Below are 423,284 nucleotides of genomic sequence, written 5' to 3'. Positions count from 1 at the left end.
TGGGCTCGTTGCCGTCGTTCGACGCCAGACCGCCTAAAGGCCGCTTTCAACCACCAAATGTCCGGGTGTTGGCCTAACCATCTGAGACTGAGACATTCTCCCAGACGTACGAACGACCGCTATTAAGGTTTAAACAGACGGCATGCGTACGACATATGACCGGTGTTGGAGGGCGAACGACCATCCCCAGCTGAACTATGTCGGGCTGTTGTCGCATTGCGAATCGTTGATACAGTCGACCAAAGATGACATCGTCTCAACCATTGATTTATTGGGAGGAAGACATGTCATCACCAGCCTATATCATGATTACCGTTGCCGCCGTTGCACCAGATTATCTCAGCGAAGCACTGGGCAAAGTCGGTACACTCTGCGGTCAGCTCAAGGATCAGGCGGGCGCGCAAATGACGCGGTATGGCGTCATGTCCACTGGCGAGCATGCCGGGTCCCTCTTTCTTTCGCAGGGCTACAGCGAATTGAATGGGATTGACGCTGCTTTCAACGTCTACGGCTCTTCTGCGGAGTACCAGGCCCTGATCGGGAGCGGCAAGGTTTCCGTGACCTTGCGCAATATCATGCGGATGGAAGACATCGGTCTCAAATCTCCGTCGACGAATGTGCCTGCCTATCTCGTCCTGACGCGCTGGGGCTCAGCGTCTCCGATGCTGGACCAGATGCGCCCGCTTGTGCACCATTTTGAAGACAACGGTGCTTTGACATTGCGCTACGCAACGATAGCGACTGGCAGCGCTGCTGGGCGGAGACTGTTGGGTGTCGCGTATCCGTCGATGGACGCGATCGAAAAGACTTATGACTCGCTACGCGGAGATCCCGCCTTTGGCGCGTTTCAGTCCGACATTGACCTCAACTTCCGCAATATCGTGCGGATTGTCGGCTAAGCGGGTTCAACTCCTCGGCAGCTGAGGCGGCCCGGCGTTATATCTATTGGCTTGCGGTATTTAATGCCGTGGCGGGCGTTTCTTGTTCCGTCCACAGCATGCACGCCCTTCAGTCCCAAACCCAGTCACTGCCATGATCGATTTCGCCGCGGGCTGCCTGAACGACCGCTTACTTCGCTGCACTGAAGCGCCTTTTTACGCCGCCGCGGGGAATTTCTGCGAGCGCTCGCAGCGAATTTGTTTTGGTTGGTTTGGGCTCCAACCAGCCGTTCGCTGCTGTTGGTGCAAACGACAGCTTTGTTCAGCGGCTCTTCATGGGTGTTAGGCTTTGACGCCTTTTTCGGAAGCGGTTTAAGGAGGGGCTAGGGCATTAAAAGGCGCACAAATCCCTAAAGCGAACATAATAAACCGCCCAAAATTATGGGCAGTTCACGCAACAGCTTTTTATGAAACACTCGCTCGAAATCGTTGAATCCATTGGTGATTTCAAGAAAGGAGTTTGGGCCGCGCACCACATTTCGCAAAAAGAACTGCTCGACATTGCGATCACTTCCCAAAATCGCCAGTCCGTTGACCGTAACGCCGGAGTGTGCAGCGGCATAGGAGGCCGCGCCCGTATCGACGCCAGATTTTTGAGACCCGTCACCAGATAGGTCAATCACCCGTCGCAAACAGTGCCTCGGGTTGGCGTTGTGCAGGTCAATTCCGAATTCCAATGCAGACCCGGGGGCAGTGTCGCCGTTAAACGCCCGCGGCATAGTGGCGATATTGCTTGCGAATCTGTCAATCTCGGCAGGGCCGGAAAACAGGGTCCATGGCAGCGCCAAAAACTGTTCCTCACCGCCCGACCATTGGATTACAGCTATTGCAACGCCACCCGGCGATGCGCCGATCACGAGTTGCACATCCTCTTGGTACAAGGCTCTTGCCATACCGGATGTTTGCAAATCGTATTCAACCGAGTCGATTGACAAAGAAACATCAATCGCGAGCAGTAATGCAAGCCCGCAAGACATCGCCTTGAGCGGTAAAAAAACCAACCCCAGTGTCGAAATGCTAACCGAAGCCAAAAATTTTCCATCAGGAAACGTAATCTCTTTTTCTCCACACGCTTCAGATCGCACCTCGATAGTGTTGCATAATCCAGTAGCGCGGACAAGAAAACGAGGCCGCGGCGACTAAGTTGCAAATAAGACAAAAAGGGTTGCGTGGGTGTACAGAAAGGTGGACTAAAAATTTAATATTTCTATAATATTAAATAAAAACAATATGTTAAGCCGTTTTAGTGGTGCCCGGGGGCGGATTTGAACCACCGACACGAGGATTTTCAGTCCACTGCTCTACCCCTGAGCTACCCGGGCACGGGTGAACGATTTATCGTTCGGATTACGACGTTCTAGTCGTGGCACAGACAGGTGTCCAGAGGGGAAGTTGCAAATATTTAGTGGCGTGGCAAGTCTTTTTCGACCAGCGCCTCAAACGCAGCCTCAATGTCTTCCGGGTCATCGGACGGGATTGCGTATGAGCCATCGAACCAGCGCCCCAGATCTATGTCAGCACAACGCTTTGAGCAAAAAGGGCGATACTTCGCCACAGTATCTTTTGCACATATCGGGCAGCTCACAGCTTCAGGTTTTCCAATTGAGGCTGGCGTTCTCTTTTTCTTTGCAATTCATAATGGCCTAGCGGTGTCCAGCCAACCAGTGAAGTCTCAATCGGATCAGACCGAAATGCGGCACGGAGCGAAGATTCAAGCTGACGTCGATCCTTCTTTGCCATCGGCGCAAAATCAACAACGATCTGCCCTCCCAAACCGCGGATACGCAGATGCTGCGGCAGCGCGCGCGCGGCAGCTATGTTGGCTTTCAGGCCCGCCGCAGGCGAAGTATCACCCCCCGTATTCACATCGACAGCGACCAGCGCGCGCGTCGGTTCGACATAGAGAGATGCGCCACCCGACAATGCACCAAACGCTTGGCAAAACGGCTCGAGCAGTTCCAGAACCCCAAGTTCTTCAAAACCGTTGTCAGACGTAACAACCTGATCAGGCGCTTCCCAGTCTCGCCAAGCCAACAGATGCGGGTCAGGACCTTCAAGCAAAAGCTCTGGCTGGGTTCCTGCTGCTGCATCCATCACGCCAGATGCCTGATCACGCATATCAGCGATATCATTCGCCACTTCTTCTTCGGGCATTCCTGCTGCGGCAGATCTGAGAATCAGACCAAAACCCTCGGTTTCGTCCATTTCGGAATGCGCTATGGCAAGCAGTCGTTCACGCTCGTCTTCATCTTTTATGGAACGAGAAATATTCAAGCCGGGCGCGTCAGGCGTCACAATCGCGTAGCGGCTTTTGAACAAGAGCTTTGGCGATACCGGAACAGCTTTGCCTTCGTCCGCATAGCCCGTCACATGTGCCAGCAAGGCTTGGCCAGGGTATATTCCTTTCCCCTGACGTAAGAACGCCATGCCATGCGGCAGACGCAACATCATCCCACCCTGCCCTTTTAGGGGGCGGTCTGCGACGGCACGATAGATCGCACCGGGCAACGGGGCGGTGGCATCCGCTGGCTCAATCAGGAAATCATAAAGCTCTCCGTCAACAATCAGCGCAGCCGCGCGCCGTCCATTGATCTGCCCCAGAACGACAACGCGCCCCTTCATTTTGAAACACCAGTCACTGCAACGCCCGCAGATTCGAGCAAAGCAGCCGTTTCAGTTAGCGGCAAACCAACAACTGCAGTGTAGGAGCCGTTCAACCACGGTATAAAACGGGCGGCATAGCCTTGGATGCCGTATCCCCCGGCCTTGCCTTGCCACTCGCCCGTAGCGATATAGGCTTCGATATCAGCCTCTGTCAGCTGCTTCATCTTCAGAACCGTCACCGTCTCTTTTTCCACTATTTTTGAACCAATACGCAGCGCAACGGCCGTAATAACCCGATGCCGGCGCCCGGACATCAGACGTAGAAAACAGCGCGCCTCGTCTGCATCTTCGGGTTTACCCAGAATTCGACGGCCCACAGCAACGACAGTATCAGCAGCAAGCACAACTTCGTTATGTGCTGCCTGCACGGCGAGCGCTTTCTCGCGAGCTAGCCGCACACAATAGGGTCGCGGTAATTCACCTTTGGATGGGGTTTCATCGATGTCAGCGGGCCGAATCTCATTCGCCACAACACCGATTTGCGCCAAAAGTTCTCTTCGGCGCGGGCTCGCCGAGCCCAGAATCAGCTTCACGGCTTTACTTGAAGCGGTAATTGATGCGGCCCTTCGTCAGGTCGTACGGCGTCATTGCCACCTGAACTTTGTCGCCAGCCAGAACACGAATGCGGTTTTTCCGCATTTTTCCTGCCATATGAGCGAATATTTCATGGCCGTTTTCCAGCTCGACCCGAAATGTCGCGTTTGGCAGGAGTTCTTTTACGACACCGGGAAATTCGAGCTCTTCTTCCTTGGCCATGGTCACTCCTTCTCTAAAAACCCGTCATATTGCGGGCGAAAAGTAAATGCGCCTTTATTGGCGGTTTTTCAAGAGGTTTTCGGCATAAGAGACGCGATTTTGACATTGCCAAGCCGCGCGGCCTGTTCTTCCCAGTGCTTCACATTCAGAACACGCCCATCCTTTCGAACAACACGCACTGCCTCGAGCGAAACATCAGCATAAACCCAGCCGGGAATATTCAACGCACCTTCGGCAATAACGCCGTTATCGGGAAATCCCATGTCGGGAGGACCGTAAATTGCGGCAGCTCCGGTATTCATTTCAACGACCGGGTTCCAAGTACTTGCTCCGACCAAAGGAGAGTGTACGACAATGCACTGGCTTTCAAGCGCCCGGGCCATCGCCCCAATGCGGACCCGCCAGTACCCCGACAGCGCCTCGGTACATGATGGGGCGAGTAAGATTTCAACGTCGTTTTCGATCAAGACCCGCGCAAGTTCCGGAAACTCGCAATCATAGCAAATCAGCACGCCGATACGACCTATTGCAGTTTCAAACACTGTTAACGGCCCACCGGATGAAACACGCATCGGGTCCCGTTCAAAACGGGTCATGATCTGCTTGTCCTGATAGCTTTTTTGACCGTCCGGTGAATAGAAAGCAGCGCGGTTCACAATACCAGACTCCGTAACAACCGGTCCGCTACCTCCAAGAATATGCGCCCCGTATTTGACAGCTAACAGGCTGTGAAGCGCATGCACCTTAGACATCAAATCACTTACAGCGATCAGGCTTTGCGCGAGATCACCTGCTTGCTCGGCGCCTGCAAGAGATGCGAGTTCCATTGCGCCATATTCAGGGAAGACCAACAGATCAGCACCCGCATCCGCGGCTTTGCCGACCCAGTTAGCTAACTTTTTTTCATAGGACGACCAGTCGTCGTGCCAATCAATCGGGTAAGCTGCAGTCGCGATTTTCATCAGCATTCCTGTCTTTGAAATCATGTGTCAGTTCTTGGCGGCCCAAAATGCGCGATGAGCTGGTCACTAATCTGATCACGCGCCTGTCTGTAGGCTACGAGCTTTGCCTCGCGCGTTTCACCAAGCCCGGTTGGGTCAAGTATAGGCCAATATTCTACATCAAGGTGATAATAACGCGTAAGTTCCAATGCGCGACGTTGACTCGCGGGGGACAAGGCGACGACGAGATCAAACCCCGAAAGGTCATCACCCCATTCTTCCATTTCATCGAAAGATCGTGATCGGTGCCGCGAAAGTTCAACATCCATTTCTTTGCAAACCGCGATTGAAAACCCATCAATATCCAAATCGCTTTTCACACCCGCTGACTGCACATAAGTCGATTGACCATAGTATTTTTTCATCAAACCTTCGGCCATTGGAGAGCGTACAGCGTTATAATCGCAGCAGAAAAGGATAGACTGTGGAAGGTCAACAACCAAACCCCTACCCTCCGAAATGCAATACGCAAATAAGCGTGAACAAACGGCGGGCTGTATCGATATCAACGTCAGCTTTGCCTTCCAGACGCTCCTGCAAAACGCGGCCTCCTTCGTTGTGAATCCCCCTTCGCCCCATATCGATAGCTTCTATCTGGCTAGGAGGTAGTTTTTTCACCGCTTCGAAATAGCTTTCGCAGATTTGAAAATAGTCTTTGACAACCTGGCGGAACGGCCCAAGTGAAAGATGGAATTCTCCGGCTTTCTCACCACTTTCGGTCGTCACATCAAACACAAGCCTTCGGTCTCGGATAGCCAATGATAACCGAAAGGGACCCTCCGGGACCTTCCGGTCAGCCCGTTCAGGTAACACGAAGCTGTTGTCCTCCAGAAGATCAAAGATCGCAACTTTGCGTTCCTGTTCAATCTCAGGGGTTGGGGCGGCAAGCCCACGGTCGTCTATTTCGATATGGCAAATTGAATTGGTCATCACAGTTCTTTGTTTATGCGGTCAAGCCGTGCACGCACAGACAATCCGTGCGCCTCCAGGCCTTCTGATTTCGCCAGCGTTTCGGCGGCTGGCCCAATCGCTGCAAGCGCTTCAGGTGTCATTTTCGACAAGGTGGTCCGTTTCAGAAAATCCATTACCGAAAGACCCGAACTAAATCGGGCGGATCGCGCAGTCGGAAGAACGTGATTTGGACCGCCGACATAGTCGCCAATCGCTTCAGGCGTCCACTGTCCCAGAAAGATCGCACCGGCATGGTTGATCTTTTCACACAAAGCATCCGGGTCATTCACGCAAAGCTCCAGATGCTCGGGCGCTATACGATCTGAAAGCGTGGCGGCCTCATCCAGATTTCTGACCGTGATGACAGCACCAAAGTCGCGCCAGCTTGGTGCGGCGATTGCGCGGCGTTCCAACGTTTGCAAACGTGCTTCGACAGCCTTCGCAACCGCACGGCCAAATTCGGCATCGTCAGTTATCAAGATAGATTGGGCGCTCTCGTCGTGTTCTGCCTGACTCAGCAGATCGACGGCTATCCAGTCCGGATCATTGTCTTTGTCAGCTATAACCAAAATCTCAGACGGTCCCGCAATCATATCGATCCCGACCTTGCCGAACACACGGCGCTTGGCTGCCGCAACAAAGGCATTGCCCGGGCCGGTAATTTTATCGACAGGTTCGATTGACTCCGTCCCATAGGCAAGTGCCGCTATCGCCTGCGCCCCACCTATACGGTAAACCCGATCAACACCTGAAATGCGCGCGGCAAGCAAGACAAGCGGATTTGCAATACCGTCGGGTGTTGGAACACAAATCGCCAAACGTTCGACGCCCGCGACTTTTGCAGGAATTGCATTCATCAGAACCGATGACGGATAAGACGCGAGCCCGCCCGGCACGTATAAACCTGCTGCCGATACCGGGCCCCAACGCCAGCCAAGCATAGCACCTGCTTCATCGACCCAAGACTCATCTTTTGGCATTTGCCGCTTGTGATAGTCACGAATTCTGGCTGCTGCCAGCTCAAGCGCCGCGTGGTCTTCGGCACCCACCTTGCCGCACTCTGCCTCAATTTCTTCTGCCGAGAATGCAAGTGTCTCTGGCGTAAGTTCAAGACGGTCAAATTTCGCGGTCAGCTCTATAACCGCTAAATCACCACGCACACGTACATCAGCGATAATTCCGGCCACGGCCTCATCCACATCCGGCGCATCCTCGCGCTTGGTTGTCAGAAAGGCGGCGAACGCGGCCTCAAACCCCGGCTCTTGGATGTTCAGGAACTGTGGCACAAATTACTCCGGATGATTTGGCGCAGATTTTGACGGGGCGACATAAGGGCGAGTCACGTCTTTCAGCGTAACATTCAGAGTTTCAACGTCGAGCGCAATCGCACCATCACCCGCAAGGATAAGGGTTAAACGGCCTGTTCCGTCTTCACCAGCCTCGAAATCGATTGATAGCAAGGAAAGAATAGTATCCGCATCCCCACGCTCTACGCCTTGCGATAAGACTTTCAAAACATCGTCGACAACAAGAACTGACTGAACGCGTTCGTAGTCCCGCCCGCGCAGTTCGGCAGCCCCTCTATCCTCCCATCGGAATCGATTGAGCAAAATCGCAAAACGACGCTGGCGCGTTTGCCACGACATTTCACTGGCAGGAAAAACGGCGTCCTGCGTCAAAGACGCAATAACAGAAAGATCATCGGCATCTTCTGCAATCAGGCGCAGCGGTTCTTCACCACCTTCTTCAAAGGTTGCGTCTTTGACCATCAGCTTTTCACCCGCTCGATTGTGGCGCCACAGGCCCCAAGCTTATCTTCAACCCGCTCATACCCTCGATCCAGATGGTAAACCCGGCTTACAACTGTCTCGCCTTCTGCCGCCAATGCCGCAAGTATCAGAGATACAGATGCCCGCAAGTCCGTTGCCATAACCGGTGCGCCCTTTAGTTTTTCGACACCTGTGACGGTTGCGGTTCCACCATGCACTTCTATATCGGCCCCCATGCGAACAAGCTCTGGCGCATGCATAAAGCGGTTTTCAAAAATCTTTTCTTCGAGAACACTTACCCCGTCGGCCGTGCACATTAACGCCATCATCTGCGCCTGCAGATCAGTCGGAAAACCCGGGAACGGCTCTGTCACAACGTCAACCGCGCTTACGCGGCCATTCTTACGCGCAACGAGCAGCCCTTTGTCGGTTTCAGACACGGAAACACCGGCGGCTTCCAGCTTTTCAACAAATGCACCAACCAAATCCAGTCGCCCACCTAACAGTTCCACTTCGCCGCCCGTGAAGGCGGGTGCCAGCATGTATGTGCCAAGTTCAATTCGATCCGTGACAACCGGGTGCGTTGCGCCATTCAGCCGGTCGACACCCTGAATTGTTATTGTCTCTGTCCCTTCGCCATCAATCTGTGCACCCATCTTTTGCAGGCAATGCGCCAGATCGACAATCTCTGGTTCGCGCGCCGCATTTTTAATAACAGTCGTACCCTTGGCAAGCGTAGCAGCCATCAACGCGTTTTCCGTTGCACCGACAGAGACAAATGGAAAATCAACGATACCGCCTTTCAGACCGCCAAGGGCTTTCGCATGAACATATCCGTCTTTCAGTTCTAGTTCAGCGCCCAGCGCTTCCAGCGCTTTCAAATGTAAATCCACCGGACGCGCGCCAATCGCACACCCACCAGGCAAGGAAACAATGGCATGTCCATCTCGTGCCAGCATCGGACCAAGAACGAGTATTGAAGCCCGCATCTTTCGTACGATGTCATAGTCGGCAGTGTGATTATTAATATCGTGCGACGACATCGCCAATACCTGCCCACCCTGCATTGAAGTCACTTCAGCACCCAAAGACTGCAGCAATTCAGTCATTGTCTTAATATCTGACAGGCGTGGTGCATTTGTCAGGGTTAACGGTTCGTCTGAAAGTAACGTCGCAGGCATAAGAGTGAGACACGCATTTTTAGCCCCCGCAATTGGGATCTGGCCATGCAGCTCCCCGCCACCTTTTATTACTATTGAATCCATTGCCGCTGCCTCGTCCTATTTTTTAACTACTGCTTTGCGTGCACGTGCTTGTGACTTACGCTTCGCCATATTCGCTTTCAAAGCCAACTTCAGCCGATCCTTTCGGCTATCTACAGAGTTGGTCAGTTTTTCTTTATCGGTATTTTTGTTCATAAAGCACTCTCTAACCCAGAGGGCAATAAGGGTCCAGATTAGGCTTGCGTCATTGCCAGAATAGGTCTAATCACCCGGCCACATGATCAAAGGCGCCGCCCGCGCCATGGCCGCAGTAGCTCAGTGGTAGAGCGCGTCATTGGTAATGACGAGGTCGGGAGTTCAATTCTCCCCTGCGGCACCATTACTTTTTCAGCAATATGAATAGCTTGTTGGTTGATAGTTGGTTTTTCAGGTTAGCATGCAAAGCCCGCACGCACGAATTTTCGCCGCAGTGCACGTTGAACCAGCTCGTCAATAACAATGGCCATTGCTTCGCAGTACCCATCGCGCAAACGCAAAGACAGCATTCTACCACTGAGCTACCGCGGCACGAAACACATTTGTCGAACAAATAATTTTCTCCGAGAAATTTCAAGTGTCGGAATCTCATGACCGAATTGGACTACTTTAAGTTAACGCTGGTGTCGGGACACAGACACCATTCGTTTGGGATGATAAGTTTGAATCTGAAAAGGCTGCACTTATGGCGAAACCCGATTGAAAACACCGGATGCCTTCTTTGAACCCAAACCTACCACGAACAAGATCGCAGTATTTAGCAAACGCAGCCAACGACAGAGGTCAGGGACGGCCCTATTAAAGACATCCGTCAAGATAACGGCGAACGAATGAAACGAACTTTCAGCCCTAGCTTGACGTGCCGCTCCGCTCACTCGATTTCTGTCGGTCCTTTTGCTTTTGCGCATCACACGAACACATCCGCCACTACCTTCAGCAGCCTGATTCTTCCATGTCTTTACTTATATCGGACACATCTAAGCTCCCTTTCCCAATTTCCGGAATCGCTTAAAATGTAACTTCTATTAGTCGTGTTTATCGTTTTTTCAGTCGTATTTTCTTGATTGATCCTATCAAATTGATTGATGCTGACGTTAGGTAAACGGACAAATGTCAATTCAGGTCGGCGAAAAGAACGGCAAAGAGACAAAGCTCCGGCAAGGAGGATGATGAATGAACCTTTATCGAAACAGTTTTTCGGGGGGACGCAAAGCCGTGTTGGCGGCGCTCTTTCTGACAGTGCCATTAAGCAATGCATGGGCGCAGGAAGCGCCAGATTCCGATGCCACAGTCGCTGTCGCAGCACCGGAAATTACATTCACCTCCTGGACGGGCCCGTATATGCGCAGCCAGATGCTGGGTTTTGTTCGCCCCTATGAAGAGGCGAGCGGAAGCCGGGTTAATGTTGAACATTATAATGGTGGCATTGCTGAAATCCGTGATCAGGTCGAAAGTGCCAATGTCATCTGGGATGTCGTCGATTTGACTCAGGCAGATTCCCTACGCGCCTGCAATGAAGGTTTGCTAGAGAACCTTTCAGGTATCGATCTTCCCGCAGGCGCAGACGGCACACCGGCAAGTGATGATTTTCTAGAAGGTGCTTTGAATGATTGCGGAGTAGGCGTCATTGTCTGGGCGACTGCATTTGCGCACAGCAAAACAGCATTCCCTGAAAACCCACCGACAAGTATTGCCGATTTCTTCGACACTGACACCTATCCCGGCGCGCGGGCGATCCGCAACGACCCAACCGTAATCATGGAATGGGCGCTTATGGCAGACGGCGTGGCCCGTGAAGATGTGTATTCAACTTTGGAGACTGAAGACGGGGTTTCACGTGCACTCAAAAAAATGGATGCGATTAAGTCTGGGCTGGAAATCTGGGTAAGCGGTCGTGAACCTGTCCGTCTATTGAATTCTGGCGAAGTGGCGATGTCATCGATCTGGGCCACAACTGGTGCAGTCGCATCTCAGGAGGAAAATGCTGATTTTGCGATCAACTGGGATGGTCGTGTAATCGAGTTGGATCTGTTCGGTATCCCCAAGGGCAGTCGCTACAAAGAAGAGGCCATCGAATTCATTCGCTACGCCAGCAGTTCCGAATCTTTGGCCAATATGGTCTCGCACCTTCCCAACGGTCCAACACGTACATCTTCTCTGGCGCTTTTGTCCGACGAGATTCTGGGCCAAATACCAAACGGCCCCGCCTACGAGGACAATGTACACATAATGTCTGATGCTGAGTGGTGGGCGCGCAACCACGCGCGTCTTGAAGAAGCGTTTCGGGCATGGCTCTCGACGTCTGCACGCCAAGGTGCAGCGGGTTCAACCCGCTAAGCCGGGACAACAGGACAAAGAGGATTTGAAATGAGTATCGAAAAAACAATTCGACCTGACAATCTGGTTGCAAAGTCCGGGCTGTTCAAGGGAATGAACCCAATAATGGGCATCGCCTCGATGGTGATGATCCTTGGCTTTGTGATCTTCACGATCCGCGATGTCGAAGCCTCCAGCGCAATATTCGCCACGGGCAAGGATTTCATTATCAACAGCCTGGACTGGTTCTATGTGGTGGTGGTCAATGTCGCCCTGTTCTTTGTGTTCTGGCTGATGATCAGCCGCTTCGGTGACGTAAAACTGGGCAAAGACGATGACGAGCCAGATTTCTCGACATTCTCCTGGATTTGCATGCTCTTCAGTGCGGGCCTCGGCTCAGGACTGATCTACTGGGGCGTCGCGGAACCGATGTTCCACATCCAGGGCAGCCCCTTTTTGACACGTGCTGGCATTGAACCCGGTACAGTCGATGCAGCCGTTTCTGCGGTGACTATCACCAATTTTCATTGGGGGTTTCATGGCTGGGCGCTTTACGTGCTTGTCGGGCTCAGCTTAGCATATTTCTCGTACCGACACGATCTGCCGCTAACCCTGCGCACGGCGCTCTATCCTGTACTAAAGGAACGGATCTATGGTCCCTGGGGGCATCTTGTAGACCTGATTGGCGTTTTTGGCACGATTTTTGGTTTAGCCACTTCGTTAGGCCTGGGCGTTACGCCGATTGCCGCCGGTCTGGAAAATCTTGGCTGGATGTCTAACACTCAGACGAACCAATTGATCCTGGTAGCCATCATCACCTGTCTTGGAACGGCATCTGCCGCTTCTGGTGTTGGCAAAGGCGTGCGTATCCTCTCTGAGGCTAACGTCATGGCCAGTATCGGCCTGCTGATATTGTTCATAATTCTAGGTCCAACCGCCTTTTTGTTGGGCGTTACTATTACCGGCTTTGGCGAATACCTGTGGAACGTCATTCCGATGGGTTTCTGGATCAATGGCGATCCAGAAAACCTATGGCAAAGCTGGTGGACTATCTTCTATTGGGGCTGGTGGATTGCGTGGTGCCCCTTTGTAGGGCTGTTCATTGCCCGCGTATCCAAAGGCCGGACAATTCGACAGTTTTGCTATTGCGTTTTGCTGATCCCAACCTCAGTCGTAATGCTGTGGATGGGTGTATTCGGAGGCGCCGCAGCGGGTGTTGATCTGTTTTACGATGCTGGCGTCGTGGATGCGGTCAACAATGACTACGCCTCGGGTGTGTTCCAGACCGTAGCCGGTTTTGGATATGCATGGTTGGTCTACCCGATCACTGTTCTGATCACGATCTTGCTGATCTCGTGGTTTGTCACCTCGTCTGACTCGGGCACGCTTGTGATGTGCACGATGCTGTCGATGGGCGATGAGCACCCACCTGTGAAATTCCGGGTTTTCTGGGGCATTACATCAGGTGTCGTTGCCGGGGTTCTGATGCTGGCAGGGGGGCTAAGTGCGCTTCAGACAGCGTCGATCGTTGCTGGATTACCGATTGCTGTGATCTTGTTGTTTATGATCTACGGCATTGTCAAAGCCCTGCACGACGAGCACCCGGTGCCGGATGTTGAGGACAAATACGATCTGGAGTTCCTGAACCGATAAACATTGCAGGTGATCTTTGAAACGATAAGAGGGGCAGGTTAACCTGCCCCTCTCTCTTTTGACCATTCTCGATTTAGTCTGTTTTTTGCTGCGTCCCTAAGTTCTTAAAAACTAACATGACCTCTTTGGAACATCTCAGGGACCACAGCGAAAGTCGTCAGCGTACGATCAGGCAGCTACAGGGCGCAGCGTGATTCACCTTGTAAGACACACTACCTGAGAGAAGGCTTTCAGCCCCACCGAGACCGCGACTGCCCATGGCAATCAAATCCGCCTTCTCGCGCTTGGCAACTTGTACGATCTTGCGGGCCGGATCGCCGTCTATCAACACCACATTCAGAGATTTAACGCCTTTTTCCACGGCAGTTCTTTGTCCGCGCGCGAGAATCTGTTCACCTATTTCATTGAGCACCTCTTTTGAAATAACCGGCGGAATGACGGCGGCGCTCACATGTTCGGCGATCGGATGTTTCGCGGGGTCAAGTTCGTTACGGGCGCTCTCACTGAGCTGTGCCATGTCGATAGAGTCACGAAGATTCTCCAGTGACGGCCCACGGGACATGACATAAACAAGCGATAGCTTTACTCCTAGCTTGGCAGCAATGTCGCTGGCAAGTTCAACCGCCTTATCCGCGTGATCCGAGCCATCTGTCGGCACCAGAATGCTTTTGATTCCATCGTATTCCGACTTCCCATCTGTATGGTGAACCGTAACACAGGAACAGGGAGCGAGATGGAAGACGTTGTGCGAGACGCTCCCCAGAACAAGCCCTTTGAGTCTACCGAAACCACGACTGCCCATGATGATGAGGTCCGCAGACATGTTCTCTGCATGGTGGAGGATCCGCTTGCTTGCTTCGCCTAGGTCGATGACAGTCTCGACGTTTTTGACACCTTTACGCTTGGCGAGATCCTGCGCCTTCCGCAAGAGTGTATTTCCGATGTGTTCCAGAACTTTTGAGCGGCGTACCGGACCCGCGGCGGGCCCAGTTTCTGCCGCCATGAGCTCGCGTGCTGCCGCATCGTAGAGATCTTCCGGAATGTTGTCGTCATGAGTAACGACATGCAGCAAAACTAACCGAGCGTCGTATTTCACCGCGAGTTCTGTACTAAGGTCCAATGCCATCTGCGCATGCACAGAACCATCAATAGGGGTTATAATAGTGCGGATCATAGGGTTCTCCATTCCTAGAGCGTAGCTTCACCAGCATTTGCATCAGCCACCGTACGTTGGCCAAATCGCGAATGGCGCGAGTCCAACATTAACAACTGCGCACCCGCGCACAGCAGTTTCGATGCGCGCTACTCCAATCACATTGTTTATAGATAAAGGTGACTGCCAGGGCATTGATGTGCATCAATCAGGAACCGGATTGGTACTGTCCGAGGTTGCGTTCGAAAAACATTCAGATGCCTGAACCCACAACCGCTCACCACTTGTCAACCACCTAACGCTCTTCTTTGAGTCTTACATCAGTTAACCCACCCATGCCCATATCTCTGCGCTGACCACTAATTGAAACGCGAAGGAACTATTCTGCTCCACCGTCTTCACGTTTATGCAACAAGAGGCCACCACCTTTGGAATTTTTTCCCGAAATGCGTTTTCAATCTTACCAAAGGAAAACTTTTGAAATTCTCGCGTTCGTGCCCACCTGAACATCCACCCATCAGTATAGGATTGTATGAAACAACGTCGAATAGCTTGGAACGCCTAATTTTAGTGAACCTTTTGGATTCACTAAACAATGGGACAGATTGGGACCGTAAGAAACAAGAGATCCCCGACCCCGTGCTGCAGCACCTTTTAGACATGCATTAATTCGCTACCTGATATGGTACACTTAAACGTGCATTAGGCTACAGATAGCGTTGTGTTGCGAGTTATCCACATAAGCACCCACCCCCAAGCGTTTGATTCTTGCAATAAATCCAGCTTTCCTGCATGGTGACTTTCAAACGGGCAATACAGACCTGTGAGCAGTAGTGATCGGAGAGGCTGGATCACAATGATATATAAAACATTTATGAAGGCGGCCCTTTTGGGCCTTGCCGTAAGTACGGCTAACGTAACAAGCACCAGCGCGGAAACGCTTCAGGTGATGCGAGGCGCGCCATCAAGTGCGCTTAACGTTCCCATGAATCGGGCAGTCGTTGTTGAAAGCGACACACCGTTTGCGGAACTATCAATCGCAAATCCGGGGATCGCAGACATCTCTACCCTGTCAGATCGCACTATATATGTGCTGGGCAAACTGCCCGGGCGCACGACTCTGACGCTTCTGGGTGGCGACGGGCGGTTGATCACCAACGTGGAAGTGCATGTCACACCGGATGTTGCAGAGTTCAAGGAACGCCTGCGTCAGATTTTGCCGGGCGAACGTGTCGAAGTTCGCACAGCAAATGATGGCATCGTGTTGTCAGGCACTGTTTCTTCTATTGCACGGCTTGATCGCGCATTGGACCTTGCTGAACGCTACGCACCAGGCCGGGTTTCGAACCTGATGAGCGTTGGCGGCACACAACAAGTGATGTTGTCTGTCCGTTTTGCTGAAATGCAGCGTTCTGTTAGTAAAGAACTCTCGGCTGGGATCAATATCTCAAATGGCGGCGACACCGTGCGCCTTGGCCGAACGACCCCTGGACTCTCAACACCCTCACTTGGTGGATCAGCAAATATCGGCATCGGCATCGGCAGTACGCAACTAACTGTGTTGCTGGAAGCTTTGGAATCGCGCGGCGTCGTAAGAACATTGGCAGAGCCGAACCTGACAGCACTTTCAGGTCAGGAAGCAACCTTCCTTGCCGGTGGTGAAATTCCGATTCCTGTCCCACAGGAAGGTGGCGTAATAACAGTTGAATACAAACCCTTTGGCGTTCAGCTCAATTTCACCCCACGCGTGGTCGATGGCGATGTTATCAATCTGTCGCTCCTTACTGCAGTGAGTAGTATTGATACTGCTGCTGCAACGGGTGGTTTTGATGCATTCAGACGTCGCGAAACCTCGACAACTGTTGAACTGCGCGATGGCGAAAGCTTTGCAATCGCTGGACTTTTGCAAGATGACTTCCGCGATACAAACTCGCAGGTTCCCTGGTTGGGCGATCTTCCGATACTGGGAGCTTTGTTCAGAAGTGCAGACTACGCACGGAACCAGTCTGAGTTGGTCATTATCGTTACGGCGCATCTGGTAACGCCTACACGCGGCGAAGCCTACGCTCTGCCGACTGACCGTGTACATCCCCCAACCGAAGCAGGGCTTTTCCTTTTCGGACAGGTCGCAAGAGAAGCCAACCAATCCGGCGGTGCTGCAGAAGTCGCAAGACAAGACTTTGATGGCTCTTACGGCTACGTGATGGAGTAAGACAATGCGCGGACCTTTGAAGAGCATTCTGATCATCGCAGCGACAGCAAGTGTCGCTGGTTGCGGACAAAACGTGCTAGGCTCGTTCTATTCCGAAGCAGGCAGCGTCATCGATGGCGGCGATTTCGGCAATACAACGATGAACAACACGCAAATCCAATCCGGGCAGCGTTCCTATGCTGTAAGTTTGGCGCATCGCTTTGAGGCGGAAGTCCCGTCAACAATCAATTTTGCCTTTAACAGCTCAACTTTGGACGCAGAAGCGCAACAAGTGTTGAACCGTCAGGCAAATTGGATCCTTCAATTTCCTGAAATTCAGTTCCGCGTCTTTGGTCATACTGATCTGGTTGGCTCCGACGCTTACAATCGCACGCTTGGGTTGCGTCGCGCTCAGGCAGCGGTTCGTTATCTTGTTGGTCGCGGTGTAAACCGCAGCAGGCTTCAGGCAGTGTCATCGCTGGGTGAAACACAGCCCCTGATCGCCACTCCAAACCCGGAACGGCGTAACAGACGCACAGTTACCCAAGTCTCTGGCTTCGTTCAAAATAACCCAATGGTTCTGAACGGAAAATACGCTGAAGTCGTCTATCGTGAATACGTTGATAGCGCGACAGAACGCAGCACCTTGATTACAGTGCCATCTCAAGCCAAGGCTGAAGAGTAAAGCTCTGTAGAAAATAACCGAATAATTACGGTTTTTTAGCCCTATTGTTGCCAATATTGCCCGTCAAATTCACTCCATGGGTGTGATGCACGCGATTGTGAGTCGCGTGCGGACAACGGCGGAGTGATTTGGGTTAGAGCAGTAACAACCTGAAATCACACTCTAAAACCGCTGGCGTCCCCAAGCAAAAGGACGTGAGGCAATGACGAGTAGTGCAATGTTGCAAACTGAACTGGCCCCGATCGTGGCGTGCACGATTTCGCGGGACGTGCAGAATTTTGATCTTCTCATCGAGGATATGGAAGCAGAGCTTGGTGAAAGTTGGGGCGATTTGAGTTTCGAAGACGCCGCTGCCTTCCTGAAACAGCCCGATGCTGAATCGCTGGAATTTGTTGCAGTCGCCATTGATGATCAGGACGAAGAAAACCTGACTGAAATTGGTGAACTGATCAAAACCGCAAAAGCGCGCGACATTAAAGTTATTTTGATTGCCGAAGAAGTCAGCCCGATTGCGCTACACCAATTGTTGCGGATGGGCGCACATGATTTCGTCCCCTACCCTCTGCCAGACGGAGAATTGCACGAAGCGATTGAGCGCATGCGCGCTCTCGGTTCCGAGGTGAACGTCCCAGACGAAATGAAAACCAAGCTGAAAGCGACCGGTGACAAGAACGGGGTCGTCCTTCCTGTTCACGGACTCTCTGGTGGTACAGGCGCAACGACGTTCGCGGTAAACTTGGCCTGGGAACTTGCCAATATTGATAAAGAGAAATCACCACGCGTTTGCCTTATCGACTTCGACCTTCAGTTTGGCACCACGTCGACATATCTCGATCTGCCGCGTCGCGAAGCTGTTTATGAGCTTTTGTCTGATACCAGCGCAATTGACAGCGACAGCTTCATGCAGGCTCTTTTGACTTTCAATGAAAAGCTGCACGTTCTGACAGCTCCCACGGAAATCCTTCCTCTCGACCTGATTGGCCCTCAAGATGTTGATCGCCTCGTCGAAATCGCACGTACCAATTTTGACTATGTCGTAATTGACATGCCTTCAACTTTGGTGAGTTGGACAGAAACGGTTCTGAGTCAGGCGCATGTTTACTTTGCGACGCTCGAGCTTGATATGCGTTCAGCTCAAAATGCGCTGCGTATGGTCCGCGCCCTCAAATCCGAGGAATTGCCTTTCGAGAAACTGCGTTTCATTCTGAATCGCGCGCCAAAGTTCACCGATTTGTCTGGCAAGGCGAGAGTGAAACGCCTTGCAGAAAGTCTGGATATCGATATCGAAATTCAGCTTCCGGACGGCGGAAAACCTGTTGCACAGGCCGGTGATCATGGGCTGCCGTTGGCGGAAACCGTGGCAAAGAACCCATTGCGCAAGGAAATTCAGAAACTGGCGCTTTCAATTCATCAATTAAACGAAGTGGCCGAGACAGGTCAGTAATAGGTAGAAGGAACGCTTATGTTTTCGCGTTACAAAAAACCAGTCAACGGAACGGATGGTGCTAAAGCAGCACCAGCCAGCCCACCAAGCAATGTCACGCCGCTTCCGACATCAAAGCCCGCGCAAACTAAACAATCTATGCGCAAAGTCTCTAAGGATATTGCTCCAAAAGAGTCGAATGACAAGGAAAAGAAACGCAAAGAGCGTTTGGGCGAGATCAAGGTTGAACTGCACAAACGCTTGCTCGACAACCTGAACCTATCAGCGCTGGAACACGCGAGCGATACAGACTTGCGTAATGAAATTATCGCCATCGCAACTGAGGCACTCGACGACATGAGTGTTGTGCTAAACCGGGAAGAACGCTCGCTTCTTAATCAAGAATTGTTTGACGAGGTTACAGGGCTCGGCCCGCTAGAGCCTTTGTTGAAAGACGACAGTGTCAACGATATTCTCGTAAACGGCCCCCGACAGATATTCGTTGAACGTGACGGCAAACTTGAAATGTCGCACATCACATTTAAAGACGAAAAGCACCTGTTGCGTATCATCGACAAGATCGTATCCGCAGTTGGCCGGCGCGTCGATGAATCAAACCCATATGTGGATGCGCGTCTGGCAGATGGCTCTCGCTTTAACGCGATGGTGCCACCGATCGCTGTTGATGGCTCTCTGGTCTCTATCCGTAAGTTTAAAAAGGAAAAACTTGCGATTGATGATTTGGTGACCTTTGGTGCATTCACCGAAGAAATGGCTGCTTACTTGCAAGCCGCCGTTGCCTGCCGGCTCAATATCATCGTCTCTGGTGGTACGGGTTCTGGTAAAACGACAACCTTGAACGCCCTTAGCTCCTTCATCGACAACGCTGAACGCATTCTGACAATCGAGGATACGGCAGAACTTCAGCTGCAACAGACGCATGTTGGCCGGATGGAAAGCCGCCCGCCAAACGTTGAGGGCAAAGGCGCTGTCAGCCAGCGGGATTGTTTGAAAAACGCACTTCGTATGCGCCCCGATCGCATCATCGTGGGTGAGACCCGCGGCGAGGAAGTCATTGATATGCTTCAGGCCATGAACACCGGTCACGACGGTTCAATGACCACGATTCACGCGAACTCGGCGCGCGATGGTGTTTCACGACTGGAAAACATGATCGCCATGGCTGGTATCGAGATGCCGCTTAAGGCAGTTCGCAGTCAGATTTCTTCGGCCGTGAACCTGATTGTGCAGGCAAGTCGGCTCCAGGACGGCTCGCGCCGGATGACCTCGATTACCGAAATCACAGGGATGGAAGGTGACGTCATCTCAATGCAGGAAGTTTTCCGCTTTCAGCGTGTCGGTTTGACACCTGAGAACAAAATTATCGGCCATTTCACAGCGACCGGTGTCCGGTCGCATTATTCAGAACGGTTCAAGATGTGGGGCTACAACTTACCTGCTGAAATCTTTGAACCCACGTTAGAAGGTTAATCGCCATGAGCATCAATCCGGAACTCATTGTCTACGGCCTGATTTTTATTGGCGTGATCCTGTTGGTTGAAGGGATCTATCTAACAGTCTTTGGTAAATCCATCAGCCTTAACAGCCGCGTCAATCGACGGCTTGAAATGCTGGAAAAAGGCGCAGGCCGTGAACAAGTGCTGGAACAACTCCGCAAGGAAATGACCCAGCACATGAAATCAAAGTCAATTCCGCTCTATTCCTTGCTCGCTGAAAAAGCGCAGAAAGCGAATATAGCATTTTCGCCGGCTCAACTTATTCTGATGATGGCTGTGCTGAGTGTCGTTGCCTTCGTGGGACTCACGATGGGGACTGGCGCGTCTGTCGCAATTCGCGCTGGTCTTTCGGTCGTGATGGGTATTGCCGGGATTTACATCTGGGTCAACGGCAAGGCTAAAAAGCGTATGTCGATGCTCGAGGAACAACTTCCGGATGCCGTTGAACTGATGGTACGGAGCCTGCGCGTTGGCCACCCATTTACGTCAGCACTCGGAATCGTTGCACAGGAAGTGCCTGATCCATTGGGTACTGAAATGGGCGCAATTTCGGATGAAAGCGCCTATGGCCGAGATGTCGGTGAAGCGCTGAAAGCCATGGCGGAACGTATGGATATGCAGGACATGCGTTTCCTGGCGGTTGCCGTGACGATCCAGCAAACATCAGGTGGTAACCTTGCAGAAATTCTGGACGGTCTGGCCAAAGTGATCCGGTCACGCTTCAAACTGTTCCGTCGCGTGAAAGCGATCACAGCAGAGGCAAAGTGGTCAGGTATGTTCCTGTCGGTTTTCCCCCTCGCTGCACTCGTTGCTATCAACGTCATTCAGCCAAACTACTATGACGACGTGATGGAAACTTCGGTCTTCATCCCTGCCTGTCTGGTGGTTGCTGGCTTCCTTGTCGCCAACGTGTTTGTCATGCGTTCACTCGTCGACATCAAGGTTTAGGGGGACCACATAATGGAAATTATTTCACAAATCAACGAATTGCTCACAAACCAATTTGGTGAGTTCGGCCCACTTTTAGTTGTCGGAATTCTGGGCTTGTTCCTTGTTCTTCTGACTTTGCCAGTAATGCTTCGTAAAAATGAAGATCCGCTCGACAAACTTCGCAAATCACAAATTGAAGAAAAAAAACCTAAAGGAAATGCACAGAAACTTCGCTACGATACAAAAAAGGACAAGCTCGAGAAATATTCTACGTTTCTGGAACCGCAGAACGAGGAAGAATATTCAGCGGTTCGCCTGAAGCTTCTGCAAGCAGGCTACCGCAGCAAGCAAGCTGTGCGGACATACAACTTTATGCAGCTCGCCCTTGGATTGGGGTTTTTAGTTATCGGTGCGATTTTTGCTATCTTTCAAGCATCAACTGGTGACCCGTCAGCCCAAACCATTGCAATGTCAATTATTTTGCCGGGTGTCGTTGGCTACATGTTGCCAAAGTACTGGGTCAATCGCCGCGTCCAATCACGTCAGGAAGAAATAACCAATGGTTTCCCTGACGCTCTCGATATGATGCTTGTCTGTGTTGAAGCCGGTCAATCGCTTGATCAGTCCATCATACGGGTCAGTAAAGAAATTCGCGCTGGTTTCCCATCTCTTGCGGATGAGTTTGAAATTGTTTCAAACGAAGTCAAAGCAGGTAAAGACAAAGTTAGCGTTCTGAAAGACATGTCTGCGCGTGCGGGTGTAACTGATGTCGCGTCATTCGTGACCGTTTTAGTCCAATCTGCGAGTTTTGGTACCTCTATCGCCGACGCTCTTCGGGTTTATGCCTCGGAAATGCGAGATAAACGCGTCATGCGGGCAGAAGAGAAAGCAAATACCTTGCCCACCAAGATGACACTTGCCACAATGATGTTAACGGTGCCGCCGCTTCTGATCATTCTGATCGGGCCGTCGGTCTACCAAATCTCGGTAACGCTCTCGAACACAAACTTCTGAGGACATGATAAAAAACTGGGTGGCTATGATCGCGGCATTTAGCCTTTTGACCGCTTGTCAGCAGACAGGCGGTCTTGGTACGTCTGAAGACAGCCCCTTTGCCCCGACTGGTGCCTATGATCTGGACTCTTCGGTTGATGGCCTCATTGTTGGACATCGGCTCATGGCGGCCGGTGAGTATCAACTTGCGCTACGCGCCTATAACCGCGCAGCGGGTGTACAGGGCCTTAATGTTGATACGCTTTCAGCGATCGGGTCAGCCAACTTGAAACTTGGTCGTCTGGGTCAGGCAGAAAGATCACTCCGGCTTGCCGTTGAACAGGACGATAGCTTTCCGGCAGCGTGGAATAATCTAGGCGTTATCCTTATGGAAAAAGGCGAAACCGGAGAGGCCGAACAGGTTTTTCATCGCGCCTATGCGCTTGATAGTGGCGAAAGTGACTCCATTCGCGAAAATTTACGCTTAGCTATCGCAAAGAATCAAAACCCTGAATACTATGAAGGGAATAATAATATCAATTTCGAGTTGGTGCGCCGAGGCAGTAGTGAATACCTCCTGCTTTCAACACCTTAGAAGGACCGAGCAGTAAAGGACGCGAAAATGCGCCATTCTATTTTAGCGACTCTGTGCCTAACAGGGATAGTCGGCTTGTCAGCTTGTGAAAATTCTGACGACGCCGAAGTAGATCGGGCATTGGCCGATTTGAACGTTATCGACGAAAGCAACCTCAGCGACATCATGTTGACGGTAGGTGACCCAAACGAAGCGGTCGCATATTTTCAACGATCCTCTCAGCAAAATCCGGATCGGATTGACCTGAAGCGTGGGCTCGCAAAATCACTGGTCCGTGCCGGACAGCCAGATCAGGCCGTTAAGGTCTGGCGTGATGTTGTTCAGCATCCTGACGCAAACAACGATGATCGTATTGACCTGGCTGACGCGCTGATCCGCAATGGCAATTGGGATGGCGCAGAAGCCGAACTCGACAAGGTTCCACCAACTTTTGAGACTTACAAACGCTATCGCCTGGAAGCAATGATCGCTGACGGCAACGAAGAATGGGGAAAAGCTGACAGTTTTTATGAAACGGCTGTTGGGTTGACCACCACACCTTCAGGGGTTCTGAACAACTGGGGGTATTCGATGCTGACACGCGGCAATTACCCCGAAGCTGAACGTCTTTTCATCCGCGCGATCACTTACGACAAGGACCTGTTCACCGCGAAGAACAACCTTATTCTGGCCCGCGGCGCACAAGGCAACTACGATATGCCAGTTATTGAGATGACCCAGGTTGAACGCGCTCAGTTGCTTCACACCCTTGCGCTTTCGGCAATTAAGCAGGGTGACGTCACAATCGGCAAGGGTTTGCTGAAAGAAGCGATCGACACTCATCCGCAGCATTTTGAAGCGGCCGTGCGCGCCTTACGCGCATTGGAAGACAACGTTTCCAACGGCTAATGTATATTTCGGCTTCATCCGCGCTTTGGTTTTTACTATTCGCCGCCCCGATTTGTATTTGGGCGGCGAGCAGCGATATGAAAACCATGAAAATTCCAAACAAAGCAGTCCTTGCATTGATCTTTGTATTTGCAGTTGTGGGTCTCATCGCGTTGCCGCTTTCGGAATATCCGTGGCGTTACGTGCATTTACTCGTCATATTGGCGTTTGGTTTTGTCCTGAATATGGTTGGTGCGATTGGTGCAGGTGATGCAAAATTCGCCGCTGCTATGGCACCATTCGTTGCGCGGGGGGACGCGATGCTAATGATCTATTTTTTTGCCGCAGTCTTGCTTGCAGCTTTCGCAACGCACAGGCTTTTCCGCAGTGTTCCGGCGTTGCGCAACCTGACACCTAACTGGGAATCCTGGGAAAACGAGAAATTCCCTATGGGGCTGGCACTTGGCGGCGCACTCATTTTCTATCTTTCTGCGGGTGTATTCTATGGAGCTTGACGCGTAAAACTCAGCTCTTTTCCAGTAAAATATAAAGTGGCGTGCGCCGAATTTCGTTCAGGGTGGTATCGTTTCTTTCAGCAATAATCTCGAGAATCTGTTTGCGTACTTCTGTCGAAATTGGGCAAAGTGGCACCAAGAGATAATCCGCGCTCTCAAACCCCGGCAGGCCACCGTAGTACCATGGTGCACCACCAATTAACGGTAACAAACTCCCATAAAGCCAATGGCTTGAGATCAGATCTGCAGCGAAAAGACGTTTTCCTTCAGCTAACCCGGAACGCTCCAGATCCTTGACGATTGCATTGATCCACGCGGGAATACCCATTGCCAAAGTACACTCTGGCAGTTGTTCACCCAAAAGTTCCACCAGTTCCTTTCGTCCTGTCAGATCAGCATCAAAATCAAGACCTGTTTCTGGGTCATTCATGGCAACCGTTGCATCCACACGGTAAGCACGAATTTTGGCCGTCAACAGGTCTACATGTTGTGTGCTTCGTGGCAAAAGAGGTGCGTAATCTTTATTCACTGCGGCAAGGTGACGAAAAGGGCTAAACGCAAGATTGAGGAAAGAGGGTGAAGAAAATGCAATTGCTGCGGCTCCGGCCATGTTCAGCATCAGCCGCATATTCCAACCTCTCCCACTCACAACATCTGCGGCAGGGCGCAAAGCAAACAGCAGTACCGCTAACAGCAGCAGCCATTGCGGATCGTTTCCAAAATTTTGGTAGGTGACATATGCAAATCCGGGTGCCAGTAAAAGAAGAAGCAGTCCGCCCACTTGCTCCTTCGCCTGTCGTAGCAATACGACCGAAAAAATCACTAAAATCGAACTGCCCAAATACGCTGGCGCAACGACAATTGCCTGAAAACTCTCTCCGGGCTGTGGGCGCACCTCAGATTGCGCCACCGCAAGCAGATCGCGCAGATATGCGAGCCAGTATCCTGACCCTGCAAACGCGGTAATTACAAGTGCAATCATAAGGCCTGTTACAAGCGCGAAAAAGATGCTGCGGTAACTTCTGTGCAATGCCAATCCCAACAAAACCGGCACCACAAAAGCAACAAAATAGGTTACCTTGATCATCGCAAGCGCAGCCAGTGCCACCCCGATGATGATCCCGTCAATCGTTGCATTTTTATAGTGATGCTGTGGAATAACAGACAAAGAGATCGCTACAAATGCAAAAGCCCAGGCCCAACGATTATAGTGCATCGAAACCGAAAGCGACTGTTGAGCTTCGCCGTGAATCAAGGCCAGCACCAAGACCATCACGAAAAGGCAAAAAAGATATGCTATTCCGATACTTAGACGACTGATACCGATCCACCAAACGAAAGGTATAAGCACCAAAGCCATCACAATTTGCGCATAAATTACAGCGTGCCCGATTCCGAAACCAAGCTTTACAAAGGCGGCAATTGGCGCAAACGCAAGCGCGCCAATCGGCGTCATGAAATCGAGATGTGGCCATTGACCATCAGCCATTCGAAACACGATCTGCATCATGTGCAGTGTGTCACCTTCGTGCTTGGCAATGAACAGCCCGTCCTTTGCAAAGGCCAGGCCGCCCAGCACAAAGACGACTCCCAAAAGGAAGCAAAATAAGAGTACCGGATTAGGCCTTTGCGCCGTTGTGTACATTCCTGTCCCCAATCCTTTTTTAAAAGGATAACGCCGCAGACTCGCCGATGCAAAAGCCATATGCGGTTTTTGTTGTTCTAAAGCTCACAGAAGGGTAGAATCACTCTAAAACAAAGAGCAGTTAGGGTCTTTCGATGAATATGCATGCATCTACGGTTGTCGCGCCTCCCGCACCCCGAAGCCTTGCGGAGATGAACCTTCCTCCGGTTATGATGCGGGACATCCTTTTGAAAACCATGTTTCGCCAGAACGTTGAACAGGTTAGCGAAATTGCCAAAGCTATTTGTTTGCCTATTCCGGTAACTCAGGAACTGGTAGATCATGCGCGAGAACAACGCCTGCTTGAAGCAACTGGCACACTTCACGCTTCCTCGGGAAATGAAATGGGATATCAGCTGACCGATGCAGGCAAGGCCCGTGCTCTGGATGCATTGTCGCAGTCGGAATATTATGGTGCAATGCCCGTGCCGCTCGATGTCTACAAAGATCAGGTCGAGCGCCAGTCGATCAAAAACATCCAGATCACCCGTGATCAGTTGACTGGTGCAATGGGTCATCTCATTTTGCCACCTGAGTTGCTGGACCATCTTGGCCCCGCCGTCAGTTCTGGCCGTTCCATTTTGATGTACGGCCCACCTGGCAATGGTAAATCCTCTATTTCCAATGGTATTCGTGATGCGCTTGGGGACAAAATCTATGTACCCCGTGCGATAGAATATTCCGGTCAGGTCATTACCGTTTATGACCCCATCGTGCACAGCGCAGCGGAAACCCAGGAAGACGATCCAACATCGTTACGCCGGGCAAGCAATCGATATGACACACGATATGTCCGCTGTGAACGCCCAACGGTGATCACCGGTGGTGAGCTTTCGCTTTCCATGCTCGATCTTGTTTACAACCCAACGGCCCGGACCTATCAGGCGCCTTTACAGCTTAAATCCACCGGCGGTGTCTTCATCGTGGATGACCTTGGCCGTCAGGAAGAGCCGCCACAGGCTCTGATCAACCGCTGGATTGTTCCGCTTGAAGAAGGCAAGGATATTCTAGCGCTTCAATCAGGTGAAAAATTTACCGTGCCGTTTGACACGCTGGTGATTTTCTCAACCAACTTCCATCCAAATGAAATCTTCGATAGGGCGGCCCTTCGCCGGATATTCTTCAAAATCAAAATTGATGGACCAAGTCAGGAAGATTTCCTTAAGATTTTCGCAATGGTTGCCCGTAAAAAGAAAATGCAGCTTGATGAGGCAACGCTTGTCCATCTGCTAAAGAAAAAATACCCGACAATCGACAATGTTTACGCGAACTATCAACCGATATTCCTGATTGATCAGATGATGGCAATCTGTGATTTCGAAGGCATTCCCCATCAGATGACTCCTGAACTGGTTGAACGGGCCTGGGCGAACATGTTCGTCAAGGAAGAAAAGATTATTCACTGATGCTGCAAGGCATCGGTGTCGCTGGATGTGGGCGTATGGGATACCCTATGCTTGTTGCGCTTCGCGAAGCGGGGTTTGAAGCACACGGTTTTGATATACGTCCGCCGTCGGATTACAATACGCCTGTGGATGTGATGACTGACAAGCCCAAGGTTTTTGCTGAAGGCCTTCAGATTCTTATCACGGTCGTGCGCGACATTGACCAGACAGAGGACGTGCTGTTCGGCGCTCAGGGTTTCGTGGACCGCGCTGCAGATTTGGAACAGATCATTTTATGCTCGACCCTTTCACCGCGTTACACAAAAGAACTACGAGGCCGCGTTCCAGACCACATCCGTCTGATAGACGCACCTATGTCAGGTGCTCAAATTGCAGCCCAGCACAAAAAACTGTCTTTCATGTTAGGCGGCTCAATCGGTGACCTTGATCACCTTCACCCTCTGTTCACAGCAATGGGGCAGCATTTCCACAGGATGGGCCCATTTGGGGCTGGGATGTCAGCGAAGGTTCTGAACAATCTACTTGCTGCCTCTTCAACCGCAATGACGCGACTTGTGCTTGATTGGGCAGACGATGCCGGTTTGAATGAAGCTCAGTTTCTGGATCTTGTCCGCACGTCTTCGGGCCAGAACTGGTTGGCAAGCGGGTTTGAAGAAATCGAATTTGCGCGGGATGGGTATCGCGAAGACAACACAATTGGAATTCTCGTCAAAGACGTAGAAAGCGCACTTGATGGGGCGCCCGATAAAGCTGACACAACATTGCCGCGTGCTGTTCAAAATTTGATTCAAAACCTTTCTCCACGCGAAAAAAAATCTTGAAAAGATTTTTGTGAAAACTTTTTTAAAAGTTTTCGTCTCCGCTTCACTGTGATTACTCTGTGACAATGAGACGTTTGCCCCCTCTTTTTCAGGATTGGTATTCCAGCAAAGGTTGGTCTGTTCATCCGCATCAAATTGCGTTGTTAGAGCGGGCAGATGAGGCTGCGCTATTGCTCATTGCGCCCACTGGGTGCGGTAAAACTCTTGCAGGATTCCTACCAACATTGGTCGATTTATCGCCAAAATCGCACTCAGGCTTGCACACACTCTACATTTCACCGCTAAAGGCGCTGGCAGCCGACATCAGGCGGAACCTCTCTACTCCGATTTCTGAAATGTTTCTGCCAATCCGCGTTGAGGACCGAACGGGCGACACGCCTCAATCACGCAAGAAACGTCAACGCGCTGATCCGCCCCATATCTTGCTTACGACACCTGAAAGTCTTGCGTTGCTTTTATCGTACGAAGATGCGCCCCGCATTTTTTCGGGTCTCAAGCGTGTCGTGATCGACGAGATTCACGCACTTGCTGAAAGCAAACGCGGTGATCAACTCATGCTCGCGCTCAGCCGTCTGCAAGCTCTCTGTCCGGGCATGACGCGCGTGGGGTTGTCCGCGACCGTTGAGAGCCCGACATCCATTGCGCGTTATCTGGCTTGTGCACCAAAACAATGCAGCATCCTGCAAGCAGACCCCGGCCCGGACCCGGACATCCAGATGCTTGAAACTGAGGAAGAGCCTCCATGGTCAGGCGGAGGAGCGAAATACGCAATTCCTGCAGTTCTTCGCCAAATAAAACAACACAATACGACGCTGGTTTTTCATAACACCCGGGCACAGGCGGAAATCTTCTTTCATAATCTCTGGCTCGCAAATGACGAAGCGCTTCCTATCGGTATCCATCATGGATCCCTCGCCCGCGAGCAACGCGAAAAAGTTGAAGCAGCGATGGTGAGAGGTGACCTGCGTGCAATCGTCTGCACCGGAAGCCTCGATCTGGGAATAGATTGGGGGGATGTCGATCTGGTAGTTCAAATAGGCGCCCCCAAGAATGTGAAGCGTCTTGTTCAGCGTATTGGGCGCGCCAACCACAGGTACAATGCGCCGTCAAAGGCGCTTCTCGTTCCTGCAAACAGGTTTGAAGTTGTCGAATGTATCGCTGCACTTGAAGCGGTGCAGGCGCATGACCTTGATGGCGAGCCGCAAGGCCCCGGCCCGCGCGACGTCTTGTGCCAGCATATTCTAATCCGCGCGGCGGCTGGGCCATTTGAAGCCGAACGCCTTTATGAAGAAATCAAAACGGTTGGTGCCTACAGCTCGCTTAGCCGATCCAGTTTTGAAGATTGCCTGAATTTCTGCGCAACAGGCGGCTACGCGTTACGATCTTACGACCAATGGCAAAGGTTGCAAAAACGTCCAGATGGGTTGTGGCAATTACGCGACCCGCGTGCGACCCAGCGTATCCGTATGAACATAGGAACTATTCAAGACACCGATACACTTAAGGTCAGACTAAAGGGTAGCCGTGGTGGAAAACCTTTAGGCGAAATTGAAGAAAGTTTTGCCGCTGCCCTGACGCCAGGCGACACTTTTTTGATAGGCGGACAGATTGTCCGTTACGATTCACTGCGGGAAATGGTTGTCCAGGTCACACGTGATCGCGGTCGCAAACCCAAGATCGCTACATTTACCGGAACCAAATTTGCGACTTCAACTCAACTATCTGCCCGTATACTTGCGATGTTCCGTCAGGAAGACTGGCCACAACTGCCACAACATACGGCTGAGTGGCTTAAACTACAGCGCAAGGTTTCGAAACTGCCCGAAGCTAATAGGCTGCTTGTTGAAACATTCCCCCATGACAATAGACAACACCTGTGCGTTTACGGTTTTTCCGGGCGAAATGCGCAACAGACCCTGGGCTTGTTGCTTACACAGCGAATGGAAGCAGAGGGATTGAACCCATTAGGGTTTGTGGCAACCGACTACGCGACGCTTATCTGGGGGCTTGATCTGGTTGCAAACCCCACACCACTTTTCACTCTCAAAAACCTTCGTGGCGGTTTGGAAAACTGGCTTGCGGGTAATGCTGTTATGAAACGCACGTTTAAAGGCGTCGCTACGATCGCCGGTCTGATAGATCGCAACATGCCAGGTGCGCGCAAATCTGGCCGGCAAGCAACGTTTTCCTCAGACATTCTTTACGACACGCTGCGCAAATATGATCCTGATCATCTCATGCTCAAAATCACGCGGGAAGAAGCCTTGAGAGGTTTGGTCGATTTTCGTCGCATCGAAGAAATGTTATCTCGAACAGCTGGTCAAATCGATCATGTTGCACTTGACCGAGTAACACCTCTGGCTGCACCCCTTCTGCTGGAAATCGGAAAAGTTCCAATCAAAGGCGCTGCCGAAGACCGCCTGCTTGCAGAAGAGACCAAAGCCCTGATGCGTGAAGCGGGTCTAACCTAAAAGCTTGCAAAGTTTCTGAAAATGCGCATTTTGAACAAATCATGAACACTTATACTTTCACGCTTGCAGGCGCAAAATTGGTGGCACTTCCGTCAGGTGCATTGTGGTGGCCGGACGAAGCATTGCTTTGCGTTTCAGACTTGCATCTGGGAAAGTCAGAAAGGATCGCGCGAAATGGCGGGGCTCTTTTACCGCCCTATGAAACGCGCGATACACTGTTCAGGCTTGATGCGGATATTCGCGAAACTACCCCAAGGACTGTGGTTTGCCTGGGAGATAGCTTTGACGATCTTGATGCAGCAAACGCGCTAACGGAAGAACAAACGCTCTGGATTACGAGGCTGATGGCAGGGCGTCGGTGGATCTGGATCGAAGGAAACCACGATCCGGGCCCGATTGACTTTGGCGGTATGCATCTTGCCGAATTACACACCCCACCCTTGTACTTTCGCCATATTGCGCGTTTTGGAACGAGCGCAGAAGTTTCTGGACATTTTCACCCAAAAGCAAGTGTTTCTCGCCGGGGTCACCGGCTGACGCGCCCATGTTTCTTGCTTGATAGCGACCGGGTTATTTTACCAGCCTACGGAACGTATACTGGGGGGTTGCACAGCGACCATGAAGCATTAAACAAACTTATGCGTGCAGAGGCCCTAGCTATTCTTCTGGCCAAGCCGCCACATCCTATCCCCATGCCACGTTCCTAAAGTAAACCGGCGGCTTCGACGTTGTGCCGGTATTTCCTGCTCACCGGTACCTTTACGCCATCGTTCATAATAACGAATGGGCGACCTTTCTCCATGACGACGTCTGCGATCGCCCTGCGCGCGACCCAATGTGATCTGTGAATGCAAAACCCTTCAACACCTTCAACTTCGTCAGCTGCATCCCGAAACCGCATCAACAATGAATGCATGCCTTTATCGGTGTACACATCGACATAGTGATCCCGCACAGTAATGCGGATCAACGGGCCTTGCATGTCTGTTGGCAGGCGCTGAATCAACCTGGATTCAGTCGAATCGGATGCTGGTTTGGCTGCATTCAAATAATCTAACTTTTGCGTCCCCATACAAAGTGCTGCCGCCGTCAAAACAATTGTTCCAATTGGTAAATCTGTCCCAAATGGCGATGGATTTAACGCGCAAGCGACAATTGTGGTTGGAGTGAACAGAAGAACAAACAAAGTGGTCGCAGCGACAGCTGACATTGTAAACGACAGGTCAGGCCACAAATGTTTGACCCCAATTTTTACTCCCTCGCTAAAAATCAGAGCTGTACCGATCAGGCTCGCCCAATAAAGGCTTCGCGACAACAAGCTGGTTTCCAAGTAGGTTCCAAATGGTCCGGTGACCGCCGCAATCAAAGACAAAAGCATCCAGACCGCTAGGCAATTCCGGGCAAAAACTGCGCTCTTTAATGACCAAAAATATGACTTCATACTCAAACCAAAAAACTAGATATCGCCTAATACGTATATAAATCATATCCTTAGAGCAACCCATTGCAATCTTTGGGTCCGATAACGAAAATCAATCGCCTATTCCGAGCAATTAAGGACCTTCAACCAATGCAGTTCGAACCAAAAGCCAGAGATTTCAAAGCCCGTGTGCGAGCAAGTTTTGCTGCTCAGGGAATGATGAACACGCTTCAGGCAAAGCTCGAAAAGGTAGACGCAGGTCAATGCAAAATTACCGCGCCAATTATACCCAAAACCGGACAACAACACGGATTTGCCCATGCTGGATTAAGTTTTTCAATTGGGGACAGCGCCGCCGGCTATGCAGCGCTATCACTAATGGACAGCCTTAGCGAAGTTGTGACCGCCGAAATCAAAATAAACCTCATCGCACCCGCAAAGGGGGATCATCTGGAAGCTATTGGTAAGGTCATTCGTCCGGGCAATCGCCTGTTCACGGTGCAAAGTGATGTTTATGCGATTGATGGTTCGATCCGCACTCATATTGCGATCTTGCTTGGGACGATGGTCGCTGTAAGAACAGCCTAACCGAAACCGGACTAGCAATTTGCACCAATAAACACTCTGCCAGTGTTCCAAAACAACACGAGCAAAGTAACACTAAAACTTTTTCAGTTTATGCTGTCAGCCCTTCTGGTTCCATCAGACCGTTTGCACGGCAACAAGCCGTTAGAGTATTCGCCAGCAAGCAAGCAATTGTCATCGGCCCGACACCACCCGGAACTGGCGTGATCGCCCCCGCAACCTTGGAGACCGACTCAAAGTCAACATCACCCACCAGTTTGGTTTTGCCATCTTCCTTTTCGATGCGGTTAATACCCACATCAATTACTGTCGCGCCTTCACGAATCCAGTCGCCCGGCACCATTTCTGGCCGGCCAACCGCTGCGACTACTATGTCGGCCCGACGTACAACCTCTGGCAAATCTTTCGTGCGGCTGTGAGCGATCGTAACTGTGCAGCTATCACCCAACAGTAGTTGCGCCATTGGTTTGCCAACAATATTGGACCGCCCGATAACAACCGCGTTCAGACCGGACAAAGAGCCATGATAGTCGCGCAGCATCATCAAACACCCAAGCGGCGTACAGGGCACCATCGATCTTTGACCGGTCCCCAGCAAACCAACATTGGAGATATGAAAACCGTCAACATCTTTCGCGGGATCGATAGAATTGATCACCAGGTCTTCGTTCAAATGTTTTGGCAGCGGAAGCTGAACCAAAATTCCGTGAATTGACGCATCATTATTCAATTGGTCAATCAATGCGAGCAGATCGGCCTCGGAGGTTTCTGCGTCAAGCTTATGCTCAACCGATTTCATACCGACCTCGACGGTTTGTTTACCTTTTGAGCGCACATAAACCTGGCTCGCCGGGTCTTCGCCTACCAGAACAACCGCCAAACCGGGGGTAATCCCGTCTTCTTCTTTTATGCGCGTTACGTGGCTTTTGACCTTTTCGCGCACAGTGGCTGCAAAGGCTTTACCGTCGATGATTTTGGCAGACATTCAGTTCTCCTTAGTCGGCGGGCACGCTTGGGCCCAGTATCTTTTCCTCACGCGAAATCGACCAGTCGATCAACTTACGCCAAAGTTCCTCAGCCAGGTCCGGATCAAGGCCTCTGCCTCCGGCGCACCGCCTGACGTTGGTCACAACTTCTTCTACCCGACTTCCTATTCGCGCAGGCAGCCCATCGCCGGTTTTAAGCACCGCCGCCCGGTCAATATAGGCGGCGCGTTGTGCTAACAAATCAATCAGGTTCTGGTCTAGTGCATCAATGGCCAAACGTAGCTCAGCCATTGTTTTACAGTCTTGTGGGGCACGCATTCGATCTTATCACTTTATTTAGTTTTCCGATCTCTAATAGCGTGCCCTTCCAATTTGTGAAACGCCTTAGAACAGGCCTTCAATCTGATTATCTGCGTTCAGCATGATTGCTTCCGCCGATGGTACACGCGGCAGACCAGGCATCGTCATAATCTCACCACAAATAACCACAACAAAACCAGCACCAGCAGACAGCCTGACTTCGCGAACAGGCACCGAGTGGCCAGTAGGTGCACCGCGCAAGGTTGGATCCGTCGAGAAACTATACTGGGTTTTCGCCATACAGATCGGAAGGTTGCCATAGCCCTGATCTTCCCAATCTTTCAATTGGTTGCGAATTTTCTGGTCCGCAAGAACATCATCCGCACGGTAGATACGTTTTGCGATGGTTTCGATTTTCTCCATCAGCGGCATGTCGTCCGGGTAGATGGGTGCAAAGCTAGCCATATCTGCATCCGCAATTTCGGCAACACGCTTTGCCAAATTCTCTGAACCTTCCGACCCAAGCTCCCAATGCCGTGAAAGAATCGCTTCGGAGCCATGGTTGGTAACATAGGCTTTGATCGCTTCAACCTCAGCATCGGTGTCTGTGACAAAGTGGTTGATCGCAACCACAACTGGCACACCAAAGCTTTTAAGGTTTTCGATGTGACGGCCAAGGTTTGCGCAGCCATCTTTCACTGCATTGACGTTCTCTGCACCGAGGTCAGCTTTCAGAACTCCACCGTTCATCTTCATCGCGCGCACAGTTGCCACAAGAACAACAACTGACGGCGCGATTCCTGCTTTACGGCATTTGATGTTCATAAATTTCTCAGCACCTAAGTCAGCACCAAAGCCTGCTTCGGTCACGACGTAGTCTGCCAATTTCAAAGCTGTTTTAGTTGCGATAACCGAGTTACAGCCATGCGCGATATTAGCGAATGGTCCACCGTGTACAAAGGCAGGGTTGTTTTCAAGAGTCTGCACCAGATTAGGTTGCATCGCATCCTTCAGCAAAACGGTCATTGCGCCGTCTGCCTTAATGTCACGACAGTAGACCGGACTCCTGTCACGACGGTAGGCAACAATGATATCACCAAGTCGTTTTTGCAGGTCTTCCAGATTATTTGAAAGACAAAGTATTGCCATGACTTCAGAAGCCACTGTGATATCGAAACCCGCTTCGCGAGGGAAACCGTTGGAAACACCACCAAGGCTTGCCGTGATCTGGCGAAGTGCGCGATCGTTCATGTCGACAACACGGCGCCACGCGACACGGCGGGTGTCAATCTCAAGGCTGTTACCCCAATAGATGTGGTTGTCAATCATCGCGCTGAGCAAGTTATGTGCGCTGGTGATGGCATGAAAGTCACCTGTGAAATGCAGGTTCATGTCTTCCATCGGAATAACCTGAGCGTATCCACCGCCGGCGGCCCCACCTTTCATACCGAAACATGGGCCAAGCGACGCTTCGCGGATACAAATAGCTGCTTTTTTACCAATCCGGTTCAGACCATCACCCAAACCAACAGTGGTTGTGGTTTTACCCTCGCCAGCTGGGGTTGGGTTAATCGCCGTAACAAGGATCAGTTTGCCCGTTTTGTTATTCTGAACAGAGTCAATAAATTCCTGGCTGAGTTTGGCCTTGTCGTGACCGTAAGGCAGCAGATGATCTGAACCAATTCCAAGCTTCGCGCCGATTTCTTGAATCGGGCGTTTGGATGCCTCGCGTGCAATTTCAATATCCGTCTTATAGCTCATGGGTCCCCCCTAAATTCCAATGAAGCAGCCGCAGGCCACTTGTCTACACCTGCATACCGAGCCTTGACGAAAGGGATAGGCGCATTTCCGACATATCCGACACCGGAATCGTCGGAGCCGCTTTTGCAGTGTCTCTTATTGGAAACAACGCGGGGCGAATTACCTTTTCAGGAAGTGTCACCCTGCCAGGCTGGCTGATCTGGAATGTGCAGCGTGAGCTTGTCTCCGACGCATAGTCTGCCTTCGCGTTCTACCCAGGCTGTTACGCCCCGTCTTGCTTTAGCGGCAGTTCTGAAAAGTCCGCCTGCATCAGGGTGCACGTTCTCAATTACTTTGACAGGCAGGTGGCAAGGGCCATTTTCCAAGTCAATCGTAATTGATGTCCCGTTTTCTGCAATCAATCGTGAAGACGGCGGCACATGTGTAAAATTGGGAACTCCGCTAATTATCATGGAAGCCCCAATCAATGTTGGGTCCAGTTTGCCTATCATCATTTCCGCGGCAACTACATCAAGTTCCTCTGCTGAGAGAATGGATAGCTGTCTCGTATTTTTGATTTCCGTGCCCACTGGATATTGCGCACTCACCCGCGAACACGATGGTCGTGTCAGCCCCGAATGAGATTCGCCGCGAAATCCCGAGAATTGTGCAATCACCTCCTGTTGTGGCTCTGAGACAATGCTTTGTTCGCGGTCAGGCACCAAGCCAAGCCAAGTAATCTCAGCAACAATATCAGTCTTTGAAAGCCCCGCCATTATTTGCGCTCCGTTATCTTCTTCGATGTAATTTTTCACAACGTCGCGCGCTAGGATCAGGGGTTCAACTAAATTTTAATTAAATTTGACCATAAAAAAACACCGCAAACTAAGTTGCGGTGTTTTTATTGGCACTGATTTTAAATCGTTGGCTCTGGCTCCATCCCGCCGCCCGCCTTTGGTTTTGGCTTCGTTTTCGGAATAGCCGTAACGCTCGGGGCACTGCCTTGATCCGGCGTGTCATCGGTGTCACTTTCGTCATGCGGCGTCTCACCACGAATGACCCGCTGAATTTCTTCGCCTGTCAGCGTCTCATACTCGAGCAAACCCTGCCCCAGGCGTTCAAACTCTTCGTTCTTGTCTTTCAGAATTTTAAGCGCCGTTGCATAACCTTCGTCGATCATTCTTTTGACTTCTTCTTCGATCAACTCTTTTGTAGCAGCCGAAATCGAGAAGCCACCGGCGCCATTGCCCATGTAACCTTCATGGGCCATCTGATAATCAATATTGCCGACTTTGTCGGACATGCCCCAACGAAGCACCATGGCCCGTGCCAAAGCGGACGCTTGCTGAATATCGCCAGCAGGACCGTTTGAAACTTCGTCTTCGCCGTATTTAACAATTTCGGCCGCTTTACCAGCCATGGTCATGGCCAGCTTTTGCTCACATTCGCTTCGATGCCAATTCAGACGGTCAATTTCTGGTAGTGATACAACCATACCCAAGGCGCCACCACGCGGAATGATTGTGGCTTTATAAACAGGGTCGCATTTTGGCAGAGAGATACCAACAATGGCGTGTCCGGCCTCGTGATAAGCCGTTTTTTCCTTTTGCTCTGCAGTCAGAACCATAGAGCGGCGCTCCGGTCCCATCATAACCTTATCTTTGGCGTCTTCAAAATCTTCCATGACCACAAATCGACGCCCCTTGCGCGCAGCCATCAGTGCGGCCTCGTTCACAAGGTTGGCAAGATCGGCACCGGAAAAGCCAGGTGTTCCGCGCCCGATAATGCGCAAATCAACGTCCGGCCCCAGAGGGGTTTTTCGCGCATGTACGGCCAGAATTTTTTCGCGGCCTTTGATATCTGGATTAGGCACATCAACCTGACGGTCAAAACGACCTGGTCGCAGCAACGCAGGGTCAAGTACATCTTTACGGTTGGTTGCAGCAACGATGATCACACCTTCGTTCGCTTCGAACCCGTCCATCTCGACCAGCAATTGGTTCAATGTTTGCTCGCGCTCGTCGTTACCACCGCCGTAGCCTGCGCCACGGCTTCGGCCAACGGCGTCAATCTCGTCAATAAAAACGATGCAGGGCGCGTTTTTCTTGGCCTGTTCAAACATGTCCCGAACCCGGCTTGCGCCGACACCGACAAACATTTCGACGAAGTCAGAACCCGAGATAGAGAAGAATGGCACACCAGCTTCGCCAGCAATCGCACGCGCAAGCAGCGTTTTACCAGTTCCTGGAGGCCCAACCAAAAGCGCACCTTTCGGGATTTGCCCACCAAGACGGCTGAATTTCTGCGGGTTGCGCAGGAACTCGACGATCTCTTCCAGCTCTTCTTTGGCTTCATCAATCCCGGCGACGTCATCAAAAGTAACGCGCCCTTGCCGCTCCGTCAGCATTTTTGCCCGCGACTTGCCAAAGCCCATCGCGCCGCCTTTACCACCGCCTTGCATCCGGTTCATGAAGAATATCCAAACACCGATCAGCAAAATAAAGGGCAGGAAGGTAATCAGTAGCGAAGTGAAGCCAGATTGTTCCTGCTGCTCTGCATTTATTGTGATCCCTTTAGAGATCAGCAATTCTGTGATCTCAGCGTCTTCAGGTTTAATTGTGACATAGCTCTCGCCATTATTGCCCCTGAACATCACGCGTTCACCGTCAAGCACGACACTCGAAACATCACCGCCATCAACAGAAGTCACAAAATCAGAGTAGCTCACCGTCTGGTTTTGCAACGCCGATTGACCGCCACTGAACAAATTGAATAAGGCCAGGATCAGTAAAAACAAAACGACCCAGAAAGCGATGTTTCTCGCATTGCCCAAGGGGAATCTCCTCGAATTCTTTCAGCCACTCATATTTTTGGTGGCAACGTAGCTAAAATAGAGGTCAGAGCAACGATCTTCAATGCGATATAATCGACTTAAAGAAATGTTCTTCCCCCAGCACCAGTTCTACCCGCCATTCAGACGACAAATCAGCAAGCGGAGCGGCGACAAGCGCTTGCCCTTCCCAGACAGCAGGTGAGGCCAAAAGCGACGTGCGCGGCATGCTGGTTTCACGCCAGCCCGACACGCTATTCAGGCCATTCTCACCTAGGAGGCGTACCGTCAAGTTTATGTTTTTATTACCTTTAATGCACCAACGACCGTCCCAAACTTCATCAATTTCTGCAACCTCATTCCGCACCGCCTGAGCTTCTCTGTGAATGCGAAGGGCTTGCTTTTCAGGGCGCAAGATACAGCCATGCAACGTTACTTGCTCACCCGCAAAAACTTTTGCTGATAAATCCGTCAAGGCCGGGCCCCGCGGACCATATTCCGCCGATGAAACCCATTTGACCGCATGTGAAAGCAATCTGCGACGGATTTCCGGAGATTGCGCTTGCAGTTTGTCCAAATCATAAATCACATCCCCATGTTCAATCCGTGCTAGATCGCGCGCTGCTCGTAAGGTCTGGGCTTCCAAGGCCTTGCGCGCTTGTGACAGTCGTCCGGTTACCGCGCTCAGCAATTCAACATCGATTCCGAGGGGCTGCAATGCCGCCAGCACTTTGCGTGCCTTTATCCTGTCAAATCGCGTATCTTCGTTGGATGGATCATCAATCCAATCAAGGTCTCTAACTGTAAGATAATTTCGCAGCTGTTGCCGCGTTGCCGCCAGAAAGGGGCGCGACCAGGTAATGCCGTCTGCCTTTCGCTGGGGCACCATGCCTGACAACCCATCCACACCAGCACCACGTGCCAAACGCATCAGAAAGGTTTCCGCCTGATCATCTGCTGTGTGTGCCAAAAGCACCGTCGAGACCCCGACTCTTTGAGCCCAATCTGTTATCAATGAGTATCTTGCACGGCGCGCCTGATCCTGAAGGTTCCCGGTGCCGTCCCAGCAAGCCCAAGTTAAAACATCGTGGTGAACGCCGATTTGGGTACAGACATCTGCGACAAATTGCGCTTCCTTGGCTGACGCGGCTCTTAGCCCGTGGTCAACTGTCACCGCATACAAGGTTATCCCTGCACATTTTGCAAACTGTGCTGCTACGTGAAGCAGGGCAATTGAATCTCCACCACCGGAAACGGCCACTCCCAGAGAGACTCCACCAGTTTCGTTCAATGATGAACTTAGTAGTTCAAAAAGTTGAGCGCTATCGGTCGTCACAAACAGCCCAGGCTAAGCATAGAAGATCTTGCATCCAAAGTTACGTCCGCGTCGGGAAAACGTACCTCGACTTGTTCTAACATTTGGCACGCCTCCGTCATCTGCCCTAAAGCGGCAAGGCTTGTGCCAACTTTGAAAAGAGCATTCGGTGCCTGAGGCCCGGTCGGTGCAGAGCTGAAGCTGTCAAGATATGCGCGTGCAGCCGGTCTTGTGTCACCAAGTTGTTCTAGCGCCTCACCCCGCAAAAAATGCGCTTCCGCGCTTAACGGACCCCCGGGATACGTTTCTGTAAAGGCGGCAAAGGCGTCAGCAGCGGCCTGAAAATCACCGTCAGCCATCGCAGCCTGTGCATTGTCGAAATCAGCCTGTTCACCAACAGCCAACTCGGTGCCACCCGTAGCGGGAAGGGCGACTGCTGGCACAGTTACTGAACCAACGCCGCCGAGGGTTGTGGTTTCGCCCAACTGGCTGATGTCGCAATCTGCTTCCAGTTCACATAGACGGAACTCCAGGTCCCCAATTCTGTTGCTTCCATCGGAAACGACGCTATCGACCCGGAACTGTAACTGTTCTGTTTTTGAAGTGAGTCGCTGCAATTCTTGCTCTATTGCGTCAACGCGTTCTAACGGACTATTGCCGCCCACAGAGGTGGTCGGCGCGCCTGTCGTTGACAGCTCTCGTTTCAAACGCTGAACTTCAACATAAAGCACAGACAATTCCTGACGAATATCGGCCAAAGTCTGATCCTGAGCCGTCACAGTTGTTGCCCAGGGAAGGGCTAGCACCGAAACAGTGATTAACGCAAAGAGTCGGGTCATTTCACGCTCCGTCAGCTGCCAAGGCCGCCTGCTGAGATCACTGTAACAGCACGACGATTGCGCTCGTAACAGGACTCATTCGAACACACTTCAATTGGGCGCTCTTTACCAAAGGAAACAACACTCAGACGGTTCGGGGCGACACCCCGTGATATCAAGTATTCCTGAACCGCATTCGCACGCCGTGCACCCAGCGCAAGGTTATACTCTCGTGTGCCCTGCTCGTCAGCGTGACCTTCGATCAAGGCATCATATTCCGGGTTTTCTGCCAACCAGCCAGCCTGACCCGCCAATGTTGCACGAGCCCCGTCGCTAAGCGTGCTCTGATCGACTGCGAACAGAACTCTGTCTCCAATTGTCTGCTGGAAATATGCTGGAGAAATTGGATTTGATGGGTCGTTCAACCCGCCAGCAGCACCATTTGCGCCCGCACCACCATAACCCCCGCCTAAACGGCTGGGGTCGGTACAAGCGGCAAGCGTCAATGCCGCAACCACGAGAACTGCTTTTGATAAATGTTTCATGAGGATTGCCCCTTGTTATATCTCTGCTCTGTTTTATTCACTATATCACTCTGCGTACCCTTTGGAAACGTATCCTTAGGGCAAGAGCGGCGACCACGAAGGATCAGAAGCCGCAGTGTTTGTGTTTACACGTCTCAGGTTACGGCCGGAAACATCAACGGAGTAAAGCGCAGGTGCACCACCTGCACCCGATGTCTCCCGCATGAACATGATGACACGACCATTTGGTGACCAGCTTGGCCCTTCGTCCAGGAAGGAAGCCGTCAGCAAACGTTCTTCGCTCCCATCGGTACGCATGACTCCAATGTGGAACCGACCCTGATTTTGCTTTGTAAAAGCAATCATATCCCCGCGCGGTGACCAGACAGGTGTTCCATAACGCCCAGTCCCAAAACTGATCCGGCGTGGCTCGCCGCCATTTGCAGGCATCGTATATAATTGTTGAGTTCCGCTGCGGTCGCTCTCAAATACAATTTGTCTGCCATCAGGCGAAAAGCTGGGTGCGGTCTCGATAGATGGGGCAGATGTCAGGCGTGTACGTTCGCCGCTTTGCAGGTTCAGTTTGTAGATATCGGTGTTACCACCCGTCGAAAGTGAATATACGACAGTATTCCCATCCGGCCCAAACCGAGGTGCAAAGCTCATCGCACCTTGCTGATCGTCTAGCGCACGCCGTGAAACATTCCCGACATTCATAACAAAAATACGTGGGAATCCAGATTCGTAAGACGTGTAAAGAATACGATCACCCGTTGGCGAAAATCTGGGAGCCAGAACCAAAGAAGAACTGTCCGTTAAAAACTGAGGATTTGCACCGTCATAGTCCATAATCGCCAACCGTTTGCGACGATCGCTTTTCGGCCCTGTCTCGGATACAAACACCACGCGGCTGTCAAAGTAAGGACCCTCGCCGGTGATACGGGAATAGACCGTATCAGCAACTTTGTGGGCCAACCTACGCCAACTTGTCGTTGTACCGCCAAGCTGCAATCCGCCACCCATTTCGCTGCCCGCGAAAACGTCGAAGAGACGGAATTTAACGGTAACGCGACCACCGGCCGTCACATTGACTGAACCTGTGATCAGAGCTTGCGCATTGATCGCACGCCAGTCTGCATATTGCACAGGGCTGTCAAAGCTCGTGATGTTAGAAATAAATGCGTCGCTTCCGATCCGACGGAACAGCCCGGTTCCGGAAAGATCAGAGGCAACAACCTCGGCAATCTGTCGCGCCATATCATTTGCTGCACGGTTCTCGGCCACAAAATCGGGAACAGCAAAGGGCAAAGGTTCGATAACTCCTTCGGTGATTTCAATCCGAAGCGGACCAGTGCGCTCTTGCGCCTGTAAGGTGAAGGCCACGGCGTTTATTGCCAGCGCCATGACCAAAACGGAGGTCAGTCGTTTTAATAGCGTCATCTGGTCCTCATTCTCTCCGGGTTGAAGGTAATTTCAATATCCCGCCAACTATCATATTTGTCAGTCGGCAAATTATAGCCACGCGTGCCACAGCGTATGATTGCGCGGCGCGCGGCGCTAAAGGCGATCTGTGTGGCAGAGTCATTCGGTCCGTCGGAATCGATCAGCCGGATTGTTGCCGCCTGAGGTTTGCCATCCCGGCTCATCTCTACTCCGACAACAACCGTAGTACGCATTGCTTCTGTCGAGGAAGACCCAAGACTCCAGCAGGACCCAACGGCAAGACGCAGCGCATCCTTCTCACCTCTCGTCAATGGAGGTCCTGAAGGTACTGAAGCAGCTGGCGTGGGTGCGCGCTCAGAGGTATTCGCTTCGTTCAAAGCAGTCTCGATGGAGGTATCAAGCGATGCGGGTTCTTCTGTCGTCTCCGCTACGCGCACAGGGCGTTCAGGGCGCGATGCAGGGCGGGGTGAAGACAGCGGCGCGGAAGACGGAGGTTCCGTTGTTTCCGGCACAATTTCGGTTGTCGCTTTTTCAGGAGCAGTTGCAACTTGCTCTTCCTGCACCTGCTCCGCCGGGACATCAGGCTCGGTTGCGTCCTGAACGGAATCGGCAATCTCAACATCCGGTTCCGGCTGCGCCGCTGGTGTAGGTGCAACACGCTCGGAATCTCTCGGAGTCGGGCGTTGCGATAGATTCGGGAGCAAGGTCGCTACATTCTCTGTTGTGGGAGTTGATGGCGTGATCGGAACATCAGGCTCAACTTCAACCTCTGGCAAAGGTGTAATTTCTGATAGATCTGGCGAAACATCGGCATCGGGTGGTGTTTCAGGTTCTGCAACTTCGGCTGTTTCCTGAGGTGCCTCACTTGCAGGCAAAATCGGGGCATCAGTTTCAGGTTCTTGTTGCGGCGCCTGCGGTGCAGTCACATCCAAAACAGGGCTGGGGACTTCAACAGGCTGGTTCAGCGCGGCAAACTCTTCGGAACTAACAATCGACACTTCAGCGACCTCGAACTCGTTGTCATCAATATCGTCAAACATTCCTCCGAAGAGGGTCAAGACGATTGCAATCAAATGCAATGCACCAGAGATATAAGTGCCCTTGTTCACGGCGCAGCCTTAGCCGCCCTGCCCTGTCAGATCGGGCCCGCCCGTATCTGTTACAAGACCGATACTGTTAAAACCGCCCGCATTCAGCGCGCCCATGACTTGCACAACCTGTTCATAGGGGATTGACCCGTCGGCTCGCAAAAACACCTTATTATCAGTGCGCTCTGATGCAATTGCCCGCAATTTTGGAATCAATTCATCCCGGTTTGTTTCTGTTGTCTGGATTATAGTGCGACCGTCTGCCGTGAGCGTGATCGTCAGTGGCTCTTCCTGCTCGCTAGGTAACGCGCTTGCGGCAGTTTCAGGCAGTTGCACCGGCACACCAACCGTAAGCAAAGGTGCCGCCACCATAAAAATGATGAGCAGAACAAGCATCACGTCGACAAAGGGTGTCACGTTAATCTCTGACATTGCGTGACTCTTGCCACGCCCGCCGCGGCGTCTGCGCCCTTTGTCTTTCTGTATAACACCTGCGACCATATCAGCTATCCAACTGTCGGCTAAGGATGGTTGCAAACTCGTCAGCGAAAGCCTCGTAGCCGCTGATGATACGATCACTGTCTGCGGATAGTTTGTTATAGAAAATCACCGCCGGGATCGCTGCAACAAGCCCTAGGCCAGTTGCCATCAGCGCCTCTGCAATACCCGGCGCAACAACCGCCAGGTTTGTATTTTGCTGCTGCGCGATCTCGATAAAGGCATTCATGATGCCCCAGACGGTACCAAACAATCCGACAAAGGGTGCCGTGGATCCAACAGTCGCCAAAAAGTTTAAACCCTTGTTCAGCTCTTCCGCCTCTTTGGCAATTGCGACGTCCATAGACCGGTCAATCCGTGCTTGCGCGCCTGCAATTAGAACGCCGTCCTGTCGGTGGCTGCGCCGCCATTCCATCATACCTGCCGCAAATATTTTTTCTGACGCGCCAGATGGTTGCGCGCCTATCCGGTCAAACAGCTCATCAAGCGGGTCCCCTGACCAAAAGGCGCGATCAAACACCGACGCTTCAGAACGCGCGTTGCGATAACTGATAAGTTTCTGAAAAATGTTTGCCCAGGCCCAGAATGATGCAGCAATCAACATCAGGACAACAAGCTTCACAATCAGGGTTGCACGTGCAAATAGCGCCCACATGGAGAAATCAATCTCCTGCGCCGCACCAAGGATTTCGGTTTCCATATGCCTGCTCTTTTGTTTTGGCTGCCTTTTGACAGCTCTGATTAAACGCGAATCTAGCCCAGATTCACGGGGAATGCCATCAATTGTGCGTCAGTACTGTTTTTTTCGTCTATTCAGCCATTACTAGGCGAATATATGCCGGAAGGCGCGCGGCCCGACCATCTTCTTTCAGTGCGATAAGTGTAACACTCGCACTGAATAGTAAGGTCTCATCACGTTTAACATCCTGCTTCAGCACCAGCCTCGCACCGGAAACCGACAGAACCGCGGTTTCGACGTCAAGTTGATCATCAAACTTTGCAGGGCTGAGATAGTCTGCTTCAACGCGCCGCACTGCGAAAACCAATCCGTCTTGTTCTTTTAGAACCGTTTGATCAATACCCAGTTCGCGAACAAATTCTGACCGCGCTCGTTCGATAAATTTCAGATAGTTGGCGTAGTAAACGATACCTGCGAGATCCGTATCCTCATAATACACGCGAAGCCTGAATTGATGGATCATCCCGTCCCTCCCAACCTTGCAAATAAACGCAATGCGTGGCTTGGGTCCCGATCTGCCAACGGCATCACCGGGTCAAAAGCCGCACGAATTATACCAGCAATTTCCGGTCGCAGGATCGTTGCGCCCTCACCCGGCAGCACTGCCAAGGGTGACTGCTCTGCAAAGGCAACATCCGACCACAGCAAAATCGCCTGTACCGCCAGGCTAAGCGCAATCGTTTCGGCTGGTAACACTGCCATAGCATTATCCATCCTCACAAAACTGAAACACGCCTGAATAGCGCCAGCTTCGTCAAAGCGAAACGCCCGGTATTGTGTCGCTTTTGCCGCCTGCAACCGCTCTACGACAGCAGCCAGATCCGGAATCAGCTGGTCGATATTCGATGTCTCGACCAGCTCAGCCCAGTCCTGAACAAAAAACACCATCAGATTTGCGCCCAGCTCCGGGTCGGTTTCGGCCATCTTGTGGTTCGCCAGCGTTACAACTGCTTCGATCGCACCCTTCAAAACCGACAACGTCGCATCATCAACACCAAAAACAATTGGGACAATTGGGCGGCCCCAACGGGCGAAAACGTAAGAACCATCAGCCCGTGTAAAGAGCGCCTCAACCTGATCAGGTGTCAAAATGTTCCCTTACCTTTTTCCACAAATATCCCCGCCGGAGGCATAAAATCTCTTTTTATAAAAGACCAGCCTCAACCATCGCCGAAAAGATCGACCTGCCCCGCAGGTTTTGGCGCGGACATTCCCAAATGGCTCCAGGCTTTCTGAGCAAGCATGCGACCGCGCGGAGTGCGCTGGATCAGACCCTGTTGCAGTAAGAACGGCTCAATCACTTCTTCAAGCGCGTCACGGCTTTCCGACAAAGCCGCTGACAGGGTCTCCACGCCCACCGGACCGCCCATGTAGTTCTCAGCGATCAAGCTAAGATATCGCCTATCTGCTCCATCAAGCCCGAGATGATCAACGCCAAGCCGTGAAAGCGCGTTGTCGGCGATTGCCCGGGTCAATTTGCCATTCCCTTCGACAACAGCAAAATCCACCACGCGGCGCAGCAACCTTCCCGCGATCCGCGGTGTTCCGCGCGCACGCCGCGCAATTTCGCGAATACCGTCTGTTTCTGCGGGAATACCCATCAATCTCGCGCCGCGACTAACGATTTCATGCAATTCATCCACCGAATAAAACTGCAGGCGGATCGGGATACCGAAACGGTCCCTTAGCGGTGTTGTTAGCAGACCCAGCCGCGTGGTCGCGCCCACCAGTGTAAAAGGCTGCAATTCAATCCGCACAGTACGTGCTGCCGGGCCTTCACCAATCACCAGATCAAGTTCAAAATCTTCGAGTGCGGGGTAAAGGATTTCCTCAACCACGGGGCTGAGACGATGAATTTCGTCGATGAACAAAACATCACGCGGCTCTAGGTTTGTCAGGATTGCTGCCAGGTCACCTGCTTTGGCTAATACAGGGCCAGAGGTCATGCGAAAATTCACGCCCAATTCGCGCGACATGATCTGCGCAAGCGTGGTTTTACCAAGGCCCGGGGGGCCATGAAACAACGCATGATCCATCGCTTCACCGCGCTGGCGCGCACTTTCGATAAAAATCTTGAGGTTCGCCCGTGCCTCTGCCTGCCCGATAAATTCATCAAGAACCTGAGGGCGCAAAGCGCGGTCAGCATCGCCAGGGCGTTGTTCAGGGCGTAATGTGGGGTCTGGTTCGCTCATGTCTTACCCCTTCGGCGCCAAAAGTTTTAATGCAGAACGGATCAATTCCGCTGTATCGGCATCCGGGTTCGCCCCGGCCGCTTCTGCCACCGCTCCCGCCGCTTCGCCGGGGCCGTACCCCAGGTTTCCAAGCGCCGATAACGCATCGGACTGATGTGCGGCTTTGCTTGGCGTTGAAACAGGTGGTTGCTGCAACACAGCATGTGGAGTGTCGATAACGTCGACTGTTTCTTCACTTACCGCGGCGGCCAATGTTCCGCCCATCGCCATCAGTGATGGGGCTTTCTCTTTCAACTCATTCACGACGCGCTGCGCAATTTTGGGACCAACGCCCTGCGCCGCCTTAACTGCATTCCAGTCACCCAGCGCAATTGCGCGGCTCACACCTTCTGCTCCCAAAGTTCCCAGAATAGCCATCGAGGCTTTGGCTCCAATCCCCTGAACGCTCATTAACAACCGGTGCCACTCTTTCTCCAACAAAGTGGTAAAGCCAAACAATTGCAGCAAATCCTCGCGAACAATCAGATCAGTATAAAGCGCGACCGCTTCGCCAGCTGCAGGCAACCCTGCAAGCGTTCTGTCGGAGACATAGACAATATAACCAACGCCCCGCACATCGATCAGCAGGTGATCACTGCCGCGATAGTCGATGCGTCCTGAAATTTTTCCAATCATGTAACGCACCCCGTCATCGGCTTGCCCGCTTCAAAGCTATATCCAGTTGATTTGCGGACCGGCTGTAATGCGCGTGACACATGGCGATTGCCAAAGCATCGGCAGCATCCGGCCCCGCAATTTCAACACCGGGCAATTGCAACCGTACCATATGATCGATTTGCCGTTTGTCAGCATGACCAACACCGACAATGGTTTTCTTGACCTTGTTTGGCGCGTATTCACCAATGCTCAACCCGGCTCTTGCTGGAACCAACATCGCGATACCGCGCGCCTGCCCCAGCTTAAGTGTTCCGGCACCATCCTTATTCACGAAAGTCTGTTCGACCGCAGCACTGGTTGGCGCATATTTTTTCAAGACGGCCGTAAGCTGGTCAAAGAGACTCAGCAATCGTTGCGCCAGATCCTCGTCAGCAGAAGAATGACAAATTCCGTTTGCAACATGGCTGAGTCGGCTTCCAGACACGTCGATTACACCCCAACCGAGGTTTCTGAGCCCAGGGTCAATCCCTAAAACACGCATCCTGCCACCTCAAACCTGTTTCTTTTTTGACGCAGTAGCACGAAACGCGAACATTTGCCAATCTCAAAGGCAAAAAAGCTCTAGTGCTAAACGATAGTGGAAATCTGCCCTTTGTGGCCCAAATTCGTCATCGTGAATTCTAAAAGCGACGTTTTCGCCAACCATGTTTTTCCTTTATCTAACAGCCTATTACCACTAATTTAAGCTATGCAAGAATTGCAGAGGTGGTATGCAATTTTCCTGCTTGTTCGCATCAAAAACGAGGCTTAGTTGGCGAATTAGAAGAACACACGTTATGCCTATTTTGTTTATAAGGACTCGTACAATGGCAGCTTACGAAAACACCCGCGTACTGGCAGGAAGCCAAGCTTTCGGCAGCCTGTCCAATTTTGCTCATTCAATCACTAGCGCCTTTGCTACGTGGAACGACAAACGTACGACACGTAACTCCCTTAGCAAACTAAGCGATCGCGAACTAGAAGATATCGGCCTGTCACGCAGCGTTATCGAAGATGTAGTTTCGCGCCACACCCTCTAAGCAAAACTAATCCTAGATCATTAAAAGGTCGTGTCTGCAAAGACGCGGCCTTTTTCGTTTCCGTGCGCTAGTTTCTACGTCTTCTCTCGCTCCGGTGCGTGTAGCTCGAGTGCCGAGTTTAGGGCCCCTCCAAGCAAGATCACATAGGCAGATATGTAAAACCAAATCAGAAGCGCAATCGCCGCACCAATGGAACCGTAGACTTGGTTATATGCAGAAAAGTTTTGCAGATAGAGCGAGAATGCAGCAGAGGCAATTGCCCAGACTATAACAGCAACAAGAGCACCGGGTGAAGCGAAGGCAAGTCCTGTTCGCCGACGATTTGGACCAAAACGGTAAACAATCCCTAAACCGAAGACGACAACAAGAAGTGACACAATCCAGCGCGTCCCGTTCAACACTGTTTCGGACCAACCGCCAAGCGGAACAAACGCCAAAACAACAGGCGTTACAACAACACTGACCATCGCTACCATAACCATTCCGACAAGAGCAAATGTAACAAGAACCGCCGCGATCAGGCGACCCAATCCACTTCTTTGGCGTTCACGATATGTAACATTCAAACCCCGAATCAAAGCTGCAACACCAGCACGGGCCGCCCAAAACGCCGCGAGGGTCGAAACGGCGGTTGTCCAACCAAGCGTACTGTCATTCGCGGCAATCAACGCCGTCACCTGACCATCAAGCAGTTCAAACGCCGGGCTTGGAATGATCTCAGCCAAAAGTTCCATCTGCGTGTTTATTATGATCGGGTCAGCGAAAAAGCCCCACAACGCAATTATCGCGGCTACACCGGGAAATATCGCAAGCATCCCATAGAACGCAACACCGGCCGCTGTAAGGCTCAGGTTGGTTTCATCCATTGAACGCCAAACTTCGAACAATGCACGAGAAAGATGATTCCAATCATATCTTGTCTTGGATTTAATATTCACGATACCTAAACCGATTTCTGTCCTTCAATTGGGACTACTCACAACAATCGGTATTATGAAGGGGATATCAAGAAACAATAATTGAGTCAGAAGTTAATACTTCTGACTCAGACGTTAAATCTAAAAATTGAGGCTAGGACTTGGGAACCCTGCCTGGAAAAAGGAGCTGCGCGAAGAAGCACTGTGCGCAATTCTAAAGATCAGTAAACGAGACGCGAAATCTCATTCGCGAACCAAATTGTTACGCTATCTGCCTGCATGAGAAATGCACCGGCCTGTTCAACAATCGTACCTTGGTTCAACTTATCAACCCGTTCGCCATAAGTGATGGGTCCAAGGTTTGCATACAGAAACCCTTTGAACAGAAGAAACAGCACGACAGTTAAGGCAAACCCCTTCCAAGGGAGGTTTGGCGCGCGCCGACGCGGATGGGCAACGATCAGCCCATCTTGATTTATCGACGTCACGTATCCGTTCGCCATCTTCTTATGACGGCGCACGATACGACGATTTCGTTCTTCAAAGCTATTCAGATGTAAATCCGCCATCTTAGCCTCCGAAATTCGGCCCCCACCGAATTGATCCAATTATCAGGCGAAATACGGCGAAAATGTGGCAATAAGGGTTATTTAAAGGCGTTTATTGAAAAATTTAGTGATTTCTTAGCATTGTAAGAGTCGTCCATTCAACAATCTCTTCTTTTGATGCAAGATTGAAACTATTTCGTGTATAAACCTCAACCACTTCATCGGCTTGTTCGTTAAGAATACCAGAAAGAACAGCATACCCGCCGGGTTTTATGTACGCCGCCATATCCGGCGCTAAACCAATCAGCGGCGCTTTCAGAATATTCGCAAAGACAAAATCGAAGGGTGCCGCGCTTGTCAGGCTTGGATGATCAAATCCAGCGGCTTCCAAACAGACGATACGATTTTCCAGCCCATTCGCTTTGACGTTCGCAACGGCGACGTCAACGGCAACCTGATCAATGTCGCTGACCAGTACCAGATTTGGCCAGACAGAGGCTGCTGCCATTCCCAATACTGCTGTTCCGCAGCCTATGTCAGCTACGCTTTTTCCTACGAACCCCTGCTCCACCAACCTGTCGAGCGCCCGAAGGCACCCCAATGTTGTGCCGTGGTGCCCGGTTCCAAACGCCATTGCCGCTTCGATCAACAAAGCAACGGAACCTTCCGGCACGCTGTCCGCGTCATGGCTCCCATAGACAAAAAACCGGCCCGCCTCGACTGGTGCAAGTTCGCGTTTCACATGGGCAACCCAGTCAGTTTCTGGCAATTCAGAAATCGCAAAAGGTTTTGCATCAAATGCAGTCGCCAACAATGCGAGGCCCGCCTGATCCGGTGCTTCGATGAAATATCCGCCAACTTCCCAAAGGCCGGAGCCGTCCTCGACCTCGCTTACGCCGACACCCGTTGGTTCAGGATCAAGCCGTTCCATTGCCTCGCCCAGCGCTTCTGCCGCAGTAAATCCTAGCAATGTTGTCAGGGCGGTATAGGTGGGCATCAAACATCCTTCCGAGTTTTCAGCGCGGATACCTTCGGGATGCCTACGCGTCAACCGAACTCTCTACTCCGCCGGTGCAGGCAAGCCGCGACTAAAGATTGTTTCGTAACCCGGCTCAGGGTGGCGCGGAATCAAAAGCGCCAGTAAGAGCGAACCGCAGGCGATACCAGAAGCCAACAAAAAAACGGCTGTTGGCGAGACAACCCATAGAAGACCCAGAAACACAGGCAGCCCAACGGCAGCTATATGGTTGATCGTAAATGCAACCGCGGCAGTTGGTGCAATATCGGCCGGATCCGCGATTTTCTGAAAATAGGTTTTCAGCGCCAGAGCAAGAGCAAAAAACAAGTGATCGATAATGTATAAAGTAGCCGCGACCAGAACGCCCCAACCAAACATGTAAATTCCGCCGTAGGCCAGAAACACGATTATCAGTCCGGTGTATTCAAAAATCAAAGCACGACGTTCGCCCCAATATGCGACGGCCTTGCCCATCATCGGTGCGAAAATCATGTTGGCGACCAGATTGATCAGGAACAGTGCCGTTACTTCGTGAACAGCAAAGCCAAACCGCTCGACCATCATGAAGCCGGCGAACACGACAAAAATCTGCCGCCGGGCACCGGCAAAGAAATTCAGCGCATAATATAGCCAATAGCGTTTACGCAGAATGATCTTGCGCTGCTGCACAGTTCGCCCTTCAAACTGAGGGTACGCAAAGAAACAGATAACGGCGATCAAAGCCGTGAAGCCACCCGAAACAAGATAGACAAAATTGTAAGATAGATCGAATTGCTTCCAGCTTATGACTATCAAGACATAGGCAACCAACGTAGCCGCCGACCCCGCCGCCGTGATCCAGCCTAATGTCTGGGGCGCACGCGCCTTTTCGATCCACTGCAATTGCAGTGATTGATTTACCGTCTCGTAGTAGTGGAAACCAATCGAACTTAACATTGTTATCGTCAGGATGCCGCCCATCGTGGGAAACCACGCTGTCACAGCTGTTGCGCACCCAAGCATCGCCAGAGCAACAATTCCCAACACCTGTTCCCGCATGAATAAAAGAACAGCAATCACTCCAACCGCCAGGAACCCTGGAATTTCGCGCACCGTGTGCAGCAAGCCAATATCCGCTCCGTCAAACCGCGCCACTTCAATAACAAAGTTATTCAACAGCGCGCTCCAAGTCGAAAACGCAACTGGCATTGCCGCCGACAGAATGAACAACAACGTTACGGGCCTGCGCCAAAGAGGAAGCGTATGCGCATCAGAGACAGAGACATTTTTCATGCCATTGCCCCTACGCCTGTTTTAAGACAAGGAAAAGAGGCATTGAGATTTTGGGCAAGTAACTTCGCCTTTCTTCCACAAGTTTTGTGCCATAGTTTTCAGCCATGACATTCCGAATCCAAAACCGAGATGCAAGAAGACTTTGGCTTAACACTCAAGGGCTTGCGGCGACACCAACAGGCCCACTTGATCTTTTGCAGATCATTAAAAACCTTGGATTCGTTCAGCTAGATACGATCCGCAATGTCACCCGCGCGCATCATCACATTCTCTGGAGCCGCAACCAGAACTATCGAGAGCCTATGTTGAACAAGCTGCTCGCGGAAAAACGCGCATTGTTCGAACATTTTACACATGATGCATCTGTTCTGCCGATGGAGTTCTACCCAATGTGGAAACGGCAGTTTCGTCGGATGGGTGAAAAGGTAAACCGGTCCGCTTACTATAAGACAGGTCTTTGTGAGGCCGATCTTGAAGCTATTGTTGCGCGCATTGAAGCCGAAGGCCCACTTTCCACCCATGCTTTTGATACGAAAATCACAGGTAAGAAAGAAATGTGGGCGCGGCCACCGCACAAGCTGGCACTTGATAACATGTGGTACGCAGGCAAGCTTTCGACGTCGCATCGGGAAAGCTTTAAAAAGTTCTATGATTTGTCAGAGCGTGTCATTCCGCACGACTTGCGCAATCAGGATCACCCGGACGACGCGCAGATTGACTGGCTTTGCCGTGCAGCACTTGATCGTCTGGCTTTTGGATCACCCACTGAGATTCAGAGGTTTTGGGAGGCGACGGAACGACAGGAGGTTGAGAGCTGGATTGAAAAGTCTAAAGAGGGCCTGAAGCAAGTCGAACTACAGGCCGCCGATGGAAACTGGAGCACTGCGCTTGCGCCAATCGATATAGAGCGCCGCGTTGAAGTGGCACTACAACCGACAACACGCTTGCGGATACTCAATCCTTTTGACCCTGCTATTCGTGACCGCACACGCCTTTACCGTCTGTTCGGCTTTGACTACAGGATCGAGATATTCGTCCCCGCCTCAAAACGAATCTGGGGTTACTATGTCTACCCCTTGCTGGAAGGCGACCGTTTTGTTGGGCGGACCGAAATCAAGGCGGATCGCAAAGCTGGAAAACTAAAGGTCGCACGTTTCTGGCCAGAGTCAGGTGTGAAATGGTCAGGCGCGCGTGCAGACAAGCTCGAAGCGGAACTATATCGGTTTGCGCGGCTCGTTGGGGCGGAAACCGTGGACTGGGTTTGCCAACATCCGACAAAAAGCCTTGCTCAGTAAAAGCTTTGTGGATCTATATCGATCGATAAGCGTATCGCGCTTGGCAATTTGAACTGTGCAACCCACGCAGCAAGTGCTTTCTGCAAAGGTGCGCCTTTTTCACATTTGACCAACAAACGCACCCTGTGGCGTCCCCGGATACGGGCAATTGGCGCCGGAGCTGGCCCATAGATCTGCGCATTGATCGCGCGCAGAGGTGCGTCTTGGCGCGCCATCTCTCCCGCCAGATCAAACACCTGCTGTACATCGGGTGACGACAAAACGATCCCCGCCAAGCGTCCATAGGGTGGCACACCTGTCGCTTCGCGTTCGCGCGCCTCTGCCCTCCAAAACCCTTCTTCATCGCCTGACAGAATGGCACAGATAACGGGATGCTCAGGTTGATAGGTTTGAAGCAGGGCAACACCTTGTTTTTCCGTGCGCCCGGCGCGGCCCGAGACTTGACGCATAAGCTGAAACGTTCGTTCTGCTGCCCGCAGGTCCGATCCTTGCAGGCCAAGATCAGCATCAATCACTCCAACCAACGTAAGATGTGGAAAGTTATGGCCTTTGGCCACTAACTGTGTGCCAATGATGATGTCCGCTCCGCCCTCGGCGATCAACTCGATCTTTTCTTTCAAGGCCCTTGCGGACCCAAACAGGTCTGACGACAAAACCGCAATCCGTGCATCTGGAAAGACCTCTGCGGTCTCTTCAGCAAGGCGTTCAACACCCGGGCCGACAGGGGCAAGCCTGCCTTCAGCTTCGCAGTTCGGGCATTTTTCCGGCATTGGTTTTGTTTCACCGCACTGATGGCACACAAGGCGTTTCAAAAACCGATGCTCCACCATTCTGGCATCGCACTGATCACATCCAATCTGATGACCACAGGCCCGACATATCGTTGTTGGTGCGTACCCCCGGCGGTTTATGAACAACAACGCTTGCTCATTGAGTTCCAGCCGTGCTGATACTTCTTTTTTCAGAGTGCCTGATATCCACCTGTTTGACGAGAGGGTCTCAGCCCGCATGTCTATCGCGCGCATGTCAGGCATTTCCGCAACGCCAAATCTAGACGTTAAATCAAGGCGTTGGTATTTTCCGGTCTCAGCATTCGCCCAGCTTTCCAGCGACGGTGTGGCCGAAGCCAGAATGACCTGAGCAGAACAACAGGTCGCCCGCAAGACAGACATATCGCGTGCAGAATAAAGCGCACCATCCTCTTGTTTGTAAGAACTGTCGTGTTCTTCATCGACGACGATCAAACCCAGATCGCGAAAAGGCAGGTAGAGCGAGGACCTTGCACCAACCACAAGCTGTGCTGCCCCCTGCCCGACCATCCGCCAGCAACGCCGCCGTTCGGTCATCGTGACACCCGAGTGCCATTCAGCAGGGCGTGCGCCAAATCGTTCTTCCACGCGTGCCAGAAACTCTGCCGTCAGCGCAATTTCAGGCAGCAGGACCAAAGCCTGCCTTCCCTGCTTCAGGCATTCCGCAACGGCTTCGAGATAGACTTCTGTCTTACCCGAACCGGTCACACCTTTCAAAAGCGTCGTTCCATAATGTCCCGTGGCGACAGCGTTGCGCAGTTGGTTTGCAGCCTCTGCCTGATCGTCATTCAGGTCTTTTCCGTCAAACTCTGGCTGCAAGGACGGGTAGGGCATATCGCGTGGTGTATCTTCTTCGACAACAACACCCTGTTTGATGAGCCCCTTGATCACCGGCGAACTTACCCCGGCCATCTCTGACAGTTCCCGAAGCGTAAATGCCAATCCGCCGTACTCGCGCAGCACCTCCATCACGCGGCGGCGCGCATCCGTCATACGATCCGGCTCTCCCTGGCCCAACCTCAGAATTTTACGCATAGAGGGCGGGTCGCCCAATCCCGGCGCGCGTGTCGCAAGCCGCAGCATGGCAGGCATCGGTGTCAGCGTGTAATCAGCCGCTCGTGCCAGAAAGGCACGCATTTCTTCGCGCATCGGCGCAACATCAAGCACCCGAATAACAGAACGCGCCTTGCTGAGATCGAACCCGCCGGCCCCTTTGCCCCAAACAACGCCCAAAACCTTGCGCGGACCAAGCGGAACCTCGACAAACGCGCCGGTCTGACACCCGCCTTCCGGGGCCTTGTAATCAAGCAAACGATCCAGAGGCTGTGCGGTCAGCACAGCCACCAAATCGCCCTCGTCAAAAAATGACAGCTCTACCACGTCAGCCTCTTTCCCAATGGCCGGGTCCAAAGACCGCAGCAGAATGGATCACAATTCTGGCCATGCCTTTTGCCGGGGTCAACCAGCTATGCCTGATCAGGCGAAATCGACACATCCCCATTTTTTTGCCTAAAGATGTAAAAACGGTGGAGAAATCCGAACATGATGCTGTATAACCATGCAAAAGATAAGAAGAGATAGGCATGACGAGCACCGCTATAGCCGAAATTGATCTGCGCGATAAGATAATTGCAGACCCGGAAGTCGTTCTTGAAGACCCGGATGTTATGCGCGCCCTTATTGCTGCAAACGAAAAGCAGTTGGGAAGCAATATCGTTGATCTGCGAGGTATCGCGATGGAACGGCTGGAATCCCGGCTGGACCGTCTGGAAGATACACATCGTTCCGTTATCGCGGCAGCTTATGAAAACCTCGCAGGCACCAATCAGGTACATCGCGCCATCTTGCGGATGCTTGACCCGAATGAATTCGAAAATTTCCTGCGCGATCTTGGCGGTGACGTCGCCGACATTTTGCGTGTTGATTGCGTGAGGCTGGTTCTTGAAACCGTGCAAAGCGCCGATGACCCTGCCGTCAAACGCCTTGGTGACGTTTTGACAGTGGCGGAACCAGGTTTTATCGACGGCTATCTCGGAACAAGCCGGAGCAAACCTGAGCGACAGGTTACTTTACGCCAGCTAAAACCTAATTCCGACATGATCTATGGTGAAGCAACCGATTACATCAGGTCTGAAGCTGCACTTCGGCTGGATTTTGGTGAAGGACGTTTGCCGGGAATGCTGATTATGGGGTCAGAGGACCCGCATCACTTCAAACCCAATCAGGGAACAGATTTGCTGGCTTTCTTTGCTGGCGTGTTTGAACGTGCGATGCGCCGCTGGTTGTCATGAGTCTGTTGTCACCCGCGATGCAGGACGCGCTCGCAGGGTGGCTTTCTGCTCAAAAGGCACTGAACAATGCAGCTGACAATACGATAACTGCGTACCAGACTGACCTCTTAGGATTCCTGAGTTTCATGACGCGCCATTTTGGCGAAGAGACTGGAATCGCCCCGCTTACACGCGTTGGTTTGTCAGATATGCGCGCGTTCATGGCGCACGAGCGAGAGCGGGGCGTATCCGCCCGCTCTCTTGCCCGCTCGATTTCGGCAATCAAAAGCTTTTATCGCTGGCTTGCCGAGCGTGAGGGTTTTGACGCTACCACTGTTCTTTCAACCAGAGCACCCAAGTTCACCAACAAACTTCCGCGCCCTCTGGCCATTGATGCCGCAAAGGCAATGATAGAAACCGTCGAACTACAGGCACGCGAAGATTGGATTGCTGCACGCGACGCTGCGGTTTTGACCCTGCTTTACGGTTGTGGCTTGCGGATATCCGAGGCACTGGGTCTAACCTTCGCCGACGTACCGCTGCCTGAGGTTTTACGCATTTTCGGCAAGGGCGGCAAAGAACGCCTTGTGCCGGTGATTGCGCCTGCCCGGAACGCGGTAGGCCGTTACTGTAAGCTCATGCCTTTCGCCAATGAACCTGAAACACCGCTCTTCAGGGGTGTTCGCGGAGGCGCACTGTCTGCCCGATCGATACAGAAAGTGATGGAACAGACCAGAATGCAGCTAGGCCTGCCTGCCACTGCCACACCCCACGCCTTACGCCATTCCTTTGCAACACATCTGCTTGGCGCAGGTGGCGATCTGAGAGCGATTCAGGAACTGCTTGGTCACGCCACCCTTTCCACCACCCAAGCCTATACCGCCGTCGACACTGCACGACTGTTGGAAGTTTACGAAAACAGCCACCCAAAAGCCTGATCCACGTTGCTAAGAGAGGCAATTTGTTTCATGAAAGCCAAATGACATTAAAACAAAAAGCCTTATCTGTTCATCTACTGACCGCAACCGGCGCAGTTTTTGCGATGTTGGCAATGCTCGCTGCGGTTGATCAAAAATGGAGCCTCATGTTTCTGTGGTTGGTTGTCGCATTCGCTGTTGACGGAATAGACGGACCACTTGCACGCAAATATCACGTCAAGAAAAATGCGCCCATTTACGATGGTGTTCTTCTGGATCTCATCATCGATTATCTGACATATGTTTTCGTACCGGCTTACGCACTTTTCAAGTCAGGCCTGCTGTCTGGTTGGTCCGGCTGGATTGTTATTATCATAATAACATTTACCAGCGCCCTTTATTTCGCAGATACACGTATGAAAACTAAGGACAACAGTTTTTCCGGCTTTCCGGGGTGCTGGAACATGGTCGTGCTGGTTCTGTTTGCAACGCACCCGAATTTCTGGATCATTCTCGCAATTGTCTGCGCCTTGGCTGTTACGATGTTTCTGCCACTCAAGTTCATTCACCCGGTGCGCACAGAGCGCTGGCGTAATCTGTCTTTGCCTTTGGCACTTGCATGGACATGTTTTGCGGGCTGGGCCGCCTGGGTTGATTTTGACCCGAAAAGCTGGGCGCTTTGGGGGTTGGTTGGAACAAGTGTTTACTTGCTTTGTGCCGGCATCGCGCAACAGATTATTCCCGAACGAAACTCACGTTCCTAAATCAAAAGCCCCGCAGCGTTTTCATGTCGTAGCAGCTTCACTTTGATTTCGACGCCACCCGCACCTGAAAAGCCGCCAAGGTTGGTCGCGCCTAGTACCCTGTGGCATGGAATAATCACAGGAATCGGGTTGGCCCCGCAGGCGTTACCAACTGCCTGCGCAGAAGCACCAACCGTCGCTGCAATTTCTCCATAGGTACGCGTTTCGCCTAACGGAATCGCAAGCATGGCATCGCAAACCGCCCGCTGAAAATCCGATCCAGCGACCTGTAATGGCAAGTCAAACTCACTAAGATCCCCGGCAAAGTAGGCAGATAACTGACGGCACCCTTCCTCAAGAAGCGCGGTGCGTTCGCCACTATCCTGAGCGTCCCACAAAAGCTGCGTAATTGCGCCATCTTCTTCGACAAGGCCCAGACGGCCAACAGGTGTATCAACGGATGCAATATTCATAGGCGCATCATCGCAAAACAAAACGCCCCGGCGCAAGGGCCGGGGCGTTCCAAATCTTGTGCAATCGATTTCTAACCCAGTGCTTCATCGCACCGCGCACAGGTGCCTGGGTGTGAATGGTTGCCAACATCCGTCAAAATTTTCCAGCAACGCTGACATTTTTCACCCTCGGCCATTTCGAAAACGACCCCAATTCCAGCGGCCTCTGGCAAGCGGAATGCTTCGGTCGGGCTTGGATCTTTGGTCAGAACAACATCTGAGGTGATGCAGATATCTTCGAACGCAACCGACTTCAGCGCGCTCAGAACTTCGGCGTCATTCACATGCACAACAGGTGCCGCCTCTAGCGACGCACCAATAACCTTGTCCTGACGCTGCACCTCAAGGGCTGCCGTCACAACACGACGTACTTGCCGGATATTGGCCCATTTTGCAGCCAGAGGCTCATCCAGCCAGTCAGCGGGCGTTTCAGGGAAATCTTCCAGATGTACCGAGCTTTTTTCGCCGGGGAACCGTTCCAGCCAGACCTCTTCCATCGTAAAGGTCAGAATTGGGGCGAGCCAGGTTGTTAGTCGGTGATAGAGGATATCAAGCACCGTGCGTGCCGCGCGACGCCGATCACTATCTCCATCACAGTAAAGCACGTCTTTGCGGATATCGAAATAGAACGATGACAGGTCCACCGTCGCAAAGGTAAAGATCGCCTGGAAAACCCCCTGGAAGTCGTACTTCGCATATCCGGTGCGCACCTGATGATCCAGTTCAGCCAGACGGTGCAGAACCCAACGCTCAAGCTCTGGCATATCGGCGGCTGCAACCCGGTCTGCCTCGGTAAACTCTGAAAGCGAGCCAAGCATGAAACGCATCGTGTTGCGCAGGCGGCGATAGCTGTCGGCGACACCTTTCAGAATTTCATCACCTATCCGCTGATCGCTTGTGTAATCAGACTGCGCAACCCAAAGGCGTAAAATATCGGCGCCATATTGTTTAACCACTTGCTCCGGCACAATCGTATTGCCGATGGATTTAGACATCTTGACACCCTTGGCATCAAGCGTGAACCCATGTGTCAACACACCGCGATAAGGTGCGCGCCCCTGTGTTCCGCAAGATTGCAGCATCGAAGAATGGAACCAGCCGCGGTGTTGGTCGGTGCCTTCAAGGTAAAGATCGGCAATGCCGTCTTCTGAGCCGTCTTCACGATCCCGCAGAACGAAGGCATGCGTTGAGCCGGAGTCAAACCAGACATCCAGAATATCGAAGACCTGAACATATTCGTCGTGGTCGTAGTCGCTTCCGAGGAAGCGTTCTTTGGAACCCTCTGCATACCACGCATCTGCACCCTCTGCTTCAAATGCCGCAACAATGCGTGCATTCACAGCAGCATCGCGCAACAGAAAATCGGGGTCGGTTGGAAGCCCGCCTTTCTTGACAAAACAAGTCAGCGGCACCCCCCATGCGCGTTGGCGCGACAGAACCCAGTCAGGCCGCGCTTCGATCATGGAATACAGCCTGTTGCGTCCAGTCTTTGGTGTCCATGTAACAAGCTGATCAATCGAGGTCAGTGCGCGTTCACGAATGGTTTTACCATAGGTGTCTTGCCCGTCGCCAACCTCGCGGTCGATGGCAGCAAACCACTGCGGTGTATTTCTAAAGATGACAGGTGCTTTAGAGCGCCATGAATGCGGATAGCTGTGCTTGATCCTGCCTCGGGCCAGCAGGCCACCGACCTCGATCAGCTTGTCGATTACGGCCTTGTTGGCATCACCTTCCTTACCCTTACGGCTAAGGATATACTTGCCGCCAAAGAAAGGCAGTTCAGAACGGAAAGAACCATCATCCAGCACATTGTAGGTAATGACCTGTTCCAGCATACCAAGATCACGGTAAAGCTCGTATTCCTCCATCCCGTGCGAGGGGGCGCAGTGCACAAATCCGGTACCTTCTTCGTCAGTCACGAAATCGGCAGCGCGGAAATCACGCAGGTCGTCCCATTCGCCATTGCCACCTTCGGCCCCGGCGAGAGGATGTTGAAGCGAAAGGCCCGAAAGCTCTTCAGCCGTTACGTCACGGACACGGGTATACATATCGTCTTGAAGACGGGCACGGGTCATCACATCGCCGGCCAGCTTGTCGGCCAGGATGAAGCGGTCGCCGACATTAGCCCAACTTTCATCAGGCGTTCCTGTAACCTCATAGAGGCCGTATGCGAAATCTTCGCCAAACACGACAGCCTTATTCGACGGGATTGTCCAGGGTGTGGTCGTCCAGATGACCACATAAGAACCAACCAAATCGCGATTCTTGAGCTTCGCGCCGTCTCCTGCAACCGGATCGACAACTTTGAACTTCACCCAGATGGTGAAGCTTTCCTTGTCGTGATATTCCACCTCAGCTTCCGCCAATGCGGTCTGTTCAATCGGTGACCACATCACAGGTTTTGAACCCTGATAAAGCGTGCCGTTCATCAGGAACTTCTGAAACTCGCCCGCAATGACCGCTTCGGCATGGAAGTCCATTGTCAGATACGGGTCAGCCCAGTTGCCGGTAACGCCAAGGCGTTTGAATTCCTCGCGCTGAATGTCAACCCAGCCTTCAGCAAACCGACGGCATTCCTGACGGAAATCAACGACAGGGACATCATCCTTGTTGCTGCCCTTCTGGCGGTACTGTTCTTCGATCTTCCATTCGATTGGCAGACCATGACAGTCCCAACCGGGGATATAACGCGCATCGCGTCCCATCATCTGCTGGCTGCGCACAACCATATCCTTAAGGATTTTGTTCAGCGCATGACCGATGTGCAGGTGCCCGTTGGCATAGGGGGGGCCGTCATGCAGGGTGAAAGGTTTGCGCGCTTCATCACTGCCCTTTTTTGCGGCAGCTTTGTCGCGCAAACGATCGTAAACACCAATTTCTGCCCAACGCTCCAGCCATTCGGGTTCGCGTTTCGGCAGGCCTGCACGCATCGGAAAATCGGTTTGCGGCAGGTTCAGTGTTTCTTTGTAGTCAGGTGTATCGGCACACATGCGTCGTGGTCCTTAAACGAAATTTCGTAGATGTTGGGTGGGGCGGCGCGACAGGCTTTGGCCAGAAAACGCGCGGAATGTCCCGGCGGCTCGAAGGGTCAGAGCGCCGGGCATATAATTCGAATAATGATCACGCAAAAACGTCTCATGCGGGGGTTATACGCCCGGTATTCGGAATGGTCCATAGGCTAGGTAGAAAGGGATGATCTGAAAATTTGGCGACCAAATATGTATCATTTTTTTCTCTTATCACGGCCAAACACGCCACTCAGCGCGCGTTGCACCAAACTGGTGACCGAAGGTCGTTTTTCGCGTTGAAACGGCAAAGGGCGGCAAACTTCCATCGCCGCGACACCAACCCGAGCAGTCAATGCACCATTAATGATACCCTCACCAAAGCGACGTGAAATCTTTGACAACATTCCGCCCCCTGCGACCGAACTTATTAAGTCGTCCCCAACTGCGACAGCCCCCGTCGCGACAAGATGCGCGAGTACCGTTCGCGTTAGCCGCCAATTGCCAAGCGTTCCGGACCGGCCCCCATAAATTTCGGCAATGCGCCGGATCATGCGCATGTTCGACGCCAATGCGGTGACGAGGTCAGCCAATGCCAGAGGCACGATTGCCGTAACCGTCGCGACCTGTCTGGCGGCGGCTTCAATCTCTTTGCGCGCGGCCTTGTCCAATGGAACCAACAACTCTGTCTCTGCAAGTCCAAGCAAACCGTCCGCGTCCAGAACTTCGCCTTTGCGTTCCCTAAGTCTTTCGCGGGCCCAGGAAAGGTCATGGCGTCCAGAATAAAGCCGCTCCAGACCGGCGATGACCGCTCTGGCAGCGTCTAAATCGCTTTCTGCAAAAGCACGCGTTGCCTCGTTGTGCAGGCGATCCAACCGTTTCAGGCGCCGAAAACCAACCCATTCTCGCACAGCAATTGCCAGCACAACCAATACAAACAGGCTGGTCAGGCCAAGCGCGACATACCCCAGAATTTCGTTTCGCCCCAGCAAGCCCTGCACGAAATCCCAAGCCCAAACGGAAAGCGCAAAGGAAAAAATTGCAGCAACCAGCCACCAGAACAATCTGGCAAGCAAGGATGGGCAACGTGCGCCCAGTGACACAACGGTTTGCATTGCCTGTCCTGATGGCAAAATCTCTGGAACTGGTGGCGCAGATGCAGGTGTAACCTCTGCAACCTGACCTTCCAGATCGATAAGTACCGGGCCGTTTGATTTTGCCATCAAGTCTCTCCGTTCGTGCGCCACTGATAACAGATATCTGGCAGCTTTTCGTCATTGCCGGAGCCATCCGTGCGAGTAACTTCTTGAAATCCCTCGCGTAGATAAAATTGCCGGGCGTCCGTGTTTGCCAAAAATGTCCAGAGCGTCAGCATTTCTTCTTCTGCTTTGGCGCGTGCGATCAAAGCCCGCCCGATGCCTTGCCCGCGCATCTCGTCACTCAGGTAAAGTGCGTGAACGAACCCTGCGTCACGCGCCAGAAATCCTGCAACATTATGCTTGCGTGCAACCGTAACCCAGCCGCGCGCAATCATGGAATCTGCGAATCCGATTGTTTCAACTCGTGTGTACAGCTTTGGAACCCATTGCGTGTTTTGCAGCCAACTATGCAAAATCAGGCCAACCTCCTGCGCATCTTTTGCCTGGGCTGTTTCCAAAACCGGGCTCATAACTTGTCACCGAACAGAAACTGGGCCGCCTTATCCAGCCTGATATGAGGCGGGCCTTCGCCCGGTTTCAGCTTCATCGGTGCAGGTGCAAAGGACATGATCTTGTAGTCGGCATCCAACCACTCTTTTGCACCTTCGCGGGCAGGCGACAGCAAGGTGGCAGTGTCATCTGGCAATTCCCCCGGGTACAAAGCTGCCTGTTTGCCCCCGTCAAGCAACCTGCCGCGTACACAATCAAGCTCTTCCCCGTTATGATCCAGCGTTTCTTCGACTGTCGCGCGCAGCGCGGCGATCGACATAGCCGCCGTTTCAGCCCCTGCAAAATCAGCACGATCATGCGCGTCGCGCACCAAAGCGTCCATGATTGCAGTGAGACGCGGATGCTGCCGGTGGTGCAGATGGTCCGCCTTTGTTGCGGCGAACAAAATCTTTTCAACCCGTTTACCGCGCAATATCTGAGCGAGGAAGCCGTTTTTGCCGGGTCGAAAAGCCATCAGAACTTCGGCCATCGCACGACGCATATCTTCAACGGCTTCAGGGCCTTTATGGATTGCACCAAGCGCGTCAACCAATACAACCTGACGGTCGATCTTTGAAAAGTGATCTCTGAAAAAAGGCTTTATAACGCTTGATTTATACGCTTCAAATCGCCTTTCCATCTCACCCCACAGGCTACGCCGTTGCGGGCGTTCTGGTTTATTCAATGGCGCAAACGTCAAAACCGGAGAGCCCTCCAACTCGCCCGGGAGCAAAAACCGCCCCGGCGTGCAGTCTGAAAACCCTGCTTCCCGGGCTGCTTTCAGATACTCGGTAAAGCCTGCTGCGAGATTCTGAGCAGAAGGCTCATCCAAAGCAACGTTGGGATCAACGGCTTGTGCCTGCTTCAAATAGGCCTGTGCCATATCACGCGATTTAATCTTATCTAGGGTTTCCTTTGACCACACTTCATAGGATTTGCTGAGAAGCACCAAATCCAACAGCCATTCACCGGGATAGTCCACGATATCAAGATGCACAGTTCTGGGGCCTGAGAACACACCCAGAAATCCTGTAGATTGCACGCGGAGTGACAGGCGCAGTTCACTTACTGCGCGGGTGCTTTCGGGCCAGCGCGGAGAGGACGAGGACAACGCACCGAGATGTGTTTCATAGTCAAAGCGCGGGACTGTGTCATCCGGTTGTGGTTGCAGGTACGCAGCCCGGATCGTGCCATTAGCGGCCCCGAGCAACTGGGGCATTCGTCCACGTTCAAGCAAGTTCGCAATAAGGGACGTGATAAAAACAGTTTTCCCTGCTCGCGACAGCCCTGTCACGCCGAGACGCACCACCGGTTCAAACAAAGCTTCAGAGGCGTCGGCGCTCAGATTTTCAATGCTGCGCGTCAAACTTTCTACAATATCACCAATACCCAAACAGCTAACCTCACATTAACATCACGAAAGATAAGCAGAGCCAGAGGTGAAAACCACCCTTTGGTTAAATTTGAGAGTTTGGGAAGAATTTCAAAACAGAGGCGCGTACCGCGCCACATTTTCTGGCACTTCGTGCGGTATTGCGCTCCGCGCGGGGATATTTGAAGGATAAAGAAAATATGCAGACTCTGCTCAATTGCAAAATCTGCGCCTAAAGGTTATCGGGGGGATATGCCCCGATTTGCCTTGAAAATTGAGTATAGTGGTGCCCCGTTTTACGGATGGCAACGTCAGAAAACCCATTCTTCCGTACAACAGACGGTGGAAGACGCGCTGGCGAAGATGGCGGCTGATGATCCATCCCTTGTTGCGGCAGGACGAACGGATCGCGGCGTGCATGCAACCGGACAGGTTGCCCATTGCGATCTGAAACGCAACTGGGATTTGTTTCGGCTTTCAGAAGCGTTAAATTATCACTTGAAACCCTGGCCCGTTGCTGTTGTGGATGTCGCTAAAGTTGAGGACAATTTCAGCGCCAGGTTTTCAGCGGTTGAGCGTCAATATCTGTTTCGGATTGTCAATCGGCGCGCGCCTATGACTTTTGAGGCCGGACAGGTCTGGCAAGTCTCGCAACATCTTGAGCTTGCGCCGATGCGGGAAGCCGCTGGCCACCTGCTGGGGCTTCATGATTTTACCACGTTTCGATCTGTAATGTGTCAGGCGAAATCGCCTGTTAAAACGCTTGACGAGTTACGTATTGAGGAATTCGAGCTGCCGCATGGCCGGGAATTCAGGTTTTACGTGCGTGCCCGAAGCTTTTTGCACAATCAAGTGCGCAGCCTCGTCGGATCACTTGTTCAGGTTGGGCGCGGCAGTTGGAGCCCTGATGATATGCGCCTGGCACTTGAAGCGTGTGACCGTTCGGCCTGCGGACCCGTCTCGCCCCCCCATGGGCTGTATCTTTCTGCTGTGCAATACGAAGAGGACCCCTTTGCAAAGATCTCCGATACGGCTTGAGTGCTAGTTTGATGATCCGAGGTGGCGTGCTTTAAACCGAGCAATTTCACTTTCAGTTGGTGAGTTGCCGGTAAAGGTTTCAATATAGGCAGGCATTCTTTCGATCCGTTTTGATTTTGGTTCCTCAACCATCATCGCGATATACCCGACTTGTGTATAATAGATTGCAGACGCCCGAATATCAGACTGGAAAGGGTTGAAACCATGCCGAACGAACATATCGGTGATCGCCTTGACCCGCGTCTGATCAGCAATTTCTAGTTTTGTCTTCAGGTTGGGCGCACTTTGTGCCCAGTTTCGAATGGCAAAATCGAGCTTAGCGTCAAACAGGTCCTCATCGAGCCAGCAATCGAATAGGTTAAACAATGCTTCGGCTATCGAAACCGCATGTTGCCGCGTCTGAGCGACGAGATTTCCGGTATTCTTTGCATCCCAACGCGCAATTAACGCATCAAGCAATGCTTCACGGTCTTCAAAGTGCCAATAGAAGCTCGGACGGGACATCCTGACTGCTTTTGCGAGCGGTAAAATTTTCACCGCTTCCACACCAGAAGTCACAAGCAATTGATAGGCTGCGTCAAGCCAAAGATCTGCCGACCCGCGCCAGCCTTTTGGATTTTCATTCATGGCGTTTGCTTATCATTACGCAGGATTGAAGCGCAAGCAAACTCGACACTTGTGTTGAAAGCGCTGAAATACGCAACCATACAGAACGACAGCCGCAAACGACTTTCCGTCCTAGATTTTGCCTTTTGCCCCTTAGTGCACACTTCCGCTTGGGGCGGGCAAACCTTCAATGACCACATTTACGCAGGCGATTTTGCCGCTTAGCACGGCTCGGCTCAGAGCCGCATCAAGGTCTGCCAGATCGGTCACATGTTCACCATGAGCACCCAGAGCTGCGGCGGCTTTGTCATAGCGAGCGTCACTTAACTGACAGCCAATCAGGCGATCAGGTCCATAGTCGCGCAGCTGTATCTGATGCTCGGCATTCCAGCGTTGGTCATTGCCGATCACAACGATAAAGGCACTGTTTTCCCGCGCGGCTGTTTCAAATTCAGCAAAGTGAAATCCGACTGTCCCATCCCCCATCAAGGCGAAAACCGTCGCATCGGATTTTGCTTTTTTTGCAGCAACACCGTAGCAAAGTGCGCCGCCAATCGCGCCGGACGGGCCGTTGATAAGTCGATAGGTCGGGCTTGTGCAGGCCTGGCTCCACTGGCCAAATTCACCACCGTCACTGATCACAACTGACTGCGCCGCTTGCGCGATCTGCTTTTGAACCGCGATACAGAGGTCAGAAGAGGTGATTTTACCGCGCTGTTTCGCATCTGCTGCGGAAAAATTTCGCCTTGCGAGGCGTGACGCAACTTTCGCGCGCCAATCCTTGCGGGCATTTAAGCCCGGGCCTTTTTCGATGAGCGTCAACGCCGCATCGCGCGGATCAGCCACAACCGCAAAGGTAAGCTTTTCCCCAAGGTTCAATTTCGCCTGGTCAATTTTTGCGTTCTCCGGATCGATCACGATCCAATTTGAGTCAGTTAACGCCCCAAAACCAAGACTGAAATCTATCGGTTTTCCCAAGCTGACAATCAAATCAGCATGTTCAAAAGCTTTCGCAAAATCGCCCAGCGCCGGATCATTCAGGCCACGTGGGCTTTCCATAGCAACGACTGGCGCATCAATTGCATCCGCCAGTTTCGTCAAAGTGCTGCCCGCGCGCGTATTACTCATCGAGGGGCCGCACAAAATCAAAGGGGCCTTTGCCATAGCCAGCGCCTTCAGTAAGGCCGTTACCTCTGAAGCGTTCATCGGGTTTGGGTGCGAACGTAAATCCTGCGCGTTAGGCAACTCTGCGCCACGCGCGTCCCCCTCCAAAACATCAGACGGAAGCGCGACATGCACCGGACCGGGCCGACCAGACAAAGCCGTCTGTAACGCAACTGCAATTACGGTTCCAAGCTCAATCGCTGAATTCGCCCGAACCGAAAGCTTTGTAAGGGGTGCTGTCATCGGAACCTGATCAAGCTCCTGAAAGGCTCCTTGCCCATCCTGTGAAAGTGGCGAGTCACCAGTAAGTAACAAAACAGGGCTTTCAGACTGGCGCGCAGTGTAGAGCGGGCCCAATGCGTTCGCCGCACCGGGCGCTGCGGTGACAAGACAGACGCCAATCCCGCCTGTTAGCTGCGCGTAGGCATCTGCCATAAACACTGCGGCCGCCTCGTGACGCGTATGGATAATTTCTATGCCTGCATCAATACACGCATCATAAACCGGCATGATCTGATTGCCCGACAGGGAAAATATCCGGTCGACGCCGACGAGCGCCAGTGTCTGCACTAATAGATCAGCGCCTCTCATACCAAATTTCCTTAAAACTTTCTCAGCTCATTATTGACAAACCATATTGTTAAGACTTTCTTAAATAAAGCCTCATCTTTTTACATGCTTTATAATTTACTCTTACATGAAAGTGCTGAAACGCGATGTCCATAAGAATGCTGAAAACGCTGATCGCAGTTGAGGAAAATGGAACGTTCAGTGCTGCCGCAGACACTGTTTTTGTCACACATGCCGCTGTAAGCCAGCAGATGAAAGCACTGGAAGAAACATGGAGTATCGCGATATTTGATCGTTCCAAAAGAACACCAGAACTGACTCCTATTGGTCGTGCCCTGGTCGTGAAGGCACGCGAGGTCGTCGAGGCCTATGAAAACCTCGTTCCTTCTGTTCTGGGGGATAGTGGATTGCATGGTGAATTGCTGCTGGGTGCCGTGCCAACAACGCTGACAGGTCTTGTCCCACTCGCAATTTCGATCCTCAAAGAAAGCTATCCTGACCTTCGTGTTAGGGTGATCCCCGGCCTGACGAACGAATTGTTACGCCAGATTGAACGGGGGAATATGGATGCGGCAATCATCTCTCGTCCAAACTTGATACCTCAGGGCGATGATTGGCACGACATTGCATCAGAGCCGCTCCAACTTATTGCCTCGCATGAAACAGAAAGCGACGATCCTATTTTTCTGTTGAAAAACAATCCTTTCATCAGGTTCTCTCGGGACGCCGTTGTTGGCGGTATGATCGAAAACTGGCTTCAGGATCAAAAACTCAAAGTGTATGACAGCATGGAGTTGGAGAGCCTCGAAGCGATTTCGAGCATGGTCCTGCGTAACCTTGGCGTTTCGATCACACCAAAACGCAGCGTGCAAAACATGAACCCTCTGCCCCTTAAACGGCTGCTATTACCGGGCGCCGCACCGGCCCGGCAACTTGGACTGATAAACCGCTCCAACAGTATAAAAACAAATGTAATAGTGGAAATGCACAAAACACTTTTGAACGCGGTAGGCATTGGACGTTTGATTTCGAACACTTCTATCAAAGCCACGCAGAATGACCACTGAGTTTCTTCTGCTGCTGGCTGCGGGCGCTGTTGCTGGTGGATTTATCAATGGGCTTGCTGGCTTTGGGACAGCACTGTTTGCGCTTGGGTTCTGGCTTCAGATCATGCCGCCGGTACAAGCCGTTTCCATCGTCGTAGTCGTCTCAGCCGTAAGCGGCGTGCAGGGCGTCTGGCTCGTGCGCCATTCGATATTAAGGCAACCCAAGCGGCTTGCCCGATTCCTGGCATCAGGAATAATCGGTATCCCAATTGGCGTTGCAACACTGGCGATGCTTGATCCCACGATCCTGAAACTATTGATCGCTGGTTTTCTGATACTCTATGGTGGTTTCTTTTCGTTTCGAAAGGCGCTCCCTAAATTTGAGCGCCCAACACCGCTGGTCGATAGCGCTATTGGCTTTCTTGGGGGTATTCTTGGCGGGGCAGCATCGCTTTCGGGTGCCCTGCCAACAATGTGGTGTTCGATGCGCCCATGGCCCAAGGCAGAAACACGCGCTGTGCTACAACCCTTTAACGTTGTCATTCTTGGTCTGACATCCGTCATGTTTGCGGTCAAAGGCGTTTACACTTGGGAAAGCTTAACACTTATCGCTACAGCCCTTCCCCTGACGATGGCCAGCGCACAAATTGGCATTGTCGTTTTCAAACGGCTAGCTGATGATCAGTTTCGCAGGCTGATAATTGCGATGATGTTTCTCTCTGGATTAGTGTTATTTTTTCGAGAAATCCTATGATAATCGCCTTGTTTCACTCAACAAAAACATGAACCACCTGCACGGCGTTGTTGGCAAAGCCAGCGACATCCCAGGGTGGTTCAAGCGGTTGCACATTGCCTTCTGCGTCTGTTGCCCGGCATCTGAGAACATGAGCACCGGGCGTTGCATCCCAGTCAAACGTCCACTTTTTCCAAGCATAACGGTCTTCGCTGTTTTCAAGGTTTGCGGGGTGCCAAACACCCGAGACCTCGACTTCCACTTTCTCAATAGGAGTGCCTGCACCCGACCAAGCCCGCCCAACCAGCTCAGTCGGCCCTGTATTCACGTAACGTTTGCGTGACGTCCAGTCGGGCACACCGGGTGGCACCATCAGTGATTTTATCCGCATCGTCGTAATTGGGCGCCCCGGGTCTTCATCGCTTTCGCGGTATTGGTATGTTCGAACCTGTTGAAAACCGTCGTAGGGATTGGTCAGGGCGGTAATCTCGGTAAGCCATTTCACGCTCGCCATGCCGTACCAACCCGGCACTACAATACGTAACGGCGCGCCATGTTGCGGGAGGAGCGGTGCGTCGTTCATTGCGTAAACCAGCAGGACGTCAAGTTCTTTCATCTGTGCAAGGGTCAGGCTGCGACCAAAAAAATGCCCACACCCTTTGTCGAACCCATAATCCGCACCATGAAACGATATCTCAACAACATCCGCGCTTGGCTTCGCTTTTCCGATCAACGGTGCAAGCGGTGTCCCTGTCCATTCAGATGTGCCAACCGCTTCATACATCCAAGGCATGGAATAAGACCGTGGCGACACACCCGCACGCCCATTTCCGGCGCATTCCAGCGTGACCGGCATTGTGATTTTCGGCAATGCCTTAATCTCGGCCATGGTCAGATTGAAAGGCGTATTAAAAGAACCATTGAAGGACAGGGAATGTGCCCCCTCGTCTATCAGCGGAACGTCAAAATGATTCAAAAGGTAGTGTGCCCCGGTCGGCGTTATATCGAGCGCAAGCGTTTCAAGAAGCAGACCAGAATTTCTGTTCGCAAGGCCGACTTCCGCTTCGCTAAACACACCATCCTGAGTGACCACACACCCTGAATAAGGTTCAAATGGATTATGTTCTTTGTTCATCTGACTACCTATCCGATCAGTTCATCATTTTTGTCATCTGTTTCACCAAAGCGTTTCAACGTTGCTGGCTTGGTACCCTCGTAAGCCCTTTCAATGGTTGCAGAAATTTTCGCGTTTTCACGCTCAAAAAGGCAATTCCCATCCAAATCTGACGCCACAATGAACGGGCCCATTTTTTTGCACCTGATCACCCACATGGCTTGGGCAAGACCAAGTTCTTCGTTCCAATGAACGGCCTCAACATTTTCTATGCCACGCCCCAAAAGCGCACCGGTCCCGTAGCCAACGGTGCTGAGATAGATGGCGCCATTTGGTACAAAGTAGTTTTTGTAATCCTTGCTGCTCATACCGCCCTTGCCGATGACCAGTTTTGCGCCGGATTTGGCCAACCATTCGGGCAGCCATTTCGCAAATCGGAAAGAGGCCGTTGCCGTGACCGCCCCCATTTCAAAACTACCATCCGCGTTTATGCGGGCCGCTGGAGAACAGTGAAAATTCGCGGCACTTTCGCCGGGTAACTCCAGCGGTATGTTCGCCTTGTCTTCAAGCGCACGCTTGTAGACGCCTTCACGCGCCGTATACATTAGCCCGTCCAGGTAGACGATGTCACCAAGCTGCAGTTCCGCTAACGCCTCTGGCGTTGGTGTTGTGCTCAGGCGGATTTCTCGTGGCTTTCGGGCATCTCCCATTCCACAGTCTCCCGGCGTTGATAATCAGTAAACCAATTTGGATCCGTACGATGTTCTACACGTCCATCGGCAAAAACACGTGCCACGGCACGGCGCGACGACAGGCAAAACGCATGAACAGACATTTGCATTCCGCCTGTGTGGCAATAGCCCACTTCGATATGCGCATCGATGACCATGGATTTGCCAACAAACCCCATTGCGCCCATGCCGATGGAGTTGCCTAACTCCTTCAGCTCCAGCTCCAACTCAGCAACTTTAGGGTCCGAGTTACGGTCTCCTACAGTGCGCAGACAGGCGGCGCGTTTTCCCAACACCATACAGGTGTCTTTGCACCCGCCGAGCCCAATGCCAATGATCGCTGGCTGGCAAGCCAGTCCGCGTTTACCAAAGGCAACAATACTGTCGAGGTAGAACCGCCTTATCCCCTGTATCCCGTCCGATGGAAAAAGCATCCGGTAGTCTGTGCCAAACAAGCCACCTTTGTGAACGGTGATCAGATCAATCCATTCGCCACCCGGCTCATACCCATATTCGATTTCCGGAGCGCCAATACCAACATTGTTGTCATGGTCCGTACGCCACAGGGGATGCACCCTGTTTGGCCGCAGGGGAACGCCATTTGTGGCGTTTGCGGTCGCCCGGCGCAATGCTGCTTCCAGTGCAATCGGCCCACCCTCGATCTGGGTTTCATTGCCCATCTTAACGTACCAACGCGGCGTTCCTGTATCGCCACACATTGCACGGCGATCTTCCTTAGCGACTTCATAGTTTTCAAGCATCGCCTGAAGCACAAAAGAGGATAGATCACCGTCCTCTACCTTGGCTGCAGCTTTGAGCCCTTCAAGGTAGTCGTCCGGAATCTCGATGGCGGCTTTGTCCATCAGGGTTTCAGCTGTCTTTTGGATCAGATCAATTGAGATCATAGTTTAGCCTCCACCAATGTTTCGGGTTCGCCTTCGGGCAAAATCGATTCCCCCGGCTTGATGATCGAAAACTTCACCTTTTCACGCGAAACTTCGACCGTATCGCGTGTTTTGCGTGCGACTGTGAAAAAAGAACTCTCCATCGTGCCACTTTCAGGAAAATCTTCGCGAAAATGCGCACCGCGAGAGTTCTCACGCACGAGCCCCGCTTTAGCGATCACACTCGATACATCACACAGTGAGCGCATATTCAGCCAATCATGCCAGGTCAGATTGAACGCCAGATTGCTGGGATCGACACCTATGGTCATCAATTCGTCGGAAATTTCAGAAACCCGCGCTATTCCGCGCTCCATTCCGGCGCGTGTACGCATCACACCGACATCTTCCCACATCGCTTCTTGCAGGGTGTGACGCAGCGCCTGAATGATTGCAGGTTTTCTGGAAAACGGGTGCTGCGCGCGCACAACCTCTGCGCTCAGGACTGCTTCATCCGGATCTCGCTGCGCATTCATTTTGCGGAGGTCCAACCCCATGATGTCACCCGCAACACCACCATAAACGGTTGAGTTTGCAACGCCATTTCCGCCAAGCCGGTTTGAGCCATGCGCACCACCTGCGTCTTCACCCGCGACATATAAACCTTCCATTGCGGTGCGTGTATCAGGGTCAACCACAACGCCACCCATAAAATAGTGCGCCGTTGGAACAACCTCAACCTTACCACCTGCCAGATCAAAGCCGCTGTCAGCACAACGCTTGACCATACCGCTGAATTTCTTGCGCACGTTTTCTGGACCTAGATGTGACATAGAGATGTAAACACCACCGTTTTCAGAGGTATTATTTTTACGCATTTCCGTATAGATACCACGGCTGACAACATCACGTGTCGCCCGCTCTCCAAGTTGGTCGTAGTCAAACATGAACCGGTTTTCACTGCTGTTCAGCAAATAGCCCCCTGCGCCACGCAACCCTTCCTCAAGCACTGTGCCGGTCATCTTGGTATGGGCTCCAGCCAACAAACCAGTCGGGTGGAACTGCACCATTTCCATATCTCGCAGCGGAAGACCTGCACGCAGCGCCATTGCAAGACCATCCATCGTCTTGTCACCGGATGGTGTATGATACTTATACATCGTGGGGCCGCCACCTGTGCCCATCATCACGCATTTGGCACGTATAAATCGAAACTTTCCAGTCCGCATATCGATGAACAAGACACCTGCAAGTGCGGATCCGTCTTTCGTCGGGATCAGCCCAATCGCGCGATGTTCCTGAAGCTTTTCGATGGGCCGCGAGAGAACCTGCTCCATCAGGCGGCTGATAATCTCGATCCCAGTCAGGTCACCCTTATGTACCGTGCGATCGGCGGTCTGTCCGGCAAAGGCCTTTTGGTGCAACGATCCGTCAGGATTGCGATCAAAGAAGCATCCAACTTCGTTTTCCAGTTCACGCACACGTACTACTGCTTGTTCGCAAAGTTTCCAGGCCATGTCCTGATTTGGCAGCCATTTGCCGCCGTTAATCGTATCCATAAAGTGGCGTTCAACGGTATCGCCGCCGCCAAGCGCAACATTGTATCCGCCCTGCACCATTCGGGTGCAGCCGCATTTGCCAATCAACCCTTTAACAGCAATCGTAATTCTGGTGCCTTCCGGGGCTGTCTGCTGTGCATGAAGGGCGGCAAACATACCTGCGCCACCCGTACCAAGAATCAAAATATCAGTGTCGTGACGCTCGATATCGCTTGCCATTTGCATTGTTTACACCACCCGCAAGAAAAACAATCCAGAGACCAGAAATGCCCCGGCGACGGCAACCGCTGCAAAGGTTTTTTGCCTGTCTGACCATGGCAACCATTCCATCGCCATCAACCGAAAACCACCAAGAAAATGTACGGCCAAGAGAAAAACCAAACCAAACTCGGCAAGTTTGACCATCGGGCTTTCTGTTAGAGTCAGGAAATTATCCAGGCTTTCAGGCTGGGTAAGTGCCTTTGACAAAATATAAAAATGTGCTGGTAGAAAAAGCGCCAGAGCAAGACCAGAAAGGCGGTGCAGCGCGTAAGCAAACCAAAGGGGATGCGCCCGGTGTTTACGGATCATGTTAGTGTCACGGCCAAAACAGCGCGCGCCCCCATAAAAAGAAGAAGCAGACTGACAACTAAGGTAAGTATGTTGAGAGCTGGACGCTTCAGACCAAGCGTTTCATGAACAATGACCCTTAAGCCAATTGCAGCGTGCAAAGACACCGCGACGACAAAGCTGCCATAGAAAAGAAGCCACCAAATACTGCCTTGCGTACGGCTGAGTATTTCAGCCGTGCTCAACCCACCTTCAACCGCATAGATCATCACAGCGATATGCCCCAACGTCAGCGGTGCCATTATGAGCGCGGTGAGGCGTTGAAGCATGTAAAGACGGACACCCAGCATCAACTACACCCTCTTCTTGAAAAATGATTTGGTAGTCGCTTTCTTAAGCTCGGCGATTGCCTTCATCGGGTTAAGTTCGTTGGGGCAGAATACTGTGCAACTTCCCTGGCTATGACAGTTGTGGCAACCGCCCGCGCCGGAAACAGCCTCAAGAATAGCGTTTTGACCACTGTCTTTGGCGTCGTTGAAAAGCGTCCAAGCCCTTTGAAGTGCCGCAGGCCCAAGGTAGTCAACGTTGCCAGCGACAGTGTCGCATGCGGAATAACAAACAGAACAATTTATACATTCTATTCCAGCATTCGCCTCGGCACGCATGGTGCTATCCGGGTTTATCGTTTCGATCGGTTCGTCGCGCGTTTTGGTCGGGTGGTGCAGCCCTTCCGCCGCGATCCATTTGTCGAAAAACGGGTCCATATCTGTCGCAAGGTCCTTGATCACCGGCAGATTGCGCAACGGGGCCACCTCCAGCTTGTTGCCGTTCATAACTTTTTTCACATGGGTCCGGCACGTCCAGCGCGGCACTCCATTCACCATCATGGCACAGGACCCGCACATCCCGACCCGGCAGGCATAACGATACGATAAGGTTGCATCCAGATTTTGCTGAATCCACGACACCACATCCAGAATTGTCTGGCTATCCTGGGCAGGTACATGAAAGACTTCGAAATGCCCGCTGAGCCGATCTCCGCGCCAGACTGACACTTCCAACTCATCGCAGTTCGCTGACACGCTATGCTCCGTTCATCCGTCTCTAAAAGAGGATCAGTGAAGGAAACATAATAGGAAGAAAAGCTAACAGAAAGGAATAAATACTAATTGTTATTATAAGGAAAAATTACACGCGTGGTCTTCTTTATTTTGTCCGCCACTTTAAGTTTCACCTGTACAAACAAGAAAAACCGGTCGATCACCATAGCGGAAAGATACCTGATGTTAACGCTTTACTATGCCAAAGGGACCGCAGCACTGGCAGCTCATATAGTGTTAGAGGAAGCAAAAGCTGACTACAAAGCCCAGCTTATCGATTTTTCTAAGATGGAACAGCAATCGCCAGAGTATCTGGCGACAAACCCAAAAGGGCGTGTTCCAACACTCAAAACTCCGCAAGGCTTGCTAACAGAAACGCCAGCGATATTGGCGTACATCGCCCAGACCCACCCTAACGTAAATCTCGCGCCTAAGGACCCCTTTGAATTTGCAACGGCTCAGGCGTTTAACATTTATCTGGCAGCAACTGTCCATGTTGCTCACGCGCATAAAATGCGCGGCCACAGATGGTCTGACGATCCGGATGCACACAAAAGCATGACAGCGAAAGTCACGGGAAACATGGCCGAATGCGCAAGAATGATTGAAGTCCACTATTTCAAAGGACCGTGGGTCTTAGGAAATACGTATTCAATCTGTGATCCTTATCTTTTTACGGTCTCGCAATGGATGACCGCAGACGGTGTAAACCTTGATGAATTTCCAATCATCAAAGAACATTCCGAAGCAATGAAAAAACGGGCGGCGGTCCAGAGGGTTATGGAATTGCATGAATAGCTGTAGACCCTAGCAAATTGACCTAAGCTGTATCGGATATCGCGCTCGTATCTCCGCATCTGTTTCGCGTGAGATAGAGGTGCTCACGGTCTTTCTCCAAAAGTGCGATGTAGGTCCGACAAATTCTTGGCGCGGTGCCAGTCCATCAGGTTATCAATCTCAGGTACGTCACTGTATCCGCTGATCGAGTCAAACTTCTGACGAATTTCGCTCAATGACATCGGGTTTTGCGGTGCACCTTTCGGATATGCACGAACAGCAGAAACCTTTTGACCGGACTTCAACTGAACGACCAAGCGGTCTGGTTGGTCCGGGTCATAATTTAAAGCAGAGCGATTTGCCGGTTGTGGCGCAACGGTGATTTTTTCAATCAAGGCTGAAAGCTCTGGGGTTTCGCGGGACACGTCGTCCAAATCGTCTAAAGAGAAACGGCCGCGCAAGAGGGCTGTTGCTACGCTAAACGGTACGCTGAACAAAGATTCAAATCTTGATGCCGGCTTGCCATAAGGCAAGATTGCATGATGAAAATCGGGAAGCTGGGCCTGCACCGACATGATCTGAGAAGGTTCTATCTTGCCTGCAATTTCCAACGCACAGTCAACCAAACGATGCGTGTATCCACAGGCAGGATATGCCTTTAACACGATCCCCCAATGTTCCAGCGCTTTGCCATTGATCTGCGTGATCGCGGCGTCAAGTCGCGACACGTCCCCATGCGCCATGAGATGAACAAACCCCTTTGGCCCATCCAGAACGCCCGGATGCCCTGTCATCCCCTGTTCAGCCAGAAGTGCCGCCATAAGCCCGTCGCTCGCCGCAAACCCGGCCTGCAAAGGTTTGGCAGAACTTCCAAATTGGCAGGTGTAGCCGCAAGACCGCGATATCGCGAGCGACATTGCATTCGCCGTCTGATCTGCATTTAGCCCGATCAAGCGGGAGACCGCGGCCGCAACACCGATCACACCAAGCGTCGCAGTAGAGTGCCAGCCTCGATTGTAGTGTTCAAAATTAAACGCCTCACCAAAACGCGCGATGAGTTCAAAGCCAGTATTGTAAGCAGCTAGAATAACCTCGCCACTTATGTCTCTGTCCATCGCAACGGCCCATAAGGCAGGCAACAGCACGGCACTTGGGTGTGTGTTTCCGGGCTCTTCCCAGTCGTCAAAATCCAATGCATGTGACGCAGTGGCATTGCACAAAGCAGCGTGCGGCGGCGACAAATAAAGGCCAGTTCCGAAAACCACAGCAGGTCCCACACCGAAACCGGTAACCGTTTGACGCGTTCGGACGGAAACTTCCTCGCCCCGCCCTGCCAAAATGCAACCCATCAGATCGATACCTGCACCGCGAATAAGATTCTGCGCTTTTTCAGCCGGTTCGGGAAGTTCGCAAAGAGCTTCCGCGATATGGAACAGGCGGCTCAAACCCCAACTCCCTTTGGTTGACGCAGATGTGCTATCCCCTTTTGTTCGACAAAACCCGTCGTGGCCTCCCACAGGTGGTCGCCATAAAGGACGGGTGCGAAAGGTTCTCCACAGCCTTCAAGGGGTGCGATCACCGTATTGATCGAAGGTTCAAAAAAGAACGGTACAGAGTATCGCCGCTGGCCATTGCCAATAACCCGATGAATGGTCGCTTTGATCGCGCCACCCGTCCAACGCTGCAGAAGCTTGCCAAAATTCACGGTTAGTGTTCCTTCTTTAGGTGGAACCATTATCCATTCACCGTCGCGGGTTTTTGCCTGCAGCCCTTCAACGCCGTCCTGCGCCAGAAGTGTGATGAACCCGCTATCCATATGAGCCGCACCCAGAAGATAGCGTTGTTCGCCTTTATACTCGGCCCAAAAATCTTTGTCCTCGCTGCCAAAGCTTTCGCTGGGGCGCGGCGGATAATGGATCATTCTCAATGTTGAAGTGCCATTCTGAAACGCCGCGTCAAACTGCGTTTCGGGTAACGAAAGCGCCCGTGCGATGGACCGCATCAACGCGCCGCCGGTCTTGGACATCGCTCCATAGTACTGTTCGGCCGCCACCCGCCACGTGGGTAAATCCGGCAGTGGAGTCAATTCTGTCAGCGGGTCCAGCGGGTCAGGAACTCGGGTTTTGTCGATAATATCCGCGCCAATATCAATACCTTCCTTGTAAGTCGGATATCCATTTTGAAGCGGGAACCAGCCACGATAGACGTTCATATTTTCGGGCACAAAATTCTTGCGGGTAAGTGTACGTTTTTCAGAATCCGGCAATTCAAAAATTGAAAGCAAATCCTTGCGCAAATCCCGCGAAAGACAATCATCAGGTAGGCCCGTGATCGTCATGAACCCTATTTCACCGGCAGCACGAAATATTTCCCTGTCAACCAGATCACGAGCGTCACTTGGGCCGTCAAACAATGAGGCAATGTCGATTTCGGGTATCATCATCTTTGCTCCGGATACGCATTCTTTCTTTTGGTCAGGTTAGAACAGTTTTTAAGTTAAAAATACGGTGGAAAATTACATGATGATCATTCCACTAGGGATTTATAGATATATGAAGGCGCATGGGCTGAAATACATGTAAGTTTCGAGGCGTGGCACGTCATCAGAGTTTCACGCGCGCAGCAGAAGAACTGAATGTGCAGCAACCTGCGATCAGCCGTCAGATGAACGCGCTGGAAGAAGAATTAAATGCAGCCTTGTTTGTCCGCCTAAGTGCGACAATTTCATCCGATCACCGATATCTCCTGACTTCCTGCGTGGTTTCTCTTTAGGATAAGCAGATGCGCAAGAAGCACGGCTAAATCGATTTTCGGTGATCTACAAATGGAAAAACAAAACCCAAAAACTGCCATTGTTTTAGGTGCTTATGGTCTGATTGGGTCCGCTTGCCTTAGTGCTTTGAAACAGGAAGGTTACAGGGTCATCGGTGTTGGCAGGTCGCGTTCTGCGGGGCTTCGGTGTGACCCGAAAATCGGATGGCTTGAACGGGATATTTCAAAGGTACCTGTAGATACTTGGAAAGATGACCTGAAGGGCGCGGACATTGTTGTAAATGCCTCTGGCGCGCTACAGAGTGGCGCCAAAGACAGCCTTTCTGGCATTCATGAAACAGCAGTAGCTAGATTGGTTTCCGCACTGGAAGGCACAGCCACGTTGCTTATTCAAATTTCTGCTGCCGGTGTTTCAGACTCCGCAACGACGGAATTCTTCAGATCAAAAATGCGCGGTGATCGGATGATCATGCAGTCAAACCTTGCATGGATTATCTTACGCCCAACCTTAGTGCTCAGCATACAAGCATACGGGGGAACCGCGCTTTTACGGGCAAGTGCCGCTTTTCCAATGATCGGTGTAAGCGTGTTTCCCGATGCTCCTTTTCAAACCGTTTTCGTTGAAGACGTAGCGCAAGCCGTGGTCCAAGCCGCGAAAGGAGAGATTCCGACAGGGACCGTGGCCGATCTTACAGAAGAGGAAACCTGTTCATTTCAAACAGTTAACAAGATGGTCCGCGGATGGCTGGGGTTTAAGCCATGGATGTTTACCCTGTCTGTTCCCGCGCCGCTGCTTCGGCTGACTGGCCTTTGTGCAGATGCGCTCGGATGGCTTGGATGGAGACCCCCGCTGCGTTCAACTGCACTTAAAGTTCTGGCCGATGGTATCAAAGGGGACACTAAGATATGGGCAAACGCGGGCGGGCTAAAATGCCGCTCTCTTGTTGAAACACTGGACGCCATACCAGCAACAACCCAAGAGCGTTGGTTTGCCCGTCTCTATCTGCTTTTGCCAATTGCGATTGCAACATTGTCGGTTTTCTGGATCATCTCAGGATTGGTTGGCCTTGCTGAAAATCAAAAGGCGCAGGTTTTGCTTACAGACCGCGGCCTTTCCCCGGTCTTCGCGACACTCTCTGTGTTTGGTGGATCGATTGTAGATATAATGCTTGGCCTTGCGGTTTTGGTTCGTCCTTGGGCGCGTAAAGCCTGTTACGGGATGGTTGTGGTTTCAATTGCGTACTTTGCCGCGGGAACCTTGTTAACCCCAGACATCTGGGGTGACCCGCTTGGCCCGTTTGTCAAAGTGCTACCGGGAATAATGCTTGCGTCATTCGTTGCCTCGATACTGGAGGATCGGTGATGTACGAACTTCTTCTCTTTCTGCACGTGATAGGAGCCTGTGTTCTTTTGGGAACCGGAGCGGGAATCGCTTTTTTCATGGTCATCTCAAACCGAAGTGGCGATGCCACACTTATCGCGCACACAGCGGGCATAGTTGTCTTAGCGGATATAGTTTTTACGGCGACCGCTGCTATTTTACAGCCGATAACCGGATGGTTTCTTACACGTGAAGCTGGCTGGTCGGTTTTTGAGGAATGGGTACTTCTGTCGCTTACACTCTATGTTTTCGTAGGTGTTTTCTGGCTACCGGTCGTTTGGATACAAATCAGGATGCGAAATTTGGCGATCACTGCTCGGGATCGTCACGAGCCATTACCGCCTTCTTATCATAGATTGTACCGAGTCTGGTTTGTCTGCGGTTTTCCCGCCTTTTTTTCCGTCTTGGCGATTGTCTGGTTGATGCTGACAAAACCAACCTTTTAACCATGCAGACCAGTTAAACGTTGATCATGCGAGCGGTTGATATGCTGAAGCGCTTCGCAAACTCCATGAACGTGACAGACCGATTTGGAATGGCAAATTCGATCAAACTTTGGTCGGGTATTTTTGATTCAAGAGAAATTGACACAAGTGTTTATTTATATGACAGTTGTGTCGAGTTGACGATGCAGCCCCGATTCGTGAAGTTTTGTTGGTTGGGGTAAAACATTCCAGAGGCCCTAAATGACAGTCAAAGAAGCCGAACAAAAACGCGGACGCGGCTCTCGTCGTGCAAATCGCGTCGCCGCGCGATCGGGCGGGGCTGGCCAGAATGAGCACCTACAAGTGCCGTTCATCCGCAGAAAGATAAAGACCTACGACCTTCTGGATGAAGAAAGCCTTCAAAAAATAGAGCAATGCGCTGACCGAATATTGGCGGAAATCGGTATTGAATTTCGCGAAGATCCTGAAACAGTGCGCCTGTTCCGCGAAGCTGGTGGGGTAGTTACGCCTGTTTCAGAAGAAGCCTGGAACATCCGTTTTGAACCGGGAATGCTCCGCGAAATCCTGAAAACCGCCCCGGCCCGTTTTACGCAACACGCACGCAATCCGAAAAACTCGGTTGAAATAGGCGGTGACGCGATGGTTTTTGCACCCGCTTATGGGTCCCCATTCATAATGGATATGGATAAAAACCGGCGTTACGGTACAATTGCAGACTTCGAAAATCTGGTGAAACTCGCGCAATCAAGCCCATGGTTGCATCACTCTGGCGGCACGATCTGCGAGCCTACCGACATACCCGTAAACAAACGCCACCTTGATATGGTCTATGCCCACATCCGCTATTCGGACCGGGCATTTTTGGGGTCTATCACCGCACCCGAACGCGCGGAAGACAGTATAGAAATGACGCGTATTCTTTTTGGGTCTGATTTTGTAGACCAAAACTGCGTGATCATGGGCAATTTCAATTCGACCTCCCCACTGGTTTGGGACGGTGTTTCTACACAGGGTATTCGCGCTTACGCCTCTGCTGGGCAGGGCTCCATCCACCTGCCCTTCTTGCTGGGAGGGGCTGTGTCGCCGGTTACGATGGCCGGCTCGATTGCCCAAAGCCTGGCCGAATCCATGGTTGGCTGTGCGCTCACTCAGCTTGTGCGTCCCGGTGCCCCCGCGATCCTGGCATCTTTTCTTTCATCAATGTCACTGAGGACTGGCTCCCCTACATTTGGCACACCGGAACCCGCCCTAGGCAGCCTTGTCATGGGGCAGCTTGCACGCCGCTTGAACCTACCCCTGCGCTGCGCTGGAAACTTCAGCACGTCAAAGCTGCCAGATGGTCAGGCGATGCAACAAGGCATGATGTCGATGATGTCGGCGGTTCAATGTGGCGCAAACTATATTTTGCATTCCGCCGGTTTTCTTGATGGATTGCTGTCCATGTCCTTCGAAAAATTCGTCATGGATACGGACATGTGTGGCGCTTTGCATACTTACCTGAACGGTATTGACGTTAACGACGAAACACTCGCGTTTGCTGCATTGGCCGAAGGTGGCCCCGGGGAACATTTGTTCGGAACGGCGCACACATTGCGGCACTACGAAACCGCATATTGGGACACGGGTCTAAATGATGACCAACCCTATGAAAGCTGGTCGGAACAAGGCGGCGATGATGCGATGATCAGCGCCAATCGCAAATGGAAGAAAATTCTGAATGAGTATGACGCGCCGGCATTAGACACCGCAGTGGACGAAGAGCTTAAGGAATTTGTTGCACGCAAAAAAACCTCTATGGATGACGCGTGGTACTAAGGAAAATTCGATGTCAAAAGACCCACTACTTCAGCCCTATAAACTAAAGCATCTGACGCTGAAAAACCGGATCATGACAACCAGTCATGAACCAGCGTATCCTGAAAACGGAATGCCGAAGGATCGTTATCGCGCCTATCATGAGGAACGCGCCAAGGCGGGTGTTGCAATGACGATGACCGCGGGTTCGGCAGCGGTCTCGAAAGACAGCCCGCCTGTGTTCAACAATATCCTAGCCTACAAAGATGAGGTTGTTCCATGGATCAGAAACCTGACCGACGCCTGCCATGAACATGGTTGCGCGGTGATGATTCAGCTCACGCATCTGGGGCGCAGAACGGGTTGGAACAAAGGCGACTGGTTGCCCTCCGTCGCGCCCGGCCCACACCGTGAACCCGCCCATCGCGCCTTTCCAAAAAAGATCGAAGACTGGGATATTGAGCGCATCATCAATGATTTTGCCGATGCAGCTGAGCGCATGAAAGCCGGTGGTATGGACGGCATTGAATTGCAGGCTTATGGCCACCTTCTCGAACAATTCTGGTCGCCGCTGACAAATGAACTTGTAGGACCATATGGAGCGGATACGCTCGACAACAGGTTAAGATTTTCACTTGATGTGCTGGATGCAATCCGCAAACGCGTTGGCGATGAATTTATTGTGGGGTTCCGCTACACAGCGGATGAAGCGCAAGCTGGTGGAACCAGAGCAGAAGAAGGCATTGAAATTTCCAAGCGGCTCGCAGCGACGGGTCAGGTCGATTTTCTGAACGTCATCCGTGGGCGCATTCACACAGACCCGGCAATGACCGATGTGATCCCTGTACAGGGTATGAAAAACGCGCCGCATCTCGATTTTGCAGGCCAAGTGCGCAAAATCACCGGGATGCCCACGTTCCACGCGGCAAAAATTCCGGATGTCGCAACAGCACGCCATGCAGTTGCGTCAGGCCTTTTGGATATGGTTGGTATGACCCGCGCCCATATGGCGGACCCCCACATCGTGCGTAAAATCATTGAAGGCCGCGAAGACGACATTCGCCCCTGTGTTGGCGCCACCTATTGTCTGGACAGAATTTATCAGGCGGGCGAAGCGCTTTGTATGCACAACGCAGCAACGGGCCGCGAACTGACGATGCCACATGATATTCCGAAGGCGGACGTCAAAAAGAAAATTGTCATCGTTGGCGCTGGCCCCGGTGGTCTTGAAGCTGCGCGTATCGCGGCAGAACGCGGCCACAATATCGTTGTGTTCGAAGCCGCAGCTGACCCCGGCGGGCAGGTTCGCCTGACGGCGCAAACACCACGCCGCCGCGAGATGATTTCGATCATCGACTGGCGCATGTCACAATGTGCTGCGCGCGATGTTGAATTTAGATTCAGCACATGGGCAGAAGCCGAAGATGTACTTGCTGAAGATCCAGATGTTGTGATTGTTGCGACCGGGGGAATGCCAACCACAGTGCTTTATGAAACCAAGAGAGAACAGGAACTGGTTGTGACCAGTTGGGACATCATCTCTGGCGATGCAAAGCCAGCCCAGAACATCCTTATTTACGACGAATCCGGCGACCACGCAGCACTTCAGGCTGCTGAAATCGCGGCAAAAAGTGGCGCCAAGGTCGAAATCATGACGCCAGACCGTGTTTTTGCACCCGACATTATGGCTATGAACCTCGTGCCCTACATGCGGAGTCTGCAAGACAAAAATGTAACCTTTACCGTTACGCGCCGCCTGCTTGATGTGGAGCAGGAGGGCAACCAACTGAAGGCAACAATTGGGACCGACTACAGCGACCTTAGGCAACCTGCGCATTATGATCAGGTTGTCGTGAACTACGGCACACTGCCGATGGATAATCTATATTTTGATCTGAAACCGCATTCCTCAAATTCAGGTGCTGTGGACTACGATGCGCTGGTCAATGGGGAGCCGCAGGCGATCAGCCGAAACCCAGACGGAAAATTTCAGCTTTTCCGGATCGGAGATGCGGTTGCTGCACGAAACACCCATGCTGCGATTTATGATGCGCTAAGGTTGATGAAAGACATCTGAGACAGGAGGACAGAATGCGCATCGGAGTAGTTGGTACAGGCACAATCGCAAGTGCGATGGTAGATGGAATTGCTGCGGACGGCCACGAGATTACGGTTTCGGAAAGGGGCCGCAAACATGCTGCACGCCTAGCGTCTGCGTATTCCAATGTAACTGTTGCTGACAACCAAACCGTTATCGACAACAGTGATGTCGTCATACTGGGGTTGATGGCGGATGTAGCGCCTGGAATCATGAACTCTCTCAAATTCAGACCGGACCAAATTGTTGTTTCGGCAATGGCTGGGGTAAAGCACGATCAACTGGTCAAAATGGTAAAACCGGCAAAGGAAGCCACGACCGCAATTCCGTTTCCGGCAATTGCCAAAGGTGGATCGCCCTTGTTGGTCTTTCCACGCTTATCCACTGTAGAAACTCTGTTTGGCGAGCGAAACCACATCGTGAATTTATCAGACGAAGCGAAACTGGATGCCTATATGGCAGCACAGGCCGTTTTGTCGCCAATCGTAAAACTACTGGAAGAAACAACAAATTGGCTTGCAGATCGCACTGGAAGTCGCGCAGATGCGGAACAGTTCCTGCGGGCATTGATTGGCGGCAGCCTGATGTCGCAGTCTTCCGAAGACTCAAATGTCTTCACTGCTATGTTGGAAGAACTCAACACACCAGGTGGGTTCAATGCCGAGTTGCGAGAGCTTTTTGTTGAGAAAGGTGTGATGAAAACGCTTCACGCAGGTCTGGCGCAACTGGAAGATCGCCTGAAAGCTCAGGAGGATTGATGTTCAAGCACATCTTTAACCCAATCGACCTAAGGCATAAAAAACTACGCAACCGCGTTGTCTTTGGGGCGCATACAACCAACATGGCCGAACAAGGTATGCCCGGCGATGCACATATCGCCTACTATCGCGAACGGGCTTTGGGCGGTGCGGCGATGATCGTGGTTGAGCCAATGCCGGTTCACCCGGCAACAGTGTTAACGCGCGGAAACTTTCGAAACAGCAGCGACGATGTCATACCTCACTTCCGGAAATTAACCGAGGCCAGCAAAGCCGAAGGTGCTGTTATGATCCAGCAGCTTTACCACGTTGGCGCGCATGGCGATGGTGACAATAGCTGGCATCCCGCGTGGTCACCTTCCGGCGGGCCAAGCTATCACGACAGTGATGGAAGCCACGCGATGAACGAATCCGAGATCGAGGAGACCATAGAAAGTTTCGTGCAAGCTGCGCGGCGGTGTCAGGAAGCAGGGTTCGACGGTGTCGAGGTATGGGCTGCATATCATTGTTTGCTTGATCAGTTCTGGACTCCGTTTTCCAACCAGCGGGACGACAAATGGGGTGGCTGCCTTGAAAACCGAACCCGGTTTTCGCGTGAGATTTTGCACAGGGTGCGAAAACAATGCGGGGAAAATTTCATTGTTGGTTTATCAGTCAGCGATGAGCCGGACATTGAAGCTGCATTGAACCGCGAAAGCATGTCCGAAATCATCGCGCTGCACGACAGTGAGCAGGCGATGGACTATGTAACATGCGGGTCTGGCAGTTATCTTGATTTCACCCGTATCATCCCGACATTTCAATTGGCGGAAAAGCAGGGCACCGACCTCGCCCGTACATTGAAATCAGTTACCAAGCACGCATTGGTCACCGCAGAAAGCCACATTCGCACACCCGAAAACGCAAATACTGTTCTGGGTGCAGGCGAGGCTGACCTAGTGTCCATTGTTCGCGGCCAGATCGCGGACCCGCACCTTGTACACAAGGCGTCAGAGGGGCGAGAAAATGATATCCGCGGCTGTTTGTCATGCAACCAACAATGCTGGGGGCGGCGTGGACGAGATTACTGGATTTCCTGCCTCATCAACCCTTCTGTCGGGCGAGAACACGAATGGGGTGGTGACAGATTCAGCCCCGCAATATCCTCGCGCCGGGTACTTGTCGTTGGCGGCGGACCTGCCGGACTGGAAGCCGCGCGTGCGTCTGCAGAGCGCGGGCATCAGGTCACGCTCGTAGAAGCCGGATCAAAACTTGGCGGTCAGTTTCGTCTCGCAGGTCTCCAGCCGCGGCGCGCCCAAATCACTGACCTTATTGACTGGTTTTCGGATCAATTAGCCAAACTGGATGTCGATGTTCGGTTCAACAGCTATTTCGATGCTGATGATATCGTTGCGCTGAAAGCTGACCAAGTTGTGCTTGCCACTGGATCTTTACCTGCTGAAACCGGTTTCCAGAAAGCGCTTCCACATTTGCCAAAATTGCCCGGTATCGAAACGGGTGATGTCTGGTCAGTTGAAGACGTAATGATGGGGGCTGCTAGGCTTGGAAAAAACGTTATCGTACTGGATGAAGGTGGAAACTGGCGCGGCTGCGGCACAGCATGGAAACTCGCCGAAGATGGACATAAGGTGACAATAGTTACGCCAGACGCATTGGTTGGCAAAGAGCTGCAACGCTCAGCAGCAGACTTTTCCTTGCGTTGTAGGTTAACCCAATTGGACACCACATTTTTGACCGAAAGCGTTATCACCCAATGGCAAAAGGGAAGCGCAGAGGTATTTTCACTTTTATCGGGTGAGACCACAGAAATGAGCGCTGACAGCTTGGTTCTTGCCACCGTAAACAAAGCGGACACCAGCCTTCACCAAGACCTTAGCGTTCGTGGCATCAGAGCCGTTTCGATCGGCGATGCAGCCGCACCAAGAAATGCGGCCTTTGCAATATACGAGGGGCGCAAGCTCGCGCTCTCACTCAGCTAGATTATCTTGGTTCGGTGCATTAGGGGTGTGTTGCCAAACTGCGCCCTGAAAACGCGCGCGAAATGAGCCTGCGTTTTAAAACCACAGGATAGCGAAATCTCTGTCACAGATTGCTCGGTCTGAAGCAAAAGATTTTGCGCCTTGTGAAGGCGCATATCGAGAAAATACTTCGCTGGAGAACAATTAAGATAGCGACCAAACAGCCGTTCAAGTTGCCGGGTTGAAATGCCAACCTCGTCCGCGATGACAGATGGTGAAACCGGATCTTCTATTGAATCAGCGATAATCTGTATGGCGCGGACAAGATTTGGGTTTCGAATACCGTGACGTGATTGAAGCGAAACCCGTTGTTCCGCTGTCGCTTCGCGAACAGCGTTGTAAACCATCTGATCCGCCACCGCGACGGCAAGGTCGGACCCGTGGTTTTTCTCTATCAGATGAAGCATCAGGTCTGCCGTCGCCGTTCCACCAGAGGCCGTGATGTATTTCGCGTCAGAGACAAAAACATTTCTACAAAGGCTTACTTCTGGAAACTCTTCCATAAAACTGTCGTGGTATTCCCAGTGAAGCGCAGTTGGCACACCATCAAGAAGCCCCGCTTTCGCAAGCACAAATGCGCCCGAACACAAAGCGCCGATTTTTATACCATGCGCCCTTTCCCGACGTATGAAGGAAAGCAAACCGGGTGTTATGTGTTCCCAGACATTTAGTCCTGAAAGAACGAACAAAATATCTACTTTGTTCAGCGGCTCCAATCCCCCATGAACAAGCGTAACTGAGTCATTGGACGAGGTGGCCGTATCACCATTTTCGGAAATGTAAGACCAATGATACAGCGGTTTTCCACTTACCAGATTTGCAATCCGCAACGGCTCAACCGCACAGGAAAACGCAAGGTGAGAAAAACCTTCTACCAAAAGAAAGACATAGTGTTCTGTTTCACTCATTCCCTGTTCCCGCGTAAGGTCGTGTTTATTGGCCCTGTGCAAATAGTGTTACACCGGTCTCAACAAACGGTTTGTCGCTTTTCTTTATACAATAACCGGGCCTTTGTTTTTCCCAAAGCTAAGCGACATCTTAGTTACCTTGGGTGGTTATCTCATTTTTTATTGTATTCAAAGTGTATTTTTTATAAATGCAATTTAAATACCAAGTGATCGATTCTTTTTGCATTTCACCAGAACGAGGCATTCGAAATTGAAATGAAAGAAGCCGCCAAGCACCGAAAAGAAAAGCTGTATGAAGATTTGAAGCGCGGAATCCTGACGATGGAACTGCGCCCAGGAAGCGACCTTGATGAAATGCGACTGTCAGAAAGCTATGGTTTGTCACGCACGCCGTTGCGTGAAGTGTTCAGGCAGTTGGCCGGCGAAGGTTACACAACGATCCACCAGAACCGCGGGGCGCGTGTTTCCGAGATGTCCCATACAACCTTGCGCGATTTTTTCCTGACCGCCCCGATGATTTATGGCGCCATTCTCCGCCTCGCGGCGCAAAACGCCACATCCGATCAGATATCAAAACTGAAGAAAGCCCAAGCTGACTTCCGTAAGACGCTGCAAAACGGCTCGGTCAAGGAACGTGCCCTCGCGAACAACCGCTTTCATGAAATCACCGGTGAAATGGCAAATAATGTCTATCTTGAGCCAAGTTTCAGCCGTTTGCTGATCGACCACGTTCGCATAAGCATGACGTTCTACAAACCAGTAGACGCAAAGATGGCCGAAAATCTAGACAGCGCCAGCCAACAACACGAAGCCATCATTGAAAGTATCGAAACAAAAGACGAGGCCGCGGCTGCACAGCTCGCGATCGATCATTGGAACCTTTCACGCGATCAGATTGAAATGTTCGTTATGCCCAATGGGTTGGACGAGCAACTTGGCAATCTCTCTCGCGCCAAACCCGCATGAGGCAGTCTATGACCCCAATAATGAAATTCGACGGCATCTATACGCCGATTGTAACGCCGCATCTTGCCGATCATTCGTTTGATTTTGATGCCTTAAGTGACAACATCGACTACCTTGTCGAATCAGGGGTCCATGGTCTTATCTCTGGCGGCTCAACTGGTGAAAACTACACCCAGACCGTGGAAGAGCGGCTTGAACTTGCGCGTTTCACCAAAGACCGCCTTAAAGGGCGCCTGCCATTGATTGTTGGTACAGGGGCAATGCGCACACCCGATTCAATTGCTCTTGGTACCGGTGCTAAAGAAATTGGAGCCGATGCCATATTGCTTGGCACACCGCCCTACTCTGTCCCGACAGAGCAGGAAAATGCCCTGAATGCATTGGCCATCGACCGTGCCGCCAACCTTCCCATTGTTCTATACAACTATCCGGGACGCATGGGCGTGAGTATGGGTGAAGAATTTCTCGACCGTGTTGGCCGCTCACGCAATGTCTGCGCGATCAAAGAAAGCTCTGGCGATATTAACCGGGTTCATCTTTTGGCACGTGACTATCCGCATATCCAGATGTCCTGCGGCATGGATGATCAAGCGCTGGAGTTTTTCGCTTGGGGCGCCCAAAGCTGGATTTGTGCTGGCTCAAACTTCCTTCCCGAAGAACATGTTGCCCTCTATGAGGCCTGTGTTTTGCAGGGTGATTTCACAAAAGGCCGCCGCATCATGTCGGCTATGATGCCGCTGATGCGCGTGTTGGAACAGGGTGGTAAGTTTATTCAGTGCGTGAAGCACGGCGTAGAAATGGCTGGCCTGAAAGCCGGGCCTCTGCGACCTCCGCTAAAGGGGTTGAACAAAGACGATAAACGCCAACTGGAACAGGTTGTGCGCACTCTCAAAACAACAATCGCAGATATCAAGGCGGGGAACTAAGCTATGTCCGATCTTTTGACACGTGACGAATACCAAGCAATCGCCAGATCACTTACATTCCCGGAAAATGCATTCATAGACGGCGGCTATCGCCCCGTGATTTCTGGTAAGACTTTCACCTCAACAAACCCCGCTACAGGCGTTGCCTTAGCCAAGGTTTCTGCTTGTGGAAGCGATGATGTTGATTTCGCCGTCGCTAAAGCGCGCGAGTCTTTTGATGACGGCCGCTGGGCGAAAATGCATCCCGCAGATCGTAAGGATGTGTTGATCCGATTTGCAAAATCGATCAAACGAAACGCGCGCGAACTGGCAGTGATGGAAAGCCTCGATAGTGGCAAAACGATCTTTGACTGCGAAACCGTGGACATCCCGGAAACCTTCCATTGTATCAAATGGCACGCTGAAACGATCGACAAACTCTATAACCAGGTGTCCCCGGCCTCGGATGATCACATTGCCATGGTGGTGCGTGAACCAATCGGTGTGGTCGGTCTGGTTTTACCGTGGAACTTCCCGCTTTTGATGCTGGCCTGGAAAATTGGCCCTGCACTTGCAGCCGGATGTTCCGTTGTTGTGAAACCCGCGGAAGAAACGTCACTGACGGCGCTGCGTGTTGCAGAGCTAGCCAGCGAAGCTGGCGTTCCAAACGGTGTCTTGAACGTCCTTCCCGGTGGTGGCGCTGACGTTGGTGAGCCGCTTGGTCGCCACCCTGACGTTGATATGGTTTCCTTTACCGGCTCTACCACCACGGGGCGACGGTTCCTAAACTATTCATCTGAGTCCAACCTTAAGGAAATTGTGCTTGAGATGGGGGGCAAGAACCCCTGCATCGTCATGGAAGACGCTGAAAATCTGGATATCGTTGCCTCGCACATCGTCAATGGCGCGTTCTGGAACATGGGCGAAAACTGTTCTGCAACATCGCGTTTGATTGTCCACCGGGATGTCAAAGACGTGCTGTTAGAGAAGGTTGTCGCCCACGCACGCGAATGGCCGATCGGCGATCCGCTTGATCCTGAAACCAGGGTTGGCACGATGGTGTCCAAGGCGCATTTTGACAAGGTTTGCGGGTACCTGAAAAAGCTGAAAGGTGAAAATATCCACCTTGGCGGCAAAAGCGTTGATGGCGTCTTTGTTGAGCTAACCGTTGTGGATGTTGCGAGCAACGATGACACCTTGGCCCGCGAAGAAATTTTCGGCCCAATCCTTTCGGTTATTACCGTATCGGGCTTTGATGAGGCTATACGCATCGCCAACGATACAGAATACGGTCTGGCAGCATCCATTTTTACCGCAAACGCAAAACGGGCAATCCGGGGTGCACGCGCGCTGAAAGCTGGAACTGTAACGGTAAACAGCTACGGCGAAGGGGACATCACAACCCCATTTGGCGGCTACAAGCAATCTGGTTTTGGTGGACGTGACAATTCCGTGCACGCGCATGATCAGTATACTCAGTTGAAAACAATCTGGCTGGACTTGGCGGACGACGCAGACGAGGCGGTGGATTGACACATTTCACTGCCAAGCGCCTTCCAAAGCAGCCGGGACCTGCAGGTTGGAATTGCCTTCTGCCTGCCCCGCCTCCAACGCGCGTTCTGGGAGAAGATATTACTGCCGATATTGCTATTATCGGCGCTGGGTTTGCCGGATTATCAGCGGCGCGGCGACTTGTCCAAATTGACCCCAATTCAAAGGTCGTTGTGCTAGAAGCAGGCCGCGTTGCTGAAGGCCCCGCTGGGCGCAATTCTGGTTTCATGATCGACCTGCCACATGATCTGTCTTCCGACACCTACGCAGGCAACGCAGAAGAAAATGATCGTGTTCAGACAAGTCTTAACCGCGCTGCAATTGCGTTTGGCGCGGACGCCGCGTCTGAATATGAAATACCGAAAGACGCATTTGATCCCTGCGGAAAAATCAACGCCTCCGCCACACCAATGGGAGATCAGCACAATCGTGACTATGGCGCGCATTTGAAAAAGCTGGGTGAATCGTATCGGCTGTTAGATTCGACCGAAATGGCAGAGCTAACCGGAACTGATTACTATACATCCGGGTTGTTCACACCCGGCACCGTCATGCTTCAGCCCGCGGCTTACATTCGTGGTCTTGCAGCCGGATTGAGTGACACAGTTAACCTTTTCGAAAACAGCCCCGTCACAGAAATTTCCTCTGAAGGCCCCGCATGGAAGCTGCAATCACCGAAAGGTAGCGTCTCTGCTGGAAAAGTCATTCTCGCAAACAACGGCCACGCCGAAAGCTTTGGTTTCTTTTCGCGACGGTTGATGCACATTTTTACATATGCGTCGATGACAGAACAATTGCCGGAAGGCGTGTTGGGTGGCGCCCTAAAATGGGGTGTCACACCAGCCGACCCTATGGGTACAACCGTTCGCAGGATCAACGGAATTGGTGGAAACCGGATCGTTGTACGCACACGCTTTACTTACAATCCGTCAATGACGGTCAGCAATTCAGCGGTCGCACGGGCTGGCAGGCTACATGACCAGAAATTTGCAGAGCGTTTCCCGATACTTAAGGACGTACCGATGGCCTATCGCTGGGCTGGCCATCTATGCGTCAGCTGGAATGGTGTTCCGGCCCACGGCGAGTTAGAGAACGGTATCTACGCGGCCGTTTGCCAAAATGGACTGGGCACGGCGAAAGGAACCTTGGCTGGAATGTCGGCCGCGGAAATGGCCTCTGACGTCCAAAGTGAACTCACGCAAGCGATGAGCGCGATGGATGCCCCCAGACGCCTGCCACCAGAGCCCATTGCCTGGATCGGTGCGAACGCAACCTTGAGATGGAAAGAAATTCGTTCAGGTCGCGAGTAAATCATTAAAATACAAGCGATCAAATTTCAAACCCCGCGCTCTGAGAGGGAGGGGCCTTTTTAAAGGTCAGTAGTCCTGATTCAATGCGTCGGCAGCAGGGATCTCACGTTCTCTGCGAGCTATATAATCCAGCAGTGCCTCATTCTTGGCTTCGTCAAGTTTCGGCTCCTGATACTCGGACAACATTTTTTTGGCTTGATTAAGTGCACGCTCTGTAATTTCAACACTGCCCTCTGCCTGCCACTGCTCGATCGAATTGTTATCAAACAACTCCGGCATAAAAAATCCACGCTCAAAGTTGTTCAATGTATGTTCGTGACCCAGGTAATGCCCGCCAGGACCAACATCTCGAACAGCGGCAAGCGCCTCGTCAAAATCATCCCAACGCGGTCCTTCTGCCATGCGATAGGCCATTGCGCATTGCTCTGCGTCGACAACAAACTTCGCGACCGAACAGTGCATTCCGGCCTCGTTCCAACCGGCCGAATGCCAGATGTAATTGGCACCAGCATGGATCACCGAAGAAAGTGTTGTCGCGCTTTCATACCCGGCTTGCGCATCGAAGGTTTTGGCACCGCCCAATGTATTCGAAGTCCGCCACGGCACATCGTAAAACCGCGCCATTTGCCCGATCATGAAATTCATCAGGCTGATTTCTGGCGTCCCCGCCATAGGTGCGCCGGACTTCATGGAAACCGTTGACAGGTAGTGACCGTAAATTGCGGGGCAACCCTTGCGAATAACCTGGGTATAGGCCAGTGCGCTCAGCGCCTCGGCATTCAGTTGTGCAACTGTGGGCGCAACTGACGCCGGGGTATTCGCACCACCCAATACGAAAGGCGAGCAAAGCACAGGCTGGTTCCTGCGGCAAAAGGCGCGCATCGCCCCAAGCATCGTTTCGTCCCACACCAGTGGTGAGTTTCCGTTGCAGTTCCCAGTTGTGACGGGGTGGTTTTCAAGAAAATTCTCGCCGAAAAGAATTGCGCACATTTCCATTACGTCTTCTGCATTCTTGGGGCTTGTCGTCATCCCCATGAAGGTTTTGTCTGAATACTTCATTGAAGAATAAGTGATACGCAGATGCCGCTGACTGATGGCGTGATCATAAGGTTCTACAATGTGGTGCGCGCTTGAGTGCAGTGCTGGCGACATATGTGAAAGTTTGTGGAACATCGCAAGATCATCAAGTGTCGGATTTCGGCGTACGTCATCGAGATCACGCAGAAAAGGTGCGCCCGTCATCGGAACAAAGATTGAGTGTTTGCCGCCAAGCCGCACGTTGTTTCGCGGGTTGCGGGCGTGATAGGTAAAATCTGTTGGGATGGTACTTATCATTTCACGAACCAAATCACGGTCGAGATGCACGCGTTCGCCACGCACGTCTGCGCCAATGCGCTTCCAATCTTCCAACGCGATTTCATCACGAAACACGACCCCGACATCTTCCAGAATATCCATCGAAGCCGTATCAATTCGAAGAATTTGCTCTTCGTCCATTGGCTCACATAACGGTAAACTTCTGGTCAAGCCTGGAAGCATCAGGTGGTTTGGAGCGGATCTGATAGCCTTGCGCGCACTGCGGCCACCGGAGCGGCTTCTTGTGATAACGGAATCAGTAGACATTTGCGTTTCTCCGAAAGCTTTACCCCTTAAACTGATCAGAAATTTCAATTGCCCGCGAGTATGCGAACGAAGTATCTCGACATTTTACGACCGCTCAATTTTTTTTGAGACATCAGATGAACCAATCAACATTTCGCAATAGGTAGACCTTAGTGTGACTATGAAAGCACTCAGGCACGCCAACCACAAAAAATGCCTAATTTCCGGCCACATTGTTGACTTTATCGCAAAGAATAATCTCCCCTAGCGACGCAAAGAGAAGGGTAAATTATGGATTCCTTTGAAACAAGGCTGGCGATGGCAACGCAAAAACACAAAGCTGTTGCTAAGAAATCCTGGGCTGAACCCATTGGGAAACCGATCTTCCGCACGAGCCGAAACAAAGACGCTTTTAAACTTGAAACCGTCAAAAACCACTGCGCAAAATCCGATACAATACCTGGGTCTTCAGCTAGGAACCAAACAAAACAGAAGGCGCAAATCAAGCAATCCAGCCAATCTGGGTTCGCTCTTGAAAGAGTGATGTCAGCAGTTCGTTCGTCCTCTCCGGCGAAAAGCAAGTCCTAGCATCTGGCACAACAGCCAAGCCTTGCTTTTTCCTTCACATCCCAGACCACGCAAACTACGGCACGTGCGTCTCTTTTTGTCCAAACATTGCCTCTAAAATATCATCGGTAAACCTTATCCAAACCGTGTTCCCGCGACAGGATTTCAGAACAAGGCATCTGATGAAAGAGACTGCTATGTCTAAGAAAACGCTTGGCTTTGAAGACAACCCTGCTCTCCCGACCAGCAATGTCTGGACCAATTTGGATCGCGAAGCGACCGAAAGTCAGCTGGACGCAGAAAGTTCTGTTTCTTTAAGGTGCTTCTTAAGTCCGGATTTTGTCGATTCAAAAAACTGGAGCGAACTTATCGACAGGCTCCGGAAAAAGGGGTTTCGCCTGGTCTTTCAGAATGAAAGGCTCACGTTAGTAAATGCCCAAACGGATGTTACGTTGTGCACCTGCCAGTTCCTCGGGCACAGCTTTGGCACTCTTGCAGCGGTTTTTGGAAAACCATGCGTTCTCGCAAACACGGGCGAACTTGTTCATTGCAACACGCAGAATTAAGCGGCAACATTTGATAATACTGCCGCAGGTTTCATGTTCGAAAGTCGCTGCTGGGTAGGCTATGGCGAAGTACTACAGCCCAAACCCTCAATGTTAACAATCGCAGGCTCTCCGCAATGGAACCTGTAGTAGGTGACACCATCCTGCGGATGCGTCGAGATGTTTGGTCGCCCTGTAAGTTCGAGCGCTGATCTCAGCCCACCACTCCCCAAAGTGCCAAGAGCCGCAACTTCTTGCTGCGAGGAAACCAACATGTCTTTTTTCGGTTTCCCTGGGCCTAATGAACCTTTCCGGATCATTATCGGCTGCGCGTCTGGGTGGTAGTCCAAAAAGCTTTCATCAAGATGGATTTTGTCAATCCATTGCACAGCCAAGTAGTTGCCGTTACCTGTGCGGACTTTGTCTCTTTCTCGAAGCGCTTCAATCGGCAGTTCACCAAAAGACGTAAACACTCTGGATTTTGCGCAGATTCCAGGAAGGGTCCATACTAGTTTATCTTGGACCGGCTTTGAGAGCTCTAAAAAAGGTTCATCCTGCTTTACATGGTTCATTACAGACGAAAGAATCTGTTCATCGTTAGAAACAATATCTTGTTTAAATTCCATGGCAGGCAATCCCAACTAAAGTCAAAAGCGCTGATATGGCAAATCTGCCGAGGTGGGACATTACCTCGGCAGTTTCGCACATATATACTCGTTAAATCCCTTAAAAACATGGGTTTACTCGTACGTACCACTTGGCCTGTGGAAACGATATAAGACCAAGAAGTAGTCTTACTTTTCCGAAAATTGTGACGTAAAAAAGGCAGATTATGGCTAAATATTGCCGACAATACGGCGGAAATTAGGCTGAAATATTGGTAGTAAAAATAGGTCGGTCTCGATCAGGAAACAATAGAAGTTTTATTTCCAAGTGGACACCAAAACTAAACAGAAAACCCGTCTATCGTTTTCAAATCAGATACAGCTATTCAGCTTTAAGTAGAATTCAAAAGAGACGCCGCTGCCGTCTTTCCGGTGTTTCCAAATTGGAAAAACAGAATTTTCTTGCAAATTTCTCACGCCCTTCAACCATTTTTTTACTTTTAGCCGCTACCAAATTTAATTTTGCTCTGATTCTTGATTGATAAGAACATCCATTTCTAGAAACCGAATTCAAGAATAAGTTTCTTTTAATGCTCCCGAAGACCAACATCTCTACTCCAAGTACTTCTAAGCAGAATGTATTTGACTCCGCCAAACAAAACTATAAAATTAGTTATGTGGAATATTAGGGAGCCAGGTATGGACTGGGAAATTGCCGCACAAGGATTTGCCGCCATGGGGTCAGAGGCGCGCCTTCAGGTCCTTAAAACGCTGATACGTGCCGGTAACGAGGGTCTTACAGTTGGTGAGATTCAAGAACGCACCGGAATTGCGCCATCTACTTTGGCGCATCACCTTAAGTTTCTCAGTGCTGCGGGGCTTCTCAAGCAAGAAAAGGTTGGTCGCACAATTCTCAATCAGGCCTCTTTCGATCAGGTCGAGCAGCTCGCAAATTTCATACTCAGCGAATGCTGTGCAGACGTAAAACAAAAGGCGGCGAAAGATGGTTAATATTTCTCAAGGCTACAAACCATCTATCGGAGCGGTTTTGACCCGTTTGAAATCTCCGTGGACGATTATTGCGTTCGTTCCGTTTCTGGTTGCCATACTTGACCCTACAAATCTGGGGGCCGTCGTAATTTTCGCAGTTAAAGCCTTTATAGGAACGCTCCCTTTCATCGTTTTCGCAGTATTTCTGATCGCTTATCTCAAGGCTGCTGGGGCTGAAGCCATGATTGCAGAGGCGTTTAAAGGTCGTGAAACACGAATGATCTTTCTTGCAGCTTTGTTCGGTGGCCTGGCTCCTTTTTGTTCATGCGAGGTAATTCCCTTTATCGCTGGCTTACTGGCTTTGGGGGCGCCCTTATCAGCGGTTATGGCGTTTTGGCTTTCGTCACCATTAATAGACCCGCCAACGCTATTGATCACTGCCGGGGCTCTTGGATGGCCATTTGCGATTGGTAAGGCAATGTCTGCAGTCGCGCTCGGATTGTTTGGCGGTTTCGCTATAAAACTAGCAATGAAGCGCGGGTTTTTGACCAACCCTTTGCGCGAAATTTCCGGTGGCGGCGGCTGTGGTTGCGGGCCTTCCCCTTTCAACCAAAAACCTGTTTGGCAGTTCTTGTCTGAAGAACCGCGGCGCAAAGTATTTAGAAAAGAGTTTCTTCAGAACGCTTTTTTCCTGATCAAATGGCTCATGCTTGCTTATACTTTAGAGGCTCTTTTGGTGACCTATGTCCCCGCAGATCTGATCGCGAAGGTGGTCGGCGGAGATGGGGTAGCGCCAATTGTGATTGCCGCATTCGTGGGGATGCCTGCGTATCTAAATGGATATGTCGCGCCTCCTCTTTTAGCGGGCTTGATGGAACAAGGTATGACCGCGGGTGCCGCCATGTCGTTTATGATTGCCGGTTCAGTCAGTTCCATTCCGGCTATGGCGGCTGTTTGGTCGCTTGTTAAGCGCCCTGTTTTCGCCTCTTACCTCATTCTGGGAGTCAGCGGAGCAATACTCTCGGGTATTCTGTTTCAGATCGCGGTTTGACAAATGTGTTGTCCAGTGTAGGGCGCATTCAAATAACCGGGATCTTACAAATAAATCGGCGACCCAAGTCGCATCTGTTTTTCTCTCGATTTCCAAATTTCATCTATTGAGTTTTGAAAAGCGAAATTTTGTAGCGAAATTTTCAACAACGTTTTAGGCTGAAAACGTAATATTGTGTTTCGTCGGTTGAAGGTGACAGATGCCCTATATAGATGTTAACGGTGTACGCATTCATTATTCAGATGAAGGACAAGGCGAGGAAACGATCATATTTTCCCATGGCCTTTTGCTGAGCGACAAGGTTTTCGCAAACCAGATAAGACATCTGAAAAGTAAATACCGATGCATCAGTTATGATCATCGTGGCCAGGGGAAAAGCGAGGTCACGAAAGACGGGTATGACATTGATACGCTCACAACAGATGCGATCCAGCTTATTGAAAGCCTCGAGGCGGTTCCTTGCCATTTTGCCGGCTTGTCCATGGGCGGGTTTATCGGAATGCGCATTGGTTTCCGCCGCCCAAAGCTCTTACGATCTTTGATACTTATCGACACCTCGGCAGATCCGGAAGCGGTCGAAAACCTGCCGAAATACAAACTCCTGAATTTTGTGGCAAAATGGTTTGGCTTAGGCCTGGTTGTCAGGAAGGTCATGCCTATCATGTTTGGCCAAAGTTTCCTGAATGATCCAAACAGAGCTGAAGAGCGAACAGAATGGCAAAATTCCATTGCTGCCAATCACAAAATAGGAATCACAAGGGCCGTTAAAGGCGTCATAAGCCGCTTGGGAATCAGCGAAGAGATCAGCCAGATTGATCTGCCAGTCCTGATTTTAATCGGTGACGAAGATACCGCGACGACGCCCGATAAATCTGAAAAAATGCATAAAATGATCAAAGGCTCGCAGCTTGTCAGAGTTCCAAAAGCGGGACATACTTCGCCGATAGAAGAGCCGAGCGTGGTTAACTCTGCTATGTCAGATTTCTTAACAAAAATTGCAAAAAGAGGCTGAGGTTTTATCGGGTTCATTGCCTGCCGCACAATATGCTCTTAGGGTCCGAACGACGCCGTTTCCAAAGGGACTATTCTGATGGGCTTGCTGGTATTTTATGCCGTTATCACTGCCGCTTTGCTGCATGCTCTTTGGAACGCATTGGTGAAAAGCGGCACTGACAAACACCTTAGTATGTGTGCCGTTGTGCTGGGTCATATGCCTTTGGCGGTTTTGATCCTACCTTTTGTTCCAACCCCCGCAATCGAAAGTTGGCCGTATTTGCTGGCAGGCATCGGATTGCATATCGGCTATCAGGTGTTTCTCCTAAGGTCCTACCACGCAGGGGATTTGACACAGGTCTACCCTATTGCAAGAGGTACGGCACCGCTGCTGGTTGCAGGTGTATCCGTTCTTTTTCTGGGGGTCGTACTGCATCCTCCAGAACTCTTTGCAATCGCTTTGATCGGTGCGGGGATTCTGAGCATAAGCCTTGTGCGACAGAAAGACGGTTTACAAAACCTGCACGCCGCGCGCCTCGCGTTTGTAACCGGCTGCTTCATCGCAAGTTATTCATTGGTCGATGGCTTAGGTGCGCGATTGGCCGGAACAGCCCTTGGCTTTTATGGATGGCTGGCAATTGGAAACGGTATTCTCTTTGCGGCATTTACCGCCTTAACATCACCTCGCGTCCTGCGCGACGTCGTTGTTCACGCAAAGCCCGTTTTCTTCTTTGGTGGCAGCGCTTCGTTCGTTGCATATGGTTTGGTTATCTGGGCCTTCACCCAAGCTCCGATCGCGCTTGTCACGGCACTCCGGGAAACCAGTATCATTTTTGCCTTGCTCATCGGGGTGTTCTTTCTGAAGGAACCTATGAACCTTGTTAAGGTTTTGGCAACCATGGCAACGCTATTAGGTGCGGCCCTTCTTCGTTTTTCCAAACAATGAAAACCGGTATGAAATCGTCAGCCTAGTTTCGCAACAATCACTTCCGCCTCTTTCAAAAACCTGCAATGGGATTTTGGCAAAGGCAAATCCGTTACGATTTTTGGCTTAGAAGCCAGCCCTGAAATTTTCACCATTCCTGCAGCAGTCGCTGGCAAAAATTTTGAGTGATCGATCGCGAAAATCGTTTTATCGGCGATTGCTGACATCGCTTTTGCAATATCGGCTTCACATTGTTCATTAACCAGAAAACCCCGTTCGGGGTGGACCTGCCCCACAGTCAAAATACAAATGTCGACCTGCATACGTTCGATGGTTGCAAAGGCAGTCCGGTCAAATGATGCGCCATCATGATCCCGCAATTGTGTGCCTGCCATGAATACCCGGTTTCCGGGCTTCATGGAAAGCGTACTCGCAACATAGGCCGAGTTGGTTACAATTGTCAGATTCCGCTTGGCCTTCAGTGCCTGCGCAACAAACCCGGCGGTTGAGCCCGTATCTATTGCTAGGCTTTGACCATCTTCTATCAATTCAACCAGCTTAGAGGCCAATTCCGCCTTAGCACGCCGGTTGTGCAACATGCGAATCTGAAAGGGCGCGGTCATCGGGTTTTCAACGCTTTTGATTGCGCCATGCACCTTTTGAACCTTACCACTTTCTTCAAGTGGCTTAACGATACGCCTTATGGTCTGATCTGAAACACCAAGAAGTTCAGAAAGCTCAGCAACTGTCATCGTACCGCGCAGCGCGATCTCATTTTCTATTTGTTGTTGATATTTTGACATCTTGTGTGCGTGCTTCATTTGACAGGGCAAGACAAGCGATGTTGCGCGCTTGCACGTGAAAATCGAACCGTATTTCAAAGCATCCTATCGCCTGAAATCGAAGTCGTTTGGTTATGTTATTAGTCAGCATCGTCCGGGCATCTAGTCGCAGAAAATTAAAATAATCAACATAAAGCAACATTTTTCGTTGTATATTGTTGAAATACTGCAATCCTGTTTCAGAAGATTCTTGTGATTTTAGGAGCTGCAGATGGCAAATCACTCAGCGAAACACCTGATAATTGGTGGTGGCATTATTGGTTGCTCCACAGCTTATCATCTTGCCAAAAACGGCGAAAAAGACGTTGTTCTGCTTGAAAAAGCATCGTTGACTGAAGGGGCCACATGGCACGCCGCAGGGCTGGTCGGACAGTTGCGGTCTTCGCGCAACACAACACGCATGCTGAAACGTTCAGTCGCGATGTACGATCAGCTTGAAGCAGAAACAGGGATGGCTTTTGACTGGAAAAAAGTCGGGAGCCTACGGCTTGCTGCCACCAAGGAACGTCTGCTCGAAGCGAAGCGTCTGACCACCATGGCACGTAGTTTCGATCTAGAGATGGAGATGATCTCTGCCACCGAAGCCAAAAAGCTTTTCCCCTACATTGATGCAACCGGATTGGAAGGTGCGGCATTCATTCCATCAGATGGCCACGTAGACCCCGCAAGCCTGTGCCAGGCCGTCGCCGCTGGTGCACGCAAATATGGCACACAGATCAAACAGGGTGTGAAGGTTCTGGATTTTGAAATCAAAGATGGCCGCATCACAAAAGTGACGACCACTGATGGGGACTACGAAGCAGATACAATCATCATGGCGGCAGGCATGTGGAGCCGCGAGTTGGGCGCAAAACTTGGCATCCACGTTCCCGCCTGCGCAGTCGAACATCAGTACATCGTAACCGAGCCTCTGCCTGACGAAGACCTCGTTAAAACCCTACCCAGCCTGCGTGACCCGGAACGACTGGTTTATTACAAGCCTGACGCGGGTGGGCGGCTGGTCATCGGCGGTTACGAAGAAAACACCTTACCATTTGGTGATAAGGGCATTCCTGGCGATTTCGTACGCCAGCTGCTGCCGGATAATCTTGACCGGTTCGGCCCATTGGCAGAACTGGCTGCCGAAGTGACCCCTGTTCTGAACGAGGTTGGAATCCGCACTGTAATAAACGGTCCTATCCCCTATTCGGCCGACGGTGATTTTGTGATGGGCTGGGCCCCCGGATTTGACAACCTGATGATGGCCACCGGATTCCTTTACGGGATTGCAGCAGGGGGCGGCGCGGGAGAAATGATAGCAGAATGGATCGTTGAAGGGCGGCCAAGCCTTGACCTCTGGCCACTGGATTGCCGACGATTTGGCCCGCACCACGGAACGCGGGCCTTCATGTATCCACGCGCTGTTGAGCATTACGCCCACCACTACAAAATGCGCTATCCGGGGCAGGAGCATGAAACCGTGCGGCAGCTTCGGCTTTCACCACTTTACGAACGGCTAAAAGATCACGGTGCGGTCTACGGCTCCAAAAACGGCTGGGAGCGCCCGTTGTGGTTTGCACCGGAAGGCGTAGAACCGGTCGACCAACTCGATTTCTTGAAACCCGGTTGGCACAGGTTCGCAGCAGAAGAACACAAGGCCGTGCGTGAGGGTGTTGTACTGATCGATCAATCAAGTTTTGCCAAGTTTGAAATGATCGGCGTTGGTTCGCTTGATCTACTGCAGCGGTTGGCTGCTTGCAATATGGACAAACCCGACGGCACCGTCATCTACGCCCAACTCTGCAACGAAACCGGCGGGATAGAGGCTGACCTGACAATAACACGCCTGAGCCGGGATCATTTCTACATTGTGACTGGGTCCGGCTTTGGCACGCATGACGCAGACTGGATCCGCCGTCATATGCCAAAAGATGGTTCTGTGCATTTGATTGAAGTTACGTCAGCGCGCGCTGTGATCAACATTTGCGGTCCATTGTCACGGGATGTTCTGGCGCGCGCCAGCGAAGATGATGTTTCCAACGACGCATTTCCTTTTGGTACGGCCCGGGACATCACCATTGGGGCGGCCCCAGTTCGCGCGGTGCGTATCGGTTTCGTCGGTGAACTTGGGTGGGAGCTTCACATCCCTACAGAATACGCAGCACACGTCTATGACACGCTGTGGGACGCAGGAAAGTCCGACGGTATTCGCGATGTGGGTTACCGCGCTATCGATAGTCTGCGACTTGAGAAAGGCTATCTTTACTGGTCTGGCGATATCAGCCCTGACTACACGCCAATAGAAGCCGGGCTTGGCTTTCGGGTGCACCTGAAATCCGGTGCAGATTTCATTGGTCGTCACGTACTCGAAAAACAAAAAGCCAATGGGACTGACCAAAAACTATGCACATTTGTCACTGAAAATTCCCTGCCACTTTATGGGGGAGAAACGGTTTTGTCAGGCGGCAACACAGTCTCACTCGCAACCAGCGCAGGATTTGGCCACAGTGTCGGGAAAATGATCATTTTCGCTTACCTGAACAAAAATCTTTGGCAGGAGATTGATTTTGAGATCGAAGTGTTTGGCGAACGGCACCCTATCAAACGGGTAGACGGGCCGCCTTATGATCCGCAAAATGAAAAACTTAAGGCATAGAGAGGCACCTCAATGACAGAGCATTTGGAAACCGTCGTCGCCAGCTTGAAAAAAGCACCCGGATTCAAGAATGTCACGGCTGCGGACTGCAAAATTACACGCTTAGGCGGGTTAACAAATCTCGTGCATTTGGTCGAAGCTGCGGGCCGAAAGGTTATCGTACGTATTCCGGGGGAAGGCACCGAGGAATATATTGATCGCGCTGTCGAAACCACAAATGCCAATGCTGCTTATCGGGCAGGTGTTTCAGCCGAAGTTATCTGGGCTGATGCTGGCACGGGTGAGATGGTATCCGAGGCTATTCAGGGCATCGAAACCATGACACCCGCTCTGTTCAAATCCCGTGCAGGATCGCCCGCCAGGGCGGGTGCGGCGTTGGCTAAACTGCACGGTTCTGGCGAAACCTTTGATTTTCGTTTCGAACTATTCGCAATGATCGACGACTATCTGAACATTCTTTCAACAAAGGATGTGGACCTGCCAGACGGGTATCACGATATTGTCGCTGCAGCAGAACCGGTTAAAGAGGCGCTGGCAGCCAACCCTGGCCCCCTCGCCCCCTGCCATTGTGATCCGCTTTGCGAAAACTTTCTGGATAACGGCAAAAAGATGTGGATCGTCGATTGGGAATATTCAGGGATGAATGATCCGCTCTGGGATGTTGGTGATCTTTCTGTCGAGGCGGGAATGGATGCAGAGCAGGACATGGAACTGATGCGCGCTTACTTCGGGGCAGACCCGACACCCGCCCAACGCGGACGGGTGGTCATCTACAAAGCAATGTGTGATCTGCTCTGGACGCTTTGGGGTTTAATTCAGCTAGCAGATGACAACCCGGCCGAAGATTTCTGGGCCTACGCAACTGAACGGTTTGCGCGATGCAAAACACTCATGAACGATCCATCTTTTGAAGATCATGTTGCTGCCGTGCGTGAAGGTTGATCAAGGTCACACAAACGTCCGCTGCGTCTTAATCAGATTTCCCTGCGATCTGAATTTCCGTTCCCCAATCAACCGCTGCCTTTTGGATCGAAGCGGGCGGCGTCTTTTCGCAGACGAGGTAATCAACCAACGAGGGTTTCGCCACAGTCACCGGTGCAACACGATCAAACTTGCTGGAGTCGGCAGCCACGATGCGGGTGCCTGCCTTGGCCATGATCAGTCGGGAAAATTTTGCTTCTTCCAGATCAAAAAGCATGAATCCATTGCTTGCATTGATCCCGGCTGAAGACAGGATCGCGTATTCGGTGTGGAAGTTGTCGGCAAATGCCATCGCGTCGGTGCCAAAGGCGCCCCCATCGTGGTTGCGAAGCTCACCTCCTGCCATAAAAACCCTGTTGTTGTTGCGTGTTGCCAGCTTGTAAGCGACCGAAACAGAATTTGTCACAACAAGCAGTTCGTGGTGATCACGCAACGCATCAGCGATGTAGGCGGTGGTACTTCCAATATCCAGAAACAACGAACTACCATCTTCGATCATTTCGGCGACATGGCGTGCAATCCGTTTCTTTGCCTCGGGATTTTCCCGATATCTCTGGTGGAAATCACCCTCTTGCCCATCACTGAGAAGCCGGACACCGCCATGAACCTTTTCCACAACGCCACTGTCTGCCAAACGCTTGATGTTCCGACGCACGGTTTCTTCCGTCACATCCAACGTCTGGGCCAGAGAATGAATTCGCGAAGATCCGCCCGCCCTGCGCAAGGCTGCCAATATTTCTTGCTGGCGGTGATTGGAGCGAGGGTCCATTCGTTTTTTTGCCTTGGATTGTGAGATTGCAGTAAAACTTCACCCAATTTCGCAGCATTTCCCACAAAAAGCCATATTAAAATTTAAAATACCCACAAAAACTATAAATTTTTGTTGCATTTTGTTGATGCTTGCAACAATTTGTTCGCACAGCGTGTTGAGCCTTGTGAAACGCAGAGCTGCCCAAAGACGCGCATATTTAAAAACGCAGGGAGTCCGACATGAAATCAACCTACACAATATCAGCGGCGATATTGGCTGCTGTCTGTGCCTCAAGCGCCTATGCGGAAGTTGAGTCACTTGACCCGATTAAACTGACAACCCACGACTGGACCGGCCAAATTGTAAACACCTACATTATGGGCGAAGTCCTGAAAAAAGCAGGCTACAACATCGAATATGTTCAGGCCGACTATATTGCTCAATTCGCGGGCCTAAAGACCGGTGACTTGCATGTCGCGATGGAAATTTGGGAAACCACTGGTCGTGAGGCCATGGACGAAGCCACCGCAACCGGCAATGTCGTCAACGTCGGAGAATCCGGCATGATGGCTGTCGAAGAATGGTGGTACCCGTCTTATATGGAAGAGGTCTGCCCAGGCCTGCCAAACTGGGAAGCGCTGAATGATTGCGCACAGGAATTTGCGACGCCTGAAACAGCGCCGCTTGGTCGGTATCTGGGTGGCCCTGTAACCTGGGGTGGCTTTGATGACGAACGCGTCGAAGCCTTGGGTATGGACTTTGAGGTTGTGCACGCGGGTACGGATGCGGCGTTGTTTGCAGAGCTTGAATCCGCCTACCAACGCAAAGCACCAATCGTGCTGTGGCTTTATGATCCTCATTGGGCCCCCACGAAATACGAAGGTAGCTTTGTTGAATTCCCAGCTTATTCAAGCGAGTGCTACAGCGATCCGTCAGTCGGTATAAATCCGTCGGCTGCTTATGATTGCGGTAAACCAACCGGCCCTATCTGGAAAGTTGCCTGGAGCGGCGTTGCAGACAAATGGCCCGGCGCTGCTGCGGCGATTGAAGCGTTTACAATCAGCAACGCTGATGTCGGTTCATTGGTTGCAAAAGTCGATCTTGAAGGTGTTTCAATTGAAGATGTAGTTGCCGAATGGATGGCTGCAAATGAGGCAACCTGGTCCACTTGGATTAACTAAGAAGATTTGAGAGGAGCAATTACAATTTGCTCCTCTCTACCGTCCAACCGATATTAAGCCGTTCTAACGGCACATATGCGAGGTCCCGATGGAGAATTCAGTCAAGCTGGATTGCCGAGGCGTCTGGAAGCTTTACGGCCCAAATCCAACGGCTTTTCTGAACAAACATGGTGGCAATCCTGATCAGGATACTATGAACAAAGCCCAAATAATTGGGGCAGTGCGCGACGCGAATGTTCAAATCCATGAGGGCGAAATCTTTGTTATAATGGGTCTTTCCGGCTCGGGAAAGTCAACGCTTGTACGCTGCTTGTCCCGATTGGTTGAGCCAACAGCGGGACATGTTGAATTCGAAGGGCGTGACCTTCTCTCTATGCCCGAAGCCGAACTCATTGATGTTCGTCGCAAAAAGATGGGCATGGTTTTTCAGCATTTTGCGCTGTTGCCACATCTGACGGTTTTACAGAACGCGGCCTTCCCGCTGGATGTCCAAGGCGTTGACCGCAAAACCCGCGAAGCACGCGCCCACGAGATGGTAGAGCTGGTGGGCCTCAAGGGCCGCGAAAACTATTTTCCAAGGCAGCTTTCTGGCGGACAACAGCAACGCGTTGGCATTGCACGTTCGCTTGTCGCAGAGCCGGACCTTTGGTTTTTGGATGAACCGTTTTCTGCGCTTGATCCGCTAATACGGCGCGAGATGCAGGACGAATTTATGCGTCTGCAATCCATGCTCCGCAAAACCATCATCTTTATCACTCATGATTTTGACGAAGCAATTCGTCTGGCAGACCGGATCGCCGTCATGAAAGACGGGGCGATTGTTCAGACTGCAACACCAGAAGAACTGATCCTCAATCCAGCAACTGATTACGTTGAGGAATTCACACGCCATATTCCGCGCGCCAAGGTTTTACGTCTTGCAACTGTCATGTCGCCGGGTGCGCCGGAGGGCAACTACGCGGGCGACCTGCAAGGTGGACTGAGCGTTGCCGACACCGTCGATCAGATCGAAGCTGAATCTCGACCCTTTCGTGTCATCAACAAAAATGGTGAAGCGATTGGCACGATTGACGCACGCACAGTGATTGATGTTTTGATTGGCCGGTCTGGGAAATGAAGTTTCTAGCGCGCCATATCCTGAAGGGTTCAAGGCCATTCTGGTTATGCCTTTTTGGGGTGACATGGGTGCTGTCGACTTATTCCTTCCCGCTTTACAAAGCGTTAGATGCACGCTGGATCATTAAGTTTCCAAAAGCGTGGGAACTACAGCTTGACGGCTGGATATCCGCAGTTATGAAATGGCTGGTTGAAGATGCGAGCTTTGGCTTGTTTTCCTTCAGAGATCTCACGCGGTTCATTTCTTCACTGATAGAAGCGCCCTATCAGGTCGTACGATCCGGATTGATTGATGGTTTCAGCACTGGGCAGGGCCAACAAGCGGTCGAGATTGCCCCATCGCTAAGCTGGATCGCAATCATCACCATACTTGCAGCACTTGCATTTTACGCAAAAGATTGGGTTCTGGCAGCGCTTGTTGGTGGCTGTTTCGTTTACCTTGCCATCTTCGGACAATGGGAAAGCGCGATGGTCACGCTTGCGTCTGTGATCATTGCGGTGCCGCTTGGGGTTGTTGGCGGGCTACTGCTTGGAATTCTCGCCTATCTTTCACCGCTTGCTGAACGCATGATGCGACCCGTACTGGATTTGATGCAAACAGTGCCTGTTTTTGCCTATCTTGTTCCGATCTTGTTCTTGTTCGGGTTTGGCCCGGTCTCTGCACTTGTCGCCACCGTAATTTACGCGATGCCCCCAATGGTCCGGGTCAGTACGGTTGCGCTGCAGGGTGTACCAACGGAAATAGAAGAAGCTGGCCGTATGATGGGCTGTTCGCGGCGCCAGATGATGTGGAAAGTGCTGGTTCCCTCGGCCATGCCAACGCTTATGGTTGGCGTGAACCAGGTTATCATGCTGTCGCTGAATATGGTGATTATCGCATCCATGATCGGGGCTGGGGGTCTGGGCTATGATGTGCTGACAGCACTGCGCCGCTTGGATATCGGTGGCGGCATCGAAGCTGGCTTAGCCATAGTCGCCCTTGCGATCGCTTTGGACCGCTTAAGCCAGGCTTTTTCAACGCGCACGCAAGATGCCCTTCCAGAACCAGGGCTTTCATATGTAAAGCGTCACCCGTGGTTGGTTTCAGTTGTGCTGATCATGCTTGGGACTGGATTGGCAGGGCTCTATTTGCCCGCAATTCAGAGCTACCCGGAAAGCGCGACACTGACCACAAGCGCGTTCTGGTCAGACGCAATGGAATGGATCAACATCAATTTCTTTGACACCTTCGAAGCGATCAAAACTTTCTTCCTGACCTATCTTCTTTTACCCGTAAAACGCTTTTTCTCGGGCGTGCCCTGGGCATGGGGGATCATCGCAATCGGTCTGGCTGCATGGCGCGTGGGCGGTTGGAAGCTTGGTGCTATGGCGGCGCTTATGGCGCTGGCCATTGCAGCAAGCGGGCTGTGGGCGAAGGCGATGATAACAATCTATCTCTGCGGTGTTTCGGTCTTTCTCGCGAGTGTTATTGGTATTCCGCTCGGGATTTGGGCCGGACAAAACAGCCGCGCTAATTCTGTGATCGGCGCATTCATCGACACGCTGCAAACACTACCAAGCTTTGTCTACCTTATACCGGTCGTGATGTTGTTTCGCGTTGGGGATTTCTCGGCGATGATCGCGGTTGTTCTTTATGCTTTGGCACCAGCGGTTCGCTACGCGGCCCATGGTATCCGCGAGATTGAACCCGAAATGATTGAGGCTGGCAAAGTCTCTGGTTGCACCAAAAACCAGCTTTTGTGGCGCATCAAGCTGCCACTTGCAACGCCATCTCTTTTGTTAGGGTTGAACCAGACCATAATGCTCGCCCTGTCAATGCTGGTGATCACGGCTTTGGTTGGCACCCGCGATCTGGGGCAAGAGGTCTACATCGCCTTGACCAAAGCAAACACCGGACAAGGCATCATTGCCGGGCTGGCTGTCGCCTTCATAGCGATCACCGCCGACAGGATTGTATCGGCCATGGCGCGCGCATCACGTGAAAGATTGGGGCTCAAATGACTACACCCGCAATCCAAGCTGCTATTCAGCAGGCACTTGCCCTTCCATGTTGGAAATCACCTGAAAATCCGCGCCAATTGGGGGGCGGGATCACCAACATCAATTTGTTGATAACGGATCAGGGCAAAGACTACGTCGTGCGGTTGGGGCATGACATCCCCGAGCACGGCGTCATGCGTTTTAATGAACTGGCAATCAGCCGCGCAGCCGAGGCAGCAGGCATTTCACCCGCTGTGCACTATGCCGAACCCGGCGCGATGGTTCTTGATTTTGTCGATGCGGCCCCGCTTAGCGAAGCTGACGTTCGCAACCCTGAAACGTTGATGCAGGCCGTTGAGCTCGTAGGCCGTGTTCACCGTGAAATCGCACCGAAACTGCGAGGGCCTGTTCTTACGTTCTGGGTGTTCCATGTTCTACGCGATTACGCGGCAACGTTGCGCGATCTTGGTTCATCACACCTTAGTGTTTTGCCCGATCTGATGGATCAGGCGCAGATTATGGAGCGCGCGGTTGGCCCGATAGACCTTGTCCTTGGCCATAACGATTTGTTGCCAGCAAACATCCTGCGCAGCAAAGACCGGCTGTGGCTGATTGACTGGGAATATGGTGGCTTTAACTCGCCGCTGTTTGATCTGGGTGGTCTCGCCACGAACAGCGGGCTTGATCCCGAGGCTGAAGTGCAAATGTTGAAAGCTTACTATGGCAGCGCGCCTGATGCCGAGCTTTTGCATCGCTACACCGCGATGAAATGCGCCTCTCTTCTACGCGAAACAATGTGGAGCATGGTTTCGGAACTCACCTCCGAAATCGACTTCGACTATGCCGCCTATACGGCCGAAAACCTGTCCCGTTACCAACGGGCTTACACCGAATTCATATCCCTAAGGATCGAAACATGAGTGATTTTCCGAACACCGCGAAGGCGGTCATCGTTGGCGGCGGTATCGTCGGGTGTTCAACTGCATATCATTTGGCCAAAATGGGCTGGGATGTGGTTTTGCTAGAGCGCAAGAAACTGACATCAGGCACCACATTTCATGCTGCGGGCCTTGTTGGACAATTGCGTTCAAATGCGAACATTACCCAATTGCTGGGCTATTCGGTCGATCTCTACAATACGCTAGAACAGGAAACCGGGCAGGCCACAGGCTGGAAAATGAACGGTGGGCTTAGGCTGGCCTGTACCGAAGAACGCTGGACCGAAGTCAAGCGTCAGGCCACAACGGCACATTCCTTCGGCTTGGAGATGCAGCTTCTCACCCCAAAGGAAGCGTTCGATCTCTGGCCTTTGATGACAATCGACGACGTCATCGGTGGCGCGTTTCTACCCACCGACGGGCAGGCCAACCCTTCCGATATTACGCAATCACTGGCTAAGGGTGCCCGCATGGCCGGCGCACGCATTTTTGAAGATACAAAAGTGTTGTCGGTAGACGTTGATAAAGGTGTCATCAAAGGTGTGGAGACCGAAAAAGGGCGTATTGATTGCGGTGTCGTCATTGCCTGCTGTGGGCAATGGACACGCACATTTGCCAAAACTGTCGGGGTAAACGTGCCGCTCGTGTCAATGGAACACCAGTATATGGTCACCGAACAAATCGAAGGCGTGCCAGCCAACCTCCCAACACTGCGCGACCCGGACCGTTTAACTTACTACAAGGAAGAGGTTGGCGGCCTTGTGATGGGAGGGTATGAACCAAACCCCATTCCCTGGGCGCAAAGCGGTATTCCGCGAGGATTCCACTACACCTTGTTAGACAGCGACTTCGACCATTTTGAGCAATTGATGGAACTGTCTTTGGGTCGCGTTCCCGCGCTGGAGACTGCAGGGGTCAAGGAACTGGTGAATGGGCCCGAAAGTTTCACGCCAGACGGAAATTTCATTCTGGGAGAGGCGCCTGAACTTAAAAACTTCTTCGTGGGTGCAGGTTTTAACGCTTATGGCATCGCGGCAGGTGGTGGCGCAGGTATGGCGCTGGCGGAATGGGTTGCTAAAGGTGAGCCACCGTTTGATCTATGGCCTGTTGATATTCGTCGCTTTGGCCGCCCACATTTCGACGACGATTGGATTCGCACCCGCACGATCGAGGCGTATGGCAAACACTACACCATGGCGTGGCCGTCCGAAGAGCACGACAGTGGGCGTCCCTGTCGAAAATCCCCGCTCTATGACACGCTCAAGTCAGACGGCGCTGTATTCGGAGAAAAGCTTGGATGGGAACGCCCAAATTGGTTTGCGGACACGCAGGCTGGTGAAGAACAGCGTGATATCTACACATTCGAGAGACCCAACTGGCACGTCCCCGTTAGCCGCGAACACAAGGCCGCCCGCGAAGCTGCCGTTCTGTTTGATCAAACCTCTTTTGCAAAATTCACCCTGAAAGGCCTCGATGCTGAGGCAGCCCTTAGCTGGATAGCAGCCAATGATGTTGCGAAACCCGTAGGATCACTTGTCTACACGCAAATGCTGAACGATCATGGTGGTATAGAATGTGATCTGACCTGCGTTCGCATCGCAGAGGACGAATATTACATCATCACCGGAACAGGCTATGCGACCCATGATTTTGACTGGATTTCGCGCAATATCCCTGACGGTATGAACGCACAGCTTGTAGACATTACCTCGTCCAATGCAGTGCTTTCCCTGATGGGTCCTAAATCCCGTGATATTTTGCAGGAAATAACCCGCGTCGATGTGAGCAATGAAGCCTTTCCATTCGGCACTGCTAAAACCATTGGGATCGCTGGATGCCCGGTCAACGCACTGCGCGTCACCTATGTTGGCGAACTCGGCTGGGAGCTTCACTTGCCCGTCGAATACGCCTCTGCGGTTTACGCAGCTTTGCATGATGCCGGGGCGAAACATGGACTATGCAATGCTGGGTACCGCGCAATTGAGACGCTGCGACTTGAAAAAGGCTACCGCGCCTGGGGTTCAGACATTGGGCCGGATCATACACCCGATGAAGCCGGGCTCGGCTGGGCCGTGAAGATGAAAAAGAATATAGACTTCAAGGGCCGCGCCGCTGTCGAAGCTCAACGTGCCAACGGCAAGCCGAAAATACTGGCGTCCTTTGTGGCTGATGGCGATATCATTCTATCAGGTCGCGAAACGATTTATCGCAACGGTGAAAGGGTCGGCTGGCTGAGTTCCGCAGGTTATGGTCACACGATCGGGAAATCGATCGGGATGGGGTATGTCCGAAATAAACCCGGGGTCGACAACGATTTTGTTTTGTCTGGCGAGTACGAACTTGAAGTAGCTACCGTTCGTGTGCCCTGCTCGGTTCATCTGGCGCCGCTGTATGATCCCAAAATGGAAAAGGTTAAGTGTTGAGGGGCGATAAATCGCAAATTTGAAACGACTATTTCAAACACACAAAGATTCTAGCGTGCACGTGCCGTCAGAAGAATACTTGATTTTATCAATTATTACGCGCCGCGGCCCGGGCCGCACGTCTTGCAGCCCTAGCAGCACGGCGCGCCTCTCTTCTAGCGGCGCGCCGTGCTGCTCTGTTTGCTTTGGGCGAAGACGCAGAACTATCACTTGCTGAGCTATCACCACCTGATGACGCACTGGCACTGCTGTCGCTGCCACCACCGGAATTGCTGTTGTCAGCCGCATTGCTTTCGCCCGCGCCGCTATCGTCTGCAGCAGAATCATCGCCCGCGCCGGACTCGCCTGCATCGCTTTCTGAATTGCTATCGCTGTCAGCACCGCCCGCATCATCCGTAGCGGCGCTGGCGACTTCAATAGACTCTAAAGTGCTCGAAACTTCCCCCGACAAACCCAAAAGACCCGACGAGACGTTTGTAACCGTCGAGAGCCCGACTGTTACGATTGTTGCGGTCAGAACAACCCAATCAGTTGTGACACTGCCATCCTCTTTTGAGGAGAACAGTTTTAGCGTCTTTTGTAGATTCAAAAACTTTTTCAAGTGAATCTCTTTTCAGTTATGTCAGCTCATTTTCTGGTTGCTAAGTATACGGGGGAATAGGGCGTTGTTTTGACGCTATTCTGTTCGTCAAACTGGATTTTGAGCTGAAAGAAAAGCAGGGGCCACCATTAAGGTTTTGTTAATAATTTCATTGAAACAAATGGTTAACAATTTATTAACAAATACACGCTGCACTGAATTTGGTTGAATTATGTGCAAATTGGTACAACCTGATCGCGAACGGGAACTGTGCGAGTGTTGCTAAGGAACCTTTTGACAATACGCGACTTGGCCTGAGTATTTCTAAACTAAGCAAAACTAGGGTCTTTTCACCCAGGGCAACTTTGCCCGGTCAATATGGTAGGGAAGCAGGAATTGAGCTGCCTTAACAGCGTCTAAATCAAGATTTGCGAATATGGTTTCACTCGTAGGGCCTGCCCGTGCTAAATCTTTACCATCCGGACCAACGATACAGCTGCCGCCAAAATAGCTCAGACCATTTTCCTGTCCGGCATAGTTTGCGTAACAAACGAAAACACCATTTTCGAACGCGCGTGTCGGAATAAGCTTTTCGGAAACAATTCCCCATTGCTCTCCGAGGGCGGTCGGCACAACGACAAGATCAGCACCTGCCGAAACGACCTGCCTGAAATTTTCAGGAAACTCGGCGTCATAACAGATAAGGGTCGCGATTTTTAAGCCCCCCATCTCGAACAGCGTAAAATCCACACCAGCGTCGAAGTATTCCCCCTCAAAGCCGGGGGGTAAAAGTAACTTGCGATGGTGGCCAACAACTTCACCATTCGCACCATAGCAAATAGCAGAATTGAAAATGGCCCCTTTTCGCTTTTCTGCATACCCAAAATGGATCGCGATTATGTATTTTTGAGCAAGTGCAGCGACGCGTTGTAAAACCGGGCTGTTCTTTTCCTCTGCCCACTCTGAAATTTTTCCACCGACATTGTAACCTGTGAAAAAAAGCTCAGGCAGGATAAGCAGGTCCGCTTTCAAATCACGAATGAGCCAAAGCGTTTCTTTCAACCATTCCAGACGCGCGGTTGGACCTTCGATATCTGCCGGGCATTGCCCAACAACAACCTTCAAGTTGCTCTGCATGACTTAGCCTTTGCTTAGCAATATTTCACGCGGATAGCTTGTGATGTAATCTGAACCTGTTTCGGTAACGACAACAGAATCTCCGATGCGTCCGGCAGTTGCCCCATCGATGGAAATGCCGCCATCAACAGCAAATGTCATACCGGGCTGCAGCACTGTCTTGTCTCCTGCCTTGAGCTCTGGCGCTTCGAGATAGGACACCCCAATTGAGCGGCCCGTGCGATAGCCTGTTTCATAGCCACGTGCGCGATACACTTCGTTTGCAGCCTCGGCAACATCTTCTGCTTTTACACCAGGTTTGATCGCGGCGATTGCCGCCTGCTGCGCGGCGATTGCGGCTTCCTGTACGTCCCTTGCCTGATCGGTGACGTCAACGATATGAAACATGCGGTCAAAGCCCAGCTTGTATTGTTTGAACTGCGCCATGTTGCAGAAACAAAAATAGACCGGGTCAAATTTTTCATATGCCTTCACGCTTGCCCGCCGATGCACCATCGAAGTATCCGCTCCGCTCTGCAAGATTTGCAAGTTATGTATCATCGGCGAAACGAATTTGTCCCAACCCTTGTCAGTAAGAAATGTCGCCGCTTTGCGCGACCCGGCCTCTATCACGGCCAGCGCAGATTCATATTCCTGTGCGCCTTCACGTAAAGAGTCGTGCGCTGCGGTCATCATCGCACCGGCTATCTCACCTGCCTCTTTCATTACACTGATCTCAAGCGGCGCTTTGATCACGCGCAGCGAACCAAGAACAGGTGATATATCAGCCAGCTTTGTACCCGGGTATGTGTCATCCAGGAAATTGCGCACTATGGCCGGGATATGGTTTCGTTCAATCCATATTTCTTTTGGGTTATCGCCCAGAATTTCACCCAGCGCCCTGCCCCAGCTACGTTGACCCATGTCCTCCCAAACCCTGATATCCTCGACCCAGGTCATAGCGCCCACCATCTCGGATTCCATAAGCGGTGTAATCACAACAGGCGCCTCGTCAGCGTCAACAACAAGCATGGTGGGGCGCCCAAATTCGATACCCAAGTATCCCCAAAAACCAGCGAGATAAGCAATCGAGCTTTCGTCGGTGAAAACTGCTTTTCGGATCCCCATATCCTTCATTCGCGCTTGCAGATCACGAGTTCTTACTTTTGCTTCTTCAAGCATGAGATGGTCCTTACTCAAAAAATCAGAGGTTTCAGGTAGGTTTGGCTGCGAATCCTAGAGGATTAGCTTTGCTTCTGCATTGTTGACCTGTATACATCTTTTGTGTCAATAACTAATTTATCAGTCTACAAGTCAAATTTAAACCTATGCTGTATATAGGTATGCAAAGCGAACCCGGTTTTGAACAACTTATCATTCATGAACTTCACTTCGTTAGAAGCGCTGGAACAACTGCATTGAATTCGGAACAAGGAGAGGTTCGTGCCCCTTAGTGATGCGTCAAATACTCTGCCAGAAAGCAACAGCAACAAATCGACTGTTGAAGATATTCAGAGTGGAATTCTGCTTCGCATCTGCTTTTTGGACTATCGTCCGGGCGACCAATTGAAAGAAGCAGATCTGGCAAAGGAATTTGGCGTCAGCCGAACCCCGGTACGGGACGCTATAAGCCGCATCAACCATCTGGGCCTCGTCGAAACGCGCAACGGCGTTGGCACTGTTGTTGTTTCGCTGTCAGATGATGAAGTAATGCAAGTTTATGAAATGCGCCTTCATCTTGCGACCCTAATAGGCAGAACCACACCGACTAAAATCGAGGAGGCTTACAAATCGCAAGCGACAGATTTGCTAAGACAGGCGAACGCATTGGTCGAAGAATTCAATCTACGGTCCTATATCATTCTCAATCACCAGCTGAACATTCTCATCGCAAGCCTGATCGGAAACATCGTATTGCGGTCTTTTTGGCTCCAAACATACTATCAGGCTGCCAGCACGTGGTACCGTGTTGGTGACATCGTTGGACCAGACGTGGCACGGGCGCTGGTTGATGAGCTTACAGAAATCAACGCCGCACTTGCGGCGAACGATTTAGAGGCAGTCGGATATATTCAGAGAATACACATCGGATATGGATTTGAGCGAATAAGAAAGCACCTGTTTTGAGCGCATCAATTGCACGCCGATACCAGATGAAAACTCTGATGCTGCGACTCACTAAATTTTGTGGTATAAATATTACGTCGAAGCTAGTCTAATTCGCTTCAATTCCAAGCATATCTTCTTAACCGAGCGTAAATGAGATGCTTCGAAGGACCGCCGCCAAAGCGCGGCGGTTTTCCTTTAGAGGCCATGATTTTCGACGGTTACACAGATCCACCCGCTGCAACACGTGCCTTATGCGCTGCCAAGCTGCGTTCAAACGTTGTGACATTTTTCAATCTTGCCTCCCAGTCAGCCTTGAACGCCAGCCATTCAGTGCAACGCTGTTGACGCTGGTAACAATCCTTCATGAGCGCCTCACCTTGCTGATACTCAATTGTCTTACGCTCAATTGCGCCAAACGGAGACACCGAAGGACTACAGGCCGTGAGGAAAAGTAAGATTATGAGAGAACCACGCATAACTGGCCCTGAATTATTAACACTTCCAGAGTACATGGCTTTGCAACTTAGACAATGGTAACTAAACGCTGAGATGTGTAGAAGATTAGGAAACAAGGTTACTTTTTATGTCTTCTCGGTTGGCCTGGATCATATCGATCGCAATTTTTGTGTTGATCACCATCGGGACGCTGACCCCTTTGATTGAACCACCCAAGAGACCGGAAATAAGTTCAGACAAACTCCATCATTTGGTGGCGTTTTGGGCGTTGGTCATACCGCTTTGCTACTTTCACTTGCGAAATGCGATCTGGGTACTTCCAGCCGCGATTGTTTACGGGCTTCTAATCGAGATCATCCAGCCGATGGTGGGCCGGCAAGGTGAATACCAGGATTTTCTGGCAGATACGCTAGGAGCCATACTAGGGTATGTCACAGCTTTTCTAGGTGTAACAATCCGCAATTCACGATCTGCGACGAAATCCTAGCATGTTGACTGCTAGACGTTCGCCCGAAGGCGAAACAAAACTAAACTTGATTGTCGGTCATAGCTACGCCTGGTTTTCCCGAATTGCAGCGGACAAAACACACATGAGCTCAAACATGATCGAAACTCCTAGCCAGGCTGTACCGCCTGTGGGATCAAATGGTGGCGATACTTCCACCAAATCTGCCCCAATCAGGTTCACACCTTCAAGCGCACGAACAACCTGCTGCGCCTGAAAACTATTGGGGCCACCAATCTCTGGTGTTCCTGTGCCGGGCGCGAACGTCGGGTCAATGAAATCAATATCGAAGGTGCAATAGGCTGGCTCGGTGCCAACGATACCTCGCACTTCCGCCATGACATCTGCCGCGCCCCTATCAAAAAACTCTTCAATTCGAATAATCCGGATACCTTGATCCAGACCCCATTCAACATCTTCGATATTGTACGCAGTACCGCGAATACCGATTTGAACCATTCGCTTTGGATCAACCAAACCTTCCTCGATCGCGCGGCGAAAAGGTGTTCCGTGGGTATATTTATTGCCACCAAAGTAGCTGTCAAAAAGGTCGGTATGAGAGTCAAACTGGATCAACCCAACAGGCGCATCGCTTGCAAGCCCGCGCAGTATCGGCAGAGCGATCAGATGATCCCCACCCGCCGTCATCGGCGTAATCTTGTTTTGCTTTAAGCCAGCGTAGAAAGTGGAAATGCGTTCCATGCTGTCGTGCAAATCTATTGGGTTTGGTGGCACGTCACCAAGATCTGCACAATTGACCGATGAAAAAGGGTTTATCCCACTCACGGGATTGCCTGCACGGATCATTGTGGAATAGTCACGCAGGCTTCGCGGGCCGTGTCTTGCACCGGGTCGGTTGGTCGTCCCACCATCCCACGGCACACCGACGAGGCCCAATTCGACAGCTGCGTAGTTTGGGTCATCGGAGGTCAGATAAGGCAGACGCATAAAGGTGGGAACACCTGCGTACCGTGGTAAATCCATCGCTGAAACAGGCTGAAAAAACGGATTAATCTTGCGGGTCATGTCTGATCCTCAGGTTCTATCTTGACGCACTGGGTCGTCGCGTGAGCGTCACTTGTTGGTAGCATATGAGCCCCAACGTCTGAAAGGGCGATCAGTTGCTTTTGACCTTTTCGACCCTCAAAACCAGTTAATGCGCCCACTTGCGAGTCTCTTAGATACTTCGCCCTCTAGGTCAGAGAGTACAAAGCGGCCGGTCGATGGCGCCCACCTTGTGTTTTTTCCTCCAGATCCGTAAGCGCCCAATTTGCCATGATCCATTTTCTGAAATTTCGCTTATCCAATGCTTCTCCTTTGATGATTTCAAAAACACTCTGCGCTTGGGCAAGCGTGAATTTTCCCGGCAAAAATTTAAAAACTACCCGTGCAGATTGCGCGATATCGCTTGAAACCATGTTTGCAAGACGCTCCCGGCCCGCGTTCAGAATGTTCTCGTGATCGAAAGCGAGCTTTGGCAGGTCTGACAGATTGTGCCACTGCGCATCGCTTGCATCCGTTGCAGCGCTCAGCACAAGTTTGTCAGACGGAACCAAAGCGAGAAAAGCGATCGTGATCACCCTTTCCCGCGGGTCACGATCAGGTCGGCCAAAGGCACCTAGTTGTTCCAGATGAATACCTGTCAGGCCCGTTTCTTCTGCCAACTCTCGTGCGGCCCCGGTTTCCAGATCTTCATCCATCTGAATAAACCCACCAGGCAACGCCCAGGCCCCCTTAAACGGGTTAAGTTTCCGTTGAATAAGAAGAACATGCAATTCCTCGTCACGGATTGAAAATATCACAATATCTGCCGTGACGGCGGGATGCGGGTAATCATATGTATAACTCATACTGGACCTTTATTTCGAAAACCATGATACGTGTATAATGAACACTAACTGTGAGCAATATCAATTGATCACCTTAGTCGGCATTATGGGTTTCCATCAGAAATTTGGCCGCCCTTATCGAAGGAACGGCCAAATTCAATGAAAAAAGAGGCCTTCAAGGCCTCTTTTTCTTAGTAAGTTTCAAGGTGCAGTTCTGCGTCACACATGCTGTTGTTAAATGTGCCAACCCAGATGTCATACCACCCTTCGGACGGTGAGGTCAGGTAGATGCGGGGGTTGCCGTTTCCGGCAGCGTCGTCATCGAAGAACCAGTTTTCGTTCGCTGTGTTCACCAGAAGTGTTGTGTCACATTCTCCGGTGACCGAAATTTCGAGGGCATAGTCACTGGAGCCATCGTAGTACACTTCGAAATCCGGGCGGTCCGCTACAAAACCGGTTGCTGGTTCTGGGGTCTGATCGCTTACGCGGCAGTAGTCAACCTGGACGTCCCCACCAGCAAGAACTGAATAGCTGTGACGCGTATAAAGTTGCTGGGCATTGCTGTGGATTTCGGTCCGGGCTTCATCACGCCAATCTGGGCAGGCCGCAGAGGCAGAACTTGCTGATCCGATTGTTGAGAGTGCCAGAGGAGTTGCGACTGCGAGTACGAGTGTTTTGAGTTTCATTTTCTATTCCCTTCGTTCTTTGTTTGGTTTGTGTGTTTGTATCTTTTTGATGGTGTTAATTTGACACTAACACTTAGTGTAGTCAACACACTTTCTTTAATTTTTTACTCAGCTCTTGTCAAAAATGAACTAAGCTAATTGATTTTATTGCTTTATTTTTTTTAATTTTTGATCCGGAAACTCAGGTGCAGATCAAATCAACGAATTTTCATTCGTAATTTTGCTAGAATCATTCCTTTGCAGAAGCCGGCATTTCACCTAAGATTCTGGATCAGAAACGGACATCTTCAGGTAAATGAACAACAAAGCCAGAATTTTCATTTCCTATTCGCGTCAGGACGATGCCGTTGCGAACAATATCTACAACGCGCTTAAAGCAGACGGGTTTCAGGTATTCATTGATAGCGAAGATATCCTCTCGCTTGAGGAATGGCGCCCGCGTCTGGCAGAAATGATCCGAAGCGCGGACGTCGTGCTGTGCATTCTTAGTCAGGCATCGCTTTTGTCAGATACCTGCAAGTGGGAACTTGAGTTTGCCAACCAACTCAACAAACGCGTGGTCCCTGTCGCTTTGGAAGATGTCGGCGCAGATTTACCCCCGACAATTGCCCATATTAACTACATTCCCCTCTATGGAAACGTCGTCTTTGAGCCGCAACTGGAAAAAGCAAAGTTCGCCTTTGACGCGGATATCGAATGGATACGCGCCCACACGCGATTTGGTGAACTGGCGAACCGGTGGGTCAACAAGATAGGCACTGAACTGCGCGGCAAAGACCTGCGTAATGCTATCGACTGGTTAAACAGACAGCCCAACAATACACCTGATCCCACACCTGAACTGAAGCGATTTATCGCCGTAAGCAGGCGAAAGGCACGTCGCAACATGGGCCTTAACCTGATCGCAGTAGTCTCAATTGTCATTGCGGCCGGTTTTATAGCAGTCCTTCAAAAACAGCGCGCGAGTTTAGAATTCGCGAAAGAACAGCAACGCATTGCGCGACAAGCCCGTGATCTTGCCACACGCAATCCGGAAGAGGCCATAAGAATGGCGCTAGGCGTTTGGCCACCAGCGGCAAGCACCCAGGAAAGCGGCCCTATGGATGCTTTAAATGCCGTCAGCACAGCGATTGCGAACCAACGCCTTCGTGTCCACATCACTTCGCAAAAAGGCCCGGTTTTACATGCGGCGTTCACGCCCGATCAGCAATACATTGTGACTGCAATGAACCGGCAGACCGTTCAGTTATATGACGCTGTTACCGGGGCCTCCTTTGGTAAATCCCTGAATACACCTGGGCCTGCGACCACATTTAATTTTTCGCCAGACGAGCAACGTATCGCTGTTGCATCTGGAAAAAACGTCATCGTTTGGGATATCAGTTCACGCGTCCGAACCGGCACGAAGATCGAGAACAATGTAGACGTCTCCGCTGTTACCTTTACTCCTGATGGGAAAACAATTGTGACAGCCGCCGTCGACAGGGCGCTTCGCTTCTGGAATCCGGACACGGGCAAGGAAACGCGGCCTGCACTTCAGATGGATGCTGCCATCGTTGATGTTTTCTTTGGGGGCGATAAGGGCTCACTGCTGGTCGTCACGGGTGAAAGAGTGCGCATTTTTGACTTTCCAAGTGGTACCGAAAAACGTGACCCAATCCAACATGTCGGTCAGATTACGCGAGCTGATATTTCGCCAGATGGTCACTCCATCGTAGCCGCCGCCAACAATATGGTCGGGGTATGGAAGTTTGAGACTGGTCTTGCACTGCTAGAGCCACAGCCGATCTATCCGAAAGGTACCGAAATTGGCAGCATCGCGTTTTCGCCTGACAGCACACGCATCGTAACCGTCTCCACCGGCAAAACTGTTCTTATGTCATCGGCGGAAAACGGTAACGAAATGCTTGAGATTCGCAATTCCTCTAGCCGCTTTACGCAGGCAGCGTTTTCACCTGATGGCAACCGGATCGTTACAAGTTCCGAAGCAGCCGCGCATGTATACGAGGTAGCACTTGGACTACATCGGCGTCTTGGCCAAACCTCGGCACATGACAGTTTGATCGAGGCATCCCTGGCATCTGCGGTGCCTTATGAACGATCGCTCATGTCTCACAATCGTGAAATTACGGCAACTGTCCCCGAAGACAACGTTGTCGCGCTTGAAAGCACCAGCTCCGGGCGTCCAATTTCTAATCGGACTCTGTACCACAGTGGAATTGTATCAAGCGTTGCGTTTTCACCTGATGATCGTTTTCTCGTAACGGCTGCAGATGATGGCAGTGTCCGGATATGGGACACGCAGTCCAGTCTTTTGCTGTTTATGCTTCGCCATCCCGGGAAACCAATTGATACGAGCCTTTCGGCGGATTTCACCGACGAGGGCCAACATGTCGTCACGTGGCGAGAAACGGATGACATACGAGTCTGGAACGTAAATCTGCCGGGGGGAAATCTGATGCAAACTGCCTGTTTGGTTTTGCCCTTTAAAGATGGATATCGCACAATCGTGCCCCCGGTACGAAACACGGATGAAGTTACCACGCTGCAGATCGATGATTGTTCAGACTACTCACCCCAGATGCCAGTTTATCACGAATAGATCTTACAAAGGTCAATTGCCTGATTTTCCAGTTCGCAAGTGTAACCACATTCAGCGGCATTTCATATTCCCTTCATATTCATTTCATCAAGCACAAATCCTCGTTAGTTGGTGGTGAAACCTAAAGATGGCAGTATATGTTTATCGCTGCCAGACAGGCCTCTCCAAAGCCTAGTATTTTAAGGAAACGCGATGAGCACTGAACAAAAACGCGCGAATTTTGCCCTTCAGGGCGGCGGTGCCCATGGCGCGTTCACTTGGGGTGTCCTTGACAAAATATTCGAGGATGGGCGGATCGATATTGCCGCAATCTCTGGCACATCAGCCGGAGCTATGAATGCGGTTATCTGCGCTGATGGTATCATGCGTAGTGGTAAAGAAGGCGCACGCGAAGCCATGCACTGCTTTTGGCACAAGATGAGCGAAAACGGACGTGCCAGCCCGGTACAAAGACATCCCATAGACGTTTTCATGGGAAACTGGAGTTTGGAAAGATCGCCCGGATACCATTTTTTCGAGGCTCTTTCCCGGGTTTACTCGCCTTATCAGCTAAATCCAATGAACATCAATCCGCTGAAGCAGGTGCTGGAAGAAACCGTCGATTTTGACCGTGTCCGATCCTGTGACAAAATGAAAATTTTTATCTCCGCAACGAATGTCGAAACAGGCCGTGTTCAGGTTTTCAATCGCAAGGAATTGACCGCTGACATGGTCATGGCGTCTGCTTGTCTTCCACTCATCTATCAAGCCGTCGAAATTGATGGCGTACCCTACTGGGATGGTGGCTATATGGGGAACCCGTCTTTGTTTCCGTTCCACACTGAATCTGATTGCGCAGATATCGTGGTCGTCCAGATCAATCCTATAGAAAGAAAAGGAGCGCCTAAAAGCGCGCAGGACATTTTGAACCGGGTCAATGAAATCAGCTTTAACGGAAGCCTTCTGAAAGAACTGCGTTCGATCGATTTCGTTTCACGTTTGATACGTGAAGGAAGTTTGTCCCCGGATGAATATCGCGACACAAGGGTGCATATCATCGAAAACCAGAAAGAGCTTATGCCGCTTGGCGCATCGTCAAAAATGAATGTTGAGTGGAAATTTTTGACACATCTCAGGGATCTTGGTCGTCAGACCGCCGCCGACTGGCTCAAAGAAAACCACGCCCACATTGGGGAAAAATCAACAGTCGACTTGCGCGCCATGTTTCAGGGTATCGGGGCGCAGCATCAGGGTTAAATATCTACTGTGAAAGACGCAAAATCCTTTGCGACGCAGGCTGCGGCGGTCTTCAGCAAAATCTCTCCTTGCTCTCTAGACGCCAAAGCCGAGTGGGACCCAACTCGGCCATCGGGAAAGGCCACACGGTGTTCTGCGGCAGGGCCATGTTTATCACCGGCATGTGTTTGAATAAATTCAGAAGAGAGTTTCACAGGTGGGTTCTGTGCTTGTCCGGGTAGAACCGCACGATGATTAACCTGTGTGATTGATATTTCTGACGGGGTCGCGTGCATGCCTTCCCAGTCACCATACCACTCACGGCGCAGGTTGTTCACCGGTTCAAAGTCCCACCAACTGCGCGCCCTAACCTTTTTTTCATCCAAACGAGCGGCTTCAATTCGTAGCGGCTCAAGGTTTGCTCCATGACCATTCAGAACGTAGATCCGCTTGAAGCCTTGCGAAATCAAACCTTCGAACAGCTCTCTTACAACGGCCTGATAGGTTGCAAATGAGAGCGACATAGTACCCGGAAAGTCCATGTTGAATGGGGCGGGCCCATAACAAAGTGTTGGTGCAACAATTGTATTTGTCAGTTCCGCTGCGGCCTGCGCAATATCCTCTGCACAAATAGCATCTGTACCGATCAATCCCATTGGTCCGTGCTGTTCAATTGAACCCGTCGGCAGAATAATGGCGGGCGCGCGTGCCAGATGTGCGTCAACCTCTTGCCACGTCATGAGATCAAGTTTCATTCAGTCGCCTTTGCCAAATAGCCCAGCAACCGTGGTAAATACTCCGAAAGCTCGGCATCAACGGCCGCGTGACGCCGAAGGTCTTCACGATAGGTGCGAATTGCATCTGGCCAATTAACAGGCAACCCGATCGCCTGTTCCAATGCGGCAATCCATTCAACCGAAATTGCAAATCCGATATCGCCCAGCCATAGTGCATCACGTGACAGTGGGGCCGTCTCCAACAACCGAGCGAGTGTTTTCAGATGGCGTGATAAAACTTCACCACCGGCACGAAGACGCGCGTCGTCACGTGCCGCTTTGGGGATCAGCGAAAAAAGCTGGCGCAATGCAGGTTCAAGGCGCGTGTCATGAAACCGCGCTCTTTCTCGAATCTTGGCGCGGCCTGTAAGATCATCAGGCAACATCGCTGGCTCAGGGTATTTCTCGTTCAGGTATTCAGCGATCGCCTCTGAATCAGCCAGCAAAAGGTCTTTGTCGATCAATGCAGGTAAATTCCCGGATGGAACGATTTTTTTATATTCGTCCGAACCATAGCCACCCGGCGGTGACAATTCTTCCCATTCAAGGGATTTGTGTCGGAGCAAAATTCGCAGCTTAGCGCAGTAAAGGCTAACCGGGATTGCATAGATTGTTAGCATCGCGAAAAGGGGGCTTTCGCCCCCTGCCCTTTGATCAATTCAGCAACTGCCATTTGCGGCCCAGTTCTTCGAAGAACCCCTGTTCCTGCTTCAGACCAATCCATGTGTTTACATAGTTGATCCAGACCTGATCATCCTGCGGTAAAAGCATGGCGATTGGCGTTGGTGCGCGTGGCGCAGAAACTGGCACGATCATCATCTGTTCGTACTGCGCAACCAGCTTGTTCGCCTCGACGTTAGACGTGATATGCGCATCTGCACGACCGGAAAGCACTTCCTGAAAATCACGCGCGGGGGCTTCGACAATGCGATGTTGCGCATTCGGGAAAAACTCTTTCACCTGGGTTTCCTGTGTTGTGCCAAGCGTTGCTGCGACAGTCACGTCAGGCTGATCAAGATCTCCCCAGTCATTGAAACGCCCCTCGTTCGTGCGAAGCGTAAGTGGCACGGTCGCAAGCGAGAAATAGCTATGGGAGTATCCCGCCGCTTTTGCGCGCGCGGGCGAGACTGAGGCAGAGCCTGTCATGTGGTACTGGCCAGAGGTCACACCGCTGACAAGTGTTTTCCAGTCTGTCGGTACAAATTCAATCTCGACACCTAAATCAGCAGCCAGCTGGGTCATCACATCAATATCGTAACCACGGTAGGAATTGGTTGCCGGGTCACGCATTGTCATCGGATTCCAATCTCCGGTTGTGCCCACCTTAAGCACACCCTCAGACAAAATTTCATTCAATGCAGATTGTGCCTGCGCGCTGGCGGCGCAAACGACGACGATAAAGGCTGTAAAGGCAGCTTTTAGCAATTTCATGGAAATCTCCCTGTTCGCTTTAACTAGTGCAGGTTGGTCCAATTTCTGGCGGCGTACATAAACTAAGTAAATTGCACCACAGTTAACTACCTGCTTTACTCAGTAAACGCCGCAGGGGAAAAATATGCAACCAACCACGCAAAACCCAATAATCAAAATACGGCGGGCCAGCAAATTTTTTGGTCCTTTTCAGGCACTCAAAGACGTTTCACTGGATGTTGATCTTGGAGAACGTGTTGTCGTCTGCGGGCCATCAGGGTCTGGAAAATCCACTTTAATCAGATGTATTAACCGCCTTGAGAAACATGAAGCCGGTCAGATTACGGTTGATGGAACTGAATTGTCTGACAGCCGTGAAAGCCTTACCAAGGTGCGAACGACCGTCGGAATGGTGTTTCAGCAATTCAATCTGTTTCCACATTTGACGGTTCTCGAAAACCTGACTTTGGGGCCCAAAAGGGCCCTCAAGATTTCGGATAAGGAGGCAACTGAAAGGGCGATGGACTATCTGGAACGAGTGCGCATCCCGGACCAGGCAGATAAATATCCACGCCAGCTTTCTGGAGGCCAGCAACAAAGGGTCGCAATCGCACGCAGCCTTTGTATGGAGCCCCGAATTTTGTTGTTTGACGAGCCGACATCAGCGCTTGATCCGGAAATGATAAACGAAGTGCTTGACGTAATGGTCGAACTTGCGGAAAGCGGCATGACAATGATTTGTGTCACACATGAAATGGGGTTTGCCCGCAAGGTTGCTGATAAAATGGTTTTCATGGATCACGGTGAAATTGTCGAAGCGTCAGATACCGAAAGCTTTTTCACCACACCGAAAAGCAAGCGGTGTCAGGACTTCCTCGAAAAAATTCTGAGGCATTAGGGGAAGACTATGAAACGCATATTTCTATTTCCGACCCTGCTTCTTATGCTTTCTGGCTGCTCTGGAAATTGGGGGTGGTATGTCGTCAACCCAACAACCACCGGCGGCTGGAACAACCTGAGCTTCATGATCGGCGGCGCCTACAACACAATCCTGATGTCGATGACGGCGATTTCCATTTCGATCGTGGTCGGCCTGATAATCGCGCTGCCCGGTCTGTCCGAGAAACGCAGTCTGAAATCAATCAACAGGGTCTATGTTGAAGTTGTGCGCGCCGTTCCTATCCTCGTTCTGATCCTATGGGTTTACTATGGCCTGCCCCAGCTAATGGGCATAACGCTTAATGTCTTTTGGGCGGGTGTTCTGGCGCTCGCGCTCTCTGACAGTGCGTTTCAGGCTGAAATCTTTCGCGCAGGCATCCAGTCAATAGACAAGGGACAGTATGAAGCATCGCAATCCGTTTCACTGAATTACACGGATACAATGCGTTTCGTAATCCTGCCGCAAGCGATCCGGCGTATCCTGCCCGCGCTTGGGAACCAATTGGTTTACATGTTGAAAATGTCATCGCTTGTTTCGATCATTGGATTGCAAGAACTGACACGAAAAGCAAACGAGCTTGTCGTGTCTGAGTATCGACCGCTTGAAATCTACACCATCCTTGTCCTTGAATACCTTGTGCTAATTCTGATCGTCTCGGCGGGGGTACGGTGGCTTGAGCGTAGAATGCAAGCAAGTGAAATCTAAGGGGGAGCCGCATGTCAGCATGGATTGAAATGATTTCCGATGAAGAGGCGAACCCAGCCTTGAAGGAAGCGCTTGATTTTGCGCGTACACCACATGGAACGGTAGACAACGTAATGCGTGTCCACTCTTTACGGCCAAGCACCATGACCGGACATGTTAAGCTTTATCGCGCGTGCCTGCATGACGAGAGTAACACAATCCCGATGTGGTTTCAGGAGGTGATAAGCTCTTATGTCTCCAAGCTGAACGAATGTCCCTATTCCTACGCCAATCACTGGTCTAATGCGCAACACCTGATAGGGGACGATGCGCGTTCTGATACAATAGAAACGGCTTTGAAAGCAAATCGGCCGGAAGATGCGTTTGAAGGAGCAGAGCTTGCACTGCTGCACTACGCTGAAAAGCTTACCATCAAACCCGGCAATATTGAAAAGGCGGATGTAGACGCCCTAAAAACAGCCGGCGTTGACGATGGTGAAGTCCTCGAAGCGAACCAGATTATCTGCTATTTCAACTACGTGAACCGACTTTTGAACGGGCTTGGGGTGACTACTGAAGGCGACACCGTTGGCTATTATGTAAAGGACGAAACTTAATCCGAAGAAAACGGATCTCGATAGAGGAGAGTCCAATGAGCTACGCAGACGCAAAGCAGGTCAGCAGCGACGTTATTCCAGTCATCGACATCACGTCACTTCGCGACGGGACCGATGCTGAAACAGTGGCTCGTCAGTTACATGTTGCCAACACCGGACTTGGGTTTATCTATATCAAAGGTCACGGCATCCCCAATGAACTGATCACGAAAACACGTACTGCTGCGTTCGAGTTTTTTCGCGCCTCGCCCAAAAATAAGGAAGCTGTGCGTGTTTCCAAAAGCCACCGCGGCTGGATCGCTGTTGGTGGCGCAAAGATGGAAGATGACGCAAAGCCCGATCTAAAGGAAAGCTTCGTCTGGGGGTATCAGGACAAGACCGGCAATATGCCTGATGACCACGAGCTGCGCGGCGAAAACCAATGGCCTACCTTTTCGCCAAACATGGAAAACATTGCAATGGAGTACTTTGAGGCTGCGCATTTAGTTGCACATTGCCTGATGCAGGGCTTTGCATTGGGCCTTGGTCTGGAGCGCGACTTTTTCCTGCAAACAAATGACGCCCCCTTAAGCCGTGCTTCAATGGTTTATTATCCAGCGCAGCCTGAAGCCGCAGGCAAAGATCAGTTTGGCGTCGGCGCGCATACAGATTTTGGCGTTTTGACTGTCTTGTGTCAGGACGATGTTGGCGGCCTTCAGGTGCAGGATATAAACGGCGAATGGATTGCCGCACCCCCGATTGAAAACACCCTGATTATCAATGTCGCTGACCTGTTAAGTCGCTGGACCAATGGGGCCTATAAATCAACGCCACATCGCGTTGTGAATAGATCAGGAAGGGAACGGCTGTCTCTTGTTCTGGCATATGATCCAAATCCCGAAACCATGATCGACGCGCGCGATGTTTTTGGGCCCGAATGCGCACCTGAAAATCCGCCAATAACCTGTGGCGATTATCTCAACTGGCGCTTTGCCAAGGCTTTCAGTCACAAAAAAGCGTAGCGTGGGCACATCGACGGAGCGCTCAGCCCTTCGAAATCGTGTAAACTAGCTCGGGCTGATTGCATTTTACCCGTGTCAGGTGGTTTCTGTTTCTCCGACGATCTCGGCAAATTTAGCGAAAAACATTGCTGAGAGTTTCTTGGCGGTGCTGGTCATCAACCGACTGCCTAGCTGCGCAATTTTCCCGCCCACTTCTGCCTTGGCAGTATACTTAAGGAGGGTTGAATCTCCCTGATCAACCAACTCCACATCAGCGCCGCCCTTTGCAAACCCGGCGACCCCACCATTGCCTGCCCCGACAAGTGAGAACCGATTGGGCGCACCTTCGGTATCTAGCGTAACATTTCCATTAAACCGCGCTTTTACTGGGCCGACTTTAAGAACGACTTTGGCTTCAAGCTCCGTATCAGAGTGTTTGATAAGCTCTTCACATCCCGGGATGCATTCTTGCAGGATTTCCGGATCATTCAGTGATGCGTATACTTTTTCCATCGGGGCGGGAATTGTGATTTCGTCGTTAAGTTCCATATTCAGTTTTCCTCTTCGAACAGGCGGAATTCAAATTTTTTAGTCGGGAAAGATAACGCATCAACCCTATGATTTGGCGCGTATGCGCTGATGTGATCTTCGGTGCGCGACAACCTCGGAAAGAATAGACAGCGCAATCTCGTCAGGCGTTATTGCCCCGATATCAAGACCGGCAGGCGATTTAACATTATCCAGCAATTCTTGGGAAATGCCAGCATCGATCAACCGCTGACGTATCGTTTCAAATTTTTGGCGGCTCCCGACGAAAGCAATGTAGGATGCTCCGGATGACAGTGCCGCACGCATGGCCGGCTCATCCCCCTGACCCTGCGTTGCAACAACAACAAACTGAGCACCGCCGGAGCTCGCGGTAAATTCATAAGAACCTTGAAGATTTTCAACAACAGGCGCGTCCGCAGCCCGCAATTCAGGTGCGCAAAGCGTTCGAGAAAAATTAAACCCGCCTGCAAGGTCCGCAAGCGACAAGGCGACCGGGCTTCGGCCACAAATTACCAGCTCAGCTTGCGGGATAACCGGTTCAATAAAAATATCCATCGATCCTTTGCTGGGGCATCCATTGCGGGCAAAGCGGATACCATCTCGTTCGTCGCCTGGTGCCACCCCTTCCGCTTTCAGAAGTCCCTCTGGCTTAAGCGAAATAAATTGTGCAGCACCTTCCTTCATCGCGATCAGTGACGCTTTCTTGACTGCGGATCGCACACATCCGCCGCCAATCCAGCCTTCAGTAATTGCGCCGTCCTCCAAAACGATTGCCTTGTCTCCGGGTTTAGCAGAAGTCGCGTTGACGGTGCGCACGACGGTGGCGATAGCGAAAGGGGCACCTGATGCGCGCAATTTCGATATGTGATCTTCAATGAATGTATCGTTCATTCTGCCCACCTCAAATCCCCGCCAGTTCCGGTTCAAGTGCCGCAAGACTTTCCAGCGTATTGGCGGCGGCAAACATATCAAGATATGGCAATGCCGCCGCCATTCCGCGCGCAACAGGTTCATACCCCTTCCAGCCCTTGAGCGGATTGAGCCAGATGATTTTGCATCCCCGTTTCTTAATCACCTTCAATGCCGAACCCAGCAATTCCGGCGCGTCAGTATCATACCCATCTGACAATATCAGAACCACGCTGCGCCCGCTCACAAAACGGCGGGCGTAGGTTTTGCCAAATTGGTCAAACGTGGCCCCAATCTTTGACCCCCCTCCAAACCCATCGGCAAGAAGGGTCAGCCTGTTAAGCGAACGCAGCGGATCATCATCCCTCAGGGCTTGGGTGATGCGCACAAGGCGGGTGTGAAAAAGATAGGCATCAGCCGTTGCATCAGCACGGATCAATCCAGACAGAAATGCCAAAAATAAACGCGCATAAACGGTCATAGAGCCTGAAACATCGCAAAGCGCGACAAGGTGCACCGGCCGTTCCGGGCGGCGACGGCGGGGCAGCCGGATCGGTTCTCCGCCGGTCGACAAGCTTTTTCTTACAACTTTCCGAAAATCAATCTGATCGCCTTTTATTGCCGCGTGTCTGCGGCGCGACCTTCGGTCCCGGATCGCATCTGCCAAGCGGCGGGCAACAACTTCGGCGGCTGCAATATCCTGCGGCGACAGAAGCTCGCGAAGGTCTTTCTTCATGAGGTTTTGGACACCGCTTGCGACAAGGCGGCCTTCGCCCTCGGACGCGACTTCACCTAATCCGCCGCCTGTATCAGGGCTTGAAATATTTCCTGCTGCATTTGTCTGTTGCGTTGAATCTTCCTGCGAAGTTCGTGAATACTTCGGTGCAGCGCTTTTGTTCGTTTTCACAATTTTGTTTCGAACACGCCCCTGATTGCGCCAGTAGCTGTCAAACAAGATATCGAACTTGTCAAAATCTTCGTGATTGCCTGAACATACAGCCTTCAGAGCAAGGCAGACTTCGAAAGGGTCTGCTGCTGCCACATGACCAAGTGACTCCAGTGCCGCTTCTGTTTCACGAACGCCAAGCGGAAAACCGTGGTCTCGAAGATGGCCGACAAAGCCGGAAACACGGGCAGATGCGCCTGGGTCACGGCCTGAAAAGCGCGTAATCTTTGTCATGCGGCTTTTCCTGCAAGGCGCTGCGCAACTTCCAGCGGAACGTTTGCGCGATCAGCCTGTGTTTTCAAAAGTGTTACGAGGCTTGCACGCAGAATTTCAGGATCATCATTCAGATCATTGATGCCGAGCCCGGTCAAAGCTGCGGCAAAATCCAGCATTTCGGCGACGCCCGGTACCTTTTCCAACTCTTCCCGTCGCAAGGATTGAACAAACCCGACAATCTGCGCTGCAAGCCGTTCATCAATATCCGGGCAACGCGCCGCCAGAATAGCAAGTTCAGTCGCGCGGTCCGGATATTCGACATATGAGTATATGCAACGCCTGCGCAACGCATCGGACAGATCGCGTGTGCCGTTCGACGTCAAAACAACATAGGGTCGGCTTGTCGCGGTAAGTGTTCCAAGTTCTGGCACGGTGATTTGAAAATCTGACAGAACCTCCAGCAAATACGCCTCGAATTCCTGATCCGCCCTGTCAATTTCATCAATCAGCAAAACTGGTGACGTGTCCTGACGAATTGCCTGAAGAAGCGGGCGTTCAAGTAGGAACTCCTCGGAAAAAATACGCTTTTCAACATCGGGTCCGGTTTTCCCATCCTCCGCAGAAGCGCGGATTGCAAGAAGTTGACGTTGATAGTTCCATTCATATATCGCGTGTGCCGCATCCAGCCCTTCATAACACTGCAACCTGATAAGTCTTGTATCCAATGCGTTGGCCAGTGTTCGGGCAATTTCGGTTTTTCCAACACCTGCGGCCCCTTCCAAAAGCAAGGGACGCCCGAGCTTTAGCGAAATATGCAAAGCCATCGCCAGATCAGGAGACGCAATGTACCCCTGTTCGGCTAACTGAGATGCGAGTGATTTCCAGTCTGACATGAAAATATGGCAGGGCGGTCAAAGGCCGCCCCGCCTGTCCCTTTCTAACCGTGCATTCCAAGATCATTGGCGATCTTCCAGATACGCCACTGATCATGCGGCATATGTGCATGTCGAAGACCAAATGCCCTGAAGGCATCATGCACCGCATTGGAAAATGCAGGAACGCCACCAACATTCGGACTTTCCCCTACCCCTTTCGCGCCAATCGGGTGATGCGGGCTTGGGGTTTCGGTAAAGTCGGTGGTGTAATGGGGCGTTTCCCATGCGGTTGGAATAAAGAAATCCATCAAGGTTCCGGTTTTGACATTGCCGATCTCATCATAGGCAATTTCTTGTCCCATTGCGATGGCAAGGGCCTCCGTCAGTCCACCGTGAACCTGACCTTCGATGATCATCGGGTTGATCCGTGTTCCACAATCATCCAACGCGTAGAACTGCCGAATTTCGTGAACACCTGTATCTACGTCAATCTCCATGACGCAAACATAAGCCCCGAATGGATAAGTCATGTTTGGCGGGTCATAATAGCTGACCGCCTCTAACCCCGGCTCAACGCCCGGTACTGCCTGATTGTAGGACGCATAGGCAATTTCAGCCATGGTTTTGAATTTCTCAGGCGCACCTTTCACAGCAAATCTATCGATATCCCATTCAACGTCGTTATCGTGCACTTCGAGCAGGTAAGCCGCTATCATCTGTGCCTTCGCGCGTATCTTTCGCCCGGCCATTGCAGCCGCCGCACCAGCAACCGGTGTTGAGCGGGATCCATACGTACCTAACCCGTAAGGCGCGGTATCCGTATCCCCTTCCTCAATCGTGATACTATCGGCGGGAAGGCCAATCTCGCTCGCCAAAATTTGGGCAAAAGTCGTTGCGTGGCCTTGGCCCTGACTGATCGTGCCAAGCCGCGCAATAGCAGAGCCTGTTGGGTGAATTCGTATTTCACAACTGTCAAACATACCCATGCCAAGAATATCGCAATTCTTGACCGGCCCGGCCCCTACAATTTCAGTGAAATGGCAAAGGCCGATCCCGAGCAGGCTACGCGTTTCACCGCGGTTAAAGGCTGCAACCCGTTCTGACTGCTCTTTACGCAAATCTTTGTAACCCACAGCGTTCAGCGCTTTGGTCCAGGCAGTGTGGTAGTCACCTGAATCATATTCCCATCCCAAGGCAGACTGATATGGAAACTGATCCTTGCGGATAAAGTTTTTGGCGCGCAATTCTGCTGCATCCATTCCCAGTTCAATGGCCAGAACCTCGATCATCCTTTCGATGAAATAGGCTGCCTCGGTCACACGGAAAGAGCATCGGTAAGCGACACCGCCGGGCGCTTTGTTGGTGTAGACCCCGTCAACACCAAGATACGCGACCGGAATATCGTAGGAGCCCGTGCAGATATTCATAAAACCTGCTGGGAACTTGGTTGGATCAGCGCAAGCATCAAATGCACCGTGGTCCGCCGTGACATGGCATTGCAGACCGGTGATTTTGCCGTCTTTTGTCGCGCTGATTTTGCCTTTCATCCAATAATCACGGGCAAAAGCCGTGGCCATCAGATTGTCCATCCGATCTTCAACCCATTTTACAGGTTTGCCTGTCACAATGGACGCAACGATTGAGCAAACATATCCAGGATAGACGCCGACCTTGTTCCCAAAACCGCCACCGATATCGGGCGAAACGATACGAATATTATGTTCCTCGATCCCCGACAAAAGGGAGGCGACCGTGCGCACAACATGCGGCGCCTGAAAGGTACCCCAGACCGTAAGTTTACCGTTCACCTTATCCATCGACGCGACCGACCCGCAGGTTTCAAGCGGACAAGGATGCGTGCGGTGGTAATAAACCATCTCTTCAGCGACAACATCGGCGCTGTTGATCACGTCTTCAGTGGCTTCTTTGTCGCCGGATTCCCAAAGGAAAATATGGTTGTGGTGGCGCCGCTCGCCATGTGCGCCTGTCGTCTGACCTGCCAGATCTTCACGCAGGACAACCGCGTCAGGCTCCATCGCCTTGAAGGGGTCCGTGATAACGGGAAGTTCTTCGTACTCAACCTCTACCAAGTCAATGGCATCAGCATTGATATAACGGTCTTCCGCAATCACAAAGGCAACTTCCTGCCCCTGGAACAGTACTTTTCCATCTGCAAGCACCATCTGTTTGTCGCCTGCAAGGGTCGGCATCCAGTGCAGGTTCAGCGGCTCCAGGTCTTTCGCTGTGAGCACGGCAATAACGCCCGGCAACGCAAGCGCCGCCTCAACGTTGATCGACTTGACCCGCGCATGCGCGTAGGGCGAGCGAACAAAGTCACCAAACAACATCCCGGGAAGTTTGATGTCATCGACGTAGTTTCCTTTTCCCTGAGTAAACCGGGCATCTTCCACGCGTTTGCGCGAATGGCCAAGGCCTTTGAGTTTTGCAGAGCGTTCTTCGCTGGTTGGGGTCAGATCATTCATTCTGCGGCCTCCTTCGCGGCGTTCATTTCCGATGCGGCTGCCAGAATTGATTTCACGATATTCTGGTACCCGGTGCACCGGCATAGATTTCCGGCCATGCCATGTCGCACTTCCTCTTCCGTAGGATTTGGAATTTCCTGCAGCAGACGGTGCGCGCGGGTGATCATGCCAGGCGTACAAAAACCGCATTGCAACCCGTGATGTTCACGAAAGGCATTTTGCAAAACGTTCATGGTGCCAGGCTCTGCCAAGCCCTCGATTGTCGTGATTTCTGCACCGTTCGCCTGGGCGGCAAAAACCGTGCAGGACTTTACTGATTTACCATTCATCTCCACAGTGCAGGCCCCGCAATGCGAGGTCTCACATCCAATATGCGGACCCGTTATATCGAGTCTCTCGCGCAGGACATGAATTAACAGTTCACGCGGTTCAGCCAGTAGCTCTTTTTCTTCGCCGTTGACCTTGAGTTTTAAATGCATCTTGCTCATTTCTTTCCTCCTCAGGCGCGTGACAGGGCGCGTTCAATCGCCCGTCTGACAATTACGCCCGCAACGTGACGTTTGAATTCAACCGGGCCGCGGCTATCTTCTGTCGGATCAGTGTCATTGAGGGCTGCAGCCACCGCAGCCGCGATATCTGCATCACCGCAGTTCGTTCCCACAAGAGCAGCGCCAGCTGCTTCGGACCAGACAGGTGTATCTGAAAGGTTGGTCATCGCGATCGATGCAGCGGTGCATGTTTTGCCACCCATTGTGATCAGCACTGCTGCTGCCGCAGTCGCATAGTCGCCTATTTTACGTTTTTGCTTTTCGTAAGCGAACCCTGCAGTGGTAGCCGGAAAAGCAATGGACGTCAGAATTTCATCATCTTCGCACGCCGTCATGAACGCTGATTCATAGAATTCCCTTGCCTTGACGGTACGTTCTCCCGATGGCCCAGAGAGGGCGTATGTTGCATCAAGGCATTGCATCAACCCGGGCATATCATTCGCAGGGTCACCATTAGCAACATTGCCGCCGATCGTTCCAACGTAGCGGACCTGCGGATCAGCAATCTGAAGGGATGCTTCGCGGATTAGGGGCGCGGCTTTTGCAAGTGAGGCATTGTTGATCAATTCATGCTGAGTGACCATCGCACCGATGTGGACGGTATCGCCTGACACTTTGCTCTCTCTCAGCTCTTCTATGTCTTGAATGTCGACGAGGTGCTCTACGGCTGCCATGCGCAGTTTCATCATCGGAATAAGGCTGTGACCGCCAGCCAGAACACGTGCCTCATCACCGTGTTCCTGCAGTAAACTGACCGCAGATTTTACATCTGCCGGTCTGTGATACTCAAACATTGCAGGTATCATTCGTTCCTCCCAAATTGTGGCGACCTTACTTGGGAAAAGAATTAACGAAATGTTTACTTTAGTAGATAATGTCCCGAACGAACCGCGCAATTCGTTTCACGAAATGCGAATTACCAGCACGAACAGCAGGTGGCTCATAACCCCAAGGCACTGCGTACGTTACTTAGGCGCGACCGGCTGACGGGCACTTTACCGAGCGGAGGGTTGTTTTCGAAGAAGCAAACACCGTTATCTTTCTTCCGCTCGAAACCTGTGACATGGCTCGGATTGATAAGGTAACTTCTGTGACATTGAACAAAAGCACTGCCTGCCAGTCGCTTTGCTGCGTCGGAAATTGACCAAGGGCAAAAAAGCTTGTTCAACCCGACATAAACGATCGTGTAGTGACCTTCCGCCCGTATTGCAGCAACCGACGATGTTTCTGCAAATAGGATACGGCTGTCTTTTTCATACGGTATTGCAAACGTCGTTGGCGCTGCGTCTGAGCCGTTTGCTTGAAAGCTGCCATCAGAAGCCAGCATCGGTTCTTTTGGTTCCGGATAGCCACTTTCGGGCAGGAACTTTTCGTTTGGCCAAAAGGTCACTCCAGACAAAAGAAATGCACCACAGATAACGAAAGAAATCAGCGTAACAATCATTGCTAAAATCGAATTATCAATTCCAGCGGCGACATTACTGCTTTGCAGTGTCGGCAGGAAATTCGTCCCCGCCATCGCCAGAAAATGAACCGTGAAGACAGCAACTCCAAACGTAATCGTGCTCAGAATGATATTTCGATGCGTCCGCTCGCCATAAGCGATCGAGAAGGAACCTATTCCCAGAATCACGGAAGCAGCGACCGCAAGAACAACTCCAACTGGTGTATAAACAGCTTTGCACAACTGAATTCCTAACATGCCGATGTAATGCATTGCCGGGATGCCAAGTCCAACAATCGTGCCGGCGATGCACACACTTGCAGAGGTGCGTGGCCAATAATGCATTACCAGCAATGCAACCCCAACCATCAGGATCGCAACAAGTGCGGAAATCAGGGTGAGCAGTGCGTCATAGTAAAATAGTATTGGCATCTGCAGGCCAAGCATCGCTACAAAATGCATCGACCATATCCCACCCCCCAGTGCGACTGAGGCCATTGCAATCCTTTGTTTGCGATGGGTTTCGGAAAGAAGCGATATACCACGGGTCAATGCAAGCCCCGTAAAGCTCGCCATCAGAGACACCGCTAAAGACGCAGCAACAAGTCGGAAATCATGCGAATACTCTAACAAAACAGCCTCCCGTTCTGATTTGTTGTGCATGAATTTTTTAGTTCTCACCCATTACAAAGGTGAACTTCAATTCATCGAAATTCAAGAGCCTGCTGCAACCTGTTCAGACATTTGGCCGTTTTAAACGTCCCAAGAAAGTTTCACGCTTAATTCGGAGAGCCATGAGACGGCTTCTGACACCCGGCGTGCAAATTTCTATTTTTGCTTGTTGACGGATTAGGACGATTGTCCTAATTACAAATTACGATCGACTTAAAGATGCAAATTGATTGATATCGAAAACGAATGTGGGGATCATTCGATGCGCGAAAAAACGACACGCGATCACATTGTCAAAGCTGCTGATCAACTATTCTATCAGCAAGGTTTCGAACATACCTCGTTCGCGGATATCGCTGGTGTCGTCCAGATTTCGCGTGGGAATTTTTACTACCACTTCAAATCCAAGGATGAAATTCTGGACGCCGTGATCAATGTGCGCCTGGCGGACAGACAAGTGATGTTAAAACAGTGGGAGGTTGAGGGTGAAACCCCTCTGGATCGGATTTATAGCTTTATTCATATCCTGATCAAGAATCAGGAGAAAATTATAAAGTTCGGCTGCCCGATAGGTACGCTGAGCACTGAGTTATCAAAGCTAAACCATGCGTCGCAGAATGACGCAAACAAACTTTTCACTCTGTTTAGAACGTGGTTATGCCGACAATTCACGCTACTTGGGCGCGAGACTGACGCTGATGATCTCGCCATGCATCTTCTCGCTCGCAGTCAAGGCGTCGCGACGCTGGCAACAGCATTTCGCGATGGCGAATTCATCAAAATAGAAGCTCAACTGATGTGCGACTGGGTCAAATCTCAGGCCGTAGAAACTACGGCAGCCCGGCGTTCCATCCACTGATTCGAGGAGAAAACTGATGTTTGTCATACTGCTAAAATTTTCGGACTATAAAAGCCGCGCGGGCCAATTCATGCAGGGACACAACGAATGGATCAAGCGCGGGTTTGATGATGGCGTTTTTTCACTGGTCGGCAGTCTTCAACCTAATTTAGGTGGGGGGATTCTAGCGCACAATACCTCGCTTCCCGATCTTGAACGCAGGGTGCAGGAAGATCCGTTTGTCGCAGAAAATATTGTTACCGCCGAAATACTTGAAATCACACCTTCGAGAACGAGCGAGCAACTGGCGTTTCTACGCGGTTAGAACCACGCCTTTTGGCAGAAAGACACGAAACAAATGAGCGACACAATTCTCGGGCCGGACAATCTATCAAGGTGCCGTTGGTGTGGTGCTGCACCAGAGTTTCTTGCATATCACGATAATGAATGGGGCTATCCGGTTAAAGATGACCACCGTCTGTTCGAAAAATTGTGCCTGGAGAGCTTCCAATCTGGACTAAGCTGGCGCACCATCCTGGCGAAACGTGAAAGCTTTCGCGCGGCGTTTCATGATTTTGATTTCGACAAAATAGCGCGTTTCACACAACACGACATCGATCGCCTGCTGGCAGACAAAGGCATTGTTCGCCATCGCGGCAAGATCGAAGCAGTCATTAATAACGCAGCAAAGGCGCAGGAACTTGTTCACCAAGAAGGTTCGCTCGCTGCTTTTTTGTGGCGCTACGAACCTGACGCAACCAAACTTGGAAAACCGCAGACAGCTTCAACCTCTATGGACTCAATTGCCCTGTCAAAAGACCTTAAAAAACTGGGCTGGAAATTTGTCGGCCCAACCACGGTCTATGCTTTTATGCAAGCGATGGGGCTGATCAATGATCATGTTGAAGATTGCATTATCAGAGAAAAAGTTGAAACCGCACGCGAAGCCTTCGAGCGACCGGAAAACTGAAAACAGATACTATCCGACCTGTACTCAGCCGCATTTAGAATGCCCACAGCTTCCGCAAGTCATACAACCTTCGATCATCCGCATGTCATATTGCCCACAGCTCGGACAGGCTTTGCCACGCGGTGCACCGCCGATTTGCACAACTTGTGACTGCGGATCAGATTTCAGCCCCATGCCTTCGCCTTCGATAAAACCTATCGTGATCAAATGATGTTCGATCACACCACCGATTGCGGCAAGAATTGACGGCACGTATTTGCCAGACATCCACGCACCACCACGCGGGTCAAACACCGCTTTCAGCTCTTCCACAACAAAACTGACATCCCCACCACGCCGGAAGACTGCAGATATCATCCGCGTCAGGGCGACAGTCCAGGCGAAATGCTCCATGTTCTTGGAGTTGATGAAAACTTCAAAAGGCCGACGGTGTCCATTGATCATGACGTCGTTTACCGTGATGTATATCGCGTGTTCACTATCGGGCCATTTCAGCTTGTACGTATTGCCTTCCAGTGCTTGCGGGCGGTCAAGCGGCTCGCTGATGTAAACAACTTCTGCGCCAGTCTCGGCCTCGGGAACATTTTCAGAACTTTCGCTGACGCTTAGGACGGAACCAGTCACATCGTTGGGACGATAGGTTGTGCATCCTTTGCAGCCGCTATCCCAGGCCGCCATGTAAACGTCTTTGAAGGCGTCAAAACTGATATCTTCGGGGCAATTGATTGTTTTCGAAATACTTGAATCGATCCATTTTTGTGCTGCGGCCTGCATACGCACATGATCCATCGGGGCAAGCGTTTGCGCATTTACAAAGTAATCCGGCAACTCTTTGTCGCCAAATTTTTCGCGCCAAAGCTGCACGGCATAGTCAACGACTTCTTCCTCTGTCCGGCTTCCGTCTTTCTGCAGCACCTTACGTGTGTAAGCATAAGCGAAGACCGGTTCGATCCCCGAGCTCACATTGCCCGCATAAAGGCTGATCGTGCCTGTCGGCGCAATAGAGGTGAGCAACGCATTTCGAATGCCATGTTCGCGGATCGCGGCGCGCACGTCTTCGTCCATCTCCATCATGTGGCCGGTGGCTAGGAATTTTTCTGCATCAAAAAGCGGGAAAGCCCCTTTCTCCTTCGCTAACTCCACCGAGGCCAGATAAGCGGCACGTGCAATTGCCTTCATCCAGCGCTCGGTCTGCTCCGCTGCCTCTTCCGAGCCATAGCGCAAACCGACCATCAGCAAAGCATCCGCCAGACCAGTTACACCAAGGCCAATACGACGTTTTGTCTGCGCTTCCTGTGCCTGCTGAGGCAAGGGAAAACGACTGGCGTCTACGACATTATCCATCATCCGCACGGCTGTCGCGACGAGTTCACTTAACGCTTCCTGATCCAAAGACGCCTTTTTGGCAAAAGGAGCGTACACAAGACGTGCCAGATTTACAGACCCAAGTAAGCAAGCGCCATATGGCGGCAACGGCTGTTCACCGCAGGGATTGGTCGCAGCAATTGTCTCGCAATAGGAAAGGTTGTTCATCGCATTGATCCGGTCGATGAAAATCACCCCCGGTTCAGCCTGATCATACGTCGACTGCATGATCTTGTTCCAAAGATCGCGCGCCTCGACGGTGTGATAAATCTTTCCGTTAAAGGTAAGGTCCCAGCTTTTGTTAGCCTTCACCGCTTCCATGAAGGAATCGGTAACAAGAACTGATACATTGAACATCCGCAAACGCGCGGGGTCACGCTTTGCCGTGATGAAGTCTTCGATATCAGGGTGGTCACAGCGCATCGTTGCCATCATCGCGCCACGGCGACTGCCAGCGCTCATGATTGTGCGACACATCGCGTCCCACACGTCCATAAACGACAAGGGGCCAGATGCATCAGCCGCAACACCCAGCACATCCGCACCTTTCGGCCTGATCGTGCTGAAATCATACCCGATCCCGCCGCCTTGCTGCATGGTCAGCGCGGCCTCGCGCAACATATCGAAAATACCACCCATGCTGTCCGGGATCGTTCCCATGACAAAGCAGTTGAACAGTGTCACGGACCTATCGGTACCTGCCCCAGCTGTAATTCTTCCGGCTGGCAGATACTTAAAACCTTCAAGCGCAGTGTAAAATTTTTCTTCCCAGACTGCCGGGTCTTTTTCAACCTTGGCCAGGGAACGCGCGATCCGCCTCCAGGTATCCTCGACCGTTGCATCAACCGGGGTACCATCAGAAGATTTCAGACGGTACTTCATATCCCAGATTTGTTCAGCGATCGGGGCGGAAAAACGGCTCATCGGCAGGTCCTTGGTGGCAGAACGAAAGGAGATACACGATAGGCTGCCAGACTATTTCGGTCAATTGCTATCAAACCATAAATCGCGGGTCATAAAAATGACTACACTAGATATAGCTACAATTTTCTGTTCTCCAATGAAACTCACGCATTGTTCAAAAAGAGAAAACGTTGAATTTGATGCGAAGGCGGGACTTGAACCCACATCCTCTCTACCGTACTATTATAGTGCTTGCCGGCACCAGTTATAATACTCGAAAGCAGAGCGCTCTGTCCTTTTGAGCTACTTCGCTACATTTCACCGAGCCAAGATTTAGATTTCGACTCATCAAGGAGTCCTGTTTGCGTCTTGATTCTACGGAAATGGTACGTACAGCAGCCTTTTCGGTCAATTGTAATCCGCTCCGAATTTGCGTTATGATGCAAGAGTCGGCAGGTAATTCTTGCTACATGTTGGGGTTGTTGATGAAAAATACCATAAATCTGGTAAAGCTTTGCGTCGGCATCGACTCTTTTGAACAGCTCGAAGCGTACCGTGCCAGTCGCCGTGTTGAGGGCGAAGATACCCCAAGCCAGCATATTACCCGCATGTGGCCAAGGCGCGAAGCAGAGCTTTTGAATGGCGGGTCCCTTTACTGGGTTATCAAAGGTGTCATTCAGGCGCGCCAACGTGTCTTGCGACTGGACGAAGCCATTGGAAAAGATGGTATAAGACGCTGCGCAATCGTAATGGACCCAAAACTATTCCGGACAGAACCCGCACCACGGCGACCCTTTCAGGGCTGGCGCTATCTTGACCCGAACGACAGCCCCCGGGATCTGAAACTATCCCGCGAGAAAGAAGACAGTCTTCCTCATGCGCTTTCAGCCGCCCTTGCCGATATTGGTGTACGTTAGATCGATAGCCAAGGATCTGTTTAAACACTATCGATAAGGCTTATAAGGCGCATCTTCGCGTCACAATGCCAAGTTTTTCGGCAACCTTACCGATTCTTTCCAAGCACGGTCTAAACACAATTGTTTCTAGCGGCCCGACAATTCGTAAACTTGTGGTCATTTGTTGCAGGTAAATGAGAGTTGTTTGGTTACTGTGCAAACCCAACTGGATAATAGTTTCCGCCGAATTCGCCGGAAATTTAAGTCCAGTTTTGAGGCGGTCCTGAGCGGTACCCCCGGCTTATTCCCCGGTTCATGTGCATTCAATCAACGCATCAAATATCACAATCTGACGAATTGAAATCCAAAACTTTGTGCAATCGTCCGAAGTTTTTATTTGATCGTTTATTAAATTATATTTTACCGTTCGTTCGTTAAATTACTTCCTTTTATTTTCCACCATTATGCTCAGTCGCACGGCCCAGGCACGGTCTACAGCAGAAGGCAAAAGTTAGGTAGCGAACGAATTTGTACACAATAGTGCACAATGGAAGATCGGATCAAATTAACCTTTAAATGCCACTCTTTAGGTCCAGTTAAGATTCCTCACAAGTACGTGAATTTACAGGGTTTCGAGGCGTGAACATACCTTTGGGTGCTCAACAGACCGGCGAAAGAGAAATGTGCCGGGATGTCACCTGTATGTCTTAGAAAGAAAATGCCATGTCTGAACATTTACTTACTGTTTTCCAGTTTAACGGCCCTCTCGGGACGCCACCCTCTGTTACTTCGGGAAAGGTAGAGTCGGATATTGGAGGCGCACAAAACGGAATTCTAGAAGACAACGACGGAATACTCGGCAACGACGATGACGGAGTTTCCACCTTCAGAGGTGCCCCAATCGACTTTCTTGGTCACGGTACGTTCAAGTTTGACGGCCCGACGGGGACAGAGAGCATACCTGTTATCATGTTCGAGGCCGGTGGTTTAACCTTCATGTTCTTCCCTGACGGCCCACCCGTTATTACTGATGGGACGCAATATACACTGAACTTATCGAGTACTGACCCGGTACCCATCTGCTTCGCCGAGGGCACTAAAATTCGCACACCCTTTGCTGATGTTCCGATTGAGTCTCTTTCAGCGGGCGACTGGGTCATCACACCTCAGCGGAAAATTCACCAAATCAAGTGGATCGGATCGTTTGAAGTGACAATTCCTATGGGTCTGTCCGACGTGTTCGAGAAACGGCTGCCAGTTCGGATTGAGGCTGATGCACTGGGCAAAGGTAAACCTTACGACACATTATACCTGTCGCAGCAGCACCGGGTTATGCTTGATGGGTTGGACGTATCCATGATGACAGGACACGATGCTGCCCTCGCCCCAGCGGTATTGCTGACCGAAGCAAATAATGGCGTCAACATTGATCGCAGCGTTCGCCGCATCCGGTACTATCACATCCTCTGCTCAGAGCACGTGGTTCTGGTGGCAAACGGGCTGCCCTGTGAAAGCCTGTTGCCTGGTGAAGTCGCGCTGAATGGGTTCGACGAAAAGACCTGGGAAGAAATTCTAGAAGCCTGCCCTGAATTGGGTGATCCGGAAAATCGCAAGGCCTACTTGCCCGTAAAGCCGGTACTTAAAGGCTTTGAAGTGCGGGCGCTACGGCGCAGAAAACGCCCAATCGGCTACTACAGCCCAAAAGCGAAAAAAGCGAATATATTTAGGGAGTTAGCTCATGCTCGACAGTCATAATCCTTCAACGGCAGGTTCCAGTTCGTTCCAACAATCATCACAAGATCAATCCTCTGATCAAACGAATGGTCTGCCGCAAGGTGTTGTGGTGGTGACGCTGCTTCTTTTCAGCTTCTTCTTCGTTAGTGGCTTCCTTGTGGGTCTCTTATTCTGATCAGCCTTAAAAACTCTGTCAGTTTCCGCTCGTCAAACAACGCAGATCTGAAAAACAAAAAGCTGTAGCGGAACTTCGCCACCCCCCACAGGCGAAACTATGCCCTCGCTCTCTCGCGAGGGCGCTTTTGTTCGCGCTGTCTTTTGGGTTTCAGCCGACTCTTAGTTTCTCAAGAAGCACTTCAAGGCTGTCTTTGTCCTGCGCGCCCACCTCGACGTTACGTGCGCGAAACAAGGTAGCCTGTGATTTCAGAATCAAACCATCGTCCAGTATTTTCAAATGATTTGCCCGCATGGTGTCACCTGTTGAGGTGATATCTGCAATCGCTTCTGCGGTTTCATTCTTCACGGTCCCTTCCGTCGCGCCCTGACTGTCTACAAGCTGATAGTCCGCCACGCCGTTGTCCCGAAGGAATTCGCGCACCAGGCGATGGTACTTTGTTGCAACCCTCAGCCGAAACCGATGTACGCGTCGAAAGGCCGCCGCCGCCGCATCCAGATCTTCAAGTGTTTGAACATCAACCCAACACTTGGGAACTGCAATCACAAGGTTCGCGTTCCCAAAACCCATTTGTGTTAATTCAGTTACTCGCGTGTCCCATGCTGCAAGCTTTTCACGGATAAGGTCTGTTCCCGTTACCCCAAGATGGATGCGCCCGGCTGCCAGTTCGCGCGGGATTTCACCTGCGCTCAGCAAAACCAGTTCAACCCCATCCGCGCCGTCCACAGCGGCCGCATACTCCCGGTCACTGCCGGTGCGACGCAACGAAACACCACGCGCACCGAACCAATCAAAGGTTTTCTCCATCAGCCGGCCTTTGGAAGGGATGCCAAGTTTCACGCTCATTCCTGCGTCCCTTCCAGTCCCAAAACCAACTCGGGTCGAATAACACCGCCAACTGCCGGGATAGATCGCCCCTGACCCAGTACCTTTGTGAGCGCATCGTAACGCCCACCCATCGCGATTGGCGGTAAATCCGGCCGGCCAACTGCTGAAAAACTAAATACAAAACCATCATAATATTCCAGCGTGGTGCGCCCGTGGCTGGCCTCGAAATCAAGCGTCTCAACGTTTATCCCGCGCACCGCCATTGCCTCAAGACGCTGATCCATCTTTCTGACAGCATCTGATATTGACGGCATATCCACTGCAATATCACGCAAGTTTTCGAGAGCATTCGGAGCGGTTTCACGCAGGCTGAGTATGTGGTCGAGCACTTCAACCTCTCCAGCACCAATCGGCTCAACAGTTGCGTCGTCCTTTAGTGTGTTCAAACGCTCTGCGATCTCCACACTGCTTCGCAGACCAATAAGTGGGCCGTCATCCTCGATCAGTTGTTCGATGGAATTATCCTCAAGCCTTTTCAGTATCTTGATCCTGGCTGCTGGTAATTTGGAGCGTCCACCGAACCGGTCGAGCAAGGCGCGAAACCGCCTTGGCCGCCAAATGTGACGAAGCAAGGCCTCCTTTCGCCGCTCGGTGGTCAAAAGCCCACGTACCGCAGCCATGAGTATCCCAATATCCCCGGTCGCTGCACGCAGGTTCAGCGGGGAAAGAACCGAGTCAAACATGGCAAAGACTTCGGCGTCTGCAGCAGCCGGGTTCTCGCGATCAAAAACCTCATAACCGACTTGAAAATACTCGTTCGAGCGTTCTGTATCTTCTTCCTGACGGCGAAACACCTCACCAGCGTAGGTGTAGCGTGCAGGTTCCGCGCCTTCGGCCATGTGCATCTGAACAACTGGCACCGTAAAATCCGGGCGCAGCATTTGTTCACCCCGTAACGGGTCCGAGGTAACATAGGCCCGCGCACGAATGTCTTCGCCATAGAGGTCCAGCAATGTGTCAGCCGGCTGCAAAATATCTGCTTCTACCGGTGTCGCGCCCGCCGCTTCAAAAAACGCCATAAGACGCTGCGCTTCTGCGCGAAGGTCCGCCTTAGAGGCCATTTCAGGCTCCTGCCCCAGCTAAAATCCGTCTCACTTCAGCGACCAAAGCACCGCGCGCCACCTCTGTCTGTGCTGGTTGCGATTTCCATTCCTCGTGGCTCGCGCTTTCGGCGATTTTTGCACCCAGGATCAAATCCTTGATCTGGACAACACCACGTTCCTGTTCGTCGCCCCCCTGAATGACGGCAACAGGCGACGCGCGTTTGTCCGCATACTTAAGCTGATTGCCAAAATTCTTTGGGTTCCCCAAATAGACTTCGGCGCGGATGCCTGCATTGCGCAGTTCGGACACCATCGCCTGATAGTCAGCCATCCGGTCCTTATCCATCACCGTCACAACCACGGGGCCGTGCACCGCAGAACTTAACCGGCCCTTTGCGTGCAGCGCAGCCAGTAGCCGATCCACACCAATAGAAATGCCCGTCGCCGGTACCGCCTGCCCGGTAAAGCGCTTCACCAGATCATCATAGCGACCACCACCTGCAACAGAGCCAAACTGGCGTGGGCGGCCCTTCTCATCCTTGATCTCGAATGTGAGTTCAGCCTCAAACACAGGCCCGGTGTAGTACCCAAGCCCACGAACAACAGAGGGGTCAATTTCAACCCGGTCTGAACCATAACCCTGCGCCGCCATCAACTCTGCAATCGTCTCAAGCTCATTCACGCCATCCACACCCACAACAGACCCTGTGACAAGTTCGTGCAGCCGCTCAACGGTTGCTGCTCCGCTTTCGCGTTTGGCTGCCATGAAGCCCATGACAATCTCGCCCTGCTCTGCTGACAGCCCGGCCCCTTTGGTAAAATCGCCGCTTTCGTCTTTGCGGCCTTCGCCAAGCAGCGCGCGTACTCCGTCCGGTCCCAGTCGGTCGAGCTTGTCTATCGCACGCAGCACGACGCCACGTTCGTGGATAAATTTATCCGGGTCGGACGGATCCAGAACCCCGGCGACTTCCATCACACCATTCAGAACTTTGCGATTGTTGACCCGCACAATGTAATCACCACGCGGAATACCAACGGTTTCAAGCGTATCGGACAGCATCGAGCATATCTCAGCATCAGCCGCCACATTCGGCGCACCAACAGTATCCGCATCACACTGATAGAATTGACGAAACCGCCCTGGCCCGGGTTTTTCATTACGCCAGACCGGCCCCATTGCATAGCGTCGATAAGGCGTTGGCAAATCGTTTCTGAACTGCGCATAGACCCGCGCGAGCGGGGCCGTTAGATCGTAACGCAGCGCAAGCCAATCGCCTGCATCCTTGTCGTCGTTCTCTTGCCAGGCGAACACGCCGTCGTTCGGCCGGTCCACATCCGGCAGGAACTTTCCCAACGCCTCGACCGTTTCAACAGCCGACGTTTCAAGCGCATCAAAACCATAGGCATGATAAACCCCGGCGATCGCATCCAGCATCTCGCGGCGCTCGCTGACTTCCGCACCAAAATAGTCACGGAAACCCTTTGGCGTTTCGGCCTTGGGTCTGGGTTGTTTCTTTTGCTTGGCCATGGGTCTTTGTCTCTTTGGGTCATCTTGCGCGCGGTTTAACCGAGGGGGACCGCAGGGGCAAGCAATGCCCGCATTGTATATACTGAAACAACAATTATAACGGCCTGATGACAATTCAACAAAACTTCGAACTGGTGGTTTTTGACTGCGACGGCGTCTTGATTGACAGTGAAATCATTTCTTCTTCTGCAAACGCCGAAGCTTTGACAAAAGCCGGATACCCAATCACCACCGAAGAGGTCATCCAGCTTTATACAGGCGTCCCGGATGCGTCGCTATATGCCGAAGTAGAGGCCAAGCTTGGTCGCCCGCTACCGGAAAGGTTTGACGAAGATATCAAGAAACTGGTTTTCCAAAAGTACCGAACAGAACTGCATGCAATAACAGGTGCGCGTGAGGTGCTGAGTTCGCTGAAGACAACAAAATGTATCGCGTCAAGTTCTTCGCCGACAAAACTGGCTCTGGGTTTGATAGAAACAGCACTTTATGAGCTTGCCTATCCGCATATCTATTCCGCCAATCTTGTCGCACGCGGCAAGCCACACCCCGATATCTTTGAATTTGCTGCCCGTGAGATGAAGTCTGCACCCAGTAATTGTCTTGTGATCGAAGATAGCGTCGCAGGTGTTACCGCCGCACGCGCTGCCGGAATGGCCTGTATCGGTTTTGATGGAGGGTCGCATTGCATGAACGGCCACGCGGAAAAACTCAAAAATTCCGGTGCCTTTACTGTGATCGGCAGCCTGACAGAACTTTTGGAGATCGCTTTATGAAATCGAGCACTGCAAGTAGATGGAGTTTTTAAACAGGTAGCTCGGTTGTAGATTTCATTTCCTTCAAGGAAAAGCTCGATACTACCGACTGTACATGTGGATTGCGCAGCAAGTTGTGGGTCATGAATTCCTCATAGGCCTCGACATCGGCGACTCTTATTTTCAGGATGTAGTCGGATGTACCTGACAGCGCATGACATTCCAGAATTTCGGGGTGGAGCCGAACCATCGCCGCAAACCCTTCAACAGCTTCTGCGGAATGATCTGCGAGAGAAACACTTGCGAAAACGCACAACTTGGCATCAACCGCGGCCGGATTCAGCAAAGCCACCCGCTTGCGCACGATATCCGCTGCATCAAACTCCTGCAGTTTTCGCCAAACTGTACTTTGCGCCATGTTTGTGCGTTCTGCAATTTCTGCCAAAGAGGCAGATGAATCGCGCTGAATTTCTCGCAATATCGCTTTTTCATTATCATTAAATTTCATAATTTCGCATATTACTGGAAATTTCACTCAAATTCGAGTGTTTTCCAGAGGTCTTTGGAAATAAGCCCCATTCCATAGAAACTATGCTGTGAAAAAGGAACTTCTATGCCTGAAAAACGCCCATATTCATCCAATATGCCGGATCAGAACGGTCGCTATCATTATACAGATGAAGAAATTGCCGTTTGGGGGGAATTGTTCGAGCGTCAGATCGAATTTCTGAAGAACCGTATCACGCCAGCCTATTTTCAGGGCATTGAAAAGCTGGGGCTCACGAAACACCGAGTGCCGCAAGTCGCAGACATTGATGCCCAGCTATCACAGCTTACCGGGGCGGGTGTCGAAGGTGTACCGGCGATCATTCCGCCAACACGGTTCTTCACACTTCTGTCTCAACGCAAGTTCCCAATTGCCACGTTCCTGCGCCGCCGCGAGGATATCGACTATATTGAAGAGCCTGATCTTTTTCACGAGGTCTTTGGCCATTGCCCGTTGCTGACCGACGCTGCTTATTGTGATTTCATCGAAGGGTTCGGAAAGCGCGCGCTGTCGCTTGGGAAAGACTATTCTTGGCATATGTTCCGACTGTTCTGGTTTACGGTTGAGTTTGGTATGATTGACACGCCGGACGGACCGCGCGCCTACGGTGCTGGTATTGCATCGTCACCCTCAGAAGCAGACCATGCGACAAATGGCGCAGCGACCCTTCGACCCTTTGACATGAAAGAAGTCCTGCGCACGCCTTATCGCATAGACATTCTACAACCTGTTTACTTCGTGATCGACAGTTTTCATGAACTTGCGATGTCGCTTGAGGCCGACTTTGAAACACTGATCAACGACGCTAAAACCAAAGGCGACCTGCCTAGCGCTACATGACAGCGCGGCGTAATCCGGCTTGCTCAGCCCCTATTGCGCACGGTATGAGACCCTATGTCCAACACCCTGACCATACTTGAAGAACAGATTGCCCACCTGACCCGCACGGTCGAGGATTTATCTGATGTCGTTGCCCGGCAGGAAAATGAGATTTCATTGCTCACAAACAGAGTCAGAATGCTGATGGAACGTTCAGCGGAACGCGAACTGGAGCATGGTGGACAGGCCATGTTGGCGGATCAGAAACCGCCGCACTGGTAAACTCAATCCGTTGTCCAGAAGTAGAGGGCAGCAATTTGATAGTTTTGGTCGCATCCAGAGATTAGATTTCTTCGACCATCACAACGCCGGTCAGGCTTTTGACTGCGCTTTTTATTTGCATGTTAACTGGAAAATCCTGTTCCAGCGAAATCTCGACTTCGCCAGGCAACGTTGGATCGAGCAAGCAAAGGGTTACTGGCCCTCTTGATCGTGCTTCGGCCCGGCTCAGTACAGATGCAACGGCGGGTATCGCCTCGGCCCCGTCAACATAGACCTTCAGCCCCATAGAGCCGACATCGGATACGACATTGTCTATCGGCTGGACCCCACGCGCCAACAGCTTCAGCTGATCGCTTTCCATCTTCGCCTCGACAGTCACAACAACATTTGCACCAACCTCAAGATAATCACGCGCCTTTTCAAGAACGTCTGAAAAAATGGTAACTTCGTAGCCACCCGTCGTGTCAGAAAGCTGCGCAAAGGCAAACCTGTTCCCACGTGCAGATTTCCGCTCCTGCCGCCCGGCGATCGTACCCGCCAACTTAGCAATCATTGCGCCAGCCTTGGCCTTTTCTTCAAGCTCGGCAAGGGTCATCACCTTTTTGCGCTTAAGTGCCAGTGCATAGTCATCAAGCGGATGGCCTGACAGATAGAACCCGATTGCCTTGAACTCTTCGCCCAGACGCTCGGCTGGAAGCCAGTCTTCAACAGGTGACAAGCGTGGCTCCGGCAAATCATCGCCAGCTTCACCAAACAGCGAAACCTGACTAGACGCGCGCTGTTCGTGAATCGCGGCTGAGTAGTTTACCAACGCATCAAGGCTGTCAAAGACACGTCTGCGGTTCTTGTCGAGCTCATCAAAAGCACCTGCACGCGCCAGCATCTCCATCGGTCTTTTGCCGACACGCTTCAGATTAACGCGGCGCGCCATATCGAACAGCGTCACGAAGGGATTGTCACCACGCCCTTCAACAACCAGACCCATTGCATCTGCACCAACATTCTTAAGAGCGCCCAGCGCATAAACGACACAACCTTCTGACACGCTGAACATCGCTTCAGAACGGTTGACGCAAGGCGGAACAATTTCGATCCCCAAACCGTCACGATCCAGTGGTTTTCGTACCTCCTCGGCATAAACCGCGAGCTTGTCTGTCAAATGAATATCGCAGTTCATGACCCCGGCCATAAACTCTACCGGGTAGTTCGTCTTGAGCCACGCAGTCTGGTAGCTAACCACCGCATATGCGGCAGCGTGTGATTTGTTGAAACCGTAGTTCGCAAACTTTTCGAGAAGATCGAAAACTTCGCTCGCCTTTTTCTTATCAACGCCATTGGCTTTGGCGCCGGCTTCAAATTTGGGACGCTCCGCGTCCATCGCTTCCTTGATCTTCTTCCCCATCGCGCGACGCAAGAGGTCAGCGCCACCAAGCGTATAGCCCCCCATGACCTGCGCAATCTGCATCACCTGTTCCTGATAGACGATGATACCTTGGGTTTCCTCAAGGATATGGTCGATCAGCGGATGAATTGACTCGAGCTCTTTCAGGCCGTTCTTCACCTCGCAATAGGTTGGAATATTTTCCATCGGACCAGGACGATACAGCGCGACTAGGGCGACGATATCTTCGATACAGGTCGGCTTCATCCGTTTCAGCGCATCCATCATGCCGCTGGATTCCACCTGGAATACTGCAACCGTTTTCGCGGCGGCATAGAGCTTGTACGTCGCCTCATCATCCAGAGGGATTGTGCCAATATCAATCTCGACACCGCGCAGTTTTAACAGATCAAGCGCATTCTGGATCACCGTCAGCGTCTTCAATCCCAGGAAGTCGAACTTGACCAGTCCGGCCTGCTCTACCCATTTCATGTTGAACTGGGTCGCGGGCATATCAGAGCGCGGGTCTTGATAAAGCGGCACCAATGCCTCAAGCGGTCTGTCGCCAATCACAACACCGGCCGCGTGGGTCGACGCATTCCGCAACAACCCTTCGACCTGCATTCCGTAGTCGAGCAATCGCTTGACCACTTCCTCATTGCGCGCCTCTTCACGAAGGCGCGGTTCATCCTCAAGTGCTTTGTGGATTGAGACAGGCTTAACACCTTCGACCGGGATCATTTTGGAGATTCGATCCACCTGCCCGTATGGCATCTGTAAGACACGGCCAATATCGCGCACAGCGGCCTTACTCAGTAAAGCACCGAAAGTTATGATCTGCCCGACTTTGTCACGGCCATATTTTTCCTGCACATAGCGGATAACCTCTTCCCGGCGATCCATACAGAAATCGATGTCAAAATCCGGCATCGAAACGCGTTCTGGGTTCAGGAATCGCTCAAACAGAAGCGAATAGCGTAGCGGGTCAAGGTCGGTGATCGTCAGCGCATAGGCCACAAGCGAACCAGCGCCAGACCCCCGACCGGGGCCAACAGGAATACCATGATCTTTAGCCCAATGAATAAAGTCCGCAACAATCAGAAAGTAACCAGGGAACCCCATTCCGACGATGATATCAAGCTCAAAATCCAACCGCGCCTGATACTCTTCAACAGACGCTGCGTGCGGAATGACGGCCAAACGCTCTTTCAGTCCTGCATTTGCCTGACGGCGAAGCTCTTCCACTTCGTCATCCGCAAACTTTGGTAGGATGGGGTCACGCCGGTACGCCTGAAACGCACAACGCTTGGCGATCTCTACCGTGTTTTCCAAAGCTTCCGGCAGATCGGCAAACAGTGTTGCCATTTCCTGCGGGGATTTGAAATAGTGTTGCGGTGTCAATCGGCGGCGCGGTTCTTGCTGATCTACATATGCTCCATCAGCGATGCAGATCAGCGCATCATGCGCCTCGTACATTTCAGTGTTTGGGAAATAGACATCATTCGTTGCAACAAGTGGCAGGTCCATTGCATAGGCCATTTCCACCAGTCCGCGTTCGGTTGCACGCTCTGCTTCAGTGCACTGCCCGCCCTCGCCCGGATGACGCTGCAGTTCAACATATAAACGGTCTGCAAAAGCTGCTTTCAGTTGATCCATAAGCGCTTGGGCTTTTGGACCTTGACCGTTTTGCAAAAACATCCCAACCGGGCCTTCAGGCCCACCCGTCAAGCAAATCAAACCACCTGAATGCGCCTCAAGCTCTTCCAAAGTGACTTGTGGGAGCTCCTCCCCGGCATCGACGTAAAGGCACGAAGAAAGCTTCATCAGGTTTTCATAGCCAGCTTCGTTTTTCGCAAGCAATACAACAGCAGCCGGTGGCCGTGGCCGTTCGCCGGGGGCAGCCTTATCAAAACTCAGATCGACTTGACAGCCAATGATGGGTTGCACCCCCGCCTCTGACGCGGTGACAGAAAACTCCAATGCGGCGAACATGTTGTTGGTGTCAGTGATCGCAACCGCTGGCATTTCATGTTTTGCGCAAAGGCCGGGCAGTTTTTTGACGGGAACGGCACCCTCTAGAAGAGAGTATTCCGTATGGACGCGCAGGTGAATGAATCGGGGATCAGCAGTCATGGCGTCAGCTTAGCGACCGATGCTTTTCAGGGAAACCAGATAAACTGCGTGCTGCAACGAAATAAAGAGAGACAGCAATATGGTAAAGTCCGCTCTGCGGGAGTTGGTGTAAAACCCTTTCCCCAAAAGTGTCGCCAGTGTCCATTATCGATACGCATTTGAATGCGACCCGAGCCATTCGCGCCTTGAAACTTGCAATATTTATGAGGAGATCAAAGATGCGCGGTCGTTGTTTGTGTGGAGCCACCAGGTTCGAAGTCGACCCACCTGTCCAAACTTGCGTCAACTGCCATTGTGAAAGTTGCCGAAGGCAGTGCTCTGCGCCAATGACAACCTATATTGGCGTGCTAGACACTCAATGGCGATGGACCAGCGAAGCACCCAAAGTCTATAAATCATCTCCGGGTGTCGAAAGAACCTTCTGCGAAAACTGCGGCACGCCGCTTTCGTTTCGATCAGAAAAAATGTCGGGTGTCATGCACCTCTATGTAGCCGCAATGGACGAACCAGAGAAATTTGAACCAACGCTCCACGTTGCCTACGAGGAAAAGCTTCCTTGGTTGAAACTTGCTGATAATCTACCAACGTGTATCGGGCCAGATTACACCAGAGGTTAATCACGTCCTGAACTACAGCTTTCGCACCCTACTAACGCCGAGCCAAACCCGCTTCAACGAAGCCAGATTGTTCCATTCCGACAAAGCAACTGACAGTCGTCAGCGTCAGCACCGATATCTTCGAAATTCAGAATGTCGTCTGCGCGGCCACCCGTGAACCGGGGGTCATCGCATTCATTGTCCCGCGCCCATTCTGAGCTGTTGTCGCCAAAATTGATCATCGCACATTCGGAAACATTTGATTGCTCTTTCGTGCGGTTTAGCCGGATCTGGCCCAGATTAAACAGCTTCTGACAATCTGATGCGTCATGCATTATATTCTCTTCGCTCGTGGATGTTGCCACGCCCCAGCCAACAAACCGTGGGTCATCACATTCGGAATCAAGAGCGTAATCACCATTGTCATCGCCAAATTTAATGCTCTGCGCAGACGCCGCAGAGACGTTTAAAAGACTTGCTGAAAAAAGTGCTAAGAAAAAAATACGTGCCATGACGGGTCTCCTGTTTGCCTGCCGATGCTTGTTTTAGGTCCATAAACCAATAGTTAAGATAGCCTATTGCCAAGCGGCCATTTTGAAAACTTTAAACTTTGTTTGCACATATATTTTCCAGTAAAATCACAAAATCTATCGATTAGATTGAAAATCTTGAAACTCTTTTTCGCCTCAGCAGCGATTCATTTCTTGCCACAAGACGATTTTGCAGCTTTCCTGAAAGCACAATAGGGAAGGCGCCACTGGCTTTACGTCGCATCGGGCCAGCGCAAAGAGGGTAACATCCCTCCAAACAGAAAGCGACATTGGAAAACTCATGAGCCAGATTGCGTTTCTCTTGAATGGGGATTCTGTCTGTCTGACCAACGCGTCGCCGACACGCACACTTCTTGACTGGTTACGCGAAGATAAAGGCATGACTGGAACAAAGGAAGGCTGCAACGAAGGCGATTGCGGGGCCTGCACTGTCATGGTCAGCGACGAAACTGGTGTGCGGGCAATGAACGCCTGTATCCTGTTTCTGCCGCAGTTGAACGGCAAATCTGTTCGTACGGTTGAGGGCCTGAGTGGACCGGATGGTGAACTACACCCTGTGCAACAGGCCATGGTAGACCATCACGGGTCCCAATGCGGGTTCTGCACGCCAGGTTTTGTGATGTCGATGGCCACAGCACATTTGAATGGCGCTACCGACTATGATGATCAGCTTGCTGGCAACCTCTGCCGCTGCACCGGGTATGCGCCGATTGTTCAGGCTGCAAAAACAGCCGCGAGCGAACCCGTACCGGTTTGGCTTTCTGGCGCTCCAGACACGCCGATTGCCGAGCCGATCGAAAGCGACACTCTGGCATTGCCACGCACTGCAGACGAGTTGGCCCAGTGGTATGAGGCACATCCAGACGCAACTCTGATTGGTGGCGCAACGGACGTCGGGCTTTGGGTTACCAAGCAATTGCGCGATCTTGGCCCGGTTGCTTTTTTGAATGGTGTTCAAGATCTGAAAGATACTTCAGTTTCCGACGAAGACATTCACATAGGCGCCGGGGTTACCATCACCGATCTTGGTACACTAATGTCGGAACACCACCCGTCATTTGCCGAGATGATCCGCCGCTATGGCTCCACTCAGGTGCGTAATGCGGCAACTATAGGGGGTAATATTGCCAACGGTTCCCCAATTGGGGACGGCCCACCCGCCTTGATCGCGCTTGGTGCCACGCTTTATCTGCGCAAGGGAGACAGGCGGCGCAGCCTGTCGCTTGAGGACTTCTTTATAGACTATGGCAAACAAGACCGCGAACCCGGAGAGTTTGTTGAAGCAATCAGCATTCCACGCCAGCCCGATCATCTTCGGTGTTACAAAATCTCAAAACGCTTTGATCAGGATATTTCTGCGGTCTGCGGATGTTTTAACATTATGATCGAACACGATCAGGTTACGGCCGTCCGGATCGCCTTTGGTGGTATGGCCGGAATACCAAAGCGCGCCTCGCATGTTGAAGCCGCACTTATTGGCCAGCCTTGGACAGCAGAAACAATTGCAGCGGCCCGCCCGGCCTTCACCAAAGATTTCACTCCATTAAGTGATATGCGCGCTTCTGCGACGTATCGGCTTCAATCTGCGCAAAACCTTCTGGATCGCTTTTTTGCCGAGACCGAAGGCACTGCGACAAATGTTCTGGAGGTCCGCGCATGAGTGTTGCAACATCCCTCCCTCATGACGCAGCACGCCTGCATGTCACTGGTCAGGCCCGCTATGTAGATGACATTCCGACACCTGCGAACTGCCTGCATCTGGCATTTGGCCTGAGCGAAATTGCGCATGGCGAATTTACAGCAATCGATCTTGCGGCGGTTCGCGCTGCAAACGGCGTTGTTGCCGTTCTGACAGCCGAGGATTTACCAGCCGCAAATGACGTGTCGCCATCTGTCCATGACGAGCCATTGTTGTCCGACGGACCGGTGCACTATGTCGGCCAACCGATATTCATGGTCGTTGCGAATAGTCACCTTGCCGCGCGCAAGGCTGCGAAGCTCGGCAAAATCAAGTACATCGAAAAACCTGCGATTTTTTCAATCGAAGAAGCGCTTGCCGCGAACAGCCGTTTTGAGGACGGGCCGCGCATCTATAGCAAAGGGGACGCAGAGGCCGCGCTGGCAAAAGCACCTCATGTGATTGAAGGTACGCTCGAAATGGGCGGACAAGAGCATTTTTACCTTGAGGGGCAAGCCGCCCTCGCGCTGCCGCTCGAAGGCGGGGACATGCTGGTGCATTCCTCAACGCAGCACCCAACTGAAATTCAGCACAAAGTGGCCGAGGCGATTGGCCAGCCGATGCATTCTGTGCGGGTAGAAATCCGGCGCATGGGCGGCGGCTTTGGTGGCAAGGAAAGTCAGGGTAATGCGCTGGCCGTCGGCTGTGCGGTTGCCGCGCGACTTACAAACCGCCCGTGCAAAATGCGTTATGACCGGGATGATGACATGGTCATCACCGGGAAACGCCATGATTTTCGCATCACATATAAAGTTGGTTTTGATGACAACGGCCAGATTGAGGGCATCACCTTTAATCAGATGACGCGTTGTGGTTGGGCGTTGGATTTATCCTTACCTGTCGCTGACCGGGCAATGCTTCATGCCGACAATGCCTATCATCTGCCAAATGCGCGGATCGAAAGCCACCGTTTACGTACCAACATGCAATCCGCCACGGCCTATCGTGGATTTGGCGGGCCGCAGGGCGTTCTTGGTATAGAGCGTGTGATGGACCACATAGCAGCACATCTGAAAGCCGATCCCTTTGCCGTACGCTCCGTCAACTTTTACAGCGATGCGCATGGTGCAAGCACCGGAGCCTCCGGCGGGGATACTTCCGGAATGGAGAAAACAGCAGAAAAACAAACAACGCCCTATCATCAACCGATTGAAGATTGTGTTATCAACGCCTTGGCGAAAAAACTGGCCGAAACATCCGAATACCAAAAGCGGCGTGCAGCAATTGTGAAGTGGAATGCTGCGAATCCGGTACTGAAAAAGGGTATAGCACTCACCCCGGTCAAATTTGGCATCAGCTTCACGTTGACCCATCTTAATCAGGCAGGTGCATTGGTGCATGTCTATCAGGATGGCTCGGTCCATATGAACCATGGTGGCACTGAAATGGGCCAGGGTTTGTTTCAGAAGGTGGCACAGGTCGCGGCCAGCCGGTTTGGTGTCAGCCTTGAAAAGATCAAGATCACGGCAACCGATACCGCGAAAGTTCCGAATACCTCGGCGACGGCAGCGTCTTCCGGATCTGATCTGAACGGAATGGCTGTAAAGGCCGCGTGTGACACGATCCGGGAAAGAATGGCTGAGTTTTTAGCAGAGCGTCATCAGGCATCTGCCTCTGATGTTGTCTTCGCAGATGACAAAGTATTGGTTGGCAGCGAAAGCTACAGCTTTGAAGAGGTTGCGAAACTTGCCTATGAAAACCGCGTCAGCCTGTCTGCAACAGGGTTTTATAAGACACCTGAAATTAAGTGGGACAGGATTGCCGGTCGTGGGCGGCCATTCTTTTATTTTGCTTACGGCGCCGCTGTTTCCGAGGTAGTGATTGACACCTTGACCGGGGAAAACCGCATTTTACGCACTGACATTCTGCATGATGCCGGCGCTTCGCTTAACCCGGCGCTGGATATTGGGCAGGTTGAAGGCGGCTTTGTGCAGGGTGCAGGCTGGCTCACAACCGAAGAATTGGTCTGGGATGACAAGGGCCAGCTTCGGACACACGCGCCTTCGACTTATAAGATTCCTGCCTGTTCGGACCGTCCGGACGTGTTTAACGTTTCGCTGTTTGATACACCGAACCGGGAAGATACGATCTATCGGTCAAAAGCTGTTGGCGAGCCTCCTTTTATGCATGGAATTTCTGTTCTTATGGCGCTTTCGGATGCAATCGCTGCCTGCGGTGACGGCTCTGAATATGTGTCACTTGATGCACCCGCAACAGCAGAACATGTGCTGGCAGCAGTTGCAAGACAACGAGGTGCGGCATGAGCATAGATCGCGCCAAACTCTCAGCAACGCTTGCTGAACATGGGCCTGTTATCCGTGTTGTTGTGCTCAGCACACGTGGCTCCGCCCCTCGTGAAGCCGGGGCAGCAATGCTGGTCTGGGAAACGGGCCAGTCTGGCACCATAGGCGGTGGCGCGTTGGAATATGACGCAACATCGGAAGCGCGCAGAATGTTGGGCGACCAATCGATCACGCTGGTGCAGACAAAACCGCTGGGCCCAGCGCTCGGTCAATGCTGCGGCGGGTCGGTGACGCTTCTTCTGGAAAGATTTGCATCTGAAGACCTGCCCGATCGCGGTGGTGTTGAAGGTGTCTTCATGCGCCCGGTCAAACCAGACGCGGCTTCGGTTGTACCCGCGACGTTGCTTCGCTCGGCTAGTGAAGCCGCAGACGCCCCGATGTACACGGATGGTTGGGTTGCAGAAACCATTTCACCACGTCCCATACCTGTCTGGATTTACGGGGCCGGCCACGTTGGCCGTGCGCTTGCGTCGGTTCTGGCACCGCTATCGCCATACACTGTTACGCTGATAGACACATGTCCTGAAAAATTTCCTGAATCTTTGCCTGATGGTGTGGTGCCGGTTATCGCCGCCAATCCCGCTTCGCTAAGTTCCTACGCACCCCCGGATGCGCATCATTTGGTCATGACATATAGCCATGCTCTGGATTTGGAGCTTTGCCATAGCCTTCTGTCTCGTCCCTTCGCAAGCCTTGGTCTCATCGGTTCCGCCACCAAATGGGCGCGCTTTAAAAAGCGCCTTGCTTCACTGGGTCATACCAAGACACAGATCAACCGCATCACCTGCCCGATTGGTGATCCCGCGCTTGGCAAAGAACCACAAGCCATTGCCATCAGTGTTGCACAAACCTTTTTGCAAATGCGCACGCAACTCGACACACCCAAGGAGATCGCATCGTGACCCAAACCGCCCCCATATTGTTGACGGTTGACGGGCTGACCAAAGCCTATCCCGGCGTCGTCGCCAACAGCGATGTTTCCTTCACAATTGCCGAAGGCGAAGTGCACGCCTTGCTTGGCGAGAATGGTGCCGGAAAATCAACGCTCGTAAAAATGATTTACGGTCTTGTGCGCCCGGATTCTGGCAGCATGACACTTCGCGGTGCACCATATGAGCCATCCGAGCCACGCGCAGCCCGCGCAGACGGGGTTGCGATGGTGTTCCAACATTTTTCGTTGTTTGATGCACTTAATGTTGCCGAAAACATTGCTCTTGGAATGGAGAATCCACCTCCACAAAGCCAGTTGGCTGCCCGTATTCGCGACGTAAGTGAGACTTATGGTTTGCCGCTTGATCCGGCTGCTATCGTGGGAAACCTTTCGGCGGGTGAACGTCAGCGGGTGGAAATCATTCGTTGTCTTTTACAGGACCCGAAACTTTTGATCATGGACGAGCCAACCAGCGTCCTGACCCCTCAAGAAGTAGAAATCCTGTTCGAAACCCTGCGCAAACTCTCTGCAGAAGGAACTGCAATTCTTTATATTTCTCATAAGCTTGAAGAAATCCGTAACCTGTGTGACAGCGCAACCGTTTTGCGGCTTGGGAAAGTTGTTGGCACGTGTAACCCACGTGAGAAAACAGCGACTGAGCTTGCAGAAATGATGGTTGGCCAGATTCTTCACGTCCCGGTGCGTGCACCGCGCGACGTTGGTGATGTAGTGCTGGAAGTCAAAAACCTGTCCGCTGAGTCCCCCAACGCCTTTGGTACGTCCCTGAAAAATGTGAGTTTCACAGTCCGTGCTGGTGAAGTGCTGGGCATCTGCGGCGTTGCCGGGAATGGGCAGGATGAACTACTCGCCGCCCTGTCAGGCGAGGTTCGCGCGGATGCAGGTGCCGTTTTAGTCAACGGAACACCAGTTGGCACGCTGGGTCCAAATGAACGCAGACACCTTGCAATACTTGCAGCGCCCGAAGAACGGCTTGGCCACGCAGCAGCGCCTGACATGAGCCTTACAGAAAACGCGCTGCTGACAGGTGCAATTCGCGAAAAACTGACAAACCACGGATTCCTGAAATGGCCCGCGATCCGCGCATTCGCGGAAAAGGTAATTGAGGAATTTGATGTACGCACACCCGGAGCAGGCAATGCGGCCAGATCTTTGTCTGGTGGGAATTTGCAGAAATTTGTGGTTGGTCGCGAGGTCCTGCAACGCCCGGACGTGTTGGTTGTGAACCAACCGACCTGGGGTGTTGACGCTTCTGCCGCAGCTGCGATCCGCCAGTCGCTGCTCGACCTGACGGCCGAAGGCGCTGCAGTTATCGTGATCAGTCAGGATTTGGATGAACTTATGGAAATATCAGACAGCTTTGCTGCATTGAACGAAGGCCGCCTGACAGAGCCGCGTCCTGCGCTCGGACTGACAATTAACGAGATCGGCCTGATGATGGGCGGCGCACACGGTATGGAGGTTGCCCATGTTTAGGCTTGAGAAACGCCCACAACCTTCGCAGTTTTGGACGCTGCTTACCCCCATCATTGCCGTTGTCGCGACGATGATCGCAGGTGGTCTTTTGTTTGCGCTGCTGGGCAAAGCCCCGATCGAGGCGATCCGGACAATTTTCTGGGACCCGCTGTTCAGTGAATTTGCGTGGTACTATCGCCCACAGATACTAATTAAGGCCGCACCACTGATCCTGATTGGCATAGGCTTGTCTTTAGGTTTTCGGGCAGGAGTCTGGAACATCGGAGCTGAAGGGCAGTTTATTCTAGGTGCAATTTTCGGAGCCGGTGCCGGGCTTGCGTTTTATCCAGCCGATTACTGGTTTATCTTCCCGCTAATGGTCATTGCCGGTGCTTTTGGCGGCATGCTGTGGGCGCTAATCCCAGCATTGTTGAAGACCCGCTTTGGCACCAACGAAATTCTTGTTTCACTGATGTTGGTCTATGTGGCCGAACACATCCTGTCCTCTGTCTCTTTTGGTTTGCTGAAAAATCCGGAAGGTCACGGCTTTCCGGGGTCACGCAACCTTCAGCAGTATGAAGCAGCATCAAACGCAGAAATTATTGCTGGCACGGGCATCCACTGGGGCGTGATCGCAGCGCTGCTTGCTGTGATTGCCGCATATGTTTTGCTGAACCGTCACATCATTGGGTACCAGATCCGGCTAACGGGTCAGGCGCCACGCGCGGCCCGCTTCGCAGGGGTACGCCCAAACCTTCTGATCATATTTTGTATGGGACTTTCAGGTGCGCTTGCAGGTGTCGCAGGGATGTTTGAGGTCGCAGGCCCGATGGGCCAGATCAGTGTCGATTTCAATCAGGGCCTCGGCTTTACTGCAATCATTGTGGCTTTCTTGGGCCGATTGCACCCGGTTGGCATATTGTTTGCCGGCATGCTTCTTGCGCTGACGTCTGTTGGTGGCGATATCGCCCAATCAAACCTTGGCCTGCCTGCGGCGTCTATCAAGGCGTTTCAGGGCATGCTTCTTTTCTTCATTCTCGCGAGCGATGTTCTGTCGAACTTCCGCGTTCGCATTGGCACAGCGGAGACCGCGTAATGGATCTTTCAACAATTAATCCCGTCGTTCTGATCGCTACATTGATGGTAGCGGCGACACCGATCCTGCTTGCCGCTACGGGCGAACTGGTTGCCGAAAAATCCGGCGTATTGAACCTTGGTGTGGAAGGAATGATGATCACAGGCGCGATCTGTGGTTTTGCTGTTGCCGTTGAAACAGGTAGCCCGTTTTTTGGTTTCATTGCGGCCGCTATCGGGGGTGCCTTGCTATCACTGATATTTGGTGTGTTGACGCAAATTTTGTTAGCCAACCAGGTTGCAACCGGACTAGCGCTAACCTTGTTCGGGTTGGGCCTGTCAGCGCTTCTTGGGCAAAGCTACGCGGGGATCAAACCGCCTTCGACGTTCAAGCTGGATATGCCACTGATCTCTGACATTCCTGTTCTTGGTCCGATTTTGTTTAACCATGACCTGATGGTCTACGTCTCAATCGGTCTGGTTGCCCTCGTATGGGCTGCATTGAAGTATAGCCGCATCGGCCTGGTCGTGCGCGCCGTTGGTGAAAACCACGAAGCTGCACACGCGCTGGGTTACAAAGTGGTCCGCATCCGCCTTCTTGCAATCATGTTTGGCGGGGCCTGTGCTGGCCTTGGCGGGGCATATCTTAGCCTGATCCGTGTACCGCAATGGACCGAAGGCATGACCGCAGGTGCAGGCTGGATCGCTCTTGCGATTGTGGTTTTCGGCAGTTGGAAACCATGGCGCGTACTGCTGGGTGCCTACCTTTTCGGCGGCGTGACAGGTTTGCAGCTAAACTTGCAGGTCGCAGGTGCAGATATTCCTGTCGAATACTTGTCCATGGCGCCTTATCTGATAACCATAATCGTGCTGGTCATAATGTCAGCCGATAAATCGCGTGCAGCGTTGTCTGCGCCAGCGTCGCTCGGCAAAGTGTTTCATGCGACCAGCTGAGGAATTAAAAAAGGACGCAGGGTGAGGCGCCACGCAATAGTAGAACTGCTCGACGGAACGCACGAGCGCTGGGGAAACAACGTCGCTCTGGCGCTACATTCGCTGATTGTGCTTTCTGCTATCGCGATCGCGCTGGAAACCGTGAATGGTCTACCACCGATTTTCACAAGGCTTCTCTATGACTTTGAAGTCTTCATCTTGTTGGTCTTCGTTGCTGAATATGTCTTGCGTCTGACCTGCTCGAAGCATCCGGTCAAATATGCGTTTAGTTTCTGGGGTATCATCGATCTGATGTCCTGCCTGCCTGCGATCGCGCTGTTGCAACCCCAATGGCAGGTTGTTCGCACGATACGGTTAATCCGGCTTGTAAGGTTGTTGAAACTGTTTCGCACATCAGTTGCATTAGATCGTCTTGGTCGTGCTTTAACGCTGGTGAAAGGAGAACTGATCGTCTTTGGCGTTCTATCAGCCCTCATGCTTTATGTTAGTGCGGTTGGTATCTACTTGTTTGAACACGATGCTCAGCCCGATGCGTTTTCGTCAATACCGCAAAGCCTATGGTGGGCCGTCGCCTCTTTTACGACTGTGGGTTACGGTGATCTTTTTCCGATCACGACCGGCGGCCGTATATTTACAAGTTTCGTCCTGTTTATCGGGCTGGGAATTGTTGCCGTTCCCTCAGCCATCATCACAGCGGCACTTTTAGAAACTCAAAACACCGTGAAACCACGAAAAAACAAACGTAATACTGAAATAACCAAAAAGGAAGACCCGAATGAAACCTCTTAAATCGATACTTACCTGTGCCGCTGTGGCGCTTGGTCTGGCTGCAACTACCGCCGCTGCCGAGCCTGCGAAAGTTGGCTTTGTTTATGTTGGCCCTGTCGGCGACTTTGGTTGGTCGTACGAACATGATCAGGGGCGGCTTGCCGTCGAAGAACACTTTGGCGATGCTGTCGAAACAACTTTTGTCGAAAGTGTGCCCGAAGGTGCGGATGCTGAACGGGTACTTACCCAGATGGCCTTGTCCGGTCATGATCTGATCTTCACGACATCATTTGGATATATGGATCCAACAATTAACGTTGCTGCAAAATTTCCGAATGTGCACTTTGAACACGCGACCGGTTACAAAAATGCAGATAACGTTTCGACCTATTCAGCCCGGTTCTACGAAGGCCGCGCTGTTATCGGAACAATCGCGGGCCGGATGACAGAATCCAACAAAGTTGGCTATATTGCTTCATTCCCAATTCCTGAAGTTATCCGCGGCATAAACTCTGCCTATATTCACGCAAAGAAGGTGAACCCGGATGTAGAGTTCAAAATAGTCTGGGTTTACACATGGTTTGATCCGTCGAAAGAGGCTGATGCGGCCACCGCGCTTATTGAACAGGGTGTTGACGTGATCATGCAACATACCGATTCACCGGCCGCGATGACGATTGCTGAAGAACGAGGCATCATGGCCTTTGGTCAGGCATCTGACATGCTCCAGTTTGGGCCGACAGCACGACTTTCCTCTATCATCGACAACTGGGAACCCTACTACATCGCGCGAGTTCAGGCGCAAATTGATGGCACATGGGAGTCCGTTAGCACATGGGACGGAATTGCCCCTGGTATGGTAAAAATCGGCGCATTCTCTGATCGGATCCCAGCGGACATACAGGCAGAGGCGCAGGCGTTGGCTGACTCTATCGCAGCGGGCGACTACCACCCCTTCACCGGACCGTTAAACAAACAGGACGGCTCTGTCTGGCTTGCAGATGGCGAAGTTGCCGATGACGGAACGCTCGCAGGAATGAATTTTTACGTTGAAGGTATTGAAGGCGACGTACCGAACTGATCCTGATACCATCGAAAAAAAGGCCCCCGGTTTCGGGGGCCTTTTATTTTGTAGTGTAACTTTAAATTAAATAGTTTAGCGCCCGGTTGGTTCGCCAAACACATTGCTGCGATCAGCAGAGCTGTTTGTGCTTGAAACCGTAACACCAGCCCAATCGGCCGATGCGTTGATTGCTTCAATGCGGCTCTGCTTTGCCGCTGCAATAAGCAGGTTAAACTCTGCTGCATCCTCTGCCAAAACGGGGGCGGCTAGCGAGAAGACGAGAGCAGTCGAGAGAGCGATACGTTTCATAGTGTGCTCCTTATTGAATTTACCCGGCATTTTCCGAGAATATTAACGTCCGACAGGCTCGTGATGGACATTACTGCGCGCGTTTGAGCCGCTTGTGCTTGAAACTGACATAGTTGTCACTTTCGTTGATGCAGAAGCAGCTGTTTTTTGCGATGACTGCAGCAAAATATTGAACTGAGCTGCGTCCTCGGCAACGGCTGGTACTACAAATGAAAGGGCTAGAGCGGTTGTAAGAGCGATGCGTTTCATAACGTACTCCTTAGAGTTGGGTTGGTATTTGGTTAGGACTTTGACGTCCCGTGGAATTCAGATGGGATTAAAGCGTTCTCACTACAACGCACAGGTGCGTGAGCATTGCGTGGCATCGGTGTTTTTCCGCACACAAAATTGTGAGCGCCATTCCCCATCACTTACTTTGGAGGAGAGAAAAGGGCCCTCAATCCGGGGACCCTTCGCTCGTAAATTTACCAATAATTAAAAGGTAAGTTACCGACCAACAGGCTCGTGAAAGACATTACTGTGTGCATTCACGTTGCCTGAGCTGGAGACTGACATTGCTGCGTGGTTCGTCTGAACGACTTTTTCAGTTTTTTCAGCAGATGCGATCAGAAGGTTAAACTCAGCTGCATCTTCTGCCAAAGCCGGCGCTGCAAAGGAGAGGACAAGAGCGGTGCTCAATGTGATACGTTTCATGGTGTGTTCCTTAAGTTGAATTTCGTATTTGTCTGGGTCAGTTGCGTCCCATGATCTGGAATTGGTGGTAGCGGCTCCCAACTTCAATGCACAGTTTTGTGATATTTTTTACATTTACGTGCGTTTATGCACATCTCGCTGTGCGCGCTAAAGTTTGAGTTTTGAGCCACCGCGCTAAGAAAGATTTATGCATTCAGGCTACCTTTCTTATTCGACATGCTGTTTGAAAAAATCCGCAGGTTTGTATCCCTGCAGGCTCTCGAAATAGAGGCTTTGGGCCGTGATCCCATCTGAGGCAGAAACAGAAGTGCCAGCAAAATTATAGGATTGCTCCTGTGTGCCCTTTGATGCAGCAACGATCAAAAGGTTAAACTCTGCTGCGTCCTCAGCAAACGTGGGGGCTGCAAGCGAAAGAACGAAAGCACTTGTCAGGACAATGCGTTTCATAGCGTGTTCCTTTAGGTTAATTTTAAATTTTGATTGGGAGGTTTTGTTTCCCGTGCGATGGATTTGGGGCGGCAATGCGCCGAAAACAATGCACAGATACGTGAACATTGCGTCTTTTCAGTGCATCTGCGCACGAAGGAAGCTGTGAAAATGCACCGAAGCTACGCCAGCAACTTGACATCACTCAGATACGAACCGTCGACACACTTGCATCACTAAGCGTCTTGGGCGAAGACAAGGTGTGTCTTATGAGGTGAACTATGGGCCTGCCCGTACAACAACAATTAAAATACTGGGGCATATCAGCAGCGGTATTCCTGATCTTACTATGGTACCTAGGAAACGTTATTTTGCCTTTCGTTCTGGGCGGGGCAATTGCCTATTTTCTGGATCCGGTCGCTGATCGTCTCGAAGCAGCGGGATGTTCGCGTGTACTTGCAACAACAATCATAACGGTCTGTGCACTGTTGGTCTTTATTCTGATGGCCCTGTTGATCATTCCAACGCTTGTTCAACAGGCAATCGCATTGGTCAACACGGCACCCAGATTGTTTACAGATTTGCAAGAGTTCCTCACCGAAAAGGTCCCGTCCCTGATGGACGCGGATTCAACATTACGCCGATCCCTTGTTGGACTTGGCGAGACCATACAGGCGCGCGGTGGCGCGTTTTTGAACGGGATCATTAGTTCCGCTCTCAGCCTGATCAACGTTGTTGTACTGCTTATTATCGTTCCGGTTGTCGCCTTCTACCTGCTGCTGGACTGGGATCGCATGGTCACCAGGATTGACTCTCTTTTACCCCGCGATCACGCACCTGTTATTCGCCAGCTAGCATCTGAAATAGACCAAACACTTGCGTCTTTCATTCGTGGTCAAGGTACGGTCTGCCTGATTTTAGGGACCTTTTATGCCGGTGCGCTTATGTTCGTTGGTCTGCAATACGGGCTTGTCGCCGGATTTATTGCCGGTCTGCTGACCTTCATCCCTTATGTCGGTGCTTTGGTTGGCGGTGCTCTTGCACTCGGGCTTGGCGTTTTTCAGTTTTGGGGTGACTGGTGGTCGCTTGCGGCTGTGGGAGGAATATTTGCCTTTGGTCAAGTAATTGAAGGGAATGTACTGACACCAAAGCTTGTCGGGTCAAGTGTTGGCCTGCACCCGGTTTGGCTGATTTTTGCATTGTCTGCTTTCGGTACGCTGTTCGGCTTTGTCGGGATGCTCGTCGCGGTTCCGGTTGCTGCCTCAATTGGCGTTGTGACCCGCTTTGCCGTTACGCGCTATCACGGCAGCCGTTTGTATCGCGGCCTTAGCGATTCAGACGAAACCTAACCTATGCCAGTTCAATTGACCTTTGATCTGCCAGCCAAATCAGCGCAGGAACGCGAAGACTTTTTTGTGTCAGCAGCAAATACCGTTGCTGTTGAAACCTTGGAAAACTGGCGCAACTGGCCAGGGCAGAAGATGGCACTTATCGGGGCGGAAGGGTCTGGCAAGACACATCTCTCGCACGTCTGGGCAAAAGAAGCTGGCGCTCACATCCTTCGTGCCCGCGAACTCGGTGATATTGACATCAGCACATCGGCAAATAATCACGTCGCCGTAGAGGACGTTTGCCAGATCGCGGGCAACAGTGATGCCGAACAAATCTTGTTCCACCTTCATAATCTGGTTCTTGCGAATGGGCATAGTTTGTTGCTTACGGCTCAAACAGCTCCGGCAAAGTGGACACTTTCTTTACCCGATCTTGAAAGCCGCATGCAAGGCACCCCTGTTGTAACCCTTGAAGAGCCTGACGACGCGCTGCTTTGCGCGGTTATGATAAAACTATTTTCCGACCGGCAAATCGATGTACCGCCAAATTTGTTACCCTATTTGCTACGCCGAATGGACCGCAGTTTTTCCACTGCCAAGGAAATTGTAGACACTCTTGATAAAGCTGCGCTTAGCAGGGGGTGTGCCGTCAGCCGCGCGCTGGCAGCAAGCGTGCTGGACAATGACACCCGCAACAGCGCATAAAGTCATCTGAAAGTCACAAATTTTGTAGATAAACTGTCTTATGATTGAAACCGATTTCCTGAAGGCGCCTTTTCCTGCGCCCATAGAACTACCAGAGGCCGACATTGAGGGCCCCAAGCGGTTTTTCAACCGCGAGCTCAGTTGGCTTTCGTTTAACTGGCGCGTGCTTGAAGAAGCATGTAACCCGCGTGTACCCTTGCTGGAGCGGCTTCGTTTTCTATCGATATCCGCGACGAACCTTGACGAATTTTATACTGTTCGAGTTGCTGGCCTGCGCGAACTGGCGCTCGCAGGGAACACAACACCCGCTGCTGATGGGCTGACCCCGACCGAACAGCTTGATCTTATCAATACCGAAGCGCGTTCACTGATGACAAGTCAGCAAAACACGTGGGACGATTTGCAACGTGAGATGGAGAGCAATGACATCCTGCTTTTGGATCGATCTTCGATCGCGGAAGAGGATAAGCCCTATCTCGAAGAGCATTTTCTCAATCAGGTCTTTCCGGTTCTTTCTCCGCTCGCCATTGATCCGGCACATCCGTTTCCATTTATTCCAAGCACTGGCTTCGTGCTCGCCCTTCAATTGGAACGTAAAGCCGATAAACGCCCACTTCAGGCCTTGTTACCTGTTCCGCACCAAGTTCAGCGTTTTGTTTCTTTGCCATCGCTTAACGGAAAAGAACGTTTTTTACCTTTGGAAGAGTTGCTCCTTATGCATCTGGAACAGTTGTTCCCGGGCTACAAGACCAAGGGTTTCTGCGCATTTCGTGTTTTGCGCGACAGCGATCTTGAAGTCGAAGATGAAGCAGAAGACCTGGTGCGAGAGTTTGAAGTCGCATTGAAACGCCGCCGTCGAGGACAGGTTATAAGGCTGAAGCTTTCGGCAGGAGCACCCAAAGCGCTCCGTTCACTGATCATGGAACAGTTGCCAGCAACAGAACAGGAAGTTGTTGAAATTACAGGTATGATCGGGTTGGCCGATCTTAGCGAACTGGTTCTGGATCATCGAACTGATCTGCTGTGGCCCAGTTTTACGTCACGGGTACCAGAACGCGTGCAAGACCATGACGGCGATATGTTCGCAGCAATTCGTCAGAAAGACATGCTGCTGCACCATCCTTACGAAACATTTGATATGGTGATCCGTTTCCTACAGCAAGCTGCGCGTGATCCAAACGTATTGGCGATCAAGCAGACACTGTATCGCACCTCGCATAAGTCACCAATTGTGGAAGCTCTTTGTGAGGCGGCCGAAAACGGTAAGTCGGTTACCGCTCTTGTCGAGCTTAAGGCTCGCTTTGACGAGGCCGCGAATATTCGTCAGTCCAGACATCTGGAACGGGCGGGCGCGCATGTTGTTTATGGTTTTCTGAACTACAAAACACATGCAAAGATAAGCACTGTTGTCCGGCGCGAGGACGACCAACTTGTGACCTACACCCACTACGGCACCGGCAACTACCATCCGATTACGGCGCGTATCTATACTGACTTATCGCTTTTCACCTGTGATCCCGCCCTCGGGCGCGATGCGACCAAAGTCTTCAACTATCTTTCGGGGTATGCACAACCTGAAACGCTAGAAAACCTTTCAATTTCTCCGCTGACGTTAAAATCCACATTGCTGGACATGATAAAGGCCGAGGCGGATTTTGCCCTAGATGGTAAGCCTGCCGAGATCTGGGCAAAGATGAATTCTGTGGTCGACTCTGACGTCATTGACGCGCTCTACGACGCGAGCAAGGCAGGCGTGAAGATCAGCCTTGTCATCCGCGGGATTTGCGCACTTCGTCCCGGCATCAAAGGTTTGTCGGAAAACATCCGCGTTAAATCTATTGTTGGGCGATTCCTCGAGCATTCTCGTATCGTCTGTTTTGGCAATGGTCAGGGGCTTCCATGCAAGAAAGCCCGGGTTTACATTTCATCCGCCGATTGGATGGGCCGCAACCTGCATCGCCGGGTTGAAACCCTCGTTGAAATCACAAATCCTACGGTCAAAGCCCAAATCGTAAGCCAAATTATGGCTGCAAATCTGGCAGATCAGGCACAAAGCTGGGTTATGGCGTCCGATGGCACCTTTAATCGCCCTGAATTCACAGATGATGACCGGCCGTTCAACTGCCACCGCTTTTTCATGGAAAACCCATCGCTGTCAGGACGCGGGTCTGCCGGGGCGTCAGATGTACCACATCTGACTCATTCTGATGATTGATCCGGCGCTAGGATGCGCGACACAATACCGTAGAAATATCGGTTGGATTTGATGGACGGAACTGCTGAATCAGGAAATGAAGACTGGGGTTTTTTTGGCCGCCCATTGTTTGATGATCCTTCCGCGCGTGCACTTTCTCGAGTCGGGGTTGTAGACATCGGATCAAACTCTGTCCGGCTTGTCATTTTTGACGGTGCCGCCCGATCTCCTGCTTACTTTTTCAATGAAAAGATCATGTGCGCACTGGGCGCTGGCTTGTCTGAAACCGGCAGGCTGAGCCCCGATGGACGAAAACGCGCGCTTGCGGCTATCAAACGCTTTCAGTTTTTGGCCAAGGGAATGTCGCTTGCACCTCTGACAGCGGTGGCGACCGCCGCCGTACGTGAAGCCAGCGATGGGCGCGATTTTTGCGATGAAGTCGAACGCGAAACCGGCTTGCGGATATATGTTATCAATGGCCAGGAAGAAGCGCGTTTATCGGCGCAGGGTGTTTTGCTTGGCTGGCCAACAGCCCAAGGCATTGTCTGCGATATAGGTGGCTCATCAATGGAACTGGCAGAGGTTGCACAGGGTCGTGTTGGCCAACGCTTAACGTCGCCGCTTGGTCCGCTCAAGCTCAAAGACATCAAAGGCGGGAAAAAAGGGCTTATCAGTCATATTCGCACAACAATAGAAAACCTGCATTCACAACTGCCAGGAAATCATGGCAGGCTGTTTCTTGTGGGTGGCTCGTGGCGCGCGATCGCTCGGCTGGATATGGCGCGCCGAGGTTATCCTCTTACGGTGTTACACGAATATCGGATGACGCCGAAATCCGTTATGGCAACTGTGAATTGGATCGCGGAAAATGATCTTGATGAATTGCGGTCTCGTACTGGAACTTCCGAAGCCCGAATGTCGCTTGTCCCAGAAGCCTCGTTAGTGCTGAAACAACTGATCCGCACCTACAAACCCCGTGATATTGCCGTGTCTTCATACGGAATTCGCGAAGGTATGCTTTATGAACAAATGCCAGAAAGGCTGCGCCGGCGCGATCCATTGATAGAAGCGTGCCGATTTGCAGAGGTAAAAGATGCGCGAATGCCCGGATTTGGCAAAGCGCTTTACAGTTTCATTCTTCCTCTTTTCAAATCTGCAAAGCCAGACAGAATTCGTCTGATAAAAGCCGCCTGCCTTTTGCATGACGTGACTTGGCGGGCGCATCCGGATTATCGGGCGGAAGTGTGTTTTGATAACGCTACGCGCGCCAATCTTGGCGGTTTGCGTCATCGCGAGCGTGTTTTCCTTGGGCTTTCTCTATTGCACCGATACAAAAATAGTCGCGCAGATTCTCGGTTTGAACCCCTGTTTGGCCTTTTGGATGAAAAGGAAATCAAAGATGCCGAAGTCTTGGGGAAAGCCATGCGTTTCGGCGCTATGTTTTCTGTGGAAGCACCAACGAAAATGGGTGAGCTGCGGTATTTCCCAAAGAAACGGTTGTTAGAATTGATATTGAAACCAAAAGCCCAACCGCTATTTGGAGAGGTCGCCGAAGCACGGTTTTACTCTCTTGCATCGGCGTTGGAATCTGAAACGAAAGTTCGTGTTAGCCGATAAGGGGAAGCCCTCGGTAGAAGCGGCTCAAAAGCCTAAATTTTCTTTAAATTTCAACATCATCGCCTTTCGGTTCTGCAATTTCCTCAGGTGTTTTCCTTCGGATGATAATATCACCGTTGGGTAAAATCTCTGGCAAATGATAAAGCCCAAAGTCACCGATCATCCCCTGCAATTCACGCATCACTGGGGCCATTTCCTGAGCGAACCCGTGCAAATCTTTTATCGCCGGTTCCATTTCCTGCAAAAGACTGCGTAGTAAAATCTTCGCACCCTCCTCCATGAGGCTGAACCCTTCCTCGACATCGTTGTCCTGGGAATAGACTGGAGTTACAGAAATTGACGCGACAAGCGCTAAGGCTGCAATATGTTTCATGTCCTTAACATAGGCCAAGTTTCGCTGAATTTAAAGTTCAGAGCTCAATATCGATGGTGACCGGAAAATGATCTGACGCAGTTAACAATGCTTCACGCAGTTCGGGTGTCTGATAACAAACCTGATCGTCAAACGGGTGCCAGATTCGCCAAACCGGCGATTTTGCCCGCAAACCAGGGGACACCATAATATAGTCCAGCAACGCAGACAGATACCGCCCCTCGTTTTGTAGATAGAACCGTGACGTGGATGGCATTGCACCAACTCTCTGGCCCAAAACCATACGCGCATGGGGATCAAAGAGACAATCCTCACCCTCTTCACCCAACACGATTTCCACGCCTGAGCGACCAAACAGTTTCTCGTATTCGTCCAGACCAGGACCGTCGTTAAAGTCACCAAGGACCATCAGGTTCTCACCAGCCTTTAAGTGTTCAACCACCCGTTCACGCAGCCATATACATTGCGCGGCCTGCTTACGGCGGTTGGCGATCGAAATGCGCATCACCTCGTCAGGGTTTCTTGCGCCATGTGGGGCTTTGGATTTGACATGCACCCCAATCATTCTGAGCGCCGCGCCCTCAGACGTTGTGACAGCTAACTCCAGCGGGGGCTTGGAAAAAGATACCTTCTCAGGCGCGGCATCAATATCCAAATCAAGTTTGAACTCACCGTCAAATCGCGGAGACCCGGTCACGTCTCCCGATGCAGAAGGCCCTCCTGCCGGGCTACCCGTGAGCGCACCTAGTGGGTCATGCGTCGCGTTCAGTTTTTTTGGATCATAGAGCAGCGCAATTTCCTGCTGCGTGTCATTGGTAAATCCGATCACCGCCTTATTGGTACGCAACCCAAAACGTTCCGCGAATGTCTCCAGCGCGACTTCACCGTCTCGCCTTTTACTGCTGTCCGGCGCCTCGATCACCATCACGGCATCTACATCCATCGCTATAAAAACAATTGCCAATGCTTCAAGCTGATCGCGTCGTGTGACGTTGTGGCGGCCGGACCATTTCTGGTCTTCCATCAGACGACCACGTCTGTCGAACAATGAATTGAACCATTCGACGTTGTAGGTCGCAATACGCATTAGGGGTGCACCTCTTGTATTTCTTCCCAGGCGCGATTTATGGCGACCATACGGCCTTCTGCCAATTTCACGGCCTCCTTCGGCACGCCTCGTGCGATAACATGGTCGGGATGCGTGTCCCGCACCAACTGTCGCCAGACACGGCGTATTTCCTCCAGAGCCATTTCAGGCGTGACCCCCAAAACCTCATAGGGATTCGGGTCAGAATCTCGCACGAACCGCGTGCGCAGACTGCGAAACTGCAATTCGTTCATCCCCAGAATATCCGACACACGCTGCAGAAAATCGTCTTCCTTGGGATGATACTCACCATCCGCCATCGCGATATGAAACAAGCCTTCCAGAAGAAAACACAATGTTTGATCGTCGGTGCCAAACATCTTGCCAATTCGGGCAGCATATTCCTCAAATCCTGCAACGTCCTGACGTGCCATGTTAAAAACGCGTGCTGCGTTTGCTTCGTCTTCTGGCGCAATATTGAACACTTCACGAAACGCAGTGACCTCATCGCGGGTCACGCGACCGTCCGCCTTCGCCATTTTTGCGCCAAGCGCGATCACTGCAATCGTAAAACCAACGGATTTCTCAGGCGGTGTTCGAAGCCGGTCAAAGACTTCGCTCAGGCTTTCACCTGTAGCAAGAGCAGAAAGAGCATCTCCAATACGAGACCAAATAGACATACACGCACCTTAGAGCGGGAGTTGAAACCTGTCAGTGAAAGATTAGATCCGTTTTTGTAACAAGACTAAATCAAGCCATTGGTTAAATTTCCGCCCAACTTCATTTAGTCGGGCAACTTCTGTGTACCCAACCGCCTCGTGAAAGGCGAGACCCGCCAGATTTTCAGCGCAAACACCCGCAAACATCGAATGTGCGCCTGCGCCTTGTGCATGGTTCTCTAGAGCATTCATCAGCTTTCGACCAACCCCTCGCCCCTTGGTCTCTGGTGCAAGGTAGATCGTATTTTCCATTGTATGTGCGTATCCAATACCGCCGCGAAACTGACCATAGTATGCAAAACCAAGCTGACTTTCGTTTTCTTCCGCAACAAAAAAACCATGACCAGCAGCATCCTTCTGTTCAATCATCCTCTCAATTTCATGAAATGATTTTTCAACGCAGTTGAATGTCGCCAGACTATCGCGGATCGCTGGGTTCCAGATATCCGCGACGGCAGCAGCATCAGCTTTTTTTGCAGGCCGAATGATCATTTCAATACCCGTACACCGTCTGGAGTTTCAAACTCTGCCCGAAAGGAGATTTTAGAAGCTTCTTCTATTGAAACGCGGTCATCTTCAAACAACCCGCCCATAACAGCACGTAGTTCAATAGCTTTCGGGTGAAAAATCTCAAACTTGCACAAGCGACATCCAGATTGCGGCAATCGAGCGGCTGGATGAGCATCACCCTCCCACTCAATTAATGCAGGGAATGCCCCGCCAAAAGGTAGCTTGCCATTCTCAGGAACCGCCATTTTCCAGCGTAAATCACCGCGGTTCAACGCCATAGGTATGCCGACACCTTCGGGTGAATGTGTTACGGCAGTGTTAATGTTATCTGTACGAACAACCCAATTTGTTAGCCGCGGTGTCCCGCGGAAATTGTCAAGATCGAACCATCTTGGATGTGGCGATTCTGGTGCAGCAGGGTTTATGGTGATGACTTCCAGATAAAGCCCGTCAGCCAGACCTAACAACCGGTTGTGCGTCCCCATCAACGGATGCTCACCACCCGCCGACATCTTGACGCCCAGCGCACTTTCTACATATGCGACACCGGTCGCCAGATCCTCAGCCGCGACAGCCAGATGGTCTAAAATAAGCATAGTCACCCTCGTTCTTTTGGGTGAGACTAGCCAGATTGCGAAGCGCTGCAAGCGTAACTGGCTATGCTGCTCGCAAAAGCAAAAGCCCACGTGAATTCGCGTGGGCTTTTGCTTCTGGCTTTCGCATGTTTACGCAACTTCTGCTTTTGCCTCGCGGATCAAACGCAAAATATCTTCTGCTGCGTCAGGAATATTTGTGCCAGGTCCGAAAATCGCTTTGACACCGGCCTTGTAGAGAAAATCATAATCCTGCTGCGGAATGACGCCGCCACAGATAACGATTATTTCTTCAGCACCTGCCGCCTTCAGCGCTCCTACCAGTTTTGGGGCGAGCGTCTTGTGGCCTGCAGCCTGAGAACTGATGCCAACAATATGCACGTCATTGTCAACGGCATCCTGCGCGGCTTCTTCCGGAGTTTGAAACAGCGGGCCGACATCGACGTCAAAGCCGATATCAGCAAAGGCTGTGGCTATCACCTTGGCGCCACGGTCATGACCGTCCTGCCCCATCTTGACCACCAACATTCGTGGACGGCGGCCTTCTTCTTCGGCAAAATCCTCGACGGATTTCTGGATTGCGGCAAAGCCTTCATCCCCTGCGTAAGCGGCACCATAGACGCCTGAAAGCATCTTAACTTCGGCCCGGTGACGACCGAAAATTTTTTCCATAGCCATACTGATTTCTCCTACAGAGGCGCGGGCGCGCGCCGCGTCAATGGCCCCATCAAGCAAATTGCCACCTTCAGCGGCACGGCGGGTAAGTTCTGCTAATGCGGCATCACAAGCGGCTTGATCACGTGTTAAGCGCATTTGTTCCAAGCGGGCAATCTGGCTTTCCCGAACTGCGTTGTTGTCGATATCCAGAATATCTATCGGGTCTTCCTCTGCCAGACGGTACTTGTTTACACCAACGATCACTTCTTCACCCCGGTCGATCATCGCCTGACGACGGGCTGCGCTTTCTTCGATCCGCAACTTCGGCATGCCCGTATTGACAGCTTTTGTCATGCCGCCCATTTCTTCAACCTCGTCCATCAAGGCCCAGGCTTTATCGACCAATTCGGCTGTCAGGCTTTCAACATAGTAGCTGCCAGCCAATGGGTCGACGACATTGGTGATGCCGGTTTCTTCTTGCAAAATAAGCTGCGTGTTGCGGGCAATCCTTGCGGAAAAATCTGTGGGCAGGGCAATCGCCTCGTCCAGTGCATTCGTGTGCAGACTTTGTGTACCGCCCAGCGCCGCTGCCATGGCCTCGTAAGCCGTACGCACAACGTTGTTGTATGGGTCTTGTGCCTGCAAACTGACACCCGATGTCTGACAATGGGTCCGCAACATCATCGAGCGTTCATTTTTCGGATTGAACTCGCTCATCACACGATGCCAGAGCAATCGCGCAGCGCGTAGCTTTGACGCCTCCATGAAAAAATTCATTCCAATCGCGAAGAAAAAACTGAGCCGACCTGCAAAGGCGTCAACGTCCATGCCCCGCTCTATCGCCGCACGTACATATTCCCGACCGTCCGCCAGCGTATAAGCCAGTTCCTGCACAAGGTTCGCGCCCGCCTCCTGCATGTGATAACCCGAGATCGAGATCGAGTTGAATTTCGGCATCTCTGCAGCGGTGTATTCGATAATATCCGCAATGATCCGCATCGACGGTTCCGGCGGATAAACGTAAGTATTACGCACCATGAATTCTTTCAGGATATCGTTCTGAATTGTGCCAGACAAAAGTGCGCGGTCTACACCCTGCTCTTCACCTGTCACAATGAAACTCGCAAGGATCGGGATCACGGACCCGTTCATCGTCATCGAAACCGAAACTTTGTCGAGCGGTATGCCGTCAAAAAGGATTTTCATATCCTCAACGCTATCAATCGCGACACCTGCTTTACCGACATCTCCGACAACGCGCGGATGATCACTGTCATAGCCACGGTGTGTCGCCAGATCAAAAGCGACCGAAACACCCTGTTGACCTGCCGCGAGGCCACGGCGGTAAAATGCATTGGACTCTTCGGCTGTTGAAAACCCGGCATACTGACGAATGGTCCAGGGGCGACCTGCATACATCGTTGCTTTTACACCGCGGGTAAATGGAACAGCACCCGGAATAGTTCCCAAGTGGTCTACGTTTGCGAGGTCTTCTTCGGTGTAGACCGGCTTAACGTCGATCCCTTCCAATGTATGCCATGTCAGGTCATCAACAGATCTTGCGCGCAACTCTTTCGCGGCAAGCTCAGCCCATTCATTTTTTTTGGTCATCACAATTTCCTCTTTTCAATGCAGCTGCGGGGTGCTTTCTCGCATCACAGATAAATTCTCTCCTGACCTTCCTGCTTTCGCTTTTGAATCAGGTGTTTTTGCAAACTGTCGGCGCACCTCGGTGACGCAATTCAGTGTATAGAATAGCCTTGCAACCTCCACCGTCAGGTTGTGGCGGGTATCGGTGAAACACTTGCCCAAACGTGCATCATGATTTTTTTCCTGAAAAAGAGCGACTTGCCCCTTCGAAACGACTGAAATTGCGCTTATATCTCGTAAGACAGGAGTCCAGATGAAATTCATCCTTGCTAGTTTAATTGCGTTACTCGTTGCGACAGGTGCATTTGCAGACACCCCACCGCCACCTGAAACCGAATTCAGCCCGACACAAGCGTCAGAAGTTACTTTGGCGCAGTATCTCTGGGTTGCGCGCCCTGTGGTCGTATTTGCAGATTCGTCCGCTGATCCGCGATTCATTCGCCAGTTGGCGCTTCTTAAGGCCGAACTGGCAGAACTGGTTGACCGCGATATTGTTGTCATTGTCGATACTGACCCGGCAGCGATGTCCGAATGGCGTACTGCGCTTCGGCCGCGTGGTTTCATGTTGGTACTGATCGACAAGGATGGCGGTGTTAAGCTGCGCAAACCCTTTCCCTGGCATGTACGAGAGCTCACCCGGGTGATCGACAAGACCCCGGAACGCCAGCAAGAAATACGCGACAGGCGCGCCGCCGGTTCATCAGAGAACCAGTAGGGGGCATTGCTTATGTATATCGCGCCCTGTTTCATCCGACATCAGGCTCAAATTCGAAATGGACCGGCTCTGGCAAGGTTTCAGAGAACGATTTAAGGAGCGGAACAAGCCGTTCGGCGGCATCCTGGGTGGTTGCATAGAAGGTGATATCGTAGCCACCAACCGTCGCAAAACCCACGAAGGCATGCAGAATGCCCAATTTGACCCAGTCTTCGCCAACCGCATCCTCCAGCCAACTTTCGTAGACCATAGCAAGCTCAACACCGTGGCGATCTGTCAGGGCACCTGCCCATCCCGGAGCAATATTTTCGGACAAACGAAGCTCCCGTGCTTCGTCAGAGGCTAGTCCCCAGAGATCGAGGACATAGTTAGGATTGCGCCATGCAACCCAGCCCAGATCGTTTACTGCGACCGGGGCCTGCCAATAGTCTTTAGCGAATCGCGACATCTGCTGTTGCTGTGCATGAATCGCACGCGGATTAGGCGCGAGATCAGTCAACAGCTTTGGAACATAAAACATTGCTGATATCATCAAAGCCAAGGCAACAGGTACAGCACACAGAACCGATGACGCCCTCGGAATCAGCGCAAGCAAACCGGCCATAAGCGCAATCAGCACATAAGGTTCATATCTGTGCAGCCAACCGACTTGGCCAAAGCAGAGATGCGCCAAACCCGCAAGCGCAATTGCAAGCGCAAATGCCCTGTGCAGTGGATTTTTCAGCAAGCCGGGGATCAAAACAAACCCGAAGGCAACGACAACCTCAAACGCCAACAATCGACCGGGGGCAGTGGCCATGTTCTTGGCAATTGTGTGAAAGAACCGTGTTGTCCAATCCAAATGGCCGAGACTGTTACCCCCCAACTTTGTCAGAACTGAATTGGGTAACGGGCTTAGCCCAAGGGTCATCAGAAATATTGAAAAACAGATGAGCGGCACCACAGCAAGAAAAAGCGCGGTCAAAGCTGTACGGTAGTGTCCAGCGGCAAAGATCAGACCGGTTGCCACCAAGCTCAGAGCCAGACCTTCCAGCCGAAACAAAGGTGCAAAAAACAGTCCTGCGATCAGAAACCAGGCAACGTGCCCTTCGTCAATCATGCGCAACAGGCCGTAAATTATCGCAAGACTCGCTGCGGCATGAAACGCGTGCTCCATCCCTACAAAAGCCAACCCCGCCATATTGAGCGCAAGTGGGCCGAGACACGCAAACACAATTCCGTAAAACCGCTTTCGACCCTGATCATACCCTGCCTGAACCAAAATCAGCCCCCAAAGCCATGCCATCAGTATTAGACCAGCTGCATTCACGATGAGCGGGACAAATCGCTGCGCCTCCTCACCAGCAAAGGGCAAGAGCAGCAAAGGATATAGAGGGGACGACGCAGCAGAGCTATATTCCCCTGCGTTCACACCATATCCCCCTGCCCCGATCTGTTCTGCCATCGCAAGGTGGATATAGACGTCATCCAACGGATACTCGAAGACACCACCGGCAATTACATAAGCCAGAGCTTGCAGCGCCGCAAAAATTGCGAGCGCCGACAAAATAGCAAGGCTTGGAATCCGGTAAGATGCCTGCGAGGTTTGTTCCATCCTGCTTATTCAAACTCCATGATCACATCATCCACAGCAAGGCTGTCACCCGCGCTTGCATTAATCTTTGTCACCACAGATTTCTTTTCGGCGCGAAGAATATTCTCCATTTTCATCGCCTCAACCGCGCAAAGTGTCTGACCTTCCTGCACCTCGTCGCCCACTTCAACTGCAATGTTGATGATCAGCCCGGGCATAGGACACAGCAACATTTTTGAAGTGTCTGGCGGCGTTTTTTCAAGCATCCGCGATGCCAGTTCGGCCTGACGCGGGGTGCGCACATGAACTTTCAGGTCAGCACCTCTGCTGCGAACACGAAACCCGCCGGAAATCTTGCCAGCCTTAAGAACCAGCGGCGAGCCATCGACGCTAAGCTCTGCAAGGCTGTCACCTGGGGTCCAGTCCGAGGTAACACGATGGGTACGCCCGTCATCAAAATGAACAGTAGACCCTTGGTGATCTGCTTCAATCGTTACTGGATAGTTTTCACCCTGAAGGCTTACCACCCATTCGCTTCCGACTTTGCGTTCGTGGTTGTCCATCCGGCCAGAGACACGCGTGCGGCGAATTTCCGCAACCCTGTGCATCGCAGCGGCAGAAGCCGCAATGCGTTTCAACGCATCAGTATCAAGCGTTACCCCGTTAAAACCATCAGGAAACTCCTCCTCGATAAAGGCTGTCGTCATTTCCCCGGAAATAAATTTTGGATGATCCATAACCGCGCTCAGAAACGGCAGGTTATGACCAATACCTTCCACCTCAAAACCATCTAATGCATTGCGCATCCCTTCAATTGCATCTGCACGGGTTGGCGCCCACGTGCAGAGTTTCGCTATCATCGGGTCGTAGAACATGCTGATCTCGCCACCTTCAAAGACACCGGTATCATTACGAACAGCATGATCTTCAGTCGCAAGCTCTGCAGGTGGACGGTAGCGTGACAAACGGCCAATTGACGGCAGGAACCCACGATATGGATCTTCTGCATAAAGTCGGCTTTCAACAGCCCAGCCGTTTAACTTTACATCGTCCTGCGTGATTGACAGCTTTTCACCCGCAGCAACGCGGATCATCTGTTCAACCAGATCAACACCGGTAATCAGTTCGGTAACAGGGTGTTCGACCTGCAAACGGGTATTCATTTCAAGGAAATAAAACTTCCGGTCTCCGTCAACGATAAACTCAACAGTACCAGCGCTGGCGTAGTCAACTGCTGCTGCAAGCGCACAGGCCTGCTCACCCATCGCTTTACGGGTCGCTTCATCTAGGAAGGGGCTTGGTGCCTCTTCAACCACTTTTTGGTTGCGGCGCTGAATCGAACATTCACGCTCACCTAGATAAATGGTGTTGCCGTGGCTATCCGCCAGTACCTGTATTTCGATATGCCGAGGCTGCGTTACAAACTTTTCTATGAAAATCCGATCATCGCCAAAGCTGTTTGCAGCTTCGTTTTTAGAACTCTGAAACCCTTCACGTGCCTCTGCATCATTCCAGGCGATACGCATGCCTTTACCACCGCCGCCAGCACTGGCCTTGAGCATTACAGGATAGCCGACCTCGTTCGAAATCTTTACCGCTTCGTCCGCATCTTCGATCAGCCCCATGTAACCGGGAACGGTGGAAACGTTTGCTTCCTGCGCCAGCTTTTTACTTGTGATTTTATCACCCATCGCCTCGATCGCGCCAACGGGTGGTCCTATAAAGGCAACGCCTGCGGCAGAAAGGGCCTCGGCAAATTTTGAGTTTTCACTCAGAAAGCCATATCCCGGATGCACCGCTTCAGCGCCCGTCTGACGAACTGCGTCCATAACCTTGTCGATCACAATGTAAGATTGGTTGGCGGGCGAAGGACCAATGTGCACAGCTTCATCAGCCATTTTCACATGTAGCGCCTGCCGGTCAGCGTCTGAATAAATCGCAACCGTTTTGATGCCCATTTTTCGGGCTGATTTGATGACCCGACAGGCGATCTCGCCGCGGTTTGCAATCAGGATCTTCTTGAACATATCCTGTCCCTTTCCCTCATATCTGTGGGGCGACCCGCCCCGAATGCAGCACAAAAAACGCCACCAGAGCGCTTTGCTCTGATGGCGTTCGATTTATTGACTCGCCGGTGGCTAGCACCGGAAGCTTTTAGTAGGTTTTTATTATTCGCAAACGCCCACGTCGTCGCAGAGTACGCCAGCTGCGCCGCCGATGACTGCACCTGTAAGAACGTTTCCGTCCGTAACATCTGCAATGACCGCGCCCGCCGCGGCGCCCGCCGCACCGCGTTCAAGGTCGTTATCCAGACATCCCGATAAGGACGTGACAAGCGCTGCCAACAGCGCCAAACTTTTGAATTGCATGATGTTCTGCCTCCGATATTTAAAGTTCTTGGTACTCTATATATAGGGGCTTTGTTCAAGGTAACAATTGACAAAGAACAAGTGGCTTTCTCGGCGAAAGTCTGCCTGCCCACAAAAGATTTCTTCGACCTGATCCGGGTAAGATCAGGTCGAAGAGAAGGGGAAGGGTAACGATATAGACTAACATCGGCAGGTGCCAGGGTAGGGACATCTGCCTTGTTGGAATATGTGCCGAAGATTTGCATGGCTGCATAGCCCTCCGGGTTGCAGTCCATAAAATTGGCCGAAATTGGCCGAAAGTCAGGTGTCATGGGCAAATTCACGCCGAGCTACCCCCATCAAACAAATCCGGGAATGATGCAGACGCTCGTTGCACGTCGACCTTTAAAAGAGCCTCGTAGCTTTCAGGATCAAACGGATCTTCAGCCGGGATAACTTCACGGCCAAACAGCCACGACAGACGTCCACTGTCCAGATTTCCTCGCTCAAATGGTTCATCACCAAAATGATTGATCAGCGCAGCCATGAAGGCCGCATCCGCGCGGCGGTCTGCCGGTCTTCGGTCTGCATAACGTTCGCGAGCAATTAGTTTTGTCGCGCCCTTTTTGTTTGGGCGGCGCACAACGAACTGGAAGTCGGTGCCAGCAAGCCGGCCCGGGAAGCCACGATGTTTCAACATGTGTGAACTCCCGCATGCACCGCGGAGCCAAGCTGCTGCCTGATTGCAGAATAAACCGAAACTCGAAAAGCTTTGATGATTGTTTGAAACTGTCTTCGCTTTGGTTTCTGCAGTTTAAACCCTGCGTTGAAAAAACCAGTGAGTTTCAAAAAGTGTCGCTTTAAAAATTTATTGAAGCGAGAGGGTGGAGTGGGCGCATGCGCCCACTCCGGTCTTAAATTAGTATTTGTTGGATACTGGTTCAGCCATAACTGGCTCTTCAACAAAAACAACTTCTTCTTCTTGCTGAGCACACGCAGCAACCAGTGCGATAAGTCCAACAGCCAGAACGGCCTTGATGCTCTTTGACATCCATCTCTCCTAATTTTATTTGGGGTAGAATACACTACCCATACCGAGTTACAGGCCGCTTGGGCGCAACCTGTGCGTAGAATAGCGCACCCCCAGAACAAAAGACACTGATCACGAACCATGTCGGCGGGTTGTGGCCAGAAAGCCTCAAATTCAGGGTTAAAAGCGCCTCGAGACGCTATATATTGTGGTTGCATCAGAAACCCTCCCAGATACAGGTGGTATCTTCGGGCCGATATGCCTCAAAAAACTGGGTTGCAGCCGGATCAGCAGACCCAAATTCGACAATCCTGTCAGACAACGAGATTATGATCTGCGTCGGCTTGGGCCCATTTTCCGCAATACGCGGGAGGGCGTATGATTCACACAGGAATTTCATATCTTCCTCAGCTTGCGCAAATTCGATTCGTCCACCTTCGCGTGCAATCTCGGGAGCCAGAAATCTGAACCGTACTGCCATTCCGGATGGTCCTCTCTGTCCCCAAATTATCTCGTAAAAAGTGATCGGTTGCCCCGAAGGAGCCGGGATTTGGGCTGGGTTGGTCGTTTCTTCAAAATTCAGGACAAATAACGCTGCCGCCGCAGAAACCAAAACCACGCAACCCGTGATCCAGATTTTTGCCTTGGGGGTGCTCACCTCTGCTCACCCTAAAGCGGAATATTATCGTGCTTTTTCCATGGATTTTTCAGGCTCTTGTTTCGCAAGCTCGCAAAGGCCCGAGCAACGCGTTTGCGGGTCGAGTGCGGCATGATCACTTCGTCGATGAAGCCTTTTTCAGCGGCGACGAACGGGTTAGCAAACCGGTCTTCATAATCTGCCGTGCGTTCAGCGATTTTTTCTGCATCACCAAGTTCGCTGCGATACAGAATTTCCGTCGCACCCTTGGCCCCCATCACTGCAATTTCTGCGGTTGGCCATGCATAGTTAAAATCACCTCGCAAATGCTTTGACGCCATAACATCATAGGCACCGCCATAGGCTTTGCGTGTAATGACTGTAACTTTTGGGACGGTCGCCTCGCCATAAGCAAAAAGCAATTTCGCACCATGTTTGATAACACCGCCATATTCTTGAGATGTGCCTGGCAAGAAACCAGGGACATCAACCAACGTCAGGATCGGAATTTCAAATGCGTCGCAAAACCGTACAAACCGGGCTGCCTTACGCGAACTGTCAATATCCAGACACCCCGCCAGAACCATTGGCTGATTTGCCACAATTCCAACAGAAGATCCCTCTAGCCGCACGAATCCCGTCACAATATTCTTCGCAAAATCTTCTTGGATTTCGTAGAAATCGCCTTCATCGGCGAGCTTTGTTATCAGCTCTTTCATGTCGTAGGGAGAATTCGGATTATCGGGGATCAGCGTATCAAGGCTCTCGTCAATACGACCCGGATCATCAAAGAAAGGTCGAATCGGTGGCTTTGCTCGGTTGTTAAGCGGTAGGAAATCCACCAATCGCCGCACCTCTGCCAGAGCCTCGACATCATTTTCAAAGGCGCCGTCCGCAACAGACGATTTTTTGGTATGTGTCCCGGCTCCGCCAAGTTCTTCGGCCGTAACAACCTCGTTTGTCACTGTCTTCACAACGTCGGGGCCTGTCACAAACATATAAGAGCTGTCTTTGACCATAAAAATGAAATCAGTCATCGCAGGGCTATAAACCGCGCCACCCGCGCAAGGCCCCATGATCAGGCTGATTTGCGGCACCACACCAGATGCCATGATATTGCGCTGAAAAACCTCGGCATATCCGGCAAGTGAAGCAACACCTTCCTGAATACGTGCACCACCACTGTCATTGATTCCGATAACGGGTGCGCCGTTTTGCATCGCCATATCCATGATCTTGCAGATCTTCAAAGCATGGGTTTCCGACAGAGAACCACCAAACACCGTGAAATCCTGACTGAACACATAAACCATACGACCGTTGATCGTGCCCCAGCCTGTAACAACACCGTCTCCGGCAGGCCGGTCTTTTTCCATTCCAAAATCCGTGCAGCGGTGCGCAACAAACATGTCAAATTCTTCGAACGAATCTTCGTCAAGCAGCAAATCGATCCGCTCTCGGGCGGTCAGCTTACCTTTGCTGTGCTGCGATGCGATGCGTCTTTCACCGCCACCCATACGGGCAACGTTACGACGTGTTTCAAGTTCTTGCAGGATATCCTTCATGGGCGGCTGGCTCCTTTGAGTTTTTGGGAACCTACCGTTAAAACGTGAAAGGGAAAAGGAAAGTTTGGAATATTTGCAAACCATTAGAAGAATGATGATCGCAAATTGAATAATTGCAAACCACTCTGACAGGGCGCGCTACCAGCAACGAGACTCTATGGACATTTCCAAATCTCACGCCTAACGATTGACTATGTCAACAAAGCCCGTTGTTCGGTTTCTCGACCGCACTACTCCACCCCATATCATAACACTGATCCTTCTTGCGGGGCTCTCTGCGTTGTCGATGAACGTTTTTCTACCCTCTTTACCGAACATGACAGCGTATTTTCAAACTGACTATCGGCTGATGCAACTGTCCGTCGCATTGTATCTGGCTGTTAATGCAGCGTTGCAAATCGTTGTTGGACCAATTTCTGACCGATACGGTCGGCGCCCCGTTATCCTATGGGGAACGGTTTTGTTTATCATCGCCTCAGTGGGGTGCGTTTTTGCACCCACTGTAGAGGTTTTTCTGACGTTCAGAATGGCCCAGGCCGCAATTGTGACTGGGATGGTTCTGTCTCGTGCTGTTGTGCGGGATATGGTGCCGATGGAAGAAGCGGCCTCCATGCTTGGTTACGTCACAATGGGTATGGCGCTTGTCCCGATGCTAAGCCCGCTGGTGGGTGGTGTGCTGGACACATACCTTGGCTGGCAGTCTAACTTCTGGCTGATGGCGTTGCTTGGTGTGGGTCTGTTCTGGTTGGTATGGGTCGACCTTGGTGAAACGGCAACACAACGCTCGACAAGCATGGCGCAGCAGATGCGCCAGTACCCTGACCTGTTGGTTTCACAACGTTTTTGGGGTTATTGCCTGACCGCCGCTTTTACATCCGGGTCATTCTTTGCCTACCTTGGCGGCGCCCCTTTTGTTGGTGAAACGGTATTTGGCCTGTCAAGTATATGGCTTGGTTTCAGCTTCGGCGCACCTGCAGTTGGTTACTTTCTTGGCAATTTTTTATCCGGCCGCATGTCCGTGCGGATCGGCATCAATCGAATGCTTCTCTGGGGTGCATCACTTTCCGCAGCCGGATTAGGTGGCGCGTTAATACTGTTTTACGCAGGGCTTTCCTCTCCAATCCTTTTCTTTGGCTCTATGACATTTGTTGGGCTGGGTAACGGTATGGTACTGCCCAATGCGAATGCCGGAATGTTATCCGTGCGCCCACATCTCGCAGGTTCTGCGGCCGGGCTTGGCGGTGCGATCATGATTGGCGGCGGCGCCGCGCTTTCAGCACTTGCTGGCGTTATGCTAACTGCGGAAACAGGCGCATTTCCACTCATGTGGATTATGTTCTTAAGTTCAGCTTCAGGTGTACTTTCTATGCTTTTTGTACTCTACCGCGAGCGCCGCCTTGCGGGCCTTGATCTTTAATTCACAAACAGGTTGCAAAGTTTTCAAAGTCATGTGCTAATTTGCAAACTCCAAGGGGAATGCAATGGCAATTCAAAAACTTTATGCCGGTGTAAAACTGCGGGAAACCCGAACGCGGCTTGGCCTGACGCAAAAGCAGTTCGCTGAAAAACTGGGCGTTTCGCTGCCGTATCTCAACCAGATGGAAAACAACAACCGGCCAGTTAGCACCGGTGTCGTGCTGGCGCTGGCACAAGAATTTGGCTTTGATGTCGCAGAGCTGTCGACTGGCGATGCCGAGCGCATGGTCAGTGACATGCGCGAGGCCCTTGCCGATCCGGTCTTTGCTGATAGCACCCCGCCTCTGGCTGATCTGCGGCTCGCAGCCTCAAATGCCCCGGCACTGGCGCGTGCGTTTCTTGACCTGCACCGTGCCTATCGGCAGAGCCACGAGCGGCTTGCGTCGCTTGATGAGGCTCTGGGCCGCGAAGACAGCCGCGCGCAGTCCAGCCCGTGGGAAGAAGTTCGCGATTTCTTTCATTATTGCGATAACTACATTGATGCGGTTGACCGGGCTGCGGAACATTTCGCCGGACAAAGAGGTATGCATCAGAACATTCAGCAAACAGCCATCAAAGCCCTGAGCGATCTTGGTATCGAAACGCTTTTCACAGATGAAACGACACTGCGCGGCTATGACCCTGCCGCCCGTTGTCTGACTCTTTCAAAACGCGCTGCCCCGTCGACGCAAACATTCCAATTGTTACTTCAGTTCGCTTTGCTTACGCAAAACGATTTACTGGAAGCGACGCTGGACTTTGCCCGGTTCCAGACCGATGCAGCACGTGCGATTGCAAAGATCGGGCTGGCAAACTATTTCGCCGGCGCAGCTTTGCTTCCCTACACTGCATTCCTGACGGCTGCCCAGGAAACGCGGCATGATCTTGAACGTTTGTCTGACCAGTTCGGCGCCTCGATTGAACAAATTGCGCATCGGCTTTCAACTTTGCAGCGACCGGGCGCAAAGGGTGTTCCATTCTTCTTTGTACGCGTCGATCAAGCTGGCACAATCACCAAACGTCACTCTGCAACCCGGCTGCAGTTTGCACGTTTCGGTGGGGCCTGCCCGCTATGGAACGTGCATCGCGCATTTGAAACACCGGGGCGTTTTTTAAGGCAACTGGCGGAAACGCCCGACGGCGTGCGCTATTTTTGCCTGGCGCGTGATGTGTCAAAATCCGGCGGCTCTTTCCAGGCGCCTGTTCGCAGATATGCAATAGGGCTTGGTTGCGAGGTCAAGCATGCTGACGCGCTGGTATACGCAGACGATCTTGGCACCAGCAAAAGTACGGCCTTTGAACCAATAGGTATCTCGTGCCGTATTTGCGAAAGAGCAAAGTGTCATCAGCGTTCTGTCCCACCACTCGAAAGGCAGCTTTCGATTGATCCAAACAAACGTGGGATATTGCCCTATGAGATCGGATAAGCTCTTATCGAAAACGGCCTCGCCGCTGGATCGATCCAGGGCGAGGCCAGATATTTCAAGCGCTTAGCATCTTCCAGATGTCGTCTTTCAGCATCATGCGTTCTTTGCGCATTTCGACTTCGTGCAGCTCTTCTGTTGGTTCAACATTTGTCTCTGCCCGGTGAATGGCCCGATTGATTTCATGATACTTGTCAACAAGGCCCGCGAAATGGGCGTTAGATTGTTTTAGCTCAGAAATGAGTTCCACTTTGTCGGGAAATTCTTCAGCCAATTCATGAGGGGTGTGGGACATGCGATTCTCCTGTCTGGGTCCGTTTCGCGATTAGGTTAGACCCAGATCAATTCCGCAACCTTGACTCGGATCAAAGAATTGCAGGCCAACTGCCGGAGTTAGCGCTGAGATGTTTTCCAATTTGGGTGAATCCACGGCTCAACATTTACCGGAGGCAATTGTGTTTTTCCCAATATATGGTCTGATGCCTTTTCCCCAACCATAATTGAGGGTCCATTGAGGTTGCCGTTTGTAATGCGCGGGAAAACGGAACTATCTGCGAGACGCAATCCATCAACGCCGATGACACGCGCCTCCGGGTCAACAACAGCGTTCGGGTCGTCAGCTTTGCCCATTCTGCACGTACCACACGGATGGTAAGCGCTTTCCACGTGTTCGCGAATGAAGCCGTCCAGCTCATCGTCAGTTTGCAGCCCTGCACCGGGCTGAATTTCATGTTTCACAAACGGCTTGAATGCCTCTTGCGCAAAGATTTCGCGGGTGAGGCGGATGCAGGTACGAAAATCCTCCCAGTCCTGCGGCACTGACATATAGTTGAACAGTATTTTCGGGGCATCATTGGGGTCCGCCGATGCAAGTGACACCACGCCGCGCGAGCCGGACCGCATTGGGCCCGTATGGGCCTGAAACCCGTGCCCCTCTGCCGCCGCCTTGCCATCATACCGGACCGCCATTGGCAGAAAATGGTATTGAATATCGGGGTAGTCCACACCAGCGCCAGAGCGGATAAAAGCAGCACTTTCAAACTGGTTAGATGCGCCGAGCCCGGTCTTTGTAAACAACCACTGCGCCCCGATCACGGCCTTGGAAATAAGGTTCCAATGTTTGTAAAGCGTGATGGGTTGGCTTGATGCCATCTGAAAATAAAACTCCAGGTGATCTTGCAAATTTTGCCCAACGCCCGGTCGATCGGCAATCACCTCGATGTCATGCTCTGCCAGATGCGCTGCTGGCCCTATGCCAGAAAGCATAAGCAATTTTGGCGAATTCAGTGAAGACGCGGCAATAATCACTTCGCGGTGCGCACGAACAACTTCTACCCGCCCACCGCGTTCAACCTCCACACCAACAGCACGCCCATCTTCGACTACTACCTTGCGCGCAAACGCACGAGTTAGATCGCAGTTCTGGCGTTTCAGCGCCGGGCGCAAATAGGCATTCGCAGCCGACCATCTTCGACCCTTCCAGACGGTTTGCTCCATCGGGCCAAAACCTTCTTGCTGCTCGCCGTTATAATCGCCCGTGGTTTTGTAGCCCGCTTGCTGTCCAGCCTTTACGAATGCTTCATACAACGGATTCTTTCTTGGCCCGCGCGTCACATGCAGGGGGCCATCAGTGCCCCGCCAGGTTGGATCGCCCCCGTGCCCCCCCGAATGCCATGATTCCATACGTTTGTAGTAGGGCAGCACGTCAGCATAGGCCCAACCCGTCGCCCCAACCTCTGACCAGTGGTCAAAATCGCGGGCATGACCCCGCACATAAACCATCCCATTGATCGAGGAAGAGCCACCAATCACTTTTCCGCGCGGCGTCACCAGACGACGCCCACCAAGAAATGGCTCTGGCTCGGTCTGATATCCCCAATCGTACATGCCCATGTTCATCGGGTATGAAAGTGCTGCTGGCATCTGAATGAAAGGCCCGGCGTCAGTCCCGCCGTGCTCTATTACAAGGACACTTGCGCCAGATTCTGACAACCGATACGCCATAGCGCACCCCGCAGAACCCGCACCGACAATTACAAAATCAGCTTCCATTCTTTTTTCCGTCCACTTTCGCACCACGCATCAGTAAGGCGCTTCGACATCATTCATAGACACATAAACAGAGCGCAGTTCTGAGTAATGATTGACCGCGTTCTTTGAATTCTCTCGCCCGACACCCGACATTTTGCTACCGCCAAAAGGGGCCTCTACTGGGGCAAGGTTGTAGGTATTGATAAAGCAACTTCCGGCTTCAAGCTTTCCAATCACCCGGTGCGCCCGTGTCAGGTCATTTGTAAATACGCCCGCGGACAAGCCGAATTCAGTGTCATTGGCACGTGCAATCACCTCAACTTCATCCTCAAAATCCAGAACAGACATCACGGGGCCAAAAATTTCCTCACGCGCAATGGTCATGCCGTCGGTCACATCTGCAAAAACTGTCGGCTCCAGATAAAACCCCAGTTTATTAAGTTGATTTCCGCCAAAAACCAGCCGTGCGCCTTCGTTCAGCCCTTTGGCAATATAGCCTTTGACAATGTTCAACTGGTTTTCGGAAACCAAAGGGCCGAAACTCGTTGCTTCGTCTAAAGGATCACCGATCACCGCCGTCGCCAGACGTTCTGACAGGCGTTTCAAAAACGCTTCTTTAATGCCCTTTTGCACAAACACTCTTGTACCGTTTGAGCAAACCTGCCCGGAAGAATAGAAATTTCCAAGGATGGCGCCGCTAACCGCATTTTCGAGGCTGGCATCGTCAAAAATGATCATCGGGGATTTGCCGCCAAGTTCCATTGTGACGTGTTTCATTCCGTCTGCTGCCGCGGCATAAACCTTGCGCCCGGTTGGAACGGAACCCGTAAGTGAGACCTTTGCAACCCGTGGGTCAGTGACAAGGCTGGACCCTACGTCGCCATATCCCTGAACAACATTGAAAATACCCTTTGGTGCGCCAGCCTCGATCAGAATTTCCGCAACTTTGAGAGCAGATAAGGGTGTTGTCTCTGATGGCTTGAAAACCATCGTATTTCCACAAGCAAGCGCGGGAGCCGCTTTCCAGCATGCGATCTGGGTTGGGTAGTTCCAGGCACCAATTCCGACACAGAGACCCAGTGCTTCGCGAACAGTATAGACGAAATCCCCCCCGGAGAGAGGAATGTGCTCTCCCGTCAGGCTGCCTGCGATACCACCAAAATACTCCAGTGCATCCGCGCCAGAGGTTGCGTCGGCAACGAGGGTTTCCTGAAGTGGTTTGCCGGTATCCAGCGTCTCCAGAATGCTCAGGTCACGGTTTCTCTCACGTATGATATCTGCTGCGCGGCGCAAAACTCTGCCCCGCTCTGTGCCGCTTAAAGCGGCCCACGCGCCCTGCGCCGATTTCGCGGCTGCTAATGCTTTGTCGACGATATCCGGCGTCGCAGAGTGAAGCGTTGCGATGACCTCTCCACTCGCGGGATAGATCACCTTAATAGGTGCGCCCGAAGTGTCCTCAATGTAGGCGCCATTGATGAAATGACTGGCCTTGGGTTGAGCGTTGTAATTCAAACTTCAATGCCTCCGGCGGGGATATTTATAGAAACTGGTTTGCTTATTCCCCGCGAGGGAAACGCTGATCATTTTCGAGTGTGTCAAGATTCATATGATTGCGCATGTAGCGTTCACTTGCCTTTTGCAGCGGCTGATAGTCCCACGGGAAATAGTTGCCATTGCGAAGCGCTTCGTAGACCACCCACCTGCGCGCCTGGCTTTGGCGCACAGCTGCGTCGAAATCATCAAGGTTCCAGCGGGCTTCAGATTTGGCGCGCAATGAATTCAGAGTTCCCGCATGTTCTGGATCATCTGCCAAATTACGAAGTTCATGCGGATCTGATTCCAAATCAAACAACTGATCGGGGTCAAGCGCACAGCGGTTGTATTTCCACTTTCCGTAACGCAGCGAGACAAGCGGCGCATATGAGGCCTCAGCCGCATATTCCATCGCAACCGGGGATGTGCGCGCTGCCCCTTTGGCAACAGGAACAAGGCTTTCACCGTCAGTCCAGGAAAGCACCTCTTCCATACTGACGCCTGCAAGATCGCACAGTGTTGGTGTCACGTCGATATTTGAGACGGGCGCAGTTTCAAGCCGCGGTTCAAGACCTGAAGCGGCCACCATCAATGGCACCCGGGCAGAGCCCTCGTAAAAGTTCATTTTGAACCAGAGGCCGCGCTCACCAAGCATGTCACCATGATCCGAAACAAAGAGAATGATCGCGTCTTGCCGTGTTGCTTCCAGCGCCTCCAGAACATCGCCGATCTTATCGTCCAAGTAACTTATATTGGCAAAATAGGCCCGGCGAGAGCGGCGAATATCTTCCTCTTTAATATCAAATTTCCGCCAGTCATTTGCATCAAAGATACGTTTTGCGTGGGGATCGTGTTCTTCATAGGGCATCGCCGGAATTTCCGGGAGCAGGTGTTCGCAATCCTCGTAAAGATCCCAGTATTTTTTTCTGGCAACATAGGGATCATGCGGATGGGTGAAACTGACGGTCAGACACCAGGGGCGGTCATCTTTTCCGCGCGCCAGATCATAAACCTTGCGGGTCGCGTTGTAGGCAACTTCGTCGTCATATTCCATTTGGTTGGAAATTTCGGCAACACCTGCGCCTTTGACGGAGCCCATATTGTGGTACCACCAGTCGATCCGCTCTCCGGGTTTGCGATAGTCAGGCGTCCATCCGAAATCCGCAGGATAGATATCTGTGGTCAGCCGTTCCTCAAAGCCATGCATTTGATCCGGGCCAACAAAATGCATTTTCCCAGACAGGCAGGTCTGATAGCCTGCCCGACGCAGATGGTGAGCATATGTTGGGATATCGGAGGCATATTCTGCCGCATTGTCGTAAACCCTGGTCCGCGACGGCAGTTGCCCTGACATAAAACTTGCCCGTCCCGGTGCGCATAAGGGTGACGCGGTATAACAATTTTTAAAACGCACAGACCGTGCCGCCAGCGCCTTTAGGTTCGGAGCATGCAGCCAGTCTGCTGGGCCGTCAGGGAACAAAGTACCGTTCAACTGATCGACCATGAAAATAAGAATATTGGGCTTTGTCATTTTGTTTGCTCCAGCAATAGATCAAAGTGTTCCATCGTAAGAGCAACGGCTTGTTCCCGGCCCACCCGATGGTCGCACAGCGCCTGACGGATATAGACACCGTCAATCATTGACGCGATCCCTTCCGCCGCTGAAACCGCCTTGTTCCCAAAAAGGGGCCGCATCGCAAAAACCAGATTCGAATGCAGTCGTTTCTGGTAGATTTTCAAAAGCCGCCTTGCCTGCGGGCTGGTTTGTGCCAAAACGTAGAAGTTCAGCCACGCGGCGATCACTTCTTCACGAAAATTTCCGGCTTCAAAGCTTGCACGAATGATGGCGCGGACACGCGCTTCAGGGCCTTCGGAAACAACCAATGCACCACGAACCGCCGCACCGAATATCGTCAGAATATGGCGCATCGCTGCGAGAAAGATTTGCTCTTTTCCACCAAAGTAGTGATGTGCCAAAGCAGAAGATACGCCTGCCCGCTTCGCGATCTGGCTTACCGTCACATCCAGAGAGCCTGCACGACCAATTTCAGCGATCGTGGCACTGACCAGCGCCTTGCGGCGAATAGGTTCCATTCCGATCTTTGGCATGACATACTCCAAAAAGACTTGCTTTGTCGAAAATGTTGCATTTTAATTGACTCGTCAATCAATAAAAACAGGGACCTCAAAAATGACCTTAAAATCTGCTCTATCTGCCCTTGCTCTGCTCGCTGCTGCCGGACAAGCACAAGCCGACTGTGGAACAGTTACCTTTTCTGATGTTGGCTGGACTGACATCACAGCAACGACAGCGACAACCAGCCTTGTGCTGGAAGCGCTTGGTTACGATACCGAAATCAAAGTTCTGTCTGTACCAGTCACATATATTTCGATGGCCGAAGGGGATATCGACGTATTCCTTGGTAACTGGATGCCAACCATGGAGGGTGATATAGCTCCCTATCGCGAAGCCGGAACGGTGGATATCGTTGGCGACAATCTGAACGGCACCGCTTATACGCTGGCCACTAACGCTGCAGGTGCCGCACTTGGAATCAAAACATTTGCTGACATTGCACCGAATGCAGACGCCCTTGAGGGGAAGATCTATGGCATCGAGGCGGGAAATGACGGCAACCGTATCGTGATGGACCTGATCAGCGCCGACACTTTTGGCCTAAGCGCAGTTGAAATGATCGAAAGCTCTGAACAGGGCATGCTTGCGCAGGTTGATCGGGCAAGCCGCAAAGACGAACCAGTTGTATTCCTTGGCTGGGCACCGCATCCAATGAACTCAAACTTTGAAGTAACCTACCTGACAGGTGGCGAAGAATGGTTTGGTGCCGAAGGCGACGTTTATACAAACACCCGCGCCGGATATGTCGATGAGTGCCCGAACGTCGGTGCATTGCTGAAAAACCTGCAGTTCACGCTGGATATGGAAAACCAGATCATGGGTGCAATTCTGGATGATGGCGAAGATGCAAACGATGCTGCTGCCGCTTGGCTCAAAGCCAATCCAGACGCAATCAGCCCATGGCTTGAAGGCGTAACAACGAAAGACGGCGGTGATGCAATGGCGGCAGTATCTGCTGCACTTGGCCTCTAAATCACAAACAGTTTGGCCCCGGCAAATGTCGGGGCCAAACTTTTTTATAAATCAAAAACAAAACGGACCGTACAATTTGTATCGGTAGAGGGACGGAAATGGACTGGCTGACAGAGACGAAGATACCGGTCGGCAAGGCCGCAAAAAACGGGTTTGAATGGCTGCGAGACAACGCCGATTGGTTTTTCGACAGTTTCGAAAGTAGCGTTGGTTGGCTTATCGAAACGATGCTCACATTGCTCCAATACCCGCATCCGTTGGTGATCGTGGCGATGTTTGTAGCCCTAACATGGGCGTTACAGCGGAGCTGGAAACCCTGCCTTCTGGTATTTCTTAGCTTTTTGTTTATTCTCAATCAGGGCTATTGGGATGAAACGCTGGAAAGCCTGACTTTGGTTCTGTTCGCCTGTATCTTCTGCATGTCGCTCGGCGTGCCAATCGGAATTGCAGCCGCACACCGTCCGCGCCTGTTTCAGGCCATGCGTCCGGTGCTTGATCTCATGCAAACACTGCCGACTTTTGTTTATCTTATTCCGATGATCGTTTTCTTTGGCATTGGTATGGTTCCTGGGCTTATTGCCACTGTGATCTTTGTGCTTCCCGCTCCGATCCGCCTTACGCACCTCGGGGTCAGTTCCACTCCCATGCCCCTTTTGGAAGCCGCGCGCGCCTTTGGTGCTACACCTCGACAAACTCTGTGGAAAGTTGAATTACCCTACGCGCTACCGCAAATAATGGCAGGGTTGAACCAAACTATTATGCTGTCGCTTTCAATGGTTGTAATCGCGGGTCTTGTGGGTGCTGACGGACTTGGCGTACCGGTTGTCCGCGCATTGAGCCAGGTGAATGCCGCCCTTGGTTTTGAAAGTGGTCTTGTGATCGTTGTTGTTGCAATCATGCTTGACCGTATGCTGAGAGTGGAGCGTTAAATCATGGGTACTTCAGTAGAATTTGACAACGTCTCTATCGTTTTTGGCGAAAAACCACAGCTTGCTTTACCTATGATGGACGAATTGAAAGAGCGCGCCGAAATACAATCCGCGACTGGGCAGGTTCTGGGGGTGCACGACTGCTCGCTCACAGTGTCCGAGGGTGAAATTCTTGTCTTGATGGGCCTGTCCGGATCGGGAAAATCGACCTTGCTGCGCGCGGTAAACGGGTTGAACCCTGTTGTTCGCGGAGCGGTCCACGTCAACGATGGATCGGGCATGATTAACGTAACTGCGGCCCCTCCAACAGAATTGCGGCGCATGCGCCAAACCCGCATTGCAATGGTGTTTCAGCAATTTGGTCTGCTGCCCTGGCGCACTGTGCGCGAAAACACAGGCCTCGGATTAGAGCTTGGGGGTATGTCCAAAGCAGAACGGCACCGCAAAGTCGATGAACAGCTTACGCTGGTTGGTCTGTCCGATTGGGCGGAGCGCAAAGTTGGCGATCTTTCCGGTGGTATGCAACAGCGCGTCGGCCTTGCCCGCGCCTTTGCGACAGATGCTCCGATCCTGTTGATGGACGAACCCTTCTCGGCACTCGACCCGTTGATCCGCACGCGGCTACAGGACGAGTTGCTTGAACTTCAGGAAAAGCTCCAGCGTACCATCATCTTTGTGAGCCATGATCTGGACGAAGCCTTCAAGATAGGCAATCGCATCGCGATCATGGAAGGGGGGCGCATCGTGCAATGCGGCACACCGCAGGATATCTTTTCAAATCCCGCGAACGAGTATGTTGCCGATTTCGTTGCTCATATGAATCCCCTTGGGGTACTCTGCGCGCGCGACGTTCTGGAAGCTGTTGACGGTGTTCCGACCATCACCGTCGGGCCAGACACAGATATACGCGAAGTCATGGAAAAGGTGCAGGAAACTGGCCAACCCGTCGGAGTCATCGAAAACGGCACACTTATAGGTCAGGTTACAAAGGACCGGGTTCTCTCAAAGCTTCTTGATCCAAGAAGTTAGAATGCCTCCGGCGGGGATATTCTTAGAATAAAGAAAGAGATCGCCCGGGTTTCCGGGGTCGAAAGTAGGATGGTCTGAATCTTTCTTTTAAACTTTTGTCGCGGAAACAGGTGGCGTTATCGCCCTTCGTTTAAGGACCGCTTCGCGCCAACTGATAAAACTGATCGCCGCTATGATGATGCCGCCACCGAACATAACCCAGCTATCCGCCGGCTCGTTAAAAAACACAGCGCCAAGCAATGTTGCCCAAACCAACTGCAGGAATGTGACCGGTTGCGTGACGGATACCGGCGCTGCGCGAAACGCCAGAGTCATTGAAAAATGGCCTGCTGTTGCGAAAACAGCGACCAAAAAAAGCCAGAACAGCTGTGCGAGCGTCGGCGTCACCCATACCGCCCAGGCAAAGGGCGCAAGCCCGATTGTGACCGTTATAGACAACATTCCCACAACAACGCCGGGGCTTACGATATCGGCCATCCGTTTCGCAATAAGATATCCGAACGCAAACAAAATGGCAGTCAGAAGCATTGCAAAATGGCCTGATGATATCTCTCGAAAACCGGGTCTCAGAATAATCAATGCGCCTATGAGTGCAGCCATAACGGCCAGGAAGCGGCGTGCGGCAAAGCGTTCACCCAACACAAGAGCAGCCCCAATTGTTACGTATACCGGGGAAAGATAGTTCATTGCCGTCACCTCGGCGATTGATATCTGAGTCATCGAATAGAACCACAGGATGACACCAATCGTTTGCGTCGCGCCACGTAGCGAAAAAAGCGCGAGGTCTTGTCTTGTGAGCTGCGCATTTAAAATTGGACGGATCATCGGGATCACGAAAACCAAACCAAGCGCGTACCGCAAAAAGGCTGCCTCGGCAGCGGGAACGGCCCCGCCAACATGTTTTACGATTGCCGTGACTGCAACAAAACAAAGCCCCGTCACCAACATCCAGAACACGCCCCACAAAGGGCGTTGTGCAATTGTTGGTTTAGGTGAATTTCTCATGATGGCAGATGATACGAACGAGAAGGGGCAAGCAAGCGCTATTCAATCAGTAACCCAATTGCGATCACCCACATCGTTAACGCAACGCCTGCGTCAAGAACCCGCCAGGCATTTGGCTGGGCAAACACCGGGCCTAGAAGCCTTGCGCCGTATCCAAGGACAAAGAAAAACATAAAGGAAGCCGTGACTGCCCCTGTTCCGAATGCAAGCCGGTTTTCGTAACCGGTTGAGACAGAGCCCAACAACACAAGCGTATCAAGGTAGACATGCGGATTAAGCCACGTGATTGCAAGACTGGTCAAAACCACTTTCTTAAGGCTACTTCCTTGTTCTTTCGATTCAGCCAGCGCTTCCCCGCCCCGAATAGCGGCTCGCGCATTCAGAAAACCATACCATATCAAAAACACAACCCCGCCGTACCTAAACATGGGCGCAATCCACGGAGCTGCGTTCGCAACCCATCCAAAACCAGAAACGCCCGCAGCGATCAGTATCGCATCGGATAACGCACAGGTAAGACAAACAGCAAAAACAAACTGGCGTCTCAGACCTTGCCGTAAAACAAGCGCGTTTTGAGCTCCGATCGCGACGATCAGACTCAAACTAAGTAAAAACCCTGCACTCAATGCCTGCACTGCAACCTCCAAACTTGACGCATGCCTATTCCGGTGCGCAAACTAATTCAAATTAATTTTCCTTAAGAGAATGAAGTAATTCTAATGCTGGAATACCCGCTTCTTAATGCCTTGGCCTCGGTGCTGCGCACCGGAAGTTTTGAACTTGCTGCACATAGCTTAAGCATTACGCCTTCAGCAGTGTCGCAACGCATTAAGTTGTTGGAAGAAAGATTGGGTTGCGTTCTTATAGTCCGCGGTCATCCTTGTTCTGCAACGCCTGCTGGGTCACGCCTGTTCCGGCACACCGAAGAAGTCAGCTTACTTGAACATACACTTGCCGCTGACTTGAAGGGTCTTTTACCCGATGAAAGCATTCCGACAATACGCATCGCTGTAAATGCTGACAGCCTTGCGACGTGGTTCATTGAAGCGTTGGCAGAAACGACTGGAATGCTTTTTGATCTTGTTACAGATGATCAGGAGCACTCCGCTGATCTGCTGCGACGGCGCGAGGTCATGGCAGCGGTAACGGCGCATCCCGGTCCGGTTCAGGGGTGCGACTCGCAACCTCTAGGGGCACTTCGCTATATCGCGGCCGCGAGTCCAGCATTCGTCAAACTTTTTTTCCCAGATGGGCTGACTGAGTACGCCGCCCGGCACGCACCGGCGTTAACTTTCAACAATAAGGACAAACTTCAGGAAACATGGCTTCATGGCCAGCTTGGTACGTTGATCTCATTTCCGACACACATGCTGCCATCGAGCCGTGGATTTGTAGATGCAGCATTAGCGGGGCTTGGATGGGGAATGAACCCCGAATCACTGGTCAAAGCACATATTGAAAACGGAAATTTGGTGACATTGGGCACAAAACCAGCCCTGGATATTCCACTTTACTGGCAGTCAAACCGGGCTACGCGTAAAGCACTTACACCTTTGACCAAGGCCGTCCGGACAGCGGCAAAACGATATTTGATCGCTTGGTAGACAATCTCTCAAACCGGGATCTAAAAGGTCAAACCCGATTTGCCTGCATGAATAGAGGTAGTCCAGAATGAAAAACACGGCACCAAGTAAAGGTGCCGCGTTCCGAATTTCGCAGAATTTAAAGCTGTTCCAGCACTTCGTCAGATGCCTCAAAGTTGGCGGTCACGCGTTGAATATCGTCATCATCTTCCAAGGCATCAATCAGCTTCATCAGCTTCTGCATGCCTTCAAGATCAAGCTCGGTGGTTGTCTGTGGTTGCCAAACGAGCTTGGTGGATTCGGATTCGCCAAGTTCCGATTCTAGCGCATTCGAGACGTCATTAAGATCTGTGTCTGCACAATAGATCGTATGCCCGTCTTCGTTGCTTTCGACATCTTCAGCGCCTGCCTCTATTGCAGCCATTAAAACCGTGTCTGCGTCTCCAACTGACGCAGGATAAACCACCTCGCCTTTGCGGTCGAACATAAAAGATACTGATCCGGTTTCACCCAGATTTCCACCATTTTTTCCGAATGTTGAACGCACGTTAGAGGCCGTCCTGTTGCGATTATCGGTCATTGCTTCGACGATCACCGCCACACCGGAGGGGCCATAACCTTCATAGCGGATTTCGTCGTAGGTATCACCTTCGCCAGCTTGTGATTTCTTGATTGCGCGATCAATAACATCCTTGGGGACAGAGTTCGATTTTGCCTCTTTGACCGCCAACCGCAAACGCGGGTTCTTGTCTGGGTCCGGGTCACCCATTTTCGCGGCGACTGTGATCTCTTTTGACAGCTTAGAAAACAGTTTCGAACGCGCTGCATCCTGCCGCCCCTTGCGGTGCTGGATGTTGGCCCATTTTGAATGACCTGCCATAAGTTTCTCCTTGGGCGGAATTTCTATTTGGCCCTCTATAAAACAGCGTCCCTACTGGCTGCAAGCCATTGCAATTTTCACGCCATTCAGATTGGCTGTATGCAAAGCAGAGGACGCGTTCATGACCAGTGACCAGATTATTTTGTTCAGCCTGTTTGGCGCAGTCTTCGCGTTGTTGCTTTGGGGGCGGTTCCGATATGACCTGGTCGCTTTTGCTGCCTTGATGGTTGGTGTGGTGCTGGGAGTTGTTCCCTCGAAAGACGCGTTTAACGGGTTTGGGCACCCTGCAACCTTGGTCGTAGCTTTGGTATTGGTGGTTTCTGCCGGATTGGTCAGGTCAGGTGCGGTGTTTCTGATAACACGCACACTTGTCGATAGTTCACGCAGTCTAGGTGGCCACATCGCATTGATGGGTGGAATAGGCGGCATCCTTTCAGCGTTTATGAACAATGTTGCAGCACTTGCCCTCTTGATGCCCGTTGACATTCAAACCGCCCGAAAAGCTGATCGTGCACCAAGCCTGAGCCTGATGCCACTCTCTTTTGCAACCATTCTCGGCGGAATGGTGACAATGATCGGAACACCGCCAAACATCATAATCGCCTCGATACGGCAGGATGCGCTGGGCGAGCCGTTCCGCATGTTTGATTTTGCGCCGGTCGGAGGCATTACCGCGATAGTCGGGCTGGCTTTCGTGGCATTTATTGGTTGGCGACTTATCCCCCAAAGCGCAGAAACTGGCGCCGCAGGCAACCCGATGGCGGAAATTGCTCAGTATATCGCCGAACTTACCATTCCCGCTGAGTCCAAACATATTGGGAAACGGTTGTTCGAACTTTACGAAACTGCGGAAAAAAACGATGTCGCTATTCTGGGTCTTGTGCGCGACGGCAAGCGTAAGTTTGGAACGCAGCGCAACACGACACTCGCCGCAGGAGACGCGCTTGTTCTGGAAGCAGAACCTGATGCGCTTGACGAATTCCGGTCCGCACTGTCGCTCGATTTTACAGATTCCAAGCGTCAGGATGCGCTCCACGCGGACGCAGAAGGTTTGGCAATTGTTGAAATGGTCGTGACCGAGAGTTCACGTATCAACGGAAGAACTGCGCAGGCAATTGGGCTAAGTTGGCGACGACAGACGGTGCTTATGGGAATTTCCCGGCAAGGCAAACAGATCACCGACCACGTACGTAAGACCGAAGTTCGTGTGGGCGACATTCTGCTATTGCTGGTCCCACAACAAAACGCAGCTGAAATAGTCGACTGGCTGGGTGGGTTGCCGCTTGCAGATCGCGGGCTTGCCGTGACAGACGATAAGAAAGTCTGGATGGCAATTGGGCTGTTCGCGGCCGCCGTTGCGGCGGCAAGCTTTGGTCTGATCTACCTTCCTGTTGCGCTTGGTCTTGTGGTCATCGCCTTTGTCTTGACTAAAATCATACCAATTTCAGAAGTTTACACACATATTGAATGGCCGGTTGTGGTGTTGCTTGGTTCCATGATCCCGCTCGGCGCAGCGCTTGAAACTTCTGGTGGGACAGAGTTGATTTCCAGAACGCTGATTTCCGTAACAAACGGCATGCCAGCATGGGGCATCCTGACAGTTCTGATGGTTGTAACCATGACCCTTTCGGATGTTCTGAACAACACCGCCACAACCATTGTTGCAGCGCCTGTCGGGATTCAAATGGCGAATACATTGGAGGTGAACCCTGACCCATTCCTGATGGCCGTCGCAGTCGCCGCTTCCTGCGCCTTCCTGACGCCGATTGGGCATAAGAACAACACACTGATCCTTGGGCCGGGCGGGTATAAATTTGGGGACTACTGGCGAATGGGTCTGCCGCTTGAGATTCTTGTCGTCGCGGTATCGATTCCGGCGATTTTGGTGTTCTGGCCTCTATAATACGTGAAAAATAACGGCATCTCTTACCCAGACGAATACCCCGAAACGCACTCTGAGACTTCCCGCACCCTTGTCGTTTAACCTAAGGATAACGAGGGCGCGGCGGGGGAAAATGCAGTCAAGCTCATGTAATGTAAGCCACTCGGATTTTTTTCCACAAATCTTGAAGCGACGCCTAAGGTTCAAACTTGAGATAATTAGTGGGAAACCATGAATTGATCACCATTTTCGTAACTGCCTAAAAACGCTCTACCCCATGCAAGAAAAGTAGCGGCCTGTCTCGCCCGCACGACTTACTTTCTACAGGACGGCAAGACTTTGTACGGGTGGCCCTTCGTAGAGAAAAAGCGAGGGCCGAACGGCTGAACGACACGCCCTCTGCGGTTTCATGGATTTGAAAGAGCTGCTCCAAGAGATCCCACGTCAGCACAAAAGGTAGAGATAAATTTCGGGACCCAAATAGTGACAATTTAAATCAAACTAAACTTTTTGAGGGAGATATTTCTTGTTTATCTTCAGCGCTCTAATTGAAGGAGGGTGGCCATGAGATTCGTGAATGCGTTGCTACTATTTGCTGCGGTAGCCAGCTGTAGTACGAAAGAGTTTCAGGCCGAAAAAGCTGTTTGCGCTGCAGAGTGGATAGAAAAAATACCACCAATGTACCAGCAAATTGCCGTGCAGAGAACAAGGGCTACCGAAGTACCTACCGGCAACGTCACGTGCCAAACACAAGGATCCGGCAACACAGGCTCCGCGAATTGCATTCAAGAGATGAAAACGGAATACATTCCGTACACTGCAATTGAAACTGTTGATATTCGCAAATCCGTGAGAGATCAGCGGATCAGTATGTGTACAGTAAGCGCCTGCAACAGGAATTACGGCAACTCAGAGTGCAAGCCCGCAGGTTAGCACAGCGTGAGATCTGGGTTACCGCGCTTGTTATGCTTGGGCCTTCTCAGGAATCGGTAGTTCTGATGAACGGCGAGCGGTATAACTCCGATTCAAAGGGCTTACCAACCCGCGCAGCGTTGCTACGGTGGCTGCTATTGTGCTGACCTCAGTGATGAAAGTTTTCCGCTCGTTTGCTTCGAGGACCGCACCTTGTTCTTGCATGCGTTTGGCAACGGCTTGACGTACTTCTATCACTTAAGAGCAGGTCAATATCCAACAAGCCGTCAAACAACGGAATGACCACCTGGTCATAGGCATGTCGTTGCCTGCCCGTATTGTCGCATTACCTTTTCTATCTGACATAACCTTACCGTCCCGAGCACATTTACAGCGGCCAAAGAAATGGAATAATCGCCGAAGCAAGCAACCCGACACTCAGATTAAGGGGAATGCCAACGCGCATGAAATCGGTAAATCTGTACCCGCCCGGTCCATAGACCAACATGTTTGTCTGGTAGCCAATAGGCGTTGCAAAGCTCGCTGAAGCAGCGACCATCACCGCCACGACTAAGGGGCGCGCATCTACTCCCAATGCGTCAGCCAACCCGATAGCAATGGGTGTAACGACCACAGCAACAGCGTTGTTCGACACAAGCTCTGTCAGGACAGACGTGAGCAGATAAATCGCCCAGATAATCAGGAACGGAGGCATGTTCCCAAGCATAGGTGCGACCGCGTCTACAATCAGTTTTACAGCCCCCGAAGCTTCCAGCGCGGCCCCGATGGCAAGCATCGAAAAAATCAACGCAAGTAAGCGCCCGTCAACGAAAGAAAATGCTTCTTCTGCATCAATGCACCGCGCAATCAGGACCAGGGCGACAGCGAGGACGGAGAGCATGAAAATTGGCGCGACCCCAAAGGCCGCCAAAACAACGATCGACAACAAGGTTATTACGGCAAGGGGCGCATGCGTCCTTCGATAGGCGCGTCCAGAAGGTTTGCTGATATCGACCATTTCCATATCAGACGCGAGCCGCTGAATATCTTCAGGCGCCCCTTCAAGAAGAAGCGTATCGCCGACCCTTACAATCAAATCATCCAACTGCAGTCCGATGTTCTGGTTTCGCCGATGCACCGCCAAAGGATAAACCCCGTACCGCCGCCGCAACCGCAATGCCCCAAGCGAACGCCCAATCATCTTGCATCCGGGTGAAATAAGAACCTCAACCGTTGACGTTTCAACCGCCGAAAGCTGATCCACCCGTTTCAGGCTTTTGTTACGTTGCAGTGAAAGCAGTTCCGTTACTTCCGTACGCAAAACCACCCGGTCCCCAACCTGAAGCGTTACATCCTTCAGGTTTCGCCGAAGGGAGTCGTCGCCGCGCAAAACGTCAACCAGACGAACGCCTTCGCGTTTGAACAATTGCACCCCGGTCACTTCACGTCCAATCAGATCGCTATCAGGCGGAATTGCGGCCTCTGTAAAAAATTTCATCTTTGTGCGGTCAGACAGCAGATTTGCCATCGAGTCCCGATCAGGCAACAAACGCGGGCCGATAAACCGCAAATAGATCATTCCCCAAGCCACAAGGATCAAGCCAAGTGGTGTGACTTCGAAAATCGAAAACGCTTCTAACCCATTCGCGCGTGCAACACCGTCAACCAACAGGTTTGTCGAGGTACCGATAAGCGTCAGGGTGCCACCTAATATCGCAGCATAGCTGAGAGGTATAAGAAGCTTGGAAGCTGATACTTTCAGCTTTCGTGATAGTTGTACAAAGACCGGTATCATGACTACAACAACCGGCGTATTAGACACAATCGCAGACGCAAAAATCACAAACCCCATCAAAGCGCCTATCGCCAAAACGGGTCGTGCTTCTGCATTGCGTTCCGCGACCTGTGTAAACCAGTCAAGTGCGCCCGTCCGCACCAAGGCACCCATCACGATGAACATTGCCGCAATCGTCCATGGCGCGGGATTTGACAGAACCGTCAAGGCCTTGTCATAAGGCAAAATACCAAGCGTCAGCATCACTGCTGCCCCGGCAATTGCAACGACTTCGGTCGGATATTTTTCGCGGATAAAAAGAATAAACATCACCGCAACAACGGTCAGCGCGACGACGGCTTCACCAGTGGGTGAGAAAAAGGAATTTGAAATCATCAGGTCCTGTCAATTCCAGCTACTGACTGGCATCTTTGCCCGTAGGTGTCTCTGATACAAGCTCGTTGTTATCACGCGGTTGCACAAGAAAGATTCCGACAAACATCATTCCCATCGCGAGCCATAGGTAGCCCGAGTAGCTTTCCCCCAAAACCAGCATCGCCCAGATCACGCCAAAGCCAGTGACAAGATATGCAACCTGGACCGCAAATGTCGGCCCAGTACGCCCCACAAGCCAAACATAGGTCGTGTAGACGATAGCATGAATTACAGATGATAAGGCTAATGCATAGTCGGGCACACCGTAAGGCGGACGCGGGTCAATCCATTGGCCAGATAATATTGCGAGCGGAAATGCGATAAATGCACCCATCAGGGATGCCCCATAGAGCACCTGAATTGGGTCGAGTCCCGCCGTGCCCCATTTTGCGACGATGTTGCCTTCAAGTCCGTAAAAAACCGGAGCTATCAGCGCGAGCGGAATGAAAATCAACATCGCCCGCTCCGGCAAGCTTGCCTCTGGGCCAATGATCAAAAGGACACCAAGCAATCCAAAACAAAGGCCTAAAAGACGCAACCAACTGAAACGGTCGACACCAAACAAAAGAGCAACCGGAAAGGCAAACATAGGAACAAGCGAAAGCAAAACTGAAATCACACCTGAGGGCAAATGCTGGATCGCTTTGTATGACGCTGTATTAGGCATGAGTGTACCAACCAAAGCGATCACGAGATAAAGCTGCAGATGCCTTGCTTTAAAAGGCAAAGATTTACCACGTAGTTTTGTGACTGCACCAAGCACGACAGCAGCAATGACCAATTGCCAGAATATGAGCCCAAACGCCCGGTAGCCGCCGCTGACCGCGAGTTTTGACAGTGGCTGCGTGAGACCCCACCCTGCCCCCATCAGCAACAGCACAAGTATTGGCCCCATCCGGGTTGTCACGGGGTGCTTTCTTCAAGGCGGCCGCCAACACGCACCATTTTCACCTGGTTTGCCTTGCCCGTCCGGTCATCTGTTTCAATGAAAAGGCCGGAAAGCGTCGCCTCGTTTGTTGCTGGCGTGAAGCGGCCCTTGCCCATACCCGTCACAAACCGACGCATTGGCTCTGCCTTATCCATACCGATCACGGAATTATAGTCGCCGCACATCCCGGCATCTGCCTGAAAGGCTGTACCAGCAGGCAATATCTGGGCATCGGCCGTAGGAATATGGGTGTGCGTTCCGACAACAATGCTGGCTCGGCCGTCGCACCAATGCCCCATAGCCATCTTTTCACTTGTTGCTTCACAATGAACGTCGACCAAAATCGCCTGCGCCATACCGCCCAACGGATGTTTCTTCAGTTCAGTCTCAACAGCTGAAAACGGATCATCAAATGGGCGTTTCATAAAGACCTGCCCAAGGACCTGCATCACCAGAATCTTGCGGCCCCGACCTGCATCATACAATCGCGCGCCTTTACCGGGCGCATCTTTTGCGAAATTCAATGGGCGCAGCACGCGTGGTTCCCGTTCGATAAAGGTCAGCATATCCCGCTGATCAAAAGCGTGATCACCTAAAGTGACAACATCGGCCCCCGCATCGAACAATACTTTTGCATGTGCGCCCGACAAACCAACGCCCGATGTTGCGTTTTCACCATTCACAACAATAAAATCAAGCCGCCAGTCTGCACGCAGACCTGCAAGTCGTTCCTTGATCGCAGTGCGGCCTGAACGGCCTACGACATCACCTAAAAACAGAATTCTCATGCAATCTGCCTAGGCCGCATATCAAGGATGTGCAATAAACTTTCATGCCTCCGGCGGGGATATTTTGGGAAAAAGGTAAGGTCAGAACCTAACGATTTCTTTTTCCGTGACAATGAAATCCAGAGGTTGATCCGTTTCTTCAAGTGGCAAATCGTTATCTTCTTGGGCTGAGAATGCAAAACCGATTGCGATTGTTTTCCGAATGGCACGCAGCCGTTCGAGCGTTCGGTCATAGAAACCACCACCATAGCCAAGCCGGTTTCCTGTGCGGTCGAATGCGACCAGTGGAACAATCAAAACTTCAGGTTCGAGGTAGCGTGCTTCCGCCGGAATTTGCGCACCGAAGGGCCCGTCAATCAACGCGCAGCCCGGCGTCCACTGACTGAATTTCAAAGGGAGACCTGCCCCCTCGATCACCGGAACAGTTATGAAACTGCTTTCTGCCATTTTTGTCATCGCAGGACGGGGATCAATCTCGGTACGGATCGGCAGAAAACCAGAGATGGTTTTACCGCCGTAGGGTTCCAGCAACTCCAGAAGCCGTGCCGCACCAACTGCGCCCTGCCCTTCTGCATGCGCTGCTTTTCGGCGTGCAAAGGCTGCTTTACGAGCCTCAGCCTTACGAACCGCTAAATCAGTACCCATGCCGCCAACCCCAAAAAGGCAAAAAACCCGACCACATCCGTCACCGTTGTAACGAAAGCACCAGATGCAAGCGCCGGATCCACACCCATTTTATCAAGTGACACGGGCACGAAAATCCCCGCCAGCCCAGCTACTACCAGATTGATCACCATAGCTGATGCGATAACGACGCCAAGCAACGCGTTTCCGAACCAGAAGTAACCGACCAGCCCCATTACCACGGCAAAAACCAGGCCATTGGCGAGACCAACCAATGCTTCGCGTCGAATAACACGCCAGAAGTTAGAGCTTGTAAGGTCTTTGGTTGCCAAGGCCCGCACGGCGACCGTCAACGCCTGTGTTCCTGCATTGCCCCCCATCGACGCCACAATTGGCATCAGTACGGCAAGCGCAACAAGCTGCGCTATCAAAGCTTCAAACTGTGCAATCACCAATGAGGCTAAAATCGCAGTAATCAGGTTAACAAAAAGCCATGGAAACCGCGCCTTGGTTGTTTCAAAAACCTTGTCAGACAGACTTGTTTCGCCAACACCCGCCAGACGAAGAATATCTTCTTCATGACCCTCATCCAAAACTACCATAGCGTCATCAATTGTAATAACACCCACCAGTCGGTCATTTTCATCAACGACTGGGGCTGATATCAGGTGATACTGATTAAAGGCATAGGCGACATCTTCTTCGGGCTGTGTCACCCTGACTGTCATGAAACTTTCTTCAGTCAAATCGCGCAATTTGACCGCACGCGGCGCGCCAAGTAGTTTTCCAAGCGTGACATAGCCTGTTGGCTTAAACCTTGGATCAACCAGAATGACATGATAAAACTCTTCGGGCAGATCATTTTGTGCGCGAAGATGATCGATGGCCTGACCAACATTCCAATGCTCCGGCGCGATGACAACTTCGCGCTGCATGAGGCGACCAGCAGATTCTTCCGGATAAGACAGCGCTTGTTGCACTGCCACCCTGTCAGCGTCTTCCAAAGCAACGAGAATAGCTTCTTTCTGAGGGCCTTCGAGATCTTCAAGTAGATCGACGACATCGTCTGTTTCCAGACCGCGAACGGCACCGGCCAATTCTTCCGGTTCAAGAAAACCGATAACTTCTTCTCGTAGTCCTTCGTCAAGTTCAGACAGGATGTCGCCATCTATCCCGCCTCTCCAAAAGACAACAAGCGCGCGTCTGTCTTTGTAGTCGATTTGTTCCAACATGTCAGCGATATCCGCCGCATGAAGAGGTTCAAGCAGGGCTTCAAGATGGACAAAATCCTGAGCTTCCAATGCCCTGAGGACCTGATCCACAAGTTCATCATCAAGTGCAAAGTCTTCGTCTTCGCGATCATCATTTTCAAGGATGTCTTCGCTCATGCCTTTGCCCCCAAGCTTTTGCGCTACATTAGACAAAAGACTTTCAAATAAACAGTGCAAATAGGGCGATTTACCTGTGCCAAAACCCCCCGTATCTTTAGGCAGCAAGGAGCGCGACATTTATGACAACCACTCATCTTTTACTTGGTCAGACTTTATCTTACACCAGTGATCCATTTCACTCGCCAATTGTTGACTCAGCAGAGGTTCGACAAAACGGCGGTGTGCTGGTCAAAGATGGAGTGATCTTTGGGGTAAGTGAGGGTGACACACTGCGCGCAGCTTATCCCCATGCAAAAGTACATGATTATGGCGATGCGCTTATCACAGCAGGATTTGTCGATGCGCATGTGCACTATCCCCAAACCGCGATAATTACGAGTTGGGGGAAACGGCTGATCGACTGGCTGAACGCCTACACTTTTCCCGAAGAAATGCGTTTTGGAGATAAAGGTTTCGCTGACGAAGTCGCGGGGCGCTATCTGGATTTGACACTCGCGCATGGCACAACAACTGTCGCCAGTTTCTGCACCATACATCCAGAAAGCGTTGACGCCTTTTTTGAGGCAGCGCTTGCGCGTGGGCAACGTGTATTTGCCGGGAAAACCTGCATGGACCGAAATGCGCCCGACGGGCTGCTGGACACGGCGAAATCGGGTTATGACGATAGCAAGCAATTGTTAGAAAAATGGCATGGTCAGGAACGTTTATCCTACGCCATCACACCGCGATTTTCCCCAACCTCAACACCCGAACAACTGGACGCGATGGGTTCACTTTGGGCGGAGCATCCAGGTTGCCTCATGCAGACCCATTTGTCTGAACAAACGGACGAGGTTGCTTGGGTTGCTGACCTTTTCCCGGATGCGCGCGATTATCTGGACACATATGAGCAATTTGGGCTGATTGGCCCCGGGGGTTTGTATGGCCATTCCATTTACCTGACAGAACGCGAACGCACGCGCTTGAAAGAAGCTGACGCAAGCCTGATCCATTGCCCAACCTCCAACACATTCATCGGCTCTGGACTGTTTGATATGGCTGGTCTGATGGCAGAGGGTCAGCGCATAGGTCTGGCCACCGATACAGGGGGAGGGTCGAGCTTTTCAATGCTGCGCACGATGGCTGCGGCTTATGAAGTTGGCCAGCTACGCGGCACACCGCTTCACGCGGCACAGATTTACTGGTTGGCAACTGTCGGTTCGGCCCGCGCGCTGCGCGCTGATGATAAGATTGGCAATCTCGCGCCCGGAATGGAGGCCGACATTGTAGTGCTGGACCTCAGCTCAACACCAGCGATTGCACAGCGAACTGCCCGTGCCGAAAATCTGTGGGAAGCGCTTTTTCCGACAATTATGATGGGCGACGACCGTGCCATTATAGACACATGGATCGGCGGACAGCGCTACCAAGCCCAAACTTAATCAGCACCCCGGTTCCGCAAACAAAAGAACCCAGTAATCCCCGGTTGCATAACCAACACCAATTTCCGAGACTTCCGCGCGTAAATTGTTATCTCGGTGACCGGGGGAATTCATCCAGTCCTGCAAAGTCGCTGCTGCTGTAACGTGGCCCTTTGATATGTTTTCTGCAACAACACAGGCATTGTAATCTTGCATAGCGACGCGGCTTTGCGAAGTCGCACCTTCGGGCGATATATGTGAAAAATAACTGCGTGAAGACATATCGTTCGCATGGATCTGCGCCGCTGTATTGAGAGCGCTGGAAAGTGACAACATGCCAATCCCGCGTGTGCGGCGCGTGCTGTTCAGCAACGAAACCATCTGTTGCGCGGCTTCGTCCGCGTTTCGGGGCGCAGTTGCTGTGCTATCATCCTTACCCAAACCACAGGCTGAGATCAGGACAAGACTTATCAGCGCCAGAATCAATTTTCTCATTCTGCAAACCTCTGAAAGTGGGCTTCAAACCTAACACCAGAACCGCGATATGCCAGTTCTCATTCGATGAGACGACGTGCTAACGCGTTCTGCCGCTCTACCACCTTTGGCAAATCGATTGTCACCATTTGCGCGTCTCGAACAACTTGCCGCCCCTCGACAAACAGATCACGCACCTTATTTGGTCCGGCCAGTAGCAAGGCCGCAGGGTCCCAACTACCTGCACTCTCGACACCCGAAACATCCCAGACGGCAAGATCGGCACGTTTCCCGGGCACGATCTGGCCGCAATCTTTACGCCCCAGCACCTCGGCCCCGCCACGTGTCGCAATCTCCAGTGCTTCTTGTGCACTCATCGCGTCCGCTCCCCGGAAAACGCGTTGCAAGAGCATGGCTTGCCGTGCCTCGCTCATCAGGTTGCCAGTGTCATTCGAAGCTGAGCCATCAACCCCAAGCCCAACATTGACGCCAGCATCACGCATCGCGCGAACTGGTGCGATGCCCGAGCCAAGTCGACAGTTCGAACAGGGACAATGTGCAACACCGGTTGAGGAGCGCGCAAACAGATCAATTTCCTGACAATTAAGCTTTACGCAGTGGGCATGCCAGACATCCGCGCCAGTCCAGTCAAGATCCTCGGCATACTGGCCCGGACGACAGCCGAACTTTTCAAGACTGTAAGCAATATCTTCATCATTTTCCGCCAGATGAGTGTGCAACATCACTCCCTTGTCCCGGGCCAAAATAGCAGCGTCACGCATCAGTTCGCGGCTGACCGAAAATGGGGAGCATGGCGCGATACCGACCCTGACCATCGAACCTTCGGTCGCATCGTGAAAACCATCAACCACACGGATGCAATCGTTCAGAATGTCTTGTTCGCGTTCGACCAAATTATCAGGGGGCAATCCGCCATCGCTTTCCCCAATCGACATTGCGCCACGCGTCGGGTGGAACCTGAGGCCAACCTCAGCTGCGGCTTCTATCGTATCTTCAAGCCGCGCACCGTTTGGATAAAGATACAGATGATCTGCGCTCATGGTGCACCCAGACAACGCAAGCTCGGCCAAGCCAGCCTGAGCAGACACACGCATTTCTTCGGGTCCGAAACGCGACCAGATTGGATACAAACGCTGCAACCAGCCAAACAAAAGCGCGTCCTGCGCACCTGGCACCGCGCGTGTCAGTGTTTGATAAAGGTGGTGATGCGTATTCACCAAGCCCGGCGTCACAACACACCCAATAGCATTGACGATTTCACCGGTTGAACTGAGGTTTTTCCCTACTTCGGCAATCACGCCATCGCGCATCAGGATATCGCAATTCGCAATGGTCGCGCGCGTATCATCCATGGTGACCACGTAATCGGCATTCTTAATAACAACTTCGGACATTTTCCGCTCCACACATGTTTCTGCCCCCTTCGGCACATGTGTGTTCCCGCCGACAGAAAGGGGAAAAGGACTCGGCAGACTTTTACAGACTAACCCATAAGCACTTCCACGCCAATATCTTGCTGGCGCGATATTGATAGGTTGGTGCGGCTATTGCTCTGGCGTTTTTGAAAGGATCGCAAGCGCTGCTGCGTGTGTTTCCGGGTTCGTCGCTGCCAGCGCGCGCCCGCCGTCATGTGCAGGACGTCCTTGCCAGTCTGTCACAATTCCGCCCGCAGCTTCGATCACCGCTATCGGTGCCTGAATATCAAAATCCTGAAGCCCGGCTTCAATCACCAAATCAATCTGCCCGTGGGCGAGTAGCGCATAAGCATAACAATCCATCCCGTATCGCGTCAGTTGCACTTGTTTGGCAACATCGTGAAACGCAGCGCCTTCCTCGGCAGACCCTACTTCAGGAAATGTCGTAAAAAGAACAGATTGATGCAGGGGGCGGGCACCACGCACACCCAGCGGTTTTGTTTCATGGGGTCCGGCCATATAGGCTTCGCCCATCCCACCGATAAAACGTTCGCCCGTATAGGGCTGGTCTATTACGCCAAAAATTGGGCCGCTCTGATCCCGAATGGAAATCAGGACCCCCCAGGTCGGAGTGCCGCTGATAAAACCTCGCGTACCATCAATCGGGTCAAGCACCCAAGTCAATCCGCTGGAACCGGGCTCGTCTCCAAATTCTTCACCACGAATTCCATCGTCTGGGCGTCTTTCTTGCAGAATCGCGCGCATCGCCTGTTCTGCTTCACGGTCAGCAATTGTGACGGGATCAAACCCTTCAACATATTTATTATCGGTTTGAAGGTTAGCTTGTCGAAAATAGCGGAGCGTAACAGCCCGTGCGACATCAGCCATAGCAAAAGCAGTCTCCTTCAGAGACTGCTTTTCTGTTTCATTTAATTTTGACATTCCACCACCAGAGCCGGGTTACACCCACGCCCTAGCTTGCAACGATTAACTGCGTCAAGCCCGCGTAACCTGAGACCTAAGCCGCGTCGCTAAGCACTCTTGCCAAGTCGAACAAACGCCGACGCTGATTCTCGGGAATCTTGTAGTACGACCTAATAAGATCCAGCGCTTCTTTGTCAGCAAGAATATCACCTGGAATGGTTTGACCTTTTTCGCCCTCTGCGCCTTCGCTTTCACGAATGCCTTCAAAGAAAAACGAAATCGGAACACCGAGCGTTTCAGAAATATCCCATAGACGAGATGCGCTTACCCGGTTCATGCCAGTTTCATACTTTTGTATTTGCTGAAACTTAATTCCGACTTTCTCAGCCAATTGCTGCTGAGTCATGCCAACCATCCAACGACGATGGCGTATGCGTTTCCCTACGTGCACATCAACAGGATGCTTCATTCTCGTTACTCCCAAAATCTGTAGCTACCAAACTATATACAAGCAAGTTTCGTGCCAAACCCAACAAAAAATCCATATTTTTTTATTTTTCACGTTTAACGCGCCAATCACGCCTTGAACGGTACTCAAAGGAGACTTTTTCCACATAATTTCCGTTTCTCCATTAAGAAGAATCACATATTATTTTAATCTACCTCTGCGTGTTTAGCATTTTGCAATGCTTTTTGCAATTATTACTCATTCGTTTATTTCGCAAATTGCGAATCTTGACCTGCCTACACCGAAATGCTTAGCAGTCGCATTGGCAAAATTAACGGGGAAAAATCGGAAAATGCGCGCTTATCAAGTCAAAAACTACAACGTGAAGGCGCAGCTTTGCTCCATCCCGACCCCGGAACCCGCAGCGGGTCAGGTTCGCGTTAAAATAGAAACCTGCGGATTAAACTTTGCTGATCTATTGATGATGAAAGGGCAATATCAGGAAAAGCCTGTGCTTCCATTCATACCTGGAATGGAACTCGCAGGCACGGTTGACGCTTTGGGGCCGAATGTAACTTCCCCGTCAATCGGAACGCGAGTTGCAGTATTTTCCGGGCAAGGAGGGTTGGCTGAATATGGGTGTTTCGGAGCGGACCGTTGCGTTCCCCTGCCTGACGACATGCCGTTCTCAGACGCTGCTGCTTTTCAGATCGCGTATGGAACGTCTCATATGGCGTTGGACCACAAAGCCGGCTTGCGCAGAGGCGAGACTCTTCTTGTTTTGGGTGCAGCGGGCGGTGTTGGTTTAACTGCAGTGCAAATTGGCAAGCAAATGGGCGCAAGGGTGATTGCCTGCGCGCGCGGGAAAGACAAACTTGCTGTGGCCAAAGAAGCCGGTGCAGACCACCTGATTGACAGTGACACCCAAGATATCCGCGAAGCCGTAAAAGCGCTTGGCGGTGCAAATGTTGTTTACGACCCGATCGGTGGAGAACAATTCACTGCTGCGCTTCGCGCATGTAACCCAGAAGCGCGGATACTTGTAATCGGTTTTGCCAGTGGGACTGTTCCACAAATACCCGCCAACCTTCTGCTCGTTAAAAACATAAGTGTCGTCGGCCTCTACTGGGGTGGGTATCTTAAGTTTAGCCCGGAAACGCTGACCGGAAGCATGGCTCGGCTTTTTGAATGGTACGCCGAAGGTACCTTAAAGCCGCATATCAGCCACAGCTTTCCTTTCGATCAACTGGACGACGCGTTTGAAACGCTGCGCCAGCGAAAATCAACAGGCAAGGTTATTGTTACGCTCTAAAGGCTGCTAAATGCAGAACGTATATACTGCACAAGATCTTCTGCCGCCTGCCCCTTTGCTAAATCCGAAACATAGAGATTAATTTTTTTCGATGTAAGTTCTGGTAGGGCCCCTCCATGACGCACCGGCTCCAAATAGGGAGCACCCATTCCCTGTAAAACAGTATGAACAGCCAGATCTGCGCTTACGCTTGCTTCGATGGTACGCGAGCTGTCTGATTCAACTGCCATCTCCCAGGGGATACCAGCGCGATCCAGCGCTTCCTGCACGCCTATCCGAAAAATACAGTTATGCTCAAAAGCCAATCGAAGCGGTCGGGATTTCCAGGCGGTGCCATCGGGGGCACCAATCCAGACCAGAGGTATCTCTGTTAATGTTTCGCCCCCCGCCTCGCAGAAATCTTCGGTGGTCAGGATAATGTCACATTCGCCGTGCCCGAATAGGTTGTGAAGATTGCGGGTGAAGGACGAAACCAAATGAACCCTGACACGAGGATAGGCTGCATTGAATCGCTGCAATACCTTGGGAACCGCCGGGTAAACGATGTCATGCGGGACACCAAGTGTAAGCTCTCCCTCAAACGCCTGATGGGTGAGTCGGGCGTATACCTCGTCATTCAGGTCAAGCATACGCCGGGCATAGCCCAATAACTGCTCACCATGCACTGTGAGGCCAATCTGTCGTGCAGACCGATCAAGCAATTGAACATTCAGCGATTCCTCCAACCTCTTGAGCTGCATTGACACCGCCGATTGCGTCACATGCAAAAACCCCGCGGCCTTTGTCACGCCGCCAGCATCTGACACTGCAACAAATGAACGCAGGGCAGTCATGTCCATATTTCGAAGCATATCACAATCCTTGATGTATAGTTTCAAAAACATTCATTTTTAAAATGATACACATGTTGTCATATACATCAAGTCTTTTGATGAAAAACCATAATCGCATCACACAATAGAAAGGGAACAGCGATGACTTCAATAACCGCCAACGCCCTACGGGCTTCAAGCAACCGGGTAAAACTGGGTAAGAAAATCTCATTGGCATTTGCTGCCGCACGTCAAAGAAATGCACTAAGCCGCCTTGACGATTTCCGGTTGAATGACCTTGGCATCACGGCCACCGAAGCAGCGCGCGAAAGCCGCCGCGCGTTCTGGGACATCTAATTCGTAAACGAGTCCTTAAGCACAAAAAGATTATTTCCGCATTTATCTGCGGAAAATCTTGTAAAATGGGTCGTCATTGCCGATATTTAGCAGCGAGGGCGGCCCTTTTTCGAGGGCTGCCTACCTTATTAACAGGTTTGGAGGCCTAAAATGGCAGAATTTGACCAAGTTGGCGCACGGGCAGGGACACGCACCGCCGACATTGATGCGGGCCTGCGCGCGCATATGAACAAAGTCTACGGCACTATGTCCGTGGGCCTTCTGATGACTGGGCTCGTTTCGTGGGCAGTCGGCAATAACGAAGCAATGCTTTCAATGTTGTTCACCGGGTTCACCCGTTACATCGTAATGTTTGCACCGTTGATCATGGTTTTCGCATTCGGTGCTATGATCAATCGGTTGTCTGCTGCAGGTGCGCAGTTGTTTTTCTATGCCTTCGCAGCAGCGATGGGCCTATCAATCAGCTATATCTTCGCGATCTACACTGATTTCTCAATTACGCAGACCTTTCTCGTGACCGCTATCGCATTTGCCGGGCTCAGCCTCTGGGGTTACACCACTAAGAAAGATATCTCGGCTTGGGGATCCTTCCTGATCATGGGTGTAATTGGCCTGATCGTCGCGTCGATCATCAATATCTTCCTTGGCTCACCTGCCATCATGTTCGCGATCTCAATGATCGGTGTGCTGATCTTTGCGGGATTAACAGCCTATGACACACAGAAGATCAAGAATACCTACCTGCAACATGCACACATGGGTGACAGCGAATGGATGGGAAAAGCGGCAATTATGGGCGCGCTGAACCTTTACCTCGACTTCATCAACATGTTCATGTTCTTGCTGCACCTTTTCGGCAACCGCGAATAAAACACCTGAAAAATTCAAGTAAAAGGGCCAGTCTGCGGATTGGCCCTTTTTTTTGTTACAAACCAATGTGCATTTGTGTCGCTGGAAACCGGATACCCGCTGCAAGGCTCAGTTCAACAGAGCCGATTCTCTGAAATCCCATAGCTTCGTAAAACGGTTCTGCAGTTACGGTGCTCATGCAATCCATACGCCTTGCTCCCGCCTCATAGGCGCGCTGATAGATATGACGCATCAGTGCTCTCCCGATACCTTGCCGCGTGCGCCTGTGATCGGTCGCGACGTGGCGTATATGGGCAAGATCGTTTCGACCTGCGCCACCCATTGGGCTGATCCATGTCCAACCACCAACGCCGACCGCAACACCTTCTGAATCCCGTACAACGTAATAGCTGGCAGAACGAAGTAATCGTGGGTTGGCTTTGGTGATCATCGGCAATGCCATTGCAAGTACCGATGGCTTGTAATCCGGCTTCAGCAGAACTGGGTAACTCTTCCGCAGCAATTCCTCAACAACAGAGAGATCTGCCATAGTTGCCGTTTTGATCGTCAGTGATTGTGTCTTAAACATTTCACGCGCTCCGCTTCGCAGTTGAGGTGTCGAGATCCGCGCGGCGAGAGGGGGAAATGAAAAAGCCGCGCTCGTTGCGCGGCCTCATCGTGTCGTTTCTTAAAAAGGGCTTACTTGATTTTGCCTTCTTTGTACGGCACGTGCTTGCGCACAACGGGGTCATACTTATTGACCACCATCTTTTCGGTCATGGTGCGTGCATTTTTCTTGGTCACATAGAAGTGGCCTGTGCCCGCCGAGGAGTTCAGGCGGATTTTAATTGTGGTCGGCTTCGCCATGGTCTTGCTCCAGTCAACGGGGCGGCAACAAACAGCGTTCGGGGCCACCCGTGAAATCCTTGAAGCCCGCCTTTTATACGCTTGAAGGCCCGAGTCAACCGTAAAGCCGGGGAATAGTGAAAAACGTGAAAGGTTCAAGCGCAACAGAATAAATTGACCTTATAGTTAGCGCTTGCTAACTACACCAATATGACTGATTCCATATTCTATATCTCGGACGACGATCCGCCTTCTAAAAGGCGCATTCTGGTAGAAGGCCTGCGCCTGTTTGCCGAGCGTGGACTTTCGGCAACGTCAATCAGGGATATCGCCTCGGCAACTGGCTACAGCAACCCGGCGCTTTACAAACACTTCAAAACCAAAGACGAACTCGTCCTCGTTCTATTTGAGCGTTCTTACAAGGAACTTATGCACCGCATAACATTGGCCCTAAGCCGCGAAACCGGGTTTTCTGAGAAGTTCCGCACTTATGTTAAAACGTTCTGCGAATTTTACGATGAGCATCCGCATGCCTCAATATTTACTACCAACAATCTTGCGGTTCTCTGGCCGCGCGTTTCTGGCACTATGGGCGACAGGACGGTTATTACCATTACGCGTCAGCTTCTTGAAGACGGCAAACAGGAAGGCCTGGTTTCAAAAACCGCAGACCTGTCCCTTCTACTGGTCCTCGTTACCGGAACAATAAATCAGTTGAACAGACAATTCTATCTCAACGCGATAGAGGGTCCTGCGAAGAAACATGCAGCTGGCATCGAAAAAATTCTTAGGGCGGGTCTAGGTTAACTTTTTTTTACGCAAAAGGTTAGCGTTTGCTAACTAAAGAGGAAAAACACCATGCAAGCCATAAATCACGCCGTCACGGCGCTAATACTAAAAAAAACATTCCCCGAAGCACCCCTCTTAGGACTGATCCTGACGACTGAAGCTGTCGAATACCTTTGGGTAGGTCTTAATATAGTTGGGCTCGAGAAAACGGATATTGGGCCAGAAATGCAATCTGTCTCGGATGTCCACCTTGTGCACATGCCCTTCTCACATTCGGTCGGAACAAGTGTCATCCTTGCAGCCGTGTTGGGCCTGATAGTATTTTGGCATGGTGGTAAAGCAGCGAAAGCAATCGCCCTTGCATTATCACTTGGCGTTTTTTCTCATATCGTGCTTGATTTGATCGTACACGCCCCCGATATCGCGGTTTTCCCCTTTTTTAACCCGTCAAAACTTGGCACCGGGCTTTATACAAACCAACCTCTGTTAGCCCTCGCACTGGAAACAGTTTGGGGAATTCTATGCTGGTGGATTTTCCGGGGCAGTTGGGGGCTCTTGGCCCTGATCGTGACATTAGAGATCACAGCCCTTCCACTTTATTCAAACATGATAAATGCCGGGGAATCTTTACTCACCGGACAGGACACTATCTTCGCATTGGTAATTCTCGCGCAGATGATCGCAACAACTGCGCTCGTCTGGCTTTTTGCCAGAAAAAGAACTGAGGCGCAGCCAAACGGAAATGCTGCGGTTATTGAATAAGACAGGTTATGATTGCGCGGATGGCCTGTAAGCCGGATTCTGTCCCGGATGGGTTTCCCCATCCATGGATGACCATTCTTCTGCGCGCGCCGTTACCGGCGCGCTGATGCTGCCTACCCGGACCTGCTGGAGCGAAGTCACCCCGCGACGCAAGCGCCGCACGCGGTCCCTATTCGGCATTGCTCCCGGTGGGGCTTGCCGTGCCAGCCTTGTTGCCAAGGCCGCGGTGGGCTCTTACTCCACCGTTTCACCCTTACCTGCTGCTGGTTTCGGTTGCCCGACCCGGCGACTGGCGGTTTGTTCTCTGTGGCGCTTTCCCTCGGGTTGCCCCGGCCGGGCGTTACCCGGCACCGTCACTTCTCGGAGTCCGGACTTTCCTCACGAAGAAGGCTTTCGCCAAATCCCGTGCAGCCATCCAGCCATCCGCGCAATTGGGTAGTTAGGTGGTCTGTGGTGCGCGGTCAACGGGGAAGCGCCGGGCGAGGTTCAATGCCGCACCAACATCCTCAGCCGTAAGCGCACCCGTCACCCAGGGGCGAAACCGCATACGGAAGGCCGTGCACAACGGACCAAACTCAACATCGGGATAGCCAAAGCCCTGCAATGCAGAAACGAACGCGCTTTCGCTTGGTGAGTTACATTCTTCTTCATCTGGCCAGACTGAAAGACCCAATCGCGCAAACCGCCGCCAATCAAAACGCCTGCCCGGATCATTTTTGCGTTCGGGTGACATATCAGAATGGCCAATGATGCGTTCTGGCGGAATGCTCCACCGCGCCATAACGCCCGTAAGCACATTTTCTAACGATTGCATCTGCCCTTCTGAAAATGGGGCAAACCCCGAATTGGCAAGCTCTATCCCTATAGAGCGCGAGTTTACGTCTGAAACCGCCCCCCAACTTCCAGCGCCGGCGTGCCAAGCGCGCATTTCTTCAGCAACGAGTTGCGAAACTTCACCAAACTCATCAATCAAATAATGTGCTGATACTTCATACTGCGGGTCGCAAAGACGCGCGCACGCGGCATCTGCGCTTTCCATTGCTGTGTAATGGATCACAACCATATCAGGTTTCGCACCACCCCGGCGTTCGCCAAAGTTTGGTGAAGAAACCTGTCTTAGCCGCATCTAGTTCTCGGTCGGTTGCGCTGTTGAATTGCTCCGCTGCACTTGCCTGCGTGCGTTGCGAAACGGTGCCGGATCCCAGTAACATGCGAACCCGTCTCCATCCGGGTCAAGGCCGCGCCTGTCGTGCCTCGGCCCGCCTGCGTCCAGAAATGCCTCTTGCGCAAGATCAGACGACGCATAGTTCGCACAATTCCGCTGAAACCGGCTTTCAGCAAAAACGACAGAGCGGCTATAAATTCCCTGCCCTACGTTGTTGGTTGTCTTTAATGCAAACTCAACAATATTGGGTCGGTTAGAACCTGAACGTGTTGGCACAGCAGTCGGGGCAATTTCGACATATTGCTGTCTGTTGGCAGCAAGACGTTCCCGGTCACTTTCAATCGTTTCACGTTCGGCGACAGCGTCGAATTCCTGCTCGTCAGAAATACCGGAGTTGCGCCGGGTCGAGCTCGTTGCATCAGCTCTGGTTTGTGGCGAGGTATCGTTCCCCGCAACAACGACATCTGCATTGTATCCAGTTGGTGCCTCGGACGAAATTACACCTGGGTCTGGCATGGCAGAGCCTCGTATAGCGGCTTCACGCGCCGCGCGCTGGCGTTCGTAGTCTTCATAGTCACCAAAGCCAACACCGGCTGCGCTATCAGGCACGGCTGGCGCACATGCAACAAGCGCAAAAGTCATGATGAGCAACGAAACGGGGACAAAAATCCGCATTACCTATTTACCTGCCTTTGTTATTTTGGCGCGTTTTTACCACCATTTGCCCGGTTTGGAAACAAAACCGGCGGCCTGCTCCAAAACATAAGCAGAATTTAGCAGATCACCTTCTTCCCATGGCCGCCCGATCAGTTGTAGCCCAAGGGGAAGACCTTGCTTGTCGAGACCGGCCGGAACCGCAATACCCGGCAATCCAGCCAGGTTGACGGTGACAGTAAAAACATCATTCAGATACATCTGCACTGGATCGGCATCCGCCATTTCACCAAGGCCGAAAGCCGCTGACGGCGTCGCCGGTGTCAAAATTGCCTCGATCCCAGCATCAAAGACATTTTCGAAGTCTTTCTTGATCAGCGTACGCACCCTTTGCGCCCGGCGGTAATACGCATCGTAGAAGCCGGCAGAAAGCACATAGGTCCCGATCATCACCCGGCGCTGCACCTCTGGGCCAAACCCTTCAGCACGGGTTTTTTCGTACATGTCATCAATACCCTCGCCTTTGGCGAGCTTGGCCCGGTGGCCATAGCGCACGCCATCATACCGGGCGAGGTTTGAGGACGCTTCAGCAGGTGCAATCACATAGTATGCAGGCAGCGCATACTTCGTGTGGGGTAGCGAAATATCAACAATTTCGGCCCCGGCATCACGCAGCATTGCCGTACCATCCGCCCAAAGCTTTTCAATCTCGTCAGGCATTCCATCCATCCGATATTCCTTTGGAATACCGATTTTCTTACCTCGGATATCGCCGGTCAGCGCCGCTTCAAAATCTGGGACGGCAAGATCAGCACTTGTTGAGTCTTTCGGGTCGTGCCCCGACATCGCCGCAAGCATGATCGCTGCATCCCGTACAGATTTTGTCATCGGGCCAGCCTGATCAAGCGATGAGGCAAAAGCGACAACACCCCAGCGAGAGCACCGCCCGTAGGTCGGCTTTATACCTGTTATTCCAACGAAAGCGGCTGGCTGACGGATCGAACCGCCTGTGTCTGTTCCGGTTGCCGCAAGGCAAAGATCAGCGGCAACTGCTGACGCCGATCCACCAGAAGACCCTCCCGGTGTCAGAGCGGCGTCGTCATTGCCACGACGCCAGGGGTTTACGACATTTCCATAGGTCGAAGTCTCGTTTGAGCTACCCATGGCGAATTCGTCCATGTTGAGCTTGCCCAACATAATGGACCCCGAATCCCAGAGTTGCAGGGTAATGGTTGATTCATACTCAGGTCTGAAACCACTCAGAATCGCAGAGCCTGCCTGGCTAGGAACACCCTTGGTGCAAAACAGGTCTTTGATACCCAGCGGAATGCCGCACATATCTGGTGCATTTCCGGCTGCAATACGCACATCGGCGGCCTTGGCCTGATCTAAGGCAATTTCCGGCGTATGGTGCACAAACGCGTTCAACGTACCTGCGTCTTCAATTGTCTTCAGACAGGCCTCGGTCAGTTCAACCGAAGTCACATCGCCCGCACGCAGTTTCGCGCGCGCATCAGAAATTGTGAGTTTGTTCAGTTCAGACATCGCTTATTCCACAACTTTAGGCACAGCAAAAAATCCTTCGCGCGCATCGGGTGCGTTTTTCAGAATCTTGTCTTGCTGACCCCCGTCGGTCACCACATCAGCCCTACGCTTCAGAGGCATCGGTGTGACAGAGGTCATAGGTTCAACACCTTCGATATCCACTTCATTCAATTGTTCGATGAATCCGAGGATGGCATTGAATTCTTCTGCCAGTGCAGGAAGAGCATCCTCTTCCACTCTGATGCGCGCCAGATGCGCGACGCGGCGCGCGGTATCCTTGTCAATCGACATCGGGGTCTCCGTGATTTGTTGATTAGCCTTTAGCGTCCTGTCCTCCTAGCCGCAAGACTATGGGGAACCTCGCAGGTGACATAGGCGCCAATCCTGCTAAGATTTTTGCTAGAAAACGGAGGACGCTATGAAAATCATCTGGCTTGGACACTCGGGCTTTCGCATAGAGATCGGTGATCAGATATTGCTGATCGATCCCTGGCTCACCGGAAACCCGATGTTTGAAGAAAGTGAACGCGCTGACGCAATTGCGGGAGCCACACATATTCTCGTGTCTCACGGACATGGTGATCATTCCGCCGACGCCGTCGCCATTTCTAAAGAACTGGGCATTCCCAGCGTCGGAACCTACGATTTGATGAGCTACTGGGAAGAAGCGGAAGAAATTAATGTCGTTGGCTTCAACAAAGGGGGCACCGTCGCGCTTGGCGATGTTGACGTCACACTTGTTAACGCGACACATTCCTCTTCTTTTCTGGTTGACGGAAAACCAACATACGCCGGCGCTGAAGCTGGTTTCATCATATCGGGTGAAGGGAAAACCATCTATTTTAGCGGCGACACTGACGTGATGGCCGACATGAAAATATTCAACGATCTGCACGCACCTGATATCGGGATTCTTTGCGCGGGTGGGCATTTTACAATGGATATGAAGCGCGCGGCCTATGCTGCAAAAACATTCTTCAATTTCAAAATCGTGATTCCCTGCCACTACAGAACCTTCCCGCTGCTTGAGCAGTCGGCAGACGTGCTTGCAAAGTCCCTCACGGGCGTTGACGTATTGGAACCCGAGGTCATGAAAGCCATTACCCTTTGATTCCGCTTAATCTTTTTCCAAAAATATCCCCGCCGGAGGCAAGAAAGTTTAATGTCTCCGGCGGGGATATTTGCAGAGCCTGGAAAAACTAACGCCGGTTCGCGAAAAACCCCTTCAGCAAGGATTCTGATTCCCTGGCGGATATACCATCGTAAACCTCTGGTACGTGATGCGCCTGGGAATGGTCAAAGATTCTTGGACCCTGCGCTATTCCGCCTGATTTTGGGTCCGCGGCACCATAATACAAACGCGCGATACGTGCCGCAGAAATTGCCATTGCGCACATGGGACATGGCTCCAACGTTACATAAAGGCTGTAGCCCATCAGGCGCTCGGTGTCTGCGTCTTTGCAGGCTTCACGGATCACCAGAATTTCGGCATGCGCTGTTGGATCGGACAATTCACGTGTTCGGTTTCCTGCTTTGGCAATCACATGTCCTTTTGCGTCCACCAGCACGGCGCCAACAGGAACCTCACCTCTTTCGCCAGCAGCACAGGCTTCCTCCAGCGCAAGGCTCATGTGACTTGTAAAATCGCTCATTTGCTCTCTCTGCCCTGCGAATATTGAATTGCCAAGTCGCTTTCCCTTTTAGCTAAGACAGGCTAGAGCCTATTTCATGAGCAAAGAACCCCAAAAAGACGTCGCAAGACCCGGCGAACGCATTGCAAAAGTTCTGGCCCGTGCGGGCATAGCCTCGCGGCGCGAAGTTGAACGCATGATCGAATCTGGTCGTGTTACTGTTAACGGAAAAAAGATCAGCAGCCCTGCGCTGAACATTACAACAGCGGACAAAGTTACTGTCGATGGCAAATCTGTTGGTGAGCCTGAGCCACCGCGTGTTTGGCTGTACCATAAGCCGTTAGGCCTTGTGACAACGGAGCGCGACGAAAAAGGCCGCAAAACGGTTTTTGAATCTTTGCCGGACAACATGCCCCGGGTGCTGAGTGTTGGTCGGCTCGATATAAATTCCGAAGGTCTGCTTCTGCTGACGAACGATGGCGAAATGAAGCGAAAAATGGAGCTACCTTCAACAGGTTGGCTGCGGCGTTACCGGGTGCGGATCAAAGGCAGACCAACAGATGATATGCTTGCGCCGCTAAGAAAGGGCATCGTGATAGACGGCGAACGCTTCCAGCCAATGGAAGTAACAATCGACCGCCAGCAAGGCGCCAATGCCTGGCTGACAGTTGCAATACGCGAAGGAAAGAACCGCGAGGTTCGCCGCGCGATGGATGCAGTGCAACTGGACGTAAACCGTCTGATCCGCATCAGCTATGGGCCGTTTCAACTTGGAAATCTAGAGGCCGGCGCGGTTGAAGAGGTCAAGCAACGGGTGGTACGCGACCAGCTAGGTCTGCGTGAAAATCCAAAACCGACAGTGCAGCGTAAAGGCCAACCCACCCGCCGCCGACAATAAAGCGAATCCCGCGAAAGCTTGACCTTGCGCGCCGCTTCGCTAGTTCTAAGCCCCAGAAAATTCAGTTGGGGCATGCGCGATGGCAGATATTTTAACGATTGAAAACCTTAGTAACCTATTAGTTCTTTGCTTTCTTCAGGCAGTGCTTGGGTTTGACAACCTTCTCTACATCACAATCGAAAGCCAGCGCGCACCGATTGAACATCAGAAAGCCGTGCGTTTTTGGGGTATCATAATCGCAGTTTTGCTGCGCGTTGTTCTGCTTTTCACGATGATCCAGCTAATCGACTCGATGTCTGAACCGTTTTTTGTTTTCGACTGGACTGGTGTCCTTGAAGGTGGTGTTAATTTTGCTACCCTGGTGTTCATATTGGGCGGCGTGTTCATCATCTATACCGCCGTAAAAGAAATCGGCCATATGCTGACGATTGACCGCCTTGATACAGATGTAGAGCATAAGCGCGGTAAATCTGCAGCGCAGGTGATTGCTGTAATCGTGATGATGAATCTCATATTCAGTTTTGATTCAATCCTTTCATCACTGGCGATTACAGATGTTTTTCCGGTTCTGGCCTGTGCAATTCTTGCATCTGGTTTTGCAATGCTGGTATTGGCTGACGGCGTTACAAAATTTCTTGAAAAGAACCGAATGTACGAGGTTCTGGGTCTGTTTATATTGCTCATCGTCGGCGTTGTGCTTTTGGGTGAATCTGGTCCCGCAGCCGCCCATGCGATGCATGATGATACTTTGCAGATAAAAGTATTTGGCCAAGCAATAATCCCGATGTCAAAATCGACCTTCTATTTTGCGATCATCGTTCTTGTTGCAGTTGAGGTTGTGCAATCGGGCTATTCTCGCAAGCTTGCAGCAGAGCGCTCTGCTGCTTCCCGGTGATAATTCCCCGCAGCGTAACGCTGGATCGAATCTAACGCATGGCCTATAGCTTGTTAGCGCCTGATTTATTGTAGGGGAGGTTGTTTTATGAGCGGAACTGGTTTGCAAAAACTTGCATTTGTTCTGCTTGTTGCGTTGATCCTCTATGTCTCTGTTACGGGAGGCGTTTAGTGGCACAACGGTTTGGTGGAAAATACAGCCCTGATGACGCGCCGGATATTTCCGGCGCCCCGCAGAAATCCCCATTTCACGGCCAACGCAGAAGCCGTGTAGGTGGGCGGGTCAATTTTCTATTTCTTGCACCACTTCCCCTGGCATTTCGCGCCTTTTTTCAGGATCCGACAGGGCTTGCGCTTAATTTATTGGCTTTTGGCACGTTGATCCTCGCGGCGTGGCTAACGCGCGACGGGCTCTTGGCACAAGAAGCCTATGAAGCGCGTAAAATTGCACGCCGACCAGCCATCCCTCGAAAAATGTTTGGCTCTGCTCTGACTGGCATCGGCTTGTTTATCACTGGGTATGCAGGAACGGGCAGCATAGCCAGCCCGATGTTGTTGGCGATTGTCGGAACATTGTTGCACGGGTTTTCATTCGGTATTGACCCGCTACGCGACAAAGGAATGGAGGGGATCGATACCTTTCAGTCTGACCGCGTCGCACGTGTCATCGAGGGTGCCGAAAAACATCTGGCCGCTATGTCTGACGCGATAAAACGCGCAGGTGATCGCGAGCTTGAAGCCCGTGTCGCGCAATTTCAGGCAACCGCACGCGACATGTTTCGGACAGTCGAAGAAGACCCCCGAGACCTGACAGCAGCCCGCAAATATTTGGGCGTCTACCTGCTGGGTGCGCGCGATGCGACTGCCAAATTTGCGGATATTTACGCCCGTTCCAGTGATATGAAAGCCCGCGCTGACTACGAGGCTTTACTTACCGATCTTGAAGAAAATTTCGCCGCGCGCACACGCGCACTATTGCTCGATGACCGCAGCGATCTTGATGTAGAAATTGAAGTGCTGCGCGAACGACTGGCCCGCGAAGGCATACGCGCCTGAGAGCCACCCTGTTTACCTGTAGTGAGGGAGAATTGTTAATGTCCGAGACCATACGCCAGAAGGCTGAACAAACACTGCGTGAGATTGAAGAAGTCACCGCGGTTATCCTGCCTGAACCGTCGACAGCGATTGTGCCAATCAGTGAGGCCAAGAAACCTGTCGCTGCGCAAATCAAGAAGCGCATGGCAGAAATCGACATGACAGATACCGGTTCTATCGTTCGTTTTGGTTCGGGCGCGCAAGCGGAACTACAACAGATCAGCCAGGCGATGTTGACAGATGTTCGCAACAAAGACGTTGGTCCGGCAGGCGACGGCTTGCGCGACATGGTAACAACTATTCGCGGCTTTTCAGTTTCGGAACTGGACGTGCGGCGTAAAGCAAGCTGGTGGGAAAGGCTTTTGGGGCGAACTGCACCTTTTGCCAAGTTTCTTGCGCGGTTTGAAAAAGTTCAGGGGCAGATTGATAAGATCACCGACACGCTTTTGAACCACGAGCACAAGCTGTTGAAAGACATAAAATCGCTCGACCAACTTTACGAAAAGACACTGGATTTCTACGACGAGCTTGCGCTTTACATTGCGGCTGGCGAAGAAAAACTGCGCGATTTGGACGAAACAACAATCCCTGCCAAGGAAAAGGAAGTCAAAGCAGCACCTGAGAAAGATCAGGTGATGGTTGCACAACAATTGCGCGACCTGCGTGCTGCACGCGATGATCTGGAACGCCGTGTGCATGACCTAAAACTGACGCGTCAGGTGACGATGCAATCGCTGCCTTCGATCCGTCTGGTGCAGGAAAACGATAAATCTCTGGTTACCAAGATCAACTCGACACTCGTTAACACCGTGCCATTGTGGGAAACCCAATTGGCGCAAGCGGTCACGATACAGCGGTCTTCAGAAGCTGCGGAAGCTGTTCGCGGTGCCAATGATCTTACTAATGAATTATTAACCGCAAACGCGAAAAACCTTCGGATTGCGAACAAAGCTGTGCGCGAAGAAATGGAACGTGGTGTATTTGACATAGAAGCAGTAAAAACAGCCAATGCAGAGTTGATTGCAACGATCGAGGAAAGCCTGCAAATCGCCGATGAAGGCAAGGCACGACGTGTCGCCGCAGAAGAGGATCTGAAAAAGATGGAAGCAGAATTGCGCGACACCCTTGCCTCTGCGAAAGCACGCGGCGATGGTGTGGGCCACAACGCCGGCTCTGCCGTGCCTTCCTAAGGATACTTGATGCAACTGCGCCCCTTGCTAGCCGCGCTTTTGACAATCGGCCTGTTAGGTCTGATGGGTTGTCAACCATTAGGGGTGCAGTCATCTCCCTTGCCTTTACCCAGACCTGACGAGACGGGTGAGGGCATACCCGAACGATCCGAAGAAAGTGAGCGGCTCGTTCGTCACTATGCATACCTGCAGAACGATTTGCTTGCACAGGGGTTAATGCGAACAGATGGTGGCGGCCCGGATGCGCGCTTCACTCAAGAAGATCTCGTTGAAAACTTCCTGCGGATCGCTCTCTACGATGAGTATGTTTTTACAAACGGGCGCCTGATTGCCCGAGAATCCGCCAGCCGCCTGCGCCGTTGGGAAGCACAGGTTCGGATTGGCCTTCACTTCGGCGCAAGCATTCCTGCCGCACAACTTGAAAAAGACCAGTCAAGCATAGACCGTTATTCCCAGCGTCTTTCCAGGGTCAGTGGCCATTCCATTCGCATCGCAGAAGACGCCAATTTCCACGTCTTGATCCTGAACGAGGATGAGCGAAAAAGTTATGCGCCCCAACTAAAAGCTCTTATCCCCGGAACGAGCGACCGGATCATCACATCTATCCTGACAATGCCACGCCCGACACTTTGCCATGTATTCGCATTTTCAGGTGGTGCAGGCGATAACATATACAACACGGCAGTTGCCGTTATCAGAGGGGAACATCCTGACCTGACGCGTCTGGCGTGCATTCACGAGGAAATTGCGCAGGGTCTTGGGCTCGCCAATGATAGCCGCGACGCACGTCCTTCAATTTTCAACGATGACGAAGAGTTTGCTTTGCTGACGCGACATGATGAACTTTTGCTTAAGATTTTATACGACCCCCGGCTTCGCACCGGGATGACACCAGACGAAGCCCGCGAAACAGTTGAAACCATCGCGGCAAAGTTAATGGGCGGAAATACTTAGTACAAAGACGGAGATAACCATGGGAATTCTTGATTTTCTGATCGGCGAATTCATCGATGTAATCCATTGGGTCGATGATACCCGCGATACGATGGTCTGGCGTTTTGAGCGCGAAGAACACGAAATAAAGTATGGCGCAAAGCTAACGGTTCGCGAAGGGCAAGCAGCTGTCTTTGTTCACGAAGGCCAAATTGCTGACGTCTTTACCCCCGGTCTTTACATGTTAGAGACCAACAATATGCCAATTCTTACAACGCTGAACCACTGGGATCATGGCTTTCAATCCCCGTTTAAATCCGAAATCTACTACGTCAACACCACCCGGTTTAACGACCTGAAATGGGGCACAAAGAATCCGATAATTCTGCGTGATCCTGAATTTGGACCCGTGCGAATTCGTTCATATGGCACCTATACAATTCGTGTCTCGGACCCGGCAAAGTTTCTGACTGAAATCGTTGGGACGGACGGTGAATTCACCATGGATGAAATCAGCTACCAGATCCGCAATATTATCGTTCAGGAATTTTCGCGCGTGATTGCGTCATCCGGTATCCCGGTTCTCGACATGGCCGCAAACACTGCGGACCTCGGCAAACTGGTCGCCGCAGAAATATCGGGAACGCTGGAAAACTACGGCCTGTCGATGCCCGAGCTTTACATCGAAAACATCAGCCTGCCTGCCTCCGTTGAAGAGGCGCTTGATAAACGTTCGTCAATGGGGCTTGCGGGCGATCTTGGCAAATTCACACAATATTCAGCGGCCGAAGCCATGACTGCAGCCGCGCGCAACCCTTCTGGCGGAGGTGGAATGGGCGCTGGGTTAGGAATGGGAATGGGCATAGCGATGGCAGGGCAGATGGCACAGGCTGGCCCTTGGGGTGCGCAACAACAACCCGCCTCGCCGCCACCACCACCACCTGTTGAAAAGGTCTGGCATATTGCTGAAGACGGTGAAACCAAAGGACCGTTTTCGCGGGCAGCGCTTGGCCGCATGGTTGGTGCGGGTAGCTTAAGCCGGGAAACCTACGTCTGGACCGCCGGGCAGGACGGCTGGCAAAAAGCCGAAGACATCAGTGAATTGGCCCAACTTTTCACAGTGTTACCCCCACCGCCACCCGCTTCTGACAAGGTGTAATAGTCTCGCTTCACACGTAAACAAAATGTCCCGACCATGACAAAGCAGATTGAAGAGCATCGTTTCCCTTGTGAAACCTGCGGATCCGACCTTCGGTTTGCGCCGGACTCTAAACAGTTGGTTTGCGATCACTGTGGCAACACCCAACCGCTGGGCCCCCTCGAAAGCAAAACTGCTGCAATCCGGGAACTGGATTTCAGGCGCGCGCTTGACGCGCAGTTGCCTGAAGCTGAAATTGAAGAAATTCGCACTCTGACATGCCCGAATTGCGGGGCGCAGGTCGAATTTGATCAGACAAGTCATGCAGCTGAATGCCCGTTCTGCGCAACGCCGGTTGTGACAGACACAGGTGCCCACCGACTTATCAAACCCAAAGGTGTTTTGCCTTTCGTGCTGGAAGAAACGGAAGCGCGCAATGCGATGTCCAAATGGCTTGGACGATTGTGGTTCGCACCTAACGGCCTGCAGGACTACGCCCGTAAGGGCAGGATAATGCAGGGAATCTACGTACCCTACTGGACTTTTGACGCAGATACCAAGAGCAAGTACAGCGGCCAACGCGGTACCGTTTATTACGAAACACACACCGTTAGGGTGAATGGCAAAACCGAGACACGCCAAGTTCAGAAAGTTCGCTGGGCGTCAGTTTCTGGTCGCGTTGCGCGTTGGTTCGATGATGTACTTGTTCTGGCGTCCCGGTCCCTACCCAAACGCTATACTGACGCGCTCGAACCGTGGGATCTTTCGGAAATGATACCTTACCAACCTGAATACCTGGCGGGTTTTCGGGCCGAAGCATACACAGTTGAACTAGATGAAGGGTATAGCGAAGCACGCGTGCGCATGAACCGGGTTATTGAGCGTGATGTAAAGTTTGACATCGGGGGTGACCGGCAGCGCATACAGTCGATCGATACAGCAGTTAAGGACATAACCTTTAAACACATCCTGCTGCCTGTCTGGCTTGCCGCCTACAAATACCGGGGCAAAACCTACCGCTTCGTCGTAAACGGCCAGTCAGGTCGTGTGCAGGGGGAACGCCCTTGGTCGGCCTGGAAAATCGCGATCGCGATCATCGTTGGCGCTGTTGTTTTTGGTGCTGTCGGGTATGTAATAGCCAGTAATCAGTAACGTCACGTTCCGAGGTCCTATGATTTTATGCTGCGGTGAAGCGCTGATCGACATGCTGCCCGGTGCTCTGGCAGACGGAAACATCGGCTTTGCGGCTCATCCAGGTGGGGCCGCCTTGAATACAGCCATCGCGCTCGGGCGACTTGGCGCCACAGTTGGTTTGTTTGCCGGAGTTTCAAACGACCTTTTTGGTAAAAAGTTGACCTGCGCACTAGATGATAGCCACGTCACTCAGAATTACCTCGTGCGCTCTGACAGGCCCACAACCCTTGCATTCGTAGAACTATCAAACGGTAACGCGCAATACGCCTTCTACGATGAAAACACGGCAGGCCGTATGCTAGCACCAGATAATCTACCAAATTTGAATGATGTGGATGCCCTATTGTTGGGTGGCATTTCGCTCGTCGAAGAACCTTGTGGGTCAACATTCGAAGCCTTGATGCAACACGAATCTTCACGCCATGTCACGATGATTGATCTAAACATACGACCTTCGTTTATTCAGGATGAACACGCCTATCGAATGCGTATCGACCGCATGGTCTCTATGGCTGACATAGTGAAAGTATCTGACGAAGACCTGCAATGGCTGGACGACAATACCGACAGCGAAATTTTTGCAAGATCCCTGCTTGAAAAAGGCCCAGAACTTGTCTGCCTCACACAAGGCGACAAAGGCGTAACAGCCTACAGCAAAAACGGAAAAATTCATGTGCCTTCCCAGAATGTTGCGGTTGCAGACACGGTTGGCGCCGGCGATACTTTTAATGCTGGTATGCTTGCCGAACTGCAATCTTCCGGCGCGTTGACGAAAAAGAACATCGCCAATCTAAAACCCGCGGAAATAGAAGCTGCACTAACGCTTGGTGTACTCGCCGCAGCTATCACCGTATCCCGAGCGGGTGCTAACCCACCCTGGAGAAAGGAATTGCCCTGATGCGCGCCTTGATACAACGCGTAAAAGCCGCCTCTGTAACCGTTGATGATTCAATCGTCGGAGAAATTGGTACCGGCCTTTTGATTCTTGTTTGCGCCATGGAAGGTGACAGCGAAATTCAGGCAAACCGGCTTGCTGCGAAGATCAGCAAACTGCGCATCTTCAAAGACGACACAGGCAAAATGAACAAATCACTCCTCGACACGAGCGGCGCGGCACTGGTTGTCAGCCAGTTCACTCTGGCTGCAGATACTTCGCGCGGCAACAGACCCGGGTTTTCATCCGCCGCGAAACCAGAACAGGGTGAAATACTTTATGAACACTTCGCCGCTGAGATACGCAAATTAGGGATAGAGGTCGCCATGGGGCGCTTCGGGGCCGATATGTCGGTCGCGCTTGTCAATGACGGCCCGGTCACGATTTGGCTGGAGGTTTAACCCCCGATTGGGTTTTCTTTTTCCTCTAAATATCCCCGCCGGAGGCAAGAAAACTAAATGCCTCCGGCGGGGATATTTTAGGAATAAAGAAAGTTCAGAGCGTCGTTCAGCCTGATTTCTTTGCAAACTCAGTTAAGATAACAATCCGTTGGCCGTTTACCCGGCCTTCGATGTGGCCTTCGTTATCAGCGACCAGAGAAATGCCGCGCACTGCGGTACCTCGTTTCGCTGTGAACCCTGCCCCTTTTACGTTGAGGTCCTTGATAAGGGTAACCGTATCTCCGGCGGCAAGTACAACACCATTACAGTCTCTGTGAACCAGATCGCCCGCGCGGCTTGTACTTAATCCTGCCTCAGCCCATTCCAGCAATTCCGGATCCAAATAAGCTATTTCAAGTAGATCACGTGCCCAGGCTTCACTTTCCAGTCGTTTCAACTGACGATAGGCCAGTACCTGAACCGCAGGCACCTCTGACCAGATCGCATCAGACAGGCATTTCCAGTGAGGCGCATCGCTGATGTTACCCGTCATACCCTCGCGACAGGTCACGCAAAGTGTCACACTCTCGTCACGCGGTTCAACTGCTAGCCCCAAAAGAGCCTCTGACGCGCTGCAGAATTCACAAACTGATGAAGTTTCAGACATCTGGGCCTCTCATTTTTTGCCAGCAGCACCAATTTCGCGCTGAAAGTAGCAGCTAAATGAAACCGGAGGGCTTGGCCAGAGGCGTTGCATGGTCTTTCCGACGGCAACTGGTGCCACCGCCGGAAAACGTTCATTTATTCGTCGACGTAATCGCTCATCGGTGGGCAGGTGCATACGAGATTTCTATCGCCATATGCGTTATCAACCCGGTTGACCGGCGGCCAGTATTTATCAACGGCAAAAGCACCCGGCGGATAGCAAGCCTCTTTTCTGGTGTAGGGACGGTCCCAGTCACCCACGAGGTCTGCAACAGTGTGCGGGGCGTTCTTCAATGGGTTATTTTCCGCATCGATTTTACCATCCGCTATATCCTTTGCCTCTGCCCGGATGGACAGCATCGCCTCGCAAAAACGGTCAATCTCGGCCTTGGGCTCAGATTCTGTCGGCTCAACCATCAGGGTTCCGGCGACAGGCCAGCTCATCGTTGGGGCATGAAAGCCGTTATCAATCAAGCGCTTGGCGATATCGTCAACAGTCACACCAGCACTTTCGGCGACCGGGCGTGTGTCAAGAATACACTCGTGTGCGACACGCCCGTGATCTGACGTATACAGCGTATCGAACGCGCCCTTTAGCCGTGCCGCGATGTAATTGGCATTCAGGATCGCCACTTTGGTTGCTTGCGTGAGACCAGCCCCCCCCATCAGCAGGCAATAAGCCCAACTCACTGGAAGAATTGATGGCGAGCCGAAGGGTGCCGATGAAACAGGGCCCATTACATGCGCACGCTCAGGATGGCCTGGCAGGTAAGGTGCCAGATGCGCTTTCACACCAATTGGCCCCATACCAGGGCCACCACCACCGTGTGGAATGCAAAAGGTTTTATGCAGGTTCAGGTGGCTGACGTCACCTCCAATGTCACCGGGACGCGAAAGGCCCACCATGGCGTTCATATTCGCACCATCAATGTAAACCTGCCCGCCGTGCTTGTGCGTTACTTCGCAAACCTCGTTCACCGTTTCCTCGAACACGCCATGTGTCGAAGGATAGGTAATCATGCAGGCTGCCAGATTCTCGCTATGTGTTTCGGCCTTTTCACGGAAATCAGCAACATCGATATTGCCGTTTTCATCCGCACGAACCGGCACAACCTTCCAGCCAACCATTTGAGCCGAAGCAGGGTTCGTTCCATGTGCCGAGGTCGGAATCAGGCAGATATTGCGATGCCCTTCCCCGCGTGAAGCATGATAGCCGCGAATTGTTAGCAATCCGGCATATTCGCCCTGAGCTCCGGAGTTTGGCTGCTGAGATATAGCGTCATACCCGGTGATCTGGCAGAGTTTATCGTTCAGATCGTCAATCATCTGCGTGTAGCCCTCGGCCTGGTCAGCCGGAACAAAAGGATGCAGATTGCTGAACTCGGGCCATGTGACCGGAATCATTTCAATCGTCGCGTTCAGCTTCATGGTGCAAGACCCAAGCGGGATCATTGCACGATCCAACGCAAGGTCGCGGTCTGCCAGTCGACGCATATACCGTGTAATCTCTGCCTCAGCTCGATTGAGATGAAAAATCGGATGTGTCAGAAACTCGCTGTCTCGCAAGTTCGCTTCGGGCAGACGATACTCGCGATTTTTCTCGCTGTCGTCTTCCATATCGCCACCAAAGGCGCGCCAGACTGCTTCGATTGTTTCCGGACGTGTCTGTTCATCAAGACTGATACCGACACGGTCATCGTCAATCTTACGAAGGTTGATGCCGCCCGTGACAGCGGCATTCATGACAACGCCCTGAAGCGGGCCAACATTGACCGTTATGGTGTCAAAGAAAACTTCGGGCTCAACCTTGTAGCCAAGGCTTTCAAGGCCCTTCGCCAAACGCGCAGTTTTCCGATGAACAGATTGTGCGATCGCCTTAATCCCATCCGGGCCATGATAGACCGCATACATGGATGCGATAACCGCAAGCAGTGCCTGCGCCGTACAGACGTTCGAATTGGCTTTTTCGCGACGGATATGCTGTTCACGGGTCTGCAATGCCAAACGGTAGGCCTTGTTGCCGTGGCTATCGATCGACACGCCGATAATCCGCCCGGGCATAGACCGTTTGAACGCATCGCGTGTTGCCATATAGGCAGCGTGTGGGCCGCCGTATCCCAGTGGCACACCAAAACGCTGCGTAGACCCGATCGCAATATCAGCGCCCATTTCACCGGGTGACTTCAACAAAGCCAGCGCCAGAGGATCAGCGGCAACCACTGCAAGCGCTTTGGCATCATGCAGATTTTCGATCAGATCCGTAAAATCGCGTACATGGCCATACGTACCAGGATACTGAAATATAGCACCAAAAACATCTTCGGCGACCAGATCATCCGGTGCGCCAACGATCACTTCGATGCCAAGAGGCTCTGCACGAGTCTGAATAACAGCGATGTTTTGTGGGTGGCAGTTTTCATCTACAAAGAAAATGTCAGATTTTGATTTCGCTGACCGTTTCGCCATCGTCATTGCTTCGGCCGCAGCAGTGGATTCATCCAGCAGAGACGCATTCGCAATATCGAGCCCGGTCAAATCGCTGACCATAGTCTGGAAGTTTAGCAACGCTTCCAATCGGCCTTGCGAGATTTCAGGTTGATACGGTGTATAGGCCGTATACCAAGCGGGATTCTCCAGAATATTGCGCAAGATAACAGGCGGAGTCGTGGTGCCGTAATAGCCCTGACCAATCAGCGAAGTCAGAACCTTGTTCTTTTTAGCGACCTCTTTCATATGATACAGCGCGTCGCGCTCTGTCATCGCCGGACCCCAGTCGAGCGGCGTTTTTTGCCGGATCGCCTCGGGGACGGTATCATCAATCAGCTCATCAAGTTTTTTAAAACCGATCACCTTGAGCATATCCGCCATTTCGCGTGTCGTTGGACCTATGTGGCGCCTGTTGGCAAAATCATAGGCCTCGTAGTCCGTGAGTTTAAATCCCATTTGCGGGCCCCCTAGCCGATAAACGCTTTGTAACCTTCTTCGTCCAGCAGGTCTTCAAGCTGCTTGGCGTCCGTGATTTTGATTTTGTAAATCCAGGCGTCAGTTTCAGCGAATTCGTTCATGCTACCAGGCGCGCCTTCCAACATATTGTTGGCTTCGATGATTTCACAATCTACAGGCGCATAAATTTCTGAAGCGGCTTTGACGGATTCAATCACGCCAATTTCGTCGCCTTTTTCAAATTCGTCCTCTACATCTTTCAGCTCAATGAAAACAACTTCGCCAAGTTGGTCTGCAGCGTGCGCGGTAATGCCAATGGTTGCGGTATCGCCGTCAACGGTGATCCATTCGTGGTCTTCGGAATAATAGGTGGTCATGTTAGAAGCTCCGGTTAGCGTTTGTAGTTTTGCTGCACGAAAGGCAGAGCGATTATTTCTGCGGGCAGGGCCTTGCCACGCACGATTAGGTTTACCACTTCGCCAACATTGGCATGGTTCACCGCGACATACCCCATCGAAACCGGGCCTTGGACCGTAGGCCCAAACCCGCCAGATGTGATATGACCAAGAGTATTACCGTCAGTATCCTGGATTTCAACGCCTTGTCGTGCTGGCGCACGACCTTGTGGTTTAATTCCGACCAATTTTCGCGACGGCCCATCAGCCAATTCGCGCAAAATCCGGTCTGCGCCTGGAAAGCCACCCTCTTCGCGACGGCGTTTCTGGATTGCCCAGTTCAACTGCGCTTCAATTGGCGAGGTGTCATTGTCGATGTCATTTCCATAGAGACACAAACCTGCCTCAAGCCGAAGGCTGTCACGCGCCCCGAGACCCGCGACATCGCAGTCATCATGCGCCAGAAAGGCACGTGTGATCGAAACAGCATGTTCGTCGGGAATCGAGATTTCATAGCCATCTTCGCCGGTATATCCCAAACGGGAAATACGACAAGAAGCACCCATAATATCCGCGACGATCGTTTCCATGAATTTCATCTCAATGGCGTCTGGGCACAACGCACCAACAACTTCGACCGCCTTAGGGCCCTGCACAGCCACCAATGCGCGATCGGTAAGTTCCACAATGTCGACCCCATCAAGATTGGCGCGCATATGACCGATATCCTGATCCCGCATCGAAGCATTCACCACTAAAAATAGGTGGTCCCCTGCGTTTGATACGATCAGATCATCCATGATCCCGCCTTTGGGATTGGTAAAAAAGGTGTAGCGCGCCTTGCCCTCAGCCAAGGGTTCAATGCTAGCTGGTACGATGCTTTCAAGCTTCCGGGCAGCACCTTCCCCACGCAGTTCGACCTGCCCCATGTGAGACACATCAAAGACACCGGCCTTTTCGCGGCATTGTGCATGCTCTGCCATAATGCCAGCTGAATACTGAACCGGCATTTCCCAACCGGCGAAATCAACCATCTTACCGCCAAGTTCGACGTGCAGGTCATAAAGCGGGGTTCGGCGCGGAGCAGTGGATTCTGTGTCAGACATGATGCGTAATCCGTTTAAAAAAGGTTTCGATGGCAGCTGAACAAGTATGAGGGGAAGCTTGGGCAGTAACGCTTTTCGCGAAGGGCAGGTTAAATTTCACCATACGTCTGATTCCCCCTTTTCGGCAATGTTTCTTATAAGAAACTATTTTCCTTTAGTGTCATTTTTCTCTAATATGCGTATAATATCGCTAAATCAACAGATTCTTGCTGTGAACTGGTAAACTTTGCGTGGATGATAGGACCAAATTCGCGCCAAGTTGACCGCAAGAACGCGGCTACGGAGGTTCCTGATGGCTGAAATGGAAGAACTTCAACCGCTTACAGCGGAAAGTCTGCCACCAGAGGCGCAAGACAGCTCCTCTCTTGCAAAGCTGATCCGAGAAGCGCGGCGCAAAAAGAACTGGACGCTAGAGGAAACAGCCCAGCGCGCCGGCATTGGTCGATCAACCCTGTCGAAAATCGAAAATGATCAGACCAAGGCCGGGTTCGATATTATCCGCCGCCTCACCCAAGCATTGGACTTACAGACGCCGCAGCTATTCATTCAATCCCGAAACCGGGGTGTGACAGGTCGGCGTGATGTGACCTTCAAAGGAAAGGGTGAGCCACGATCCACCAAAACGTATGATCATGAATTGCTCTGCACGGAACTCACCAGCAAAGCCATGGTCCCCTACATCAGCCACATCAAAGCCCGCGATATGACAGAGTATGACGAGTGGATTCGTCATAGCGGTGAAGAGTTCATGTATGTTCTGGAAGGAACGCTCGAATTACATACGGAGCACTATCGTCCACTAACCCTGACCAAAGGTGACTCGGTTTATTATGATAGCGGCATGGGACATTGCTGTATTTCCCTGAGCGAGGCAGATGCGTTGGTTCTTTGGGTATCGCTGGAGTTGTGAGCTTGAAGCAGAAACCTCTGACATTGCGCGGTCTCGAAGTTTTTGAAACGCTAGCCAGAACGGGCTCTGTCGCCGACAGTGCGCGTCATTTGGGGATGAGCCAGCCCGCCGTGTCTCAGCAGCTTCGCAATTTGGAAGACGGACTTGGAGCCGAACTTCTCAATCACGGCAAACGTCCGATGACATTGACCCCAGCCGGAGTCAGGTTTCTTACCCGGACCAAAGAAGCGCTAAGCCAGCTACGTCAGGCGCAAACCGAACTGACAGCCTTGGATCTGTCGCATCTCGCCGATCTGCAACTTGGTATGATTGACGATTTCGAAAATGATGTAACACCGCAGTTTGTGACTGCGCTCGCCCAGAATCTGTCGAAATGCCACTTTCGTCTGATTACCGCGCCAAGCCGTGAGATTCTGCAAATGCTCAAAAACCGCAAGCTTGATCTTGGGATCGCCGCTTCGACGGGTGAACCACCCGCCGAAGTAACGGAACACCCATTGCTGCGTGATCCATTCTTGCTTGTCGCCCCTGCCGCAATGGAGTTGCCTGCTCAAATTGAACTTACAGCGCTGACAAGCCTTCCGATGATCCGTTACGAACGTGACATGATCATTAGGCGCCAGATAGATGCCCATCTGTCCCGGTTGAAACTTGATCTACCAGCGCGTTACGAAATCGGCAGTCAGCAAGCCCTTATGGCGCTCGTTGCTGGCGGCCTTGGCTGGGCGATCACAACGCCGCTGGGGTATCTTCGCGCTCAAAGGTTTCATAGGGATGTGACTGTGCATCCCCTGCCCTTTACACCTTTTGCCCGTCGCATTTCACTGTTTACGCAGAAAGACTGGCAAGATGCAGCAAGCTTTGACATTGCGGCAACCTTAAGGGTGTTAATTGACACTCAAATTATAGACGCGGGCCACAAGAAACTGCCTTGGCTGGGCGAAAACCTCCGGATGCTGCCTGATTAAAGAAGGATGTTAAAGGCCTCGCGAATATCTCTGTCGACGGACGCTTCAACATATTCAGGCTCATGGTTTGCCAAAATATCGCGCACCCGTTCCCGCGCCCTGCTCCATGCATCAGTGCCGCCCTTTTCGGCCCAGGTCCTAGGGTCGTCGCGATCAGCCAGACTAGGATAGAAATAGTCCCGCTCCATCGCACCGAGTGTATTTTTCTCACCCAGGAAATGCCCCACGCCCAGCACTGCCGCACAAATTGTGTCATAGCCAAGTGTTTCGTCACTCACCTCAACACCGCGTAGTACCCGATAAATATGCGAATGCATTTCGTCATCCAGTAAAAACGCCTCGAAGGACACGCCAAGCAGCGACGCTGTCATACCAGAGCTTTCATAGATCAGATTGCCGCCCGCCAACCCCGCAGCAAGCGCGGAAATTCCCTTTTCCATTCCATATTGTGCATCAATCGCCTTGGCGTCTGTCATCGAACTGGCTACACCCGATGGCAAACCAAGCCAGTTTGATATTTGCGCCGACGCGGCATTTAGTACCGAAATTTCGCCACCGCCGCCGCAGAAAGCGCCGCTGCGCAGGTCAATCACCAGGGGCCAGTTCGAAAACACCATCGGGTAGCCCGGCTCAAACACATTGACCATGATCAGACTGCCCAGCGTTTCGGCCAGTGACTGCGCCAGAAATCCGGCAAGCGTCGCCGGGGCCGTTGCCCCGGATTGCGCCGCCGTGATGCATGAAATCGGAATGTTGTGCTTCATGCATTCAAGCGCAACCTCCACCGCATCTTCGCCAAAGCGCATTGGTGAAATCACAGGGCTGATATGGGCCTTAACGAAGGGTCGCTTGGAAAACGCCCCGTCTGCACCCAGCGCCATGTCGAACATCTTAACAATCGGGGCAATGGTTTCGGCAACAGTGAAAGAGGTCGCCACGGGTTTCGTTGTACCGCGCAGCAAGGCATAGGCCGTGTTTACATCAAGATCGATCACTCTGGGGACGTCGGTCGCGACACAGCAGCGCGTGAACCAGCTGACATTGGTCAGTGTGTCCTGCAATCGCGTGAAGTCATAAAGGTCACGCAGCGTCGATGGCCGGTAAACCTGCATGTCGAGGTCAAGTGTCTGAACCGCTGCACCGCCGGTTCCGAAATACACCTTGTCACCACCAACTTCGATTGAACGTGCCGGATCACGCCCGTGAAGCGTAAAAATCATGGCCGCGTTCGTTATGATGCCCTCAACCATGGATGCCGGAAACACGATACGTCCACGATCATTTTTCTTTGCTCCATGGGCGATCAGTTGTTTCTCTAGAATTTCGGGAACGTCACCCATTCCCAAATCTTCCAGCAATCGCAAAGCCGTCCCGTAAATCGCGCGAATTTCGGATTCGCTAAGCGGCCTATATTGCCCACCAACCTGCCCCGGCGGGCACGGGTTTATCACCGGCGGCGCTGATCGCGCAGCAACCCTTTCGGCTCGTCCGCCCATGCGTCGTTTTGATTTTACCCTAGTCACTTCGTTTCGCTCCAATTTTTCGACGCAGTTGACCCAAACACAATAGGGCGCGCAATTTAATCTATCGGTATTTATTAAAAGCGCACTTTCAATTTCAAAAAATGGAAGGTCGTGACTTTAACTTGACCCATGCGAATGCTTGTCTCCCTATGCGAAAAATGATCGGATAATGTTATGAAGAGCCAAACAAAGTTAGTGGTTATTGGCGGCGGGATTGCCGGATGTTCGACTCTGTATCATCTGACCCAAGAAGGCTGGAGCGATGTTGTATTGGTCGAGCGGAATGAATTGACCAGCGGCACGACCTGGCATTCAGCAGCGCAGGTCACGAACTTTGGCATGAACCAGACGATGGTCGGCCTGAAAAGCCATTCCATCGCGCTTTACAAGGAACTTTCAGAAGATCCGGACTATCCCATCAACTACCACCATGCGGACGGTGGCATTCGTCTTGCCAATACCGAAGAACAGTTGGAAGGTTACCGCCACTTCACCTCCGTGGCACGAGGCATGGGAGTGGAATTTGAGGTAATTGATGCCGCAGAATGCGCGCGGCGGCACCCGCTCATTTCAACCGAAAACCTGCTTGGCGGGCTGTGGGACCCGCTTGATGGCGATATTGACCCGGCCCAGTTGTGTCAGGCGCTGGCGCGGCGCGCGCGCAAAGCGGGGGCAGAGGTTTATCGCAACACGCCCGTTACCGGCCTCACCCAACAAAAAGACGACAGTTGGACCGTTCACACCGAAAAAGGTGACATCAATTGCGAAATCGTCGTAAACGCCTGTGGGTACCGCGTGAACGAGGTTGGCGCGATGATGGGGGTACATCACCCTGTCATGTCGATGGAACACCAGTACATGCTGACCGAGCCAATCCAGCAAATTGTTGAAGCTGGCCACAGAATGCCGCTGCTCCGCTGCCCGATCAGCGACTATTACTGCCGTCAGGAAAAGCAGGGTCTGCTCGTCGGATTTTACGAGCAGGATTGCAAAACATGGGGCATGGACGGGATCGACCCGAACTTTGTGAACGCGCTTTGCCCGGATGACCTGGACCGGATCACCGATGTTCTGGAAGGGGCCTTTGAGCGTATGCCTGTATTGATGGATGTTGGCATTCATACGGTTGTTAACGGACCCATTACATACACGATCGACGGCGCGCCATTGGTCGGGCGGATACCCGGAAAGCGGAACGCGTTTTGCATTATCGGCCTGCGTGCAGGGCTTGGCGAAGGCGGTGGTCACGGCTGGCTGCTCGCACAGCAGATCGTGCAGGGCGAGGCTTGTTATGACACCTGGTGTCTGGATCCACGTCGTTTCGCGGGCCACGGCAACGTGGAGCTGACAGCGCTAAAAGCCATCGAAGACTATCAAAACGAATTCCGCTTTCATTTCCCGCACGAACACCGCCCGGCAGGTCGACCAGCCAAGACAACGCCACTGACACCAATTCTGGTCGCTGAAGGGGCCAAGTTTGATGTTGTGAACGGCTGGGAACGCATGGCGTACATAAAGCCTTCACCGGATTTCACCGAAACCCACAGCTTCCGGTTCAACGAAACCTTTGATGTTATCGCTGCAGAAGTTGACGCCGTGCAAAACGCCGTCGGCCTGGCCGAAGTAGATGGTTTCAACCGGTATGAGATTTCAGGCGTCAGCGCAAAGGACTGGCTTGATAAAATGTTCTGCGGGCGAGTTACCCGCAAGACTGGAAAAGTTGGTTTGGGTTACCTCCTGAACCACACAGGAAATGTGAAAGGCGAAGCTACGATTGCTAATCTGCCGGATGGGCGTATCTGGTATGGCTCTGCTGCTGCGGCTGAGTTCCATGATATGGATTGGCTGCGTTCGCATCTTCCAGACGATGGGTCCGTCAGCGTCCGATCCCTGACGAACGATCACACAATTTTGGTTCTCGCAGGCCCGCGCGCGCGTGATGTTTTGAGTTCGGTTTCGCGTGAAGACTGGTCATCCGAAGCCTTCCCTTGGCTGTCAGTTCGCGATGCATTCATCGGTATCGCCCCGGCTATTGTGATGTCTGTCAGTTTCTCCGGCGAATTGGCTTATGAAATTCACGTTCCAAACAATCAACTCTACGCCGCGTATTTGGCGTTGCGGCAGGCGGGCGAGGCGCATGGAATGCGGTTGTTCGGAAGCCGCGCCGTTGAATCGATGCGGCTCGAAAAAGGTTACCGTCATTGGAAGTCCGATCTGATCACCGAATATAACCCGTTTGAATCCGCGCTGGACCGGTTTGTGAAACTCGATAAGGCAGAGTTTTTGGGCAAAGATGCGCTGGTCGAAGCAATAAAATCCGAACCCCGCCGCCTGTTTGTTTCATTGGTTCTTAATTGCACGCATGCCCCTGCGCATGCCGGTGCCAGTATCTTGAAAGATGGAAAAGTCGTTGGCACTGTCACCTCGGCCGATTGGGGCCACAGGATTGGCAAAAATATTGCAATGGGGTTTGTGGAGCCCGAATTTGCGGTTGAAGGAAACGAACTTTTTGTAGATGTGATTGGCACCGCTGTCCCGTCTAAAGTGACACAGCCTTGCCTCTATGACCCTGAGAACACTCTGGTCAGAGCCTAGGGTCAGAGCCTATAGACTGATTGAAAGAGACAGATGACAGCTATGAGCGGCCATTTGGCTATTCGTTGGCGCTGTTTCTCCGACTATTGCGGCCAGTTGCGTTCCATCAATCTTTCTCTCTTTACATAGTGGGCGCGGTTATAAAGCGAGGTGACTAAGCTCGTCGTTACCATTACAAATCGTTGTTTAGGGGCATCCACTCGGGACTTATATCCCTTTTCCAACGCATCGAGATCGGACATCCCTACCTCGAGCGCAGACGCCCAACTCCTGATTTTTTCATCATCAAAAGAACACATTACACTGTGTGCGAAAGCGTTGCGGATATTTCAAACTAACTCAACATCTCGAAATTCCGCAAAGGAAATCAACTCGAGAGCGCGGCTTGCAGAGGCTTTTGCTGAGAATGACCAAAACGGGGCGTTTGGCTTGTCAAAAAGGTTCTTCGTGGCGGCATTTTCCAACAGAAACCCGCGTAACCTCATCAAGCATTTCTTCTATCAATGAAGCAGCAACAAGAGCGCGGTCTCTATCCGTTTCACTATTCGATGCGTGAAGAAATGTAAGCAAACGTTTGTAAAACGGATCATCAAAGGATCCTCTTTCCATATTACCCCTACGGATATCAAGCATTTGAGAGATGATAACCGTTTATCGAGGAGACGCGATAGGCGATTGTTGCGAATAACCAGAAAGTCCCGCGTAGCTAACCTAATTTCTTTTTAGGTTTACAGGTCCTGACCCGAGGTCGGCTTTCTGGCCATCATCAAAGGTACAACAGCGATAAGGATCAATAGTCGCGCAACGTGATGCGCGGCGACGAACGTGGAATCAACACCCATCTGAACCGACATCGCAATCATTACCTCAAGCGCGCCGGGCGCAAAGGCAATGACCAACAGCGCCATAGGCAACCCGATCATCCAAGACGCAAATGCAGCGCCAGCAACGGCAATTAGCATTGCAACAGCCGTGCTTCCGACGCCCGCCAGAAAGGACGCACCAAGTGTTGCCAATGTCTGCCCCCGAAACCTGCTTCCGATAAGTGAGCCAACAACAACAAACGCAACCAACGTCATCCAGCGGGGCAGTTGACCTGGTGTCAGTCCACTCAGATGCCCGATTGTGGAAACAGCCATTCCAGCCAGAAAAAATGCAGCCGGGGCACGCAGCCGGATCAAAACAAAGCCAGCGACAACACTTGTGACGCCGACTAGTAACAACAATTCAGGCGTCATCAATGTGGCGGCGCGCGGCAACATCTGGGTCTTGATCTCAAACAAACCCATCGCAAGCGGCACCAGCAGCGTCAGCAACAAAACCCGTAAACTTTGCACCACGCTGACGCGAACAAGATCCACATTCTTTTCGGTGCCGAGGCTCAGAACATAGCTGAGCAACCCCGGAATGGCAGCAAGCATCGCGGACGCCCTGTCGAAACCGAACGATCTGCGCAAAACAAGTGCGCAAAAATAGATTGTGGCAACTGACGTAATCAATAGTGCAACAAAACTGACAGGCCAGCGCGCGGCGGTCTCCAGCACTTCAGGCGTCACTCCGGCCCCAATTCCCAACCCAAGAACCAAAAAACTGGTATTGCGCAGCAAATTGGGCACGACAGCGGGCAACCCTAACAAGCTGGCAAATGTCACAACCAAGGCTGGCCCGGTCAGGAACGCGGCTGGAAAACCTAGGATGTTGAACAAACCCGCCCCACCAGCACCCAGAACAAGCGTCAGGATTGCACTAAGCCAAATGCGAAATTCAACGCTCATGGAAGTCCTGAAATTCTATTGAAATTTGCAGGATGCAATGCGTTTCTGGCATCGTGCCGTTCCCTCAACCACTCGGCCGCATCCTGACGAGTTTCAGGCCGGGCGCAAGAGGCGAGTATGTCAGTCTCCGCTGGCCAGCCTGAACGGCAGCTCCTCTGCCGCGGCCCGGTACCATCGTACAATGGTTGCCCGTTCGCTTTCTTCCATCCAGCTCACATTTGCAGGCGGCATGGCGTGGGTGACCCCTGATTGCAGATAAATCTGACGCGCACTTCGCGCGATATCGGCAGGCGTTTCAAGGTGGATGCCTTTTGGGGCACGATGAATCCCGTCCCAAAACGGCTCGCGTGCATGACACATCGAACAGCGGCCAAGAACAACACTCGTTACGTCTTCAAAACCAGCGGTGTTTGCAAAAACCTGCTCTGTTTCGCTCAACCGGCGCGCTTCGGATTCTTCCAGCGTGTCTTGCATCAGAGGTGCCGTTGAAAGCCACATGATAAAGATGAACAGAATAGTCGTTAGCGCCCATGTCCACGTTGGGTTACCTTTCCTCGCGTGCACGCTGTTGAAATAGTGACGGATCGTGACACCCATCAGGAACACAAGACCTGCGATGATCCAGTTGTATTCTGTCGCAAATGCCAGCGGGTAATGGTTCGACAGCATCAGAAACAACACCGGCAATGTCAGGTAGTTGTTGTGAGTTGAACGTAGCTTGGCAATCTTGCCATATTTCGCATCCGGCACCCGGCCTTCCTGCAAGTCTTTTACAACGATACGCTGGTTCGGCATGATAATAAGGAACACATTCGCCGTCATGATCGTCGCGGTAAACGCACCAAGGTGAAGCATCATTGCCCGACCTGAAAAGACCTGATTGTAGCCCCAGGCCATTGCCACCAGCAAGATGAACAGCAACACCATCAGAAAGGTTGGTTTCTCGCCCAAGCCCGACTTGCACAGCGTGTCGTAAACCAGCCAGCCAATTGTCAGCGATCCGGCGGAAATCAAAATCGCCTGCCAGACTGCAAGATCGGCTTTGTTCGGATCAATCAGAAATAACTCTGCCCCGGCCCAGTAAACGATCATCAGCAAGGCAACACCACTAAGCCACGTTGCGTAACTTTCCCATTTAAACCATGTCAGATGCTCTGGCATCGCTTCAGGTGCGACCAGATATTTGCGAATATGGTAGAACCCGCCGCCGTGAACCTGCCATTCCTCGCCATGCGCACCGGCGGGCAGGTCTGGCGCTTTACGCAGCCCCAGATCAAGCGCGATAAAATAGAACGATGATCCGATCCAGGCGATCGCGGTAATGACGTGTAACCACCTTACCGCGAATGCCAGCCAGTCCCACATTATTGCAAGATCCTGCATTGTATTCTTCCCTTAAGCCGATTTGACGACAGGCTAGCCGATTACCCCTTTTTCTTGTATTACCGAAATGAACCAAGAACTTTCAAATAAAACCGTAAGATGAGGGTCCGTCATGTCTTATCTCGACAACATTCGCACCTTTGTACGTGTTTTTGAACTGGGAAGCATGTCTGCAGCAGCGCGGGACCAGCGTATTTCCCCGGCGGTTGCATCTTCGCGGATATCTCAGCTTGAATCCCATCTGGACGTTCGACTGTTTATCAGAACAACAAGATCGCTTCAGCCCACGGAGCAAGGGCGAATTTTTTATGAAGGCGCTTGCCGTGTAATAGAAGCCGTCGAGGCGGCGGAAGCGGGGGTCAGCGACATTACGGATAATCCGCGCGGGTCGCTTTTTGTTGCGGCACCACTTGGCATTGGGCGAAGATTTGTCGCGCCGACCTTACCCAGCTTTAAAAAGGAATACCCTGAAGTTGACGTTAGATTGCGGTTGTCGGACCGCAAAATCGACCTGACGGCTGAAGGTTTGGATGTTGCATTTTTTCTTGGCAATCCAGAAGACAGCAACCTGAAAATGCGCAAGATAACGACCTGCGAACGTGTCGTTTGTGCGTCTCCTTCTTATATTTCCCGTCGCGGGCACCCGATGTCCGGCGCAGAGCTTGTTGCTAAAAAGCATGATTGCCTGGCTCTGAGATTCCCCGGTGCGCCCGAGTTTCAATGGGAGCTTATGACAGAGGACGGGCCCAAACGTTATGCCGTCGAAGGTCCGTTTGAAAGCGATGATGGTGACGTTCTGACCGCCTGGGCACTGGATGGTCAGGGTGTCATTTTAAAACCGATGTTTGAGGTTGCAGAACACCTGCGATCCGGTGCGTTAGTCCCGGTTGCCGAAGACACCCCGCCCTTGCCCGTTCAGCTTGTTTGCCTTTACGCACATCGCCGCCATCAGGACCCGAAAACACGGCTGTTCATCGACTTTATGGCTGCAAAAATGTCTGCCGCTCTTAAAGAGTGTTAAAGCAAAACCGTCAAAAACCTTGAATGTTGCAAGTCTCGAATATTATCGGAGGCTCAAATTCATATGCCGGTTCACGTCTTTATAGAGCAGATAGCGAAACTTTCCCGGCCCGCCCGCGTAACACGCTTGTGGGCAAAAGGCGCGTAGCCACATATAGTCGCCAGCTTCGACTTCAACCCAGTCTTGGTTGAGCCGGTAGACAGCTTTTCCTTCTAAAACATATAGCCCGTGTTCCATCACATGCGTCTCGGCAAACGGGATAACGGCCCCGGGTTCAAATGTTACTATGGTAACGTGCATATCATGGCGCATATCCGCAGGGTCCACGAACCGGGTTGTTGCCCATTTCCCTTCTGTCCCCGGCATCGCGGTTGGTAAAACATCCTGATCACTGGTGACAAAAAAGGATGGTGCCTCAATCCCTTCGACAGTTTCATAAGTTTTACGAATCCAATGGAATCGCGCTGGCGACTGTTCGTTGTTTTTAACAGTCCACTTTGAACCCGGTGGAAGATAGGCATACCCACCTTCTTGCAAGGCATGATCCGCCCCCTCAAAACACAGATTTATCTGGCCTTCCACAACAAACAGAACACCTTCGGCCGATGGGTCGAGTTCTGGCTTATCGCTGCCACCACCAGTGGAAACTTCCATGATGTAGTGAGAAAATGTTTCTGCAAACCCGCTTAGAGGACGCGCAATCACCCAGACCCGTGTGGCATCCCAAAATGGGAGGAAACTCGTCACGATATCACGCATCGTACCCTTGGGTATGACCGCATAAGCATTTGTAAAAACGGCGCGATCTGTCAGAAGATCTGTTTGTGCAGGCAAGCCTCCGGTTGGCGCGAAGTAGCGGCTTTTTGGCATTTTCGAATCCTTTATAACCGGTAGAATTACGCCTCTATCAAACCCGGCCAGGCCTCAAAACCCAATGGTTAATGCGTTCGTAAATTCACACAGCATCTAGTGGCATTATTTGAAAGTCCTGAAAAACAATCCGCATCTAAAGTGAGGTTTGTTGAAAGCCAAACTACGATAACACGCGGTTTTCATGTAACCTTTTCTAAAAATGACGCTCTGATGGAGCGTTTCGTTGACAACACGGGTGTGATGCCGCATGCCTTTGGAAACATTGGCACAAACCGAGGACGGTCATTTGAAGATAGCTATGATTGGCACAGGATATGTCGGCCTCGTCTCAGGGGTTTGCTTTTCTGATTTTGGTCACGAGGTTGTTTGTGTCGACAAAGACCCTGGAAAAATTTCGATGCTCGAAGCGGGTAACATTCCGATCTACGAGCCCGGCTTAGAAGATTTAATGGCAAAAAATGTCGCCGCAGGGCGGCTAAGTTTTACCGGTGATCTTGCAAATGCCGTTGGTGACGCCGATGCGGTATTCATAGCAGTTGGAACACCAACACGGCGGGGCGATGGTCACGCAGATCTAACGTATGTTTATGCCGCCGCTGAGGAAATTGCCGGCGCGCTGCAAGATTACACGGTTGTCGTAACCAAATCGACTGTACCTCTGGGCACTAACCGGCAAGTTAAGCAAATCATCCGCAAAACAAATCCGGACGCTGATTTTGATGTCGCCTCCAATCCTGAATTCCTCCGTGAAGGGGCGGCGATTGACGACTTCATGCGCCCCGACAGAGTTGTTGTCGGTGTGCAATCCGACAGGGCCGAAGATGTTATGGCCGACGTCTACCGCCCACTTTTTCTGCGCGATTTTCCGGTGGTAGTGACAGACCTCGAGTCCGCGGAAATGATCAAATACGCAGCCAATGCATTTCTTGCGACCAAGATCACTTTTATCAACGAGATCGCCGCACTTTGCGAAAAGGTCGGCGCTGACGTTAAGCAAGTCTCAAAAGGTATCGGTCTGGATGGGCGGATCGGCAACAAGTTCTTGCACGCCGGTCCGGGTTACGGCGGATCGTGTTTCCCGAAAGATACCAAAGCGCTGGCACGCATTGGCCAGGAACACGCTATGCCCATGCAAATCACCGAGGCCGTTATAAAGGTGAACGAAGAGATCAAGCGCCGGATGATCGACAAGGTAATGGACCTTTGCGATGGCTCTGTGAATGGAAAAACTATCGCGATACTGGGCGTTACGTTCAAGCCAAATACTGACGACATGCGTGATGCGCCTTCGCTCACGATTGTGCCAGCCCTTGTCGGTGGCGGGGCCAAAGTGCGCGTTGTCGACCCTCAAGGCAAACACGAAGGCACAAAGCTTCTACCCGGTGTAAACTGGTGCGACGACGCGTATAAAGCTGCCCAAAACGCAGACGCGCTGGTTTTGTTGACAGAATGGAACGAATTTCGCGCACTCGATCTGAAACGGCTTGCCAAACGAATGGCACAACCGCGAATGGCAGATTTGCGCAATATATACAGCACGAAAGACGTGAAAAATGCAGGGTTTACACATTTCGCCACAATCGGGCGCGAAGGGTTCCAGAGCGAAGGCTGAGTCACGTTCAGACACTAGACCCAGAAAAAAGGCGCTGTAACAACAGCGCCTCTAAAAATCTGCAAAGTCTTGCTTGCAGATCATATCGCGCAAGATTGCTTCGAGTTTTTCGCTATCCGCAGCAAACCCACGAATACCTTCTGCGAGCTTTTCCGTGGCCATTGCATCGGCATTCATATCCCAGCGAAAAGCTTTCTCATCAAGCTTTGGCTCTTGGTTTTGCGTCGCACCTTTATCTTCAAGTTTACGTGGCAGGTTAATCATATCGGCTGCTAGTTCATCAAGCAGTGCTGGGCTGATCGTAAGCCGATCACACCCTGCCAACGCTTTAATCTCTCCGATATTCCGAAAGCTTGCTCCCATAACCACAGTCTTGAAGCCATGATCTTTGAAATAGTTGTAGATGCTCGTCACAGACAATACGCCTGGATCAGTCTCGGCGGTATATTCAGTGCCCGGATTGGCCTTCTTGTACCAATCAAGAATACGTCCAACGAAAGGCGAAATCAGAAACACTCCAGCCTCGGCGCAGGCGCGCGCCTGCGCAAATCCGAAAATCAGGGTCAGGTTACAGTTTATACCTTCAGCTTCCAAAACTTCCGCCGCCCGGATGCCTTCCCAGGTAGCCGCGACTTTGATGAGCAGCCGTTCTTTTTCAACACCTGCTTCTTTGAACAGGCTGATGATCTTGCGGGCCTTCGCAATTGATGCTTCCGTATCAAAAGACAACCGCGCATCCACCTCGATCGAGACACGACCGGGAACCAGTTTCACAATCTCGCTGCCAAACCCGACACTGATCTGATCGACAACATCATCTATAACCTCAGCATCAGATTTGCCCGAGCGGTCCACCCTTGCAATCGCAGCTTTGATCATGTCTGCGTATTCGGGCATTTGCGCCGCTTTAAGGATGAGTGAGGGATTTGTCGTGGCGTCAATTGGCGAAAGCCGCCGGATCGCCGCGATATCGCCGGTATCGCCAACGACGGTGGTCATTTCTCGCAATTGAGCAAGGGCAGAAGATTTGGACATTGAATATTCCCCAGACACGATGGATTTTGCCCGCTTTTACCGCTTTGCCAGCAGTATGTATAGGCGATGTTCCAACCGGGAGCTGGTAACAGTGCAGTCGTCAAAAAATCAGGTGAGTATGACAAACAAACGATACCCAAAGATCCAAAGCAGTTAGCTGACAGCAGCCCGGATCGCCCTGATGTTTTCACCATAGGGCGCTGGGTTCTGGACCGATCCGCCTTTGAAAACGGCTGACCCGGCAACAAGCACATCTGCACCAGCTTTGACAACCAATGGTGCGGTTTCGGGGGTGACACCACCGTCAATTTCAATGTGAATAGGTCGATCCCCAATCATCGCCCGAAGCTTGCGGACTTTTTCGACCTGCGAGTGAATAAATTTCTGCCCGCCAAATCCGGGGTTCACTGTCATTACGCAGATCAGATCGACCATATCAAGCAGATACTCGACCGATTCTGCTGGCGTGCCCGGGTTTAGCGCAACACCTGCTTTTGCACCTGCTGCACGAATGGCCTGAACCGTTCTGTGAATATGCGGACCGGCTTCGATATGCGCTGAAATCACATCGGCACCTGCCTCGGCAAATGCTTCGATATATGGGTCAACCGGCGCAATCATCAGATGAACATCCATGACGCCCTTAACATGTGGGCGGATCGCCTTGCAGGTTGATGGGCCAAAGGTGATATTCGGTACAAAATGCCCGTCCATAACATCAACATGCACCCAATCGGCACCTTCGGCTTCGATGGCTTCACACTCCAAACCGAAGTTCGCAAAGTCAGCAGAAAGGATTGACGGGGCTATCTTAATGGAACGATCAAAGGACATGGCGCAGCTCTCCTTGGCAGATGAGCCCTGTTAACGCGGTTCAAAGCTATTGAAAACCTCTTCTACACGAAACTTATCGTACTTGACCGTTTGATCAAACTTGCAATAGCACAAAACCCATGAGACCTTTTGGTTTCCCGCAACGGAGAGCTGCGATGAATAGCGAAACCCAACCCGGTTCGGCAAACCTGAATACCCAAGCAGATGTGGCGCATGAGGGCACTACACAACTGCCGCAGGTTCAAGAACCACGCAATCCAGGCACAGCACTTGATCTGGATTGGGTTTCTAGCGTTCAGATTAACACATCTGCGATCGAAAGACGCGCAAAAACATTACCCGGCCGCCGCTCGGTCAAAAAAGAATATCAGGCCGCATGGTTGCTGAAGGCGATTTCTTTGATAGACCTCACGACGCTCTCTGGCGACGATACAAAAGGGCGCGTTCGCAGACTATGTGCAAAAGCGCGCCAACCTTTAAGCGCCGAAATAGTCAAAAGGCTTGGTGTTGAACCCATCACGACAGGCGCAGTATGCGTTTATCACGAAATGATCGAAACAGCGGTTAAGGCGCTTAAGGGATCCGGCATTCCGGTTGCTGCGGTCTCTACCGGATTTCCCGCAGGACTGTCGCCCTTTCACCTGCGCGTCGCCGAAATTGAAGAGAGCGTTAAGGCCGGGGCGGCAGAGATCGATATTGTGATTTCGCGTCGGCATGTGCTGACCGGAAACTGGCAGGCGCTTTACGATGAGATGCGCACATTTCGCCAAGCTTGTGGAAACGCGCATGTCAAAGCCATTTTGGCGACGGGTGAGCTTGGCACATTGCGCAATGTCGCGCGCGCCTCGCTCGTCTGCATGATGGCCGGCGCTGATTTCATCAAAACCTCAACCGGCAAGGAAAGCGTCAATGCCACCCTGCCTGTCAGCCTTGTTATGATCCGCGCGATCCGGGACTATTTTGACCGCGCGGGTTTTCGCGTCGGTTACAAACCTGCAGGCGGCATTTCAAAAGCCAAGGACGCAGTGACCTACCTGACCCTTATTAAGGACGAGCTCGGAACTCGCTGGTTGCAGCCCGATCTTTTTAGATTTGGGGCCTCGTCGCTTCTTGGTGATATCGAACGCCAGCTCGAACACTTTGCCACCGGCCGCTATTCCGCAGCCCACCGCCACGCGATTGGATAATCACATGAGCATTCAGGATATTTTCGAAAGCATGGACTACGGCCCTGCCCCCGAAGCAGCAGGTGAAGCGCTGGCGTGGCTGGTAGATCGTGGCGATACCTTTGGCCATTTCATCAACGGTTCGTGGACCGCGCCTGGCAAAGGGTTTGAAAGCCGCAATCCGGCGACAGGTGAAACACTTGCCATGCTATCGCAGGCAAGTGCCGATGACGTTGATGCCACCGTTTCTGCCGCCCGCAAAGCACAGAGAAAATGGACGCGGCTTTCGGGGCATGAACGCGCGCGCTACCTCTATGCAATTGCGCGGCTCGTGCAAAAATACAGCCGCCTGTTTGCCGTTTTGGAAACGCTGGACAACGGCAAGCCAATCCGTGAAAGCCGCGACATCGACATTCCGCTGGTCGCGCGGCATTTCTATTACCATGCGGGCATGGCCCAATTGATGGAGGCCGAACTGCCCGATGCCGAACCGCTTGGTGTGTGCGGCCAGATCATTCCGTGGAACTTCCCGTTGCTGATGCTGTCGTGGAAAATTGCTCCAGCGATTGCAATGGGCAACACGGTTGTGCTGAAGCCGGCTGAATATACCTCGCTCACAGCGCTGTTGTTTGCTGAAATCTGTCAGGAGGCCGGGCTACCAAAAGGTGTTGTCAATGTCGTAACCGGTGACGGTGCTGTTGGCGAAATGATTGTCAATCATCCCGACATCGACAAAATCGCCTTTACCGGCTCCACCTCTGTTGGGCGCAAAATTCGCGAGGCGACAGCCGGGTCTGGCAAGGCGTTGACGTTAGAGCTTGGTGGTAAATCACCCTACATCGTTTTTGACGACGCCGACATCGACTCTGCTATTGAAGGGTTGGTTGATGCGATTTGGTTTAATCAGGGACAGGTTTGTTGCGCCGGATCACGCCTTTTGGTGCAGGAAGGAATCGCTGACCGATTCTATGCAAAGTTGAAGACCCGTATGGATGGGCTTCGCATTGGTGACCCGCTTGATAAATGTATCGACATCGGTGCGATCGTTGATCCGATCCAGCTTGAGACAATTACCAGACTGGTCGATGAACACGGGGGTGAGGGCGAGGTGTATCACGCCAACAGTGCCCTTCCTGAAACGGGGTGTTTCTACCGTCCAACACTGATTACCGGGCTTCACACCTCAGCGTGGCTTATGCAGGAGGAAATATTTGGGCCTGTATTGGTCGGCACAACTTTCAGAACGCCGAAAGAAGCTGTCGAATTGGCCAACAACACCCGCTACGGCCTTGCCGCGACTGTCTGGACCGAGAATATAAACCTCGCGCTTGATATCGCCCCAAAACTTGCCGCTGGCGTTGTCTGGGTGAACGCGACCAATCTGTTTGACGCTGCTGCAGGTTTTGGCGGGGTTCGTGAAAGCGGCTTTGGTCGCGAAGGTGGCTGGGAAGGCCTTACGGCTTACACCCGTCCGAAGACAAAAACGAAGACCCTCGCTCCTATTTCACCTTTTGCTGAGGGTAAGGATTTAGCACCTTCCGATGGTCTAGACCGAACAGCAAAACTCTTCATCGGCGGCAAACAGGCCCGGCCTGACGGCGGCTATATGCAAGCAATCTGGACACGGCAAGGCGGGCTTCTGGGTCACGTAGGTATCGCCAACCGGAAAGATGTGCGAAACGCGGTCGAAGCCGCGCACAAGGCCAGCGGATGGGGAAAGACAACGGGGCATCTACGAGCGCAAATCCTTTACTACATCGCTGAGAATCTCTCGGCTCGTGCAAAAGAATTTGCTGACCGGATCGACGCAATGACCGGTAAACGTAGCGGTAACAAAGAAGTTGAGGCTTCTATCAGCCGTCTGTTCACCTATGCTGCCTGGGCCGATAAATACGATGGTCAGGTACATGGCGTTCCGATCCGGGGGGTCGCATTGGCGATGCATGAACCCGTAGGGGTCATCGGTGCACTATGCGCAGACGAAACACCCTTGCTGGGCCTGATTTCCGCCATGGCGCCAGCTATGGCCATGGGCAACACATCGGTGCTGGTTGCATCACAACCTTTTCCACTAGCATCAACAGATTTCTATCAGGTTTTGGAAACATCGGATGTACCAGACGGAGTCGTAAGCATTTTAACTGGCGACCATGTAGAGCTTTCCAAAACGCTCTCTGATCATCTGGATGTCGATGCAGTCTGGAGCTTTTCCTCGACCGATCTTTCAGCCGATATTGAAAAACGCTCAGCGGGCAACCTGAAACGCACTTGGGTCAACAATGGCCAAGCACGAGATTGGTTCAGCACTGACGGTGAAGGGCGTGAATTCCTGCGACAGGCTACCGACGTTAAGAACGTCTGGATACCCTACGGCGAATAGAACACGCGCACGCTGTCTAGTTAACTGCCGCGATAGGTTGAGAAACTGAAAGGCGAAAGCAATAGCGGCACGTGGTAGTGCGCGGCTTCTGACATGCCAAACCGAATTGGGATCAGATCAAGAAACCGCGGGTTTTCCGGGGGCGTGCCACAGGCATCCAGATATGCACCTGCGTGGAACACCAGTTCATAGGTACCTTTTTGGAACTCATCAGCTGGCAAAATCTGACTATCGGTGCGCCCGTCGTCATTTGTTACGACGGACTTCAACAAAGAACGCGCCTCGCCTTCGATGTGATAAAGTTCAATCTTCATCCCCGCCGCCGGACACCCAAGTGCAGTATCCAAAACATGTGTTGTCAAATAGCCTGACATTCCGACCTCGCCATTTCTGAACTCATCATCATTGTTTTTTGTCTAAGTCAGTAGCTTTCGGAAAGCCATGAAATGCGGAAACTGTTTAGTGTATTTTTTGAAGATCAGGGTTATTCTTTTGATATATAGAGAAATAAATATCTAACTCCGCATTGGGGACAAACCGAGTGAACAGATACCCGCGTGACATGCATGGCTATGGCCAAACCCCACCAGACCCGAAATGGCCTGATGGCGCAAAAATCGCTGTCCAGTTTGTTGTGAACTATGAAGAGGGCGGAGAGAACAACATCCTTCATGACGATCCTGCCTCCGAGGCGTTCCTTTCTGAAATTGTCGGCGCAGCCCCATGGCCCGGACAGCGCCACTGGAACATGGAATCCATCTACGAATACGGTGCACGTGCCGGATTCTGGCGTCTTCACCGCCTGTTCACCGAGACGGCGATTCCGGTAACTGTTTACGGTGTTGCAAGCGCGCTTGCCCGCTCTCCCGCGCAGGTCGCTGCGATGCAGGACGCCGGTTGGGAAATTGCCAGCCACGGTTTAAAATGGATCGAATACAAAGATGCGAGTCCCGAAGTAGAACGGGCAGATATGATAGAGGCGATACGCCTTCATACCGAAGTGACCGGAGAGCGCCCACACGGTTGGTACACTGGCCGCTGTTCGATCAACACCGTGGATATCGTTGCCGAGGAAGGTGGGTTCGACTACATCGCCGACAGCTATGCAGATGACCTGCCCTATTGGGTACGTGTCGGCGAGCGGGATCAGCTTATCGTCCCCTATACCCTTGATACCAATGACATGCGGTTCGCGACACCACAGGGCTTCAACTCTGGCGATCAGTTCTTTGCCTATCTGTGCGACAGTTTCGATGCTCTTTATGCCGAAGGCGAAGCCGGTCAAGCAAAGATGTTATCTGTTGGTATCCATTGTCGACTGTTGGGCCGACCAGGCCGCATTCAGGCACTGAGAAAATTTATCGACTATGTCAAGGGTCACACCGATGTCTGGTTCGCACGCCGCCTCGATATTGCGCAGCATTGGCATACCCACCACCCGGCACCCACCCCCATCACACGCCCGTCGGACATGGATCGTAACTCCTTTGTCACCGCTTTTGGGAGTATCTTTGAGCATTCCCCGTGGATTGCAGAACGTGCCCATGATCTGGAACTTGGCCCGGCCCACGACACCGCGGTAGGCATACACAGTGCGCTTGCACGCATGTTCCGATCCGCCAGTGACACTGAACGCCTTGGCGTTTTGAAAGCCCATCCTGACCTTGCCGGTAAACTGGCCGAAGCAAGACGCCTGACTGAAGAGTCAACCGAGGAACAAGCCGGGGCCGGTTTAAACATGCTGACCGATGAGGAAAAAGCAACCTTCACCGAATTGAACAACGCGTATACATCGAAACATGGGTTTCCCTTCATCATCGCGGTCCGCGACAATACCAAGGCGAGCATCCTTGCAGCTTTTAAGCGCCGCTTGGGAAACGATAGCGAAACCGAATTTGCAGAAGCGTGCAAACAGGTCGAACGGATTGCGCTGCTGCGTCTGAAGTCGCTGTATCCAGAATGAACGCCGTACACCAAACTCTTCGAACAGAGCGTCTTACGCAAAAGGCATTTGCCAAATTTGGTGATGTTCTGGACGCTTCGGGCGAAGCCGATATAGTAATCAATCAAGGCAACTGCGGGCGCTATCATGACCGGGCACAGCTTGATATTTTAAATGGCCGCGCCGGTATCAGTGTGTTTAAGGCAAACCCGCGCAGCCTGCCCCATCTGCTTGATGTGGTTGAACGCCACCCTGAGGGTTCACAGGCATTCCTGCCCATGAGTCTTGACCCGTTCTTGGTTATCGTTGCACCTGACGAGGGCGACAAACCCGGCACCCCCCGCGCTTTTATCACGGCACCCGGTCAGGGTGTGAATATTCACCGAAACATCTGGCATGGGGTCCTGACCCCGTTGTCTGAGCCTGGTTTGTTTGCTGTCGTCGACAGAATTGGAGATGGCGCAAACCTACAGGAACACTGGTTCGAAAAGCCCTGGCTTGTTGAACGATAGATCCGAGCCGCCAGAACAAGAAGCGGCAGGAAAAAGGGACAGTCTATAGGGAGGAAAACCAATGGCTGACACGTCACTCGGAACCGCAGCACAGCTACGCGACCCGAACTACACCCCACCACTTATAAAAGCGATACCTCTGGGTATTCAGCATGTGCTGGCGATGTTTGTTTCAAACGTCACACCTGCGATCATAATCTCGGGCTTCGCCGGTTTTGGTTATGGTTCAGACGCTGGCGCGCTCGGCTTTCCGGACATGACCTATCTGATCCAGATGTCGATGCTGTTTGCGGGCATAGCGACCCTGTTGCAGACCATCACTCTGGGGCCTGTTGGTGCTGCTTTGCCCATTGTTCAGGGAACGTCCTTTGCCTTTATTCCCATCATGATCCCACTTGTTGCGGGGAAAGGTACGGAAGGGCTTGCCGCGCTATTTGGAGGGGTTGTCGTCGGAGGGCTGTTTCACGCAATGCTAGGCACGGTCATCGGTAAAATCCGCTTTGCGCTGCCTCCGCTTGTGACGGGCCTTGTCGTTATGATGATTGGTCTGGCCCTGGTAAAAGTTGGCATCGAATATGCAGCAGGCGGCGTACCTGCCAAACAGTTTGACAAGCCCGAGTATGGCAGCCTGCTGAATTGGAGCGCTGCCAGCGTTGTTATCTTTGTAACGCTGGCCCTCAAATTCTACGCACGCGGAATGCTCGCCGTGTCAGCGGTGCTGATTGGTATCTTCATCGGCTACCTCTATGCGCTTATGATGGGCATGGTGACCTTTGAGGGTATTTCCACATCATGGGGGCACGCGCAGGCAATCGCATTCCCCAGCCCTTTCAAATACGGGTTCGAGTTTTCGTTTGCGGCGATCATCGGGTTCTGCCTCATGGCGTTTGTCTCTGCCATTGAAACCGTAGGCGACGTTTCCGGGATCACCAAAGGTGGCGCCGGACGCGAGGCAACAGATAGGGAAATACAGGGCGCTACCTATGCTGACGGTTTCGGCACTGCGTTTGCCGGTATTTTTAGCGGTCTTCCGAACACTTCGTTCAGCCAGAATGTTGGCCTGATTGCCATGACCGGCGTGATGAGCCGCACGGTTGTGACAATCGGTGCTTTCTTCCTGATCATCTGCGGGCTGATCCCCAAGGTTGGCGCGTTGATCCTGACTGTTCCGATCGAGGTGTTAGGTGGTGGTGTGATAGTCATGTTTGGCATGGTGGTTGCAGCCGGTATTTCGATGTTGTCTGACGTTCACTGGAACCGCCGCAATATGGTTATCTTTGCAGTCGCAATTTCGATCGGCCTTGGCTTTCAGCTTGAAGCGATGAACCTTGCGCCGGGCGCGCCGAATGCGCTGCAACAACTTCCGGATGCCATCCGCATTCTGGGGGCCTCGGGCATCCTTCCAGCGGCGCTGATCGCGATCATCCTGAACCTCATCTTGCCAGAACACCTGTCAGATGAAGCGACAGAGGAAGTCTCCGGCGGCATGACCGGTCATGGAGAAGGGTCTTTGGGGGAATAAGGTTTTGAAACCTGTAAATTTTCGCCCCATGATTGAATCTACTCTGGAGTGAATGAAAGCGAAGCCCCGCAAAGTTTCCTTTGCGGGGCTTGAATTACAGTGGCCAGATTTGGTTAGATATTTCGATCCTAACTTTTCAGCCAATCTACCATTGCATCCGAAAATCCACTCAGGAGCTGGCCCACGTCTTTTCCGTTTTCCGAATGCGCGGCATTTCGGCCTAAACTTATAAGGTTTCCAATTATTGGGTTACCACCAATAGAAAATTCCGTGTTCTTAGCCTGATCCCAGTAACCGACAGATCCGTTTGGTTGAAGTAAGTTTCCACTGGCGTCAACAATACGCACCGTAGCTTCGATTTGGTTACTGCCTCCGAATGTACGAGCACCTGCGGTTTTGAGACGCATTGACGAAATACTTATAAGTGCGGTAGCTGAAATATCACCACCCTGAACAGCGCCCAAAGTTTTCTCAAGTTCCGCTTCCAAAGCTGCAATCGCTGCAATTCGAGTATCGTCCTCTTCAAATCGACCTTGAGCAGCACCTTCAATTACAGTCAACTGAACATCATTGATCGTAAAGGCCTTTGGCTCTGGCTCCGGTTCTGCTCCCGTCTCTTGCGCGGCGCCGCAACTAGACAAGGCAAATGCACAAACAAAACCAAGCATGGCACGTCGCGAAAAAATTTTCATATTGTTAAACCCACCCTTTTTCTTCTTTAAGCTGATATCAACTCAATTCGCCTATGTAGAAGATTTTGACAAGCGTTTAATATTTATTATTAATATTTTTTTATTTGAAACTTAACACACGTTTTAGATGATTTCTAAAGTGAACGGGATCTCGAATACTAAAAAGAGATAGGGACTCTGGTTGACGCACAGAATCTAGGAGACATCCAAAACGACAAAAAAGGAAACCTTACAACCACTATCGGCGAGGCGCTACAAAATCACATCCAGACCCCTCAAAAACACTTGTATCGACACGACCACCAACAAGTGCAGCTCTGAAGGTACAATTACCGCCATCACTTTCTGCGGTATAGCCAGTTGAAACCTGGCCACCTGTATAAGAAGAATATTGTTTTCGTGATCGTCTACTAATGAAAGAGCTTCGGTGTTCCCAAACTGCGCTATCTCTGGTTCGTGAAACGGGTGGTCCAATATGTTTGGAAACCTCGGCAACTGTCTGCCCTTTAAAACGGTTATTCCAAGCTTCAATTTCTTCTTCTGACATTCCGCAACCTGATACAAGACTCGCGAAAATTAGCAGGGCTAGAAATTTGTATCCCATCATTCATCGGGCTCCATAATAAATTGGTTTCCAGGTGAAGATCAAAACATCTTCGATATCTGAGCGCGAAAGTTTTCCAATCGAAAAGACGGTAATAGTGTCCGTGGACTTTGGATTGGTTCTCTCTGCAACCTCTCAAAAATCGATTAAAACAATCTAATCTCAATTACTACTTAAGATTGTTTAAGGGAAATACTTAGAAGGTTGCAACAGGATTTTTGAAATCCCGTTTCTGCGTGTTCTTTGACAAATGCAATTGTGTGACAGAGCCCCTGAAAGTCCCAACTTTGATATCAGGACTTTCTATTGCCCGCCCATTAGCCGCGCCATATCAAGCATTCGGGTGGAAAAACCCCATTCGTTGTCATACCAACCAAAGACCCGGAGCAGCCCGCCGACTGAAACAGACGTTTCAAGTCCTGACATGACAATCGATTCAGGTCTTGCACGCAAATCGGTCGAGACTAAAGGTTGCTCGATCCATCCGATGATTTCAGAGTTTTGTGCCGCCTCGGAAAGCAGCTTATTCACCGCTGCAACACTTGCTGGTTCGCGGGTTTGAATCGTCAGGTCAATCGCGGAAACACTGGCTGTCGGCACCCGAACGGCACGCCCCTCCAGACGTCCGGCGAGATGCGGCAAAACTTCATCGATCAGACGCTGCGCACTCGTCGTTGTTGGCACCATGGACAACGCGCCAGCGCGGCTTCGCGCAAGGTCGCCGCGTGGTTTATCAATTGTCGGCTGGCTTCCGGTGTAACAATGGATAGTCGTCATATGACCACTAACAATGCCAAATGCTTCATCCAGAATTTTCATAAGCGGCGCGAGCGCATTTGTTGTGCAGGATGCGTTTGAAATGATCTTGTGGTCACCAATCTGACCTTCGTTTGCGCCAAGAACAACAGTTCGGTCCGCGGCATCTGAGGGTCCGGAAATCAGAACGGTCTTAGCGCCTGCTTTAAGACCGCGTTCGGCAACCTCACGTGTATTGGCCATGCCTGTGCATTCCAGCACAAGATCAACACCAGTCAGGTCAAGTTTGCTGATGTCTGATTCCGCGCGGAACGGGATCGCACGGCCATTCACACACAAAACACCCGGCTCGGAACTTACCGTTCCGTCAAAGGGACCAAAAACGCTATCGTATTGAAACAGATATGCGCAAATATCCAACGGCTCGAGTTCGTTAATGCAAACAACTTCAAAGTCCTGCCCTGCCTTGCCTTGTTCGACAATTCGCAAAATGGTCCGGCCAATCCGGCCAAATCCGTTTATCGCAATGCGTAGCCGCTGCGCCATTCTGGGCCTGCCTTCTTTGCTGGTCTCGGTCTTCGCCGCAATTCACGGGATTCTTCAGGGCATTACCAGCGCAAAATGCACACAGATCCAGAATTAAAAATCAACGACAGTGGCAACGCCCTTCTCAACCGCAAGATCAACAACCTTGGACGCAACGGCGAGGTCCTGCAACCCAACACCAGTTCCGTCAAACAAGGTCACTTCATCCTGTGATGATCGGCCCGGATGGGTACCGTTGATCACCGCACCAATTTCGACAATATCACCTTCACTTTTCGTCCCCGCAGAAACAGCGTGCTGACACTCTCCAATTGTCACTGCCTGCGCAATCTCATCAGTGAAAACCGTGGCACGTGCGACAAGTGCTGCCTCGACCTCTTGCTTGCCTTTGGTGTCGGTCCCCATGCAGGCGATGTGCGTTCCTGGTGTGACCTGAGCATCCATCAGGATTGCGTCAAAGCTTGAGGTAATTGAAATGATGACATCCGCTTCCGCTCCTAGTCTGTTCAGATCAACAGCTTCAAAGGGCAGGTCTAACTCTGTTGCTGTTTCCGCAAGACGTGACAGCATTTCAGGATGCAGGTTCCAGCCTATCACCTTTTCAAAATTACGTTGCTCTACCGCTGCGCGCATCTGAAAGGCCGATTGGTGACCTGCACCGATCATCCCCAAAACCTTGGCATCGGCACGCGCCAGATGTTTGATCGACACTGACGACGCGGCTGCCGTGCGCAACGCTGTTAAAAGATTACCACCAACAACCGCTTTTGCTTGCCCGGTGTCGGCATCAAACAAAAACACGGTCGATTGGTGATTTGTCAGACCCTTGGCTTCGTTTCCCGGCCAATATCCGCCAGATTTAAGACCCAGGGACAACCCGGCCCGGTCAAAGCCGGATTTAAAACCGTAAAGCGCATCGGCATGACCTATGGCTTCTCGGATGACCGGAAAGTTGTAAGCGTCTCCGCGTGACATTGCAGCAAAGACCGCTTCTACCGCATCAAAAGCTTCGGCCCTGCCAAGTAGACCAGCAATTTCTTTCTCTGGAACAATAATCATTTGGTTTCTCTTTTCATCGAAGGAAAATCGGCGAGGCCAGATCGCTCTGCCCCGCCAATCCGGGAGACTTCTTAATATGCTTTTCCACGCGCAGAAACTGGCCAGAGCACCTCGACCTTCCCGTCACGCACGCCAACATACCAGTCATGCACATTGCAGGTTGGATCACAGTGACCGGGTACGAGTTTCAGCTTGTCATTGACTTTGAGCGCTCCGTTCGGGTCCGAAATCACGCCATGTTCGTCCGAGCATTTAATGTATTCCACATCATCGCGGCCATAGATGTAGGGCAGCCCGCTATCTACGGATTGCGCTTTCAGACCAGCGTCACATATTGCCTTGTCCGCTTTTGCGTGGCTCATCACGCTTGTCAGAATAAAAAGTGCGTTTTCAAATTCTGAAATCCGCTCCCCGTTTTCGTCGTGGATCGTTTGATAATCCGCGTCCATGAACGCGTAAGAGCCACACTGAAGTTCGTTAAAAACGCCTGAGGTACCTTCGAAATAGTAACTACCGGTACCACCACCGCCGACAATGTCACACTCCAGTCCCTCGGCTTTCAGCATGCCTACAGATCGGCGCACCATATCAACTGCGATGTCGATCTTCGCTTTCCGGTCCTCAAAGTTTTGCATGTGTTGCATTGCGCCCTGATAGGCCTGAATGCCCGAAAACTTAAGGCCCGGTGCAGCGTCAATTGCTTTTGCCAGATCGACCACTGGCTGACCTGCCTGCACGCCACAGCGACCTGCACCACAGTCAATTTCAACAAGGCATTCAATTTGGGTACCATGTTTTTGCGCTGCCGCTGACAGATCCGCGACATTTGCCAAATCATCGACACAGCAAATGGTACGTGCACCGAGCTTTGGCATCCGCGCCAAACGATCAATCTTTGCAGGATCACGCACCTGATTGCTTACCAATATGTCCTTGATACCGCCACGGGCGAACACCTCTGCCTCTGACACTTTTTGGCAACAAACACCGCAAGAATTGCCCAGCTTTTCCTGCAGCTTCGCGATATCCACCGATTTGTGCATTTTCCCATGAACACGGTGCCGCACACCCATTTCCTTGGCGAACTGCCCCATCTTTTTGATGTTGCGTTCAAGTGCGTCGAGGTCGACCACCAGACAAGGCGTCTGAATATCTGCTTCATCCATGCCCGGAAGGGCGGGAACGTCAAAACCAACCTCAAGGTCTTTGAAATTTGTAGGCGCGTTCATTTGATCTCTCCCTATTCAGCTGTTCATCCAGGGCAAATTGTCGAGATCGACATTTCCACCGGTAATGATGACGCCCACACGTTTCCCCGCGAAGGTGTCATTATTTTTCAGGATGGTCGCCAGCGGCACAGCGCTGCTGGGTTCCATAACGATTTTCATTCGCTTCCAGATAAGTTTCATTGCATCGACAATTTCCTGCTCGCTCGCTGTCAAAATGTCGGTGACGTGGTTAGAAACGAAGTGCCAGGTCAGTTCCTTGAGTGGCACCTTCAAGCCGTCCGCTACCGTTTCCGGAGCATCATCAGCGATGATGTGGCCAGCTTTGAGACTGCGATAGGCGTCATCTGCTTGCTCGGGTTCCGCCGCATAAATTTTCACCTCTGGCGCAATGTTCGACAGCGTTAAACAGGTGCCGGATATCATACCCCCACCACCTATTGGTGCGATCACTGCGTCAAGGCCGTGCACTTGTTCCGTCAACTCCCGGGAACAAGTACCCTGCCCAGCAATAACGCGCGGATCGTTATATGGGTGTACAAATTCTGCCCCGGTTTCCTTGACCACTTCGGCAAAAGTCGCCTCGCGGCTGGAAGTCGATGGTTCACATTCTACAATCCGTCCGCCATAGCCGATAACCGCATCTTTTTTCGCCTGCGGTGCGGTGCGCGGCATAACCACAGTACAGGGTATTCCCCGTCGGCCTGCTGCGTAAGACAAACTCAAAGCGTGGTTGCCCGATGAATGCGAGGCAACGCCTTTTTCAAGCATGTCGTCTGAAAGACCAAACACCGCGTTCGATGCACCGCGCACTTTGAATGCACCAGCTTTCTGAAAGTTTTCACACTTAAAGAACAATTCCGCTCCTGTGAGATCATTCAAAAAAGATGATGTCAGCACAGGTGTGCGGTGAATGTAGGGTTTGATCCGCTCGTGTGCGGTCAGCATGTCGTCAATCGTGGGAATATACATCTGATCCAGATCCTTCATCACGCTGCTGCCTTCGCGGCATTGCCTTTGCTGCTGCGGAAAACCTCTTGAGCCGCTGCAACGCCTGAGCCAAGCTCGATACCCAAACCCAAATCGGCCATGCACATTTCGGCTGTTGCCAAACCGGAGAGCATCATAACATCAGTCAGGCTGCCCAAGTGGCCGATACGGAAAACCTTGCCCGCGACCTCACCCAGACCAACGCCGAAGGCGACGCCGTATTCGTCAGCAGCATGAGTAACAATCCGGGTTGAGTCAAAGCCTTCGGGGGTCCGGATTGCACTGACCGTATCAGAATAGAGGTCTGGGCTTGCGGCACACAAATCCAGGCCCCACGCGTTAACCGCAGCACGCACCCCGTTCGCAATCCGGTTGTGGCGCGCGAAAACTGCTTCTAGCCCTTCGCCTAACAACATTTCGGTTGAAAGTTTCAGGCCGTTCAATAGACCTACAGATGGCGTGTAGGGATACCCATTGTTGGCATAGCCTTTACGCATATCGCGAACGTCAAAGAATGTTCTTGGTAAGGTTGCCGTTTCCAGTGCAGCCATCGCACGTGGGCTAAAACCAACAATTGCGAGTCCCGCAGGCAGCATGAAACCCTTTTGGCTGCCCGTAATTGCGACATCTACGCCCCATTCTTCCATCCGGAAGTCCATTGATGCGATCGAACTGACACCATCAACAAACAGCATTGCCGGGTGGCCTGCAGCATCAAGTGCGCGGCGTACCGCAGCTATGTCAGAGCGAACCCCAGTCGCGGTTTCATTGTGTGTTGCCAGAACAACTTTTATTTCGTGGGCTTTATCCGCCGTTAAAATCTCTTCGTAGCGATCTGCTGGCAGACCCTCGCCCCAAGGCGTTTCGACAATCTCGACATCCAGATTGTGACGCTGACACATATCAATCCAACGCTGGCTGAACATGCCATTGCGTGCGGCAAGAACTTTGTCACCCGCCGACAGCGTATTGCTGATCGCTGTTTCCCAACCTCCGGTCCCTGACGACGGGAAAATGAAAACTTCAGCAGTTTCACTTTTCAGGATTTTTTTTACACCCTTGAGTGCCGGATGCAGAATTTCTCCAAACAGCGACGACCGGTGGTCAAGCGTCGGCATATCAACTGCTTTACGCAGAACTTCTGGCATATTGGTTGGACCGGGAATGAAAACAGGGTTCTGGAAGCTCATATCGCGCCCTCCTATCTATTAGGCTGTCACAACCATAAGCGCGGCCTGCTGATATAACAATTTTTTTGAAATAGTTTTTCAAAATTGTCTTTATCTTATTTTATTAATATAATTCAAATATTTATCTTTTTTCGTTGTGAGAAATAATTTTTCAATTAATTTAGCAGAAATAAAATTTCTCGGAGGAATCATCAAAAATGGCAGAAAAACGCGCGCGTGGGCGCCCACGTGGTTTCAACGAACCAAAGACCCAATCCACCATTCAGTCGCTTGATCGCGCGTTGGATATTCTGGAGCTGCTTGCACGCTCCTCCGGGCTGACGCTTACCGAAATTGCGAACGATCTGGATCAGTCGCCCGCTACGGCCTACCGCGTGCTGATGACACTGGAAAAACGCGGCGTTGTCGAAGCCGACGCTAATACGCAGACGTGGCACATCGGGCCAACCGCGTTTCGGCTTGGTTCTGCATTCCTGAGACGCACTGGCCTTGTTGAGCGGAGCCGCCCGGTTATGCGCAGTTTGATGGAAGCGACAGGAGAAACCGCAAATCTGGGGATTGCGCGGGAAAACAGCATTTTATTTGTCAGTCAGGTCGAGACGAACGAAACCATCCGCGCGTTTTTCCCACCGGGCACCCGTTCGCCTTTTCATGCTTCAGGCATCGGCAAAGCCCTGTTGAGCCAGTACAGCGACCAGCAAATGCAAAAGATACTACGTAACAGTACGCTTGAGCGTTTCACGCCCCAAACCATCACAACCCAGGAAGGTCTGTTGGAAGAACTCGCGTGCATTCGTGCGCAGGGATTTTCCTTTGACGACGAAGAACGCACAAGTGGTATGCGATGTATTGCGGCCCCAATCATCGACGCGTCAGGCGAAGCGATTGCCGGAATATCCGTTTCCGGCCCCACAAGCCGCATGACAAAAGACCAGATCGCGCATATCGGGGAACTGGTGCGCATTGCTGCAGCAGAACTCTCTGCCGGGCTTGGCGGTATCTCAGACTAAAATCTTACTCGCGTGGTTTTGAGCGCCATGTTCCGATCCACGCCATCATCCTGCCCCAGAACCCACGTGCGCTATCCCGAGCTGCGTCTGCCCGTTCATCAACGGAATCCCAAGCCTCAGCCGCGTCATCAAGAACCGGATCAATACGCCTTTCCTTGAAACGCCGCCAGACACGCCACAGCCAGAATATGAACAACACCAAAAGCGTTAGAATTATTATGTTGAGCCACGGAATAATCTGCACATCCGGCCCAGCAATGGCACGAACAGAGACTGCATTTGGGTAGATCGTCATAAATTCATTTCGCCAGCCGTAGTGTCTGATTACAACCCACTGCGGCGCAGCCGACGTCGAAGCCAAATCCCTTGCCTCGGTCTGCAAATTGCTGCTGTCGAGCTTAAAGTAGGGTGGCCATCCCCAACCGGTATCTTCATTCCGGTAGACCATGACCCGGCCATTTTCATAGACAGCATTGATAAAACGCACATCACGGTTCGCAGCCGTATCCGTACCAGTGTCAGGTGAGGCCCAGAAAATCGAGTTTTCACCAAAATCCACGCGCCGGACCTCGGTATCAACAATCCGCACGACGTCATGTTGTGGCAGGGTGTAGTGAAAGAAGCCGAACGTCAGTAACGCCAGAAGGAGGAATATACCCCATTTAATATATCGCATCATATCCTCACATAAAATTCGTAACGTAGATAAGGGCCGCGACAACGATAACAGGCACGACGTAAACCCCAAGGATCAGCTTGCGCCGAAGCGAACTATCGTATCGCGCCAACCCTTCTTTGATAAAAGCATCCCGGTCGCCGGTTTTAACCTCTTCATCAAATTCCGTCTCCAGCTTTCCGCGCCGGATAGACCGCGAGTACCACGATAGGATCACATAAAGCACCGTCAGAACGATAAAGCCGAAAAACGCCAGACGGGCGATTTGAAAAAACATCAGCGTCTCTCTTTCATCACTGCGCCCCAAGGACCGACCAGATCTACAACATCAACCGTTGGCTGTTCCTCTTCCATCGTGGCGTCGGTGCCGAACAATGCCTCGCGCGCACCCGCCTTATCTACCTGATACTCCGTTTCCAGAAAATTCGCGACATAGGTTTTCTTGGCGTCAGACCAGTCAGCATAAGCCGAGTAAAATTTCTCCTTGTGGCAGATAAACAATTGCCGGACATCCAAAGGCGACAAATCCGCAAGCAACCGGTTCACAAGATCACGGTCCGCATGCGGCTTTGCCCGGAGCGTATAGAAATATGCCGGATGGGCAGAATTAATGCGCGGCCATTTCCCTCCGCCCTCTGCCCAGCGCTGAAGGGCTGCCAATCCATGAAACTCCTCTGGCAGGTCTTTACTGTAGGCGCGCGCAAGGGCGCGCAAATCACGGCGGCTGGCGCGGTTCAGGTCTTCGCCCTTTTCGGACGCGACAGCGACAATGATAAAATCCATCTTTTGCTGCAAAATCGCGGCGGCGTTGATTCCCGGCGCCTTTACAATTGGTTCAACCAATTCATTGATTTCAAGAAATCTGGCAATCTGGTTCCGGTCTTCAAAGCTGAAAACATAGTCGATCGGTAACTTTCCAAGTTCCGCTTTTTTCCCCGCAGCAATTGCCGCCGGATGCTCAACAGCGCGAAAAACATATAGCCCGCCAAAATGTTTGGTCCAGAAATTATCCTGCCGAAATGTTACTGACTTCAGGCGGATCGGTTGGCGTGTTACGTCACCCGTTTTCTTGGCAAGCCCGATCATCTCGGCAATCAGCAGATCGTCCCACCATGCCTCGTCTTCGCGCCTGAATCGCTCAATCAGTTTGGTCAGCTTTTTCGCACCAGCAACATGTGCCTTGGTGGTATCCGCCTCAATCGCAATCTGGCGAATATCAAACAGTTTTGCAGGTTCAGAGACGTCATAGACAGAGTTCAACAATTCCCCTGCAACCGCGTCACGTGCCGTCAGTGCAAATAGCTGTGGCTGATTATCTTCAATAAACTGTCGCAATATCCCACGCGAGGTAGAGAATTGCGCATTGAGCAGTGGCGCCGTTTTCTGCTCCGTCGTCAGTAAAATGAACTGCCGGTTGCAGCCGCCTTGATTGAGGTAAAGATGATCGCCCAACTCATCCCCGACTTCCGGCGAATAACCGGAGATATCGATGTGAAAGTCGACCAGCTTTGTGCGCTTTCCCGTCAGGCTTTCGAGCGCGCGGTTGTACCGCTCCACCAAAGCAGGCGACGTCACCTCAACGAGGTTGCCGAACATTAGACCCTTTTCGATGAGGCGTTTCATTTGCTTTCAGGGCTTTCAAAAAAAATAGGTGTTAATCTTTCGCTGTAGTTGCCGACGAATTCAATTGGAACCCAGTAAACTCTCTTTCTTGCCTCGTTACGATCAAGCGGCTTGAAAACAAGAGAATTTGTGAAGTTTGCATGCGTCTCAGCTAACCAGCGGTTCGCAGCAATGTTCCAATCGAGCCATTGTCCGAACAGTCGATCTCGCTCCTGTTTTGTGGAGATTTGCTTCCACCTTCTGTTTAGGCGAGCATGAAACATGACCTCTTCGCCAAAGGGGTAAAAACAATTTCCATTTTGCCGGTGAAGATACATTTTACAGTCAGCAGAGTTATGAACACTAGAAAGGTTCTTTTTTGCTGCCTTGAAGGAATAATGATTGGTCGCTTCGTTCCGAATATCACGCGCCACCTCAAATCCTTCACCGACGCTAATCTCTTTGAGTCTTTCGAGAGCCGCGTCAGCTAACTCTTTCAACAGTTCATCTGAAGTCTCAGGTTTCTTTCCACCAAACCTCAAGAATTGTTCGATTTCAAATAGGCGTGAACTCCAGCTACGAATGATCATGAATCGATGTACGTTAGAAGCACTGTCAATCGCCTTTTCGCCCAAATACTCGTGAGATTGGCAAAGATATATGCGAGACAATGCGTTCGTTTCGCTCACTGCATAACTAAGAACTGCTATTGCGGCCAGATGATCGTTCGGCAATTCTTTCAATTCCTCCCAAGAGAGGCTTATCTCATCCAAATGGACTAAGGCTTTTTTATCCACTCTTCCCCTCCAGATACCGCCGCTTGGCCTCTTCCATTCGGCCCATTTCCCGAACGGCGTTCTCAATTGCAACCTCATCCGATTTATCTGCATAACGGAACTCGGAATCCGCGTAGCGGTTGATCTCTTGTATCACCATCTCAACCGTTATCGGCTGGCGCATATCGTTAATCATACCCAGCTTTTCGTCATAGGGTTTGAACAAAAACAGGTCCGGGTTTTCCATCCATTCATCCGGCAATTCAAAATCCATCGCGCGCACCTTTACGGCGTCTGTGATGTTCTTGATCGCGCGGCCAGTGAACCGCGGATCAGCCTCCTGAATACCCCTTAGGTACGTACCGAGCTTGGTAATCGTATCAAGCGTCCCAATTTCTTGATGCACTTTTTCAAAGACTTTCAAAAGTCCTTCTTCATGTGGCCGTCCATGCGCCTCAAAGCTTGCCGCAACCGCCTTTTTGATCTCTTGCGCTGCAAACAGATCATGCTTGCCAACAGGGATGTCGTGGTTCTTGCCCATCAGCAGGTACAGAATGTCGATATAGTCGTCCCGGGTCTGCGGGCCATCAACCAGAAAACGTGCCCCGGCCCTTTGGCGCAGCGCGTCATCCACGTTCTCAGGATAGTTCGAGAACATCCCAAAAGTGCAATTGCCACGCACCACCGTGTTGGCCCCGGCAAAACTCTCCATCAGAACAGCCGTGATTTCCAGTTGTCCTGCGCTTGACTGGCGGTCGCCGCGCTTGCCTGCCAACTGATCGATGTCATCAATCGTGCCAAAGCCGATCACATTGGGATCAATGATGTTGTTGATAAATGCCTTGGCGTTTTGCCCGGACTTGCCCTGATAGCTGTCGATATTGTCCGTACTGAGGTTCTGATAGCGAAACGGGTACCCTGCGTTCTGACAATACGCGTTGATCAGGCCGGCCATCATCTGGATCAGCGTGGTCTTCCCGGTGCCCGGTGCTCCATCGCCCATGAAGGTGAAGATAAAGCCGCCCATTTCAGCAAAAGGGTTCAGCTTGCGCTCAAAGTCATAGGCCATGATCATTTTGCTAAGCTTCATAGCCTGATATTTGGCGATGTGGTTCCCCACGACCTCGTTTGGTTTTTTGAAGGTCATTGTCAGGGTCGTGCTCTTTCCCCGCCGTGCGGGGGTGAAGCCGGAAATGGTGAAATCATCCGCCTCGACTCGGTAACTCACGCCACTGAATGGCGCCAGACGCCCGGCGTTTTGTGCGCGCAACGCGACCTTCTCCATCAACTGTTCGCCGTAGGCCATTACCACTGCAATCAGCGTAGGCTCGTCTTTCGCGAATGTTGCGATTTCCTGATCAAGCTCCCAGAGTGCGCCATGCAGCGCCAATTGACCGTTGTCAGTGAGCACTTCTTCCACTTCGCCAATCTCGGCGCTCGTTTCGCCAAGATACGGCGACAGAAGAAACACCAGACCGTTTGCAAAAACATGGGCGGTGACAAGCGCCTCACCGCTCAACATCTCGCTAAACTCGGCAGACTTTGACTTCGCAAGGCTTCCATTCAGGTTCTCGCGCTTTAGCGCGGCAAGCCCGGTTTGCTCGGCGTAGTTTTCACCAACTGCCAGCGCAATCGCGAGCGCACGACGCAACCCCTGCAAAATACTTGCCTGCAAGGGAGACGTCAGTGGGTCTTTCCCATCCGCGCTTTCGATCCGGTCAATCAGGCGCACCCCTTCAGGCCGCGCTGTGGAGCGGGTTACCAGCCCCGGCGTCGTGCTGCGAAACCGTCTGCGCGACCCAATTCCTGGTGATCGTTCCGGTGACGCAGAAACCACTTTCGGTTTCGCAATGCGCGGCGTGTGATCGAAACCTTCCAGCATCAAGGCCGCCGCATCATAATGCTTGCGAATATCCTCTTCCCGCAGTTCCATCTGATCCGACGAAAGGCTCATTGTTTTTCCTCATTCTTTATCCGCTAAATATCCCCGCCGGAGGCATAAAAACTTTCTTGCCTCCGGCGGGGATATTTATGGAAACTGGTAAAGTACATGATCACCTGTAGCTCAACACCCGTCCATTTGGACTGACAACAAACTTACGAACACTTCGGAACCCGGGCGGCGACATTTCATCAAGCACCTGGTAGGGGCGTTGCGGAAGGATAATCGCGCGTTCAGTACGGGTAGCGCCCGTATCCACGCCACGACCTGAAAAAGGATCAAGTGCAAATATCTCGCGTTCAACCGTCCCAAACCATCCGCTGCGCTCTTCGGTGACGCGTTCACTTTCGAGTTCCTCCACAGTCCAGGCCAGTGCCCAGTCATCCCCCACAGGCGCGTTCGCTTTTTCAAGAACTTCACGAATGGGGCCTGATTGGCTGGTGAAGGTCGAAGAATACATCGGGCCAATATGAATACGGCGCAGGCGTTTGGGGTGCAGATCATCAAAGTCTTGATCAAAACCCTTCGCAATGGTCAGAAGTTTCAGCCCACCCATCCCCTGCGCCATCAGATGGCGCTGCGCTTCCGGCCACCGCCGCTGATCTTTTGGTAGTGCCGTCCGGCCGGAATCTTCAACATCCATAAGGTAAATCGTCGGCAGGTTAACCTGGCTATCATAGACCGCCCAATGAACAAGAAAATGTCGCCGTTCGTCGCCGACTGTTCCTTGCCAAAGCGCCTCTGGGTCGTTTTGAGCCCAAAACAGCTCTCCGGTTAGAAGTTCCTCGTAGTAAAGCCGCTGCGACATCGCAAATTGCAGCTTTGTCGGTATCGTCAGTTCGCTCAGAATTTGCCGGATCATATGATCTTTCAACTCTGACGCCTCAGGCATATTGCGCAAATGCCGTTCGGCTTGCTGCGCGTCATTTGCCATTATCAGAAGTTCACCATGCACCGGAAACCCGGATTCCACCCGGTCGATGGTAAGTTCTCCGCCAAGGAGGCCTTCGACTCGACCTGTTAACAAGTACTTGTTCGCCAGCGCCTGAAATGTCCACGAAATACCCTGCAGATAGCGCCCGACAATTGTCATATCCGCCTTGGAAAACCGGCGTTCTTCGTGCATTTCCGCAGCGACGCGGCCCAAATGGCCTGTGATCGCCTCAAACTTCGCGAAGTAACGTCGCGCAAGACGGGCATCTGATAGCTCCGCATGATCCCGTGTCAGGGCTTCTTTCATTTAGGCGCCATACAGGTTTTTGTCATGCTTCTCGATGATCTTTCCAAAGCGTCTGGCGAATCTTTCATCGGCCTTTGCTTTCTGCTCCAGCACTTTGCGCGCGAAAACCATATGGTCCTCGTGTGCTTCCATCATATCGGCCATCCGCTTGTTCGTTGCCGTGCCGATTGCCGCCATTGCGGTTTGCGCTTCCTGATCCGTCTCAACACCAATCTCGTTGATGCGGTGAGCCACATCCTGTTGCTGCGCGGTCTTCAAAGATTTGGTCAGCGCATCATATAAAACCACACGCTGCTTTGTATCTGTTTGCAGCTTGTTGATGAGTACCATCTGTGTCGCCGCCTGGTTTTGCAAAGAGTCAACCCAGGTTTTGCCCTTTTCAATATAACGTTCCAGTGTCTGACTTTTTGCCAGATGCACCTGTTCCTGTTGAACCATCTCGTTGTAACGCGCGTTTAGCTCTGCCAGTTCGGTTTCCAGTTTGGTACGCGCTGCGGCATCCTGTTCGACGCTGATCTTGTTCTCAAGTTCGATAATCTTGGGATCAAGAGCCTGAATATCTGCTTTCATAGCCTCGAGTTCTGACACCGTCATTTCCCGTTCATCAAGCGTATCTGTAAGGTTTTCTTCAACCTTGTCCTTTTGTTCATTCAGAATTGCGAGTTGGCCTTCAAGAAGCTGAACGATAACGTCGGACTTACCAATCAGGTCCTGCAATTTGTCGTCGACACTGGCGCTGCGCATCCGTTCCTGACGCATCGATTCAGATTTCACATCAGAGAAAATGCCAATGAAGCTTTCCATCCCGGTTTTGTTGCGCATCTCATCAAAATCTTTGGAAAAACCAGCCGTCACATCATCCAAACCCATAATGAGTTCAGCAATATTGGCGTTCATCGCTTCGGTGTGGGCATGAACATCTTCGAGCGAGGCATTTTCGATATCGATTGTTATATCATCGCCTGATTTCAACTTGGCGCGGGCAACTTCGATCCTGCTGGTGAGGTCCGAGATTTTCTGCTGGGCTTCGGCGACTTGGTCCTGAGACTCGCGAATTTGGTTATCGAAATCGGCCATGTTGCTCCTCGTTGGTAAATGAATTCAGAGTGATATGAGTATCTCTAGCGGCTTTTTTAAGACGCGTTAACGGGTAAAGCGTCGTTATACCTAGGAAACTGAATAAAAAATACACTACCTATCAACTGGTTTTGTTGGACAGGGCACCATCAGTTTGGAACAGTTACAAGGAACAAAAAGGAGTTTCGTTATTCTGCCCGGTGCAAGAAATCTGATCACCGATGTTGCTGGCCTGCGCGTTGGCAATGCGAGCGATGTGAAAATCAAGACCGGCTGTACGGTTTTGCTGGGCGACAAACCCTTTACCGCAGGCGTTCACATCATGGGGGGCGCCCCTGGCACACGAGAGGCGGCCCTTCTTGAACCCGACAAGCTGGTACAAGAGGTGGATGCGCTTGTTCTTTCAGGCGGCTCAGCCTTTGGTCTTGATGCGGCTTCGGGCGTTGTCGATAGCTTGCGCAAGCAAGGCAGGGGTTTTGATGTGGGTGGTCAGAAGGTGCCGATTGTACCCGCAGCAATCCTGTTCGACCTACTGAATGGCGGCGACAAGAACTGGTCTGCAAACCCCTATTCATCACTCGGCCATGCAGCTTTTGAAGCGGCTGACACGGACTTTGAGCTTGGAACAGTGGGTGCGGGTACCGGGGCAACCACCCAGACTTTGAAAGGCGGGCTTGGCTCTGCTTCGCTGGTGTTGGAAAGTGGTGTAACTGTTGGTGCGCTCGTCGCGGTCAATGCTCTGGGCAGTGCAACTGTTGGCAACCGGCCGCAGTTTTGGGCAGGACCCTTTGAGATGAATAATGAATTTGGCGGGTTTGGGGTGGTGCAAAACTTTGATCCCAGCATTGAACCCAGACCAGAAGCCAAACTTGGCGAAAGCACAACAATTGCAATCATCGCAACTGACGCTTTACTGACACAAGCACAGGCAACCAGGATGGCGACTGCTGCGCATGACGGCATGGCACGTGCTATCGTGCCTTCGCACACACCGTTAGACGGTGATCTGGTTTTTGCGGCCGCAACCGGGGAAAAGCCGCTTTCAGACCCTGTCTTTGACGCTTTGCGTCTGGGTCATGCGGCGGCAGTTTGCCTTGCCCGGGCGATTGCACGAGCTGTTTACAGCGCAACTCCCGCGCCCGGTGACACGCTGCCGTGCTGGTCCGCAATCAGCTCCCCCAGATAGGTTAAGCAAGTGCGAAAAGCGCATTTGTCAGTGAACTTTCAGAATCTGCCAATCCCTCGATAACATTGAAATGATGGAGACCGGGCGCAACTACGACCTCGGCGCGCGGCCATGCGTCGGCCAGCCATTGCGCCTGATCCAGAAAGGCCGGGCGTTCATCGCCGCCAACCCAGACAGTCACAGGAACATCACGAGGGTTTGTTTCCAGCACCGGGCTTTCAGCCGCAGCCTCAGCAGCATCCATCTGAAAATCTTCGTTCATTGTTGTTTTCAGCAGAGGTCGCAAATCGGACAGAGGTGAAATCGGAACCACCCGCTGCAAACGGCGTGACACGTCTTCGCTTAGCACAATATCCTGGCACAGCATTCGCGCAACCAGATGGCCACCGGCCGAATGGCCACTCAGAATGATCGGCCCAGCAACAAGTTCAGCGGCTTTATGAACAGCGCGCGCAATTTCCGCTGTGATTTCAGAGATACGAGCGTCGGGCACCAATGTATAAGACGGCATTGCGACAGCCCAGTCCCGTGCTGTTGCCCCGGCAGCCAGATGGGACCAAAAGGATTTGTTGAAATCGCGCCAATAGCCACCGTGCACAAACACAACAATTCCAGCGGGTCGTCCGGCGGGTAAAAATAGATCCAACAATTCGCGCGCACCTGCACCATACGAAATGTTCAAACGGGCACGGCCAATCGCATGTTCTACCTCGCGCCACTCTCTGGCTTCATCTGCCCAGCGGTCAGGATAGCTTTCCCCATCTTCAATATAGGCCCTGTTTGCATAGGCATCATCCCAATCTGTCATTATAGCGTCCCCTATTTGTGGTATGGACAAGGCTTACCTGTCGTGCTTTGTCAGCGCAATATGATCAAATGGAGGCATTCATGCTCGATTCCGTAACAAATTTAGCAAATCTGCTTAACGATCCGGCCCTTCTCGCGACAAAGGGTTATGTTGCTGGAGAATGGGTAGATGGCGAAAACGGCGAAACCTTTGATGTGTCAAACCCTGCACGCGGTGACGTGATCGTTTCCGTTGCCGACATTAGCCGCGCCCAAACCGCCGGTGCAATCGAAGCTGCGCGCATCGCGCAAAAGAAATGGGCCGCCCAAACAGCAAAAGAACGTGCCGCCATTCTGCGCAAATGGTTTGACCTGATGATCGCCAACGCTGACGATCTTGCAACAATTCTGACGGCTGAAATGGGCAAGCCCCATGCCGAAGCCAAAGGCGAAATTATATATGGCGCCTCATTTGTCGAATGGTTCGCAGAAGAAGCAAAACGCACCTACGGCGAAACCATTCCGGGCCATCAGCCGGACAAACGCATAACGGTAATCAAACAACCAATCGGCGTTGTTGGCTCTATTACCCCGTGGAATTTCCCAAACGCCATGATCACACGTAAAGCTGCGCCAGCTTTGGCGGCGGGATGCGCTTTTGTTGCGCGGCCAGCTGCGGAAACGCCGCTTTCAGCGCTGGCGCTTGGTGTGCTCGCGGACCGGGCCGGAATACCAAAAGGCGTTTTATCCGTCATTCCTTCATCACGCTCGTCCGAGATCGGCAAAGAGTTTTGCGAGAACCCAACTGTGCGCAAACTGACATTCACCGGCTCAACCGAAGTTGGGCGCATCTTGCTGCGTCAGGCCGCTGACCAAGTCATGAAATGCTCGATGGAATTGGGTGGCAACGCACCGTTCATCGTGTTTGACGACGCTGATCTTGATGCTGCGGTTGAAGGTGCAATGATTTGCAAGTTCCGCAACAACGGCCAGACCTGCGTCTGCGCGAACCGCATATACGTTCAGGCCGGGGTTTACGATGCCTTTGCAGAGAAGCTGGCAGCAGCGGTTGCTAAGCTCAATGTCGGCGATGGCCTGACTGCTGGTACAACAACTGGACCACTGATCAATACCGAAGCTGTTGCAAAGGTCGAAGAGCACCTTGCAGACGCTACATCAAAAGGTGCCAAACTAGCAGCGGGCGGGAAATCACATACCCTGGGTGGTACATTCTACGAGCCAACAATCGTAACCGGCGTGACACAAGACATGATGGTTGCACAGGACGAAACCTTTGGCCCACTTGCACCACTGTTCAAATTTGAAACAGAGGAAGAGGTCATCGAGATGGCCAATGACACCATCTTCGGGCTCGCTTCCTACTTCTACGCAAAGGACCTTAGCCGCGTTTATAAAGTGGCCGAAGCTCTGGAGTATGGCATGGTTGGTATCAATACCGGTCTGATCTCAACCGAAGTTGCGCCTTTCGGCGGTGTCAAACAGTCCGGTCTTGGTCGCGAAGGGTCACACCACGGCATCGAAGAATATCTGGAGATGAAGTATCTCTGCATGTCGGTCTGATCGGCTGACCTGACGCAAGTTCATTTCTGCAGAACGTAAGAAAAGGCGCGGTCCCTGGGCCGCGCCCTTTGCTTGTTTGCCAAAAATAATTAAAAATCTGCCAAGGATTGACCTTTGCCATGCGTCATACCCAATGTGATGCGCATGAAAACAAGTGATGAAGCTTTGGCAATTGCAGCAGCAGGCGGAGATTCTTCTGCCTTCTCGCTGCTTGTTGAACGTCACTATGACCGGCTGTTTGGCTTTGCCTTTCGGCTCACCGGTAGTCGCGTTGACGCAGAGGACCTGACACAGGACATTTGCGCAGCGCTACCCGCAAAGCTGAATGGGTTTCGCGGTGCGGCGCGGTTTACCACCTGGCTTTACAGGGTGACCGTGAACGCTGCACATGATCGCCGCCGCCGTATGGCGAGCCATGCACGCGCAGCGGACGGCTGGGGCAACTGGGAAGTCAACCGTCGCGCGGAAAATCGCGAAACGCAACAAGAAATAGACTGGCTGACACAGACAATGACAACCCTGCCACCTGACCTGCGCGACACCGTGGCACTGATACTGGGTGAAGAGCTGTCCCAATCCGACGCCGCTGACGTGCTGGGCATATCGGAAGGCACCGTTGCCTGGCGCATGTCCGAAGTTAAAAAATACCTGCGCCGCATTCATGAAAAGGAGGCTCAGTCATGACAGATAAATTTGACGACCTCGACGCTCTGAAAGCCGCACTGCGTGCTGCGACGCCCGCGCCTGACCCCGCTAAAAAAGCGGCAAACCTGCGGATGGCGAAAGAAAATTTCGCTCGCGCCCAAGAATCCACCGATGCTGCACGTCTTACCTCTGATCACCCTGAAACCAAGGGGTTTATGAGAGGAGTAATGTCGATGCTTAAATCAATTTCCATGAAGGGTGCGCTAACCGCCACTACCAGCCTTGCAGCTATCGGGCTTATCGTTCTTGTTTTAGCCCCAGAGAACAAAGGGCTTTTGACGCCACCCGCCACTTTTGAACCCGTTGTTAGTACGGATCAGGACACCTCGCAAAGGGCGCAAGCTGAGCCCGTTGTAGAGCAAGAAATTGCTGCTGTGGAAGAAGATGTGAGTAAGGAACTTCAAGCCCCTTCAAGTACAAGTACCCCCTCACAGACCCAATCACTCTCGGATTCAACCTCTAATTCCGCAGCGCTCGATATATTTGTTGAAGAGCCCTTTATGTCGGAACCCGTCGCTCGAGAATCAGCCCCTATGGGCGGTCTTTTTGCCGCCGCTCCGTTAGCTACCCGCGAACGTAGGGTGGAAGGGTTTGTTGCCGATGCTATTGCGCCTCAGCCCGAAGAAAACACAGAGGCGTTTTCGAACGAGGGAACCAGCCCGCTTCAAATCACGTCGGAAAACCCGGTCTCGACCTTTTCGATTGATGTCGACACGGCCTCTTACTCCGTTGTCCGGTCTTCGCTGATGAATGGTTATTTGCCAGATCCAGATTCTGTCCGGGTTGAAGAAATGGTGAACTATTTCCCCTATGCCTATGCGGGCCCAGAGGGGGATGTTCCGTTCAACCAGACCGTGACCGTACTGCCGACCCCTTGGAACGAAGGCACCAAATTGGTTCACATCGGCATTCAGGGTCAGCTTCCTGAGGCTGAAGAACGCCCACCCCTTAATCTGGTGTTTCTGATCGACACCTCCGGGTCAATGAATCAGCCCGACAAGCTGCCACTACTGATTCAGAGTTTCCGGTTGATGCTGACAGAACTGCGCCCGGAAGATCAGGTTGCTATCGTGACCTATGCAGGCAGTGCCGGGCAGGTGCTTGAGCCAACCCCTGCGTCTGAGCGTGCAACAATAATGGAAGCGCTTAACAACCTCAGCGCCGGTGGTTCAACCGCTGGGCAGGCTGGATTGCAGCAGGCTTATGCCGTCGCCGAAGGCATGTCAAAAGACGGGGAGATTGGCCGGGTAATCCTGGCAACAGACGGTGATTTTAATGTCGGAATTTACGACCCAGATGAATTGAAAACCTATATCGAAGGCAAGCGCGACAGTGGCACCTATCTTTCGGTTTTAGGTTTTGGTCGCGGAAATCTGGATGATGCAACCATGCAGGCGCTGGCGCAAAACGGAAACGGACAGGCCGCATATATCGACACTTTGTCAGAAGCCCAAAAGGTGATGGTTGACCAGCTTTCCGGCGCACTGTTCCCAATTGCCAACGACGTGAAAATTCAGGTCGAGTTCAACCCGGCACAGATTGCCGAATATCGGTTGATTGGTTATGAAACCCGTGCTTTGCGGCGCGAGGACTTCAACAATGATGCCGTTGATGCGGGTGAGATTGGTGCAGGGCATTCAGTGACGGCGATTTACGAAGTAACGCCTGTTGGCTCTGACGCTGTTCTGACCGATGCGCTGCGCTATGCACCTGAACCTGAGACAAACGGCTCTGCCGAGCTTGGGTTTCTGAAGCTGCGCTACAAAACACCGGGCGAGGACGTGAGCCACCTGATCGAAACACCGATTCAGCAAGATCTTGGTATTGTTTCTGAAGACATCTTGTTTGCCAGCGCCATCGCCGGTTTCGGCCAATTACTGAGGAACAGTACTTACATCGGAGACTGGACTTATACTGATGCGATTGCTCTGGCGTCTGACGCACGTGGTGACGACAGCTTTGGGTATCGCAGCGAAGCGGTGACACTGATGCGCCTTGCTGAAACGCTTTCATCGAAATGATGTAGATACAGGGCAATCTAAAGCGACCCGTCGGTGGCAGAGCAGAAAATCCTTTCAAAGGATTTTGCCTCCGGCGGGGATATTTTCAGAATAAAGAAATCAGGTGACGTCTGCGTATCTGTTTACGAAATTCCGCAAAATCGCCTCTGGTGCGTGAACATCTGCTGACCGGCAAAGTTTTATTAGCCGATCCGCGTCTTCAGGTGGAAAGTACCCTCTGTGCTTGTAAATATGAATACGCGCTTCAAATTCCGCGCCATCCGCCTCTGGATGAAACTGGGTTGCATAAATATTTTCTTTGTAGCGGATCATCTGAAACGGACAGGTTGGGGACGACAGCAGATGAGTGCATCCTTTGGGCAATTCCTGCACCGCTTCTTTATGACCAACAAAGGCCCCGAAGTTTTCCGGGACATCAGAAAGCAGAGGATCATTACGACCTTCGTTCGTCACCGAACATTCAGCGGTTCCAACCTCTTCGCCATATTTTTCTTTGCTGACTGTCGCCCCTAAATGATGAGCGAGCACACCAATACCATAACAACATCCAAGAAAGGGAATGTCGTGCTCAATAATTTTTGGCATTGCGCCTAAAACTGCTTGCTCTATCCGTGCTTCTGTTTCGGATTTTTTTTCAAGGGGGTCGCTTACACATCCGGGCCCACCGCCAACGATGATCCCCGAAAAACAATCAAGGTCCAGGTTTTGCGGGATATCCTCCTGATCCAGTCGAATTCTGTGAACTTGATCTTCGCTTAGTTCACCCTTTTTCAGAAAGGCTGCAAATTCACTGTCAGAGGCTTCCGGTTCAGGGCGCAGTTGCAGGATCAGAAAAGGCTTCATAGGAATTAAAATTCTCAGATTGGATCAACTTTTCGTTCCTTACCACAGAGATCAGGGGCTTGGAACGCATCAAAAAAGACGCGCCGCGAAACGGCGCGCCTTAACAACAATTTAAAGCACTAGATTACTCAGCTGCTTCGAGCACTTTTGCACCTGACGACGCAATTTCGATACGGCGCGGCTTCAGGGCTTCGGGCACTTCGCGGATCAGATCGATATGAAGCATTCCATCAACGTGGCTCGCACCTGTGACACGCATATGGTCTGCAAGATGGAATCGCCGCTCAAACGCACGTGTCGCGATACCCCTGTGCAAAAAGGCCCGCTGCGTTTCATCCTTCTCTTTGCGGGCTGAAACGATCAGTGCGTTGTCACGAACTTCGACATTCAGGTCTGCGTCAGTGAACCCTGCAACGGCCAACGAAATACGATACGCATCATCAGCTGTTTTTTCGATATTATATGGGGGATAGGTTGGTTGGCTTACATCGCTTGTCAAAACACGGTCCATCAAATCAGCAATTTGATCAAAACCGACAGTCGCGCGGTGAAGTGGTGAAAAATCATAAGCTCGCATGGTTATCCTCCTTAGAGCAACAACAGTTCTGCCTTCCACATTGGACAGGCATTCGCATGTAACAGGCCCGACCTTCGGCACCTGCTACACATAAAATATGTCGAAAAAATCGGCTTTCAAGTCCCCTATGGACGTACGAATTTTGCGCCTGATCCTTGCTGCGCGCGGCCTTGGCCGATACGCCGGATAACCGGACCTTCCGGCGTTGGGGGACGCAAATCGTTTTGCATAGCGAGCAGCAATTCAGGAAGTGCACCATCAAGAGAAGCGCCAATCGCCACACGCCTGGTATCAAGCTCTGCTTTAGCAGAAACAACGGATACGATCTTTGGGATGCCATCAACAATTGTGAACACAGGGGCGCCCGAAGACCCGAAATCTACGTCACAAGACATAACAAGTGTACCTGACTGCCGCGCGAGGACAAAGCAGGATTCCTGAAATGCTGGTGTTTCCATACGATCATGGGCATAGGACACAACACCAACCTCATCACCCTTTGAAGGGCGATCATAGGTTTCAAAAGGTACAATTGAACCGTTTCGAATTGGTTGAACCAGCCGAAGCAGTGCAATATCGTTACGCATTTGAGGGCGGCCATCCGGATCGTAAAAATAGTCGGGGTGTACCATTGCGCTTTCCACCCAGCGATAGGCAGAGGCACGGCCGTTGCGAAGCCCGGCCAAAAACTCAATCTGAGTTGCGTCAACCATGCGGTGGGTATGTTTGTCATAAACGCAATGGGCCGCGGTAAGCACCAGATCTGGCGCAATCAACGCACCGGTGCACATGCCACTTCTTCCAATGTTCAATCTTCCGACGGCTTCCCAACCGCGACTGTCATCGCCTGTCATAAGTTGACGCAATGGGCTTGGGTCCTCTGCAAAGGCAGATGTCGAAAAGCTCAGTAAAAATGCAAAAATTGTTAGAAAAACGCGCATGATCTCTCCTATAACCAAGCCACACTAGTGGGTGCTTACGGCAGGATTACGGCAGAAATCTATCTTAGAATTGGCACATTCGGGGGGTGCTTCTTACCCTCTTCGCTGAGAGCCGGGGGCTTGGGGCCGCCTGTCGCCCAATCCAGCAATTCGACTGAATGCACAATCGGAACTTCTGTTCCCGAACCGATCTGCATCATGCACCCGATATTTCCAGCTGCGATGATATCCGGTGTCTTTGCCTCAAGGGTTTTTATTTTTCGTGCTTTCAGTTCTTTGGAAATTTCCGGCTGCATGAGGTTGTAAGTCCCTGCCGAGCCGCAGCAAAGATGCGCATCGGCCGGCTCCAAAACTGTAAACCCAGCGCGTTTCAATAGTGTTTTGGGATACGTTTTGATCTGCTGGCCATGTTGCAATGAACAAGCTGCATGATAGGCAACGCGTAAACCTTTGTCCGCACCTTCAGGCAGATCGAGTTGCATCAGAACTTCGCTCACATCCATCGCCAGTTCCGACACCTTTGCAGCATCCGCAGCCAACAGGTCATTGCGGAACATATGTCCATAGTCTTTGACGGTTGTGCCACATCCGGAGGTGTTGATGACAATCGCATCCAGACCGTCACCTTTCACCTCTGCCATCCATGCCGAAATGTTCTTTGCAGCGGCCTCGTGACTTTCTTCTTCTTTGCCCATGTGATGCACCAAAGCCCCACAACACCCCATTCCGCGCGCAATCACCACGTCGCAACCTAACCGCTGTAGCAGCCTGATGGTGGCATCGTTGATATCGGTATTAAGCGCCTTTTGTGCACAGCCCGTCATAAGCGCGACACGTTTCTTACGCTCCCCGATCGCCTTAAAAACCTGCGGATCATCATTGCGGCTGACTGGCGGAATTTTCTTCGGCGCCATCTCGAGCATCGCTTTAAGGCGCGCATCCGGCATCAAACCAGCGAAAGGTCGTCCGATCTTTGCGCCAAGCAAGGCCAAACGAAACCGCGTTGGATAGGGAAGAATGCGCGCAAGCAACCACCGTAGCGCCCTGTCCGAAAAGGGCCGCTTATACGTCTTTTCAATGTAGGCACGCGCCTGATCAACCAGATGCATGTAGTGCACCCCGGACGGGCAGGTCGTCATGCAGGCAAGGCAGGAAAGACAGCGATCAATATGTTTAACCGTCTTCTCATCGGCTGGCCGGCCAGTTTCCAGCATTTCTTTGATCAGGTAAATCCGACCACGCGGTGAATCAAGCTCATCCCCAAGCACCTGATATGTCGGACATGTCGCGGTACAAAAACCACAATGTACGCAACTGCGCAAAATCTCATTCGCACGCTCTATCGCCGGGTCTTTCATCTGCTCAGGGGTAAAGTTGGTTTGCATTTCGTTCCTCAGAAAAACCCGTCACGCCCGTTGGGACACTTCAATTCAATCAACCCATCAAGCCCGGATTGAAAATTCCGTTGGGGTCAAATTTCGCGCGCAATCCTGCGCTGATTGCGGCCAGCGGGGTAGGTTCCGGATGAAATGTTCCAAGCTGTTTTTTGGTTTTGTCGTCCGCGCGAACGAGCGTTGCATGGCCACCAAATTCCCCGAGACGCGCACGCAGGTCTGTCCCTTTTGGCAAAAGGACCCATACCAGACCGCCGCCCCAATCATACAAAACCCCATCAGCCTCTGCGCGCGCTGCGAGCTCCGGTGCATCGGAAGGTTTGACAGAAATTCGCCAAACATCCCCTTCCTGATTGTGAAATGCTTCAACATCACGCACCCATTTCCAGCCAGCTGTGGTTCTTTCTGGGTCTCTTTCGACCACAGTTTCACCAAAACCACCCAATAATTTCTGCATTTCAGCTAAACGATAGGAAACCGAATTCTCAAAACCCTCCAGCCGGATCATTGTCACCGGATGCCCATCAATCCCCTTCGGCGCATGAGCTGCGCCGGAAACTTCATAAGGTGAGCCTAAGGCCTGCGAAAGTGCGCGCACCGCGTCTCTGTCGCTCAGACCATTTATCAAAACGACACCTGTACTTTCTACTTTCGGCAGCACTTTGAATGAAACCTCGCTCATTGCGCCAAGCGTGCCGTAGCTACCAGCCAAGAGCTTAACCAAATCGTACCCGGTCACATTCTTCATGACGCGGCCGCCGTTTTTGATAACCGTACCCTGCCCATCCACAAATCGAACGCCAAGCAAAAAATCGCGCGCTGCACCAACCTGAATACGCCTCGGGCCGGAAACATTCGCAGCAACGACACCACCAATTGTGGGCGTTCCCTTTGTGCTCAACAAACCACGGTGATCCATAGGCTCAAACGCCAACCGCTGGCCTTCAGCAGAAAGTGCTGCCTCGATTTCTGCCAAAGGAGTGCCTGCCTGCGCAACCATTGTCAGCGCGCCCGGCTCATATAATGTGATACCAGACAGTCCTGACAGATCCAGTAAATCGCTCTCAGCAACGAATCCAACAGCGCGCGTTCCACCACCCCGAATGCGAACGGACTCCTGAACATCCCAGATCATTTCTGCCAGATTTGCTTCATTATCCGGGCGCATTACACACTTCCTTGAATTTCTTTTTCCCGAATACATCCTCGGGGGTGAATTGCCCGTAAGGGCAAGAGGGGGCAGAAAGCCCCCGTCTGTAGCCTAAACAAGGTCTCACGCGGCTCTCCGCGACGCTGTCGACTTCAGTGGAAAAACTTTAGCCGGGTTCAACAACCATTCCGGATCGAACACATCTTTCACCCGAAGCTGAACTTCAATGTCCTCGGCGGTAAACTGATCGTACATAAGGTCACGCTTTTCCACACCAACCCCATGTTCTCCGGTCAGACACCCCCCTGCCTCAACGCATAGCCGCAGAATATCTGCGCCGAATTCTTCGCACAGTTCCAAATCTCCGGGTTTATTCGCATCAAACAAAATAAGCGGGTGCATGTTTCCGTCACCTGCATGGAAAACATTCGCCACATCAAGCCCGTATTCTTTCGACAACTCGCCGATCCTGCGCAGAACGAACGGCAGGCTCGTCACCGGAATTGTTCCATCCAGACACATGTAATCGTTGATCTGACCCATCGCGCCAAATGCAGATTTGCGCCCAAGCCAGATTTTTGCGCTTTCCTCGGCAGATTTACTTTCGCGCAACTCAACAGGGTTATGGCGGCGGGCAATTTCCATGATCAGTCCCAACTGATGTTCAATTTCCGCGCCTGACCCTTCGACTTCAACAATAAGTAAGGCTTCGACATCCGGGTAACCCGCCCCGGCAAAGGCCTCACACGCACGTATGCAAGGCCGATCCATAAATTCAATTGCGACTGGTAAAACACCTGCCTTAATGATGTCACTGACGCAGGCCCCCGCAACTTCGTTACTGTCGAACCCCATCAAGACAGGCCGTGCCCCTTCAGGTTTACGCAATATCCGCAACGTCGCTTCCGTTACAACACCAAGCTGACCTTCGGACCCACAGATCAGGCCCAGCAAGTCCAAGCCACCAGCGTCAAGATGCGCACCGCCAATCTCAACGACCGTGCCGTCCATAAGCACAAGTGTAACGCCAAGCAGATTGTTTGTCGTCACCCCGTATTTCAGGCAATGCGCTCCACCTGAATTCATAGCAATATTACCTGCAATTGCGCAGGCTAGCTGAGACGAAGGATCTGGCGCGTAAAAGAAACCTTCTTCTTCGACCGCCCCGGAAACACTCAGGTTCGTGCGCCCGCTCTGAACCCGTATCGTCCTGTTTTCGTAGTCTGTGTCTAACACTTCATTCAGCCGTGCCACACCCAAAATGACACAGTCAGCAGTTGGCAATGCGCCGCCTGCCAGAGACGTACCAGACCCTCGTGGAACCACGGGGACCCCTTCGGCCTGACAAACCTTTAAAACCGCTGACACCTCTTCTGTGGATGCAGGCAAGACCACGCAGAGAGGCGGGCACTTATAAGCCGTCAGTGCATCGCATTCATAAGCGCGCGTCTCTTCCGGAGCGTCAATCACCGCGTCATGCGGCAGCACTTCGCGCAGCCGCGCCACAATAATTTCCTTCTTAGCCAATATGGCCGGATCAGGGGTCGGCATCTCCATCAGCAGTCTCCAACTCAACACTATAATTGGTCTCAACACTATAATTGGTAATTAAATATAACCAATTTTCACGTCTGGCAAGTAGATTCCCTTAAGACTAGAGTGCAAACATGGAACTTATCGAACGACTACAGTTTTTCAATGCGCTTGATGTTTTCTCCGTTTGCCTTCTTGTCATTGCATGGGCGGGTATTGATCTTCTTATCGAAAACCCCGGTGCTAAACGACCCTCGGTCGCTACATTGATGGCTGACTATCGGCGCGCATGGTTTGAACAACTTATAACACGCGATCCACGCATTTTTGATTCAAATATCCTCTCAATTATGCGGCAGGGCGCATCATTTTTTGCGTCAGCCTGTATGATAGCAATTGGCGGTGGGCTTGCTCTGATTGGAAATACTGAAAGCCTGCTTGGAGTCGCCAGCGACCTGACCCTTCAGGCGGCTCCGGCAATCGTTTGGGAAGTTAAACTATTGGTCATCTTACTTTTCGTTGCCAACGCGTTTCTGAAATTTGTATGGTCGCTCCGTCTGTTCGGGTATTGTGCTGTCGTCATGGCGTCTGTTCCCAATGACCCGACAGACCCAGACGCAGCGGTTCGGGCAGCACAGGCTGCAGAAATAAACATTACGGCATCGCGCAGTTTCAACCGCGGCATGCGATCTATCTATTTTGCCCTGTCGGCCGTCGCTTGGTTACTTGGCGCATGGGCACTCATCGTTGCGGTCGCGATAACGCTGATCATGCTGTGGCGGCGCGAGTTCGCCTCTCATTCACGCACAATTCTTTTACCGTCACATACACAGGACACGTCCAAAGAATGAAATATCTCGCATTGCTCTTGTCACTTGTTGCGACACCTTCCCTCGCAGACGCACCCTCTGTTGAGCAGATCACCGCAACGCCTACAGCATTGGGCTGGACGTTTTCAGTAACACTACGCCACAAAGACACCGGTTGGGACGACTACGCAGACGGTTGGCGTATCGAAACATCTGACGGTGAGGAGCTTGGAATTCGCGTACTGGGGCATCCACATGTTACAGAGCAGCCCTTTACGCGCTCCCAGTCCGGGATCGTGATTCCCGATAACATAACAACAGTCTACATACGTGCGCGCACCAATGTAGAAGGCTGGGCAGAGTCACGGACAGAGTTCAAATTGCCATAGCTCAACTGATCATTTGGAAAGAAGCAATTTCTTCTTCCAAAAATATCCCCGCGCGGAGCGCAAATCTGCACGAAGTGCCAGAAGATGTGGCGCGGAACGCGCCTCAATAATCGTTACCGTCGCCCCTCGCGCAGCCAGGCACCAAGCATAAACGCTGCGGCTAAGAGCAAAGACAGCCACGCCGGCAATAGGGGATGAACAGTCACATCTGTGGTCAGATAAGCGCCGCGTGGGGTCAGACCGACCCAGCCTCGCCCGGCTGCCGGGCGGCCCCAGCGTACATTCCGCAAACCCGGAAGACCCTCTTCAAGCTTAACAACCCCACCTCGGGTCTCGTCAACGACTGGTGCCAGGACATCACCAGTTGCAATCGTTTGCACAAACTCGCGCGGCGCAGCCGGGCCAAGCGCAATGACTGCGTCTTTCGTACCATCCGAAAGACGGTACAACCCAATCTCCGGTCCATCAAAATCAGCTTGGTAGCGTCCTGGGGCAGTTTGCGCCATGGGCACAGTCACAAGTTCGCCACCTGGCGTTGTGATCTCAACATCAGCAGCAGAATCTTCGAGAGTTCGCCGGATAACAGTCATCGATTGACCGCGTGCTTCAGCCCAAAGCGCTTCTTCTTCAAGTTCCGGTTCTTTCATCATCCAATGCGCTAACCTGCGTAGTAGCTCAAGCTGTGGTCCGCCTCCTTCATACCCGCGTGTCCAAAGCCATGACTGGTCCGATGCCAATAGCGCAACACGACCTTCGCCAACTCGATCAAGTACGAGCAATGGTTTATCTTCTGTCCCGGTCATAACGGTTTGTCCGCTTTCGGACGGCTGCAACTCAACGAGCCTGAACCACCTTCCCCATCCGGGACCTGTACCAGGTTCGACGTTCTCCCGTTCCGGGGCAAAAGTCTCGAGCCCTTCGGTTACGGGGTGCCTTTGACCTGTTAGCGAAATCTGTGGTGTAAACCCTTCTTCGATCACCCGTGCCGTTGGTCGCGCAGGCAAAATTTGCGCTAGCGGCGAATGATAAAGACTGTCAGCCGATGCAAAATCAACACCTGCCGCAACCAGAACCGCACCCCCGCGTTCAACGTATCGGCGCACGTTTTCCAGATAAATTTCCGGCAATATCCCGCGCCGCTTGTAGCGGTCGAAAATGATAAGATCGAACTCGTCAATCTTCTCCAAAAACAGCTCACGCGTTGGAAACGCAATCAGCGACAACTCGTTCACGGGCACGCCATCCTGCTTTTCAGGTGGCCGTAAAATCGTGAAGTGCACCAGATCAACTGAACTGTCTGACTTCAGCAAATTACGCCATGTACGCTCACCGGGGTGCGGCTCGCCAGAGACCAATAAAACCCTCAAACGGTCTCGCACCCCGTTAATCTGAACGATCGCGGCGTTATTCCGGTCCGTAAGCTCTTCGGGCATTTCGGGTGTGCTGAACTGCAAGGTATTCATCCCGCCATGGGGCAAGGTCAGAGGCAAATCCAGATTTTCCCCAATAGGAATTTCAAATACCTGCGGGTCCTGCCCGTCTATTGAAATGTGCAGATCAGCGGTTTGTCGTATACCCAGAGGCACCGCTCCCTGGTCTTCAATCCTAAGCGTGAGCGTTAGCTGCTCACCCAGGATGGCAAAGGCGGGCGCGTTTTTTACAACAAGCCTACGGTCCCAATCTGTCGCGCGTCCTGACAACAATGCGTGAAGCGGCGCAGGTAAATCAGGTGCGAGTTCAGCATCGTGAATTTGCCCGTCCGTTAGCAGAAACACACCTGCCAACCGATCGCTTGGTATATCTGCCAGGGCCTCAGACAACGCGGCCATCAGCAATGATCCGGTGTCTCTTTCACCATCGAGCAGCGTAGCAACACGCAACTCTGTATCTGCGCGCGCCTCTATGCGTTCTTTCATTCGCTCAAGCGCCGCGGCGCTCTGCTCTCTTCGTTCGCCAATTCCCTGGCTCGCGGTGCTGTCGACCACGAGCAGCACAATATCAGACAAAGCTTCGCGTTCTTCTTGTTGCCAGGACGGGTTCGAAAGAGCCCCGGTTAAAATCAATACTGCACAGCCACGCAACGGCCAGCCCGCCAATCCACGCCAAAGCGCAAAGCAAAGCGCGATCACCATAACAGCAGAAACTGAAGCCAAGATACTCCAGGGTAAAAGGGGGTCAAAAATAATGCTGTTCGCCATGTTCATTGCCCCAGCCGATCCAGCAAAGCGGGAACGTGAACCTGATCCGATTTGTAGTTTCCAGTCAGCACATGCATGATCAGATTGACGCCAAACCGCTTAGCGATCTCACGTTGTCTTTCACCCGCATACCCACGTCCGATTGGAAACATCCGATTGCCCCCATCATCGACCGCCCAGGCAGAGGCCCAGTCATTACCGCCGATCACAACCGGCGTCACCCCGTCGTTTAGGTTGCGAAATGGCATTCCCTCGACCTGTTCTGCATCAGGGGGTGCAGCTTCGACCCAGACATTCCGGCTCGCGTAGCGGCCGGGAAAATCTTGCAACAGGTAAAACGTGCGAGTCAGAACATGGTCGGCCGGAACACGTTCGAGCGGGGGAATATCAAGTGACCAGGCCAGTTGTTGCAACTTCTGCCCGTTCGGGCCTCCGCCACGCCCACCAGCAATATCACTGTCTCTTGTATCAAAAAGGATCATGCCGCCGTTGCGTAGATACCGGTTCAACTTTCCATATGCCTCATCTGACGGAAGCGGCTGATCTGGTGTTACCGGCCAATAAAGGAAGGGAAAGAACGAAAGCTCATCACGCTCAAGATCAATCGAGATCGGAGGTGCAGGTTCAATCGACGTACGGCTGTTCAGCACTTGTGAAAGACCTACCAACCCTGCCCGAGCGACGCGATCAATTTCGCCATTGCCCGTAATAACATGTGCTAGCACCACCTCAGAGGTTGCAATAATTGCAAAATCATCCTGCGCGCGCGCCTCAGGTGCTATTAACATCACGCAAAGCAGGACAGCTGCAGCATTACTTACGCGAGGGCCTCGAAGACGCCCGGCAAGCCCGAGCGACGCAAATATATCAACTAGCAAGAAAAGAAGTGCCGCCATTAAAAACATACTTTTCAAAGCGGTTTCAGCCGCGCGACCAAGCCCTTCAACACGCTGACCAACAGGCCAGCTGGTCGTTTTCAGTTCCGTTTCCTGATCGATTGCATTCAAGGCTATTCGCCTGTCGCGGCTTGCGTAAAGACCAGGTGGCATCGCTCGCATCGGTTTGCCAGCGGCCAAAGTCTCGCCAGCGATACCCGCCATCGCGCCAGCATCATCCAACTGGCCAAAGGCATCCAAGACTTTTTCTGCAACCCAGGTCGTGCTTGCCAGATCTTCCTCACCACGATCAAAAGATCCGCTAGAAACTGCCAGCCGTTCGAGCATACCTACGAACAGCCCGGACAAAGGTAATGTTGACCATTCCGCATTCGCTGTAACGTGAAACAAGACGACCTGCCCGTCACCCAAAGCTTTGCGTGTTACCAAAGGCGTGCCATCCGTAAGCGAGGCGATCACACGCTCAGCCAGTTCCGGGTCAGGCTGGGCAACTACCTGCGCGTTAACACGAACGTCATCAGGTATTTCAAGTCCGTAAAACACGGTGTCTTCTGCAAAAGGTAAAAGCCCTTTGGGCGATCCCCAACTCATCGCGCCGCCAACGCTGCGCCCACCGCGCCGCAGCCTCACAGGCATCAGAATATCTTCGCTGTCCCGACTGATATCACTTGCTGCAAGCCGGGGACCGGCAAAGCGCAACAGCAACCCACCCTTAGCAACCCATTCAGCGACATCGCGCGATTCACCTTCTGACAAAGTTGCGACATCCGCGAGGACAATCACATCCGGATTTGCCAGCAAGACATCGCTCAGCACCCCATCAATCAAATCTGCCGTCGGTACCAAGGCCTTCTTGAGGTAGTGAAGCGGTGAAAGCAGTTCCAACCCTTCGCGGTCTTCACGCCCGGCAATTAGGGCAACCTCACGACGGCGCAAACTGTCATCGGCCAGCGTCACTGCTGCGGCTGAACGCACGCCAACTAATGCAAACCGGGAGATCCTGTTTCGAAGTTCCGGGGGAAGGCTAAAAGCCACATCAGCCGTTTCCTCACCCAATCCAAAACGGAGATCAGCGCGTGCCAGCTCACGTTCCTGACCGCTGGGGTCAAGCCCGATTGCCGAAATTGAAAAATCCCTGGCTTCCCCAGTTTCAGAGCGTATGGCCTCTACCTTAACAACGCCATCTTCGAAGACAACCGGCCTAAGTGCATGAACTGTATTTTCTCCTTCAAAGACCGTGACAGCGCCGTACGTTTCCAAAGATTCCAACAATTCTGCGCGGCCAGAACGTTCCAGGCCGTCGGATATCCAAAAGGTCTCGAACTCTGCGTCTCCCAGTTCCGCCAGCCAGTTTTCCAGCTCTTCTAAGTTAGGTTCCCATGGACGTGGCTGAACACCCGCCAAACGCTCTGCCCAGACGCCGGCCGCTTGAAATAGCACCGGCCCTTTATCAGGCTCTGTCAGGGTCATTACGGCAACGGGCCGTCCAGCACGTCCGGCTTCAGCCAGCAAACCTGCGATCCGGTCTTGCCTAGCGCGCCAATCTCGTGCGTCGGCCCATGTACCATCAACAACAATCATAAGTGGCCCGTCACCGCTGCGTGCGGATTCCGGGTTTAGGACCGGACCCGCAAAACCAATGATGATTGCAGCCACCGCCAACATCCGCAAAAGCAACAACCACCACGGCGTTTTATCACTCAGGCTTTCGTCGTCAGTAAGTCCCAGCAAAAGCGCAACACCGGGGAACCGCCGCCGAATTGGGGCCGGGGGAATAGCGCGCAAAATAAACCAAAGAATAGGGAGCGCGACCAAAGCCCAAAGCAGCCACGGCAGCGCAAATCCAACGGGACCAAACATCACCATCAGTTTCTCCGTTCCAGTGAACGATAAAGCCATAACAATGCGGATTGCGCTCCTTGGTTTGTGTGGCGGCACTCAAAGTGCCAGCCGGTCGCACGCGCCAAAGACCGCAACGCATCTTTACGCGCCGCCAAGCGATCAAGATAGCGCCCGCGAAGATCGCTCGCCTTAAGCGTTTCATGCCTCAGCTTTCCGGCCATACTCTCAAAAATGGTACGGCCATCAAACGGAAAAGCTTCTTCCTGAGGATCAAGTATCTGAAGCAATGCCCCACGCACGCCTCTGTCTGCTGCTTTGGTAAGGGCCGCTTCAACCGGCGCAAAATCACCCAGAAAATCTGACAAGAACACCGCCCGAACATTTGGCCGCAAACCTGTCAACTGTGGCGCGCCATAGTCCCTGTCACTTTCTTCAAACGACAGTGTTTCCGCCATTCGAAGCAATTGAGCCTCACCAGATCTGGGCGGGGTATCGCTATCTGCCAGACCAACGCGTTCGCCCGCACGTACCAATAAAATGGACGCAGCCAACGCCAATACCTTCGCGCGTGCGCCCTTTTCTGGCAGGTTTTTATCTGATGAAAAATCCATCGATGCTGCGGTATCAGGCCAAAGAAGAACACTTTGTGCAGCTTGCCATTCCCTTTGGCGGATAAAGTGTACGTCAGATTTGGCAGAACGCCGCCAATCAATTTGTCGGGTCTCATCACCTTCGACGGCCGGACGGTACTGCCAGAATTCGTCACCCGCACCTGCCTGCCTGCGGCTATGCTCACCCAGCAAAACCGTCGCCGCCAGCTTTTCTGCTTCTGCAAGAAGCGGGGGTAAAGGTGCGGCGAGCTCTGCCGCGCCGCGTCGAAGATGACGAGCTGTCTTCACGCAGCAGCCTCGATTCTCATTACCTCTTCGGAAATTCTCTCAATCAATGAACCTAGCTCTTCGCCCCGTGCGCGCGCCGCGAAGGTAAGCGCCATCCGATGGGACAGTACGGGCCGCGCCATTTTCACAACATCTTCAGCAGAAGGCACGAGCCGCCCTTCAAGCAACGCTTGCGCCCTGACAGTCAGCATCAAAGCCTGTGCCGCTCTTGGCCCCGGCCCCCAGGCAACTGAATCTCGCACAATCTGTGCCACACCAGCTTCCTCAGGTCGGAATGCCCTGACAAGATCAAGAATTGTCTCGACCACTGCTTCCCCGACAGGCATCCGTCGCAATAGAGTTTGCGCTTTCAGCAATTCCTTGTCAGTAAACACCTGTTCAGAAACGGCTTCTTCTATCCCGGTTGTCGCCAACAAAATGTCGCGCTCTGTGTCGCGATCAGGATAATCAACATCAATCTGCACAAGAAACCGATCAAGCTGCGCCTCTGGCAAAGGATAAGTGCCCTCCTGCTCAATCGGGTTTTGTGTTGCAAGAACATGAAAGGGTACACCAAGCGCGCGATGCTCACCCGCAATGGTGACTTCCTTTTCCTGCATTGCCTGCAATAGGGCAGATTGCGTTCTTGGGCTTGCACGGTTGATCTCATCCGCCATTAAAAGCTGGCAAAAAACCGGACCCTCGATGAAACGGAATGCCCGCTCTCCGCCCTTTTTCTTTTCCAGCACTTCTGAGCCGAGGATATCAGCAGGCATCAGATCAGGCGTGAACTGAATGCGATTGCCGTCAAGCCCCATCACTTTTGCCAGTGTGTCGACCAAAAGCGTCTTGCCAAGTCCGGGCAACCCGATCAGCAAACCATGGCCACCACACAGCAAGGCCGTCAATGCAAGGTCTACGACCCGTTCTTGTCCGATAAAACGCTTGGTAATACTGGCCTTTGCCAGCGCAAGTTTTTCACCCAGCGCCTCAATGTCTGCAACAAGATTTTCGGCCTCAGCCATGGCATGACTCCCTTAACATCTATATCTGCGTATTAAAGGCTGTTATCTTCTGAGAAACAAATGACAAAAGCGATGTCTGGACAAAAGATTGTGAAACCATCGGCGGAAAACCTCGTATCAGCGGCGAAAGCGGCAGGAAAAAAGGGGCCACCACCGGTGCATCTATGGAATCCGCCATTCTGCGGCGATCTGGATATGCGCATCGCGCGTGATGGAACCTGGTGGTACCTTGGCACACCGATGGGCCGCAAAGAGCTGGTCAAACTTTTCTCGTCAATCATTCGGAAAGACGGTGATGATTATTTCCTCGTCACACCTGTCGAAAAGGTTGGCATTACCGTTGATGATGCCCCTTTCGTTGCCGTTGATTTTGAGGTTTCGGGAACTGGAAGCGATCAAACCCTGACCTTTACAACACAAGTCGATGACACAGCAGAAGCAGGCCCTGATCATCCGATACGCGTTGCGCGTGACCCCGAAACGGGCGAGCCATCACCTTATGTTCTGATCCGCGCCAATCTTGAGGCGCTTATTGACAGGAAAAGTTTTTACCGTCTTGTCGACATCGGCTGTCACGAGAATGTTGAGGGCACAAGCTGGTTCGGCGTCTGGTCCGGCGGGAAGTTTTTTCCGATTATTGCATCGGCAGAACTTGGCGAAAGCTGAAACGCGCCTATCTAACCACTCACAACATAACGCGCGACTTCGTCCCGACTCTAAGACTTCCTATGCTTCCGAAAAAATTTGCACTGTTTCTGTTTGGGTTTTTGGGGTCCGGCTTGATGTCATTCGTTGTTGCAGCCGTCGCAACATACCGCACTATCGGAATTGTAAGCGATTATATCAGTCTGTGGATGAACGCATGAAAGCCAGCCTAGGCGATTGCATTCGTGATGATCCTTATCGTCTCGCCCATGGTACGCAGGTTTGTTGGACTAATGACCAGAATCTAAACTAGCGTTGTCTTACGCCACCCGGTTACAATTTCGGCTCCAAATAGACAATCACTCAAGCAGCGAACTACCGTTTCGAGTCCAAATTACTGTTTGCTGCGCTGGGTATGAATGGTCACGGTGCGCCCGAAGTTGCCATCGTCTACTTTAAAGTTACTGACATTGAGAGACAGGAGAAACCAATACGAATGGCTGCACACAAAGAGACTGTTGCCAGGATCAGTCATGTTTTCTAGAATGGCTTCATAAGGTCACAATCAACAATGGGAGGGCACAAGCTGAGCATGCGTATCATCCGCCGACTTCAGCATGGTCCCCGTTTCGCCCTGTAAACTCGTTTGCAGGGCTGGCCCGAGAATAGTTTCACTATCGGTCTGCCCCAAGCCGTGCTGCGGCCACCTTTGTTTGACCTGAGTTTCCAATGACAATTATCAATATCAGTGCTTTGGGTGTAACCCTTAGCGACACTCTTTTTTCCGACCTGAATCTGACTATATCCAAAGCCGACCGTATAGGACTGGTTGCCGCAAACGGGCGCGGTAAAACCACTTTACTTGGCTGTTTGGCAGGTCTGTTTGAACAAACCACCGGAGAAATCACGCGCGCGCGTGGTTTACGCGTTGGTTATGTGAAACAGGATGTGCCGGATGACGCGTTGGCAATGACACTTTATGATTGGGTGTTGGCTGCGCTCTCCACTGAACAGGCCGAATATGAAAACTGGCGTGTAGATGTCGTCCTGAATGATCTAAAGGTACCATATGAATTGCAGCATAAACCATTGAACCAACTCAGTGGCGGATGGCAACGCACTGCAATGCTGGCGGCGGTCTGGATTACAGAACCAGATGTGTTGCTGCTGGATGAACCGACCAATCATCTGGATTTGCATCGCATAGGACTGCTGGAAGAATGGTTGGCCGCTTTACCCTGCGACGTGCCGGTCGTAATTATTTCGCATGATCGGGCGTTTCTGGACGCAACAACCAATCGTACGTTGTTTTTGCGACCCGAGCGGTCACGCGTATTTCAGCTGCCCTTCACCGCTGCACGTATCGCATTAGATGAAGCCGACGCTGCCGATGAGCGCCGCTTTGCCAATGACCTGAACAAAGCCCAGCAACTGCGCAAACAGGCCGCGAAGTTGAAAAATGTCGGAGTTAACTCGGGTTCTGATCTATTGCTAACCAAAACCAAGCAACTGACCGAACGAGCCGCCAAGTTGGAGGCGGCCGCCAAGCCTGCCCACCAAGAGCAAAGCGCGGGCGACATCAGACTGGTTAACAGCGGCACTCACGCTAAAGCTCTGATCACATTGGCTGACGTTCCGGTTGAAACGCCCGATGGACAGTTGCTTTACAAGACGGGGCAGAAATGGATTTCTCAAGGCGACCGTATCGTATTGCTGGGCGCCAATGGCGCTGGCAAAACACAGCTGATCAAGATGATACAGCGGGCGTTGACAGGTGCGGATGATATAATGAGATGTGCACCGTCAATTGTACCTGCCTATTCTGACCAACACCTGAGCCAGCTTGCCGATACCGACACCCCTATGAGCATGGTAACGGGGCAATTTGATATTGGCGATCAACGCGCACGAGGGGTTTTAGCGGGTGCGGGCGTCACGATTCAGATGCAGGACACCAAGATTGGTGCATTATCAGGTGGACAAAAAGCCCGATTGGCGATGTTGGTCATGCGGCTCAAGAACCCAAATTTCTACCTGCTTGATGAACCAACTAATCATCTGGATATCGAAGGGCAGGAAGCGTTGGAAGATGAGCTAATTACACATAGTGCTTCCTGCCTGTTGGTGAGCCATGATCGAAGCTTCCTGCGACATGTGGGCAATCGGTTTTGGTGGATTAACGGCAAGAAACTGGAAGAAGTGGATAGCCCGGAGCCGTTCTTGAGCGGCGAAATGGGTGCAACGTAGGAAGAATGGTCTGGCGCACTGATCTCTGACAGTGATGCGTTGCGGCACAAATCGACATTGATGTGGCTGCGGCGAACTGCTGCTTTATCCAGTGTGGATAGCATGATTTGGGCTACAGCACTGGCCATCACTAAGTGATCTAACTAATGTTGTAAATTGGATGGTCTGCACAAAAGACCAATTTCAATCCGGAGGGGAATAAATGACTTTGAACGTAATCAGGCTACTGCCGGACGGAGACCCTAAAACCGGGTTTCAACCTTCAGATCTTGTTCCGCCAGAGCTTTTCACGAAGACCGACAAAACCGAACTAATTCACGAAGCCTACAACAATTCGGAAACGGGTATCTCATCGGGCGTCTGGAAATGCGCCCCGTGTCGTGAAGAGATCGAGGCATATCCGGTAGATGAAATGATGACGGTCATTTCGGGCTCTGTCACGCTGACGAACGCCGATGGGTCTTCAGATACTTTCACGGCGGGTGACACGTTTTTCATTGCCAAAGGCACGAAATGCATCTGGGAGATCACAAAAACCCTGCACAAATTCTATATGATCTCGGAGTAAGAGACCCTTCACCTTGCGGGGGAAAAGAAAACCGGGACTGTCACAATTTCGCGAACACTCCTGACACCCCGTTGTCAGCAGGGGTGTGCGATGGTCATTATATCACTAACACAGGAAAGATGACCAAGATGACGTTCCAACCCCAAAATGCCCTTGTTTGGGCGGAAATTCCAGTAACCAACCTGCCAAGCGCAATGGAATTTTACAAAACTGTTTTCAACTACACCCTGACAATTGACGACACCGGTCCAAACCCGATTGCAATTTTGCCGACCGCAGATGGAACTGGGACCGCAGCGCATCTTTATCCCGGGAAACCTGCCTCTGACGGGACCGGGGCAACCCTGCATCTGGCTGTACCAGATGCGCTGGAACCAACGGTAGAAAGGTTCAAAAAGGCCGGAGGAGAAGTGCTCAGTCCACCGGTCACAATTCCGGTTGGGCGTTTTGTCTACGGGCTGGACCCTGACGGGAACTCCATCGGCATGTTTGAGGCTGCATAACCATGCGCCGGGCCGACCGCCTTTTTCAGATAGTACAATATCTGCGCGGTGGTCGGTTGCTTACGGCCCGGGTTCTTTCAGAAAGGCTCGAAGTTTCAGAACGTACAATTTACCGCTATATCGCTGATCTTATCGGTTCGGGCGTGCCTATAGATGGCGAAGCCGGTGTCGGTTATCTGATGCGCGACGGTTATGATTTGCCTCCACTTATGTTCAACCGCGATGAAATTGTCGCGCTGGTGGCGGGGGCCCGGATGATCCGCGCGTGGGGTGGCGCATCAATGGCCGAGGCCGCTCAGGAAGCCTTGGTGAAAATCAGCGCTGTTTTGCCAGACACTGAACGTGATCGGGCAAACGCAGTTCAGGTTCACGCGATTCCGATGCCAGACATGAACGAAGAATTGCGTGAGCGTCTTGATTTACTGGAACACGCAATCGATAGCCGTACACGGTTAGAAATGATCTACGGTGATGCTGAAGGCAGCCAAACATCACGAACCGTTCGCCCCCTCGGACTTTGGTTTTGGGGGAAAGTCTGGACACTGGTCACATGGTGCGAACTGCGAAACGGCTTCCGGGTGTTTCGTGCGGACAGGATTGCAGAGCTGATCGAACTGGACAGTTTCAGAACTGAACCTGGCAAAACCCTTTCTGATTTTCACAAAACTGATCGCAGAGATGCCGGAGCGGGCTGGCGTCAGATTTGAAGCGCCGATCTAGGTTTCGCATACTCTTAATGCGCCTCCGCCCAATTCGCCCCTCTTCCGGCATCTACCGTCAGCGGCACGTCCAGTTTCACAGCCGGCATTGCCGCGCCTTCCATGACGTCACGCGCGCGTGTGATTGCCTCTTCCACCGCACTATCGTCGACCTCAAAAATCAGTTCGTCATGGACCTGAAGCAGCATTTTTACGGGCAGGTCGGCAATTGCCGCAGGCATCCGTATCATTGCGCGGCGGATGACGTCGGCCGCTGTTCCCTGAATTGGGGCATTGATTGCAGCGCGGCGCGCAAAACCAGCATGCGGTCCCTTGGCATTGATTTCGGGTGTATGGATTTTCCGACCAAACAACGTCTGAACAAAACCATGTTCTTTCGCAAACTCCACGGTTTTATCCATGTAGGCCCGAATTCCCGGAAAACGTTCAAAATAGCGATCAATGAATTCCTGTGCTTCCTTCCTGGGAATGCGCAGATTGCGGGCAAGTCCAAAACCCGAAATTCCATAGATAACGCCAAAATTGATGGCTTTTGCCTGCCTGCGCACCATGGGGTCCATGCCTTCTATCGGTACGCCAAACATTTCAGACGCTGTCAGCGCATGAATGTCCTGCCCTTCACGAAACGCCTGTTTCAACGCATCTATTTCGGCGATATGCGCCAAAATACGCAGTTCAATCTGACTATAATCGAGGCTGATCAGTGTTTTACCTTCTTCTGCGACAAATGCCTCGCGAATACGGCGCCCCTCTTCGGTACGAACGGGGATGTTTTGTAGGTTCGGATCAGATGACGCTAATCGCCCGGTCGATGCTCCAGACTGGATATAGGACGTATGCACGCGGCCTGTGTAGGGGTGAATATGCTCTTGCAACGCATCTGTGTATGTCGATTTCAGCTTTTGCAATTGCCGGTAATCCAGCACCCGTCCGGGAAAGCCATGCTCGGTTGCAAGATCTTCCAGCACGTCTGCCGGGGTCGACCACTGGCCGGTCTTGGTTTTTTTTCCGCCTTCCAAGCCCATCTCGTCAAACAAGATTGCACCAACCTGAGCGGGGGATTGCACATTGAACTTATGCCCTGCCAGTTCGTACAACTCCGCCTCCAGCCCGGCCATTTTCTGCGCAAAGGCATTTGACATCCTGCTCAGGGTATCCCGGTCAACCTTGATGCCGTGCATCTCCATTTCGGCAAGTACCGGAACGAGTGGGCGTTCCAGCGTTTCATAAACGGTCGTGACATGCTTTTGGTGCAGTTGTGGTTTCAGGAACTGCCATAGACGTAGCGTGATATCTGCGTCTTCCGCCGCGTATCTTACAGCATCTGCAACGGGTACTTTGTCAAAGGTGATTGCAGATTTCCCGGTTCCGAGCAGTGATTTGATAGATATTGGATCATGGTTCAGATAGCGCTGCGAAAGCGCATCCATACCGTGGTTATGCAGACCCGCATTCTGCGCGTAAGACATCAGCATCGTGTCATCAATTGGCGCGACTGAAACGCCATATCGTTTGAAAATCTTGGCATCATACTTCATATTCTGACCAATTTTCAGGATCGACGGATCCTCAAGCATCGGTTTCAGAACTTCGAGGGCTTCATTTATAGGCATCTGCCCTTCGGCAAGTGCGTCTGAGGCGAATAAATCCTCTCCGGCTTCGGCGCGATGGATAAGGGGAATATAGCAGGCCTGCCCCGGCTCAACGCATAAGGATATGCCAACCAGATCAACCAGCATTTCATCAAGCCCGGTTGTTTCTGTGTCGACGGCGACCCAGCCGCGTCCATAGATTTGCGCGATCCATTTCTCCAAAGCTGTACGATCTTTCACCCATTCGTAAGCGTCCGCGTCGAATGGAATTGCTTTCGGTGTTCCCACCTCAACAGCAACGGGAGCATCCGCGATCAAGGGTGCCTCAACACCCATCTGATCTGCAATCCGCTTCGTCAGCGTGCGAAATTCCATCTCGGCAAGAAAGGCCATTAGATCTTCTGCAATCGGTTCTCGCAGTTCCAGCGTATCCAGGCTGAAATCGAGCTCCATATTCTGATCGAGCTCCACAAGTTGGCGGGACAAGCGGATCAGCTCTTCATTTTTAACCAAAGACTGCCGCCGTTTGGGTTGTTTGATCTCTTCAGCACGCGAGAGTAAGCTTTCCAGATCGCCATACTCGTTGATCAGCAAAGCCGCTGTCTTGATACCAATTCCGGGCGCACCCGGAATATTGTCGACACTGTCCCCGGCAAGCGCCTGCACATCGACAACACGCTCTGGCCCGACGCCAAATTTTTCTTCGACACCCTCCCGGTCGATCCGCTTGTTCTTTATCACGTCGAGCATTTCGACGCCGCCGCCAACAAGCTGCATCAGATCCTTGTCAGAACTAATAATTGTGCATCGCCCACCCGCTTCACGCGCCTGCCTCGCAAGGGTTGCGATAATATCATCGGCTTCGAAATTTTCGATCTCGATGCAAGCGATGTTGAACGCTCGCGTCGCATCGCGTGTCAGTGGGAACTGCGGTCGCAAATCTTCCGGCGCCGGGGGACGGTTCGCTTTGTATTTGTCGTAAATGTCATTTCGAAACGTTTTGCCGGAATGGTCAAAGATCACTGCCACATGTGTCGGCGCATCATCCCCTTTGTTGTCCTCAACCTGCTTGTACAGCATGTTGCAAAACCCTGCGACCGCACCAATTGGTAAACCGTCTGATTTACGCGTAAGGGGTGGCAGAGCATGATAGGCCCTAAAAATAAAAGCCGAACCATCTATAAGATGCAAATGGCATCCTTTGCCAAAGGCCATGATACCCCTCCCAGTTCCTATTCACACGCATTGCACACCTGCGCTGAACAGCGCTTAGGCGGGTACCCGAATTATCTGCTTACTTGGATTTTTCGGTATGATCTTTATGCACGAATTTCTTGTCGCAATAGCCGCATTCGACCCAACCTTTGTCTGTCGAAATTTGCAACCAGACACGCGGATGGCCCTGCGCGCCTTCACCCCCATCACAAGCAACGCGATACGTGTCGACGACGACGGTTTCTGGGGCATCAGTGGTCATGGTGGCTCCGTTCAGGTTGTCGAGGGCAGACTTTGCCCGTAAGTCAGAGACATGATAGCGCAATGACACGCGCGGGCAAGGCCGGAACGGGCCAAAAGGACTGTTGGAATGTCACAGAATGCGATCGAAATCGAAGGTCTGACCAAGACCTACGCACCCTCTGGGAAGCAACCCGGGAAAAAAGCACTGAAAGGCATTGATCTCAACATCCCTGCCGGAAGCATTTTTGGCTTACTCGGCCCAAATGGTGCAGGGAAATCGACCCTGATAAACATACTTGCAGGCCTTGTGCTCAAGACATCTGGCAAAGTTCGCATTTGGGGGTTTGATCAGGACGTGAACCCCCGCCAATCACGCGCGGCAATTGGTGTTATGCCCCAAGAACTAAACATGGACCCGTTCTTCAGCCCCCGTTCCGCCCTAGAAGTGCAGGCCGGGCTGTACGGCGTTCCAAAGTCGCAACGCACAACCGACGAAATACTTGCGATGATCGGCCTGACCGACAAGGCAGAGGCCTATGCGCGAACCCTTTCAGGCGGGATGCGCCGGCGGCTTCTTCTTGGGAAGGCTCTGGTACATCATCCGCAAATTCTGGTGCTTGATGAGCCAACGGCCGGCGTCGATATCGAACTGCGCCAGATGCTTTGGAAAAATATTCGCAAGCTAAACGAGCAGGGTATGACGATTATTCTGACGACACATTATCTGGAAGAGGCCGAAGAAATCTGCGACGAAATAGCGATCGTTAATCACGGCGAAATTCTGATACGTGATAAAACCGCTGCTCTTGTCGGACGGATGGATAAGAAAACGCTCGTTATCCTGCCTCAAGGCGCTGCAGATATTACGCCGCCAAAAGGTGTCACGCTTACACACAGACGAAATGGCGCGCTTGCCTTCACTTACCACACGAGTCAAACAAATGCTTCTGAGATACTGGATGCACTTCGCGCAGCGAACATCGTCATTCAGGATGTAGCCACGGAAGAACCGGACCTTGAAGATGTATTCGTCGCGCTAACGTCCGAAAAAGGCGTTGCGTGAACATATCAACCCTGCCGAAGCATTGGCCCTAAGGAGCGTCCTGCAAGTACATGGACATGTAAATGTTGGACATCTTGCACGCCGTTTTTACCGGTATTGGATATGACTCTGTAGCCCTTACCACCTGAGACGGGATCAATGCCAAGCATTAAACAGACTTTGCCAATTGTCCGGGTAAAATCTACGATTTCGGGATCGGAGGCTTCGTTCGCATAGTGATCGTAGCAAACATAAGGACCCTTCGGAATTATCAGAACATGGTCCGGAGCCTGCGGCGCGATATCGCGAAACGCCAAACTATATTCAGTTTCCAAAACCGTATCATTTGGAATTTCGCCCAGCAAAATTTTCGCGAAAATATTCTGGTCATCGTAAACATAGCTCATTTGGTTTCTCAGTCAGCGAACAGATGGGTGGTATTGGCGATTTCATGCGCTTTTTCTTCGGAAATATCGAAAAACTCTGCGAGGTGAACAGTGTTTTCTTCGACGGATGCAGACTCTCGTAAACGGTAATACCTGGGGAAATTTGCATCCCGCAGCGCGTCACTTTCGAACAAGACATCAAACCGGATTGTTGGCAAAAGGCGATCCAATGTTTCTTGCGACGTTCGTTCCCCTGCCAATCCAACCCTTTTTGCGTGCCCAATCAGATATTCATCTGTAAAATCGCAATCAATTTCGAGCAGTTTGGTTTTGCTTCTGTCTGCATAGAAATCTTGCAACAGATCAATGTTGTTAGGATCCAGACAAATCAGCATCCGATCCGTTTCGTAATAGTCAAACAACATCCGCATGAGCGCGCGTCTGTGACGTGTACGCTTGCTGATCGTTGCTTGAATGCCGCCAAGATCAGGCAGCACGGTGTTTTCCTCGTCGAACAAATAATCAATTGCGGGTACGTTCGTCACCTGACGCACCTTATCGACAAGACGCTTGGCCACATGCCATTTCTTGCACGCGACGATCATAAGTTCCCGTTCACGCCCCAAAGTACTTTCCGTTTCCCAGAACCGCGGTGTGAAACGACGCCCCATACGACCGCGTCCTGTCAGAAACTTAAAAAGGCTCCGCCCCTCATTTGAAATCTGAAAAGTCTCACCCGTACTTGCGTAAAGTGCCCCCAACCGTCGTTTGAGTTCATGCGCTTCGGGACTAATCTTTCGAGCAAAAAGAAAATTCTGGCTAAGCAATAAATCATAGTGATCGTTGTAAAATGTCGCTGGCATTCCATAGTCGGAAAACACCAGAAATGTCAGCGTCCTGCTTTCAATCTCTTCTTTGGGAATAAGATGATTTACCAAAGTTTGAAAGAAGGTTTCGTCCGGTATCCAGGTCGTTTTGAAAAACCGCATAACGTCAGTGCGCGATTTGATAAAATCTAAAATCCATTCAATCGTGCGCCGCCGCAAACACCACCATTGACTACCGATCATTATTTGAAGGTCAGACGGCACCTCTCTTACAAGCCCCAACTTGCGTTGCAAATTCAGCGAGCCATAAAACAGTTTCTGGTGTGTGCGTTCGTTGAAAAAATGGCGATAGACCAGGCGCTCTGCCTTCATACCGGTTTTGATCCAGTCACTTTCGAAAAAATCAAAGCTTTCGATGTAGTCAACATCGTTTGAATCCAGGAACTCATGCGCGTATTCAGCTGATTTGATCGCCATACAGTCACCAGACAGCATATAAAAATGCGTTGCGCGTGGAAATGTCTCTACCGCAGCCTCAACCGCATGAAGTGTCGCTTGTACAAGAGACCAGGCACCCCACCCACATTTAATGCGTTTTTTGGCGAAGGTGACGTTCGGGTTGTCCTTAAGCGTGTCCTTGATTTTAAAGAAATGTTCGGGATTGGCGCGTGCATCAAAATGGATCGACATAAAGTCACCAGCCGCAGTCAAACGCTGCGCTTGTTTGATGATGGCATCAGGGTCTTTATGACAGAGCAGAATAAAGGCTATTTTTGCCATTTTGGAAACTAAGATCCCATAAACTTACGATTGTTTACATAGATAACGTGAAGAGCCATTGAATAAACAGTATTTCTTTGCTTTTTTAGTTACAAATGTCCCCTAACAATAACGTGACTAACGTGGGGTATCTGGAGGCGAATAAAATATGGGTTTTCCTGGAACCTGGATGACCGAGAGCGAAAGCGTGGTTTACCGCGTTGTGCCAAAGTGCGCCTGCTCCACAATCGGTCAGGTGATGTACTATTCAGATCATGGCACGTTCTTTGATGGCGACATTCATGATGCAACTTCAGGCATACACAAATGGGCGCTTGAAGACAGCCAGTCGTTGATTGAAGAAAATGTCACAAAGCACCAAAGTTATGCCTTCACCTGTGTGCGAAACCCTTACACGCGCATCCTTTCTTCGTTTTTCGACAAGATCTGCGGGATACAGCGCAATGGCAAACGCTATCGCGGAAATCTTGTTCCACTTTTGATACAGAAATACGGAATTCAGGTTGAGGGTGATTTTGATCAGGTCGCGTCATTTCGCCGTTTTCTGCTATTCGCACGCGATACCATACGCTGGCGGCGTCCCATGGAACCCGATATTCACTGGTCCGCCATGTCCGGACATATTTCAACCTACATCGTGAACGGTGGGCGCTACGATAACATCTTCCACACCGAAACCTTCAACGAAGGTATGCAATCGGTTCTTGATGCTATCGAGAAGAAGCACGAAGTTGATCTGGGCGCTATGCCGCGGTTTAACGAAAGCGAAGGCCACGGCCCGAAACGCGCCCATCCGGTCGAAGACTACTTTGACGATCTGTCAAAGCATCTGGTCTACGAAATCTACAAACGCGATTTCAATCTGTTCAAGTATGACTTTGAAAATCCCGGCAACAAGCTCCCGAAAGGCGAGATTGACCTGGATGAGGTACACGCGAAGTTAGGTGAATAGAAAAGCGGTGACGAAGTCAGCAAATTTTATTGGACTACTTGTGAATTTTCCGAACCTTCGTGAGGCGCCTTTACTAGTAGTCGAATTGGTAGTTTTCTCTCCCAACTCCGGCGACAATCGGGGGTTCCGTCTAGTTTACCTCAATGAACGTATCAAATAGCGCAGAAACCTCCGACCGAAGTTGGTCAAGCGATGGATAAAGATGCTCCTTCACCCCAGAGGAAACCTGATGATGGGCGATGTACCACGCCCCTCCTGTTGCAAAACGGCAGTAGCGGTTCACGATGTCCTCAACGCAAACTGCCTCATCCGGTCCCACCGGTTCCTTAGAAAGAAGGTGGTTGTTCATCAGCCACGGATTGTCCCCTTTCGCCAGATTGAGCCGCAAATAGACAGGAGGCCTTTCGCCGTGGATTGGACGGTAGCCTGGCAGGATTACCTCAATCCGAAGTCCACGCTTGCTGGAAAAGTTGCCGCGTCCAGACGGGCTATAGACCCAGTCCACCACATGCATTTGATCCGCTATTGTTATCCGTTCACGATAACCAATCTCTAATCGAAGCGTCACGAAATGGAGCCCTACCAAAACAACAATTGTGACTATTTCTATAAGCGATCTTAGCCCTGTCCATGTTTTCGGCTTGAAATGGACAATACACCCCAAACCCGCCAATACTGCAAATTCCAAAAAAGGTGAAGGTTGAAGAACCGCATACCCCAGTAGGCACGTGCCACATCGAAAGAATAGGTATAGGTAACCGCAGTCAGTACCATCCTATAGATGACCGACGCGACCCAGAACACGAAGAAAAGCCAGAATAACGTACGCGACAACATGAAGCCACTAAATGCATAGGTAGGGCCTTTGGCAAGTCGGGTATTCCTGTCCTTGCTAAACCTTTCGCCAAAAACGTTAGCCAAACAAAAACGGAGATGCGCTGTTCATTAAAAACTGCGTTAGTTCAGCGAACTCATTCGTTTTAACCCGTCCGCTTTCAGTTCAAAGCCTAAAAGCATAATTTGCACACATGCAGCAAACCTTTGCTTCCGCAGAACCTCCCCGTCAGATCAGCCCACTCATTTCAAAGCTTTTTCTGACGTTCGCTTGGGGCCGCGCCCCCATGTGTCGGATCACTTCTGATGCCGCAATGCAGCCCATGCGTCCACAGTTTTCCAGTGACTGTCCGGTGGACAAACCATAGAGGAAACCCGCTGCAAACTGGTCACCCGCCCCTGTCGCATCAACGGGCGTGATTGTTTCAACAGGAACCTCGGCGCGTTCATCACCGCGAATCAGAACGACAGGCTCACCACTGCGTGTACAAACAACCGTGCCGCAATCGATGCGTGCTTGCGCCAGTGCGTCTTCAAGATCATTGGCTTCGTAAAGCGAAACCCATTCATCCTGATTGCCAATCACATAGTCCATTTCGCCTTTTACAAGCTGACGAAAATCTGCCCGGTGCCGGTTGACACAAAACGGGTCGGATAATGCGATCCCAGCCTTGCCACCTGCCGCCCGACAAGCGCGCGCAGCAGCGGCAAAAGCAGCTTTGCCTTTGTCTTTGTCGTAAAGATAGCCTTCAAGAAACAACAACTCCGCGTCTGCGGCCACGTCCGCCGAAACGTCCTGAGGGCCAAGTTCCGCCGAGATGCCTAGGTATGTGTTCATCGACCTTTCGCCGTCTGGGGACACAAAGATCATACTACGTGACGTTGGCAGCTCTCCTCCGGCGACAGGGGGGTTTACGAAATCCGTTCCCTCATCAGCCATTGAACGCGCATAAAACTTACCGAGGTCATCATCATGCACACGCCCCATAAAGGCCGTCGTCAGCCCAAGACTTCCAAGCCCGGCAAGCGTATTTGCAACCGAACCTCCCGGTGCTTGCGTCCGACCGTTCATTGCTCCGTACAAGGTTTCTGCGCGGTCACGCTCCACCAGTTGCATGATGCCTTTCTGGATGCCCATGTTTTCCAGAAAGTTATCGTCAGACTGTGTAAGCACATCGACAATCGCGTTTCCGATGCCGACAACCTGATACTTTTTCGTCATAGATTTTTTTCCTCAAAAGGGCAGAGATCACGCAGAATGCAATTACCGCACATGGGTTTGCGAGCCTTACAAACATAGCGCCCATGCAGAATCAACCAATGATGAGCGTGCTGCAAAAATTCCGCTGGAATGTTGTCTTCAATAGCGCGCTCAACCGCGTCAACATCTTTACCCGGCGCAATACCGGTCCGGTTTCCGATACGGAAAATATGTGTATCAACGGCCTGTGCTGGCTGCTTGAACCACATGTTCAAAACAACATTCGCGGTTTTACGCCCTACGCCCGGAAGCGAAATCAATGCTGCGCGGGAAGACGGCACAACACCATCATATTCATCAACCAATATCTGGCTGAGCTTGATGACATTCTTCGCTTTCTGACGGAAAAGGCCGATGGTTTTTATATGCTCGGTTAAGCCATCAATCCCCAACGCCAGCATTTTTTCCGGCGTATCCGCGATCTTGAACAATTCCTTCGTCGCTTTGTTCACACCCACATCCGTCGCTTGGGCGCTTAGCGCGACCGCAACCACCAACGTATAGGCGTTGGTATGATCCAATTCACCTTTTGGTTCGGGTTCCGCGTCCCGAAACCGGGTGAATATTTCATATATCGTATGATAGTCTAATTGCTTTGCCATGCCAGAGGTATGCACAAGCGCGCACCTGCCGTCCAGCCCGTCGATGGCGCAGCTTTCGGGTCGCATTGGCCCCCTGCCTAACCTATCCTGTTTACCAAAGACGGAGCGACCAGATGCAGACCGAAGACAGCTATCATTTTAACCTCATCCGCCGCGCACTGGATGAGATCGACAGCGCGGATCAACCGCTATCGCTGGATGATCTTGCCAAGCGCATGAACATGAGCCCAGCGCATTTTCAGCGTGTTTTCAGCCGTTGGGTTGGTGTTTCGCCAAAACGCTACCAGCAATATCTTGCGCTTGGTCACGCAAAAACCTTGCTGCGGGATAGGTTCACAGTGCTTGATACCGCACATGCGACAGGTCTCTCTGGTGGTGGTCGGTTGCATGACCTGTTTATCAAATGGGAAGCGATGAGCCCCGGAACCTACGCGGCGCGTGGCAAAGGCCTGACGATATATTGGGGTTGGTTCGATGGCCCCTTTGGCGAGATGCTTGCCATGGGAACGGACAAAGGCCTCTGCGGGCTGGCGTTCACTTCGGAATGCGGGCGCGAACATGCAATGGAGGACATGACCTCGAGATGGCCAAAGGCGACATTTATAGAGGCCCCACAATATCTGCAGCCTTGGATTGACGGTGCGCTTGGTGGAACTGAAACGAGGCTTGTCCTTATAGGTGCACCACTGCAAATCAAAGTCTGGGAGGCATTGCTCTCAATCCCTTCAGGTCATGTCTCAACTTATTCCGAAATCGCGCAGGCCGTTGGTGCGCCACGCGCTGCGCGTGCAGTGGGAACAGCCGTTGGCCGTAACCCTGTCAGTTGGCTTATTCCCTGTCACCGCGCGCTAAGAAAATCCGGCGGGCTTGGGGGGTATCATTGGGGCTTGCCGGTCAAACGCGCCATGCTGGCTTGGGAATCTGCACGCTCGGAATCGGCCTGAAAACCTCCTGTTGGCGGTTTATCGCCAAGAAAAAGGGCTTGTTATTCGATAACATCGCCCAATGTATTAAGCAGTGAGTGTACGCAGAGTACTCAGAGTTTATGAGGCAGATTATGATTCGATTTAAGTTACCACTTATAGCCGCAACTGTAGGTGCTTTGGCACTTGCCGGGTGTGAAGACACGGGTGGCGGCATCAGAACCGCAGACGGAGACCCAAATCGCACTGCAAACGGGGCCTTGATAGGCGCTGGTATTGGCGCACTTCTTGGAGGAACGCGCGAAAGCGGCAATGATCGCTTTAAGAATGCAGTTATTGGTGGCGCGATTGGTGCCGGCGTAGGTGCCGTTATTGGCAGCCAGCTTGACAAACAAGCCGCTGATTTGCGCCGCGATTTAGGCAACGATGAGATTGGTATCGTTAACACTGGCAACGAACTAATTGTGACAATGCAACAGGACATCTTGTTTGCAACTGACAGCGCGAATGTCCGTTCCGATTTACAACGTGATTTGCGGGCGCTCGCTGGAAATTTGCTCGATTACCCAGACACAACAGTTGAAGTAATAGGCCATACCGACAATGTCGGTGAAGCTGGTTACAATCAAGGTCTGTCATCGCGGCGAGCAAATGCCGTGGCTTCAGTTCTGCTTGGGCAGGGCGTTCCTTCTTATCGTGTAAGGGCATTCGGCAGAGGTGAAAGCCAACCTGTCGCTTCCAATCTGACGTCCGAAGGCCGGTCACAAAACCGCCGTGTTGAAATCGTGATCCGCCCAACTGCCTGATCATTGTTAAACCAATTCGAAAGGCCGATTCCTAAAAGGATCGGCCTTTTTCATTGTCGTCTTCCGTTGCTGGTCATATGATCTTACCACTTTCAAGGGGTCCGCAATGCCATTTCAAAAAGTTCAATCCGAAAAACTATCCAGCTCTGTCGTACGCCAGATCGAGCTCTTGATCCTGCGCGGGATATTGCGCCCCGGCGAACGACTGCCAAGCGAACGTGAACTTTCCGAAAAGCTTGGCGTGTCACGCCCCAGCCTGCGTGAAGCAGTGGCTGATCTGCAAGATCGCGGACTTCTGAACAGCAAGGCTAGCGCTGGTATCTATGTGGCCAATGTCCTTGGGTCTGCTTTTTCCCCTGCCCTGGTCGCCCTTTTTGCAAGCCATGATGAAGCCCTCTTTGACTACATTGATTTTCGGCGCGATATGGAGGGACTCGCTGCAGAACGTGCTGCGCGGCTTGGCTCGGATACTGATCTCTTGGTCGTCGATACGGTTTTTAAGAAAATGGAAGCGGCTCACACCAAGCGTAATCCGACGGAAGAAGCAAAACTTGATGCGGAGTTCCACCTCGCCATTATCGAGGCAAGCCACAACGTTGTCATGCTTCACATGATGCGATCCATGTTTGAGCTTTTGCGCGAAGGTGTTTTTTACAATCGTCAGGTCATGTTTAAACAACGCACAACCCGTGACACGCTATTGAATCAGCACCGCGCAATTAACAAGGCGTTGCAGGCGCGTGATGCTGCGGGTGCCCGTGTCGCAGTAGAAGAGCATCTCAATTATGTTGAGCAATGCATGTCGGATCAGCAAAAGACAGATCAAAACGAGGCGATTGCGCAACAACGGCTAGCGCACGAGCAGGCACGTTAGAAGCGCGCCTGCGTAAAGGAAAACCCGACCGCGAAGGCCGGGTTTCTAGCTTCTTTTAAGTGCAGTGGCAGCTAGTGTAGTTTCGCGTCCACGTCCGCTATTGCCGCTTCGATCAGCTTGTTGCCTTCGGCAGCGCTCATTTGCTTGGCAATCACATCACCGGCAGCAGCGACAGCCACCACAACCGCGCGATCGCGAACTGCTTTAACCGCAGACGACTGTGCAGAAACAATCTGATCTTCAGCAGCCGCTAGCCTGCGCGCAATACTTGCCTTCAAATCTTCTTTTGCAATCTCTGCAGCGGTCGCAGCCTCAACCTTGGCGGCTTCGATGATGCGTTGCGCCTGATCCTTCACTTCTTCTTGCTTGCGCTCGTAAGATGCGAGGATAGTTTGCGCTTCTTCACGAAGAGCACGGGCCTCATCCAAATCTGATTTTATTCCGTCAGCACGTTTGTCGAGGTGCCCACTGACAATCCCCGGAACTTTGAAGTAAATCAAAACTCCGATAAAAAGCAGGAACGCGATCGACACAACAAAGTTAGTGTTTCCAAGCGAGAAAAACGAACCCGACGCAGCAAAGGCCGGACTTGCCGCAGCGGTAAAAAGGAAAATCAGCTTTTTCATCTTGAAGCCCCTTTCAAACGTGCGGTAACCGCTGAGGTGATCGAGCGCGCGTCAGCAGAACCACCCAAAACTGCAACGATTTCCTTCGCAGCTTCTTTTGCAACTTCCTTGACGTTATCCGCAGCGCTTTCGCGAATAGCAGAAATTGCTTTTTCTGCTTCTGCAGTTTTTACGCCGATCTCTGCATCTGCCTTTGCAATTGCCTTGTCCAGATCAACCTGAATCTCGGCTTTTGTTTCAGCAATGATACGGTTTGCTTCTGCGCGAGCTTCTGCGAGTGCTTTGTTATAAGCATCTTCCGCTTCCACAGCTTTCAGCTTTAGCTCTTCGGCTGCAGCGATGTCATTTGTAATCGTGCCCTGGCGTTCAGCCAGAACCGAAGCAATACGAGGCAGCGCAATACGCGACAGAATGAAATAAATGGCCAGCAGCGTCAGGACGAGCCAGAAAATCTGGTTCGAAAACGTGCTGAAATCAAGCTGCGGCATGCCAACAGCCTCTGCAGCATGTCCTGCAGATTCGGCAGCGTGACCTGCGGTTTCTTCAACCTCTGTAGCCATGTCGTCCTCCTAAGACCTTAGATTACACCGGGCGGGCAACATGCGCCCCCCCGGCCGTAAGGATGGTCCGGAAGATCAAACGGCGAACATAAGCAGAAGAGCGACGAGGAACGAGAAGATCCCCAGTGCTTCTGCGAACGCGATGCCGATAAACATTGTTGCGGTTTGACCAGCCGCTGCAGACGGGTTGCGCAGGGCACCCGACAGGAAGTTACCAACAACGTGACCCACGCCGACAGCTGCACCACCCATGCCGGTACATGCAAGACCTGCACCCACATAGGCACCCATTTGTACGATATCGCCTTCCATAGTCGTTACTCCTTACGTTGGAATTGGCATTAGAATTCGTGATTATTCACAAGACCTTAGTGATGAGGATGCAGCGCATCTTTCAGATACACGCAGGTCAGAATTGCAAAAACATAGGCCTGGATAAAGGACACCAGGGTCTCAAGTGCGTAAATCGCAGTAATCGCCAGGATAGAGAATGGAGAGATCGCAAGAATCGCCGCAAAGCCTGCGAATACTTTGATCACCGCGTGACCAGCCATCATGTTCCCTGCAAGACGAATAGAGTGGCTAACAGGGCGCACAAAGTAGGAAATGATCTCGATCAGCGCCAGAATTGGGCGAAGCACCAACGGTGCCTGAGAGATCCAGAAAATGTTTAGAAACCCAAATCCGTGCTTAACAAAGCCCAGAATGGTAACTGTCAGGAACACGGCAATCGCCAGAACCGCAGTAACAGCGATGTGTGACGTTGTCGTAAAGCTCATCGGCAAGAGGCCAAGGAAGTTCGCAAACACGATAAACATGAACAGTGTCATGATATATGGGAAATAGCGCAGGCCATCTTTGCCAGCCACATCTTCAACCATCTTGTAGACAAAACCATAGGCCATTTCGCCGACTGATTGTGTGCGCGTTGGCACAATGGCACGACGACGTGTTCCAACGACCAGCAACAAAACGATCGAAAGAACGGTCAAAGCCATCCAAAGTGTCACGTTCGTCGGGGTGTACCACATGACCGGTCCGTCGCCAAAAAGAGGCTGAACAACGAACTGATCCATCGGGTGAAATACCAAACCGCCGGTTTCTGCCTCTGCTTCTGCTGACACGTCTAGTCCCTCTTGTCTCGTGTGGCTGCATTTTGTTGCTCAGCCACATGTTCCTCTTGGATCTCCTTGGCGGTGCGAAGCATTGTCCTCACGCCGGCCACGAAACCCAGCAAAATAAAAAGCACCATAAAGATTGGTTTGGTCCCAAACAGCGTGTCCAACCCGATCCCGATGCCAAAACCAATCGCAATACCCGCGACCAGTTCGATCACCATTCGCCAGGCATGTTGTGCCTGAGAATAATGCTCTTCCTTCCGAGGGGCTGGTTCCTGCGCTTTTCGCGCGCCTTCGATCCGGTCTTCAAGCGTTTTCAGGCGCTCGGGGTCGGGTGCATCAGGCATAAAATCGGCCTCTCAGTCAGTCGTCGCAAACTAGAAAGCGGAGCCGCATGAGTCAAGCAACATCGACAACATGAAATTTAGAGTTAAGTATTTGAAACAGCTATATTTAATTTTCGCCACGACAAAGTGTTCACTACGCTTTGCAGGGTAGATGCGTCACCTCACCCCGCCAGCCCATATTCAACCAAATGGTTGACCAATTGCTGAATACCCGATTTACCTCAGACCTATGAACACCAAACTTGATATTGTTTTTTCAGCGCTTTCTGACTCCACGCGCCGCCATATTCTGACGATGTTGCTGGAAGACGACATGGCAGTCACTGACGTGGCAGAGCCTTTCGAAATGTCACTTGCGGCAATTTCAAAGCATCTGACAATTCTTACGCGGTCGGGATTGATCAGCCAGGAAAAGCGTGGGCGCGTAAAATGGTGCAAGCTGGAACCCGACGCTTTAAGGGATGCCTCTATCTGGATGCAAAGCTTTGGTCAGTTCGAAGCCGTGAATCTTGATGCGTTTGAGCGGTTCTTAGAGCGCGAACTGGATAATGACACCGCCTGAGCCAGACGCAAAAAACACGCCACTCAGTGTTCGTCCTTTAATAGCATAAGCAAAGCAACAACGGTTAGTGCAACACCGGCTAGCACCAGGCCCCGTGGCGCACCGTTGCCCAGCGCTAATTCCCAAAGGATAACCCAGCTTGGCACCAGATATGTATACGCCATGACTTTAGCAGATGGCAGGCGCAGGCTCGCGTATTGCAGCAACGCAAAAGATCCGGCACTTGCAAAAACGGCCGTATACACAATCGTTGTCCAGACAATTGTCGGCAATGCCAACCAGTCAGTTTCCAGGATGTCATTGCATCCATAGATTACAAACACCCAGAAAGCCGCGAACATCATTCCAAATGTAAACCCAAAAGCAGGCTCGCCCCGGTTTAGCCGACGCATGATTGACGGGTAAAACGCATGCGCCACGCAGCCCCAAAAGAAAATTGCCTCACCAACACCGATGTTAAAGGCCCACAGCGCCGCGAGATCCGCCTTGAATATCACCCAAAGCGCGCCAATTCCGCCCAGAATTAATGCCCCAGCCATGCGAACTGTCGTTATCTGGCGAAGGATCAAATACCCAAAGCCTGCTGCCATAAGGGGTGTAAGTGTAAAAACAGCAGCCGCCGAAACGGGCGGTGCCGTTTTCAAACCTTCAAACATGGTAACAAAATAAAACGCCATCGTGCCGCCCAGGATCACAAAACGCCAAGGAGCGCGTGCAACCTGTCTGGTAAGCCCACCGGTCGCTGCGGCAATGAAACCCATTAGCGTTGTCGCAATTAGAAACCTGATCGCATTAAACGCGGCTGGTTCAACTTCGTTCGCAACCATTGAACCCAGGCTAAAAGAACCCGCGACCAACGCTGAGAAGCTTAGCATCGCAAAATGTCCGCGCATTTCTGATGTTAGCTTGCTGCGATCGATCCGGGCGCCCTGTGTTGGGCTCATATTGTTCCCCACTCTTTCGCCTTCGCTTTCAAGAAGGTCAGAAATGCCTGTACCTTCATTGTGCGATGCAGGTCGACATGGGTCACGATCCATAGCGGTGAAACCCATTCGGGACGTGGAGGGAATACCTGAATCAGATCATCGTTCTGGCTCGCAGCGAAATCAGACAGGAACCCAAGGCCGCCGCCCGCGCAGACAGCATGTTCAATGCTTTGAAAATCCCCTGCGCGAAAGACGACATTCTCTGGCGGAACATGCTCGTCCAGCCATTTGTAGAAGGGCGCGCGTTTCTGACGTTCTTCCCCTGCAACAAATCTGTGCAGTTTAAGATTTTCTTCACTGTCGGGCAGACCATAACGATCAATGTAGGATTTAGCGCCATAAAGTGCGATGCATTGCGTCACCAGCGGTTGCACGACATTGTCTGGCTGATCCGGAGTTTTACCAGCGCGGATTGCGACATGTGCCTCGCCATATTCCAGGCGAAACACGCGCTCCCCTGTCATATAGTGCACCTTCACATCCGGATGCTCCTGCTGAAACTCGACCAGAACGGGTGCAAGTAAGGGCGACATATTCGCAAGCGAAGTGACCAGCAAGTTACCAGTTACTGACTCTCCCTGGCCGCGTATGCGTCCGGCAAGCTGCGTGAACTGTTCAGCGGTCGTCTGGGCAACCTGCAACAGATCCTGCCCCGCTTCGGTCGCTGTGTATCCGCGCGCGTGCCTCTGAAACAGTTTTGTTCCCAGCTGCTTTTCCAAATGATCTATATGGCGGATAACTGTGGCATGATGCACGCCAAGCACGTCGGCTGCGCCACTAACTGTGCCCATGCGCGCAACCTGAAACGCAGTTCGTATCTCATCCCAGTTTTCCATTACTCTACCTGTGCAATATCCAACATATTATGTTCGAATATCAGCATTGTGTTCATTTTTGCAATACTTAATTTCAGTCTATCAACATGAGGAATTCACAAATGTCACAATCAATTCTACGCATCGACGCCTCTGCCCGCACAGAAGATTCCGTTTCCCGTTCCCTCACCGACAGCATTGTCGCCCGGTTCGGTGGTGCCACCGTTATCACCCGCGATCTTTCGGAAGGTATTCCACACCTGTCTGAAACCTGGGTCGGTGCGACCTTCACCCCACCCGAAAACCGTACAGCACAGCAAGCCGAAGCGCTTTCATTCTCTGACGAACTGGTTGCAGAGATAAAAGCCGCTGACATCATCGTCATCGGCTCGGCTGTCTACAACTTCAGCCTTCCCTCTTCTCTAAAGGCCTGGATTGACCAGATCAGCCGCGTCGGTGTCACCTTTAAATACGGTGAAAACAGCCCCGAAGGTTTGTTGAAAGACAAACGTGTTATCGTCGCATTAGCCTCTGGCGGCACCGCGATTGGCTCTGACTATGACCACTTCACACCTTACCTTAAGTTCGTTCTGGGATTTTTGGGCATAACAGATGTGCAATTTGTTGGTGCGACCGAGCTGGCTCAGAATGCCGACGCGTCAATCGTGGCTGCAAAGACCGAGATCGGCAAACTTGCCGCATAAAACACACCGCAAAAATTCTGACAGGCCCATTCTCGCGGATAGGGCCTGTTGGCTTGACTCTTTCCCGTCTCGGGCCTAAACGACCTCGAACTCCGGAAGTCTTTTAAAGCTTCCGGTCCCTTTGCATTGCGCAGGGATCGCCATCAGTCAGCGCGTTGCGCCCACTGGTGTCGTTGGTTATTGGAGCGTCCCTTCTTAACTGGAGGGGTGGGTTTGAAATGGCAAAGGAGCCGTCGCGATGTTTGAAAATCTGTCCGAACGCCTCTCTGGTGTTTTTGACCGCCTTACCAAACAAGGCGCCCTGAGCGATTCTGATGTCTCAACTGCATTGCGTGAAGTCCGCGTTGCCCTGCTGGAAGCCGATGTTTCGCTGTCTGTCACTCGTGACTTTGTTAAGGCGGTACAGGAAAAGGCCGCCGGACAATCTGTTACCAAATCCGTGACGCCCGGCCAGCAGGTCGTAAAGATCGTCCATGACGAACTTGTGCATGTCCTTGCAGGTGATGAAACCGAACCGGGTGAGCTGAAGGTAGACAACCCGCCCGCGCCCATCCTGATGGTTGGCCTGCAGGGCTCTGGTAAAACGACAACCACAGCAAAGCTCGCCAAACGCCTTTCAGAAAAGAACGGTAAGCGGGTTCTGATGGCCTCGCTCGATACGCAGCGTCCGGCGGCACAAGAACAGCTTGCAATCCTTGGCAAACAAATCGGCGTGGATACACTGCCGATTATCAAGGGTCAGTCCGCCGTTGATATCGCAAAACGCGCCAAACAGCAGGCAACGCTCGCGGGCTATGACGTCTACATGCTCGACACCGCAGGCCGCTTGCACATCGATCAGGTGCTGATGGATGAGGTGCAGGCTGTTCGCGATGTCGCCAACCCGCGCGAAACCCTGCTTGTCGTCGATGGTCTGACTGGCCAGGACGCGGTAAATGTTGCCGAAGAATTTGATGGCAAAGTCGGCATCAGCGGTGTTGTCCTGACCCGGATGGACGGTGACGGACGTGGTGGTGCCGCGCTTTCCATGCGCGCTGTCACGGGCAAGCCAATCAAATACGTTGGTCTTGGCGAAAAGCTGGACGCGATCGAAGAGTTCCACCCGGAACGTGTTGCTGGCCGTATCCTTGGTATGGGCGATATCGTTTCGCTTGTTGAAAAAGCTCAGGAAACCATTGAGGCCGAACAAGCTGAGCGCATGATGAAGCGCTTCCAAAAAGGTCTGTTCAACATGAACGACCTGAAAGCGCAGCTTGAGCAGATGATGAAAATGGGCGGCATGGAAGGCATCATGGGTATGATGCCGGGCATGGGCAAAATGGCCAAGCAGGTTGAAGAAGCCGGCTTTAACGACAAAGTTCTGAAACGTCAGGTCGCCCTCATCCAGTCGATGACTAAAAAAGAACGTGCCAATCCACAGATCCTGCAGGCAAGTCGCAAAAAACGCATCGCGAAAGGCGCTGGCCTTGAGGTTTCTGATTTGAACAAGCTTCTGAAAATGCATCGCCAGATGGCTGACATGATGAAGAAGATGGGCAAAATGGGCAAACGTGGCATGCTGAAGGGTGCGCTTGGCAGCATGTTTGGCAAAGGCGGCGGGATGCCTGGAATGCCAGGCGATATGGACCCATCTGCGATGGACCCCAAAGCACTGGAAGCCGCAGCTAAGAAAATGGGGGGTCTTCCCGGTCTTGGCGGCGGCCCTCTGCCCCCCGGTTTGTCAGGGTTTGGTAAAAAGAAATGAAAATATCCGTCCCCACACTTGAAACAGAACGCCTGATCCTGCGCGAACATCGCGCCGAGGATTTTGAGCCGTTGGCAGAGTTTTATGCCGATGATGCGCGCTGTGCTGGGTTCGGAGGGCCGCTCGGCCGCGAAGACAGTTGGCGCTGGCTCGCGTCTTCTATTGGTCACTGGCAATTGCGCGGCTACGGCTATTGGTCGGTTGAGGAAAAATCCAGCGGTACATTCTGTGGTCTTGTTGGCCTTTGGAACCCCGAAGGCTGGCGCGAGCCTGAACTGGGCTGGGCCATGGTGGCCAACGCAGAAGGTCAGGGAATTGCTTATGAAGCTGCGGCGCATGTTCGTGACTACACGTTCGGCACGCTGAACTGGCCGACCCTCACAAGCAACATCGTACCCGACAACGCGCGCTCTATTGCGCTCGCGGAACGGCTTGGCGCGAAACTGGATGGAAGCTACGACAACCCACATATGGGCCTCGTCCATGTCTACCGTCACCCAAAACCGGAGGCGAGCAATGACAGATGATGCAACCCGCGCCGAAGAGGTGCTGAAGGAACATCGTGAAAGCATTGACCGGCTTGACGCTGTGTTGGTTTACACACTTGCCGAGCGTTTCAAACACACGCAGGCCGTCGGTAAACTGAAGGCACAACATTCTTTGCCGCCATCTGACCCGATGCGCGAAGCAAAACAGATCGAACGTCTTCAGCGTATGGCGCTGGAGGCAGACCTTAACCCCGAATTCGCTAAAGAGTTTTTGAGCTTCATAATTAGCGAAGTCATTCATCACCACGAAAAACATCAGGAATAACAGTCGGCAATTAGTCCGTCTCAATCATCTTAAGGAGAACTCACAATGGCTATGAAAATCAGGCTCGCTCGCGGTGGCAGCAAAAAACGCCCCTTCTATCGTATCGTTGCTACGGACACCCGTATGCCACGCGATGGTCGTTTTATCGAAAAACTGGGCACCTATAACCCGCTGCTCGCTAAAGACAGCGAAGACCGCGTAAAAATGGATCTTGATCGCGTAAAATACTGGCTTGGCGAAGGTGCAAAGCCAACTGACCGTGTGTCCCGTATGCTGGAAGCTGCTGGTGTTCTGGAGAAGAAGACCCGCAACAACCCTAAATCAGCTGTTCCAGGTAAAAAAGCCACTGAGCGCGCTGAAGAAAAAGCTTCAAAAGCTGCCGCTGCTGTCGAAGCAGCTGCCGCTCCTGCAGAAGCTCCAGCCGAGGAGCCGGTTGAAGAAGTGGCTGAAGAAGCCTCTGCTGAATAAGCGGGGCCGGCTGGGTCATGGCGCAATTTTCGGATCAGTTCCGACAAGAGCTTGACCAGTTAATGAGGTGGCGGCGTGATGTCCGCCACTTTCGCACAGACTCTGTCGAAAGTGCTTTGATTGATCGTTGTCTTGCAACCTTCAATCTGGCGCCTTCCGTCGGTTTGTCGGAACCGTGGCGTGTTGTTCGGCTTCGATCGGCAGCGGCGCGAGCCGCAGCACTATCGAATTTCGAATCTGCCAATCAAGACGCACTAAACGGTTACTCAGGTGAAAAATCCGAGATTTATGCCGGGTTGAAACTGAGTGGAATGCGCGATGCCCCAGAGCAATTCGCTGTGTTCTGCGATGAGCAAACCGAAAAGGGTGCAGGCCTTGGCGCAGCTACGATGCCAGAAATGCGCCGCTATTCTGTTGTCGCGGCCATCACGCAATTCTGGCTGGCTGCACGTGCTGAAGGGTTGGGTGTTGGCTGGGTATCAATCCTCGATCCGGAACAACTTGCTCGTGATATTGATATTCCGGAAGGCTGGGCATTAGTTTCGTATCTTTGCGTCGGCTGGCCCAAAGATGATATGGAAACACCAGAGTTGGAACGTGCCGGTTGGGAAGACCGACGCGGTCATTTGCCTATCGTAGACCGTTAGAGCGCTTTAAAGCCTCTTGCATCAGAACCGCGCGCTCCGCGCTTAGGGCTAAGGGATAACCGATGTCAGACCGTATTTGCGTAGGCGCCATCGCTGGTTCTTATGGAGTAAAGGGTGAGGTTCGCTTGAAAAGCTTTTGTGCTGATCCAGAGGCAATTGCTGACTTTGATCCGCTGTTTTCGGAAGACGGAACTCAAAGGTACTCCGTCACTCTGACACATGTCGTCAAGAATGGGTTTTCCGCTAAAATAAACGGCGTTTCCAACAAGGAGCAGGCGGAGAAACTGCGCGGTATAAGGCTATTTGCTGATCGCGATCAACTGCCTGAATTACCGGACGATGAATTTTACCACGCAGATTTAATTGGCCTGACGGTTTTGGATACCGGAGGCAACGTTCTTGGCCGCGTTAAGAATGTGCAGAATTACGGGGCAGGCGATTTGCTGGAAATTGAAGGTTCTGTCTTGGAAAATACGGTGCTGCTTCCTTTTACCAAAGAGATTGTCCCAACGGTCGATCTGGCTGGGGGTCGCATAATCGCGGATCCCCCCGAGGGGATCTATCCGGAATGACCCATCTTTTTCCTGTTACCGGCATTCATGTTGGAGTTTCACGAGATGAGTAATAGCCCATCCAAATCTCATGGCCGTCTCTCCATATCTGCGACGGCAACGCCTCGCGAACTTATTCAAGACAAACCACACCTGAAAGACGCGTGGACCGTCAAGATCGTCACGTTATTCCCCGAGGTTTTTCCCGGTGTTCTGGGGGCATCTCTTACCGGAAAAGCGTTGCAGGAGGGGCTGTGGCGACTAGAGACTATTGACCTTAGACCATTTGGCGAAGGCAAGCATCGCAATGTTGACGCCCCGCCCTATGGGGGGGGTGCCGGGATGGTCCTGCGCTCCGATGTTGTTGCAAAGGCGTTGAAACACGCTGAACGGGATACACCGGTGGACCGCGCAAAATGGCCAGTGGTTTATCTTTCACCTCGCGGCAAGCCCTTTACACAGGCAATGGCGCAAGAATTTTCAGAGGCCGAAGGAATGACTTTGCTTTGCGGTCGTTTTGAAGGCGTGGACGAACGCGTGATCGAACATTTCGATATCACGGAAGTCTCGCTTGGTGACTTTGTCTTGACAGGCGGAGAGATTGCAGCACAGGCCTTGATTGATGCGACAGTCCGGCTTATACCGCGCGTGCTTGGGAATCAGGAATCTACCGAGGACGAATCGTTCGCGGCTGGATTGCTTGAGCACCCGCAATACACGAAACCAGCCGTTTGGGAGGGTCGTGAGATACCGGAAATTCTTCTTTCCGGGCATCACGCGAAGATAACCGATTGGCGGCAGGTTATGGCCGAAAGGCTAACTAAGGAACGTCGACCTGACCTCTGGCGGGCTTATTGTGAAGAACACGATAGGGACCCGGTTGAAGACCAAGAGCTATCGGGGCGCGCAAACCTTCGTGGAAAAACCACGAGCAAAAAAGGATCATAGCGATGAATCTAATCGCACAACTGGAAGCCGAGCAAATTGCAGCGCTTGGCAAAGACATTCCAGATTTCAAAGCGGGTGACACTATCCGCGTTGGGTTTAAAGTGACAGAGGGCTCGCGCACGCGTGTCCAGAACTACGAAGGCGTATGCATCAGCCGTAAAAACGGCAACGGCATTGCTGGCGCGTTCACTGTCCGCAAGATTTCATTTGGTGAAGGTGTTGAACGGGTCTTCCCGCTGCACTCCACCAACATTGATAGCATCACCGTGGTTCGCCGCGGTCGCGTGCGTCGTGCGAAACTTTACTATCTGCGTGAACGTCGTGGTAAATCTGCACGTATCGCTGAACAAACAAATTACAAGCCCGCGTCGGCCAAAGCGTAAGGACGGATAGAATGAGAAAAGACATCCATCCCGAATATCACACGATCAACGTCAAAATGACTGACGGCACGGTCATGGAAATGAAATCGACTTGGGGCAAGGAAGGCGACCAATTGGCGCTGGATATTGATCCTACAGTACACCCTGCATGGACCGGCGGCGGCACGCGCCTGATGGACACTGGCGGTCGCGTCTCCAAGTTCAAAAAGAAATACGAAGGTCTGGGTTTCTAAGCACCCTATACCTGCTCTTATTGCGAACGCCGCTCCTCTCGGGGCGGCGTTTTGCATTTTCATAAAGTTTTTTGCTTACAATTTGTAGGCTGGGCAGCTTGTAGGTCAGATTGTTATGCCACCACCTACCTGCGCTCAAACCCATTTGCTTGCATCAGCGGCAGACGAGACTTGAAGATCGGAACAATCATCGAAAGTGGTCTGCTATGACGTCGGGGGCCTTTTTCCTTGCCGTTTTTCAAAGACGCCAGATTTGACTGTGCCTTCTGGTCAATTCCATTCAGATTCGCCCGCTTTATTGCGTTTTCAAGGCCGACCGGAGCTTCCTGACTTGACCAAAGATTAGCATGTGAAGGTTTGCCCATCGCGACATCTATCGTGATCGGGTTTCCCTCAGTATCGGAAAATTCAAGATCACCGACGGCGCTCTTTACTTTTGTTGCAACGTTGCTCGACTTTTTACGCCCTGATTTTGGAATGACACAAACGAAAATCCCATCTCCGACATATGAGATTTGCAAATTCGGGCTGTTGATCGCATCGGTTATGCAACCGGCAACGCTGTTGACCAGACTTCGAAAATCACTGGATGGAAGTGTTTGGTGGATCGTTTCGATTTCGATAATCTTGAAAGCAACAATCTCCATCGCATAATTACCCATGGGTAACTTCAGAAGGCGATTTTCCAACTCGGTGATATCAACCGCTCCGGTCACCTCTTCGAGGTCGAATTTTTCATCAAGCCTTAGGCTATGCAGACCATCCAGCTGTTCTTTCAACGCTTCCGCATTCAAACGCGCTTCACGTTCCTGATGGACCACATGACTCAACCCATCTGCCGCCCGAATACGAGCGCCAAGTTCCAACCCATGAAACGGTTTGGTTATGTAATCGGTCGCTCCGGCGGCAAACGCACGATCTATATAGCATTGCTCGGATAAGGCGGTGATCATCAGTACCGGAATGTTGGTATATTCTTCGAAACTGCGAATGGTTTTGCACAGCTCGATTCCATCTTTTCCTGGCATTCTAATATCGAGCAGGTAGCAATCGAACGGGTCCTGCGTATTGTTGATAAGCGCCAGTGCCTCGTCTGCAGAGGTTGCGACTGTGATATCGGTGTAGTCCGCATTTACCAGTGCCGACTTCAGAATCTCCAGTGCGATTTCATCATCGTCAACTGCCAGGATCTTCATATCGTCCACTCCAAATATGGCATGCAGAGCCCTTCTGAATGTGCCATCTGATCGTCTTTGATTCTCTCATAATCACGTAGATACGTTGTCCCCGTTGCCTGTATGGAAACAAAGTTTGGTCTAAATATGGCAAAGCGACATTTTGTAAAATCCTGATACGCTGGTCTCTGCCCAGTTATTTCTGATCCATATCTACAGCAAACACCAATCGTAATACGCTCTGTTTCGGAACCGAAAAATGACTTCCGGTGCCTGAAAATACCCCGGCCTAAAGTGGCAGATAAATGCAATTTCACAATAAAACCACATAAGTCCGCCTTGTGCACTGCTGTGGCTTCCCATAATGAAAAACACAACATATAGTTAGCATGTCCATAAGGGCGCGCTTTTTTACGTTGCTGGGAAGGGATATCTGGCTTGGCGCATATCATCGTTGTCGGGAATGAAAAGGGCGGATCAGGTAAGTCGACGACGTCTATGCACGTGGCAACTGCACTTGCGCGGATGGGTCACAAGGTTGGCGCGCTGGATCTGGATCTCAGACAGAAAACATTTGGCCGGTATATCGAAAATCGGAAAGCATTTCTAAATTCGCAAGGATTGGACCTGCCAGTTCCCGATTATCACGATTTGCCAGAAATTGACCGGTCATCGCTACAACCCGGCGAAAACATCTATGATCATCGCTTGTCAGCTGCTGTGGCGACGCTGGAGCCCGATAGTGATTTTATCCTGATCGACTGCCCCGGTTCTCATACACGACTGTCTCAGGTTGCACATTCGCTGGCTGACACATTGATCACACCGTTAAACGACAGCTTCATTGATTTTGACCTGCTTGCCCGGCTGAACTCTGAAACGGGCAAAATCCTGGGTCCATCTGTTTATTCTGAAATGGTATGGAATGCGCGTCAGCTACGCGCACAGGCCGGGCTTCCACCAATTGACTGGATCGTTGTTCGTAACCGACTTGCGGCGCAGCAAATGCACAACAAAAAGAAGATGGGCGAAGCGCTCGAAAATCTGTCTAAACGCATCGGGTTTCGTATTGCGCCCGGTTTCGGAGAACGTGTGATTTTCCGGGAACTTTTTCCACGCGGATTAACGTTGCTTGACCTCAAAGAAGTTGGGGTTGAGCATCTTAATATTTCAAACGTTGCTGCCCGTCAGGAAGTTCGCGATCTTATGAAAGCGCTGCATTTACCGGGCGTGACCGTGAATTTCTAGGGAAAAGCCTTTCTGGACAGGACTCTGTTCTGATAGTTGGGGTGCAAGCCACTGCCAATCGACAGCCAAGAAAAAAGGGCGGCCTCGCGGTCGCCCAGTTTAATTTGTTGGAGGTCACCTTCAGATTGCTACCGGCGTGGCGGACGGACATATCGCTGAATAGAAAGTAGCGAGACTTCGCGACCTTCAGACATCTGGTCCCGAACAACTGCAATAGCATAGATGCCAGAGCCGACCTTCTTCACCATCCGGGTTGTAGGTGCGTCCGGATTGCTAAGGCTTTCAGCAACCTGCATTCCGGTGCCTTCATAGTCGAACATTACGAGCCTCGACGAGTCGCCTAATGAAACGGCGTCTATGACAACAAGACTTTCTTCTTCGACCGAGAACAGAAACCACTGTGTACCCACAGCGGCCACGTTGTCACTCCGCAGGGTCCGATCAAGCAAACCCAGATCGGTGAAAACAATACCGCTACCTGATGGCGGCAAAAGCTCTCCCAGTGCATAAGCCTCGGCCAACATTGCCTCAGCGGTCATTTCCTCGATAGTGACAGAATAAGAACCTGAACCTTCCCCAGAAAATGGGCTAACTGCCAAGCAATATTGACCGGCTGGCAAAGCGACATCCGGCTGGATGCGGCTGTTCGTTCCGAGCCCTTCTCCGTCATCCGAGGTGGAAACTTCCGCTCCTTCCGCATTGTACAAACCAAGGACCGTATCGAAATCATTGCTACGTGCTGTCAATCGCAGTTCAATCGGTTCTGTTGTTTCAAACCGATAGAACTTGTGCCCACTGCTCAGGGTCTGGGCAAAATTCTGTGCTTCAAAACCTGAGCTAAGGCTTGTCGACAAATCGGTTGTTGCATTTGGATCGCCGCACGGATCGGCCGGTGCACCGCTTCCAGCACCTCGTGAAGCAGCCGCTTCAGACCATTCTTCCAGCGTCAGGTTGAAATCTCCGCCGCTGGTGTCGTAACTGCTAACCGAAACGCAGTAGTCCCCGGCAGGCAATACATCCTGAAAACCCAGGTAGCTGTCAGTGCCGCCGCCGCTGTCATCATCCGACCCAAGTTCTGAACCGTTACCGTCTTCCAACGTTAGCAGTGTATCAAAATCACTGCTGCGCACACCAATACTCAGCGCCATCGGCTCTGCAAGACTGAACGCAAAGCTGTCATTTCCTGGGTTACGACCTTGAAGAATCTGCGCCTCAAACCCCGGAGCCAGCGTCGAGTCCAGCGTTACGAGCCCCTCGGCAGAATGGCACCCACCAGCCCCGGCAACAATTCCGGTACTTACTGTTACGGGGATCGTCGTGAAGAAGCCTTGCGGCAGTTCCCCAACCGCAGGGGGAACTTCAGTCAACGTTCTGATCTGAGCACAATAGACACCTGCCGAAAGCGCAGCCCCTAACCGCGAGTTTAAATCTCCTGCACCATCATCGTCAGAGCGCACCATCCGGCCACTGTCATCGAACAATATGATAATCGGGTCAGCTTCGCCTGCTGCGGTTTCCACCGTAATTCCTGTATCGGACTGAATCGTAAGTTCCAGATAGGCCGGTTCACCTCGCGCGATATCAATCAACGTATTGATCGGCTCTGCACCTTCCCCCGTGATAGAATAGCTGCCCTGCGTCAAGGCGAGGGGCTGACCACAGAAGCCTGCATCCTGTGCAAGGACGCCCGTACCCATAAACATAAAGGCGAAAAAAGCGCACAGTTGCGGTTTCGAAAAATTTTTTGTTTTGAACATGTATTCGCTCACTTTCCTAATGAATAGGCCTGGTTTGCATAGCGATGCATTACTTTCTAACGGTCGCTGCCGCACATTATCAAAAGAACCCGTGGGCCATGCGTTTGTCAAATGATCATCTGATTTTTCGCACCTAGCACAGAAAATTAGCGGTCGCACAAAATGCCTGTCAGACAGAAGTGACCCTTCTGGCAGATACCTGCGTTTTCCAAATAAAACAGACGATGAAGATACCGCTCAAGATCAATACAATCGTTGGCGCAGAGGCGCTTCCGATAAAAAAGCTAAAGTAAACCCCCGTGAGACCCGCGAACATTGTTAATAATACCGCCAAAACAAGCATAAGCTCGAACCGCTGCGTCAAAAGAAACGCGATAGCGCCGGGTGCAATCAAAAGACCGATCGCCAGAATAATCCCAACCGCTTTCAGCGTCGCAACAATTGTCAGCGACAAAATCGCGAGCAAACCGTAGTGCAGCAATTTAACATTCAATCCAGCTGCCTGCGCTTGCGCTGGATCAAAGGCGTGCAACAGGAAATCGCGACGTTTCAGTACTACGATCACAGCAACGAAAAGCGCGATTAGGCCAGTTGTCAGGATATCGCCCCAGCTTACGCCCAACATGTTTCCAAACAGGATATGATCCAGATGCACATCAGTTTCGATTTTTGTGTAGATAACCAATCCGAAACCGAACATGCCCGAAAACACCACACCCATGACTGTATCCTGTTTGATGCGGCTATTGTCCTTCAGGAAACCGGTGGCCAGCGCACAGACCATTCCAGCACCAAAAGCACCTATGATGAGCGGAATATTAATCAGATACGCCAGCACCACTCCCGGCAACACCGCGTGGCTAATTGCATCGCCCATCAGGGACCATCCCTTCAGGACCAGATAGCAAGACAACAGCGCAGTCGGCACCGCGATAATTGTGGTGATGATAAAGGCGCGGATCATGAACTCGAATTGAAATGGCAAGAGCAGTTCTTCAATCATGCCCCACCCTCCAATGCATCTGCGGAACGGCGGCGTGCGGCAAGATATCCATGCTTGGGTGCCAGAAAAAAGGCAGTTAAGAATATCAATGTTTGCAGGCAGATGATAATTCCACCTGTCGCGCCATCCAGAAAATAGCTTGCGTAAGCTCCTACAAAACTTGTGATGGATCCAATCGCCACGCTCAACATCAAGAGTCGCGGAAAGCGATCCGTCAGCAAATAGGCTGTCGCCCCCGGTGTCACCACCATTGCGATAACAAGGAACGCACCCACCGTTTGCAAAGCAGCAACACAAGACGCCGACAAGAGCGTGAAAAACAGCACTTTCAAAAGATCAGGTTTCAACCCAATCGATCGCGCATGGTTTTCGTCAAAAAACGCCACCATTAGGTCTTTCCATTTCAACAGAAGAATTGTGAGCGAGACAAACCCGATAACTGCCAATTGCAGTGTATCACCCGGTGTGATCGCCAGGATGTTTCCAAGCGTGATCGTTTGAATGTTAACAGAAGTCGGCGAAATAGAGACCATGAACAACCCGAGCCCGAAAAACGAAGTAAAAATCAGACCAATTATCGCGTCTTCCTTAAGCCCGGATCTCTGGTTCAGAAATAACATCGCCCCGGCCGCCAGCCCCCCTGCCAGAAAGGCACCAAGGGCAAATGGTAATCCCAGCATATAAGCCCCAGCAACACCGGGCACGATAGAATGGCTAAGCGCATCCCCGATCAGTGACCATCCCTTGAGCATCAGATAGGCGGACAGAAATGCACAAACCCCACCCACAAGTGCGCTGACCCACATCGCGTTGATCATGAACCCATAGGTGAAAGGTTCCAGCAGCATTTCCATCAGCTTTCGCCCTCTGGCTTATCGTCGTAAACAACGAAGGGCCGTTCATCATCGGTAATAACCGTAACCTGACGGCTGTCGTCATCGTCATGCAAGTCTTTGCCACCCAGAACAAAATGACGCAACACACCGCCAAAAGCGGCCTCAAGATTCGATTGTGTAAAGGTTTCTTCTGTTAGGCCGTGTGCCAGCACGGTGCCTTTCACCAGAATTGTACGATCACAAAATTCAGGAACAGACCCAAGGTTATGGGTCGACACCAACATCACACGGCCTTCATCACGCATATCACGCAACAGCGCGATGATAGCATCCTCGGTCTGCACATCGACACCTGTGAAAGGTTCATCCAACAAGATGACTTTGCCGTCTTGCGCCAAAGCGCGTGCAAGAAAAACCCGTTTACGCTGCCCGCCAGACAGTTCACCAATCTGGCGGTGCCGGAACTCACTCATTCCAACTCGGGCCAAGGCCTCTGTCACCGCGCTCCGGTCTTCGTCACGTGTCATCCGCATAAAGTTCATGTGGCCATAGCGGCCCATCATAACCACATCTTCAACCAGTACCGGGAAAGACCAGTCGACTTCTTCGGCCTGCGGCACATAGGCTACGATGTTTTTCTTCAACGCCTCTTTTACCGGCATTCCAAGGATCGAGATTTCACCCTTTGCTACCGGCACAAACCCCATGATCGCCTTGAATAATGTTGACTTTCCAGCCCCATTCACCCCTACAAGCGCTGTTATCGTTCCTGTCGGAATCTCAAAACTGGCGTCTCGCAACGCCGTCAGTCCATTGCGATACGTGACCGTTACGCCTTGTGCGAAAATACCTGAATCAAGCGGCGCCAGCATTGGGATGTCCTATTCAGAATTCGCAGTCAAACCTGCAACTATGGTTTCAGAGGTTACACGAAGCAAATCGAGGTAACTAGGCACGGGTCCGTCCGCTTCGGTCAGAGAGTCAACATAGAGAACACCGCCAAACGCCGCCCCAGTCTCACGGGCCACCTGTTTTGCCGGGTCGCTAGAGACAGTGCTTTCGCAAAATACTGCGCGAATGTTGTTCTCTCGCACACCGTCAATCACCTTGCGCACCTGCTGAGGTGTCCCCGTCTGATCTGCATTGATCGGCCAGAGGTAAAGCTCCTGCATCTCAAAATCCCGGATCAGATAGCTAAAAGCCCCTTCGCAAGTTGCAAGCCAACGTTCACTTTCCGGCACCGCAAGAATGGCGTCCCGCAAGGGTGCAATAGCGGCAACCAGTTCTTGTTTGTAGGCTTCGGCATTCGCCTTATAAATTTCTGCGTTATCAGGGTCATACGTCACAAAGGCGTCCCGAATATTGTCGACGTAAATGATAGCATTGTCCAACGACATCCAGGCATGTGGGTTTGGCTTTCCGTCATAGGCCCCTTCGGAAATACTGACCGGCTCAATGCCTTCGGTCAAAACAACGCTTGGAACATCAGAAAGGTTGCCGAAAAACTGCTCAAACCAAAGTTCAAGGTTCATCCCGTTCCACAAAATCAGATCCGCGTCCTGCGCACGCAAAATATCGCGTGGCGTCGGGTCATATCCATGAATTTCCGCGCCAGGTCGGGTGATCGATTCCACGACTGCGGCATCTCCTGCCACGTTCGATGCCATATCAGCAATAACGGTAAAGGTGGTTACTGCTTTGAATTTTTCTGCTGCGGTTGCAGCCGTACTCACGACAATAAGAAAGGCAGTCGCACTTGTCAGAATTCTAACGATTTTTTGCATTGGGTACCCTTTTGCCCCAAAGGGCTTCGCCAATTGATTATGAGAATCGTTCGCAACTGTCAACTAGATTGCGAATAATTTGCAAAAAGAAACCGTCAGTGTTCTCCGAATGAAAGGATATCAAGATCAAAACGATTTTAATCCAGCAATCTGGTATAAATGTCTGTAAATCAGTTGTTTTACCAGTTTCCAAAAATATCCCCGCCGGAGGCTTCTTTGTCCTCCCCCAGCGGGGCGTCGAATTAAAGTTCGCGTCAGATACAGTCTATAAACAACTGTTTCATGTTCTCAGAATTCAACTCAACCGGATTTCCACCGCAACTCGGATCGTTCAGCGCCATTTCGGTCAGCGTATCGATCTTGTCGGTGCCAACACCCATCTCCGATAGTTTTTTAGGGATGCCAAGATCATCGTTCAGTTTCAGCACATAGCCGAAAAATCCGTTAAAACCGCCGGAGATGCCCAAATACGCGGCGGCCTGATTGAACCTGTCTTCAATCGCGGGCCTGTTAAACGTTAAAACCGGTGGCATTACGACAGCATTCGTTGTGCCGTGATGGGTGTTATAGACCGCGCCAATCGGATGGGAAATTGCGTGAATAGCGCCAAGCCCTTTTTGAAAGGCTGTCGCACCCATCGCTGCCGCTGACATCATATGCGCCCGCGCCTCAAGATCATTTCCATCTTCGTAGGCCCGTGGCAGGTAATCCTTCACCAATCGCATCCCTTCAAGCGCGATACCCTGGCTCATCGGATGGTAGTGCGGACTGCTGAATGCCTCGACACAATGTGCGAAAGCGTCAAGCCCTGTACCAGCGGTGATGAACTTTGGCATTCCAACTGTCAGTTCCGGGTCGCAGATCACAATACTTGGCAAAACCTTTGGGTGAAAAATTATCTTTTTCACATGGGTCACACTGTCAGTGATCACGCTCGCACGGCCCACTTCTGACCCGGTTCCCGCTGTTGTTGGCACGGCAACAATGGGCGCTATCGCGTCTGCGTCCGCGCGCGTCCACCAGTCGCCAATATCTTCAAAATCCCAAATCGGGCGCGTTTGGCCGGCCATGAAGGCAACCATTTTACCAAGGTCAAGGCCCGAACCGCCACCAAAGGCGATAACACCGTCGTGGCCGCCTGTTTTGTAGACCGCAACACCATCCGCGAGGTTCAGCTCGTTCGGGTTCGGGTCCACTTCGGAAAACAGCCCTCGCCCAAGGCCTGCAGCCTCCATGATATCAAGCGTCGTCGCCGTGATCGGCAACCCGGCCAACCCCTTGTCCGTCACCAACAGCGGTTTCTTCATACCTGCGGCCGCGCAGGCCTCGGGCAATTCCTTGATCCGGCCAGCACCGAATTTCATTGTGGTCGGGTAAGACCAATTTCCGACGAGATTCATTTCGTCACCTTTTTCAAATGATATGATTTTGGCCGGGTCAGGTTATGAAAACCAATGACGCTTAGCGCGCCGCCCCGACCGGTGTTTTTGCACCCGGTCCAACAAAGGCCCGGATCAAGATAATCAGCCCTGTTCATGAAGACCGTGCCTGTTTCAACCTCTGCGCCAATCCGGCTTGCCCGTTCTACATCCTGCGTCCAGAGCGATGCTGTCAGGCCGAACTCACTGTCGTTCATCAACATGATCGCTTCTTTATCAGATGATACCTTCATGATCCCAACAACAGGCCCAAAGCTTTCATCCCGCATCACCCGCATTTCGTGAGTTACGTTTGTCAGAACTTGCGGCGTCAAATAGGCACCACTGTCATCTTCGGCAAAGGTATCAATATGCGCAGTCGCGCCCATCGCCAAAGCTTCGTCAATTTGTGCGCGCACCTCTGCTGCAAACCGCACATTCGCCATCGGACCAAGTGTAGTTTCAGTGTCCAGCGGATTACCAAGCTTATAGCCTTTTACAATCGCCACAGCCTTTTCAACAAAAGCATCAAAAAGGCTTTCATGAACGTAAATCCGTTCAATCCCGCAGCAACACTGGCCTGAGTTGAACATCGCCCCATCGATCAGCGTATCAACCGCTGCGTCGAGGTCAGCATCTTCCATAACATAGCCCGGGTCTTTACCGCCAAGCTCCAGCCCAACACCAGTAAAGGTGCCTGCCGCAGCCATTTCCATTGCCCGTCCACCGCCGACAGACCCGGTGAAATTTACAAATCCAAAGGATTTGGCTGCAATAAGCGCAGACGTCGTGTCATGGTCCAGAAACACATTCTGGAAAACATCCGCTGGAACTCCAGCCTCTGTAAAGGCGCGCACCATCCGCTCGCCAACCAACAGGGTTTGCGTTGCGTGTTTCAGCACCACAGTGTTCCCAGCCATAAGCGCGGGGGCAACCGTGTTGATCGCTGTCATGTAAGGATAGTTCCAAGGGGCCACCACCAGAACAACCCCATGTGGTTCGCGCTTGATGACCCTTTCAAAAGCATTGCTCTCTTCCACCACGATCGGCGCCAGCGTATCCTCAGCGATCTTCGCCATATAACTGGCGCGTTCATTAAAACCGCCAAATTCGCCGCCGTACCGCACCGGACGCCCCATCATATGGGCGAGTTCCGGCACAATCTCGTCACTCATCTCGCCAACACGGGCGACACCAGCCATGACAAGATCAACACGTTCTGCCAACGGTCGCGCAGCCCAGGCTTTTTGCGCAGTCTTTGCGCGTTTGACTACGGCTTCCGCCTCTGACTGAGACAGTACAGGACGGGTGGCATAGACCGATCCATCAATCGGTGAAATGCATTTCAGTTCTTGCGTCATATTATCCCCAATCACGCACGTTCAAAGCCGCGGGCGACTTCGTAATCCGTCACCACACGGTCAAATTCTTCCAGTTCCCATTCAGCCGCACGGCAGTAGTGATCCACCACATCTTCGCCCAAAGCCTCACGCAGCATCTTGGAATTCTTCAGCGTTTCACGTGCATCCCTCAGGTTTTGCGGAATGAAGCCGGAGTTGCCTTCGTAAGCATCGCCAACTGTCGGCGGATCCAGTTTCATCTTGTCTTCAATACCTTTGATCCCCGCCGCAAGCTGCGCCGCCATTGCCAGGTAAGGATTGAGGTCTGAACCACCGACACGGCATTCAACACGCACCGCTTTTGTCCCATTGCCACATAGCCGGAAACCGGCTGTCCGGTTGTCGACCGACCAGATTGTGCGGGTAGGTGCAAAGGTTCCTTTCTGGAACCGCTTGTAGCTGTTCACATATGGCGCCAGAAAATAAGTGTAGTCAGGCGCAAATTTCAGCAGACCCGCCATGTAATATTTCATGATTTCTGACATGCCGAGCTTGTCGTTCTTGTCAAAAAACGCTGGTTTTCCGTCTTTCCAAAGCGACTGATGGACGTGGCTGGATGACCCAACTTTTTCATGGTGCCACTTGGGAAGGAAGGTCACCGCATGCCCTTGCTGCCAGGAGATTTCCTTAACAGCGTGTTTGGCGATCGTATGATGGTCCGCCGTATCAAGTGCCGCGGCATATTTAATGTTCAGTTCTTCCTGGCCTGTCTCCGCTTCGCCCTTTGTATTTTCCACGGGAATGCCAGCCGCATACAGGTGGTTTCGTATCGGGCGCATCACGTGTTCTTCTTTGGTCGTCTGAAGAATGTGATAATCTTCATTGTAACCTGAAATCGGTGCCAGATCGCGAAATTTGCTTTTGCGGATTTCGTCAAAGCTTTTCTCGAACAAAAAGAATTCAAGCTCGGTCGCCATCATTGCCGTCATACCCAATTCGTCCAGCCGGGCAATCTGGCGCTTCAGAATAGCGCGGGGTGAGTGGGTGATGTCCTGATAGGTGTGATGATCCAGAACATCGCATAACACCATTGCAGTGCCTTCGAGCCAGGGAACCAGCCGAAGCGTATCGAGATCGGGTTTCATGACATAATCGCCATACCCGCTTTCCCAACTTGTCGAGGCAAAACCGTCCGGCGTTGCCATTTCGAGATCGGTCGCCAGCAGATAATTACAACAATGGGTTTCTTCCCACGCGCTATCGACAAAATGCTGCGCCAGAAATCGCTTACCCATAAGGCGGCCCTGCATATCCACGATACAGGTCAGAACCGTATCAATTTCACCAGATTTTACGGCGGATTTTAAAGCGTCAAAGGTCAGATTGCCGGGCATGGTCTGTATCCTGAAAATTGGAGGTTAGGGGTGCCCCGGAGGCGAACCACCGGGGCGCTTGTTTTTAGCCGAACGAATAGGGCGGGCCAGCTTTGCCGAGCACTTCGTTATAATCGCGGAAGATCTGGACGATTTTCGAGTGAATTTCGCCTTCCTGTGCTATTTCGTCCCAGAAAGTGACAGCCGCGTCTTCAACCGTTTTCCACTCGGCTTGTGGAATTGAGCGCAGTTTCAGCTGATCACCCGTGGCGCGCAGACGTGCCTCGCCACCCCAGTACCACTGGTTGCGATAGGTGTGACCCGCTTCGATCCCGGCCATCACAATTGACTTGAGATGCTCGGGCAGATCGGCCCATTGTTTCTGGTTCACAAAGAACGACCCAATCCATGCGCCCGAGATGTTGTTGGTCAGGAAATAGTCAGTCACATTGGCCCAGCCGACTGTGTAGTCTTCGGTGATGCCAGACCATGCCATGCCATCCAGCTCGCCGGTTTGCACGGCCACTTCGGCATCCTCGTAGGGGATCGATACTGGAATAACGCCAAACTGGGCAAGGAAACGCCCGGCGGTCGGGAAGGTGTAAAGCTTCAGACCGTCAAGATCGGCCAGTGATGTGACCTCTTTTTTGGTGTTGAAGTTACACGGGTCCTGACCTGCAGCCGACAGCCACGCAACACCGACCTTTTCGTATTCCGAGCGCCAGATGTCGGCCAGCCCGTATTGCTCGAACAGCACCGGCACATCGAGCGCGTGTTTTGTCGCCAATGGGAAATAGCCGCCAAACACCTGCAGAGGCGTGGGCGATGCCATTGAATCATCATCGGAATGAACTGCGTCGATCGTGCCACTTTGGAGCGCCTGAAACAGCTCACCTGTGGGAACAATCTGGTCGGCATAAAACAGCTCGATCTCCATCTCGCCGTTGGCGGCGGTGTTGATGTAGTCGATGACTGGCTTGGTAACAAACTCGCCCAGGGCCGCGCCAGCATAGGTCTGGAAGCGCCATTTGATGGGGGCTTGTGCATGGACAATGGCCGGTGTGGCCAAAGTTGCGGCACCGCCAAGTGTTGCGGCGCGTAGAAATGAACGTCTGGTCGTCATGGGACTCTCCTTAGTTGGGTTTCATCGGGATGCTCCGTTGGCGGAGTTCTTTTGGTTATTTTCCGTAAACATAATTAGGTAGCCAGAGGGCGATCTGCGGAAAGATCATGACCACAGCCAGGGCGAAAGCCATAACAATCACAAACGGCACGATAGAGCGGTAGATGTCCCTTATCGTGATCTCAGGCGGCGCCATCGCGCGCATCAGGAACAGATTATAACCGAATGGTGGGGTCATATAAGCGATTTGGCAAGTGATAGTGTAAAGCACCCCGTACCAGACCAGATCAAAGCCCATCGAGCCGACCAGAGGTACATATAGCGGTGCCACGATCACCAGCATTGCGGTGTCGTCCAGAAACGTGCCCATCAGAATGAACGACAGCTGCATCAGGATCAGGATTGTCCAGGCGTTCAGACCCAGTTGTTGGGTGAAAAGATCCTCGATTGCCTTAACCGCGCCCAGCCCGTCAAAGATTGCGCCAAAACCAAGGGCGGCCAGAATGATCCACATAAACATGCATGAAATCGCTAATGTCTGACGCACGGAAGTTTCAAACACCTCGCGGGTCATCCGGCCTTTCAGGACTGCCGCCAAAAACGCGGCCATTGCTCCGATGGCCGAACTTTCGACCAGTGAGGTATAACCCTTGACGAAAGGCACCATCATCACTGCGAAAATCGCCAGAGGTAGGACGCCAGCCCCCAAAAGGCGCAGTTTTTCGGCCATCGGCACATTGCGCTCGTCTTCGGGTAGCGCAGGGCCAAGATGGGGCTGCAGGCGGCAGCGCACGTAAATGTAGATGATGAACATCGTGGCCATCATCAGGCCGGGAATGACCCCGGCCAGCCACAGCTGTCCCACCGGTTGGCGTGCGATCATCGCATATAGCACCAGCACGACCGAGGGCGGAACTAGGATGCCCAAACTTGACCCGGCCTGAATGACGCCGGTGACCATGATTTTGTCATAGCCACGCTTCAGAAGTTCAGGCAGGGCGATGGTAGCCCCGATGGCCATGCCTGCCACGCTGAGGCCGTTCATTGCCGAAATCAGCACCATCAACCCGATTGTGCCAATCGCCAACCCACCCCGAACAGGGCCCATCCAGACATGGAACATCTTGTAGAGGTCATCGGCAATTTTGGATTCGGACAGCACATAACCCATGAAAATAAACATCGGCAGTGTCAGCAGCGGATACCATTTCATCAGCTTCATTGCGGCCGAGAAAGGGATGTCGACGCCGTTGTTCCAACCCAAAAACACGGCGGAAGCTGAGGCCACAAACCCGATGGCACCGAATACCCGCTGCCCGGTCAGCAGCATCAGCATCATCGAGCTGAACATCAGAATGGCGATCATTTCATAGGGCATCAGAGAGCCTCACCGCGGATACGCCCGATGTCGCGAAAGAACTCGGCAAGAGATTGTAAAAGCATCAAAAAGACCCCGATGCAGAGCAGGGATTTTACCGGCCAGAGATAGGGGCGCCAAGGGCTGTTGCTGCGCTCCATGAAGCCCAGCTTGTCGCCGGCGGCATCAAAGCCCTGAGAAAACAAGGTACTCAACAGCTCACTCAGGAATTCGTAGGTTGTTGCATTATAGGGTCGGCCTAATGAGTAGGCGAATGAGTTAATACCGCCGTAGAGAAGCACACCAAGATAGAACATCAGGAAAAGCACGGTGAAGGCATCAAACCACGCCCGTTGCCGTACCGACCAGCCGCCATAAAAAAGATCCATCCGAACGTTCGACCCCAATTGTAGCGAATAAGGTCCGCCCAGGACGTAATAGGCGACCATCACGAACTGTGCGGTTTCCAGCGTCCAGTGTGAAGAGGTGAACAAAGTTTTGGACACCGACGACCACAAAAGAACACCCACCAGAACAAACAGCAGATACATCGCGAACCGCCCGATAAAATAGTTCATCGCGTCTATTGCGCGAATGTAGCCAAGGATAACTCTAGGCATGATGGGAGGTTCCCATTATTACAAGGCCAAGTTCTTTTAGCGACGAAGCGAGCAAACCAAGCAATTCATCGGCAATAGCATCTTGCGCCGCCTCCGTTTCCAAAAGATCGTTTCGAACTTCGATCATTACGTTCATCAACCCATGTTCTATGCCATGAATTTTCAACGAATGTGTCACGCCATCAGCAGGGCCATACGGAGAATTCCTCTCGACAACGCGGGGGGCTATCAATTCTGACTGCGCGAGCATCGCATCTGCGACGCGGCTATCTGTGTCGTGCAAAATGCCAATCTCGACATTTCTTGGTTTGCCAAAATAAAGCGGCGTGAAACTGTGAATCGTCACGAGCACGGTTGGAATCGCGTTTGATTCCCGGGCTTCCAGAACCTCGCCCACAGCATTGCAGAACGGAACATAAACCTGTTCAACCCGTGCCGCCTTGTCTTCATCGTTTAAACCCTGATTGCCGGGAACCTCGATCAACTCGGACTTTTCCGGCATCGCGCCTGGTGATTCAGGTGGTCGATTGCAATCGTACACCAGCCTGGAAACTCGTCCCGCAATAAGCGGCGCATTAAGTGCTTTTGAAAGACGAGCGGCAAGAGCCCGTGCGCCCGGATCCCAGACCGCATGACTGTCGCGTGTAGCGGGGCTTAACCCAAGATTATTGTATGCTTCCGGAATATGTGCCGAGGCATGTTCACAAACCAAAACAACAGGACCAACCCCATCGGGGTTCAGCACCTCGACGACAGTGCTGGACTGTTTTGTATTCGTTCCGACCAACTGGATTCCCCCGCCTGATAAAATACTTTCCTTTCTTTCACGATCTGTCAATATATTTTCACACGCTGGTCAAACACAAAAACCCAACTTAGAGTGAACGCATAAAATTTAGGGAAAGCCTTTGCCGAATTCCTCGCAAACAGTGCGCAGTCTGATCCGCAGCCGGTATGAGTCGCTGACTCAGACAGAACGTAAACTGGCCAATTCCCTTCTGGAAAACTACCCTGCTGCCGGACTTGCCTCGATCACAATTGTTGCAGAGAATGCCGGCGTATCGACCCCAACCGTTGCCAGGATGGTTCAAAAACTTGGCTTCAAAGGGTATCCCCAATTTCACAAAGCGTTACGGGAAGAGCTTGAGGCGCAGGTTTCAGGGCCGATAAAAAAACATGAGAACTGGGCAAGTGAAGCGCCGGATTCTCATATGCTGAATCGATTTGCAGATTCAGTTATGCATAATCTCAGCCAAACCCTTTCGCATGTTGATACCGAAAAGTTTGATCAGGCGGTTTCCGTTTTGGCTGACAAGGAAAATCAGCTTTTTGTTGTAGGAGGCCGAATTACCCGCGCGCTCGCCGACTATACGTTTACGCATATGCAGGCGATCCGGCCAAGGGTCACCCATATGACGTCATCCTCGGCCACCTGGCCGCATTACGTGCTTGATATGGCCGAGGGTGATGTCCTGCTTATGTTCGATGTACGGCGCTACGAAACCAACCTGCTGCGTCTGGCAGAACTTGCTTCGTCCCGGGGGGTAAAGGTAATCCTGATTACCGATCAATGGGCCTCTCCCGTCGCGAAAGTCGCCGACCATATTTTTAACTGTTGGGTCGAAATCCCTTCGGCTTGGGATTCCAATATTGCCACGATGATGCTGCTCGAAGCCATGATCGCTGCGGTACAGGAAAAAATCTGGCCCGAGACCAGAGAGCGGTTTGAAAGATTGGACGAGTTATTCGACATGACACGTCTGTTCCGCAAATTTAGTTAGGGGCGCTGAAATTTTAGGTAATATGCACGAATGAATTTGAACAATTGTTAGTTTTGATTGAACCGAATCGCAAGAAAGTTTACCAATTGGTCAAAAGTATGAAATCAAATCCAACGGGGGTAAAAATAATGAATAATTTAAAGACCACATCTCAGCTGTCCGGAATGACGCGCCGAAGGCTGCTGGCAACCAGCGCGGCTGCGCTAACGATGACCGGTATTGTCGGCCTTCCCGGTCGCGCGCTTGCTGCCGAACCGCTTAAAGTAGCTGGCATCTACACAGTCCCGGTCGAGCAGCAATGGGTCAGCCGAATTCACAAAGCTGCTGAAACCGCTCAGGGGCGTGGTGATATCGAATACACCTATTCCGAAAATGTCAGTAACACCGATTATACGCGTGTGATGCGGGAATACGCTGAACAGGGATATCAGCTCATCATCGGCGAAGTTTTTGGTGTAGAACAAGAAGCGCGCGAAGTCGCGGCAGACTACCCCAATATCGCTTTCCTGATGGGTTCCAGCTTCAAACAGGATGATGCGCTGGCGAATTTCTCTGTGTTCGACAACTATATTCAGGATGCGTCTTACCTGTCTGGAATTATTGCAGGCTCGCTTACCAAAGCTGGCAACATCGGCATGGTCGGGGGTTTCCCGATTCCCGAGGTGAACCGGCTGATGCATGCCTTCATGGCTGGTGCGCGTGAGATCAACCCTGATATCACCTTTCAGGTCAGCTTTATCGGCAGCTGGTTTGATCCACCCAAGGCTAAAGAAACTGCCTTCGCGATGATCGAACAGGGTGCAGATGTTCTGTATGCCGAACGCTTTGGTGTTTCAGACGCGGCACAAGAACGCGGCGTGCTTGCCATCGGCAATGTGATCGACACGCAATCCGACTACCCTGATACCGTTGCTGCCTCTGCTCTTTGGCACTTTGAACCAACCTTGGATAAAGCCATTGCAGAAGTGCAGGCAGGCAGCTTCACCGCTGCTGACTACGGTGTCTATTCCTTCATGAGCGAAGGGGGCAGTTCCCTTGCGCCGCTCGGCACTTTCGAAGGCAAAGTTCCGGAAGATGCTCTCGCGCTGGTAGCAGAGCGCGAAGCTGCAATCAAAGACGGCAGTTTTTCCGTCGAAATCAACGACGAAGAACCGCGGTCGTCATAAATGGCTAAGCAAAGTGAGGCGCAGGTTGTCCTGCGCCTCGACCGTATCACCAAAACCTTTGGTGCTTTGGTCGCGAATGACGCGGTCAGCCTCGACCTGCACAAAGGCGAGGTAATAGCGCTACTCGGTGAAAACGGCGCGGGTAAGACAACGTTGATGAACATCCTGTTCGGCCATTACACCGCCGATACAGGGAGCGTTGAAGTGTTCGGCCAGGAACTGCCACCGGGAAACCCACGAGCTGCTTTGGCCGCAGGCGTAGGCATGGTTCACCAGCACTTTACCCTTGCTGACAATATGACCGTGCTGGAAAACATCGTACTCGGCACCCAACCCTTATGGCGTCTGGGTTTTGACCGGTCTGCAGCCCGCGCACGCATTATTAAATTATCCGGTGATTTTGGCCTGACAGTTCACCCTGATGCGCGTGTCGGCGCATTGTCGGTAGGTGAGCGACAAAGGGTGGAAATACTCAAGGCGCTTTACCGCGATGCACGGATTCTGATCCTTGATGAGCCGACCGCCGTTCTGACACCTCAGGAAACCGATGACCTGTTTGCAACGATGCGCAAGGCTGTCGATCTGGGTTTGTCGGTGGTCTTTATTTCGCACAAGCTGCACGAAGTTATGGCAATCTCAAGCCGTGTCCTTGTGCTTCGCCACGGCCGTCTTGTTGCCGAAGTTTTGACAGAAGGAACAGACCGCCACGCCCTCGCAACACTGATGGTTGGAGAAGAAGTTACACCTCCGAAAGTTGCAGACTCTACGGCTGGCCCGGCTCTGATGCGGCTTCAGAATGTTTCGACTGCTGATCAGGGCAGCGCGCCTGGTTTGAAATCGCTGTCGCTCGATCTAAGAGCCGGACAAATCATCGGCCTTGCCGGCGTATCAGGCAATGGACAGTCCGCACTTGCCGACATGATTGGGGGTTTGACAACACCGCTTTCCGGCACAATAGCCTTGGAAAATTCCGAACCTGTTAACTGGACGCCACGCGCCGCAGTATCAGCGGGCATAGCCCGTATTCCTGAGGATCGGCACAAGACCGGCACGATCGCAGATTTTGATTTGACCGAGAACGCGATCCTCGAGAACTATTCCGAAGCCCCTTACAGCCGAAAAGGCTGGATGAATTGGCAAAAGGCCGAGGATTTTTCGAAACATATTATCGACACCTACGACGTCCGTTGCCCGGGCCCTCAGACACGTATTCGGCTGCTTTCCGGCGGAAACATGCAAAAGCTGATCCTTGGCCGGGTACTTGAGCAGTCTCCAAGCATCATTCTGGCTAATCAGCCTGTACGTGGTCTTGATATCGGGGCTGTCTCCTACGTGCATTCGCGCCTGTTGGATGCCCGCGCTGGCGGCGCTGCGGTATTGCTTATTTCCGAAGATCTGGAAGAGATCATGGCGCTGTCCGATGTCATCCACGTTATCTCCGAAGGCCGCCTGTCACCGGGTTTCCCACGCGGTAGCAAGACGGCGGCGGAGCTTGGTGTTTGGATGGCAGGACACGGTTTTGACGAGGAGGCCACAAATGCGGCTTGAGCCCGTTGCGAACCCTACAGTCACGCGCACTCTGTCGCTTCCATTGCTGGCCTTGACGGTTACGGTCTTTGTCGCCTCATTTTTAGCTATGTTGGCTGGGGCCAATCCGTTTTCGGTTCTGGGGTTGATCATCGATGGCGCTGTTGGTTCCAAGTTCGCGGCGCTTGAAACCTTGAACCGCGCCACACCGCTGATCTTTACCGGGCTCGCGGTCGCGGTCGCTTTTCGCGCGCGGCTTTGGAACATTGGGGCGGAAGCACAGCTTTATGCTGGTGCAGTCTTAACTGTACTGCTGGGAACAGGGGCACTTGCCTGGCCGTCTGGCCTGCTACTTCCAACGATTGCAATCTGCGCCATGTTCGCGGGCGCTCTTGTTCTGCTTTTGCCTGCCTATCTCAAAACCCGGTTTGGCGTGGACGAAGTTGTTACGACCCTGCTTTTCAATTTTGTTGTGTTGCTTTTGGTATCAATGCTTCTTGAAGGTGTGCTCAAGGACCCGATGGGTATGGGCTGGCCAAAATCGGCCCGCTTGATCCCCGAGGCCCGGCTGCCGCGCATCGTCGAAGGGCTGCGCCTGCACTGGGGATTTGGGCTGGCCATCGTATCCGCCGCGGTTGTCTGGATGATCCAGACACGGACCACGCTAGGGTATGAAATGCGCGCCGTTGGATTGAACCAGAAAGCCGCGCAATTTGCCGGAATCCCGGTGAACACCGTCCTTATCAAAACCGCACTTTTGTCAGGTGGGCTTGCAGCCCTCGCCGGGTTTTCCGAAGTTGCCGGACTTAAGGGCAATCTCACGCTCGATCTGTCACCAGGGTTTGGCTACACCGGCATCATCGTTGCAATGCTGGCCTTTTTGAACCCGATTGGTGTTGTTGTATCTGCACTGTTTGTTGCTGGCATTTTCGTCGGCGCTGACAGCATGAGCCGCGCCGCGGGTGTGCCTACCTACATCGCCGATATTATGCTCGCCACGGCCTTGTTGCTGATGGTGCTCGCGATCATGCTCACCCGTTTTCGCATTGTCAGGGAGTAAGGATACATGGAAATCTTAGACATCCTGATTTCTGCAAGCTTCTGGACAGCAGCGATCCGTATCGCAAGCCCCCTGATCTTTGCAACGATGGGAGAGCTTATTTGTGAACGCGCAGGTGTTCTGAACCTAGGCATCGAAGGCATCATGGTTGTCGGCGCATTCGCGGGCTGGATGACGGTTTATTCCGGTTATGGCCTTTGGACCGGTGTGGGCGTCGCCATGCTGTCTGGAATGTTGTTTGGCCTGATGCACGGCATCCTGACCGTGCCATTTGGATTGTCACAGCATGTTGTCGGTTTGGGGATCACCCTGCTCGCAACATCCCTGACCTATTTCAGTTATCGACTGGCGTTACCAGAGGTCACAAGCCCACCAAAGATAGAAGCGTTTCAACCCCTGCCGATCCCCATATTGTCAGAAATTCCGGTCATTGGCCCAGCGCTATTCACCCAAACACCGCTAACCTATCTGGCCTTTGTCTTGGTGTTGGTCCTATCACTGGTGCTTTACCGAACGCCGGTTGGGCTTGCCTTGCGCGCAGCAGGGGAAAACCCGTCTGCGGTTGATGCACAGGGGCTGTCGGTTAGCGGAATTCGTATTGGGGCTGTGATGGTCGGCAGCGGTCTAATGGCCGTTGGCGGGGCGTTTCTGACCATGTCTGCCTTCAATTCCTTCTTCTTTGAAATGGTAAACGGGCGCGGATGGATTTGCATTGCGCTTGTGGTTTTTGGGGCGTGGAAGCCTAGTAAGGCACTACTTGGAGCAATTCTGTTTGCCGCGTTTGATGCGCTGCAGATCAGAATTCAGCAAACGCCACTTGGTGCCAATGTCCCTTATCAAGTGTTTCTGATGATGCCTTACTTGCTTTCGATCCTCGCGCTTGTGGCCATGTCGCGGCGTGCAGAGGTGCCTGCAGCCCTGATGGTGGCGTTTAACAAAGGGGAGCGCTGATGTTCGATATAATCGTAAAAGGTGGCACCCTGCCCGATGGGCGCATCACTGATATCGGTATCAAGGGAAACCGGATTACCGCTATCGAAAGTATAGAAGCGGAAGCAAGACAGGTTATCGACGCCAGCGGAGACCTGGTCAGCCCGCCACTAGTTGACCCGCATTTCCATCTGGACGCAACACAGTCCTACGGCATCCCGCGCATCAATGCTTCGGGTACATTGCTGGAAGGCATCGGCCTTTGGGGTGAACTGAAAGAGATTATGACGCTTGAACAAGTCCGCGACCGGGCGCTTGCCTATTGCGATTGGGCCGCAAGCATGGGGCTGCTGGCGATCCGCAGTCATGTTGATGTCTGCGATGACAGGTTGATTGGCGTTCAGGCGTTGCTAGAGGTTAAAAAGCTGGTTGCAGACTATATTGACCTGCAACTAGTAGCCTTCCCGCAAGACGGCCTGTACCGAAGCCCGACCGCACTGGAAAACACGATCCGGGCGCTTGATATGGGCGTAGATGTGGTTGGCGGCATTCCGCATTTCGAACGTACAATGGCAGACGGGGCCGCATCTGTTCGCGCTCTTTGCGAGATTGCAGCAGAGCGCGGACTTATGGTCGACATGCATTGTGACGAAACGGATGACCCAATGTCGCGCCACATCGAAACACTAGCCTATGAGACTCGACGGTTGGGGCTGCAGGGCCGGGTTGCGGGTTCGCATCTGACGTCAATGCATTCGATGGACAACTATTACGTCTCGAAACTGCTACCTCTGATACAGGAGGCCGAAGTGGCAGCCATACCAAACCCACTGATTAACATCGTTTTACAAGGCCGTCATGACACCTTCCCTAAACGCCGCGGCATGACCCGTGTGAAAGAAATGCTGGCCATGGGCATTACTGTGGGGTTTGGGCAGGATTGCGTGCTTGATCCCTGGTATAGCCTTGGAACGGCAGACATGCTTGATGTCGCCTTCATGGGCCTGCACGTGGGGCAGATGACCAACCCAGATGAAATGCGCAAATGTTTTGACATGGTGACGTTTGAAAGCGCCAAAATCATGGGGCTTGAGGATTTTGGGCTTCGCGTTGGAGCAAAGGCATCGCTTGTGGTGCTCGATGCAGGCAACACGATCGAAGCGCTGCGCTTGCGTCCCGACCGGCTTTGGGTCATTGCGAATGGGAAAGTGATTTCAAGACAGGCGCGCAACGACGCGCAACTTTCTTTGACCAACCGCCCGGATTCCGTGCGACGACGCCATTCCGCGCATCTTCCGCAGACTTAGAGATACCCGAGAAGTTGCGCTACTCAAATTACTTCGCTTAGCGTCTGGTTTTTTCGTATCATGCAATGACCCTCTTCGGTTGTGTTTACTTTGTCTGAATACCGCCTTTGATGTATCATGTTGAGATATTCATTTTTTTCAGGAGTATTCCACCATGTCCCTAATTCAGACTGTTGATGAAATATTTGATGACTTCAGGCAGCTTGAACAACATATCATCGAAGAGCTAAATCCAGAATTTGAGCACAGTTCGGTTCGGCTCCTGAGCGAGTTTGCGCCACAAGAAGAACTGGAAACGATACGCACGAGGGTCTACTGGCTGATCCAAGAAATTCTTGAAAAACTTGAGTCATTGCGTAATTCGCTGGCGCACATTCAGAATGGTGAAAACTCCGAAGGTGTGAAAAGCGAAATTCTGGAGTTGCAATCTCTGCTTGGGCGTCTTGCCAGCGTGATAACCCGGATCGAAAATCTAATAGCGTTGCTGTCCGCGCGAAACGCCCCACAGAATGCTCCGCAAGCGGGGTTTTGGAAAAAGACCAAGAAAGTGTTTTCCATTATCAAACGTTGGCTTCAGGGAATTTCCGGACAGCTTTGGCAATTGCTGAGCAGATTGATGACACCAAAAGAATGGAAACTCGCTGGCGAGTTAGGAACTGGCGTGTTTGGGTTAGCGAAAGCGCAAGTAGAAGTCACGTTCGGTTAGAACACGCCTGACTTTGCGACGCGCAATACATGCGAGCTTTTCTGCAACACACTCAATTCGCGCTTTCGGCTTACCGAATGACGTGAACCCCACATGGTGCGTGGCGAACAACACGTGCAGCGGTAGACCCGAGGAAAAAATCCTGCAAACCCGGCCTGTGCGATGCAATCACAATAAGATCGCAACCATGCCCGTCAGCATACTCCGTAATTGTTGTCCCGGAATGGCCAGTCACAACCTTGATCTCTGCACCAGGTACACTTACGGCTTCGGTTTTCAGACTTACCTCAGCCTCTTTCGCATTTTTCGACAACTGCCCTTCCGGCAAATATTGCGAAACATAGGCAGGGATATCTTCCAGAACATGTAAAACCGTAATTTTCCCACCGTCGGAAACCAGCTTTTGGGCGACTTCCAATGCTTTGGCTGTGTTCGGGCCGTGATCAAGCGCGATCGGAACCAAGATATTCTCATACATAACAGCATCTCCTTACAGAATGGCCTAGTTTGCGATGCTACCTAACGGTCTGCCATGATCTGTATCAACCGTTTTACAGGAAGCGTTATGACCATTTTTACAGGTTTCTGAAGTATTATCGCAAACGAATACCTATGCATACATTGCATTCCGGCAATGCAAAAACAGTGAATTGTGAATCAAATCCAAAAGTCCTAGATGAGCCCTACCAACCGACGCGGTGTCGGCTGAAACAAAAGTAAGGAAGCGCAAAATGTCTATCGCAACAGCAACACGTTCTGTGCCTCTCGGAGCAGTCACGACTTTCCGTCTGGTGAACGTATTTGAAGAAGTAAAAGACACGATCATTTCTTGGAATGATGCACGTCAAACTCGTAATGCTCTGGCTAAACTTTCAGCGTACCAGTTGGCTGATATCGGACTGTCCCCAGCAGTTCGCTAGTAAGACATTCAATACTGGAATTCGAAGAGAGCTGCGCAAATGCGCGGCTCTTTTTGAGTCTGTGACCCCATTTCTGCATTGAAATGAAATCAATCGATTTCATCGAGTGCCTTGATTGCGGCCCGATCAGATATCGGAAACGCGGTTCAGGATTGGTTGCAATAACATTTCAAACTCGCGGGCCCCTGTTTTCGTCGAAAACAAAAATCACCCTTCATTCACTTTTCCTAGCGTGCTTTCGAAAAACCGGGTTGGAAGGCTTAAGCTTTGCGATGCAAGATTCTGCCCACGCTATCCAATGTGACAGAGGTCGCCCTTCCAGATAATAGTCACCAGTCGATAGTTGAATTTTCAACGAGCGAACGAAATCTTCAAGGCGTCTGCTTTCCGAACTATCGTTGTTTTTTGACTGTAACTTCTGCCTCCATCCCTGACTCACTTCACCAAAGAATGGAAACCCACCTCGCCCACTTTGTTCCAGTTTGTACTGCAAGCGCTTTAGTTCGCGTTCTACGCTCCAGCGAAAATTTATGGGTCCCGACGCCATAATCTCGCGAACAATGACCGGAAGAAGGGCTTCGGCTATTACGTGTTTTGATTCCACCCATTTGGGATAGCCTCTTCCATGAATGTGGTTCTCAAATTTAAAGATAAGAAACCCCGTTGGTTTGTTCCGGAATAAGCCGGCAGAAAAAGGATTGGCGAGACGCGTTTCCGAGCAATCCAAAAGTTCTGCTCCTTTGTTGTGAACGCTGACAAAACATTTTTGCATCTTTTCAGTAACTGAGAATTCAAGGGTTTCACCTGAGATGGCGAGCGTGAGTTTCCCAGATGGTTCTGCTCTCTCAACGCATCCTCCTTCAGCCTCGACAGCGTCAAGCAAGGAGCTTGTTACGAGAAGCCTTCGTTCTTCGCTCTCAGTCAAATCTATCGGAATTCCGGTCCGGTGAGTACCTGCCTTGCCATCCAGTAACGCCCCTACCCAGCCTTCCATTTGAGGGTGCAATGACTCAAGCGACTGGCAAAGTTCCATATCTAACCTCGTATTAAAATTTAAAATCCATCTATAAATCATAAGCGATTTACCAAACAATTCTAAGGTGTCCTTTTAGACAGGTTTTGTTTGTAAGATATTGTTTTTGTTTCTTTATTCGGGATAATTTCGGCTGAATAAGACTTCTTTGTGGCAGAGATACGGCGACACCATGCTGGAAACAATGAGCAGCAGAAACGGTGCCATCTGTCAGCACAACACAAGGGTTCACCGATGCTAAGCCGTTTGTTGTTAGTATCCGATTTCAGCGGATCGCTTAGCACCTACTATTCTGAAACCTTAGAAATGTTCTTAAGTCTGACGTCGTCGCCGCACCCCATCTCATCGGTGGTTCGTTGATTCTTCCCGGCAATTGAACACCGGATAAGTCTGGGAATCTGAAGAGCCGTCGCGCTGGTGCCCTGAAAGAGAGCTGCACCAAAGTGCAAAGGCTCAGAATTTTCTGAGAGGTACGGGACGCGAGGGCTGGATGCGAGCGGAGCGAGCAGCGAAGCATCTTACTGTTCGGGATAATCTTTTAGTTGTACGTCAATTCGGCAAATGTGGCTGTCGAGCCAATTGTCTATCGTATTTAGTAACTGTAGGGCTCGGTCCCGTTCAAAACCCAGTTTCTAATAAGCTTCGTTTTCTTCTGTAACAAGCTTTGCAAACGTCTTGTGTTCAGCTCTATTTCGCGGGGCAACCGGGCATTTATGAGCGAGCATGCACTTGTCTTCAAAATCAAAATGCGTCTTCGAGTAAACACTTAGAAACTCGACGTAACCTTCGTATGTTCTCAAGCCGAAACCGTCTTCCAAAGAGCTTCTAAAATCGTCCGAAAAGGCGAATAGTGTTTTATGTTGCTCATCAATTTCTTCATTACCGGTCGAGTAATTTTCTTTCCACTGCATAATCTTAGGTGCTTTCAATAAGTTACAAACTAATTTGAAATTCTAGATTGGTTTCTCTCTGCATTCTAACTAAGCCAACATACGCGGAATGCTTCTAGAAATGATATATCCTTCATTTTCTGGCACTTCACCTGCAGCGTGTATCCGGCTTCAGGCATTGTCTACCCGAGTGGAAATTCGGAGTGCTTTTTCGTCTGTGACGTTCTTTGGAGAGCCAGAACGAGTTCTCATCGAGAAAGAATAGCCATTTATTCAGACTATCACCAACCGCCACTTGATTTATATCAAGTACGAAATGCGCGATCGATGTTAGCAATGCTATGGGGTGCTTAGCCGTGGGGGTTTTTGTTCGCGCGTTCCCTAGTGAGAATCTCTTCGACGTTTTCTAGGCACCCTACTTTTTTCCGATCGGCAACTTAGAGGCTGAAGCGTCTGGCAAAGATCGTCAAATTCCGCATACATCCGACATATAACATGCAATCGATCAACACCTGCTTTGCGGGCTTTTCGGACCTTGGTGAAGCAAGGTTGAATGCCCAGTGTTTTGGCCGTTTCAGGCCTTTGCCATGATCAACGCGGCGGGAACAGGTACTTCAAATCCGACATCCGATTTGTGCATTTCTTCAACCATCTTTTCCATTGTCGAACGAATTGCCTCGATGGTCTTGCTGGGTTGAGCTGCAAGCAACATGGCCATACGAACCGTGGCCTCGGAATAAATTTTGAAAAGCTGATCGGCGGAATCAAGGCTCCAGACGCAGCTAACAGTGCCGTGTTTCACATCTTCGAATCCTGCGTCCTCAAGCATCTCTCGAGCTGTATCTTGTCGAGCAAACTGAAAGAAGTCGGGTTGCGCAGGCGCGCCCTTTGTCGGATCCGCATGAGCCATAAATGCACCAAATACAATCTTGAAGGAAGGCGATGCGCCTGGGCCAACCCAAGCGGTCATCCCGAATGTTCCGCCTGGTTTTAAAACGCGCCTTGCTTCGGCGAGTGCTCTGGGTTGGTCCGGAAGATGCATGATACCGCAATTACAGAGAACGGCATCAAAGCTCTGGTCGTCGAACGGAAGGCTTTGTGCATCACCGTTTTTATAGGTCGCGTTTGGAGCAATTCTCTTTGCGTACGCCAGCATTTCCTCTGAAAAATCGAGCCCCGTCACCTGACAGTTTAGATCACAGAGTTTGGCCGTCATCGCGCCGTGACCACAGCAAAGGTCCAAAACAGTGGACTCAGGCGCGGGAGAAGCGGCTTTCACCAATCCGAGCATAGCTTGATCTGCCGCCATGGCGAACTGCGAGACATAGCTATTTGCAACATCTGGTTTCGTCCACCCGGTCTTTTCTGCAATTCCAAACGCTTCGAATTCACCCATTGCTCAGCTCCTGAAGACTCGCTTTACAATTACGCTTTATTCCGCAGTTTACTTTACTGTATAAACGCTCGTTTGTCAGCAGTTGGCGCTTTGCGTCAGTTTGTACGCAACCTAAAATCTGGAAGAAGAGGCTTAAAATAGTGATGCCCTGCAATTGGGCGAATGACGACTTTGCTAGGTTGGCATTTCTATAGGATGCTACGTTTTAGCAACTTTTCAGGTGGTCCGGTGGAGGCGGATTTCTCTGGTTATCCATTCGATCCTCCGAGAAACTATTGGGGAATAGGGGGGATCTGATTGGTCAACCAAATCGTGCTGTATGTTTTAAACGCTAATTTTGAGATTAATGGTGCACCGAGAGTGCACATGACTTGCGTTCCCACGTATAGCAGTATGTGCCAATAATCCTTTGCTATATAATGATTTATAGCGCATCTTGTTTCTGAACGTATCTGGGTATATCACCTAAAAGGGTGGGTAAAAGGGTGGGTACCAATGCGCCAGTTAAACAAATTATCTCCTGCATTCGTTAAGTCTGCCCCGGCAGGAAAACACCCGGATGGGGGTGGGCTTTACTTCGTTAAAGGTGTTGGCGGCTCAGCCCAATGGATTTATCGCTATTCGATTGGCGGGAAGCGGCACGAAATGGGCTTGGGTGGTTATCCAAGCATAAGTGTGGCCAGCGCTCGCAGGGAGCGCAGTAAGTGGGCGGATGTGCGCGCCGCTGGTAAAGACCCCATACGAGTGAGAGACGCCCAACAAAGGGAAGCGTTACGCGGGCGCCACACCCTAAGCGAAGTCACGGCACAGACTTTCGAGGCAAGAAAAGCCGGGCTGCGCGATGGCGGCAAAGCTGGGCGCTGGCTATCCCCGCTTGAAGTGCATGTTTTGCCTGTTCTTGGCTCCATGCCAATCGATGAAATTAGTCAGCAAGATATTGTTAGGGCGCTTAGGCCGATATGGAACACAAAGCCCGTTACCGCAGATAAGGCAATCAACCGTCTGGGGCTTGTTTTAAAGTATGGGGCGGCGTTGGGCCTGCCAGTGGATCTAAATGCTAAAGAAGCGGCAAAGGCTTTAATGGGTGAGCAAAACCACAAGGCCGAAAATATCCCCGCGTTGGATTGGCGCGAGTTACCTGAGTTCTATTCAAGCCTCAATGAAGGAACCCCCACGCATCTTGCTTTGCGGCTTCTCATTTTAACAGGGCTTCGTTCTAAGCCCGTTCGGTTTTGTCACATCGACCAGATTAACGGAGACACATGGACGGTGCCAGAGGGCTTGATAAAGGGCCGCGAGGGGAAAACACAAGCGTTCAGGGTTCCCTTATCCGGCGAGGCGCTAAGAGTGATTGCGGTGGCAAAAGAGCAGATGCGCAACGGCCTTTTATTTCCCGGCAAGCGAAAAAGTGTAATTTCTGACATGAGCATGTCTACGCTTATGAAGCGCAGAAATATGAAGGCGCGGCCCCACGGCTTTCGTTCTAGCCTTAGAACCTGGATGGCAGAGGCTACAGAAACCCCGTTTGATGTTTCGGAAACGATGCTAGGTCATGCGGTAGGCTCTAAGGTTGTTCGATCGTATAACCGGACAGATTACCTGGAACAGCGCAGGGCTTTGCTGGAGCGCTGGGCTAATCACTGCACTGGCAAAGCAATAGAAACAGATAGAGTGGCGGTGTTTGGGAAAATGTAATCTCTCAAGCCAGATGTTTCTCGTGCGATTACCGCAGAATCCCGCGGATTCCCCCTTGCCGTACATCTGAAAAAAACATTACTTGACAAGCATGATGGCTCTCTGAATGCCAGAGAACCAGATGAAAGTAGAACCCCAAGACGTTTTCGTTTGGAGACTAAGCGTCTTGAGGCTCGATATTGAAACCCCAGACGGGGCAAATTAGGACAACGCCTAATGATGGTAATATACGCACGCCGTTTAAAATTTGCCAAGCGCCAATTTTCATGCCGTGTGAAGTTATCGCCCCGTCGCAGCCAAAAAGGATTTCACAATGGCTGACGACAATACCCCAAAATACATTCGCATAAATGATGCGGTAGCTCGCTATTCGTTATCTCGCTCCACCTTCAACCGTGCCCTGAAAAATGGCGACCTTCCTTCCATAAAAAAAGGCAAGGCAGTTCTGTTGGAGGTTGCGAAAGTTGACGCGTGGATTCTTGGAGTGCCCGTGTAATGGGCACGGGTTTCTCTTATGATCGATATGATCGTTCGGCACGCATGATGCATCACGCGCTAATTCTCAATGACTTTCGCGCGTGGGAAGCAGCAAGTTCAATCTGGGCTCTACGTTTAACCGTTCAGGAACGTACTGCACTGCTGCTGGCGTCGATATGGTCATTAGATCGTGAGGACGCTCAAGACGTTGCAGAGGCTGCTCTTAGTGGCGCAGGAATGCCTCAGGCAGCGTTCATCACCAACATTGACCAAGCGGCATTCTGGGCTGACATGGCGTCCCCCAGCGAGCGAAAGGCGTACTGCCTGGCGTCCTACAACCGAATGCCAGAATGCGACCAGTCTGCCTTCCTTGAACATATTCAAAGGGGGGCAGCAGCATGAATAGCTTTGCTGAAATAGCCACCCGTGACGAGGCGCATCGTCGGGACGTAGGTATGGGGCCTCCACCTTCTTCCTTGTCCCCAGAAGAGGTAAAAATCACCGAGCTGTCGCAACTCTCTGAACTTAGATACGAAAAGTGCCGAGAAGCTGAAGCTAAGGAATTGGGTATTCGCGTTACAGCGCTTGATAAAATGGTGAATGCAAAGCGCCCGAAAGAAACAGAAAGCGATTTGCCAGATCCGTTTGAGAATGTGGAGCCTTGGCCTGATGGAGTAGACGGCGCAGCCCTGCTTTCGGATATTCGGGATGTAATTCAGAGACACTGCGTTTTGCCTGAGCATAGCGATGTTCTCATGGCCACTTGGGTGCTTCACGCATGGACACACGATGCCGCAGATATATCGCCAATTCTTGCATTTGTTTCTCCAGAAAAAAGATGCGGTAAAACGACGGCGCTTTCGACTATTGGTGTTTTAGCCCCAAAGCCGATGCACAACGTTAACATTACGACTTCTGTGCTTTTCCGGGTGATTGAAAAGTACTGCCCGACTGTCCTGATAGATGAAGGTGACACTTATCTCACCGACAATGAAGAATTGCGGGGGATTGTTAACGGAGGACACAACCGTCTAAGCGCATATGTATGGCGCTCTGTTGGGGACGACCATGAGCCTAAGCAGTTCAAGGTTTGGGCACCAAAGTGCATAGCAATGATTGGCAAACTGCCTGATACCCTTGAAGACCGAGCGCTTGTTGTGCCGCTGCGCCGCAAACAAGCAGGCGAGAAGGTGGAACGGTTTCGGGCAGATAAACTTGCCGAGTTTGTTCCGTTGCGCCGCCGCGCTCAGCGTTGGGCTGATGATAACCTGATGCGGCTACGCGGCTTGGACCCCGCAGTGCCGAATGCGTTAAATGATAGGGCGCAGGACAATGCGCGGGCGATATGCGCTATAGCTGATTTAGCGGGCAAGGGTTGGCCTGAATCTGTCAGAAGCGCGTTGGTTGGGCTTGCAAAACAAAACGACGATGAACCGCAAAGCCCTGGGGTGCTACTGCTCCGTGACATTTCTGAGGTAATCGAAGCTCAGAAGAGTTCACGAATTGGCAGTCAGGAATTGTGCGAGGCATTATGCGCTCTTGAAGATGCCCCCTGGGCGGAATGGTGGAGCGGAAAACCAATAACATCGCGCCGTATCACTACCCTATTGAAGCCGTACGGTGTGATACCAAGGCGTGATCGTTTCGGAAGCTGCTACTGGGTAGCGGACTTCGCGGACGCCTTGAATAGATATGTCTCAGACACCCCTTCAGAAACTGCCACAAGTGCAACAAGTGCCACAGGGCAACAAACTGCCACGGAAAAACTCAATGAAAACAATAGCCCGTTGCAGAATGGCACATGTGGCAGTTTTACAGGTCCCCAACCGGGCAAGTGCCACATTCCCACGCAGAGTACCACATATGACGGGGAGTTTTAGGTGTGGGCGCAGTTGATATCTTAGGCAGGTCTAAAAATGACAGAGCAAGCACCAAACAAAACCGAATTGGCAAACGCCAGAAAAAGGAAAGCACCTGAACTAAGTGTTGATGAAGAGGGCAAACTCACCGTTGGTCTTGAAAGTGAGAACCAATTAGAGGAGCTCTTCGGTGTTAAGTCCAAAGAAACTGCAAATGGTCTTATGCTTGGCGCACTCAATGCGCTGGGAAAAAAAGGCGAAATGTACCGAGATTTAATGATTGCAATGACGGTAGAGATGGAGCCACGCGATGCAATCGAGGCGATGCTCATTTCTCAGATGACCGCGACACATATTGCTATGACCATGCTGACAACGCGTACAGTAGACGCCACAAGCCCAGAATTGCGGGAGGGCTATGAACGGTCGATGACACGACTGTCTCGAACCTTTCTGGCTCAGGTGGAAAGCTTCAAGAAATACCGGGCCAAAGCACAACAGACCGTCAGGGTGGAGCGAGTAACGGTAAACGAAGGTGGCCAAGCCATTGTAGGCGCTGTAGCGCATGGGGGGAGGGTTAATGATGAAAAGTGACGCTAACCCCATGCAAAGCGCACACGACGCCCCACGATGCACTGCGCACACCAAACGCACGGGTCTTTTATGCAAATCTCCAGCTGTCCGTGGATGGAACGTTTGTCGGATGCACGGTGCTGGTGGCGGAGCACCTAGAGGTTCTGAGCATCCCAATTTCAGGCATGGAGGGAGGTCGAGGGAATTGGTTGAAATGCGACGTCTTTCGACATTGCTGGCACGGTTTCCTTTGACTAGTGAGTTTTTGGCAGACGGACTCTAGAAAGGCATTCCCTTCGTGATTTGTCATACTCTACTTTAAAATGGTCGATTGCCAATTCAGTTCCGCAAGTTCTTGTGCCTCTGTGTCAAAAACGTGAAGTGGATCGTTTGTTTTTGATTCTCTGCTGCGTTTGGATGGAAAAATCCGAGAAAAGAGCGGCGTTTTTGTTTGAGAACTGATTTTGGGTTCTTTCACTCTACTTGCCTCAACCTTCAATTTTCTTGACCTAAGTTGCGCAGCTTCCAGCTCTGCGAGAAACTTCAAATAGTCATCCCTGATTGACTCCGGGCGAAACTTCCACCTCTTCAGTGCCTTTAAGATGCTGTAAGTTCCACCGCTTGCTGACTTCAGCGTGGATAGACGATCCAAAATCTCTTCCAGCCAATAGTGATATGTCGGAATCTTCTTCAATCTGGATTGTTGATCCGAATTTGCTTCAATATCAAAAAAGATTTCATTTGCAACTTTCTCATAGGGCGCAGTCAGGTCATTCCGTAATTCAAGAAGAAACTTCTCCAGTTCGGATTCTCGCGACTTAAACAAGGGGTCAGACGCTACAAGCAAGACACAGTTCGAATCTATCTTAGCTGCCTGCTTCATCGACTTCTTCCATTGTTTTTTACCTTGAGAGAACTCGACTTTCGCAAGTAAATAGCAGCCATCAACATCTTGCGATAGGAGGTGTCTGTCGGTCAAAAACTGCTCAGCTTCATTTTCCCGTCCCAAGCCAAGAAGCGCTAGTGCTGCGAGCTTAGATATCTGATAGCGTCGATGTCTTTCTTTCTTATCATACAGCCGTAAAGCGCTTCGAAACGCATCTTGCGCCTTATCTAAATCCAGTAGTTCTCTCGGCGTGTTTGGTTGGGTGCCAAGATATATTGTGCCTAAAAGAAAAAAGAAATCTGGGTTCAGCGGGTAGCCGGTGTGGTTGGTATGTCCGTAAATTGCTCGGTAACAAAATTCATACGCAGTTTTTGTATCAGATGTTTTTAGGGACATTGTTGAAATGCGAAACTGCTCCATCGCCCACGTTTGTTCAGGTGTCTCAGCAATTTCAATCAGTCTGTTCAACTTTGCTGATATTTCAGAGAGTTCAACGGAAATCTGCGATAGTCCATCCGAAATGTTTTCGCCAAGACGCTCGATGTTGAGGCTCAGCTCATCTATGCTGCCAGCTAAGTTCTCAAGACCTTCGGCCAAAGCGGTGTTGTCATTCCTTTGTCGTAATAGGCCGTCGCTTTGCAGTGTCGCAATCGGGGCGAGATGGTTGGCAATGGAGCCATCAATCGATGCGCCCAACTCATCAAAATGGCTTCGCTCCTCAAGGAAGCTCCAATACGTTGAGCGGTCGTTCATGTACCAAGCGAAGGGTAGCAACGAGTTCTCCTGTTGGTTTGTTTCTAGGGCGTCTTCACCGTGCAGCGGTTACAATACTTTCAAAACTTCATTTCAGTAGTCAGGTGAAGACTTACCTTCTTGGTTCCTGTCAATCAATTCCGCAGGCGAAAATCCCGCTATACCGCAGGGTATGTGGTTTCGCTTAGCAGCTGAGCAGGGGTTTTCAAACGCACAACACAACCTTGGTCGTAGCAGTACAACATTTGCGCAAATGCGGTGGCCTGTCTCGAGAGAGATATCAAAACTGATTTATGTCAATGAAACACCTAGCGCAAAATTGTATCAGCAGTTTGTTTTGCTAGCCGTGGAGAATTTCAAATTTAGCTTGCCGATTTGCAAACGACTAAAAGCCGAGCTTTCAGAGGATAGAAGTGTACCACCAGTATCACATCACTGAGTATCAGATTTTAACCGGGAAAGAGCCGGGTGAACTAAGCACCAAAATCGAAAATGCAATCCATAATGGGTGGCAACCATTTGGGTCGCTGGCGGTAATTAATTCGGCTGAAGAGCCTGGCATCACTGCTGCTACTTACGCGCAGGCAGTGATTAAGTTCATGGTACGTTAAGACTATCAGTATTCGGGGACATTGTGGTTCCGACAATCGTACCGTCCGGCATTCGAGTTTGACTTGATACTATTATTGTAGAAACGACCCTTTGAATCTGCTTCCAGCAATGCTGCCACAACCTGCTCTCCAATCTCGCAATAATGGTAGTAGATAGTATTGAGCTTGAGCAGCAAATATCTATTACGAGCATCGTAACAGGCACGAAAGACAAACGAGCTATCTGTAATGGCCTGACATGAGAAGCTTTCCAATGGAACTGAGCTATCTCGATACCTGACTTGCACATCTTCAGCGAAAGCGGGACTTGTGAACGCGAAACACAAAAGTGCGGTTAGAATTTTCATTTGCTATTCCTTGTATCAAATCCACTCCTTCATCCGACGCTCGTGTTGATAATTCAAATGAAATCTCGCAGACTTCTCCGCATATCCAGGGAGAGTCTTTTGCGAAGTTTACTGAAAGTTTTTGTTTCGGCTTTGGTTTTGTCACCTTCTTCGGTTAAGGCACAAGATATTCATGCTGGCTACGAAGCTTACCAAGCAGGCGACTATCAGACAGCTCTTGAGCAATGGCAACCACTTGCTGAACAAGGAAACGCACTCGCTCAGTACAACCTTGGTTTTCTTTACGCTAATGGCGAAGGCGTTCCCAAAGACGACGCCGAGGCGCTCAGGTTATTTCACATGGCGGCTGAGCAGGGATACGCAGCTGCACAGGAAACACTTGGTTACAAGTACGCCGAAGGCGAGGGGATTCCCGAGGACGACGCGGAGGCGGTGAGGTGGTTTCGCTTGGCAGCGGAGCAGGGATACGCAAGAGGACAATTCAACATTGGTATCATGTACGACAATGGTGAAGGTGTTCCCGAAGACGATTCCGAGGCGGTGAGGTGGTTTCGCTTGGCGGCGGTGCAGGGATATCCAGAAGCACAGAACAACCTCGGATTCATGTACGAGGCGGGAGAGGGTGTGCCGCAGAACTATTTGTCGGCGCATATGTGGTATAACATTTCCGGTGCGAATGGACATGAGTTAGGGCGAACAAATCGCGATAAGATAAAGGCACAAATGACGCCAACCGATATCTCCGAGGCCCAAAGACTGGCTAGGGTTTGCATGGAGTCAAACTATCAAGACTGCGATTGAGAGGTCTACTGCGACCATTCAACGAGGCTTAGGCCAAACCTTTCAATGAAACGAACAGCAATCTCCAAGTCATAGAAATAGAACGCGCTTGCATCTATTCCCGGTACTGAATCGGCATTCCATGCGAAGTTGTCTCGGCCTGCATTTTCAATCAGCCATTCCTGAATCTCAACATACTGCTGCCCGTATCCTTCTTCAGGCACTTTCACCCGAACGCGGATTGGAAATATTTGTTCGTCTTTGGCTTTCTTGGGCGAGCGGGAGCGTGTTCTCATAGCGAATGATAATCTCACACACCAGACATTTGCTATACAATTGTTCGACGTCAGTTTAGCGGGACAAAGCGACCACTGGCAATATTGAAAACTCCCGACTGGCCCAGTTTAAGATGGGCGTCGCGCAACAACCATCATGGGTATTAGTCGGCCCTCTTGATTTGACTGAATTGAGTTCTGAATTCTCATCGGCAGATCGTCACCCATTGCAGACGCTCCCCCGATCGTTCCCGGCGGCGGCGGGGCGCCAGGTTTTGATCTGGCCATCGATGCCTTGTCTTCAATTTCAATAAATCCTGCGAACGACAATATTTCGGTGATTTTCTGGGGGGTTTCCAGAAAGCTTACGTCCGGAGTATGCGCCCATGGCAACGGATAGATGGGTGGCGCGTTCGGGCCTTCAGCAAGATGGCTGAATGTGAATATCCCATTCGGTTTAAGAACACGAAATGCTTCGTTGAACATTGCGGATTTGTCCGCGACATTCATCGATACATTCTGACTTAAAACCACATCAAAGCTCTGATCCGCATAAGGAAGTTCCGTAACGCTCCCGACTTTCACAGTGATTTTGTCGCCAAGACCAACCTTTTCGATTAACTGGCGGGCAACCTCAACATATTCAGGCGTAAGGTCGATTGCTTCTACCGTACATCCGTAGCAGTCTGCCAAATATCGGCTAGGTCCGCCAATACCGCATCCGGCGTCAAGAACGTGGCAGCCTTTTGGAATTTCGGCAAGTTCAGCTTGAACTTCGGTCGTTGCTAGTCCTCCACCATGCAGATGATCAATCTCGCTGAGAGCAGCAATCGTCAGGTTGTCGGGATCGTGGCCTGCACCAGCAAGCGCGTCAAGAATACGCTTCATCAAGTTGTTGCGCGTATAGTGTTCGATGACCGATCTGTTCTCAGTATCCATAGAAACCTCCGGCTCGCGGTAGGCGCAACGCTATCGGTTCTGCAGCAGTTTGGCAATTTTGCTCGAGACTGGGCACATTTGCCGCGGCCTGCGAAAGGGCTCTAAAGGGTCATTCACCGCATGACACACCAGAGACCGCTTGGCGGACAAAGCGCCATTTCGCTGCAGGGCGGCACGAAATAACCATTTGAACGGCTGCTGTGCGGACACAGCCGCCTTTTGCCCCCGCAGCGAATGCAAGTGCAAAAACGACACGCGCGCGCAGCACCGGAATTTCGGCAGCGCGGCGATTTTCCCCAGACCAGCCATTCAATCGCGCACAAACGGGCGAAATCCAAACTACCCTTTCGCTGCTGTCTGTCTTAACAATCGAGACGCGGGACAAACCTGCCTTTTGCCCACGCAGCTATTGCCGACGCAGAAAATGCTTGTATCCGCAGCGTTGAATTTTCGGAGGCGCAGGGTGTCACCCCTTTGTGGGCATTCGAACGGATAAGAACCGGCGAAAGCCAGACCGCGCTTTCGCTGCAGTCAGGACCGAAAAACGGGTCGCGGACTTTTGGGTTATTGCAATTCCTACTTCCCAAACCACCGCATTTCGCGTTTCTTCGCAAAGGCTTCCTTGTGCTTGCGGCCTTCAAGCGATGGGGGGTTATAAATGACCTCCAGCTTCGGCCCGCTAAGGAAATCCGCATCCGCCCAACTGACCCGGCCATCGCCGAATTCGACCTGACACTCTCCGCTGCCCGTGTTGGGCTTGGGCGTGCCGCCTTTAATCTTTGATAGAATACTACTGGCCACTGCACTGGCCTGACTTTCGGCAAACGAACCAGCCTTTGGCAGCCCGGTCTTGGCGATGTCGCCAATCGCATAAACCTTTTCAAAGGCAGTCTGCATTGAGGCGAGGTCAATCGGCACCCAATCCCCTTCGGCCAATGCGCTGTCGAGTACGACTTTTGGCGCAACATGTTTTGGCACGCCCAAGAACAGGTCATACGGCAGCTCTTGACCGTCATCGAGCGTGGCGATGCCCGCCGCGACAGATCTAACCAATGTTTTCAGAAGAACATTCACACCGGCTTCTTCGCAGGCTTCCATCAGAGCATCTGACAGATCGGCTGAAACCGGCGTCAGGATCGAAAGAGGTGAGACCAAGGTAATCTCGCACTCTCCACGCAACCCGCGTTGACGCAGGTAGTTGTCCAGCATGAGCGCGCATTCTGTTGGCGCAGGCGGGCATTTGTAGGGAAAGCCACAAATTCCGACCACGGCGTGGCCCCGCTTGAAATCAGGTAAGGCCGCGCAGACACGTTCTGCCCCATCGACACTGTAAAAATGCGTACCAATCTCAGCCAGTCCAGGCGTGGCGAAAGGATCGACCTCTGCCCCGAGCGCGACCACCAAATATTCAGCAGTATAAATGCCATTCTCAGTCGTCACCTGACGTGCCTCGGGATCAATGGCCGTAATCGTCTCACGCAACAACCGAACTCCGAGCTTTTCAAAATCCTGGTAGGGATGGCGCACATCGTCCAAGGATTTCTTACCGAATGCGACCTCCAGCTTGGAGAAGCCAAAGACGAAGCTTTCTCCCTTGTCGATGACAGTCACGTCAGCCGCTTCGCCCAACGCATTGGACATTTGAGTGGCAAGCTCCATGCCGCCGAAACCGGCACCCAAGATTAAAACCCGTGATTTCATTACGTCCCTCCTCTGACCACCTTTGGCACTTCTCCAAGGCAATCGCCGGGACAAGGTGTTTCAACACACCATCGCTTGGCGAATACCGTTTCAAGACATCAAGAATACGGGATGTCGAAGAATGCTCGGAGAGGCTGCCAATCTCTGTAGGTGGATAATCCGTTGCGTTGACCTTCCGAATCGCACCGTAAATTACTTTGCGGATGCCTTCCGCGTGCTCTTCATGTGCTGTGCAAACTTCTAATCGAGATTCCATGGGGATACCATACAAGCTTTGGTTTCAAAATCGCTGCACGCCGCCTGATTGGCCGGGTTCTCCGCTGCATGGCCGCACCACGAATTTTGCAGATGCCGCATCTTTCGTGCAGCGAGTGCGCGCAGCACGGAAATCGAATTCACAGTATGGGCTCGAACCTGCCGTTCGCTGCACATGCCTCAAATGACTGCTATGCGGACAAAACAGTCATTAGCTGCGAACGATCTAATGACAGCTGCCGGCGCATTGCGTCTGCAGCGAAAAGCAGCACGGGCGGAAAGCAAAAGTTCGCTGCGCGTGCGGTAGACACTGTCCAAATGCTGGTAGCGGACACTGAAAGCTTCCCTCAACTGCTGTGGTGAAGGTGTCGCATGGCGACACCAAGCAGGCTGTGATGCTCGTTGAAAGCAATTTATTGAACGGTGATCAGGTTATTTCATGACTCTGCTCGGTGCACTTAATTTCTAAACGCCGTCCAAACTCATTCCGAGTCAATTCCGCAACTTGAATCGTGGCAAACATCTCTATAAACTGAATCGTGTTCAAAAAGGGAATTGCGGGGCTTGAATGGGACGAAGATCCGATCATACTCGGGACGAGCTGTCCGAACTCCTTGTCGACGCCAGCACTCGGATCATCACGGAGGAAGGCCTAGGAGGCCTGACCGCACGAAAGATTGCGTCACGGGTCGGTTACTCCTCCGGCTCTGTATACAATGTGTTCAGCGACCTTGATGACCTGATAGCGCATGTAAACACACGAACGATGCGGGTCTTGAGCTTGGAGTTGAATAAGATCGGGTCGACTGGCGAGGTGTTGACTGACGTTAAAGCGGTTCTACATGTCTACATGGACTTTCAACAGAAGCACCCCAGGCTATGGGCCGCAAATATCGAACACGCGATGCGTCAGGATTTCGATCAACCAGATTACTACACGGACGCACTCGACTCAGTCATCGACGGTGTTGCAAAGGTGATTTCGCCAGCACTTGTCGATAAGAGTGATCTGGAGATAAAATTCGCCGTTCGTGTTTTGTGGGCGTCTCTTCTGGGCATATCGGCAATTCCAGATTCTGCTAAATTCTTGATAAAAGGAAGCGCTAACAGGAAACTGTTGGCTGAGGACCTTGTCGAGCACTATGTCCTTGGGCTGATATCAAAATCAGGCACGGCGACTCCGAAGCGATCGAAATGAACCTTGGAATTCCCGCCGAGCGGAGAGAACCGAGATCCGGACAAAAGACCGGCGCAACTAAAGCGTTTAGCCCAGCATTTGGATCAGAAGATGTGGAGAAACGCGCAATCCCCATCAATGTCACGTGCGTTTGGCGTCCAATTCGTGATCTAAATTGAACGCCAAACGCTATAATTCGAACGCTACGACCGTGGAGCCGAGGGCGGGGATAGCCTTACCAAGACCCAGAACCGATGCCTTTCTTAGGAGCCTTGGGCGAATAACGCTGGGCTCATTTTTTCGCAAAATAGAAGTTGTCGGAATCGACCGTTTTCCAGTTACTGGCCCCGTAATTGTGGTGGCAAATCACTTCAATAGCCTCGTAGACGGCGCAATCATCACGACCTTTTTGCCAAGAATGCCCCGGTTCCTCGCGGCCAGCACAGTTTGGGATTTCAAACCTATAATACCTCTTCTGAACGCCGCTGGCGCTGTTCCGGTCTACCGAAGACAGGACGGGCGCCACGAAGAAGGCTCGCTCACCGATTCATTTTCAAAGGCGACCGAATTGCTGGCGGCAGGCGGTATTCTCGCGATATTCCCGGAAGGGATCAGCCATAACGAACCTCATGTGCTGCCTCTGAAAAGTGGTGCGGCCCGTATTGCGCTGGAGGCCGAGGCGAACCATGGCCCGCTTGGCGTTAAAATTGTTCCGGTGTGTTTGACCTTCGACGCAAAGAATAAATTCCGCTCGCGCGTTCTAGTGGAAATCGGTGATTTAATCGAAGTCAACGCTGATCACGTTGACCGATTTAGTTCGTCCAAAAGTGCGACACGAACCTCCTCTGCAAAGGATTTGACTGAACAGTTCCGCAGGGGTCTGGAGTCCATTACCCCAATGCACGAAACATGGGAGGAGGCTCATCTGATCGGACGCGCAGCCGAAATGTTGGCGCAGTCCAAACCGGAAGGTTCGAGCCAACGGGGTTTAGCTGACACGACTGCCAGTCGACGTGCCCTCAGAGAAGGTTACGTTTGGGCCCGGCAATTGCACCCCGAAAAGACTGCTGCGCTGCGAAATGATCTGATCGAATACGACCGAATGCTTCGTGCGACGGGGCTGCAGGACGATCAAGTGGCGGCGGGCCGCCTAACCGGGTCTAAGATGCAGTTCATAGTTCAGCCGCTTCTTTCACTGGTTGTCCGCGTGCCGCCTGCCTTCGTCGGTCTTGTGCTGAATTGGGTGCCCTATCGTGTTCTGCTCGCCATGAGCCGTCGGCGGGATTTGGATAAAAGATCAACTTGGTCGATCTTTGCCGGTCTCTTCATCTTCCCCGCATTCTGGGCAATTGCCGCGCTCGTTGCAGGCAGGTTGGCAGCCGGGTATTGGGGATCGACATTGGGCTGGGCCGCGGGGGTTACGCTGCTGGGTTTAGCCCCCGTTACAGGCAAGGTGACACTGACATTTATCGAAGTTCTTTCCGCAGTTTTCGCTGATGCGCGTGCATGGAGGTTCTTTCGGGCCACGACACGGCAGAACGATACTCTGATCAGGAAACGTGACATCATAGTTGAGAAACTGACTGCACTTGCCGAGGCGTTCCGTGCAGAACACACAGTCGCTGACCCAACAAACGAACCCCCAAACGAAACGTGATTTAAAGAACAGAGCCTGAGCGCCCCACCTTTGGGTTCCAAATTGGTATTTTGATCAGCGTTCAAAATAAATATTGACCGGCGTTCAGAATTGTGTATGAATACTGAACACAGTTCAATTAATGGAGAGCATCATGCAAATCGAAAAATATACCAACACCGGCCACCGCATCCAAAACAGCGGAATTCCCGCGCGTCGTCATCGGGACGTTGTCGCGCCTAAAGTGAAGACCGTGTTTCTTCTTTCGGCTCTTTGCGCTGGCCTTATGGGGTGCGCCGAGACTGACCATGGCACCGTGTCGTCTGATCGTATCCAATACGAACCAGACATGAGCGATCTGAACAGTCTGTCTATTCGCGTCCCAGGAATGTAAGATCGGCCTAGCGCATGCTGGCCCCTTTCTCTCGATCGTGGCTTGTTGGCTAAATCGCCGAGCCGACCATCACCAAGATATCCGCAAAAGGAGACATCACGATGTCCGCCAAAAGCGCGCGCCGCAAGATCTGGGGCTGGTTCTTCTTTGATTGGGCCAGCCAGCCTTACAATACGCTCCTGCTGACCTTCATTTTCGGGCCATATGTCAAAGAAATGCTTGGCAGTGGCACCGAGGCACAGGCCGCCTGGGGATTTGGCATCGGCGCTGCCGGTGTGGTGATGGCCCTGCTCGGGCCCATTCTGGGTGCCATCGCTGACACGTCAGGAACGCGTATTCGATGGATTTGGATATTCTCGGCAATGTACCTCGTTGGTAGTGCCGGATTGTGGTTTGCGGCGCCCGATAATTTCAATCTTTTGCTTACGATTTGCCTATTTGCGCTCGGGCTAATTGGCATGGAATTCGCCACCATCTTCACCAATGCCATGCTGCCGGATCTTGGCACCAAAGAAGAAATCGGGCGCATATCCGGAGACGGTTGGGCGTTCGGCTATCTGGGTGGGCTTGGGGCGCTGGTCATCTTTCTTGTTTTCTTTGCAGAAGGGGCGGAAACCGGTCGTACCATCCTGGGACTCGCACCAGCTTTTGGGTTGGACCCTGAAATGCGCGAAGGCACTCGGTTTGTGGGACCGTTCACAGCGCTCTGGTATTTGATCTTTATGATCCCTTTTGTTCTTTTTGTCCGGGAACCGCGCCCCGTTCGCGCCGCACCCGGTGCCGTCAAGGCCGCAATTATTGGTGTAGGTCGCACCATTCGTCAGCTTCCCAGTCAACCCAGCCTTTTTGCGTATTTGGCCTCGTCGATGTTCTACCGCGATGCGCTGAATGGAATTTGGGTTTTTGGAGGTATTTATGCAGCGGGTGTGCTGGGCTGGAGTGTGCAAGACACAGGCCTCTTTGGCATCACAACCATCGTTGTCAGCGCTCTCTTCGCATGGATCGGCGGTCGTGTAGACACCGCGTTCGGTTCCAAGCCAGTGATCACGATCTGTATTGTACTTCTGACGGCCGTCGCCATTGGGATCATTTTTGTAACGCCGACATCGGTCTTTGGCTTTGCTGTCCAAGAAGGTTCATCCGCGCCCACCATCGCATTCTACTGTCTTGGGGCCGTCATCGGTGCGGCAGCAGGCGCACTGCAATCCTCCAGTAGAACAATGCTGGTGCACCAGGCTGATCCGACTCGCATGACAGAGGGCTTTGGGCTTTACGCTCTGTCAGGCAAGGCAACTTCGTTCATCGCGCCGCTGTCGATTGGCATCGTAACCAGCGCGACAGGCAGCCAGCAGCTTGGCATCACGCCGCTGGTCGTGCTCTTTCTGATCGGTCTGGTGCTGATGTGGTGGGTCAAACCAGAGGGTCATCCCGCATACCGTCAGGTCGGCTTCGCCTGACCTCAATCTACCAGCAAGCCTAACACCGATTGGCGGTGGCCAAGTTCATGGCCATGCCAACGCCGTTACACCCAAACGACTGGTTTACTGATCAGTTGGTCGTGTCTTAGCGGAAACCCTATGAAACAAACCTGGAGGAACAATCTATGCTCGCAAGCGTTTTCTCAAACCTATTTTTGATAGTCGCACAAGTATTTGCGCTCTATTTATTAGCCGATTTCATTGGCGGCATTTTTCACTGGGCAGAAGACACTTTGGGTTCTGCGGAGGCGCCGATCTGGGGGCGCCTATTTGTCCAACCGAACGAAGTTCATCATGACACGCCCGGGCAAATGTTGAAGATACCCTGGTACATCAACAACATCACCATTGTGATCGCGGTTCTGTCAGTGTTCGCTGCTTGCTGGGTTTTAGATGCGCTAACCTGGAAAGTGTATGTCATGGGCTTTTTTGGTGCGTGGAACCAACAGGTTCACCGATTCTGTCATACGCCCACGGCGCGGCTGCCTCCAGCAGTGAAATGGTTACAAAGAATTGGGATCATTCAGAATGCGCGTCACCATTGGCGTCATCACACAGAACCGCATCTAACCAACTATTGCGTCCTGACCCCTTGGGTGAATCCAGCGTTGGACAAGATCAAGTTTTGGAGAGCTATGGAGCAGATATTTGTTCCGATTTTCGGAGCACCAAGACGCCCAGACCTGTAAAATGAGCTGAAAACCACGGCGGCTACCCAATTCGCGATAAGTAGATCAGTTGAGGCATCAAATCTCGGCAAAGGCGTCTGAAAACCTTGCTCGATGCGTGCCAAAGCCGCCATTCGTCGACCGCGCAGCATCTGTCGCATTGGGCTCAGAACAGTCGTTCGCGGCATCACGGTCTAACAACCGCTATGCGGGACTTTCCGGTCATTCGTTTTCCCGACTTCGCTGACGCAGCATCCGTTCGTACCTGCGGCACATGTTTCGCCACATCTCGGCTCACGTCACCGAAGCAGTCGTTCAGGCCCGTCAAAAGCGACCAAACGAAACCACCCATTGAATCCGCCACCCATCGGTGCAGTTTGAGACCATGGCCCAGTTCCGTCCGAAAGGTCTTACTGAGGGGCAGCGTACCAAGGCAAAAAAGGTAATGAATACATTACTTGTGCTGCGGCCTTGTTTATTGTCTATAGAAATGTGGCTTTGGGTCACGTTAGCTTGTAGTTGCTGAAACAAGTATATTGTTTTCGCTTTGGACAGGAGATCCACAATTGACTGACCGACGATCAAACTTCTTAAATTTCTTGCCTTGAGGTGGCCAAACTTCAGACCGTTCACGGGGTTTACAACCCTGCCTGCCTGATCACTATGTTCGGAGCGTTTGCGAGCTGTCTTTCGATCTGCTTCTCAGTATCGGAACTGATCAGCTTGTCACTCGTTGCGCTCATACTGGCTGGGCTCGCGGATCTTTTCGATGGCTACGTTGCTCGCAAACTTGATCTGAACGACTTTGAAAAGGCTTTTGGCGTTCAGCTTGATACGGTTGTTGATGTTGTGTCGTTTGTGGCGGCGCCGGCAGTGATTGGCTTTGCGATTTCCGGCGGCAGTCTTTGGGCGATTGTCTGCATCGTATTATTCATGCTGGCGGGTCTTGTGCGGCTGGCGCATTTCAACACAGATGTCGGGACGGGACATGGCGCGGTGGACAGTCATCTTGGCCTCCCAGTGACCTATGCGGCGCTTGTGCTCCCCGTGGTCTTGTTTCCGATGTTGTTCATGGGGCCAACGGCGTTCCAGTTTGTCCTTGGCGCAGTTTTCCTGAGCCTTGCGGTTTTGTTTATCACGCCTGTCACGGTGCCCAAGCCGCGCGGTGTCTTTTATGTTTTGTTCGCTGTTCTGGCAGTTCTGTTCGTAAGTTTATGGTCCTGGAATGCAATTTCGATGAAATGGAGTTTTGTCTGATGGCACCGCATGCGTCCCTGTATCGGCAGTTGAATCCGATTGATCGCATGGGCTGGGTCCATGTCGGTCTGAACTTTGCAATCTTCGTCGCAGGTGTGCTGCTGGCGGCCTCGGGCGGCGGTTTGCTGACCTATCTTGCCGGGCAGGTCTTGCTGGCGGTCGGGTTCGCGCAATCCTTCGTTATTCTGCACGAGGCGGGGCATCGGACGATGTTTTACAGCCGGCGTATGAACGACTTTGTCGGCGTCCTTTCCGGGTTTTGCGCATTGATCCCTTATGCGACGTGGCTGCCGGTTCACAATCGGCACCACCGGTTCACCGGATGGCAGGATCTGGATGCAACGACGGAATCCCTGACGCCGCGCCAATTGTCGGGGTTTGAAAAGGGAGCCATCAACGTCGCATGGCGGTTCTGGCTGCCGCTGTTTTCGATCATCTACCGGGTGCAGAACTATTGGCGGGTCGCGCGGATTGCGCCGTTCCTGCCTGACAAGGTAGATCAGCGGCGTCTGAAACTCATGATCCTTTCGCAACTGGCAGGCTACGGGATTCTGATCTGGTATGTCGGGTTCGGCCAGTTGCTGTTCCTTGTCGGGCCGGGGCTGTTTCTGTCGCTGATGGGGCAGGACCTGCTGATCCTCAGCCAACACACGGGCATGCCGACAAACCTGTCGCACGGGCACCACGTCGACCCGTTTCCGCCGTCGCATCAGGAAGAATTCACCCGATCGGTTCGCTTGCCGCAATGGTTGTCATGGATGTTGCTGCATTTCGATGCGCATGAGCTGCATCATCTGTATCCGGCCGTGCCCGGATATCGGCTGCGCCAAATCGAGTATGATCCGCCGAACGAAGTGAACATGATCCGCTGGGTGCGCGAGGTCAAAGCCTTGTCGGGAACGCAATTTTTGTTCGGGAAAGCTGATGGCGTGTCGCAGTCATCATGACGGGAACGGATTTCTGCCGGGCGGTGTTTCTGGTGCTTGCCATGGCGGGGCCCGGCGCGGCGCATGTCATTTGGCTGCGCAGCGATGCGGCGCGGCGCATGGGCTGGCCTGTCGATGGTGGTTTGACCCTGCGCGGCCGCCGCATCTTTGGCGCAAACAAAAGGCTGGCCGGGTTCGTGGTTTTGCCACCCGCGGCTGGCTTGTCGTTCTGGATACTGGCCGGATTGTGGGCAATGTTGCCGGGAGCATTGCCGGCGATGATTTGGCCGTTGTCGGGTCTGCAATACTGTCTTCTCGGCTTGGCCTGCGGGTTTGCGTTCCTGCTCGCGGAACTGCCGAACTCGTTTGTGAAACGTCAGTTTGACGTCGCACCCGGTGCCGCGCCCCGTGCGTCGGTCTTCCGCGTGTTTTCTACGGTTCTTGATCGGTTTGATTCCGTGATTGGTTGCCTGATTGTTGCAGGTCTTTTCGTGCCGGTATCGCTGGCCACGTGGGCGTGGGTGCTGGCGCTGGGCACAGGCCAGCACGCGCTGTTCAGTTTCGCGATGTTTCGGCTGGGTCTGAAAGAGCGTGCCCTGTGAGCGGCGGGATGATTTTGCCCCTGAGCGCCGCGCATGATCAGGCGATCTACGGCAACAAGGCGGCCAATCTGGCGCGGATCATGGGCGCTGGCCTGTCGTCCCGCGACGGGTTTGTTGTGCAAGCACAGGTGCTTCAGGACAATCTTGTGCGGTTGGGGATGCAAGACCGGTTTGCGGCCCTTGGACAAGCGGGGTCTGATCAAAAAGACATCAGTGAGTTCCTGCGCGCCGCGATCCGGAAGGGTGGGTTGTCGGATGCGTTGCGCGATGAGGTGGTCTGCGCACTTGAGCCGGGGTGCGTCTATGCGGTGCGCAGTTCTGCGGTGGGCGAAGATGGAACCTCCACATCTTTTGCCGGGCAGTTTGACAGCGTTCTGGGGTGCCGCACGGCAGTCGAGGTTTGCGATGCCATCTGTCAGGTCTGGTCGTCCCTGTTGAACCCGCGCGCGCTGGCCTATGCGGATCGCAAAGGCAATATGCTGGACAGGATGGCAGTGGTCATCCAAGAGCAGGTGGCCGCTGTAGCCTCGGGGGTTTTGTTTACGTTTGATCCGCGTGCGCCCCAGAACGGACACATGATCGTCGAATATTGCGACGGTTTAGGGGAGCAATTGGTGTCGGGGCAAATAACGCCCGCCGCCGGACAGATCGACCGCACCGACGGATCTTATAACCACGAGCGCGACGCCGACACGGATGCCACGTGGTCCCCAAGGCTGAAGGGGGCTGCTGGCGGGCTTCGCGATCTTGGTCTGGCGCTTGAGCGCGCGTTTGGCTGTGCGCAGGACATCGAATTCAGCATTGATGCCGACGGGCAGATCGTGGTTTTGCAATCGCGCCCGATCACCACCTCTGGCCCTGCCGCTGAAAGGGAAATGGTGTCATGGAGCAATGCCAACATCGCCGAAAACTTTCCTGACCCGGTTTGCCGCATGCTGCAAAGCTTTGTTGCGCGGGGCTATGGCGCTTACTTCCGCAGCCTGGCGCTGGCGTTTGGCGTGCCGCGGTCGCGTGTGGCGGGGCTGGGAGACAGGTTTGACGAAGTTGTCGCCTGCCATGGTGGACGGCTCTATTACAACCTGTCCAACATCCATTTGCTTCTCTACGCGGTGCCCGGCGGGCGACGTCTGGCGGAGTATTTCAACACGTTCACTGGGGCTGAGGGGTTGGAGCCGCCGCCCGATGCCCGCAGACCGATGTTGCGCGAGGCGCTGGAACTGGCGCGCATGCCGTTGCAGATACTGTGTCAATATTGTCTTTTGTCGCGCCGCCTGAGAGGCTTCGAGGATAGGGTCGACGCCTATGCCCGTGCCAGCACTCCAAACGGTCTGGCCGCCAAAACGCCTGAAGAACTTGCCCGATTGGTCGAAGGGTTTCTGGATATCCGGCTCAATCACTGGACCCCGGCTGCGCTGTCGGATGCAGCGGCGATGATTTCCTATGGGTTGCTTGGGTCCTTGTTGCGCGACACGTCGGAAACTGACGAAAACACGCTGTTGCAGGGCTTGCCCGGTCTGGCCAGCGCACGGCCTGTAGAGGCATTGTGGGCCTTGTCCGAAGATCTCAAAGGGTCCGAGGCCGCAGACCTGATCCGTCGAGACACACCCGAGGACGTACTGACGCAGTTGCAAAGTGGCGCGTTGCAGGACGCGGGGCGCAAGATCTGGGCTTACCTTGAAACATGGGGGTTTCGGTCATCCGGAGAACTATTGCTGATCCGCCCAACGCCGTGGGAAGACCCGATTAGCGTGCTACGTCTTTTGCGCGCCTATCTGCTGTCTGACGATGCAGGACCGATGGAAAAGAGCCTGCGTCAGGCCGGGATCAGACAGGAAAAGACGCGTGCAGCCATAGGCGCGATGGAGATCTGGCCCCGGCAAAGATTTCGCGCGGTTCTTTGGGCGACGCAAAAGTCCATTGGCTTGCGTGAACGGGCGCGGATGAAACAGGCGTTGCTCTATTCCCGGTTGCGTCAGGTAGCGTTGGCGGCGGGCCAGAGGCTGATAGATCAAGGGCGTCTGTCGCAGCCAGAGGACGTCTTTCATCTGGGTGTGGATGAACTGGCCAGTCTCCTGAGGGGTGGCACGCTTGTAGACGGGACAGTTGTTGCGCGCGCGCAGGAAATGGCCGACGATCAGTCGTGGTCGCCACCCGCGGTCTTCACCCTTGCAAAAGGGCAGATGTTTCGCCGTCAGGACGCGGTTATTGCCCCGGCACAGGACCGTGACGCCAGTAACCTGCGCGGGACGTCGGCCTGTGGAGGACAGGCCGATGGCACGGCTGCGGTTGTGTTGGATGTTTCGGAAATCGGAACCATCAAGAAGGACCAGATTCTTGTGACGCGACAGACCGATCCCGGATGGGCCACGGTGTTCTTTCTGGTCAAGGGGCTGGTCATTGAACGTGGCGGGTTACTGTCGCACGGCGCGATCATTGCCCGCGAATACGGCATCCCAGCGGTAATTGGCGTTCAGGGTGCCACCACGGCAATCAAGTCGGGCGACCGGGTCGAAATTCTGGCCGATACCGGCGAGGTGCGCATCCATGCTCAGTGACTTTGTGGGCTACGCGCGCGAACGCGTCTTGATCCCCAAGATCGGTGTGCTTTGGGGGCTGTTATCCGCTGCGATGTGGTTCGTTGCGGACGAGCAATTGCTGCATGTTGCCAGTGCGCTGGTGATCGCAGGACTGGGCTTGGTTGCGTTCCGGCTGATGGATGATCTGGCAGATCGGGCGCATGACAGCGCGATCCATCCCGAACGCCGCCTTGTGCAAACGCGCCATGTTAGTGGATTTCGGGTCATCGCTGCCTGTCTTGTTGCTGTGCTGTGTGTTCTGACTGCGTATTGGCTTGGCCCCGTGAGAGGCCTTGCGATGCTGGCGTTGGCGGTCGCCCTTTTGGCGCTTGGCATGGCCTATAGGATGGGCGTCAAACATCGCGCGTTCATCGCCGCAGCCGTCCTGCTGAAATACCCCGCCTTGATCTTGTTGATGGCCAAAGAGCCCGCGCAGGTATCGACCCTTGTTCTCGCAACCGTTCTTTACGCCATTCCCTTTGCCGAGGAGCAGCTGGCGTAGCGGCCCGGCTCCCATATTTCAGGAGACACCATGAATTCACACATCAGCCTGCCAGACGCTGCGACTCTGGAAACGCCGGACTGCCCGATTTGCGAAAGCAGGCGAAACGCAGCCTTTATCGAGGGTGAAGACGACCTTGGTGGAAATCCGGGACGTTTCACGTTCGTGACCTGCACCGATTGCGGGCTAGTTTATCAATCCCCACGGCTGACAATCGACGCTATCAAGCCCTACTACGACGAAGAATACATCGCCCACCGCAAGAAATCGAACTGGGGCGTCCTTACATCGTTCTATGAGTGGGCGATGGGCAAACTGGACCGCGAGAAAATGGCGATCGTGGGCAAGGTGGCCGATCTTGGGCCCGGCGCAAAGGTTCTGGATGTGGGCTGCGGTGCCGGTTCGTTTCTGGCCATGGTGCGGTCGCGCACCGGAGCCAACTGCACGGGCGTCGATTTCAAGGACATGTCCGGGCAGCCATGGCTGGAGGGGGTCGAATACCGGCACGGCACGCTGTGCGCGCAGGACTTCGGTGACGAAAAGTTCGACCTGATCACCATGTGGCACTTTCTGGAACACGATTATGAACCCCGCGCGACGCTCGAAGCCTGCCGGAACATGCTGGCACCGGGTGGGAAACTGGTCATCGAGGTGCCTCGGCTCGACAGCCTGTCGTTTAGGATATTCGGGGATCGCTGGCCCGGTCTTCAGGCGCCCCAGCACACCATGCTGCTGGACAAGGCACATCTGAACACCCTTTTGAACGTAGCGGGCCTTCGGTCGACGTTGCATCACAGCTATGGCGCGTTCCCGGCCTATTTCTATTTCTTCCTCGGGTCGGTTTTCAAAGTCCAGAAAGGCAAGGGGCTGAACTTCAACTCAGTGATCTATCCCTATTTTCTGGGACAGGTGCTGACATTGCCTGTCTTTCTGTTTGAAAAGCGACTGAACCTCGCGATGCAGACCGTCGTGTGCGAGCAGGCATGATGGGCAAGTTTGTCTTTTACATGCGTGTTGTGCTGACGCTGTTGGTACTGGCGGTCTTTGCCATCCTGATGCTGGGGTTCACAATCCTTACGGTGGGGATATTCCTGCGCAAGAACTTTGTCTGGTTTCTTGCGCCATGCGGGCGTGTAATCCTTTGGTTTTGGAGATTGCGGTTGGAGGTCATTCCCGCGTTGCCTGTGCCTGACCGGCAAACGGTGTTCGTGTTCAATCACACTTCGACAATCGATATCTTTGCGCTGTCCGCGCTTGGGCTGCCAAATACGCGTTTCTTTCTGTCCGGGTTTCTTCGGAAAAATCCGATGTTTGCCATTTTGGGCTACCTGACCGGGATTTTCTGGACCGTCAGACAGCACTACCCGGAAAAGCGCGCGCAAATCTTTCACAATGCCTGCGAGACGCTGAAACGCACGGGGCAGTCCGTGGCACTCAGCCCCGAAGGGGTGCGCGTGGTAAGCGGTGAAATCGGGGCGTTCAACAAGGGGGCATTCCACCTCGCCGCCGCGCTGCAGGCCCCCATGCGCCCGTTGTTCATCGACATCACCGGTGATGCAAACCCCGGTTTTGGCTGGAATGCCGGGCCGGGGGTTGTGCGCATCTGGGTTGGCGACGTGATCGACACTGCGCACTGGCGACCAGAAGACGCCGCACAAAACAAAGAAGAGGTACGCAACATGTATGTGCACTGGAAAAACCGAATTGAAGCCGGAGCTGAGGGTCCACATGCTAAGCAGTCTTGAGCAGATTCACGCGGACGCAGTCCTCGACGCAGACATCTACCCACCACCTGACATCGCCTCCGGGCCATCCAACACAGCCTTGATCACCGGTGCGACCGGGTTCCTCGGCAGGTATGTTGTCGCCCGTCTGTTGCAGCATACTGACCAGGATCTCATCCTGCTGGCCCGCAGCAAAGCAGATCAAACAGCGCAAGATCGGGTAAAGGCGATCCTTGCGGAAATCGACATTGATCTGGGGGATTACGGCGACCGCGTGCAGATCCTCGAGGGAGATGTGGGACAGGATGATTTCGGTCTTGATCCCGTGACCTATCAGGCGTGCGCAAACGCGGTGGCGGCAATTTATCATTGCTCGGCGGCGGTGGATTGGGTGCGCGATTACGGCAGGCTTCGGCGGGTCAATGTCGAAGGCGTCCGGCACATGATCCGGTTCGCGTGTACGGCACGTCGCAAGCGTATTGTCTTTTCATCCAGCATTGCGGTGTGTATGTTCAACACCCCGCATGGTGAGATGTCGGAATACACCCCCGTGCTTCCGCATATCGCCGACATGCCGCTGGGCTATGCCAGATCGAAAGCCGTGGCGGAAAGCCTGTTGCACCAATGCGCAGACCGCGGCGTTCCGGTCACCGTGGTCAGACCGCCGCTCATTTCGGGCCATTCGATCAGCGGCCACTCCAATCCCAGCGATATCTTTGCCGCTCTGCTTGAGGCCAGCATCGTTACCGGGCAAGGCCCCGACACGGATTGGATTTTTGACATCACGCCGGTCGACTACGTGGCGCAGGTTCTCACGGATGTACCGCAGGGCCGGCAAACCTGGCAGGTACTCAACCTCAAGCAAGGAAACGCGCACAGCTGGGAAAATCTGCTGACCTGGATCAACCTGCATGGCTATCGCGTCAGACGCGTTGCAACAGATGCCTGGATCCAAAGCCTGTTTGGGGACGCGGTGGCGCGCGGCCTGATGCTGTATTCGCAACGACAGTACTTTGCTGGGCGCCCGCCACGTGCGGGTGAGAGCGCATGGGTTCGACCGTTCGAGGCCTATCTGGCCGACAGCTATACCACTGTTGACGGCGATCAGACGGTGGGCCTGCTGGCAGGGCTGGGGATCGAAGCCCCGGACATCAATATCGACGTGTTGTATGGATACTTCCGGGATCTGCGCCGGGCCGGTGTGCTGCCTGAACGCGGCCCGGCGCATCGCGACGCGGCTGACGCGCTTGAGGTCAAAGCGTTTCTGGCCGCAAATAATGCGCGCCGCATCGGAAAACAGAGTGGTATCATGAACCAGCTTGCCGCGACGCAGAAGCAGCAAAGCGCGGGCGTGTGGGTTTTTGGCGGTACGTCGGGCGGCGCCCGGCAGGTGGTCAAGGTCGCGGCGCAACCGGGCGTTCTGCGCGATCAAAGCGCGGTTCTGGCTTCGACGGTGTCACCGAAACTGGGCGAATTGTTTCGCCGGTTCGGTGATCCGTTCGAGCTTGAGCAGTGTGGCCTGAGAGAGAGAGCTTTCTATGAAAATCCGCCTGTCGGCCTGCGCAAGTTCTTGCCTCAAGTTGGTGCCACGGATGGGCTGGGCGCGCTGGAGCAGTCTTGTCTGGTCATGGAATATCTTCCTGCCGCTGATTGCAACGAAAATAGAAGCTGGATTCGCTCAACAGATCCTGAGTTTACAGATGTGATCGAGGGCATGGCGTCCGTGCATGCTGCGGGGTTTGCTCAGAAAGACACGCTTGAAAAGCAGATCAAGCCAGTGACCACTCCCAATGCGCAACGAATGCTGCAGATGCTGCCGCTTTGGGAGGAGTTGGCCAAGGTCGCTGCCCCGACATTCGCGCGATTTGGTGGCACCAAAGCGGGCGTGCTCAATCAGTCCATACTTGGGTCACTGGCCGATTGGTGGCTGCAGTACGAATTATTGCCACGTACGCTTATCCACAATGACTTCAATCCGAGGAATTTTGTTTTGCGCCACACTGGAAACTCACCCCGGCTGTGCCTTTACGATTGGGAAATCGCGGCGATTGGCCCTCCGCAACGCGATCTCGCCGAATTGCTGTGCTTCACATGGTCCACGGGCGCAGGTGTGGACCATTTACAGGATACTTTGGAAAAATCGCGCCACCTGCTGCGAACCGAGACTGGGCACTGCATTTCCCGCGGGAATTGGTGTCACGGGTTCCGCATGGCTTTGCAGTATTTCTTCATAAGCCGGTTGCCTCTGTATACTCTGATCAAAAACCTGACGCCTCTGCCCTTTCTTCCGCGGCTCATTGCAAATTCTGAGGAGATCTTCGCGCTGGCACAGGTTCTTGACGGCCGAATTAGTGGTGCAGTTCAGGAAAATTATTTATAGATTATATGTTCTTAACAAGTATTCGCGATGTTTTTGTGCCTTTAGAGAGAGGGTTTGAACAGTTCCGCAATCGGTTCGATGCGGGCCTGAAAACTCAGCAAGATGTTCCAATGACGGGAAAAAGAAAACCGAAACTAGGGATCTTAACACCCTTTGAGTGACGGGTTTCGATCGGAAGCGTCGGTCTGGCGTCAATTGCCAATTGGCAGCTTCGTGCGCAGCGTGGTCCTTGAGTGCTCTCTGGTCGCAGCAGCATCTTGGAACGACCGCTTTTCATGCCGTGCCGCCGAATAGAAATCTAAGCTGTTGCAGCAAAAATTAGGCCGCGAGCGCACACAACATAATAATCCAATTCACATGTTGGGCTCGATCCGGACCTTCGCTGCGGTTGGGGCGAAAGGCCGCTTTGTTCAGTGGCACTTCATGGGGTGTTTGGTTTTGACGCCTTTTTTGAGTCGGTCTATGGGGAAGGAGAAAGTTCCCCTAAAATAGGGGAATTTAGGGGCTTGGTGGTGAAACTCTAAAGTAGGGCGAAGTAGACTCGCTGCCCTGCCCCAACACTTCCGGCACGATGCTGCAAAACAACACAAAGCTCCAGTCAACAAACCGCAAAGGGTGGGTAAAAGGGTGGGTAATAAATATATCAATAACATCAACACATTGTTATAGTTATATTTTAATAGATTGTTATGGTGCACCGAGAGGGATTCGAACCCCCGGCCCCCTGATTCGTAGTCAGGTACTCTATCCAGCTGAGCTATCGGTGCGCCCGGCGTGACTTAGCTCTGCTCGCCTCGCAATGCAAGAGCGAATTCACGAAGAAACTGCATCTAATGCACTGTCACCCTTTGGTATACGTATCGCAAATTTCGTTCCGGTGTGATCACTGGCCAAGAGATCAAGCCGTCCACCGTGGCCACGAGCAAGTTCTGCCGCGATGGCAAGACCGAGGCCAGTGCCGCCCTTTCGGATGCCGCCTTGAAAAGGCGTAAACAGATGCTCACGCGCTTTTGGTGGTAGCCCAGGACCGGTATCAGAAACTGTGATAAACCATTCTCCGTCATCTTCGTCCGCCTGAACAGATATCTCGCCATCTTTTCCTGTTGCAACAATCGCTTGTCGCGCGTTGCGGATGAGATTGGAAAGAACCCTATGCAACTGATCGCTATCGGCGCGCAATTCCATCCCTTCCGGAACGTCCTGGCTGAAACGTATGCCGCATTCGCCAACAGCCAGTCGTTCGCCTTCTATGACATCACGAACAATCTGGGCCACATCGATCCGTGAAAGAACCGGCGCTGGTTCTTCTGCCTTTCCAAAGGTCAGGGTGCTTTCGCAAAGGTGTACGGCACGCGAGATTGAATTGACGAGCTTTGGTGCAGACCGTTTTACCGTCGGGTCATCACTGCTTTCCAGACGGTCCACCATTAACTGCGCAACGGTTAAGATATTGCGCAGGTCATGACTTACTTTTGCAACTGCACCACCAAGTTGCGCAAGCCTGTCTTTTTGTTTCAACGACTGGGTCAGCTCCGTCTGCATGGATTGAAGCGCATTTTCGGCTTCGCGCAATTCAATGATATTTGCGCTGGGATTAATGATGGTACGCGCATCTTCTGGCGATGCCGCGTAGGATTGCATCGCTGTAACCACGCGGCGGATTGGCAAGACGAGCGTGCCCCTTACCGCCATGAACAGCAGCGACGCCGTGATTGCGGAAATCACTGCGGACAAAAGTAAAATATTGATACCATAATCAAGCATTGCAGATCTCAGCGGGCCGGATGCCATTGTTATCTCAATCAGCAAACCACCCTGCCGCACGGGCTCACCCAACACACGAATGACCCTGTCTTGTCTGTCGAGAATACGCATAAGAGCATCGCGAATAAGTTCGTAGGCACCCGCATCGCGCAAATCAAAGGTTTGAAAGACTGGTCCGGGTACTGGCGACGAAAGCATCAACTGGCGCGTATCATCACGCCGCAGTACGACGTTGAAAACGCCTGCGTTCTCCAAAAGCTCAGCCTCAAGCGCCTGATCAATCATGTCGTCTGCTAAAACGGCAAGCGACGCTATCTGCGCGCGCTCTAAACGCAAAAGCAGATAGTCCTCTCGGAACCGCGCGACCGACGGTACAAAAATCAGCACCTCAGCGAGCATGACAAACAAAATTGTCAGCAACAAGAAGCGCCCAGAGAGGGAATTAAGAACCATACCAGCCCCTCACCGCCCTTTTAAGGCAGCCACCTTTGAACAAATCTGACAATCCGTTTTACCTTCGGATTGTCAAACAGCCGCGGCGTATAATATGCCCCCGCAGCACGTTTGTTAACTTCGCCCAGCGTTGGATAAGGCGCAACCATATTCGCGACAGCACCAATCTTGAGCTTATTCGCGATGACCAGCGCCCAGACTCCGATAAGCTCTCCTGCCTGCGGCCCGGCAATCGACGCTCCAACGGGCCTTCCCTTTACAATCATTACTTTGATCAAACCCTGTGTTTTACCTTCTGCGATTGCACGGTCATTGCCAGAAAACTCAATCCGGGTCACTTCCAACAAATCGCCATGCGTTTCACGCGCCTGCGCCTCGGTCAGCCCGACCTGCGCAAGCTCTGGCTCGGTGTAAGTCGCCCAGGGAATGTGATCTACGCGCACCTTCGACGGCAGACCGAACAACATCGACTTTATTACAACTCCGGCATGATACCCGGCAACGTGCGTAAACTGGAGCGGGGATGCAACATCGCCCACTGCATAAACGCGCCGATTGGTGGTCCGAAGGCTATCGTCCACCTTGACGCCACCACGATGCGTTTCAACACCGGCAGCATCCAATTTGAGCTTTTCAAGGTTTGGCTTACGACCTACGGCCATTAACAGATGTGAGCCTTTAAAGACCCGCCCATCCTTGACCTCGACTTCAATCGCACCGACTTTGCCTCGTATTTCTGCGGCCATTGCATCTTCTGCAATCTCGATTCCTTCGGCCCTCAGGTTTTCCAACACGATCTCGGCCAGTTCAGGGTCATCCTTGCCAAGCGCTTTCATCCCCTCAATCACAGTGACCTCAGAACCAAGGCGCCGATGTGCCTGCGCCATTTCCATGCCAATCGGGCCACCGCCTATAACCAGCAAATGTTTCGGTTTCTCTCGCAACTCAAAAATTGTCTCATTGGTTTCGTAGGGAACTGAATCCAAACCTGGAATGGGAGGAACAAAGGGGGATGACCCCGTCGCGACCACAAAACGACGCGCGGTTATAACAGTGTCGCCCGCCTGAACTTCGGTTGGCGAAATAAATTGCCCATATTCCGAAATGACCTTCACACCCAGCCCTTCGAATCTTTCAACAGAATCGTGTGGCGCAATCGTGCCAATCACCTTTGCAACGTGATCTTTGGCAGCGCCATAATCGACTTTGGGTGTAATTGGTGACACGCCGTAAGGTGCCCCGGTTTCCATAGCATGCGCCGCCTTACCAGCAGCAATCAGCGCCTTTGAGGGAACACAGCCATAGTTCAGACAATCGCCACCCATTTTGTGGCCTTCTATCAGAACCACATCAGCCCCCATCTGAACCGCGCCCGATGCTATCGACAATCCACCAGAGCCTGCACCAATGATGCAGATATCCGTTTTTATACGGTTCATTTTCAATGTCCTTGTTTTTTGGATAACGCTTTGATCATGATCGGCAACGCGGCCAGCACACAAAGTCCCAGGATCGGCAACAGAACTTTAGGCTCAAAGATAATGCCAAGATCAGGCGTCTCACCCTGCTCGAACACCTCTCCTAACCCGGCACCAACTGAAGTATAGACGATACCGCCCGGGATAATTCCGAGGAAGGTTGAGATCGCGAAACGATGAAGCGGAACACCAACAAGCGCAGGCACCAGATTAGCTACAAAGAAAGGAACCGCTGGAACCAGACGGATCAGAAATAGCACCGACCACTGGTTTTCATCAATTCCGTCCTTGATCTTCTTAACAGCGCCTTCTGAGCTTTCCATTTTTGCAGCCAGTCGCTCACCCAAACCCCAACGAGCCGCCAGAAAAATGGCGATAGACCCCACGGTTGCGGCAGTTACATTGAACAAGGCTCCCGGAAACACCCCAAACAGAAAGCCACCTGTTAAGGTTGCGATCGTCGCACCGGGCAACGAGAACCCGACAATAATGATGTAAGCCCCAATGAACGCCAGTGCTGTAAGAAGGTAATTTGCGTCACGAAATGTCAAAAGCATTTCGCGGTTCTCACCCAAAGTTTCAAAGCTCAGATAGTCTCGCAGCGTAAACGCCCCGATGACCGCCACGCAAGCGATGGCAATTAACGGCAAGCGCCGCTTGAGATTTGAAGGCGGCATCGGGGTTTCGCTCATATCGGTCATCTTTTTGTAGTCCCGTCAGGGGTTTCATTGAGCACAACATGCGCTGCGAAACCATCAGACGGTAGTGTGATCACGCGTCCTTGATCAGTGGTGAAGCAATGTTTCAGTCGAGCAAAGGTTTTACACCATCACTGAAACATATATTGTGGTTCTTGGGCGAAATTGTTGCATAAAACCTTTCACCAGAGAATTGACTTATGCCATGCGACCCCCTAAAGACCGGGCTTCGAATACATTTGGTCTTCGAATCCATCCGGGATTGCAGACCTACTTTGACGGAGACGGACGATGAAACGCACTTTCCAGCCATCCAATCTGGTTCGCAAACGGCGCCACGGCTTTCGTTCGCGCATGGCGACCAAAGCTGGCCGTAAAATTTTGAACGCACGCCGCGCCAAGGGCCGGAAGGTGCTTAGCGCATAAGCGCAGCCAAAAGGCTAACGGATATGACACCGCCGGAGACACGCGCAGCAGGCCAATCGCCAATCGCTGCGGCAGGGTCCCCGGCGGTTTCCGTTTGTCTGAAGGTATTGCGCAATCGTGCGGACTTTCTTCGCGCAGCGCGCGGATTGCGCAAACCGATGCCAGGCTTTCTTCTTCAGGCGCGCAAACGGGTACCGGACGAAGCCCCGGATCACGTCATTCGCGTTGGTTATACCTGTTCCAGGAAGGTCGGAAATGCCGTTGCCCGGAACCGGGCCAAACGACGCTTGCGCGAAATCGCTCGCGTTTGCCTTACCGTATCAGGACACCCCGGATGGGATTACGTATTGGTCGGGCGCCCGATGGCGACGGCCAATCAGCCATTTGCGGACCTTTTGACTGATCTCAAAACAGCACTCGCCATCATTCACCAAAAACAAAAATGACGTTGCTCGCACATATCTTCGCCCTACCGGTGCGTGCCTACCGTTTGATCTTTTCACCCTGGGTCGGCCACAACTGTCGGTATCAGCCAACCTGCTCGGCCTATGCTTTAGAAGCGCTGGAAAAACATGGTGCCATTAAAGGCGCAATACTTACTGCCCGCCGTATTGGGCGTTGCCATCCTCTTGGCAAAGAAGGGTACGACCCGGTGCCGGACCCCGAAAACCCAGAGAAGTAGATAATAGGCCTGCAAATTGCGTCTCCCCCTTCAGGGGGATCAAGGGGGTTTTACCACTGAAAACCTTGCGGGCGTCGCCCGCGCCATTTAACACCATCCAAGTTATCCAAATCCGGTGTCCCGAATGCTTGACGACCTCGACGATATTCACCCGCTGTTTCACGGCGCGCCTTCTACGACCGAGTTCAAGAAGCTGCGCAAGCGTATCGTGCGCAATACCCGCGAAGCGATAGAGCAATACGGCATGATCGAACGTGATGCCCGTTGGCTGGTGTGCCTGTCTGGGGGCAAGGACAGCTATACATTGCTGGCCATCCTACACGAACTTCAATGGCGCGGTGTGCTTCCGGTGGAATTGCTTGCCTGCAACCTTGATCAGGGACAGCCCGGATTCCCGGCAACTGTTTTGCCGGACTTCCTTGAGGAAATGCAGGTCCCACACCGGATTGAATACCAAGACACCTATTCCGTTGTTATGGACAAAATTCCTGAAGGCCGCACCTTTTGTGCACTCTGCTCGCGCCTGCGTCGTGGCAACCTTTACCGGATCGCCCGCGAAGAAGGGTGTTCCGCTGTTGTGCTGGGCCATCATCGCGATGACATACTTGAAACGTTTTTCATGAATCTGTTTCACGGCGGTCGGCTGGCAACAATGCCGCCAAAACTGTTGAACGAAGAAGGCGATCTTTTTGTTTATCGACCACTTGCACATGTGGCCGAGGCGGATTGCGCAAAATTCTCGAATGCGATGAATTATCCCATCATCCCCTGCGATCTTTGTGGCAGTCAGGACGGTCTGCAACGTCAGCAGGTCAAACAAATACTCGATACCTGGGAAGCCAGCAGCCCCGGACGCCGTCAAGTCATGTTCCGTGCGCTGATGAACGCGCGCCCGTCGCATCTGCTTGATCCAAAACTTTTCGACTTCGAAGGGCTTCAACGCAACAAGGCAGAATTTGAAGAAAATGCTTTGCAGCCTCCTCGCCTGCGTTAACCGACAGATGAGGAACGCAACGTAAGATTCGATCCTGAACGCCGCAGATTTCGACGGTGAAAACAGGATACGAGACTATGCGGATTTCATTCGGCCCAGCTAGACAAGCTTTTTCTGACCTGTTCACTGGTTCACACACTTATGTGTTTGTCCCGGCCTTAACTTTGGGAAGCTTTTGGTTAGGAGGCGAAGCTGCGCTTGTAGGCGTTTCTCTCCTGCTTCCAGTTTTTTTCGCAGCAGCGTCAGGCTTTTCCGAACGACCAAATGAAAAGCAAACTCGACAAGACGATTTTAGCAGGCCTGCATCGCACGAAGATGTGTGTCAGGCGCTTGAAACGGCTTTCTCAGCAGCGCCAAGGACCGGTCGAACACCTGCCTGCCTCATAGTCCAACTCGATGATTTTGACGTTTTAAGAAAACGATTTGGCCTCAGAGCCTCGGAAGATATCCTCTGTCAGTCAAACAACAGAGTCCGCACTGTCCTTCGTGACAGGGATATCGTTGCCCAGGTGGAGAAAGCTCGCTTCGTCATTGCTCTGGCACCTGTTCAGCGCGCGGATTTGGAAGCGCTCCTTCAAATTTCTGGGCGCATCCAGTCTGCGATTGCCGAGCCATTACTCATAGACGCCGCGACCATTTACCTGTCTGCGAGCATTGGGTTTTGTATCGCGGGCGACGCACCCGAAAAAACCAGTGAATCACTGCTTGAAGCTGCGGATGATGCGCTCGCTGAAGCGCGGCTAAATGCAAACGGTGCGATCCGGGCCTATTCGCATGAAATGCGGAACAAAGCGCGTTTTCCCAATGTCATGAGTGACAATGTTGAATGCGCGCTTGAAAACGGTCAAATTCAAGCTTGGTTCCAACCACAACTCTCGACCGATACAGGACGGATCACTGGTTTTGAGGCACTGGCACGGTGGTGCCATCCGGAACGTGGTGTAATTTCCCCTACGGACTTCTTACCTGCAATCGAAAACTCAGGTCTTTCTGAACGCCTGAACGAGGTAATGCTTTTCCATGCCCTGACGGCTTTGAAATCATGGGATGAGGCAGAATTAAATATCCCGTCTGTTGCGGTTAATTTTTCCAGCCAGGAACTTCGCAACCCCAAATTCGTTGATAAAATTAAGTGGGAACTCGATCGATTTGATCTGGCGCCAGAACGCCTCTCGGTCGAGATTCTGGAAACTGTCGTCGCTGGCCCGGGCGACGATACGGTCTCGCGCAATCTGACAACTCTGGCAAATCTCGGATGCGGGATCGACCTTGATGATTTTGGGACGGGTCACGCTTCGATTTTGAACATTCGTCGTTTCGCTGTCGGGCGCATTAAGATCGACAGATCCTTCATCACCCATGTTGATAAAGATCAAAGTCAGCAAAGAATGGTTTCGGCCATCCTGTCCTTAGCTGAACGGCTGGAACTGGAGACTTTGGCCGAAGGTGTCGAGACGATCGGCGAACATGCAATGCTATCGCAACTTGGCTGCAGCCACGTTCAGGGGTTTGCTGTTGCGCGACCCATGTCATTTGAAGACTCGCTACCCTGGATAGAAAGACAATTGGCAAAACTATCCGCGCCACCACGGTTTGGCCGTTACATCGGCTGAAAGATCGTTCGAAAAGGGTTGTTTTTACTGAAAACCGCTTGACCTTTTCCCCCTCAGTCTGTTCAACCTCCGTGACCTAAATTCAGGACAGGCGGGCGGTCCCACATGGACGAACAGAACAGAAATCTTATTCTTGCAATCGCGCTGAGCGGACTAGTTATGCTGGTCTGGCTCACTTTCTTTGCGCCAGAACCACCTGTAACCGATCCAAACGCTGAACCTGCCACTACAGCGACAACGGAAGGCACCTCTGACACGGCCACCCCCGGCGTCGCACCTCCTGCCGCTTCCGACAACGTTGCGTTGGCTGCACCTTCGCCCGATGCGACAGCCCCTGAAGCCCCGCGTGTTACCATCGACACCCCCCGCCTGAGCGGATCAATCTCCTTGCTGGGTGGCAGAATCGATGACCTAGCGCTTTCAGACTATCGAGAAACGCTCGATTCCGATTCCGAAGGCGTGACCCTGCTTAAGCCGACAACCGAAGAAAACGCTTACTATGCATTGTTCGGCTGGACACCCGCTGGCGCGAGCAGCACCGAACTGCCAAACCACCTGACAATCTGGAACGTAGAGTCCGGCGCAACGTTAACACCTGAAACTCCGGTCACGCTCATCTGGAACAACGGTAGTGGCCTAGTTTTTCGCCGCAGTATTTCGGTTGACGAGAACTTTATGTTTTCAGTTACGCAATCAGTCGAAAACACTTCAGGTGAAGCTGTTCGCATTCGTCCATATGGGCAACTTGTACGTCATACCGAACCAGACAACCTCAAGGGATTTTTCATTATCCACGAAGGTGCCATTCGGATGGCAGACGGCAAGCTCGCTGAAACAGACTATGACGACATTGTTGATTTAGATGTTGACCCGCGTGAAGCCGCTGCTGCCCAAATAACAGAAGTTGCGGAAAACGGCTGGGTCGGATTCACCGATCACTATTGGATGACAACCCTGATCCCGAATGCCGGACAACCCTTTACAGCCGTCGAGAAACACATCGGAACTGCGGACATCTACCTGTCAGAAGTGCGTCACGCCTCGTTAACGGTGGAACCCGGTGCAATCCAGTCTGTTGAAACCAAGCTCTTTGCGGGTGCAAAAGAATGGGAAACAATTCGCAACTACCAAGATAATGGCGGCATAACTGGCTTCCTCGATTCCATTGACTGGGGATGGTTCTTTTTCCTGACCAAACCGATTTTCTTTGTTCTGCACTGGTTAAACAGTTTCATTGGTAACATGGGTTGGTCGATCATCGGTCTGACGCTTATCATCAAAGCAATCCTGTTTCCACTGGCCTATAAATCCTATGTCTCTATGGCACGGATGAAAGAGTTGCAGCCTGAAATGGCGGCCCTGAAAGAACGAGCCGGTGACGACAAACAAAAGCTTCAGCAGGAGATGATGAAGCTTTACAAAGAGAAGAAGGTGAACCCAGCCGCAGGGTGTTTGCCAATTCTCATGCAAATTCCGATCTTCTTTTCACTCTACAAAGTGATTTTTGTCACGATTGAGCTGCGTCATGCTGAATGGATTGGCTGGATCAAGGACCTTTCGGCACCTGATCCGTCGTCGATCCTGAACCTTTTTGGGTTACTACCCTATGCAACGCCGGAACCCGGATCAATCTTTGCAATCGTTTCACTTGGCGTATTGCCAATTTTGCTTGGTATTTCGATGTGGTTGCAGCAAAAACTGAACCCGGCCCCAACAGATGCGACGCAGGCAGCCATTTTTGCCTGGATGCCTTGGGTGTTCATGTTCATGCTCGGCAGCTTCGCCTCTGGCCTTGTGATCTACTGGATTGCGAACAACACGATTACCTTCACCCAACAGTATTTGATCATGCGTAGCCAGGGATATAAACCCGATGTGTTTGGTAACATCAAAGGCACCTTTAAACGCAATAAGCCCGAGGCTTAGGTATGACCAAGGTCGCCCACATCTGGCGCCATCCCATCAAATCACATGGGACCGAAACGCTTGATAGTGTTGAGCTGGATGCTGGCCGCACGATGCCCTGGGACCGACGCTGGGCCATCGCGCATGACGCATCTAAAGCTGACGATGCCGAATGGGCGCCCTGCGTGAATTTTACGATAGGTTCCAAGGCGCCAAAACTGATGGCTATCAAGGCACGGGCGAATGAAGAAACTGGCCTCGTTACACTGAACCACCCAGGCCTTCCGCCGTTCACATTCAACCCCGACACGGACAGCGAGGCGTTTCTTGATTGGGTAAAGCCGCTTGTCCCACCAAACCGCGCCCAATCGGCACGCGTGGTACGTGTTCCGGGCCGGGGTATGACTGATACCGACTTTCCCTCGATCTCAATCGCCAATCTCGCGTCTCACTCGCAGGTCGCAAAGCAATTGGACCAAGAGATTTCGCCACTTCGCTGGCGTGCAAACATCTGGCTTGAGGGGCTCAAACCCTGGGAAGAGTTTGAATGGCTGGGTCAACGGTTTCGGGTTGGAACTGCAGAATTCGAAATTAGAGAACGTATTAAACGATGCCTGGCGACCACCGCGAACCCGGAAACCGGGGAACGTGATGCAGATACGCTTGGCGCGTTGAATGCAGGCTGGGGTCATCAGGATTTCGGTGTCTATGCAGAAGTTGTCACGCCGGGCCGAATTGCGCTTGGTGACAATGCGGAGCTGATTTGATGGAGCTTGGATTCCCCATTGCGAAAGAACCCGAACACCAGGATGTTGAAGCCGGGCGCCTCCTGTTTGCTGGAGAGACCGAATTCATCAAAGGCGTTGTCGCGATGGACGGCCTGCCCCCGGCCGACAGGTTAGAGGTGTGTTTTGCGGGTCGTTCGAATGTTGGAAAATCCAGCCTGATCAACGCATTGACCGGACGAAAGGGGCTTGCACGCGCCTCAAACACTCCGGGGCGCACCCAGGAAATCAACTATTTCACTGCTGGCGACGAACTCTACCTTGTCGATCTGCCGGGCTATGGGTACGCCAACGCACCACTGCCAGTTGTGGAAAAATGGCAAAGGCTGCTCAAGTCCTACTTAGCTGGGCGCCAGACCTTAAGGCGGGCATTCGTTCTGATCGATGCGCGACATGGCGTAAAAAAAGTCGACGAAGAGATTTTGTCTCTGCTTGACCGCGCCGCTGTGACGTTTCAGGTTGTTCTGACCAAAACGGACAAGGTTAAAGGTGCTGATCGCACAAAAGTATTGGCGCAAGTACGTCAGGCACTGAGCAAACATCCGGCGGCTTATCCCGAACTGGTCCTGACCTCTTCCGAAAAAGGCGAAGGAATACCCATGCTACGTGCCATAATCGCGACGCTTGAATAGCAGAACCAAAAATCTTTGAAGATTTTTTGCAAGAATTTTCAAAAATTCTTGCCCCAGGTACAGACCTTGCATCAAGAAGGCCTGAAAAGGGACAAAGACATGAAGAAGCAAACTGCCATGAACCGAGATTGGATCGCTACAGCCCGCACCCTTTCTGAGGCGTTACCGTATCTGCAACGTTATGACGACGCAATTGTTGTGATCAAATTTGGCGGCAATGCCATGGGTGACGATGATGAAATGGACGGCTTCGCGCGGGATATCGTGCTCATGCAGCAGGTCGGCGTGAACCCTGTCATCGTGCATGGCGGCGGCCCGATGATTAATGAAATGCTGGAAAAACTCGGCATTCAGTCAGAATTCGTAAATGGTAAACGCGTTACAGATGCCGCGACGGTTGAAGTCGTTGAAATGGTTCTGTCGGGCCGGGTTAACAAGCGGATCGTACAGGCGATAAACCGGCAGGGCGGCAAAGCTGTTGGCCTATCCGGTAAGGATGCCAATCTGATGATCTGTGACCAGACGAACCCTGATCTCGGTTTTGTCGGAACACCTGCTGAAATGAATCCAAACGTTTTGCACACGTTATTTGGTGCCGATACTATCCCGGTCATCGCGCCGCTGGGGGCTGGTCGTAACGGTGAGACCTACAATGTGAATGGCGATACCGCAGCCGGTGCAATTGCTGCGTCGCTCAAGGCGGATCGACTTTTGCTTCTTACAGATGTCGCCGGCGTTAAAAATGCCGAAGGTGATGTCATGACAGAGATCACACCTGATCAGATACGCCAAATGACAGCGGAAGGAATAATTGCGGGCGGTATGATACCGAAGACCGAAACTGCGCTGGTTGCAATTGAAGGCGGCGTGCGGGCTGTTGTTATACTCGATGGTCGCGCACCCAATGCTTGTTTGCTGGAGCTTTTTACTGAACATGGCGCAGGGTCTATCATCCGAGGTACGGGTAATCCGGTAACCTGAATTTCAGTTGCCTTCCGAAGAATAAGCCGCTTAGTTCACCGCATGGAAAACGAAGCCGTAATACGCCTTTCGATCTTTATCGGACTGTTTGCAGTTTTCGCGACACTGGAAGCGCTTTGGCCACGCCGTGAGCGAAGCGTGACTCGTCAAAAACGCTGGCTGACCAACTGGGCAATCACCTTCCTTGACGCAGTCACCTTGCGAATTCTTGCGCTTGCTATGCCCCTGCTTGCGGTTGGCGCCGCGATTGATGCAAATGCGCAGGGGTGGGGTTTGTTAAACCAACTTGGCTGGCCAATTTGGCTGGAAACCGTTCTTGCCATATTGTTCTTTGATTTTGCAATTTGGGCGCAACATCTAATCACCCATAAAATTCCGCTGCTTTGGCGGTTCCACCGGGTGCATCATTCTGACCGCGATATCGACGTAACAACAGCTGTCCGCTTTCACCCTGTGGAGATCGCCTTTTCCATGTTGTTAAAGATTGGACTGGTTTATTTGCTAGGGCCTTCTGCGCTTGCAATTGTGTTGTTCGAAATCCTGCTAAACGGCACCGCGATGTTTAACCACGCAAATCTTTCGCTTCCGTTGCCGGTTGATCGGGTGTTGCGTCGCATTCTTGTGACACCTGATATGCATCGTATTCACCATTCAGTTCACCGTGCGGAACACGACAGTAACTATGGTTTTGCTCTTTCGATCTGGGATCAGTTGTTTGGGACCTATATCGCACAGCCTAAGGCAGGGCATACCAAAATGACCATAGGGCTTGAATGGCAAGATGATCGCCCTGCACAATTGGGGTGGAGCCTTAAGCTTCCCTTCCTGCGCAAATGACGTATGAGACGCTCCTGAAGGCAGCACAGACGCGCCATCTCGACATTTTTGGGGCATTCCACCCGGAAGATGAAGACCTCACACCAAGCGGCACAAAAACACTTTTACTGTTGGGACCGCACGAACCGGGTTTCTGGCCTCATGTGTCAACCCAGTCAGAATTTTCTGACGGTTTGCCAGACCCGTTGGACCTTTGGTCAAAGCGTATAGTTGACGACTGGGCCAGAGCACTTGGCGCTACGCCAGTTTACCCATCAGATGGGCCACCCTATCCGCCGTTTATTCGCTGGGCACTTCGTTCCAAGCGCGCATGGTCATCACCAGTAGCAATGTTGGTTCATGATCGTGCCGGGTTGTTCGTTTCTTACCGTGCAGCAATCGCTCTGCCGCAGCGTATCGCCTTACCAGACCAGAGTTCGGTAAACCCCTGCGAGACCTGTGATACGAAGCCCTGCGTTACCGCCTGCCCCGTCTCCGCGATCACAGAAGACCAGTACGACGTTCCGGCCTGCAAGACATTTCTCGATACTGCAGAGGGAAAAGACTGTCGATTTTATGGATGCGCCGTCCGGCGCGCTTGTCCAATCAGCACAACTTATGGCAGGTTAGCGGAACAATCTGCCTTTCACATGGACGCCTTTCACCCACAATGACACTACGCCTAATCCTGATCCGACATGCAAAATCCAGTTGGGATGACCCACTGCTGGATGACCACGACCGCACTCTGGACGAAAGAGGCAGAATATCTGCCGATGCAATCGGGAAATGGCTTTCAGACAAGCACTATTTGCCAGATGCCATGCTTTGTTCTACCGCAAGACGCACCGTTGAGACCTGGAAAATTCTTTCTTCTCATCTGGAAGACGACGCAATCATTGAAATCAGCTCTGCGCTTTATCTTGCCTCCGCACATCAAATGCTAAATTTGCTTTCAAAACGACGTGAGACGACCGTTTTGATGCTTGGTCACAATCCTGGAACTGGTTCTCTAGCTGCCGGGTTGGTCTCCAGACGCCCGGCACATGCGCAATTTGACAAGTACCCAACTGCAGCAACTTCAATAATCGATTTCAATGTCTCGAGTTGGAACGCCGTTATCCCCGGAAGCGGAGAACTTGTTGATTTTGTCGTGCCTCGCGACCTCGTTTAGAAATAGATGCACCTCTAAATAAAAAACCCCGGTCAAGTGACCAGGGTTTTTCGTGATGTCAGATTTAAACTCTAGTGCCCGAGAATCTGGCTCAGGAAGAGTTTTGTACGGTCTGATTTCGGGTTGTTGAAGAACTCTTCTGGTTCATTCTGTTCAACAATCTGGCCTTGGTCCATAAAGATAACCCGGTTAGCCACCTGTCGGGCAAAGCCCATTTCGTGCGTAACACACAACATGGTCATACCTTCTTCTGCAAGCTCGATCATGGTGTCGAGCACCTCTTTGATCATCTCAGGGTCAAGCGCAGAGGTCGGTTCATCAAACAGCATGATCCGCGGCTTCATGCAGAGACTGCGTGCAATCGCAACGCGCTGTTGCTGACCACCTGAAAGCTGACCGGGGAACTTGTCGGCCTGCTCTGGGATTTTCACCTTTTCAAGAAAGTGCATCGCGATTTCTTCGGCTTCTTTTTTGGGCGTTTTACGAACCCAGATCGGTGCCAGCGTACAATTTTCAAGAATGCTCAGATGCGGGAAGAGATTGAAGTGTTGAAAACACATACCAACTTCAGATCTGATCTTATCAATGTTTTTAAGATCCGATGTCAGCTCAGTCCCATCAACGATGATATCGCCCTGCTGGTGTTCTTCCAGCCTGTTGATACAGCGGATCAGCGTTGATTTTCCAGAACCCGAAGGCCCCGCAATAACGATCCGCTCGCCTTCATTTACGGTCAGGTTAATGTCCCGCAACACGTGGAACGCCCCGTACCACTTGTTCATATTGGTGATTTGAACAGCGATGTGGTCAGAAACTGACATTTTGCTGCGATCGGCTTCGCGTTTTTGTGCAAGTTCAGACATTTGTGAACTCCCTTACTGATGGCCAGTTTGAAGCTTGCGCTCCAGGTACATGGAATAACGAGACATTGAGAAGCAGAAGATAAAGAATATAAGCGCCAGGAAACCATAAAGCTCCCAAACGATACCATTCCAATTCGAATCTGCCCGAATACCTGCGAGCAAACCTAGTGGGTCAAGCAAGGCGATGATCGAAACCAAAGTTGTATCCTTGAAAACACCGATAAAGGTACTCACGATCCCGGGAATCGAAATTTTCAGCGCTTGCGGCATAATGATCAGCCTCTGCGCTTTCCAATAATCAAGTCCCAAGGCATCTGCGGCCTCGTATTGCCCGGTTGGAAGGGCTGCAAGCCCGCCCCGAACAACCTCTGCCATATAGGCTGCTGCGAACAGCGTAACCATGATCAGCACCCGAAGGATGATGTCAAAGTTGGTACCCGGTGGCAAAAAGATATTCAGCAATGTTGAAGCCACAAACAACAAAGTAATCAGCGGCACGCCACGAATGAACTCGATAAAGCCGACACATAGCGCCTTAACAATCAACAGATCAGACTGCCGACCTAGCGCCAGGACGATCCCCAAAGGCAGTGAACCAAAGATTGCAACGACCCCAATGGTAATCGACAACATGAAGCCACCGAATTTGCGGCTTTCTACTGCTTCGATACCAAGTGGTATGATGCTCTCCAAAGAACTCGCAAAAAGACTCGCAAGTGCGATCCACCAGAGAACCGGAACTGCTGCTGCAGCGATAACGCCGGCTAGGCTACCCAAAATAGGTGTGATCACCCGATAGGCAACGTAGCCCAATACAAACCCCAGTATTGCCGAAATCGGAACCCAGATCGATCCGCCCCATAGCAACCATGCCCCAAAGAATGGGAAGATGGCTGTGAACCAGATCAGTTTCTTTGGCACATACTCGGCAAACAATACTGGTCCGAGCGCAACAAACAATGAAAAGAATGCCAGTATCGGGCGCCAATAAAGTTCTGAAGGATAAAACCCAAAGAACAACTGAATCCAGCGTTCCCTAATCACCGCCCAACACGCGCCTTCGTGATGCTCTCCGTAAGCGGCAGCAATCGCCTCGCGGCACTCGTGCAGCGAACCAGCCGACCAGGAAGACATGAACATCCAGGGTAAAATCTTGGACAATACAAAGTAAATCACCAGCATCGATAACACCGTAGCTATCGAGTTGAACCAACCTGTGAACAGGTTGTGTCGTATCCAGCCGACAAAGCCCACCGTCGTTGCTGGCGGTGCCTGCTCCGGAAGCATTTCGGTGCGTACAAATGAAACTTCAGACATCTTATCGCTCCCTCAGCTTAACAGAATTGTTATACCAGTTCATTACCATCGAGATGCTCAATGAAATGGTCAGGTAAACAAGCATTCCCAACAGAACCGTCTCAAGTTCGCGGCCTGTTTGGTTGAGCGTTATGCCCATCAAAGTGCCGGTGAGATCCATGTAGCCCACCGCAATAGCGAGCGAGGAGTTTTTGGTCAGGTTCAGATAATTAGAAATGAGCGGCGGAATGATCACACGCAGCGCTTGCGGCAGGATCACAAGGTTCATCGTGCGGCTGGGACGCAACCCTAACGCTGATGCAGCCTCTGTTTGCCCTTTACTAATTGCAAGGATACCAGCCCGTACGATCTCGGCAATAAAGGCCGCTGTATAAAGCGACAACGCAAGCCAAAGTGCGATGAGAGAGTTTCGCAGATGCGTACCACCGGTAAAGTTAAATCCTTTGAGCTCAGGATATCCAAGGTGGAAACCGAGCACATATAAAAGGATCGCCATCGGTATAACGATAACGCCAAGCCTGGCATACCAGGTCGTCGGTCTGACGCCCGTTGCGGCTTGTATCTGATCGGCGCGCTTTTTGATCAAGCCAGAAATCACCAATGAAGCACCCAAAAGTGCAAGAATGGCCATTAGATCAAGGCTGACTTCAAATGCGTCGTTGAAAACCGACACATCTCCAATTCCGCTCGAAAACAGAGGTTCGGGAATGTAGACACCGCGGTTTGTGATAGCAACACTGTCACCAAGTTTCATCGTTGCAATCGCGTCTTCGCCTCTGAAGTCTTTGGGTTGCGGCAATGTTTCGGTAATGATCGCCATTGCGAACACGATCCACAACAGAACAGGGACATTACGAAAACTTTCGACGTAAATCGTCATCAAACGTGCGATGATCCAGTTTTTGGAAAGCCGCAGTACACCGATTGTCACGCCCAGTACTGTGGCCGTGATACATCCAAGCACCGCCACGACAAGCGTGTTCATTAAGCCGATTACGGCTGCGCGGATATGAGGACTCTGAGAATTGTAATCCAACAATCTCTGGTTGATGTCATAGCCAGCTGGTTCCCACAAAAACCCAAAACTTGGTTCTTTCCCGAGTTCGGCCAGGTTGTTTGCGGTATTGCTGATAAGCCAGCCAATCGCGATAAGGAAGCCTATCAGTGCCACGACTTGTATCGTCATGGACCGATAGCGGGTGTCGTAAATCAGCATAGATAGCCGAAACGACTCCTTAGGAGGGTCGGTCAGTGTTGTCATAGAAGACATCCCCGTAAGCCTTGGTTGTTTTTTTTGGCGCATTTGCTGCGCTCGTTAAGCCCAAGGCGTTATTGTTTTATTTTACTTATAGAGCGCAAAAGGCGCGGCCGAGGCCGCGCCTTTCAATTTTCTCTTAGCGGAATGGAGGCGAGTAAAGCAAACCGCCATCAGTCCATTGTGCGTTCAGTCCGCGTGACAGACCAATCGGGGTATTTTCGCCGATGTTCCGTTCGAACAATTCGGCGTAGTTACCACCAGCTGCGATGGCATTTTTTGCCCAATCAGCAGACAGACCCAGCATTTCACCCAAGTTACCTTCGGTGCCCAGAAGACGATTAATCTCTGGATTGTTGGTTCCTGCGGACATCTCACCGATGTTTGCGGATGTTACACCCAGCTCTTCAGCTGAAATCAGCGCATTCAAAGACCAACGCACGATATCGCCCCATTCGTTGTCGCCGTGGCGAACGAGTGGTCCGAGTGGCTCTTTCGAAATAATCTCGGGCAGCAAAACGTGGTCGTCCGGACTTTCAAAAGTTGCACGTGTTGCAGCAAGGCCAGATGCGTCTGTGGTGTAAGTGTCACAAGCGCCAGCCAGATATTGTTGCTGGCCTTCTGCATTGGTTTCGATCGGAACTGGCTCGTAGCTGATACCATTAGCGCGGAAGAAATCCGCTAGGTTCAACTCGGTTGTGGTGCCGGTTTGGATACAAACCGTGGCACCGTCCAGTTCTTTAGCCGAAGTCACACCCAGCGCAGTCGGAACCATGAAGCCTTGGCCGTCATAGTAGTTGACACCAACGAAGTCGAACTTCAGGTCAACGTCACGGCTGAAAGTCCAGGTCGTGTTGCGGGCGAGCATATCGATTTCGCCGGAGGCGAGCGCGGTGAAGCGAGTTTTACCAGTGGTTGGCACAAACTCTACAGCAGTTGGATCACCAAAGACCGCGGCTGCGACGGCGCGGCAAACGCCTACGTCAAAGCCGTCCCATTCACCGTTTGCATCTGGCACAGCGAAGCCCGCCACCCCAGTGGTAACACCACAGTTTAGCTTGCCACGTGCTTTAACGTCGTCGAGCGTACCGGCGAAGACACCGCCGGCAGCAATACCGGCGACGGTCAGGGCGCCAAGAAATACGGATTTTTTCATGTTTACCTCTTCCTGATAGTCCGCTCATTTCAGAGCGGTTATTCCAGCTTCGTCAAAAGCCGGAGGCGATACATAGGGGTTAATCCCCCCTAAGTGCATAAAGTTAGGCCAAATATGGGAGCCAAGGTCAAGGGGTTGTACGTATATTAACGTTACGTGAACTACGTTTCACGCCGACAATAACCCTGTTTGACAAGCGAAATCATAGATAGTTTCGGTCAGAGGACAAAAAATGGAATTTTGCGGCATTATGGAAGGAGAGGCGTTTAAGTTCTGCTGTTTCGCTCGCTTCGTCATCTTTGCCCCATTGCTCTTCCTGCCACGATTCGTCGATTCGTGCCCTGAACCAAAGCTCGTCAACGGAAAGAAATTTCTTTGATACGGCAAGTCCGACAATCAGAGAGCCAGTGATTGAGACGAGGTCGTGAAAACCCGCAAGTTGAAACGGCGTCATCGCGTGAACCAGACCATTGAGTGTGTGAATACTCTTCTCCGGCTGTGGCACGTAGACGACCCCGGTTGTTGTTTTCAGCGCAACCCCAAGCTCCTCCTCAGACCACTTTAGAACCGGGTCCCATGCCTCTGCCTGACGCGCGACAAGCTCTACCGGCGCAGCCGCCCGGTAACACAAAAGATCCGTCCCCCCATAATCAGCGATCAAAGCAGCGACCTCGGCATGCTGCGGCATAATTTTGTCGATCGCAGAATTTGCCGCTCTGGTCAGCGGCATTGTTTCAGGTTGAATGCTTTCGACCTGAGCCTCCCATTCTTCGGCAACGGCTTCCGCCAACATACGTGTTGGCATACAAAGGGTGACCTTGGATGGTGTTTTTACAGAGCGGTTATCCAAACGAATTTCAAAACCGTCTGGCGTTTCAGCAACGGAAACTGTTTTCCAGAATCGCTTCTTCTTCCATTCGCTCATAGATGCGTTCCCCACAGCGAAAAGAGCACCTCGGGCAGTACTCTGAAATCATCGATAATCTGATCTGCACCGCCAGCACACAAACGCGCCCGGTCGTGGTAACCCCAACTGACCCCTATGGTATGAAACCCAGCCGCGCGGCCCATTTCAATATCAAACTCTGTGTCCCCGATCATAACTGAATGCTCGGCCTGTACGCCTGTATCGGACAAACAAGTATGCAACATCGACGGATGCGGTTTTGACGGGTGATGATCGGCAACCTGTTGGGTCACAAAAACGTCCTGCAATGCGTGGCTTTCCAAAAGGTGGTCCAGACCACGCCGCGACTTTCCGGTCGCAATGCCCATCAATATACCGGGGGCAGAGCTTAGCCTTGCAATCATCTCGCGGACATATGGGTAAAGCGGCGCATGTGCCTGGGCCCCACCATTCTGTCGCGTGGTCATGAAAGAATGCTTGTATCCATTGACCAACTCAGCCTGCGCCGCGTCACTTAGGTCTGGAGCAAGCGTTGCCATCGCGACCGGTAAAGACAAACCAACAATGCTCAATACTTCGGACCGAGAGGGCATGGGATAGTCTAACGCCTGAAACGCAGCACACATCGCAGCAAGTATTTGCTGTTGGCTGTCGACAAGTGTTCCGTCGACATCAAATACGACCAAACGCAGCGGATCGTCCGTCAAAACTCGTCCTCAAAAGGGTCTTCGGGAACGTCGGCAGGTGACCATCCAAGTGTCTCCCATGTACGCTCCATATGCTCGGGCAAAGGTGCGGTAATGTTCAGTGCCGCACCGCTGACGGGATGTTGAATGCGCAACGACCTGGCGTGCAAATGCAACTTGCGGCTTATCTCGCCGCCCAGCTGTGCTCCCCAACCATCACCAAGGTTTTCCTGCCCTGAGCCACCATATTTTCCGTCACCAATGATCGGATGCCCGATCTCAGCCATATGCGCCCTAAGTTGGTGGGTGCGCCCCGTTATCGGCACCAAGGCGACCCAGCACACGCGTCCTCCGAGATTTGAAAGAATAGCATAGTCTGTCGTGGCGCGTTTCGCCCCCTCCACGCGCTCAACTTCGCTTGGGTGCACACACATCATCTTTTCTGCTTCACCATGCCCACCGTGCCCTGACGCCTTCACAAGACCATAGCGGATCGATCCCTGCCGTGGCATCGGTGCCCCAGCGACTGCAGCCCAGTAAATCTTACGTGTTTCACGTGATCGAAATGCGCTTGTCAGTGCCGAAGCGACAGCTCGGGTGCGCGCCAAAAGCAATACACCGGAGGTATCTTTATCAAGCCGGTGCACAAGCCGTGGCTTTTCCTCGTATCCAAAGCGCAGCGCCTCGGCCAAACCGTCGACGTGGCGGGTTTGTTTGCTTCCGCCCTGTGTGGCAAGCCCGGGCGGTTTGTTCAGCGCGATGACATGATCGTCGCGATATATCACACAAGACTGTATAAGCTTGGCATCTTCATCTGAAACCGTCGAACGGGGTGGCTTCGCCTGAGAGCTGATCTCGTTCGCATCCGGCAACGGCGGGATACGAACGCTTTGGCCCTGCGCGAGACGCGTCGCAGGTTTAACCCGGCCACCATCAACCCTGATGTCACCTTTCCGGCACATCTTTTCGATCCGACCCTGTGCAATATGCGGGAACGTCCGGCGAAACCAACGATCCAGCCGTTGGTCGGCATCATCTGCTCCAATCTCAAGTATTTGAACGCGGCTCATGCCAAAATCCCCCGTGCAACCATGACACCAAGCGCAATACCCGATAGCGTCAGTACAAGCGTTCCTGCAACATAAAGTGCAGCGGTCCCCACCTGTCCCCTTTCAAACAACGTAAGCGCGTCGAGAGAAAATGCCGAGAAGGTTGTGTAACCCCCTAAAACACCCGTCATCAAAAACGGCGCTAATCGGTTGTCGCCTTTCGTTGCGAGCATAACAATCAGCACTCCCATAAGGAACGAGCCAACGACGTTCACAACCAGCGTTCCCCAGGGAAAGCCATGGCCAAATAAACGCAGCGCTGCCACACCAGTTAGGTATCTGCCAGAAGCGCCGATCGCGCCACCCAGAGCAACTTGTAAAACGGTCCAGATCATGGCGCTTCTCATTTCGCGTCACAGAGGCAGAGTCAACCGCCCTGTCGCTTTGAACGTAGTTTTGCAAAGTAATCGAGCCTGCGTTTCAATTCTCTCTCAAAACCACGTTCAACAGGTTGGTAGTAAATGCCACGCTTCATTTCCTCGGGAAAATAGTTCTGCCCTGAAAACCCTGCTTCGGCGTCGTGATCATAGGAGTACCCATCACCATACTTCTGATCCTTCATTAATTTTGTGGGCGCGTTCAGGATATGCTTCGGTGGTGGCTCTGATCCAGTTTCCTTCGCTGCGCGCATTGCTGATTTGTACCCGACATAGGCCGCGTTCGATTTTGGGGCCAATGCCAAGTAAACCACTGCTTGCGCGAGCGCCAGTTCACCTTCAGGGCTTCCAAGCCTTTCGTAGGTTTCCCAGGCATGAAGGCAAATCGTCTGCGCCTGCGGATCAGCAAGGCCAATGTCTTCCACCGCCATGCGTGTCACGCGACGCGCGAGATAGCGTGGGTCTTCTCCCCCCGTCAGCATCCGGGCAAACCAGTAAAGTGCCGCATCAGGATCCGATCCGCGCACAGATTTATGGAGTGCGGAGATAAGATTAAAATGTTCATCACCGCTTTTGTCGTACTTCGTTGCACGCCGCATCAACCGTTTGGCCAGCGTTTCCTTGTTGATCTTACTTTCGGTTTTCCAAGCGGTGACTTGTTCAATCAAATTGAGCAATGCTCGCCCATCGCCATCTGCCATTTCCAGCAAGGCTTCGCGCGCGGGACCATCAAGCGGCAAACCATTGGCCAATTCTTTCTCTGCTCGTTGCGCTAATCTTTCGAGATCACCTAACGATAGACGTTCCAACACCATGACCTGCGCACGCGACAACAGCGCTGCGTTCAGCTCAAAGGAAGGATTTTCGGTAGTTGCGCCTACTAAAAGGATCGTCCCATCTTCCATATAAGGAAGAAACCCATCCTGCTGCGCTTTGTTGAAACGGTGTATTTCGTCAACAAACAGCAAAGTGCCCTGCCCGTTCGTTCGGCGCATCCGCGCAGACTCGAAAACTTTCTTCAGGTCGGGAACACCGGTGAAAATTGCACTGATCTGGACAAAAGCCATTTCCGTTTCATTGGCCAGCAAACGGGCGATCGTTGTTTTGCCAACTCCCGGAGGGCCCCAGAAAATGAGCGAAGACAAGCTACCAGAGGCCAGCATAGTTCCAAGCGGGCCTTGAGGACCCAAAATATGATCTTGTCCAATGACTTCAGATAGCTTTTTTGGTCGCAACCTGTCTGCCAGCGGACGCGGTGCATCTGCCGGGGCTGAGCTTTGAAATGAGTCAAACAGATCTGCCATACGGCAAATCTATGCGCGCTGACAGAAAGTTAAAAGCGAATTGGGCCTCCCGATATTCCGGAAGGCCCGTTTGCTTAGTGCAGCTTCGATGCCAGATCGATCGATACACATTGGTAGTCACCGTCACCAATGAACATCTCCCGACCTGCTGCCGAAGCCTCAAGACCGCACCGGCCAAACCAACGCGGCCAGTTTGCAGCGGTTAGTGCGATAAGCCGGGTTGCCCCAAGTTCACGCGCCGATTTAAGCATCGCCATAACCATATAGGCGTGTACACGACGACGAATCCGCTGAGGCGTGTTGTGCGACACGAATACACGGGTACTTTCCCATGTGTGCGCGTCTATAGGCGCTTCATCATAAAGCAGATCCTGAGGGATCGTATTCAAAAGCCCTCGTTGCGCATCCCGGATCATGTAACTGTAAATCCCGCATTGCGCATTTGTCGGGGTCAGCCGCATACCAGCATAGACTTCGCCAAATTCGTGGATCGCAATCCAACGACTTGCCGGAGTGTCATATTGATCATACTCCATTCCCAATGCTTCAGGCAGGTTCCAGTTTTTCTGCACAATAAAGGATTGCTTTCTTGCGCGAAAAAGGTTCGCAAAAAGTTCCCCGTGGTTATGCATGTTTTCGAAAGATAGTGTTGTGGTTTGCATGGCAGTCTCCAGCTTGGTTGAAATACCCCTAAGCCCTGACAGCAAACAGTGATGACATCCGGTTATAGCAGCCTGTAGTCTTTAGCGCGTTGTATGGCCTCTGCGGTTGTACGAGCGAGCAGTCGCTGACGAGCCGCAGTCAATCTGGCCTTTAGTGCGCTTTCTGAAATATTCAGTTTGGCGGCTGCCGCCGCATGTCGATCGCCTGCCGCTATACACCGCAGGGCCTCGATCTGAGCCTTAGTAAGGCTCTCCGGCGGCTCCGTGATATCGTGAAGCCGACGAATTATGAGCGAAATCTGTTCCATTTCGCTTTCGGTGTATTCCCGGTCCGTACGGGCGAAGCTCGCAATTGTACGCGAGCTGATTTCCCCACAGGACACAGACATACCAAATGTCAAACCAAAGGTTTTTGCTTCTTCAAGAATGCCGAATGGATCTGGAATACCCAGTTCGCTCCATCGGCTTACCCCAACCGTGCTGAATCCCCATGCAATCGTCGGGTCCCGCAGCGCATAACCTTGTTCGGTGTAATGATCCAACCACTGCTGGTTATATGTCTGAAAAGACATCAACGGTGCAGCAAAGCGAATGTGCAGTCCAATAAAGTACCCCGCCGGCGCAATCAGCGACAGTTTATGGAGTTCAAGATCTACACCTAGCTTAGAGGACATGTCTTTTTAGACAAGTTGATCGAAAATTCGTCAACCTTAAATTGAACACGCTGACAAGAATCAAAAGAAAGATGTGTTGTGAACACGATCAATCCCGATTTATTTGCTAAATTGATGACACTTCCGGACAGCGCCAGGCTGGATTTGCTGGAATTTCTTGGTGCGACACCGATCGGGGAGGGCCAATTGAACGATCTCATTGAAAATATCGAATCATCGATTGCTGCAATGCGATCCCCGTTGCAGAATGAACCCAGCTACAGTTGAGCTGGTTCTGAAAACAAAAAACCCCGCCATCTGGCGGGGTTTTTGTTTTACGTCGATCTGAGTTATTCAGCGTCCAGCGCTGCCTCTTCTTCGGCAACGCGTGTTTTATCTGCCGAACCTTTTGCTGCCGGGTCGCGGTCAACAAATTCGATGATTGCCATCGGCGCCATGTCTCCATACCGGAAACCGGCTTTTAAAATACGGACATACCCACCGTTGCGTTCTTTGTAACGAGGGCCAAGCACCTCAAACAATTTCGAAACATAAGCATCCTGCTTCAAACGGCTTGCTGCCTGACGACGCGCGTGCAAGTCACCGCGCTTGCCCAGCGTGATCAGTTTTTCGATGATCGGGCGAAGCTCTTTTGCTTTTGGAACGGTCGTTTTAATTTGTTCATGTTCAATGAGCGATCCCGCCATGTTGGCGAACAGAGCCTTGCGGTGCTCATGGGTGCGGTTCAGGCGGCGATAGCCTCTCGCGTGACGCATTTCTTATCTCCTACTTCTATTTTGCTTTGTCTGGCGGTCGCTGGTCCTGCGCCGCTCTCCTTGGGGCAGTATGCCCATATTTTCCCAGCTATTGCGGGCATTTTCGGGGGCCATTTAAGCGACGACCCCCTTTTAGTCAACTCAGAACTGATCTTCGAATTTCTTTGCCAGGTCTTCGATGTTTTCTGGTGGCCATTCTTCAACGTCCATACCGAGGTGCAAGCCCATACCTGACAACACTTCTTTGATTTCATTCAAAGATTTACGGCCAAAGTTCGGTGTGCGCAGCATTTCAGCTTCGGTTTTCTGGATCAGATCACCGATATAAACGATGTTGTCGTTCTTCAGACAATTCGCAGAGCGAACTGACAGTTCAAGTTCATCCACTTTCTTCAGAAGCAGCGGATTAAACTCTAGACCGTCATCTTCGTCAGCGCGTGTCGCTGACTCGGGCTCATCAAAGTTCACAAAGATCGATAGTTGGTCCTGCAGAATGCGTGCGGCATACGCCACCGCATCGTCAGGCGTGATGGAACCATCGGTTTCCAGCTTCAGTGTCAGCTTGTCATAGTCGAGCACCTGACCTTCGCGGGTCGGCTGCACGTCATAGGATACTTTCTTAACCGGTGAAAAGATCGCATCAATTGGCATGAGGCCAATAGGTGCGTCCTCTGGACGGTTCTTTTCTGCCGAAACATAACCTTTGCCGGTGTTTACCGTCAGTTCCATGAACAGATCCGCACCATCATCGAGGTGACAGATCACATGATCTTTGTTCAGGATTTCAATGCCACTGCTGTCCGAAATATCGCCAGCGGTAACAACCGACGGGCCTTTCGCGGAAATTGAAAGGCGCTTTGGCCCTTCGACTTCCATACGGATCGCAACGCCTTTGAGGTTCAGAACAATGTCGGTTACGTCTTCACGTACACCAGCAACACTCGAAAACTCGTGCAGAACGTTGTCGATCTGAACACTGATGATGGCTCCGCCTTGCAGGCTCGACATTAGGACGCGGCGCAGCGCGTTGCCAAGTGTCAGACCAAAACCGCGTTCCAGCGGTTCGGCGATAACAGTTGCCTGACGTGACGGGTCATTGCCCGGCTTCACATCAAGCTGTGTTGGCTTAATTAATTCGGCCCAATTTTTGTGGATCATGCGTGTCGCCTCCATTCAAGTTTCTGGCTCATGTCCCAAGACAGAAACGCCCGAGGTAAAAAGACGTGTTTGGGCCGCGTGCTCACCACGCAGCCCAAGCAAAGAAATATTAGACGCGGCGCCGTTTTGGTGGGCGGCAGCCGTTGTGTGCAATTGGGGTCACATCACGGATTGACGTGATGTTCAAACCGATCGCAGCCAAAGCGCGCAGTGCAGATTCACGGCCCGAACCCGGCCCCTGAACATTGACCTCAAGGGTCTTAACACCATGATCCTGAGCTTTCCGGCCCGCATCTTCTGCAGCCATCTGAGCTGCATAAGGTGTGGATTTCCGCGACCCTTTAAAGCCGCAAGTCCCGGCTGATGACCAGGCAATCGCGTTGCCCTGGACGTCGGAGATCAGGATTTTAGTATTGTTGAATGAGCTGTTCACATGCGCAACACCAGAGGCAATATTCTTACGCTCTTTTTTCTTAGTACGAGTCTTTTCGCGTGCCATTGATCCGCCCCCTATTTCTTCTTACCAGCAATGGCCCTTGCAGGACCTTTGCGAGTACGAGCGTTGGTGTGGGTGCGCTGGCCGCGAACCGGCAAGTTGCGGCGATGACGCAGACCGCGATAGCAGCCCAGATCCATCAGACGTTTGATGTTGATCTGAACTTCACGGCGCAGGTCGCCTTCAACTTTGTGGTTCGCGTCGATGTGTTCGCGGATCGCCAGAACTTCGGCATCCGAGAGTTCGTTCACCCGGCGTGCGGGGTCGACTCCAACGGCTTCACAGATAGATTTCGCAGATGTGTTACCGATACCGGTAATATAAGTCAGGGCGATCGGGACCCGTTTATGGGTCGGGATGTTTACGCCGGCAATACGTGCCACGTGTTGCTTTCCTTTTTGTTGCGGCTCCGTAATTCCAGAACCTTTTTTCACAACATGGGCCCGAGGCGAAAACCCGCGGGCCACAGCTGAATCTCAAACGGCTGAATCGAATTATCCGAATCCGTGCCGATTCCCTCTTTTGGGATAGTGCCAAATATGGGGTTTTCCCATTCACGTCAAGCGAGAATAGGTACTTTCTACAACTTGCTTGTCAGACCCTTAGGCCAAAGCGTCGCTGATTGATTTTGCCACTTCGTCAATCGCTGCCAAACCATCAACATCTTTAAGCTTGCCTTTAGCGTAGTAGTAGCCAATCAGCGGCGATGTTTTTTTGTAATATTCCATCAGTCGAGTGCGCAAGCTGTCTTCGTTGTCGTCAGCGCGGCGCTTCATATCCTGTGCTCCGCAGTTATCACAGGTTCCCTCGACCGCGGGTATCTTCATCTCGTCATGATAACCTTCGCCACAGTTACCACAGGTGAAACGCCCGGTAATCCGACGCACAAGTTCGTCATCATCCACACGCATTTCAATCACGCATTCCAACGATTGACCAACCTTGTCCAACAATTCTGCAAGCGCATCCGCCTGAGCCAAAGTGCGTGGGAAACCATCAAAGATGAAGCCGCCGCCATTTTCGCCTTTGAGCTTTTCCTCGATCAGACCGATCACAATCTCATCGGTCACAAGTTCGCCCGAATCCATGATCGCGGCGACCTTTTTACCCATATCAGTTCCCGAGGTCTTTGCCTCGCGCAGCATGTCACCTGTAGAGAGCTGAATCATGCCCCTCTCGTCTACCAATTTACGGGCTTGGGTTCCTTTACCAGCGCCCGGTGGGCCGAGAAGGATAATGTTCATTTTCTAGTCGTCCCTTTTTTCCCGCGCTTCTTGCCGCGGAGCTGAGATTTTTCAATCAGCCCTTCATACTGGTGCGCCAGCAGATGCGACTGTACCTGTTGGATCGTATCCATCGTTACGGAAACGACGATCAGAACCGAGGTGCCGCCAAAGTAAAAGGGAATGGCCAATTGTGAACGCAAAATCTCTGGAAGGAGACAAACTGCCGCAAGATAAGCCGAACCCAGAACCAAAAGGCGGGTCACGACAAAGTCCAGATACTCTGCTGTCTTCTTGCCAGGCCGAATCCCCGGAACAAAACCATTCTGATTCTTAAGGTTGTCGGCCACGTCTTCGGTCTTAAACGACACATTGAAGGTGTAAAAGAACGTGAAGAAAACGATCATCGCTGTAAAGAACAGCAGGTAAAGCGGCTGTCCTGGTCCGAAGTAGGCAAGGATCGTCGCCATGATTGGCCCGGTCTGGCTACCCGAGAAGGTCGCGAGTGTCGTTGGCAACAAAAGCAAAGAACTGGCGAAGATGGCAGGAATAACACCTGCAGGGTTCACCTTCACGGGCAGGTGTGACGAACCACCATCGTATACCTTCATACCAACCTGACGGCGCGGATACTGGATGTGGATTTTGCGCAAAGCGCGTTCCATGAACACGACGAATGCAATGACGACCACAACCATGACCAGAACACCAACGATCACCGCTGGTGAAATAGCACCGGAGCGCCCCTGGCTTAGGAATTGCGCAAGCGCGGCTGGAACCTCGGCAATAATACCAACAAAGATGATCAGCGAAATACCGTTACCGATACCCCGTGCGGTAATTTGTTCACCCAGCCACATCAGGAACATCGTGCCCCCGATCAGTGTGATCATGGTAGATGCAATAAATTCGAAACCCGGATTTAGCGCAAGGTCACCCGCCTGAAGACTAACCGCCAGCCCATACCCCTGGAACGTTGCCAAAGCCACGGTACCGTAGCGGGTATATTGGTTGATCTTTTTGCGGCCTTGTTCACCCTCTTTTTTCAGCTGCTCAAGCTTTGGAACCATCGCTGTCAAAAGCTGGATAATGATCGACGCCGAAATATAGGGCATGATGCCGAGTGCGAATATCCCCATCCGGGACAAGGCACCACCCGTAAACATTGACAGGATACCGCCGATACCGCTGGCGGCCTGTTCCATAAATTCGCGAAGCGCGACGCCGTCGATGCCCGGAACCGGAATATAGGTGCCCAGCCGATAAACTATAAGCAAACCGATTGTGAAAAGAATGCGCTGGCGTAGCTCGGTTGCCTTGCCAAAGGCACCCCAGCTCATGTTTGACGCCATTTGCTCTGCCGCAGATGCCATTTATGGGCCTCTCTGTCATTAAAAACGCCGCCAGTCCGGTTTTCCGGAAGGCGGCGCTGGGAAAACTTAAATGTATGTAAGCGGCACAAGCGCCGCTCACAAGCGCTTATTCAGCTGCCGCGTCCGTTGCTGCCGGAGTTGTGACCGTCAGAGAGCCACCGGCCTTAGCCACGGCTTCGACCGCCGACTTGGAGGCGCCGGTCACTGTGAGGTCAACCTTGGCTTTAAATTCGCCTTTGGAGAGAATACGAACGCCATCGAGCTTGCGACGTACAAGACCGCTGTCGACCAGCACATCTTCGGTAATCGCTTTCTTGGCATCGATCTTCTTTTCGTCGATGAATTTTTGCAGCAAACCAAGATTTACGACTGCAAACTTCTTGCGGTTTGGTTTATTGAAGCCACGCTTTGGCAGGCGTTGGTAGAGCGGCATTTGCCCGCCTTCATACCCTTTGATCGCCACACCCGAACGGGATTTCTGACCTTTGATACCACGGCCACCGGTCTTACCAGTGCCGGAACCAGGACCGCGGCCAATACGTTTACGGGATTTCGTTGCACCGGGATTGTCGTGCAGTTCGTTCAGTTTCATTTCGCTTCTCCTATGCCGGAAATGGCCCCTGAAGCGTAAGCGGGCCAAACACGGCTTTTCTTGATTTTGATTCTCGTGGTCAAGAAGACCACCGGGGGCGTATAAACGGGATAATAGCTGCGATCAAGCACTATCCCATCAGATACCGGACCCAACGTCGGTGATTACTCTGACGCAGGATAGCCCCCATCGTCGTCATGTACTTCGTGCCCGGAAAGAGCAGGCGTAAAAACGCATATCAGGCGCATATCTCCCCTGGTCGCACGCAGGATATGCGCATCATGTTTGTCCAACGTGTAAAGTGAGCCCGGGCCCAGAGGGTGTACTTCCCCAGTGGCAACATTGACCACCTCGCCCTCACCTTCGACGCAATAGTTGCTTTCGATATGGTTTTTGTATTGGAGGTGCTGTTCATTCCCCTCCTTCACCACCGTATCGTGCAGTGAGTAACCCAGCCCGTCATCCGCGAGGAGAATACGGCGGCTCTCGAATGCTTCGCCCGTAACATGACGATCGGTGCCAAGGATGGATGTGAGGTTTCTGACGATCATAAGCTGTCTCCTGTTTAACGCAGTAAACCGAAACTAATCATCATTGAGGTCGTATGAAAAGCCTTAGCCGAACACTAAAGGTACTGATTTAAATTGAAGTCTCAGAACACTTCGATCAGACAATGTCTCGCTAACAATTAGTGCGCTATTGGGCGGCTCGAGATGCAATCCCTTTGATTGGATTTGCGGCGGCCCGCCCAATAACACCGGGAGAAACCCAATTCGAAAAGCTCGAACGCTTTGAAATCGCTCTGGGCTAGATCATCAACGATCTTTTTTCGGGTCATATTCATTTAGTGACAGTGATAGGGTCGAGATCCCGCGTGACAACATCGTCCCGGTGGGGATGATTTGCGACACCCGCCGCTGTGCCCAATTTCACTCTCTTCGATTGAAGTACGTGCAGAAGTAGAAGTTGCGGCAAAACTTCCAACTGCGAACGTTGGGCTGCACAGAATTAGAACCAGCACAAGATTTTTCATATTCCCCTCTAAAAAAGATTGCGCGATAAAGGCGATTTAACAAATTATTAACAACTTATAATTGATTCGCTGTTTGTTGGCAAACTTTACGGGCAAGCGCCATTGCTGCTTGCACCAATGCAAAAAACGCCCCCGGTTTCCCGAGGGCGTCTTTCCGTTTTCTATCCGAAAAGGCTCAGCCTTTTTCTTCGATAATCTCAACCATATGCGAAATCTTAGCAACCATGCCGCGTACTGCTGGTGTGTCTTCCAGTTCACGGGTTTTGTGCATCTTGTTAAGGCCAAGACCGATCAGCGTCTGACGCTGTTTGATCGGACGGCGGATCGGAGAGCCGATTTGTTTTACAACGATGGTTTTTGCCATGGGTCTTCTCCTCAGGCTTCCGCTGCGGCTTCGGTTTCAGGCTTGCGAAGAACTTCCGCTACCTTCTTACCGCGGCGCTGCGCTACCATACGTGGGCTCGCTTCGCTTTTCAGCCCGTCGATGGTTGCACGGATCATGTTGTAGGGGTTTTGCGAGCCGATAGACTTCGCAACAACGTCCTGCACACCGAGCATCTCGAATACCGCACGCATCGGACCACCAGCAATGATACCGGTACCTTGTGGTGCGGTCCGCATCACAACTTTACCAGCGCCATGACGGCCTTCGATGTCGTGGTGGAGTGTACGACCTTCGCGCAGTGGAACGCGCACAAGCTGACGCTTGGCTTGTTCTGTCGCTTTGCGGATCGCTTCGGGTACTTCTTTGGCTTTACCTTTACCAAAACCGACGCGGCCCTTTTGGTCGCCAACAACCACCAAAGCAGCAAAGCCAAAACGCTTACCACCTTTAACAGTTTTCGACACACGGTTGATCGCTACGAGACGATCGGCGAATTCCGGTGTTTCATCGCGATCGCGACGTCCACCCCGGGTATTTGGTTCTCTTGCCATCTATCGTCTCCTTAGAACTTCAGTCCGCCTTCACGAGCAGCATCGGCCAGAGCCTTAACTTTCCCATGAAAGAGGAAGCCGCCACGATCAAAGTAGCAGTCTTCAACACCAGCTTTCTTAGCACGCTTCGCTATTGCAGAGCCCACTTTTGTTGCAGCTTCGATGTTGTTCTTGCCAACAATGCCCAGGTCCTTCTCGAGAGAAGAAGCTGACGCGAGTGTTACGCCGTTCACATCATCAATCAGCTGCACGCTGATATTTTTGTTCGAGCGATGAACCGAAAGGCGCAGACGCCCGTTTGCAGTTTTCCGCAGTTTGTTCCGAACGCGCAGGCGGCGCTTCAGAAACAGTGTTCTTTTGCTGTTTGCCATATCCTGGGTCCTTTACTTCTTCTTACCTTCCTTACGGAAGATATATTCGTCTTTGTACTTGATGCCTTTGCCTTTGTAAGGCTCGGGCTTGCGCCATTCACGAATGTCTGCTGCAACCTGACCAACTTTTTGTTCGTCGATGCCCTCAACAATAATGACAGTCTGCTTCGGAGCGGTGACAGTCACATCTGCCGGCACTTCAAAGTTGACTTCATGGCTGAGGCCAAGGCTCAGCTTCAGAACATTGCTGCCCTGCATCTGCGCACGATAACCAACACCGTTGATCTCTAGTTCTTTTGTGAAGCCTTTCGTCACCCCGGTCACCAGATTGGCGATCTGGGTGCGTGACATGCCCCACTGCTGCCGCGCGCGTTTGGAATTTCCACGCGGCGCAATTGTTACATTGTTTTCCTCAACCGTGATGGTGACATCATCAGTTGCGGTGAAGCTCCGGGTACCCTTAGGGCCCTTCACTTCAATCGTCTGACCAGAGACAGATGCAGATACACCCGCTACAAGCTCGACTGGTTTCTTACCGATACGAGACATGCAGACCTCCCTAGAATACGGTGCAGAGCACTTCGCCACCAACATTGGCAGAACGTGCAGATGCATCCGACATCACACCCTTTGGTGTGGAGACGATTGAGACACCCAGACCCTGACGGACCGATGGGATGTCTTTGACGCCCATGTAAACGCGGCGACCAGGGGTCGAAACCCGTTTCAGCTCGCGAATGACAGGAGTGCCGTCGAAATATTTAAGGCTGATTTCAATGGCCGGGTGGCCATTTTTATCAGTCGTGGACTCGTAACCACGAATATAACCTTCGTCAGCCAACACATCCAGAACCCAAGCGCGAAGCTTGGAGGCAGGTGTGCTGACGGTGGACTTACCGCGCATCTGGGAATTCCGGATACGGGTGAGCATATCGCCGATAGGATCGTTCATATCGTTCTCTCCGTTACCAGCTTGATTTCACCATGCCGGGGATCTGGCCCGCAGAGCCAAGTTCCCGCAGCGCGATCCGCGATACCTTCAGCTTACGATAATAAGCGTGAGGGCGGCCCGTCAGCTGACAGCGGTTGTGCAACCGTGTCGCCGAAGAGTTGCGCGGCAATTTAGCCAGCTTCAGGCGCGCTTTGAAACGCTCTTCCATCGGCTTGCTCTCGTCATTCGCGATCACTTTAAGCTCAGCACGCTTGGTGGCATATTTTTCCACCAGCTTCTGACGCTTCTTCTCGCGCTCGATCATGCTTTTCTTAGCCATGTCTTACTTTCCTCCCGCGATCAGCTGTTGAAGGGCATGTTGAAAGCTTTCAACAGCGCCTTAGCTTCCGCGTCGGTTTTCGCGGTTGTGGCAATCACAATATCCATCCCACGGATCTCATCGACTTTGTCGAAATCAATCTCTGGAAAAACGATGTGCTCTTTAAGGCCCATGGCATAGTTGCCACGACCGTCGAAGGATGCTCCTGAAACACCGCGGAAGTCGCGGATACGGGGCATCGCGATGGTGATCAGGCGATCCAGGAATTCATACATCCGTTCGCCACGCAGGGTTACTTTGCACCCCAGCGGCATTTCTTCACGGACGCGGAAACCAGCGATCGACTTTTTAGCCTTGGTGGTGACAGCTTTCTGACCCGCAATAAGGGTCATCTCGTCTTCTGCGAGTTTCACCTTTTTGGTGTCTTTAACAGCGTCACCGATACCCATATTCAACACGATTTTGTCGAGCTTGGGCAGCATCATCGCGTTTTTGTAACCAAATTCTTCCATCAGCGCGGGACAGATCGTTTCTTTGTACAACGCTTTTAGGCGCGGGGTGTAATTTGCTGTATCAAGCATCAGACAGTCTCCCCGTTTGATTTGGCGTAACGGACTTTTTTGCCATCTTCCACGCGGAAGCCAACACGCGTCGCTTTGCCCTTGCTATCAATCAGCGCAAGATTGCTGAGCTGAACAGGCAAGGCTGTCGGCACGCGGCCACCTTGTGACGTTTGGGTCTGGCGTGTGTGGCGAACTGCAAGGTTGATACCATCAACCACAGCTTTTCCGGATTTTGGGTCGATACTGACGATAACGCCCTCTTTACCCTTATCCTTGCCAGCCAGAACAACAACTTTGTCGGCTTTTTTCAATTTAGCGGCCATCTTACAGCACCTCCGGTGCGAGCGAGATGATCTTCATGAAGTTCTTCGCGCGCAACTCACGAACGACTGGCCCAAAGATACGGGTACCAATTGGTTCGTTTGCATTGTTGAGAATAACTGCTGCGTTCCGGTCAAACCGGATCGCGGTGCCGTCGTCACGACGGACTTCTTTAGCGGTACGTACGACAACGGCCTTACGGACATCGCCTTTTTTCACGCGACCGCGTGGGATGGCTTCTTTAACCGAGACGACGATGATGTCGCCAACGGAAGCGTATTTACGCTTGGAACCACCCAGAACCTTGATGCACTGAACACGGCGAGCGCCAGAGTTGTCAGCGACATCCAGATTGGTCTGCATCTGGATCATGTGGTTTCTCCCGACCTGTGGGGACCTTTAAGGTTATTCCCCAGGGTTTCGATAAAACCGAAAGGTCTGGTTGCTTACGCGCCCAGAACCTCCCAGCGTTTGTTTTTCGAGACTGGAGCGCATTCCTGAATGCGGACAATATCGCCAGTCTTGAATTCGTTCTTAGCATCGTGGGCCCGGTATTTCTTGGACCGACGAATAGTTTTCTTAAGCACAGGGTGTGTAAAGCGACGCTCAACGGAAACCGTTACGGTTTGTTCGTTCTGGTCGCTTGTCACGGTGCCTGTAAGAATACGTTTGGGCATTATTCAGGCTCCCTTATTCTTCTGCAGCCGCGGCAGCGGCTTTTTGGTTAAGTACGGTTTTTACACGCGCAGCGTCACGGCGAGCCGCTTTCATCCGCGCAGTATTTTCCATTTGCCCGGTGGCCTGTTGGAACCGAAGGTTAAACGATTCTTTTTTCAGGTTGGCCAACTCCTCACGAAGCTGGTCCGGGGTCTTATCGTGCAATTCTTGGGCGTTCATCGCCTCATCCTTCCATCAGAAGTCACCGAACCCGTCGGCGCTTTTCCAACAAAAACCGAACCCCCGAAACCATCCGGGGGTCCGATAAAAAACTCACCAGTCTTCGCGTACGACAGTGCGGGTCTTAACCGGCAATTTCATCGCAGCCAGACGGAGCGCTTCCCTTGCCACAGATTCGGACACGCCGTCAATCTCAAACATGACTCGTCCGGGTTTTACTTTGGCGGCCCAATAGTCAACAGAGCCCTTACCTTTACCCATCCGAACCTCGGTTGGCTTCGATGTCACAGGGGTGTCTGGGAAAATCCGGATCCAGACCCGGCCCTGACGTTTCATGTGACGTGTCATCGCACGACGCGCGGCTTCAATCTGACGCGCGGTGATGCGCTCAGGTTCAGTCGACTTCAGGCCATAGGTGCCAAAGGTCAGAGTTGATCCGCCCTTTGCTTCACCGTGGATACGGCCTTTGTGCTGTTTGCGAAATTTTGTGCGCTTTGGTTGCAGCATCTTACTATCTCCTTAGCGGCGGGGCCCGCGTGGTGCGGGGCCTTCCTGGAGTTCCTGTTGCTTACGCTCACGGGCGCTTGGGTCGTGCTCCATGATCTCACCTTTGAAGATCCAGACTTTAACCCCGATGATGCCATAGGCAGTCAGCGCTTCTGAAGTGGCGTAGTCGATGTCGGCACGCAGTGTGTGCAGTGGAACGCGTCCTTCGCGGTACCATTCAGTCCGCGCAATCTCGGCACCACCCAAACGGCCAGCAACGTTAACACGAATACCAAGGGAACCCATGCGCATCGCGTTCTGCACTGCGCGTTTCATCGCACGGCGGAAAGAAACACGGCGTTCGAGCTGCTGCGTAATGCTTTCAGCTACGAGCTGTGCATCAAGCTCGGGTTTGCGAACTTCAACAATGTTGAGGTGCAGTTCCGAAGCAGTCAGCGCTGCCAGTTTCTTGCGAAGACCTTCGATGTCCGCGCCTTTTTTACCGATGATCACACCAGGACGTGCGGTGTGAACCGTGACACGGCATTTTTTATGCGGACGTTCGATGATCACACGGCTGATGCCAGCCTGCTTGCAATCGCTTTTGATGAATTCCCGGATTTTCAGGTCTTCAAGCAAAAGATCGCCATAGTCTTTCGTGTCTGCATACCAGCGGCTGTCCCAGGTACGGTTGACCTGGAGGCGCATGCCAATTGGATTAACCTTATGACCCATTATGCTTGCTCCTCAACTTGCCGTACCAGAATGGTCAGCTCGGCGAATGGCTTCAGAATTTTGCCAAACCGGCCACGTGCGCGTGGACGACCACGTTTCATGGTCAGGTTTTTGCCTACATAAGCTTCAGCAACGATGAGTTCATCCACATCCAGGTTGTGGTTGTTCTCTGCGTTTGCGATGGCAGATTGCAGACATTTCTTAACATCAGCGGCGATCCGCTTTTTACTAAAAGTCAGATCAGAAAGCGCTTTGTCCACTTTCTTGCCACGGATCATCGCAGCAACCAGATTCAGCTTTTGCGGTGACGTGCGAAGCATTTTTGATTTTGCAAATGCTTCGTTGTCAGCCACGCGGCGTGCGTTTTTCTCTTTACCCATGGCTCTTACTTCCGCTTCGCTTTTTTGTCAGCAGCATGACCATAGTAAGTCCGGGTGGGTGAGTACTCACCGAACTTCTGACCGATCATGTCTTCAGACACGTTTACGGGGATATGCTTGTGGCCGTTGTAGACACCAAAGGTCAGACCAACAAACTGGGGTAGAATTGTGCTGCGGCGCGACCAGATTTTGATCACTTCGCTGCGGCCGGATTCGCGGCTCTTTTCGGCTTTCTTAAGCACATAAGAGTCGACAAAAGGCCCTTTCCATACAGAACGCGACATAACTACCGGCCCTTTTTCTTAGCGTGACGCGAGCGGATAATCAGCTTGCTGGACGCCTTGTTCTTGTTACGGGTGCGTGCACCCTTGGTAGGCTTGCCCCACGGTGTAACCGGGTGACGACCACCAGATGTCCGGCCTTCACCACCACCATGTGGGTGATCAACCGGGTTCATAACCACGCCCCGAACGGATGGGCGGATACCTTTATGGCGGTTCCGGCCAGCTTTACCGAGGTTCTGGTTAGAGTTATCTGGGTTCGACACGGCACCGACGGTCGCCATGCATTCCTGGCGCACCATGCGAAGCTCGCCCGAAGAAAGACGAATCTGAGCGTAGCCACCATCACGACCGACAAACTGGGCGTAAGTACCGGCTGCACGGGCGATCTGGCCGCCTTTGCCTTCTTTCAACTCAATGTTGTGTACGATCGTACCGATTGGCATTCCCGAAAACGGCATTGCGTTCCCAGGTTTGATATCGGTCTTTGCAGAAGCGATAACCTTGTCCCCAACAGCCAAACGCTGTGGCGCAAGGATATATGCCTGCTCGCCATCTTCATACTTAACCAGCGCGATAAAGGCAGTCCGGTTCGGATCGTATTCAATCCGCTCAACGGTGGCTGCCACATCAAACTTGTTCCGTTTGAAATCAACAATACGATAGAGACGCTTTGCGCCACCACCACGACGACGCATTGTGATCCGTCCGGTATTGTTCCGACCGCCCTTTTTGCTCAGACCCTCAGTGAGAGACTTAACAGGACGACCTTTCCAAAGCTCCGAACGGTCGATCAGCACCAGCCCACGCTGGCCTGGCGTCGTCGGCTTATACGACTTTAGTGCCATGCTTTCTGTCTTCCGTTTAGCTATGCCAGACTCTCTAGCCTGACTGTGTTTAGGCCCCCGAAGGTGCCCGATCTATAGGGCCCCAAAGGTCCCCGTCCTAAAATAGCGTCAGCCCCGGGCGAACCGGGGCTGCGCAGATTCGGTGCTTACTATCAGAGGCCTGTCGAGACGTCGATAGTGTTTCCCTCAACAAGGGTAACATAAGCTTTTTTCACATCTTTCCGTTTGCCGGGCTGACCGCGAAACCGCTTGGTCTTACCTTTGGCAATGGAAGTGTTGACCGCTTTAACCTTTACACCAAACAAAGCTTCAACAGCTTCTTTGATCTGTGGTTTGTTCGCGTCAATCGCCACCTCAAAGACAACAGCGTTGGCTTCAGAAGCCATAGTTGCTTTTTCCGTGATGATCGGCTTGCGGATCACATCGTAATGTTCTGCTTTCGCGCTCATTTCAAACGAGCCTCCAGTGCTTCGACCCCTTCTTTCGTGAGCACAAGCGTGTCACGCTTCAGGATGTCATAAACATTTGCACCCATCGATGGCAGGATATCCAGGCCTTCGATGTTACGAGCGGCGCGAGCGAAATTTTCGTTCACCTCTGCCCCGTCGATAATCAACGCGCGTTTCCAACCCAGTTCCTTGACAGCTTTCGCCAGAACAGAGGTTTTCGCCTCTTTCAGGTTTGTTGTGTCAATCACAACCAGTTCGCCGGCGTTTGCCTTTGCAGACAATGCATGACGTAGGCCCAACTTGCGAAATTTCTTCGTCAAGTCGTGGCCGTGGCTGCGCGGTGTCGGACCTTTGTAGATACCACCCGAGCGGAAGATCGGCGCATTCCGGTCACCGTGACGTGCGCCGCCGGTGCCTTTTTGGCGATAGATCTTCTTGGTCGAATAGCTGGTCTCGGACCGGGTTTTCACCTTATGGGTTCCAGCCTGCGCATTGTTGCGCTGCCAGCGGACCACACGGTGCAGAATGTCAGCGCGTGGGTCCAGACCAAAGATCGCATCATCGAGATCTACGGTGCCGGCTTTGCCTGCGTCGAGAGTGATTACATCCGTTTTCATTCTTCAGCCCCTCCTTCCGGAGCTTCGGCAGGCGCTTCCGCCGGTGCCGCAGCCGATTTCAGAGCCGCTGGAAAAGGAACGCCATCAGGCAATTTCTTTTTCACAGCATCTTTTACTGTGACCCAGCCACCTTTAGAACCCGGAACCGCGCCCTTGATCATGATCAGACCACGGTCGGCGTCGGTGCGTACAACTTCAAGGTTTTGAGTGGTAACACGGACTGCGCCCATATGACCGGCCATTTTCTTGCCCTTGAACACTTTGCCAGGGTCCTGACACTGACCCGTCGAGCCGTGCGAACGGTGCGAAATCGACACACCATGAGACGCCCGAAGACCCGAAAAGTTATGGCGCTTCATTGCACCCTGAAAGCCCTTACCAATTGACGTGCCGGACACGTCAACTTTCTGACCCTCAAGGAAATGCTCGGCCGAGATTTCTTCGCCCACACCGATCAGATTGTCGGGGCTGACGCGAAACTCTGCAACTTTGCGTTTCGGTGCTACATTAGCGGCTGCGAAATGGCCACGCATCGCTTTGGATGTGCGTTTCGCTTTCGCCGTTCCAGCACCAAGCTGAACTGCGGAATAGCCATCTTTATCGGCGGTACGCTGCGCAACCACCTGAAGGCCGTCGAGTTGGAGAACGGTTACAGGAATCTGCTTCCCGTCTTCCATGAAAAGCCGGGTCATGCCGACTTTCTTTGCGATAATACCAGAGCGCATTTCAGTATGGCTCCTTATACCTTGATCTCGACGTCAACACCGGCAGCGAGGTCGAGCTTCATCAGCGCGTCAACGGTTTGCGGTGTCGGGTCGACAATGTCGAGCAGACGTTTGTGCGTCCGGATCTCGAACTGATCGCGGGATTTTTTGTCAACATGAGGACCACGGAGAACCGTGAATTTCTCAATCTTGTTCGGCAGCGGAATCGGCCCACGCACTTGGGCGCCGGTACGCTTGGCAGTATTGACGATTTCCTGTGTGCTGGCATCCAGTACACGGTAGTCAAATGCCTTCAGCCGAATGCGAATGTTTTGGCTTGTCATTTCTGAGCCTTTCGCGGCGTTAGAGTTGATAGGTGGAGCGGGGATCATTCCCCGCCCCACGTCGAACCCGGAGGTCTTATTACTCGATAATTTTGGACACGACACCGGAGCCTACGGTCCGACCGCCTTCGCGGATGGCGAAGCGCAGTTTTTCTTCCATCGCGATCGGGGCGATCAGTTCAACGTTGAACTTCAGGTTGTCGCCCGGCATCACCATCTCGGTGCCTGCCGGAAGCTCAACCGTGCCCGTCACATCCGTCGTACGGAAGTAAAACTGTGGACGGTAGTTCGCAAAGAACGGCGTGTGACGGCCACCTTCTTCCTTGGTCAGAATATAGACCTCGGCTTCGAACTTGGTGTGTGGCTTAACGGAACCTGGCTTACACAGGATCTGACCACGCTCAACACCTTCGCGGTCAATGCCGCGCAGCAGTGCGCCGATGTTGTCGCCGGCTTCGCCACGGTCAAGCAGCTTGCGGAACATTTCAACACCGGTACAGGTGGTTTTCTTCGTGTCACGGATACCAACGATTTCAATCTCGTCGCCCACATTCACGACGCCACGCTCAACACGACCCGTAACAACAGTACCGCGACCAGAGATCGAGAACACATCCTCGATTGGCATCAGAAACGGCTGGTCAATCGCACGTGCAGGCTGTGGGATATACGCGTCAACAGCGGCCATCAGCTCTGCGATTTTCTCGCTGCCGATTTCCGGGTCACGGTCTTCCAGAGCCGCCAGGGCAGAACCCGCGATGATTGGGATATCGTCGCCAGGATAGCCGTACTCGGTCAGAAGTTCGCGGATTTCCATTTCAACCAGCTCGAGAAGCTCTTCATCGTCGACCTGGTCAACTTTGTTCATGAAGACAACCATTGACGGGATGCCAACCTGACGGCCAAGCAGAATGTGCTCGCGGGTCTGTGGCATAGGGCCGTCAGCCGCGTTCACAACCAGAATGGCGCCATCCATCTGCGCCGCACCGGTGATCATGTTCTTCACATAGTCAGCGTGGCCTGGGCAGTCGACGTGGGCGTAGTGACGCGCTTCGGTCTCATACTCAACATGCGCTGTTGAAATGGTGATACCACGGGCCTTCTCTTCAGGCGCGCCGTCAATCTCGTCATACGCTTTGAAATTGTCGCTGAACTGCTTCGTGATCGCAGCCGTAAGCGTCGTCTTGCCGTGGTCAACATGCCCAATCGTGCCGATGTTGCAATGCGGTTTTGTTCGTTCAAACTTTTCCTTAGCCAT

The 423,284-nt window shown here is 52.1% G+C and carries 421 protein-coding genes, 4 tRNA genes and 1 other RNA gene; 183 read left to right on the top strand and 243 right to left on the bottom strand.

Features of this window, described 5'->3' with window-relative positions; genetic code table 11:
- The first annotated feature begins 284 nt into the window (after positions 1-284).
- Positions 285-899 carry a hypothetical protein gene (locus tag MWU63_RS04390; RefSeq protein WP_247077047.1) on the top strand — a complete coding sequence of 205 codons (615 nt, stop codon included), beginning with the start codon at positions 285-287 and terminating at the stop codon, positions 897-899.
- 389 nt (positions 900-1,288) lie between these two features.
- Here MWU63_RS04390 and MWU63_RS04385 read toward each other — a convergent pair whose 3' ends face one another.
- From MWU63_RS04385 to MWU63_RS04325, 13 genes are all read right to left on the bottom strand, one after another.
- Positions 1,289-1,969, bottom strand: coding sequence for a DUF1194 domain-containing protein (locus MWU63_RS04385; RefSeq protein WP_247077045.1), 681 nt, complete (start codon positions 1,967-1,969; stop codon positions 1,289-1,291).
- 216 nt (positions 1,970-2,185) lie between these two features.
- Positions 2,186-2,260, bottom strand: a tRNA-Phe gene (locus tag MWU63_RS04380).
- 80 nt (positions 2,261-2,340) lie between these two features.
- Positions 2,341-2,523 carry a DNA gyrase inhibitor YacG gene (gene yacG, locus MWU63_RS04375; protein WP_213887578.1) on the bottom strand — a complete coding sequence of 61 codons (183 nt, stop codon included), beginning with the start codon at positions 2,521-2,523 and terminating at the stop codon, positions 2,341-2,343.
- Positions 2,520-3,560, bottom strand: a complete 1,041-nt coding sequence (locus MWU63_RS04370; RefSeq protein ID WP_247077043.1) for a ribonuclease E/G — start codon at positions 3,558-3,560, stop codon at positions 2,520-2,522. Before MWU63_RS04370 ends, yacG begins: the two co-directional genes overlap by 4 nt.
- Positions 3,557-4,135, bottom strand: coding sequence for a Maf family protein (locus MWU63_RS04365; RefSeq protein ID WP_213887576.1), 579 nt, complete (start codon positions 4,133-4,135; stop codon positions 3,557-3,559). The genes MWU63_RS04370 and MWU63_RS04365 overlap by 4 nt, the downstream gene beginning before the upstream one ends.
- A 4-nt stretch (positions 4,136-4,139) precedes the next feature.
- Positions 4,140-4,358: a translation initiation factor IF-1 gene (gene infA, locus MWU63_RS04360; protein ID WP_213887575.1), complete on the bottom strand. Its 219-nt coding sequence runs from the start codon at positions 4,356-4,358 to the stop codon at positions 4,140-4,142.
- Positions 4,359-4,426: 68 nt separating this feature from the next.
- Positions 4,427-5,320 carry a carbon-nitrogen hydrolase family protein gene (locus tag MWU63_RS04355; RefSeq protein WP_213887774.1) on the bottom strand — a complete coding sequence of 298 codons (894 nt, stop codon included), beginning with the start codon at positions 5,318-5,320 and terminating at the stop codon, positions 4,427-4,429.
- A gap of 20 nt (positions 5,321-5,340) precedes the next feature.
- Positions 5,341-5,802, bottom strand: coding sequence for a low molecular weight phosphatase family protein (locus MWU63_RS04350; RefSeq protein WP_213887574.1), 462 nt, complete (start codon positions 5,800-5,802; stop codon positions 5,341-5,343).
- Between the two features lie 4 nt (positions 5,803-5,806).
- Positions 5,807-6,289 carry a UPF0262 family protein gene (locus MWU63_RS04345; protein ID WP_213887573.1) on the bottom strand — a complete coding sequence of 161 codons (483 nt, stop codon included), beginning with the start codon at positions 6,287-6,289 and terminating at the stop codon, positions 5,807-5,809.
- Positions 6,289-7,596: a histidinol dehydrogenase gene (hisD, locus tag MWU63_RS04340; protein WP_213887572.1), complete on the bottom strand. Its 1,308-nt coding sequence runs from the start codon at positions 7,594-7,596 to the stop codon at positions 6,289-6,291. The genes MWU63_RS04345 and hisD overlap by 1 nt, the downstream gene beginning before the upstream one ends.
- Positions 7,597-7,599: 3 nt before the next feature.
- A complete protein-coding gene (locus MWU63_RS04335; protein WP_213887571.1) occupies positions 7,600-8,079 on the bottom strand; it encodes a DUF2948 family protein in 480 nt (159 codons plus the stop codon).
- Positions 8,079-9,344: a UDP-N-acetylglucosamine 1-carboxyvinyltransferase gene (gene murA / locus MWU63_RS04330; RefSeq protein ID WP_247077041.1), complete on the bottom strand. Its 1,266-nt coding sequence runs from the start codon at positions 9,342-9,344 to the stop codon at positions 8,079-8,081. Before murA ends, MWU63_RS04335 begins: the two co-directional genes overlap by 1 nt.
- A gap of 15 nt (positions 9,345-9,359) precedes the next feature.
- Positions 9,360-9,497, bottom strand: coding sequence for a hypothetical protein (locus MWU63_RS04325; protein WP_213887569.1), 138 nt, complete (start codon positions 9,495-9,497; stop codon positions 9,360-9,362).
- Positions 9,498-9,606: 109 nt separating this feature from the next.
- Between MWU63_RS04325 and MWU63_RS04320 the strand changes: the two genes are divergently transcribed.
- The 3 genes from MWU63_RS04320 to MWU63_RS04310 all read left to right on the top strand — a co-directional run bounded on the left by MWU63_RS04320 (position 9,607) and on the right by MWU63_RS04310 (position 13,307).
- Positions 9,607-9,681 (top strand) — tRNA-Thr (locus MWU63_RS04320).
- An 830-nt stretch (positions 9,682-10,511) separates the two neighbouring features.
- Positions 10,512-11,675 (top strand): extracellular solute-binding protein, encoded by a 1,164-nt coding sequence (locus MWU63_RS04315; RefSeq protein ID WP_213887568.1) that lies wholly within the window; start codon positions 10,512-10,514, stop codon positions 11,673-11,675.
- A 30-nt stretch (positions 11,676-11,705) separates the two neighbouring features.
- On the top strand, positions 11,706-13,307 hold the full coding sequence (locus tag MWU63_RS04310) for a BCCT family transporter (protein ID WP_246531572.1): 1,602 nt from the start codon (positions 11,706-11,708) through the stop codon (positions 13,305-13,307).
- Between the two features lie 157 nt (positions 13,308-13,464).
- Here the strand turns inward: MWU63_RS04310 and MWU63_RS04305 are convergent, their stop codons facing one another.
- Positions 13,465-14,481: a universal stress protein gene (locus tag MWU63_RS04305; RefSeq protein WP_213887567.1), complete on the bottom strand. Its 1,017-nt coding sequence runs from the start codon at positions 14,479-14,481 to the stop codon at positions 13,465-13,467.
- A gap of 835 nt (positions 14,482-15,316) precedes the next feature.
- Between MWU63_RS04305 and MWU63_RS04300 the strand changes: the two genes are divergently transcribed.
- From MWU63_RS04300 to MWU63_RS04260, 9 genes are all read left to right on the top strand, one after another.
- Positions 15,317-16,672: a type II and III secretion system protein family protein gene (locus MWU63_RS04300; RefSeq protein WP_247077039.1), complete on the top strand. Its 1,356-nt coding sequence runs from the start codon at positions 15,317-15,319 to the stop codon at positions 16,670-16,672.
- 4 nt (positions 16,673-16,676) lie between these two features.
- Positions 16,677-17,336: an OmpA family protein gene (locus tag MWU63_RS04295; protein ID WP_213887565.1), complete on the top strand. Its 660-nt coding sequence runs from the start codon at positions 16,677-16,679 to the stop codon at positions 17,334-17,336.
- Positions 17,337-17,538: 202 nt separating this feature from the next.
- Positions 17,539-18,780 carry an AAA family ATPase gene (locus MWU63_RS04290; protein ID WP_213887564.1) on the top strand — a complete coding sequence of 414 codons (1,242 nt, stop codon included), beginning with the start codon at positions 17,539-17,541 and terminating at the stop codon, positions 18,778-18,780.
- 18 nt (positions 18,781-18,798) lie between these two features.
- The gene (locus tag MWU63_RS04285) at positions 18,799-20,250 is read left to right on the top strand and encodes a CpaF family protein (RefSeq protein WP_213887563.1); all 1,452 of its coding nucleotides are present in this window, start codon (positions 18,799-18,801) and stop codon (positions 20,248-20,250) included.
- A 5-nt stretch (positions 20,251-20,255) separates the two neighbouring features.
- Positions 20,256-21,224: a type II secretion system F family protein gene (locus MWU63_RS04280; protein ID WP_213887562.1), complete on the top strand. Its 969-nt coding sequence runs from the start codon at positions 20,256-20,258 to the stop codon at positions 21,222-21,224.
- A gap of 12 nt (positions 21,225-21,236) precedes the next feature.
- Positions 21,237-22,220, top strand: a complete 984-nt coding sequence (locus MWU63_RS04275; RefSeq protein WP_213887561.1) for a type II secretion system F family protein — start codon at positions 21,237-21,239, stop codon at positions 22,218-22,220.
- A 25-nt stretch (positions 22,221-22,245) separates the two neighbouring features.
- On the top strand, positions 22,246-22,794 hold the full coding sequence (locus tag MWU63_RS04270) for a tetratricopeptide repeat protein (protein ID WP_213887560.1): 549 nt from the start codon (positions 22,246-22,248) through the stop codon (positions 22,792-22,794).
- A gap of 27 nt (positions 22,795-22,821) precedes the next feature.
- Positions 22,822-23,682 carry a tetratricopeptide repeat protein gene (locus tag MWU63_RS04265; RefSeq protein WP_213887559.1) on the top strand — a complete coding sequence of 287 codons (861 nt, stop codon included), beginning with the start codon at positions 22,822-22,824 and terminating at the stop codon, positions 23,680-23,682.
- Positions 23,682-24,176 (top strand): prepilin peptidase, encoded by a 495-nt coding sequence (locus MWU63_RS04260; RefSeq protein WP_213887558.1) that lies wholly within the window; start codon positions 23,682-23,684, stop codon positions 24,174-24,176. The genes MWU63_RS04265 and MWU63_RS04260 overlap by 1 nt, the downstream gene beginning before the upstream one ends.
- A 10-nt stretch (positions 24,177-24,186) precedes the next feature.
- Here the strand turns inward: MWU63_RS04260 and MWU63_RS04255 are convergent, their stop codons facing one another.
- Positions 24,187-25,755: a hypothetical protein gene (locus MWU63_RS04255; RefSeq protein ID WP_213887557.1), complete on the bottom strand. Its 1,569-nt coding sequence runs from the start codon at positions 25,753-25,755 to the stop codon at positions 24,187-24,189.
- A gap of 200 nt (positions 25,756-25,955) precedes the next feature.
- Between MWU63_RS04255 and MWU63_RS04250 the strand changes: the two genes are divergently transcribed.
- The 4 genes from MWU63_RS04250 (at position 25,956) to pdeM (ending at position 31,265) form a co-directional block, all read left to right on the top strand.
- The gene (locus MWU63_RS04250) at positions 25,956-27,266 is read left to right on the top strand and encodes an ATPase (RefSeq protein WP_213887556.1); all 1,311 of its coding nucleotides are present in this window, start codon (positions 25,956-25,958) and stop codon (positions 27,264-27,266) included.
- Entirely contained in the window at positions 27,266-28,087 is an 822-nt protein-coding gene (locus tag MWU63_RS04245; RefSeq protein ID WP_213887555.1) for an NAD(P)-binding domain-containing protein, read from the top strand. The genes MWU63_RS04250 and MWU63_RS04245 overlap by 1 nt, the downstream gene beginning before the upstream one ends.
- Before the next feature lie 65 nt (positions 28,088-28,152).
- Positions 28,153-30,558 carry a ligase-associated DNA damage response DEXH box helicase gene (locus MWU63_RS04240; protein WP_213887772.1) on the top strand — a complete coding sequence of 802 codons (2,406 nt, stop codon included), beginning with the start codon at positions 28,153-28,155 and terminating at the stop codon, positions 30,556-30,558.
- Positions 30,559-30,599: 41 nt separating this feature from the next.
- Entirely contained in the window at positions 30,600-31,265 is a 666-nt protein-coding gene (gene pdeM, locus MWU63_RS04235; RefSeq protein WP_213887554.1) for a ligase-associated DNA damage response endonuclease PdeM, read from the top strand.
- Here pdeM and MWU63_RS04230 read toward each other — a convergent pair.
- Positions 31,262-31,936 (bottom strand): LytTR family DNA-binding domain-containing protein, encoded by a 675-nt coding sequence (locus tag MWU63_RS04230; protein WP_213887553.1) that lies wholly within the window; start codon positions 31,934-31,936, stop codon positions 31,262-31,264. The genes pdeM and MWU63_RS04230 overlap by 4 nt on opposite strands.
- A gap of 192 nt (positions 31,937-32,128) precedes the next feature.
- On the opposite strand from MWU63_RS04230, the gene MWU63_RS04225 reads away from it, so the two are divergent.
- Positions 32,129-32,566: a PaaI family thioesterase gene (locus MWU63_RS04225; protein WP_213887552.1), complete on the top strand. Its 438-nt coding sequence runs from the start codon at positions 32,129-32,131 to the stop codon at positions 32,564-32,566.
- A gap of 88 nt (positions 32,567-32,654) precedes the next feature.
- Here MWU63_RS04225 and folD read toward each other — a convergent pair whose 3' ends face one another.
- From folD to ruvC, 17 genes are all read right to left on the bottom strand, one after another.
- Positions 32,655-33,548, bottom strand: coding sequence for a bifunctional methylenetetrahydrofolate dehydrogenase/methenyltetrahydrofolate cyclohydrolase FolD (folD, locus tag MWU63_RS04220; protein ID WP_213887551.1), 894 nt, complete (start codon positions 33,546-33,548; stop codon positions 32,655-32,657).
- A gap of 10 nt (positions 33,549-33,558) precedes the next feature.
- Entirely contained in the window at positions 33,559-33,867 is a 309-nt protein-coding gene (locus tag MWU63_RS04215; RefSeq protein ID WP_213887550.1) for a chorismate mutase, read from the bottom strand.
- Positions 33,868-33,933: 66 nt separating this feature from the next.
- Positions 33,934-35,610, bottom strand: coding sequence for a formate--tetrahydrofolate ligase (locus MWU63_RS04210; protein WP_247077037.1), 1,677 nt, complete (start codon positions 35,608-35,610; stop codon positions 33,934-33,936).
- A 167-nt stretch (positions 35,611-35,777) separates the two neighbouring features.
- A complete protein-coding gene (locus tag MWU63_RS04205) occupies positions 35,778-36,365 on the bottom strand; it encodes an MOSC domain-containing protein (protein ID WP_247077035.1) in 588 nt (195 codons plus the stop codon).
- Between the two features lie 140 nt (positions 36,366-36,505).
- Entirely contained in the window at positions 36,506-38,422 is a 1,917-nt protein-coding gene (gene ftsH / locus MWU63_RS04200; protein WP_247077034.1) for an ATP-dependent zinc metalloprotease FtsH, read from the bottom strand.
- Positions 38,423-38,501: 79 nt separating this feature from the next.
- Positions 38,502-39,755 carry a tRNA lysidine(34) synthetase TilS gene (gene tilS / locus MWU63_RS04195; protein WP_247077026.1) on the bottom strand — a complete coding sequence of 418 codons (1,254 nt, stop codon included), beginning with the start codon at positions 39,753-39,755 and terminating at the stop codon, positions 38,502-38,504.
- Entirely contained in the window at positions 39,752-40,573 is an 822-nt protein-coding gene (gene ybgF / locus MWU63_RS04190) for a tol-pal system protein YbgF (RefSeq protein WP_213887546.1), read from the bottom strand. Before ybgF ends, tilS begins: the two co-directional genes overlap by 4 nt.
- Positions 40,574-40,584: 11 nt before the next feature.
- Positions 40,585-41,097: a peptidoglycan-associated lipoprotein Pal gene (gene pal, locus MWU63_RS04185; RefSeq protein ID WP_213887545.1), complete on the bottom strand. Its 513-nt coding sequence runs from the start codon at positions 41,095-41,097 to the stop codon at positions 40,585-40,587.
- A 75-nt stretch (positions 41,098-41,172) separates the two neighbouring features.
- Entirely contained in the window at positions 41,173-42,516 is a 1,344-nt protein-coding gene (tolB, locus tag MWU63_RS04180) for a Tol-Pal system beta propeller repeat protein TolB (protein WP_213887544.1), read from the bottom strand.
- Positions 42,513-43,559, bottom strand: a complete 1,047-nt coding sequence (locus tag MWU63_RS04175; RefSeq protein WP_247077024.1) for an energy transducer TonB — start codon at positions 43,557-43,559, stop codon at positions 42,513-42,515. The genes tolB and MWU63_RS04175 overlap by 4 nt, the downstream gene beginning before the upstream one ends.
- A gap of 78 nt (positions 43,560-43,637) precedes the next feature.
- Positions 43,638-44,108, bottom strand: coding sequence for a protein TolR (gene tolR, locus MWU63_RS04170; protein ID WP_213887542.1), 471 nt, complete (start codon positions 44,106-44,108; stop codon positions 43,638-43,640).
- A 1-nt stretch (position 44,109) separates the two neighbouring features.
- Positions 44,110-44,805: a protein TolQ gene (gene tolQ, locus MWU63_RS04165; RefSeq protein WP_213887541.1), complete on the bottom strand. Its 696-nt coding sequence runs from the start codon at positions 44,803-44,805 to the stop codon at positions 44,110-44,112.
- 109 nt (positions 44,806-44,914) lie between these two features.
- Positions 44,915-45,307, bottom strand: a complete 393-nt coding sequence (gene ybgC, locus MWU63_RS04160) for a tol-pal system-associated acyl-CoA thioesterase (RefSeq protein ID WP_247077022.1) — start codon at positions 45,305-45,307, stop codon at positions 44,915-44,917.
- Complete coding sequence (locus MWU63_RS04155) at positions 45,304-45,936, bottom strand: hypothetical protein (protein WP_213887770.1); 633 nt, start codon at positions 45,934-45,936, stop codon at positions 45,304-45,306. The genes ybgC and MWU63_RS04155 overlap by 4 nt, the downstream gene beginning before the upstream one ends.
- A 68-nt stretch (positions 45,937-46,004) precedes the next feature.
- Entirely contained in the window at positions 46,005-47,036 is a 1,032-nt protein-coding gene (gene ruvB, locus MWU63_RS04150) for a Holliday junction branch migration DNA helicase RuvB (RefSeq protein WP_213887539.1), read from the bottom strand.
- 3 nt (positions 47,037-47,039) lie between these two features.
- On the bottom strand, positions 47,040-47,711 hold the full coding sequence (gene ruvA / locus MWU63_RS04145) for a Holliday junction branch migration protein RuvA (RefSeq protein WP_213887538.1): 672 nt from the start codon (positions 47,709-47,711) through the stop codon (positions 47,040-47,042).
- Between the two features lie 13 nt (positions 47,712-47,724).
- Positions 47,725-48,234, bottom strand: coding sequence for a crossover junction endodeoxyribonuclease RuvC (gene ruvC, locus MWU63_RS04140; protein WP_213887537.1), 510 nt, complete (start codon positions 48,232-48,234; stop codon positions 47,725-47,727).
- Positions 48,235-48,559: 325 nt separating this feature from the next.
- Between ruvC and MWU63_RS04135 the strand changes: the two genes are divergently transcribed.
- Positions 48,560-48,772, top strand: a complete 213-nt coding sequence (locus MWU63_RS04135; protein WP_213887536.1) for a DUF1127 domain-containing protein — start codon at positions 48,560-48,562, stop codon at positions 48,770-48,772.
- Positions 48,773-48,846: 74 nt separating this feature from the next.
- On the opposite strand, the gene MWU63_RS04130 is transcribed toward MWU63_RS04135, so the two are convergent.
- The 4 genes from MWU63_RS04130 to MWU63_RS04115 all read right to left on the bottom strand — a co-directional run bounded on the left by MWU63_RS04130 (position 48,847) and on the right by MWU63_RS04115 (position 52,527).
- Positions 48,847-49,710: a YihY/virulence factor BrkB family protein gene (locus MWU63_RS04130; protein ID WP_343229439.1), complete on the bottom strand. Its 864-nt coding sequence runs from the start codon at positions 49,708-49,710 to the stop codon at positions 48,847-48,849.
- 200 nt (positions 49,711-49,910) lie between these two features.
- On the bottom strand, positions 49,911-50,258 hold the full coding sequence (locus tag MWU63_RS04125; protein ID WP_213887534.1) for a hypothetical protein: 348 nt from the start codon (positions 50,256-50,258) through the stop codon (positions 49,911-49,913).
- A 103-nt stretch (positions 50,259-50,361) separates the two neighbouring features.
- The gene (locus MWU63_RS04120; protein WP_213887533.1) at positions 50,362-51,234 is read right to left on the bottom strand and encodes a 50S ribosomal protein L11 methyltransferase; all 873 of its coding nucleotides are present in this window, start codon (positions 51,232-51,234) and stop codon (positions 50,362-50,364) included.
- A gap of 63 nt (positions 51,235-51,297) precedes the next feature.
- On the bottom strand, positions 51,298-52,527 hold the full coding sequence (locus MWU63_RS04115; RefSeq protein WP_213887532.1) for an MFS transporter: 1,230 nt from the start codon (positions 52,525-52,527) through the stop codon (positions 51,298-51,300).
- Between the two features lie 104 nt (positions 52,528-52,631).
- Between MWU63_RS04115 and MWU63_RS04110 the strand changes: the two genes are divergently transcribed.
- On the top strand, positions 52,632-53,822 hold the full coding sequence (locus MWU63_RS04110) for a crosslink repair DNA glycosylase YcaQ family protein (RefSeq protein ID WP_213887531.1): 1,191 nt from the start codon (positions 52,632-52,634) through the stop codon (positions 53,820-53,822).
- On the opposite strand, the gene MWU63_RS04105 is transcribed toward MWU63_RS04110, so the two are convergent.
- On the bottom strand, positions 53,816-56,011 hold the full coding sequence (locus MWU63_RS04105; RefSeq protein ID WP_213887530.1) for a primosomal protein N': 2,196 nt from the start codon (positions 56,009-56,011) through the stop codon (positions 53,816-53,818). The genes MWU63_RS04110 and MWU63_RS04105 overlap by 7 nt on opposite strands.
- Positions 56,012-56,214: 203 nt before the next feature.
- Here MWU63_RS04105 and MWU63_RS04100 point away from each other — a divergent pair, with 203 nt between their 5' ends.
- From MWU63_RS04100 to MWU63_RS04090, 3 genes are read left to right on the top strand one after another with little or no spacing between them, the layout of a single operon-like run.
- On the top strand, positions 56,215-56,922 hold the full coding sequence (locus MWU63_RS04100; RefSeq protein ID WP_213887529.1) for a DUF484 family protein: 708 nt from the start codon (positions 56,215-56,217) through the stop codon (positions 56,920-56,922).
- A complete protein-coding gene (locus tag MWU63_RS04095; protein WP_247077020.1) occupies positions 56,919-57,839 on the top strand; it encodes a tyrosine recombinase XerC in 921 nt (306 codons plus the stop codon). The genes MWU63_RS04100 and MWU63_RS04095 overlap by 4 nt, the downstream gene beginning before the upstream one ends.
- 41 nt (positions 57,840-57,880) lie before the next feature.
- Positions 57,881-58,582, top strand: a complete 702-nt coding sequence (locus tag MWU63_RS04090) for a CDP-alcohol phosphatidyltransferase family protein (RefSeq protein ID WP_247077018.1) — start codon at positions 57,881-57,883, stop codon at positions 58,580-58,582.
- Here MWU63_RS04090 and MWU63_RS04085 read toward each other — a convergent pair.
- The 5 genes from MWU63_RS04085 to MWU63_RS04065 all read right to left on the bottom strand — a co-directional run bounded on the left by MWU63_RS04085 (position 58,579) and on the right by MWU63_RS04065 (position 65,159).
- Entirely contained in the window at positions 58,579-59,034 is a 456-nt protein-coding gene (locus tag MWU63_RS04085; RefSeq protein WP_213887526.1) for a methylated-DNA--[protein]-cysteine S-methyltransferase, read from the bottom strand. The two genes, MWU63_RS04090 and MWU63_RS04085, sit on opposite strands and share 4 nt — an antisense overlap.
- 71 nt (positions 59,035-59,105) lie before the next feature.
- Entirely contained in the window at positions 59,106-62,063 is a 2,958-nt protein-coding gene (gene ileS / locus MWU63_RS04080) for an isoleucine--tRNA ligase (RefSeq protein ID WP_213887525.1), read from the bottom strand.
- 233 nt (positions 62,064-62,296) lie between these two features.
- Positions 62,297-63,301 (bottom strand): TIGR01620 family protein, encoded by a 1,005-nt coding sequence (locus MWU63_RS04075; protein WP_213887524.1) that lies wholly within the window; start codon positions 63,299-63,301, stop codon positions 62,297-62,299.
- Positions 63,301-63,747 carry a GNAT family N-acetyltransferase gene (locus MWU63_RS04070; protein ID WP_213887523.1) on the bottom strand — a complete coding sequence of 149 codons (447 nt, stop codon included), beginning with the start codon at positions 63,745-63,747 and terminating at the stop codon, positions 63,301-63,303. The genes MWU63_RS04075 and MWU63_RS04070 overlap by 1 nt, the downstream gene beginning before the upstream one ends.
- Complete coding sequence (locus MWU63_RS04065) at positions 63,744-65,159, bottom strand: YcjX family protein (RefSeq protein WP_213887522.1); 1,416 nt, start codon at positions 65,157-65,159, stop codon at positions 63,744-63,746. The genes MWU63_RS04070 and MWU63_RS04065 overlap by 4 nt, the downstream gene beginning before the upstream one ends.
- A gap of 231 nt (positions 65,160-65,390) precedes the next feature.
- Between MWU63_RS04065 and truA the strand changes: the two genes are divergently transcribed.
- Positions 65,391-66,176, top strand: coding sequence for a tRNA pseudouridine(38-40) synthase TruA (gene truA, locus MWU63_RS04060; protein ID WP_213887521.1), 786 nt, complete (start codon positions 65,391-65,393; stop codon positions 66,174-66,176).
- Positions 66,177-66,179: 3 nt separating this feature from the next.
- Here the strand turns inward: truA and MWU63_RS04055 are convergent, their stop codons facing one another.
- A complete protein-coding gene (locus tag MWU63_RS04055) occupies positions 66,180-66,803 on the bottom strand; it encodes a TetR/AcrR family transcriptional regulator (protein ID WP_213887520.1) in 624 nt (207 codons plus the stop codon).
- Positions 66,804-66,935: 132 nt separating this feature from the next.
- The gene (locus MWU63_RS04050; protein WP_213887519.1) at positions 66,936-68,537 is read right to left on the bottom strand and encodes a thiamine pyrophosphate-binding protein; all 1,602 of its coding nucleotides are present in this window, start codon (positions 68,535-68,537) and stop codon (positions 66,936-66,938) included.
- Positions 68,538-68,662: 125 nt separating this feature from the next.
- Between MWU63_RS04050 and MWU63_RS04045 the strand changes: the two genes are divergently transcribed.
- Positions 68,663-69,583, top strand: coding sequence for a LysR substrate-binding domain-containing protein (locus MWU63_RS04045; RefSeq protein WP_247077016.1), 921 nt, complete (start codon positions 68,663-68,665; stop codon positions 69,581-69,583).
- Entirely contained in the window at positions 69,573-70,316 is a 744-nt protein-coding gene (locus MWU63_RS04040) for a sulfite exporter TauE/SafE family protein (RefSeq protein ID WP_213887517.1), read from the top strand. Before MWU63_RS04045 ends, MWU63_RS04040 begins: the two co-directional genes overlap by 11 nt.
- A 13-nt stretch (positions 70,317-70,329) precedes the next feature.
- On the opposite strand, the gene MWU63_RS04035 is transcribed toward MWU63_RS04040, so the two are convergent.
- Genes MWU63_RS04035 through MWU63_RS04005 form a run of 7 tightly spaced genes read right to left on the bottom strand, consistent with a single transcriptional unit; the run spans position 70,330 to position 76,214 of the window.
- Positions 70,330-71,430: a sulfite oxidase gene (locus tag MWU63_RS04035; RefSeq protein ID WP_213887516.1), complete on the bottom strand. Its 1,101-nt coding sequence runs from the start codon at positions 71,428-71,430 to the stop codon at positions 70,330-70,332.
- An 8-nt stretch (positions 71,431-71,438) separates the two neighbouring features.
- On the bottom strand, positions 71,439-72,119 hold the full coding sequence (locus tag MWU63_RS04030) for a fumarate hydratase C-terminal domain-containing protein (protein WP_213887515.1): 681 nt from the start codon (positions 72,117-72,119) through the stop codon (positions 71,439-71,441).
- Entirely contained in the window at positions 72,083-73,045 is a 963-nt protein-coding gene (locus tag MWU63_RS04025; RefSeq protein ID WP_213887514.1) for a fumarate hydratase, read from the bottom strand. Before MWU63_RS04025 ends, MWU63_RS04030 begins: the two co-directional genes overlap by 37 nt.
- The gene (locus MWU63_RS04020; RefSeq protein ID WP_247077014.1) at positions 73,042-74,808 is read right to left on the bottom strand and encodes an FAD-binding protein; all 1,767 of its coding nucleotides are present in this window, start codon (positions 74,806-74,808) and stop codon (positions 73,042-73,044) included. The genes MWU63_RS04025 and MWU63_RS04020 overlap by 4 nt, the downstream gene beginning before the upstream one ends.
- 3 nt (positions 74,809-74,811) lie before the next feature.
- On the bottom strand, positions 74,812-75,153 hold the full coding sequence (sdhC, locus tag MWU63_RS04015) for a succinate dehydrogenase, cytochrome b556 subunit (RefSeq protein WP_213887512.1): 342 nt from the start codon (positions 75,151-75,153) through the stop codon (positions 74,812-74,814).
- Positions 75,150-75,482, bottom strand: coding sequence for a succinate dehydrogenase (locus MWU63_RS04010; RefSeq protein WP_247077012.1), 333 nt, complete (start codon positions 75,480-75,482; stop codon positions 75,150-75,152). The genes sdhC and MWU63_RS04010 overlap by 4 nt, the downstream gene beginning before the upstream one ends.
- A gap of 3 nt (positions 75,483-75,485) precedes the next feature.
- Positions 75,486-76,214: a 2Fe-2S iron-sulfur cluster-binding protein gene (locus tag MWU63_RS04005; protein WP_213887510.1), complete on the bottom strand. Its 729-nt coding sequence runs from the start codon at positions 76,212-76,214 to the stop codon at positions 75,486-75,488.
- A gap of 201 nt (positions 76,215-76,415) precedes the next feature.
- Here MWU63_RS04005 and MWU63_RS04000 point away from each other — a divergent pair, with 201 nt between their 5' ends.
- Complete coding sequence (locus tag MWU63_RS04000) at positions 76,416-77,030, top strand: glutathione S-transferase family protein (RefSeq protein ID WP_213887509.1); 615 nt, start codon at positions 76,416-76,418, stop codon at positions 77,028-77,030.
- Positions 77,031-77,113: 83 nt separating this feature from the next.
- On the opposite strand, the gene MWU63_RS03995 is transcribed toward MWU63_RS04000, so the two are convergent.
- Positions 77,114-78,454: an MmgE/PrpD family protein gene (locus MWU63_RS03995; protein WP_213887508.1), complete on the bottom strand. Its 1,341-nt coding sequence runs from the start codon at positions 78,452-78,454 to the stop codon at positions 77,114-77,116.
- A complete protein-coding gene (locus MWU63_RS03990) occupies positions 78,451-79,452 on the bottom strand; it encodes a 2OG-Fe(II) oxygenase family protein (RefSeq protein ID WP_247077010.1) in 1,002 nt (333 codons plus the stop codon). Before MWU63_RS03990 ends, MWU63_RS03995 begins: the two co-directional genes overlap by 4 nt.
- A gap of 149 nt (positions 79,453-79,601) precedes the next feature.
- On the opposite strand from MWU63_RS03990, the gene MWU63_RS20465 reads away from it, so the two are divergent.
- The 7 genes from MWU63_RS20465 (at position 79,602) to MWU63_RS03955 (ending at position 88,237) form a co-directional block, all read left to right on the top strand.
- The gene (locus MWU63_RS20465; protein ID WP_213887506.1) at positions 79,602-79,781 is read left to right on the top strand and encodes a LysR family transcriptional regulator; all 180 of its coding nucleotides are present in this window, start codon (positions 79,602-79,604) and stop codon (positions 79,779-79,781) included.
- 52 nt (positions 79,782-79,833) lie between these two features.
- Positions 79,834-81,144 (top strand): SDR family oxidoreductase, encoded by a 1,311-nt coding sequence (locus tag MWU63_RS03980; RefSeq protein WP_247077009.1) that lies wholly within the window; start codon positions 79,834-79,836, stop codon positions 81,142-81,144.
- Positions 81,141-81,608 carry a DUF2269 domain-containing protein gene (locus tag MWU63_RS03975; protein ID WP_213887504.1) on the top strand — a complete coding sequence of 156 codons (468 nt, stop codon included), beginning with the start codon at positions 81,141-81,143 and terminating at the stop codon, positions 81,606-81,608. Before MWU63_RS03980 ends, MWU63_RS03975 begins: the two co-directional genes overlap by 4 nt.
- Before the next feature lie 240 nt (positions 81,609-81,848).
- Complete coding sequence (locus MWU63_RS03970; protein WP_213887503.1) at positions 81,849-83,423, top strand: trimethylamine methyltransferase family protein; 1,575 nt, start codon at positions 81,849-81,851, stop codon at positions 83,421-83,423.
- Between the two features lie 10 nt (positions 83,424-83,433).
- A complete protein-coding gene (locus MWU63_RS03965) occupies positions 83,434-85,479 on the top strand; it encodes an NADH:flavin oxidoreductase (protein WP_213887502.1) in 2,046 nt (681 codons plus the stop codon).
- A gap of 14 nt (positions 85,480-85,493) precedes the next feature.
- Positions 85,494-86,258: an NAD(P)-binding domain-containing protein gene (locus tag MWU63_RS03960; RefSeq protein ID WP_247077007.1), complete on the top strand. Its 765-nt coding sequence runs from the start codon at positions 85,494-85,496 to the stop codon at positions 86,256-86,258.
- A complete protein-coding gene (locus MWU63_RS03955; protein ID WP_247077005.1) occupies positions 86,258-88,237 on the top strand; it encodes an FAD-dependent oxidoreductase in 1,980 nt (659 codons plus the stop codon). Before MWU63_RS03960 ends, MWU63_RS03955 begins: the two co-directional genes overlap by 1 nt.
- Here MWU63_RS03955 and MWU63_RS03950 read toward each other — a convergent pair.
- Positions 88,234-89,184 carry a GlxA family transcriptional regulator gene (locus tag MWU63_RS03950; RefSeq protein WP_247077003.1) on the bottom strand — a complete coding sequence of 317 codons (951 nt, stop codon included), beginning with the start codon at positions 89,182-89,184 and terminating at the stop codon, positions 88,234-88,236. The genes MWU63_RS03955 and MWU63_RS03950 overlap by 4 nt on opposite strands.
- 255 nt (positions 89,185-89,439) lie before the next feature.
- Between MWU63_RS03950 and MWU63_RS03945 the strand changes: the two genes are divergently transcribed.
- From MWU63_RS03945 to MWU63_RS03930, 4 genes are read left to right on the top strand one after another with little or no spacing between them, the layout of a single operon-like run.
- Positions 89,440-90,150 (top strand): GntR family transcriptional regulator, encoded by a 711-nt coding sequence (locus MWU63_RS03945; protein ID WP_213887498.1) that lies wholly within the window; start codon positions 89,440-89,442, stop codon positions 90,148-90,150.
- An 8-nt stretch (positions 90,151-90,158) separates the two neighbouring features.
- Positions 90,159-91,076, top strand: coding sequence for a dihydrodipicolinate synthase family protein (locus MWU63_RS03940; RefSeq protein WP_246531569.1), 918 nt, complete (start codon positions 90,159-90,161; stop codon positions 91,074-91,076).
- A gap of 3 nt (positions 91,077-91,079) precedes the next feature.
- Positions 91,080-92,588, top strand: coding sequence for an aldehyde dehydrogenase (locus tag MWU63_RS03935; RefSeq protein ID WP_213887497.1), 1,509 nt, complete (start codon positions 91,080-91,082; stop codon positions 92,586-92,588).
- Entirely contained in the window at positions 92,585-93,916 is a 1,332-nt protein-coding gene (locus MWU63_RS03930) for an FAD-binding oxidoreductase (RefSeq protein ID WP_213887496.1), read from the top strand. The genes MWU63_RS03935 and MWU63_RS03930 overlap by 4 nt, the downstream gene beginning before the upstream one ends.
- A 66-nt stretch (positions 93,917-93,982) precedes the next feature.
- On the opposite strand, the gene MWU63_RS03925 is transcribed toward MWU63_RS03930, so the two are convergent.
- Positions 93,983-95,539, bottom strand: a complete 1,557-nt coding sequence (locus MWU63_RS03925; RefSeq protein ID WP_213887495.1) for a trimethylamine methyltransferase family protein — start codon at positions 95,537-95,539, stop codon at positions 93,983-93,985.
- A gap of 270 nt (positions 95,540-95,809) precedes the next feature.
- Here MWU63_RS03925 and MWU63_RS03920 point away from each other — a divergent pair, with 270 nt between their 5' ends.
- Positions 95,810-96,106, top strand: coding sequence for a hypothetical protein (locus tag MWU63_RS03920; protein ID WP_247077001.1), 297 nt, complete (start codon positions 95,810-95,812; stop codon positions 96,104-96,106).
- A 176-nt stretch (positions 96,107-96,282) separates the two neighbouring features.
- Positions 96,283-96,651, top strand: coding sequence for a hypothetical protein (locus tag MWU63_RS03915; RefSeq protein ID WP_213887494.1), 369 nt, complete (start codon positions 96,283-96,285; stop codon positions 96,649-96,651).
- Between the two features lie 59 nt (positions 96,652-96,710).
- On the opposite strand, the gene MWU63_RS03910 is transcribed toward MWU63_RS03915, so the two are convergent.
- Positions 96,711-97,256, bottom strand: coding sequence for a Hint domain-containing protein (locus MWU63_RS03910; protein ID WP_247077000.1), 546 nt, complete (start codon positions 97,254-97,256; stop codon positions 96,711-96,713).
- A 678-nt stretch (positions 97,257-97,934) separates the two neighbouring features.
- Here MWU63_RS03910 and MWU63_RS03905 point away from each other — a divergent pair.
- The 4 genes from MWU63_RS03905 (at position 97,935) to MWU63_RS03890 (ending at position 101,215) form a co-directional block, all read left to right on the top strand.
- Positions 97,935-98,246 carry a metalloregulator ArsR/SmtB family transcription factor gene (locus tag MWU63_RS03905; protein ID WP_213887492.1) on the top strand — a complete coding sequence of 104 codons (312 nt, stop codon included), beginning with the start codon at positions 97,935-97,937 and terminating at the stop codon, positions 98,244-98,246.
- On the top strand, positions 98,239-99,276 hold the full coding sequence (locus MWU63_RS03900; protein ID WP_213887491.1) for a permease: 1,038 nt from the start codon (positions 98,239-98,241) through the stop codon (positions 99,274-99,276). Before MWU63_RS03905 ends, MWU63_RS03900 begins: the two co-directional genes overlap by 8 nt.
- A 199-nt stretch (positions 99,277-99,475) precedes the next feature.
- Positions 99,476-100,288 carry an alpha/beta hydrolase gene (locus tag MWU63_RS03895; protein WP_247076998.1) on the top strand — a complete coding sequence of 271 codons (813 nt, stop codon included), beginning with the start codon at positions 99,476-99,478 and terminating at the stop codon, positions 100,286-100,288.
- Positions 100,289-100,366: 78 nt separating this feature from the next.
- On the top strand, positions 100,367-101,215 hold the full coding sequence (locus MWU63_RS03890) for a DMT family transporter (RefSeq protein ID WP_213887489.1): 849 nt from the start codon (positions 100,367-100,369) through the stop codon (positions 101,213-101,215).
- A gap of 17 nt (positions 101,216-101,232) precedes the next feature.
- On the opposite strand, the gene MWU63_RS03885 is transcribed toward MWU63_RS03890, so the two are convergent.
- Complete coding sequence (locus tag MWU63_RS03885) at positions 101,233-101,997, bottom strand: DeoR/GlpR family DNA-binding transcription regulator (protein WP_213887488.1); 765 nt, start codon at positions 101,995-101,997, stop codon at positions 101,233-101,235.
- A 250-nt stretch (positions 101,998-102,247) separates the two neighbouring features.
- Here MWU63_RS03885 and MWU63_RS03880 point away from each other — a divergent pair, with 250 nt between their 5' ends.
- Positions 102,248-104,671, top strand: coding sequence for an FAD-dependent oxidoreductase (locus tag MWU63_RS03880; RefSeq protein WP_247076996.1), 2,424 nt, complete (start codon positions 102,248-102,250; stop codon positions 104,669-104,671).
- Between the two features lie 12 nt (positions 104,672-104,683).
- Positions 104,684-105,613, top strand: coding sequence for a phosphotransferase family protein (locus MWU63_RS03875; protein ID WP_213887486.1), 930 nt, complete (start codon positions 104,684-104,686; stop codon positions 105,611-105,613).
- 28 nt (positions 105,614-105,641) lie between these two features.
- Here the strand turns inward: MWU63_RS03875 and MWU63_RS03870 are convergent, their stop codons facing one another.
- Positions 105,642-106,421 (bottom strand): DeoR/GlpR family DNA-binding transcription regulator, encoded by a 780-nt coding sequence (locus MWU63_RS03870; protein ID WP_213887485.1) that lies wholly within the window; start codon positions 106,419-106,421, stop codon positions 105,642-105,644.
- Between the two features lie 221 nt (positions 106,422-106,642).
- On the opposite strand from MWU63_RS03870, the gene MWU63_RS03865 reads away from it, so the two are divergent.
- From MWU63_RS03865 to MWU63_RS03845, 5 genes are all read left to right on the top strand, one after another.
- The gene (locus tag MWU63_RS03865; RefSeq protein ID WP_247076994.1) at positions 106,643-107,584 is read left to right on the top strand and encodes an ABC transporter substrate-binding protein; all 942 of its coding nucleotides are present in this window, start codon (positions 106,643-106,645) and stop codon (positions 107,582-107,584) included.
- Between the two features lie 88 nt (positions 107,585-107,672).
- On the top strand, positions 107,673-108,701 hold the full coding sequence (locus tag MWU63_RS03860) for a glycine betaine/L-proline ABC transporter ATP-binding protein (protein ID WP_213887483.1): 1,029 nt from the start codon (positions 107,673-107,675) through the stop codon (positions 108,699-108,701).
- The gene (locus MWU63_RS03855) at positions 108,698-110,701 is read left to right on the top strand and encodes an ABC transporter permease subunit (protein WP_213887482.1); all 2,004 of its coding nucleotides are present in this window, start codon (positions 108,698-108,700) and stop codon (positions 110,699-110,701) included. The genes MWU63_RS03860 and MWU63_RS03855 overlap by 4 nt, the downstream gene beginning before the upstream one ends.
- Positions 110,698-111,600, top strand: a complete 903-nt coding sequence (locus tag MWU63_RS03850; RefSeq protein ID WP_213887481.1) for a phosphotransferase — start codon at positions 110,698-110,700, stop codon at positions 111,598-111,600. Before MWU63_RS03855 ends, MWU63_RS03850 begins: the two co-directional genes overlap by 4 nt.
- Positions 111,597-114,041, top strand: coding sequence for an FAD-dependent oxidoreductase (locus MWU63_RS03845; RefSeq protein ID WP_247076992.1), 2,445 nt, complete (start codon positions 111,597-111,599; stop codon positions 114,039-114,041). The genes MWU63_RS03850 and MWU63_RS03845 overlap by 4 nt, the downstream gene beginning before the upstream one ends.
- A gap of 88 nt (positions 114,042-114,129) precedes the next feature.
- On the opposite strand, the gene MWU63_RS03840 is transcribed toward MWU63_RS03845, so the two are convergent.
- The 3 genes from MWU63_RS03840 to MWU63_RS03830 all read right to left on the bottom strand — a co-directional run bounded on the left by MWU63_RS03840 (position 114,130) and on the right by MWU63_RS03830 (position 116,919).
- Positions 114,130-114,642, bottom strand: a complete 513-nt coding sequence (locus tag MWU63_RS03840) for a hypothetical protein (protein ID WP_213887479.1) — start codon at positions 114,640-114,642, stop codon at positions 114,130-114,132.
- Between the two features lie 318 nt (positions 114,643-114,960).
- Positions 114,961-115,758: a carbon-nitrogen hydrolase family protein gene (locus MWU63_RS03835; protein WP_213887478.1), complete on the bottom strand. Its 798-nt coding sequence runs from the start codon at positions 115,756-115,758 to the stop codon at positions 114,961-114,963.
- A 3-nt stretch (positions 115,759-115,761) separates the two neighbouring features.
- Complete coding sequence (locus MWU63_RS03830; protein WP_213887477.1) at positions 115,762-116,919, bottom strand: Xaa-Pro peptidase family protein; 1,158 nt, start codon at positions 116,917-116,919, stop codon at positions 115,762-115,764.
- A 261-nt stretch (positions 116,920-117,180) separates the two neighbouring features.
- On the opposite strand from MWU63_RS03830, the gene MWU63_RS03825 reads away from it, so the two are divergent.
- Complete coding sequence (locus MWU63_RS03825) at positions 117,181-117,864, top strand: GntR family transcriptional regulator (RefSeq protein ID WP_213887476.1); 684 nt, start codon at positions 117,181-117,183, stop codon at positions 117,862-117,864.
- Between the two features lie 200 nt (positions 117,865-118,064).
- On the opposite strand, the gene MWU63_RS03820 is transcribed toward MWU63_RS03825, so the two are convergent.
- A complete protein-coding gene (locus MWU63_RS03820; RefSeq protein ID WP_213887475.1) occupies positions 118,065-118,322 on the bottom strand; it encodes a hypothetical protein in 258 nt (85 codons plus the stop codon).
- A gap of 107 nt (positions 118,323-118,429) precedes the next feature.
- Here MWU63_RS03820 and MWU63_RS03815 point away from each other — a divergent pair, with 107 nt between their 5' ends.
- Entirely contained in the window at positions 118,430-118,789 is a 360-nt protein-coding gene (locus MWU63_RS03815; RefSeq protein WP_213887474.1) for a VanZ family protein, read from the top strand.
- Between the two features lie 63 nt (positions 118,790-118,852).
- Here MWU63_RS03815 and MWU63_RS03810 read toward each other — a convergent pair whose 3' ends face one another.
- The 3 genes from MWU63_RS03810 to MWU63_RS03800 all read right to left on the bottom strand — a co-directional run bounded on the left by MWU63_RS03810 (position 118,853) and on the right by MWU63_RS03800 (position 121,322).
- Complete coding sequence (locus MWU63_RS03810; RefSeq protein WP_213887473.1) at positions 118,853-119,833, bottom strand: agmatinase; 981 nt, start codon at positions 119,831-119,833, stop codon at positions 118,853-118,855.
- A 167-nt stretch (positions 119,834-120,000) separates the two neighbouring features.
- Positions 120,001-120,657, bottom strand: a complete 657-nt coding sequence (locus MWU63_RS03805) for an NUDIX domain-containing protein (protein ID WP_213887472.1) — start codon at positions 120,655-120,657, stop codon at positions 120,001-120,003.
- 170 nt (positions 120,658-120,827) lie between these two features.
- Positions 120,828-121,322 (bottom strand): hypothetical protein, encoded by a 495-nt coding sequence (locus tag MWU63_RS03800; RefSeq protein ID WP_213887471.1) that lies wholly within the window; start codon positions 121,320-121,322, stop codon positions 120,828-120,830.
- 295 nt (positions 121,323-121,617) lie between these two features.
- Between MWU63_RS03800 and MWU63_RS03795 the strand changes: the two genes are divergently transcribed.
- Both MWU63_RS03795 and MWU63_RS03790 read left to right on the top strand, forming a co-directional pair.
- A complete protein-coding gene (locus MWU63_RS03795) occupies positions 121,618-123,924 on the top strand; it encodes a toll/interleukin-1 receptor domain-containing protein (RefSeq protein ID WP_213887470.1) in 2,307 nt (768 codons plus the stop codon).
- Positions 123,925-124,116: 192 nt separating this feature from the next.
- Complete coding sequence (locus MWU63_RS03790; protein ID WP_213887469.1) at positions 124,117-125,160, top strand: patatin-like phospholipase family protein; 1,044 nt, start codon at positions 124,117-124,119, stop codon at positions 125,158-125,160.
- Here the strand turns inward: MWU63_RS03790 and MWU63_RS03785 are convergent.
- Genes MWU63_RS03785 through MWU63_RS03775 form a run of 3 tightly spaced genes read right to left on the bottom strand, consistent with a single transcriptional unit; the run spans position 125,157 to position 127,346 of the window.
- Positions 125,157-125,894 (bottom strand): creatininase family protein, encoded by a 738-nt coding sequence (locus tag MWU63_RS03785; protein WP_213887468.1) that lies wholly within the window; start codon positions 125,892-125,894, stop codon positions 125,157-125,159. The genes MWU63_RS03790 and MWU63_RS03785 overlap by 4 nt on opposite strands.
- Positions 125,891-126,535 carry a glutathione S-transferase family protein gene (locus MWU63_RS03780; RefSeq protein WP_213887467.1) on the bottom strand — a complete coding sequence of 215 codons (645 nt, stop codon included), beginning with the start codon at positions 126,533-126,535 and terminating at the stop codon, positions 125,891-125,893. Before MWU63_RS03780 ends, MWU63_RS03785 begins: the two co-directional genes overlap by 4 nt.
- A 34-nt stretch (positions 126,536-126,569) precedes the next feature.
- Complete coding sequence (locus MWU63_RS03775) at positions 126,570-127,346, bottom strand: transporter substrate-binding domain-containing protein (RefSeq protein ID WP_213887466.1); 777 nt, start codon at positions 127,344-127,346, stop codon at positions 126,570-126,572.
- 124 nt (positions 127,347-127,470) lie between these two features.
- On the opposite strand from MWU63_RS03775, the gene MWU63_RS03770 reads away from it, so the two are divergent.
- The 4 genes from MWU63_RS03770 to MWU63_RS03755 are packed head-to-tail and all read left to right on the top strand — an operon-like array spanning position 127,471 to position 130,567.
- On the top strand, positions 127,471-128,223 hold the full coding sequence (locus MWU63_RS03770; RefSeq protein ID WP_246531567.1) for an amino acid ABC transporter ATP-binding protein: 753 nt from the start codon (positions 127,471-127,473) through the stop codon (positions 128,221-128,223).
- A gap of 9 nt (positions 128,224-128,232) precedes the next feature.
- Positions 128,233-128,970, top strand: coding sequence for an amino acid ABC transporter permease (locus MWU63_RS03765; protein WP_213887465.1), 738 nt, complete (start codon positions 128,233-128,235; stop codon positions 128,968-128,970).
- A gap of 11 nt (positions 128,971-128,981) precedes the next feature.
- On the top strand, positions 128,982-129,566 hold the full coding sequence (locus tag MWU63_RS03760) for a peroxidase-related enzyme (RefSeq protein ID WP_213887464.1): 585 nt from the start codon (positions 128,982-128,984) through the stop codon (positions 129,564-129,566).
- Positions 129,567-129,601: 35 nt separating this feature from the next.
- Positions 129,602-130,567, top strand: coding sequence for a 2-oxoglutarate and iron-dependent oxygenase domain-containing protein (locus MWU63_RS03755; RefSeq protein ID WP_213887463.1), 966 nt, complete (start codon positions 129,602-129,604; stop codon positions 130,565-130,567).
- Positions 130,568-130,642: 75 nt separating this feature from the next.
- Here the strand turns inward: MWU63_RS03755 and MWU63_RS03750 are convergent, their stop codons facing one another.
- The 8 genes from MWU63_RS03750 to MWU63_RS03715 form a co-directional block, all read right to left on the bottom strand.
- A complete protein-coding gene (locus MWU63_RS03750; RefSeq protein ID WP_213887462.1) occupies positions 130,643-131,095 on the bottom strand; it encodes a carbon monoxide dehydrogenase subunit G in 453 nt (150 codons plus the stop codon).
- Positions 131,096-131,161: 66 nt separating this feature from the next.
- The gene (locus tag MWU63_RS03745; protein WP_213887461.1) at positions 131,162-131,986 is read right to left on the bottom strand and encodes an XdhC family protein; all 825 of its coding nucleotides are present in this window, start codon (positions 131,984-131,986) and stop codon (positions 131,162-131,164) included.
- A 10-nt stretch (positions 131,987-131,996) separates the two neighbouring features.
- Positions 131,997-133,184, bottom strand: a complete 1,188-nt coding sequence (locus tag MWU63_RS03740; RefSeq protein WP_213887460.1) for a VWA domain-containing protein — start codon at positions 133,182-133,184, stop codon at positions 131,997-131,999.
- The gene (locus MWU63_RS03735) at positions 133,181-134,059 is read right to left on the bottom strand and encodes a MoxR family ATPase (protein ID WP_213887459.1); all 879 of its coding nucleotides are present in this window, start codon (positions 134,057-134,059) and stop codon (positions 133,181-133,183) included. Before MWU63_RS03735 ends, MWU63_RS03740 begins: the two co-directional genes overlap by 4 nt.
- A 44-nt stretch (positions 134,060-134,103) precedes the next feature.
- Positions 134,104-136,524, bottom strand: a complete 2,421-nt coding sequence (locus MWU63_RS03730) for an aerobic carbon-monoxide dehydrogenase large subunit (RefSeq protein ID WP_213887458.1) — start codon at positions 136,522-136,524, stop codon at positions 134,104-134,106.
- The gene (locus tag MWU63_RS03725) at positions 136,521-137,012 is read right to left on the bottom strand and encodes a (2Fe-2S)-binding protein (RefSeq protein WP_247076990.1); all 492 of its coding nucleotides are present in this window, start codon (positions 137,010-137,012) and stop codon (positions 136,521-136,523) included. Before MWU63_RS03725 ends, MWU63_RS03730 begins: the two co-directional genes overlap by 4 nt.
- An 11-nt stretch (positions 137,013-137,023) precedes the next feature.
- Positions 137,024-137,878, bottom strand: coding sequence for a xanthine dehydrogenase family protein subunit M (locus MWU63_RS03720; RefSeq protein WP_213887456.1), 855 nt, complete (start codon positions 137,876-137,878; stop codon positions 137,024-137,026).
- A 134-nt stretch (positions 137,879-138,012) separates the two neighbouring features.
- Positions 138,013-139,179 carry an MHYT domain-containing protein gene (locus MWU63_RS03715; RefSeq protein WP_247076988.1) on the bottom strand — a complete coding sequence of 389 codons (1,167 nt, stop codon included), beginning with the start codon at positions 139,177-139,179 and terminating at the stop codon, positions 138,013-138,015.
- A 271-nt stretch (positions 139,180-139,450) separates the two neighbouring features.
- Between MWU63_RS03715 and MWU63_RS03710 the strand changes: the two genes are divergently transcribed.
- Genes MWU63_RS03710 through MWU63_RS03700 form a run of 3 tightly spaced genes read left to right on the top strand, consistent with a single transcriptional unit; the run spans position 139,451 to position 140,996 of the window.
- Positions 139,451-140,047 carry a TetR/AcrR family transcriptional regulator gene (locus MWU63_RS03710; RefSeq protein WP_213887454.1) on the top strand — a complete coding sequence of 199 codons (597 nt, stop codon included), beginning with the start codon at positions 139,451-139,453 and terminating at the stop codon, positions 140,045-140,047.
- Between the two features lie 16 nt (positions 140,048-140,063).
- Entirely contained in the window at positions 140,064-140,351 is a 288-nt protein-coding gene (locus tag MWU63_RS03705; RefSeq protein WP_247076986.1) for a hypothetical protein, read from the top strand.
- 33 nt (positions 140,352-140,384) lie between these two features.
- A complete protein-coding gene (locus tag MWU63_RS03700) occupies positions 140,385-140,996 on the top strand; it encodes a DNA-3-methyladenine glycosylase I (protein ID WP_213887452.1) in 612 nt (203 codons plus the stop codon).
- A 24-nt stretch (positions 140,997-141,020) separates the two neighbouring features.
- On the opposite strand, the gene MWU63_RS03695 is transcribed toward MWU63_RS03700, so the two are convergent.
- The gene (locus MWU63_RS03695) at positions 141,021-143,285 is read right to left on the bottom strand and encodes an adenosylcobalamin-dependent ribonucleoside-diphosphate reductase (RefSeq protein ID WP_213887451.1); all 2,265 of its coding nucleotides are present in this window, start codon (positions 143,283-143,285) and stop codon (positions 141,021-141,023) included.
- Between the two features lie 179 nt (positions 143,286-143,464).
- Positions 143,465-143,577, bottom strand: a tRNA-OTHER gene (locus tag MWU63_RS03690).
- Positions 143,578-143,749: 172 nt separating this feature from the next.
- Between MWU63_RS03690 and MWU63_RS03685 the strand changes: the two genes are divergently transcribed.
- Positions 143,750-144,181, top strand: coding sequence for a DUF1489 domain-containing protein (locus tag MWU63_RS03685; RefSeq protein WP_213887450.1), 432 nt, complete (start codon positions 143,750-143,752; stop codon positions 144,179-144,181).
- A gap of 702 nt (positions 144,182-144,883) precedes the next feature.
- Entirely contained in the window at positions 144,884-145,915 is a 1,032-nt protein-coding gene (locus MWU63_RS03680) for a Hint domain-containing protein (RefSeq protein ID WP_213887449.1), read from the top strand.
- A gap of 304 nt (positions 145,916-146,219) precedes the next feature.
- On the opposite strand, the gene hisG is transcribed toward MWU63_RS03680, so the two are convergent.
- Genes hisG through hisS form a run of 3 tightly spaced genes read right to left on the bottom strand, consistent with a single transcriptional unit; the run spans position 146,220 to position 149,528 of the window.
- Positions 146,220-146,915, bottom strand: coding sequence for an ATP phosphoribosyltransferase (gene hisG, locus MWU63_RS03675; protein WP_213887448.1), 696 nt, complete (start codon positions 146,913-146,915; stop codon positions 146,220-146,222).
- Positions 146,912-148,018, bottom strand: a complete 1,107-nt coding sequence (locus tag MWU63_RS03670) for an ATP phosphoribosyltransferase regulatory subunit (RefSeq protein ID WP_247076984.1) — start codon at positions 148,016-148,018, stop codon at positions 146,912-146,914. The genes hisG and MWU63_RS03670 overlap by 4 nt, the downstream gene beginning before the upstream one ends.
- A 1-nt stretch (position 148,019) precedes the next feature.
- Complete coding sequence (hisS, locus tag MWU63_RS03665; RefSeq protein WP_213887446.1) at positions 148,020-149,528, bottom strand: histidine--tRNA ligase; 1,509 nt, start codon at positions 149,526-149,528, stop codon at positions 148,020-148,022.
- Between the two features lie 107 nt (positions 149,529-149,635).
- On the opposite strand from hisS, the gene MWU63_RS03660 reads away from it, so the two are divergent.
- Positions 149,636-150,301 (top strand): HAD family hydrolase, encoded by a 666-nt coding sequence (locus MWU63_RS03660; protein ID WP_247076982.1) that lies wholly within the window; start codon positions 149,636-149,638, stop codon positions 150,299-150,301.
- Between the two features lie 28 nt (positions 150,302-150,329).
- On the opposite strand, the gene MWU63_RS03655 is transcribed toward MWU63_RS03660, so the two are convergent.
- A complete protein-coding gene (locus MWU63_RS03655; RefSeq protein WP_213887444.1) occupies positions 150,330-150,788 on the bottom strand; it encodes an Lrp/AsnC family transcriptional regulator in 459 nt (152 codons plus the stop codon).
- Between the two features lie 105 nt (positions 150,789-150,893).
- Here MWU63_RS03655 and MWU63_RS03650 point away from each other — a divergent pair, with 105 nt between their 5' ends.
- Entirely contained in the window at positions 150,894-151,667 is a 774-nt protein-coding gene (locus MWU63_RS03650) for a phenylalanine 4-monooxygenase (protein ID WP_213887443.1), read from the top strand.
- Between the two features lie 54 nt (positions 151,668-151,721).
- The gene (locus tag MWU63_RS03645; RefSeq protein ID WP_213887442.1) at positions 151,722-151,928 is read left to right on the top strand and encodes a SlyX family protein; all 207 of its coding nucleotides are present in this window, start codon (positions 151,722-151,724) and stop codon (positions 151,926-151,928) included.
- Between the two features lie 61 nt (positions 151,929-151,989).
- Here the strand turns inward: MWU63_RS03645 and dnaE are convergent, their stop codons facing one another.
- Positions 151,990-155,442, bottom strand: coding sequence for a DNA polymerase III subunit alpha (gene dnaE / locus MWU63_RS03640; protein WP_213887441.1), 3,453 nt, complete (start codon positions 155,440-155,442; stop codon positions 151,990-151,992).
- 203 nt (positions 155,443-155,645) lie between these two features.
- Here dnaE and MWU63_RS03635 point away from each other — a divergent pair, with 203 nt between their 5' ends.
- Positions 155,646-156,059 carry a GFA family protein gene (locus MWU63_RS03635; protein ID WP_348646212.1) on the top strand — a complete coding sequence of 138 codons (414 nt, stop codon included), beginning with the start codon at positions 155,646-155,648 and terminating at the stop codon, positions 156,057-156,059.
- A gap of 53 nt (positions 156,060-156,112) precedes the next feature.
- Here the strand turns inward: MWU63_RS03635 and MWU63_RS03630 are convergent, their stop codons facing one another.
- On the bottom strand, positions 156,113-156,550 hold the full coding sequence (locus MWU63_RS03630) for a hypothetical protein (protein WP_213887439.1): 438 nt from the start codon (positions 156,548-156,550) through the stop codon (positions 156,113-156,115).
- A 319-nt stretch (positions 156,551-156,869) separates the two neighbouring features.
- Between MWU63_RS03630 and xdhA the strand changes: the two genes are divergently transcribed.
- Genes xdhA through MWU63_RS03590 form a run of 8 tightly spaced genes read left to right on the top strand, consistent with a single transcriptional unit; the run spans position 156,870 to position 166,911 of the window.
- Positions 156,870-158,249, top strand: coding sequence for a xanthine dehydrogenase small subunit (gene xdhA / locus MWU63_RS03625; protein WP_213887438.1), 1,380 nt, complete (start codon positions 156,870-156,872; stop codon positions 158,247-158,249).
- Positions 158,246-160,591 carry a xanthine dehydrogenase molybdopterin binding subunit gene (xdhB, locus tag MWU63_RS03620; protein ID WP_213887437.1) on the top strand — a complete coding sequence of 782 codons (2,346 nt, stop codon included), beginning with the start codon at positions 158,246-158,248 and terminating at the stop codon, positions 160,589-160,591. The genes xdhA and xdhB overlap by 4 nt, the downstream gene beginning before the upstream one ends.
- Positions 160,588-161,532, top strand: a complete 945-nt coding sequence (xdhC, locus tag MWU63_RS03615) for a xanthine dehydrogenase accessory protein XdhC (RefSeq protein WP_213887436.1) — start codon at positions 160,588-160,590, stop codon at positions 161,530-161,532. Before xdhB ends, xdhC begins: the two co-directional genes overlap by 4 nt.
- Complete coding sequence (locus MWU63_RS03610) at positions 161,529-163,055, top strand: ABC transporter ATP-binding protein (RefSeq protein ID WP_247076980.1); 1,527 nt, start codon at positions 161,529-161,531, stop codon at positions 163,053-163,055. The genes xdhC and MWU63_RS03610 overlap by 4 nt, the downstream gene beginning before the upstream one ends.
- Entirely contained in the window at positions 163,048-164,130 is a 1,083-nt protein-coding gene (locus MWU63_RS03605; protein WP_213887435.1) for an ABC transporter permease, read from the top strand. The genes MWU63_RS03610 and MWU63_RS03605 overlap by 8 nt, the downstream gene beginning before the upstream one ends.
- Positions 164,130-165,062: an ABC transporter permease gene (locus MWU63_RS03600; RefSeq protein ID WP_213887434.1), complete on the top strand. Its 933-nt coding sequence runs from the start codon at positions 164,130-164,132 to the stop codon at positions 165,060-165,062. Before MWU63_RS03605 ends, MWU63_RS03600 begins: the two co-directional genes overlap by 1 nt.
- A gap of 21 nt (positions 165,063-165,083) precedes the next feature.
- Positions 165,084-165,851 (top strand): ion transporter, encoded by a 768-nt coding sequence (locus MWU63_RS03595; RefSeq protein ID WP_213887433.1) that lies wholly within the window; start codon positions 165,084-165,086, stop codon positions 165,849-165,851.
- Positions 165,838-166,911 (top strand): BMP family ABC transporter substrate-binding protein, encoded by a 1,074-nt coding sequence (locus MWU63_RS03590; protein WP_213887432.1) that lies wholly within the window; start codon positions 165,838-165,840, stop codon positions 166,909-166,911. The genes MWU63_RS03595 and MWU63_RS03590 overlap by 14 nt, the downstream gene beginning before the upstream one ends.
- 75 nt (positions 166,912-166,986) lie before the next feature.
- Here MWU63_RS03590 and MWU63_RS03585 read toward each other — a convergent pair whose 3' ends face one another.
- From MWU63_RS03585 to MWU63_RS03570, 4 genes are all read right to left on the bottom strand, one after another.
- Positions 166,987-167,202 carry a hypothetical protein gene (locus tag MWU63_RS03585; protein ID WP_213887431.1) on the bottom strand — a complete coding sequence of 72 codons (216 nt, stop codon included), beginning with the start codon at positions 167,200-167,202 and terminating at the stop codon, positions 166,987-166,989.
- A 42-nt stretch (positions 167,203-167,244) separates the two neighbouring features.
- Entirely contained in the window at positions 167,245-167,451 is a 207-nt protein-coding gene (locus MWU63_RS03580) for a hypothetical protein (RefSeq protein ID WP_213887430.1), read from the bottom strand.
- A 237-nt stretch (positions 167,452-167,688) separates the two neighbouring features.
- Positions 167,689-167,895 carry a hypothetical protein gene (locus tag MWU63_RS03575; RefSeq protein WP_213887429.1) on the bottom strand — a complete coding sequence of 69 codons (207 nt, stop codon included), beginning with the start codon at positions 167,893-167,895 and terminating at the stop codon, positions 167,689-167,691.
- Positions 167,896-168,102: 207 nt separating this feature from the next.
- Positions 168,103-168,342: a hypothetical protein gene (locus MWU63_RS03570; protein WP_213887428.1), complete on the bottom strand. Its 240-nt coding sequence runs from the start codon at positions 168,340-168,342 to the stop codon at positions 168,103-168,105.
- 260 nt (positions 168,343-168,602) lie between these two features.
- On the opposite strand from MWU63_RS03570, the gene MWU63_RS03565 reads away from it, so the two are divergent.
- From MWU63_RS03565 to MWU63_RS03550, 4 genes are read left to right on the top strand one after another with little or no spacing between them, the layout of a single operon-like run.
- Positions 168,603-169,670 (top strand): AI-2E family transporter, encoded by a 1,068-nt coding sequence (locus tag MWU63_RS03565; RefSeq protein ID WP_213887427.1) that lies wholly within the window; start codon positions 168,603-168,605, stop codon positions 169,668-169,670.
- Positions 169,671-169,673: 3 nt separating this feature from the next.
- Positions 169,674-170,357: a DnaA/Hda family protein gene (locus tag MWU63_RS03560; protein ID WP_213887426.1), complete on the top strand. Its 684-nt coding sequence runs from the start codon at positions 169,674-169,676 to the stop codon at positions 170,355-170,357.
- Between the two features lie 40 nt (positions 170,358-170,397).
- Positions 170,398-172,572: an RNA degradosome polyphosphate kinase gene (locus tag MWU63_RS03555; RefSeq protein ID WP_213887425.1), complete on the top strand. Its 2,175-nt coding sequence runs from the start codon at positions 170,398-170,400 to the stop codon at positions 172,570-172,572.
- A gap of 51 nt (positions 172,573-172,623) precedes the next feature.
- On the top strand, positions 172,624-174,168 hold the full coding sequence (locus MWU63_RS03550; protein WP_213887424.1) for a Ppx/GppA family phosphatase: 1,545 nt from the start codon (positions 172,624-172,626) through the stop codon (positions 174,166-174,168).
- Between the two features lie 43 nt (positions 174,169-174,211).
- Here MWU63_RS03550 and MWU63_RS03545 read toward each other — a convergent pair whose 3' ends face one another.
- The 6 genes from MWU63_RS03545 to scpA all read right to left on the bottom strand — a co-directional run bounded on the left by MWU63_RS03545 (position 174,212) and on the right by scpA (position 179,718).
- Positions 174,212-174,541: a hypothetical protein gene (locus tag MWU63_RS03545; protein ID WP_213887423.1), complete on the bottom strand. Its 330-nt coding sequence runs from the start codon at positions 174,539-174,541 to the stop codon at positions 174,212-174,214.
- A gap of 37 nt (positions 174,542-174,578) precedes the next feature.
- The gene (locus MWU63_RS03540; RefSeq protein WP_213887422.1) at positions 174,579-175,628 is read right to left on the bottom strand and encodes an endonuclease/exonuclease/phosphatase family protein; all 1,050 of its coding nucleotides are present in this window, start codon (positions 175,626-175,628) and stop codon (positions 174,579-174,581) included.
- A complete protein-coding gene (locus MWU63_RS03535; RefSeq protein ID WP_213887421.1) occupies positions 175,628-176,308 on the bottom strand; it encodes a molecular chaperone DjiA in 681 nt (226 codons plus the stop codon). The genes MWU63_RS03540 and MWU63_RS03535 overlap by 1 nt, the downstream gene beginning before the upstream one ends.
- 42 nt (positions 176,309-176,350) lie before the next feature.
- Positions 176,351-176,836, bottom strand: a complete 486-nt coding sequence (locus tag MWU63_RS03530; protein WP_213887766.1) for a GNAT family N-acetyltransferase — start codon at positions 176,834-176,836, stop codon at positions 176,351-176,353.
- Positions 176,836-177,453: a VOC family protein gene (locus MWU63_RS03525; protein ID WP_213887420.1), complete on the bottom strand. Its 618-nt coding sequence runs from the start codon at positions 177,451-177,453 to the stop codon at positions 176,836-176,838. The genes MWU63_RS03530 and MWU63_RS03525 overlap by 1 nt, the downstream gene beginning before the upstream one ends.
- Before the next feature lie 129 nt (positions 177,454-177,582).
- On the bottom strand, positions 177,583-179,718 hold the full coding sequence (gene scpA, locus MWU63_RS03520; RefSeq protein WP_213887419.1) for a methylmalonyl-CoA mutase: 2,136 nt from the start codon (positions 179,716-179,718) through the stop codon (positions 177,583-177,585).
- A gap of 292 nt (positions 179,719-180,010) precedes the next feature.
- Here scpA and MWU63_RS03515 point away from each other — a divergent pair, with 292 nt between their 5' ends.
- Positions 180,011-180,472, top strand: coding sequence for a DUF4174 domain-containing protein (locus MWU63_RS03515; protein ID WP_213887418.1), 462 nt, complete (start codon positions 180,011-180,013; stop codon positions 180,470-180,472).
- 31 nt (positions 180,473-180,503) lie between these two features.
- On the opposite strand, the gene MWU63_RS03510 is transcribed toward MWU63_RS03515, so the two are convergent.
- The 7 genes from MWU63_RS03510 to MWU63_RS03485 form a co-directional block, all read right to left on the bottom strand.
- Positions 180,504-182,066, bottom strand: coding sequence for a hypothetical protein (locus tag MWU63_RS03510; RefSeq protein WP_213887417.1), 1,563 nt, complete (start codon positions 182,064-182,066; stop codon positions 180,504-180,506).
- A 5-nt stretch (positions 182,067-182,071) separates the two neighbouring features.
- The gene (locus MWU63_RS03505) at positions 182,072-184,072 is read right to left on the bottom strand and encodes an acetyl/propionyl/methylcrotonyl-CoA carboxylase subunit alpha (protein ID WP_213887416.1); all 2,001 of its coding nucleotides are present in this window, start codon (positions 184,070-184,072) and stop codon (positions 182,072-182,074) included.
- Positions 184,073-184,213: 141 nt separating this feature from the next.
- Complete coding sequence (locus MWU63_RS03500) at positions 184,214-184,414, bottom strand: hypothetical protein (RefSeq protein ID WP_213887415.1); 201 nt, start codon at positions 184,412-184,414, stop codon at positions 184,214-184,216.
- Between the two features lie 319 nt (positions 184,415-184,733).
- The gene (locus MWU63_RS03495; protein ID WP_213887414.1) at positions 184,734-185,093 is read right to left on the bottom strand and encodes a hypothetical protein; all 360 of its coding nucleotides are present in this window, start codon (positions 185,091-185,093) and stop codon (positions 184,734-184,736) included.
- A 219-nt stretch (positions 185,094-185,312) separates the two neighbouring features.
- Positions 185,313-185,444, bottom strand: a complete 132-nt coding sequence (locus MWU63_RS20370) for a hypothetical protein (RefSeq protein WP_281414275.1) — start codon at positions 185,442-185,444, stop codon at positions 185,313-185,315.
- Positions 185,445-185,640: 196 nt separating this feature from the next.
- Entirely contained in the window at positions 185,641-186,081 is a 441-nt protein-coding gene (locus tag MWU63_RS03490) for a DUF6497 family protein (protein ID WP_247076978.1), read from the bottom strand.
- An 11-nt stretch (positions 186,082-186,092) separates the two neighbouring features.
- Positions 186,093-187,625 (bottom strand): acyl-CoA carboxylase subunit beta, encoded by a 1,533-nt coding sequence (locus MWU63_RS03485; protein WP_213887413.1) that lies wholly within the window; start codon positions 187,623-187,625, stop codon positions 186,093-186,095.
- Between the two features lie 193 nt (positions 187,626-187,818).
- On the opposite strand from MWU63_RS03485, the gene MWU63_RS03480 reads away from it, so the two are divergent.
- Positions 187,819-189,042, top strand: coding sequence for a multidrug effflux MFS transporter (locus tag MWU63_RS03480; RefSeq protein WP_213887412.1), 1,224 nt, complete (start codon positions 187,819-187,821; stop codon positions 189,040-189,042).
- A 64-nt stretch (positions 189,043-189,106) separates the two neighbouring features.
- Entirely contained in the window at positions 189,107-190,507 is a 1,401-nt protein-coding gene (locus MWU63_RS03475) for a helix-turn-helix transcriptional regulator (protein ID WP_213887411.1), read from the top strand.
- A 55-nt stretch (positions 190,508-190,562) separates the two neighbouring features.
- On the opposite strand, the gene MWU63_RS03470 is transcribed toward MWU63_RS03475, so the two are convergent.
- The 5 genes from MWU63_RS03470 to betI all read right to left on the bottom strand — a co-directional run bounded on the left by MWU63_RS03470 (position 190,563) and on the right by betI (position 196,177).
- On the bottom strand, positions 190,563-190,799 hold the full coding sequence (locus tag MWU63_RS03470) for a DUF465 domain-containing protein (RefSeq protein ID WP_213887410.1): 237 nt from the start codon (positions 190,797-190,799) through the stop codon (positions 190,563-190,565).
- Positions 190,800-190,897: 98 nt separating this feature from the next.
- On the bottom strand, positions 190,898-192,556 hold the full coding sequence (betA, locus tag MWU63_RS03465) for a choline dehydrogenase (protein ID WP_213887409.1): 1,659 nt from the start codon (positions 192,554-192,556) through the stop codon (positions 190,898-190,900).
- A gap of 30 nt (positions 192,557-192,586) precedes the next feature.
- Positions 192,587-194,047, bottom strand: coding sequence for a betaine-aldehyde dehydrogenase (betB, locus tag MWU63_RS03460; RefSeq protein WP_213887408.1), 1,461 nt, complete (start codon positions 194,045-194,047; stop codon positions 192,587-192,589).
- Between the two features lie 43 nt (positions 194,048-194,090).
- Positions 194,091-195,599: a choline-sulfatase gene (gene betC, locus MWU63_RS03455; RefSeq protein ID WP_213887407.1), complete on the bottom strand. Its 1,509-nt coding sequence runs from the start codon at positions 195,597-195,599 to the stop codon at positions 194,091-194,093.
- Positions 195,596-196,177, bottom strand: a complete 582-nt coding sequence (gene betI / locus MWU63_RS03450) for a transcriptional regulator BetI (RefSeq protein WP_213887406.1) — start codon at positions 196,175-196,177, stop codon at positions 195,596-195,598. The genes betC and betI overlap by 4 nt, the downstream gene beginning before the upstream one ends.
- An 82-nt stretch (positions 196,178-196,259) precedes the next feature.
- Between betI and choX the strand changes: the two genes are divergently transcribed.
- The 3 genes from choX (at position 196,260) to choV (ending at position 199,135) form a co-directional block, all read left to right on the top strand.
- Positions 196,260-197,177: a choline ABC transporter substrate-binding protein gene (choX, locus tag MWU63_RS03445; RefSeq protein ID WP_213887405.1), complete on the top strand. Its 918-nt coding sequence runs from the start codon at positions 196,260-196,262 to the stop codon at positions 197,175-197,177.
- 98 nt (positions 197,178-197,275) lie between these two features.
- On the top strand, positions 197,276-198,106 hold the full coding sequence (gene choW, locus MWU63_RS03440; protein ID WP_213887404.1) for a choline ABC transporter permease subunit: 831 nt from the start codon (positions 197,276-197,278) through the stop codon (positions 198,104-198,106).
- A 3-nt stretch (positions 198,107-198,109) separates the two neighbouring features.
- Positions 198,110-199,135: a choline ABC transporter ATP-binding protein gene (choV, locus tag MWU63_RS03435; protein WP_213887403.1), complete on the top strand. Its 1,026-nt coding sequence runs from the start codon at positions 198,110-198,112 to the stop codon at positions 199,133-199,135.
- Between the two features lie 87 nt (positions 199,136-199,222).
- Here choV and MWU63_RS03430 read toward each other — a convergent pair whose 3' ends face one another.
- Both MWU63_RS03430 and MWU63_RS03425 read right to left on the bottom strand, forming a co-directional pair.
- Positions 199,223-200,140, bottom strand: coding sequence for a DMT family transporter (locus MWU63_RS03430; protein ID WP_213887402.1), 918 nt, complete (start codon positions 200,138-200,140; stop codon positions 199,223-199,225).
- Positions 200,141-200,178: 38 nt separating this feature from the next.
- On the bottom strand, positions 200,179-200,775 hold the full coding sequence (locus tag MWU63_RS03425; RefSeq protein ID WP_213887401.1) for a LysE/ArgO family amino acid transporter: 597 nt from the start codon (positions 200,773-200,775) through the stop codon (positions 200,179-200,181).
- Between the two features lie 84 nt (positions 200,776-200,859).
- On the opposite strand from MWU63_RS03425, the gene MWU63_RS03420 reads away from it, so the two are divergent.
- The gene (locus tag MWU63_RS03420; RefSeq protein WP_247076976.1) at positions 200,860-201,744 is read left to right on the top strand and encodes a LysR family transcriptional regulator ArgP; all 885 of its coding nucleotides are present in this window, start codon (positions 200,860-200,862) and stop codon (positions 201,742-201,744) included.
- A 118-nt stretch (positions 201,745-201,862) separates the two neighbouring features.
- Here MWU63_RS03420 and MWU63_RS03415 read toward each other — a convergent pair whose 3' ends face one another.
- Positions 201,863-202,603: a YebC/PmpR family DNA-binding transcriptional regulator gene (locus MWU63_RS03415; protein ID WP_213887399.1), complete on the bottom strand. Its 741-nt coding sequence runs from the start codon at positions 202,601-202,603 to the stop codon at positions 201,863-201,865.
- A gap of 121 nt (positions 202,604-202,724) precedes the next feature.
- On the opposite strand from MWU63_RS03415, the gene MWU63_RS03410 reads away from it, so the two are divergent.
- On the top strand, positions 202,725-204,506 hold the full coding sequence (locus MWU63_RS03410; RefSeq protein WP_213887398.1) for an SLC13 family permease: 1,782 nt from the start codon (positions 202,725-202,727) through the stop codon (positions 204,504-204,506).
- A 1,279-nt stretch (positions 204,507-205,785) separates the two neighbouring features.
- Here the strand turns inward: MWU63_RS03410 and MWU63_RS03405 are convergent.
- The 5 genes from MWU63_RS03405 to mgtE all read right to left on the bottom strand — a co-directional run bounded on the left by MWU63_RS03405 (position 205,786) and on the right by mgtE (position 211,334).
- Positions 205,786-207,567 carry an SLC13 family permease gene (locus MWU63_RS03405; RefSeq protein WP_213887396.1) on the bottom strand — a complete coding sequence of 594 codons (1,782 nt, stop codon included), beginning with the start codon at positions 207,565-207,567 and terminating at the stop codon, positions 205,786-205,788.
- A 19-nt stretch (positions 207,568-207,586) separates the two neighbouring features.
- Entirely contained in the window at positions 207,587-208,513 is a 927-nt protein-coding gene (locus MWU63_RS03400) for a DMT family transporter (protein WP_247076974.1), read from the bottom strand.
- Positions 208,510-209,322, bottom strand: coding sequence for a TIGR00282 family metallophosphoesterase (locus tag MWU63_RS03395; RefSeq protein WP_213887395.1), 813 nt, complete (start codon positions 209,320-209,322; stop codon positions 208,510-208,512). Before MWU63_RS03395 ends, MWU63_RS03400 begins: the two co-directional genes overlap by 4 nt.
- A gap of 81 nt (positions 209,323-209,403) precedes the next feature.
- Complete coding sequence (locus tag MWU63_RS03390; protein WP_213887394.1) at positions 209,404-209,967, bottom strand: 5-formyltetrahydrofolate cyclo-ligase; 564 nt, start codon at positions 209,965-209,967, stop codon at positions 209,404-209,406.
- Complete coding sequence (gene mgtE, locus MWU63_RS03385) at positions 209,952-211,334, bottom strand: magnesium transporter (protein ID WP_213887393.1); 1,383 nt, start codon at positions 211,332-211,334, stop codon at positions 209,952-209,954. The genes MWU63_RS03390 and mgtE overlap by 16 nt, the downstream gene beginning before the upstream one ends.
- Positions 211,335-211,456: 122 nt before the next feature.
- On the opposite strand from mgtE, the gene guaD reads away from it, so the two are divergent.
- A complete protein-coding gene (gene guaD / locus MWU63_RS03380) occupies positions 211,457-212,758 on the top strand; it encodes a guanine deaminase (protein WP_213887392.1) in 1,302 nt (433 codons plus the stop codon).
- Here the strand turns inward: guaD and MWU63_RS03375 are convergent, their stop codons facing one another.
- The 4 genes from MWU63_RS03375 to MWU63_RS03360 form a co-directional block, all read right to left on the bottom strand.
- Complete coding sequence (locus MWU63_RS03375; protein WP_247076972.1) at positions 212,759-213,232, bottom strand: CAP domain-containing protein; 474 nt, start codon at positions 213,230-213,232, stop codon at positions 212,759-212,761.
- Between the two features lie 59 nt (positions 213,233-213,291).
- The gene (locus tag MWU63_RS03370) at positions 213,292-214,626 is read right to left on the bottom strand and encodes an 8-oxoguanine deaminase (RefSeq protein WP_247076970.1); all 1,335 of its coding nucleotides are present in this window, start codon (positions 214,624-214,626) and stop codon (positions 213,292-213,294) included.
- Between the two features lie 150 nt (positions 214,627-214,776).
- Positions 214,777-215,589, bottom strand: coding sequence for a histidinol-phosphatase (gene hisN, locus MWU63_RS03365; protein ID WP_213887389.1), 813 nt, complete (start codon positions 215,587-215,589; stop codon positions 214,777-214,779).
- Between the two features lie 76 nt (positions 215,590-215,665).
- Entirely contained in the window at positions 215,666-216,040 is a 375-nt protein-coding gene (locus MWU63_RS03360) for a helix-turn-helix transcriptional regulator (RefSeq protein ID WP_213887388.1), read from the bottom strand.
- 331 nt (positions 216,041-216,371) lie between these two features.
- Between MWU63_RS03360 and MWU63_RS03355 the strand changes: the two genes are divergently transcribed.
- Positions 216,372-217,331 carry an NADPH:quinone oxidoreductase family protein gene (locus MWU63_RS03355; RefSeq protein WP_213887387.1) on the top strand — a complete coding sequence of 320 codons (960 nt, stop codon included), beginning with the start codon at positions 216,372-216,374 and terminating at the stop codon, positions 217,329-217,331.
- Here MWU63_RS03355 and MWU63_RS03350 read toward each other — a convergent pair.
- Positions 217,328-218,182 carry a LysR substrate-binding domain-containing protein gene (locus MWU63_RS03350; RefSeq protein ID WP_247076969.1) on the bottom strand — a complete coding sequence of 285 codons (855 nt, stop codon included), beginning with the start codon at positions 218,180-218,182 and terminating at the stop codon, positions 217,328-217,330. The two genes, MWU63_RS03355 and MWU63_RS03350, sit on opposite strands and share 4 nt — an antisense overlap.
- Positions 218,183-218,305: 123 nt before the next feature.
- Here MWU63_RS03350 and MWU63_RS03345 point away from each other — a divergent pair, with 123 nt between their 5' ends.
- Together MWU63_RS03345 and MWU63_RS03340 are read left to right on the top strand one after the other, a co-directional pair.
- Positions 218,306-218,500: a DUF1127 domain-containing protein gene (locus tag MWU63_RS03345; protein WP_213887385.1), complete on the top strand. Its 195-nt coding sequence runs from the start codon at positions 218,306-218,308 to the stop codon at positions 218,498-218,500.
- A 150-nt stretch (positions 218,501-218,650) separates the two neighbouring features.
- A complete protein-coding gene (locus tag MWU63_RS03340; RefSeq protein ID WP_213887384.1) occupies positions 218,651-219,370 on the top strand; it encodes a Bax inhibitor-1/YccA family protein in 720 nt (239 codons plus the stop codon).
- Positions 219,371-219,425: 55 nt separating this feature from the next.
- Here the strand turns inward: MWU63_RS03340 and MWU63_RS03335 are convergent, their stop codons facing one another.
- The gene (locus MWU63_RS03335) at positions 219,426-219,938 is read right to left on the bottom strand and encodes a GNAT family N-acetyltransferase (RefSeq protein WP_246531563.1); all 513 of its coding nucleotides are present in this window, start codon (positions 219,936-219,938) and stop codon (positions 219,426-219,428) included.
- A gap of 110 nt (positions 219,939-220,048) precedes the next feature.
- Positions 220,049-220,216 (bottom strand): 50S ribosomal protein L33, encoded by a 168-nt coding sequence (rpmG, locus tag MWU63_RS03330; RefSeq protein ID WP_213887383.1) that lies wholly within the window; start codon positions 220,214-220,216, stop codon positions 220,049-220,051.
- Between the two features lie 189 nt (positions 220,217-220,405).
- On the opposite strand from rpmG, the gene MWU63_RS03325 reads away from it, so the two are divergent.
- Positions 220,406-221,002 (top strand): TetR/AcrR family transcriptional regulator, encoded by a 597-nt coding sequence (locus MWU63_RS03325; RefSeq protein WP_247076967.1) that lies wholly within the window; start codon positions 220,406-220,408, stop codon positions 221,000-221,002.
- Positions 221,003-221,053: 51 nt separating this feature from the next.
- On the top strand, positions 221,054-221,746 hold the full coding sequence (locus MWU63_RS03320; protein WP_247076965.1) for a hypothetical protein: 693 nt from the start codon (positions 221,054-221,056) through the stop codon (positions 221,744-221,746).
- 12 nt (positions 221,747-221,758) lie between these two features.
- Here the strand turns inward: MWU63_RS03320 and rnpB are convergent.
- From rnpB to gatC, 5 genes are all read right to left on the bottom strand, one after another.
- Positions 221,759-222,173, bottom strand: an RNA gene (gene rnpB / locus MWU63_RS03315) — RNase P RNA component class A.
- A gap of 12 nt (positions 222,174-222,185) precedes the next feature.
- Entirely contained in the window at positions 222,186-222,872 is a 687-nt protein-coding gene (locus tag MWU63_RS03310) for an N-acetylmuramoyl-L-alanine amidase (RefSeq protein WP_247076963.1), read from the bottom strand.
- Positions 222,873-223,586, bottom strand: coding sequence for a hypothetical protein (locus MWU63_RS03305; RefSeq protein ID WP_213887379.1), 714 nt, complete (start codon positions 223,584-223,586; stop codon positions 222,873-222,875).
- A 36-nt stretch (positions 223,587-223,622) separates the two neighbouring features.
- Entirely contained in the window at positions 223,623-225,110 is a 1,488-nt protein-coding gene (gene gatA / locus MWU63_RS03300; protein ID WP_247076961.1) for an Asp-tRNA(Asn)/Glu-tRNA(Gln) amidotransferase subunit GatA, read from the bottom strand.
- 3 nt (positions 225,111-225,113) lie between these two features.
- Positions 225,114-225,401, bottom strand: a complete 288-nt coding sequence (gene gatC, locus MWU63_RS03295) for an Asp-tRNA(Asn)/Glu-tRNA(Gln) amidotransferase subunit GatC (RefSeq protein ID WP_213887377.1) — start codon at positions 225,399-225,401, stop codon at positions 225,114-225,116.
- Positions 225,402-225,528: 127 nt separating this feature from the next.
- Here gatC and MWU63_RS03290 point away from each other — a divergent pair, with 127 nt between their 5' ends.
- A complete protein-coding gene (locus MWU63_RS03290) occupies positions 225,529-226,221 on the top strand; it encodes a metal-dependent hydrolase (RefSeq protein ID WP_213887376.1) in 693 nt (230 codons plus the stop codon).
- 88 nt (positions 226,222-226,309) lie between these two features.
- On the opposite strand, the gene MWU63_RS03285 is transcribed toward MWU63_RS03290, so the two are convergent.
- Positions 226,310-226,762, bottom strand: a complete 453-nt coding sequence (locus tag MWU63_RS03285) for a nucleoside deaminase (protein WP_213887375.1) — start codon at positions 226,760-226,762, stop codon at positions 226,310-226,312.
- Between the two features lie 76 nt (positions 226,763-226,838).
- Here MWU63_RS03285 and MWU63_RS03280 point away from each other — a divergent pair, with 76 nt between their 5' ends.
- The 9 genes from MWU63_RS03280 to dtd all read left to right on the top strand — a co-directional run bounded on the left by MWU63_RS03280 (position 226,839) and on the right by dtd (position 235,418).
- Positions 226,839-227,639 (top strand): pseudouridine synthase, encoded by an 801-nt coding sequence (locus tag MWU63_RS03280; RefSeq protein WP_213887374.1) that lies wholly within the window; start codon positions 226,839-226,841, stop codon positions 227,637-227,639.
- A gap of 79 nt (positions 227,640-227,718) precedes the next feature.
- Positions 227,719-228,534 carry a tellurium resistance protein TerC gene (locus MWU63_RS03275; RefSeq protein ID WP_247076960.1) on the top strand — a complete coding sequence of 272 codons (816 nt, stop codon included), beginning with the start codon at positions 227,719-227,721 and terminating at the stop codon, positions 228,532-228,534.
- A gap of 170 nt (positions 228,535-228,704) precedes the next feature.
- Complete coding sequence (locus MWU63_RS03270; protein WP_213887372.1) at positions 228,705-229,589, top strand: 5-bromo-4-chloroindolyl phosphate hydrolysis family protein; 885 nt, start codon at positions 228,705-228,707, stop codon at positions 229,587-229,589.
- A 38-nt stretch (positions 229,590-229,627) separates the two neighbouring features.
- Positions 229,628-230,818, top strand: coding sequence for a toxic anion resistance protein (locus MWU63_RS03265; RefSeq protein WP_247076958.1), 1,191 nt, complete (start codon positions 229,628-229,630; stop codon positions 230,816-230,818).
- A gap of 9 nt (positions 230,819-230,827) precedes the next feature.
- Entirely contained in the window at positions 230,828-231,772 is a 945-nt protein-coding gene (locus MWU63_RS03260) for a DUF2927 domain-containing protein (RefSeq protein ID WP_213887370.1), read from the top strand.
- Between the two features lie 19 nt (positions 231,773-231,791).
- The gene (locus MWU63_RS03255; protein WP_213887369.1) at positions 231,792-232,910 is read left to right on the top strand and encodes an SPFH domain-containing protein; all 1,119 of its coding nucleotides are present in this window, start codon (positions 231,792-231,794) and stop codon (positions 232,908-232,910) included.
- Between the two features lie 36 nt (positions 232,911-232,946).
- Complete coding sequence (locus MWU63_RS03250) at positions 232,947-234,041, top strand: primosomal protein N' (replication factor Y) - superfamily II helicase (RefSeq protein WP_247076956.1); 1,095 nt, start codon at positions 232,947-232,949, stop codon at positions 234,039-234,041.
- 19 nt (positions 234,042-234,060) lie between these two features.
- Positions 234,061-234,981, top strand: coding sequence for a carbohydrate kinase (locus MWU63_RS03245; protein ID WP_247076954.1), 921 nt, complete (start codon positions 234,061-234,063; stop codon positions 234,979-234,981).
- Entirely contained in the window at positions 234,981-235,418 is a 438-nt protein-coding gene (gene dtd / locus MWU63_RS03240; RefSeq protein ID WP_213887366.1) for a D-aminoacyl-tRNA deacylase, read from the top strand. Before MWU63_RS03245 ends, dtd begins: the two co-directional genes overlap by 1 nt.
- A gap of 106 nt (positions 235,419-235,524) precedes the next feature.
- Here the strand turns inward: dtd and MWU63_RS03235 are convergent, their stop codons facing one another.
- From MWU63_RS03235 to gcvT, 4 genes are all read right to left on the bottom strand, one after another.
- Positions 235,525-235,950, bottom strand: coding sequence for an alkylphosphonate utilization protein (locus tag MWU63_RS03235; RefSeq protein ID WP_246531592.1), 426 nt, complete (start codon positions 235,948-235,950; stop codon positions 235,525-235,527).
- Positions 235,951-236,198: 248 nt separating this feature from the next.
- A complete protein-coding gene (gene gcvP / locus MWU63_RS03230; protein ID WP_213887364.1) occupies positions 236,199-239,045 on the bottom strand; it encodes an aminomethyl-transferring glycine dehydrogenase in 2,847 nt (948 codons plus the stop codon).
- Positions 239,046-239,056: 11 nt separating this feature from the next.
- Positions 239,057-239,422, bottom strand: a complete 366-nt coding sequence (gene gcvH / locus MWU63_RS03225; RefSeq protein WP_213887363.1) for a glycine cleavage system protein GcvH — start codon at positions 239,420-239,422, stop codon at positions 239,057-239,059.
- 14 nt (positions 239,423-239,436) lie between these two features.
- Positions 239,437-240,546: a glycine cleavage system aminomethyltransferase GcvT gene (gcvT, locus tag MWU63_RS03220; RefSeq protein ID WP_247076952.1), complete on the bottom strand. Its 1,110-nt coding sequence runs from the start codon at positions 240,544-240,546 to the stop codon at positions 239,437-239,439.
- Positions 240,547-240,838: 292 nt separating this feature from the next.
- Here gcvT and MWU63_RS03215 point away from each other — a divergent pair, with 292 nt between their 5' ends.
- Together MWU63_RS03215 and MWU63_RS03210 are read left to right on the top strand one after the other, a co-directional pair.
- Entirely contained in the window at positions 240,839-241,456 is a 618-nt protein-coding gene (locus tag MWU63_RS03215; protein ID WP_246531562.1) for an XRE family transcriptional regulator, read from the top strand.
- On the top strand, positions 241,453-242,424 hold the full coding sequence (locus MWU63_RS03210) for a LysR family transcriptional regulator (protein ID WP_343229436.1): 972 nt from the start codon (positions 241,453-241,455) through the stop codon (positions 242,422-242,424). The genes MWU63_RS03215 and MWU63_RS03210 overlap by 4 nt, the downstream gene beginning before the upstream one ends.
- Here the strand turns inward: MWU63_RS03210 and MWU63_RS03205 are convergent.
- The gene (locus MWU63_RS03205) at positions 242,421-243,920 is read right to left on the bottom strand and encodes a trimethylamine methyltransferase family protein (RefSeq protein WP_213887761.1); all 1,500 of its coding nucleotides are present in this window, start codon (positions 243,918-243,920) and stop codon (positions 242,421-242,423) included. The genes MWU63_RS03210 and MWU63_RS03205 overlap by 4 nt on opposite strands.
- 201 nt (positions 243,921-244,121) lie before the next feature.
- On the opposite strand from MWU63_RS03205, the gene MWU63_RS03200 reads away from it, so the two are divergent.
- A complete protein-coding gene (locus MWU63_RS03200) occupies positions 244,122-246,542 on the top strand; it encodes an FAD-dependent oxidoreductase (RefSeq protein ID WP_247076950.1) in 2,421 nt (806 codons plus the stop codon).
- A gap of 728 nt (positions 246,543-247,270) precedes the next feature.
- Here the strand turns inward: MWU63_RS03200 and MWU63_RS03195 are convergent.
- Both MWU63_RS03195 and MWU63_RS03190 read right to left on the bottom strand, forming a co-directional pair.
- Positions 247,271-248,317, bottom strand: coding sequence for an AbrB family transcriptional regulator (locus MWU63_RS03195; RefSeq protein ID WP_213887358.1), 1,047 nt, complete (start codon positions 248,315-248,317; stop codon positions 247,271-247,273).
- Positions 248,318-248,437: 120 nt separating this feature from the next.
- Positions 248,438-249,700, bottom strand: a complete 1,263-nt coding sequence (locus tag MWU63_RS03190; protein ID WP_213887357.1) for a urate hydroxylase PuuD — start codon at positions 249,698-249,700, stop codon at positions 248,438-248,440.
- Between the two features lie 112 nt (positions 249,701-249,812).
- On the opposite strand from MWU63_RS03190, the gene MWU63_RS03185 reads away from it, so the two are divergent.
- Entirely contained in the window at positions 249,813-250,721 is a 909-nt protein-coding gene (locus tag MWU63_RS03185) for a LysR family transcriptional regulator (protein ID WP_213887356.1), read from the top strand.
- Positions 250,722-250,763: 42 nt separating this feature from the next.
- Here MWU63_RS03185 and MWU63_RS03180 read toward each other — a convergent pair whose 3' ends face one another.
- A complete protein-coding gene (locus MWU63_RS03180) occupies positions 250,764-251,591 on the bottom strand; it encodes a bifunctional allantoicase/(S)-ureidoglycine aminohydrolase (RefSeq protein ID WP_213887355.1) in 828 nt (275 codons plus the stop codon).
- A 289-nt stretch (positions 251,592-251,880) separates the two neighbouring features.
- Between MWU63_RS03180 and MWU63_RS03175 the strand changes: the two genes are divergently transcribed.
- The gene (locus MWU63_RS03175; RefSeq protein ID WP_213887760.1) at positions 251,881-253,206 is read left to right on the top strand and encodes a UDP-glucose/GDP-mannose dehydrogenase family protein; all 1,326 of its coding nucleotides are present in this window, start codon (positions 251,881-251,883) and stop codon (positions 253,204-253,206) included.
- Between the two features lie 51 nt (positions 253,207-253,257).
- Here the strand turns inward: MWU63_RS03175 and tal are convergent, their stop codons facing one another.
- Both tal and rpe read right to left on the bottom strand, forming a co-directional pair.
- Entirely contained in the window at positions 253,258-254,241 is a 984-nt protein-coding gene (gene tal / locus MWU63_RS03170) for a transaldolase (protein WP_247076948.1), read from the bottom strand.
- Positions 254,242-254,394: 153 nt separating this feature from the next.
- Positions 254,395-255,075: a ribulose-phosphate 3-epimerase gene (gene rpe / locus MWU63_RS03165; RefSeq protein WP_213887353.1), complete on the bottom strand. Its 681-nt coding sequence runs from the start codon at positions 255,073-255,075 to the stop codon at positions 254,395-254,397.
- Positions 255,076-255,230: 155 nt separating this feature from the next.
- On the opposite strand from rpe, the gene deoC reads away from it, so the two are divergent.
- Complete coding sequence (gene deoC / locus MWU63_RS03160; RefSeq protein ID WP_247076946.1) at positions 255,231-256,262, top strand: deoxyribose-phosphate aldolase; 1,032 nt, start codon at positions 255,231-255,233, stop codon at positions 256,260-256,262.
- A 4-nt stretch (positions 256,263-256,266) separates the two neighbouring features.
- Positions 256,267-258,621: an aldehyde dehydrogenase family protein gene (locus MWU63_RS03155; RefSeq protein ID WP_247076944.1), complete on the top strand. Its 2,355-nt coding sequence runs from the start codon at positions 256,267-256,269 to the stop codon at positions 258,619-258,621.
- A 20-nt stretch (positions 258,622-258,641) separates the two neighbouring features.
- Here MWU63_RS03155 and uraH read toward each other — a convergent pair whose 3' ends face one another.
- The gene (gene uraH / locus MWU63_RS03150; protein WP_213887350.1) at positions 258,642-258,995 is read right to left on the bottom strand and encodes a hydroxyisourate hydrolase; all 354 of its coding nucleotides are present in this window, start codon (positions 258,993-258,995) and stop codon (positions 258,642-258,644) included.
- A 167-nt stretch (positions 258,996-259,162) separates the two neighbouring features.
- On the opposite strand from uraH, the gene puuE reads away from it, so the two are divergent.
- The 3 genes from puuE to MWU63_RS03135 all read left to right on the top strand — a co-directional run bounded on the left by puuE (position 259,163) and on the right by MWU63_RS03135 (position 262,597).
- On the top strand, positions 259,163-260,584 hold the full coding sequence (gene puuE, locus MWU63_RS03145; protein WP_213887349.1) for an allantoinase PuuE: 1,422 nt from the start codon (positions 259,163-259,165) through the stop codon (positions 260,582-260,584).
- Positions 260,581-261,075, top strand: a complete 495-nt coding sequence (locus MWU63_RS03140; protein WP_213887348.1) for an ureidoglycolate lyase — start codon at positions 260,581-260,583, stop codon at positions 261,073-261,075. Before puuE ends, MWU63_RS03140 begins: the two co-directional genes overlap by 4 nt.
- A 61-nt stretch (positions 261,076-261,136) precedes the next feature.
- The gene (locus MWU63_RS03135; protein ID WP_213887347.1) at positions 261,137-262,597 is read left to right on the top strand and encodes a nucleobase:cation symporter-2 family protein; all 1,461 of its coding nucleotides are present in this window, start codon (positions 261,137-261,139) and stop codon (positions 262,595-262,597) included.
- A 128-nt stretch (positions 262,598-262,725) separates the two neighbouring features.
- Here the strand turns inward: MWU63_RS03135 and MWU63_RS03130 are convergent, their stop codons facing one another.
- The 7 genes from MWU63_RS03130 to bhcA all read right to left on the bottom strand — a co-directional run bounded on the left by MWU63_RS03130 (position 262,726) and on the right by bhcA (position 269,660).
- Positions 262,726-263,289, bottom strand: a complete 564-nt coding sequence (locus tag MWU63_RS03130; RefSeq protein WP_247076942.1) for a hypothetical protein — start codon at positions 263,287-263,289, stop codon at positions 262,726-262,728.
- Between the two features lie 238 nt (positions 263,290-263,527).
- Entirely contained in the window at positions 263,528-263,896 is a 369-nt protein-coding gene (locus MWU63_RS03125; protein WP_213887345.1) for a hypothetical protein, read from the bottom strand.
- 300 nt (positions 263,897-264,196) lie between these two features.
- Positions 264,197-265,195, bottom strand: coding sequence for a type I glyceraldehyde-3-phosphate dehydrogenase (locus tag MWU63_RS03120; RefSeq protein WP_213887344.1), 999 nt, complete (start codon positions 265,193-265,195; stop codon positions 264,197-264,199).
- Positions 265,196-265,288: 93 nt separating this feature from the next.
- Entirely contained in the window at positions 265,289-266,254 is a 966-nt protein-coding gene (gene bhcD / locus MWU63_RS03115) for an iminosuccinate reductase BhcD (protein WP_213887343.1), read from the bottom strand.
- Positions 266,255-266,325: 71 nt separating this feature from the next.
- Entirely contained in the window at positions 266,326-267,483 is a 1,158-nt protein-coding gene (gene bhcC / locus MWU63_RS03110; protein ID WP_213887342.1) for a 3-hydroxy-D-aspartate aldolase BhcC, read from the bottom strand.
- Positions 267,484-267,498: 15 nt separating this feature from the next.
- On the bottom strand, positions 267,499-268,470 hold the full coding sequence (gene bhcB / locus MWU63_RS03105; RefSeq protein ID WP_213887341.1) for a beta-hydroxyaspartate dehydratase BhcB: 972 nt from the start codon (positions 268,468-268,470) through the stop codon (positions 267,499-267,501).
- Complete coding sequence (gene bhcA / locus MWU63_RS03100) at positions 268,470-269,660, bottom strand: L-aspartate--glyoxylate aminotransferase BhcA (RefSeq protein ID WP_213887340.1); 1,191 nt, start codon at positions 269,658-269,660, stop codon at positions 268,470-268,472. Before bhcA ends, bhcB begins: the two co-directional genes overlap by 1 nt.
- A 197-nt stretch (positions 269,661-269,857) precedes the next feature.
- Between bhcA and bhcR the strand changes: the two genes are divergently transcribed.
- Positions 269,858-270,670 (top strand): HTH-type transcriptional regulator BhcR, encoded by an 813-nt coding sequence (bhcR, locus tag MWU63_RS03095; RefSeq protein WP_213887339.1) that lies wholly within the window; start codon positions 269,858-269,860, stop codon positions 270,668-270,670.
- 4 nt (positions 270,671-270,674) lie between these two features.
- Here the strand turns inward: bhcR and MWU63_RS03090 are convergent, their stop codons facing one another.
- From MWU63_RS03090 to MWU63_RS03060, 7 genes are all read right to left on the bottom strand, one after another.
- Positions 270,675-271,346 carry a DUF1523 family protein gene (locus MWU63_RS03090; RefSeq protein ID WP_213887759.1) on the bottom strand — a complete coding sequence of 224 codons (672 nt, stop codon included), beginning with the start codon at positions 271,344-271,346 and terminating at the stop codon, positions 270,675-270,677.
- Between the two features lie 7 nt (positions 271,347-271,353).
- A complete protein-coding gene (locus tag MWU63_RS03085) occupies positions 271,354-271,623 on the bottom strand; it encodes a hypothetical protein (protein ID WP_213887338.1) in 270 nt (89 codons plus the stop codon).
- Positions 271,623-272,969 carry a DUF6638 family protein gene (locus MWU63_RS03080; protein ID WP_213887337.1) on the bottom strand — a complete coding sequence of 449 codons (1,347 nt, stop codon included), beginning with the start codon at positions 272,967-272,969 and terminating at the stop codon, positions 271,623-271,625. Before MWU63_RS03080 ends, MWU63_RS03085 begins: the two co-directional genes overlap by 1 nt.
- Positions 272,966-273,745, bottom strand: coding sequence for a hypothetical protein (locus MWU63_RS03075; protein ID WP_213887336.1), 780 nt, complete (start codon positions 273,743-273,745; stop codon positions 272,966-272,968). The genes MWU63_RS03080 and MWU63_RS03075 overlap by 4 nt, the downstream gene beginning before the upstream one ends.
- Positions 273,738-275,678 carry an ATP-binding protein gene (locus MWU63_RS03070; RefSeq protein WP_213887335.1) on the bottom strand — a complete coding sequence of 647 codons (1,941 nt, stop codon included), beginning with the start codon at positions 275,676-275,678 and terminating at the stop codon, positions 273,738-273,740. Before MWU63_RS03070 ends, MWU63_RS03075 begins: the two co-directional genes overlap by 8 nt.
- 100 nt (positions 275,679-275,778) lie before the next feature.
- Positions 275,779-276,906, bottom strand: a complete 1,128-nt coding sequence (locus MWU63_RS03065) for a hypothetical protein (RefSeq protein WP_247076940.1) — start codon at positions 276,904-276,906, stop codon at positions 275,779-275,781.
- Positions 276,907-277,983 (bottom strand): hypothetical protein, encoded by a 1,077-nt coding sequence (locus MWU63_RS03060; protein ID WP_213887333.1) that lies wholly within the window; start codon positions 277,981-277,983, stop codon positions 276,907-276,909.
- Positions 277,984-278,137: 154 nt separating this feature from the next.
- Between MWU63_RS03060 and MWU63_RS03055 the strand changes: the two genes are divergently transcribed.
- A complete protein-coding gene (locus MWU63_RS03055) occupies positions 278,138-279,169 on the top strand; it encodes a P1 family peptidase (protein ID WP_246531561.1) in 1,032 nt (343 codons plus the stop codon).
- A 1-nt stretch (position 279,170) separates the two neighbouring features.
- Here MWU63_RS03055 and MWU63_RS03050 read toward each other — a convergent pair whose 3' ends face one another.
- A complete protein-coding gene (locus MWU63_RS03050; protein WP_213887332.1) occupies positions 279,171-279,977 on the bottom strand; it encodes an alpha/beta hydrolase in 807 nt (268 codons plus the stop codon).
- An 80-nt stretch (positions 279,978-280,057) separates the two neighbouring features.
- On the opposite strand from MWU63_RS03050, the gene MWU63_RS03045 reads away from it, so the two are divergent.
- The 3 genes from MWU63_RS03045 (at position 280,058) to MWU63_RS03035 (ending at position 284,262) form a co-directional block, all read left to right on the top strand.
- Positions 280,058-281,536 (top strand): NAD-dependent succinate-semialdehyde dehydrogenase, encoded by a 1,479-nt coding sequence (locus MWU63_RS03045; protein WP_213887331.1) that lies wholly within the window; start codon positions 280,058-280,060, stop codon positions 281,534-281,536.
- A 144-nt stretch (positions 281,537-281,680) separates the two neighbouring features.
- Positions 281,681-282,220, top strand: coding sequence for an RNA polymerase sigma factor (locus MWU63_RS03040; protein WP_247076938.1), 540 nt, complete (start codon positions 281,681-281,683; stop codon positions 282,218-282,220).
- Positions 282,217-284,262 carry a VWA domain-containing protein gene (locus tag MWU63_RS03035; RefSeq protein WP_247076936.1) on the top strand — a complete coding sequence of 682 codons (2,046 nt, stop codon included), beginning with the start codon at positions 282,217-282,219 and terminating at the stop codon, positions 284,260-284,262. Before MWU63_RS03040 ends, MWU63_RS03035 begins: the two co-directional genes overlap by 4 nt.
- A gap of 99 nt (positions 284,263-284,361) precedes the next feature.
- Here MWU63_RS03035 and MWU63_RS03030 read toward each other — a convergent pair whose 3' ends face one another.
- From MWU63_RS03030 to MWU63_RS03005, 6 genes are all read right to left on the bottom strand, one after another.
- Positions 284,362-285,105: a glutamine amidotransferase gene (locus MWU63_RS03030; protein WP_213887328.1), complete on the bottom strand. Its 744-nt coding sequence runs from the start codon at positions 285,103-285,105 to the stop codon at positions 284,362-284,364.
- Between the two features lie 124 nt (positions 285,106-285,229).
- Positions 285,230-285,682: an Hsp20 family protein gene (locus tag MWU63_RS03025; RefSeq protein WP_213887327.1), complete on the bottom strand. Its 453-nt coding sequence runs from the start codon at positions 285,680-285,682 to the stop codon at positions 285,230-285,232.
- A 125-nt stretch (positions 285,683-285,807) separates the two neighbouring features.
- Positions 285,808-286,623 (bottom strand): trypsin-like serine protease, encoded by an 816-nt coding sequence (locus MWU63_RS03020; RefSeq protein WP_213887326.1) that lies wholly within the window; start codon positions 286,621-286,623, stop codon positions 285,808-285,810.
- Positions 286,624-286,682: 59 nt separating this feature from the next.
- Positions 286,683-288,008, bottom strand: coding sequence for a glycolate oxidase subunit GlcF (gene glcF, locus MWU63_RS03015; protein WP_213887325.1), 1,326 nt, complete (start codon positions 288,006-288,008; stop codon positions 286,683-286,685).
- Positions 288,009-288,057: 49 nt separating this feature from the next.
- Entirely contained in the window at positions 288,058-289,185 is a 1,128-nt protein-coding gene (locus MWU63_RS03010) for an FAD-binding protein (protein ID WP_213887324.1), read from the bottom strand.
- A 105-nt stretch (positions 289,186-289,290) separates the two neighbouring features.
- A complete protein-coding gene (locus MWU63_RS03005) occupies positions 289,291-290,724 on the bottom strand; it encodes an FAD-linked oxidase C-terminal domain-containing protein (protein WP_213887323.1) in 1,434 nt (477 codons plus the stop codon).
- A gap of 110 nt (positions 290,725-290,834) precedes the next feature.
- On the opposite strand from MWU63_RS03005, the gene MWU63_RS03000 reads away from it, so the two are divergent.
- The gene (locus MWU63_RS03000) at positions 290,835-291,551 is read left to right on the top strand and encodes a DUF599 domain-containing protein (protein WP_213887322.1); all 717 of its coding nucleotides are present in this window, start codon (positions 290,835-290,837) and stop codon (positions 291,549-291,551) included.
- A complete protein-coding gene (locus MWU63_RS02995) occupies positions 291,548-291,898 on the top strand; it encodes a hypothetical protein (protein WP_213887321.1) in 351 nt (116 codons plus the stop codon). The genes MWU63_RS03000 and MWU63_RS02995 overlap by 4 nt, the downstream gene beginning before the upstream one ends.
- Before the next feature lie 113 nt (positions 291,899-292,011).
- Here the strand turns inward: MWU63_RS02995 and MWU63_RS02990 are convergent, their stop codons facing one another.
- The 4 genes from MWU63_RS02990 to MWU63_RS02975 are packed head-to-tail and all read right to left on the bottom strand — an operon-like array spanning position 292,012 to position 298,737.
- A complete protein-coding gene (locus MWU63_RS02990; protein WP_213887320.1) occupies positions 292,012-294,096 on the bottom strand; it encodes a hypothetical protein in 2,085 nt (694 codons plus the stop codon).
- 2 nt (positions 294,097-294,098) lie between these two features.
- Positions 294,099-296,858, bottom strand: coding sequence for a DUF4159 domain-containing protein (locus MWU63_RS02985; RefSeq protein WP_213887319.1), 2,760 nt, complete (start codon positions 296,856-296,858; stop codon positions 294,099-294,101).
- Complete coding sequence (locus MWU63_RS02980) at positions 296,858-297,733, bottom strand: DUF58 domain-containing protein (protein WP_213887318.1); 876 nt, start codon at positions 297,731-297,733, stop codon at positions 296,858-296,860. The genes MWU63_RS02985 and MWU63_RS02980 overlap by 1 nt, the downstream gene beginning before the upstream one ends.
- Positions 297,730-298,737, bottom strand: a complete 1,008-nt coding sequence (locus tag MWU63_RS02975) for a MoxR family ATPase (RefSeq protein WP_213887317.1) — start codon at positions 298,735-298,737, stop codon at positions 297,730-297,732. The genes MWU63_RS02980 and MWU63_RS02975 overlap by 4 nt, the downstream gene beginning before the upstream one ends.
- A 60-nt stretch (positions 298,738-298,797) precedes the next feature.
- On the opposite strand from MWU63_RS02975, the gene MWU63_RS02970 reads away from it, so the two are divergent.
- From MWU63_RS02970 to MWU63_RS02950, 5 genes are all read left to right on the top strand, one after another.
- Complete coding sequence (locus tag MWU63_RS02970) at positions 298,798-299,403, top strand: DUF1285 domain-containing protein (RefSeq protein ID WP_246531560.1); 606 nt, start codon at positions 298,798-298,800, stop codon at positions 299,401-299,403.
- Positions 299,404-300,111: 708 nt separating this feature from the next.
- On the top strand, positions 300,112-301,629 hold the full coding sequence (locus MWU63_RS02965; RefSeq protein ID WP_247076934.1) for an ABC-F family ATP-binding cassette domain-containing protein: 1,518 nt from the start codon (positions 300,112-300,114) through the stop codon (positions 301,627-301,629).
- Positions 301,630-301,831: 202 nt separating this feature from the next.
- Positions 301,832-302,197 carry a cupin domain-containing protein gene (locus MWU63_RS02960; protein WP_213887314.1) on the top strand — a complete coding sequence of 122 codons (366 nt, stop codon included), beginning with the start codon at positions 301,832-301,834 and terminating at the stop codon, positions 302,195-302,197.
- 119 nt (positions 302,198-302,316) lie between these two features.
- Positions 302,317-302,700 carry a VOC family protein gene (locus tag MWU63_RS02955; protein WP_348646207.1) on the top strand — a complete coding sequence of 128 codons (384 nt, stop codon included), beginning with the start codon at positions 302,317-302,319 and terminating at the stop codon, positions 302,698-302,700.
- Positions 302,701-302,702: 2 nt separating this feature from the next.
- Positions 302,703-303,407 carry a YafY family protein gene (locus MWU63_RS02950; protein WP_213887312.1) on the top strand — a complete coding sequence of 235 codons (705 nt, stop codon included), beginning with the start codon at positions 302,703-302,705 and terminating at the stop codon, positions 303,405-303,407.
- 26 nt (positions 303,408-303,433) lie between these two features.
- On the opposite strand, the gene polA is transcribed toward MWU63_RS02950, so the two are convergent.
- Entirely contained in the window at positions 303,434-306,226 is a 2,793-nt protein-coding gene (gene polA / locus MWU63_RS02945; RefSeq protein WP_213887311.1) for a DNA polymerase I, read from the bottom strand.
- Positions 306,227-306,305: 79 nt separating this feature from the next.
- A complete protein-coding gene (locus MWU63_RS02940) occupies positions 306,306-306,488 on the bottom strand; it encodes a zinc-finger domain-containing protein (RefSeq protein ID WP_213887310.1) in 183 nt (60 codons plus the stop codon).
- Positions 306,489-306,596: 108 nt separating this feature from the next.
- Between MWU63_RS02940 and MWU63_RS02935 the strand changes: the two genes are divergently transcribed.
- Entirely contained in the window at positions 306,597-307,532 is a 936-nt protein-coding gene (locus MWU63_RS02935) for an ABC transporter ATP-binding protein (RefSeq protein ID WP_213887309.1), read from the top strand.
- Positions 307,533-307,537: 5 nt separating this feature from the next.
- Here MWU63_RS02935 and MWU63_RS02930 read toward each other — a convergent pair whose 3' ends face one another.
- Complete coding sequence (locus MWU63_RS02930; RefSeq protein WP_213887308.1) at positions 307,538-307,918, bottom strand: HIT domain-containing protein; 381 nt, start codon at positions 307,916-307,918, stop codon at positions 307,538-307,540.
- A gap of 8 nt (positions 307,919-307,926) precedes the next feature.
- The gene (locus MWU63_RS02925) at positions 307,927-309,504 is read right to left on the bottom strand and encodes a DUF5928 domain-containing protein (RefSeq protein WP_213887307.1); all 1,578 of its coding nucleotides are present in this window, start codon (positions 309,502-309,504) and stop codon (positions 307,927-307,929) included.
- Positions 309,505-309,652: 148 nt separating this feature from the next.
- Between MWU63_RS02925 and MWU63_RS02920 the strand changes: the two genes are divergently transcribed.
- Entirely contained in the window at positions 309,653-310,456 is an 804-nt protein-coding gene (locus tag MWU63_RS02920) for a sulfotransferase family protein (protein ID WP_213887306.1), read from the top strand.
- A 130-nt stretch (positions 310,457-310,586) separates the two neighbouring features.
- On the opposite strand, the gene MWU63_RS02915 is transcribed toward MWU63_RS02920, so the two are convergent.
- The 3 genes from MWU63_RS02915 to nth all read right to left on the bottom strand — a co-directional run bounded on the left by MWU63_RS02915 (position 310,587) and on the right by nth (position 313,153).
- Entirely contained in the window at positions 310,587-311,024 is a 438-nt protein-coding gene (locus tag MWU63_RS02915) for a hypothetical protein (protein WP_213887305.1), read from the bottom strand.
- Positions 311,025-311,519: 495 nt separating this feature from the next.
- Positions 311,520-312,512: an adenosine kinase gene (locus MWU63_RS02910; RefSeq protein ID WP_213887304.1), complete on the bottom strand. Its 993-nt coding sequence runs from the start codon at positions 312,510-312,512 to the stop codon at positions 311,520-311,522.
- Entirely contained in the window at positions 312,509-313,153 is a 645-nt protein-coding gene (gene nth / locus MWU63_RS02905; RefSeq protein ID WP_213887756.1) for an endonuclease III, read from the bottom strand. Before nth ends, MWU63_RS02910 begins: the two co-directional genes overlap by 4 nt.
- Before the next feature lie 113 nt (positions 313,154-313,266).
- On the opposite strand from nth, the gene MWU63_RS02900 reads away from it, so the two are divergent.
- The 3 genes from MWU63_RS02900 to MWU63_RS02890 all read left to right on the top strand — a co-directional run bounded on the left by MWU63_RS02900 (position 313,267) and on the right by MWU63_RS02890 (position 315,756).
- Positions 313,267-314,097 (top strand): bifunctional helix-turn-helix domain-containing protein/methylated-DNA--[protein]-cysteine S-methyltransferase, encoded by an 831-nt coding sequence (locus MWU63_RS02900; protein ID WP_247076932.1) that lies wholly within the window; start codon positions 313,267-313,269, stop codon positions 314,095-314,097.
- Between the two features lie 113 nt (positions 314,098-314,210).
- On the top strand, positions 314,211-314,882 hold the full coding sequence (locus tag MWU63_RS02895; RefSeq protein ID WP_213887302.1) for an OmpA family protein: 672 nt from the start codon (positions 314,211-314,213) through the stop codon (positions 314,880-314,882).
- A 106-nt stretch (positions 314,883-314,988) separates the two neighbouring features.
- Positions 314,989-315,756 carry an FCD domain-containing protein gene (locus MWU63_RS02890; RefSeq protein WP_213887301.1) on the top strand — a complete coding sequence of 256 codons (768 nt, stop codon included), beginning with the start codon at positions 314,989-314,991 and terminating at the stop codon, positions 315,754-315,756.
- Positions 315,757-315,827: 71 nt separating this feature from the next.
- On the opposite strand, the gene MWU63_RS02885 is transcribed toward MWU63_RS02890, so the two are convergent.
- The 5 genes from MWU63_RS02885 to MWU63_RS02865 form a co-directional block, all read right to left on the bottom strand.
- Positions 315,828-316,382 (bottom strand): F0F1 ATP synthase subunit B, encoded by a 555-nt coding sequence (locus MWU63_RS02885; RefSeq protein ID WP_213887300.1) that lies wholly within the window; start codon positions 316,380-316,382, stop codon positions 315,828-315,830.
- Complete coding sequence (locus MWU63_RS02880; RefSeq protein WP_213887299.1) at positions 316,379-316,942, bottom strand: F0F1 ATP synthase subunit B'; 564 nt, start codon at positions 316,940-316,942, stop codon at positions 316,379-316,381. Before MWU63_RS02880 ends, MWU63_RS02885 begins: the two co-directional genes overlap by 4 nt.
- Positions 316,943-317,017: 75 nt before the next feature.
- Positions 317,018-317,254, bottom strand: a complete 237-nt coding sequence (locus MWU63_RS02875; RefSeq protein ID WP_155527283.1) for a F0F1 ATP synthase subunit C — start codon at positions 317,252-317,254, stop codon at positions 317,018-317,020.
- A 56-nt stretch (positions 317,255-317,310) separates the two neighbouring features.
- Positions 317,311-318,066 (bottom strand): F0F1 ATP synthase subunit A, encoded by a 756-nt coding sequence (locus MWU63_RS02870; protein ID WP_247076930.1) that lies wholly within the window; start codon positions 318,064-318,066, stop codon positions 317,311-317,313.
- Between the two features lie 2 nt (positions 318,067-318,068).
- Positions 318,069-318,407, bottom strand: a complete 339-nt coding sequence (locus MWU63_RS02865; RefSeq protein ID WP_213887298.1) for an AtpZ/AtpI family protein — start codon at positions 318,405-318,407, stop codon at positions 318,069-318,071.
- Positions 318,408-318,636: 229 nt separating this feature from the next.
- Between MWU63_RS02865 and MWU63_RS02860 the strand changes: the two genes are divergently transcribed.
- Positions 318,637-318,969 carry a metalloregulator ArsR/SmtB family transcription factor gene (locus MWU63_RS02860; RefSeq protein WP_213887297.1) on the top strand — a complete coding sequence of 111 codons (333 nt, stop codon included), beginning with the start codon at positions 318,637-318,639 and terminating at the stop codon, positions 318,967-318,969.
- 23 nt (positions 318,970-318,992) lie between these two features.
- Here the strand turns inward: MWU63_RS02860 and MWU63_RS02855 are convergent, their stop codons facing one another.
- Positions 318,993-319,913, bottom strand: a complete 921-nt coding sequence (locus MWU63_RS02855) for a DMT family transporter (RefSeq protein ID WP_246531559.1) — start codon at positions 319,911-319,913, stop codon at positions 318,993-318,995.
- Positions 319,910-320,791 (bottom strand): LysR family transcriptional regulator, encoded by an 882-nt coding sequence (locus tag MWU63_RS02850; protein WP_213887296.1) that lies wholly within the window; start codon positions 320,789-320,791, stop codon positions 319,910-319,912. The genes MWU63_RS02855 and MWU63_RS02850 overlap by 4 nt, the downstream gene beginning before the upstream one ends.
- Positions 320,792-320,892: 101 nt before the next feature.
- Between MWU63_RS02850 and MWU63_RS02845 the strand changes: the two genes are divergently transcribed.
- The 10 genes from MWU63_RS02845 to rpmE all read left to right on the top strand — a co-directional run bounded on the left by MWU63_RS02845 (position 320,893) and on the right by rpmE (position 327,261).
- Positions 320,893-321,474, top strand: coding sequence for an NAD(P)H-dependent oxidoreductase (locus tag MWU63_RS02845; RefSeq protein ID WP_213887295.1), 582 nt, complete (start codon positions 320,893-320,895; stop codon positions 321,472-321,474).
- Between the two features lie 238 nt (positions 321,475-321,712).
- Positions 321,713-323,218 carry a signal recognition particle protein gene (gene ffh / locus MWU63_RS02840; RefSeq protein ID WP_213887294.1) on the top strand — a complete coding sequence of 502 codons (1,506 nt, stop codon included), beginning with the start codon at positions 321,713-321,715 and terminating at the stop codon, positions 323,216-323,218.
- On the top strand, positions 323,215-323,745 hold the full coding sequence (locus MWU63_RS02835; protein WP_213887293.1) for a GNAT family N-acetyltransferase: 531 nt from the start codon (positions 323,215-323,217) through the stop codon (positions 323,743-323,745). Before ffh ends, MWU63_RS02835 begins: the two co-directional genes overlap by 4 nt.
- Positions 323,735-324,031, top strand: coding sequence for a chorismate mutase (locus MWU63_RS02830; protein ID WP_213887292.1), 297 nt, complete (start codon positions 323,735-323,737; stop codon positions 324,029-324,031). The genes MWU63_RS02835 and MWU63_RS02830 overlap by 11 nt, the downstream gene beginning before the upstream one ends.
- A gap of 45 nt (positions 324,032-324,076) precedes the next feature.
- Positions 324,077-324,499 carry a 30S ribosomal protein S16 gene (rpsP, locus tag MWU63_RS02825; protein WP_247076928.1) on the top strand — a complete coding sequence of 141 codons (423 nt, stop codon included), beginning with the start codon at positions 324,077-324,079 and terminating at the stop codon, positions 324,497-324,499.
- Positions 324,500-324,516: 17 nt separating this feature from the next.
- Positions 324,517-325,146, top strand: coding sequence for a 5,6-dimethylbenzimidazole synthase (bluB, locus tag MWU63_RS02820; protein WP_247076926.1), 630 nt, complete (start codon positions 324,517-324,519; stop codon positions 325,144-325,146).
- A 62-nt stretch (positions 325,147-325,208) separates the two neighbouring features.
- Complete coding sequence (rimM, locus tag MWU63_RS02815; RefSeq protein ID WP_213887289.1) at positions 325,209-325,718, top strand: ribosome maturation factor RimM; 510 nt, start codon at positions 325,209-325,211, stop codon at positions 325,716-325,718.
- A 45-nt stretch (positions 325,719-325,763) separates the two neighbouring features.
- Entirely contained in the window at positions 325,764-326,645 is an 882-nt protein-coding gene (gene trmD, locus MWU63_RS02810) for a tRNA (guanosine(37)-N1)-methyltransferase TrmD (protein ID WP_213887288.1), read from the top strand.
- A gap of 2 nt (positions 326,646-326,647) precedes the next feature.
- A complete protein-coding gene (gene rplS, locus MWU63_RS02805; RefSeq protein ID WP_213887287.1) occupies positions 326,648-327,028 on the top strand; it encodes a 50S ribosomal protein L19 in 381 nt (126 codons plus the stop codon).
- An 11-nt stretch (positions 327,029-327,039) separates the two neighbouring features.
- A complete protein-coding gene (gene rpmE / locus MWU63_RS02800) occupies positions 327,040-327,261 on the top strand; it encodes a 50S ribosomal protein L31 (RefSeq protein ID WP_213887286.1) in 222 nt (73 codons plus the stop codon).
- Between the two features lie 125 nt (positions 327,262-327,386).
- On the opposite strand, the gene MWU63_RS02795 is transcribed toward rpmE, so the two are convergent.
- On the bottom strand, positions 327,387-328,457 hold the full coding sequence (locus MWU63_RS02795) for a response regulator (RefSeq protein WP_213887285.1): 1,071 nt from the start codon (positions 328,455-328,457) through the stop codon (positions 327,387-327,389).
- A 417-nt stretch (positions 328,458-328,874) separates the two neighbouring features.
- Between MWU63_RS02795 and MWU63_RS02790 the strand changes: the two genes are divergently transcribed.
- A complete protein-coding gene (locus tag MWU63_RS02790; RefSeq protein WP_246531558.1) occupies positions 328,875-329,684 on the top strand; it encodes a division plane positioning ATPase MipZ in 810 nt (269 codons plus the stop codon).
- 128 nt (positions 329,685-329,812) lie between these two features.
- Here MWU63_RS02790 and MWU63_RS02785 read toward each other — a convergent pair whose 3' ends face one another.
- From MWU63_RS02785 to MWU63_RS02730, 12 genes are all read right to left on the bottom strand, one after another.
- On the bottom strand, positions 329,813-331,441 hold the full coding sequence (locus tag MWU63_RS02785) for a hypothetical protein (protein ID WP_213887284.1): 1,629 nt from the start codon (positions 331,439-331,441) through the stop codon (positions 329,813-329,815).
- Between the two features lie 169 nt (positions 331,442-331,610).
- Positions 331,611-332,444, bottom strand: coding sequence for a metal ABC transporter permease (locus MWU63_RS02780; protein ID WP_213887283.1), 834 nt, complete (start codon positions 332,442-332,444; stop codon positions 331,611-331,613).
- Positions 332,441-333,298 carry a metal ABC transporter permease gene (locus MWU63_RS02775; protein ID WP_213887282.1) on the bottom strand — a complete coding sequence of 286 codons (858 nt, stop codon included), beginning with the start codon at positions 333,296-333,298 and terminating at the stop codon, positions 332,441-332,443. The genes MWU63_RS02780 and MWU63_RS02775 overlap by 4 nt, the downstream gene beginning before the upstream one ends.
- Entirely contained in the window at positions 333,298-334,152 is an 855-nt protein-coding gene (locus tag MWU63_RS02770; protein WP_213887281.1) for a manganese/iron ABC transporter ATP-binding protein, read from the bottom strand. The genes MWU63_RS02775 and MWU63_RS02770 overlap by 1 nt, the downstream gene beginning before the upstream one ends.
- Before the next feature lie 9 nt (positions 334,153-334,161).
- Positions 334,162-335,064 carry a metal ABC transporter substrate-binding protein gene (locus MWU63_RS02765; protein WP_213887280.1) on the bottom strand — a complete coding sequence of 301 codons (903 nt, stop codon included), beginning with the start codon at positions 335,062-335,064 and terminating at the stop codon, positions 334,162-334,164.
- A 254-nt stretch (positions 335,065-335,318) separates the two neighbouring features.
- On the bottom strand, positions 335,319-336,464 hold the full coding sequence (locus MWU63_RS02760; protein WP_213887279.1) for an iron-containing alcohol dehydrogenase: 1,146 nt from the start codon (positions 336,462-336,464) through the stop codon (positions 335,319-335,321).
- The gene (locus MWU63_RS02755; RefSeq protein ID WP_213887278.1) at positions 336,461-337,843 is read right to left on the bottom strand and encodes an aldehyde dehydrogenase family protein; all 1,383 of its coding nucleotides are present in this window, start codon (positions 337,841-337,843) and stop codon (positions 336,461-336,463) included. The genes MWU63_RS02760 and MWU63_RS02755 overlap by 4 nt, the downstream gene beginning before the upstream one ends.
- 11 nt (positions 337,844-337,854) lie before the next feature.
- Positions 337,855-339,216 (bottom strand): glutamine synthetase family protein, encoded by a 1,362-nt coding sequence (locus MWU63_RS02750; protein ID WP_213887277.1) that lies wholly within the window; start codon positions 339,214-339,216, stop codon positions 337,855-337,857.
- Between the two features lie 64 nt (positions 339,217-339,280).
- Positions 339,281-340,318, bottom strand: coding sequence for a TRAP transporter substrate-binding protein (locus MWU63_RS02745; RefSeq protein WP_213887276.1), 1,038 nt, complete (start codon positions 340,316-340,318; stop codon positions 339,281-339,283).
- A 55-nt stretch (positions 340,319-340,373) separates the two neighbouring features.
- Entirely contained in the window at positions 340,374-341,696 is a 1,323-nt protein-coding gene (locus tag MWU63_RS02740; RefSeq protein WP_213887275.1) for a TRAP transporter large permease subunit, read from the bottom strand.
- Positions 341,696-342,295 (bottom strand): TRAP transporter small permease subunit, encoded by a 600-nt coding sequence (locus tag MWU63_RS02735; protein WP_213887274.1) that lies wholly within the window; start codon positions 342,293-342,295, stop codon positions 341,696-341,698. Before MWU63_RS02735 ends, MWU63_RS02740 begins: the two co-directional genes overlap by 1 nt.
- On the bottom strand, positions 342,288-343,082 hold the full coding sequence (locus tag MWU63_RS02730; protein ID WP_213887752.1) for an N-formylglutamate amidohydrolase: 795 nt from the start codon (positions 343,080-343,082) through the stop codon (positions 342,288-342,290). The genes MWU63_RS02735 and MWU63_RS02730 overlap by 8 nt, the downstream gene beginning before the upstream one ends.
- A 121-nt stretch (positions 343,083-343,203) precedes the next feature.
- On the opposite strand from MWU63_RS02730, the gene MWU63_RS02725 reads away from it, so the two are divergent.
- The 7 genes from MWU63_RS02725 to MWU63_RS02695 all read left to right on the top strand — a co-directional run bounded on the left by MWU63_RS02725 (position 343,204) and on the right by MWU63_RS02695 (position 350,772).
- Entirely contained in the window at positions 343,204-344,076 is an 873-nt protein-coding gene (locus MWU63_RS02725; RefSeq protein ID WP_213887273.1) for a MurR/RpiR family transcriptional regulator, read from the top strand.
- 128 nt (positions 344,077-344,204) lie between these two features.
- Positions 344,205-345,242, top strand: coding sequence for a BMP family protein (locus tag MWU63_RS02720; RefSeq protein ID WP_213887272.1), 1,038 nt, complete (start codon positions 344,205-344,207; stop codon positions 345,240-345,242).
- Positions 345,243-346,790: an ABC transporter ATP-binding protein gene (locus MWU63_RS02715; RefSeq protein WP_247076924.1), complete on the top strand. Its 1,548-nt coding sequence runs from the start codon at positions 345,243-345,245 to the stop codon at positions 346,788-346,790.
- On the top strand, positions 346,780-347,829 hold the full coding sequence (locus tag MWU63_RS02710; RefSeq protein ID WP_247076923.1) for an ABC transporter permease: 1,050 nt from the start codon (positions 346,780-346,782) through the stop codon (positions 347,827-347,829). The genes MWU63_RS02715 and MWU63_RS02710 overlap by 11 nt, the downstream gene beginning before the upstream one ends.
- A gap of 6 nt (positions 347,830-347,835) precedes the next feature.
- Positions 347,836-348,780: an ABC transporter permease gene (locus MWU63_RS02705; protein WP_247076921.1), complete on the top strand. Its 945-nt coding sequence runs from the start codon at positions 347,836-347,838 to the stop codon at positions 348,778-348,780.
- Positions 348,780-350,066, top strand: a complete 1,287-nt coding sequence (locus tag MWU63_RS02700) for an amidohydrolase family protein (protein WP_213887268.1) — start codon at positions 348,780-348,782, stop codon at positions 350,064-350,066. The genes MWU63_RS02705 and MWU63_RS02700 overlap by 1 nt, the downstream gene beginning before the upstream one ends.
- 154 nt (positions 350,067-350,220) lie before the next feature.
- Positions 350,221-350,772 (top strand): hypothetical protein, encoded by a 552-nt coding sequence (locus MWU63_RS02695; RefSeq protein ID WP_247076919.1) that lies wholly within the window; start codon positions 350,221-350,223, stop codon positions 350,770-350,772.
- A gap of 70 nt (positions 350,773-350,842) precedes the next feature.
- On the opposite strand, the gene MWU63_RS02690 is transcribed toward MWU63_RS02695, so the two are convergent.
- The gene (locus tag MWU63_RS02690; RefSeq protein ID WP_213887266.1) at positions 350,843-351,250 is read right to left on the bottom strand and encodes a universal stress protein; all 408 of its coding nucleotides are present in this window, start codon (positions 351,248-351,250) and stop codon (positions 350,843-350,845) included.
- A gap of 253 nt (positions 351,251-351,503) precedes the next feature.
- On the opposite strand from MWU63_RS02690, the gene MWU63_RS02685 reads away from it, so the two are divergent.
- On the top strand, positions 351,504-351,692 hold the full coding sequence (locus MWU63_RS02685; protein WP_213887265.1) for a DUF1127 domain-containing protein: 189 nt from the start codon (positions 351,504-351,506) through the stop codon (positions 351,690-351,692).
- Positions 351,693-351,906: 214 nt separating this feature from the next.
- Here MWU63_RS02685 and MWU63_RS02680 read toward each other — a convergent pair whose 3' ends face one another.
- The 3 genes from MWU63_RS02680 to MWU63_RS02670 all read right to left on the bottom strand — a co-directional run bounded on the left by MWU63_RS02680 (position 351,907) and on the right by MWU63_RS02670 (position 355,011).
- The gene (locus MWU63_RS02680; RefSeq protein WP_247076917.1) at positions 351,907-352,785 is read right to left on the bottom strand and encodes a hypothetical protein; all 879 of its coding nucleotides are present in this window, start codon (positions 352,783-352,785) and stop codon (positions 351,907-351,909) included.
- A 572-nt stretch (positions 352,786-353,357) separates the two neighbouring features.
- Positions 353,358-353,636, bottom strand: a complete 279-nt coding sequence (locus MWU63_RS02675; protein ID WP_247076915.1) for a hemerythrin domain-containing protein — start codon at positions 353,634-353,636, stop codon at positions 353,358-353,360.
- A gap of 553 nt (positions 353,637-354,189) precedes the next feature.
- Positions 354,190-355,011 (bottom strand): class I SAM-dependent methyltransferase, encoded by an 822-nt coding sequence (locus MWU63_RS02670; RefSeq protein ID WP_281496533.1) that lies wholly within the window; start codon positions 355,009-355,011, stop codon positions 354,190-354,192.
- Positions 355,012-355,506: 495 nt separating this feature from the next.
- Between MWU63_RS02670 and MWU63_RS02665 the strand changes: the two genes are divergently transcribed.
- The 5 genes from MWU63_RS02665 to MWU63_RS02645 all read left to right on the top strand — a co-directional run bounded on the left by MWU63_RS02665 (position 355,507) and on the right by MWU63_RS02645 (position 359,636).
- Positions 355,507-356,706 carry a site-specific integrase gene (locus MWU63_RS02665; RefSeq protein ID WP_247076913.1) on the top strand — a complete coding sequence of 400 codons (1,200 nt, stop codon included), beginning with the start codon at positions 355,507-355,509 and terminating at the stop codon, positions 356,704-356,706.
- 313 nt (positions 356,707-357,019) lie between these two features.
- Positions 357,020-357,202 (top strand): hypothetical protein, encoded by a 183-nt coding sequence (locus MWU63_RS02660; RefSeq protein ID WP_247076911.1) that lies wholly within the window; start codon positions 357,020-357,022, stop codon positions 357,200-357,202.
- Entirely contained in the window at positions 357,202-357,585 is a 384-nt protein-coding gene (locus tag MWU63_RS02655) for a hypothetical protein (RefSeq protein WP_247076908.1), read from the top strand. Before MWU63_RS02660 ends, MWU63_RS02655 begins: the two co-directional genes overlap by 1 nt.
- Positions 357,582-359,063 carry a DUF3631 domain-containing protein gene (locus MWU63_RS02650; protein ID WP_247076906.1) on the top strand — a complete coding sequence of 494 codons (1,482 nt, stop codon included), beginning with the start codon at positions 357,582-357,584 and terminating at the stop codon, positions 359,061-359,063. The genes MWU63_RS02655 and MWU63_RS02650 overlap by 4 nt, the downstream gene beginning before the upstream one ends.
- 36 nt (positions 359,064-359,099) lie before the next feature.
- Positions 359,100-359,636, top strand: a complete 537-nt coding sequence (locus MWU63_RS02645) for a hypothetical protein (protein WP_247076904.1) — start codon at positions 359,100-359,102, stop codon at positions 359,634-359,636.
- A gap of 292 nt (positions 359,637-359,928) precedes the next feature.
- Here the strand turns inward: MWU63_RS02645 and MWU63_RS02640 are convergent, their stop codons facing one another.
- Complete coding sequence (locus tag MWU63_RS02640) at positions 359,929-361,275, bottom strand: hypothetical protein (RefSeq protein ID WP_247076902.1); 1,347 nt, start codon at positions 361,273-361,275, stop codon at positions 359,929-359,931.
- A gap of 1,036 nt (positions 361,276-362,311) precedes the next feature.
- Between MWU63_RS02640 and MWU63_RS20365 the strand changes: the two genes are divergently transcribed.
- Positions 362,312-363,013 (top strand): tetratricopeptide repeat protein, encoded by a 702-nt coding sequence (locus MWU63_RS20365; protein WP_281496532.1) that lies wholly within the window; start codon positions 362,312-362,314, stop codon positions 363,011-363,013.
- A gap of 5 nt (positions 363,014-363,018) precedes the next feature.
- Here the strand turns inward: MWU63_RS20365 and MWU63_RS02625 are convergent, their stop codons facing one another.
- The 3 genes from MWU63_RS02625 to MWU63_RS02615 all read right to left on the bottom strand — a co-directional run bounded on the left by MWU63_RS02625 (position 363,019) and on the right by MWU63_RS02615 (position 365,907).
- Positions 363,019-363,288 carry a hypothetical protein gene (locus MWU63_RS02625; RefSeq protein WP_247076900.1) on the bottom strand — a complete coding sequence of 90 codons (270 nt, stop codon included), beginning with the start codon at positions 363,286-363,288 and terminating at the stop codon, positions 363,019-363,021.
- A gap of 108 nt (positions 363,289-363,396) precedes the next feature.
- The gene (locus MWU63_RS02620) at positions 363,397-364,206 is read right to left on the bottom strand and encodes a class I SAM-dependent methyltransferase (RefSeq protein ID WP_247076898.1); all 810 of its coding nucleotides are present in this window, start codon (positions 364,204-364,206) and stop codon (positions 363,397-363,399) included.
- 576 nt (positions 364,207-364,782) lie between these two features.
- A complete protein-coding gene (locus tag MWU63_RS02615; protein WP_247076896.1) occupies positions 364,783-365,907 on the bottom strand; it encodes an FAD-dependent oxidoreductase in 1,125 nt (374 codons plus the stop codon).
- An 823-nt stretch (positions 365,908-366,730) separates the two neighbouring features.
- On the opposite strand from MWU63_RS02615, the gene MWU63_RS02610 reads away from it, so the two are divergent.
- From MWU63_RS02610 to MWU63_RS02550, 13 genes are all read left to right on the top strand, one after another.
- On the top strand, positions 366,731-367,360 hold the full coding sequence (locus tag MWU63_RS02610) for a TetR/AcrR family transcriptional regulator (RefSeq protein ID WP_247076894.1): 630 nt from the start codon (positions 366,731-366,733) through the stop codon (positions 367,358-367,360).
- A 190-nt stretch (positions 367,361-367,550) separates the two neighbouring features.
- On the top strand, positions 367,551-368,996 hold the full coding sequence (locus tag MWU63_RS02605) for a lysophospholipid acyltransferase family protein (RefSeq protein ID WP_348646211.1): 1,446 nt from the start codon (positions 367,551-367,553) through the stop codon (positions 368,994-368,996).
- A gap of 133 nt (positions 368,997-369,129) precedes the next feature.
- The gene (locus MWU63_RS02600) at positions 369,130-369,369 is read left to right on the top strand and encodes a hypothetical protein (protein WP_247076890.1); all 240 of its coding nucleotides are present in this window, start codon (positions 369,130-369,132) and stop codon (positions 369,367-369,369) included.
- A gap of 101 nt (positions 369,370-369,470) precedes the next feature.
- Positions 369,471-370,826, top strand: a complete 1,356-nt coding sequence (locus tag MWU63_RS02595) for an MFS transporter (RefSeq protein WP_247076887.1) — start codon at positions 369,471-369,473, stop codon at positions 370,824-370,826.
- A gap of 146 nt (positions 370,827-370,972) precedes the next feature.
- Positions 370,973-371,536, top strand: a complete 564-nt coding sequence (locus tag MWU63_RS02590) for a fatty acid desaturase family protein (RefSeq protein ID WP_247076885.1) — start codon at positions 370,973-370,975, stop codon at positions 371,534-371,536.
- A 588-nt stretch (positions 371,537-372,124) separates the two neighbouring features.
- Entirely contained in the window at positions 372,125-372,772 is a 648-nt protein-coding gene (locus MWU63_RS02585; protein ID WP_247076883.1) for a CDP-alcohol phosphatidyltransferase family protein, read from the top strand.
- A complete protein-coding gene (locus MWU63_RS02580) occupies positions 372,772-373,719 on the top strand; it encodes a fatty acid desaturase (protein ID WP_247076881.1) in 948 nt (315 codons plus the stop codon). Before MWU63_RS02585 ends, MWU63_RS02580 begins: the two co-directional genes overlap by 1 nt.
- Entirely contained in the window at positions 373,716-374,300 is a 585-nt protein-coding gene (locus tag MWU63_RS02575) for a CDP-archaeol synthase (RefSeq protein WP_247076879.1), read from the top strand. Before MWU63_RS02580 ends, MWU63_RS02575 begins: the two co-directional genes overlap by 4 nt.
- Positions 374,301-374,308: 8 nt before the next feature.
- Positions 374,309-376,855: a PEP/pyruvate-binding domain-containing protein gene (locus MWU63_RS02570; protein ID WP_247076878.1), complete on the top strand. Its 2,547-nt coding sequence runs from the start codon at positions 374,309-374,311 to the stop codon at positions 376,853-376,855.
- Positions 376,845-377,378, top strand: coding sequence for a hypothetical protein (locus MWU63_RS02565; RefSeq protein ID WP_247076876.1), 534 nt, complete (start codon positions 376,845-376,847; stop codon positions 377,376-377,378). Before MWU63_RS02570 ends, MWU63_RS02565 begins: the two co-directional genes overlap by 11 nt.
- Before the next feature lie 30 nt (positions 377,379-377,408).
- A complete protein-coding gene (locus MWU63_RS02560; RefSeq protein ID WP_247076874.1) occupies positions 377,409-378,365 on the top strand; it encodes a class I SAM-dependent methyltransferase in 957 nt (318 codons plus the stop codon).
- Entirely contained in the window at positions 378,362-379,123 is a 762-nt protein-coding gene (locus MWU63_RS02555; RefSeq protein WP_247076872.1) for a lysophospholipid acyltransferase family protein, read from the top strand. Before MWU63_RS02560 ends, MWU63_RS02555 begins: the two co-directional genes overlap by 4 nt.
- Positions 379,107-381,482: a thioester reductase domain-containing protein gene (locus tag MWU63_RS02550; protein ID WP_247076870.1), complete on the top strand. Its 2,376-nt coding sequence runs from the start codon at positions 379,107-379,109 to the stop codon at positions 381,480-381,482. The genes MWU63_RS02555 and MWU63_RS02550 overlap by 17 nt, the downstream gene beginning before the upstream one ends.
- Before the next feature lie 690 nt (positions 381,483-382,172).
- Here MWU63_RS02550 and MWU63_RS02545 read toward each other — a convergent pair.
- The 4 genes from MWU63_RS02545 to MWU63_RS02530 all read right to left on the bottom strand — a co-directional run bounded on the left by MWU63_RS02545 (position 382,173) and on the right by MWU63_RS02530 (position 385,878).
- A tRNA-Arg gene (locus tag MWU63_RS02545) sits at positions 382,173-382,249 on the bottom strand.
- A 46-nt stretch (positions 382,250-382,295) separates the two neighbouring features.
- Entirely contained in the window at positions 382,296-383,699 is a 1,404-nt protein-coding gene (locus MWU63_RS02540) for a HAMP domain-containing sensor histidine kinase (protein ID WP_213887254.1), read from the bottom strand.
- Positions 383,700-383,719: 20 nt separating this feature from the next.
- Positions 383,720-385,138: an FAD-dependent oxidoreductase gene (locus MWU63_RS02535; protein WP_213887253.1), complete on the bottom strand. Its 1,419-nt coding sequence runs from the start codon at positions 385,136-385,138 to the stop codon at positions 383,720-383,722.
- A 2-nt stretch (positions 385,139-385,140) separates the two neighbouring features.
- Positions 385,141-385,878, bottom strand: coding sequence for a TVP38/TMEM64 family protein (locus tag MWU63_RS02530; RefSeq protein WP_246531556.1), 738 nt, complete (start codon positions 385,876-385,878; stop codon positions 385,141-385,143).
- A gap of 288 nt (positions 385,879-386,166) precedes the next feature.
- Here MWU63_RS02530 and rpmH point away from each other — a divergent pair, with 288 nt between their 5' ends.
- The 12 genes from rpmH to MWU63_RS02470 all read left to right on the top strand — a co-directional run bounded on the left by rpmH (position 386,167) and on the right by MWU63_RS02470 (position 395,883).
- Positions 386,167-386,301 carry a 50S ribosomal protein L34 gene (gene rpmH, locus MWU63_RS02525; RefSeq protein WP_213887252.1) on the top strand — a complete coding sequence of 45 codons (135 nt, stop codon included), beginning with the start codon at positions 386,167-386,169 and terminating at the stop codon, positions 386,299-386,301.
- Positions 386,302-386,324: 23 nt separating this feature from the next.
- A complete protein-coding gene (gene rnpA, locus MWU63_RS02520) occupies positions 386,325-386,747 on the top strand; it encodes a ribonuclease P protein component (RefSeq protein WP_247076868.1) in 423 nt (140 codons plus the stop codon).
- On the top strand, positions 386,744-386,983 hold the full coding sequence (gene yidD / locus MWU63_RS02515; RefSeq protein WP_213887250.1) for a membrane protein insertion efficiency factor YidD: 240 nt from the start codon (positions 386,744-386,746) through the stop codon (positions 386,981-386,983). The genes rnpA and yidD overlap by 4 nt, the downstream gene beginning before the upstream one ends.
- 124 nt (positions 386,984-387,107) lie before the next feature.
- Positions 387,108-387,977, top strand: coding sequence for a tRNA 2-thiocytidine(32) synthetase TtcA (gene ttcA / locus MWU63_RS02510; RefSeq protein WP_213887249.1), 870 nt, complete (start codon positions 387,108-387,110; stop codon positions 387,975-387,977).
- Positions 387,978-388,054: 77 nt separating this feature from the next.
- Positions 388,055-389,590, top strand: coding sequence for a GGDEF domain-containing phosphodiesterase (locus MWU63_RS02505; RefSeq protein WP_247076866.1), 1,536 nt, complete (start codon positions 388,055-388,057; stop codon positions 389,588-389,590).
- A gap of 105 nt (positions 389,591-389,695) precedes the next feature.
- A complete protein-coding gene (gene yidC / locus MWU63_RS02500) occupies positions 389,696-391,516 on the top strand; it encodes a membrane protein insertase YidC (protein ID WP_213887247.1) in 1,821 nt (606 codons plus the stop codon).
- Between the two features lie 2 nt (positions 391,517-391,518).
- Complete coding sequence (locus tag MWU63_RS02495; RefSeq protein ID WP_213887246.1) at positions 391,519-392,262, top strand: MOSC N-terminal beta barrel domain-containing protein; 744 nt, start codon at positions 391,519-391,521, stop codon at positions 392,260-392,262.
- Positions 392,262-392,912, top strand: coding sequence for a ribosome biogenesis GTP-binding protein YihA/YsxC (gene yihA / locus MWU63_RS02490; RefSeq protein WP_213887245.1), 651 nt, complete (start codon positions 392,262-392,264; stop codon positions 392,910-392,912). Before MWU63_RS02495 ends, yihA begins: the two co-directional genes overlap by 1 nt.
- 99 nt (positions 392,913-393,011) lie before the next feature.
- Entirely contained in the window at positions 393,012-393,893 is an 882-nt protein-coding gene (gene argB, locus MWU63_RS02485) for an acetylglutamate kinase (RefSeq protein WP_246531555.1), read from the top strand.
- A gap of 42 nt (positions 393,894-393,935) precedes the next feature.
- Positions 393,936-394,730 carry a sterol desaturase family protein gene (locus MWU63_RS02480; RefSeq protein ID WP_213887244.1) on the top strand — a complete coding sequence of 265 codons (795 nt, stop codon included), beginning with the start codon at positions 393,936-393,938 and terminating at the stop codon, positions 394,728-394,730.
- A complete protein-coding gene (locus MWU63_RS02475; RefSeq protein ID WP_213887243.1) occupies positions 394,727-395,383 on the top strand; it encodes a ferredoxin in 657 nt (218 codons plus the stop codon). The genes MWU63_RS02480 and MWU63_RS02475 overlap by 4 nt, the downstream gene beginning before the upstream one ends.
- Entirely contained in the window at positions 395,380-395,883 is a 504-nt protein-coding gene (locus tag MWU63_RS02470; protein ID WP_213887242.1) for a histidine phosphatase family protein, read from the top strand. Before MWU63_RS02475 ends, MWU63_RS02470 begins: the two co-directional genes overlap by 4 nt.
- Before the next feature lie 71 nt (positions 395,884-395,954).
- On the opposite strand, the gene MWU63_RS02465 is transcribed toward MWU63_RS02470, so the two are convergent.
- From MWU63_RS02465 to MWU63_RS02415, 11 genes are all read right to left on the bottom strand, one after another.
- Positions 395,955-396,746 (bottom strand): amino acid ABC transporter ATP-binding protein, encoded by a 792-nt coding sequence (locus MWU63_RS02465; RefSeq protein WP_281414271.1) that lies wholly within the window; start codon positions 396,744-396,746, stop codon positions 395,955-395,957.
- A gap of 12 nt (positions 396,747-396,758) precedes the next feature.
- Entirely contained in the window at positions 396,759-398,063 is a 1,305-nt protein-coding gene (locus MWU63_RS02460) for an amino acid ABC transporter permease (protein ID WP_213887241.1), read from the bottom strand.
- Between the two features lies 1 nt (position 398,064).
- Positions 398,065-399,324, bottom strand: coding sequence for an ABC transporter permease subunit (locus MWU63_RS02455; RefSeq protein WP_213887240.1), 1,260 nt, complete (start codon positions 399,322-399,324; stop codon positions 398,065-398,067).
- Positions 399,325-399,457: 133 nt separating this feature from the next.
- Positions 399,458-400,474 carry an amino acid ABC transporter substrate-binding protein gene (locus MWU63_RS02450; RefSeq protein WP_213887239.1) on the bottom strand — a complete coding sequence of 339 codons (1,017 nt, stop codon included), beginning with the start codon at positions 400,472-400,474 and terminating at the stop codon, positions 399,458-399,460.
- A gap of 202 nt (positions 400,475-400,676) precedes the next feature.
- Positions 400,677-401,399: an ATP12 family protein gene (locus MWU63_RS02445; RefSeq protein WP_213887238.1), complete on the bottom strand. Its 723-nt coding sequence runs from the start codon at positions 401,397-401,399 to the stop codon at positions 400,677-400,679.
- A complete protein-coding gene (locus MWU63_RS02440) occupies positions 401,396-402,088 on the bottom strand; it encodes an HAD-IA family hydrolase (protein ID WP_213887237.1) in 693 nt (230 codons plus the stop codon). The genes MWU63_RS02445 and MWU63_RS02440 overlap by 4 nt, the downstream gene beginning before the upstream one ends.
- Positions 402,085-403,137 (bottom strand): RluA family pseudouridine synthase, encoded by a 1,053-nt coding sequence (locus MWU63_RS02435; protein WP_247076864.1) that lies wholly within the window; start codon positions 403,135-403,137, stop codon positions 402,085-402,087. Before MWU63_RS02435 ends, MWU63_RS02440 begins: the two co-directional genes overlap by 4 nt.
- On the bottom strand, positions 403,134-403,511 hold the full coding sequence (gene crcB / locus MWU63_RS02430; protein WP_213887235.1) for a fluoride efflux transporter CrcB: 378 nt from the start codon (positions 403,509-403,511) through the stop codon (positions 403,134-403,136). Before crcB ends, MWU63_RS02435 begins: the two co-directional genes overlap by 4 nt.
- A gap of 32 nt (positions 403,512-403,543) precedes the next feature.
- Positions 403,544-404,857 carry a replication-associated recombination protein A gene (locus tag MWU63_RS02425; protein WP_213887234.1) on the bottom strand — a complete coding sequence of 438 codons (1,314 nt, stop codon included), beginning with the start codon at positions 404,855-404,857 and terminating at the stop codon, positions 403,544-403,546.
- 74 nt (positions 404,858-404,931) lie between these two features.
- Complete coding sequence (locus MWU63_RS02420; RefSeq protein WP_213887233.1) at positions 404,932-405,519, bottom strand: acyl-homoserine-lactone synthase; 588 nt, start codon at positions 405,517-405,519, stop codon at positions 404,932-404,934.
- Positions 405,520-405,581: 62 nt separating this feature from the next.
- Positions 405,582-406,193 (bottom strand): autoinducer binding domain-containing protein, encoded by a 612-nt coding sequence (locus MWU63_RS02415; RefSeq protein ID WP_213887232.1) that lies wholly within the window; start codon positions 406,191-406,193, stop codon positions 405,582-405,584.
- A gap of 78 nt (positions 406,194-406,271) precedes the next feature.
- Between MWU63_RS02415 and MWU63_RS02410 the strand changes: the two genes are divergently transcribed.
- Entirely contained in the window at positions 406,272-406,460 is a 189-nt protein-coding gene (locus MWU63_RS02410) for a hypothetical protein (RefSeq protein ID WP_247076862.1), read from the top strand.
- A 62-nt stretch (positions 406,461-406,522) separates the two neighbouring features.
- Here the strand turns inward: MWU63_RS02410 and rplQ are convergent, their stop codons facing one another.
- The 29 genes from rplQ to tuf all read right to left on the bottom strand — a co-directional run.
- Positions 406,523-406,948, bottom strand: a complete 426-nt coding sequence (gene rplQ / locus MWU63_RS02405; RefSeq protein WP_213887230.1) for a 50S ribosomal protein L17 — start codon at positions 406,946-406,948, stop codon at positions 406,523-406,525.
- Positions 406,949-407,089: 141 nt separating this feature from the next.
- Positions 407,090-408,106 (bottom strand): DNA-directed RNA polymerase subunit alpha, encoded by a 1,017-nt coding sequence (locus tag MWU63_RS02400; RefSeq protein ID WP_213887229.1) that lies wholly within the window; start codon positions 408,104-408,106, stop codon positions 407,090-407,092.
- A gap of 109 nt (positions 408,107-408,215) precedes the next feature.
- Positions 408,216-408,605 carry a 30S ribosomal protein S11 gene (rpsK, locus tag MWU63_RS02395; protein WP_213887228.1) on the bottom strand — a complete coding sequence of 130 codons (390 nt, stop codon included), beginning with the start codon at positions 408,603-408,605 and terminating at the stop codon, positions 408,216-408,218.
- A gap of 11 nt (positions 408,606-408,616) precedes the next feature.
- Positions 408,617-408,985: a 30S ribosomal protein S13 gene (gene rpsM / locus MWU63_RS02390; protein WP_213887227.1), complete on the bottom strand. Its 369-nt coding sequence runs from the start codon at positions 408,983-408,985 to the stop codon at positions 408,617-408,619.
- Between the two features lie 219 nt (positions 408,986-409,204).
- Positions 409,205-409,846: an adenylate kinase gene (locus MWU63_RS02385; RefSeq protein ID WP_213887226.1), complete on the bottom strand. Its 642-nt coding sequence runs from the start codon at positions 409,844-409,846 to the stop codon at positions 409,205-409,207.
- A complete protein-coding gene (secY, locus tag MWU63_RS02380; protein ID WP_213887225.1) occupies positions 409,843-411,198 on the bottom strand; it encodes a preprotein translocase subunit SecY in 1,356 nt (451 codons plus the stop codon). Before secY ends, MWU63_RS02385 begins: the two co-directional genes overlap by 4 nt.
- 106 nt (positions 411,199-411,304) lie before the next feature.
- Positions 411,305-411,790, bottom strand: coding sequence for a 50S ribosomal protein L15 (gene rplO / locus MWU63_RS02375; protein ID WP_213887224.1), 486 nt, complete (start codon positions 411,788-411,790; stop codon positions 411,305-411,307).
- 164 nt (positions 411,791-411,954) lie between these two features.
- The gene (locus MWU63_RS02370; RefSeq protein ID WP_213887223.1) at positions 411,955-412,341 is read right to left on the bottom strand and encodes an ectoine synthase; all 387 of its coding nucleotides are present in this window, start codon (positions 412,339-412,341) and stop codon (positions 411,955-411,957) included.
- A 657-nt stretch (positions 412,342-412,998) separates the two neighbouring features.
- Positions 412,999-413,187, bottom strand: a complete 189-nt coding sequence (rpmD, locus tag MWU63_RS02365) for a 50S ribosomal protein L30 (RefSeq protein ID WP_213887222.1) — start codon at positions 413,185-413,187, stop codon at positions 412,999-413,001.
- Positions 413,188-413,198: 11 nt separating this feature from the next.
- Positions 413,199-413,759, bottom strand: coding sequence for a 30S ribosomal protein S5 (rpsE, locus tag MWU63_RS02360; RefSeq protein WP_213887221.1), 561 nt, complete (start codon positions 413,757-413,759; stop codon positions 413,199-413,201).
- An 11-nt stretch (positions 413,760-413,770) separates the two neighbouring features.
- Complete coding sequence (rplR, locus tag MWU63_RS02355) at positions 413,771-414,130, bottom strand: 50S ribosomal protein L18 (protein ID WP_247076854.1); 360 nt, start codon at positions 414,128-414,130, stop codon at positions 413,771-413,773.
- A 12-nt stretch (positions 414,131-414,142) separates the two neighbouring features.
- Positions 414,143-414,679 (bottom strand): 50S ribosomal protein L6, encoded by a 537-nt coding sequence (gene rplF, locus MWU63_RS02350; RefSeq protein ID WP_213887219.1) that lies wholly within the window; start codon positions 414,677-414,679, stop codon positions 414,143-414,145.
- Positions 414,680-414,689: 10 nt separating this feature from the next.
- Positions 414,690-415,082, bottom strand: a complete 393-nt coding sequence (rpsH, locus tag MWU63_RS02345) for a 30S ribosomal protein S8 (RefSeq protein ID WP_213887218.1) — start codon at positions 415,080-415,082, stop codon at positions 414,690-414,692.
- A gap of 13 nt (positions 415,083-415,095) precedes the next feature.
- Positions 415,096-415,401, bottom strand: a complete 306-nt coding sequence (gene rpsN / locus MWU63_RS02340) for a 30S ribosomal protein S14 (protein WP_213887217.1) — start codon at positions 415,399-415,401, stop codon at positions 415,096-415,098.
- Positions 415,402-415,421: 20 nt separating this feature from the next.
- On the bottom strand, positions 415,422-415,982 hold the full coding sequence (rplE, locus tag MWU63_RS02335; protein ID WP_213887216.1) for a 50S ribosomal protein L5: 561 nt from the start codon (positions 415,980-415,982) through the stop codon (positions 415,422-415,424).
- Complete coding sequence (gene rplX, locus MWU63_RS02330) at positions 415,982-416,287, bottom strand: 50S ribosomal protein L24 (protein WP_213887215.1); 306 nt, start codon at positions 416,285-416,287, stop codon at positions 415,982-415,984. The genes rplE and rplX overlap by 1 nt, the downstream gene beginning before the upstream one ends.
- Position 416,288: 1 nt before the next feature.
- On the bottom strand, positions 416,289-416,657 hold the full coding sequence (gene rplN, locus MWU63_RS02325) for a 50S ribosomal protein L14 (RefSeq protein ID WP_213887214.1): 369 nt from the start codon (positions 416,655-416,657) through the stop codon (positions 416,289-416,291).
- A gap of 74 nt (positions 416,658-416,731) precedes the next feature.
- On the bottom strand, positions 416,732-416,962 hold the full coding sequence (gene rpsQ, locus MWU63_RS02320; protein WP_213887213.1) for a 30S ribosomal protein S17: 231 nt from the start codon (positions 416,960-416,962) through the stop codon (positions 416,732-416,734).
- Between the two features lie 13 nt (positions 416,963-416,975).
- A complete protein-coding gene (rpmC, locus tag MWU63_RS02315) occupies positions 416,976-417,182 on the bottom strand; it encodes a 50S ribosomal protein L29 (protein WP_213887212.1) in 207 nt (68 codons plus the stop codon).
- Between the two features lie 93 nt (positions 417,183-417,275).
- A complete protein-coding gene (gene rplP, locus MWU63_RS02310) occupies positions 417,276-417,689 on the bottom strand; it encodes a 50S ribosomal protein L16 (protein WP_213887211.1) in 414 nt (137 codons plus the stop codon).
- Positions 417,690-417,701: 12 nt separating this feature from the next.
- On the bottom strand, positions 417,702-418,403 hold the full coding sequence (gene rpsC, locus MWU63_RS02305; protein WP_213887210.1) for a 30S ribosomal protein S3: 702 nt from the start codon (positions 418,401-418,403) through the stop codon (positions 417,702-417,704).
- Positions 418,403-418,783 (bottom strand): 50S ribosomal protein L22, encoded by a 381-nt coding sequence (gene rplV, locus MWU63_RS02300; RefSeq protein WP_213887209.1) that lies wholly within the window; start codon positions 418,781-418,783, stop codon positions 418,403-418,405. The genes rpsC and rplV overlap by 1 nt, the downstream gene beginning before the upstream one ends.
- Positions 418,784-418,788: 5 nt before the next feature.
- Complete coding sequence (rpsS, locus tag MWU63_RS02295; protein WP_213887208.1) at positions 418,789-419,067, bottom strand: 30S ribosomal protein S19; 279 nt, start codon at positions 419,065-419,067, stop codon at positions 418,789-418,791.
- A 2-nt stretch (positions 419,068-419,069) separates the two neighbouring features.
- Positions 419,070-419,912 (bottom strand): 50S ribosomal protein L2, encoded by an 843-nt coding sequence (rplB, locus tag MWU63_RS02290; protein ID WP_213887207.1) that lies wholly within the window; start codon positions 419,910-419,912, stop codon positions 419,070-419,072.
- Positions 419,913-420,064: 152 nt separating this feature from the next.
- Positions 420,065-420,361 (bottom strand): 50S ribosomal protein L23, encoded by a 297-nt coding sequence (locus MWU63_RS02285; protein WP_213887206.1) that lies wholly within the window; start codon positions 420,359-420,361, stop codon positions 420,065-420,067.
- Positions 420,358-420,978 carry a 50S ribosomal protein L4 gene (gene rplD / locus MWU63_RS02280; RefSeq protein ID WP_213887205.1) on the bottom strand — a complete coding sequence of 207 codons (621 nt, stop codon included), beginning with the start codon at positions 420,976-420,978 and terminating at the stop codon, positions 420,358-420,360. Before rplD ends, MWU63_RS02285 begins: the two co-directional genes overlap by 4 nt.
- The gene (gene rplC, locus MWU63_RS02275) at positions 420,975-421,703 is read right to left on the bottom strand and encodes a 50S ribosomal protein L3 (protein WP_213887204.1); all 729 of its coding nucleotides are present in this window, start codon (positions 421,701-421,703) and stop codon (positions 420,975-420,977) included. Before rplC ends, rplD begins: the two co-directional genes overlap by 4 nt.
- Positions 421,704-421,717: 14 nt before the next feature.
- A complete protein-coding gene (gene rpsJ, locus MWU63_RS02270) occupies positions 421,718-422,026 on the bottom strand; it encodes a 30S ribosomal protein S10 (protein ID WP_213887746.1) in 309 nt (102 codons plus the stop codon).
- A gap of 79 nt (positions 422,027-422,105) precedes the next feature.
- A partial coding sequence (gene tuf / locus MWU63_RS02265) for an elongation factor Tu (protein ID WP_213887190.1) occupies positions 422,106-423,284 on the bottom strand: 1,179 nt, incomplete at its 5' end.

The organism is Pseudohalocynthiibacter sp. F2068 (assembly GCF_023015645.1).
GTDB classification, from domain to species: Bacteria; Pseudomonadota; Alphaproteobacteria; order Rhodobacterales; family Rhodobacteraceae; genus Pseudohalocynthiibacter; species Pseudohalocynthiibacter aestuariivivens.
The sequence above is the reverse complement of the archived record's forward strand: the minus strand, read 5'-3'. Positions and strand labels throughout refer to the sequence as shown.

What these genes read in the sequence shown, in the direction of transcription:
- MWU63_RS04390 (WP_247077047.1), top strand. Translation starts at nt 285, where the DNA reads ATGTCATCACCAGCCTATATCATGATTACCGTTGCCGCCGTTGCACCA.
- MWU63_RS04370 (WP_247077043.1), bottom strand. Translation starts at nt 3,560, where the DNA reads ATGAAGGGGCGCGTTGTCGTTCTGGGGCAGATCAATGGACGGCGCGCG.
- infA (WP_213887575.1), bottom strand. Translation starts at nt 4,358, where the DNA reads ATGGCCAAGGAAGAAGAGCTCGAATTTCCCGGTGTCGTAAAAGAACTC.
- MWU63_RS04355 (WP_213887774.1), bottom strand. Translation starts at nt 5,320, where the DNA reads ATGAAAATCGCGACTGCAGCTTACCCGATTGATTGGCACGACGACTGG.
- MWU63_RS04345 (WP_213887573.1), bottom strand. Translation starts at nt 6,289, where the DNA reads ATGACCAATTCAATTTGCCATATCGAAATAGACGACCGTGGGCTTGCC.
- MWU63_RS04335 (WP_213887571.1), bottom strand. Translation starts at nt 8,079, where the DNA reads ATGGTCAAAGACGCAACCTTTGAAGAAGGTGGTGAAGAACCGCTGCGC.
- murA (WP_247077041.1), bottom strand. Translation starts at nt 9,344, where the DNA reads ATGGATTCAATAGTAATAAAAGGTGGCGGGGAGCTGCATGGCCAGATC.
- MWU63_RS04325 (WP_213887569.1), bottom strand. Translation starts at nt 9,497, where the DNA reads ATGAACAAAAATACCGATAAAGAAAAACTGACCAACTCTGTAGATAGC.
- MWU63_RS04315 (WP_213887568.1), top strand. Translation starts at nt 10,512, where the DNA reads ATGAACCTTTATCGAAACAGTTTTTCGGGGGGACGCAAAGCCGTGTTG.
- MWU63_RS04310 (WP_246531572.1), top strand. Translation starts at nt 11,706, where the DNA reads ATGAGTATCGAAAAAACAATTCGACCTGACAATCTGGTTGCAAAGTCC.
- MWU63_RS04305 (WP_213887567.1), bottom strand. Translation starts at nt 14,481, where the DNA reads ATGATCCGCACTATTATAACCCCTATTGATGGTTCTGTGCATGCGCAG.
- MWU63_RS04300 (WP_247077039.1), top strand. Translation starts at nt 15,317, where the DNA reads ATGATATATAAAACATTTATGAAGGCGGCCCTTTTGGGCCTTGCCGTA.
- MWU63_RS04295 (WP_213887565.1), top strand. Translation starts at nt 16,677, where the DNA reads ATGCGCGGACCTTTGAAGAGCATTCTGATCATCGCAGCGACAGCAAGT.
- MWU63_RS04290 (WP_213887564.1), top strand. Translation starts at nt 17,539, where the DNA reads ATGACGAGTAGTGCAATGTTGCAAACTGAACTGGCCCCGATCGTGGCG.
- MWU63_RS04285 (WP_213887563.1), top strand. Translation starts at nt 18,799, where the DNA reads ATGTTTTCGCGTTACAAAAAACCAGTCAACGGAACGGATGGTGCTAAA.
- MWU63_RS04280 (WP_213887562.1), top strand. Translation starts at nt 20,256, where the DNA reads ATGAGCATCAATCCGGAACTCATTGTCTACGGCCTGATTTTTATTGGC.
- MWU63_RS04275 (WP_213887561.1), top strand. Translation starts at nt 21,237, where the DNA reads ATGGAAATTATTTCACAAATCAACGAATTGCTCACAAACCAATTTGGT.
- MWU63_RS04270 (WP_213887560.1), top strand. Translation starts at nt 22,246, where the DNA reads ATGATCGCGGCATTTAGCCTTTTGACCGCTTGTCAGCAGACAGGCGGT.
- MWU63_RS04265 (WP_213887559.1), top strand. Translation starts at nt 22,822, where the DNA reads ATGCGCCATTCTATTTTAGCGACTCTGTGCCTAACAGGGATAGTCGGC.
- MWU63_RS04260 (WP_213887558.1), top strand. Translation starts at nt 23,682, where the DNA reads ATGTATATTTCGGCTTCATCCGCGCTTTGGTTTTTACTATTCGCCGCC.
- MWU63_RS04250 (WP_213887556.1), top strand. Translation starts at nt 25,956, where the DNA reads ATGAATATGCATGCATCTACGGTTGTCGCGCCTCCCGCACCCCGAAGC.
- MWU63_RS04245 (WP_213887555.1), top strand. Translation starts at nt 27,266, where the DNA reads ATGCTGCAAGGCATCGGTGTCGCTGGATGTGGGCGTATGGGATACCCT.
- MWU63_RS04240 (WP_213887772.1), top strand. Translation starts at nt 28,153, where the DNA reads ATGAGACGTTTGCCCCCTCTTTTTCAGGATTGGTATTCCAGCAAAGGT.
- pdeM (WP_213887554.1), top strand. Translation starts at nt 30,600, where the DNA reads ATGAACACTTATACTTTCACGCTTGCAGGCGCAAAATTGGTGGCACTT.
- MWU63_RS04230 (WP_213887553.1), bottom strand. Translation starts at nt 31,936, where the DNA reads ATGCTTTTGTCTTTGATTGCGGCGGTCACCGGACCATTTGGAACCTAC.
- MWU63_RS04225 (WP_213887552.1), top strand. Translation starts at nt 32,129, where the DNA reads ATGCAGTTCGAACCAAAAGCCAGAGATTTCAAAGCCCGTGTGCGAGCA.
- folD (WP_213887551.1), bottom strand. Translation starts at nt 33,548, where the DNA reads ATGTCTGCCAAAATCATCGACGGTAAAGCCTTTGCAGCCACTGTGCGC.
- MWU63_RS04215 (WP_213887550.1), bottom strand. Translation starts at nt 33,867, where the DNA reads ATGCGTGCCCCACAAGACTGTAAAACAATGGCTGAGCTACGTTTGGCC.
- MWU63_RS04210 (WP_247077037.1), bottom strand. Translation starts at nt 35,610, where the DNA reads ATGAGCTATAAGACGGATATTGAAATTGCACGCGAGGCATCCAAACGC.
- MWU63_RS04205 (WP_247077035.1), bottom strand. Translation starts at nt 36,365, where the DNA reads ATGGCGGGGCTTTCAAAGACTGATATTGTTGCTGAGATTACTTGGCTT.
- ybgF (WP_213887546.1), bottom strand. Translation starts at nt 40,573, where the DNA reads ATGACCCGACTCTTTGCGTTAATCACTGTTTCGGTGCTAGCCCTTCCC.
- pal (WP_213887545.1), bottom strand. Translation starts at nt 41,097, where the DNA reads ATGAAACATTTATCAAAAGCAGTTCTCGTGGTTGCGGCATTGACGCTT.
- tolB (WP_213887544.1), bottom strand. Translation starts at nt 42,516, where the DNA reads ATGACGCTATTAAAACGACTGACCTCCGTTTTGGTCATGGCGCTGGCA.
- MWU63_RS04175 (WP_247077024.1), bottom strand. Translation starts at nt 43,559, where the DNA reads ATGTTTGACGATATTGATGACAACGAGTTCGAGGTCGCTGAAGTGTCG.
- tolR (WP_213887542.1), bottom strand. Translation starts at nt 44,108, where the DNA reads ATGGTCGCAGGTGTTATACAGAAAGACAAAGGGCGCAGACGCCGCGGC.
- tolQ (WP_213887541.1), bottom strand. Translation starts at nt 44,805, where the DNA reads ATGGAAACCGAAATCCTTGGTGCGGCGCAGGAGATTGATTTCTCCATG.
- ybgC (WP_247077022.1), bottom strand. Translation starts at nt 45,307, where the DNA reads ATGATCCATCAATTCAGGCTTCGCGTGTATTATGAGGATACGGATCTC.
- ruvB (WP_213887539.1), bottom strand. Translation starts at nt 47,036, where the DNA reads ATGAGCGAACCAGACCCCACATTACGCCCTGAACAACGCCCTGGCGAT.
- ruvA (WP_213887538.1), bottom strand. Translation starts at nt 47,711, where the DNA reads ATGATTGGAAAAATTTCAGGACGCATCGACTATCGCGGCAGTGATCAC.
- ruvC (WP_213887537.1), bottom strand. Translation starts at nt 48,234, where the DNA reads ATGCGTGTTTTAGGGATTGACCCTGGGCTCAGAAACCTCGGTTGGGGT.
- MWU63_RS04135 (WP_213887536.1), top strand. Translation starts at nt 48,560, where the DNA reads ATGGCAGCTTACGAAAACACCCGCGTACTGGCAGGAAGCCAAGCTTTC.
- MWU63_RS04125 (WP_213887534.1), bottom strand. Translation starts at nt 50,258, where the DNA reads ATGGCGGATTTACATCTGAATAGCTTTGAAGAACGAAATCGTCGTATC.
- MWU63_RS04120 (WP_213887533.1), bottom strand. Translation starts at nt 51,234, where the DNA reads ATGCCCACCTATACCGCCCTGACAACATTGCTAGGATTTACTGCGGCA.
- MWU63_RS04115 (WP_213887532.1), bottom strand. Translation starts at nt 52,527, where the DNA reads ATGAAAAATGTCTCTGTCTCTGATGCGCATACGCTTCCTCTTTGGCGC.
- MWU63_RS04110 (WP_213887531.1), top strand. Translation starts at nt 52,632, where the DNA reads ATGACATTCCGAATCCAAAACCGAGATGCAAGAAGACTTTGGCTTAAC.
- MWU63_RS04100 (WP_213887529.1), top strand. Translation starts at nt 56,215, where the DNA reads ATGACGAGCACCGCTATAGCCGAAATTGATCTGCGCGATAAGATAATT.
- MWU63_RS04095 (WP_247077020.1), top strand. Translation starts at nt 56,919, where the DNA reads ATGAGTCTGTTGTCACCCGCGATGCAGGACGCGCTCGCAGGGTGGCTT.
- MWU63_RS04090 (WP_247077018.1), top strand. Translation starts at nt 57,881, where the DNA reads ATGACATTAAAACAAAAAGCCTTATCTGTTCATCTACTGACCGCAACC.
- MWU63_RS04085 (WP_213887526.1), bottom strand. Translation starts at nt 59,034, where the DNA reads ATGAATATTGCATCCGTTGATACACCTGTTGGCCGTCTGGGCCTTGTC.
- ileS (WP_213887525.1), bottom strand. Translation starts at nt 62,063, where the DNA reads ATGTGTGCCGATACACCTGACTACAAAGAAACACTGAACCTGCCGCAA.
- MWU63_RS04075 (WP_213887524.1), bottom strand. Translation starts at nt 63,301, where the DNA reads ATGGCAAAATCAAACGGCCCGGTACTTATCGATCTGGAAGGTCAGGTT.
- MWU63_RS04070 (WP_213887523.1), bottom strand. Translation starts at nt 63,747, where the DNA reads ATGAGCCCGGTTTTGGAAACAGCCCAGGCAAAAGATGCGCAGGAGGTT.
- truA (WP_213887521.1), top strand. Translation starts at nt 65,391, where the DNA reads ATGCCCCGATTTGCCTTGAAAATTGAGTATAGTGGTGCCCCGTTTTAC.
- MWU63_RS04055 (WP_213887520.1), bottom strand. Translation starts at nt 66,803, where the DNA reads ATGAATGAAAATCCAAAAGGCTGGCGCGGGTCGGCAGATCTTTGGCTT.
- MWU63_RS04050 (WP_213887519.1), bottom strand. Translation starts at nt 68,537, where the DNA reads ATGAGAGGCGCTGATCTATTAGTGCAGACACTGGCGCTCGTCGGCGTC.
- MWU63_RS04045 (WP_247077016.1), top strand. Translation starts at nt 68,663, where the DNA reads ATGTCCATAAGAATGCTGAAAACGCTGATCGCAGTTGAGGAAAATGGA.
- MWU63_RS04040 (WP_213887517.1), top strand. Translation starts at nt 69,573, where the DNA reads ATGACCACTGAGTTTCTTCTGCTGCTGGCTGCGGGCGCTGTTGCTGGT.
- MWU63_RS04035 (WP_213887516.1), bottom strand. Translation starts at nt 71,430, where the DNA reads ATGAACAAAGAACATAATCCATTTGAACCTTATTCAGGGTGTGTGGTC.
- MWU63_RS04030 (WP_213887515.1), bottom strand. Translation starts at nt 72,119, where the DNA reads ATGGGAGATGCCCGAAAGCCACGAGAAATCCGCCTGAGCACAACACCA.
- MWU63_RS04025 (WP_213887514.1), bottom strand. Translation starts at nt 73,045, where the DNA reads ATGATCTCAATTGATCTGATCCAAAAGACAGCTGAAACCCTGATGGAC.
- MWU63_RS04020 (WP_247077014.1), bottom strand. Translation starts at nt 74,808, where the DNA reads ATGCAAATGGCAAGCGATATCGAGCGTCACGACACTGATATTTTGATT.
- sdhC (WP_213887512.1), bottom strand. Translation starts at nt 75,153, where the DNA reads ATGATCCGTAAACACCGGGCGCATCCCCTTTGGTTTGCTTACGCGCTG.
- MWU63_RS04010 (WP_247077012.1), bottom strand. Translation starts at nt 75,482, where the DNA reads ATGCTGGGTGTCCGTCTTTACATGCTTCAACGCCTCACCGCGCTCATA.
- MWU63_RS04000 (WP_213887509.1), top strand. Translation starts at nt 76,416, where the DNA reads ATGTTAACGCTTTACTATGCCAAAGGGACCGCAGCACTGGCAGCTCAT.
- MWU63_RS03990 (WP_247077010.1), bottom strand. Translation starts at nt 79,452, where the DNA reads ATGATGATACCCGAAATCGACATTGCCTCATTGTTTGACGGCCCAAGT.
- MWU63_RS03980 (WP_247077009.1), top strand. Translation starts at nt 79,834, where the DNA reads ATGGAAAAACAAAACCCAAAAACTGCCATTGTTTTAGGTGCTTATGGT.
- MWU63_RS03970 (WP_213887503.1), top strand. Translation starts at nt 81,849, where the DNA reads ATGACAGTCAAAGAAGCCGAACAAAAACGCGGACGCGGCTCTCGTCGT.
- MWU63_RS03965 (WP_213887502.1), top strand. Translation starts at nt 83,434, where the DNA reads ATGTCAAAAGACCCACTACTTCAGCCCTATAAACTAAAGCATCTGACG.
- MWU63_RS03960 (WP_247077007.1), top strand. Translation starts at nt 85,494, where the DNA reads ATGCGCATCGGAGTAGTTGGTACAGGCACAATCGCAAGTGCGATGGTA.
- MWU63_RS03955 (WP_247077005.1), top strand. Translation starts at nt 86,258, where the DNA reads ATGTTCAAGCACATCTTTAACCCAATCGACCTAAGGCATAAAAAACTA.
- MWU63_RS03950 (WP_247077003.1), bottom strand. Translation starts at nt 89,184, where the DNA reads ATGAGTGAAACAGAACACTATGTCTTTCTTTTGGTAGAAGGTTTTTCT.
- MWU63_RS03945 (WP_213887498.1), top strand. Translation starts at nt 89,440, where the DNA reads ATGAAAGAAGCCGCCAAGCACCGAAAAGAAAAGCTGTATGAAGATTTG.
- MWU63_RS03940 (WP_246531569.1), top strand. Translation starts at nt 90,159, where the DNA reads ATGACCCCAATAATGAAATTCGACGGCATCTATACGCCGATTGTAACG.
- MWU63_RS03935 (WP_213887497.1), top strand. Translation starts at nt 91,080, where the DNA reads ATGTCCGATCTTTTGACACGTGACGAATACCAAGCAATCGCCAGATCA.
- MWU63_RS03925 (WP_213887495.1), bottom strand. Translation starts at nt 95,539, where the DNA reads ATGTCTACTGATTCCGTTATCACAAGAAGCCGCTCCGGTGGCCGCAGT.
- MWU63_RS03920 (WP_247077001.1), top strand. Translation starts at nt 95,810, where the DNA reads ATGGATTCCTTTGAAACAAGGCTGGCGATGGCAACGCAAAAACACAAA.
- MWU63_RS03915 (WP_213887494.1), top strand. Translation starts at nt 96,283, where the DNA reads ATGTCTAAGAAAACGCTTGGCTTTGAAGACAACCCTGCTCTCCCGACC.
- MWU63_RS03910 (WP_247077000.1), bottom strand. Translation starts at nt 97,256, where the DNA reads ATGGAATTTAAACAAGATATTGTTTCTAACGATGAACAGATTCTTTCG.
- MWU63_RS03905 (WP_213887492.1), top strand. Translation starts at nt 97,935, where the DNA reads ATGGACTGGGAAATTGCCGCACAAGGATTTGCCGCCATGGGGTCAGAG.
- MWU63_RS03900 (WP_213887491.1), top strand. Translation starts at nt 98,239, where the DNA reads ATGGTTAATATTTCTCAAGGCTACAAACCATCTATCGGAGCGGTTTTG.
- MWU63_RS03895 (WP_247076998.1), top strand. Translation starts at nt 99,476, where the DNA reads ATGCCCTATATAGATGTTAACGGTGTACGCATTCATTATTCAGATGAA.
- MWU63_RS03890 (WP_213887489.1), top strand. Translation starts at nt 100,367, where the DNA reads ATGGGCTTGCTGGTATTTTATGCCGTTATCACTGCCGCTTTGCTGCAT.
- MWU63_RS03885 (WP_213887488.1), bottom strand. Translation starts at nt 101,997, where the DNA reads ATGTCAAAATATCAACAACAAATAGAAAATGAGATCGCGCTGCGCGGT.
- MWU63_RS03880 (WP_247076996.1), top strand. Translation starts at nt 102,248, where the DNA reads ATGGCAAATCACTCAGCGAAACACCTGATAATTGGTGGTGGCATTATT.
- MWU63_RS03875 (WP_213887486.1), top strand. Translation starts at nt 104,684, where the DNA reads ATGACAGAGCATTTGGAAACCGTCGTCGCCAGCTTGAAAAAAGCACCC.
- MWU63_RS03870 (WP_213887485.1), bottom strand. Translation starts at nt 106,421, where the DNA reads ATGGACCCTCGCTCCAATCACCGCCAGCAAGAAATATTGGCAGCCTTG.
- MWU63_RS03865 (WP_247076994.1), top strand. Translation starts at nt 106,643, where the DNA reads ATGAAATCAACCTACACAATATCAGCGGCGATATTGGCTGCTGTCTGT.
- MWU63_RS03860 (WP_213887483.1), top strand. Translation starts at nt 107,673, where the DNA reads ATGGAGAATTCAGTCAAGCTGGATTGCCGAGGCGTCTGGAAGCTTTAC.
- MWU63_RS03855 (WP_213887482.1), top strand. Translation starts at nt 108,698, where the DNA reads ATGAAGTTTCTAGCGCGCCATATCCTGAAGGGTTCAAGGCCATTCTGG.
- MWU63_RS03850 (WP_213887481.1), top strand. Translation starts at nt 110,698, where the DNA reads ATGACTACACCCGCAATCCAAGCTGCTATTCAGCAGGCACTTGCCCTT.
- MWU63_RS03845 (WP_247076992.1), top strand. Translation starts at nt 111,597, where the DNA reads ATGAGTGATTTTCCGAACACCGCGAAGGCGGTCATCGTTGGCGGCGGT.
- MWU63_RS03835 (WP_213887478.1), bottom strand. Translation starts at nt 115,758, where the DNA reads ATGCAGAGCAACTTGAAGGTTGTTGTTGGGCAATGCCCGGCAGATATC.
- MWU63_RS03830 (WP_213887477.1), bottom strand. Translation starts at nt 116,919, where the DNA reads ATGCTTGAAGAAGCAAAAGTAAGAACTCGTGATCTGCAAGCGCGAATG.
- MWU63_RS03820 (WP_213887475.1), bottom strand. Translation starts at nt 118,322, where the DNA reads ATGCGTGGTTCTCTCATAATCTTACTTTTCCTCACGGCCTGTAGTCCT.
- MWU63_RS03815 (WP_213887474.1), top strand. Translation starts at nt 118,430, where the DNA reads ATGTCTTCTCGGTTGGCCTGGATCATATCGATCGCAATTTTTGTGTTG.
- MWU63_RS03810 (WP_213887473.1), bottom strand. Translation starts at nt 119,833, where the DNA reads ATGACCCGCAAGATTAATCCGTTTTTTCAGCCTGTTTCAGCGATGGAT.
- MWU63_RS03805 (WP_213887472.1), bottom strand. Translation starts at nt 120,657, where the DNA reads ATGAGTTATACATATGATTACCCGCATCCCGCCGTCACGGCAGATATT.
- MWU63_RS03800 (WP_213887471.1), bottom strand. Translation starts at nt 121,322, where the DNA reads ATGAAACTCAAAACACTCGTACTCGCAGTCGCAACTCCTCTGGCACTC.
- MWU63_RS03795 (WP_213887470.1), top strand. Translation starts at nt 121,618, where the DNA reads ATGAACAACAAAGCCAGAATTTTCATTTCCTATTCGCGTCAGGACGAT.
- MWU63_RS03790 (WP_213887469.1), top strand. Translation starts at nt 124,117, where the DNA reads ATGAGCACTGAACAAAAACGCGCGAATTTTGCCCTTCAGGGCGGCGGT.
- MWU63_RS03785 (WP_213887468.1), bottom strand. Translation starts at nt 125,894, where the DNA reads ATGAAACTTGATCTCATGACGTGGCAAGAGGTTGACGCACATCTGGCA.
- MWU63_RS03780 (WP_213887467.1), bottom strand. Translation starts at nt 126,535, where the DNA reads ATGCTAACAATCTATGCAATCCCGGTTAGCCTTTACTGCGCTAAGCTG.
- MWU63_RS03775 (WP_213887466.1), bottom strand. Translation starts at nt 127,346, where the DNA reads ATGAAATTGCTAAAAGCTGCCTTTACAGCCTTTATCGTCGTCGTTTGC.
- MWU63_RS03770 (WP_246531567.1), top strand. Translation starts at nt 127,471, where the DNA reads ATGCAACCAACCACGCAAAACCCAATAATCAAAATACGGCGGGCCAGC.
- MWU63_RS03765 (WP_213887465.1), top strand. Translation starts at nt 128,233, where the DNA reads ATGAAACGCATATTTCTATTTCCGACCCTGCTTCTTATGCTTTCTGGC.
- MWU63_RS03760 (WP_213887464.1), top strand. Translation starts at nt 128,982, where the DNA reads ATGTCAGCATGGATTGAAATGATTTCCGATGAAGAGGCGAACCCAGCC.
- MWU63_RS03755 (WP_213887463.1), top strand. Translation starts at nt 129,602, where the DNA reads ATGAGCTACGCAGACGCAAAGCAGGTCAGCAGCGACGTTATTCCAGTC.
- MWU63_RS03750 (WP_213887462.1), bottom strand. Translation starts at nt 131,095, where the DNA reads ATGGAACTTAACGACGAAATCACAATTCCCGCCCCGATGGAAAAAGTA.
- MWU63_RS03745 (WP_213887461.1), bottom strand. Translation starts at nt 131,986, where the DNA reads ATGAACGATACATTCATTGAAGATCACATATCGAAATTGCGCGCATCA.
- MWU63_RS03740 (WP_213887460.1), bottom strand. Translation starts at nt 133,184, where the DNA reads ATGACAAAGATTACGCGCTTTTCAGGCCGTGACCCAGGCGCATCTGCC.
- MWU63_RS03735 (WP_213887459.1), bottom strand. Translation starts at nt 134,059, where the DNA reads ATGTCAGACTGGAAATCACTCGCATCTCAGTTAGCCGAACAGGGGTAC.
- MWU63_RS03730 (WP_213887458.1), bottom strand. Translation starts at nt 136,524, where the DNA reads ATGAATGATCTGACCCCAACCAGCGAAGAACGCTCTGCAAAACTCAAA.
- MWU63_RS03725 (WP_247076990.1), bottom strand. Translation starts at nt 137,012, where the DNA reads ATGAGCAAGATGCATTTAAAACTCAAGGTCAACGGCGAAGAAAAAGAG.
- MWU63_RS03720 (WP_213887456.1), bottom strand. Translation starts at nt 137,878, where the DNA reads ATGATACCTGCAATGTTTGAGTATCACAGACCGGCAGATGTAAAATCT.
- MWU63_RS03715 (WP_247076988.1), bottom strand. Translation starts at nt 139,179, where the DNA reads ATGCACAACAAATCAGAACGGGAGGCTGTTTTGTTAGAGTATTCGCAT.
- MWU63_RS03710 (WP_213887454.1), top strand. Translation starts at nt 139,451, where the DNA reads ATGCGCGAAAAAACGACACGCGATCACATTGTCAAAGCTGCTGATCAA.
- MWU63_RS03705 (WP_247076986.1), top strand. Translation starts at nt 140,064, where the DNA reads ATGTTTGTCATACTGCTAAAATTTTCGGACTATAAAAGCCGCGCGGGC.
- MWU63_RS03700 (WP_213887452.1), top strand. Translation starts at nt 140,385, where the DNA reads ATGAGCGACACAATTCTCGGGCCGGACAATCTATCAAGGTGCCGTTGG.
- MWU63_RS03695 (WP_213887451.1), bottom strand. Translation starts at nt 143,285, where the DNA reads ATGAGCCGTTTTTCCGCCCCGATCGCTGAACAAATCTGGGATATGAAG.
- MWU63_RS03685 (WP_213887450.1), top strand. Translation starts at nt 143,750, where the DNA reads ATGAAAAATACCATAAATCTGGTAAAGCTTTGCGTCGGCATCGACTCT.
- MWU63_RS03680 (WP_213887449.1), top strand. Translation starts at nt 144,884, where the DNA reads ATGTCTGAACATTTACTTACTGTTTTCCAGTTTAACGGCCCTCTCGGG.
- hisG (WP_213887448.1), bottom strand. Translation starts at nt 146,915, where the DNA reads ATGAGCGTGAAACTTGGCATCCCTTCCAAAGGCCGGCTGATGGAGAAA.
- MWU63_RS03670 (WP_247076984.1), bottom strand. Translation starts at nt 148,018, where the DNA reads ATGGCCTCTAAGGCGGACCTTCGCGCAGAAGCGCAGCGTCTTATGGCG.
- hisS (WP_213887446.1), bottom strand. Translation starts at nt 149,528, where the DNA reads ATGGCCAAGCAAAAGAAACAACCCAGACCCAAGGCCGAAACGCCAAAG.
- MWU63_RS03660 (WP_247076982.1), top strand. Translation starts at nt 149,636, where the DNA reads ATGACAATTCAACAAAACTTCGAACTGGTGGTTTTTGACTGCGACGGC.
- MWU63_RS03655 (WP_213887444.1), bottom strand. Translation starts at nt 150,788, where the DNA reads ATGAAATTTAATGATAATGAAAAAGCGATATTGCGAGAAATTCAGCGC.
- MWU63_RS03650 (WP_213887443.1), top strand. Translation starts at nt 150,894, where the DNA reads ATGCCTGAAAAACGCCCATATTCATCCAATATGCCGGATCAGAACGGT.
- MWU63_RS03645 (WP_213887442.1), top strand. Translation starts at nt 151,722, where the DNA reads ATGTCCAACACCCTGACCATACTTGAAGAACAGATTGCCCACCTGACC.
- dnaE (WP_213887441.1), bottom strand. Translation starts at nt 155,442, where the DNA reads ATGACTGCTGATCCCCGATTCATTCACCTGCGCGTCCATACGGAATAC.
- MWU63_RS03635 (WP_348646212.1), top strand. Translation starts at nt 155,646, where the DNA reads ATGAGGAGATCAAAGATGCGCGGTCGTTGTTTGTGTGGAGCCACCAGG.
- MWU63_RS03630 (WP_213887439.1), bottom strand. Translation starts at nt 156,550, where the DNA reads ATGGCACGTATTTTTTTCTTAGCACTTTTTTCAGCAAGTCTTTTAAAC.
- xdhA (WP_213887438.1), top strand. Translation starts at nt 156,870, where the DNA reads ATGAGCCAGATTGCGTTTCTCTTGAATGGGGATTCTGTCTGTCTGACC.
- xdhB (WP_213887437.1), top strand. Translation starts at nt 158,246, where the DNA reads ATGAGTGTTGCAACATCCCTCCCTCATGACGCAGCACGCCTGCATGTC.
- xdhC (WP_213887436.1), top strand. Translation starts at nt 160,588, where the DNA reads ATGAGCATAGATCGCGCCAAACTCTCAGCAACGCTTGCTGAACATGGG.
- MWU63_RS03605 (WP_213887435.1), top strand. Translation starts at nt 163,048, where the DNA reads ATGTTTAGGCTTGAGAAACGCCCACAACCTTCGCAGTTTTGGACGCTG.
- MWU63_RS03600 (WP_213887434.1), top strand. Translation starts at nt 164,130, where the DNA reads ATGGATCTTTCAACAATTAATCCCGTCGTTCTGATCGCTACATTGATG.
- MWU63_RS03590 (WP_213887432.1), top strand. Translation starts at nt 165,838, where the DNA reads ATGAAACCTCTTAAATCGATACTTACCTGTGCCGCTGTGGCGCTTGGT.
- MWU63_RS03585 (WP_213887431.1), bottom strand. Translation starts at nt 167,202, where the DNA reads ATGAAACGTATCGCTCTCTCGACTGCTCTCGTCTTCTCGCTAGCCGCC.
- MWU63_RS03580 (WP_213887430.1), bottom strand. Translation starts at nt 167,451, where the DNA reads ATGAAACGCATCGCTCTTACAACCGCTCTAGCCCTTTCATTTGTAGTA.
- MWU63_RS03575 (WP_213887429.1), bottom strand. Translation starts at nt 167,895, where the DNA reads ATGAAACGTATCACATTGAGCACCGCTCTTGTCCTCTCCTTTGCAGCG.
- MWU63_RS03570 (WP_213887428.1), bottom strand. Translation starts at nt 168,342, where the DNA reads ATGAAACGCATTGTCCTGACAAGTGCTTTCGTTCTTTCGCTTGCAGCC.
- MWU63_RS03565 (WP_213887427.1), top strand. Translation starts at nt 168,603, where the DNA reads ATGGGCCTGCCCGTACAACAACAATTAAAATACTGGGGCATATCAGCA.
- MWU63_RS03560 (WP_213887426.1), top strand. Translation starts at nt 169,674, where the DNA reads ATGCCAGTTCAATTGACCTTTGATCTGCCAGCCAAATCAGCGCAGGAA.
- MWU63_RS03555 (WP_213887425.1), top strand. Translation starts at nt 170,398, where the DNA reads ATGATTGAAACCGATTTCCTGAAGGCGCCTTTTCCTGCGCCCATAGAA.
- MWU63_RS03550 (WP_213887424.1), top strand. Translation starts at nt 172,624, where the DNA reads ATGGACGGAACTGCTGAATCAGGAAATGAAGACTGGGGTTTTTTTGGC.
- MWU63_RS03545 (WP_213887423.1), bottom strand. Translation starts at nt 174,541, where the DNA reads ATGAAACATATTGCAGCCTTAGCGCTTGTCGCGTCAATTTCTGTAACT.
- MWU63_RS03540 (WP_213887422.1), bottom strand. Translation starts at nt 175,628, where the DNA reads ATGCGTATTGCGACCTACAACGTCGAATGGTTCAATTCATTGTTCGAC.
- MWU63_RS03535 (WP_213887421.1), bottom strand. Translation starts at nt 176,308, where the DNA reads ATGTCTATTTGGTCTCGTATTGGAGATGCTCTTTCTGCTCTTGCTACA.
- MWU63_RS03525 (WP_213887420.1), bottom strand. Translation starts at nt 177,453, where the DNA reads ATGCTTATTTTAGACCATCTGGCTGTCGCGGCTGAGGATCTGGCGACC.
- scpA (WP_213887419.1), bottom strand. Translation starts at nt 179,718, where the DNA reads ATGACCAAAAAAAATGAATGGGCTGAGCTTGCCGCGAAAGAGTTGCGC.
- MWU63_RS03515 (WP_213887418.1), top strand. Translation starts at nt 180,011, where the DNA reads ATGAAATTCATCCTTGCTAGTTTAATTGCGTTACTCGTTGCGACAGGT.
- MWU63_RS03510 (WP_213887417.1), bottom strand. Translation starts at nt 182,066, where the DNA reads ATGGAACAAACCTCGCAGGCATCTTACCGGATTCCAAGCCTTGCTATT.
- MWU63_RS03505 (WP_213887416.1), bottom strand. Translation starts at nt 184,072, where the DNA reads ATGTTCAAGAAGATCCTGATTGCAAACCGCGGCGAGATCGCCTGTCGG.
- MWU63_RS03500 (WP_213887415.1), bottom strand. Translation starts at nt 184,414, where the DNA reads ATGCAATTCAAAAGTTTGGCGCTGTTGGCAGCGCTTGTCACGTCCTTA.
- MWU63_RS03495 (WP_213887414.1), bottom strand. Translation starts at nt 185,093, where the DNA reads ATGTTGAAACATCGTGGCTTCCCGGGCCGGCTTGCTGGCACCGACTTC.
- MWU63_RS20370 (WP_281414275.1), bottom strand. Translation starts at nt 185,444, where the DNA reads ATGTCAAAGAGCATCAAGGCCGTTCTGGCTGTTGGACTTATCGCACTG.
- MWU63_RS03485 (WP_213887413.1), bottom strand. Translation starts at nt 187,625, where the DNA reads ATGAAGGATATCCTGCAAGAACTTGAAACACGTCGTAACGTTGCCCGT.
- MWU63_RS03480 (WP_213887412.1), top strand. Translation starts at nt 187,819, where the DNA reads ATGTCAACAAAGCCCGTTGTTCGGTTTCTCGACCGCACTACTCCACCC.
- MWU63_RS03475 (WP_213887411.1), top strand. Translation starts at nt 189,107, where the DNA reads ATGGCAATTCAAAAACTTTATGCCGGTGTAAAACTGCGGGAAACCCGA.
- MWU63_RS03470 (WP_213887410.1), bottom strand. Translation starts at nt 190,799, where the DNA reads ATGTCCCACACCCCTCATGAATTGGCTGAAGAATTTCCCGACAAAGTG.
- betA (WP_213887409.1), bottom strand. Translation starts at nt 192,556, where the DNA reads ATGGAAGCTGATTTTGTAATTGTCGGTGCGGGTTCTGCGGGGTGCGCT.
- betC (WP_213887407.1), bottom strand. Translation starts at nt 195,599, where the DNA reads ATGACAAAGCCCAATATTCTTATTTTCATGGTCGATCAGTTGAACGGT.
- betI (WP_213887406.1), bottom strand. Translation starts at nt 196,177, where the DNA reads ATGCCAAAGATCGGAATGGAACCTATTCGCCGCAAGGCGCTGGTCAGT.
- choX (WP_213887405.1), top strand. Translation starts at nt 196,260, where the DNA reads ATGACCTTAAAATCTGCTCTATCTGCCCTTGCTCTGCTCGCTGCTGCC.
- choW (WP_213887404.1), top strand. Translation starts at nt 197,276, where the DNA reads ATGGACTGGCTGACAGAGACGAAGATACCGGTCGGCAAGGCCGCAAAA.
- choV (WP_213887403.1), top strand. Translation starts at nt 198,110, where the DNA reads ATGGGTACTTCAGTAGAATTTGACAACGTCTCTATCGTTTTTGGCGAA.
- MWU63_RS03430 (WP_213887402.1), bottom strand. Translation starts at nt 200,140, where the DNA reads ATGAGAAATTCACCTAAACCAACAATTGCACAACGCCCTTTGTGGGGC.
- MWU63_RS03420 (WP_247076976.1), top strand. Translation starts at nt 200,860, where the DNA reads ATGCTGGAATACCCGCTTCTTAATGCCTTGGCCTCGGTGCTGCGCACC.
- MWU63_RS03415 (WP_213887399.1), bottom strand. Translation starts at nt 202,603, where the DNA reads ATGGCAGGTCATTCAAAATGGGCCAACATCCAGCACCGCAAGGGGCGG.
- MWU63_RS03410 (WP_213887398.1), top strand. Translation starts at nt 202,725, where the DNA reads ATGACCAGTGACCAGATTATTTTGTTCAGCCTGTTTGGCGCAGTCTTC.
- MWU63_RS03405 (WP_213887396.1), bottom strand. Translation starts at nt 207,567, where the DNA reads ATGATTTCAAATTCCTTTTTCTCACCCACTGGTGAAGCCGTCGTCGCG.
- MWU63_RS03395 (WP_213887395.1), bottom strand. Translation starts at nt 209,322, where the DNA reads ATGAGAATTCTGTTTTTAGGTGATGTCGTAGGCCGTTCAGGCCGCACT.
- MWU63_RS03390 (WP_213887394.1), bottom strand. Translation starts at nt 209,967, where the DNA reads ATGGGTACTGATTTAGCGGTTCGTAAGGCTGAGGCTCGTAAAGCAGCC.
- mgtE (WP_213887393.1), bottom strand. Translation starts at nt 211,334, where the DNA reads ATGAGCGAAGACATCCTTGAAAATGATGATCGCGAAGACGAAGACTTT.
- guaD (WP_213887392.1), top strand. Translation starts at nt 211,457, where the DNA reads ATGACAACCACTCATCTTTTACTTGGTCAGACTTTATCTTACACCAGT.
- MWU63_RS03375 (WP_247076972.1), bottom strand. Translation starts at nt 213,232, where the DNA reads ATGAGAAAATTGATTCTGGCGCTGATAAGTCTTGTCCTGATCTCAGCC.
- MWU63_RS03370 (WP_247076970.1), bottom strand. Translation starts at nt 214,626, where the DNA reads ATGTCCGAAGTTGTTATTAAGAATGCCGATTACGTGGTCACCATGGAT.
- hisN (WP_213887389.1), bottom strand. Translation starts at nt 215,589, where the DNA reads ATGTCAAAATTAAATGAAACAGAAAAGCAGTCTCTGAAGGAGACTGCT.
- MWU63_RS03360 (WP_213887388.1), bottom strand. Translation starts at nt 216,040, where the DNA reads ATGAAGCATCCTGTTGATGTGCACGTAGGGAAACGCATACGCCATCGT.
- MWU63_RS03355 (WP_213887387.1), top strand. Translation starts at nt 216,372, where the DNA reads ATGCGCGCTTATCAAGTCAAAAACTACAACGTGAAGGCGCAGCTTTGC.
- MWU63_RS03350 (WP_247076969.1), bottom strand. Translation starts at nt 218,182, where the DNA reads ATGCTTCGAAATATGGACATGACTGCCCTGCGTTCATTTGTTGCAGTG.
- MWU63_RS03345 (WP_213887385.1), top strand. Translation starts at nt 218,306, where the DNA reads ATGACTTCAATAACCGCCAACGCCCTACGGGCTTCAAGCAACCGGGTA.
- MWU63_RS03340 (WP_213887384.1), top strand. Translation starts at nt 218,651, where the DNA reads ATGGCAGAATTTGACCAAGTTGGCGCACGGGCAGGGACACGCACCGCC.
- MWU63_RS03335 (WP_246531563.1), bottom strand. Translation starts at nt 219,938, where the DNA reads ATGTTTAAGACACAATCACTGACGATCAAAACGGCAACTATGGCAGAT.
- rpmG (WP_213887383.1), bottom strand. Translation starts at nt 220,216, where the DNA reads ATGGCGAAGCCGACCACAATTAAAATCCGCCTGAACTCCTCGGCGGGC.
- MWU63_RS03325 (WP_247076967.1), top strand. Translation starts at nt 220,406, where the DNA reads ATGACTGATTCCATATTCTATATCTCGGACGACGATCCGCCTTCTAAA.
- MWU63_RS03320 (WP_247076965.1), top strand. Translation starts at nt 221,054, where the DNA reads ATGCAAGCCATAAATCACGCCGTCACGGCGCTAATACTAAAAAAAACA.
- MWU63_RS03310 (WP_247076963.1), bottom strand. Translation starts at nt 222,872, where the DNA reads ATGCGGCTAAGACAGGTTTCTTCACCAAACTTTGGCGAACGCCGGGGT.
- MWU63_RS03305 (WP_213887379.1), bottom strand. Translation starts at nt 223,586, where the DNA reads ATGCGGATTTTTGTCCCCGTTTCGTTGCTCATCATGACTTTTGCGCTT.
- gatA (WP_247076961.1), bottom strand. Translation starts at nt 225,110, where the DNA reads ATGTCTGAACTGAACAAACTCACAATTTCTGATGCGCGCGCGAAACTG.
- gatC (WP_213887377.1), bottom strand. Translation starts at nt 225,401, where the DNA reads ATGTCGATTGACAAGGATACCGCGCGCCGCGTCGCGCATCTGGCGCGC.
- MWU63_RS03290 (WP_213887376.1), top strand. Translation starts at nt 225,529, where the DNA reads ATGAAAATCATCTGGCTTGGACACTCGGGCTTTCGCATAGAGATCGGT.
- MWU63_RS03285 (WP_213887375.1), bottom strand. Translation starts at nt 226,762, where the DNA reads ATGAGCGATTTTACAAGTCACATGAGCCTTGCGCTGGAGGAAGCCTGT.
- MWU63_RS03280 (WP_213887374.1), top strand. Translation starts at nt 226,839, where the DNA reads ATGAGCAAAGAACCCCAAAAAGACGTCGCAAGACCCGGCGAACGCATT.
- MWU63_RS03275 (WP_247076960.1), top strand. Translation starts at nt 227,719, where the DNA reads ATGGCAGATATTTTAACGATTGAAAACCTTAGTAACCTATTAGTTCTT.
- MWU63_RS03265 (WP_247076958.1), top strand. Translation starts at nt 229,628, where the DNA reads ATGTCCGAGACCATACGCCAGAAGGCTGAACAAACACTGCGTGAGATT.
- MWU63_RS03260 (WP_213887370.1), top strand. Translation starts at nt 230,828, where the DNA reads ATGCAACTGCGCCCCTTGCTAGCCGCGCTTTTGACAATCGGCCTGTTA.
- MWU63_RS03255 (WP_213887369.1), top strand. Translation starts at nt 231,792, where the DNA reads ATGGGAATTCTTGATTTTCTGATCGGCGAATTCATCGATGTAATCCAT.
- MWU63_RS03250 (WP_247076956.1), top strand. Translation starts at nt 232,947, where the DNA reads ATGACAAAGCAGATTGAAGAGCATCGTTTCCCTTGTGAAACCTGCGGA.
- MWU63_RS03245 (WP_247076954.1), top strand. Translation starts at nt 234,061, where the DNA reads ATGATTTTATGCTGCGGTGAAGCGCTGATCGACATGCTGCCCGGTGCT.
- dtd (WP_213887366.1), top strand. Translation starts at nt 234,981, where the DNA reads ATGCGCGCCTTGATACAACGCGTAAAAGCCGCCTCTGTAACCGTTGAT.
- MWU63_RS03235 (WP_246531592.1), bottom strand. Translation starts at nt 235,950, where the DNA reads ATGACGGGTAACATCAGCGATGCGCCTCACTGGAAATGCCTGTCTGAT.
- gcvP (WP_213887364.1), bottom strand. Translation starts at nt 239,045, where the DNA reads ATGGGATTTAAACTCACGGACTACGAGGCCTATGATTTTGCCAACAGG.
- gcvH (WP_213887363.1), bottom strand. Translation starts at nt 239,422, where the DNA reads ATGACCACCTATTATTCCGAAGACCACGAATGGATCACCGTTGACGGC.
- gcvT (WP_247076952.1), bottom strand. Translation starts at nt 240,546, where the DNA reads ATGTCTGACACAGAATCCACTGCTCCGCGCCGAACCCCGCTTTATGAC.
- MWU63_RS03215 (WP_246531562.1), top strand. Translation starts at nt 240,839, where the DNA reads ATGGCTGAAATGGAAGAACTTCAACCGCTTACAGCGGAAAGTCTGCCA.
- MWU63_RS03205 (WP_213887761.1), bottom strand. Translation starts at nt 243,920, where the DNA reads ATGGGCGGACGAGCCGAAAGGGTTGCTGCGCGATCAGCGCCGCCGGTG.
- MWU63_RS03200 (WP_247076950.1), top strand. Translation starts at nt 244,122, where the DNA reads ATGAAGAGCCAAACAAAGTTAGTGGTTATTGGCGGCGGGATTGCCGGA.
- MWU63_RS03195 (WP_213887358.1), bottom strand. Translation starts at nt 248,317, where the DNA reads ATGAGCGTTGAATTTCGCATTTGGCTTAGTGCAATCCTGACGCTTGTT.
- MWU63_RS03190 (WP_213887357.1), bottom strand. Translation starts at nt 249,700, where the DNA reads ATGCAGGATCTTGCAATAATGTGGGACTGGCTGGCATTCGCGGTAAGG.
- MWU63_RS03185 (WP_213887356.1), top strand. Translation starts at nt 249,813, where the DNA reads ATGTCTTATCTCGACAACATTCGCACCTTTGTACGTGTTTTTGAACTG.
- MWU63_RS03180 (WP_213887355.1), bottom strand. Translation starts at nt 251,591, where the DNA reads ATGCCAAAAAGCCGCTACTTCGCGCCAACCGGAGGCTTGCCTGCACAA.
- tal (WP_247076948.1), bottom strand. Translation starts at nt 254,241, where the DNA reads ATGTCCAAATCTTCTGCCCTTGCTCAATTGCGAGAAATGACCACCGTC.
- rpe (WP_213887353.1), bottom strand. Translation starts at nt 255,075, where the DNA reads ATGTCCTTTGATCGTTCCATTAAGATAGCCCCGTCAATCCTTTCTGCT.
- deoC (WP_247076946.1), top strand. Translation starts at nt 255,231, where the DNA reads ATGAATAGCGAAACCCAACCCGGTTCGGCAAACCTGAATACCCAAGCA.
- MWU63_RS03155 (WP_247076944.1), top strand. Translation starts at nt 256,267, where the DNA reads ATGAGCATTCAGGATATTTTCGAAAGCATGGACTACGGCCCTGCCCCC.
- uraH (WP_213887350.1), bottom strand. Translation starts at nt 258,995, where the DNA reads ATGTCAGGCTATTTGACAACACATGTTTTGGATACTGCACTTGGGTGT.
- MWU63_RS03140 (WP_213887348.1), top strand. Translation starts at nt 260,581, where the DNA reads ATGAACGCCGTACACCAAACTCTTCGAACAGAGCGTCTTACGCAAAAG.
- MWU63_RS03135 (WP_213887347.1), top strand. Translation starts at nt 261,137, where the DNA reads ATGGCTGACACGTCACTCGGAACCGCAGCACAGCTACGCGACCCGAAC.
- MWU63_RS03130 (WP_247076942.1), bottom strand. Translation starts at nt 263,289, where the DNA reads ATGAAAATTTTTTCGCGACGTGCCATGCTTGGTTTTGTTTGTGCATTT.
- MWU63_RS03125 (WP_213887345.1), bottom strand. Translation starts at nt 263,896, where the DNA reads ATGATGGGATACAAATTTCTAGCCCTGCTAATTTTCGCGAGTCTTGTA.
- MWU63_RS03120 (WP_213887344.1), bottom strand. Translation starts at nt 265,195, where the DNA reads ATGGCGCAGCGGCTACGCATTGCGATAAACGGATTTGGCCGGATTGGC.
- bhcD (WP_213887343.1), bottom strand. Translation starts at nt 266,254, where the DNA reads ATGATTATTGTTCCAGAGAAAGAAATTGCTGGTCTACTTGGCAGGGCC.
- bhcC (WP_213887342.1), bottom strand. Translation starts at nt 267,483, where the DNA reads ATGAACGCGCCTACAAATTTCAAAGACCTTGAGGTTGGTTTTGACGTT.
- bhcB (WP_213887341.1), bottom strand. Translation starts at nt 268,470, where the DNA reads ATGAAGGATCTGGATCAGATGTATATTCCCACGATTGACGACATGCTG.
- bhcA (WP_213887340.1), bottom strand. Translation starts at nt 269,660, where the DNA reads ATGAGCTTCCAGAACCCTGTTTTCATTCCCGGTCCAACCAATATGCCA.
- bhcR (WP_213887339.1), top strand. Translation starts at nt 269,858, where the DNA reads ATGGCAGAAAAACGCGCGCGTGGGCGCCCACGTGGTTTCAACGAACCA.
- MWU63_RS03090 (WP_213887759.1), bottom strand. Translation starts at nt 271,346, where the DNA reads ATGCGATATATTAAATGGGGTATATTCCTCCTTCTGGCGTTACTGACG.
- MWU63_RS03085 (WP_213887338.1), bottom strand. Translation starts at nt 271,623, where the DNA reads ATGTTTTTTCAAATCGCCCGTCTGGCGTTTTTCGGCTTTATCGTTCTG.
- MWU63_RS03080 (WP_213887337.1), bottom strand. Translation starts at nt 272,969, where the DNA reads ATGAAACGCCTCATCGAAAAGGGTCTAATGTTCGGCAACCTCGTTGAG.
- MWU63_RS03070 (WP_213887335.1), bottom strand. Translation starts at nt 275,678, where the DNA reads ATGAGCCTTTCGTCGGATCAGATGGAACTGCGGGAAGAGGATATTCGC.
- MWU63_RS03065 (WP_247076940.1), bottom strand. Translation starts at nt 276,906, where the DNA reads ATGAAAGAAGCCCTGACACGGGATCATGCGGAGCTATCAGATGCCCGT.
- MWU63_RS03060 (WP_213887333.1), bottom strand. Translation starts at nt 277,983, where the DNA reads ATGGCCGATTTCGATAACCAAATTCGCGAGTCTCAGGACCAAGTCGCC.
- MWU63_RS03050 (WP_213887332.1), bottom strand. Translation starts at nt 279,977, where the DNA reads ATGACAGATTGGGATGATGCCTATGCAAACAGGGCCTATATTGAAGAT.
- MWU63_RS03045 (WP_213887331.1), top strand. Translation starts at nt 280,058, where the DNA reads ATGCTCGATTCCGTAACAAATTTAGCAAATCTGCTTAACGATCCGGCC.
- MWU63_RS03040 (WP_247076938.1), top strand. Translation starts at nt 281,681, where the DNA reads ATGAAAACAAGTGATGAAGCTTTGGCAATTGCAGCAGCAGGCGGAGAT.
- MWU63_RS03035 (WP_247076936.1), top strand. Translation starts at nt 282,217, where the DNA reads ATGACAGATAAATTTGACGACCTCGACGCTCTGAAAGCCGCACTGCGT.
- MWU63_RS03030 (WP_213887328.1), bottom strand. Translation starts at nt 285,105, where the DNA reads ATGAAGCCTTTTCTGATCCTGCAACTGCGCCCTGAACCGGAAGCCTCT.
- MWU63_RS03025 (WP_213887327.1), bottom strand. Translation starts at nt 285,682, where the DNA reads ATGCGAGCTTATGATTTTTCACCACTTCACCGCGCGACTGTCGGTTTT.
- MWU63_RS03020 (WP_213887326.1), bottom strand. Translation starts at nt 286,623, where the DNA reads ATGCGCGTTTTTCTAACAATTTTTGCATTTTTACTGAGCTTTTCGACA.
- glcF (WP_213887325.1), bottom strand. Translation starts at nt 288,008, where the DNA reads ATGCAAACCAACTTTACCCCTGAGCAGATGAAAGACCCGGCGATAGAG.
- MWU63_RS03010 (WP_213887324.1), bottom strand. Translation starts at nt 289,185, where the DNA reads ATGCGCCCGGATAATGAAGCAAATCTGGCAGAAATGATCTGGGATGTT.
- MWU63_RS03005 (WP_213887323.1), bottom strand. Translation starts at nt 290,724, where the DNA reads ATGGAGATGCCGACCCCTGATCCGGCCATATTGGCTAAGAAGGAAATT.
- MWU63_RS03000 (WP_213887322.1), top strand. Translation starts at nt 290,835, where the DNA reads ATGGAACTTATCGAACGACTACAGTTTTTCAATGCGCTTGATGTTTTC.
- MWU63_RS02995 (WP_213887321.1), top strand. Translation starts at nt 291,548, where the DNA reads ATGAAATATCTCGCATTGCTCTTGTCACTTGTTGCGACACCTTCCCTC.
- MWU63_RS02990 (WP_213887320.1), bottom strand. Translation starts at nt 294,096, where the DNA reads ATGGCGAACAGCATTATTTTTGACCCCCTTTTACCCTGGAGTATCTTG.
- MWU63_RS02985 (WP_213887319.1), bottom strand. Translation starts at nt 296,858, where the DNA reads ATGGTGATGTTTGGTCCCGTTGGATTTGCGCTGCCGTGGCTGCTTTGG.
- MWU63_RS02975 (WP_213887317.1), bottom strand. Translation starts at nt 298,737, where the DNA reads ATGGCTGAGGCCGAAAATCTTGTTGCAGACATTGAGGCGCTGGGTGAA.
- MWU63_RS02970 (WP_246531560.1), top strand. Translation starts at nt 298,798, where the DNA reads ATGACAAAAGCGATGTCTGGACAAAAGATTGTGAAACCATCGGCGGAA.
- MWU63_RS02965 (WP_247076934.1), top strand. Translation starts at nt 300,112, where the DNA reads ATGACAATTATCAATATCAGTGCTTTGGGTGTAACCCTTAGCGACACT.
- MWU63_RS02960 (WP_213887314.1), top strand. Translation starts at nt 301,832, where the DNA reads ATGACTTTGAACGTAATCAGGCTACTGCCGGACGGAGACCCTAAAACC.
- MWU63_RS02955 (WP_348646207.1), top strand. Translation starts at nt 302,317, where the DNA reads ATGACCAAGATGACGTTCCAACCCCAAAATGCCCTTGTTTGGGCGGAA.
- MWU63_RS02950 (WP_213887312.1), top strand. Translation starts at nt 302,703, where the DNA reads ATGCGCCGGGCCGACCGCCTTTTTCAGATAGTACAATATCTGCGCGGT.
- polA (WP_213887311.1), bottom strand. Translation starts at nt 306,226, where the DNA reads ATGGCCTTTGGCAAAGGATGCCATTTGCATCTTATAGATGGTTCGGCT.
- MWU63_RS02940 (WP_213887310.1), bottom strand. Translation starts at nt 306,488, where the DNA reads ATGACCACTGATGCCCCAGAAACCGTCGTCGTCGACACGTATCGCGTT.
- MWU63_RS02935 (WP_213887309.1), top strand. Translation starts at nt 306,597, where the DNA reads ATGTCACAGAATGCGATCGAAATCGAAGGTCTGACCAAGACCTACGCA.
- MWU63_RS02930 (WP_213887308.1), bottom strand. Translation starts at nt 307,918, where the DNA reads ATGAGCTATGTTTACGATGACCAGAATATTTTCGCGAAAATTTTGCTG.
- MWU63_RS02925 (WP_213887307.1), bottom strand. Translation starts at nt 309,504, where the DNA reads ATGGCAAAAATAGCCTTTATTCTGCTCTGTCATAAAGACCCTGATGCC.
- MWU63_RS02920 (WP_213887306.1), top strand. Translation starts at nt 309,653, where the DNA reads ATGGGTTTTCCTGGAACCTGGATGACCGAGAGCGAAAGCGTGGTTTAC.
- MWU63_RS02910 (WP_213887304.1), bottom strand. Translation starts at nt 312,512, where the DNA reads ATGACGAAAAAGTATCAGGTTGTCGGCATCGGAAACGCGATTGTCGAT.
- nth (WP_213887756.1), bottom strand. Translation starts at nt 313,153, where the DNA reads ATGGCAAAGCAATTAGACTATCATACGATATATGAAATATTCACCCGG.
- MWU63_RS02900 (WP_247076932.1), top strand. Translation starts at nt 313,267, where the DNA reads ATGCAGACCGAAGACAGCTATCATTTTAACCTCATCCGCCGCGCACTG.
- MWU63_RS02895 (WP_213887302.1), top strand. Translation starts at nt 314,211, where the DNA reads ATGATTCGATTTAAGTTACCACTTATAGCCGCAACTGTAGGTGCTTTG.
- MWU63_RS02890 (WP_213887301.1), top strand. Translation starts at nt 314,989, where the DNA reads ATGCCATTTCAAAAAGTTCAATCCGAAAAACTATCCAGCTCTGTCGTA.
- MWU63_RS02885 (WP_213887300.1), bottom strand. Translation starts at nt 316,382, where the DNA reads ATGAAAAAGCTGATTTTCCTTTTTACCGCTGCGGCAAGTCCGGCCTTT.
- MWU63_RS02880 (WP_213887299.1), bottom strand. Translation starts at nt 316,942, where the DNA reads ATGGCTACAGAGGTTGAAGAAACCGCAGGTCACGCTGCCGAATCTGCA.
- MWU63_RS02875 (WP_155527283.1), bottom strand. Translation starts at nt 317,254, where the DNA reads ATGGAAGGCGATATCGTACAAATGGGTGCCTATGTGGGTGCAGGTCTT.
- MWU63_RS02865 (WP_213887298.1), bottom strand. Translation starts at nt 318,407, where the DNA reads ATGCCTGATGCACCCGACCCCGAGCGCCTGAAAACGCTTGAAGACCGG.
- MWU63_RS02860 (WP_213887297.1), top strand. Translation starts at nt 318,637, where the DNA reads ATGAACACCAAACTTGATATTGTTTTTTCAGCGCTTTCTGACTCCACG.
- MWU63_RS02855 (WP_246531559.1), bottom strand. Translation starts at nt 319,913, where the DNA reads ATGAGCCCAACACAGGGCGCCCGGATCGATCGCAGCAAGCTAACATCA.
- MWU63_RS02850 (WP_213887296.1), bottom strand. Translation starts at nt 320,791, where the DNA reads ATGGAAAACTGGGATGAGATACGAACTGCGTTTCAGGTTGCGCGCATG.
- MWU63_RS02845 (WP_213887295.1), top strand. Translation starts at nt 320,893, where the DNA reads ATGTCACAATCAATTCTACGCATCGACGCCTCTGCCCGCACAGAAGAT.
- ffh (WP_213887294.1), top strand. Translation starts at nt 321,713, where the DNA reads ATGTTTGAAAATCTGTCCGAACGCCTCTCTGGTGTTTTTGACCGCCTT.
- MWU63_RS02835 (WP_213887293.1), top strand. Translation starts at nt 323,215, where the DNA reads ATGAAAATATCCGTCCCCACACTTGAAACAGAACGCCTGATCCTGCGC.
- MWU63_RS02830 (WP_213887292.1), top strand. Translation starts at nt 323,735, where the DNA reads ATGACAGATGATGCAACCCGCGCCGAAGAGGTGCTGAAGGAACATCGT.
- rpsP (WP_247076928.1), top strand. Translation starts at nt 324,077, where the DNA reads ATGGCTATGAAAATCAGGCTCGCTCGCGGTGGCAGCAAAAAACGCCCC.
- bluB (WP_247076926.1), top strand. Translation starts at nt 324,517, where the DNA reads ATGGCGCAATTTTCGGATCAGTTCCGACAAGAGCTTGACCAGTTAATG.
- rimM (WP_213887289.1), top strand. Translation starts at nt 325,209, where the DNA reads ATGTCAGACCGTATTTGCGTAGGCGCCATCGCTGGTTCTTATGGAGTA.
- trmD (WP_213887288.1), top strand. Translation starts at nt 325,764, where the DNA reads ATGAGTAATAGCCCATCCAAATCTCATGGCCGTCTCTCCATATCTGCG.
- rplS (WP_213887287.1), top strand. Translation starts at nt 326,648, where the DNA reads ATGAATCTAATCGCACAACTGGAAGCCGAGCAAATTGCAGCGCTTGGC.
- rpmE (WP_213887286.1), top strand. Translation starts at nt 327,040, where the DNA reads ATGAGAAAAGACATCCATCCCGAATATCACACGATCAACGTCAAAATG.
- MWU63_RS02795 (WP_213887285.1), bottom strand. Translation starts at nt 328,457, where the DNA reads ATGAAGATCCTGGCAGTTGACGATGATGAAATCGCACTGGAGATTCTG.
- MWU63_RS02785 (WP_213887284.1), bottom strand. Translation starts at nt 331,441, where the DNA reads ATGTTCAAAACAAAAAATTTTTCGAAACCGCAACTGTGCGCTTTTTTC.
- MWU63_RS02780 (WP_213887283.1), bottom strand. Translation starts at nt 332,444, where the DNA reads ATGATTGAAGAACTGCTCTTGCCATTTCAATTCGAGTTCATGATCCGC.
- MWU63_RS02775 (WP_213887282.1), bottom strand. Translation starts at nt 333,298, where the DNA reads ATGGAAATGCTGCTGGAACCTTTCACCTATGGGTTCATGATCAACGCG.
- MWU63_RS02770 (WP_213887281.1), bottom strand. Translation starts at nt 334,152, where the DNA reads ATGCTGGCGCCGCTTGATTCAGGTATTTTCGCACAAGGCGTAACGGTC.
- MWU63_RS02765 (WP_213887280.1), bottom strand. Translation starts at nt 335,064, where the DNA reads ATGCAAAAAATCGTTAGAATTCTGACAAGTGCGACTGCCTTTCTTATT.
- MWU63_RS02760 (WP_213887279.1), bottom strand. Translation starts at nt 336,464, where the DNA reads ATGAATCTCGTCGGAAATTGGTCTTACCCGACCACAATGAAATTCGGT.
- MWU63_RS02755 (WP_213887278.1), bottom strand. Translation starts at nt 337,843, where the DNA reads ATGACGCAAGAACTGAAATGCATTTCACCGATTGATGGATCGGTCTAT.
- MWU63_RS02750 (WP_213887277.1), bottom strand. Translation starts at nt 339,216, where the DNA reads ATGCCCGGCAATCTGACCTTTGACGCTTTAAAATCCGCCGTAAAATCT.
- MWU63_RS02745 (WP_213887276.1), bottom strand. Translation starts at nt 340,318, where the DNA reads ATGACGACCAGACGTTCATTTCTACGCGCCGCAACACTTGGCGGTGCC.
- MWU63_RS02740 (WP_213887275.1), bottom strand. Translation starts at nt 341,696, where the DNA reads ATGCCCTATGAAATGATCGCCATTCTGATGTTCAGCTCGATGATGCTG.
- MWU63_RS02735 (WP_213887274.1), bottom strand. Translation starts at nt 342,295, where the DNA reads ATGCCTAGAGTTATCCTTGGCTACATTCGCGCAATAGACGCGATGAAC.
- MWU63_RS02720 (WP_213887272.1), top strand. Translation starts at nt 344,205, where the DNA reads ATGAATAATTTAAAGACCACATCTCAGCTGTCCGGAATGACGCGCCGA.
- MWU63_RS02715 (WP_247076924.1), top strand. Translation starts at nt 345,243, where the DNA reads ATGGCTAAGCAAAGTGAGGCGCAGGTTGTCCTGCGCCTCGACCGTATC.
- MWU63_RS02710 (WP_247076923.1), top strand. Translation starts at nt 346,780, where the DNA reads ATGCGGCTTGAGCCCGTTGCGAACCCTACAGTCACGCGCACTCTGTCG.
- MWU63_RS02705 (WP_247076921.1), top strand. Translation starts at nt 347,836, where the DNA reads ATGGAAATCTTAGACATCCTGATTTCTGCAAGCTTCTGGACAGCAGCG.
- MWU63_RS02700 (WP_213887268.1), top strand. Translation starts at nt 348,780, where the DNA reads ATGTTCGATATAATCGTAAAAGGTGGCACCCTGCCCGATGGGCGCATC.
- MWU63_RS02695 (WP_247076919.1), top strand. Translation starts at nt 350,221, where the DNA reads ATGTCCCTAATTCAGACTGTTGATGAAATATTTGATGACTTCAGGCAG.
- MWU63_RS02690 (WP_213887266.1), bottom strand. Translation starts at nt 351,250, where the DNA reads ATGTATGAGAATATCTTGGTTCCGATCGCGCTTGATCACGGCCCGAAC.
- MWU63_RS02685 (WP_213887265.1), top strand. Translation starts at nt 351,504, where the DNA reads ATGTCTATCGCAACAGCAACACGTTCTGTGCCTCTCGGAGCAGTCACG.
- MWU63_RS02675 (WP_247076915.1), bottom strand. Translation starts at nt 353,636, where the DNA reads ATGCAGTGGAAAGAAAATTACTCGACCGGTAATGAAGAAATTGATGAG.
- MWU63_RS02670 (WP_281496533.1), bottom strand. Translation starts at nt 355,011, where the DNA reads ATGGGTGAATTCGAAGCGTTTGGAATTGCAGAAAAGACCGGGTGGACG.
- MWU63_RS02665 (WP_247076913.1), top strand. Translation starts at nt 355,507, where the DNA reads ATGCGCCAGTTAAACAAATTATCTCCTGCATTCGTTAAGTCTGCCCCG.
- MWU63_RS02660 (WP_247076911.1), top strand. Translation starts at nt 357,020, where the DNA reads ATGGCTGACGACAATACCCCAAAATACATTCGCATAAATGATGCGGTA.
- MWU63_RS02655 (WP_247076908.1), top strand. Translation starts at nt 357,202, where the DNA reads ATGGGCACGGGTTTCTCTTATGATCGATATGATCGTTCGGCACGCATG.
- MWU63_RS02650 (WP_247076906.1), top strand. Translation starts at nt 357,582, where the DNA reads ATGAATAGCTTTGCTGAAATAGCCACCCGTGACGAGGCGCATCGTCGG.
- MWU63_RS02645 (WP_247076904.1), top strand. Translation starts at nt 359,100, where the DNA reads ATGACAGAGCAAGCACCAAACAAAACCGAATTGGCAAACGCCAGAAAA.
- MWU63_RS02625 (WP_247076900.1), bottom strand. Translation starts at nt 363,288, where the DNA reads ATGAGAACACGCTCCCGCTCGCCCAAGAAAGCCAAAGACGAACAAATA.
- MWU63_RS02620 (WP_247076898.1), bottom strand. Translation starts at nt 364,206, where the DNA reads ATGGATACTGAGAACAGATCGGTCATCGAACACTATACGCGCAACAAC.
- MWU63_RS02615 (WP_247076896.1), bottom strand. Translation starts at nt 365,907, where the DNA reads ATGAAATCACGGGTTTTAATCTTGGGTGCCGGTTTCGGCGGCATGGAG.
- MWU63_RS02610 (WP_247076894.1), top strand. Translation starts at nt 366,731, where the DNA reads ATGGGACGAAGATCCGATCATACTCGGGACGAGCTGTCCGAACTCCTT.
- MWU63_RS02600 (WP_247076890.1), top strand. Translation starts at nt 369,130, where the DNA reads ATGCAAATCGAAAAATATACCAACACCGGCCACCGCATCCAAAACAGC.
- MWU63_RS02595 (WP_247076887.1), top strand. Translation starts at nt 369,471, where the DNA reads ATGTCCGCCAAAAGCGCGCGCCGCAAGATCTGGGGCTGGTTCTTCTTT.
- MWU63_RS02590 (WP_247076885.1), top strand. Translation starts at nt 370,973, where the DNA reads ATGCTCGCAAGCGTTTTCTCAAACCTATTTTTGATAGTCGCACAAGTA.
- MWU63_RS02580 (WP_247076881.1), top strand. Translation starts at nt 372,772, where the DNA reads ATGGCACCGCATGCGTCCCTGTATCGGCAGTTGAATCCGATTGATCGC.
- MWU63_RS02575 (WP_247076879.1), top strand. Translation starts at nt 373,716, where the DNA reads ATGACGGGAACGGATTTCTGCCGGGCGGTGTTTCTGGTGCTTGCCATG.
- MWU63_RS02570 (WP_247076878.1), top strand. Translation starts at nt 374,309, where the DNA reads ATGATTTTGCCCCTGAGCGCCGCGCATGATCAGGCGATCTACGGCAAC.
- MWU63_RS02565 (WP_247076876.1), top strand. Translation starts at nt 376,845, where the DNA reads ATGCTCAGTGACTTTGTGGGCTACGCGCGCGAACGCGTCTTGATCCCC.
- MWU63_RS02560 (WP_247076874.1), top strand. Translation starts at nt 377,409, where the DNA reads ATGAATTCACACATCAGCCTGCCAGACGCTGCGACTCTGGAAACGCCG.
- MWU63_RS02555 (WP_247076872.1), top strand. Translation starts at nt 378,362, where the DNA reads ATGATGGGCAAGTTTGTCTTTTACATGCGTGTTGTGCTGACGCTGTTG.
- MWU63_RS02550 (WP_247076870.1), top strand. Translation starts at nt 379,107, where the DNA reads ATGCTAAGCAGTCTTGAGCAGATTCACGCGGACGCAGTCCTCGACGCA.
- MWU63_RS02540 (WP_213887254.1), bottom strand. Translation starts at nt 383,699, where the DNA reads ATGGTTCTTAATTCCCTCTCTGGGCGCTTCTTGTTGCTGACAATTTTG.
- MWU63_RS02535 (WP_213887253.1), bottom strand. Translation starts at nt 385,138, where the DNA reads ATGAACCGTATAAAAACGGATATCTGCATCATTGGTGCAGGCTCTGGT.
- MWU63_RS02530 (WP_246531556.1), bottom strand. Translation starts at nt 385,878, where the DNA reads ATGACCGATATGAGCGAAACCCCGATGCCGCCTTCAAATCTCAAGCGG.
- rpmH (WP_213887252.1), top strand. Translation starts at nt 386,167, where the DNA reads ATGAAACGCACTTTCCAGCCATCCAATCTGGTTCGCAAACGGCGCCAC.
- rnpA (WP_247076868.1), top strand. Translation starts at nt 386,325, where the DNA reads ATGACACCGCCGGAGACACGCGCAGCAGGCCAATCGCCAATCGCTGCG.
- yidD (WP_213887250.1), top strand. Translation starts at nt 386,744, where the DNA reads ATGACGTTGCTCGCACATATCTTCGCCCTACCGGTGCGTGCCTACCGT.
- ttcA (WP_213887249.1), top strand. Translation starts at nt 387,108, where the DNA reads ATGCTTGACGACCTCGACGATATTCACCCGCTGTTTCACGGCGCGCCT.
- MWU63_RS02505 (WP_247076866.1), top strand. Translation starts at nt 388,055, where the DNA reads ATGCGGATTTCATTCGGCCCAGCTAGACAAGCTTTTTCTGACCTGTTC.
- yidC (WP_213887247.1), top strand. Translation starts at nt 389,696, where the DNA reads ATGGACGAACAGAACAGAAATCTTATTCTTGCAATCGCGCTGAGCGGA.
- MWU63_RS02495 (WP_213887246.1), top strand. Translation starts at nt 391,519, where the DNA reads ATGACCAAGGTCGCCCACATCTGGCGCCATCCCATCAAATCACATGGG.
- yihA (WP_213887245.1), top strand. Translation starts at nt 392,262, where the DNA reads ATGGAGCTTGGATTCCCCATTGCGAAAGAACCCGAACACCAGGATGTT.
- argB (WP_246531555.1), top strand. Translation starts at nt 393,012, where the DNA reads ATGAAGAAGCAAACTGCCATGAACCGAGATTGGATCGCTACAGCCCGC.
- MWU63_RS02480 (WP_213887244.1), top strand. Translation starts at nt 393,936, where the DNA reads ATGGAAAACGAAGCCGTAATACGCCTTTCGATCTTTATCGGACTGTTT.
- MWU63_RS02475 (WP_213887243.1), top strand. Translation starts at nt 394,727, where the DNA reads ATGACGTATGAGACGCTCCTGAAGGCAGCACAGACGCGCCATCTCGAC.
- MWU63_RS02470 (WP_213887242.1), top strand. Translation starts at nt 395,380, where the DNA reads ATGACACTACGCCTAATCCTGATCCGACATGCAAAATCCAGTTGGGAT.
- MWU63_RS02465 (WP_281414271.1), bottom strand. Translation starts at nt 396,746, where the DNA reads ATGTCTGAACTTGCACAAAAACGCGAAGCCGATCGCAGCAAAATGTCA.
- MWU63_RS02460 (WP_213887241.1), bottom strand. Translation starts at nt 398,063, where the DNA reads ATGTCTGAAGTTTCATTTGTACGCACCGAAATGCTTCCGGAGCAGGCA.
- MWU63_RS02455 (WP_213887240.1), bottom strand. Translation starts at nt 399,324, where the DNA reads ATGACAACACTGACCGACCCTCCTAAGGAGTCGTTTCGGCTATCTATG.
- MWU63_RS02450 (WP_213887239.1), bottom strand. Translation starts at nt 400,474, where the DNA reads ATGAAAAAATCCGTATTTCTTGGCGCCCTGACCGTCGCCGGTATTGCT.
- MWU63_RS02445 (WP_213887238.1), bottom strand. Translation starts at nt 401,399, where the DNA reads ATGAGCGAATGGAAGAAGAAGCGATTCTGGAAAACAGTTTCCGTTGCT.
- MWU63_RS02435 (WP_247076864.1), bottom strand. Translation starts at nt 403,137, where the DNA reads ATGAGCCGCGTTCAAATACTTGAGATTGGAGCAGATGATGCCGACCAA.
- crcB (WP_213887235.1), bottom strand. Translation starts at nt 403,511, where the DNA reads ATGATCTGGACCGTTTTACAAGTTGCTCTGGGTGGCGCGATCGGCGCT.
- MWU63_RS02425 (WP_213887234.1), bottom strand. Translation starts at nt 404,857, where the DNA reads ATGGCAGATCTGTTTGACTCATTTCAAAGCTCAGCCCCGGCAGATGCA.
- MWU63_RS02420 (WP_213887233.1), bottom strand. Translation starts at nt 405,519, where the DNA reads ATGCAAACCACAACACTATCTTTCGAAAACATGCATAACCACGGGGAA.
- MWU63_RS02415 (WP_213887232.1), bottom strand. Translation starts at nt 406,193, where the DNA reads ATGTCCTCTAAGCTAGGTGTAGATCTTGAACTCCATAAACTGTCGCTG.
- rplQ (WP_213887230.1), bottom strand. Translation starts at nt 406,948, where the DNA reads ATGCGTCACGCGAGAGGCTATCGCCGCCTGAACCGCACCCATGAGCAC.
- MWU63_RS02400 (WP_213887229.1), bottom strand. Translation starts at nt 408,106, where the DNA reads ATGATCCACAAAAATTGGGCCGAATTAATTAAGCCAACACAGCTTGAT.
- rpsK (WP_213887228.1), bottom strand. Translation starts at nt 408,605, where the DNA reads ATGGCACGCGAAAAGACTCGTACTAAGAAAAAAGAGCGTAAGAATATT.
- MWU63_RS02385 (WP_213887226.1), bottom strand. Translation starts at nt 409,846, where the DNA reads ATGAACATTATCCTTCTCGGCCCACCGGGCGCTGGTAAAGGAACCCAA.
- secY (WP_213887225.1), bottom strand. Translation starts at nt 411,198, where the DNA reads ATGGCATCTGCGGCAGAGCAAATGGCGTCAAACATGAGCTGGGGTGCC.
- rplO (WP_213887224.1), bottom strand. Translation starts at nt 411,790, where the DNA reads ATGAAACTGAACGAACTGCACGACAATCCCGGTGCAACGAAATCCCGT.
- MWU63_RS02370 (WP_213887223.1), bottom strand. Translation starts at nt 412,341, where the DNA reads ATGATCGTCAGAAACCTCACATCCATCCTTGGCACCGATCGTCATGTT.
- rpmD (WP_213887222.1), bottom strand. Translation starts at nt 413,187, where the DNA reads ATGGCAAAAACCATCGTTGTAAAACAAATCGGCTCTCCGATCCGCCGT.
- rpsE (WP_213887221.1), bottom strand. Translation starts at nt 413,759, where the DNA reads ATGGCAAGAGAACCAAATACCCGGGGTGGACGTCGCGATCGCGATGAA.
- rplR (WP_247076854.1), bottom strand. Translation starts at nt 414,130, where the DNA reads ATGGCAAACAGCAAAAGAACACTGTTTCTGAAGCGCCGCCTGCGCGTT.
- rplF (WP_213887219.1), bottom strand. Translation starts at nt 414,679, where the DNA reads ATGTCTCGTATCGGTAAGAAACCAGTCGAGCTTGTAGCGGGTGTATCT.
- rpsH (WP_213887218.1), bottom strand. Translation starts at nt 415,082, where the DNA reads ATGAACGATCCTATCGGCGATATGCTCACCCGTATCCGGAATTCCCAG.
- rpsN (WP_213887217.1), bottom strand. Translation starts at nt 415,401, where the DNA reads ATGGCTAAGAAAAGCATGATCGAGCGCGAGAAGAAGCGTCAGAAGCTG.
- rplE (WP_213887216.1), bottom strand. Translation starts at nt 415,982, where the DNA reads ATGCTTGATACAGCAAATTACACCCCGCGCCTAAAAGCGTTGTACAAA.
- rplX (WP_213887215.1), bottom strand. Translation starts at nt 416,287, where the DNA reads ATGGCCGCTAAATTGAAAAAAGCCGACAAAGTTGTTGTTCTGGCTGGC.
- rplN (WP_213887214.1), bottom strand. Translation starts at nt 416,657, where the DNA reads ATGATCCAGATGCAGACCAATCTGGATGTCGCTGACAACTCTGGCGCT.
- rpsQ (WP_213887213.1), bottom strand. Translation starts at nt 416,962, where the DNA reads ATGCCCAAACGTATTCTTACAGGCACCGTGACAAGCGACCAGAACGAA.
- rpmC (WP_213887212.1), bottom strand. Translation starts at nt 417,182, where the DNA reads ATGAACGCCCAAGAATTGCACGATAAGACCCCGGACCAGCTTCGTGAG.
- rplP (WP_213887211.1), bottom strand. Translation starts at nt 417,689, where the DNA reads ATGCTGCAACCAAAGCGCACAAAATTTCGCAAACAGCACAAAGGCCGT.
- rpsC (WP_213887210.1), bottom strand. Translation starts at nt 418,403, where the DNA reads ATGGGTCATAAGGTTAATCCAATTGGCATGCGCCTCCAGGTCAACCGT.
- rplV (WP_213887209.1), bottom strand. Translation starts at nt 418,783, where the DNA reads ATGGGTAAAGAGAAAAACGCACGCCGCGTGGCTGACAACGAAGCATTT.
- rpsS (WP_213887208.1), bottom strand. Translation starts at nt 419,067, where the DNA reads ATGTCGCGTTCTGTATGGAAAGGGCCTTTTGTCGACTCTTATGTGCTT.
- rplB (WP_213887207.1), bottom strand. Translation starts at nt 419,912, where the DNA reads ATGGCACTAAAGTCGTATAAGCCGACGACGCCAGGCCAGCGTGGGCTG.
- MWU63_RS02285 (WP_213887206.1), bottom strand. Translation starts at nt 420,361, where the DNA reads ATGAGCGCGAAAGCAGAACATTACGATGTGATCCGCAAGCCGATCATC.
- rplD (WP_213887205.1), bottom strand. Translation starts at nt 420,978, where the DNA reads ATGAAAACGGATGTAATCACTCTCGACGCAGGCAAAGCCGGCACCGTA.
- rplC (WP_213887204.1), bottom strand. Translation starts at nt 421,703, where the DNA reads ATGCGCTCTGGTATTATCGCAAAGAAAGTCGGCATGACCCGGCTTTTC.
- rpsJ (WP_213887746.1), bottom strand. Translation starts at nt 422,026, where the DNA reads ATGACAAGCCAAAACATTCGCATTCGGCTGAAGGCATTTGACTACCGT.